Annotated in this window: 449 protein-coding genes, 9 tRNA genes, 2 other RNA genes and 1 pseudogene (2 of these 461 running past the window's edge); 280 read left to right on the forward strand and 181 right to left on the reverse strand. The window is 57.1% G+C overall.

Going from position 1 to position 450,888, the window contains the following annotated elements; genetic code table 11:
* Positions 1-271, reverse strand: partial view of a hypothetical protein gene (locus RQI55_RS01960; RefSeq protein WP_311272290.1) — the 5' portion only. The gene continues 554 nt to the left of window position 1, outside the view; 271 of the gene's 825 nt are visible here — the first part of the coding sequence; the start codon lies at positions 269-271; its stop codon lies beyond the left edge, outside the window.
* 327 nt (positions 272-598) lie between these two features.
* On the opposite strand from RQI55_RS01960, the gene RQI55_RS01965 reads away from it, so the two are divergent.
* The 10 genes from RQI55_RS01965 to RQI55_RS02010 all read left to right on the forward strand — a co-directional run bounded on the left by RQI55_RS01965 (position 599) and on the right by RQI55_RS02010 (position 12,318).
* A complete protein-coding gene (locus tag RQI55_RS01965) occupies positions 599-1,624 on the forward strand; it encodes a hypothetical protein (protein WP_311272289.1) in 1,026 nt (341 codons plus the stop codon).
* A gap of 481 nt (positions 1,625-2,105) precedes the next feature.
* Positions 2,106-2,540 (forward strand): hypothetical protein, encoded by a 435-nt coding sequence (locus RQI55_RS01970; RefSeq protein ID WP_311272288.1) that lies wholly within the window; start codon positions 2,106-2,108, stop codon positions 2,538-2,540.
* A gap of 39 nt (positions 2,541-2,579) precedes the next feature.
* Positions 2,580-4,502: an AAA family ATPase gene (locus tag RQI55_RS01975; protein ID WP_311272287.1), complete on the forward strand. Its 1,923-nt coding sequence runs from the start codon at positions 2,580-2,582 to the stop codon at positions 4,500-4,502.
* A gap of 227 nt (positions 4,503-4,729) precedes the next feature.
* Positions 4,730-5,122 carry a hypothetical protein gene (locus RQI55_RS01980; protein ID WP_311272286.1) on the forward strand — a complete coding sequence of 131 codons (393 nt, stop codon included), beginning with the start codon at positions 4,730-4,732 and terminating at the stop codon, positions 5,120-5,122.
* Between the two features lie 689 nt (positions 5,123-5,811).
* Complete coding sequence (locus tag RQI55_RS01985; protein ID WP_311272285.1) at positions 5,812-5,970, forward strand: hypothetical protein; 159 nt, start codon at positions 5,812-5,814, stop codon at positions 5,968-5,970.
* 74 nt (positions 5,971-6,044) lie between these two features.
* Positions 6,045-6,815, forward strand: coding sequence for a hypothetical protein (locus RQI55_RS01990; protein WP_311272284.1), 771 nt, complete (start codon positions 6,045-6,047; stop codon positions 6,813-6,815).
* Positions 6,812-9,205, forward strand: a complete 2,394-nt coding sequence (locus RQI55_RS01995) for a hypothetical protein (RefSeq protein ID WP_311272283.1) — start codon at positions 6,812-6,814, stop codon at positions 9,203-9,205. The genes RQI55_RS01990 and RQI55_RS01995 overlap by 4 nt, the downstream gene beginning before the upstream one ends.
* Positions 9,202-10,158, forward strand: a complete 957-nt coding sequence (locus tag RQI55_RS02000; RefSeq protein ID WP_311272282.1) for a TniB family NTP-binding protein — start codon at positions 9,202-9,204, stop codon at positions 10,156-10,158. Before RQI55_RS01995 ends, RQI55_RS02000 begins: the two co-directional genes overlap by 4 nt.
* Positions 10,142-11,647, forward strand: a complete 1,506-nt coding sequence (locus RQI55_RS02005; protein WP_311272281.1) for a TniQ family protein — start codon at positions 10,142-10,144, stop codon at positions 11,645-11,647. The genes RQI55_RS02000 and RQI55_RS02005 overlap by 17 nt, the downstream gene beginning before the upstream one ends.
* Positions 11,644-12,318 carry a type II toxin-antitoxin system PemK/MazF family toxin gene (locus RQI55_RS02010; RefSeq protein WP_311272280.1) on the forward strand — a complete coding sequence of 225 codons (675 nt, stop codon included), beginning with the start codon at positions 11,644-11,646 and terminating at the stop codon, positions 12,316-12,318. The genes RQI55_RS02005 and RQI55_RS02010 overlap by 4 nt, the downstream gene beginning before the upstream one ends.
* 123 nt (positions 12,319-12,441) lie before the next feature.
* Here RQI55_RS02010 and RQI55_RS02015 read toward each other — a convergent pair whose 3' ends face one another.
* The 3 genes from RQI55_RS02015 to RQI55_RS02025 all read right to left on the reverse strand — a co-directional run bounded on the left by RQI55_RS02015 (position 12,442) and on the right by RQI55_RS02025 (position 16,435).
* Positions 12,442-12,867: a hypothetical protein gene (locus RQI55_RS02015; protein WP_311272279.1), complete on the reverse strand. Its 426-nt coding sequence runs from the start codon at positions 12,865-12,867 to the stop codon at positions 12,442-12,444.
* A gap of 26 nt (positions 12,868-12,893) precedes the next feature.
* On the reverse strand, positions 12,894-14,366 hold the full coding sequence (locus tag RQI55_RS02020) for a hypothetical protein (protein ID WP_311272278.1): 1,473 nt from the start codon (positions 14,364-14,366) through the stop codon (positions 12,894-12,896).
* 311 nt (positions 14,367-14,677) lie between these two features.
* Positions 14,678-16,435, reverse strand: coding sequence for an ATP-dependent nuclease (locus RQI55_RS02025; protein ID WP_409233675.1), 1,758 nt, complete (start codon positions 16,433-16,435; stop codon positions 14,678-14,680).
* A gap of 163 nt (positions 16,436-16,598) precedes the next feature.
* On the opposite strand from RQI55_RS02025, the gene RQI55_RS02030 reads away from it, so the two are divergent.
* A complete protein-coding gene (locus tag RQI55_RS02030; RefSeq protein WP_311272276.1) occupies positions 16,599-17,186 on the forward strand; it encodes a hypothetical protein in 588 nt (195 codons plus the stop codon).
* A 244-nt stretch (positions 17,187-17,430) separates the two neighbouring features.
* On the opposite strand, the gene RQI55_RS02035 is transcribed toward RQI55_RS02030, so the two are convergent.
* Positions 17,431-17,751: a low molecular weight protein tyrosine phosphatase family protein gene (locus tag RQI55_RS02035; RefSeq protein ID WP_311272275.1), complete on the reverse strand. Its 321-nt coding sequence runs from the start codon at positions 17,749-17,751 to the stop codon at positions 17,431-17,433.
* A 154-nt stretch (positions 17,752-17,905) separates the two neighbouring features.
* Here RQI55_RS02035 and RQI55_RS02040 point away from each other — a divergent pair, with 154 nt between their 5' ends.
* The 3 genes from RQI55_RS02040 (at position 17,906) to RQI55_RS02050 (ending at position 20,393) form a co-directional block, all read left to right on the forward strand.
* The gene (locus RQI55_RS02040) at positions 17,906-18,973 is read left to right on the forward strand and encodes a hypothetical protein (protein ID WP_311272274.1); all 1,068 of its coding nucleotides are present in this window, start codon (positions 17,906-17,908) and stop codon (positions 18,971-18,973) included.
* A gap of 184 nt (positions 18,974-19,157) precedes the next feature.
* On the forward strand, positions 19,158-19,610 hold the full coding sequence (locus tag RQI55_RS02045) for a hypothetical protein (protein ID WP_042617255.1): 453 nt from the start codon (positions 19,158-19,160) through the stop codon (positions 19,608-19,610).
* A gap of 222 nt (positions 19,611-19,832) precedes the next feature.
* The gene (locus tag RQI55_RS02050) at positions 19,833-20,393 is read left to right on the forward strand and encodes a dual specificity protein phosphatase family protein (protein ID WP_192064154.1); all 561 of its coding nucleotides are present in this window, start codon (positions 19,833-19,835) and stop codon (positions 20,391-20,393) included.
* A gap of 57 nt (positions 20,394-20,450) precedes the next feature.
* On the opposite strand, the gene RQI55_RS02055 is transcribed toward RQI55_RS02050, so the two are convergent.
* Positions 20,451-21,698, reverse strand: a complete 1,248-nt coding sequence (locus RQI55_RS02055) for an AGE family epimerase/isomerase (protein ID WP_243255457.1) — start codon at positions 21,696-21,698, stop codon at positions 20,451-20,453.
* A gap of 189 nt (positions 21,699-21,887) precedes the next feature.
* On the opposite strand from RQI55_RS02055, the gene metH reads away from it, so the two are divergent.
* Positions 21,888-25,658, forward strand: a complete 3,771-nt coding sequence (gene metH / locus RQI55_RS02060) for a methionine synthase (RefSeq protein WP_311272273.1) — start codon at positions 21,888-21,890, stop codon at positions 25,656-25,658.
* A gap of 127 nt (positions 25,659-25,785) precedes the next feature.
* On the opposite strand, the gene RQI55_RS02065 is transcribed toward metH, so the two are convergent.
* The 6 genes from RQI55_RS02065 to RQI55_RS02090 all read right to left on the reverse strand — a co-directional run bounded on the left by RQI55_RS02065 (position 25,786) and on the right by RQI55_RS02090 (position 31,942).
* A complete protein-coding gene (locus tag RQI55_RS02065) occupies positions 25,786-26,829 on the reverse strand; it encodes a zinc-dependent alcohol dehydrogenase family protein (protein ID WP_311272272.1) in 1,044 nt (347 codons plus the stop codon).
* 81 nt (positions 26,830-26,910) lie between these two features.
* Complete coding sequence (locus RQI55_RS02070; protein WP_243255462.1) at positions 26,911-27,969, reverse strand: ABC transporter ATP-binding protein; 1,059 nt, start codon at positions 27,967-27,969, stop codon at positions 26,911-26,913.
* A gap of 11 nt (positions 27,970-27,980) precedes the next feature.
* Positions 27,981-28,763, reverse strand: coding sequence for an ABC transporter permease (locus RQI55_RS02075; RefSeq protein ID WP_311272271.1), 783 nt, complete (start codon positions 28,761-28,763; stop codon positions 27,981-27,983).
* Positions 28,760-29,650, reverse strand: a complete 891-nt coding sequence (locus RQI55_RS02080; protein ID WP_409233676.1) for an ABC transporter permease — start codon at positions 29,648-29,650, stop codon at positions 28,760-28,762. Before RQI55_RS02080 ends, RQI55_RS02075 begins: the two co-directional genes overlap by 4 nt.
* 95 nt (positions 29,651-29,745) lie before the next feature.
* Complete coding sequence (locus RQI55_RS02085) at positions 29,746-30,852, reverse strand: ABC transporter substrate-binding protein (RefSeq protein ID WP_243255463.1); 1,107 nt, start codon at positions 30,850-30,852, stop codon at positions 29,746-29,748.
* 205 nt (positions 30,853-31,057) lie between these two features.
* Complete coding sequence (locus RQI55_RS02090) at positions 31,058-31,942, reverse strand: MurR/RpiR family transcriptional regulator (protein ID WP_243255465.1); 885 nt, start codon at positions 31,940-31,942, stop codon at positions 31,058-31,060.
* Positions 31,943-32,122: 180 nt separating this feature from the next.
* Between RQI55_RS02090 and RQI55_RS02095 the strand changes: the two genes are divergently transcribed.
* The 8 genes from RQI55_RS02095 (at position 32,123) to RQI55_RS02130 (ending at position 41,952) form a co-directional block, all read left to right on the forward strand.
* The gene (locus RQI55_RS02095) at positions 32,123-32,896 is read left to right on the forward strand and encodes an N-formylglutamate amidohydrolase (protein WP_311272270.1); all 774 of its coding nucleotides are present in this window, start codon (positions 32,123-32,125) and stop codon (positions 32,894-32,896) included.
* 174 nt (positions 32,897-33,070) lie between these two features.
* Complete coding sequence (locus RQI55_RS02100; protein ID WP_311272269.1) at positions 33,071-34,585, forward strand: amino acid permease; 1,515 nt, start codon at positions 33,071-33,073, stop codon at positions 34,583-34,585.
* A 62-nt stretch (positions 34,586-34,647) separates the two neighbouring features.
* A complete protein-coding gene (locus RQI55_RS02105) occupies positions 34,648-36,015 on the forward strand; it encodes a glutamine synthetase family protein (protein ID WP_311272268.1) in 1,368 nt (455 codons plus the stop codon).
* Between the two features lie 32 nt (positions 36,016-36,047).
* Positions 36,048-37,436, forward strand: a complete 1,389-nt coding sequence (locus RQI55_RS02110; RefSeq protein WP_243255472.1) for an aldehyde dehydrogenase family protein — start codon at positions 36,048-36,050, stop codon at positions 37,434-37,436.
* Entirely contained in the window at positions 37,433-38,578 is a 1,146-nt protein-coding gene (locus tag RQI55_RS02115; protein WP_243255474.1) for an iron-containing alcohol dehydrogenase, read from the forward strand. Before RQI55_RS02110 ends, RQI55_RS02115 begins: the two co-directional genes overlap by 4 nt.
* A gap of 670 nt (positions 38,579-39,248) precedes the next feature.
* A complete protein-coding gene (locus tag RQI55_RS02120) occupies positions 39,249-39,962 on the forward strand; it encodes a ParA family protein (protein ID WP_042617239.1) in 714 nt (237 codons plus the stop codon).
* Between the two features lie 66 nt (positions 39,963-40,028).
* Positions 40,029-40,673 (forward strand): TetR/AcrR family transcriptional regulator, encoded by a 645-nt coding sequence (locus tag RQI55_RS02125; protein WP_243255475.1) that lies wholly within the window; start codon positions 40,029-40,031, stop codon positions 40,671-40,673.
* Positions 40,674-40,722: 49 nt separating this feature from the next.
* Positions 40,723-41,952, forward strand: coding sequence for an MFS transporter (locus RQI55_RS02130; RefSeq protein ID WP_243255476.1), 1,230 nt, complete (start codon positions 40,723-40,725; stop codon positions 41,950-41,952).
* A gap of 34 nt (positions 41,953-41,986) precedes the next feature.
* Here the strand turns inward: RQI55_RS02130 and RQI55_RS02135 are convergent, their stop codons facing one another.
* Together RQI55_RS02135 and RQI55_RS02140 are read right to left on the reverse strand one after the other, a co-directional pair.
* The gene (locus tag RQI55_RS02135; protein ID WP_243255477.1) at positions 41,987-42,637 is read right to left on the reverse strand and encodes a histidine phosphatase family protein; all 651 of its coding nucleotides are present in this window, start codon (positions 42,635-42,637) and stop codon (positions 41,987-41,989) included.
* 123 nt (positions 42,638-42,760) lie between these two features.
* On the reverse strand, positions 42,761-44,110 hold the full coding sequence (locus RQI55_RS02140) for a L,D-transpeptidase (protein ID WP_279290441.1): 1,350 nt from the start codon (positions 44,108-44,110) through the stop codon (positions 42,761-42,763).
* Between the two features lie 178 nt (positions 44,111-44,288).
* On the opposite strand from RQI55_RS02140, the gene RQI55_RS02145 reads away from it, so the two are divergent.
* The 3 genes from RQI55_RS02145 (at position 44,289) to RQI55_RS02155 (ending at position 45,974) form a co-directional block, all read left to right on the forward strand.
* Entirely contained in the window at positions 44,289-45,128 is an 840-nt protein-coding gene (locus tag RQI55_RS02145) for a DUF4432 family protein (RefSeq protein WP_243255479.1), read from the forward strand.
* Positions 45,129-45,251: 123 nt separating this feature from the next.
* Entirely contained in the window at positions 45,252-45,590 is a 339-nt protein-coding gene (locus tag RQI55_RS02150; RefSeq protein WP_042617235.1) for a TIGR01244 family sulfur transferase, read from the forward strand.
* A gap of 42 nt (positions 45,591-45,632) precedes the next feature.
* Positions 45,633-45,974 carry a RidA family protein gene (locus RQI55_RS02155; RefSeq protein ID WP_042617234.1) on the forward strand — a complete coding sequence of 114 codons (342 nt, stop codon included), beginning with the start codon at positions 45,633-45,635 and terminating at the stop codon, positions 45,972-45,974.
* Between the two features lie 199 nt (positions 45,975-46,173).
* Here the strand turns inward: RQI55_RS02155 and RQI55_RS02160 are convergent, their stop codons facing one another.
* The 4 genes from RQI55_RS02160 to RQI55_RS02175 form a co-directional block, all read right to left on the reverse strand.
* Complete coding sequence (locus RQI55_RS02160; protein WP_243255480.1) at positions 46,174-46,932, reverse strand: HugZ family protein; 759 nt, start codon at positions 46,930-46,932, stop codon at positions 46,174-46,176.
* 64 nt (positions 46,933-46,996) lie between these two features.
* Positions 46,997-48,649 (reverse strand): thiamine pyrophosphate-binding protein, encoded by a 1,653-nt coding sequence (locus RQI55_RS02165; protein WP_243255481.1) that lies wholly within the window; start codon positions 48,647-48,649, stop codon positions 46,997-46,999.
* The gene (locus tag RQI55_RS02170) at positions 48,646-49,851 is read right to left on the reverse strand and encodes a CaiB/BaiF CoA-transferase family protein (protein ID WP_243255482.1); all 1,206 of its coding nucleotides are present in this window, start codon (positions 49,849-49,851) and stop codon (positions 48,646-48,648) included. The genes RQI55_RS02165 and RQI55_RS02170 overlap by 4 nt, the downstream gene beginning before the upstream one ends.
* A 239-nt stretch (positions 49,852-50,090) precedes the next feature.
* Positions 50,091-51,023: an alpha/beta hydrolase gene (locus RQI55_RS02175; RefSeq protein WP_243255483.1), complete on the reverse strand. Its 933-nt coding sequence runs from the start codon at positions 51,021-51,023 to the stop codon at positions 50,091-50,093.
* Positions 51,024-51,143: 120 nt separating this feature from the next.
* On the opposite strand from RQI55_RS02175, the gene ettA reads away from it, so the two are divergent.
* The 3 genes from ettA to RQI55_RS02190 all read left to right on the forward strand — a co-directional run bounded on the left by ettA (position 51,144) and on the right by RQI55_RS02190 (position 58,020).
* A complete protein-coding gene (gene ettA / locus RQI55_RS02180) occupies positions 51,144-52,793 on the forward strand; it encodes an energy-dependent translational throttle protein EttA (RefSeq protein WP_243255485.1) in 1,650 nt (549 codons plus the stop codon).
* Positions 52,794-53,010: 217 nt separating this feature from the next.
* Positions 53,011-55,287 carry a methyl-accepting chemotaxis protein gene (locus tag RQI55_RS02185; RefSeq protein WP_243255487.1) on the forward strand — a complete coding sequence of 759 codons (2,277 nt, stop codon included), beginning with the start codon at positions 53,011-53,013 and terminating at the stop codon, positions 55,285-55,287.
* Between the two features lie 402 nt (positions 55,288-55,689).
* Positions 55,690-58,020: a methyl-accepting chemotaxis protein gene (locus RQI55_RS02190; RefSeq protein ID WP_311272267.1), complete on the forward strand. Its 2,331-nt coding sequence runs from the start codon at positions 55,690-55,692 to the stop codon at positions 58,018-58,020.
* Positions 58,021-58,133: 113 nt separating this feature from the next.
* On the opposite strand, the gene RQI55_RS02195 is transcribed toward RQI55_RS02190, so the two are convergent.
* On the reverse strand, positions 58,134-58,592 hold the full coding sequence (locus tag RQI55_RS02195) for a VOC family protein (RefSeq protein WP_311272266.1): 459 nt from the start codon (positions 58,590-58,592) through the stop codon (positions 58,134-58,136).
* A 99-nt stretch (positions 58,593-58,691) separates the two neighbouring features.
* Here RQI55_RS02195 and soxR point away from each other — a divergent pair, with 99 nt between their 5' ends.
* From soxR to metF, 3 genes are all read left to right on the forward strand, one after another.
* Positions 58,692-59,141 carry a redox-sensitive transcriptional activator SoxR gene (gene soxR, locus RQI55_RS02200; protein ID WP_311272265.1) on the forward strand — a complete coding sequence of 150 codons (450 nt, stop codon included), beginning with the start codon at positions 58,692-58,694 and terminating at the stop codon, positions 59,139-59,141.
* 144 nt (positions 59,142-59,285) lie between these two features.
* Positions 59,286-60,299, forward strand: a complete 1,014-nt coding sequence (locus tag RQI55_RS02205) for a metalloregulator ArsR/SmtB family transcription factor (protein ID WP_192064129.1) — start codon at positions 59,286-59,288, stop codon at positions 60,297-60,299.
* 1 nt (position 60,300) lies between these two features.
* The gene (gene metF / locus RQI55_RS02210) at positions 60,301-61,197 is read left to right on the forward strand and encodes a methylenetetrahydrofolate reductase [NAD(P)H] (protein WP_311272264.1); all 897 of its coding nucleotides are present in this window, start codon (positions 60,301-60,303) and stop codon (positions 61,195-61,197) included.
* Between the two features lie 435 nt (positions 61,198-61,632).
* On the opposite strand, the gene RQI55_RS02215 is transcribed toward metF, so the two are convergent.
* The 8 genes from RQI55_RS02215 to RQI55_RS02250 form a co-directional block, all read right to left on the reverse strand.
* Positions 61,633-62,859 (reverse strand): lytic murein transglycosylase, encoded by a 1,227-nt coding sequence (locus RQI55_RS02215; RefSeq protein WP_243255493.1) that lies wholly within the window; start codon positions 62,857-62,859, stop codon positions 61,633-61,635.
* Between the two features lie 157 nt (positions 62,860-63,016).
* Positions 63,017-63,808 (reverse strand): glycoside hydrolase family 25 protein, encoded by a 792-nt coding sequence (locus RQI55_RS02220; protein ID WP_243255494.1) that lies wholly within the window; start codon positions 63,806-63,808, stop codon positions 63,017-63,019.
* Between the two features lie 147 nt (positions 63,809-63,955).
* A complete protein-coding gene (locus RQI55_RS02225; protein ID WP_243255496.1) occupies positions 63,956-64,633 on the reverse strand; it encodes a class I SAM-dependent methyltransferase in 678 nt (225 codons plus the stop codon).
* The gene (locus RQI55_RS02230; protein WP_243255497.1) at positions 64,630-65,880 is read right to left on the reverse strand and encodes a DUF3419 family protein; all 1,251 of its coding nucleotides are present in this window, start codon (positions 65,878-65,880) and stop codon (positions 64,630-64,632) included. The genes RQI55_RS02225 and RQI55_RS02230 overlap by 4 nt, the downstream gene beginning before the upstream one ends.
* Positions 65,881-66,062: 182 nt before the next feature.
* Positions 66,063-67,103: a lytic transglycosylase domain-containing protein gene (locus RQI55_RS02235; RefSeq protein WP_243255499.1), complete on the reverse strand. Its 1,041-nt coding sequence runs from the start codon at positions 67,101-67,103 to the stop codon at positions 66,063-66,065.
* Positions 67,104-67,225: 122 nt separating this feature from the next.
* Positions 67,226-67,861 carry a LysE family translocator gene (locus RQI55_RS02240; protein WP_042617218.1) on the reverse strand — a complete coding sequence of 212 codons (636 nt, stop codon included), beginning with the start codon at positions 67,859-67,861 and terminating at the stop codon, positions 67,226-67,228.
* 166 nt (positions 67,862-68,027) lie between these two features.
* Positions 68,028-69,239 (reverse strand): pyrophosphate--fructose-6-phosphate 1-phosphotransferase, encoded by a 1,212-nt coding sequence (locus RQI55_RS02245; RefSeq protein WP_243255500.1) that lies wholly within the window; start codon positions 69,237-69,239, stop codon positions 68,028-68,030.
* A 309-nt stretch (positions 69,240-69,548) separates the two neighbouring features.
* Complete coding sequence (locus tag RQI55_RS02250) at positions 69,549-70,364, reverse strand: DUF6236 family protein (RefSeq protein WP_243255502.1); 816 nt, start codon at positions 70,362-70,364, stop codon at positions 69,549-69,551.
* A gap of 501 nt (positions 70,365-70,865) precedes the next feature.
* Here RQI55_RS02250 and RQI55_RS02255 point away from each other — a divergent pair.
* The 18 genes from RQI55_RS02255 to murB all read left to right on the forward strand — a co-directional run bounded on the left by RQI55_RS02255 (position 70,866) and on the right by murB (position 90,613).
* Positions 70,866-71,606 carry a DnaJ family molecular chaperone gene (locus tag RQI55_RS02255; protein WP_042617742.1) on the forward strand — a complete coding sequence of 247 codons (741 nt, stop codon included), beginning with the start codon at positions 70,866-70,868 and terminating at the stop codon, positions 71,604-71,606.
* Positions 71,603-72,370 (forward strand): N-acetylmuramoyl-L-alanine amidase, encoded by a 768-nt coding sequence (locus RQI55_RS02260; protein WP_243255503.1) that lies wholly within the window; start codon positions 71,603-71,605, stop codon positions 72,368-72,370. The genes RQI55_RS02255 and RQI55_RS02260 overlap by 4 nt, the downstream gene beginning before the upstream one ends.
* Positions 72,371-72,603: 233 nt before the next feature.
* Positions 72,604-73,140, forward strand: coding sequence for a lytic transglycosylase domain-containing protein (locus tag RQI55_RS02265; RefSeq protein ID WP_243255505.1), 537 nt, complete (start codon positions 72,604-72,606; stop codon positions 73,138-73,140).
* 70 nt (positions 73,141-73,210) lie between these two features.
* Positions 73,211-74,398, forward strand: a complete 1,188-nt coding sequence (locus RQI55_RS02270) for an FAD-dependent oxidoreductase (protein WP_243255507.1) — start codon at positions 73,211-73,213, stop codon at positions 74,396-74,398.
* Between the two features lie 119 nt (positions 74,399-74,517).
* The gene (locus RQI55_RS02275) at positions 74,518-75,711 is read left to right on the forward strand and encodes an FAD-dependent oxidoreductase (RefSeq protein ID WP_243255509.1); all 1,194 of its coding nucleotides are present in this window, start codon (positions 74,518-74,520) and stop codon (positions 75,709-75,711) included.
* A gap of 59 nt (positions 75,712-75,770) precedes the next feature.
* Positions 75,771-76,172: RNase P RNA component class A (rnpB, locus tag RQI55_RS02280), an RNA gene on the forward strand.
* A gap of 398 nt (positions 76,173-76,570) precedes the next feature.
* Positions 76,571-77,011, forward strand: coding sequence for a division/cell wall cluster transcriptional repressor MraZ (gene mraZ, locus RQI55_RS02285; protein ID WP_243255511.1), 441 nt, complete (start codon positions 76,571-76,573; stop codon positions 77,009-77,011).
* Positions 77,012-77,025: 14 nt separating this feature from the next.
* Positions 77,026-78,051: a 16S rRNA (cytosine(1402)-N(4))-methyltransferase RsmH gene (gene rsmH, locus RQI55_RS02290; protein ID WP_243255512.1), complete on the forward strand. Its 1,026-nt coding sequence runs from the start codon at positions 77,026-77,028 to the stop codon at positions 78,049-78,051.
* Position 78,052: 1 nt separating this feature from the next.
* Positions 78,053-78,607, forward strand: a complete 555-nt coding sequence (locus RQI55_RS02295) for a hypothetical protein (RefSeq protein WP_042617209.1) — start codon at positions 78,053-78,055, stop codon at positions 78,605-78,607.
* The gene (locus tag RQI55_RS02300; protein ID WP_243255514.1) at positions 78,607-80,346 is read left to right on the forward strand and encodes a penicillin-binding protein 2; all 1,740 of its coding nucleotides are present in this window, start codon (positions 78,607-78,609) and stop codon (positions 80,344-80,346) included. The genes RQI55_RS02295 and RQI55_RS02300 overlap by 1 nt, the downstream gene beginning before the upstream one ends.
* Before the next feature lie 58 nt (positions 80,347-80,404).
* Positions 80,405-81,865 carry a UDP-N-acetylmuramoyl-L-alanyl-D-glutamate--2,6-diaminopimelate ligase gene (locus RQI55_RS02305; RefSeq protein WP_243255516.1) on the forward strand — a complete coding sequence of 487 codons (1,461 nt, stop codon included), beginning with the start codon at positions 80,405-80,407 and terminating at the stop codon, positions 81,863-81,865.
* Complete coding sequence (locus RQI55_RS02310) at positions 81,862-83,295, forward strand: UDP-N-acetylmuramoylalanyl-D-glutamyl-2,6-diaminopimelate--D-alanyl-D-alanine ligase (RefSeq protein ID WP_243255517.1); 1,434 nt, start codon at positions 81,862-81,864, stop codon at positions 83,293-83,295. Before RQI55_RS02305 ends, RQI55_RS02310 begins: the two co-directional genes overlap by 4 nt.
* A gap of 123 nt (positions 83,296-83,418) precedes the next feature.
* Positions 83,419-84,519 (forward strand): phospho-N-acetylmuramoyl-pentapeptide-transferase, encoded by a 1,101-nt coding sequence (gene mraY, locus RQI55_RS02315; RefSeq protein ID WP_042617741.1) that lies wholly within the window; start codon positions 83,419-83,421, stop codon positions 84,517-84,519.
* A 4-nt stretch (positions 84,520-84,523) separates the two neighbouring features.
* A complete protein-coding gene (gene murD / locus RQI55_RS02320; RefSeq protein WP_243255519.1) occupies positions 84,524-85,933 on the forward strand; it encodes a UDP-N-acetylmuramoyl-L-alanine--D-glutamate ligase in 1,410 nt (469 codons plus the stop codon).
* 4 nt (positions 85,934-85,937) lie between these two features.
* Positions 85,938-87,092, forward strand: a complete 1,155-nt coding sequence (ftsW, locus tag RQI55_RS02325; RefSeq protein WP_311272263.1) for a putative lipid II flippase FtsW — start codon at positions 85,938-85,940, stop codon at positions 87,090-87,092.
* Between the two features lie 4 nt (positions 87,093-87,096).
* Positions 87,097-88,233, forward strand: a complete 1,137-nt coding sequence (gene murG, locus RQI55_RS02330; protein WP_243255521.1) for an undecaprenyldiphospho-muramoylpentapeptide beta-N-acetylglucosaminyltransferase — start codon at positions 87,097-87,099, stop codon at positions 88,231-88,233.
* A complete protein-coding gene (gene murC, locus RQI55_RS02335; protein WP_243255522.1) occupies positions 88,230-89,645 on the forward strand; it encodes a UDP-N-acetylmuramate--L-alanine ligase in 1,416 nt (471 codons plus the stop codon). The genes murG and murC overlap by 4 nt, the downstream gene beginning before the upstream one ends.
* Positions 89,642-90,613, forward strand: coding sequence for a UDP-N-acetylmuramate dehydrogenase (murB, locus tag RQI55_RS02340; protein WP_192064108.1), 972 nt, complete (start codon positions 89,642-89,644; stop codon positions 90,611-90,613). The genes murC and murB overlap by 4 nt, the downstream gene beginning before the upstream one ends.
* Before the next feature lie 591 nt (positions 90,614-91,204).
* Here the strand turns inward: murB and RQI55_RS02345 are convergent.
* Positions 91,205-92,509, reverse strand: coding sequence for an MFS transporter (locus tag RQI55_RS02345; RefSeq protein ID WP_243255524.1), 1,305 nt, complete (start codon positions 92,507-92,509; stop codon positions 91,205-91,207).
* Between the two features lie 526 nt (positions 92,510-93,035).
* Here RQI55_RS02345 and RQI55_RS02350 point away from each other — a divergent pair.
* The 7 genes from RQI55_RS02350 to recN all read left to right on the forward strand — a co-directional run bounded on the left by RQI55_RS02350 (position 93,036) and on the right by recN (position 102,038).
* Positions 93,036-93,962 carry a D-alanine--D-alanine ligase gene (locus tag RQI55_RS02350; protein ID WP_192064106.1) on the forward strand — a complete coding sequence of 309 codons (927 nt, stop codon included), beginning with the start codon at positions 93,036-93,038 and terminating at the stop codon, positions 93,960-93,962.
* Positions 93,950-94,879: a cell division protein FtsQ/DivIB gene (locus RQI55_RS02355; protein WP_052496720.1), complete on the forward strand. Its 930-nt coding sequence runs from the start codon at positions 93,950-93,952 to the stop codon at positions 94,877-94,879. The genes RQI55_RS02350 and RQI55_RS02355 overlap by 13 nt, the downstream gene beginning before the upstream one ends.
* Positions 94,876-96,207 (forward strand): cell division protein FtsA, encoded by a 1,332-nt coding sequence (gene ftsA, locus RQI55_RS02360; protein WP_042616082.1) that lies wholly within the window; start codon positions 94,876-94,878, stop codon positions 96,205-96,207. Before RQI55_RS02355 ends, ftsA begins: the two co-directional genes overlap by 4 nt.
* Before the next feature lie 89 nt (positions 96,208-96,296).
* Positions 96,297-98,042, forward strand: coding sequence for a cell division protein FtsZ (gene ftsZ / locus RQI55_RS02365; protein WP_311272262.1), 1,746 nt, complete (start codon positions 96,297-96,299; stop codon positions 98,040-98,042).
* A 275-nt stretch (positions 98,043-98,317) separates the two neighbouring features.
* Positions 98,318-99,280, forward strand: a complete 963-nt coding sequence (lpxC, locus tag RQI55_RS02370; RefSeq protein ID WP_192064471.1) for a UDP-3-O-acyl-N-acetylglucosamine deacetylase — start codon at positions 98,318-98,320, stop codon at positions 99,278-99,280.
* A 201-nt stretch (positions 99,281-99,481) separates the two neighbouring features.
* Positions 99,482-100,348: an outer membrane protein assembly factor BamD gene (locus RQI55_RS02375; protein WP_082249788.1), complete on the forward strand. Its 867-nt coding sequence runs from the start codon at positions 99,482-99,484 to the stop codon at positions 100,346-100,348.
* 16 nt (positions 100,349-100,364) lie between these two features.
* Positions 100,365-102,038 (forward strand): DNA repair protein RecN, encoded by a 1,674-nt coding sequence (recN, locus tag RQI55_RS02380; protein ID WP_243255526.1) that lies wholly within the window; start codon positions 100,365-100,367, stop codon positions 102,036-102,038.
* On the opposite strand, the gene RQI55_RS02385 is transcribed toward recN, so the two are convergent.
* Entirely contained in the window at positions 102,035-102,649 is a 615-nt protein-coding gene (locus tag RQI55_RS02385) for a LysE family translocator (protein WP_243255528.1), read from the reverse strand. The genes recN and RQI55_RS02385 overlap by 4 nt on opposite strands.
* A gap of 114 nt (positions 102,650-102,763) precedes the next feature.
* Here RQI55_RS02385 and ligA point away from each other — a divergent pair, with 114 nt between their 5' ends.
* Positions 102,764-104,935: an NAD-dependent DNA ligase LigA gene (gene ligA / locus RQI55_RS02390; protein ID WP_243255530.1), complete on the forward strand. Its 2,172-nt coding sequence runs from the start codon at positions 102,764-102,766 to the stop codon at positions 104,933-104,935.
* A gap of 6 nt (positions 104,936-104,941) precedes the next feature.
* On the opposite strand, the gene RQI55_RS02395 is transcribed toward ligA, so the two are convergent.
* Positions 104,942-105,838 carry a DMT family transporter gene (locus RQI55_RS02395; RefSeq protein ID WP_243256939.1) on the reverse strand — a complete coding sequence of 299 codons (897 nt, stop codon included), beginning with the start codon at positions 105,836-105,838 and terminating at the stop codon, positions 104,942-104,944.
* A gap of 156 nt (positions 105,839-105,994) precedes the next feature.
* On the opposite strand from RQI55_RS02395, the gene RQI55_RS02400 reads away from it, so the two are divergent.
* Together RQI55_RS02400 and RQI55_RS02405 are read left to right on the forward strand one after the other, a co-directional pair.
* Positions 105,995-106,585, forward strand: a complete 591-nt coding sequence (locus RQI55_RS02400) for a 3'-5' exonuclease (protein WP_243255531.1) — start codon at positions 105,995-105,997, stop codon at positions 106,583-106,585.
* A 69-nt stretch (positions 106,586-106,654) separates the two neighbouring features.
* The gene (locus RQI55_RS02405; protein WP_243255533.1) at positions 106,655-107,143 is read left to right on the forward strand and encodes a CreA family protein; all 489 of its coding nucleotides are present in this window, start codon (positions 106,655-106,657) and stop codon (positions 107,141-107,143) included.
* A gap of 42 nt (positions 107,144-107,185) precedes the next feature.
* Here the strand turns inward: RQI55_RS02405 and RQI55_RS02410 are convergent, their stop codons facing one another.
* Positions 107,186-107,653: a chemotaxis protein CheW gene (locus RQI55_RS02410; RefSeq protein WP_042616074.1), complete on the reverse strand. Its 468-nt coding sequence runs from the start codon at positions 107,651-107,653 to the stop codon at positions 107,186-107,188.
* A gap of 221 nt (positions 107,654-107,874) precedes the next feature.
* On the opposite strand from RQI55_RS02410, the gene RQI55_RS02415 reads away from it, so the two are divergent.
* The 4 genes from RQI55_RS02415 (at position 107,875) to RQI55_RS02430 (ending at position 111,658) form a co-directional block, all read left to right on the forward strand.
* The gene (locus RQI55_RS02415) at positions 107,875-108,033 is read left to right on the forward strand and encodes a hypothetical protein (RefSeq protein WP_192064100.1); all 159 of its coding nucleotides are present in this window, start codon (positions 107,875-107,877) and stop codon (positions 108,031-108,033) included.
* Positions 108,034-108,160: 127 nt separating this feature from the next.
* Positions 108,161-108,760, forward strand: coding sequence for an SCO family protein (locus RQI55_RS02420; RefSeq protein WP_192064099.1), 600 nt, complete (start codon positions 108,161-108,163; stop codon positions 108,758-108,760).
* Between the two features lie 95 nt (positions 108,761-108,855).
* Positions 108,856-109,734: a 50S ribosomal protein L11 methyltransferase gene (locus tag RQI55_RS02425; RefSeq protein ID WP_243255537.1), complete on the forward strand. Its 879-nt coding sequence runs from the start codon at positions 108,856-108,858 to the stop codon at positions 109,732-109,734.
* 88 nt (positions 109,735-109,822) lie between these two features.
* A complete protein-coding gene (locus tag RQI55_RS02430) occupies positions 109,823-111,658 on the forward strand; it encodes an aminopeptidase P family protein (RefSeq protein ID WP_311272261.1) in 1,836 nt (611 codons plus the stop codon).
* On the opposite strand, the gene RQI55_RS02435 is transcribed toward RQI55_RS02430, so the two are convergent.
* Positions 111,648-111,962 carry an AzlD family protein gene (locus tag RQI55_RS02435; protein WP_243255540.1) on the reverse strand — a complete coding sequence of 105 codons (315 nt, stop codon included), beginning with the start codon at positions 111,960-111,962 and terminating at the stop codon, positions 111,648-111,650. The genes RQI55_RS02430 and RQI55_RS02435 overlap by 11 nt on opposite strands.
* Positions 111,962-112,675, reverse strand: a complete 714-nt coding sequence (locus RQI55_RS02440) for an AzlC family ABC transporter permease (protein ID WP_311272260.1) — start codon at positions 112,673-112,675, stop codon at positions 111,962-111,964. Before RQI55_RS02440 ends, RQI55_RS02435 begins: the two co-directional genes overlap by 1 nt.
* 144 nt (positions 112,676-112,819) lie before the next feature.
* Here RQI55_RS02440 and RQI55_RS02445 point away from each other — a divergent pair, with 144 nt between their 5' ends.
* Positions 112,820-113,071 (forward strand): DUF2164 domain-containing protein, encoded by a 252-nt coding sequence (locus RQI55_RS02445; protein WP_279290386.1) that lies wholly within the window; start codon positions 112,820-112,822, stop codon positions 113,069-113,071.
* On the opposite strand, the gene pncA is transcribed toward RQI55_RS02445, so the two are convergent.
* Positions 113,068-113,694 (reverse strand): bifunctional nicotinamidase/pyrazinamidase, encoded by a 627-nt coding sequence (gene pncA / locus RQI55_RS02450; RefSeq protein WP_311272259.1) that lies wholly within the window; start codon positions 113,692-113,694, stop codon positions 113,068-113,070. The genes RQI55_RS02445 and pncA overlap by 4 nt on opposite strands.
* 430 nt (positions 113,695-114,124) lie before the next feature.
* Here pncA and RQI55_RS02455 point away from each other — a divergent pair, with 430 nt between their 5' ends.
* Positions 114,125-115,390: a DUF2778 domain-containing protein gene (locus tag RQI55_RS02455; protein ID WP_243255546.1), complete on the forward strand. Its 1,266-nt coding sequence runs from the start codon at positions 114,125-114,127 to the stop codon at positions 115,388-115,390.
* 62 nt (positions 115,391-115,452) lie between these two features.
* On the opposite strand, the gene RQI55_RS02460 is transcribed toward RQI55_RS02455, so the two are convergent.
* Positions 115,453-115,875: a DMT family transporter gene (locus RQI55_RS02460; protein WP_042616066.1), complete on the reverse strand. Its 423-nt coding sequence runs from the start codon at positions 115,873-115,875 to the stop codon at positions 115,453-115,455.
* Positions 115,872-116,354 carry a DMT family transporter gene (locus RQI55_RS02465; protein WP_243255547.1) on the reverse strand — a complete coding sequence of 161 codons (483 nt, stop codon included), beginning with the start codon at positions 116,352-116,354 and terminating at the stop codon, positions 115,872-115,874. Before RQI55_RS02465 ends, RQI55_RS02460 begins: the two co-directional genes overlap by 4 nt.
* Positions 116,355-116,470: 116 nt before the next feature.
* Between RQI55_RS02465 and RQI55_RS02470 the strand changes: the two genes are divergently transcribed.
* Positions 116,471-116,626 (forward strand): hypothetical protein, encoded by a 156-nt coding sequence (locus tag RQI55_RS02470; RefSeq protein WP_243255548.1) that lies wholly within the window; start codon positions 116,471-116,473, stop codon positions 116,624-116,626.
* Positions 116,627-116,708: 82 nt separating this feature from the next.
* Here RQI55_RS02470 and RQI55_RS02475 read toward each other — a convergent pair whose 3' ends face one another.
* On the reverse strand, positions 116,709-119,189 hold the full coding sequence (locus RQI55_RS02475; protein ID WP_243255549.1) for an ATP-dependent helicase: 2,481 nt from the start codon (positions 119,187-119,189) through the stop codon (positions 116,709-116,711).
* A gap of 289 nt (positions 119,190-119,478) precedes the next feature.
* Here RQI55_RS02475 and RQI55_RS02480 point away from each other — a divergent pair, with 289 nt between their 5' ends.
* The 4 genes from RQI55_RS02480 to RQI55_RS02495 all read left to right on the forward strand — a co-directional run bounded on the left by RQI55_RS02480 (position 119,479) and on the right by RQI55_RS02495 (position 129,125).
* Positions 119,479-120,633, forward strand: a complete 1,155-nt coding sequence (locus RQI55_RS02480; protein WP_243255550.1) for an efflux RND transporter periplasmic adaptor subunit — start codon at positions 119,479-119,481, stop codon at positions 120,631-120,633.
* Positions 120,630-123,782 carry an efflux RND transporter permease subunit gene (locus tag RQI55_RS02485; protein ID WP_243255552.1) on the forward strand — a complete coding sequence of 1,051 codons (3,153 nt, stop codon included), beginning with the start codon at positions 120,630-120,632 and terminating at the stop codon, positions 123,780-123,782. Before RQI55_RS02480 ends, RQI55_RS02485 begins: the two co-directional genes overlap by 4 nt.
* Before the next feature lie 120 nt (positions 123,783-123,902).
* Positions 123,903-125,315 (forward strand): FAD-binding oxidoreductase, encoded by a 1,413-nt coding sequence (locus RQI55_RS02490; protein ID WP_243255554.1) that lies wholly within the window; start codon positions 123,903-123,905, stop codon positions 125,313-125,315.
* Between the two features lie 90 nt (positions 125,316-125,405).
* The gene (locus RQI55_RS02495) at positions 125,406-129,125 is read left to right on the forward strand and encodes an AsmA family protein (RefSeq protein ID WP_243255555.1); all 3,720 of its coding nucleotides are present in this window, start codon (positions 125,406-125,408) and stop codon (positions 129,123-129,125) included.
* 79 nt (positions 129,126-129,204) lie between these two features.
* Here the strand turns inward: RQI55_RS02495 and RQI55_RS02500 are convergent, their stop codons facing one another.
* The 6 genes from RQI55_RS02500 to RQI55_RS02525 form a co-directional block, all read right to left on the reverse strand.
* Positions 129,205-129,414 (reverse strand): ribbon-helix-helix domain-containing protein, encoded by a 210-nt coding sequence (locus tag RQI55_RS02500; RefSeq protein ID WP_042616118.1) that lies wholly within the window; start codon positions 129,412-129,414, stop codon positions 129,205-129,207.
* A gap of 227 nt (positions 129,415-129,641) precedes the next feature.
* The gene (locus RQI55_RS02505) at positions 129,642-131,192 is read right to left on the reverse strand and encodes a Do family serine endopeptidase (RefSeq protein ID WP_192064087.1); all 1,551 of its coding nucleotides are present in this window, start codon (positions 131,190-131,192) and stop codon (positions 129,642-129,644) included.
* A 246-nt stretch (positions 131,193-131,438) separates the two neighbouring features.
* Positions 131,439-132,377, reverse strand: coding sequence for a protease modulator HflC (gene hflC, locus RQI55_RS02510; RefSeq protein WP_042616058.1), 939 nt, complete (start codon positions 132,375-132,377; stop codon positions 131,439-131,441).
* 1 nt (position 132,378) lies between these two features.
* Positions 132,379-133,530, reverse strand: coding sequence for an FtsH protease activity modulator HflK (gene hflK / locus RQI55_RS02515; protein ID WP_042616057.1), 1,152 nt, complete (start codon positions 133,528-133,530; stop codon positions 132,379-132,381).
* Positions 133,531-133,676: 146 nt separating this feature from the next.
* The gene (locus RQI55_RS02520; RefSeq protein ID WP_311272258.1) at positions 133,677-134,204 is read right to left on the reverse strand and encodes a dihydrofolate reductase; all 528 of its coding nucleotides are present in this window, start codon (positions 134,202-134,204) and stop codon (positions 133,677-133,679) included.
* The gene (locus RQI55_RS02525) at positions 134,201-134,995 is read right to left on the reverse strand and encodes a thymidylate synthase (RefSeq protein ID WP_243255559.1); all 795 of its coding nucleotides are present in this window, start codon (positions 134,993-134,995) and stop codon (positions 134,201-134,203) included. Before RQI55_RS02525 ends, RQI55_RS02520 begins: the two co-directional genes overlap by 4 nt.
* 175 nt (positions 134,996-135,170) lie before the next feature.
* Between RQI55_RS02525 and ssrA the strand changes: the two genes are divergently transcribed.
* The 3 genes from ssrA to RQI55_RS02540 all read left to right on the forward strand — a co-directional run bounded on the left by ssrA (position 135,171) and on the right by RQI55_RS02540 (position 136,434).
* Positions 135,171-135,541, forward strand: a transfer-messenger RNA (tmRNA) gene (ssrA, locus tag RQI55_RS02530).
* Positions 135,542-135,690: 149 nt separating this feature from the next.
* A complete protein-coding gene (locus tag RQI55_RS02535) occupies positions 135,691-136,194 on the forward strand; it encodes an SspB family protein (RefSeq protein WP_243255560.1) in 504 nt (167 codons plus the stop codon).
* 27 nt (positions 136,195-136,221) lie between these two features.
* Positions 136,222-136,434: a DUF4169 family protein gene (locus tag RQI55_RS02540; RefSeq protein ID WP_243255561.1), complete on the forward strand. Its 213-nt coding sequence runs from the start codon at positions 136,222-136,224 to the stop codon at positions 136,432-136,434.
* A 14-nt stretch (positions 136,435-136,448) separates the two neighbouring features.
* Here RQI55_RS02540 and RQI55_RS02545 read toward each other — a convergent pair whose 3' ends face one another.
* On the reverse strand, positions 136,449-137,006 hold the full coding sequence (locus tag RQI55_RS02545) for a GNAT family N-acetyltransferase (RefSeq protein WP_243255562.1): 558 nt from the start codon (positions 137,004-137,006) through the stop codon (positions 136,449-136,451).
* The gene (serB, locus tag RQI55_RS02550) at positions 137,003-137,893 is read right to left on the reverse strand and encodes a phosphoserine phosphatase SerB (protein WP_243255563.1); all 891 of its coding nucleotides are present in this window, start codon (positions 137,891-137,893) and stop codon (positions 137,003-137,005) included. The genes RQI55_RS02545 and serB overlap by 4 nt, the downstream gene beginning before the upstream one ends.
* Between serB and miaA the strand changes: the two genes are divergently transcribed.
* Positions 137,892-138,818: a tRNA (adenosine(37)-N6)-dimethylallyltransferase MiaA gene (gene miaA / locus RQI55_RS02555; RefSeq protein WP_243255565.1), complete on the forward strand. Its 927-nt coding sequence runs from the start codon at positions 137,892-137,894 to the stop codon at positions 138,816-138,818. The two genes, serB and miaA, sit on opposite strands and share 2 nt — an antisense overlap.
* A 13-nt stretch (positions 138,819-138,831) precedes the next feature.
* Here miaA and RQI55_RS02560 read toward each other — a convergent pair whose 3' ends face one another.
* A complete protein-coding gene (locus RQI55_RS02560; protein WP_243255567.1) occupies positions 138,832-140,802 on the reverse strand; it encodes an ATP-binding protein in 1,971 nt (656 codons plus the stop codon).
* A gap of 388 nt (positions 140,803-141,190) precedes the next feature.
* Between RQI55_RS02560 and RQI55_RS02565 the strand changes: the two genes are divergently transcribed.
* The 3 genes from RQI55_RS02565 (at position 141,191) to RQI55_RS02575 (ending at position 144,096) form a co-directional block, all read left to right on the forward strand.
* Complete coding sequence (locus tag RQI55_RS02565; RefSeq protein WP_243255568.1) at positions 141,191-142,984, forward strand: acetolactate synthase 3 large subunit; 1,794 nt, start codon at positions 141,191-141,193, stop codon at positions 142,982-142,984.
* A gap of 19 nt (positions 142,985-143,003) precedes the next feature.
* Positions 143,004-143,576, forward strand: coding sequence for an acetolactate synthase small subunit (gene ilvN, locus RQI55_RS02570; RefSeq protein WP_042616048.1), 573 nt, complete (start codon positions 143,004-143,006; stop codon positions 143,574-143,576).
* Between the two features lie 175 nt (positions 143,577-143,751).
* Entirely contained in the window at positions 143,752-144,096 is a 345-nt protein-coding gene (locus RQI55_RS02575) for a hypothetical protein (RefSeq protein WP_243255569.1), read from the forward strand.
* A 79-nt stretch (positions 144,097-144,175) separates the two neighbouring features.
* Here the strand turns inward: RQI55_RS02575 and RQI55_RS02580 are convergent, their stop codons facing one another.
* Positions 144,176-145,021, reverse strand: a complete 846-nt coding sequence (locus RQI55_RS02580; protein WP_243255570.1) for an aldo/keto reductase — start codon at positions 145,019-145,021, stop codon at positions 144,176-144,178.
* Positions 145,022-145,160: 139 nt separating this feature from the next.
* Complete coding sequence (locus RQI55_RS02585; protein ID WP_311272256.1) at positions 145,161-147,128, reverse strand: methyl-accepting chemotaxis protein; 1,968 nt, start codon at positions 147,126-147,128, stop codon at positions 145,161-145,163.
* A gap of 350 nt (positions 147,129-147,478) precedes the next feature.
* Between RQI55_RS02585 and RQI55_RS02590 the strand changes: the two genes are divergently transcribed.
* Entirely contained in the window at positions 147,479-148,606 is a 1,128-nt protein-coding gene (locus RQI55_RS02590; RefSeq protein WP_042616044.1) for an ATP-dependent RecD-like DNA helicase, read from the forward strand.
* A gap of 30 nt (positions 148,607-148,636) precedes the next feature.
* Here RQI55_RS02590 and RQI55_RS02595 read toward each other — a convergent pair whose 3' ends face one another.
* Positions 148,637-149,311 (reverse strand): MerR family transcriptional regulator, encoded by a 675-nt coding sequence (locus RQI55_RS02595; protein WP_311276907.1) that lies wholly within the window; start codon positions 149,309-149,311, stop codon positions 148,637-148,639.
* A gap of 274 nt (positions 149,312-149,585) precedes the next feature.
* On the opposite strand from RQI55_RS02595, the gene RQI55_RS02600 reads away from it, so the two are divergent.
* Together RQI55_RS02600 and RQI55_RS02605 are read left to right on the forward strand one after the other, a co-directional pair.
* Positions 149,586-150,341, forward strand: a complete 756-nt coding sequence (locus tag RQI55_RS02600; RefSeq protein ID WP_243255572.1) for a pyridoxine 5'-phosphate synthase — start codon at positions 149,586-149,588, stop codon at positions 150,339-150,341.
* A gap of 77 nt (positions 150,342-150,418) precedes the next feature.
* Positions 150,419-151,684 carry an NAD(P)/FAD-dependent oxidoreductase gene (locus tag RQI55_RS02605; RefSeq protein ID WP_311272255.1) on the forward strand — a complete coding sequence of 422 codons (1,266 nt, stop codon included), beginning with the start codon at positions 150,419-150,421 and terminating at the stop codon, positions 151,682-151,684.
* Between the two features lie 222 nt (positions 151,685-151,906).
* Here RQI55_RS02605 and RQI55_RS02610 read toward each other — a convergent pair whose 3' ends face one another.
* The gene (locus RQI55_RS02610; protein ID WP_311272254.1) at positions 151,907-152,794 is read right to left on the reverse strand and encodes an SDR family oxidoreductase; all 888 of its coding nucleotides are present in this window, start codon (positions 152,792-152,794) and stop codon (positions 151,907-151,909) included.
* 135 nt (positions 152,795-152,929) lie between these two features.
* On the opposite strand from RQI55_RS02610, the gene RQI55_RS02615 reads away from it, so the two are divergent.
* The 8 genes from RQI55_RS02615 (at position 152,930) to RQI55_RS02650 (ending at position 159,129) form a co-directional block, all read left to right on the forward strand.
* Positions 152,930-153,337 carry a helix-turn-helix domain-containing protein gene (locus tag RQI55_RS02615; protein ID WP_311272253.1) on the forward strand — a complete coding sequence of 136 codons (408 nt, stop codon included), beginning with the start codon at positions 152,930-152,932 and terminating at the stop codon, positions 153,335-153,337.
* 172 nt (positions 153,338-153,509) lie between these two features.
* Positions 153,510-154,166: a TetR/AcrR family transcriptional regulator gene (locus tag RQI55_RS02620; protein ID WP_243255575.1), complete on the forward strand. Its 657-nt coding sequence runs from the start codon at positions 153,510-153,512 to the stop codon at positions 154,164-154,166.
* A gap of 46 nt (positions 154,167-154,212) precedes the next feature.
* The gene (gene ilvC, locus RQI55_RS02625) at positions 154,213-155,232 is read left to right on the forward strand and encodes a ketol-acid reductoisomerase (RefSeq protein ID WP_042616040.1); all 1,020 of its coding nucleotides are present in this window, start codon (positions 154,213-154,215) and stop codon (positions 155,230-155,232) included.
* A 366-nt stretch (positions 155,233-155,598) separates the two neighbouring features.
* A complete protein-coding gene (locus tag RQI55_RS02630) occupies positions 155,599-155,949 on the forward strand; it encodes a helix-turn-helix domain-containing protein (RefSeq protein WP_243255576.1) in 351 nt (116 codons plus the stop codon).
* Between the two features lie 174 nt (positions 155,950-156,123).
* Positions 156,124-156,795: a hypothetical protein gene (locus RQI55_RS02635; RefSeq protein WP_243255577.1), complete on the forward strand. Its 672-nt coding sequence runs from the start codon at positions 156,124-156,126 to the stop codon at positions 156,793-156,795.
* 124 nt (positions 156,796-156,919) lie between these two features.
* On the forward strand, positions 156,920-157,624 hold the full coding sequence (locus RQI55_RS02640; protein WP_243255579.1) for a hypothetical protein: 705 nt from the start codon (positions 156,920-156,922) through the stop codon (positions 157,622-157,624).
* 226 nt (positions 157,625-157,850) lie between these two features.
* Positions 157,851-158,390: a hypothetical protein gene (locus RQI55_RS02645; RefSeq protein ID WP_311272252.1), complete on the forward strand. Its 540-nt coding sequence runs from the start codon at positions 157,851-157,853 to the stop codon at positions 158,388-158,390.
* A gap of 91 nt (positions 158,391-158,481) precedes the next feature.
* Positions 158,482-159,129 carry a hypothetical protein gene (locus tag RQI55_RS02650; RefSeq protein WP_311272251.1) on the forward strand — a complete coding sequence of 216 codons (648 nt, stop codon included), beginning with the start codon at positions 158,482-158,484 and terminating at the stop codon, positions 159,127-159,129.
* 56 nt (positions 159,130-159,185) lie between these two features.
* Here RQI55_RS02650 and RQI55_RS02655 read toward each other — a convergent pair whose 3' ends face one another.
* The gene (locus tag RQI55_RS02655; RefSeq protein WP_192064067.1) at positions 159,186-159,638 is read right to left on the reverse strand and encodes an RbsD/FucU family protein; all 453 of its coding nucleotides are present in this window, start codon (positions 159,636-159,638) and stop codon (positions 159,186-159,188) included.
* Between the two features lie 238 nt (positions 159,639-159,876).
* Here RQI55_RS02655 and RQI55_RS02660 point away from each other — a divergent pair, with 238 nt between their 5' ends.
* The 6 genes from RQI55_RS02660 (at position 159,877) to RQI55_RS02685 (ending at position 167,143) form a co-directional block, all read left to right on the forward strand.
* Positions 159,877-161,121 carry a PLP-dependent aminotransferase family protein gene (locus RQI55_RS02660; RefSeq protein WP_311272250.1) on the forward strand — a complete coding sequence of 415 codons (1,245 nt, stop codon included), beginning with the start codon at positions 159,877-159,879 and terminating at the stop codon, positions 161,119-161,121.
* 138 nt (positions 161,122-161,259) lie between these two features.
* Positions 161,260-162,090: a PhzF family phenazine biosynthesis protein gene (locus tag RQI55_RS02665; RefSeq protein WP_311272249.1), complete on the forward strand. Its 831-nt coding sequence runs from the start codon at positions 161,260-161,262 to the stop codon at positions 162,088-162,090.
* 125 nt (positions 162,091-162,215) lie between these two features.
* Positions 162,216-163,199 carry an ABC transporter substrate-binding protein gene (locus RQI55_RS02670; RefSeq protein WP_311272248.1) on the forward strand — a complete coding sequence of 328 codons (984 nt, stop codon included), beginning with the start codon at positions 162,216-162,218 and terminating at the stop codon, positions 163,197-163,199.
* A gap of 69 nt (positions 163,200-163,268) precedes the next feature.
* On the forward strand, positions 163,269-164,957 hold the full coding sequence (locus RQI55_RS02675) for an iron ABC transporter permease (protein WP_311272247.1): 1,689 nt from the start codon (positions 163,269-163,271) through the stop codon (positions 164,955-164,957).
* Positions 164,945-165,973: an ABC transporter ATP-binding protein gene (locus tag RQI55_RS02680; protein ID WP_311272246.1), complete on the forward strand. Its 1,029-nt coding sequence runs from the start codon at positions 164,945-164,947 to the stop codon at positions 165,971-165,973. The genes RQI55_RS02675 and RQI55_RS02680 overlap by 13 nt, the downstream gene beginning before the upstream one ends.
* 60 nt (positions 165,974-166,033) lie before the next feature.
* Positions 166,034-167,143 (forward strand): endonuclease/exonuclease/phosphatase family protein, encoded by a 1,110-nt coding sequence (locus RQI55_RS02685; protein ID WP_243255594.1) that lies wholly within the window; start codon positions 166,034-166,036, stop codon positions 167,141-167,143.
* Positions 167,144-167,368: 225 nt separating this feature from the next.
* Here RQI55_RS02685 and RQI55_RS02690 read toward each other — a convergent pair whose 3' ends face one another.
* The 4 genes from RQI55_RS02690 to RQI55_RS02705 form a co-directional block, all read right to left on the reverse strand.
* Positions 167,369-167,590, reverse strand: a complete 222-nt coding sequence (locus tag RQI55_RS02690) for a hypothetical protein (protein WP_311272245.1) — start codon at positions 167,588-167,590, stop codon at positions 167,369-167,371.
* Between the two features lies 1 nt (position 167,591).
* Complete coding sequence (locus RQI55_RS02695) at positions 167,592-167,861, reverse strand: hypothetical protein (RefSeq protein WP_243255598.1); 270 nt, start codon at positions 167,859-167,861, stop codon at positions 167,592-167,594.
* A gap of 171 nt (positions 167,862-168,032) precedes the next feature.
* A tRNA-Thr gene (locus tag RQI55_RS02700) sits at positions 168,033-168,108 on the reverse strand.
* Positions 168,109-168,208: 100 nt separating this feature from the next.
* A complete protein-coding gene (locus RQI55_RS02705; RefSeq protein ID WP_243255637.1) occupies positions 168,209-168,562 on the reverse strand; it encodes a nuclear transport factor 2 family protein in 354 nt (117 codons plus the stop codon).
* Between the two features lie 359 nt (positions 168,563-168,921).
* On the opposite strand from RQI55_RS02705, the gene RQI55_RS02710 reads away from it, so the two are divergent.
* Positions 168,922-169,524, forward strand: coding sequence for a J domain-containing protein (locus RQI55_RS02710; protein WP_243255638.1), 603 nt, complete (start codon positions 168,922-168,924; stop codon positions 169,522-169,524).
* Between the two features lie 10 nt (positions 169,525-169,534).
* Here the strand turns inward: RQI55_RS02710 and RQI55_RS02715 are convergent, their stop codons facing one another.
* The 4 genes from RQI55_RS02715 to hemB all read right to left on the reverse strand — a co-directional run bounded on the left by RQI55_RS02715 (position 169,535) and on the right by hemB (position 172,606).
* Entirely contained in the window at positions 169,535-170,089 is a 555-nt protein-coding gene (locus RQI55_RS02715; RefSeq protein ID WP_243256942.1) for a DUF922 domain-containing Zn-dependent protease, read from the reverse strand.
* Positions 170,090-170,161: 72 nt separating this feature from the next.
* Positions 170,162-170,932, reverse strand: a complete 771-nt coding sequence (locus tag RQI55_RS02720; protein WP_243255639.1) for an arginyltransferase — start codon at positions 170,930-170,932, stop codon at positions 170,162-170,164.
* A 127-nt stretch (positions 170,933-171,059) separates the two neighbouring features.
* A complete protein-coding gene (locus tag RQI55_RS02725) occupies positions 171,060-171,518 on the reverse strand; it encodes an RDD family protein (protein WP_042616030.1) in 459 nt (152 codons plus the stop codon).
* A 74-nt stretch (positions 171,519-171,592) separates the two neighbouring features.
* A complete protein-coding gene (hemB, locus tag RQI55_RS02730; RefSeq protein ID WP_243255640.1) occupies positions 171,593-172,606 on the reverse strand; it encodes a porphobilinogen synthase in 1,014 nt (337 codons plus the stop codon).
* Between the two features lie 147 nt (positions 172,607-172,753).
* Between hemB and RQI55_RS02735 the strand changes: the two genes are divergently transcribed.
* The 12 genes from RQI55_RS02735 to RQI55_RS02790 all read left to right on the forward strand — a co-directional run bounded on the left by RQI55_RS02735 (position 172,754) and on the right by RQI55_RS02790 (position 184,746).
* Positions 172,754-173,191 carry a DUF6163 family protein gene (locus RQI55_RS02735; protein WP_243255642.1) on the forward strand — a complete coding sequence of 146 codons (438 nt, stop codon included), beginning with the start codon at positions 172,754-172,756 and terminating at the stop codon, positions 173,189-173,191.
* Between the two features lie 232 nt (positions 173,192-173,423).
* On the forward strand, positions 173,424-173,933 hold the full coding sequence (gene ldtR / locus RQI55_RS02740) for a transcriptional regulator LdtR (RefSeq protein WP_192064461.1): 510 nt from the start codon (positions 173,424-173,426) through the stop codon (positions 173,931-173,933).
* A 313-nt stretch (positions 173,934-174,246) separates the two neighbouring features.
* Positions 174,247-175,578, forward strand: coding sequence for a murein L,D-transpeptidase (locus tag RQI55_RS02745; protein WP_243255644.1), 1,332 nt, complete (start codon positions 174,247-174,249; stop codon positions 175,576-175,578).
* Between the two features lie 193 nt (positions 175,579-175,771).
* A complete protein-coding gene (gene glyA, locus RQI55_RS02750) occupies positions 175,772-177,061 on the forward strand; it encodes a serine hydroxymethyltransferase (protein ID WP_243255645.1) in 1,290 nt (429 codons plus the stop codon).
* A 158-nt stretch (positions 177,062-177,219) separates the two neighbouring features.
* A complete protein-coding gene (gene nrdR / locus RQI55_RS02755) occupies positions 177,220-177,699 on the forward strand; it encodes a transcriptional regulator NrdR (RefSeq protein WP_042616025.1) in 480 nt (159 codons plus the stop codon).
* A gap of 3 nt (positions 177,700-177,702) precedes the next feature.
* Positions 177,703-178,782 (forward strand): bifunctional diaminohydroxyphosphoribosylaminopyrimidine deaminase/5-amino-6-(5-phosphoribosylamino)uracil reductase RibD, encoded by a 1,080-nt coding sequence (ribD, locus tag RQI55_RS02760; protein WP_243255646.1) that lies wholly within the window; start codon positions 177,703-177,705, stop codon positions 178,780-178,782.
* A complete protein-coding gene (locus RQI55_RS02765) occupies positions 178,782-179,393 on the forward strand; it encodes a riboflavin synthase (protein ID WP_042616023.1) in 612 nt (203 codons plus the stop codon). Before ribD ends, RQI55_RS02765 begins: the two co-directional genes overlap by 1 nt.
* Positions 179,394-179,455: 62 nt before the next feature.
* A complete protein-coding gene (locus RQI55_RS02770) occupies positions 179,456-180,088 on the forward strand; it encodes a LysE family translocator (protein WP_243255647.1) in 633 nt (210 codons plus the stop codon).
* 127 nt (positions 180,089-180,215) lie between these two features.
* Positions 180,216-180,662, forward strand: coding sequence for a 6,7-dimethyl-8-ribityllumazine synthase (gene ribH / locus RQI55_RS02775; RefSeq protein ID WP_042616021.1), 447 nt, complete (start codon positions 180,216-180,218; stop codon positions 180,660-180,662).
* Between the two features lie 4 nt (positions 180,663-180,666).
* Positions 180,667-181,164 carry a transcription antitermination factor NusB gene (gene nusB, locus RQI55_RS02780; RefSeq protein ID WP_243255648.1) on the forward strand — a complete coding sequence of 166 codons (498 nt, stop codon included), beginning with the start codon at positions 180,667-180,669 and terminating at the stop codon, positions 181,162-181,164.
* A gap of 20 nt (positions 181,165-181,184) precedes the next feature.
* Positions 181,185-182,420 carry an MFS transporter gene (locus RQI55_RS02785; RefSeq protein ID WP_243255649.1) on the forward strand — a complete coding sequence of 412 codons (1,236 nt, stop codon included), beginning with the start codon at positions 181,185-181,187 and terminating at the stop codon, positions 182,418-182,420.
* Between the two features lie 187 nt (positions 182,421-182,607).
* Complete coding sequence (locus tag RQI55_RS02790; protein WP_243255650.1) at positions 182,608-184,746, forward strand: sodium-translocating pyrophosphatase; 2,139 nt, start codon at positions 182,608-182,610, stop codon at positions 184,744-184,746.
* A gap of 66 nt (positions 184,747-184,812) precedes the next feature.
* On the opposite strand, the gene RQI55_RS02795 is transcribed toward RQI55_RS02790, so the two are convergent.
* Entirely contained in the window at positions 184,813-185,352 is a 540-nt protein-coding gene (locus RQI55_RS02795; protein ID WP_042616018.1) for an outer membrane protein assembly factor BamE, read from the reverse strand.
* A 228-nt stretch (positions 185,353-185,580) separates the two neighbouring features.
* On the opposite strand from RQI55_RS02795, the gene RQI55_RS02800 reads away from it, so the two are divergent.
* The 8 genes from RQI55_RS02800 to RQI55_RS02835 all read left to right on the forward strand — a co-directional run bounded on the left by RQI55_RS02800 (position 185,581) and on the right by RQI55_RS02835 (position 191,074).
* The gene (locus RQI55_RS02800; RefSeq protein ID WP_243255651.1) at positions 185,581-186,129 is read left to right on the forward strand and encodes a ubiquinol-cytochrome C chaperone family protein; all 549 of its coding nucleotides are present in this window, start codon (positions 185,581-185,583) and stop codon (positions 186,127-186,129) included.
* Complete coding sequence (locus tag RQI55_RS02805) at positions 186,129-186,692, forward strand: DUF177 domain-containing protein (RefSeq protein ID WP_311272244.1); 564 nt, start codon at positions 186,129-186,131, stop codon at positions 186,690-186,692. Before RQI55_RS02800 ends, RQI55_RS02805 begins: the two co-directional genes overlap by 1 nt.
* A 101-nt stretch (positions 186,693-186,793) precedes the next feature.
* Positions 186,794-187,858 (forward strand): phosphate acyltransferase PlsX, encoded by a 1,065-nt coding sequence (plsX, locus tag RQI55_RS02810; protein ID WP_243255652.1) that lies wholly within the window; start codon positions 186,794-186,796, stop codon positions 187,856-187,858.
* On the forward strand, positions 187,859-188,830 hold the full coding sequence (locus tag RQI55_RS02815; RefSeq protein WP_243255653.1) for a beta-ketoacyl-ACP synthase III: 972 nt from the start codon (positions 187,859-187,861) through the stop codon (positions 188,828-188,830).
* A gap of 145 nt (positions 188,831-188,975) precedes the next feature.
* Positions 188,976-189,314, forward strand: a complete 339-nt coding sequence (locus RQI55_RS02820; protein ID WP_042616108.1) for an integration host factor subunit alpha — start codon at positions 188,976-188,978, stop codon at positions 189,312-189,314.
* A gap of 165 nt (positions 189,315-189,479) precedes the next feature.
* A complete protein-coding gene (locus RQI55_RS02825; RefSeq protein WP_042616013.1) occupies positions 189,480-190,010 on the forward strand; it encodes a MerR family transcriptional regulator in 531 nt (176 codons plus the stop codon).
* Between the two features lie 205 nt (positions 190,011-190,215).
* Positions 190,216-190,923 carry a nuclease gene (locus tag RQI55_RS02830; protein WP_192064048.1) on the forward strand — a complete coding sequence of 236 codons (708 nt, stop codon included), beginning with the start codon at positions 190,216-190,218 and terminating at the stop codon, positions 190,921-190,923.
* A gap of 65 nt (positions 190,924-190,988) precedes the next feature.
* A tRNA-Leu gene (locus tag RQI55_RS02835) sits at positions 190,989-191,074 on the forward strand.
* 17 nt (positions 191,075-191,091) lie between these two features.
* On the opposite strand, the gene RQI55_RS02840 is transcribed toward RQI55_RS02835, so the two are convergent.
* Positions 191,092-192,552, reverse strand: coding sequence for a TrkH family potassium uptake protein (locus RQI55_RS02840; protein WP_243255655.1), 1,461 nt, complete (start codon positions 192,550-192,552; stop codon positions 191,092-191,094).
* An 89-nt stretch (positions 192,553-192,641) separates the two neighbouring features.
* Here RQI55_RS02840 and ilvA point away from each other — a divergent pair, with 89 nt between their 5' ends.
* Together ilvA and RQI55_RS02850 are read left to right on the forward strand one after the other, a co-directional pair.
* On the forward strand, positions 192,642-193,916 hold the full coding sequence (gene ilvA / locus RQI55_RS02845; RefSeq protein WP_243256943.1) for a threonine ammonia-lyase: 1,275 nt from the start codon (positions 192,642-192,644) through the stop codon (positions 193,914-193,916).
* A 62-nt stretch (positions 193,917-193,978) separates the two neighbouring features.
* Positions 193,979-194,281, forward strand: coding sequence for an HlyU family transcriptional regulator (locus RQI55_RS02850; protein WP_243255656.1), 303 nt, complete (start codon positions 193,979-193,981; stop codon positions 194,279-194,281).
* Positions 194,282-194,355: 74 nt separating this feature from the next.
* On the opposite strand, the gene RQI55_RS02855 is transcribed toward RQI55_RS02850, so the two are convergent.
* Complete coding sequence (locus RQI55_RS02855) at positions 194,356-194,970, reverse strand: FMN-dependent NADH-azoreductase (protein WP_192064026.1); 615 nt, start codon at positions 194,968-194,970, stop codon at positions 194,356-194,358.
* 134 nt (positions 194,971-195,104) lie between these two features.
* On the opposite strand from RQI55_RS02855, the gene RQI55_RS02860 reads away from it, so the two are divergent.
* Both RQI55_RS02860 and ilvD read left to right on the forward strand, forming a co-directional pair.
* Positions 195,105-196,073 carry a LysR family transcriptional regulator gene (locus RQI55_RS02860; RefSeq protein WP_192064025.1) on the forward strand — a complete coding sequence of 323 codons (969 nt, stop codon included), beginning with the start codon at positions 195,105-195,107 and terminating at the stop codon, positions 196,071-196,073.
* Positions 196,074-196,221: 148 nt separating this feature from the next.
* On the forward strand, positions 196,222-198,057 hold the full coding sequence (gene ilvD / locus RQI55_RS02865) for a dihydroxy-acid dehydratase (protein ID WP_192064024.1): 1,836 nt from the start codon (positions 196,222-196,224) through the stop codon (positions 198,055-198,057).
* A 90-nt stretch (positions 198,058-198,147) separates the two neighbouring features.
* Here ilvD and RQI55_RS02870 read toward each other — a convergent pair whose 3' ends face one another.
* Positions 198,148-198,648, reverse strand: a complete 501-nt coding sequence (locus tag RQI55_RS02870) for a GNAT family N-acetyltransferase (RefSeq protein WP_311276908.1) — start codon at positions 198,646-198,648, stop codon at positions 198,148-198,150.
* A gap of 128 nt (positions 198,649-198,776) precedes the next feature.
* On the opposite strand from RQI55_RS02870, the gene RQI55_RS02875 reads away from it, so the two are divergent.
* Both RQI55_RS02875 and RQI55_RS02880 read left to right on the forward strand, forming a co-directional pair.
* On the forward strand, positions 198,777-199,454 hold the full coding sequence (locus RQI55_RS02875) for an SDR family oxidoreductase (protein ID WP_311272243.1): 678 nt from the start codon (positions 198,777-198,779) through the stop codon (positions 199,452-199,454).
* A gap of 163 nt (positions 199,455-199,617) precedes the next feature.
* The gene (locus tag RQI55_RS02880; RefSeq protein WP_311272242.1) at positions 199,618-200,613 is read left to right on the forward strand and encodes a serine hydrolase; all 996 of its coding nucleotides are present in this window, start codon (positions 199,618-199,620) and stop codon (positions 200,611-200,613) included.
* On the opposite strand, the gene RQI55_RS02885 is transcribed toward RQI55_RS02880, so the two are convergent.
* Positions 200,610-200,963, reverse strand: a complete 354-nt coding sequence (locus RQI55_RS02885; protein WP_311272241.1) for a lysozyme inhibitor LprI family protein — start codon at positions 200,961-200,963, stop codon at positions 200,610-200,612. The two genes, RQI55_RS02880 and RQI55_RS02885, sit on opposite strands and share 4 nt — an antisense overlap.
* A gap of 165 nt (positions 200,964-201,128) precedes the next feature.
* Here RQI55_RS02885 and RQI55_RS02890 point away from each other — a divergent pair, with 165 nt between their 5' ends.
* The gene (locus RQI55_RS02890; protein WP_192064020.1) at positions 201,129-202,535 is read left to right on the forward strand and encodes a DegQ family serine endoprotease; all 1,407 of its coding nucleotides are present in this window, start codon (positions 201,129-201,131) and stop codon (positions 202,533-202,535) included.
* On the forward strand, positions 202,532-203,848 hold the full coding sequence (locus tag RQI55_RS02895; RefSeq protein ID WP_311272240.1) for a replication-associated recombination protein A: 1,317 nt from the start codon (positions 202,532-202,534) through the stop codon (positions 203,846-203,848). The genes RQI55_RS02890 and RQI55_RS02895 overlap by 4 nt, the downstream gene beginning before the upstream one ends.
* A gap of 10 nt (positions 203,849-203,858) precedes the next feature.
* Here the strand turns inward: RQI55_RS02895 and RQI55_RS02900 are convergent, their stop codons facing one another.
* Positions 203,859-204,182: a DUF1883 domain-containing protein gene (locus RQI55_RS02900; protein ID WP_311272239.1), complete on the reverse strand. Its 324-nt coding sequence runs from the start codon at positions 204,180-204,182 to the stop codon at positions 203,859-203,861.
* Positions 204,183-204,505: 323 nt separating this feature from the next.
* Between RQI55_RS02900 and RQI55_RS02905 the strand changes: the two genes are divergently transcribed.
* The 4 genes from RQI55_RS02905 to RQI55_RS02920 all read left to right on the forward strand — a co-directional run bounded on the left by RQI55_RS02905 (position 204,506) and on the right by RQI55_RS02920 (position 209,469).
* Complete coding sequence (locus RQI55_RS02905; RefSeq protein ID WP_243256944.1) at positions 204,506-206,302, forward strand: methyl-accepting chemotaxis protein; 1,797 nt, start codon at positions 204,506-204,508, stop codon at positions 206,300-206,302.
* A gap of 167 nt (positions 206,303-206,469) precedes the next feature.
* Complete coding sequence (locus tag RQI55_RS02910; protein WP_243255669.1) at positions 206,470-207,660, forward strand: extensin family protein; 1,191 nt, start codon at positions 206,470-206,472, stop codon at positions 207,658-207,660.
* A gap of 112 nt (positions 207,661-207,772) precedes the next feature.
* Positions 207,773-208,711 (forward strand): ABC transporter ATP-binding protein, encoded by a 939-nt coding sequence (locus RQI55_RS02915; RefSeq protein WP_192064016.1) that lies wholly within the window; start codon positions 207,773-207,775, stop codon positions 208,709-208,711.
* A complete protein-coding gene (locus RQI55_RS02920; protein ID WP_042615997.1) occupies positions 208,708-209,469 on the forward strand; it encodes an ABC transporter permease in 762 nt (253 codons plus the stop codon). The genes RQI55_RS02915 and RQI55_RS02920 overlap by 4 nt, the downstream gene beginning before the upstream one ends.
* Positions 209,470-209,544: 75 nt before the next feature.
* On the opposite strand, the gene tyrS is transcribed toward RQI55_RS02920, so the two are convergent.
* The gene (tyrS, locus tag RQI55_RS02925) at positions 209,545-210,798 is read right to left on the reverse strand and encodes a tyrosine--tRNA ligase (protein ID WP_243255670.1); all 1,254 of its coding nucleotides are present in this window, start codon (positions 210,796-210,798) and stop codon (positions 209,545-209,547) included.
* Between the two features lie 149 nt (positions 210,799-210,947).
* Here tyrS and RQI55_RS02930 point away from each other — a divergent pair, with 149 nt between their 5' ends.
* Positions 210,948-212,081 carry an anhydro-N-acetylmuramic acid kinase gene (locus RQI55_RS02930; RefSeq protein WP_311272238.1) on the forward strand — a complete coding sequence of 378 codons (1,134 nt, stop codon included), beginning with the start codon at positions 210,948-210,950 and terminating at the stop codon, positions 212,079-212,081.
* Between the two features lie 104 nt (positions 212,082-212,185).
* Here the strand turns inward: RQI55_RS02930 and RQI55_RS02935 are convergent, their stop codons facing one another.
* Entirely contained in the window at positions 212,186-212,863 is a 678-nt protein-coding gene (locus RQI55_RS02935) for an alpha/beta hydrolase (RefSeq protein ID WP_042615994.1), read from the reverse strand.
* A 214-nt stretch (positions 212,864-213,077) separates the two neighbouring features.
* On the opposite strand from RQI55_RS02935, the gene RQI55_RS02940 reads away from it, so the two are divergent.
* The 8 genes from RQI55_RS02940 to sufA all read left to right on the forward strand — a co-directional run bounded on the left by RQI55_RS02940 (position 213,078) and on the right by sufA (position 220,574).
* Positions 213,078-214,247 carry a cysteine desulfurase family protein gene (locus tag RQI55_RS02940; RefSeq protein ID WP_311272237.1) on the forward strand — a complete coding sequence of 390 codons (1,170 nt, stop codon included), beginning with the start codon at positions 213,078-213,080 and terminating at the stop codon, positions 214,245-214,247.
* A 179-nt stretch (positions 214,248-214,426) separates the two neighbouring features.
* Entirely contained in the window at positions 214,427-215,896 is a 1,470-nt protein-coding gene (gene sufB / locus RQI55_RS02945; protein WP_243255674.1) for a Fe-S cluster assembly protein SufB, read from the forward strand.
* A 56-nt stretch (positions 215,897-215,952) separates the two neighbouring features.
* Positions 215,953-216,294, forward strand: a complete 342-nt coding sequence (locus RQI55_RS02950) for a GIY-YIG nuclease family protein (RefSeq protein WP_243255676.1) — start codon at positions 215,953-215,955, stop codon at positions 216,292-216,294.
* Positions 216,295-216,407: 113 nt separating this feature from the next.
* The gene (sufC, locus tag RQI55_RS02955; RefSeq protein WP_042615991.1) at positions 216,408-217,163 is read left to right on the forward strand and encodes a Fe-S cluster assembly ATPase SufC; all 756 of its coding nucleotides are present in this window, start codon (positions 216,408-216,410) and stop codon (positions 217,161-217,163) included.
* 21 nt (positions 217,164-217,184) lie between these two features.
* Entirely contained in the window at positions 217,185-218,456 is a 1,272-nt protein-coding gene (sufD, locus tag RQI55_RS02960; RefSeq protein ID WP_192064010.1) for a Fe-S cluster assembly protein SufD, read from the forward strand.
* Entirely contained in the window at positions 218,449-219,699 is a 1,251-nt protein-coding gene (locus tag RQI55_RS02965; RefSeq protein ID WP_311272236.1) for a cysteine desulfurase, read from the forward strand. The genes sufD and RQI55_RS02965 overlap by 8 nt, the downstream gene beginning before the upstream one ends.
* An 11-nt stretch (positions 219,700-219,710) precedes the next feature.
* The gene (locus RQI55_RS02970) at positions 219,711-220,094 is read left to right on the forward strand and encodes an SUF system Fe-S cluster assembly protein (RefSeq protein WP_243255682.1); all 384 of its coding nucleotides are present in this window, start codon (positions 219,711-219,713) and stop codon (positions 220,092-220,094) included.
* 90 nt (positions 220,095-220,184) lie between these two features.
* The gene (gene sufA, locus RQI55_RS02975) at positions 220,185-220,574 is read left to right on the forward strand and encodes a Fe-S cluster assembly scaffold SufA (RefSeq protein WP_243255684.1); all 390 of its coding nucleotides are present in this window, start codon (positions 220,185-220,187) and stop codon (positions 220,572-220,574) included.
* A 160-nt stretch (positions 220,575-220,734) separates the two neighbouring features.
* Here sufA and RQI55_RS02980 read toward each other — a convergent pair whose 3' ends face one another.
* The 6 genes from RQI55_RS02980 to RQI55_RS03005 form a co-directional block, all read right to left on the reverse strand.
* Positions 220,735-221,652, reverse strand: a complete 918-nt coding sequence (locus RQI55_RS02980) for an MYG1 family protein (protein WP_243255685.1) — start codon at positions 221,650-221,652, stop codon at positions 220,735-220,737.
* 75 nt (positions 221,653-221,727) lie between these two features.
* Complete coding sequence (gene greA / locus RQI55_RS02985; protein ID WP_243255687.1) at positions 221,728-222,210, reverse strand: transcription elongation factor GreA; 483 nt, start codon at positions 222,208-222,210, stop codon at positions 221,728-221,730.
* 66 nt (positions 222,211-222,276) lie between these two features.
* Positions 222,277-223,485, reverse strand: a complete 1,209-nt coding sequence (locus RQI55_RS02990; protein WP_243255689.1) for an ABC transporter permease — start codon at positions 223,483-223,485, stop codon at positions 222,277-222,279.
* Positions 223,475-224,194: an ABC transporter ATP-binding protein gene (locus RQI55_RS02995; RefSeq protein WP_243255691.1), complete on the reverse strand. Its 720-nt coding sequence runs from the start codon at positions 224,192-224,194 to the stop codon at positions 223,475-223,477. Before RQI55_RS02995 ends, RQI55_RS02990 begins: the two co-directional genes overlap by 11 nt.
* Positions 224,195-224,206: 12 nt before the next feature.
* Positions 224,207-225,502 carry an efflux RND transporter periplasmic adaptor subunit gene (locus RQI55_RS03000; RefSeq protein WP_192064002.1) on the reverse strand — a complete coding sequence of 432 codons (1,296 nt, stop codon included), beginning with the start codon at positions 225,500-225,502 and terminating at the stop codon, positions 224,207-224,209.
* A gap of 267 nt (positions 225,503-225,769) precedes the next feature.
* Positions 225,770-227,719, reverse strand: coding sequence for a methyl-accepting chemotaxis protein (locus RQI55_RS03005; protein ID WP_243255692.1), 1,950 nt, complete (start codon positions 227,717-227,719; stop codon positions 225,770-225,772).
* A gap of 346 nt (positions 227,720-228,065) precedes the next feature.
* On the opposite strand from RQI55_RS03005, the gene RQI55_RS03010 reads away from it, so the two are divergent.
* Positions 228,066-228,142: transfer RNA gene (locus RQI55_RS03010), tRNA-Pro, on the forward strand.
* Between the two features lie 103 nt (positions 228,143-228,245).
* On the opposite strand, the gene RQI55_RS03015 is transcribed toward RQI55_RS03010, so the two are convergent.
* On the reverse strand, positions 228,246-228,392 hold the full coding sequence (locus RQI55_RS03015) for a hypothetical protein (protein WP_192064000.1): 147 nt from the start codon (positions 228,390-228,392) through the stop codon (positions 228,246-228,248).
* 242 nt (positions 228,393-228,634) lie between these two features.
* On the opposite strand from RQI55_RS03015, the gene RQI55_RS03020 reads away from it, so the two are divergent.
* A complete protein-coding gene (locus RQI55_RS03020; protein ID WP_243255693.1) occupies positions 228,635-228,940 on the forward strand; it encodes an ETC complex I subunit in 306 nt (101 codons plus the stop codon).
* Between the two features lie 14 nt (positions 228,941-228,954).
* A tRNA-Arg gene (locus tag RQI55_RS03025) sits at positions 228,955-229,031 on the forward strand.
* A 61-nt stretch (positions 229,032-229,092) separates the two neighbouring features.
* Here RQI55_RS03025 and RQI55_RS03030 read toward each other — a convergent pair.
* From RQI55_RS03030 to RQI55_RS03140, 23 genes are all read right to left on the reverse strand, one after another.
* Complete coding sequence (locus tag RQI55_RS03030; protein WP_311272235.1) at positions 229,093-229,836, reverse strand: tyrosine-type recombinase/integrase; 744 nt, start codon at positions 229,834-229,836, stop codon at positions 229,093-229,095.
* A gap of 293 nt (positions 229,837-230,129) precedes the next feature.
* Positions 230,130-230,306 (reverse strand): hypothetical protein, encoded by a 177-nt coding sequence (locus RQI55_RS03035; RefSeq protein ID WP_311272234.1) that lies wholly within the window; start codon positions 230,304-230,306, stop codon positions 230,130-230,132.
* Positions 230,303-230,575, reverse strand: coding sequence for a hypothetical protein (locus RQI55_RS03040; RefSeq protein WP_311272233.1), 273 nt, complete (start codon positions 230,573-230,575; stop codon positions 230,303-230,305). Before RQI55_RS03040 ends, RQI55_RS03035 begins: the two co-directional genes overlap by 4 nt.
* Positions 230,572-231,402, reverse strand: a complete 831-nt coding sequence (locus tag RQI55_RS03045; protein WP_311272232.1) for a hypothetical protein — start codon at positions 231,400-231,402, stop codon at positions 230,572-230,574. The genes RQI55_RS03040 and RQI55_RS03045 overlap by 4 nt, the downstream gene beginning before the upstream one ends.
* Positions 231,399-231,665 (reverse strand): hypothetical protein, encoded by a 267-nt coding sequence (locus RQI55_RS03050; protein ID WP_311272231.1) that lies wholly within the window; start codon positions 231,663-231,665, stop codon positions 231,399-231,401. The genes RQI55_RS03045 and RQI55_RS03050 overlap by 4 nt, the downstream gene beginning before the upstream one ends.
* A complete protein-coding gene (locus tag RQI55_RS03055) occupies positions 231,662-232,381 on the reverse strand; it encodes a hypothetical protein (protein ID WP_311272230.1) in 720 nt (239 codons plus the stop codon). Before RQI55_RS03055 ends, RQI55_RS03050 begins: the two co-directional genes overlap by 4 nt.
* Positions 232,371-232,754: a hypothetical protein gene (locus RQI55_RS03060; protein WP_311272229.1), complete on the reverse strand. Its 384-nt coding sequence runs from the start codon at positions 232,752-232,754 to the stop codon at positions 232,371-232,373. The genes RQI55_RS03055 and RQI55_RS03060 overlap by 11 nt, the downstream gene beginning before the upstream one ends.
* The gene (locus RQI55_RS03065) at positions 232,754-232,930 is read right to left on the reverse strand and encodes a hypothetical protein (RefSeq protein ID WP_311272228.1); all 177 of its coding nucleotides are present in this window, start codon (positions 232,928-232,930) and stop codon (positions 232,754-232,756) included. The genes RQI55_RS03060 and RQI55_RS03065 overlap by 1 nt, the downstream gene beginning before the upstream one ends.
* A complete protein-coding gene (locus RQI55_RS03070) occupies positions 232,927-233,346 on the reverse strand; it encodes a DUF968 domain-containing protein (RefSeq protein ID WP_311272227.1) in 420 nt (139 codons plus the stop codon). The genes RQI55_RS03065 and RQI55_RS03070 overlap by 4 nt, the downstream gene beginning before the upstream one ends.
* Entirely contained in the window at positions 233,346-233,561 is a 216-nt protein-coding gene (locus RQI55_RS03075) for a hypothetical protein (RefSeq protein ID WP_311272226.1), read from the reverse strand. The genes RQI55_RS03070 and RQI55_RS03075 overlap by 1 nt, the downstream gene beginning before the upstream one ends.
* Entirely contained in the window at positions 233,558-234,259 is a 702-nt protein-coding gene (locus RQI55_RS03080) for a hypothetical protein (protein ID WP_311272225.1), read from the reverse strand. Before RQI55_RS03080 ends, RQI55_RS03075 begins: the two co-directional genes overlap by 4 nt.
* Positions 234,252-235,097: a hypothetical protein gene (locus tag RQI55_RS03085; RefSeq protein WP_311272224.1), complete on the reverse strand. Its 846-nt coding sequence runs from the start codon at positions 235,095-235,097 to the stop codon at positions 234,252-234,254. Before RQI55_RS03085 ends, RQI55_RS03080 begins: the two co-directional genes overlap by 8 nt.
* Positions 235,094-235,942, reverse strand: a complete 849-nt coding sequence (locus RQI55_RS03090) for a recombinase RecT (protein WP_311272223.1) — start codon at positions 235,940-235,942, stop codon at positions 235,094-235,096. Before RQI55_RS03090 ends, RQI55_RS03085 begins: the two co-directional genes overlap by 4 nt.
* Positions 235,939-236,913: a hypothetical protein gene (locus RQI55_RS03095; protein ID WP_311272222.1), complete on the reverse strand. Its 975-nt coding sequence runs from the start codon at positions 236,911-236,913 to the stop codon at positions 235,939-235,941. Before RQI55_RS03095 ends, RQI55_RS03090 begins: the two co-directional genes overlap by 4 nt.
* A complete protein-coding gene (locus RQI55_RS03100; protein WP_311272221.1) occupies positions 236,901-237,146 on the reverse strand; it encodes a hypothetical protein in 246 nt (81 codons plus the stop codon). Before RQI55_RS03100 ends, RQI55_RS03095 begins: the two co-directional genes overlap by 13 nt.
* A complete protein-coding gene (locus RQI55_RS03105; protein ID WP_311272220.1) occupies positions 237,143-237,514 on the reverse strand; it encodes a hypothetical protein in 372 nt (123 codons plus the stop codon). Before RQI55_RS03105 ends, RQI55_RS03100 begins: the two co-directional genes overlap by 4 nt.
* A gap of 44 nt (positions 237,515-237,558) precedes the next feature.
* Positions 237,559-237,726, reverse strand: a complete 168-nt coding sequence (locus tag RQI55_RS03110; RefSeq protein ID WP_311272219.1) for a hypothetical protein — start codon at positions 237,724-237,726, stop codon at positions 237,559-237,561.
* Positions 237,723-238,013, reverse strand: a complete 291-nt coding sequence (locus RQI55_RS03115; protein WP_311272218.1) for a hypothetical protein — start codon at positions 238,011-238,013, stop codon at positions 237,723-237,725. Before RQI55_RS03115 ends, RQI55_RS03110 begins: the two co-directional genes overlap by 4 nt.
* Positions 238,014-238,027: 14 nt before the next feature.
* Complete coding sequence (locus tag RQI55_RS03120) at positions 238,028-238,213, reverse strand: hypothetical protein (RefSeq protein ID WP_311272217.1); 186 nt, start codon at positions 238,211-238,213, stop codon at positions 238,028-238,030.
* Entirely contained in the window at positions 238,210-238,494 is a 285-nt protein-coding gene (locus RQI55_RS03125) for a hypothetical protein (RefSeq protein WP_311272216.1), read from the reverse strand. Before RQI55_RS03125 ends, RQI55_RS03120 begins: the two co-directional genes overlap by 4 nt.
* Positions 238,495-238,536: 42 nt before the next feature.
* Entirely contained in the window at positions 238,537-238,737 is a 201-nt protein-coding gene (locus tag RQI55_RS03130; RefSeq protein ID WP_311272215.1) for a hypothetical protein, read from the reverse strand.
* Positions 238,734-239,102: a hypothetical protein gene (locus tag RQI55_RS03135; protein WP_311272214.1), complete on the reverse strand. Its 369-nt coding sequence runs from the start codon at positions 239,100-239,102 to the stop codon at positions 238,734-238,736. The genes RQI55_RS03130 and RQI55_RS03135 overlap by 4 nt, the downstream gene beginning before the upstream one ends.
* Before the next feature lie 40 nt (positions 239,103-239,142).
* The gene (locus RQI55_RS03140; protein WP_311272213.1) at positions 239,143-239,541 is read right to left on the reverse strand and encodes a hypothetical protein; all 399 of its coding nucleotides are present in this window, start codon (positions 239,539-239,541) and stop codon (positions 239,143-239,145) included.
* Between the two features lie 177 nt (positions 239,542-239,718).
* Here RQI55_RS03140 and RQI55_RS03145 point away from each other — a divergent pair, with 177 nt between their 5' ends.
* Positions 239,719-240,561, forward strand: a complete 843-nt coding sequence (locus RQI55_RS03145; RefSeq protein WP_311272212.1) for a hypothetical protein — start codon at positions 239,719-239,721, stop codon at positions 240,559-240,561.
* Between the two features lie 2 nt (positions 240,562-240,563).
* Here the strand turns inward: RQI55_RS03145 and RQI55_RS03150 are convergent, their stop codons facing one another.
* Positions 240,564-241,199 carry an XRE family transcriptional regulator gene (locus RQI55_RS03150; RefSeq protein WP_311272211.1) on the reverse strand — a complete coding sequence of 212 codons (636 nt, stop codon included), beginning with the start codon at positions 241,197-241,199 and terminating at the stop codon, positions 240,564-240,566.
* A gap of 103 nt (positions 241,200-241,302) precedes the next feature.
* Here RQI55_RS03150 and RQI55_RS24195 point away from each other — a divergent pair, with 103 nt between their 5' ends.
* The 51 genes from RQI55_RS24195 to RQI55_RS03395 all read left to right on the forward strand — a co-directional run bounded on the left by RQI55_RS24195 (position 241,303) and on the right by RQI55_RS03395 (position 279,943).
* Positions 241,303-241,509, forward strand: a complete 207-nt coding sequence (locus tag RQI55_RS24195) for a helix-turn-helix domain-containing protein (RefSeq protein WP_409233677.1) — start codon at positions 241,303-241,305, stop codon at positions 241,507-241,509.
* Complete coding sequence (locus tag RQI55_RS24200) at positions 241,506-241,832, forward strand: hypothetical protein (protein ID WP_409233678.1); 327 nt, start codon at positions 241,506-241,508, stop codon at positions 241,830-241,832. The genes RQI55_RS24195 and RQI55_RS24200 overlap by 4 nt, the downstream gene beginning before the upstream one ends.
* A gap of 3 nt (positions 241,833-241,835) precedes the next feature.
* Positions 241,836-241,976, forward strand: coding sequence for a hypothetical protein (locus RQI55_RS24205; protein ID WP_409233679.1), 141 nt, complete (start codon positions 241,836-241,838; stop codon positions 241,974-241,976).
* Positions 241,973-242,350, forward strand: a complete 378-nt coding sequence (locus tag RQI55_RS03160; RefSeq protein WP_311272209.1) for a hypothetical protein — start codon at positions 241,973-241,975, stop codon at positions 242,348-242,350. The genes RQI55_RS24205 and RQI55_RS03160 overlap by 4 nt, the downstream gene beginning before the upstream one ends.
* Complete coding sequence (locus RQI55_RS03165) at positions 242,347-242,526, forward strand: hypothetical protein (protein ID WP_311272208.1); 180 nt, start codon at positions 242,347-242,349, stop codon at positions 242,524-242,526. Before RQI55_RS03160 ends, RQI55_RS03165 begins: the two co-directional genes overlap by 4 nt.
* A complete protein-coding gene (locus RQI55_RS03170; protein WP_311272207.1) occupies positions 242,523-242,852 on the forward strand; it encodes a hypothetical protein in 330 nt (109 codons plus the stop codon). Before RQI55_RS03165 ends, RQI55_RS03170 begins: the two co-directional genes overlap by 4 nt.
* Positions 242,853-243,357: 505 nt before the next feature.
* Positions 243,358-243,723 (forward strand): hypothetical protein, encoded by a 366-nt coding sequence (locus RQI55_RS03175; protein ID WP_311272206.1) that lies wholly within the window; start codon positions 243,358-243,360, stop codon positions 243,721-243,723.
* Between the two features lie 15 nt (positions 243,724-243,738).
* Complete coding sequence (locus RQI55_RS03180) at positions 243,739-244,311, forward strand: hypothetical protein (protein WP_311272205.1); 573 nt, start codon at positions 243,739-243,741, stop codon at positions 244,309-244,311.
* Positions 244,312-244,314: 3 nt separating this feature from the next.
* Positions 244,315-244,857, forward strand: a complete 543-nt coding sequence (locus RQI55_RS03185; protein WP_311272204.1) for a hypothetical protein — start codon at positions 244,315-244,317, stop codon at positions 244,855-244,857.
* Between the two features lie 109 nt (positions 244,858-244,966).
* On the forward strand, positions 244,967-245,320 hold the full coding sequence (locus RQI55_RS03190; protein WP_311272203.1) for a hypothetical protein: 354 nt from the start codon (positions 244,967-244,969) through the stop codon (positions 245,318-245,320).
* On the forward strand, positions 245,317-245,916 hold the full coding sequence (locus RQI55_RS03195; protein WP_311272202.1) for a hypothetical protein: 600 nt from the start codon (positions 245,317-245,319) through the stop codon (positions 245,914-245,916). Before RQI55_RS03190 ends, RQI55_RS03195 begins: the two co-directional genes overlap by 4 nt.
* A complete protein-coding gene (locus RQI55_RS03200; RefSeq protein WP_311272201.1) occupies positions 245,913-247,370 on the forward strand; it encodes a DnaB-like helicase C-terminal domain-containing protein in 1,458 nt (485 codons plus the stop codon). The genes RQI55_RS03195 and RQI55_RS03200 overlap by 4 nt, the downstream gene beginning before the upstream one ends.
* Before the next feature lie 94 nt (positions 247,371-247,464).
* Positions 247,465-248,022, forward strand: coding sequence for a hypothetical protein (locus RQI55_RS03205; protein WP_311272200.1), 558 nt, complete (start codon positions 247,465-247,467; stop codon positions 248,020-248,022).
* A complete protein-coding gene (locus RQI55_RS03210) occupies positions 248,019-248,348 on the forward strand; it encodes a hypothetical protein (RefSeq protein WP_311272199.1) in 330 nt (109 codons plus the stop codon). The genes RQI55_RS03205 and RQI55_RS03210 overlap by 4 nt, the downstream gene beginning before the upstream one ends.
* Positions 248,345-248,668 carry a hypothetical protein gene (locus RQI55_RS03215; RefSeq protein ID WP_311272198.1) on the forward strand — a complete coding sequence of 108 codons (324 nt, stop codon included), beginning with the start codon at positions 248,345-248,347 and terminating at the stop codon, positions 248,666-248,668. The genes RQI55_RS03210 and RQI55_RS03215 overlap by 4 nt, the downstream gene beginning before the upstream one ends.
* Complete coding sequence (locus tag RQI55_RS03220; protein WP_311272197.1) at positions 248,665-249,153, forward strand: 5' nucleotidase, NT5C type; 489 nt, start codon at positions 248,665-248,667, stop codon at positions 249,151-249,153. Before RQI55_RS03215 ends, RQI55_RS03220 begins: the two co-directional genes overlap by 4 nt.
* Positions 249,150-249,650 carry a hypothetical protein gene (locus RQI55_RS03225; protein ID WP_311272196.1) on the forward strand — a complete coding sequence of 167 codons (501 nt, stop codon included), beginning with the start codon at positions 249,150-249,152 and terminating at the stop codon, positions 249,648-249,650. Before RQI55_RS03220 ends, RQI55_RS03225 begins: the two co-directional genes overlap by 4 nt.
* Positions 249,647-250,093, forward strand: a complete 447-nt coding sequence (locus RQI55_RS03230) for a hypothetical protein (RefSeq protein ID WP_174022095.1) — start codon at positions 249,647-249,649, stop codon at positions 250,091-250,093. Before RQI55_RS03225 ends, RQI55_RS03230 begins: the two co-directional genes overlap by 4 nt.
* Complete coding sequence (locus RQI55_RS03235) at positions 250,090-250,725, forward strand: hypothetical protein (protein WP_311272195.1); 636 nt, start codon at positions 250,090-250,092, stop codon at positions 250,723-250,725. Before RQI55_RS03230 ends, RQI55_RS03235 begins: the two co-directional genes overlap by 4 nt.
* Positions 250,726-251,293: 568 nt before the next feature.
* Positions 251,294-251,515, forward strand: coding sequence for a hypothetical protein (locus RQI55_RS03240; protein WP_311272194.1), 222 nt, complete (start codon positions 251,294-251,296; stop codon positions 251,513-251,515).
* A gap of 259 nt (positions 251,516-251,774) precedes the next feature.
* Positions 251,775-252,185: a hypothetical protein gene (locus RQI55_RS03245; protein WP_311272193.1), complete on the forward strand. Its 411-nt coding sequence runs from the start codon at positions 251,775-251,777 to the stop codon at positions 252,183-252,185.
* The gene (locus RQI55_RS03250; protein WP_311272192.1) at positions 252,182-252,652 is read left to right on the forward strand and encodes a hypothetical protein; all 471 of its coding nucleotides are present in this window, start codon (positions 252,182-252,184) and stop codon (positions 252,650-252,652) included. Before RQI55_RS03245 ends, RQI55_RS03250 begins: the two co-directional genes overlap by 4 nt.
* Positions 252,606-254,090 (forward strand): phage terminase large subunit, encoded by a 1,485-nt coding sequence (terL, locus tag RQI55_RS03255; RefSeq protein WP_311276909.1) that lies wholly within the window; start codon positions 252,606-252,608, stop codon positions 254,088-254,090. Before RQI55_RS03250 ends, terL begins: the two co-directional genes overlap by 47 nt.
* Positions 254,091-254,098: 8 nt before the next feature.
* On the forward strand, positions 254,099-255,889 hold the full coding sequence (locus RQI55_RS03260) for an anti-CBASS protein Acb1 family protein (RefSeq protein WP_311272190.1): 1,791 nt from the start codon (positions 254,099-254,101) through the stop codon (positions 255,887-255,889).
* A complete protein-coding gene (locus tag RQI55_RS03265; protein ID WP_311272189.1) occupies positions 255,889-258,576 on the forward strand; it encodes an SGNH/GDSL hydrolase family protein in 2,688 nt (895 codons plus the stop codon). The genes RQI55_RS03260 and RQI55_RS03265 overlap by 1 nt, the downstream gene beginning before the upstream one ends.
* Positions 258,577-258,586: 10 nt before the next feature.
* Positions 258,587-259,729 carry a DUF2213 domain-containing protein gene (locus tag RQI55_RS03270; RefSeq protein ID WP_311272188.1) on the forward strand — a complete coding sequence of 381 codons (1,143 nt, stop codon included), beginning with the start codon at positions 258,587-258,589 and terminating at the stop codon, positions 259,727-259,729.
* Positions 259,730-259,744: 15 nt separating this feature from the next.
* Positions 259,745-260,203: a hypothetical protein gene (locus RQI55_RS03275; RefSeq protein ID WP_311272187.1), complete on the forward strand. Its 459-nt coding sequence runs from the start codon at positions 259,745-259,747 to the stop codon at positions 260,201-260,203.
* Between the two features lie 12 nt (positions 260,204-260,215).
* Positions 260,216-261,163 (forward strand): DUF2184 domain-containing protein, encoded by a 948-nt coding sequence (locus RQI55_RS03280; RefSeq protein WP_311272186.1) that lies wholly within the window; start codon positions 260,216-260,218, stop codon positions 261,161-261,163.
* 12 nt (positions 261,164-261,175) lie between these two features.
* Entirely contained in the window at positions 261,176-261,634 is a 459-nt protein-coding gene (locus RQI55_RS03285; RefSeq protein ID WP_311272185.1) for a hypothetical protein, read from the forward strand.
* A gap of 53 nt (positions 261,635-261,687) precedes the next feature.
* Entirely contained in the window at positions 261,688-262,182 is a 495-nt protein-coding gene (locus RQI55_RS03290) for a DnaT-like ssDNA-binding protein (RefSeq protein ID WP_311272184.1), read from the forward strand.
* On the forward strand, positions 262,183-262,551 hold the full coding sequence (locus tag RQI55_RS03295) for a hypothetical protein (RefSeq protein ID WP_311272183.1): 369 nt from the start codon (positions 262,183-262,185) through the stop codon (positions 262,549-262,551).
* Positions 262,548-262,721, forward strand: a complete 174-nt coding sequence (locus RQI55_RS03300) for a hypothetical protein (RefSeq protein WP_311272182.1) — start codon at positions 262,548-262,550, stop codon at positions 262,719-262,721. Before RQI55_RS03295 ends, RQI55_RS03300 begins: the two co-directional genes overlap by 4 nt.
* On the forward strand, positions 262,718-262,987 hold the full coding sequence (locus tag RQI55_RS03305) for a hypothetical protein (protein WP_311272181.1): 270 nt from the start codon (positions 262,718-262,720) through the stop codon (positions 262,985-262,987). The genes RQI55_RS03300 and RQI55_RS03305 overlap by 4 nt, the downstream gene beginning before the upstream one ends.
* On the forward strand, positions 262,987-264,039 hold the full coding sequence (locus RQI55_RS03310; RefSeq protein WP_311272180.1) for a phage minor head protein: 1,053 nt from the start codon (positions 262,987-262,989) through the stop codon (positions 264,037-264,039). Before RQI55_RS03305 ends, RQI55_RS03310 begins: the two co-directional genes overlap by 1 nt.
* On the forward strand, positions 264,039-264,497 hold the full coding sequence (locus RQI55_RS03315; RefSeq protein ID WP_311272179.1) for a hypothetical protein: 459 nt from the start codon (positions 264,039-264,041) through the stop codon (positions 264,495-264,497). Before RQI55_RS03310 ends, RQI55_RS03315 begins: the two co-directional genes overlap by 1 nt.
* Before the next feature lie 185 nt (positions 264,498-264,682).
* Positions 264,683-265,114, forward strand: a complete 432-nt coding sequence (locus tag RQI55_RS03320) for a phage tail terminator-like protein (protein WP_311272178.1) — start codon at positions 264,683-264,685, stop codon at positions 265,112-265,114.
* Between the two features lie 57 nt (positions 265,115-265,171).
* Complete coding sequence (locus RQI55_RS03325; RefSeq protein ID WP_311272177.1) at positions 265,172-265,906, forward strand: hypothetical protein; 735 nt, start codon at positions 265,172-265,174, stop codon at positions 265,904-265,906.
* A complete protein-coding gene (locus tag RQI55_RS03330) occupies positions 265,906-266,322 on the forward strand; it encodes a hypothetical protein (RefSeq protein WP_311272176.1) in 417 nt (138 codons plus the stop codon). The genes RQI55_RS03325 and RQI55_RS03330 overlap by 1 nt, the downstream gene beginning before the upstream one ends.
* Positions 266,323-266,534: 212 nt before the next feature.
* Positions 266,535-266,666: a hypothetical protein gene (locus RQI55_RS03335; RefSeq protein ID WP_311272175.1), complete on the forward strand. Its 132-nt coding sequence runs from the start codon at positions 266,535-266,537 to the stop codon at positions 266,664-266,666.
* Between the two features lie 24 nt (positions 266,667-266,690).
* Positions 266,691-269,843, forward strand: a complete 3,153-nt coding sequence (locus RQI55_RS03340) for a hypothetical protein (RefSeq protein WP_311272174.1) — start codon at positions 266,691-266,693, stop codon at positions 269,841-269,843.
* Positions 269,844-269,849: 6 nt separating this feature from the next.
* Positions 269,850-270,584 (forward strand): hypothetical protein, encoded by a 735-nt coding sequence (locus RQI55_RS03345; protein WP_311272173.1) that lies wholly within the window; start codon positions 269,850-269,852, stop codon positions 270,582-270,584.
* A complete protein-coding gene (locus tag RQI55_RS03350; RefSeq protein WP_311272172.1) occupies positions 270,585-271,187 on the forward strand; it encodes a hypothetical protein in 603 nt (200 codons plus the stop codon).
* A gap of 7 nt (positions 271,188-271,194) precedes the next feature.
* Positions 271,195-271,602: a DUF6950 family protein gene (locus tag RQI55_RS03355; RefSeq protein WP_409233680.1), complete on the forward strand. Its 408-nt coding sequence runs from the start codon at positions 271,195-271,197 to the stop codon at positions 271,600-271,602.
* On the forward strand, positions 271,599-273,803 hold the full coding sequence (locus tag RQI55_RS03360) for a hypothetical protein (protein WP_311272170.1): 2,205 nt from the start codon (positions 271,599-271,601) through the stop codon (positions 273,801-273,803). The genes RQI55_RS03355 and RQI55_RS03360 overlap by 4 nt, the downstream gene beginning before the upstream one ends.
* Positions 273,800-274,249 (forward strand): hypothetical protein, encoded by a 450-nt coding sequence (locus RQI55_RS03365; RefSeq protein WP_311272169.1) that lies wholly within the window; start codon positions 273,800-273,802, stop codon positions 274,247-274,249. The genes RQI55_RS03360 and RQI55_RS03365 overlap by 4 nt, the downstream gene beginning before the upstream one ends.
* 69 nt (positions 274,250-274,318) lie before the next feature.
* On the forward strand, positions 274,319-277,231 hold the full coding sequence (locus tag RQI55_RS03370) for a hypothetical protein (protein WP_311272168.1): 2,913 nt from the start codon (positions 274,319-274,321) through the stop codon (positions 277,229-277,231).
* A gap of 487 nt (positions 277,232-277,718) precedes the next feature.
* Positions 277,719-278,243, forward strand: a complete 525-nt coding sequence (locus tag RQI55_RS03375) for an N-acetylmuramoyl-L-alanine amidase (protein ID WP_311272167.1) — start codon at positions 277,719-277,721, stop codon at positions 278,241-278,243.
* Complete coding sequence (locus tag RQI55_RS03380) at positions 278,243-278,578, forward strand: hypothetical protein (RefSeq protein WP_311272166.1); 336 nt, start codon at positions 278,243-278,245, stop codon at positions 278,576-278,578. The genes RQI55_RS03375 and RQI55_RS03380 overlap by 1 nt, the downstream gene beginning before the upstream one ends.
* A complete protein-coding gene (locus RQI55_RS03385; RefSeq protein WP_311272165.1) occupies positions 278,575-278,958 on the forward strand; it encodes a hypothetical protein in 384 nt (127 codons plus the stop codon). Before RQI55_RS03380 ends, RQI55_RS03385 begins: the two co-directional genes overlap by 4 nt.
* 219 nt (positions 278,959-279,177) lie before the next feature.
* A complete protein-coding gene (locus RQI55_RS03390) occupies positions 279,178-279,630 on the forward strand; it encodes a hypothetical protein (RefSeq protein ID WP_311272164.1) in 453 nt (150 codons plus the stop codon).
* Positions 279,614-279,943 carry a hypothetical protein gene (locus tag RQI55_RS03395; RefSeq protein WP_311272163.1) on the forward strand — a complete coding sequence of 110 codons (330 nt, stop codon included), beginning with the start codon at positions 279,614-279,616 and terminating at the stop codon, positions 279,941-279,943. Before RQI55_RS03390 ends, RQI55_RS03395 begins: the two co-directional genes overlap by 17 nt.
* 729 nt (positions 279,944-280,672) lie before the next feature.
* Here RQI55_RS03395 and RQI55_RS03400 read toward each other — a convergent pair.
* Both RQI55_RS03400 and RQI55_RS03405 read right to left on the reverse strand, forming a co-directional pair.
* The gene (locus RQI55_RS03400; RefSeq protein WP_311272162.1) at positions 280,673-281,065 is read right to left on the reverse strand and encodes a hypothetical protein; all 393 of its coding nucleotides are present in this window, start codon (positions 281,063-281,065) and stop codon (positions 280,673-280,675) included.
* Between the two features lie 168 nt (positions 281,066-281,233).
* Positions 281,234-281,503: a DUF982 domain-containing protein gene (locus RQI55_RS03405; protein WP_243255696.1), complete on the reverse strand. Its 270-nt coding sequence runs from the start codon at positions 281,501-281,503 to the stop codon at positions 281,234-281,236.
* Positions 281,504-281,689: 186 nt separating this feature from the next.
* On the opposite strand from RQI55_RS03405, the gene RQI55_RS03410 reads away from it, so the two are divergent.
* Entirely contained in the window at positions 281,690-281,938 is a 249-nt protein-coding gene (locus tag RQI55_RS03410; RefSeq protein WP_042619021.1) for a BON domain-containing protein, read from the forward strand.
* 44 nt (positions 281,939-281,982) lie between these two features.
* Here the strand turns inward: RQI55_RS03410 and RQI55_RS03415 are convergent, their stop codons facing one another.
* The gene (locus RQI55_RS03415; RefSeq protein WP_243256945.1) at positions 281,983-282,402 is read right to left on the reverse strand and encodes a DUF192 domain-containing protein; all 420 of its coding nucleotides are present in this window, start codon (positions 282,400-282,402) and stop codon (positions 281,983-281,985) included.
* 65 nt (positions 282,403-282,467) lie between these two features.
* Positions 282,468-283,046 (reverse strand): cold-shock protein, encoded by a 579-nt coding sequence (locus RQI55_RS03420; RefSeq protein WP_243255698.1) that lies wholly within the window; start codon positions 283,044-283,046, stop codon positions 282,468-282,470.
* 187 nt (positions 283,047-283,233) lie between these two features.
* On the opposite strand from RQI55_RS03420, the gene gloA reads away from it, so the two are divergent.
* Both gloA and RQI55_RS03430 read left to right on the forward strand, forming a co-directional pair.
* Positions 283,234-283,674: a lactoylglutathione lyase gene (gene gloA, locus RQI55_RS03425; protein ID WP_042619023.1), complete on the forward strand. Its 441-nt coding sequence runs from the start codon at positions 283,234-283,236 to the stop codon at positions 283,672-283,674.
* Positions 283,675-283,730: 56 nt separating this feature from the next.
* Positions 283,731-285,068, forward strand: a complete 1,338-nt coding sequence (locus tag RQI55_RS03430; protein WP_243255702.1) for a D-Ala-D-Ala carboxypeptidase family metallohydrolase — start codon at positions 283,731-283,733, stop codon at positions 285,066-285,068.
* Between the two features lie 109 nt (positions 285,069-285,177).
* Here the strand turns inward: RQI55_RS03430 and RQI55_RS03435 are convergent, their stop codons facing one another.
* The 3 genes from RQI55_RS03435 to RQI55_RS03445 form a co-directional block, all read right to left on the reverse strand.
* Positions 285,178-285,825: a hypothetical protein gene (locus tag RQI55_RS03435; RefSeq protein WP_311272161.1), complete on the reverse strand. Its 648-nt coding sequence runs from the start codon at positions 285,823-285,825 to the stop codon at positions 285,178-285,180.
* Between the two features lie 257 nt (positions 285,826-286,082).
* Positions 286,083-286,328, reverse strand: a complete 246-nt coding sequence (locus tag RQI55_RS03440; protein ID WP_082249940.1) for a hypothetical protein — start codon at positions 286,326-286,328, stop codon at positions 286,083-286,085.
* 191 nt (positions 286,329-286,519) lie between these two features.
* Positions 286,520-286,595, reverse strand: a tRNA-Lys gene (locus tag RQI55_RS03445).
* Positions 286,596-286,865: 270 nt separating this feature from the next.
* On the opposite strand from RQI55_RS03445, the gene RQI55_RS03450 reads away from it, so the two are divergent.
* Together RQI55_RS03450 and RQI55_RS03455 are read left to right on the forward strand one after the other, a co-directional pair.
* Positions 286,866-287,612, forward strand: coding sequence for a cytochrome c biogenesis CcdA family protein (locus RQI55_RS03450; RefSeq protein ID WP_311272160.1), 747 nt, complete (start codon positions 286,866-286,868; stop codon positions 287,610-287,612).
* 35 nt (positions 287,613-287,647) lie between these two features.
* Positions 287,648-288,592 carry an AEC family transporter gene (locus tag RQI55_RS03455; protein WP_243255706.1) on the forward strand — a complete coding sequence of 315 codons (945 nt, stop codon included), beginning with the start codon at positions 287,648-287,650 and terminating at the stop codon, positions 288,590-288,592.
* Here RQI55_RS03455 and RQI55_RS03460 read toward each other — a convergent pair.
* Positions 288,570-289,784, reverse strand: a complete 1,215-nt coding sequence (locus RQI55_RS03460) for a UbiH/UbiF family hydroxylase (protein ID WP_243255707.1) — start codon at positions 289,782-289,784, stop codon at positions 288,570-288,572. The genes RQI55_RS03455 and RQI55_RS03460 overlap by 23 nt on opposite strands.
* A 210-nt stretch (positions 289,785-289,994) precedes the next feature.
* Between RQI55_RS03460 and pcsA the strand changes: the two genes are divergently transcribed.
* The 9 genes from pcsA to RQI55_RS03505 all read left to right on the forward strand — a co-directional run bounded on the left by pcsA (position 289,995) and on the right by RQI55_RS03505 (position 300,238).
* Positions 289,995-290,720, forward strand: coding sequence for a phosphatidylcholine synthase (gene pcsA / locus RQI55_RS03465; RefSeq protein ID WP_243255708.1), 726 nt, complete (start codon positions 289,995-289,997; stop codon positions 290,718-290,720).
* 180 nt (positions 290,721-290,900) lie between these two features.
* On the forward strand, positions 290,901-292,457 hold the full coding sequence (locus RQI55_RS03470) for an ABC transporter ATP-binding protein (RefSeq protein WP_243255709.1): 1,557 nt from the start codon (positions 290,901-290,903) through the stop codon (positions 292,455-292,457).
* Positions 292,447-293,535, forward strand: coding sequence for an ABC transporter permease (locus tag RQI55_RS03475; protein WP_243255711.1), 1,089 nt, complete (start codon positions 292,447-292,449; stop codon positions 293,533-293,535). Before RQI55_RS03470 ends, RQI55_RS03475 begins: the two co-directional genes overlap by 11 nt.
* The gene (locus RQI55_RS03480) at positions 293,535-294,455 is read left to right on the forward strand and encodes an ABC transporter permease (protein WP_243255712.1); all 921 of its coding nucleotides are present in this window, start codon (positions 293,535-293,537) and stop codon (positions 294,453-294,455) included. The genes RQI55_RS03475 and RQI55_RS03480 overlap by 1 nt, the downstream gene beginning before the upstream one ends.
* A 45-nt stretch (positions 294,456-294,500) precedes the next feature.
* Complete coding sequence (locus RQI55_RS03485; protein ID WP_042619032.1) at positions 294,501-295,574, forward strand: BMP family ABC transporter substrate-binding protein; 1,074 nt, start codon at positions 294,501-294,503, stop codon at positions 295,572-295,574.
* 77 nt (positions 295,575-295,651) lie between these two features.
* Positions 295,652-295,981, forward strand: coding sequence for a pentapeptide repeat-containing protein (locus tag RQI55_RS03490; RefSeq protein ID WP_243255715.1), 330 nt, complete (start codon positions 295,652-295,654; stop codon positions 295,979-295,981).
* A 99-nt stretch (positions 295,982-296,080) separates the two neighbouring features.
* Complete coding sequence (gene glmU / locus RQI55_RS03495) at positions 296,081-297,439, forward strand: bifunctional UDP-N-acetylglucosamine diphosphorylase/glucosamine-1-phosphate N-acetyltransferase GlmU (protein WP_243255718.1); 1,359 nt, start codon at positions 296,081-296,083, stop codon at positions 297,437-297,439.
* A gap of 112 nt (positions 297,440-297,551) precedes the next feature.
* Complete coding sequence (gene glmS, locus RQI55_RS03500; protein ID WP_042619034.1) at positions 297,552-299,378, forward strand: glutamine--fructose-6-phosphate transaminase (isomerizing); 1,827 nt, start codon at positions 297,552-297,554, stop codon at positions 299,376-299,378.
* A gap of 173 nt (positions 299,379-299,551) precedes the next feature.
* Positions 299,552-300,238 (forward strand): DUF502 domain-containing protein, encoded by a 687-nt coding sequence (locus RQI55_RS03505; protein ID WP_042619035.1) that lies wholly within the window; start codon positions 299,552-299,554, stop codon positions 300,236-300,238.
* On the opposite strand, the gene RQI55_RS03510 is transcribed toward RQI55_RS03505, so the two are convergent.
* Both RQI55_RS03510 and recG read right to left on the reverse strand, forming a co-directional pair.
* Positions 300,223-300,480 (reverse strand): hypothetical protein, encoded by a 258-nt coding sequence (locus tag RQI55_RS03510; RefSeq protein WP_311272159.1) that lies wholly within the window; start codon positions 300,478-300,480, stop codon positions 300,223-300,225. The two genes, RQI55_RS03505 and RQI55_RS03510, sit on opposite strands and share 16 nt — an antisense overlap.
* Positions 300,481-300,485: 5 nt before the next feature.
* On the reverse strand, positions 300,486-302,591 hold the full coding sequence (recG, locus tag RQI55_RS03515) for an ATP-dependent DNA helicase RecG (RefSeq protein WP_311272158.1): 2,106 nt from the start codon (positions 302,589-302,591) through the stop codon (positions 300,486-300,488).
* Positions 302,592-302,761: 170 nt separating this feature from the next.
* Here recG and RQI55_RS03520 point away from each other — a divergent pair, with 170 nt between their 5' ends.
* The 3 genes from RQI55_RS03520 to RQI55_RS03530 all read left to right on the forward strand — a co-directional run bounded on the left by RQI55_RS03520 (position 302,762) and on the right by RQI55_RS03530 (position 307,033).
* On the forward strand, positions 302,762-303,079 hold the full coding sequence (locus RQI55_RS03520; protein ID WP_042619037.1) for a succinate dehydrogenase assembly factor 2: 318 nt from the start codon (positions 302,762-302,764) through the stop codon (positions 303,077-303,079).
* Positions 303,076-306,573, forward strand: a complete 3,498-nt coding sequence (gene mfd / locus RQI55_RS03525; RefSeq protein WP_243255723.1) for a transcription-repair coupling factor — start codon at positions 303,076-303,078, stop codon at positions 306,571-306,573. Before RQI55_RS03520 ends, mfd begins: the two co-directional genes overlap by 4 nt.
* Before the next feature lie 130 nt (positions 306,574-306,703).
* Entirely contained in the window at positions 306,704-307,033 is a 330-nt protein-coding gene (locus RQI55_RS03530) for a hypothetical protein (protein WP_042619039.1), read from the forward strand.
* A 6-nt stretch (positions 307,034-307,039) separates the two neighbouring features.
* Here RQI55_RS03530 and RQI55_RS03535 read toward each other — a convergent pair whose 3' ends face one another.
* From RQI55_RS03535 to RQI55_RS03545, 3 genes are all read right to left on the reverse strand, one after another.
* Positions 307,040-307,996, reverse strand: a complete 957-nt coding sequence (locus tag RQI55_RS03535) for a DMT family transporter (RefSeq protein ID WP_243255725.1) — start codon at positions 307,994-307,996, stop codon at positions 307,040-307,042.
* Positions 307,997-308,048: 52 nt separating this feature from the next.
* The gene (locus tag RQI55_RS03540) at positions 308,049-308,720 is read right to left on the reverse strand and encodes a DsbA family oxidoreductase (RefSeq protein WP_042619041.1); all 672 of its coding nucleotides are present in this window, start codon (positions 308,718-308,720) and stop codon (positions 308,049-308,051) included.
* An 87-nt stretch (positions 308,721-308,807) separates the two neighbouring features.
* Positions 308,808-310,643: an extracellular solute-binding protein gene (locus RQI55_RS03545; protein WP_243255726.1), complete on the reverse strand. Its 1,836-nt coding sequence runs from the start codon at positions 310,641-310,643 to the stop codon at positions 308,808-308,810.
* Between the two features lie 412 nt (positions 310,644-311,055).
* Here RQI55_RS03545 and RQI55_RS03550 point away from each other — a divergent pair, with 412 nt between their 5' ends.
* Positions 311,056-311,703 carry an invasion associated locus B family protein gene (locus RQI55_RS03550; RefSeq protein ID WP_042619042.1) on the forward strand — a complete coding sequence of 216 codons (648 nt, stop codon included), beginning with the start codon at positions 311,056-311,058 and terminating at the stop codon, positions 311,701-311,703.
* A 72-nt stretch (positions 311,704-311,775) separates the two neighbouring features.
* Here RQI55_RS03550 and hspQ read toward each other — a convergent pair whose 3' ends face one another.
* From hspQ to RQI55_RS03570, 4 genes are all read right to left on the reverse strand, one after another.
* Positions 311,776-312,105, reverse strand: a complete 330-nt coding sequence (gene hspQ, locus RQI55_RS03555; RefSeq protein ID WP_042619043.1) for a heat shock protein HspQ — start codon at positions 312,103-312,105, stop codon at positions 311,776-311,778.
* 79 nt (positions 312,106-312,184) lie between these two features.
* On the reverse strand, positions 312,185-313,096 hold the full coding sequence (locus tag RQI55_RS03560) for a DMT family transporter (RefSeq protein ID WP_243255727.1): 912 nt from the start codon (positions 313,094-313,096) through the stop codon (positions 312,185-312,187).
* Positions 313,097-313,212: 116 nt separating this feature from the next.
* Positions 313,213-314,622, reverse strand: coding sequence for a type I glutamate--ammonia ligase (glnA, locus tag RQI55_RS03565; RefSeq protein WP_042619045.1), 1,410 nt, complete (start codon positions 314,620-314,622; stop codon positions 313,213-313,215).
* A gap of 65 nt (positions 314,623-314,687) precedes the next feature.
* Positions 314,688-315,026: a P-II family nitrogen regulator gene (locus tag RQI55_RS03570; protein WP_007753933.1), complete on the reverse strand. Its 339-nt coding sequence runs from the start codon at positions 315,024-315,026 to the stop codon at positions 314,688-314,690.
* 348 nt (positions 315,027-315,374) lie between these two features.
* On the opposite strand from RQI55_RS03570, the gene RQI55_RS03575 reads away from it, so the two are divergent.
* Positions 315,375-316,853: an NAD(P)H-hydrate dehydratase gene (locus RQI55_RS03575; RefSeq protein ID WP_311272157.1), complete on the forward strand. Its 1,479-nt coding sequence runs from the start codon at positions 315,375-315,377 to the stop codon at positions 316,851-316,853.
* Here the strand turns inward: RQI55_RS03575 and RQI55_RS03580 are convergent.
* Positions 316,847-317,887 carry a GlxA family transcriptional regulator gene (locus RQI55_RS03580; RefSeq protein WP_042619047.1) on the reverse strand — a complete coding sequence of 347 codons (1,041 nt, stop codon included), beginning with the start codon at positions 317,885-317,887 and terminating at the stop codon, positions 316,847-316,849. The two genes, RQI55_RS03575 and RQI55_RS03580, sit on opposite strands and share 7 nt — an antisense overlap.
* Before the next feature lie 338 nt (positions 317,888-318,225).
* On the opposite strand from RQI55_RS03580, the gene RQI55_RS03585 reads away from it, so the two are divergent.
* On the forward strand, positions 318,226-318,654 hold the full coding sequence (locus tag RQI55_RS03585; protein ID WP_243255729.1) for a response regulator: 429 nt from the start codon (positions 318,226-318,228) through the stop codon (positions 318,652-318,654).
* A 49-nt stretch (positions 318,655-318,703) separates the two neighbouring features.
* Here RQI55_RS03585 and glgX read toward each other — a convergent pair whose 3' ends face one another.
* Positions 318,704-320,779 (reverse strand): glycogen debranching protein GlgX, encoded by a 2,076-nt coding sequence (gene glgX, locus RQI55_RS03590; protein ID WP_243255730.1) that lies wholly within the window; start codon positions 320,777-320,779, stop codon positions 318,704-318,706.
* Positions 320,780-320,903: 124 nt separating this feature from the next.
* The gene (locus RQI55_RS03595) at positions 320,904-321,119 is read right to left on the reverse strand and encodes a hypothetical protein (protein WP_042619050.1); all 216 of its coding nucleotides are present in this window, start codon (positions 321,117-321,119) and stop codon (positions 320,904-320,906) included.
* A 185-nt stretch (positions 321,120-321,304) separates the two neighbouring features.
* On the opposite strand from RQI55_RS03595, the gene RQI55_RS03600 reads away from it, so the two are divergent.
* From RQI55_RS03600 to RQI55_RS03610, 3 genes are all read left to right on the forward strand, one after another.
* Positions 321,305-322,243 carry a LysR family transcriptional regulator gene (locus RQI55_RS03600; protein WP_192063973.1) on the forward strand — a complete coding sequence of 313 codons (939 nt, stop codon included), beginning with the start codon at positions 321,305-321,307 and terminating at the stop codon, positions 322,241-322,243.
* Between the two features lie 112 nt (positions 322,244-322,355).
* Positions 322,356-322,517: a hypothetical protein gene (locus RQI55_RS03605; RefSeq protein WP_042619051.1), complete on the forward strand. Its 162-nt coding sequence runs from the start codon at positions 322,356-322,358 to the stop codon at positions 322,515-322,517.
* Positions 322,518-322,656: 139 nt separating this feature from the next.
* Positions 322,657-323,409: a phosphodiester glycosidase family protein gene (locus tag RQI55_RS03610; protein WP_243255731.1), complete on the forward strand. Its 753-nt coding sequence runs from the start codon at positions 322,657-322,659 to the stop codon at positions 323,407-323,409.
* A gap of 10 nt (positions 323,410-323,419) precedes the next feature.
* Here RQI55_RS03610 and RQI55_RS03615 read toward each other — a convergent pair whose 3' ends face one another.
* Positions 323,420-323,773 (reverse strand): hypothetical protein, encoded by a 354-nt coding sequence (locus tag RQI55_RS03615; RefSeq protein WP_042619053.1) that lies wholly within the window; start codon positions 323,771-323,773, stop codon positions 323,420-323,422.
* A gap of 663 nt (positions 323,774-324,436) precedes the next feature.
* Between RQI55_RS03615 and RQI55_RS03620 the strand changes: the two genes are divergently transcribed.
* Both RQI55_RS03620 and RQI55_RS03625 read left to right on the forward strand, forming a co-directional pair.
* Positions 324,437-325,840: an L-serine ammonia-lyase gene (locus tag RQI55_RS03620; protein WP_311272156.1), complete on the forward strand. Its 1,404-nt coding sequence runs from the start codon at positions 324,437-324,439 to the stop codon at positions 325,838-325,840.
* A 65-nt stretch (positions 325,841-325,905) separates the two neighbouring features.
* On the forward strand, positions 325,906-326,340 hold the full coding sequence (locus tag RQI55_RS03625; protein ID WP_192063970.1) for a DUF1489 family protein: 435 nt from the start codon (positions 325,906-325,908) through the stop codon (positions 326,338-326,340).
* A 126-nt stretch (positions 326,341-326,466) separates the two neighbouring features.
* Here the strand turns inward: RQI55_RS03625 and RQI55_RS03630 are convergent, their stop codons facing one another.
* The 3 genes from RQI55_RS03630 to RQI55_RS03640 form a co-directional block, all read right to left on the reverse strand.
* Positions 326,467-327,075 carry a transglutaminase-like cysteine peptidase gene (locus tag RQI55_RS03630; protein WP_042619241.1) on the reverse strand — a complete coding sequence of 203 codons (609 nt, stop codon included), beginning with the start codon at positions 327,073-327,075 and terminating at the stop codon, positions 326,467-326,469.
* Positions 327,076-327,607: 532 nt separating this feature from the next.
* On the reverse strand, positions 327,608-328,219 hold the full coding sequence (locus RQI55_RS03635) for a PilZ domain-containing protein (RefSeq protein ID WP_192063968.1): 612 nt from the start codon (positions 328,217-328,219) through the stop codon (positions 327,608-327,610).
* A gap of 92 nt (positions 328,220-328,311) precedes the next feature.
* Positions 328,312-328,869 carry a PAS domain-containing protein gene (locus RQI55_RS03640; protein WP_243255734.1) on the reverse strand — a complete coding sequence of 186 codons (558 nt, stop codon included), beginning with the start codon at positions 328,867-328,869 and terminating at the stop codon, positions 328,312-328,314.
* Positions 328,870-329,101: 232 nt separating this feature from the next.
* Between RQI55_RS03640 and RQI55_RS03645 the strand changes: the two genes are divergently transcribed.
* Both RQI55_RS03645 and RQI55_RS03650 read left to right on the forward strand, forming a co-directional pair.
* The gene (locus RQI55_RS03645; protein WP_243255735.1) at positions 329,102-329,860 is read left to right on the forward strand and encodes a rhomboid family intramembrane serine protease; all 759 of its coding nucleotides are present in this window, start codon (positions 329,102-329,104) and stop codon (positions 329,858-329,860) included.
* A gap of 148 nt (positions 329,861-330,008) precedes the next feature.
* A complete protein-coding gene (locus RQI55_RS03650) occupies positions 330,009-330,443 on the forward strand; it encodes a CBS domain-containing protein (protein ID WP_243255736.1) in 435 nt (144 codons plus the stop codon).
* Between the two features lie 25 nt (positions 330,444-330,468).
* On the opposite strand, the gene RQI55_RS03655 is transcribed toward RQI55_RS03650, so the two are convergent.
* Positions 330,469-331,383, reverse strand: coding sequence for a patatin-like phospholipase family protein (locus RQI55_RS03655; RefSeq protein WP_409233695.1), 915 nt, complete (start codon positions 331,381-331,383; stop codon positions 330,469-330,471).
* A gap of 159 nt (positions 331,384-331,542) precedes the next feature.
* Positions 331,543-332,148: a TetR/AcrR family transcriptional regulator gene (locus RQI55_RS03660; protein WP_243255740.1), complete on the reverse strand. Its 606-nt coding sequence runs from the start codon at positions 332,146-332,148 to the stop codon at positions 331,543-331,545.
* 21 nt (positions 332,149-332,169) lie between these two features.
* Here RQI55_RS03660 and RQI55_RS03665 point away from each other — a divergent pair, with 21 nt between their 5' ends.
* A complete protein-coding gene (locus RQI55_RS03665; protein ID WP_243255741.1) occupies positions 332,170-333,672 on the forward strand; it encodes an MFS transporter in 1,503 nt (500 codons plus the stop codon).
* A 14-nt stretch (positions 333,673-333,686) separates the two neighbouring features.
* Here the strand turns inward: RQI55_RS03665 and hisI are convergent, their stop codons facing one another.
* Both hisI and folE read right to left on the reverse strand, forming a co-directional pair.
* Positions 333,687-334,136: a phosphoribosyl-AMP cyclohydrolase gene (hisI, locus tag RQI55_RS03670; protein ID WP_243255742.1), complete on the reverse strand. Its 450-nt coding sequence runs from the start codon at positions 334,134-334,136 to the stop codon at positions 333,687-333,689.
* A gap of 126 nt (positions 334,137-334,262) precedes the next feature.
* The gene (folE, locus tag RQI55_RS03675) at positions 334,263-334,889 is read right to left on the reverse strand and encodes a GTP cyclohydrolase I FolE (protein WP_042619248.1); all 627 of its coding nucleotides are present in this window, start codon (positions 334,887-334,889) and stop codon (positions 334,263-334,265) included.
* A 264-nt stretch (positions 334,890-335,153) separates the two neighbouring features.
* Here folE and RQI55_RS03680 point away from each other — a divergent pair, with 264 nt between their 5' ends.
* The 4 genes from RQI55_RS03680 (at position 335,154) to thrS (ending at position 338,532) form a co-directional block, all read left to right on the forward strand.
* Complete coding sequence (locus tag RQI55_RS03680) at positions 335,154-335,594, forward strand: iron-sulfur cluster assembly scaffold protein (protein WP_311272411.1); 441 nt, start codon at positions 335,154-335,156, stop codon at positions 335,592-335,594.
* A 3-nt stretch (positions 335,595-335,597) separates the two neighbouring features.
* Complete coding sequence (gene yidD / locus RQI55_RS03685; protein WP_311272154.1) at positions 335,598-335,954, forward strand: membrane protein insertion efficiency factor YidD; 357 nt, start codon at positions 335,598-335,600, stop codon at positions 335,952-335,954.
* A 13-nt stretch (positions 335,955-335,967) separates the two neighbouring features.
* Complete coding sequence (locus RQI55_RS03690) at positions 335,968-336,399, forward strand: DUF2267 domain-containing protein (RefSeq protein ID WP_243255747.1); 432 nt, start codon at positions 335,968-335,970, stop codon at positions 336,397-336,399.
* 111 nt (positions 336,400-336,510) lie between these two features.
* Entirely contained in the window at positions 336,511-338,532 is a 2,022-nt protein-coding gene (gene thrS, locus RQI55_RS03695) for a threonine--tRNA ligase (RefSeq protein WP_311272153.1), read from the forward strand.
* A 97-nt stretch (positions 338,533-338,629) separates the two neighbouring features.
* Here thrS and RQI55_RS03700 read toward each other — a convergent pair whose 3' ends face one another.
* Positions 338,630-339,610: a hypothetical protein gene (locus RQI55_RS03700; protein ID WP_311272152.1), complete on the reverse strand. Its 981-nt coding sequence runs from the start codon at positions 339,608-339,610 to the stop codon at positions 338,630-338,632.
* A 109-nt stretch (positions 339,611-339,719) separates the two neighbouring features.
* On the opposite strand from RQI55_RS03700, the gene RQI55_RS03705 reads away from it, so the two are divergent.
* The 3 genes from RQI55_RS03705 (at position 339,720) to RQI55_RS03715 (ending at position 342,191) form a co-directional block, all read left to right on the forward strand.
* Complete coding sequence (locus RQI55_RS03705) at positions 339,720-340,301, forward strand: nitroreductase (RefSeq protein ID WP_311272151.1); 582 nt, start codon at positions 339,720-339,722, stop codon at positions 340,299-340,301.
* Entirely contained in the window at positions 340,301-340,909 is a 609-nt protein-coding gene (locus tag RQI55_RS03710; protein WP_311272150.1) for a flavin reductase family protein, read from the forward strand. The genes RQI55_RS03705 and RQI55_RS03710 overlap by 1 nt, the downstream gene beginning before the upstream one ends.
* Positions 340,910-341,039: 130 nt before the next feature.
* Positions 341,040-342,191, forward strand: coding sequence for a DUF2336 domain-containing protein (locus RQI55_RS03715; protein WP_243255758.1), 1,152 nt, complete (start codon positions 341,040-341,042; stop codon positions 342,189-342,191).
* Positions 342,192-342,210: 19 nt separating this feature from the next.
* On the opposite strand, the gene RQI55_RS03720 is transcribed toward RQI55_RS03715, so the two are convergent.
* Entirely contained in the window at positions 342,211-342,621 is a 411-nt protein-coding gene (locus RQI55_RS03720; RefSeq protein WP_243255761.1) for a hypothetical protein, read from the reverse strand.
* Positions 342,622-342,735: 114 nt separating this feature from the next.
* Here RQI55_RS03720 and RQI55_RS03725 point away from each other — a divergent pair, with 114 nt between their 5' ends.
* A complete protein-coding gene (locus RQI55_RS03725; RefSeq protein WP_243255762.1) occupies positions 342,736-343,191 on the forward strand; it encodes a GNAT family N-acetyltransferase in 456 nt (151 codons plus the stop codon).
* 27 nt (positions 343,192-343,218) lie between these two features.
* On the opposite strand, the gene RQI55_RS03730 is transcribed toward RQI55_RS03725, so the two are convergent.
* Positions 343,219-344,412: an AI-2E family transporter gene (locus RQI55_RS03730; RefSeq protein WP_192063952.1), complete on the reverse strand. Its 1,194-nt coding sequence runs from the start codon at positions 344,410-344,412 to the stop codon at positions 343,219-343,221.
* A 224-nt stretch (positions 344,413-344,636) separates the two neighbouring features.
* On the opposite strand from RQI55_RS03730, the gene RQI55_RS03735 reads away from it, so the two are divergent.
* Positions 344,637-346,364 carry an ABC transporter ATP-binding protein gene (locus tag RQI55_RS03735; RefSeq protein ID WP_243255763.1) on the forward strand — a complete coding sequence of 576 codons (1,728 nt, stop codon included), beginning with the start codon at positions 344,637-344,639 and terminating at the stop codon, positions 346,362-346,364.
* Positions 346,365-346,374: 10 nt separating this feature from the next.
* Here RQI55_RS03735 and RQI55_RS03740 read toward each other — a convergent pair whose 3' ends face one another.
* Positions 346,375-346,608, reverse strand: coding sequence for a hypothetical protein (locus RQI55_RS03740; protein ID WP_243255764.1), 234 nt, complete (start codon positions 346,606-346,608; stop codon positions 346,375-346,377).
* Positions 346,609-346,766: 158 nt separating this feature from the next.
* Here RQI55_RS03740 and RQI55_RS03745 point away from each other — a divergent pair, with 158 nt between their 5' ends.
* From RQI55_RS03745 to RQI55_RS03785, 9 genes are all read left to right on the forward strand, one after another.
* Positions 346,767-348,029, forward strand: coding sequence for a glycerate kinase (locus RQI55_RS03745; protein ID WP_243255765.1), 1,263 nt, complete (start codon positions 346,767-346,769; stop codon positions 348,027-348,029).
* 271 nt (positions 348,030-348,300) lie between these two features.
* Complete coding sequence (locus RQI55_RS03750) at positions 348,301-348,540, forward strand: hypothetical protein (protein ID WP_243255767.1); 240 nt, start codon at positions 348,301-348,303, stop codon at positions 348,538-348,540.
* A 542-nt stretch (positions 348,541-349,082) separates the two neighbouring features.
* Positions 349,083-349,949 carry a TIGR02587 family membrane protein gene (locus RQI55_RS03755; protein ID WP_243255768.1) on the forward strand — a complete coding sequence of 289 codons (867 nt, stop codon included), beginning with the start codon at positions 349,083-349,085 and terminating at the stop codon, positions 349,947-349,949.
* A gap of 7 nt (positions 349,950-349,956) precedes the next feature.
* Positions 349,957-350,364, forward strand: a complete 408-nt coding sequence (locus tag RQI55_RS03760) for a hypothetical protein (RefSeq protein ID WP_243255770.1) — start codon at positions 349,957-349,959, stop codon at positions 350,362-350,364.
* 137 nt (positions 350,365-350,501) lie between these two features.
* Entirely contained in the window at positions 350,502-350,813 is a 312-nt protein-coding gene (locus RQI55_RS03765; protein WP_243255771.1) for a hypothetical protein, read from the forward strand.
* A gap of 30 nt (positions 350,814-350,843) precedes the next feature.
* Entirely contained in the window at positions 350,844-353,516 is a 2,673-nt protein-coding gene (gene ligD, locus RQI55_RS03770; RefSeq protein ID WP_311272149.1) for a DNA ligase D, read from the forward strand.
* Between the two features lie 65 nt (positions 353,517-353,581).
* Positions 353,582-353,758 (forward strand): hypothetical protein, encoded by a 177-nt coding sequence (locus RQI55_RS03775; RefSeq protein ID WP_243255774.1) that lies wholly within the window; start codon positions 353,582-353,584, stop codon positions 353,756-353,758.
* 9 nt (positions 353,759-353,767) lie between these two features.
* The gene (gene xth / locus RQI55_RS03780; protein WP_243255775.1) at positions 353,768-354,568 is read left to right on the forward strand and encodes an exodeoxyribonuclease III; all 801 of its coding nucleotides are present in this window, start codon (positions 353,768-353,770) and stop codon (positions 354,566-354,568) included.
* Positions 354,565-354,789 carry a hypothetical protein gene (locus RQI55_RS03785; RefSeq protein ID WP_243255776.1) on the forward strand — a complete coding sequence of 75 codons (225 nt, stop codon included), beginning with the start codon at positions 354,565-354,567 and terminating at the stop codon, positions 354,787-354,789. The genes xth and RQI55_RS03785 overlap by 4 nt, the downstream gene beginning before the upstream one ends.
* A gap of 56 nt (positions 354,790-354,845) precedes the next feature.
* On the opposite strand, the gene RQI55_RS03790 is transcribed toward RQI55_RS03785, so the two are convergent.
* The 7 genes from RQI55_RS03790 to RQI55_RS03820 form a co-directional block, all read right to left on the reverse strand.
* Entirely contained in the window at positions 354,846-355,142 is a 297-nt protein-coding gene (locus RQI55_RS03790) for a PRC-barrel domain-containing protein (protein ID WP_243255779.1), read from the reverse strand.
* A 73-nt stretch (positions 355,143-355,215) separates the two neighbouring features.
* A complete protein-coding gene (locus RQI55_RS03795) occupies positions 355,216-355,545 on the reverse strand; it encodes a GCG_CRPN prefix-to-repeats domain-containing protein (protein WP_311272148.1) in 330 nt (109 codons plus the stop codon).
* A gap of 105 nt (positions 355,546-355,650) precedes the next feature.
* Positions 355,651-355,971, reverse strand: coding sequence for a hypothetical protein (locus RQI55_RS03800; RefSeq protein ID WP_243255782.1), 321 nt, complete (start codon positions 355,969-355,971; stop codon positions 355,651-355,653).
* The gene (locus RQI55_RS03805) at positions 355,968-356,723 is read right to left on the reverse strand and encodes an exonuclease domain-containing protein (protein ID WP_243255785.1); all 756 of its coding nucleotides are present in this window, start codon (positions 356,721-356,723) and stop codon (positions 355,968-355,970) included. The genes RQI55_RS03800 and RQI55_RS03805 overlap by 4 nt, the downstream gene beginning before the upstream one ends.
* A 162-nt stretch (positions 356,724-356,885) precedes the next feature.
* Positions 356,886-360,701: a vitamin B12-dependent ribonucleotide reductase gene (locus tag RQI55_RS03810; RefSeq protein ID WP_243255787.1), complete on the reverse strand. Its 3,816-nt coding sequence runs from the start codon at positions 360,699-360,701 to the stop codon at positions 356,886-356,888.
* Between the two features lie 683 nt (positions 360,702-361,384).
* On the reverse strand, positions 361,385-361,882 hold the full coding sequence (gpt, locus tag RQI55_RS03815; protein ID WP_042619272.1) for a xanthine phosphoribosyltransferase: 498 nt from the start codon (positions 361,880-361,882) through the stop codon (positions 361,385-361,387).
* 119 nt (positions 361,883-362,001) lie between these two features.
* Positions 362,002-362,883 carry a GGDEF domain-containing protein gene (locus RQI55_RS03820; protein WP_243255789.1) on the reverse strand — a complete coding sequence of 294 codons (882 nt, stop codon included), beginning with the start codon at positions 362,881-362,883 and terminating at the stop codon, positions 362,002-362,004.
* A gap of 478 nt (positions 362,884-363,361) precedes the next feature.
* On the opposite strand from RQI55_RS03820, the gene RQI55_RS03825 reads away from it, so the two are divergent.
* From RQI55_RS03825 to RQI55_RS03835, 3 genes are all read left to right on the forward strand, one after another.
* A tRNA-Glu gene (locus RQI55_RS03825) sits at positions 363,362-363,436 on the forward strand.
* A gap of 159 nt (positions 363,437-363,595) precedes the next feature.
* Positions 363,596-364,042 carry a VOC family protein gene (locus RQI55_RS03830; RefSeq protein WP_243255790.1) on the forward strand — a complete coding sequence of 149 codons (447 nt, stop codon included), beginning with the start codon at positions 363,596-363,598 and terminating at the stop codon, positions 364,040-364,042.
* Between the two features lie 85 nt (positions 364,043-364,127).
* Positions 364,128-364,658 carry a lipocalin family protein gene (locus RQI55_RS03835; protein WP_042619274.1) on the forward strand — a complete coding sequence of 177 codons (531 nt, stop codon included), beginning with the start codon at positions 364,128-364,130 and terminating at the stop codon, positions 364,656-364,658.
* Positions 364,659-364,777: 119 nt separating this feature from the next.
* On the opposite strand, the gene RQI55_RS03840 is transcribed toward RQI55_RS03835, so the two are convergent.
* Both RQI55_RS03840 and RQI55_RS03845 read right to left on the reverse strand, forming a co-directional pair.
* Positions 364,778-365,677 carry a PhnA-like protein gene (locus RQI55_RS03840; RefSeq protein ID WP_243255792.1) on the reverse strand — a complete coding sequence of 300 codons (900 nt, stop codon included), beginning with the start codon at positions 365,675-365,677 and terminating at the stop codon, positions 364,778-364,780.
* A gap of 181 nt (positions 365,678-365,858) precedes the next feature.
* Complete coding sequence (locus RQI55_RS03845; protein WP_192066963.1) at positions 365,859-366,731, reverse strand: ATP-binding protein; 873 nt, start codon at positions 366,729-366,731, stop codon at positions 365,859-365,861.
* Positions 366,732-366,964: 233 nt separating this feature from the next.
* On the opposite strand from RQI55_RS03845, the gene yajC reads away from it, so the two are divergent.
* The 5 genes from yajC to RQI55_RS03870 all read left to right on the forward strand — a co-directional run bounded on the left by yajC (position 366,965) and on the right by RQI55_RS03870 (position 371,804).
* Entirely contained in the window at positions 366,965-367,321 is a 357-nt protein-coding gene (yajC, locus tag RQI55_RS03850) for a preprotein translocase subunit YajC (RefSeq protein WP_042619276.1), read from the forward strand.
* 63 nt (positions 367,322-367,384) lie between these two features.
* The gene (gene secDF / locus RQI55_RS03855) at positions 367,385-369,943 is read left to right on the forward strand and encodes a protein translocase subunit SecDF (RefSeq protein WP_243255795.1); all 2,559 of its coding nucleotides are present in this window, start codon (positions 367,385-367,387) and stop codon (positions 369,941-369,943) included.
* Positions 369,943-370,335, forward strand: coding sequence for an Mth938-like domain-containing protein (locus RQI55_RS03860; protein WP_243255797.1), 393 nt, complete (start codon positions 369,943-369,945; stop codon positions 370,333-370,335). Before secDF ends, RQI55_RS03860 begins: the two co-directional genes overlap by 1 nt.
* A gap of 14 nt (positions 370,336-370,349) precedes the next feature.
* Positions 370,350-371,198, forward strand: coding sequence for a phytoene/squalene synthase family protein (locus RQI55_RS03865; protein ID WP_243255799.1), 849 nt, complete (start codon positions 370,350-370,352; stop codon positions 371,196-371,198).
* A gap of 108 nt (positions 371,199-371,306) precedes the next feature.
* Positions 371,307-371,804: a hypothetical protein gene (locus tag RQI55_RS03870; protein WP_243255801.1), complete on the forward strand. Its 498-nt coding sequence runs from the start codon at positions 371,307-371,309 to the stop codon at positions 371,802-371,804.
* Here RQI55_RS03870 and trmFO read toward each other — a convergent pair.
* Positions 371,753-373,246, reverse strand: coding sequence for a methylenetetrahydrofolate--tRNA-(uracil(54)-C(5))-methyltransferase (FADH(2)-oxidizing) TrmFO (trmFO, locus tag RQI55_RS03875; RefSeq protein WP_311272147.1), 1,494 nt, complete (start codon positions 373,244-373,246; stop codon positions 371,753-371,755). The genes RQI55_RS03870 and trmFO overlap by 52 nt on opposite strands.
* 488 nt (positions 373,247-373,734) lie before the next feature.
* On the opposite strand from trmFO, the gene RQI55_RS03880 reads away from it, so the two are divergent.
* The 3 genes from RQI55_RS03880 to exoR all read left to right on the forward strand — a co-directional run bounded on the left by RQI55_RS03880 (position 373,735) and on the right by exoR (position 376,305).
* Positions 373,735-374,988, forward strand: coding sequence for an OmpP1/FadL family transporter (locus RQI55_RS03880; protein WP_409233681.1), 1,254 nt, complete (start codon positions 373,735-373,737; stop codon positions 374,986-374,988).
* Between the two features lie 234 nt (positions 374,989-375,222).
* A complete protein-coding gene (locus RQI55_RS03885) occupies positions 375,223-375,468 on the forward strand; it encodes a hypothetical protein (RefSeq protein ID WP_243255805.1) in 246 nt (81 codons plus the stop codon).
* 42 nt (positions 375,469-375,510) lie between these two features.
* Positions 375,511-376,305: an exopolysaccharide production regulator ExoR gene (exoR, locus tag RQI55_RS03890; protein ID WP_042619282.1), complete on the forward strand. Its 795-nt coding sequence runs from the start codon at positions 375,511-375,513 to the stop codon at positions 376,303-376,305.
* A gap of 158 nt (positions 376,306-376,463) precedes the next feature.
* Here the strand turns inward: exoR and RQI55_RS03895 are convergent, their stop codons facing one another.
* Both RQI55_RS03895 and RQI55_RS03900 read right to left on the reverse strand, forming a co-directional pair.
* The gene (locus RQI55_RS03895) at positions 376,464-378,977 is read right to left on the reverse strand and encodes an FAD-dependent oxidoreductase (RefSeq protein WP_243255807.1); all 2,514 of its coding nucleotides are present in this window, start codon (positions 378,975-378,977) and stop codon (positions 376,464-376,466) included.
* A 167-nt stretch (positions 378,978-379,144) separates the two neighbouring features.
* Positions 379,145-381,724: a mechanosensitive ion channel family protein gene (locus RQI55_RS03900; protein WP_311272146.1), complete on the reverse strand. Its 2,580-nt coding sequence runs from the start codon at positions 381,722-381,724 to the stop codon at positions 379,145-379,147.
* Between the two features lie 155 nt (positions 381,725-381,879).
* On the opposite strand from RQI55_RS03900, the gene RQI55_RS03905 reads away from it, so the two are divergent.
* The 4 genes from RQI55_RS03905 (at position 381,880) to RQI55_RS03920 (ending at position 383,205) form a co-directional block, all read left to right on the forward strand.
* On the forward strand, positions 381,880-382,131 hold the full coding sequence (locus tag RQI55_RS03905) for a GlsB/YeaQ/YmgE family stress response membrane protein (protein ID WP_311272145.1): 252 nt from the start codon (positions 381,880-381,882) through the stop codon (positions 382,129-382,131).
* A gap of 165 nt (positions 382,132-382,296) precedes the next feature.
* Positions 382,297-382,372 (forward strand) — tRNA-Lys (locus RQI55_RS03910).
* Between the two features lie 139 nt (positions 382,373-382,511).
* Positions 382,512-382,757 (forward strand): hypothetical protein, encoded by a 246-nt coding sequence (locus RQI55_RS03915; RefSeq protein WP_311272144.1) that lies wholly within the window; start codon positions 382,512-382,514, stop codon positions 382,755-382,757.
* Positions 382,758-382,992: 235 nt separating this feature from the next.
* Positions 382,993-383,205, forward strand: coding sequence for a hypothetical protein (locus tag RQI55_RS03920; RefSeq protein WP_042619285.1), 213 nt, complete (start codon positions 382,993-382,995; stop codon positions 383,203-383,205).
* Positions 383,206-383,340: 135 nt separating this feature from the next.
* On the opposite strand, the gene RQI55_RS03925 is transcribed toward RQI55_RS03920, so the two are convergent.
* Together RQI55_RS03925 and lipB are read right to left on the reverse strand one after the other, a co-directional pair.
* Positions 383,341-384,405, reverse strand: a complete 1,065-nt coding sequence (locus RQI55_RS03925; protein WP_311272143.1) for an NAD(P)-dependent alcohol dehydrogenase — start codon at positions 384,403-384,405, stop codon at positions 383,341-383,343.
* Between the two features lie 105 nt (positions 384,406-384,510).
* Positions 384,511-385,245: a lipoyl(octanoyl) transferase LipB gene (gene lipB / locus RQI55_RS03930; protein WP_243255810.1), complete on the reverse strand. Its 735-nt coding sequence runs from the start codon at positions 385,243-385,245 to the stop codon at positions 384,511-384,513.
* Between the two features lie 188 nt (positions 385,246-385,433).
* Here lipB and RQI55_RS03935 point away from each other — a divergent pair.
* Positions 385,434-385,518 (forward strand) — tRNA-Leu (locus tag RQI55_RS03935).
* 93 nt (positions 385,519-385,611) lie between these two features.
* Here the strand turns inward: RQI55_RS03935 and RQI55_RS03940 are convergent.
* Positions 385,612-385,869, reverse strand: a complete 258-nt coding sequence (locus tag RQI55_RS03940; RefSeq protein ID WP_243255812.1) for a hypothetical protein — start codon at positions 385,867-385,869, stop codon at positions 385,612-385,614.
* Positions 385,870-385,979: 110 nt separating this feature from the next.
* Between RQI55_RS03940 and RQI55_RS03945 the strand changes: the two genes are divergently transcribed.
* Positions 385,980-387,128 (forward strand): hypothetical protein, encoded by a 1,149-nt coding sequence (locus RQI55_RS03945; protein ID WP_243255813.1) that lies wholly within the window; start codon positions 385,980-385,982, stop codon positions 387,126-387,128.
* A gap of 53 nt (positions 387,129-387,181) precedes the next feature.
* On the opposite strand, the gene RQI55_RS03950 is transcribed toward RQI55_RS03945, so the two are convergent.
* From RQI55_RS03950 to RQI55_RS03960, 3 genes are all read right to left on the reverse strand, one after another.
* Positions 387,182-387,415, reverse strand: a complete 234-nt coding sequence (locus RQI55_RS03950; protein ID WP_003507909.1) for a BolA/IbaG family iron-sulfur metabolism protein — start codon at positions 387,413-387,415, stop codon at positions 387,182-387,184.
* Positions 387,416-387,430: 15 nt separating this feature from the next.
* Entirely contained in the window at positions 387,431-389,665 is a 2,235-nt protein-coding gene (gene purL / locus RQI55_RS03955; RefSeq protein WP_243255815.1) for a phosphoribosylformylglycinamidine synthase subunit PurL, read from the reverse strand.
* Positions 389,666-389,799: 134 nt separating this feature from the next.
* Complete coding sequence (locus RQI55_RS03960) at positions 389,800-391,218, reverse strand: PLP-dependent aminotransferase family protein (protein ID WP_243255817.1); 1,419 nt, start codon at positions 391,216-391,218, stop codon at positions 389,800-389,802.
* Between the two features lie 92 nt (positions 391,219-391,310).
* Here RQI55_RS03960 and RQI55_RS03965 point away from each other — a divergent pair, with 92 nt between their 5' ends.
* Positions 391,311-391,610 (forward strand): DUF1127 domain-containing protein, encoded by a 300-nt coding sequence (locus RQI55_RS03965; protein ID WP_243255819.1) that lies wholly within the window; start codon positions 391,311-391,313, stop codon positions 391,608-391,610.
* Between the two features lie 127 nt (positions 391,611-391,737).
* Positions 391,738-393,570: a methyl-accepting chemotaxis protein gene (locus tag RQI55_RS03970; RefSeq protein WP_243255821.1), complete on the forward strand. Its 1,833-nt coding sequence runs from the start codon at positions 391,738-391,740 to the stop codon at positions 393,568-393,570.
* Positions 393,571-393,644: 74 nt separating this feature from the next.
* On the opposite strand, the gene RQI55_RS03975 is transcribed toward RQI55_RS03970, so the two are convergent.
* From RQI55_RS03975 to bcp, 13 genes are all read right to left on the reverse strand, one after another.
* Complete coding sequence (locus RQI55_RS03975; RefSeq protein ID WP_042619292.1) at positions 393,645-394,058, reverse strand: hypothetical protein; 414 nt, start codon at positions 394,056-394,058, stop codon at positions 393,645-393,647.
* A 60-nt stretch (positions 394,059-394,118) separates the two neighbouring features.
* Complete coding sequence (gene purQ, locus RQI55_RS03980; protein WP_192066942.1) at positions 394,119-394,790, reverse strand: phosphoribosylformylglycinamidine synthase subunit PurQ; 672 nt, start codon at positions 394,788-394,790, stop codon at positions 394,119-394,121.
* Positions 394,791-394,807: 17 nt separating this feature from the next.
* On the reverse strand, positions 394,808-395,050 hold the full coding sequence (gene purS, locus RQI55_RS03985; protein WP_192066940.1) for a phosphoribosylformylglycinamidine synthase subunit PurS: 243 nt from the start codon (positions 395,048-395,050) through the stop codon (positions 394,808-394,810).
* A 17-nt stretch (positions 395,051-395,067) separates the two neighbouring features.
* Positions 395,068-395,832, reverse strand: a complete 765-nt coding sequence (gene purC / locus RQI55_RS03990) for a phosphoribosylaminoimidazolesuccinocarboxamide synthase (RefSeq protein WP_042619710.1) — start codon at positions 395,830-395,832, stop codon at positions 395,068-395,070.
* A 312-nt stretch (positions 395,833-396,144) separates the two neighbouring features.
* Entirely contained in the window at positions 396,145-398,682 is a 2,538-nt protein-coding gene (locus tag RQI55_RS03995) for an EAL domain-containing protein (RefSeq protein ID WP_311272142.1), read from the reverse strand.
* Positions 398,683-398,837: 155 nt separating this feature from the next.
* The gene (locus RQI55_RS04000) at positions 398,838-399,410 is read right to left on the reverse strand and encodes an alpha/beta hydrolase (RefSeq protein WP_192066936.1); all 573 of its coding nucleotides are present in this window, start codon (positions 399,408-399,410) and stop codon (positions 398,838-398,840) included.
* A gap of 223 nt (positions 399,411-399,633) precedes the next feature.
* The gene (gene purB, locus RQI55_RS04005) at positions 399,634-400,935 is read right to left on the reverse strand and encodes an adenylosuccinate lyase (protein WP_042619296.1); all 1,302 of its coding nucleotides are present in this window, start codon (positions 400,933-400,935) and stop codon (positions 399,634-399,636) included.
* Positions 400,936-401,060: 125 nt separating this feature from the next.
* Positions 401,061-401,738 (reverse strand): ribulose-phosphate 3-epimerase, encoded by a 678-nt coding sequence (gene rpe, locus RQI55_RS04010; RefSeq protein ID WP_042619297.1) that lies wholly within the window; start codon positions 401,736-401,738, stop codon positions 401,061-401,063.
* 80 nt (positions 401,739-401,818) lie between these two features.
* Positions 401,819-402,892: a branched-chain amino acid ABC transporter substrate-binding protein gene (locus tag RQI55_RS04015; RefSeq protein ID WP_243255824.1), complete on the reverse strand. Its 1,074-nt coding sequence runs from the start codon at positions 402,890-402,892 to the stop codon at positions 401,819-401,821.
* Positions 402,893-403,029: 137 nt separating this feature from the next.
* Positions 403,030-403,449 carry an NUDIX domain-containing protein gene (locus RQI55_RS04020; protein WP_243256947.1) on the reverse strand — a complete coding sequence of 140 codons (420 nt, stop codon included), beginning with the start codon at positions 403,447-403,449 and terminating at the stop codon, positions 403,030-403,032.
* Positions 403,449-404,963 carry a DEAD/DEAH box helicase gene (locus RQI55_RS04025; RefSeq protein ID WP_243255826.1) on the reverse strand — a complete coding sequence of 505 codons (1,515 nt, stop codon included), beginning with the start codon at positions 404,961-404,963 and terminating at the stop codon, positions 403,449-403,451. The genes RQI55_RS04020 and RQI55_RS04025 overlap by 1 nt, the downstream gene beginning before the upstream one ends.
* 209 nt (positions 404,964-405,172) lie before the next feature.
* Positions 405,173-406,438 carry a M23 family metallopeptidase gene (locus RQI55_RS04030; protein ID WP_243255827.1) on the reverse strand — a complete coding sequence of 422 codons (1,266 nt, stop codon included), beginning with the start codon at positions 406,436-406,438 and terminating at the stop codon, positions 405,173-405,175.
* Between the two features lie 86 nt (positions 406,439-406,524).
* Positions 406,525-406,992, reverse strand: coding sequence for a thioredoxin-dependent thiol peroxidase (bcp, locus tag RQI55_RS04035; RefSeq protein ID WP_243255829.1), 468 nt, complete (start codon positions 406,990-406,992; stop codon positions 406,525-406,527).
* Positions 406,993-407,127: 135 nt separating this feature from the next.
* On the opposite strand from bcp, the gene RQI55_RS04040 reads away from it, so the two are divergent.
* Complete coding sequence (locus RQI55_RS04040; protein ID WP_311272141.1) at positions 407,128-410,565, forward strand: DUF3971 domain-containing protein; 3,438 nt, start codon at positions 407,128-407,130, stop codon at positions 410,563-410,565.
* 14 nt (positions 410,566-410,579) lie between these two features.
* On the opposite strand, the gene RQI55_RS04045 is transcribed toward RQI55_RS04040, so the two are convergent.
* The 3 genes from RQI55_RS04045 to cobS are packed head-to-tail and all read right to left on the reverse strand — an operon-like array spanning position 410,580 to position 412,252.
* The gene (locus RQI55_RS04045) at positions 410,580-411,287 is read right to left on the reverse strand and encodes a TIGR02281 family clan AA aspartic protease (RefSeq protein WP_311272140.1); all 708 of its coding nucleotides are present in this window, start codon (positions 411,285-411,287) and stop codon (positions 410,580-410,582) included.
* Entirely contained in the window at positions 411,284-411,487 is a 204-nt protein-coding gene (locus RQI55_RS04050) for a DUF1289 domain-containing protein (protein WP_311276910.1), read from the reverse strand. Before RQI55_RS04050 ends, RQI55_RS04045 begins: the two co-directional genes overlap by 4 nt.
* Positions 411,488-411,496: 9 nt before the next feature.
* Positions 411,497-412,252 carry an adenosylcobinamide-GDP ribazoletransferase gene (gene cobS / locus RQI55_RS04055; RefSeq protein WP_311272409.1) on the reverse strand — a complete coding sequence of 252 codons (756 nt, stop codon included), beginning with the start codon at positions 412,250-412,252 and terminating at the stop codon, positions 411,497-411,499.
* Between the two features lie 164 nt (positions 412,253-412,416).
* Here cobS and cobT point away from each other — a divergent pair, with 164 nt between their 5' ends.
* On the forward strand, positions 412,417-413,439 hold the full coding sequence (gene cobT, locus RQI55_RS04060; RefSeq protein WP_042619716.1) for a nicotinate-nucleotide--dimethylbenzimidazole phosphoribosyltransferase: 1,023 nt from the start codon (positions 412,417-412,419) through the stop codon (positions 413,437-413,439).
* A 7-nt stretch (positions 413,440-413,446) separates the two neighbouring features.
* Positions 413,447-413,866 carry a diacylglycerol kinase gene (locus tag RQI55_RS04065; protein ID WP_311272139.1) on the forward strand — a complete coding sequence of 140 codons (420 nt, stop codon included), beginning with the start codon at positions 413,447-413,449 and terminating at the stop codon, positions 413,864-413,866.
* Here the strand turns inward: RQI55_RS04065 and RQI55_RS04070 are convergent.
* The gene (locus tag RQI55_RS04070; protein WP_042619304.1) at positions 413,863-415,398 is read right to left on the reverse strand and encodes a HAMP domain-containing sensor histidine kinase; all 1,536 of its coding nucleotides are present in this window, start codon (positions 415,396-415,398) and stop codon (positions 413,863-413,865) included. The genes RQI55_RS04065 and RQI55_RS04070 overlap by 4 nt on opposite strands.
* 107 nt (positions 415,399-415,505) lie before the next feature.
* Between RQI55_RS04070 and RQI55_RS04075 the strand changes: the two genes are divergently transcribed.
* From RQI55_RS04075 to RQI55_RS04085, 3 genes are all read left to right on the forward strand, one after another.
* Entirely contained in the window at positions 415,506-416,084 is a 579-nt protein-coding gene (locus RQI55_RS04075; RefSeq protein WP_243255835.1) for a thermonuclease family protein, read from the forward strand.
* Between the two features lie 7 nt (positions 416,085-416,091).
* On the forward strand, positions 416,092-416,724 hold the full coding sequence (locus RQI55_RS04080) for a uracil-DNA glycosylase family protein (RefSeq protein WP_311272138.1): 633 nt from the start codon (positions 416,092-416,094) through the stop codon (positions 416,722-416,724).
* 65 nt (positions 416,725-416,789) lie between these two features.
* The gene (locus tag RQI55_RS04085) at positions 416,790-417,281 is read left to right on the forward strand and encodes an Lrp/AsnC family transcriptional regulator (protein ID WP_042619306.1); all 492 of its coding nucleotides are present in this window, start codon (positions 416,790-416,792) and stop codon (positions 417,279-417,281) included.
* A gap of 69 nt (positions 417,282-417,350) precedes the next feature.
* Here RQI55_RS04085 and RQI55_RS04090 read toward each other — a convergent pair whose 3' ends face one another.
* The 5 genes from RQI55_RS04090 to RQI55_RS04110 all read right to left on the reverse strand — a co-directional run bounded on the left by RQI55_RS04090 (position 417,351) and on the right by RQI55_RS04110 (position 421,200).
* The gene (locus RQI55_RS04090) at positions 417,351-418,175 is read right to left on the reverse strand and encodes a class I SAM-dependent methyltransferase (protein ID WP_042619718.1); all 825 of its coding nucleotides are present in this window, start codon (positions 418,173-418,175) and stop codon (positions 417,351-417,353) included.
* A 75-nt stretch (positions 418,176-418,250) separates the two neighbouring features.
* Positions 418,251-418,517: an usg protein gene (locus RQI55_RS04095; protein WP_243255838.1), complete on the reverse strand. Its 267-nt coding sequence runs from the start codon at positions 418,515-418,517 to the stop codon at positions 418,251-418,253.
* A gap of 163 nt (positions 418,518-418,680) precedes the next feature.
* Positions 418,681-419,511, reverse strand: coding sequence for an ABC transporter permease (locus RQI55_RS04100; RefSeq protein WP_243255839.1), 831 nt, complete (start codon positions 419,509-419,511; stop codon positions 418,681-418,683).
* Positions 419,508-420,311 carry an ABC transporter permease gene (locus RQI55_RS04105; protein ID WP_192066917.1) on the reverse strand — a complete coding sequence of 268 codons (804 nt, stop codon included), beginning with the start codon at positions 420,309-420,311 and terminating at the stop codon, positions 419,508-419,510. The genes RQI55_RS04100 and RQI55_RS04105 overlap by 4 nt, the downstream gene beginning before the upstream one ends.
* A gap of 115 nt (positions 420,312-420,426) precedes the next feature.
* Entirely contained in the window at positions 420,427-421,200 is a 774-nt protein-coding gene (locus RQI55_RS04110; protein WP_243255841.1) for an ABC transporter substrate-binding protein, read from the reverse strand.
* A 337-nt stretch (positions 421,201-421,537) separates the two neighbouring features.
* Here RQI55_RS04110 and RQI55_RS04115 point away from each other — a divergent pair, with 337 nt between their 5' ends.
* Positions 421,538-423,772, forward strand: a complete 2,235-nt coding sequence (locus RQI55_RS04115; RefSeq protein WP_243255843.1) for an OmpA family protein — start codon at positions 421,538-421,540, stop codon at positions 423,770-423,772.
* 118 nt (positions 423,773-423,890) lie between these two features.
* Here RQI55_RS04115 and RQI55_RS04120 read toward each other — a convergent pair whose 3' ends face one another.
* The 3 genes from RQI55_RS04120 to RQI55_RS04130 form a co-directional block, all read right to left on the reverse strand.
* Entirely contained in the window at positions 423,891-424,541 is a 651-nt protein-coding gene (locus tag RQI55_RS04120) for an outer membrane protein (protein WP_243255845.1), read from the reverse strand.
* A gap of 384 nt (positions 424,542-424,925) precedes the next feature.
* Positions 424,926-425,849 (reverse strand): pseudouridine-5'-phosphate glycosidase, encoded by a 924-nt coding sequence (locus RQI55_RS04125; protein WP_243255846.1) that lies wholly within the window; start codon positions 425,847-425,849, stop codon positions 424,926-424,928.
* Between the two features lie 30 nt (positions 425,850-425,879).
* Positions 425,880-426,818, reverse strand: a complete 939-nt coding sequence (locus RQI55_RS04130) for a carbohydrate kinase family protein (protein WP_311272137.1) — start codon at positions 426,816-426,818, stop codon at positions 425,880-425,882.
* A gap of 247 nt (positions 426,819-427,065) precedes the next feature.
* Here RQI55_RS04130 and recA point away from each other — a divergent pair, with 247 nt between their 5' ends.
* The gene (recA, locus tag RQI55_RS04135) at positions 427,066-428,154 is read left to right on the forward strand and encodes a recombinase RecA (protein WP_042619314.1); all 1,089 of its coding nucleotides are present in this window, start codon (positions 427,066-427,068) and stop codon (positions 428,152-428,154) included.
* A 191-nt stretch (positions 428,155-428,345) separates the two neighbouring features.
* A complete protein-coding gene (gene alaS, locus RQI55_RS04140) occupies positions 428,346-431,009 on the forward strand; it encodes an alanine--tRNA ligase (RefSeq protein WP_243255849.1) in 2,664 nt (887 codons plus the stop codon).
* 135 nt (positions 431,010-431,144) lie between these two features.
* Here the strand turns inward: alaS and RQI55_RS04145 are convergent.
* Positions 431,145-431,771 (reverse strand): annotated as a pseudogene (locus RQI55_RS04145) (glutathione S-transferase family protein).
* A gap of 107 nt (positions 431,772-431,878) precedes the next feature.
* Positions 431,879-433,093 carry an NADP-dependent isocitrate dehydrogenase gene (locus RQI55_RS04150; protein WP_243255852.1) on the reverse strand — a complete coding sequence of 405 codons (1,215 nt, stop codon included), beginning with the start codon at positions 433,091-433,093 and terminating at the stop codon, positions 431,879-431,881.
* Between the two features lie 209 nt (positions 433,094-433,302).
* On the opposite strand from RQI55_RS04150, the gene RQI55_RS04155 reads away from it, so the two are divergent.
* From RQI55_RS04155 to RQI55_RS04190, 8 genes are all read left to right on the forward strand, one after another.
* On the forward strand, positions 433,303-433,833 hold the full coding sequence (locus RQI55_RS04155) for a hypothetical protein (RefSeq protein ID WP_243255853.1): 531 nt from the start codon (positions 433,303-433,305) through the stop codon (positions 433,831-433,833).
* A gap of 77 nt (positions 433,834-433,910) precedes the next feature.
* Entirely contained in the window at positions 433,911-434,741 is an 831-nt protein-coding gene (locus RQI55_RS04160; RefSeq protein ID WP_243255854.1) for an RNA methyltransferase, read from the forward strand.
* On the forward strand, positions 434,722-435,552 hold the full coding sequence (gene murI, locus RQI55_RS04165; protein ID WP_243255855.1) for a glutamate racemase: 831 nt from the start codon (positions 434,722-434,724) through the stop codon (positions 435,550-435,552). The genes RQI55_RS04160 and murI overlap by 20 nt, the downstream gene beginning before the upstream one ends.
* Before the next feature lie 458 nt (positions 435,553-436,010).
* On the forward strand, positions 436,011-436,217 hold the full coding sequence (locus RQI55_RS04170; protein WP_243256950.1) for a DUF1127 domain-containing protein: 207 nt from the start codon (positions 436,011-436,013) through the stop codon (positions 436,215-436,217).
* Positions 436,218-436,225: 8 nt separating this feature from the next.
* Positions 436,226-436,738 carry a GNAT family N-acetyltransferase gene (locus RQI55_RS04175; protein ID WP_243255856.1) on the forward strand — a complete coding sequence of 171 codons (513 nt, stop codon included), beginning with the start codon at positions 436,226-436,228 and terminating at the stop codon, positions 436,736-436,738.
* Between the two features lie 83 nt (positions 436,739-436,821).
* On the forward strand, positions 436,822-437,457 hold the full coding sequence (locus RQI55_RS04180; RefSeq protein WP_192066895.1) for a LysE family translocator: 636 nt from the start codon (positions 436,822-436,824) through the stop codon (positions 437,455-437,457).
* Positions 437,458-437,495: 38 nt separating this feature from the next.
* On the forward strand, positions 437,496-438,368 hold the full coding sequence (locus tag RQI55_RS04185; RefSeq protein WP_243255857.1) for an EamA family transporter: 873 nt from the start codon (positions 437,496-437,498) through the stop codon (positions 438,366-438,368).
* 131 nt (positions 438,369-438,499) lie between these two features.
* Entirely contained in the window at positions 438,500-440,020 is a 1,521-nt protein-coding gene (locus RQI55_RS04190; RefSeq protein ID WP_243255859.1) for an ATP-binding protein, read from the forward strand.
* 37 nt (positions 440,021-440,057) lie between these two features.
* On the opposite strand, the gene RQI55_RS04195 is transcribed toward RQI55_RS04190, so the two are convergent.
* Positions 440,058-441,041, reverse strand: coding sequence for a TerC family protein (locus tag RQI55_RS04195; protein ID WP_243255860.1), 984 nt, complete (start codon positions 441,039-441,041; stop codon positions 440,058-440,060).
* Positions 441,042-441,485: 444 nt separating this feature from the next.
* Here RQI55_RS04195 and rpsD point away from each other — a divergent pair, with 444 nt between their 5' ends.
* Positions 441,486-442,103 (forward strand): 30S ribosomal protein S4, encoded by a 618-nt coding sequence (gene rpsD, locus RQI55_RS04200; RefSeq protein ID WP_042619322.1) that lies wholly within the window; start codon positions 441,486-441,488, stop codon positions 442,101-442,103.
* Between the two features lie 118 nt (positions 442,104-442,221).
* Here rpsD and gph read toward each other — a convergent pair whose 3' ends face one another.
* Positions 442,222-442,914, reverse strand: a complete 693-nt coding sequence (gene gph, locus RQI55_RS04205; protein ID WP_243255861.1) for a phosphoglycolate phosphatase — start codon at positions 442,912-442,914, stop codon at positions 442,222-442,224.
* A gap of 204 nt (positions 442,915-443,118) precedes the next feature.
* On the opposite strand from gph, the gene rpiA reads away from it, so the two are divergent.
* The 5 genes from rpiA (at position 443,119) to recJ (ending at position 448,594) form a co-directional block, all read left to right on the forward strand.
* The gene (gene rpiA / locus RQI55_RS04210; protein WP_042619324.1) at positions 443,119-443,817 is read left to right on the forward strand and encodes a ribose-5-phosphate isomerase RpiA; all 699 of its coding nucleotides are present in this window, start codon (positions 443,119-443,121) and stop codon (positions 443,815-443,817) included.
* Between the two features lie 17 nt (positions 443,818-443,834).
* Complete coding sequence (locus RQI55_RS04215; RefSeq protein WP_192066888.1) at positions 443,835-444,440, forward strand: DUF2059 domain-containing protein; 606 nt, start codon at positions 443,835-443,837, stop codon at positions 444,438-444,440.
* A 130-nt stretch (positions 444,441-444,570) separates the two neighbouring features.
* Positions 444,571-445,959, forward strand: a complete 1,389-nt coding sequence (gene gor / locus RQI55_RS04220) for a glutathione-disulfide reductase (protein ID WP_243255862.1) — start codon at positions 444,571-444,573, stop codon at positions 445,957-445,959.
* Positions 445,960-446,493: 534 nt separating this feature from the next.
* Complete coding sequence (locus tag RQI55_RS04225) at positions 446,494-446,694, forward strand: hypothetical protein (RefSeq protein WP_243255863.1); 201 nt, start codon at positions 446,494-446,496, stop codon at positions 446,692-446,694.
* A 97-nt stretch (positions 446,695-446,791) separates the two neighbouring features.
* Positions 446,792-448,594, forward strand: coding sequence for a single-stranded-DNA-specific exonuclease RecJ (gene recJ, locus RQI55_RS04230; protein WP_243256951.1), 1,803 nt, complete (start codon positions 446,792-446,794; stop codon positions 448,592-448,594).
* Positions 448,595-448,684: 90 nt separating this feature from the next.
* Here recJ and RQI55_RS04235 read toward each other — a convergent pair.
* The 4 genes from RQI55_RS04235 to RQI55_RS04250 all read right to left on the reverse strand — a co-directional run.
* Positions 448,685-448,759 (reverse strand) — tRNA-Glu (locus tag RQI55_RS04235).
* 396 nt (positions 448,760-449,155) lie between these two features.
* Positions 449,156-449,359, reverse strand: a complete 204-nt coding sequence (locus RQI55_RS04240) for a DUF3126 family protein (protein WP_042619327.1) — start codon at positions 449,357-449,359, stop codon at positions 449,156-449,158.
* A 94-nt stretch (positions 449,360-449,453) separates the two neighbouring features.
* Positions 449,454-450,278 carry a serine O-acetyltransferase gene (gene cysE / locus RQI55_RS04245; protein ID WP_042619328.1) on the reverse strand — a complete coding sequence of 275 codons (825 nt, stop codon included), beginning with the start codon at positions 450,276-450,278 and terminating at the stop codon, positions 449,454-449,456.
* 138 nt (positions 450,279-450,416) lie between these two features.
* Positions 450,417-450,888, reverse strand: the 3' portion of a protein-coding gene (locus RQI55_RS04250) for an alpha/beta hydrolase (RefSeq protein WP_311272135.1). The gene runs 311 nt beyond the window's last position; 472 of the gene's 783 nt are visible here — the last part of the coding sequence; the start codon falls outside the window, past its right edge; the stop codon is at positions 450,417-450,419.

Consider the following 450,888-nt stretch of genomic DNA (forward strand, 5'->3'; position numbering starts at 1 on the left):
CAAGAAGGCACACTGCGATCTCTTCGAGTAACGTATTTCCAAGTCGATGATCACGATAGCGATTGCAACGCATCTGGGCTTCGGACTGGTATTTCCAGAACGCAGGCGTAAAAAGCTCGTCCGGAACTCCCCAGCAGACGCCAGGCATAACCTCGTCGATGCTCTCTGGAACAGTATGTTCCTCAATCTTTCCGTTGATGTTGATCCAGAACCGCTGCATATCGTCCCTCTCGCGGCCGTTCCCAGAGCATTCGGTGGAACCTCTGTCCATGGGAACTCGCAACATTTCGTTTGCTATCCACGATAATCACAGCAAACTTGCGCGAGCGGTTCGGCCAAAATCAGTCCTGCGCGAGATTTAAGCAAGTCACAAATGCCGAAAGAGTCACCTGGGTCGAGCGTTGGATTTTCAAATTGAACATACGGCTGTCTGCATTCTGGGTTGGCATTGGAGATTGTTAGCGCTGATGATTGACAGCCAAACGACGTGCCTCACAGTAATCCAGAGCAGTTCAGTCCCTCAGCTGCCAGTTTTTGCTGGACTTCCTGATCCCTTTCACGAAGCTGTTTGACCGTAACGAGGTTGTGGGAGATTAGGTTGGTCGGCGCGGTTTATTCTATCAAGCTTGGAGCAGACAATTATTTCAAGGAGGAATGCCAACAGCGAAACATCGCTGGGCTGATGCTGGACAAACCGTATTTCGATGCGTGGTCTACGGGTGATCGTGATGCCCACCTTGCGGTCCATATGGCTAGGGATGAAAAGGGAAAGAGTGAAGCCGCGACAAAATCGGAATCGACGCGATGGTTCAACTACGCAACGAAGATCGCGAACAGTGTCGACGACATCTTTATCAACATCGATGGTGACGCTGTAACTTGGGCGCGGTCGGTTTTCCCTGCGAACAACAAGATGGTTGCGGGCGAACCGATCTTGGTCCCTCACAATCATCCGGTTTCGGGAGCTAAGGTGGTCGCCGTAGGTGCCCGAGTGGGTGGCTGGAGCGACATGACCAGCAGCGGCGTGAAACTACAGCTCAAATCCATCCACAAGCGCGCTCAGGACTACATCGTTAAACTGACGGCCTTGTCCCCAATTACTGACGCAGACATGAAGCTCTATCTCGAAACATTGCTGACAGGCGGAGACGTTTCCGATTGGCATAAGCGGTCCGACTGGAAACAAAGGCAAGAAGGCACGACTGGACATTCTCTGGTCCTAAACGCCTCGATGCTTCAAAAAGGCATCTCCGAGTTGACGATGTCCATTCAGGGGACGGTAGACTGGTCAAACGGCCAGCGCATCCTCACGAAGCTCAAGGACAAGAAGCTCGAGGGCTGCACAATAGAGCAAATGAAAACACGGCTAGAAGAACTATGGTTTGTGCAAAAAGGCATCTGCAAGCTTACCGGCTTGAAAATGCATCTGCCTGGCCAAGCAGGTGAAATTAAAGACTTACTGCTGTCGCCAGATCGCATCGACAGCAATGGACACTACTCGCTGGGAAACGTCCAACTGGTCTGCCGATTTGCGAATTTTTGGAAGCTGGCTAGTGACAATAAGCGGTTCCTCGATCTGCTTGATATGGTTGTCCAGCAAAAGATCGAAGACCTCGGATATTAGTTCGTGACTTCATTGGCCTTCATACGAACTGAACTGGTCAGAGGGCTTGTGGGCGGCCATCGCATCGCTCATCGAGACCTGTAGACACTACTGGACGAACTGGGTCAGGCGAACGAGCGGAGCCCGCTCACCCGGATAAGTTGACGTCAATATTTTTACATCAGATGGTTGACTTTAAAATTTTGTTCTATAAATGTTCTCCCTATGGAAAACATCTCGCATCATCTCATACGAATAGGTTGACCCTCGCTGCCGCGATGACCGCGGTGTCGATCAACCCTTTTTGTCCGAGGATGCCATGGGAATTGCAAAGCAGGCCGTTGCATTGCGCGCCGCCAGAAACTCCGCTTCGATCAGAACATTTCAGCCGACCGGCACTGTGAAGTGCGACGGAGTCCGACTTTTCCGCTCACAGTCCGCCCGCGATGTAGGGTGTCTTCTAGACGTAAACCCTTCGGTGACATCCTGGCGCTGTATGCCCATGCCGTTCAAGCCCGGTGGGCTGACGCATGTTTTCGATTTCGAAGCCTTCGACGACGATGGCGCCGTCCTGTATCTCGACGCGCCTGACCGTGCCAGGTCCCTCGACACCGCTCTACTCGCGACTGAGGTGAGACGACTGGACGCGCGATACAGGTTGCTCGACAGAGCTGAAATCTATGATGGCTTTAGGCTGCGGAACGCCAAGGACCTGCTTCGCTACGCCGAAGCCTCCGCTCCCCTTGGGGATCGCCTTCGTGTTCTGGCAGCGCTCGACGAACACGGCTCCCTGCCGATGGCTGAATGCCTCAATGCCTTTCAGGAAACCAAGCCCGTCGCCGGCATCGCGTCGCTCATTCTACATGGCTATGTCGAGGTAGACCTCGACGATGCGCCGATTGGGCCGGAGACGGCGGTGCGGAGGATAGCGCGATAGGAAATCGCCACCCGTCTTTCGTTGTTGGAGTATCCTGCCGTGCCCAAGTTCAGAACCACAAGTCGACCTCCTTCTCTGCCGCCTCTGGCCATCGCTGTCGCGCGATGCGGCGTTCGCAACGCCTTACGGCCGTTTTTGCGCCGAAGGGATATCGCTTTCATCGCCGCTCTGATCGTTCCCGAAGGTACGGCCGATTACTATCGGCGCGCTGCTTCCGGCCTTCTCGATGCCTCCGAATACGTCGATGACTTCGGCCGCGATAAGGCGGTCGTGTTCACCGTCGATGTACCGACTAACGATCCGCGGGCGGTATTCACCCGCGTGAAGGACGCGCGCCAGGTCGTCGTCGTCACCGAAAAGCGTGAAAATCTGACCGAACACTTCCTTGCGGGTATCGACCTGGTCACGGAGGTAATCAGGGCAGTGCCCGAACATTTCATCGCCGCGGCTAGGGAGGCGAAGGTGCAGGGTATGACCCGCGATTACGCCGAGTTCCTGTCGACACAATCGTTCGACGCCATCCTGCTGGCGGTCAGGCCGACCCGACCGCTCACGAGTTCGGTTCGCCAGTTGAAGCGCATGGCAGCGCGAATGGGTGAAGCGGAACCCGTCAAGGAGGAGTCGCTACGGGTGTGCCTGGAGGACATGTACGGGTATGGTGAAGCCAAGACCTGGGGCCTCCGGTTGGCCGAGGATTTGAAGGCTTGGCGTGCGGGCGAAATCACGTGGGACGATGTTGATCGCGGTGTGCTACTCTATGGTCCTCCGGGTTGCGGAAAGACTTCTTATGCAAAAGCTCTGGCCGCGACCTGCGACATCGGACTCGTCTCCGAGTCAGCCGCGAAATGGCAGGCTCAAGGCCATCTGGGCGATTATCTGAAAGCCATGAGGTCGGCGTTCGAACAGGCGAAGAAGAAGGCTCCCTGCCTTCTTTTCATCGACGAATTCGACTCGTTCGGTAACCGTGACGCGCCGACGTCTGACGACCACCATCGCGATTACCGTCGCCAGGTCATCAACGGCCTCCTCGAATGCCTTGATCCTTCCGAAGGACGAGAAGGCGTGGTGGTGGTCGGGGCGACCAACAATCCCGTCGTCATCGACCCCGCGCTGCTGAGATCGGGGCGGCTGGAAACATTGGTCGAAATCCCGCTTCCCGATAACGGTGCCAGAGTCGCCATTCTGCGTCATCACCTCAACGGTCACCAGATCGAGGGCGACCTCGCGAGCTTCGTGTCAGCGACGCGGGGATGGTCCGGTGCCGACATCGAAAAACTCGCTCGGGATATCCGTCGCATCGTCAGACGACGCAACGTCGCCGTGACCGAGAGTCTGCTTCTGGAGACTTTACCGCAGCGCTATTCCTTGAGCGAGAAGGAACTGCGACATACAGCCGTCCACGAGGCCGGGCATGCCATCGTCGGCGCCTTGATGTCGTCGGATATCCTGGTCAGCGTTGGCGTGGAACGGGACGTGTCCATGCAGGGCGGGTCGCAGGTTGCCGGGCAAGCGATCTTCGAGCCCACCGGAGACATTATCAGGACCGCGTCGTACTACAACGGCAGGATCGCGACGCTGCTCGGCGGTATCGCGGCGGAAACGGTGGTGTTTGGCCATCACGCCGACGGAGCGGGAGGCGCGTTATCGTCCGACCTTGCCGTTGCGACCGATGTGGCGACGCGGACAGAGCGCCATTATGGCCTTGGGGCCACGCTTTCGGTCGAACTCGGGAAGGGTGATGGCGGTCTGGCGCATCTTCGCGATCACGATCTGGAACTCCGGCGGCTCGTCGAGGCTCGCCTCAAAGCGCAGTTTGATCGTGCTGTAGGCATCCTCTCCGCCCGTCGTGCCGAACTCAACGACCTGGTGAATATCCTTGTGACCAATGGTGGAGCCACGGGCGACGAGGTCCGGAGAATGCTGTTCAAGGGTTCAACGAATACCGCATCCGTCGTCCCATGACGGCTAGCGGTCCAGGCTCCGTCCTCGTTTCGAGAGGACGGAGCCGCTTATCGAGGCTGTTTCGGGGTCTTGAAGAGACCTTCATGGCACGATCTCTCAATATGGTTAACGAATTTTCAAGCCGACGTTGGCCGAGCAGCCGCGGAGGCCAATACCGGCCTAGTTGCAAAGGGTGGTCTGATCGGAATTTGCAGTTCGCACCCGTCTTTAAGGAGATCGGCAAGGAAATGAAGTTGAAACAGGAGAACGAGTTCTTGAATAACTCTGAAAACGGATTTCGTCTTAATTCCTTGACGGAAGTGGAAATTAAAGACTCCGAAACGGTTCAGGCAAGGATTCGTTATGGCAGTCGCTGCGACATTTCCCTGCTTCATACGGATGAGGTAAATCTGAAAAATCGCGCTCCCTGGCGGTTTCCAAAACGAGCCTGGAAAATGCGCCGAGCCCGTCTGGGCCGGGCTGCCGCGTCGCGGACATCCGTAACACTTGCCGCATCGAATCCTTGCATCGTCTACGTGTGGACGGCTCGTCGGCAAGCGTCTTATCGCGGCGAATCCTTGGGAAATCGTTGCCCGGGTTACATCGGTGCGCACGCCATGGATTCGTGCACGAGTTCTTGAATTTACGAGTGAATTCAAATCACTCGCATTTTTGCACGAATTCCTTGACGTGGCTCGACGTGTGAATCAGGGGAGCGCGGACCGAGAAATGACGTGAGCTCGTAAAGGTTGTGGGCATCAGGTGAGCCGTCCGCCGACTTGAGGCCGACCAACCGCCTAAGGTCAATTTCAGAAGGCCCGGAGATATACCAATGCGAAGAAATCTAGACTATGTATCGGACAACGGCAGAGGAAGACCGGACGTCAAAGTCCATGACCCAAAGCCGGACGTGAAAACGGGCCGCGTACTAGCGCGACCCGTTTTAAGGTGGCTGGACCTGTTGAAGCAGGTGTCAGCCGCATGGCTCGAAAGAAAAGGAAAAAAGCCATGGCGCATTTGTATTCCGGCTAGATCGGAAATTCAACAGGAAAACCGGCGACTTGGCCCGATGACGCCTAAAGCGTTAACGGGACCGGCTGAGCCGTGTTTTCCGCCAGGCCTGATGTCGATTTCCGGGGCACTCGTCTCGGTTAAGGCTCTAATTGCGCAGGTCCGGGTGACGGAGCGAATAGGCGGGCGGCACTGGCCGTTCGCTTCCGCTCCGACCTGATCCCACGCCAGAGCGCGGCATAGGTCGAAGCTTCAATACATCGTTGGATTTTCAATCGTCCCGTCGTCAGAGACGAACGGGCAGCAGAAGGACTATGCCATGAATCTCGTCAGAAGTGCTTTCAACGGATGCCTTCACCTCGGCTCCATGGACTTTGATCGTGAGGGCCTCGCCCAGATCACCGCGGTCGAACTCGATGAGGAACTGCGGCGCATGATCTGCTCCGTTTCCGATCGCCCGGATCGAAACGGCCTCTAACCCTAACCGAAAGAAATGGCGACCCGGAGCGGGGACACAGTTCCCGCGACCGGCGGAGCTATGGAAAGGAAAAGATGAAACACGTCTTCACGGAACCCTACAAACCCGGCCGCACCGTCAAGGACCGTGCCCGCCATCCGACCCTTCCGGGCGTCTTCCCGACGCGGAAGGCTTTGACGCCCTGGGTGCGGACACGGCTGCCCCTGATGATGGACGGCCTAATCCACCTCGAGACCGATCCCCGTGTCGAGCGGATCGCGGTCTATCCACCCAAGCTTGAATACTCCGTCCGGCATGAGTTCGGTGGCCGATCGAAGGTCAGGACCGTGGCTCCCGATGTCGCCGTCCTCGAAGACGATGGCTACGTCACCGTGATCGAATACGTTCCCGTTGCCATCCAGGACGAACGTGCGGGGTTCGCCGAACGTGTTCGAAACCTCAGGCAAATTTACCGCGAGGAACACGGTTGCGGTTACGCGGTGCATTCCGAGCTTTCGATTCACATCGAACCGAGAATGACGAACCTGCGCCGTCAATACGAGCACAGCTTCGTTAACGACCGTCCCGCGCTCGAGGCGGTGCGGGATGCGCTCTATCGCCATGGGCTTCCATCGACGATCGGCGCTGTGCGCGCCGCCGTGAACCTGCCCCCGCCCGTCTACGAAGTACTCGGCAGCGACGATAAGGCCGTTTTCTCGCGGACGCTTGACGAAATCGACCGCCATTTCACCGCGCTGATGCAACTCGCCCATCGTGGCGAGATCGAGATCGACCTTTCGCGCCCGTACGACGACCGCTCCGTCATTAGTTGGCCGCGCCACCGTTCGAAGGAGAACCAACCATGAGCATCTACGCCAAACCCGGCGATTTCCGCACCTTCGGCAGTTTGCCCGTTGCCATCACAGCCATCGAACTCGAGCTTCCCAAGCACGACTTCGCGGCTCCGCTATCTCAGCCCGTCTTGATCGCCGTGGATGAGAAATACATGATTTTCAGCCCCGGTCGCCGCAAGGTCGGGCATTACGCAGTGCGCTCTTGGGATGCCGACGACCATCATGGGGCTGTGGCAACCCTCGTCAACGTGTTCGGCGGCGGCACGATCTATCTCACCAATAATCAGCTCGTGACACTCGAGCGACAGGGCCGCTTTAAGCCCTATAAGTCCTCTGGGGGCATCGTTGACGACGGGCAGACCCTTGCGCTCAAGGATTGGCAGATCGAAAGCGCCAAGAAGTGGCTGGGATACGTTGACGAGATCGCCAAAGCCGCCGAGCGTCGAGCTCGTCCGGCTGACAAGACCCTGATCCTTCAGGTTGCCGCCGACCGCGCCGACCGCCTGGGCGACAACCCGCCACCTTCCTATAGCCGCCTCAGGCAGAAACTCGCCGTCTACTACGCCAATCAGTTCGATCCGCTGGTGGCGCTTGCCCCGTCGGTTCCGACTGGTAATCGCGTCAAGGGTTTCTCGTCGCTCACCGAACAACTGCTGGAAGATGCCGTGCATCAGGTCAGCCTGCAGTCGGAAGGGGACTGGGACGACGTCAAAACCCTCTTCCTGAAATGGGCGGCCCTCACCGAAAACGAGGCCGTTGGCCGTGAGGTCTTTGACGGGAGCGGCAGGTACCGCGGGCCGTCCGACAGCACGATCCAGCGCCGTTGGGCCAAGGTCGACAACTTCGTTAAATACGCCAACAGGTACGGACCCGATGCAGCGCAGAAGAAATTCGGTATCTACATTCGTCAGGTCCTTCCAGACAGTGCGCTGGACACCGTGGACGTGGACTGGACGCAGGCCGACCTGACGGCCATCGACAATATCTATCCAGTGTTCTGGGAGCGCCCGTGGCTGTGTCTCTTCCGGGATCGCTGCACGGCCGCAGTGGTGGGATTCGCTGTTTCGTTCGAGGGGCCCAGTTACATTGGCATTCTCGCGGCGCTTAAACACGCGATCTATCCTAAGGACATGTCCGCGTTCCCGGGGCTGGTCTATCTCCCCTACGGTCTGCCTGCGAAAGTCGGCGTCGATCTGGCGATGGAAAACCTGTCGGAGAACATGCGTTCCGCTGCGGCCCAGCTCGGTTTCCAGATTGTGGAATATCGTGGCTCCCACGGATGGGAGAAAGGCGGCGTAGAACGCGTGTTCCGGGTCATCAATCAGGACGTGCTCCATATCGCCCCCGGCTCGACGTTTTCCAACCCTCAGCGTCGCAAGGAATACGACGATGCTAAAAAGGCGGGCTTGCCCGTTCTGACGCTGGGGGAACTCGAGGCCTGGCTCCTGACATACTTCGCGACGAAGTATCACACGCGTCCCGTAAAGGGCCTCGGGGTCCTGCGCTCGATGAAGGCGATCCCGAACGACAAGTGGACTGCCACGATCAAACAGGCTCCGCCGCGCCGTCCTGTCGATCCGCTGATCTTTGCGCGCCTCGCCGGCGATTTCACTTACAGGACCATCCAGAACGATGGCATTCTTTGGGATTGCCTGCGCTATGCCGATCCTGCCCTCACTGTATTCACCGCTGACCCCAAGCATCGGACCGCGGCCGATCGCTCGGAAACCACACGGTACAAGTGCGTGCGCGATCCTAATGACCTCGCCCGCATCTGGGTCGTCAATCACCATGTCAACCCGCCGACTTTCATCGAAGTCCCGATCTGCGGCTCGGATTCCGCTTACGCGACAGGCATGACGCTTTCCCGCCACCGCGCCATTCAGAAGGTGTATCGCGAGCGTCTGAAGGAGGATGCGTCATCGGTGACGGACCTTGTCTCTTTGCGCGGTACGATGACAGACGAGATCAGGGAACTGAATGAGCGCCGTAAAACCATGCGCGTGAAGCATAGTTTCGAGCGCTTTTTCGCGGGGCTCAAGCGCAAGTTTGCCCGCAGCCGCATCGTCGATCCCGTCAACAGCGCCGTCGCAAGCTCGCAGCGTATGCGCATCGACGAACCGTTCGAGCCGTCGCCTTCGAACAGGTCCCATATCGACGTCGAGTCGCGCCGGGGCAGCACGCCCTCCGAAGTCTTCACGGCTGGCACTGACACTTCCGGCGACGGCCATGCCGTGCCGGTCTCGGTTGACCCGCTCTCAGGCCACGAAGGCGAGATCGAACCCCGTACGCGCCGTTCCGAGGTCGAGCCGCCACCGCTCGACGGCCGCACGGAATCCGAGGCCCGCACGTCTGCGGCGGACCTTTTCAACAAATTTCACAGCGAAGGAGAAGATGAATGAGGGTTTTTCCGCAGTTCAACGTCACGCCGATGCTTACCCCGGGCGAACGCGCCGAGGCGGCCTGTCGTCCCCCCGCCGAGCGCCAGGCCATGGTCCGCGACGTCTTGTTTCGCAGCGACGATTTCCTCGCGCGTTTGAAAGACGTCAAACGCTTTCATATGCCCGTAGACGGCGGCACACCGGATGTCGGACAGGTCGGCACGCTTCTCGGGGACTACCGCAGTGGCAAGTCGTTCGTTCTTCAGTACTATGCGAGCAAGCGCCCTCCGGTTCTGACGGACACTGGTTACCAGTACCCGGTGCTATACGTGGAGGCCCGTCGCGACTGGAATTCGATGTCGCTCGGTCGGGAAATCTATGACGCGACGGCGGCCGCCGCCATCCCCAGCCTGTCCGCGGCGACGATCAACAAAATGGCGACGACGAGGCTCATGAAAATGGGCGTCAGGCTTCTCGTCATCGACGACACGCATGCGATCCTCAACGACCGCGGGCAGCGCCGGACTGTCGCTATGTCTCTCGTGAAGTACGTGGCCGACCGGCGCTTCTGCAACGTCCTGCTGGCGGGACATCCCTCCATCGAAAGTGCAGTGTCGGAAATTCCGGAGATCGAGGGGCGTGGCGGTCTTCCCCGCTTCCGTATGCGCAGGTACGACCAGAATAGCGTAGAGGATCGCGAGCGGCTCCAGTATTTCCTTCACGGTGTCGATCTTCTCCTGCCGTTCCGCGAGCTGTCGGGTCTTGGCGAGAACGAATACGTGGCGGACTTCTTCCACATCTGTCGAGGTACGATCGGCTGGCCGATGAATGTCATCACTGCCGCGGCCTTCTTCGCCATCAACGACGGCAGCCCCCGCATCACCCTTCAGCATCTTCGCCGCGCCGCTGCCGAGCGCCTGTCGCTCGATGCGGACTACGTACCTTTCGGACGGGGAGGTGACCGCCGTGCTTGACCGTCTGACTATGCCGTTCAGCAACTGGGCTATCAGGCCGGCCAAGGCTGAAGGTGCCCTCGGTTACTTCGCCCGGCTCGTGGATGAGGAGGGACACGACAGTCTGCGCGTCTACTCGAAATGGATCGAGGTCAACGGCCGCAATATCGTACCGGAGTCGTTGCTCGAAGCCGTGTGCGGTCTTCCTATCTCTGATGACCGCCGTCGTCTGCTCAGGCATGCCACGGCCGTGGAAAGGGATGGGTCTTACCAGCTCGGTGGCCAGCGCTTCGCCAAGCGCGACCTCTCGTTCATGCGGCGGCGCTGGTGTGCGGCCTGTCTCGCGGAGAAGGCATATCACCGGAGCTGGTGGGACATCGTGGCAGTGCGGCGCTGCCCTTACCATGATCTGGAACTCGTCGACCGCGATCTCGACAATCGTTCGGTTGGCTGGTGGTGGCCGAGGTTCGACGTCACGAAAAGTGGAAACGAGTTGGCGTGCGCACGCATGCCGAACGTGTTCCTACGTGGGACCCTGGCGGGCTACATCGTCATGCGTATGGGATACGAGGATGCATGGAGGGCGCCGTTGCTCGATGGTCTCGATGCGACGGTCGTCATCGACGTCTGTCATCTCGTCGGGCGTTTGGTTTCCAACCCGAAGCTGAAGGCGATTCCCCCTCTGACGACCCGCACTGCGGATGTCGGTTATCGCGCTCTGCGTGGCGATCGTGCGCACCTGGTCGAGTTGATCGCCAAATGGATGACCGACAACCTGGCCACCGCCGAGATCGACGCCTCTTACTCGGTCGTGTTCGGATGGGCCTATGCACAGGCTCGCCGTCTACCCGATGAAGCCGCCCGCCGTATGCTGTTGTCGGTTTTTCGCAAGGCACACTCCGCCACCCTGATCGGCAACGTTGAGGTCGACGCGGATCACGATGAACTGATCAGCCTGACTGCGTTGGCAAGTGAGCTGGGGGTTGCTCGTGGCGGCCTCGCCAACCTCGTTAGCGCCCTCGGTACTGGCGAGCACGAGAAACGCGGTAAGCGTCGCGTTTCTTTCGATGCCATCCAGGTTACGGAGATCAGGCGGGAGATCGCCGGGTTGCTGACAAGAAGCGAGGTGGGCCAACTTCTTGGCATCCGCAGTTGGGAAATCTCGCCACTGGTATCCGCCGATTATCTCGTCCCGATCAAGCGCGTTTCCGGAGGAACGTGTTCGGGCGTGCGATTTCTCCGTCGACACGTCGACACGATCCTGAGCGCCATCGCCTCGATCCCGGTCGCGCCGGGCGGAGCATCGAGGAAATTCCGTGCCTACTGCCGTTCGGAAAATCGAGCCGTCGGTGACGTCGCCGTCTCGATCCTCAGAAGGGAGATCGGGGTGGGTCGCATTGACGGCCGCACGGGGTTCCGCGGGGTTCATGTCGCGTTGGACGATGCGCGCATTGGAGCGGAAAACGACAGGAAGACTATGCATCCGATGAACGAGGAGACCAGCGAATGAAGCGTAGAAAGACCATCCTCATGCCCGCGCGTCCGGTTCTCGCGGAAGTCCCGGTGCCTCCCGCCGCGGCAAACGAGGCGCGGCAAAAAGGGGCGCTTAAGACGTGGGATTCCAGCGTGGTCACTATCCTGAGGAAACCAGCGGCTCGCGAAGTATATTGGATTGCCGCAGCTCCTGGCGCGCGCAAACCGGAGTTCACCGGATACCATCCGGGCGTGATCCTGCGCCCCCCGGTTTCGATGTCGCCCCTGGAAGGCACCGTCCTGTTCGTTCCGCTGACCAGTGATCCGCCTCGCGAAATCGGGATGGGTTGCCCGCTTCCGTCATATTGCCGTCAGCTTTCGGAGAATCCAGGTCCGGACAAGGAGCGCACTGTGTGGGCTATCTGCGACAAGATCACGACCGCTAGCATCTGCAGGCTTGAACGCTACGTCGATTACAGTCGTGGTGATATTCACTGGGTCCCGAAGCTCGCGCAGCGCGATTTCGAGGCGATCCTTGAGGGCGTTGCGAGCGCCATCGTCCCTCTGCGCACGTACATCGAAAACCGTGCGGGTGTGAAGCACGCGGCGACCCTAGCGGAAGTTGTTCGCGAACACGATCACCGAGTTGCTTTCCTTGAGGAGGAATTTCTCGAGCAGCTAACCGCGCCGAAAACCAAGGGGCGTTGACGCCCGGGTCAGTGCCCGGTAAACCTTGGCTCTGACCTGCGGGTCAGCACCCATCTCGACTTCGAGATGTAGTCTCTTATCTGGCCTGCGGGCCAGCACCAAAGGCAGGGGAAACCCTGCCTTTTAGATTTTTGGGCTATCCGAACTGGCTGAGTCGAGAATAGCCGCATAAGCATGTCGCAACATCGAAGTCGTGGGCTCTCCAAATACCGTTAGGTTGGCCGCGTGTTTGTCGCTTCCGGCAAAACTCTCGTGCCATGATGACTGATCTGAAACAAAAACCGGGTCACCAAAATCGTCGAACTGGCTTGCGGTCACATCGATGATCACCGATCCGGACCGCAGCCACGCATGGGAGCTCCCGTCACGCCATCCGAGATAGTAGCGGAATTCACCAAGGCCCAACTCCGTGAGATGGTGTCCCAAAAGCAGGCTCGCATCCCCGCACGAACCATTCGGAAAATTATGCAACGTAACCGGGAGGCTGTTCTTCGGTGTCGTTATGATGAGATCGCGGAACTGTTCGGCCGCGTCGTAGAACTCTTTCATGTCGTTCTTCCCGAACGTGACGCAGGCTATTTAGCTTTTGAACCCGACGGCTTGTTGTCATTTCGCGCGTCGATAAGGACAACGTCCTTGTGGCCAAGGATGCCGAGCTTGTCCAGAATGCCTTCGACCTTTTGGTGTTCCTGGTGCGAGAAGAACATGATCGCCTTAATGCCGTTCTTCGCATCGCTGGCGGCTTGGTAAATCGGAAGTTGTTTTTCCAGGTTTCGTTCAAGTGCGGTGTTCTTCGCAAGTTTCATTTCTACGAGCGTTTTGTCTTTCGCGCCCTTCGATACCTTGTAATCGACCGGTCCGCGACCGTCATTTGCCTCTGTACCTACATCGAAAGGCGACCCGAACCATACAAACCTGAACAGAATTTGGAGGTCGCTCTCTCGCTGAATCGCGACGCCGTCGTGATAGAAAATCCTGTGTCCGCCCTTGTTCTCGATTACGTCTTTCAAGTACGCCAACCGCTCGTGGGAGGCCTCGTACGTATTCCTCGCTGTCTTGTAGAAATCACTCTCTCCGAGCAGAGCCGCTTGAAGGTTGCGCACCTGTGTTTCGAAAATTTCTTTTGTCTCCAAGACCTTCTGTCTACTGATATCAGTGGCCTTGTCGCCATTGTTCTCCTTAAGGAGGATGTAGTAGTCGACAAGTTGCGGGAAGTTGATGATCGTCCTGACAGCGGCTTCGGCCCGTTCCCTGGCGTTCGGCTGGCGGTTCCGCGGCTTGATCATGACCTTATGGAAATAGTTGGCAACCTGACCGCGGAGTTGTGCGTCCGGAATGGCCGCGGGGATTTTATCGAAGTCATGGATCATGTCGGGTTTATTGATCCAGTTTTCGTCTTTCGTCAGCATGTCCTTTGGCGTCAACAGCACGAAGTCTCCGTCGTGCCACGGAAGGTCGAACGCCTCGCGCTCCCATGACTCCGTTTCGTAATTGAACCGACTCTTGTTGATCCAAACCTTTTTCCGGCGGGCAGGATCAATGTGTGCAACCGCGAACTGTTCTGTATATTTGCACAGCCAGGACTTTATAAGATTTGTGGTAAAGTCGCTGATCATGTCGCGGCCGACGCCGTCGCTTACAAGGCAGACTTTCTCGATATGGCTGCCCTTTGTGACTTTTTCCGCGCCAAAATCGGAGAAGAGCGTTTCGAGGTTAGCGTGGAGAGCGGAAGCAAAGTCCTTCCCAAGGCCGCTGCCTCCATTTCCTTGCAGGGAGAAGCCAAACCAGTTTTGCTTAACCTCAGGGAAGAGAAACCAAGCCTTTTCCAAATCAGGCGTGACGCGCTTGTCTATTACCGCATCTCTGAGAAACATGAGATACTTCAAAATGCTGTTATGTAGTTCCTGATATTCTGGCTTCTTGCTGTTGAATAACAAAAACGGGTCGATAAAAAGTGGCATGTCATTGATAATGGAAATATTGAAGGCGCCGTGATGATCTAGGTCATCCGCTACCACTCCGAAGTGTTCATCAAAGAAAGTTGCCATTCGTCGCCCACTACTTAGTTAATGCATTGCTAATGTGGCGGTTCGTATCTTGAAGTTCAATGTGAAGCGGAAGGGAATTTACAACTGTCCAGCGTTATTATTGACCAATCCCGCTGACACGATTTTATCAAAGTCCACGTGCAAAAGTTTAAAAGGGTTGTCCAATGTAAATTAAGCTTTCTTATCAGTTGCCGTCACTGCTCCAGTCGCCGCTGGAAGAAAGTTCAGTGAGTCACCAGAACGAAGTGACTATGGAATTTTGACCGTCGACAAGAGTTACTCGCGCCTCCGGGTTATCTTCCACGAGGATGCTATTCGTTCAGATGAGCTTGAATGGATCGAAGAATGTCGAAAATTTGGGGGTCAATATCCCCAATGCTCAACTCATCAATGACCCGCGAAGGAGTCAGCGTCACCGAAAAAAGTTGCTGAATCTTACTCGATATCTCCGAAAAGACCGCTTTGCCGGGCACGACTTTCTGTTTGAACGCGCCGCTTGGCCATGCCTTTGTAAAAGCTTGCTCTTCTGCTGCCGAAACAGTGGCTATGTCTTTTTTTGAGCCGCGGCCAACCTCATAGCTGATCTTGTGACCAATTCGTGCTGACAGCGTCTTAGATTTCATCTCTTCAAAGCATGCCGTGAAGATGTCTGAAACCTGCTGCTCCCAACCTTGTTCAAGAGGGCGGCTACTATACCTTTTCACTACAGCGCTTACAGCGGTCTCAACTAACAGGAGATTTTCAATTTCTTTTACTGGCAAAACCCTGCATTGAGTGTCATTGGTGTTCATGTCTTTGAGGAATTCCTCAACTTCCTCGTCGCATCTGTAATCGCGGTCAAATATCGCGGCTACTGGGATGTGGAAACCGAAGAAATTCTCAAACACCCAAGATGACGTTGACACACGTGACCAATTAGCGAAGCCGTCGGTCTTCATGAGTGTAACAGTCGCATTGGAAATAAAATCCATGCCGACTTGTTTCTTTGCAATCTTCGAGAGGATGCGGGCATCCTTGCCCTCGAAGTAAAGAACTTTCTTTGTCTTTGCCAAACGGGCGAATTGCGCGTTTTCTGAACTGCCGATAGCAGCGTAGACATCAGAGTAGCCTGTATCCCCCTGAATTCTTTTTGCGCCTCGTGAGTCGGGACGTACAATTAGGACATCGCCAGGTTCAACCGTGTTTATTATTTCTGTTGAGTGGGTCGCCACAAAGTATTGGCCTACCCGTTGACCGATGAGATTCAGAAGTCGATGCTGAAGATCGGGGTGCAGATAGATATCGGGCTCATCTAAAATAAGTGTCGAGGACTCATCGGTTGCTACAAGATGCATCATTGTCTGCATCCAGACTTGGAACCCAAAGCCCGCCCATTGTACCTCCCGCACGTTCGTGCCATCGCGGAAATACATTCGAACGATAGGTTTTTGGCTTCCACGTTCGACTTCTGGACGACTTAGCTTTATGCCGGGCCAGCCCAATTCCACTAGGTCTGCAAATTCTTCAAACTCTTCTTTGCTTCTATGTAGCCAGAAATTGCGAAAATTACGGCTGGCCAACCTTCCATATCGGTTGCGCTCTACTGTTTCTTCGAGGACAAGCTCCTCGTTCTGCTCCAAAGGGCTGAGAGTAGGAACGATCACCAGTTTCAACGGAAAACGCTCCCGCAAAAACGTCGTGTTCTTTCTTCCGGCAACGTCGGTTACGAGAAAGCACTCAACATCACCTTCGCTAGGTATGGAAATCGTAAATGAGTTCCCGTTGTCTAGCTTGATTACGATCTGCGCCGGTCCATCTCCAAAGTTGTGAATGCAGGACCTGAGATCATTCTGTACTGCCGATAGAGGTATGATCCACGTCGAGCATACACCGTGCCCCATCTGAGATTTGAGAGACGCAGTCCGGCGGCTGGCAAACCTCAAGGCGTCGAATGCGATGCGAAATGCGTCAAGAGCCGTGGATTTTCCAGCATTATTGGGACCCACGAGAACATTGCGTTCCCTCGCCGAAAGCACGAAGCGTGAGAACGACTTATAATCTCTAAATTCGATTGATCGCACTTTGCTCATCTTGGCCTACAACGTAAGGTCGAAAGAGAAATTGCATCGCATGATTCTTCAACACGGTAAAGGTTTCAACACCAAATCAGAGTTCATTACTTCTAGAAGGCGTGGATTGAAATACTTCTATTTCCGTTGTTGCCGTCACCTCCAGTAAAGCGGACCAATTGCCATGACGAAAAGTTGTGAAGCTGCATTCGCAGTCGTCGATTTGATTCGAAAAGACGATGCTTCTCGAACGCGGGGGGTGGACGCTTTTTGCCTCGCTCTTATCCGAAGTGAAAGACAAATTCGGCGCATTTTTACCAATCTGGTTTTTCAATCTTCAGCTTTCGATCGCCACAACGTACCGAAACTCAGGGAAACTTTAGGTAAGCGAAAGAGGCTATTTTTTCGCCATTTCCAAATCAGCTTTAAAGAGCTTGTCGATATTCCGATTTCAGACTTGATCGCTGACTTCGAAAGACTTTCTATCAGGATGATTGAAGCGACAGAGTACCGGAACAAGCTTTTCCATGGTCAGCTAACCGGCGGCAGTCTTACAACATCATATCTGCTGTCATTGGAAGACGATATTCGCGCATGGTGCTACAGCCTGTCAGATCGGTCTCACGAACGGTTTGGCTACGATGGCTTTGCAGGTAGTACGTCGTTCATGAAGACCGGAAGGTCAGAATTGTCGTTGTTGGTAAGTCAGAAAATCCCCTCAGTAGAGGATTACGCAGCTTTCTTGGTAAGACTTGAGGGTAGTAAAGCTTGATGTAGCTTCACGGCCAACAGCGCTCATGAGCTGGATCGGGGATATTCACGTTCATCAGCCATGGCTTTACGGATCGGTGTAATCGATTGTGAGAAAAGGTTGTCACAGGAGCAACGAATGTGACGACGACGTTCGAGATTGACGAAGATGGCGCGAAGAAAACTCAATGTTTTCAGTAGCACCAAAATCGGCGTATGTGACGAACTACATTTTCATTTTACGCTCTTGCTCGGACTGTTCTGGCTCACAGATATCTGGGTACCTTCTCCTCCAGCAACTTTACAAGCGCTGGGTCCATGAAGGTGTAATTGTCTGGAATATCCATGCATATCAGCCGTTTACCCTTGAGGGCAGTTCGATATCGGGCCTGTACTTTCGTGCGATGAGCCTTTTCCATCACGAAGATGATATCGGCCCATTCTATCAGTTCGTTAGAGAGCGGGGTCTCTGCGTCGTTGTTGGTGCCAGCGGAAGAGACTTCTATGTGCGGCCAGGTTGAGAACACCTGTTCGGCGGTTGCGCTGCGGAGTTTATTCTGGCTACAAACGAACAGGACGTTTTTCAACCTGATGAGCCTTCTGTTGGTTGCTGCGCGCCATTATCACGGCTGTGGTGTGATAATGCGATTGATATAAGTCGCTGATTGAATTTTCAGTCGAAAATGTGGGGCAGCTATATTAGTAAAAATATAATCTGTGGTTGCGTAAGGAAAATGTCCAGTGAGTGTGATGGTTGATGATCCCAATAATCGTAGCACTGGCGTCTTCGGCATTGTCATGCGCGTCTTGCTGGTCTCGCTGGTGGTTATGATCGGCGGGAAGATTCTGCTGCCGGGGCTGGATCCAACTCTCCTGGCAACGCAGTTCGGCAATGGCGATGCGTCGCGGCTTGCCATTTTTGCGGTGGGTGTGGGTCCCGCTATGACCGCACTGGCGCTCGGACAGATCGTTAGACTGGTTGCTCCTCAACTCGACAAGAGCACCGCGCTTCTGATTGTCGAAAATGTCGTTGCGCTGTTGCTGGGCTTTTCTCAGGCAGCGGGCATCGCCCAATCCCTTTCAACGATGGGTTTTCTGGTTGATGACAGCGCCTTTGTCTATTGGGTCATCGTCGCATCATTGGTGGGTGGCGTTGCAATCTCGCTGGTTCTTGCGCGGCTGGTTGCCTTGCCAGGCCTTGTTGCGGGCCTTTGGATTGTGTGGGTTCTGCCAGCGCTGATTGGCTTGCCCGGCGAAGTTTCGTCTTCATTCGAACTTTTACGCACAGGTGCGGCTGATGGTGGGCAACTGCTACTAGTTTTGCTCGTAATCGTCATCGGTGTTGCGCTGAGCTGGTTCGCCGCGCACTCGGTCATGCGGATCTCACGAGAGCGGGTCGACTTTGCGGGCATCAAAAACCATGTGCATGTGTTGAATGTCGTCGTGTGGCCACCACTGCTGGCTGCCATCGCCGGTAGTTATCTTTTGACACCACTTGCGTATATCGCGCCTTTCCTGTTCGAAAATGCCACGTTGCTGAACATCTACACATCTGGAATCATACCCGTTCTCATCGTCGTTTTCGTCTTCGGTTATCGCCGCTTTTTCTCAAATGCAGGCGTCACCATGCCAGTGTCAGTCGCGCTCGTGGTCGCGGTAACGCATATCGCCTTGTTGCTGGGGGGAGGGTTTGCCGCAAGACAGATGCTGTTGCCGCTCCCTCTCAACGGCACCACTTTGCTTGTGCTGGTCGCGGTCATCTACGCCCTTGTCGATGCAATCCGCAGGCCGTCAGTGCAGGCTACTTGAACAGTCACGAAAAGGTGTTGCCTGCGGAGCGGTGGGCAGTGTTTCCCCCTCTGTGGCTTTGCAGGCGATGCGTGTAACTTGACACGTATTGCGGGCCGCCGCATCGATGGGGTGACATGCAGATTGACGAGGGAGGCACTATGACGAAACAAACGGCCACAGAGATAACAGGCATGCGACGCGCATGATTTTCGGCATTGTTCTCTCCGCGATCCTCATCTGCGCGTTGATCGCTTATCCCAAACATCTCAAGAAGATCGTTGCCGCGCTTGCGATCATCTGGGCAGCCACGGCGGCCTATGTTCTGTTTGACTGGCTGCGGGCGGGTGAGCGGGTTGAGGCCATCATCGCCACTGCCAGCTTTGATCCGACCTGCGTGGAAGCGAATGCGCCAATCCGGGTGACTTTTCACAACACCAATGATGTCGCCGTGCGGCGTCTGACCTATACGCTGGAGGGTTTTGAGGCAGCGTTCCGCGCTTCCGTTTCGTTTGATCCCTATCAGGTCAGTGAGCGACGGCTGGAGGCGCAGGAGACTTTTGCTGCGTGCAGACCATTCCGGCTGCGCAATAATGAAAATGTCGATCCCCGAAATCTGGAGTGGCGGGTCACGGTCAACTCTGCAGAGTTCGAATAGGCGAAATTGATCGTGCAAACGGCGATGTTCACGGTTTTTTGAAGCCCGCAGAATCCGTCGAAAAAATCAGCTCATATAAACTGGCTATCAATGCTTTCGCGTCATTATGCCTTTGGCCGGTGACGTCGCGTGCAAGCGCGTTACAACTTCAGAACCCTTGTCTGGCCATCTTCGCAGTGTCATGTGAACCCCCACGTCTTGCACTACCAAGAAGGTTTTCAGTTGGTTTCAGTATCACGCGTCCTGAAAATTGGCATTCTCTGCCTCATCGCCGTACCGGCAACAGTCGGTGCGCATATGGGGTTCAACCAGTTGACTGGTAACTTCCATGAGGTCCTGCCCGGTGAGCTTTACAGATCGGGCCAGCCCAGCGGCGATGATGTCCAGAAATACGCCCAGCAGTTCGGCATCAAAACGATCATCAATCTGCGCGATGAAAATCCCGATGGCTGGTACAGCGACGAAAAGAACGCCGCTGATCGCAACAACGTCAAGATGATTGATTTTCCTATGAGTTCCGCCCGGGAACTGCCACAGGCTCAGGCCGAAGAACTGGCGCGGATCATGAAGGATGCGCCAAAGCCCGTCCTCATTCATTGTGAACATGGTGCCAACCGCACTGGTCTTGCATCGGCGATCTATGTCGGTGCTGTCGCGAAAAAAAGCGAAGCGGATGCCGAGTTCCAGCTTTCACCCTTTTACGGCCATGTGCCCATTCCCGGTGTGGGCCGTTACGCCATGTACCAGTCCTGGGATGATTTTGAAGAGACGATCGGGTTCTGATCGAGACCCGCTTTCCGTTTCGTCACCCTCGGGATAAGCCCGAGGGTGACGGAGGCTTTAAAACCGCCCGCCTTTTTCCGAAATAACCTTCGTCAAGCTGCCATCTGCTGGAAACAGCGGAATGAGGCAGGCTTGCAGCGCGTGGTAAATATCGCCCTTGCCGGGGAAAATCGTGTTGGCGGGTGCCAGATTTTCCGTCAGTTCCTCGTGCCAGCCGCCATGCTTGTGGTCGATAAAGCTGTTGGCAATGGTGCTCCACACGCGGCGATAGCTGTCTTCGTAGAACTCGTCAGCGGGCAGATGCTCATTGAGGAAGTGCGCGGCACCGGCTGCTTCGCACATCGGCCACCACAGCTTTTCGGTCTTTTTCGGCGTGTTGTCCCAGTCCAGCGTGTAGAAGAAGCCGCCCTTGGTGCGGTCCCAGCCGAGAGACATGGATTGCACGAACAGCGCCTTGGCCGCCGCTGGCATCCACTCATGCTTGCGCTCACCCAGCACCCAGAGCTGGAGAATGAGGCGTGACCATTCCAGCCAGTGGCCGGGGGTCGTGCCGGAAGGGCGGAACATTTCGTTGCCGCTGTAATCCTTGTTGAGCACCCAGTTCTCGTCAAAATGCTCGGGCACGCGAAAATCCAGAGCGCCCGCAGCGCGACGAATGACGAGATCGGCAATGCGACCGGCCTTGCTCAAGTAGGATGTGTCGCCCGTCACTTCGAATGCCGCCATCAGGGCTTCGGTCAGGTGCATGTTGGAATTCTGGCCGCGATAATTCTCGACAGGCGACCAATCACGGTGGAATTCCTCGTGGATCGCGCCGTATTTTTCTTCCCAGAACCGTGTTTCGAGAACCTCGGTAATATCCGCCAGCATCTGGTCGGCCAGCGGGTGGCCAACGGCCTTGGCGGAGGATGCGGCCAGCAGCACGAAGGCGTGGCCGTAACCCTGCTTGGTGGCATCGACGGGCCCGTTCTCATCCACCTGCCAGAAATAGCCACCATGCTGGGCATCGCGGTGGTTGTTCCACAGATAGGTCATGCCGTGGTCGATCACATCGCCACAGCCGGGTCTGCCCAGCAGGTGGCCGAGCGAAAAGCAATGCACCATGCGGGCCGACATGTGGATGCCGCGCACGGGATTTTCCGCCTGCAAGGCCAAGCCCTGCCGGTCCAGGTCGAAAAACCCACCCTTGGGGTTGATGGCGTTGTACTGGAAGAAATCGAACAGACCTTCCGCCTGCTTGGCCAGCCATTGCCGGTGCCAGGGCAGGGTGCTCCAGTTTGACTTGCCGTGATCCGCTTCGGTCATGTTTTCCTCCGTATGATATGCTCCAGCAATTCTCTATATCTTTGGGACGTAACAGTGTCATCCATAACGGAAATTTCGTATCCTTGGCGTAGAAGGGTCGTGAAACCTGGAAATGAATGATATATTGACATAAAGATATCTTTATGTGACTGACAAAAGACGAAACACATGGGAATGAGGAGTGTGCCGATGTTGGACGATCTGTTTGGCCCTACGGGCAACAAGCGTGACGGCGCGGAAATCCTGAAGGCGCTTCAGCAGGCGGCGCGGGAACGCATACTCATTCTCGATGGCGCGATGGGAACGCAGATCCAGGGGCTTGGCTTCGATGAGGATCATTTCCGTGGCGACCGCTTCATCGGCTGTGCCTGTCACCAGCAGGGCAACAACGATCTTCTGATCCTCTCCCAGCCGGATGCGATTGAAGAAATCCATTACCGCTATGCCATGGCGGGTGCGGATATTCTGGAAACCAACACCTTCTCCTCCACGCGCATCGCGCAGGCGGATTATGAGATGGAAGGCGCGGTCTATGATTTGAACCGCGAAGGCGCGTTCATCGTGCGCCGTGCCGCCCAGCGGGCTGAGCGCGAAGATGGCCGCCGCCGCTTTGTGGCCGGTGCCATTGGCCCAACCAACCGCACAGCCTCCATTTCGCCAGATGTGAACAACCCCGGCTACCGTGCGGTCAGCTTTGACGATTTGCGGCTCGCCTATGGTGAGCAGATCGACGGCCTGATCGATGGCGGTGCCGATCTCATTCTCATCGAAACCATTTTCGATACGCTGAACGCCAAGGCCGCCATCTTTGCCTGTGAAGAGCGTTTCGCTGCCAAGGGCATCCACCTGCCTGTGATGATTTCGGGCACGATTACCGATCTTTCAGGCCGCACCTTGTCTGGCCAGACGCCAACCGCGTTCTGGAATTCCGTGCGCCACGCCAACCCCTTCACCATTGGCCTCAACTGTGCGCTGGGTGCCAGCGCCATGCGCCCGCACCTTCAGGAACTGTCCGAAGTTGCCGATACATTCGTCTGCGCTTACCCCAATGCGGGCCTGCCGAACGAGTTTGGCCAGTATGACGAAACGCCTGACATGATGGCAGCGCAGGTGGAGGAATTTGCCCGCGAAGGTCTGGTCAACATCGTCGGCGGTTGCTGTGGCTCCACGCCTGATCATATCCGCGCCATTGCCGATGCCGTTGCCGGACATGCGCCGCGCAAGGTGCCGGAGCATCGCTCATTCATGTCGCTGTCTGGCCTTGAACCCTTCACGCTGACCAAGGACATTCCCTTCGTCAATGTGGGAGAGCGCACCAATGTCACCGGCTCTGCCAAGTTCCGCAAGCTGATTACGGCTGGCGATTACACGGCAGCTCTGGCCGTTGCCCGCGATCAGGTGGAAAACGGCGCGCAGATCATCGATATCAACATGGATGAGGGCCTGATCGACAGCCAGAAGGCCATGGTCGAGTTCCTCAACCTCATCGCTGCCGAGCCGGATATCGCCCGCGTACCTGTCATGATCGATAGTTCCAAGTGGGAGATCATCGAGGCGGGCCTGAAATGCGTTCAGGGCAAATCCATCGTCAACTCCATCTCGCTGAAGGAGGGCGAGGAGAAGTTTCTGGAGCAGGCGAGCCTCGTGCGCAATTATGGCGCGGCTGTCGTCGTCATGGCGTTCGATGAAGTCGGACAGGCCGATACTTACGAGCGCAAGGTGGAAATCTGTACCCGCGCCTATAAGCTTTTGACCGAAAAGGCAGGCATTCTGCCCGAAGATATCATCTTCGACCCCAACGTCTTTGCCGTCGCCACCGGTATCGAAGAACACAATAATTATGGCGTGGATTTCATCAACGCCACCCGCACAATCCGTGAAACCATGCCGCTGGTGCATATTTCCGGCGGCGTTTCCAACCTGTCCTTTTCCTTCCGCGGCAATGAGCCGGTGCGCGAAGCCATGCACGCCGTGTTCCTCTACCACGCCATTCAGGCGGGCATGGATATGGGCATCGTCAATGCGGGCCAGCTGGCTGTCTATGAAAGCATTGATCCGGAACTGCGCGAAGCCTGCGAAGACGTGGTGCTGAACCGCCGTGCCGATGGCACGGAACGACTGCTCGAAGTGGCCGAGAAATTCCGGGGCGGTCCGGGCCGTGAAGCCAGGGTTCAGGATCTGGCCTGGCGCGACTGGTCGGTTGAAAAGCGTCTGGAACACGCGCTGGTCAACGGCATCACCGAATATATCGATGCCGATACGGAAGAAGCGCGCCTTCAGGCCGCCCGTCCTCTGCATGTTATCGAAGGTCCGCTAATGGCAGGCATGAATGTGGTGGGTGATCTGTTCGGCTCGGGCAAGATGTTCCTGCCGCAGGTCGTCAAATCCGCCCGCGTCATGAAACAGGCCGTGGCTGTTCTTCTGCCCTACATGGAAGAGGAAAAGCGCCTGAATGGCGGCGAGCAGCGCAAATCCGCTGGCAAGGTGCTGATGGCAACGGTGAAGGGCGATGTGCACGATATCGGCAAGAACATCGTCGGCGTCGTTCTGGCGTGTAACAATTATGAGATCGTCGATCTCGGTGTCATGGTGCCAGCCACCAAGATTCTGGAAACGGCCATTGCCGAAAAGGTCGATGTCATCGGCCTGTCCGGCCTCATCACGCCATCTCTGGATGAGATGGTGCATATGGCGGCTGAAATGGAACGGCAGGGCTTTAACATTCCGCTGCTGATCGGTGGCGCGACGACCAGCCGCGTTCACACGGCGGTCAAAATCCATCCGCGCTACGAGAAGGGGCAGGCGATCTACGTCACCGACGCCTCGCGTGCGGTTGGCGTGGTCTCAGCCTTGCTGTCGGAAGATCAGAAGCCAGCCTATATTGAAGGCATCCGCGCAGAATATGCCAAGGTGGCGGAAGCCCACGCCCGCAACGAGCGTGAGAAGCTGCGGCTTCCGCTCGCACGGGCGCGTGCCAATGCTCACAAGGTGGACTGGTCGGCCTATCAGCCGGTCAAGCCGCAGTTCCTCGGTACCAAGACGTTTGAGACTTACGACCTTGAGGAACTGGCGAAGTACATCGACTGGACGCCATTCTTCCAGACATGGGAAATGAAGGGCCGTTATCCCGCTATTCTCGAAGATGAGAAGCAGGGCGAGGCAGCGCGCCAGCTTTTTGCAGATGCGCAGGCCATGCTGAAGAAGATCATCGACGAAAAGTGGTTCCGCCCACGCGCCGTCATCGGTTTCTGGCCCGCCAATGCAGTGGGGGATGATATCCGCCTGTTTACGGATGACACTCGTTCGGAAGAACTCGCAACCTTCTTCACGCTTCGCCAGCAGCTTTCCAAGCGCGATGGCCGCCCCAATGTCGCGCTGTCAGATTTCGTGGCGCCACGCGATGGTGGCGTGACGGATTATGTCGGTGGCTTCGTGGTCACGGCGGGCATCGAGGAAGTGGCGATTGCCGAACGCTTCGAGCGCGCCAATGACGACTACTCCTCCATTCTCGTCAAGGCCCTGGCAGACCGCTTCGCCGAAGCCTTCGCCGAGCAGATGCATGAGCGTGTGCGCAAGGAATATTGGGGGTATGCCGCGGTTGAGAATTTCGCGCCGGATGAACTGATCGGTGAATCCTACGCAGGCATCCGTCCAGCCCCGGGCTATCCCGCCCAGCCTGACCATACCGAGAAGGAAACGCTGTTCCGTCTGCTGGATGCGACCAAGGAAACCGGCGTTGTGCTGACGGAAAGCTATGCCATGTGGCCCGGCTCCTCCGTCTCAGGCCTCTATATCGGCCACCCCGAAAGCTACTATTTCGGCGTCGCCAAGGTCGAGCGCGATCAGGTCGAAGACTATGCTGAGCGTAAGGGCATGGCAGTAACGGAAATCGAACGCTGGCTCGGACCGGTGCTGAATTACGTACCGACAGAGGCTGCCAAAGAGGTGGAGCCTGCCTGATACTCCAAGCGAGGTCGTTACCTGTCTGATTCCGGTATCGGCTTTTAGTTGTTGATTTGAAATGGAAAAAGCGCGTTTCGTTCCGCGCTTTTTTGTTTCCAGCTGGTCAAAGGCTTATCGCCACACCTCACTCGAACCGGTCGATAATGCTGATGCCGCTATCGGTAAACGTGTTCATCGCGGGCAGGGCGGTGACGGCGTCTGTGAGCGAGATGTGGCGGCCGATCAGTTTTTCGGGCGAGAGCTTGCCGCTTCGGATCATGGCCAGCATGTCGTCATAGCGCCAGGCCTGCATGCCGTGGCTGCCATAGATTTCCAGCTCGTGGGCAATCACCCGCGCCATGGGAATTTGCGGCATGGAATGGTCCGCCAGCATCAACCCCACCTGCACGTGGCGGCCGCGACGGCGCAGATTGCTGATCGAGTTGCAGCAGGTCTGGGGATGGCCAAGCGCATCGACGGAGACATGCGCACCGCCGCCGGTCATCTCGCGCACGGCTTCGCTCACATCGGCAACCTCGCGGCTGTTGATGGTGGCGGTTGCGCCCAGTTGCCGGGCCAGCGCCAGCTTGTCCTGCGCGATATCGATGGCGATGACCTGCGCGCCAAGCCCCGCGCCGATCATGATGGCGGAAAGGCCAACGCCGCCGCAGCCATGCACGGCCAGCCATTCGCCGCCCTTCAAGCGTCCCTGATCGACCACGGCGCGGAAGGATGTTGCAAAGCGGCAGCCGAGGCTCGCCGCCGTATCGAACCCCATGTCTTCTGGCAGATGCACAAGATTCTGATCGGCATAGTCGATAGCGACATATTCCGCGTAGGAGCCCCAATGGGTGAAGCCGGGCTGGAACTGCGTTTCGCAGACTTGGCTGTTGCCGGAGCGGCACTCCTGGCAATGGCCACAGCCGGACACGGAGGGAACGGTAACGCGATCACCCACCTTGAACCGCATGACATTTTTCCCAACGGCTGAAATCACGCCTGCAAATTCATGGCCCGGCACATGCGGCAGCTGGATATCTGTGTCATGGCCCATCCAGCCATGCCAGTCGCTGCGGCACAGACCCGTCGCCTTCACCTCGACCACCACACCGCCCGCTGTCGGTTCCGGGTCCGGCAGGTTGGCTATGCGGGGCGCATCACCGAAGGTTTCGTAAAACAATGCACGCATGACTATTCTCCTGAGACGACTTCAGACCGCGTCCTTTAGCTGGAAACGATCTAGCCGGATTTCGGAGGACGAAACAGTGCGTCACTCTGCTACAATCATCAAATCTTCTGATGCAAATTTCAGCGTGATGCGCTCGCCAATCGCTGGCGGTGTCTTGCCGGGATCATTGAACATATCGAAGGAAAGCGTCGCGCCACCCACATCCATGCGGGTGCGGATGACCGAGCCCAGGAAGTGGCTGGAGGTGACGAGGCCCGATATGGCGACATCGCCGATGCTCGCTTCGCCCAGCGAACCCGCTTCGGGGCGCAGCGCCACCGTCACCTGTTCGCCATCGGCCTTGTTCAGCGGCTTTTTCAGCGAAACCTGCTGGTCGCCAATGCGGATGGTGCTGGTGGAAGCATCGACCACGGTCGCATTGATGAGGTTCAGCGTGCCGACGAAGGACGCCACGAACCGCGTTGCCGGCTTGTTATAGATATCGAAAGGCGATCCGATCTGATCGGCCCGTCCGGCATTCATCACCACGATGCGGTCGGAAATGGTCAGCGCCTCCTCCTGATCGTGGGTCACGAAAATGGTGGTGATGCCGAGCTTGCGCTGAATGCTGCGGATTTCCTCACGCAGCGAAACGCGGATCTTGGCGTCCAGTGCCGAAAGCGGCTCATCCAGCAGCAGAACCTGCGGCTTTGGTGCCAGCGCGCGCGCCAGCGCCACGCGCTGCTGCTGCCCGCCAGACATCTGGTAGGGGTAGCGGTCCGCCAGATGATCGAGGTGGATCAGCGCCAGCATTTCCTTCACACGCGCATCGATCTCGGCCTTGGGCTTGCCCGCAATCTTCAGACCGAAGGCCACGTTCTCGTAGACATTCATATTGGGAAACAGCGCATAGGCCTGAAACACCATGCCGATATTGCGCTGGTTGGGTTTCAGGCTCGTCTGGTTCTTGCCGTTGATGGTGATCGCGCCTTCGCTCGGCGTCTCGAAACCGGCAATCATGCGCAGGATCGTGGTCTTGCCGCAGCCCGATGGCCCGAGGAAGGAAACGAATTCGCCCTGCTCGATGGCCATGTTGAAATCATGGACGACCTGCACCGCGCCGAAGGATTTTCTAATGTTCTGAAGTGTCAAAAAGCTCATAAATAAAATCCTCAGGCCTTGGGAGGCGCGCCTTTGTGATAGCGCGAGACGAGTTGGATAAGGCCCAGGCAGCCCCATGTGATGCCGAAGGAAATAACGGCGAGCGCGGCAGGCTCATAGGCACGATTGGCACCCAGCAATTGCATGTAAGGGCCGAAGGCCGGGCGGTTCAAAAGCGCCGCCATGGTGAATTCGCCGATGACGATGGCAAAGGTCAGAAACGCGCCCGAGAGCACCGCAACCAGAACATTCGGCAGGATGATCCGCGCCAAAATGGTGGTCCATCCAGCTCCCAGACTCTGAGCCGCTTCCGTTAGCGTGGCGATGTCGATGGTGCGAAGCCCGGTATCGACGGCCCGGTACATATAGGGGAGGGCAAGCGTCGTATAGCCGAAGATCAACAGCAGGTTGGTGCCCGTTGTCGATCCTGTCAGCGGCAGCCAGCTGGAGGTGTTGTAAAGCCTGATATAGCCGAAGACGATGACGATGGCCGGAATGACGAGCGGCAAAAGCGTGATGAACTCAATGACGGGACGAAGGGCTGGCAGCTTCAGCCGCACCCAATAGGCCGTTGGCACCACAAGCAGAATACCGAAGATGATGGTGCACAGCGCCATCATGATCGAGAAGGTGAATGTCTCCTGGAAGCGTGGGTCGCTGAGAACCTTGCCGTAAGCGTCGAAGGAATATTCGCCGCGCCGCATCTTGAGCGAAAAGTTCGTCATGCCAATCAGCGGCAGGGCGAAGTAGAGCAGGCCAAACAGCAATGCGCCCCAGGCAAAAATACGCTTCATTTCAGCCACCTCTCGCTGCGTGTGCGCATCCAGATATAGAGCGTGTTGGCAATGCAGGTCACAAGGATCATGCCGAAGGCGAGCGCGTAACCGAGATGGGGGTTGCCCAGCACGTCACCACGAATTTGCGCAAACAGCAGGATGGGCACGATGTTGAGCGATGAGCCCGTCAGCGCAATCGCCGTTGCGACGGCACCGAAGGCATTGGCAAACAGCAGCGAGAAGGTGCCGAGAATGGATGGCAGCAGAATGGGAAAAGCCACCATGCGCCAGTATTGGAAGCCGCTGGCACCCAGAATTTCGGCCGCCTCGCGCCATTCCCGCTTCAGGCCATCCAGAGCAGGCGTGATGATGAGGATCATCAGCGGGATCTGGAAGAAGAGATAGGTAACGGTCAGGCCCCAGAAGGACAGGATGTTGAAGCCCAGAAGCCGCAGATCGAGACCGAGCTGGGTTTTCAGAAACACGGTGACGAGGCCGACGGGGCCGAGTGTGGCGATGAAGGCGAAGGCCAGCGGCACGCCTGCAAATTGCGATGCGACACCGGAAAAAGTCAGAAGCGGCGAACGGATTTTCTGCGGTAGACCACCCAGAACAACAGCGGTGGCAACGCCAAAGCCGATGAGACAGCCGAGCAGGGCGGAAGCGACGCTGATCTTGATGGAAATCCAGTAGGCGGAAAGAATGGATTCCGTGAACAGGCCAGCAATGTTTTCAAGCGTGAAATCGCCGTCCGGGTTCTGAAAAGCGCCAAGAACGATCTTCATCGTCGGCATGATCAAAAAAAGAAGAATGAAAATTGCAAATGGCAAAACGCCAAGCCATTCCAGCTTCGGGCGAAACCGTCCTGGTGGTCGCGAGGGCGCGCCCATAGTGTTTGATGACATACCACGTTCCCGAACGCCGCTATCATAGCGGTCTTTTCATTGTATAAAACCATCTGCCCCGAACTTTGAAAAGCCCGGGGCAGATGGATTGGTCGTTACTTCACGTTCGCGCCGACAACCTTGTCCCAGCCGCCGGTAACAGCAGCCTTGTTGGCATCAACATCTTCCAGCGTTGGGAAGACAGCCTTTTCATAGGCTGCTGCTGGTGGCAGGGCGTCCAGAAGATCCTTTGGAATCTTGTTGGCCTTGGCAAGAGCGTTGAAGCGGATTGGGTGGCAGAAGCCCTTCAACCAGCCGAGCTGACCTTCGTCAGAATAAAGGTGCTCCATCCACAGCTTTGCAGCGTTTGGATGCGGTGCGTAGGCAGAGATGCCCTGCACGTAAACGCCAGCCAGAACGCCTGACGATGGCACGACAACTTCTGTCGGCGGGTTGCCGTTGAGCGTCTTTGCCCATGACAGCGCGTTATAGTCCCATGCAACGACGATTGGCGTCGCGCCCTGGGCCACGGTGCCGGCCTTGCCGATGACAGGCAGGAAGTTGCCAGCCTTGTTCAGCTCGCCGAAGAACTTGAGACCAGCTTCGCCAGCTGCCTTGCCGTCCTTTGCACCGCTGGCAAGACCAGCTGCGAGAACGCCGAGAATGGCCTGGTTGGAGGCGCGTGGATCACCAGCAAGAGCAACCTGGCCGGAATATTCAGGCTTCAGAAGGTCTGCCCAATCCTTTGGCGTGTTGGTGACGAGATCCTTGTTCACGAACAGGGACATCACACCGTAATAATCGCCGTACCAGTAGCCTTCGGCATCCTTCACATTGTCAGGAATTTCGTCCCATGTGGAAACCTTGTAAGGCTGCAGAAGGCCTTCCTTCTTGGCCTGTGGGCCGAATGCCAGACCAACGTCGATCACGTCAGGAGCCTGTGGGCCCTTATTGTCCTTGTTGGCCTTGATGGCTTCCACTTCGTCGGCAGAGCCGGCGTCAGGGTTCAGCTCATTGACCTTGATTTCAGGATACTTGGCCTTGAACGAGGCGATAACGTCGCCGTAACCGCACCAGTCGTGGGGCAGGGCGATGGTCGTCAGCATGCCTTCCTTCTTGGCGGCTGCAACGAGTTCTGCGCTCGGTGCGGCAGAGGCAATCGCGGTAGATGCGATGACCATTGCTGTGGTCAACGATAGCAGTCGGCGGCTGTGCGAGATCACGGTTAGTTCTCCTCTGTGTATGATGCGTCTGGCGACGCTGATACGTGGGTTGCATGAATGTTATGTGACGCTTTCCCCGGGCGGTTTCCCGCCGTCATCATGGCCTCTGCCATTTTCTTGCCATCATTGCGCCCATTCGTCGCCATGATATTTAAGAAACGACATAAATAATTCGTGTTGCGCCTTTCCCCTCTGAAGCCGCTTCTCACTTCTCCTCATTTTTCGGTTTTCGAAAAAGGCGGGTCTGTTCGAACAGGCCTTCCAGCGAATTCATGCGCTTGCGGGTCTCATCCCAGCCATTGTTCTGCACCGCTTCGATCAGGGCTTCCACGACGAAGAGCGTCACCACGGAACTGTCCCAGGCCGATGGCGCTTCAATGCGCACGCGGAATGTGTGTTCGGCAAAGCGGGACACGGGGGAGGTCCACTGGTCGGTGAACAGCAGAATGCGCACGTCATTGTCATGCGCCACCTGTGCCAGCGTCACCATATCCTGCTCGTAGCGCCTGATGTCGAAGATCACCAGAACATCGCCAGCATTCATGTTCAGCATATATTGCGGCCATGAGCTGGAATTGGATGACATCAGCGCCGTCTTGGGGCGGATGACCTGCATGTGGGTGAAAAAATATTCCGCAATGGCGCCGGTAATGCGCCCACCGACGAAGTAGATGCTGCGTTTTCTGTCGGCCAGAAGGGCGGCGGCATTGTCGAAGGATGCCGTATCGAGATCGCTCAGCGTATCGCGTAAGTTTCCAGTGATGGCATCGGCAAACCGGTTGAGAATATGCAGGCCGGGCGCGTTGCTGGCCCATCGGTCATGCTTGGTAATCGGGTTGGAAATGGTGGCATCCAGCTCCTGATGCAGCCGTGCCTGAAACTCAGGGTACCCCTTGAAGCCGAGCTTCTGCACCATGCGCGCAACGGTTGGCGTCGAGACGCCGGCGTTTTCGGCAACCACGGTCATGCTACCCAGCCCGGATACCGGGTAATTGCCGAGAAGACTTTCCGCAAGGCGCTTTTCGGCACGCGTCAGGCTCTCGTAGTGAGCCTGGATAACGTCCGAAACGGTCGCGGCTGAAGTGTGCAAATTTTTCCCCTAGCCGGTCTTTTCGCCGGTCTGTTAGCGCAGATTAAGATACGGGGGGCGAGCGGAGTCAATCAAAAAAATGAAGAGAATATTTCAAAAATCATTTGACACTTCGGCGTGTGTGAAGAATTCTTTCCCAACTGTCGGGGGACAGTGATGTTGGCAGCGGGGGGGTACACCATGACGGTGCAAACGACGTTTTTCACACATGACGAGCCTGCGCCCGTTGTCGTGGAAAATCCGCACGGTGCAGGCCGTGTGCTGCTGGTCTGCGAACATGCCTCTTGCACCATGCCAGCCCGCTACGGCACCCTTGGCTTGAGCGAAGATGTGTTGAGAAGCCATATTGCCTGGGACCCCGGCGCATTGGCTGTCGCAAGGCTCCTGTCGCAAAGTCTGGATGCGACGCTGATCTACCAGAATTATTCCCGCCTGATCTATGATTGCAATCGCCCGCCGGAATCGGCCTCGGCCATGCCTGTCATCAGCGAGATCTACAATATTCCGGGCAATCTGGCTCTTGATGATGCAGAGCGTTTTGCCCGCACGGCGGCACTCTATATCCCCTTCCAGTCCGGCGTCCGCGACCTGATTGACGCCAAGGGCGAGGCGGGTATCGAGACCGTTCTCGTCACCATGCACAGCTTCACCCCCGTCTATCACGGCAAGCACCGAGAGGTGGAAATCGGACTTTTGCATGATGCCGATGCGCGGCTGGTGGATGCGATGATGGAGCATGCAGAGGGCAGCAATTTCCGGGTCGAGCGCAACGAACCCTATGGCCCGCAGGATGGTGTCACGCACACGCTGCGCCTGCATGCGCTCCCCGGCGGGCTGTTGAACGTCATGATCGAGGTCCGAAACGACCTCATCGAAAATGAGGAGGGGCAGCGGGCTGCTGCCGATTTTCTGAGCGGACTTTTGAAAAAGGCAATCGCCGCTCACAGCCCATGAGGACTTGAGGACAATGAAGACCGCTGCATATCCACAAGAAGGCCATGAGGCCCGGAATGCAGCGTGGGAACAGCAGACGTGCAGGGCGTGGTGGGTTTGCCCATCATGCCGAAACTGGGGCAAAATCGGCCATTCCGGCTGACAGCCTGTTTTTCTTGTTCAGGAGAGAACGGCATGGACAGTTCATCATCAGGCGTCAGCTATAAGAAAGCTGATGCATCCTATTTCGAAAAAAGAGGACTTTCACGTTACGCGGGCGTCTGGTCGCTCTGGGCGCTCGGCGTCGGTGCGGTCATTTCAGGCCATTTTTCCGGCTGGAACTTCGGCTTTGCCACCGGCGGCTGGGGCGGCATGCTGGTTGCGGGCATCATCATCGCCATCATGTATCTGGGGCTCACATTTTCCATCGCCGAAATGAGCCCGGCACTGCCGCACACAGGTGCTGCCTATTCTTTTGCGCGCACGGCCATGGGCCCATGGGGCGGCTTCATCACAGGGCTGTGTGAAAACGTCGAATATGTTCTCACCCCCGCCGTCATCGTCACCTTCATTACGGCCTATGTGAACTCCATTCTGGGGCTGGATCCCGTTTACTCGCCGCTCTTATGGGTGCTGTTCTACGCCATCTTCCTCGCGCTGAACGTCTACGGGCTTGAACTATCCTTCAAGGTAACGCTGGTTATCACGCTGATATCGCTCGCTGTTCTCGTCTTCTTCTGGATCAGCGCCATCCCGAACATGGATTTCTCACGCTGGGCGCTCAACATCGGCGTCGGCCCGGACGGTGCGGCAGTTGAACTTCCCGAAGGCAATGGCTCCTTCTTCCCCTTCGGCTTTTCTGGCGTTCTGGCTACGCTGCCCTTTGCGGTCTGGCTGTTCCTCGCCATCGAGCAGCTTCCGCTGGCAGCCGAAGAATCGGTGGATCCCAAGCGCGATATGCCCAAGGGCATCATTCTCGGCATCATCACATTGATGGTTTCGGCTTTCATGATCGTGCTGCTCAACCCCTCGCTGCCCGGCATCGGCGCGTTCCATCTCGGCTCATCGCTGGAGCCGTTGCTGGATGGTTTCAAGGCTGTCTATGGTGATGGTGGCGTGGTTCTCCTGGGGTTCGTGGCTCTCACAGGCCTCATCGCCAGCTTCCACACCATCCTTTATGCGCAGGGTCGCCAGATCTACTCGCTCTCGCGGGCGGGTTATTTCCCAACGCTTCTGTCGGTCACGCACTCCAAGTTCAAGACGCCGCATGTCGCCATGCTCACAGGCGCGCTCATTGGCCTTACTGTCATGATGATCATCTGGTTTGCGCTAGGTGCGACGCAGGGCGGCAGCATCATCGGCAGCGTGTTGCTCAACATGGCGGTGTTCGGCGCGATGTTCTCTTACATCATGCAGGCCATCTCCTTCATCATGCTGCGCCGTAACCTGCCGGATATCGAGCGTCCTTTCCGCTCGCCACTCGGCATTCCCGGCGCGGTCCTCACCATCATCATTGCCGTCATAACCTTGCTCTATCAGGTGCAGGACCCGAACTTCACCAAGGGCGTCATCTGGGTTGCGCTGTGGTTTGCCGTCGCGATTGCCTATTTCGCGCTGGTCGGCCGTCACCGCCTCATTCTTTCACCGGAAGAGGAATTTGCACTGGAGCATAAGCAGGCTGCACTCAATGCGGCGGCGTCAAAAGCTTGAACTAACTCCAAAGGGCGACCGGCAACGGTCGCCCCATTTGAACAACAGGGAACGAGAAAATCATGACGACCTACACATTCGACGAATTGAAGAAGGATGTCGCTGAGCGGCGCATAGACACGGTTCTGGCATGCGTCGTGGATATGCAGGGTCGTCTGATGGGGAAACGGTTTCAGGCTGAGTTCTTCGTGGAAAGCGCCTATGAAGAAACCCATTGCTGCAACTATCTGCTGGCAACCGATATGGAGATGGAAACCGTTCCCGGTTACAAATCCGCCGGTTGGGACAAGGGCTATGGCGATTATACGCTAAAGCCAGACCTCTCCACCCTGCGGCGGGTGCCGTGGCTGGAAGGTACGGCACTTGTGCTATGCGATGCCTATGACCACCACACCCATGCCGAAGTGGCGCATTCTCCGCGCGCCATTTTGAAGAAGCAGGTGGCGCGGCTGGAGGCCATGGGCCTCAAGGCCTTCATGGCCACAGAGCTGGAATTCTTCCTGTTCGACCAGAGTTTCGAGAACGCCCGTGCCGGTGGCTACCGCGATCTGAAGCCCGCAAGCCCCTATAGCGAGGACTACCACATCTTCCAGACGACCAAGGAAGAAGAGGTGATGCGCGCTATCAGAAACAATCTGCAAGCCGCTGGTATTCCGATTGAAAATTCCAAGGGCGAAGCCTGCGCCGGTCAGGTCGAGCTCAATGTACGTTACGCCGATGCGCTTGTTATGGCCGACCGCCACGCCATCATCAAGAATGCCTGCAAGGAAATTGCCTGGTCCAAGGGCAAGGCCGTCACCTTCCTTGCCAAGTGGAATTACGATGCCGCTGGCAGCTCCTCGCACATTCACCAGTCGCTGTGGAGCCCGGATGGCAAGACGCCCATGTTCCTCGATAAGAACGGCGAATACGGCATGTCGGATATGATGCGTCATTACGTGGCGGGGCTTCTGGCCCATGCCAGCGAGACGACCTATTTCCTCGCGCCCTATATTAACTCCTACAAGCGTTACATGGCTGGCACATTCGCGCCCACCAAGGCTGTGTGGAGCCTGGATAACCGCACGGCGGGCTACCGCCTCTGCGGTGCCGATAGCAAGGGTATCCGCATCGAGTGCCGCATTGGCGGGTCAGATATCAATCCGCATCTTGCCATGGCGGCCTTGATTGCGGCAGGTCTTGACGGCATCGAAAACAAGTTGGAACTTGAAGCCCAGTTTGAAGGCGATGCCTATGGCGGCAAGAACATAAGGGAGATCCCCAAAACGCTGCGCGATGCGACCGAACACCTCAATGGTTCAAAGATGCTGCGCAGCGCGTTTGGGGAAGATGTTGTCGATCACTATGTTCGCGCCGCAAAGTGGGAGCAGGAAGAATATGACCGCCGCATCACCGATTGGGAAGTCGCGCGCGGTTTTGAACGGGCATAACAACACCTAAAGTTACAGAAAGAACCACCATCATGGTCATGATCCAGAATATTTCGCCGATCGACGGTTCGGTTTATGCCGAGCGCGAGGCGATGTCGCTGGACGCGGCACGGGCTGCCGTATCGAAAGTGCGCGCCGCGCAAAAGTCCTGGGCGCGCCGCCCCTTGGAAGATCGCGTTCAGCTGGTGCTGAAAGGCGTGGCGCGGCTGAATGAGATGGCCGCAGAAGTCGTGCCGGAACTGGCCCATATGATGGGCCGTCCGGTGCGCTATGGCGGTGAGTTCAAGGGCTTCAACGAACGCTCCAACTATGTCGCGACGATTGCAGCCGACGCACTTGCGCCTCTGGTCATCGAGGAAAGCGGTAATTTCGAACGCCGCATCGAGCGTGAAGCCCATGGCGTTGTCTTCGTTATCGCGCCGTGGAACTACCCCTATATGACGGCCATCAACACCATCGCGCCCGCGCTTATGGCTGGCAACACGGTTGCCATCAAGCACGCCGCGCAGACGCTGCTGGTGGGCGAGCGCATGGTGCGCGCCTTCGTGGAAGCGGGCGTGCCGGAGGATGTGTTCATCAACCTCTTCCTCGATCACCAGACCACATCGGCGCTGATTTCCGAAGGCCTGTTCAACTTCGTCAATTTCACCGGCTCCGTCGAAGGCGGTCGCGCCATTGAGCGTGCCGCTGCCGGTACCTTCACCGGCCTTGGTCTGGAGCTCGGTGGCAAGGACCCCGGCTATGTCATGGAAGACGCGGATCTGGATGCGGCGGTCGATACGCTGATGGATGGCGCGACGTTCAATTCCGGGCAATGCTGCTGCGGCATCGAGCGTATCTATGTCAACGAATCCCTGTATGACGCTTTCGTTGAAAAGTCCGTGGCCTGGGTGTCCAACTACAAGCTTGGCAATCCGCTTGAGCAGGAAACGACGCTGGGGCCGATGGCCAACAAGCGTTTTGCCAAGGTGGTGCGCCAGCAGGTGGCGGATGCCGTTTCCAGGGGCGCGAAGGCGCTGGTCGATCCCAAACTCTTTGCCGCAGATGATGGCGAAAGCGCCTATGTCGCGCCGCAGATCCTCGTCAATGTCGATCACTCCATGGAATTCATGACCGAAGAAACCTTCGGCCCTGCCGTTGGCATCATGAAGGTCAAGAACGATGACGAAGCCATCGCGCTGATGAACGACAGCAAATACGGCCTCACCGCATCGCTGTGGACGCAGGACGCGGCAAGGGCAGGGCGCATTGGCCGCGAGATTGAAACCGGCACCGTTTTCATGAACCGCGCTGACTATCTCGACCCCGCTCTGTGCTGGACCGGCGTCAAGGATACCGGTCGCGGCGGCTCGCTTTCGGTCATCGGCTTCCAGAACCTGACCCGTCCAAAATCCTACCATTTGAAGAAAGTCACCAAATGAACATCGTCGCAAACTGGAGCTATCCAACCCCGATCAAGATGGGACGCGGCCGCATCAAGGAACTGGCCGACGCCTGCAAGACGCTGGGCATGAAAAAGCCGTTGCTGGTCACCGACCGTGGCCTGGCCACCATGGCCATCACCGGCCACGCACTGGATATTCTGGAAGAGGCAGGCCTTGGTCGCGCTCTCTTTTCCGATGTCGATCCCAACCCCAACGAGATCAATCTCGAAGCGGGCGTGAAAGCCTTCAAGGATGGCGGCCATGATGGCGTCGTCGCCTTCGGCGGCGGTTCGGGGCTGGATCTGGGCAAGGCCGTTGCCTTCATGGCTGGCCAGACGCGCCCCGTCTGGGATTTCGAGGATGTTGGTGACTGGTGGACCCGCGCCAACTCCGATGGCATTGCGCCCATCGTCGCCGTGCCCACCACCGCAGGCACGGGCTCGGAAGTGGGACGCGCCAGCGTCATCACCAATTCCAAAACTCACGTCAAAAAGATCATCTTCCATCCGAAATTCCTGCCCGGCGTCGTGATCTGCGATCCGGACCTCACCGTCGGCATGCCCAAGGCCATCACCGTTGGCACCGGCATGGATGCCTTTGCCCATTGCCTGGAAGCCTATTCCTCGCCCTTCTTCCACCCGATGAGCGCCGGCATCGCGCTTGAGGGCATGCGTCTGGTCAAGGAATACCTGCCGCGCGCCCATAAGGACGGAACCGATATCGAAGCTCGCTCCAACATGATGGCCGCCGCCGCCATGGGTGCCGTGGCCTTCCAGAAGGGGCTTGGCGCCATTCATGCGCTCTCGCATCCCATCGGCGCGGTTTACAACACCCATCACGGCATGACCAACGCCGTCGTCATGCCCGCCGTTCTGCGCTTCAACCGCCCGGCAATTGAAGAAAAGATCGCCCGCGCCGCTGCCTATCTCGGCATTGAAGGCGGCTTTGATGGTTTCTACAATTACGTGCTGGAGCTGCGCCACGAACTCGGCGTTCCGGAAAACCTGACCGCACTCGGCATCAAGCCCGACCGCGTGGATGAACTGACGGCAGAAGCCATCAAAGACCCAAGCTGCGGCGGCAACCCCGTGGCAATGACGGCTGAAAACACCAAGGCGCTGTTTCTTGAGTGCTTCTAACGGTTGAGCCTTGCTGGCGGGTGCCTTGCACCCGCTGGCGGCTTATGCCGATGCGGCGAGAGAGAATGATGTCAGGCACGTCTTCTCCCCAGCAAAAATAAAATAAAAAAGTTTTCTCAATCTCCCAAAGACCCATGCCTACAATCTGCGCATCTTCACTGTTCGCCATGTATCGCGAGACATGAGCGGGCAGGTGAAGAGTGGTGGCTGGCCGCAGACGTGTGGCTATCCATCAGATGATAGGACCTGTCGGCCCGACCATTTGGCCTCGAAATTCCATTAACGGGTTTCGGGCAGGCCAAGCGGGAAGGCGGCAGGAATTTAATGGACGACAATCCGGGCCGGATCATTCACGATCCGGTCTGGATAGACTTTGAGACCTTGAGGCCACGCAAATGCGCAGCCAACACCAACACACCACAGACAACCCCGCATTTGCGTGGTTTCTCTTGGGGGATGATGGATCAATCACGGGCGTAACGCGCGGCGTGACCGGCGAAGCTTGTCCTGTTTTTTGATAGTTCTAAACGGACGTGAGTGACGGCACTGCCTAAAATAGCATCCATCGTTACCAATTCATTAACCATATTGGTTAACAATATATCACGCACCATGAATATGGCGGTGCGTTGAAGAGCGATGATTTCAGGCTCTGCATTCGGGGGGCCTTATGCCAGTTATTACATTCGCAAATACGAAGGGCGGCGCAGGAAAAACCACTGCCGTTTTGCTGCTTGCCACCGAACTTGCCCGCATGGGTCACCGCGTCACCGTGTTGGATGCCGATCCGCAATTGTGGATTTCGCGTTGGGCAGACATGTCTGGCCCGATGCGCAACCTCTCCATCATCTCCAACGTCACCATGGCGTCGATGGAGACCCATATTCGCGAGAACAAAGCCAATACCGACTGTTTCATCATCGATCTGCCCGGCACCAAGAACCCGCTTTTGACTATGGCGCTCGGTATTTCAGACCACGTGCTGATCCCGGTTCAGGGTTCCGCCATGGATGCGCGTGGCGCTGCCGAAGTGCTTGAACATCTCGAGTTTCTGGATCGCAAGATGGGCATTAAGGTGGAGCATTCCGTCGTGCTGACCCGCGTCAATGCCATGATCAGCACCCGCTCCATGCTGGTGGTCAAGGCACTCATGGCCGAAAAGAACGTGCGCGTTCTCAACACGCCCATCGCCGAGCGCGCCGCATTCCGCGATGTTTTCGATTGTGGCGGCACGCTTGAGGCGCTGGACTGTCACAAGGTCAGCAATGTCGACAAGGCGCTGGAGAATGTGCGCAGCTTCGCAAACGAGGTGCTGCGCCTGATGCCGGCACGCGTTATTCGGTCAGACCGCGATATGAAATTCTTCCGCCGCAGCGCCGCCTGAAAACGAAGCACTTGCATGCGTCCGACCCTTCAAGGAGCCGGGCGCATTATTTTGCTTGATTTGGAAATGATCGTTTCCTATATTGCCTGCATGAGCAACACACAGGCATCCTCACCCTCCATGCGCCAACGCGGTCGTCCGCGTGAATTCGATGTCGATACGGCCATCGATAAGGCCATCGGCGTGTTTGCCGAACGCGGCTTCCACGCCACCTCGGTTGGAGATCTGAGTGAGGCGATGGAGCTGACGCAGGGCAGTCTCTACAAGGCCTTCAAGGACAAGAAGGATATCTACATCGCCGCTGTGGAGCGTTACCGTCTCGTGCAGACGAAGCGTTTTGAAGCTTATATCCAGACGGCCAGGACCGGGCGGGAAAAGCTTCTGGCATCCATGAACTTTTACGCGGATGCCTGTCTTGGCAAATCCGGCGGGCAGGGGTGCATCATCGTGGGTGCGGCTGCCGATCTCGCCTCTCTGGACGAGGATATGGCGCGTGTGGTGCGCGGTGCCATTGAGGCGCGTGAGAAAATTTTGGCGCGTCTGGTGCGTGAAGGGCAGGCAGATGGCTCGGTCTCAAAGGCAATGGATGCGGATGCGCTGGCGAGGACGGCCCTGTGCCTCCTCTATGGCATGCGCGTGGTCGGCAAGACGGGCCTTTCCAAGCAACAATTAGACGGCATTGTCGAAGTCGCCATGAAGGTCTTCGACTGATTTTGCTGCGCATTTTGGAAATGAATATTTCCTAATTAGGAGACTTGAGATGACATCGACAGTGCTTGGCGCAGAGCCCGCACAGGAAGAGGCGATCTCTTCGGCCATGATTTTTCTGCTGGCGAGTGCCTGTGGATTGATCTGCGCCAATATCTACTACGCCCAGCCGCTTGCGGGCATGATTGCTGCAGAACTCGGATTGTCAGCCGGAGCAACCGGGTTGATCGTGACGCTGACGCAGATCGGTTACGGCCTGGGTTTGCTGTTTGTGGTGCCGTTGGGTGACCTCATCGAGAACAGGAAGCTGATTGTCATCACTGTTGCCATGGCCGTTGCGGCGCTGGTTGCGGCAGCGGTCGCACCGCATTCGGCACAGTTTCTTGTCGCAGTGTTTCTCATTGGCGTCAGCTCCGTTGCGGTGCAGATGATCGTGCCTTTGGCGGCGCATATGACGCCGCCTGCCACGCGAGGCCGCGTTGTCGGCAGCGTCATGAGCGGGTTGATGGTCGGCATCATGCTGGCGCGGCCTGTCTCCAGCCTGCTGTCTGAATTCATTTCATGGCGCGGCGTCTTCTTCATGTCGGCAGCTGTCATGGCCGTGCTGGCGGTGGTTCTCTACCGTCTTTTGCCGCGCCGCATGCCGGATGCGAAGCTTCCATACCGCAGCCTGCTGGCCTCCATGGACAAGCTTGCCGTCAGCACACCGCTGCTGCAACGGCGCGCTCTCTATCAGGCTGGCATGTTTTCAGCGTTCAGCCTGTTCTGGACGGTGACACCCCTTTATCTGAGCGGCCCAGCCTTCCGGCTGTCGCAAGGTGAAATTGCGCTGTTTGCGCTGGCGGGGGCAGCCGGTGCCGTTGCCGCACCCATTGCCGGACGGATGGCGGACCGTGGCTGGACCTGGGGTGCCACACTGGCTGCATTGCTGGCGGCAATGGCGTCGTTCCTCATCACCCACATCGCGCCGGAAGGCTCACATCTATCGCTGGCGCTGCTCGTCGTTGCGGCCATCGTGCTGGATTTCGCCGTCACCACCAATCTTGTGCTGGGTCAGCGCGCTATCTTCACTCTGGGGGCGGAGTTCCGCAGCCGATTGAACGGCATCTTCATGGCAACCTTCTTCATGGGCGGCGCGGCTGGTTCCGCACTCGGCGGCTGGGCCTATGCGACAGGACAATGGACCGCCGCCTCATGGCTTGGCTTTACCCTGCCAGCACTCGCCTTCGCTTTTTTCCTCACGGAGCGTCGGTCTGAGAAGCGCCGCATGCGCCTGGGGTAATTTCCCTTTGCCTGATACGCAGCCGTTACGAAACTCAGGAATTTCGTGAGGGCTCAAGCTTCAGATGGGAGGCGTCAGCCAGTGAGATCACAGCCCGACTGCGGAAAAAGTCGTCTTGACGGAGATGCGTGATGCTTCCCGACTTTGCGGGGAAGCTAAGGAAGCCGGAGGCATCAATCGGTATCTTCATCCATGCGGCGATGACCATGCTCAGTGTGAAGCCGTGGGTCACAATGATTTGGGTTGCGCATGGCCGATCTAAAATCGCATCCACGCAGGGAAAGACGCGGGTCGCGACATCGCGTCGGGTTTCTGCGCCTTCGATCCCGCAATCGTAATCCAGCCGATCGTCATCCGGGGCGGGCCTATAGCGCGCATCGAGCCATTCTTGCGGCTGCCCGCCCGCGACGCCATAGCTGATTTCGCGCAGATTGGCTGTTTCCACCACGTTTACACGGAGGCGTCGGGCAATAGCTTCGGCTGTCTGGGATGCCCTGAGAAGGTCAGAGCTGTGGATTTCCACCGGTCGCTGCCCTAAGAGCATCGCCAGACGTTCTGCGGTGGCCTCGGCATCACGCTGACCGCGAGGCGTGAGGTCAGTATCATACCAGCCTCCAACTTTGTTCTCCACATGATGGATGGACTCCGTATGGGTCACGACAAAGAGGTCTTTCAAGGATGCCATCCCTCAGGTTCCTTTCGCACAAGCCGAATTCAGACGTGAAAGGACTCGATCCTGATTCTGATGTGAATTCCACATAAAAAAAGCCCGGCGCTTGAGCCGGGCCTTTTTGGGTTTGAAAGCTGCTTATTCGGCGAATTCGACAACCACGCCGGGGCGGACCATTTTGGCCAGTTCCGTTGCATCCCAGTTGGTCAGGCGGATACAGCCATGGCTGTTGGTCTTGCCGATCTTGGATGGTTCTGGAGTGCCGTGGATGCCGTAGGTCGGCTTGGAGAGCGCGATCCAGACCGTGCCCACAGGACCGTTGGGGCCGGGCGGAATCTGCAGGATCTGGGTGTTCTGGCCCTGGGTGAAGTTGATCTTCGGGTTATAGGTATAGCCCGGATTAAGCGCGATGCGCTCCACCGTGTGCGTGCCGGATGGCGATGGCGTGTCTGAAGAGCCGATAGTGGCAGGGTAGGCGGCAATCAGAAGGCCGCCTTCATCATAGGCGAAGACCTGCCGGATGCCCTTATGCGCCACGATGCGCGCAACCTGGCCCTTTTTCGTCTCGCCGGGGCTGACCACCTTGATGATGGTACCGGGTACGGTGAAATCGACGCCGGGGTTCAGCTCTTTCAGATAGGTCTCATCCATGTGGAAACGCTCTGCCAGCGCTTCTGACGTGGAAGTGTAGGCCATGGCTGGAAGCTGCGCTTTTTCGGCATAGTCATCGGGAATGGAAGCGACATACGGGCCAGCCGCATCAGCCGCCGTAATCGTGTAATCCACGATGGCCATGCCGCCGGTGTTGCGCAGGCGCTCCAGAATATCCTCGGTGTTGTTGGGGTCGAGGCGCTCACCGGTCATGTCCTGCCAGGCGGCAATGGCCTTGTCGACATTATCGCCCATCTTGCCATCGATCACGCCGGGCGAAATGCCCTCGCGGTCCAGAAAGACCTGAAGTGCCACGATTTCCTGACGTGAACGGTTGACCGGCGCCGTGACCGGCTGGTTACGCTCGATCAGGTGATCGGGCTGTGGCACGGCAGCCGTTGTGCTTTCACCGGGAATGGGTTCTCCCAACGGGCCGCTTTCAACCGCGCCGGGGCGGGAAACGGAGCCGGTATAGGGATCGATATCGCTGCCATCGCCGCGATATTCCCGGTAATCCTGACCACCAATGTTGCCACGGGCACCATATTCCTGCTGCGGCTCGCGCATCTGGCCGGGGGCAGGCGGGTAATAATTATCGTTCTGCTGCGGATAATAGGGATCGCGACGACCACCGCCGTTTGGCATCTCGGTCGCGACAAGATTGCCGTAGCGATCATAATAGACCGTGCGACCCATGCGGTCTCGGCTGATCACAATATCGCCACGCTCTGGCATGAACTCAAGCACACGACCATCGGGCGAAACCAGCATGGGTTGCTGGGCCTGTGCATGGACGGGCACAAGCAAAGGGGTCGCCGCGACAGCGAGAGAGAACATTGCGTTAATTAAAAGTTTCACGATTCTGCGATCCCTTGGGTTCTTGCCCAATACACACACGTTAATCTTGACCCTATTGTGAAAAAGGTGAATTCGAAGTTAACGCAATCTTAATTTTACAACACGGCGATAGCATTTGCGTGATCGCCGTGTCGATGAGTGATTGAAGGAACCTTCCATGCGTGCTCTGAAAGCCGGAAAATCCCCCACCATCTTGTTAGACGAAACGTCTGTGCTCGATATCGGCTCCTGCATTGTCGATGGCACCGATATCGCTCCCGGAAGAGCCATTCCCGATGATGGCGACCCACGGATTGACCATTCCCTCGAAGGCTTCCTGTTTACCTGTGGACCCGACCACATCCGCCATCCGCAGCCCATAGCGGGGGCGGCGATTGGGGAGAAATACCCGTTGCACGGTTCTTTTTCGTCGCATGCAGCCGAGATAACGGATTGGGTGGTGTCGGACGATAATGCGCTGGCAGCCGCAAGGGTTCCCGTGCGGCTGGCGGATGGTGGAACGGCGCTGCTGAAACGCGAGTGGCGGATTGACGGGGCGACGGGTGTGGTCAGCCTTGAAGACGTTGTCACCAACACCAGTGACCGTGCCCAGCCGGTTTTTCACATGTACCACATGAATGTGGGTGCACGTTTGTTTGATGACGGCGTGAAGCTTTCCGGTGCCATGTTCGAGGGTGGCGGTTTTGGCTGGCGGTTTGGGGAGGAGCCGGGCGGAGTGTTCTGTGTGCCTGCGGGCGTGGGCACGCAAGGCTGGGCGGAAATGACGCTGGGGCCGATTGCCGCCATTGGCGGGAAGACGCTGAAGGTGGCATTTCGAACCGATACGCTGCCGCACCTGCAGATGTGGCGCAACCAGAGCGACCCGGCGCATGTGATGGGCATCGAGCCGGTTTCGCACCGCTGGGTGGATCGCAGCGAGTTGGAGGCTGCGGGTGAGTTTATCATGCTGCAACCGGGCGAAAGCCGCTCCTATGGCTTGCGGTTTTCCATTCTCTGAACAGGCTTCTATTTGGAAAGGCGTGTCATTGACGCACCGGTTTTAACCCCTTACACCGGGTTCGGAATTTGGGACGGCGAGGGGCAAGACACCCGATTGCCGCCATCAGCGGAGGACATGAAAATGGATATCAGGCGCATTGACGACGAATATTCCGTAACCGGACAGATCAGCGTTGCCGATCTCGACGAGGTCCAGGCGCTCGGCTTCAAATCCATCGTCTGCCACCGCCCAGACGGTGAAGAAGAGGGGCAGCCGCAGTTTGCCGACATCGCAGAACGCGCCGAGGCGCTGGGCATTGCAGTTGCGCATGTGCCGGTTGGCCGATTTGGCGTGGATGCCGATGCGGTTGCTGGCATGGTGGATGCTCTGGATGAGCTGCAACGCCCCATGCTGGGTTACTGCCGCTCCGGCGCGCGTTCCACAGCCATTTACGAAAAGACCCACCACCTGCGCGGCTGAGTTTCAGCGGCCAAGGATATTAGATAAACAGGAGATTTCAGCATGAGCATCAAGCGTATCGAACCCGGCAAGCGCATGAGCGCCGCAGTCGTTCACGGCAACACCGTTTATCTCGCCGGTCAGGTTGGCGAAGGCACGTCCGTGACGGAGCAGAGCAAGTCTGCACTGGCCGAAGTCGATCGCCTTCTGGCGCTGGCTGGCTCCGACAAGTCGAAGATCCTTCAGACGATCATCTACATCTCGGACATGTCCACCTTCGGCGAAATGAACGCCGTATGGGAAGCTTGGATCGACCCTGCCAACCCACCAGCCCGCGCCACCAGCGAAGCAGCATTGGCAACGCCGGATTACAAGGTCGAGTTCATTGTGACTGCCGCTATTTGAGTGGTTTGAAATTTGCAGAAAGCCGGTCCTTTGGGCCGGCTTTTTTGTTTTCGGGGGGGGGGCGTACAGCGCTCACTTTCGTCATGCTCGGGCTTGTCCCTGATATCTGCAGGGTTTCAATTGTGGCAATGTGGTTAGATCCTCGGGACAAGCCCGAGGATGACGATAGCAACGGCGTTTTGTGTTTAATTCTAATGTTTTAAGAGCTTTCACTCGTAGCCTGATTCAACGCCTTGCCAAACTGATTCACATCCACCACCCGCTCATCAAACCACAGCCGCGCAAGGTCGCTGGCCGAGGTCAGATTGATGCCGTCAGGATCGATCGACGTGATTTTCCATGCGCCGGATTTTTTGCCTGCAAGGGCAGCGAGCCTTGAGGCTTCGCCTTTGATGGCGTTGAGGCGGGCGATTTCTGTGTCCGTCGCTGCCATCAGTTCTTCTGCGCCTGATAGATCGGTGCGCAGATCTGCAGGCGTGATGTTGCTGGCGTTGCGGGCCGGGCCGCCATTGATCTGCACGCCTTCCACCTTGAGGCGGTAAAGCTGCGTATCTGGCAAGGAGAGATAGAGCTTGGCTTTGGGGTAGCGGGCGATATAGCGCGCCTTGGCGAGCGGCACGTCTTCAGCGCCCATCAATTCGGCTTTTCCCACAAGCGTCAGTCTCGGCAGCGTCAGCGCATCACCCTTGGTGAAGGCGGCCAGAACCAGAGAGATACGCGCATCCGCCTCTATGTTGCGGGCATGGAGTGCCAAACGGGCGGTAAAGAAGAAGGGTGTTCCATCCGGCTCGATGGCGATGTTTGTGGCGGTGTTGTAGGGATAGCCGCTTTCAGCATCGATTGTGGCAAGGCCAGCGACGCGGCAGGTGTGCAGCACATCTCGGGCCACGCGGATGGCCTCGAAGGGTGCACCGGCGGAAGGTTCGATTTTTGCGCCGCGTGGGGTGATTGCTGCCATGATGCTCTCCGTCTTTTCGCTTGAACGATTTACATCATGGCAGGGCAATTTCCATTGCCAGATATTAGTTGCCTTCGCGAATTTGCGTCAGCGTGCGGGCAGGGGTGATGGCCTCAGGGTCGAGCTTGATCTCGATGATCGCAGGCTTGCCACTGGCGCGGGCGCGCTCGTAAGCTGGGCCGAAATCGTCCGTCTTCTCCACAATCTCGCCGTGGCCACCATAGGCCTTGGCGAAGGCGACGAAGTCAGGGTTGACGAGATCCGTTGCGCTGACGCGACCGGGATATTCCCGCTCCTGATGCATGCGGATGGTGCCATAGGTGCCATTATTGACCAGCACGGTGATGATGGGCAGGCCATAGCGCACCGCAGTGATGAATTCCTGCCCGTGCATCATGAAGCAGCCATCGCCTGCAAAGCAGACCACTTCGCGCTGCGGGAACAGATGCTTGGCGGCGACGGCGGCTGGCAGGCCATAACCCATGGAGCCGGAGGTGGGGGCCGATTGCGTGTTGAAGCGGCGGAAGCGGTGGAAGCGGTGCACCCAGGTTGCGTAATTGCCCGCGCCATTGGTGAAGATAGTATCTTCAGGCACATTGGCTTCGATCCAGTCCATGATCGGGCCCATCTGCACCGGGCCGGGGCCGGTCTTTGGCGGCGTGGACCATGTGCGATAGGTCGCGTGCATTGCGGCTGTGCGCTCTGCCCATACGGGGTTTTCAGGCGCTTCGAGCGTTGAAAGCGCTTCGACGAATTCGCCGGGGGCGGCGCAAATGGCAAGGTCTGGCCGATAGACGCGGCCAAGCTCTTCGGCCTGCGGGAAGACATGCACCAGCGTCTGCGACGGGTAGGGAATGTCGAGCAGCGTATAGCCTGATGACGGCATTTCCGACAGGCGACCACCCAGCAGAATGATAAGGTCCGACTGCTTGATTTCCTTCGACAGAGCCGGATTGATGCCGATGCCGACATCACCCGCATAGGACGGGCTCAGGTGATCAAACAGCATCTGGCGGCGGAAGGAGCAGCCGACTGGCAGCTTGAAGCGTTCCGCAAAGGTCTTGAATTGCGCGACGGATTCTTCCGTCCAGCGTGTGCCGCCGAGAATGACCATGGGGCGCTGCGCAGTCGCCAGCAACTCGGCAAGCTTTGCCATTTGCTGTGGGCCGGGGTGGTTTTCGACAGGCGTGTAGGGTTTGGCCGAGGGCGCTTCGACCAGCTCCACCAGCATGTCTTCCGGCAGGCTGAGCACCACCGGGCCGGGGCGGCCCGATGTGGCGACGGCAAAGGCGCGGCTTACGAATTCCGGAATGCGGCGGGCGTCATCGATTTCGCCGACCCATTTGGCGAACTCGGTAAAGGCGCGGCGATATTCGACTTCCTGAAAGGCTTCGCGCTCACGCGCATCGCGCTGCACCTGACCGATGAACAGGATCATAGGTATGGAATCCTGCATGGCGATGTGCAGACCGGCAGAGGCATTGGTGGCGCCGGGGCCGCGTGTGACCATGCAGATGCCGGGTTCGCCCGTCAGCCGACCCCAAGTGTCTGCCATCATGGCCGCGCCGCCTTCCTGACGGCAGACCACGGTTTCGATGCCGCTTTCGTAAAGCGCATCCAGCACGGCCAGATAGCTTTCGCCCGGCACGCAGGCCACGCGGGAAACGCCATTGGCTTTCAGGGCTTCGACAATCAATTGTCCACCGGTTCTCTTCATGGCGTCAGGTTCCTTTCAATCTCGATCAACTCGGCCAGCACTTCCTGCTGATGCTCGCCAAGGCGAGGGCTCGGGCGGTTATAATGTAAGGGCGTTTCGGACAGCACGATGGGCGTCCGTACACCGGGAATGATGGTGCCGTCTGCGGCCTCAAGATCAACCCGCAGGCCGCGTGCCTGCACCTGAGGATCGGCAAACATTTCCTCGATGGAATTGATCGGCCCGGCGGGCACGGCATTGCTTTCGCAGGCGGTCAACAGGTCGCGCTTCAGCCATTTCAGCGTCTCAGTAGAAACGAGCTGCCGGACCTCGACCTTGTGGGCGACGCGGGCTTTGTTGGTGGCATAACGTTCGTCATCGGCCACCGCTTCGATGCCGAGGATTTTGCACAGGCGGCGGAACTGTCCGTCATTGCCAACGGCCAGAATGAGGAAGCCATCGGCGGTGGGCACGACCTCGTAGGGTGAAATATTGGGGTGGGCATTGCCCAGCCGCACCGGGGCTTGGCCGGACATGAGGTAGTTCATGTTCTGGTTGGCGAGAACGGCGGATTGCACATCCAGAAGCGCCATATCGACATGCTGGCCCTGGCCGGTGCGCATGGCATGGATGAGGGCGGCCTGAATGGCAGTGACGGAATAGATGCCGGTGAAGATATCGGCCACCGCTACGCCCGCCTTCATCGGCTGGCCATCCGGCTCGCCGGTGATGGACATGAAGCCGGACATGCCCTGCACGATGTAATCATAACCGGCGAAATCCGCGTATGGCCCGGTCTGGCCAAAGCCGGTAATCGAGCAATAGATCAGCTTGGGGTTCAGCGCCCGCAGGCTCTGGTAATCCAGCCCGTATTTTTCCAGCCCGCCGCGCTTGAAGTTCTCGATGACGACATCGGCGGTTTTGACCAGACGGCGCACGGTATCACGGCCTTCATCGCTTTTCAGATCGACGGTGATGGAGCGTTTGCCACGGTTGGTGGAATGGTAATAGGCGGCGGAAAGATTGTCGCCATCCTTGCTCTCCACAAAGGGAGGCCCCCATGCGCGCGTATCGTCTCCGCCATCAGGGCTTTCCACCTTGATGACGTCAGCCCCCATATCTGCCAGCATCTGGCCTGCCCAAGGACCTGCCAGAACACGGGCAAGCTCAATCACACGAATGCCTGCAAGCGGCGGCTGTTTTTTGCTGGAAATGTCTGCCATGTTTTTCTCACATTTCAGAAATCTATAGCGGGGCTAACTTCTGCGTGCATGTGAAATAATCTCATGGCCTTATTCCGTTTCAGCAATGAGATGTTGCCGTTGGATTTGCGGGAGTAGTGCTATCGGTCTCGTCCACTCCTTCGTCATATCAGGGCTTGTCCCGAGGATCTAACGAACCCCTACATTGAACGTGGTTAGATCCTCGGGACAAGCCCGAGGATGACGTCGCATACGGAACGTCAGTTTGTCACCTTGCGCGTCCAGGCGGCAAAATCTGCGGCGGGGACTTCCCAGCCGATTTCGTTGAGGGTTTCGTGGCGCATGCCGGGGTAGATGCGGTCTGTGACATCCGTGAAGCCTGCGGAGCGGAATTGTTGCGCGAGCCAGACGATTTCGCGGCCATTGTTGGTGGCGGCGTCTTCATTGCCGCTGACGAGAAGGATGGGCAGGTCTTTGGGCAGGCGGGAGATGAGTTTGGGGCCGCGATAGGACATTTCAAACACATCCTGCCAGAGCGAGACGCTGGCTTCGAACTGGCAGAGCGGGTCTTCGACATAGGCATCGACGGCTGCCTTGTCGTGGCTCAGCCAATCGGCAGAGGTGCGTTTTTCCGGCATCTTGCTGTTCCAGATGCGGAAGGTTGCCTTGGGCAGGATGGCGCTCGGTACATCTGAACCCTTGAGCATCTTCTCGGTGCGCAAAATGACCTGCGCGACGCGCCCCATGATGCCGGGGTTGAGGTTGGAGTTCCAGATCGATAGGGCATCGAAACGGTCCGGGTGGCTGACGGCAGTGTTGAGTGCGATGAGGCCGCCCATGGAGTGGCCGAAAAGAATGACGGGAAAGCCGGGGTGACGTTCTCCAACCATGGTCCTGATGGCCATGACATCAGTCATGACCTTTTGCACGCCGTCTTTCCATGCGAAGCGCCCGATGGGCGCGTCGTCGGCCTTGGTGCGTCCGTGGCCACGGTGGTCATGGGCGTAGACCTCAAACCCTTGAGCCGCCATGGCCTGCGCGAAGCGGCGATAGCGCCCGGCATGTTCCACCAGCCCATGGCAGATCATCAAAACGCCGCGTGCCGGCCCTACTGCTGGCTCATGCCGATAAGCGACCGATGCGCCTGAAGGGCTTGCCAGTCGATTGATTTCACTGAAGGCCATATCGTCCATTCATCTCTCCGCGGCTCACGCTTATTGTTGGGGTAGAGGTTGCTCCCGGCCCCTAATTACCTTACATAGCGGCAAATTTCCCATTCGAATTTTCAAATCTGACGCGGAGCATTCGCTACAATGGCACGTCAATTCATCTACCACATGTCGGGGCTGAACAAGTCTTACGGCGCCAAGAAAATCCTTGAGAACGTCAACCTGTCGTTCTACCCCGATGCCAAGATCGGTATTCTCGGACCAAACGGTGCCGGTAAATCCACCGTGCTGCGCATCATCGCCGGTCAGGACAAGGACTTCACCGGTGAAGCCTGGTTGGCCGAAGGTGCGACCGTTGGTTACCTCGAGCAGGAACCGCATCTGGACGAGACCAAGAACGCGTTCGAAAACGTGATGGTTGGCGTGGCTTCCAAGACCGCCGTGCTTGATCGTTACAACGAACTGATGATGAACTATTCCGACGAGACTGCGGACGAAGGTGCCAAGCTTCAGGACATCATCGACAGCCAGAACCTGTGGGATCTGGAGCAGCAGGTCGAAATGGCCATGGAAGCCCTGCGCTGCCCGCCAAAGGACAGCGATGTTTCGCTGCTGTCTGGTGGTGAGCGTCGTCGTATCGCGCTCTGCCGTCTGCTTCTGTCGCAGCCGGACCTGCTGCTGCTTGACGAGCCGACCAACCACCTTGACGCCGAAACTATTGCATGGCTCGAAAAGCACCTGCGCGATTACCCCGGCGCCGTGATGATGATTACCCACGATAGATACTTCCTGGATAACGTTACCGGCTGGATTCTCGAACTCGACCGTGGCCGTGGCATTCCTTACGAAGGCAACTACTCTGCCTACCTGACGGCGAAAGCCAAGCGCATGCAGCAGGAAGCCCGCGAAGATGCAGGCCGCCAGAAGGCAATTTCGCGCGAACAGGAATGGATTGCATCCAGCCCGAAGGCACGTCAGGCCAAGTCCAAGGCGCGTATCAAGTCTTACGAGCAGCTGGTGGATGCCGCCGACAAGCAGCGCCCCGGCGACGCGCAGATCATCATTCCCGTGTCCGAGCGTCTCGGCCAGGTGGTGATCGAGATGCAGGGCATCGTGAAGGGCTTTGAAGGCCGCACGCTGATCAACGATCTCTCGATCAAGCTGCCACCGGGCGGTATTGTCGGTATCATCGGCCCCAACGGGGCCGGTAAGACGACGCTGTTCAAGATGATTACCGGTCAGGAAAAGCCGGATAGCGGTACGGTTCGCATCGGTGATACTGTTCAGCTTGGCTATGTTGACCAGAGCCGTGATGCGCTTGACGGATCCAAGACCGTTTGGGAAGAAATTTCCGGCGGCGCTGAAATCATCAAGCTCGGCAAGTTCGACATGAACTCCAGAGCCTATTGCGGTGCGTTCAACTTCAAGGGTGGCGACCAGCAGCAGAAGGTGGGCAACCTTTCCGGTGGTCAGCGCAACCGCGTGCACCTTGCCAAGATGCTGAAGGCCGGTGGCAACGTTCTGCTCCTCGACGAACCGACCAACGACCTTGATACCGAAACGCTCGGCGCGCTGGAAACAGCACTCGAAAACTTCGCTGGCTGCGCCATCATCATCAGCCATGATAGAATGTTCCTCGACCGCCTTGCCACGCACATCCTCGCTTTCGAAGGCGATGGCCATGTGGAATGGTTCGAAGGCAACTTCGAAGACTACGAACAGGACAAGGTCCGCCGCCTCGGTGCCGACGCACTGAACCCTGGCAGCCAGGCCTACAAGCGCCTGACGCGCTGATCCTAAAGTTGTAAATTGTCAAAAAGCCGCTGCATGTTTTTCGTGCAGCGGCTTTCTTTTTGTGCAGTATATTCCACTCATCTTTAGAAATGATTTTTATATTAGAAATAACAATTCGTATTTAGGCTTATTTAATCAGTCTCTCCCCTATTTGTACTGCTGCATATGAATTGCACGTTTGACGGGCATGACAGTCCCGGACCGGGAGTGAAATGTTATGAAGTTGGTTGATGTTGCAATCAGTAAGCGTCTTTGGACTGCGGTCGCTCTGCCGATGATTGCTGCAGGTTATCTTTCCTGTGTCAGCTTGGTTGAGCGTCTGGGTGACTATCACGAGATGAACAATGTGGTCGTTATTGAAGGCCAGTTGAAGAAGCTCAGCGATATCGCTCACTCACTGCAGGTTGAGCGTGGATTGACTGCGGGGTTTCTTGGCTCGAAGGGTGCGAAGAATGTTGCGGAGCTTTCTGCTGCGCGGAGCCAGACGGATAGCATCGCCAACCAGTTCGATTCCATTTTGAGTGTCCTTGGCGAATTGAGCGATGGAACCACATCCAGCAATTTCTCCACAGCCAGCACAAATCTGACCGCAGCCGTGAAGCTGCGCCCTTCCGTCGATGCCTTGTCTGCGACGGGTCCTCAGGCATTCAGTGCCTATACGTCAGCTATTGGCAATATCGTGTCCATTGTCGTGAGCATGACCGGTGAGGTGAGTGATCCCGATATCGCCCGGCAGATGGGGGCCTATTCCGAACTGATGAAGGCAAAGGAATTTGCGGGGCAGGAGCGTGGCCTCGGCAATGGCTTCATCAACGCGAAGAAAATGGACCCAACCCGCTTTGCGGAGTTTGCTGCGATGGCTGGTGGCCAGAAATCGCTGATCGATACATTCATTCTGGCGCAGCCGCGTGAGCGCGGCGCGAAATTCACTGAACTTCTTTCTGGGGTTACCAAGGACATATCGGATTTTCGCCAGCGCATTCTGGCGCAGGGGCAGGATGCCGATTTGAGTGGGCTGGATAGTGCCGCATGGTTTGCAATGGCGACGAAACGGATCGACGTCCTGAAGCAAATCGAAACCGAAAGCCTGGAGCAAATCCTAAACCTTGCGAAAAATCGCGCCCATGACGCGTACCAAAACCTGATCTTGATCGGAGCGCTGACGCTGTTGGGTGGCATTGCCATGGTCGTGTTGTCGAGCGTCATGGCGATGACTGTCGTCCGGCCCATCAGAAGCATGGTCGCCTCCATGGGCAGGCTTGCCAACGGTGATATTGACAAGACGGCTGCTCCTTCCGGTCGCAAGGACGAGATTGGCGATATGGAGCAAGCCGTTGAAATCTTCCGGCAATCTGCGCTGCGCAACCGTGAGCTTGAAGCTGCGGAAGCTGGAAACCGTGCGCGGGCTGAAAGTGAGCGTGTTGAAATGCAGCGCGTGGCCGAAGCTGAGGCCCAGGAACGCCTCATTCAGGCCACCAGCGCCTTTGCCCAGAGTATGAAACGACTGGCGAGTGGCGACATGCTGTGCGAGTTGCACCAGCCTCTCGCATCGCAGTTTGAGACATTGCGCCAGGACTTCAACAGCTCAGTGCGCCAACTACGCGAAACCTTGACCAGTGTGGGCCAATCGGTTTCGACGGTGACAAGCGGATCGCACGAGGTCTCGTCCGCATCTGGCGATCTATCGAAGCGCACCGAACAACAGGCTGCCTCGCTGGAGCAAACGGCGGCGGCGCTGGAGCAGATTACCGTCAATGTTACCTCCACGTCGAAGCGCTCCGCAGAAGCCCGTGGCGTGGTGCGGAGTGCCCGTGAAAAAGCGGGTCGCTCCGGTGAAGTCGTGCGCGACGCAGTTGCCGCGATGGGGAAAATCGAGGCGTCTTCCAAGCAGATCAGCCAGATCATCGGCGTTATCGACGAGATCGCGTTCCAGACCAATCTTCTCGCTCTGAATGCGGGCGTCGAAGCTGCGCGTGCTGGAGAGGCGGGCAAGGGCTTTGCCGTCGTTGCGCAGGAAGTGCGTGAACTGGCGCAGCGTTCTGCCAAAGCCGCAAAGGAAATCAAGGAGTTGATCAGAAACTCCGAGACTGCGGTGGGTGAAGGTGTCCGTCTGGTCAGTGATACGGGTGCTGGTCTTGGTGAAATTGCCGAACTGGTGCAATCCGTTAATTCGCACATGGAAGCCATTGCAACTGCCGCGCAGGAGCAATCTTCCGGCCTTTCCGAGATCAATTCCTCGATCAACCATATGGACCACACCACACAGCAGAATGCAGCCATGGTGGAAGAGATGACGGCAGCGGGTGCATCCCTTGCACGCGAAAGCGCAAATCTGAACGATCTGCTCTCGCATTTCCAACTCGGACAGCCCGCTCGTGCCAAGCCGATCGAGGTCGCGCCCCGTGCGGCGTCTCCGCGCCCCGTGCCACGCAGCGTGCCAATGAGCCACGGCAATGCCGTCCTGGCTGTGGCGAAGGATTGGGAAGAGTTTTAAGGCTCTCCATAGGGCTGCGGGTGGGGCGCGCTGGAGCGAAGGCAGTGAGCGCCTGTTCCGCAACTATCTCCAGCGTCTGGAGGTTGCGGTATCGAGTGCTGCCCGCTCCACGCCCGCCACCATTGTCAGATCGGTACAGGATTTCCGTTCCTAGGCTTTCGGCGAGAGTTTCTCAGTCCACGACGAGAAAGAAGGGCATCAGCGAAAGCTGGTGCTTCGGCCACACTCAATTTTAAAAGCTTTAGAACTTTTACGAATTTTTATTTGGTGGAGCATAGGCTCTCAGAGTGAGTCCTTATGCAGCGATTCGTCTGCACGGAGAGACCAATATTTATTGTCGTCAATTCCGGTAGATTTGGAATTATCAATTTTCAAGAAGCTGCTTTGTAATCCGGGGGTTACATGTTTTCGATTCGAAATATTCTTGTCAGCGCCTTTCTCATTGTGAGCATTCTGCTCTGTGGTCTTGTCGGGTCTTCGACATATTCCGCATTTTCGCAGTATCAGGTCAGCCGCTCGGTGAACGAGCTGGCCAATCTGGATCGCGCCCTGTTCAACACCCTTCTCAACTTCCGCAGCGAGCGCGGTGACAGTGCCAGTGCGCTGACGATGTCTCGCAGTGCGGGTGCGGCGTCCTATGAGAGCGTGCAGAAGGCGCGGGCAAAGGTCGATGCGGCTCTCTCACAGACGACTGGTGATTCCGACAGGGTCATTACCCCTGAGATCAGCAGCACGATGACCGCGATGCGCTCCGTCTATAGCCGTCTTCAGGAGCAGCGCAAAAAGATCGATCAGGCGGTAACGCTCGAACTGGACCAGCGTGAAAAGGGAATGGACAAGGTCATTCTCGATCTTGGCAACGAGTTCCTGAATTCGCTTGAGGCCACCTCGCTGGCGATTGAAAGCGAGATGCGCAGCCTCGACCCGAGCTCTGTCGCCCTCATTCAAATCCGCTCGCAAGCCTGGGCCGCACGTGCACTGGGTGGCAGCGGCGCTGTTGTTGTCAACGGTGTGGTTTCTGCCAATCGTGGCCTGAATGCTGCGGAGGTGAGCAGCATCATTGCAAACGACGCCGGTGTTGAGTTCGCCTGGAAATCGGTGCGTGTTCTTGTCAACCATCCCCAGATCGCTCAGTCTTTGAAGGACGAGCTGACCAAGGCTGACAACAGCTATTTCAAGGGCGATTTCGCCACGTGGCGCTCCGGCATTCTCGCCAAGTTGAAAGCGGGAGAGAGCGCTGGCGTGACCATTGATGAATGGCGCCCGAAGATTACCGCAGCGCTGGGCACGATCGCCTCTGTCGCTTCGCTGGCCATGGATGAGCTGAACCGGGTAGCGACGGCACAAGAAGCTGCCTATCTTCAGTCCCTGATCTTCTATTCCGTGCTTCTGGTCATTGCCATGGCAATCGGTATTGCGGGTATCTTCATCGTTGTTACCCGTGTGACACGGCCGATTTCGAGCCTGACGAGCTGCATGGGCAAGCTTGCCGATGGCGATCTGACCGTCGCAATTGATGGCGCAAGCCGCCAGGATGAAATTGGCGGCATGGCGCGCTCCGTGGAAGTTTTCCGCGAATCCGCTATTCGCAACAAGCAGTTGGAAGCCGATGCTGAGGTTAACCGCAAGCGTTCGGAAGAAGAGCGCGTGACGATGCAGCGGCAGGCTGAAGAAGAGGCTGAGGCGCGTCTTGTTCAGGCCACCAACACCTTTGCGGCCAGCATGAAGCGGCTGGCGGCAGGTGATATGCTGTGCGAGCTGAATGAGCCGCTGGCATCGCAGTTTGAAATGTTGCGCGGAGACTTTAACAGCTCTGTTCGGCAATTGCGTGAGACATTGGCGAGTGTCGGCGTCTCGGTTTCGACCGTGACAGGCGGTTCGCACGAAATCTCCTCTGCATCCGACGATCTGGCCAAGCGGACCGAACAGCAGGCTGCTTCACTGGAAGAAACGGCTGCCGCGCTGGAGCAAATCACATCCAATGTGACAGCGACATCCAAGCGGTCCACTGAGGCTCGCAGCGTGGTGCGCAACGCCCGCGAAAAGGCCAGCAGCTCCAGCGATGTGGTGCGCAACGCCGTTGCCGCCATGGAGCGGATCGAGCACTCCTCAAAGCAGATCGGCCAGATCATCGGCGTCATCGACGAGATCGCTTTCCAGACCAACCTTCTGGCGTTGAATGCCGGCGTGGAAGCAGCCCGTGCGGGTGAGGCCGGCAAGGGCTTTGCCGTCGTGGCGCAGGAAGTGCGTGAGTTGGCGCAGCGTTCGGCCAAGGCCGCGAAGGAAATTAAGGAGCTGATCAGCAATTCCGCGGTTGCGGTGGGCGAGGGCGTGCGTCTGGTGAATGATACGGGCACAGGGCTTGGCGAGATTGCCGAACTGGTGCAATCCGTGAATGTTCACATGGAAGCAATCGCGACAGCCGCGCATGAGCAATCCGTTGGTCTTGCGGAGGTGAATACGGCGGTGAACCATATGGACCAGGCAACGCAGCGCAATGCGGCGATGGTTGAGGAAATGAATGCCGCAGGTGCATCGCTTGCGCAGGAAAGCGCAAATCTGAACGGTCTGCTCTCTCACTTCCAGCTGGGACAACCGGGTCGTGCCCAGCCTGTTGCGACGGCGCCACGCGCGGCTTCTGCCCGCCCGGCCTCTCCACGACCGGCGCCACGGAGCGTGCCAATGAGCCACGGCAATGCCGCGCTGGCCACGAAAGAATGGGAAGAGTTCTGAGGCAATCCTCTCCTCTTTGATCTGGCTTTTGAGCCTTAGAATAAAGCCGCCGCATCCCGTGATGCGACGGCTTTTTTGCGAGAAAATTTGAGGATCTAGATTTGTCGCAGATCCTACGACCGCTCATTCCATGCCGAGAGCGTCATGACGCCCGGAATATCTGGCCGGGCTTGTTCTGGCAGGATTGCGATATATTCCAATTGGTGGCCGTCGGGGTCGTTGAAGTAGACGCTGGCAGCGGGCATCCACGGAAAGACGATGGGTTCGTCGATTTCCGCGCCGGTGCCGCTTTGAGGGGTAATCCCTTTTGAACGCAGGTAGGTGGGCGCGGCGATGACCTGATCCAGCGTTGTCTGGAATGCGATGTGCAGCTTCATTTGCAGCGGGCTGCTGTGGATGGACCATAGGCCAAGCATGGAGGTTTCTCGGCTGCCGATCCAGAAGAAGGCGACGTTTCGCTCGGTGATGGTGTGTGCCAGCTCAAGCCCGACGATATCGCGGTAGAAATCGATTGATCGCTCAAGGTCCGTGACGGTCAGGTGGGTCTCATACAGTCCTTGGACGGATATCATGGGTCAACTCCTTTGGTCGTTCAAAGCGCCTTCGTGCGGTGCTTGATTGATGGGCTGACAGGGTTCATAGGACCTCAACCATAGTTGAGGTCAAGAGGCATGACGGCGGAATTGAACATTCATCGGGAGTTGTCGGTTGGCGAGGTGGCCAAGCGGTGCGGCGTTGCCATTTCCACGATCCATTTTTATGAGGCGAAGGGGCTTTTGACGCCTTTGCGCAATGCCGGAAACCAGAGGCGCTACCCTCGAGAGGTGTTGCGCCGAGTGGCTATCATCAAGATTGCCCAGCAGGCTGGCATACCCCTTGCGGAGATTGGCACGGAACTGGCGGCCCTGCCGAACGGTCGCACCCCCAATGCGCAGGACTGGAACAATCTGGCCACATCCTGGCGTGCTGCTCTGCAGAAGCGGATCGACAAGCTTATGCAGCTTCGAGATGAACTGGAGGGATGCATCGGGTGCGGATGCCTGTCAGTGGCAGATTGCCCTTTGCGCAATCCTGGCGACAGACTGGGTGCTGAGGGGACGGGAGCTGTGCTTTTGAAATAGCTCGCCGTTGCAGGCTGTTAACCCTGTGCGGACTTGTGGCGGTGTCGGTCGGTTTTTGTCGCTCTGCCGGTTTCTGCCATCTTGCATCTCCTCTGAAATCGTATAAAGATATCTTTATATGTTGATTGAGTTGAGGTTGGTGCATTGGCTCTAGGGCTTGATAATCTGGTGGGGCTTTTGAAGGCGGCGGGCGAGCCGACTCGGTTCCGGCTGCTTGCGCTTTTAGGCGCTGGCGACCTGACGGTGACGGACCTGACGGAAATTCTGGGGCAATCCCAGCCGCGCATTTCCCGTCATCTCAAGCTTCTGGCCGAAGAGGACCTGATCGACCGTTATCAGGAAGGTGCATGGGCCTATTTCCGGCTGAAGCAGGATGGCATTGCTGCCGAGATGGTGAAGCAGCTGCTGGCGGCTGCATCGCGCAATGACGCCGTGCTGTTGCGGGATTCCGAGCGGCTTTCAGCCGTCAAGCGGGTGAGGGCGGAACGGGCGCAGGATTACTTTTCCCGTAACGCCTCTGCCTGGGATGAGCTTCGCCGTCTGCATGTGAGTGATGATGCGGTGGAAGGCGCGCTGCAAAAGCTGATTGGCACAACTCCGGTTGATTCCATGCTGGATCTTGGCACCGGTACGGGTCGTATCTTGCAGCTTTTCAGTGGCATCTATCGCCGCGCCATCGGCATTGATGCCAGCCGTGACATGCTGGCGGTTGCCCGCTCCAATCTGGACAAGGCCGGTGTGGCGCATGCGTCCGTGCGGCACGGCGACATCTTGAACCTGCCGCTGGAAAGCCAGGATTTCGATCTTGTGGTGGTGCATCAGGTCCTGCATTTTCTCGACCATCCACAGATGGCACTTGCCGAGGCAGCGCGAATGCTGCGCCCCAATGGCCGTCTCGTGATTATCGATCTGGCTCCGCATTCGCTGGAATATCTGCGGGAAGAGCATGCGCATGTGCGCCTCGGCTTCTCCCACCAGACGATGGAAGAGTGGCTGAAAAAGACCGGTCTGAAGCCCGAAACGGCTGTCGACCTGCATTCGGGAAATGCGTCTGCCCAATCGCTTGACGTTACAATATGGGTCGCGCGCGATCCGCGCCTGCTGATGGCTGGCGAGGAGACGATGGACGCACCGCTTCTTTCCGCCGGGAGGGCATGAGATGACAAACACCAATACAGACCGCCATGCGACCGAAAGCTTCAAGCTTTCCTTCGAGTTCTTCCCGCCTAAAAGCGCCGATATGGATGTTCAGCTGTGGGAAACGGTTGAGGAACTATCGCGCTGGAACCCGGATTTCGTTTCCGTGACCTATGGCGCAGGCGGCACGACCAAGGCGCCGACACTGCAAGCGGTGCAGCGCATGATCTCCGTTGCCGGATTGCCGACCGCATCGCACCTGACCTGCGTGGATGCCAGCAAGCAGGAGGTTCATGACGTCGTGGCCGAGTTTCGGGACGCAGGCGTGAAGCATTTCGTGGCGCTGCGTGGCGACCCTTCCACGGGCGTTGGCACCGACTACAAGCCGCATCCTGAGGGCTATGAGAACGCCGCCGCCCTGGTGCGCGGGCTGCGTGAGCTGGGCGATTTCGAAATCTCCGTTTCGGCCTATCCCGAAAAGCACCCGGAAAGCGAAAGCGATGCTGTCGATATCGATATGCTCAAGCGCAAGGCTGACAATGGTGCGACCCGTGCTCTGACTCAGTTCTTCTTCGATAATGATATTTTCGATCGTTACATGGAGCGCGTGACCAAGGCGGGCATCACCATTCCCGTGGTGCCGGGCATCATGCCAATCCAGAACCTGACGCAGTTGAAGCGGTTTGCCGGCCGTTGCGGCACCAGTGTCCCGTCGTTTCTGGATGACCGTTTTGCCGGTTACGATGATGATGTGGCGGGCAGGGCAAAGGTTGCGGCAGAGGTTGCTGCCGAGCAGATCCTTGATCTGCAACGGCGCGGTATCAACGAATTCCACCTCTACACCATGAACCGCGCGCCGCTGGTGAACGCTGTTCTGGAAAATGTGGGCTATCGTCCGCTGCGCAAGTCAGCCGCGTAAGCGGTTTGGCCTTTCAAATTGCTGAAATGAAAAAAGCGCAGGTTTGGCAAAACCTGCGCTTTTTACTTTGATTGATAATCAACTGCTTGATGTTGGCGACAACCCCAAGGTGCGTGTCAGATGAATAACATCACTCCGATAAACGCGAACGCCACACCAACTGCTAAGGCATTAAGAGAATTTGTAAGTCCCATGCTCTGCCTCCTTTACGTTGACAGTAAGCATTATGACCCTTTTGTGTCGCTTGAAAAGCGAAATCTATATTGCGGCGCACACAAAAATGGCCACAATTTCAGAGCGTTGGAGCCAATCCATTGAAAAACAACTTATATTACGATCTGTAAAATTGAGTGCAAATTGTGAAAAAACGTAAACGGCCATGGTTAATGCCATGGCCGTTTGTCTTAATGGGTTAGAATCCGTGGTTTCGGCGTATCAGAGCGCGTCCAGCAGAGCGCGGGTTGGCCAGCCATCTGCGGGCAGACCGAGGCGCTGCTGCTCACGCTGAACCGCGATGCGGGTGCCGGAGCCGAGGATGCCGTCGATCTTGCCGACATCATGCGTCTTGGCATCCAGCTTGGTCTGAAGTTCCTTCATCGCGGCATCATCGAGACCTGGCTCCGGGTTGCCCTTGGCATAGACAGGGGCGCCCATGAAGCGGGTTGCGAAATAGGCCGCCGAGGTGGTGTAGATGAAGGACTGGTTCCATTCCAGATAGATGTTGAAGTTGGGGTAGGTGAGGAAGGCCGGACCCTTGCGGCCCTGTGGCAGGATGAGGGCTGCGGGCAGGGCCGCAAACGCCTTGTCACCGTTCTTTGGTGCAACGCCGAGGTTGAACCACTCGCCCGCTGTCATCGTGCCGCCGAGACCGGATTTTTCCCAAGGGAGGTTTTCCGGTACGGAAACTTCCTCGATCCATGGCTCGCCCTTCTTGAAGCCGAGATGCTGGATGAACTTCGCAGCGGTCAGGATGGCATCCGGGCTGCTGGCCTTGACGTTGACGTGGCCATCGCCATCACCATCCACGCCGAAGGCAATGATGTCTTTTGGCAGCATCTGCACCTGGCCGATTTCGCCTGCCCATGCGCCGGTGTTGGTGGCGGGATCGAGATCGCCGTGCTGAACCATTTCGGTCAGCGCGATGAGCTGCGGGCGAAAGAGTTCCGGGCGGCGGCAATCATGGGCCAGCGTGACCAGTGCGTTGCGGGTGTTGAAGTCTCCCTGAACCGCGCCGAAATCTGTTTCCATGGCCCAGAAGGCGGCGATGACACCTGCGGGAACGCCAAATTCTTCTTCAGCGCGCTTGAAGGTGGTATTGTATTCTTGGATTTTCTTGCGGCCCATATCCAGCCGTCCCTGGCTGACGGTGCGCTGGGAGAATTCAAGGAAGGTCTGGCGGAACACGCCCTGGGCGCGGTCTCGTGACAAAACCTTTTCGTCGATCTGCGCGCCTGATAGCGCCTTGTCAACGGCAGCTGCCGGTACACCCTTGGCCACTGCATCGGTCTTCACGCCAGCAAGGAACGTTGCGAGATCGCCACCGCAGGCTACCTGCTTTGGATCATCGGGCGAGACCGCGGGGGTGACAGCGAGCGCAGAGCCGCAGGACAAAGTCAGGAGAGTGGCAGCAAGCGCTATGCTGCGGGGGGAAAAGCTGGACATTAAAATACCTCGAGTGAGCTTGTGACCCTGCGTTCGCCAAAATTTGTGGCAGAAGCGTGGGCAGACACGGGGAAAAGCCCCACGTGTCGTTTTGTTTCCCGGACATGCGAATATTTCACATGTGATCTGCCACAATTTCTAGGAAAATCAAGGTCACTTAGCCGCGCGGCTGGTTGGCTGAGGCCATCCATTGACGCCAGTTTTTCTCGGAGCCGGCGAAGACGTTGATATCTGTGGGGGTGCTGATGCCGGGGATGACGCCGGTGCCGGTATATTGCCAGAAGGACCATTGCCGATCGCTGTAGATCTCAGCTGGGTGGGCGGCGGTGGAGCGGACCCAGAAAGGGTAGTTCTTGAACTGGCCGACCAGATTATCGCGGTGGAAATCCACGCTGGTGTAGATGATGGGCCGCTTGCCGTAATGCGCTTCGATGCGACGCATGAATTTCAGCATCTCAGAGCGCACCACTTCCGGTGCAGGGCGCGTCTTGCAGGTGGGGGAGGCGGGGTTCCACTCCACGTCCAGCACGGGCGGCAGCTTCATGGATTCCTTCGGAACGCTGCGAATGAACCAGTCTGCCTGCGCATCCGCTGTCGCGCAGAAATAATAGAAGTGATAGGGCGCATGCGGAATGCCAGCGGCTGCGGCCTCGCGCCAATATTTTTCAAAGCGGGCATCGAGACGGTCGGTACCTTCCGTTGCCTTGATGAAGGCGAAGGAAACGCCGGATTTCCGTACGGTCTTCCAGTCGATTTCGCCATTCCACTTGGACACATCGATGCCATGCACCTCATGCTTATGGGGAGATCTGGAGCCGAATTCGTGGGGATCATTGTCCTTGAAACGGGGCTGGGCCAAGGATGCTGTTTCGAGGAAATCGTAGCTGGTGGAGGTGCAGCCGCTGAGCAGAAGAACGGTCGATAAGATAGCCGGAAGAAGCCGCTGCATGATAATCCCAGAAATACGAATGGCAGTCCGCGCTGCCCGGAGAAGGGCGCGCCGTAATCTCTCATTTACCATAACAGGGTAAACAAGGTGTTATGGCAAGCGCCAGCCCCCTCGATTTCCGTCATCTCACGCGGATGTCAGGCCGTTTCAGGCTTTGGGAAGTGTCAGAACTGCCCGCCAGGCATAGCCACGGGCAATCGGTTCGAACTCCAGCGTTGCACCGTGGCTGCCTGCCAGCGTTTCCAAGACGTAGCGCATATTGGCGCGGGGGGTGACGTGGAATTTGGCAAGCCATGCCTGAAGCAGGCTGCGGAACCAGGTTGGCAAATGCTCCTGCTGGCCGAAATCCACGATGTGCAGCGAGCCGCCGGGTGCGAGCGCCAACAAGGCGCGTTCGACTGCCTTTTCCCAATCCGGGATCATCGAGACCGCATAGGAAATCATGATCCTGTCAAAGCCGGAGGCGCGGCCAAATTCTGATAGCTTGAAGGTGGTGGCATCCGACACGCGCAGGATTGGGCGCTCGCGGTGGCTGCCGAAGTTCTCGCTGGCGGTGGTCAGCATTTCCGACGAAATATCCAGACCATAGAGCTTTGCCTTGGGGAAGAGCTTTGCGGCGCGCAGGAGGTTGCGCCCTGTGCCGCAGCCGACTTCCAGCAGATTGCCATCCACGGGAACATTCAGCCTGGCGATGGTCGTATCGCGGCCCAGAAGGTAGTATTTGCGCGTCAGATCATAGATGTGCCGCTGGTTGCGATACATCTTGTCCATGAGGTTGGCGTGGTTGACATCACCAAGGCTGATTTGATCGCCGATGCTCTTCATGCCTGTGCCCTCTGATAGATGTGGAAGCCGCCATAGATGGCGGAGCGGTCGCTTGCGTTCAGCTCCTGCGAACGCTCGGCCAGATAGGTCCATTGCGCGCTGATGTCAGGCGACAGGCGGCCTTCGATGACACTCTTTTCAGCGGCGGTGCGGAAGATGACGCGGGCCTCTGGTGCCGCCGTGCGGCTGATCTGCGACCACAATTCGTTGATCTGCGTGTCCGTCATCCAGTCCTGCGCATCGAGAAGCACGTAACGGTCTACCGAGGAGGCTGGCTTGGAGGCCAACAGCTCGGTGAATGTGGCGTGGTGAACGGAGACGCGCGAGGCGTTTTCGCGGATGGCTTCGTAATAATCGCTGCGCAGATAATCCGGCAAATTGCCTTCCTGCGATTGCGGATAGCGGCGCGCAAAGGCCTGCCAGGCGAAGTAATTCTCCTTCAGCGGAAAATCGCAGGCGAGCTTTTCAAGGCGCTGGCGCAGAACCGGAGCAATGGTGTTGCCGTGCGAGAGGCTTGCCAGCTCATCATACTGGCGTGGCGGAATGCCGAGGCCGAAGAGCGAACTTTTGCGCTTCGTCAGCCAGCGGATCATAGGCTTGTCGAACAGGGGCGCGACCTTCTGATCGAAGAACTGGCGCTGCTCATCCATGGAGCGGGCATTGGCCATATCCGTCAGCTTCACGCCGTGCAGGCGCGCCAGCACGTGGCCAACGCCGATGAAGCGGCCCAGAAGCCCGGTGCGGTAGATATTACGATCAAAGACAGTGATGCGACGGCGTCCGCTTAAAGTACGCTTGGACCAATAGGCGCGGGTCTGTGCATCCAGATTGGGGGCGATGAACCGGTCATAACCGGAGCTGTTGGAGCGGACATCGGCCACGCCGAACTGGCGCACGACATCACCATGGTTCGGCAGGTGGCGGAACGCGGCCAGTTTCAGCTTGTTGAGCGCGATGTGATGGGGATTGAGATCAACCACATCGATGCGCGAAGGATTGCGGGAGAGATAGGCCAGCACGTTGCAGCCGCCGGAGCCAATGGTGACGATGCTGTGGCCATCGCGCAGCTCCATGGCGCGCATATCGACATCAGGATCTTCCCAGATCTGCGGATAAACCAGACCGGAAAACAACACGCCGAACAGGCGCTCGGACAGGCCGCTGGTGGACAGGGCCTTGTGCTGGAGGAGGGCACTCTTGAGCTTAACGTTTTTGCTGAAACCTGTCTTTGGCGCCACACTCGTCATCTGATTCCACCTCTCATTCGGTTCAGAGGCGTTTAGCGGCGGGACGCAACAGTTTGATGACGGGCGCCTGTGGGGCGCGCCAGACGTCTTCTCCAAGATGAGAGAGGCGAACAAGTGACAGAGAGGCTAGGAAGAAACGATCTTCCGGCCTGTGGGGAGATGCGGAAAATGGTGCGGCAGGATTACTTGCGCAGGACGTGCAGCATGCCCTTGCGCTTGGCGTCGTAATAATAGCCGCGCGCATAGAGGCGAACCGCGTTGTCGCGGTCGTTATCGGCCACCATCCATGCACCGCGCAGGTATTTCACAGCATATTTCAGGTTGGTTTCTGCGTCGAAGAGGCCGGAGGCCGGGCCATCGAAGCCCATGGAGCGGGCTGTGGCGTGCTTGATCTGCATCAGGCCGAAGTGGCCGCCGTTAATGGCGCGCGGATTGTAACGGCTTTCACGCATGACCACACGGTGGACCAGATCTTCCGGCACATCGTACATGGTTGCATATTTGGTGATGAGACCGCTGAGCTGCTGGCGTCCACCCATGGCGGTGGCCAATGGAGATGTTGTTAGACCTTCGCGTGTACTGATGGCGGCAAGGGCCGCGTTTTGCGGGGCAGAAGCATAGGCCAGCATCGCGCCCTGCGGCTTCGGCACGGGAATGACGCTCTGCTGCTTCATCATTTCTTCCGTCAGCGGAATGGCGGCCGCTGAGGGTGTGCCTGGTGCGCTTGGCGCTGCCGGAAAACCGCCCTTGAGGGCAACGACCTGAGGAAGAGCGGCGCTGGTAGCGGCCTGCTGGGTGACGGCTGCGGCGGCAGAGGTTGTTGCGGCTGGTGCAGCAAGTGCTACCGGCGTGACAGGGGGCTGCATTTGCGCGCTGATGGCTGCTGCGGCTGCAATTTCGGATGCTGGTGGAAGTGCGACGCGGCCACCCTTGAGGGCGGTGGCAGTTGGCAATGGATTGGTGGTGTTGGCTGCGGCAAGCTGGGGAGCTGCGGGCGCCGTTGTCGAGACTGTGGTGGCGGAAGCGGGCTGCGCTGAAGCTGTGGCTTCCTGCGTGGTAGCGGGTGTTTGGCTGGCGGTATTTTCAGATGCTGGTGTAACCGCTGTCATCTGCGGGCGGGGGCTGTATTCGACGCTGGTGCATCCTGCCAATGTGAGCGCCATGCCCATGGTGGACGACAGAAACAGCGCCGATTTTCGACGAAAATTGCCTGAAATTTTCATTCTGCCGCCTCTAACTGCACTGCCGGTCTCAAGCCCAGATTCAAGCGAAACGGGCAGTCCCTGTGGCGCGATCATTAACCTATCGTGAGGTTTCGGGCAAGCGGGGACTGAGTAGCAAATTCTTATGCAGCGATTTTGCGGTATCCTGCCGTGACGGCGCGACCGGCGATGAAGCTCTTACGCTTTGAATTTGCTGGTTTTTTGGAAGCAGACATGCGCCGCACTGATGTGATGGTAAAGCGTGCGAATACCGCCTGCAGGCTGAGGCAGACAAGAGCAATGAGAAGAAGGACCGCCTGCATCTGCGTGACCATTTCAACCACATCGCGTGTGCCGTTCAAAAACTGCATGAGGAAGGCGACGAAAAAGCCGAAATAGCGCAGGCGCAGCGCAGCCGTCACGAAGCAATCGGAAAACACGGTGCCGAAGGATTTTCCGCGCAGATTGTCGTTGTCGGCATTGGCCTCACGAGCGGCGGGGGTGGCGATTGTCCAGAGAACGAACAGCATCAGCCATGCGGTTCCGGTCCAGCGCAGAATATCGATGAGAGAGGATGGCATCAGCTCGACGCCGACCACGATGATGGACGCGGCGGTGACTGTTGTCACGATGCCAAGGGTTGCGCCTGACACGGCCGCGAGCGTGGCGCGCTTGCCACGAATGGAAGCGTAGCTGGCGACCTTGAACGAGATGAGTGAGGGCAGTGTGAAAAGAATGGCACAGGCCAAGCAGAACACGAGCCAGACTTGCACAGACATTGCTTTCCTCCTTGCCCTCCCTGCACGTATTTTTTGTTAACCTACAGCATTGCCCCAGAAACCGAAACGGATTTATGGGTCTGAAGGTTCATAACGTCAGAGCGGTGTGTTTGCGCCACACTGTGCGGTTTGCCGCATCATGTGGCGCAAAGAGGCGCTTTTATGCTCAGGCTGCCTTATAGGGCTGGCCGATGTGGTTCATGACCTCGTCGAACCACGGTGTGGACAGATCGAAGTGCTTGCCGCCCTTGATGCGCGGGAATTCGATGGTGCGCAGCTTGCCGCCCTGGTCCTCATCATGACCGGTGACGCCGGATACCTTGTTGAGCGCGCTTTCCACGGCCAGATCAACCATGCTCTGGATGAGGCGGAGGTCTTGGCCGTTGGCAGGGGCGGAGCGGGCATAGTAACCAGACTTCTGCACCATGGTGCGTTCTGCGCCGATGAGGCCAGCAAATTGCTTTTGGAACCAGCCGCCAACATTGATCGTGTCGATCTTGACGTGGCCGAAGGCATCGCGCTTGACGGTTTCGCCAGATGCTTCGCGCTCGGCAACGATCGAATCAAGGCCAGCGCCTTCCGACACGAAGAGCGTGACGAAGCCGGTCTTTTCCATTGTCTTCTTCAGGCGCTCGGCTTCGGCCTCGATATCGAAGGCCATTTCCGGCAGATAAAGGCCATCGATGCTTTTCAACTGCTCGCCCATCAGCAGACCCTCGACATATTCATTGCCGCTGGTCTTTTGAATATAGGCGCGCGCTGTTGCTGCCGTGAGCCAGCCGCAGTGGCGGCCCATGACTTCGTGAATGACAAAGGTCTTGGGCGCAGCACTCTGTTCATTGCTGACATTATCGAAGAAATTTGCGCCGACTTCTGCAGCTGTCCATGCGCCCAGCGACTGCTTGATGGGGACGACGTCATTGTCAACCGTCTTGGGCAGGCCGACGACGGTGAGGTTATAGCCATTGGCGCCGAGATAGGCTGCGAGATCGGCCGCTGTGGTGTTGGTGTCATCGCCACCGATGGTGTGGAGAATGGTGACGCCATCTTTCGCCAGGCGATCTGCAGCAACCGCCAGCGGGTTCTCGCCTTCCTTGACGAGGCCGCGCTTGGCGCAATCTGCGGCATTGGTCAGCTTCACGCGGCTGTTGCCGATGGGCGAGCCGCCATAGCGGTGCAGAAGATGAGCCTTTTCGCGCATGCTGCTGGTGATTTCGACGCTATCGCCCAGCAAAACGCCCTGATAGCCGGAGCGATAGGCCACGATATCGATGTCAGGCGCGATGTCGCTGTAACGCTCGATCAGGCCGCCCACGGCAGAGGAGAGGCATGGTGCAAGACCGCCTGCGGTCAACATTGCAACTTTCTGTTTGGCCATCGTGGCACTCCTTCGTGTTTGTTCAAACGATCTCGCCAAAGATCCGCTGGGGCAAATGGATGGAGCAGCCAATGGGGCATGTAAAGTGAATTTCTCAAGAAATTCGGGCATTTCGAGGCAATTTTCGAACCCCTTGAGCGCGGTGGCCGATATAATCGTTTCAATTGGCTGGAGGGCGCTATGGCGCACCGCGAGCTTTGACGCAAACTCGCGCCAGCTTTGGCACACCAAAACGAATCTCGCTGGAGGGCGGCGCGTCCTTCTGGACAGAACGGCGCTAGCTTCTCTAATACGAAACAAAAGGCTGCCCTAACGAAACACTTCGTCGTGATATCGTGCCACATATCTGAAGGCATTATTTCCTTTGACGGGGTTCGGAGTGGCTAGGATGTTTTTGATCGTCACGCTCCCTCCTGCGAGGATGCTGTTTCCTACGATTACGGGCCATGTTGCGCCAAGGGCTATGCTGCCAGTCGCCGCCACCCCCGCCGCGACCAAATTGAAGTCTGCTGCTAAGTCGTAAAGCCGATGTGGGATGCTAGATTCCTTTGTTACCTCAAGTTGTTCTCTTGCTGCTCGGGAAAGCTTCTCTAGAGCGTTATGAGCGGCGAGAGGTTTATCGGGAGATGCCGTTACAGACAGGTAACATTCGTCGATGTAGTTCATCACCGCCTCTCGCTCGTCTCGGCGACGCTCCCGAAATTCCAGAATATCTTCAAGAGGGACATCCTTTTCAGGGACGGGCAAAGCTTTGACCAGTTCAATTCGTAAACCTCTGCCCTCCTCTGTTTCCGGTCCATCCCACGCGCCCACGCCCGACCCCAATGACCAAGAGCCGGGGGATGCAACTTCTAATTTCTTGAATGTCATGCTCCGTGCTTCGATGGTACGTGCAGCTAATTCGGTTGATTTAAGTTGCGTTGCTCGGTCATAGGAATGAATATCTCGACTTCCTAAGAACTCGAACTCAGGCCCAAGTGACCTAACCATGATTGTCGTAGGCGTAGCGATCTTATCCCAAAATAATACCCACAGTCGCACCAGATTGAGATCGACATCTCCGCTATATGATAGGTCGTTGGGGAGCCTAACGCTAACTCTAGGCATTACGATAATTCCGCGCATTTAACGTTCCTTTATTGAGCGACAGTTAAGTGGCGCATCACGCGAAAGATAGCATGGTGATCTCACCTAACAAGGATTAGTATCACCTAAAGTTTTAATTCGGGCCATTTTCGGCGAGTGCGCGTAAGCAGTTCAGGTGGCTCAATGCGGCTAGTGCTGACAAAAATATCCTCATCAAATGAAAGCGACATCGTTCTGTGGAATGACTAAGTTAGTTCTTCCTGAAGACATCAGCCTGCCGCCTGCTACCGTTAGAGGCATGGAGCCGGGTCCGATTATTTCACAGAGATTTCGGTTGTTCCGGTTGGTTAGCCGCTGTGACAAAGGTTACACCCCTTGTAGTTGCTGTCGTTACCCGCGTGCCTGTGGAAAACAGTGGCGGTGGCACTCGCAGATCGTCTCCTTGAGCTAGAAAAGCGTGATCTGAAGATGAATAAAAGTTAATGACATGCGACCTTTATGTATATTGCATTCATGCGGCGGCATCGTATGATCGCACTCATGATGTACGATTTCGCCTGTTTGCAACTGACTTCGCTTTGGGAACGACTGCTCGGCGCAATTGGCGATGCGGCGGGCAACGTGCTTGGCCGTGTGATAGAGGCCGTCAGGACCGTTTTTGAAGGCGATCCCGAGACGCGTCGGCAGGTGTCATTCTCGATTGCGATCATTGCTCTCTCTGCCAAGATGGCCAAGGCTGATGGCATGGTCAACGATGCGGAAGTGAAGGCGTTTCGCCAGATTTTCGACTTTCCAGAAGAAGAAGCGCAGAACGTTGCCCGACTTTACAATCTGGCGCGACAGGATGTGGCTGGTTATGAGGCCTATGCCGAGCGCCTGTCCGGCCTTTGCGGTTCCGGCGAGCAGAATTGCGAGATGCTGGAAAGCGTGATCGACGGTCTGTTCCACATCGCCAAGGCGGATGGTTTGATCCATGAGCGCGAAATGGCGTTTCTGGGCCGAATCGCTGAAATCTTCCGAATCACCGACGATCATTTCGAAACCATCATGGCGCGGCATGTTCATATGGATGGACGCGACCCTTATCGCGTTCTCGGCGTTTCGCCAGCGGATGATTTTCTGGATATTCGCAAGCGTTACCGCACGCTGGTGGCCGAACATCACCCGGACAAGCTGATTGCGCGTGGCGTTCCCATGGAACTGCATGCCGCGGCCAATGAGCGAATGGCGGCTCTGAACGCTGCCTATGCGGCCATCGAGAAAGAACGCCGCGTCGCATGAGTGAATTCACAGCCGATTATGCCGGTGCGCTTGTCGCGCCTTCGCCCAACCATGGCGAGCGGGTTGGTGTTGCCGGTCCCGACATGATTATTATTCACTACACAGGCATGGGCACCGCCGATAGCGCGCTATCCTGGCTGTGCAATGAAGAGAGCCAGGTTTCTAGCCATTACTTTGTATTCGAAGATGGTAGGATTTTGCAGCTTGTTCCCGAGAGCCAGCGCGCATGGCACGCTGGAAAAAGCTTCTGGGATGGCGAAGTCGATATCAATTCGCGCTCGATTGGCATCGAGATTGCCAATGCCGGTCATCCGGCGGGGCTGCCGGACTTTCCCGATGCGCAGATCGAGGCGGTGATCCAATTGTGTCGGGATTGTGCGCAGCGGTGGTCCATTGCGCCTGAAAAGGTGCTGGGACACTCCGATATTGCGCCGGTGCGCAAGATCGATCCGGGTGAGAAGTTCCCATGGGATACTCTGTCGCAGCATGGCGTCGGGCACTGGGTTGAGGCGGCACCTATCGGTGGCGGGCGATTTTTCCAGCGCGGCGATAGCGGGCAGCCAGTCGAGGCGCTTCAGTCGATGCTGTCTCTCTATGGTTACGGCGTTGAAATAACGGGCATTTACTGCGAAAAAACAGAGGGCGTTGTTGCGGCTTTCCAGCGGCATTTCCGGCCTGTTCTGGTGGATGGTATCGCAGATTTTTCGACCATCGACACGTTGCATCGGCTGATATCGGCGCTGCCAAGGTTTAGCGGCGTCTGATGGAATGGCGGCCTCTCTACACGGATGCGTGACGCGGTTTTTTGCGTGTTGCCACAGTATATCCTCATTGATTCACTTAATGCACCTCATCAACCGATGATCTGTTTCATTTTGAAACGGTCATTGTCAGTATCAATGATGAAGACGTGCGACGGATTGTCCTGATGACCTTTCCATGTGGCGCGTATTAACGCTGCCGTTCGCAGTCTTCAGCCCGGAGACGTTTCACACCCATGAGAATTGCCTATATTGCTGTTTCGGCTTGCCTTGTTATGCTTGCCGCACAGAGTGGTCCCGCTTTTGCCGAAGATGAGGTTAAAACCAAGACTGTCACGCTGGAAACCTTCATTCGCAAGCCGGGTTATCCCATCCCCGAAAGGGCGCTTCCGCAGAAGCTGCACAATGGCTATTCCGAGCTGATCGTGAAATATGCCACGCGCTATGGTGTGCCGACCAATCTGGCCCATGCGGTGGTGTCGGTTGAAAGCAAATTTAATCCCAAGGCGCGTGGCAGTGCCGGTGAAGTGGGGCTCATGCAGATCAAGCCAGCGACTGCGCGCATGATCGGTTATCGCGGCACGACCAAGGGGCTCTATGATCCCGAGACCAATATTCGCTGGGGCATGCAATATCTAGCCATGGCGCACCAACTGGGCGGCGGGCAGGTCTGCAACACGATTTTGCGCTACAATGCAGGCCACGCCGCAAAGCGCATGAACCCGGTTTCCAAACAATATTGCGGCAAGGTGCAGGCGCTGTTGCAGGGCTGATGGCCGATTTGGCGCTTTTGCACGCGGCCTGACTTTGCTAGGCAGAGGCATAGCATTGCGGGAGCAGATCATGCCGGATTTCAAATATATCGTCGTCGGGGCTGGCATGATGGGGGCAGCAGCGGCGCGCCACCTTTCCAGTGTGACTGATGGTGTCGCGCTGATTGGCCCTGCCGAGCCCGTGGACCGCAAGAGCCACGAGGGCGTGTTTTCCAGCCATTATGACGAAGCTAGAATCACGCGTGGTTTCGATGGCGATCCCGTCTGGGCGGAACTGGCGAAACGCTCCATCGAGCGCTATGCGCAGATTGAAGCAGAGAGCGGCTTCCGGTTTTACCACGAGGTGGGTTGCCTGTTTGCTGGTAACGGCAATGGGCTCGGCGGTGATTACGTGACCGCCGCCATGGCCGCGCGCCCTGCTGCAAACAGTGGGATTGATGTGCTGGACACGTCAGGGCTCAGCGCACGCTTTCCGATGTTCGATCTGCCTGACGATCACCATGGATGGTTTGAGGCGCGCAATGCCGGTTACGTCAATCCGCGTGCGCTGGTGAAGGCGCAGATCGCGATCGCCGAACGTCAGGGCACAAAGCTGATCCGCGAGACTGCGGTGCGGATTGCAGATACGGCTTCCGGTGTCGAGGTGGTGACGGATGCGGGCCAGCGCTACACGGCGGACAAGGTCATTGTCGCGGCGGGCGGTTTTACGAATATGGCTGATCTTCTGCCCTCGACGGTCGATATGGCCGCGACAGGCCGGACGATTGCGTTTTTCGAGCTGGACGAGGAAAAGCAGCGGGTTTTCGCCGCTATGCCTTCCACCATCGTCCTAGCGGAAAATGCCGATGACATCGTCTATATTCTGCCGCCGGTGCGATATCCCGATGGCAAGATCTACCTGAAAATTGGCGGTGAGAGCGAGAAGGGCAGGCTGGAGACGCTGGCTCAGGCGGTGTCATGGTTCCACTCCGATGGGACGGAAAGCGAAGTGGCGTTTCTGGTGAAGCGCGCCATGCAGCTGATGCCGGGGCTTGAAGGTTGCCCTGTCACGTCAGGCTCCTGCGTCGCCTCCATTACCCGCACGGGATACCCCTATATTGGCTACACGCAGTCTTCCAACATTGCCGTGCTGACCGGCGGCAATTTCGTCGCGGCCAAATCATCAGACGAAATCGGACGGCTGGGTGCTGTGCTTTTGCTGGACGGGCAGTTAACCGAAGACGATTTTGCGGCGCAGATGGTGCCGGTTTTTGTGTAAGTTTGGCGGTGGTGGGTTTGGCTTACCCCCACCAACCTATCCAACCCCAACTCTCTGGAATCGATTCAGCAAACTGCTACAACGTGTTGTGACGGAATCGAAAATCGGTGAGCGCGTTCATGGCAACACAGTTTCAATATATCGTGGTGGGTGCGGGTATGATGGGGGCTTCTGCTGCCCGTTATCTTGCTGACAGCTGTGATAGCGTTGCGTTGATCGGTCCCGGTGAGCCGCAGGATATCAAGAACCACAAGGGCGTTTTCGCCAGCCATTATGATGCGGCGCGGATCACCCGGACCATCGATAGCAACTCGGACTGGGCAAGGCTCGCCAACCGTTCTATTGCCCGTTACGGCGAGATCGAGCGCGAGAGCGGCGTCGAGTTTTATGGGGAAGTGGGTTGCCTCATTGTCGGCAAGGCGCGGGGCACGGGCTATTCCTATATTGAGAATGTGTGTGCGGCGGCTGACACGTTGGGTGTCGAGACTGAGGTGCTTGACGATGCAGCACTTGCGCAGCGCTTCCCCTATTTTTCCTTCGAGAGTGGATGCGAAGGCGTGTTCGAGAGGAACAATGCCGGTTTCGTCAATCCGCGTGAACTGGTGCGGGCGCAGATCGCGATTGGACAAAAGCACGGCGTGACGCGCATCGACGATGTTGCTGTGAGCGTGGCCGAAGACGGCGGGGTTGCGACGGTGACGACGGCTTCGGGCGGGCGCTACACCGCAGAAAAAGTGTTGGTTGCGGCGGGTGGGTTTTCCATTGCGGAGGGGCTGTTGCCGCAGCCGCTGGAGATGGTGGTCTGTGCCCGCACGGTTGCCTTCTTCGAGATCCCCGAGGCCGAGCTGCATCGCTACGCCGGTATGCCTTCGCTGATTTATGAGCCTGCGGACGCCAGCAAACACATCTATCTTCTGCCGCCGGTGCGCTATCCCGATGGGAAGTTCTATCTCAAGATTGGCGGAGAGCCGGTGGACGTGCCGCTGACAAGTGACCGGGACATCCGCGACTGGTTCCGTTCTGGCGGGAATGCCAGTGTTCGCGATGATTTTTCAGACATCATTGAAACGCTGATCCCATCCATCGATCGCTCGCGAATATCGATGGCTGCATGCGTGACGTCTTATACGTCGAGTGGGTTTCCTGCCATCGGCTATACGAGCTCGCCCAATATTGCAGTGCTGACCGGAGGCTGCGGCGCGGCGGCCAAAAGCTGTGATGAAATCGGGCGGCTGGGTGCAAAGCTGATCGTGGACGGCGCGATTGGTGATGAAGGCTATGATGCGGACTTCAAGCCGGTTTTCTCGATGTAATTTGCCTGTGGCCGATTTTCTGTTGGCATTCGCCGTGGAACCCGTCTAAGGAGCCCCTGCCAGTTGGCCGGGCAGCCGCGCTTTACCAATGTCGAAAGACGGTAGGGTGAGGAAAGTCCGGGCTCCACAAAGACACGGTGCCGGATAACGTCCGGCGGGGGCGACCCTAGGGAAAGTGCCGCAGAGAGTAGACCGCCATCTATCAGATGGTAAGGGTGAAAGGGTGGGGTAAGAGCCCACCGCGCCGCTGGTAACAGGGGTGGCATGGTAAACCCCACCGGGAGCAAGACCGAATAGGGATGACGTGGGGTTCGCGCAAGCGGACCTACAGCCGGTTTTTGGGCGAGTCATCCGGGTGGGTTGCAAGAGGCGGTGTGCAAATGCCGTCCCAGATGAATGGCTGCCACGTTCCGGGTCAAACCGGGGCCATACAGAACCCGGCTTACAGGCCAACTGGCAAATTTCCTTTTTTAAATCAGGCCCTTGGTGCGTGCTCGGCGCGCGCGGTTAAGTATTTGAAATTGCTGATAAAGCAGGTTTTCATGGGCGGTTTCTGGTTGCCGCGCGCCAAGTGCTTGAATGGACACGGTAAACCATTCGTTAATCTTAACGGGATATGAATGTTCGATCCGAAGGCAGCATCCCGCTGGCTTCTCCCATTGACGCCCAAAGTGTCCCATGATATCCCAAATGCACACCACAAAGGGTCGTGTTTTTGACCCGCAATCAATGAGACGGAGAGGCCTGCAAGGGTCCGATGGGCATTATGTCCTACCGGTCAGCGATGTGTCGTGCGTAACGGTGTTGCCTGTCGAGGCGGGTTCAGGCCCTGCATTCGGCGGTTTTGGCGAGTTTAAAAATGGGTCGCTTTTTATCGAACGTGACGAACAGGATCGACGCCAAGGGGCGCGTTTCGGTTCCGTCGCTGTTTCGTTCGGTGCTGGCGGAGCGGGGCATTCAGGAGCTTTATTGTCTCCAGGATTTTGCATTTCCGGCCATCAGCGTGGGCGGTCCGGACTTGCTGGAACGATACGAACGGCAGATCGCCTCCATGGATGCGTTCTCGCCGGAAGCGAACGCGATGTCGCTGCTGGTTCACGGTGGCGGCGTTTTCATGAAGCTGGACGGCGAAGGGCGTCTGATGGTGACGGAGTTCATTCGGGAATTCACTGCTATCAGCACGGAAGTTACTTTTGTCGGTCGGGCGGATCATTTTCAGTTGTGGCAGCCGGAAGCGTTTTACGAGGCGCAGAAGGCAGCAAGATCGGGGCGCGGCTTTACCGCTGTTCGCCCCGGATAGAACGGGGAAACGGAATGGCGGCGAATTCTGGCGGACGATCTTCTGAAGCCGGTGGCGGACCGGTTCGCCACATTCCGGTTCTTCTCCATGAAGTCCTAGGCGCGCTTGAGCCTGCGCCCGGCAAAATCATTCTCGACGGCACATTTGGTGCGGGCGGATACACCCAGGCCATTCTGGATCAGGGTGCCGACGTCATCGCGCTCGACCGCGACCCCAATGCTATCGAAGGCGGGCAGGGCATGGTTGCGGCCAATGGCGGACGCCTCACGCTCATCCAGTCTCAGTTTTCCAATCTTTCCGCCCATGTGCCGGCCGATGGCCTCGATGGTCTGGTGCTTGATATCGGCGTGTCTTCCATGCAGATCGATGAGGCCGAGCGCGGCTTCTCGTTCCAGAGAAACGGGCCGCTGGACATGCGCATGTCTGCATCTGGCGTTTCGGCGGCCGATGTGGTGAACCGCGCCAAGGTTTCGGACCTCATCCGTATTTTTGGTTTTCTGGGTGAAGAAAAGCAGCCGGGCCGCATTGCCCGCGCCATCGAGAAGAAGCGTGCCGAGGAGCCTTTCCGCACCACCCGCGATCTGGCCGGGTTGATTGAAATCGTGACCCCGCGCAAGGCCAAGGACAAGATCCACCCTGCAACGCGCGTGTTTCAGGCGCTGCGCGTTTTCGTCAATGACGAGCTGGGCGAGCTGGCGCAGGCGCTGTTTGCAGCCGAGCGTGCGGTGAAGCCGGGTGGCCGTCTCGTCATCGTGACCTTCCATTCGCTGGAAGACCGTATCGTCAAAAAGTATTTCGCGGATCGCTCCGGTCGCGCGGCGGGCTCGCGCCACATGCCGATGGTGGCGGATACGCCTGCGATTTTCGATGCCGTGGGCAAGTCGATGATTGCGGCCAGCGACGAGGAGGCGGAGATCAATCCGCGTGCCCGTTCCGCCAAGCTGCGCGCCGGTATTCGCACGAACGCCGCCGCCCGGCCTGCCGATCTCTCGATCTTCGATCTGCCCGATCTCGCAAGTCTTGCAAAGATGGGAGGTTGATATGCTCAGAACCTTCGACTTCGTTCTGATGGGTGTGATGGTGGCTGCGGCTGTCGTGACCTATTCGATCAAGCATCAGGCCGATTTGAAGCTGGATTCCGTGCGCAAGCTGGAAGCCGAGATCAAGCTGGAGAAGGACACGATTGACCTTCTGCGTGCCGACTGGGCGCTGCTGACGCAGCCGAACCGTCTGCACCGGCTGGTCAACGCCTATCAGGGCGATCTTGCACTTGCGCCGACAATGCCGAACCAGCTTTCCCAGCCCAAGGAATTGCCGATGCTGCGCTCGCAATTGCCGCAGCCGCCCGAGCCTGTGGGCATGAGCGTGGAAGATGTAATTGCAGCCGCCATGAGTGGCTCCAAGCCTGGCGCAACATTGGGTGGTGTAAAACCCAAATCACCGCCCGCAGGTCAAATCGCGGTGAGTGGTGGGGTGCCTGTTCCGCAGCCACGCGCAAAGGTTGCGCGGTCAGCGCAGCCCATGCCGGTGGCGCGCGCCCAGCAGGGTGACGAAACCGGTGACATGGATGAAACGATAACTGGATCGGTGGACTGATGTCTTTTCTGTCTCGCGTCATGGTTCTGAAAAGCAGGGCTCATTTTTCCGCAAGCACCAGTGGCTTTGCCGACCATGCTGCCTTTGAAGGTGCGCGCAAACGCCGTGCCACCCAGGCCAAGACCCGTGTTGGCCTGCTGATTTTCGGCTTTATCGCATTTTATGGTGTCGTTGGCGGGCGGTTGATTCAATATGGCCTGACGCAGCCTGAAACCGTTTCCAGCATTGCGCCCGCAGACCGGTTGATGGCATCTCGTCCCGACCTTCTGGACCGAAATGGCGAGGTGCTGGCCACCGATATCAGGACCGTTTCGCTGTTTGCAGAGCCGCACCGCATCGTCGATGTCGATGAAGCGATTGAGAAGCTACAAACGGTTCTGCCCGATCTCGATACGCGTGGCACCTACCAGAAGCTGAAATCCGAATCACGCTTTCAATGGCTGCGCCGCCAGCTGACGCCGAAGCAGCAGAGCCAGATTCTTGCGCTCGGCATTCCCGGCATCGGTTTCCGTCCAGAAAAGCGCCGCTTCTATCCCGGTGGCTCGACGGCTGCGCATGTCGTCGGTCACGTCAATATCGACAATCGCGGCGTTGCCGGCATGGAGCGCTATCTCGACAGCCAGGGTCTGGCCGACCTGACGGCGCTCGGCATGACGTCTGACCAGCCGCTTGAGCCGGTCAAGCTTTCGATCGATCTGCGCGTTCAGGCCATTGTGCGTGAAGTGGTGGCCTCCGCCATCCAAAAATTCCAAGCGATTGGCGCCGGTGCCGTTGTTATCAATGTGCACACCGGCGAAATTCTCGCCATGGCATCTCTGCCGGATTACGATCCGAACAATCCTGCCGAAGGTGCGAAAGAGGGCTGGCTGAACCGCATGTCGAACGGCACGTTCGAAATGGGCTCCACCTTCAAATCCTTCACCATTGCCATGGGTCTGGATTCCGGCAAGGTTCACATCAACGATACATTCGATGCGCGTGCACCGATCCGTATTGGCGGCTTCACCATCAAGGACTTCCACGGCAAGGGCCGCGTTCTCTCCGTTCCTGAAATCTTCCAGTATTCATCCAACATCGGTACGGCAAAGATTGCCGACACGGTTGGCATTGAAGGCCACAAGGAATTTCTGACGCGGCTTGGCCTGTTGACCAAGATGCAGACGGAACTGCCTGAGGTGGCCATGCCATCGCAGCCGCGTGTGTGGAAGAAGATCAACTCGGTGACCATTTCCTTCGGTCACGGCGTGTCCACCACCCCGTTGCAGACGGCGATTGCCGGTGCGGCGCTGGTGAATGGCGGCAAGCTTATCGAGCCGACTTTCCTGCCACGCACGGTCGTGCAGGCGGATCAGGTGGCAAAGCAGGTGTTGCAGCCCGGTGCCAGCAAGGACATGCGCTTTCTGTTTGAATGGAACGGCGTGAACGGTTCTGGCCGCAATGCGCGCGTTGAAGGCTTCAATGTTGGCGGCAAGACCGGCACGGCCGACAAGGTCGTCAATGGTCGTTACGTGCACGACAAGAACTTCAACGCCTTCCTCTCGGCATTCCCGATGGACAAGCCGGAATATGTGGTTCTGTCCTTCATTGACGAGCCGAAGACGGACAAGGGCAATGGCGCAGCGCTGGCCGGTTCTTCTGCCGCACCTATGGTGCATGACATCATTACCCGCTCGGCAGCCATTCTTGGCGTGAAACCCAAGTTCGGCAAGGACGGTTCGGCCTTGCTGGTGTCTTATTGATTGGTACAGCTTATGACGGACCGGCGAATCGCGCCGGGGGGACAAGACGGACACATCGATGAATTTGCGAGATCTCTCCGGGACTGAGTTCCCGGAACTGAATGAATTGCTTGGTACTGATGCCGGCGCACTGGATATCACCGGGATTACGGCAGATAGCCGCAATGCCGCGCCGGGATCGCTGTTCGTAGCGGTGGCAGGCACCAAGGCCGATGGCAGCTCCTATGTGGCGGATGCCGTGGCAAAGGGTGCCGTGGCGGTTGTTTCCAGCCATGCCATCGATGCTGGTGTGCCGGTTCTCGTTGTCTCCGATCCGCGCCGTTTTCTCGCCCTTGCCGCCGCCCGTTTTTACGGCAAACAGCCAGAAACCATGGTGGCGGTGACCGGCACTGCGGGCAAGACATCGGTCGCCTCTTTCACACGACAGATCTGGGCGATTGCTGGCCATGCCGCAGCGCAGATTGGCACCACGGGTGTGATTGCGCCGGGTCGCGAAGACTATGGTTCTCTGACCACGCCTGATCCCGTTTCTCTGCATGCGCTTCTGACTGAGCTTGCATCTGAAGGTGTGACCCACGCGGCGATGGAAGCTTCGAGCCACGGTCTCGACCAGCGCCGTCTGGATGGCGTGAAGCTGGCTGCTGCCGCCTTCACCAATCTTGGTCGTGACCACATGGACTACCATCCTACGATGGAAGACTACATGGACGCCAAGATGCGGCTGTTAGATACGCTTTTACCGAAGGGTTCGCCCGTTATCATCTATGCTGATGATCCGTGGTCGGACCGTGCCATCGAGGCCGCGACCGCTGCGGGCCATGATGTGCGCACAGTTGGCCGCAAGGGTGATTATCTGGCGCTGAAGCGCGTTGAGCATTTTCGCCATAAGCAGATGATCGAAGTGCATCATCAGGGCAAGATTTACGAGGTCGATATTCCACTTGCTGGAGATTTCCAGGTGGCGAATGCGCTGGTTTCCGCAGGACTTGCGATCTCAACCGGCGCTCCGGCAGCGGTGGCGCTGAAGGCGCTGGAAAAGCTGGTGGGTGCCGCTGGTCGTCTTGAGTTGATCGGCCAGACGAAGAACGGTGCGCTGGCCTATGTGGACTATGCGCACAAGCCGGACGCGCTGGAAAACGTGCTGACATCCGTGCGGCCTTTTACATCGGGCCGCATCATTACCGTTTTCGGTTGCGGTGGGGATCGTGACAAGGGCAAGCGCCCTATCATGGGCGAGGTTGCTACACGGCTTTCCGATATCGTGATCGTCACCGATGACAATCCGCGCTCGGAAGAGCCGCAGACGATCCGCTCCGAAATTATGGCTGCGGCGCCTGGTGCGCTTGAAATCGGTGATCGCGCCAAGGCCATCAGCCATGCCGTTTCTCTTCTTGGTAATGGCGATACTTTGATCGTAGCGGGCAAGGGGCATGAGGAGGGTCAGATTGTTGGTGGCGTGACGCTGCCATTTTCAGACCATGAACAGGTGCGAACTGCGCTGGAAGGATTGAAGATTTGAACTGGTTATGGACAGTCCCGGATTTGGTCGCCGTCATGGCAGGCCGTCCGGTGGGCAACCTGCCGCAAGGCATCACAGGCATTTCCATCGATAGCCGCACGGTGCAGGCGGGCGAAGCCTTCTTCGCCATCAAGGGCGACCGGGTGGACGGCCATGATTATGCAAGCTTTGCCGTCGCCAATGGCGCGGGGCTTCTGGTGGTGTCCGAATCCAAGCTGCCTGCTCTCGGGCGGCTGACGGTGCCGATGATCGTGGTCGAAGACGTGCTTGCCGCCATGGTCAAGCTGGGCATTGCCGCCAGAGCTCGGACCTCGGCGCGTATCATCGCGATCACCGGTTCAGTCGGCAAGACGACGACCAAGGAAATGCTGCGGCAGGTTCTGGCCCCATCGGGCCGGGTGCATGCGGCGGTGTCTTCCTTCAACAACCATTGGGGCGTGCCGCTGACGCTGGCGCGCATGCCTGCCGATACGGAATTCGGTATTTTCGAAGTGGGCATGAACCACGCAGGTGAGATCAGCCCGCTGGTCAAACAGGTCAAGCCGCATCTGGCCATCATCACCACCATTGCTGCCGCCCATCTGGGCAACTTCAAAGATCTGGAAGAGATTGCCGCTGCCAAGGCGGAAATCTTCGACGGTGTGTTGCCGGGCGGTGCCGTTATTCTCAACCGCGACAATGAGCAGTTCGAGCAGCTGGAGCGCGCGGCTTTCGATGCTGGCATCGAGCATGTTCTGACCTTCGGGCAGCACGCCAAGGCCGATTTCCGTCTTGCCGATTTTGAAAACACGCCTGACGGTTCGACCATCTGGACCATCATAAACGGCGAGACCAGCGAGTTGCACATCGGTGCGGCTGGTCGCCATATCGCCGAAAACGCCATGGCGGCATTGGGCACGGTCGCAGTCACCGGCGCTGATCTGGACAAGGCCTTTGCAGCGCTTGGAACACTTGAGGCAGTCAAGGGCAGGGGGCAGCGCCATCGTCTGTCTGTCGGTGAAGGTTCGTTCCTGCTGATCGATGAAAGCTACAATGCCAACCCGGCCTCCATGCGTGCCGCGATTGCGCTTCTGGCTGCGGCTGAAGTGAAGGGTAGCGGACGCCGCGTTGCCATTTTGGGCGACATGCTGGAGATGGGCGAGTTCTCGGCGCAGGTGCACGAGGAATTGTCCGGTCCGCTTCTGTCGGCTGGCATCGAGCATGTGTGGCTTGCGGGTGAGTCGATGGCTTCGCTTCGCGATGCCTTGCCGGAAAGCGTGAACGTCGCTTGGTTCCCAACAACGGCGGAACTGAATGAATTCGTGCTGAAATGGGTGCAGCCGGGCGATGTCCTGATGATAAAATCATCATTGGGCATTGGTTTTGGCAAGATCGTTAATGCACTTCTTGACAAGTATCCTGCATTCCCCGAGACGGAACGCCAAACATAGAGAGCATTGAGGGGCCGGGATGCACAGGCATCCTTCCTTGAGATCTTCTGAAACAAAAACATGGAGCGGTGGCGGCTCAACCTATCTGCCCGCCGCTTCAATCGGCCTTTTGAAAGGGCAAACATGCTGATCTGGCTCGTTGAACTGTCGGACCACGTCCAAATTTTCAATCTGTTCCGTTACATTACGTTCCGGGCCGGTGCGGCACTGTTTACCTCTGCCCTCATCGTTTTCCTGTTTGGCCCCGCGATCATCAATTCCCTGCGCATTCGCCAAGGCAAGGGCCAGCCTATTCGCGCCGACGGACCACAGACCCATTTTAAGAAGGCCGGTACGCCGACCATGGGCGGGTTGATGATCCTTGCGGGTATTCTCGGCGGCTCGCTGCTGTGGGGCGATCTGTCCAACGTCTATGTCGTTTCCGTGCTGATGGTGACGCTGGGCTTTGGTGCCATCGGCTTTTACGATGACTATCTGAAAGTGACCAAGCAAAGCGACAAGGGCTTTTCTGGCAAGGCGCGTCTGGGTATCGAATTCGTCATCGCAGCCATTGCCGTGTTCTTCATGATGAAGGTGGCACTTGCCACCGCGCCGCATGGCGGAACGCTGGGCAGCTCGATTGCCTTTCCCTTCTTCAAGGATTTCGTGGTCAATCTCGGCTACTTCTTCGTGCTGTTCGGTGCCTTCGTCATCGTTGGCGCGGGCAATGCGGTAAACCTGACCGATGGTCTCGATGGTCTGGCCATCGTGCCTGTGATGATTGCAGCGGCGACCTTCGGCGTGATCGCCTATCTGGTCGGCAACGCGATTTTCGCCAATTATCTCCAGATCAATTTCGTGCCCGGCACGGGTGAGCTTGCGGTGATTGTTGGTGCCGTCATCGGTGGCGGCCTTGGCTTTTTGTGGTTCAATGCGCCGCCTGCCGCCATCTTCATGGGTGACACCGGTTCGTTGGCACTCGGCGGCCTGATCGGTTCCATCGCGGTTGCCGTCAAGCACGAGATCGTCATGATCATCGTTGGCGGCCTCTTCGTCATGGAAACGCTGTCGGTCATCATTCAGGTGTTCTGGTTCAAGCGCACCGGCAGACGCGTGTTCCTGATGGCGCCCATCCATCACCATTTCGAAAAGAAGGGCTGGACGGAAAGCCAGGTCGTGATCCGGTTCTGGATCATCTCCGTTGGTCTTGCCATGCTGGGCCTTGCCACTCTGAAACTGAGATAATCCGATGATCCCTGTCACCTCGCTTGCCGGTCAAAACGTTGCGCTCTTCGGTCTCGGTGGCTCCGGCCTTGTGACCGCACGGGCGCTGGTGGCTGGTGGCGCAAAGGTGACGGCCTTTGACGATAATCCCGACAGTGTCGCGAAGGCTGAAGCTGAAGGCATTCCAACGGCTGATCTTCGCGGGCTGGACTGGTCGAAGCTTTCCGCGCTGGTTCTGGCGCCCGGCGTGCCGCTGACGCATCCCAAGCCGCATTGGTCGGTCGATCTGGCCCGTGCAGCCGGTGTCGAGGTGATCGGCGATATCGAGCTCTTCGTGCGAGAGCGCCGTGCGCATGCGCCGGGTTGCCCGTTCATTGCCATTACCGGCACCAACGGCAAATCCACCACCACAGCACTGATCGCCCATATTCTGAACGCATCTGGCCGCGACACGCAGCTGGGCGGCAATATCGGCACGGCGGTCCTCAGCCTCGAGCCGCCAAAGGCGGAACGGTTCTACGTGGTCGAATGCTCGTCCTACCAGATCGATCTGGCGCCGACGCTGAACCCGACCGCCGGTATTCTGCTCAATCTGACGCCTGACCATCTGGATCGTCACGGCACGATGCAGCATTATGCCGATATCAAGGAACGGCTGGTTGCGGGCAGCGATACAGCGGTTGTTGGTGTGGATGACAGTTACTGCACATTGATTGCTGACCGCATCGAGCGCGCTGGTGTCAAGGTTTCCCGCATTTCCAAGCGCAATGTTGTGGCCAATGGTCTTTACGCCGAAGGCAGCCGGATCATGAAGGCGCAAAGTGGCACGTCTTCACTGCTGGCCGATCTGGATGGCATTCCAACGCTGCGTGGCAGCCACAATGCGCAAAACGCCGCCGCCGCTATTGCCGCCTGCCTTGCCGTTGGCGTCTCGGTGGATGAGGTGAAGGCAGGGCTTTCATCCTTCCCCGGCCTCAAGCACCGCATGCAACCGGTGGGTCGTCGTGGCAATGTCACTTTCGTCAATGACAGCAAGGCGACCAATGCCGAGGCCGCAGCGCCCGCACTTTCCAGCTATGATCGCATCTACTGGATTGCCGGTGGCCTGCCGAAATCAGGTGGCATTTCCAGCCTTTCGCCGCTGTTTTCCCATATTGCCAAGGCCTATCTGATTGGCGAAGCGGCTGCCGAATTTGCCGCCACGCTGGGTGAGGCAGTTCCTTATGAAATTGCCGGAACGCTTGAGAAAGCTGTCGAACATGCTGCCGCAGACGCGCAGGTGGATGGCCGCGACGGCAATGTCGTGATGTTATCACCGGCTTGCGCAAGCTTCGACCAATATAAGAACTTTGAAATACGTGGTGATTCGTTCGTCTCGCATGTCGCAGCACTTGAAGGTGTGACGATGCTGATTGGGTTGAAAAAGGAAGGCTGACGAGATGGTAAGCCGTATAGACCGTGGACCGGTTGCGGAATGGTTCTGGACCATCGACCGTTTTTTCCTCACCGCGTTCATCGCGCTGATGGGTATCGGGCTGATGCTGTCCTTTGCCGCGTCTCCCGCGGTTGCGGAGCGCATCGGCCTCAACAGCTTCTTTTTTGTGGAGCGTCAGGCCATGTTCATGGTGCCATCTGTGGCCATCATGCTCGGGCTTTCCTTTCTGTCTCCGCGGCAGGTGCGCCGCGTGGCGGTTATCATATTGATTTCATCACTGCTGATGATGATCTTTGCGCTGTTTTTCGGCATTGAGGTCAAGGGTGCGCGCCGCTGGATTTCGGTTGGTTCCTTCTCCATTCAGCCGTCAGAATTCATGAAGCCCGCCTTCGTGATCGTCTGCGCCTGGCTTTTCGCCGAACGCGCCCGGCATCCTGAAATTCCCGGCAATCTGTTTGCCATCATCACCTTCGGGATCGTCGCAGCCCTTCTGATCGCCCAGCCGGACTTCGGCCAGACCATTCTGACGTCTGTCGTTTGGGGCGGCATGTTCTTCATGGCCGGTATTCCGTGGTTCTGGATCATCATGCTGGGTGGCCTTGGTGTGGGCGGCATCATTACCGCCTATCTCACGCTGCCGCACGTGGCTGGTCGTATCGACCGGTTCTGGACGGGTGAGGGCGATACGTTTCAGGTTGATACTGCCCGCGAGGCCATCATTCGCGGCAACTGGTTTGGCCAGGGTCCGGGCGAGGGCATCGTCAAGCGCATCATTCCTGACAGCCACACCGACTTCATCTTTTCCGTGGCGGCAGAAGAATTCGGCATTCTGTTCTGCATGTTGTTGGTGGCGATTTTCGCCTTTATCGTGCTGCGGGGCCTGAGCCACGCTTTCAAGGAAAAGGATGATTTCGTTCGCTTTGCGGTTGCTGGTCTGGTGCTACAGCTTGGCATGCAGTCTATGATCAATATCGGCGTTAATCTGGAACTCATGCCCGCCAAGGGTATGACGCTGCCGCTGATTTCCTATGGTGGTTCGTCCATGATGGCGATCTGCGTGACGGCGGGTTTCCTGCTGGCACTGACCCGCCATCGCCCGGAAAAGCGTGCGCAGGAGCGCAGTTTCTTCCGGGTCAATGCAGGCCTTCCTGCGGAGTAAAAATATGAGCAAGGGTATTGTTCTGCTAGCCGCCGGGGGAACCGGCGGCCATGTGTTTCCGGCCGAGGCGCTGGCCTATGAGCTGAAGGATCGCGGTTATTCCGTGCATCTGGTGACGGACAGCCGCGCCGAGCGCTATGCCGGCAAGTTTCCGGCCGATGAGATTCACGTCGTGCCATCCGCCACCATCGGCTCGAAAAATCCGATCGCGGTTGCCAAAGCATTGCTGACCCTTTGGAAAGGCCTTCGCGCCGCGCGCCGTCTGGTCACGAAGTTGAAGCCTGTGGCTGTTGTCGGTTTTGGCGGATATCCCACCGTGCCGCCGCTTCTGGCCTCAACGGGTCTTGGTGTGCCATCGCTGATCCATGAGCAGAATGCCGTGATGGGGCGCGCCAACAAGGCTTTGGCCAAGCGCGTGAAGGCGATTGCAGGTGGATTTCTGCCTGAAACGCAGGGGGAGTATGCCGTCAAGACAGTGGCGACAGGCAACCCCGTTCGCCCTGCCGTGCTGGCTGCCGCCGATGTTGCCTACACGCCATCCAACGCGGGTGAGCCGTTCCAGCTTGTGGTCTTTGGTGGAAGCCAAGGCGCGCAGTTTTTCTCCGCCGCTGTTCCCGCCGCAATCTGCCTTCTACCAAACGAGGTTCGCGCCCGCGTTTCCGTGACCCAGCAGGCGCGCCCGGAAGATAAGGACAGCGTCATCGCGTCCTACAAGAAGCTTGGCGTGGCCGCAGATGTTTCGCCGTTCTTTGGTGATATGGCAGAGCGCATTGCTGGTTCCGATCTCGTCATCAGCCGTTCCGGCGCGTCGACGGTCTCGGAGCTTTCGGTCATCGGTCGCCCATCGGTACTGGTTCCCTATCCGCATGCGCTCGACCATGATCAGGCCGCCAATGCCGCAGCCCTTTCTGCTGCAGGTGGTGCAAGCGTCATCAAGCAATCTGAGCTTACACCGCAAAAGCTGTCTTCGCTGCTGCTGGACGCCATGAACGAACCTGATCGTTTGGCGCAAACGGCGGCGGCTGCGAAAGCAACTGGCAAGCCGAATGCGGCTGGCGCTCTCGCTGATCTGGTCGAAGCCATTGCGCGTGGAGAGCCGGTCGCACAATTCAAAACAAAAAACAAAGGAGTGCATTCATGAAGATGCCGAAAGCCATAGGTCTTGTCCATTTTATCGGAATTGGCGGCATCGGCATGAGCGGCATTGCCGAGGTGTTGCACAATCTCGGTCACCGCGTTCAGGGCTCCGATCAGGCAGACAGCGCCAATGTGCAGCGTCTGCGTGACAAGGGCATCGAGGTTTTTGTTGGTCAGGCTGCTGAAAATCTTGGCGATGCCGAGGTTGTCGTGGTTTCGACCGCCATCAAGAAGAACAACCCGGAACTGATCGCGGCGCGCGAAAAGTCCCTGCCGATTGTTCGCCGCGCCGAAATGCTGGCCGAGCTCATGCGCTTCCGCAATGCCATCGCAATCGGCGGAACGCACGGCAAGACGACGACGACCTCCATGGTCGCCACACTTCTGGACGCGGGCAATCTCGACCCAACCGTCATCAATGGCGGCATCATCAATGCTTACGGCACCAATGCCCGCATGGGTGAGGGTGAGTGGATGGTGGTGGAAGCCGACGAATCCGACGGTACCTTCCTGAAGCTGCCTGCCGATGTGGCTGTCGTGACCAATATCGACCCCGAGCATCTGGATCACTACGGCAACTTCGATGCAGTTCGCGCCGCATTCCGTCAGTTCGTGGAAAATGTGCCGTTTTACGGCTTCGGCGTTTTGTGCATAGACCATCCTGAAGTTCAGACGCTGGTGGGCAAGATCGAAGACCGTAAGGTCATCACCTATGGTGAAAACCCACAGGCGGATGTGCGCTTCTCCAACGTGCGCATCGATGGCACCAAGTCCATTTTCGATGTGGAAATCCGTCGTCGCCGGACTGGCAAGGTCTTTACCTTTACCGATCTGGTTCTGCCCATGCCGGGCCGCCACAACGTCTCGAATGCGACGGCGGCGATTGCAGTGGCAAACCGTCTGGGTATTTCTGTTGAGGACATCAAGAAGGGGTTGGCCTCCTTTGGTGGCGTCAAGCGCCGGTTCACGCTGACGGGTTCCTCCAACGGCATTCAGGTGTTTGATGATTACGGCCATCACCCGGTTGAGATCAAAGCCGTGCTGAAAGCGGCGCGTGAGGCTTGCAGCGGGCGCATCATCGCCGTGCATCAGCCGCACCGTTATTCGCGTCTTTCCAGCCTGTTTGAAGATTTTGCACATTGTTTCAACGATGCGGACACAATTCTTCTTGCTCCGGTCTATGCGGCGGGTGAAGATGCAATCGAGGGTGTGAACTCCGAGGCGCTCGTAACAGCTGCAAAGGCTGCCGGCCACCGCGATGCTCGCCATCTCTCCTCCCGCGACGATCTGGCCAGGACTGTCGCAGGCATTGCGAAATCCGGTGATTTCGTGGTTCTTCTGGGGGCTGGCAACATCACGCAATGGGCAGCCGCGCTGCCCTCGGAATTGGATAGCATTTCAGGAAAGTCTGCATGAGACAGGTGGATGGGGTAAAGTTGCTGGAGAGACTCGGCAATGGCGTGAATGAACTCAGGGGACGTTTGACACCGGATTCGCCAATGGACCGCGTGACGTGGTTCAGGGCAGGTGGTTTGGCGGAACTGATGTTCCAACCCCATGACGTGGACGACCTCATCGCTTTCCTCAAAATTCTGCCTGAAGACGTGCCTCTGACCGTTGTTGGCGTGGGTTCCAACCTGCTGGTGCGCGATGGCGGCATTCCGGGCGTTGTCGTGCGCCTGTCTGCCAAGGGCTTCGGTCAGGTTGAGCTGGCCGGGGAGAATCGCATCAAGGCTGGCGCGATTTGCCCCGACAAGCATATCTCGGCCATGGCAATGGATAACGGCATCGGCGGCTTCCACTTCTATTACGGCATTCCCGGCTCCATCGGCGGTGCCCTGCGCATGAATGCAGGCGCAAATGGCGGCGAAACGCGCGAGCGGGTTGTCGAGGTTTATGCCGTGGACCGACAGGGCAACAGCCATGTTCTGTCCAACGCCGACATGGGTTACAGCTATCGTCATTCTGACGCGTCGAAGGACCTGATCTTCACTGGTGCCCTGTTTGAAGGCTACCCCGAAGACCGCGCCAAAATTCGTGCGGATATGGATGCCGTGCGCCTTCACCGCGAAACGGTCCAGCCCATCCGTGAACAGACCGGTGGTTCGACCTTCAAGAACCCCGAGGGTCATTCGGCCTGGAGCCTCATCGATGAGGCAGGTGGTCGTGGCATGGTCATCGGCGGTGCGCAGATGTCGTCGCTGCACTGCAATTTCATGATCAATACCGGCCACGCGACCGGCTATGATCTGGAATATCTGGGCGAAGCGGTGCGCAAGCGCGTGTTCGAACATTCCGGTATTCGCCTGGAATGGGAAATCAAGCGTCTGGGCTTGTTCATGCCGGGTCGTGAGGTTGAGCCGTTTCTTGGGCACGCGCAGTAATGTCTGATGGCGGCGTGAGCGAACAGGATCGTCGTAGACATGATCTTGTCGCAAACGAGCGCAGGAAACTGTTGGCAAATGCACTGGACCGCCTCTCGACGGCGTTCCTTGCGATCGGTGTGGTGGGCCAGATATTGTCACTCACACCGACTTCCGCGACTATTTTGAACGTTTATGTGATGGCCGGTTGGATTTCGGGCGCTGTTATATTACATTTGATTGCAAGACGCGTCCTCGGAGGTCTGAAGGCATGAACTCTCAAGAGTTTTTCTGGTACGTTTTTCCCTGGTTGGTAACGGGATCCGGCCTTTGCTGGCTGGTATACGACAAGTACGTACACCGCGAGCGATAGCAGGCTATCGCTCTGCGCGATCCTCTCGTCCGGGAGATATCCTCCATGAATTCCGCGACTTTTTTCTTTCTCTATATTCTGCCTCTACTCCTTTGCGCTGGCGTCTGGTCGGCAATCTGGATCAGTGATGCGCACCGCGCCCGGCGGGATCAGCCACACATCGTTGAATGATGCGAAGACACTAAAAAACCCGCGAAGCCAATCACTTCGCGGGTTTTTTTGTTCGTTTGATTCAAACCTTAGACTTCATCCTTGCGTGACAGCAGGATGCAGGCCAGCGTGATGATGGCGGCAGCGCAGAGGTAGTAGCCGACATAGGTCATGCCGTAATTCACCTGCAGCCATGTGGCGATGTAGGGCGCGAGCGACGCACCGAAAATACCCGCCATGTTGAAGGTGATGGACGAGCCGGTGTAGCGCACCGTGGTGGGGAAGGGCGCGGCGAGGGCCGTTCCAATCAGGCCATAGGTCATGCCCATCAGCGCCATGGCAAGAGCCGCGAACAGGAAGATCATGCCTTCGCCACCGCTCATCAGGCCGGGCAGGAAGAAGGAGAAGCCTGCAATCAGCACCGTGGTGATGATGAGGATTTCACGACGTCCGAAGCGCTCGGCAAGCTTTCCGGCAAAGGGAATGAAGATGCCGAACACGATCGAGCCGAGAATCTGCACTTCCAACGCGTCCAGGAACGGGATTTTCAGGATCTTGACGTTGTAGGACAGAAGGTAGGCAGTGCCGATATAAAACAGCACGAAAGTGGCAAGCGCCACGAATGTGCCGAGTGCCAGGCTGCGCTTGTGATTGCGGAAAAGCTCCGCCACGGGCACGGCCACCCGCTCATCCTTGTCGATGGCTTTTTGGAAGGCGGGTGTTTCCGTGATCGAAAGACGAACCCACAGGCCAACAGCAATCAGAATGATAGAGGCGACGAATGGAATGCGCCAGCCCCAGCTGAGCAGGGCTTCCTGAGACATGAAGTGAAGCAGGATCCAGAACACACCCGAAGACAGGAAGAGGCCGAGCGGAGCGCCAAGCTGCGGGAACATGCCGTACCAGCTGCGCTTACCTGGAGGTGCGTTTTCTGTAGCCAGAAGGACCGCGCCACCCCATTCACCACCAAGGCCAAAGCCCTGACCGAAGCGGCACAGTGCCAGAAGCAGCGGCGCCAGAACGCCAGCTGTCTCGTAAGATGGCAGCAGACCGATGATGACGGTGGAAACGCCCATGGTCAGAAGGGCCGCGACAAGTGTCGTCTTGCGGCCTACGCGGTCGCCGTAATGGCCGAAGACCACGGCACCCAGCGGACGGGCGAAGAAGGCGATGGAGAAGGTGGCAAAGGATGCCAGAAGCGCCGTCATGGGATCATTGTTCGGGAAGAACAATGTCGGGAACACGAGCACAGCGGCGGTCGCGTAGACGTAGAAGTCGAAGAACTCGATGGTCGTGCCGACCACGCTGGCAGTAAGAACTCGTGCAGGCGAATTTGTCTTTACATCGTTCGCATTGTCAGCGGGCGGCGATACGGGAGATATCGCGTCGGTCATGGTTTTGGATCCGTTGTTAAGTAACACTTATCACTCTTGGGAGGGATTGCGGTGGGTTAACGCAATTTTTTATCTTTTGGAACGATCCAGACGCAATATTGCGAAAAAAAGCCTGATTTTCCGCAATGTTTCATATTGGCTTGCGCCGCAAGCGCAGTCAGCCGGGCTCTTCGGGGCCGGTCTCTGTCCCGATTTTCATCAGAAATGGCTGGGGAAAACGCGCAGCCGTTAACTGTTTGACCTTGCTATTGCGGGCCATAGCTGGGGCGCACGCCCCGATTTTATTTCATCCAGCTGGTAATCTGAATCTTGCAATGGTCGCAACTCTCTGATTCCAAGGGAGGAATTCGTACCTCTAGTGATTCTTTAACAAAAATCACGTCATCGGGGCCATCGGTTAACGAAAGTAAACACTTCATTAACCTTAATGGCGCTTAGTGATTGGTGACGAAGCGGACGAGAGAATCGCAGAGCCAGCTAAGGATCTGCAATTTTTGTTCAGGTGATTTTTGTGTCAGAGGTTTTCATGAGCGGCAAACACGTAGCTGTTCTTATGGGTGGGTTTTCTTCAGAGCGGCCGGTCAGCCTCTCATCGGGAGAGGCTTGCGCCACAGCTCTGGAAGGCGAGGGCTACAAGGTTACGCGTGTAGACGTGGACCGGAATGTTGCGGCGACGCTTTCTGCGCTGCGCCCTGACGTCGTGTTCAATGCGCTCCATGGTCCTTACGGCGAAGATGGCACCATTCAGGGCATTCTCGAATATCTCGAAATTCCCTACACACACTCCGGCGTTCTGGCGTCTTCGCTCGCGATGAACAAATCGCAGGCTAAGAAAGTTGCCGCCGCCGCTGGCATTCCTGTTGCTGTCGAGAAGGTGCTGAACCGTTTTGACATCGGCAACGAGCATCCGCTTGCGCCGCCCTATGTCGTCAAGCCCGTTAGCGAAGGTTCGAGCTTCGGTGTCGTGATGGTCAAGGAAGACCAGTCGCACCCGCCGCAGATCCTAGGTTCCAGCGAATGGCGTTACGGTGATGCCGTTATGGTCGAGCGCTATATTCACGGTCGCGAGTTCACCTGCGGCGTGATGAATGGTGAGGCTTTGGCCGTTACCGAAGTGGTACCGATGGGCCACGCATTTTACGATTATGATGCGAAATATGCCAAGGGTGGCTCAAAGCATGTCATTCCTGCGGAAATTTCACCAAAAATTTACCAAAAAATCCAATCATTGGCGGTGATGGCGCATCAGGTGATTGGCTGCCGTGGCGTAAGCCGTTCCGACTTCCGCTACGACGACCGTTTCTCAGAAGAAGGTGAATTGATCTGGCTTGAGATTAACACTCAGCCGGGCATGACGCCGACCTCCCTCGTGCCCGAAATGGCAGCTCATGCAGGACGCTCCTTTGGCGAGTTTGTCCGCTGGATGGTGGAGGACGCTTCGTGTTCGCGATAGCAGGCAAAAAGTCGTCAGTTAAAAAGCGCGAGCAATTCGCTGCTGCTTCCGGTGATGAACGGATGGTGTTGCCACGCCGGTTGCGCAGGGCGTTTCGCTTCGGCGTTTCGCTGGCGACGGGGCGTGTCCACATTCCCGCACATACCGGCACGCTGGCTACGGCTTTGTTTTTCGCAAGCGTTGGCCTTTACGGCATGTCGCTGGGTGGCCACACAAACGTGGTAACGCAGGCAACGACATCTGCCGCCGGTTTCGCCATTGAAGACGTCAAGGTATCCGGCAATATCCAGACATCGGAAATTGATGTGTTCCAGCTTCTGGGCCTGGATGGTGCGACGTCGCTGATTGCGCTGGATGTGAACGCTGCGCGCAAGAAGCTGACGGAACTGCCTTGGGTTGAAGATGTGGATGTTCGCAAGATCTATCCCAAGACCATCGAAGTGCGCCTGAAAGAGCGTGAAGCCTTCGGCATCTGGCAGCATGGTTCGGAGCTTTCGCTCATTGAGAAGAGCGGCAGCGTCATCGCGCCGCTGCGTGACAACAAATATGCCGGTTTGCCGCTGTTTGTGGGTCGTGATGCTGAAACGGGTGCCGCAGGCTTTGTAGAAGAACTGGCCGACTGGCCGGAAATTCGCAACCGCGTTCGCGCCTATGTTCGCATTGCTGGCCGTCGCTGGGATTTGCATCTGGACAACGGTATCGTCGTCAAGCTGCCGGAAGAAAACGTGCCAAAGGCGCTGCAGCTTCTGGCCCGCATGGACATGGAAGAAAAAGTTCTCTCGCGGGATGTTGCCGCTGTCGATCTGCGTCTTTCAGACCGCACGACCGTGCAGCTGACAGAGGGTGCGGCTGAGCGTCGCCAGAAGGCCGTCGAAGCACGCACCAAGGCGATCAAACTGGCGGAGAAGAACACATGAGCTTTTTTGGTTCTTCCCAGTTCGGTCTTCCGCGGTTGAAGCCTTTGTCTTCCAAGCGTAGCCACGTGGTTTCGGTTCTCGATATCGGCTCCACAAAAGTCGTTTGCATGATTGGTCGCCTCACTCCGCGTGAGGAAACCGAAGTGCTGCCCGGCCGCACGCACAAGGTTGAAGTCATCGGCATCGGCCACCAGCGTTCGCGCGGCGTGAAATCCGGCGTGATTGCTGATCTGGATGCGCTGGAAGGCGTCATTCGTCTGGCTGTTGATGCAGCAGAGCGTATGGCTGGCCTCACCGTCGATAGCCTGATCGTCAATGTTTCCGCAGGCCGTCTGGCCAGCGATATCTATACCGCCAGCATCGATCTGGGCGGCCAGGAAGTGGAATCGGGCGATCTGCGCAAGGTTCTGATTGCGGCCAGCCAGCAATCGCTGCGGCAGGACCGCGCCATTCTGCACTCGCTGCCAACAGGCTATTCGCTGGATGGCGAGCGCGGCATTCGTGACCCATTGTCCATGTATGGCGATATGCTGGGCGTGGACATGCATGTGGTGACGGCTGAGCGCACCGCGCTGAAGAACCTCGAACTGTGCATCAACCGTGCGCACCTTTCGGTCGAAGGCATTGTTGCCACACCTTATGCCAGCGGCCTTGCGGCGCTGGTGGATGATGAAGTCGAGCTGGGTTGCGCGGCCATCGATATGGGCGGCGGCACGACGACGATTTCGGTTTTTGCCGAGGGTCGTCTGGTTCACACCGATGCAATTGGTCTTGGTGGTCATCATGTCACCACGGATCTGGCGCGTGGTCTTTCCACACGCATCGAAGATGCCGAGCGGCTGAAGGTCGTTCACGGTTCGGCACTGGCCAACGGTTCCGACGACCGTGACATGATTGCTGTTCCGCCGATTGGCGAAGATGACCGCGACCAGCCTTCCCAGGTGTCTCGCGCGCTTGTCAGCCGTATCGTGCGGGCTCGTATCGAAGAGACATTGGAACTGATCCGCGATCGTATTCAGAAATCGGGTTTTTCCCCGATTGTTGGAAAGCGTGTGGTTCTGACCGGAGGTGCCAGTCAGCTGACCGGCCTGCCGGAAACGGCGCGGCGCATTCTTGCCCGCAACGTGCGCATCGGCCGCCCCATGGGCGTGTCCGGCCTGCCGGTCGCGGCCAAAGGCCCGGCCTTTTCCACAGCCTGCGGGCTGATGATTTATCCGCAGATCGCGGACATAGAAATCCACGCGGCGCAGAGCGGAATGTTCTCGCCGTTCGGAACAGGTAGTGGCCGGATAGCCCGTGTCGGGCAATGGCTGAAGGAAAGTTTCTGACCTCTGTCTGCCCACAGGCAGGGGACTGAGCAAAGTTGAGATGAATTGGTCTGCGGGGCGATGCGGCCAGAGAAAGAAGGAATGTTAAAATGACGATACAGCTGCAAAAGCCTGATATCACCGAGCTGAAGCCACGTATCACCGTTTTCGGCGTCGGCGGTGGCGGCGGTAACGCTGTCAACAACATGATCACGGCAGGTCTTCAGGGCGTCGACTTCGTTGTCGCCAACACGGACGCACAGGCCTTGACCATGACGAAGGCAGACCGGGTCATTCAGCTCGGCGTCAATGTTACCGAAGGTCTGGGCGCTGGTTCGCAGCCAGAAGTCGGTCGCGCTGCTGCTGAAGAGTGCATCGATGAAATCATCGACCACCTAAACGGCACGCACATGTGCTTCGTAACAGCCGGCATGGGCGGCGGCACCGGCACCGGTGCTGCTCCAGTCGTTGCACAGGCTGCCCGCAACAAGGGCATTCTGACGGTTGGCGTCGTGACCAAGCCTTTCCACTTTGAAGGCGGTCGCCGCATGCGTCTGGCCGAACAGGGCATCGAGGAACTGCAGAAGTCCGTCGATACGCTGATCGTCATTCCAAACCAGAACCTCTTCCGTATTGCCAACGACAAGACGACCTTTGCCGATGCCTTCGCAATGGCTGACCAGGTTCTCTACTCTGGCGTTGCCTGCATTACCGACCTGATGGTGAAGGAAGGTCTTATCAACCTCGACTTCGCTGACGTTCGCTCCGTAATGCGCGAAATGGGCCGTGCAATGATGGGTACAGGCGAGGCTTCAGGCCAGGGCCGTGCAATGCAGGCTGCCGAAGCTGCGATTGCAAACCCGCTGCTGGACGAAACATCGATGAAGGGTGCGCAGGGCCTCCTGATCTCCATCACCGGTGGTCGCGATATGACCCTGTTCGAAGTCGACGAAGCTGCGACCCGTATTCGCGAAGAAGTCGATCCGGATGCAAACATCATCCTCGGCGCAACATTCGACGAAGCTCTGGAAGGCCTCATCCGCGTGTCGGTTGTTGCCACGGGCATCGACCGTGTTCCTGGCCAGATGGAGCGCAACGCAGAAGAACTGCGCCAGGCTGCTGCTGCAAAGCCACTTATCCGTCCTTCCGCGGCCGTTGCTTCTGCTCCGGCCGCAGTGCAGCCTGCCCCAGTGATGCAGGCACCAAAGACGACCATCGACCCTGTTGCCCAGACCATTCGCGAAGCCGAAATGGACCGGGAACTGGCACTGGCGGCTGCTGAACAGCGGCTTCGTCAGGCCCAGGCAGAAGCCGAATTCCGGCCTCAGAGCAAGCTGTTCGCAGCTGCTCCAGCGGAAGCACCGGTTGCTGCTCGCCCCGCAGCACCGGTGCACACTGCACCTGCGCCAGCCTACCATGCTCCAGAACAGGTCGCAGCACCTGCTCCTCGCATGCAGGCTCCGGCTCCGGTCTACCAGGAACCAGCTCCAGTCGCCCGTGCGCCTGAGCCAGTTCGCATGCCAAAGGTCGAGGACTTCCCTCCGGTCGTAAAGGCTGAGATGGACCATCGCGCTCACCCGGCTTCTGCTGTGCCGGAAGAGCGTGGCCCAATGGGTCTTTTGAAGCGGATCACCAATTCTCTTGGTCGCCGTGATGAAGATGACGCCGTTCCATCCGACATGACGGACGCGCCGAGCGCTGCTGCACAGCGTCGCCCGCTGTCGCAGGAAGCCAGCCTCTACGCACCACGTCGTGGCAACCTGGATGACCACGGCCGTCAGACGCCATCGTCTGCCAGCCAGCATGATGACGACCAGCTCGAAATTCCGGCATTCCTTCGCCGCCAGTCGAACTGATCTGTCGATTCTTGATCTCAAGCGATACCCGGGTCCGAAAAGCCCGGGTATTTCTGTTATAATGAGGTGATTTTTCTGCCGGTTAATTTAGCAATTTCAAACGTTTGGGTCTGTTACAAAGCGAAATCAACAGTGATTTGAGATAGCGTCTGACAGTGCGTATGTATGACCCTGAGGCGAGAGGGTAACGAGGCACAGCCTAAGGTTATCGTCCCCGGTTGAAATTTGGATCGTGCGGGTATATCGCGCAGGTTCACATGAAAAGGCTTACTCGCATGACCATCGGACTGCTCGGTTTCCAGACAACAATCGCCAACTCCGTTCAACTGAATGGCATTGGCGTGCATTCCGGCAACCCGGTTTCCATGACGTTCCAGCCGGCGGAAGCGGGCACAGGCATCGTGTTCAGCCGCCAGCATGACAATGGCGACATGACCGAACTGAAAGCCGTTTCGGCCAATGTCGGCAATACCGATCTTTGCACCGTCATCGGTCGCTCGGCAGCGCAGTCCGTTGCGACGGTTGAGCATGTCATGGCCGGTATCTACGCCATGGGCATTGATAACCTGATCGTTGAAGTCGATGGTCCAGAAGTTCCGATCATGGATGGAAGCTCTGCGCCTTTCATCGAAGCCATCGAATCAGTTGGCACCGTCAATCTTGGCGTGAAGCGCCGTTACATACGTGTGGTAAAGCCTGTTCGGATTGAGGCCGGTGCATCATGGGCCGAGTTCCGCCCCTATGACGGCACACGGTTTGAAGTCGAGATCGATTTCGACACGCCGTTGATCGGTCGGCAGACATGGAAGGGCGATCTGACGGCTGAGACCTTCAAAAACGAGCTTTCCCGCGCCCGTACCTTCGGTTTCATGCGTGATGTCGAGCGCCTTTGGGCTGCTGGTTACGCGCTGGGTTCGTCGCTTGAAAATTCCGTCGTGATTTCCGATGATCATACGGTCATCAACATGGAAGGCCTGCGTTACGAAAAAGACGAGTTCGTGCGCCACAAGACGCTGGATGCCGTTGGCGATCTGGCCCTGGCAGGCGCGCAGTTCATCGGCTGCTATCGTTCCTATCGCGGTGGCCACAAGGTCAATGCCAACGCGCTGAAGGCGCTGTTGAGCGACCCCACGGCCTATGAAATTGTAGAAGCGCCAGCCGCGCGCAGCCCGGTTGTTCGCGCACGGGAGTTTGTTCCTGTGCAGCAGCAGCTGGAATTTGCGCCCTGGTCTGCGTAAGCAGTGAATTGTTGAAAGAAGAGCCGTCCTTTGGGGCGGCTTTTTTCTGTGCGGGTCAAAGATAATCATCAACGACAGGGTGCCGCGCCATAAAAATGCGTTATTGCTTCATCATTGCGTTGCCCTACTAACGCTTTTATGGCTAGAAACGCCTTGTAGAAGCCGATGTTCTGTATTGACGCAGGAAGTGGGAACTGACGAATGAAGCGTGTAGTGTCTGGTGCAATGAATGGAACGGTACGGGGAGCACTCGTATCGCTAATGCTGATCGGCGCCGGAACGCTTGTAACGTCTTGCCAGTCCGATCCCGATATCGACATTACAAAGCTTGGCGTTGAGACTGACCCGCCTGACGTTCTGTACAAGCAGGGCCTTGCCAACATGAATGCTGGCAACATGACGGAAGCCGGTCGCAAGTTCTCCGCCATCGACAAGCAATACCCGTTTACCGAATGGGGCCAGAAGGCGCTTGTCATGAACACGTTCATCGCAACCCGCCAGAATCAGAACGAAGCTGCCATTACATCAGGCTCACGCTTTCTCAAGCAATATCCCCGCGCCAAGGATGCGGCCTACGTTCAGTATATGATCGGTCTTGCCTATTCCAAGCAGATCGCCGACGTGACGCAGGATCAGCGCGCTGCACAGCGCACGATCGATGCGATGAACAAGGTCGTGAACGACTATCCAACCTCTGAATATGTGCCGGATGCGCAGGTCAAGATCCGCTTTGCGCGTGACCAGCTCGCTGGCCGAGAAATGCAGGTTGGCCGTTACTATCTCGAGCGCAAGGAATATCTTGCTGCCGTTTCGCGCTTCCGCATCGTGGTCGAGCAGTACCAGAACACCAACCAGATCGAAGAGGCCTTAGCGCGCCTGACTGAAGCCTATTACGCCATGGGCTTGGCGGATGAGGCGCAGACGGCTGCTGCCGTTCTTGGCAACAACTACCCAGATAGCCAGTGGTACGGCGATACCTACAAGCTGTTGAAGGGGCAGGGGCTTGAGCCACGCGAGAACAAGGAGTCCTGGATTTCCCGCGCTGGCAAGAAAATCGTGGGTGCCTGAGAATAGAGCATAAGACATGTTGGTCCAGCTATCGATCCGCGACATCGTTCTGATCGAACGGCTCGACCTAGGGTTCGAGGCGGGCCTTTCTGTGCTCACCGGTGAAACGGGTGCGGGCAAATCCATTCTTCTCGACAGCCTTTCGCTGGCCCTTGGCGGGCGCGGCGATGGCGGTCTCGTGCGCCATGGCGAAGACAAGGGGCAGGTCACAGCAACATTCGAAGTGGGCATGGAGCATCCGGCCCGCCTTTTGATGCGTGACAATGGCCTCGATGACGACGGTGACCTGATTTTCCGGCGCGTTCAATCCGCCGATGGCCGCACCAAGGCCTATGTCAACGATCAGGCGGTTTCCGTGCAGCTGATGCGCCAGCTTGGCCAGCATATGGTGGAAATCCACGGTCAGCATGATGACCGGGCATTGGTCGATACCAACGCACACCGCACACTTCTCGATGCATTTGCGGGTTTGACGGATGAAGTGGTCTCCGTGCAATCGCTCTACCGCACCTGGAAAGACGCGGAGCGCGGCCTCAAAGTTCACCGCGCCAAGGTGGAAGCGGCAGCCCGCGAGGCGGATTATCTGCGCGCATCCGTTGAAGAGTTGGAAGTTCTGGCGCCGCTGGATGGCGAAGAGGACGAGCTTGCCGAACGCCGTGCCGTGATGCAGAAATCCGAGCGTATTGCGGGCGATATTGCCGAGGCGAGCGATTTTCTGAACGGCAACGCATCTCCCGTGCCAGTCATTGCCTCCATGATGCGACGTCTGGAGCGCAAGAGCCACGAAGCGCCCGGTCTTCTGGAAGAAACTGTGCAGTTGCTGGACGCGGCGCTCGATAATCTTTCCAACGCACAGATGGAAGTCGAGAGCGCCTTGCGCCGCACCGAGTTCGACCCGCGCGAGCTGGAGCGCGTCGAGGAGCGTCTGTTTGGTCTGCGCGCTGCGGCCCGCAAATATTCCGTTCCGGTGACAGAGCTTCCGGCGCTGGCCGAGCGCATGGTGGCCGATCTTGCCGATCTGGATGCGGGCGAGGAAAAGCTTGCCCAGCTGGAAAAGAATCTCGGCATCGTGAAATCAGACTTCGACCGGGCAGCCAATTCGCTTTCGGAAAAGCGCCATAACGCGGCATCGGCCCTGTCTGGAGCCGTGATGGCCGAGCTGCCAGCGTTGAAGCTGGAGCGGGCGCGCTTTAGCGTGGAAGTGACCAGCGGCGAGGCGTCGGCCACAGCTGATGGTATCGATGTCGTGGAGTTCCATGTGCAGACAAACCCCGGCACGCGCCCGGGCCCGATCATGAAAGTGGCGTCCGGCGGCGAGCTTTCGCGCTTCCTGCTGGCGCTAAAAGTTGCGCTTGCGGATCGCGGTTCAGCGCCCACGCTGGTCTTTGATGAAATCGACACCGGCGTTGGTGGTGCTGTGGCGGATGCTATCGGCCAGCGCTTGAGGCGGCTTTCGAAAACCGTGCAGGTGCTGTCTGTCACCCACGCACCGCAGGTGGCCGCCCGCGCTGCCACGCATCTGTTGATCTCCAAGGGGCCATCCGGCGATGGTTCTGAGCGGATAGCCACCCGCGTAACCACCATGCAGCCTGAACACCGCACGGAGGAAATCGCCCGCATGTTGGCCGGTGCATCCGTGACCGATGAGGCAAGGGCAGCGGCGGCGCGCCTGCTGGCGGCGAAAGACTAACGGCTAACCGCCACTGCCATGCCCGAACCTATCATCAGGCCACCAGCCGTACGGTTGACCCTGCGCACGATTTTAGGCGAGCGCAACAGCGTGCGGGCGCGCACGGCCAGCGCGACATGTCCGCCGATAACGACAGCTTCAACCGCGAGAATGACGAACGCCAGCGCGGCCAGATGATCCACGGTCAGTGATGCACCCACGACATTGGGGAGCAGGGCGACATAGAAGAGCGGCATTTTGGGGTTGCCCAGATTGAGCGCCATGCCGGTTGCGAATATGGAGAACAGGCTTCCACGGGCTTTGACGGATTGCAGATCCGGCACCACAGGTTCTGCCGTCCACAATTTAATACCCATCCATATGAGATAGGCAGCTCCGCCGTAGCGCAGCACGGTCATGACCGTGCCCATTTCTGAGGCGAGGATGGACAGGCCGAAGGCGGCCAGCGTGAGGAAGATCAAGATACCCGCGACCGTGCCCGCGCCATAGGCCAAACCGGAAGTCGCGCCATGGGTGATGGTGCGGGCGACAATCGTCATATTGTCGGGGCCGGGGCTTGCTGCGAATACGAAGAAGGTGGCAGCGAAGGCGAACAGCGTCATCGAATCCATCAGTGTGCTCCGCGTGAGAAACAATCTGAATTGTGATGTTACGCGAATGCGGGGCGTTGAAAAGTGGCCCGCCTTCGTTAAAAACGAAGTCTGTTCAAGCATGAGGCCCGTTCGATGTCGCAAGATCAAATCCCGGTGGAAAAATTGTCCGAGCTTGAGGCTTCTGCCGAGCTGGCGTTTCTGGCTGCCGAGTTGGCGCGGCATGATGCACTTTATCACGGCAAGGACGCGCCTGAGGTTTCGGACGCGGAATACGATGCGCTGAAGCGCCGCAATGATGCGATCGAGGCGGCGTTTCCTGATCTGGTGCGCGCTGATAGCCCTTCGAAAAAGGTGGGCTTTACCCCTCTGCCAACCTTCGCGCCGATCGTTCATGCGCGACCCATGCTTTCGCTGGACAATGCGTTTTCCGATGAGGACGTGCGCGATTTCGTAGCCTCCGTCTATCGCTTCCTCGGGAACCTGCCCGATGATTCGATTGCCTTTACCGCCGAGCCGAAGATCGACGGGCTTTCCATGTCGATCCGTTATGAGAATGGTAGGCTGAAAACGGCGGCGACGCGTGGGGATGGCACGACGGGCGAGAATGTGACGGCCAATATTCTGACCATCACCGAAATCCCCAATACCTTGCCCAAGGGTGTGCCTGATGTGGTGGAGGTGCGCGGCGAGGTCTATATGGCCAAGAGCGACTTTCTGGCGCTGAACGAGCAGATGGAAGCGCAGGGCAAGCAGACCTATGTCAACCCGCGCAACACCGCGTCCGGCTCTCTGCGGCAGATCGATGCCAGCGTGACGGCCAAGCGCAAGCTGCGCTTCTTTGCCTATGCGCTGGGTGAGGTTTCCAATAGCGGGCAGCCGACACGCATTGCCGATACGCAGTCCGGCATCGTGGACACGTTCCGGGAATGGAAGTTCCCCGTGAACCCCTTCATGAAGCGATTCACATCCGGCCAGGAACTGATTGAACATTATAACGAAATCGGGATAGCGAGACCCGATCTCGATTACGATATCGATGGCGTGGTCTATAAGGTCGACCGGCTGGACTTACAGGAGCGCCTCGGTTTCCGCTCCCGCAGCCCGCGCTGGTCAACGGCACACAAGTTTCCGGCGGAACAGGCTTTCACGACCGTTGAGAAAATCGAGATACAGGTGGGCCGCACCGGCGCATTGACGCCCGTTGCGCGGCTGACGCCCATCACCGTGGGCGGTGTCGTCGTGACCAATGCGACGCTGCACAATGCCGATTATATTGAGGGCATCGGCAACAATGGCGAGCGCATTCGCCCTGAGGACCACGATATTCGCGTGGGCGATACCGTGATTGTGCAGCGTGCAGGCGATGTTATTCCGCAGGTTCTGGATGTTCTGGTGGAAAAGCGCGATGCCGGTTCGAAGCGGTACGAATTTCCAAAACAATGCCCGGTGTGCGGCAGCCACGCTGTTCGCGAGCGCAACGAGAAGACCGGCAAGCTTGATTCGGTGACGCGTTGCACAGGTGGTTTTGCCTGCTCGGCCCAGGCCAAGGAGCATCTCAAGCATTTCGTCTCACGCAATGCCTTCGATATTGAGGGGCTTGGTACCAAGCAGATCGATTTCTTCTTCGAGAGTGAAGACCCGGCGCTGATGATCCGAACGGCGCCTGACATTTTCACGCTGAAGGCGCGGCAGGAGAAATCGCTGGCCAAGCTGGAGAATATCGACGGCTTTGGCAAGACCAGCGTGAAGAAGCTGTTCGACGCGATTGATGCCCGGCGCGAGATCGACCTCCACCGGCTCATCTTCGCGCTCGGCATCCGCCATGTGGGGGAAACGACGGCGAAGCTGCTGGCGCGAACCTATGGCACTTACGAGCAGTTTGAAGCCGCGATGAAAGAGGCTGCCGACACGAGCGGCGATGCCTGGGCAGAGCTCAACAGCGTCGAAGGCATTGGCGAGGTGATGGCGCGCGCCATTGTGGAGTTCTATCGTGAGCCGCGCAATCTCGATGTGATCGACAGGCTGATGAGGGAATTGCGCCCCAAGGAGGCCGAAAAGCCATCGACTGAGGGAAGCCCGGTGGCGGGCAAGACGGTGGTGTTTACCGGCTCGCTTGAGAAATTCACCCGCGATGAGGCCAAGGCCCGCGCCGAGGGGCTTGGCGCGAAGGTCGCAGGGTCCGTTTCCAAAAAGACCGATTATGTGGTCGCAGGACCGGGCGCTGGCTCCAAGCTCGACAAGGCCCGCGAACTTGGTGTGCAGACGATGGATGAGGATGAGTGGCTGGCGCTGATCGGCGGATAGATCGCGCTATTGCGGGGCTTTCCTGCGAAACAGGCGCCCGTCGATGGCCACAAGGCCTGCCGCGATCATCGCCATGCCGATGAGGTGCTTGGCTTCCAGTTGCTCTCCCAACACCAGCGAGCCCAGCAAAATGGCGCTGACGGGAATGAGGAAGGTGACCAGCGCCAGGTTGGTTGCGCCTGCTGATGACAGGATGCGGAAGAAGATGAGATAGGCGAGCGCTGTGGAGAGAAGGGCGATGCCAAACAGCGCGCTCCAGGCGGTACCGCTCGGCATGGCGAGCGACCAGGGCTGGTCGACAATTAGCGCGATGGGAATGAGGACCAGCGACGATGCGGAAATCTGTCCGGTTGCGGTGACCAGCGGCGGCACGCCCATGGCCTTGAAGCGGCGGCCGAATATGCCCGCAAAGGCATAGGATATCGCAGCGCCGAGAATGGCGAGCTGGCCCCAGAGGCTGGAGCTCTCGCCCGTTAGCGCCGATGGGCCGATCATGGTGGCAACGCCTGCAAAGCCAATGATAATGCCTACAAGCTTGTTGATATCAAGCTTTTCATCCGCAGTCAGCACATGGGCGACGATGACGGTGAAGAGCGGTGTTGTGGCGTTGAGAATGGAGGCGACGCCGCTTGCGATTTGGGTCTGCCCCCACACGATCAGGCAGAAGGGGATGATGTTGTTGAGCAGGCCCATGCCGAAGAAGGCCGGTAGGACGCGTTTGTCCGTCGGCCATCGGTGGCCCATGAACCGGCAGATGATGAGAAGCGCGACGGCCGCGATGGAGACGCGCAGGGTGACGATGGTGACGGGCGGCAATTCCCTGACGGTGATGCCGTTGAAAAAGAAGGAGCCGCCCCACAGCACTGAGAGAGCGACGAGCAACGCCCATTCGGTCGCGTTCATGTGTCTTTGCACTGCCACGTTCTTTATCCCCCTAATGATCCGCTCGATTATCGGTCTAGTGTCGGCCTGCGCCCTCTACCACCCGTTTCCTGTCACATGGTTCATTTTCGCGGCGTTTTCCTTTATGCCATGGCAATACCAAACGGGAATCGCCTCTTGAAAACCATCGCCATCGATTTTGAAACCGCCAATGAAGAGCGGGGCAGTGCCTGTTCAGTGGGCCTTGCCTGGATCGAGAATGGTCAGATCGTGCGGGTAGAAGAGCGGCTGATTCGCCCGAAGGATATGCGCTTTTCGCCTTTCAACGTCGCCATTCACGGCATCAAGCCACGCGATGTGGAAGATTCGCCCGAGTTCCCCGAGGTCATGGAAGAGTTCATCGACGACATCAGGGATGCGACGATGATTGCGCATAATGCGGCTTTCGATTTCAGCGTGATGCGCGCAAGCTTCGACAAGTATCGCCAGACTTATCCGCAGCTTTCCTATCTGTGCAGTGTGAAGATGTCTCAGCGGGTGTGGCCGACGCTGCCATCGCACAAGCTCAACATCATCGCCCACCATCTTCAACTGCGCTTCGTGCACCACAATGCGGCGGAAGATGCCGTGGTGTGCGCTGCTGCGGCCATTGCCGTGGCCAAGGCGGTTGAGGTGGAGCACATCCACCATATTCCCGAAAAGATCGGCATGGTGGCCGGGCGCTTGCATGCCTCAGGCTATGCGCCCTGCACAATGCGCAAACGCTGACCCTCAGGTGGGCTTGTTGTCTGCGCCGCAGCACCTATCTCTAATGTTATATCAATGAGGGCTAGGGTTATGGTTTCAAAGGTACTTTGTGCACTTGGTGTCGCCGCTTCGGCTGTGCTGTCAACCGCAGCCTATGCTGAGGTTGTCGGCAAGGTGGGAGTGGACTGGACGGGCAATGACATCGTTGTCGAGGCAATTGCCGATCCTGAGGTCAAGGGTGTGACCTGCCACGTAACCTATTTTGATCGCGGCGTGATCGACCGGCTGAAGAATGGCAACTGGTTCGAAGATCCATCCAACAATGCCATTTCATGCAGCCAGACTGGCCCCGTGGAAGTGGGCGATATCGACCTTGGCACCAAGGGCGAGGAAGTCTTCCGGCAGGGCATGTCGCTGGTGTGGAAGAAGATGGTCGTCAACCGCATTTACGACAAGGCCAACGATACGCTGGTCTACCTCGTCCACACACGCGAGTTGACCGATGGTTCGGCCAAGATGGCGATTTCGACGGTGCCGCTCTATGGCCAGACCGTGACATGGAAAAACGGCAAGCCGTAAGGCTCGCCGTTTCCTGGAAATCAATGATGGTGCAGCGTGGCCTTAGGCGGCTTCGCGCGACAGTTCGTCTGCAATGACCGTATCGAGGTTGAGGAAGCAGACCATGCTCTTTTCCAGCGCGACGATGCCGCGGCAGAAATCGCGCTGCTCTTCCGGAATGATTTCCGGTGCAGGCTGCAGGTCTTCGGATTTGATGGTCATCATGTCGGAAACCTGCTCGACCAGAAGGCCGACAAGCTTGCCACCGATATCGGTAACGATGATGGCGGAGCGCTCAGATGGCTCGGTCATTTTCATGCCAAGACGGCAAGCCATGTCGATGACCGGGATCACTGCGCCGCGCAGGTTGATGAGGCCAAGAACATATGGTGGTGTGTGCGGCATCGGTGTGACCGGCGCCCAGCCGCGAATTTCGCGGATCACCATGATGTCGATGCAGAATTCCTGATCGCCGAGATGGAAGGAAACGATTTCAAGATATGCGCCGGATTGCTTGATGGCGTTTGACATGTTCTGAACTTTTCCTGGCGGCTCTCTGGCAGGCCGCTTCGATTCTGGGAATATGCGGTGTCCGAAAAACTCCGGGTGACATCATGTCAGTGCTTTACCGACCGCTGGCGATCATATTGCACAAAAACCATTTAAACTTTCCCTAACGGCGCACCGCAAGAGCTAATACAAGCACATTATTTTTGTTTCGCGGCTGTTTGTTTGGCACTATAAGTGTGTTCATGAGATTTCTACTGACAGCACAGATGAAACTGCTTTACGCAGCGGTAGCCACCGTTGGTGTTTCGCTGGCTTTGGTGCTGACGTTTCAGGGCTGGATGCGGCATGGAACGGATATTTTTCTCGCCGCCGTGCAGAGCGGCGTGGCCTGGTGTTTCTGAGGCCCTGCGGGGTTTGAGACAAATCAGCGCGGCTTGCGCAATCCGAACTTTCAACAATTGCCGAAACCAATGCGTCTGGGATAGAAGCATGACCAATATGCTGGGTTGTCGCTGATTGGGGAATGCTATGAAAAACATCCGTATTGCGCTTTGGGGCGCTGTTGCAGTCCTGCTTGGCGTGATGGGATGGCTGACCATGGAACTGACCAAGAGCCGCGACCAGATGGTTGAGGAAGTTTATGGCGTGCCCTTCCAGCTGGTTGCGCAGAACGGACAGCCCATTACCGAGAAAGCCTTTCAGGGCAAGCCGACAGCGCTGTTCTTCGGCTTTACCCATTGCCCCGAGGTTTGCCCGACCACGCTGTTTGAGCTGAACGGCTGGATGGAGAAGGTTGACCCTGCAGGAACCAAGCTGCAGGCCTATTTCGTCTCTGTTGATCCAGAGCGCGATACGCCCGATATTCTCAATCAGTATGTCTCCAATGTTTCCAAGCGCATCACCGGCATTACAGGAGATGCTGACAAGATTGCGCAGACGCTGAAGGGTTACCGCATCTACGCCAAGAAAGTGCCGGTGGACGAAAAAGATCCTAATGGCGATTACACCATGGATCACACGGCATCCGTGATCCTGCTGGATGGCAAAGGCCGTTTTGTTGGCACCATTGCTTACGGCGAGAACCCTGATGTTGCCCTGCAAAAGCTGGAAAAACTCGCGAAAGGCTGATGTCGCATCAACAATATCGGCTGAAATCCATTGGACTATAGCCGCTTTTATGGCAAAGGCTGACGCTTGAAACATCTGCAGAGAGAGCCTCAGCCGTGAGCGAAATCCGTCTTTATGTGTCCACCACCGAAGTCCAGTCCGGTGAAGTTCTGGATTTGCTGTCTGAGGTGTTCGGCGAGGAAGATATTGCCATCGCCAATACCGAGGTGGATGAGAAGCGCGATATCTGGGAAACATCCGTCTATCTTTACGCCAACGATGAAGACGATGTTCGCGCCCGCGTGACGGAAGCGTTGGCATCTGCGTTTCCGCATCTGACTGTCGAGCGTGAAATCATTCCTGATGTGGACTGGATTGCCAAATCACTTGAGGGTCTGACGCCTGTGCGGGCAGGGCGCTTCCTCGTTCACGGTTCGCATGACCGCGACAAGGTCCGCATCAACGATCTGGCGATTGAAATCGAAGCCGGCCAGGCATTCGGCACGGGCCATCACGGCACGACGGCGGGTTGCCTTGAGATGATCGAGCAGGTGGTGCGGTCCCGTACGATCCGCAATGCACTGGATCTGGGCACGGGCAGTGGCGTGCTGGCGATTGCTGTTGCCAAGATGCGGCCGGTGCCGGTGCTGGCAACGGATATAGACCCCATCGCCATCCGGGTGGCCAAGGAAAATGCCAAGCTGAACGGCATCGTTTCCGGCATGTCGCTTGAGACGGCTCCCGGTTTTCATTCCGATGCGTTTCGCAAGCATGGGCCTTTCGACCTTATCATCGCCAATATTCTGGCCCGCCCTCTGATCAAGATGGCGCCGCAGCTGGTCACGCATCTGGCCCCCGGTGGCACGGTCATCCTCTCGGGCATTCTGGCATCGCAACGCTGGAAGGTGCTTTCGGCCTATAATGGCATGAAGCTTTCCCATGTGCGCACATTGTGGCGCAACGGCTGGGTCACGATCCATCTGCGTAAGGATTGAGTGTTGTAAAGACATGCCTTTCGGCTGGACGTTGGCGAGTGTGACGCGATAAGGTCCGCCTTGATATCAGGCGTTCGGAAAGCAAAGCATGTTCCAGTCATTCGAAAACAAATCCACTCCACAATTCGGCAAAGCACGTGTGGAGGCGCTTCGCGCCACCTTTGACGCCCTTGGTATCGATGGCTTTCTCTTGCCACGCGCTGACGAATATCAGGGCGAATATGTACCGGCATGCGCTGAACGGATGGCGTGGCTGACAGGCTTCACCGGCTCTGCGGGTGTGGTGCTGGTTACCCGCCATGAAGCGATTGTGTTTGTCGATGGACGCTACACCACGCAGCTTGTCTCGCAGGTGGATCCCTCCGCGTTTCGGGGTGGTGATCTGGTGGGCGCGCCGCCTTCCAAGTGGCTGGCAGACCAGGCGCCGGAGGGTTTTCGCCTCGGGCTTGACCCGTGGCTGCATACCGGCGCTGAGCTGAAGCGTTTTGAAAAGGCCTTGTCCGACAAGGGCGGCTTTGTCGTTCTGTTGGAAAGCAATCCGCTTGATCCGCTTTGGGAAGATCGCCCCGCTGCGCCGATGGAGCCTGTGACGATCCAGCCGGACAGCGTCACCGGCATTCATGCGCAGATGAAAATCGCGACCATTGGCGAGATCGTCTCAGAGCGCAATGCCAATGCTGTTCTCATGACCGACCCGTCTTCCATCGCCTGGGCCTTCAACATTCGCGGCAATGATGTTCCGCACACCCCACACCCCTTGGCACGCGCCATTGTCTATGCAGATGGCAGTGCCGACCTGTTTCTGGATGAACGCAAGGTGGGTGATGAGGTCAGGGCGCACCTCGCGCCGATTGCAACGCTTCTTCCGCCTGAAGAGATTGAAGCGCGGCTTCACGCCATTGCCAGTGCGGCAGGCCGTGTTCTGGCCGATGCGGATGTTACGCCCATTGCGCTGACGCGCTCCATTACTGAAGCCGGTGGTGAGGTTGTCGAAGCTCCCGATCCGGTCAAGCTGCCGCGTGCCTGCAAGAACCAGGCGGAGATTGCCGGATCAGCGGCCGCCCATGTGCAGGACGGCGTTGCGATGGTGGAGTTTCTGGCGTGGCTGGACAAGCAGCAGCCCGGCACGCTGACCGAAACAAAAGCCGTTACAGCGCTTGAAGAGGTGCGCACACGGGTTGGGCAGATGATGCAGAACCCGCTCAAGGACATATCCTTCGATACGATTTCAGGCGCTGGCGAGAACGCCGCCATCATGCATTATCGCGTGACCACGGACAGTGACCGTGCGTTGAACGAGGGGGAGATGTTCCTCATCGATTCCGGCGCGCAATATATCAACGGCACCACGGATATTACCCGCACGGTTGCCATTGGTGCTGTGCCAGAAGAGCAGAAGCGTTTCTTCACGCTCGTTCTCAAAGGCTACATCGCCATCAGCGTTGCGCGGTTCCCGGTCGGCACACGCGGCTGCGATCTCGATCCGCTGGCGCGCATTGCGCTGTGGAAGGCGGGAGCGGATTATGCTCATGGCACCGGCCACGGCGTCGGCTCCTACCTTTCCGTGCATGAGGGGCCGCAGCGCATTTCCCGCGTGTCCCAGCAGGAGCTTCTGCCCGGCATGATCCTTTCGAACGAGCCTGGATATTACCGCCCCGGCGCATTCGGAATTCGTATCGAAAACCTCGTCCATGTGCGGCCCGCAGAGGCAATCGAGGGTGGCGAGTTGCCGATGCTATCGTTCGAGACGCTGACATGGTGCCCGGTTGACCACCGCCTGATCATCGTTCCACTGCTGACCGAGGAAGAGCTGGACTGGCTAAATGCCTACCATGCGCAGGTGCGGGAGAAGCTGACGCCGCTAATTGAGGATGCGGACGTGCAGCAATGGCTTGATGCAGCCACGCAGCCGCTTACACGATAGCGAAGTAGCGCAGAGCCACGACAAGCGCCCAGCCTGATACCAGCATGATCAGGCCGGGAAAGCGCGTGCCGATGATGAGCGCAAAGACAATGCCGATCTTGACCTCGTATCCGCCTTCGAAAAAGGCGGGTGCGACCAGCGTGGTCAGCACCGCGACGGGAACGGCGTTGAGGCCAGCCTCCATGCGGGGAGGGATGGTTTTCATGCGCGTCATCAGCACATATCCACCCACGCGGGTGAAATAGGTGGCGATGGCGCCAGCGATGATGATGATCAATGTCTGCGCGTTGAACAGCTGTTCCATCAGATCGCCTCCACCTTGTCGATGCTGTCATCGGTCTTGGCCGGTGGCAGGATGACGGCCAGAAAAATGCCCGCCACTGCGCCAATGCTGACATGCCAGGGAGAGCCGACGAAGTGGTAGGCGGCGATTGCGCCCACAGCACTGGCCAGCATGACGGGGTAAAAATTGGCACGCATGCGAAAGCCCAGCAGCGTTCCCATGAAGTAGATGGGAAGCAACACATCGAAACCGGCGGCCTTAGGATCGCCGATCAGATTTCCGAGTGACGCGCCGACGACGGTCGAGATCATCCAGAACGTATAAACAATGGCCGCATAGCCCATGTAGGACTGGAAGCTTACGCGCCCCTCGGTTTCCTTGAGGCGCACCGATTCGGCAAATTGCGGATCGACCAGAAAGAAGAAGCCGAATGCTTTTTGGGCGATGGACCATTCCGGCACGATGCGCACCATGGCCGCAGAATAAAGGATATGGCGAAAATTGACGGCGAATATGGACAGCACGACCAGCCAGGCAGGCAGGTTCTGGTTGAAAAGGTCGATCCCCACAAGCTGGCTTGCACCGGCATAGATGACGCCACTCATCAACGTTGCCTCAACCAGTGTGAGACCATTATCAATGGCAATGGCGCCGAAAAGCGCGCCAAAGGGAATAACGGTAAAGGCAACGGGCAATCCGAGCCGGATGCCGGACTGAAACGTAGTATGTGCCATGGGAGGGTGCGGTCCAATGCCGATAGGAAACTATGGTTGCCGCTCGTACCATCGCACGATATTTCAACACAAACGAATTTAAGGAATGATTAGATTGATTTCTTTGAAGCGTGATTTGCGCTGGAGCGCAGCGGGGAGGCCGAGATGGTAGACGTCGTGATCGATAAGCAGCACAAGGTTGTCATGGTTTCGACCACGCGGGCCTTTCTGGCCGATGAACTGGACCTCGATATCGGCGCGCTTCAGGCTGAGATGCTGATTGACCGGCTGGCTGAAATTCTGGGACCTGTCTTCTACAATCAGGGACTGCGAGACGCCCATGACGCGGTGCGCCGGCGGATGGAAGACGCTGCCTCGGACATCGACGTTCTGGAAAAGTACGTGTCTATTCGCTAGAGATTCAGAATGTCGCTGCTGTTGAGGATTGCGACGCCTTTTTCGCGCATCGCGGCCACGGCCTTTCGAATGCCTTCGGGGTCAATACCGCGGCTGGCATCTTCGATGAAGCGCACTTTGACATCAGGCAGCATCTCAAGCGCATCTTGCACAGAAAAGCTGACGCAATAGTCCGTGGCTATCCCGCAGATATCGAGCACCTCAACGCCCTGCCGCTCCAGATAATCCGCAAGGCCGGTGGTTGCCAGCTGGTCATTGTCTCGAAAGGCAGAGTAGCTATCGACGGCGGGATTTTCACCCTTTTGCTGAACGTAATCGAAGGCATCGGTGTTCAGATCCGGGTGAAACTCGGCGTCGTCAGTGCCCTGGACACAATGATCGGGCCAGAGGACCTGGGGTTTGCCGGAAAGCTCGCCCATCTCAAAAACGCGCTTGCCCGGATGCTGGGATGCGAAAGAGCCGTGATTGGCCGGATGCCAATCCTGCGAGGCGACGATGAGATCATAGCCGCCATTGGCGATGAGCGCATTAGCGATGGGCACGATGGCATCACCATCCGCCACGGCCAGATTTCCGCCCGGGCAGAAACCATTCTGGATATCGACCAACAGCAGCGCTTTCATATCGTGTCCTCCGAGATGGAGCGTGGAAGATGCCAAGCGAACCGACGCGGCGCAAGCCTAAACATGAGCGCTGTTGATATTGATCATGGCGCGCATTTGAGCCGCCGTAATAATATCCAAATCAGCAGATAGCCGGAGCATTATCGATGAGCGAATCGGTTGCCGTCCCCATCGAAATCAAGGCGATACGTAATCTGGCCGCAGCCACCGTATCTGGTGTGGTAAGCCGGTACTCGCTGCCTCGAATATACACATTCAAGCTTCACAGACTTCAGTTTCAGGGGATTTGTAAAGACTTTGGTTACCATAATTCGGCATGCTCAAAACCTGTTCACCATGAAGTGGGTGCCCGCTGCACCTGTTCTTCATGGTCCTAATTCGATGGCCGGTTTTGTCCGGTCTTGCGTAACTGGTTTGAGTAAAGTGTATCATGGCGTCATTTTCCGTGGCCTGTAACGATGCGCGCGTTGGCAGCGCTTTCCCCAAAAAACGTAAGTCCGTTGGCTTGAGCAAGTTTTCGGCTCTGCTGGGCGGCGGTTTGCTGGCAAGCGTTTGCGCCGTAACGGCCTTTGCGTCGCTTCACGGCATGGCGCAGGCCTCCCACGGGGTGCAGCGCTTCGACAAGATGCTTGTTTCCGGTCTGGAGCGCACGACGCTCGACGTGGTCGAGCGCAATGTTCACATCCGCAAATTCTCCCGCCTTGCGGCAACCGGCCATGGCAGCCAGAAGGCCGTGCGTCTGGCTGCAGAACACCACATTGGCGCCAAGGCATTTGCCGACCGTTACGGCGCGACCGTTGCGATGAACGCGCATGCGCAGGCCACCGCGCAGGCTCTTGCCGCGCTGAAGCCTTCCGCCATCGTCGATTCGGCGTTGGGGCGCACGGCTGATGCGCCCGAACTCGCCATGCTGGAAACGCAGGCGAAGGAGCATCCGGCATTTGAAGTGGCGCTCGGCAAGCCGCAAGCCACTGCCGATGCGGAGATTGATCTGCTGCCGGAAACCGTTCCGCTTCCGAGCTTCCGCCCGGAGATTGCGCGCGCTGCGGATGTGGAGCCGACACCGCGTCCGGCCAGGTCTTCATCCGTGGATAATCAGCTTGCAGCACTGGCTTCCGTTCCCGCACCTGCTCCAAAAAGCCCGCCAACCAACACGATGGTGGCCTTTGCGCGGCCCGATAATCCGATGCGCGAAACCAAGATGGATGCGGTTCCGTGGCCGGATCGCGGCAATGGCACGGCGATCTATGATATTTCCGCAGGCGTGGTTCATCTGCCAAGCGGCGAGAAGCTGGAAGCGCATTCCGGTATTGGCAAGATGCGGGACAACCCTGATTTCGTGCATGTGAAGATGCGTGGCTCCACGCCACCATCCAGCTATCGCCTGACGATGCGCGAAGCACCGTTTCATGGTGTTGAGGCCATTCGCCTGACGCCGGAAAGCGGTGTGAACCCGCATGGCCGTGATGGACTGCTGGCGCATACCTACATGCTGGCCCGGCGCGGCGAGTCCAATGGCTGCGTTGTGTTCAAGGATTACAATCGGTTTCTGGCAGCGTTCAAGCGTGGCGAGGTCAAGCGGATCGTGGTGGTGCCGAAGCTTTCCGGGCGTGCCGCCATGACGGCGAGCGGTGCTTCGAAGGGCAACAGCAAGACGCTTTTCAGCATGTTCTCACGCCGTGAAACCGATAGCTGACGCGACTATTTTTTTACGCAATTCCGGACGCAAAACCGGTTCCCACTTTTGCTGGAATTGCTCTAACGCTTGCGCTGCGTCAGTGCCATTCCGCACAAGATCAGAAAAACGCCTGCCGCGCTGGCCCATAGCTTCGGTGGGTGTTCGCTGAACAGATCCAGCACCACGCTCGACACCATCTGACCACTGATGACGAGAAGGGCGGTGTTGACCGCGCCGATGCGGGGAATAAGCCAGCTTCCCGAAGCGATGAAGATGACGCCGATGGGGCCGCCGATGAAAGCGTACCACGGTGCGGTGGCCGCACCTTCCGGCCACAGGCCACCCAGAGCCAGGCCAAGTGCCGTCAGCACGATAAAGCCGACGATGTGGTTCCAGAAGGAAGCGATGAGCGGCGAGTTCGAGAGGCTCAGCCGTCCGTTGATTTGGCGGCTGAGCGCCACGAAGACGCCGCCCGCAAAGGCCATGGAAACCCAAAGGATCATGGTGCTCTCCCCACGAGTGTAATCAGCGCGCTACCGCCCAGAATGAGGGCGACTGCGCAAAGATCAATGGCATCTGGCCGACGTTTTGGTAGGCCGAACATGCCCCAAAAATCCGCAATGAGGCTGAAGATGACCTGACCGGCGAGCCCGAGAGCGATTGTGCCAGACAGGGCAAGCGGCGAATTGACCGCAGTGGAGGTCAGCATCACGATACACGCGCCAATGACGCCGCCGAAATAGGCCCAGACGGGTGCTTTGGGCCGCACCGGCTTTTCGTCAACGGACTTTTTCGAGAGGATGGCAAGGTAAATCAGCGCCGCTACCGTGCCGGTTCCGTGGGCCGTCCAGGATGAAAACAGCGCATTGCCATAATGGGCGAGCATGCCGTTGAAATGGACCATCAGGGTCAACAGGCAACCGCTGGCAAAGGCAGCTGCGATGTGGAGCGGGTTGAGGCGTGTAGGTGTGTCGCTGGTCATGATGCGCCGAATGCTGAGGAGATGGGCGAGGCTTAGCCGATATGGGTTTGAAGCGGAAATGATTTTCCTTGATGGATGGCCCCGGATGCTGTGAACGAATTTTCGCTGGAACGAATATGCGTCTCGATCGTTATCGCGGCATGAAAAAAACGACCCGCAAGCCTCTGAACCGCATGACGGTTTTTGTCATCTCCATCTTCGCTCTGGCCATCGTGGTGGCCGCCGTTTACCTGATCGGCTTCACGCCCGGCGAAACGCCCATCGCGCAATAATCTGTTTTGAATAGTCAAAAGCCGCGCTCTGCATGTCTGCAAGCGCGGCTTTTGCGTGTCTATTCATCAGGATTGAGCTTGCTCAGGCAGGTTTTTCTGCCCGCTCTACAAAGCCATCCAGCACCCGTTTTTGTCCGGCGCGATCAAAGTCGATGGTGAGTTTGTTGCCTTCGACGCTTGCGACGTTGCCATTGCCGAATTTCAGATGGAAAACGCGGTCGCCGACGAAGAATTTCGATGGCGTATCGGCCACCGATTTGGCGACGAGTTCGCCATCGATGGTGCGTGTTTTCGGGCCACTTTCGCCGTAGCCGATGCGCTCGACAGCGTGCCCGGAGCGGCTGCCCCAGTTATCACGCGTCGCATCCGACTTGTTGGCCTGCGCCCGCTTCCATCCCGGTGTGGAATAGGTGTTGGTGAAGGGGTCAGCGGAATCAAAACGAGACTGGCCGTAGCCGCCGCGTCCACCATAGCCGCCATAATTGCTATCCGATGCCGAGACTTCGACGTGGTTGGGCGGCAGCTCTTCCAGAAAGCGCGAAGGGATCGTCGCTTGCCATAGGCCATGGATGCGGCGGTTCGACACAAACCAGATGTGGCAACGGCGCTTGGCGCGGGTAATGCCGACATAGGCCAGACGACGCTCTTCTTCCAGACCGGAACGCCCACCTTCATCGAGGGAACGCTGGTGCGGAAACAGCCCTTCTTCCCAGCCGGGCAGGAAGACGGTTTCGAATTCCAGACCTTTGGCGGAGTGCAGCGTCATGATCGAGACGGCGTCCAGCTCCGCGTTCTTTTCGGTATCCATGACCAGTGCGACATGCTCAAGGAAGCTGCGCATGCTCTCATAGGCTTCCATGGAGCGGATGAGTTCTTTCAGGTTTTCCAACCTGCCGGGGCCTTCGGCGGTCTTATCCGCCTGCCACATGGCCGTATAGCCGCTCTCATCGAGGATCTGTTCGGCCAGCACGGTGTGCTCGGTGTTTTCCAGAAGGGTCTGCCAGCGGCGGAAATCCTGCACGACATCAAACAGCGCCTTGCGGGCCTTCGGCTTGAGTTCGTCCGTTTCGATAATGTCAGCGGCAGCTGCCAGCATGGGAATGTCGCGGGCGCGGGCATAATCATGCAGGTTGCGAACGGTCGTATCGCCAAGGCCACGCTTTGGCGTGTTGATAATGCGCTCGAAAGCCAGATCGTCTGCTGACTGGCAGACGAGACGGAAATAGGCCAGCGCATCGCGGATTTCGAGGCGCTCATAAAAGCGTGGACCACCGATGACACGGTAGTTGAGGCCAAGGGTCACAAACCGGTCTTCGAATTCGCGCATCTGGAAGGATGCGCGCACCAGAATGGCCATGTTGTTCAGCGGGTGCTTGGTGCGCTGGAGCTGTTCGATCTCCTCGCCAACGGCGCGGGCTTCCTCTTCCGAATCCCAGGCCGCGTGAACCACGACCTTTTCATCATCGGGTTCGCTGCGGTCTGTAAACAGAGTCTTGCCGAGGCGGCCTTCATTATGCGCAATCAGATGACCGGCAGCGCCCAGAATGTGTTCTGTGGAGCGGTAGTTGCGCTCCAGCTTGATGACCTTCGCGCCGGGGAAATCCTTGTCGAAGCGAAGAATATTGTCCACCTCGGCACCGCGCCAGCCATAGATCGACTGGTCGTCATCGCCCACGCAGCAAACATTTTGCGGCTCACCCTTGGGACGCTGTGCCAGAAGCCGCAGCCACATATATTGGCAGGTGTTGGTATCCTGATACTCGTCCACCAGAATATAGCGAAACTTGCTGTGGTATTCTTTGAGAATATCCGGGTGATTGCGGAAAATGGTGATGGGGTGCAGCAACAGGTCGCCGAAATCGCAGGCATTCAGCGTCTTCAGACGTGCCTGATAGGCGGCATAAAGTTCGCGGCCCTTGCCGTTTGCAAAGGCCCGGCTGTCGCCTTCCGGGATATCCGGCGGTGTCAGGCCCTTGTTCTTCCAGCCGTCGATCATGCCTGCGAACTGCTTGGCGGGCCAACGCTTGTCATCAAGACCTTCGGCCTGAATGAGCTGTTTCAACAGCCGCACTACGTCGTCGGTATCGAGAATGGTGAAATCGGATTTCAGGCCCATCATTTCAGCATGTCGACGCAGAAGCTTGACGCCGATGGAGTGGAATGTACCGAGCCACGGCATGCCTTCAACCGCGCCGCCGACGAGAACGCCGATACGTTCCTTCATCTCGCGCGCGGCCTTGTTGGTGAAGGTCACGGCCAGAATCTGGCTCGGATAGACGCGGCCACTTGCCAGAATATGGGCGATGCGCGTCGTCAGCACGCGGGTCTTGCCGGTGCCGGCGCCCGCCAGAACCAGAACGGGCCCTTCCAGAGTTTCGACGGCTTCACGCTGTTCCGGGTTGAGGCCCGCGAGATAATCGGGCGAAGCGCGGCCCTGATCGCGTGCTGCCATGGCACGCGCCGCGATGCCCAAACCGCCCGGCGCAGGAGGTGCGGCTGGCTGGCGGCGTGGCTCGGAAGGTTCCTCATCGAAGAACGGCATATCGTCGAAACTGTTGCTCATGCGGCCCAATGTAGTGATTCGGGGCGGAAAGGCCAGAACCATGTTCTGCTTTTATTCCTGTTTCAACTGTCAAAGCGCCTGTTTTAGGGCATTTTCACGCAGCCGGAGCGAGCATCGAACCCGTCTGGAGCGTTGCTGGAGCTTTTTTAAAAGCGTCGTAAATTACCATTATGTAAGAAACGGATTTGTGCGTTGCGTTGTTTAAGGTGAGCAAGGATACTGCTGTAAATACAAGGCGTCCGCACTAAAATGGAATGCGGAGACAGTCGAGATCAATTCGGAGACGTGTATGCGGGTTTGGAAGCAGCTTGGTGTCGGTCTGGCCGTCGTGGGGGCGGGGTTCTGTCTTTGGGCCTATAATTCACCAGACGGCAAAGTTTTGCTGGCCAAGGTTGGACTTACAAGCCCGGAAAAGCCTGCTGCAGAGGCCGGTGGCACGGCAGCCGCTGGTGGTGGGCAGCGCGGGCAGGGCGGTGGAAGGGGCAACAGCGCAACGCTGGTCGCGCTCGCACCCGTCAAGTCCGGAACCGTGAACGACCGGCTCAATGCAATTGGCAACGGGGAGGCGATCCAGTCAGTCGTGGTCACGCCGCAGGCTTCGGGTCTTATTTCCGAAATTCTGGTATCATCGGGACAAAGCGTCAAAAAAGGTGATGTGCTGGCGCGGCTGGATGATGATGAGCAGGTCATCGAGCGTGAAAAGGCGCAGGTCGCGCTGCGCAGCGCAGTCGAGAAGTCCACGTCCTACGCGAATTTGCGCTCGGTTGCGCGGCTTGATGTGCTGGATGCGCAGATTGCCGAAGAAGCGGCGAAGCTTGCGCTGAGCACAGCCGAACTCAATCTGAAACGGCGCAATATCGTGGCGCCCATCGATGGCATCGCCGGTATTGTTGCGATCAACATCGGCGATAACGCAACGACGCAGACCAGCATTGTCAGCATTGATGACCGCTCGAAAATTCTTGTGAACTTCTGGGCGCCGGAGCGTTATACCACCGCCATCAAGGTTGGGATGCCGGTGGAGGCGACATCGATTTCCCGCCCGGGTGAGAAATTCTCCGGCAAGGTTGAGGCGGTCGATAACCGGGTGGACGAAGCCAGCCGGACGGTGCGTGTGCGCGCCGTTTTCGAGAATGCTAGAGACGATCTGCGCGCTGGCATGTCCTTTGCCGTCACCATGGGCTTCACCGGCGAAAATTATCCCTCTGTCGATCCGCTCGCCGTGCAGTGGGATGCCGAAGGCTCCTATGTCTGGCGCGTGAAGGACGACAAGTCTCACAAGGTTCGCGTTCAGGTCGTTCAGCGCAATCCGGATTCCGTGCTGGTCAAGGCTGACCTTGCGCCGGACGAACCGATTGTGACGGAAGGCTTGCAGCGCGTGCGCGAAGGTGGCGCCGTGCGAACGGCTGGACAGAAGAAAGCACCGGAGGTCGCCAGCCGATGACAGACCAGACCACGACCAGTGCAAATGATTCCAAGGCGACGTTTACAGCACTCTTCGTGCGCCGACCCATTCTGGCCGCCGTGGTGAACACGCTTCTGGTGGTTGCCGGATTGGCGGCTCTTGTTGGCGTTGATGTGCGCGAATTGCCCGATGTCGACCGCCCGGTCATCTCCGTGCGAACGACCTATGACGGCGCATCTCCGCAGACCATCGACCAGGAGGTCACGCAGACCATTGAAGGCGCTGTTGCGCGTGTCAGTGGTGTGAAATCCATTTCCTCGTCATCGCAATTCGGCACCAGCCGGGTGACGATGGAATTCAACGATAGTGTCGATATTGCAGTCGCCTCGAACGATGTGCGTGATGCCATTGGCCGCATTGCCAACCAGATGCCAGATGATGCCGACGAGCCGCAGATCATCAAGGCGGATTCCGACAGCCAGCCCATTATGCGTCTTGCTGTCACATCCACCAGCCTCAGCATGGAAGATCTGACCAAGCTCGTTGATGATGAAGTCATCGACCGGCTGGCCGCCGTGGATGGCGTTGCCGATGTGGAGCTTTACGGCGATCAGGAAAAGGTCTTCCGCATCGATCTCGATCAAAGCGCGCTGGCCAGCCGTGGCCTGACAGTGACGGATGTGTCCAATGCGCTTGGCACGGCCGCACTTGATGTGCCCGCAGGATCGCTGAAAAGCTCGACGCAGGATATTGTCGTGCGTGCGACAGCCAACCTGACGACGCCAGCCGAATTTGAAAATCTTATTGTCAGAGACCGTGTCCGCCTTCGTGATGTGGCCAGCGTGATGCTGGGCGCGGATGATGAAACCACGTCGCTGCGTTCAAACGGCGTGCAGGGCGTGGGCCTTGGCGTCATTCGTCAGGCCCAATCCAACACGTTGAGCATTTCGACCGGCGTAAAGGCGGCGGTTGAGGCCATGACGCCCAATCTGCCCGAAAATACGCGCATCGTCATTACCAGCGATGACGCCGTGTTCATCGAAGGTGCGCTGCATGAGGTGGAGCTTGCGCTTGGCCTTTCCGCGCTCATCGTCGTCGTGGTGCTTTACCTCTTCTTCCGCGATTGGCGCGCAACGCTGATCCCGGCCATCACCATGCCCGTCGCGCTGATCGGCACCATCGTTGCCATCTATATGGTCGGCTTTTCCATCAATATTCTCACACTTCTCGCCATTGTTCTGGCAACAGGCCTTGTGGTGGATGATGCCATCGTGGTGCTGGAAAACATTGTGCGCCGCCGTGCAGAGGGCATGGGACCGCGTGCTGCGGCCGTTCTCGGCACGCAAGAGGTGTTCTTTGCGGTCATCGCCACCACGGCAACACTGGCTGCCGTGTTCATTCCCCTGTCATTCCTGCCCGGTCAATTGGGTGGTCTGTTCCGCGAGTTTGGTTTCGTGCTGGCTTTCGCGGTCGGTCTTTCCTCCATCGTTGCGCTGACGCTGTGCCCGATGCTTGCATCGCGGATGTTGAAACAGGAGATGAAGGAACCAACGGGGCCGTTGGCCTGGTTCGGCAATGTTTTTGCGTCCACCTACAAGACTACCTTGTCTGCCTGCCTCAACAATCCTTTGATCGTCGTCATCGTGGCCGTTGCCTTCGCGGGTGCATCGTGGGTTGCTTTCGGCATGGTGCAGAACGAGCTGACGCCGCGCGAGGACCGTTCCTCCGTCATGCTGCGCGTGACTGCTCCACAGGGCGTCAGCCTTGAATATACCCGCGACCAGTTGCAGCGGATCGAGGAAAATCTGCAGCCGCTGCGCGACAGTGGCGAAATCCGCAATATCTATTCCATCTCCGGTATGAATGGTTCAACCAACACCGGCTTTGTGGTGCTGACACTGGCGCCATGGGCGGACCGCGAGCGCACGCAGAACCAGATTGCGCAGGATATCAATGCTGCGGCCCAGTCTGTGCCCGGCCTGCGGGCCTCGGCATCTCAGCCCAACAGCCTTCGTATTCGCGGTGCGGGCAATGGTCTCAGCATGGCGATGATCGGCACCAACTATGCGGCGCTGAACGAAGCCACGCAAAAGCTTCTGACAGGCATGGAGCAAAGCGGCCTTTTCGATACGCCGCGTCTGGAAAACGAACCCAATCAGGCGCAATTGTCGGTCTCCATCGACCGGGAGAAGGCGTCCGATCTCGGTATCGACATTACGGGCCTCTCCACAGCCATGCAGTCCCTGCTTGAGGGCCGGTCCATCGTTGATGTCTTTATCGATGGCGACGCTGTGCCAGTGCGGCTTCTGTCGTCCACGCGCCCCATCGACGACCCCACCGACCTTGAAAACATCTTCATGAAGGCCAAAGACGGGCGAATGGTGCCGATGTCCACCATCGCTTCGCTGAAGGAAACAGCCGTTTCGCCGCAGCTGAACCGTGAGCAGCAATTGCCCTCGGTCGGCTTCACCGCAAACCTTCGGGAAGGCGTGTCGCTGGGCGAGGCCGTTGCCAGGGTCAATGAGATGGCGGCGACCGTGATGCCAGCGGGTGCGCGTTTGCTGCCGCTGGGTGAAGCGGCTACGTTGCAGGAAAACTCCAGCGGCATGTTGCTGACCTTCGGCTTTGCCATCGCCATCATCTTCCTTGTGCTGGCGGCGCAGTTTGAGAGCGTTCTCAGCTCCGTCATCATCATGTCGACGGTGCCGCTCGGTCTGGCCTGTGCGGTCATCGCTTTGCTCGTCACCGGCTCCAGCCTCAACGTCTATAGCCAGATTGGCCTTGTGCTGCTGGTGGGCGTCATGGCGAAGAACGGTATTCTCATCGTGGAGTTTGCCAATCATCTCCGTGATCAGGGCGCCACGGTTCGCGAGGCTATCGAAAAGTCATGCAGCATTCGCCTGCGTCCCGTCATGATGACCATGATCGCCACGATTTTGGGCGGTGTTCCGCTCGTCATGGCGCAGGGTGCTGGTGCAGAGGCCCGTATTGCGCTTGGCTGGGTCATCGTCGGTGGTCTGGGTTTGGCGACGCTTGTTACCCTCTACATCACGCCAATCTCCTACCTGCTGATCGCACGCTTTGCGAAACCGCAGGCGGATGCCGACATTCGTCTGCACAGGGAACTTGAAACGGCCATTCGTCGCCGTGCCCTTGAGGAAGACAAGCCGCTGCTCGCTGCGGAGTGATGAACTGACGCACCGCCGTTTTGCCAAGCGGCGGTGCTGGACAATCTCAATGCCGTGCCACATATCAACCGGACTTGCCGTAAAAGGTTGAGTCCGGTTTTGCATTTCATGGAGAGAAACATGGCGTTGAAGGATGTGGTGGCTGGTGCGAGAAACGAAGCGGGCATTGCAGCCGTGCTGGACACTCTGAAACAGCAACTCGGTGACAAGCTCCAGACCGGCCAGTCTTTCCGCGAACAGCACGCGCACACGACGACCTATCTCACCACGCAATTGCCTGATGGTGTCGTGTTTGCCGAAAATTCCGATGATGTGAAGGCGGTCGTCAAAGCCTGCGGTGCCCACAAGGTGCCCGTCATCCCGTTCGGCGTCGGCTCTTCGCTGGAGGGTCAGGTCAATGCGCCGATGGGCGGAATCTCGGTGGATTTCAGCCGCATGAACCGCATCCTCTCCGTCAATGCAGAAGATCTGGACGTAACAGTCGAGCCCGGCGTGACGCGCGAGCAACTGAATACCTATCTGCGCGACACCGGCCTTTTCTTCCCGATTGATCCGGGTGCCAATGCGTCCATCGGCGGCATGGCGTCTACGCGCGCATCCGGCACCAATGCCGTGCGCTATGGCACCATGAAAGACAATGTTCTGGCGCTGACCGTGGTCAAGGCCGATGGCGAGGAAATCAGCACGGGGCGGCGCGCACGCAAATCTTCTGCCGGGTATGATCTGACGCGGCTTTACGTTGGTGCCGAGGGCACGCTTGGCGTCATCACATCGGTCACGCTGCGTCTTCAGGGTATTCCTGAAAAGATTGCGGGCGGCGTGTGCACCTTCGATACGATTGCGGCGGCCTGCGATGCCGTCATCATGACGGTGCAGATGGGCATTCCTGTCGCGCGGATCGAGCTTCTGGATGCCGTGCAGATCCGCGCCTGCAATGCCTATTCGGGCTTGTCCTATGAGGAGAAGCCAACGCTTTTTCTGGAGTTTCACGGTTCTGAAGAAACAACGGCGCTGCAATCTGCGCAGTTTTCTGACATTGTCGAGGAGTGCGGCGGCAGTGCTTTCCGCTGGACCAGCGATGCGCAGGAGCGCGCCAAACTCTGGAAGGCGCGCCATGATGCCTATTGGGCATCCAAGGCCCTTGCGCCGCATCTCGATGCGCTTTCCACTGATGTCTGCGTGCCGATTTCACGCTTTGCGGAATGCGTGACCGCGACCCAGCAGGATATCATCGACAACAACATGCTGGCACCGATTGTAGGCCATGCGGGCGACGGGAACTTCCACGTTCTTGTGTTGTTTGATGGCAAGGACCCCATAAGTGTGGCCCATACAGAAGCCTTCGTGGCGCGTTTGAACCGGCGGGCTATCGAAATGGACGGCACCTGCACGGGTGAGCATGGTATAGGGCAGGGCAAGATGAGCTTTCTGGCCGAAGAGGTGGGTGGTGCGCTGGATGTGATGATTGCCATCAAGCGGTCACTTGATCCGGATAATATCTTTAATCCGGGTAAGCTTTTCCACGCCCAGTAGGTGCAGGAATATGGGTGAAACCTGAAATGCAGCTTGCTCTGGCAGGGAAAAAAGATAGGTTTCATCGTCAGTTAAGGGAGACATCGGGTCGTGCTCGGACGCATATTGGTATTTCTGGGCGGACTGCTTGTGGTGGCACTGTTTTCAGCGCTGCTCATACCCTATTTCATCGACTGGACGGATTTCCGGCGTGATTTTGAAGATCAGGCAAGCCGGATTCTCGGCAAGAAGGTCGTGGTGCATGGCCGTGTCGAAGCGCGGCTGCTGCCCTTCCCATCCGTGACGCTGCATGATGTGCGTGCTGGCACGGATTCTGACGGCTCGCCTCAGATTCAGGTCGCACGTTTTTCCATGGATGCCGAGCTTGCGCCGTTCCTGTCTGGCGAAGCGCGCATTTTCGATATGCGGATTGAAGAGCCGAAGGCCCGGATTCGTTTGTTGAAGGACGGCACGCTGGATTGGACACGCGGAAGCCGCGCTGTCATCCCGGCTAAAACCGTCGTTCTTGAGAATGTCAGCATCGATGGCGGGCAAATTGAATTCATCGACGAGCAATCGGGTCGCAACCGCACGGTGACTGGCTTGAGTGCCGATATGTCTGCCAAGTCGCTTGCCGGGCCGTGGACCGCAAAAGGACGTGCGGCGGTTGATGGTCACGCGGGGTCGTTTTCTCTTTCCAGCGGTGAGCCGGAATCCAATGCAGGGCGCATGGGCCTGCGCCTTCGCCTTATGCCTGATGAACATCCGGTTGAGATCGATCTGGACGGCGCCATTGCCGCCACTGAGGGGCGTCCGGTCTATAGCGGCTCCTTCGCCTTCAATTTCCGCCAGGACGAAAACCAGAAAAAAGACGCCAGCCAGTCCATCTTCACTGCGCCACGGACGAAGGGCAGCTTTGAGCTGACCAATGGCCGTGTGCGTGTGCCAAGTTACCGCATGGAACTCGGCGGCGAGGCCAATCCGTATATCGTGACGGGTGAGGCGACGCTGGACACCGGGACCGCACCGGAGTTCCTGTTGACGGCTGATGGCCAGCAGATCGATTTCAACCGCTTTGCGCCAGCACCCGTGCAGACCGGCAAAACATCCCGGGTTCCGACTGTGCCCGTGCGCCAGCGCATTGAGGCATTTGCAAGCCTGATTGCGCGCATACCCGTGCCGCAGGTTCCGGGAAAAGCCAGCATTCGTCTTCCCGCGCTCGTTTCCGATGACACAACCATCCGCGATATCCGCCTTGATATCAGGCCCAACGGTTCCGGCTGGCAGGTGGAAAATGCGGTTGCCGTGCTGCCCGGTCGCACCCAGCTTGAAGCCAAGGGCTCGCTGACACTGACCGGCGGCCCAGCTTTCAACGGTGATATGCTCGTTGCCTCCAACCAGCCCTCAGGGCTTGCCAATTGGCTGTCCGGCACGGTCGATCCGGCCATTCGCCAGCTGAATGCTGCGGGTTTCTCCTCCACCGTGTCGCTGACAACGCAAGCGCAGCGCTTTGAAAATCTCGAGCTTGCCATCGGGCAGGCTTCGCTCAAGGGTCGCCTTGCGCGGCAGGCGGAAGCCAATGGCGCGAGCATCGATGTGGAGCTTGCGGGCGACGAGATCGATCTCGATGCCCTGAAGGCGCTTGGTGGCCTTATCCTGGGCGATCAGGTCGGCAGCTCGGTTCTCGATCACCGGATCACCGCCAAGTTCAAGGCGGATCGCATCAATATGGCGGGCGTGACAGCCAATCAGGTGGAAACGGCGTTTACATCGGCGGGTGGCGTTCTTTCGCTGGAAACCATGAATGCCGGCAATATTGCCGGTGCCGAAGTGAGGGCAAAGGGCCAGTTGAAGGGCTCTGCCAGTGATTTCTCGGGCAAGGGAACGGTCAATCTTCACGCCGCCGATATACAGCCTTTGCTTAACCTTCTGCGGCAGAAAGTTCCAAGCCATCCATTGGTGGAGCGGCTTGTGCGAAGCGCGCCATGGTATGCAAATTCCGATATTGCCGTTGATCTCGCGGTCGATAAGAACAATGGCGGGGCGAACGCTGCCGTTTCCGGCACCATCAACGGCAGCCGCGTTTCTGCCGTGGTGAAGCTGCCAGACGTTCTCACGGACACAGACGATACGGCACTGACGCTTGAGGCAGTTCTGAAGAACCAGTCTACAGCCATTCTGTTTGGGCAGGCGGGGCTTGATCCCCTGCCTTTCGACGCTGATGGCGAGGGCCTGTTGTCCTTGAAGCTTAACGGATCGCTTGGCTCTCCGGTTCAGACGGAATTCCGCTTCTCCACCGAGCGTACGCACTTTTCTGCCAATGGCAGCTTCGGCTTGAAGCCGGAAAACTTTGCGCAAGGCAGTGCTGATGTATCGCTGGAAAGCGCGGATATCGAGCCATATCTCATTATGAATGCGGTTGGTTTGCCGCAACTTGGTGGCGGCATGTCCACCAAGGCAACGGCGAAACTGAGCTCGGACAAGGACAAGACGACGCTTTCGGCTCTTTCGGGGCAGGCAGGTGGCAATGCGTTTTCCGGCAATCTTGCTGTTGCGAAGGCCGCACCTTACAAGCTGACCGGCGATCTTGCACTGAACAGCGTCGATCTGACGTGGCTTGGCGATACGATGTATGGGCCGGTTATCGACCCTGAAACGGGCGCACTCAGCGCAAAGCCGGTTTCTCTTCCGGCCTTCCCCAAGCTTGATGCCTCGCTGTCCGTGAAGGCCGCCAATTTCGACACGGGTTCGTTCGGAACGGTGACAGGCCTTTCTTTTGCGCTCAACCATGCCAATGGTACGCTTTCGCTTGATAATATGGCGGGTGACTGGATGGGCGGAAAGGTTTCTGGCCGTCTTGCCATGGCAACCGGCGACGGCGCTGGCATTTTCCGAACCAAGATTGCTGTCTCGGGTGCCAACCCTGACGCCGTGATGTGGAAAAGCGGAGAGAAGCCTGTCGCCAGTGGCGTGTTCGGTCTCGATTTGACAGCGGAATCCACTGGCAAGAGCGTGGCTGAGCTTCTGTCTTCGGCGGGCGGATCCGGCGAAATACGTGCCGGTAATCTTGTTCTGCGCGGGTTGAACGCATCGGCTTTCCAACAATGGCTTCAGGCTGCCAATGATCTTCAGGGCAATATAGATGCAGCGAAAGTGCGTCCGCTGGTGGATGCGCATCTCTGGCAGGGAGAGATTCCTCTGGGTGATGTGTCCATGCCGTTCACACTGGGCGATGGAAACCTGCGCATGCAGAATGTTGCGGCTTCCACGCCACAACTCGCCTTTGATGGTGACCTCATGCTGGATATTGGCGACAAGACGCTGACCGGTGGTTTGGGCCTTGCTTATAATGCCGGCAACGAGGCGTTGGCAGGTGCCGAGCCATCCCTTCGCCTCAACTTTACCGGACCACTGGCAGAGCCAGCACTGACGACCGATGTGTCGGGTCTAACCGGATATCTGTCCCTGCGGGCCTTCGAGCGCGAACGCAGGCGGGTGGAAGCCTTGCAGGCAAGCGTTATGGAGAAGCAGAGACTGCGGCGTGAAGTGGCGCTTTACCGCTTCCAGGCCGCCGAGCGACAGGCCGCGATCAAGCGGGCCGAGGAAGCCGAAAAGGTGCGCAAGGCAGAGGAAGAGCGTTTGCGCAAAGCTGAGGAAGATCGCATGCGTGCGATGGCGCAGGAACGGCTTGAGGCCGAGAAAGCCTCGCAGGAACGTTTGAAGCGAGAGCAGGAAGCTCAGCCAAAGCCCGCGACGCCTCCGGTGTTTTCCGTTCCCCCGACAGGCGATATCTTCCGCCAGCCGCCAGCACAAAACGCGCCGGCGCCATAAGGCCACCTACGCGCACTGATGACGAGTTAGCTCTGTGCCGTGATGCGGCACAGATAATGCTATTTGGGACCTGTGGGCGCTACTGGCTCTTAAGCCAGTTCAGCACATAGACACGCAGGGAAGAGGACAGATTGCTGTCTTCCGGGCGGTTGTCATCAATTTCGGCAAGCAGCGCCGCAAAGCTCATCTTCCGCTTGTCGGCTATGATGCGCAACTCATCCCAGAAAGCATCTTCAAGCGAGATGCTGGTGCGGTGGCCGTGGAGTGTGGTGGAGTGCTTGCGGATCAAATTTGCGGCTTTCCAAACTGATTCAACGCGCTGCCATCCGGATTCATTTCTTGCGCGTAAGCTCATGATATGAATCGGTTTCATTCCGGTGACGTCGGGTAACTCCGGTTAAGCCTGCGAGGTTCCGCAGGTGCGGAAATCTCCTGACGCCTCGCGTGGCTGCTCAGAAATGCGAGGCAGAAAAGCGGTCGGGGAGCGCCAGAATAAGGCGCTCCCGCCAACCAGCACTATTCCAGCGGCACGGCAACGAAACGCAGATTGCCCTGCGCGTCTGCCACCATCATATGCGCATTCTTACGCCCGGATGATTTCAGGCCGTTGACGCGTACTGCCACATCGCCAGGCACTTCCATGAAGTCCTGCGCAACCTCGACGATGACATCGCCAGCCTTGACGCCCTTCTGCTCGGCAATGGAGCCGGGTTCCACGCCTGCAACAAGCACGCCTTCAACGCTTTCCGCAATGCTCTTTTCCGCGCGCAACTCGTCTGTGAGGACGACGAGGTTCATTCCCAGAACCGTTTGCGCCGCTGCGCGCTGGTCTGGTGCCTGCTGCTCTGTCGGATTGTCGTTATTGTCCTGCGGTTCAGCCATTTCGCCGTTTTCGCCATCATCAGGCATGGCGTCATCGCTGCTGGCGCCGGGCTGCTTTTCCTCGGCGGTATCCTGCAACTGGCCGAGCTTGACCTTAACTGTCTGCTCCTTGCCATCGCGAAGAATGGCAACATCCACTTCCTTGCCGACTGGGCTTTCGGCAACAACGCGCGGCAGATCCCGCATTTCTTGAATTTTCTTGCCGTCAAATGTCAGAACGACGTCGCCCGGCTGAATGGGGCCGTTCTCGACGGGTCCGCCTTTGACCACGCCGGAGATCAGCGCGCCGCGGGCCGCATCCATGCCAAGGCTTGTGGCGATATCGTCTGTGACAGGCTGAACGCGCACGCCGAGCCAGCCGCGGCGGGTTTCGCCAAACTCGATGAGCTGCTGGACGATGTTCTGCGCCAGTTCTGTCGGCACGGAAAAGCCGATGCCGATGGAGCCACCGCTGGGGGAAATGATGGCGGTGTTGATGCCGATGACCTCGCCCTTCATATTGAAGAGGGGACCGCCGGAATTGCCCTTGTTGATGGCCGCATCCGTCTGGATGAAGTTGTCATAGGGACCGGCGTTGATGTTGCGTCCGCGCGCCGAAACGACGCCGACGCTGAGCGAGCCGCCAAGGCCAAACGGGTTGCCCACCGCCATGACCCAATCGCCAATGCGCATGGCGCGGGAATCACCGAATTTGACGGCTTTGAGTGGCGTCTTCGGCTCCACCTTCAGCACGGAAAGATCTGTCTTGGTATCGGTGCCAACAAGCTTGGCTTTCAGCTTGTTGCCATTGGGGAAAATGACCTCGATATCATCAGCGCCTTCGATGACGTGGTTGTTCGTCACCACATAGCCAGCCGGATCGATGACGAAACCGGAACCCAGCGAACTGACCTTGCCACCGCTATCGGGGCTCTGGTTGTCGAAGTAATCCTTGAAGAACTCCTGAAAGGGAGAACCCTCGGGAATGTTGGGCGGGGTCGGGCCTTTGCCTTCCGCCTTCACGCTCTGCGATGTGGAGATGTTGACGACGGCATCCATGAGAGGTGCCGCAAGATCAGCAACCGAAGCTGGCCCGGCGCTCTGGGCGCTGGCGCTCAACGGCATGGCCAACCCGCCTGCTAAAACTGCAAATCCCGCGACCGCCGCTATGCTGCTGCGGAAAGGCGAAAGAGTGGTAACGGGCATACAGCGTCCTCGCATATTGCTAACCGGGTCTCTGCTTAATAGCCAAGCATAAGGCGGAATGATGAAGTGTAAAAATACCTTTTCGTGAATAAGCAGAAAATCAGGCTTTCATCCACGATTAAAGCGTGGATGGCGTCAGACCGCTTTTTCATCTCTTGGCCAAACCCGGCAGGGCTTGCAGAATGATGCCCCAGAACGGCAAAAGGGCCGATGTTTCCACCGGCCCTTTCGCTTCATTCATTAAGGTCAGTTCGCGGGTGCAGCAGGTGCCGCAGGGGCTGCGGGCTGTGCCGGTTGCGCGGTTGGCGTACCTTCAATGTTATTGAAATAACGGAAGAAGGTTGAGTCTGGCGAAAGAACCAGCGTCGTGCCGTTGCCGTTCAGCGCGCTCGTATAGGCTGCCATCGAGCGATAGAACTCGAAGAAGCTTGGATCGCGCTGGAAGGCGTCACCGAAGATACGGTTACGTTCGGCATCGCCTTCACCCCGAAGCACTTCGGACTGACGATTGGCGTCGGATTCGAATTCGACGACCTGACGATCCGCGATGGCGCGGCGGCGCTGGCCTTCTTCGTTACCACGAGCGCGGATCAGTTCGGCTTCAGCCAGACGCTCGGATTTCATCCGCTCGAAGGTCTGCTGCGAGACTTCCTGCGTCAGATCCGTGCGGCGGATGCGAACATCCACAATGCTGAGGCCAAGTGACTCTGCGTCTGAACGCAGGTCGTCACGCACTTCCTGCATCATCGAGGCGCGAGCATCCGAAAGAGCAGCTTCGAAGCCACGAAGACCGTAGACGCGGCGCAGAGATGCGTCGAGACGTGTGCGCAGACGCATTTCGGCAGACAGCTGATCGCCGGATACCGTCTGACGGAAGCGGCGGGCATCGGTGATGCGGTAGACTACGAAGGCATCGACTTCATAGAACTTACCACCGGACACCTGAACGCGGATGTTGTCATGATCGAAACGCAGTGCGCGGTTTTCGACATATTGTACGCGGTCCGCATCCATGAACGCGAATGGCAGCTTGAAGTAGAGGCCCGGATCGGTCTTCACGTCCTGGATCTGACCGAAGCGAACGACGATTGCCTGCTGGCGTTCGTTGACCACGAAGAAGGACGAGTAGACGAAGAACATGACAACGGCGAGGCCGACGAGAATTGCGGTTAGACGATTACTCATATCAGTTGCCTCCCTGCTGCGCTGCGCCGGTATTGCCGCGCATGATCTCGTTCAGAGGCAGATACGGCACCACTCCCTGCTTTTCATCAATGATGATCTTGTTGGAATTCTTGAGAACCTGCTCCATCGTCTCGATGAACATGCGCTCACGTGTGACCTCAGGTGCAGTCCGGTACTGGTCGTAAATCGAGATGAAACGCTGGGCTTCACCCTTGGCTTCGTTGACGACACGGCCCTTATAGGCAGTGGCTTCTTCAACGATCTGTGCTGCCTGACCACGTGCGGCACCCAGTTTCTGGTTGGCGTACTGGTTGGCTTCCTGAACGAAACGATCCTCATCCTGTTCGGCACGCTGAACTTCGTCGAAGGCGTCAGCCACTTCACGTGGTGGGGCTGCATCTTCAATCGCCACGGCATTAATGGAAAGGCCTGCGCCATAACCGTCCATCGTAGCCTGAATAATGGCGCGAACGTCAGCCGCAATGGCCTGACGGTTATCACGGAAGATGTCCTGAGCCGGACGACGGCCAACGACTTCACGCATCGCGCTTTCCGAGACCTGCTGAAGGGTCTGGGCAGGTGTATCGACGTTGAAGAGATAGGACTTCGGATCAGACACCGTATAAAGCACGGAGAACTGAACGTTGACGATGTTCTGGTCGCCTGTCAGCATCACGCCGGTTGCTGCTGTTGTCGATGTTGCACGCGCACCAATGTTTTGCTGCTGTTCCGTGACCTTGACGATCTCGACAGTTTCAATCGGCCAGAAGTGGAAGTGCAGGCCTGGCATTGAGACTTCGTCCTTCGGCTTGCCGAAGCGAAGTTCTACGCCGCGTTCATCCGGCTGAACCGTGTAGACGGATTGGATGCCGACAAAGGCGAGGACAACAAGTGCGAGGATGGCGATGACGCCACCGTTGATGCCGCCCGGAAGCACGTTTCTGAAACGGTCCTGACTGCGACGGATGATCTCTTCCAGGTCTGGTGGGCCGCCATTGCCGCCACCGCCGCCGCCGCCACGCGGACGGTTTGGTCCCTGACCCCAGGGGCCGCCCTGGTTGTTTCCACCACCGCCGCCGCTGCCGCCGTTACCGCCGCCACCCCACGGGCCGCCGCCACCGCCGCCGCCGCCATTCTGATTGCTCCAGGGCATCCATACCTCTTATGCTAAAAAACTCTCCCGCTCCCTCTCTGAAACGCTATCGCATGCCAGACGGGACTGTGCTCTCAGTTATAAGAAGGAGAAGGGTGCGTTTCAACGCAGACGCGGTAACTTAATACCCAATCACGGTAAATACTTCACTGATATGCGTGATATCTGCGGTACGTCGTGAATCTGACCGGATAATTGTCTTTTTCCCCGGCAGATAAGGGTATTTCGTCAATTTTTTTAAAAAGCGCGGGGTCGATTTCTGGGAAAAACGTATCGCCTTCCAGAGAGACCTCAACATGGGTGACGGAAAGTTGATCGGCGAAGGGCATGGCCTGACGGTAGATTTCGCCACCACCGGCCACAAAAACCTCATCGACACCAAGCTCTGCGGCCTTGTCTGCGGCAAACGAAAGCGCAGCTTCGAGCGACGACACCACGTCAACGCCTGCTGGGCGATAATCCGGGTTACGGCTGATGATGATGTGTGGCCGGCCGGGCAGGGGGCGCTCGCCGACGGAGAGAAATGTCTTGCGCCCCATAATCATCGGCTTGCCCATGGTCTGCGCCTTGAAGCGCTTGAGATCCGACGACAGCTTCCACGGCATTTCTAGATCGCGACCGATAACACCGTTTTCCGCAACAGCGGCGATGAGCGTGATGCGCGGCTTGCTCATACGGCGATCGGTGCCTTGATGGAGGCGTCGGCCTCATAATTTTCCAGCGTGAAATCATCGAACTTGAAATCGAACAGGCTCGTGACGTCGGGGTTGAGGCGCATGGTGGGCAGCGGCTTCGGTGTGCGCGTCATTTGCAGCTTGGCCTGCTCAAAGTGGTTTGCGTAAATATGCGCATCGCCCAGCGTGTGCACGAAATCCCCTGGCTTCAGGCCTGTCACCTGCGCCACCATCATCGTCAGCAGGGCATAGGAGGCGATGTTGAAGGGGACGCCGAGGAAAATATCGGCCGAGCGCTGGTAGAGTTGGCAGGACAGTTTGCCATCGGCCACGTAAAACTGGAACAGGCAGTGGCAGGGCGGCAGCGCCATGTCATCGACCAGCGCCGGGTTCCAGGCGGAGACGATGTGGCGTCGTGAGTTCGGATTGACCTTCAGGCTCTCGATCAAAAGCGCGATCTGATCGATATGGCGGCCATCGGGTGCTGGCCAGGAGCGCCATTGCGCGCCATAGACAGGGCCGAGATTGCCGTCCTCATCCGCCCATTCATCCCAGATGGAAACGCCATTTTCCTTGAGATAGGCGATGTTTGTGTCGCCCTTTAGGAACCAGAGAAGTTCATGGATGATGGAGCGAAGATGTAGCTTCTTGGTGGTCAGAACCGGAAAGCCTTCCGACAGATCAAACCGCATCTGGTATCCGAAGACCGAGCGCGTACCGGTGCCGGTACGGTCGCCACGGTCGCTGCCAGCGTCCATCACATGCGCAAGAAGATCGAGATATTGCTTCATAACAGTCCGCCACCGATTCCATATATGCGCCCATTATAAGCTTTTGCAGCGGCGGAACCAGACTTAGAAAGCCTCTTCCCCCGGATTCTGGTTTCGCAAATGCTGGCATCAGAGAGTGATGAAACGCATGGCGTGTCGGGATTTGCCCTCCTCGCTTCATGGAAATGTCACGAAGCCCCTTTTCTCGGGCGCGTTATGCGCCTATATGAGCCTTGCCGGGTGCAAATCCGGCTATGGCGATAAACGGTCGATGGAATAAGCCTATTGGACCCGGGGGCGGTACCCGGCGCCTCCACCAAAAACTGGCCCCCGCTTTGGGTGGCCCGCTTTTGATGGGGGCGAAATAGGATCGACAAGGGTGTAAAGATCGAACTTTTGCTCGGCATGATACCGCCGTTATCGGGTCACAAGTGTAGTTGCAAATGACAACAACGCTAAGGAATACGCTCTCGCTGCCTAATGGCGGTGTGGGAATTCCGACTTAAGCCCTTACGGTTAGCCCCGTAAGGCGGGGTTCGGAGGTACCTGGCAACAGAAACCTCCACCTTCTCCATTTCGCCAGACTTGTTTATAAGATAACCAGAATTGCTTATGTGGTGAAATGACTCGGCCAGCGCGGGGCTTTTCCGTTGCTGCGATGTAAGACATTGCGTATACTTGGTTAAAAGACGTTCGAATAGGAAAGACAGGACCGTATGGGGCAGGATCATATCCGTTACGACATTCTCGCACAGGATGCCCTTCGCGGCGTTATTCGCAAAGTATTGAGCGAAGTTGCGGCGACGACGAGGCTGCCGGGCGACCATCACTTTTTCATCACCTTCCTGACTGGCGCGCCGGGCGTTCGGATTTCACAGCATTTGAAGTCCAAATATGCCGAACAGATGACCATCGTCATCCAGCACCAGTTCTGGGACATGAAGGTTACTGAAACACAGTTCGAGATTGGCCTGTCCTTCTCGGATACGCCAGAAAAGCTGGTCATTCCTTTCAATGCCATCAGGGGTTTTTACGATCCTTCCGTGAACTTCGAGCTTGAGTTCGATGTTCCGCTCGAGGAAGAGGTCGTGGAAGCGGAAATCACCGCTTATCCCGTTTCAGCAGAAGCGAAGGCTGCACCTTCTGAAGAGGCGAAGCCGGACGAGGAAAAGAAGGCCGGTTCCGTTGTTTCGCTGGACGCTTTCCGCAAGAACAAGTGATTGCACGGCGCGGATCAGGAGATTGTTTTGACAGGCGATATCGTCAATCTGCGCCAGTTTCGCAAACAGAAGATCAGGTCTGAAAAAGAAAAGCAGGCGGAGCAGAACCGCCTGACTTTCGGTCGCACCAAATCCGAGAAGAACCTGACATCTGCCTTGAATGACAAGGCCAGCCGGACGCTGGATCAGAGCAAGCTCGATAAGGGCGATGCAGAGAGCGACCACGACAATAAGGGCTGACGTCAGCCGACCATCTATTTCCCGTTCCACCCATCCATGGTCTGCGCATAAGTAACATGCGGCATGAGGTGAGGGTGCGTATCCGGCACGCGGGGATGGATGAAGTCCCGCGAGGCATCGCGGATGAGGCCGATGCGCTTCATAACGGCAATCGAGCGGTGATTGTCCTGAACGGCGAAGGACACGATTTCCGGTATCCTCTTCTCGTCGAATGCCATGGCCAGCAATGATTTGGCCGCTTCCGTAACATAGCCTTGGCCCCAGAAGCGCGGTGCCAGCCGCCAGCCTATTTCCAGCGCGTTATCGGCAAATATGCCTTCCAGATTGGCGGGCGCGATGCCGCAAAAGCCGATGGCTTCACCCGTTTCACGCAATTGCACCGCATAGAAGCCATAGCCGGTGGCGTGGATCATCTCGTTGGTGCGCGCCATTGTGGCATCTGACTCGGCATGGCTACGGCAGGTGGGAAAGAACTCCATCACCTTTGGATCGGCATTGATGAGCCGAAAAAGATGGCGATCAACTGGCTTCCAGTCGCGCAGAATGAGCCTCGGTGTTCCACATATAATCATGGAGTGACGAAGTCTGACTTTCTGTAGCCCTGAAGATAAAGAAGTGCGGTGAGATCGCTGTGATCGATGCGGATTTTTGCTTCAGCTGCCACTGCCGGTTTGGCGTGAAGCGCAACGCCTGCACCTGCAAGATGCAGCATGCCCAGATCATTGGCGCCATCGCCCACCGCCATCGCGTCCTCAGGTGAAATGCCAAGCTTCGTGGCGATGTCGTTCAGCGCATCGACCTTGGCCTGCTTGCCGAGAATGGGTTCGGCAACGGTGCCATCCAGTAGCCCGTCTTTCTCGCCCAGAATATTGGCGCGGTTTTCATCGAAGCCCAGCGTGGCGGCGATGCGGCTGGTGAAGACGGTGAAGCCGCCGGACACCAGAGCTGTGTAATGGCCCTTGGCCTTCATGGTCGCGATCAGTTCCAGACCGCCTGATGTCAGCGTAATCCGCTTTTCGATAACCTCATCCACGACAGAGATCGGCAGGCCCTTGAGCAATGCGACCCGCTCGCGCAGCGCTGGCTCAAACGCAATCTCGCCATTCATGGCGCGGGCCGTGATGATGGAGACCTGTTCTTTCAAGCCGACTTCTGCGGCTAGCTCATCAATGCATTCCTGCCCGATCATGGTTGAGTCCATATCGGCGATCAGGATTTTCTTGCGGCGCCCATCCTGTTCCTGAATGGCGATGTCGATCGGTCTGTCGACGATGGCCATCCGCAGCACGCGTTCGGCTGCTGCCACATCCGTGCCATCGCGCAACACCAGGTCACAGGCAATTCCATCCGCCAGCCAATAAAGCCCGGATGCGTTGAGGGCACTGGCCGCGCTTTCCGCAATGGTAGAATTCAGAACAGGATTTGACGGATTGGCGATAAGCGTGGCAACGAGAGCCATGATGAGAAACCTTGATGACGACTTCGATGCGATCCTGATAACCGGCCCGACGGCAAGCGGCAAGTCCGCGCTTGCGCTTCAATGGGCGCGGGAGAACAATGGTGTCGTCATCAATGCAGACAGCATGCAGGTTTATGACACATTGCAGGTGCTCACCGCACGTCCATCCGGAGACGAGATGGAGGGTGTGCCGCACCATCTTTACGGGCACGTCCCGCCAGCCACGCTTTATTCGACAGGTGAGTGGCTTCGTGAAATAGCGGCGCTTATCGAGACGCTGCGGGGCGAGAAGCGTCTTCCGGTGATTGTTGGCGGCACCGGGCTGTATTTCAAAGCTTTGACGGGCGGCCTCTCAGATATGCCAGCCATTCCAGCTGAGATACGCGAGAAGTATCGGGCGTGTCTGGTGGAAGATGGACCGGCTGAGCTTTACGAAGAGCTTACTCAGCGCGACCCAGAAACCGCAGCCAGCCTGCGACCGACCGACGGGCAGCGCATCGTGCGTGCGCTGGAGGTTATGGAAGCGACGGGCCAATCCATTCGCATGTTCCAGCAGGCGCGTGGCCCCATGATTATCGATCCCGACCGGGCTAGGAAATTCGTGGTGTTGCCGGACAGAGCCTTGCTGCATGAGCGAATCAATCAGCGATTCGGCTTGATGATGCAGAGCGGGGCCGTGGAAGAGGTGAAGGCGCTTCTAGCGCAGGAGCTTTCGCCCGACGCGACTGCCATGAAGGCTATCGGCGTTTCCCAGATTGCCGAGATGCTGGCAGGAAGGATGACGCAGGCGGAGGTGATTGAAAAGTCCGCTGCCGCGACGCGCCAATATGCCAAGAGACAGATGACGTGGTTTCGCAACCAGATGGGTGAGGACTGGGAGCGGTTCGACCCATCGCAAAGCGGCGGCGTGCCACTGGGTAAATAGGAAACCTGCCGTCTCAGTCTTTCTTATAGAGACTACCGAGAGGCGTCTTCAGCAAGCTGTCTCGCAAAGAAGGCCGCTGCTCCTGGCTGTAAGGTTGCGGCGCAACCGGGCCAAGCCTCGACTGTGGTTCCGTTACAGCCGGTCGCTGGGGCATTTGCGGCTTTGGGGCAAAGCCTGAGCTGCGCGGCAGCATTTCTGGCCGGTAGGGTTCGTTGCCGCTGCTTTCTTCGTTGAAATTGCTTTTCCAGCTATCGAACTCTTCTTCCTCAGCATCCTGAGCCATTGTTGCGTCATAGCTCTGGCGGAAGCCGGAAATATCAGGGCCGGTAACGGCGCGCATGCGTTTGACGATGGAGCGTAGGTCAACCGTGTCAGGCGTATCTTCGGCAATGTGGGGCATGACGCCATTGGCCTTGGGAAGGCTGTGGGCGGCGACGCGATCAAACTTGATGCGCATCGGCACGCTGATCGCCTCACCAAAGGCGATGGCTTCGCCATTGCCGATGGAAGACAGAAAGCTGGTGGTGGAAACGGACGAATTGGGAATGGCCGAGCGGATAATCTCCTGGTCGTTTTCGTTGGAAAGCCGCATGGCAAACACGGTGGAGCACTGCGACAGGATCGTCTGGTCCAACTCTCCGGGGCGCTGGGTGATAATGCCGAGCGACACGCCGTATTTACGGCCTTCCTTGGCAATACGCGCAATGGCCTGACGGGTCGGGAAGAAGCCGAGAGCGGGATCTGCCGGGACGTATCGGTGGGCTTCTTCGCAGACGACCAGCGTGTGAATGGCGCCCTGGCTCCACAAGGCCAACTCAAACGCCATGCGACAGAGGACCGAGGCGACGGAATTTACCACTTCGGACGGAATGCCCGCGAGCTGGAAAACTGAAATGGGCTTGCCTTCGCCCGGCACGCGGAAGATATGCGCGACCGTTTCCATGATCGTATCGGTGATCGTGCTGTTGGAAAACATGAAGTGGTAGCGCGGATCATTGATGGCGGCCATGATGCGCATTTTCAGGTTTCGCAGCGCTGGCTTCTCATCTCGGCCTTCCAGCCGCCCGATCCGCTCGTCGATCAGCGCCAGAAGATCGGCTATTCGGTAGGGCACCGGCGTATCTGCCGTCAGCGAGGACTTTTCCGAGGCACGGCGCATGACGGAGTTATCTGCGCCGCGAAAGGCGCGCTTGGCCTCCGGTATCAGATCGCGCAGAACGTCCAGTTCTTCGGCCACGGCCTTGCGTCCGCGATAGAGAACTTCCGTAAACTCCTCCAGCTTCATTAGCCAGAAGGGCAGGTCCAGCGTATCCGTATCGATGACCACAGATGTCATCGGGAAGGCTGCGGCATATTCATTGTGCGGATCGAGAATAAGGACGCGCAGCTTCGGGTCTTTGGAAATCGCCTTGCTGAGCAGCAGCGACACGGCGGTCGATTTGCCGACGCCGGTGGAGCCGAGAACAGCGAAGTGCTTGGACAGCATCTGCGGAATGCTGATCGTGGCATCGATCGTGTCATCCTGCGTCAGGCGCCCGACGACGCATGCGCCCGCTTCCTGCGTTTCATAGATCCGCATCAGATCGCTGGACCGGATGCGATGGGCGACGGCACCCAGATAGGGGTAGCGCGAGATGCCGGTCGAGAAGCGTTCGATACCTTCCGCCGTTGGACGGATTTCTCCGAGAAGCTCAACCTCAATCAGGAGCGTATTGTGGCGTTCGTTCGACCATTCAACCTGATCGGTTCGCATGGCGTAGGTGAGGGCGGCGACCCGTGTTTCGCCCAGATCAATGGAAATCAGGCGGCCCACCGACCACAGTTCCGCAAGGTCTGTCTTTCCGGGTTCGGTGGTGGCTGAAATGGTGGCTCGGGAACCGGTGCAGGAAATGACGCGCCCGAGCAGGCGATTGGCAGCCATCAGCTCGTCGCGGCGATCTTGCTCGCCCGCATGTGCCGATTTGCGAAGGTCGTCGTTGAACACGTTTCGCCCCTGTCATAGGTCTTGTCGGTTTTTATCGTCTGGGCGTTCCGGGTTCGTCCAGCCATTGCCCCCTGAATTTAGATGGTTGCCTTTAACAACTTGTATAGGAAGGGCGAAATTTTGTTTCGCTTACGGATCGATTCCCGCAATAAATGAAATTTTTTCCGGAGCGTGCGTTGACGGACGTTAACTTTGTGGCTAACACTCCGACCCATGAAAAATCTTAACGTACTTATCGTGGTGGGACGGCGCATGGGCAGGATGGTGTAACCATCCGGCGAAAGCACCCATGCGCTGAACGAGGCTCCTCCAGGGGCCTTTTTTTATGTCTTTCACTCGGGCCAGATGGCCCAACGATATCCAAAGCCAAATCGGGATGGAACAGGCAATGACGGATAAGGACAATACGGAAAACAGCAACACCATGACGGGCGCGGAAATCGTTCTGCGTGCGTTGAAAGACAACGGCGTCGAGCATATTTTCGGCTATCCGGGCGGTGCAGTTCTTCCGATCTATGACGAGATTTTCCAGCAGGACGATATCCAGCACATTCTGGTGCGCCACGAGCAGGGTGCAGGCCACGCCGCTGAAGGTTACGCCCGTTCAACCGGCAAGGTTGGCGTCATGCTCGTAACCTCCGGCCCCGGTGCCACCAATGCCGTGACGCCGTTGCAGGATGCGTTGATGGACAGCATCCCGCTCGTCTGCATCTCCGGTCAGGTTCCCACATCGCTGATTGGCTCGGATGCCTTCCAGGAATGCGATACCGTTGGTATTACGCGCCCTTGCACCAAGCACAACTGGCTGGTCAAGGACGTTAATGAACTGGCTGGCATCATTCATGAGGCGTTCCGTATTGCTCAGACGGGTCGTCCCGGCCCTGTTGTTGTCGATGTTCCCAAGGACATTCAGTTTGCGACCGGCACCTATACGCCGCCATCCGCTGCCGTCCAGCAGAAGAGCTACAAGCCGCGTGTTCAGGGTGATATCAACGCCATTCACGCAGCCGTTGAGCTGATGTCGAAGGCCCGTAGGCCTGTTCTCTACACCGGCGGCGGCGTTATCAACTCCGGCCCTGAGGCGACACGCCTGTTGCGCGAACTGGTTCAGCTGACCGGTTTCCCGATCACCTCGACCCTGATGGGCCTTGGCTGCTATCCGGCATCGGGTGAAAAGTGGCTGGGCATGCTGGGCATGCACGGTTCCTACGAAGCCAACATGGCCATGCATGATTGCGATGTCATGATCTGCGTTGGTGCGCGCTTTGATGACCGTATTACCGGCCGTCTGAATGCGTTTTCGCCCAATTCCAAGAAAATCCACATCGACATCGATCCATCTTCCATCAACAAGAACGTCCGCGTGGATATTCCCGTTGTTGGCGATATTGCCCATGTTCTGGAAGACATGGTTCGTCTGTGGCGGGCGCTGCCGCAGCGCCCGGACAAGGCGCAGACGCAGGATTGGCACGAGCAGATCGAGCGCTGGCGTGCGCGCAAGTCCTTTGCCTACACAAACTCCAAAGACGTCATCATGCCGCAATATGCGATCCAGCGTCTTTACGAGGCATCCAAGGGCCGCGAAACCTACATCACCACGGAAGTGGGCCAGCACCAGATGTGGGCGGCGCAGTTCTTCGGCTTTGAAGAACCAAACCGCTGGATGACATCGGGTGGTCTCGGCACCATGGGTTATGGTCTGCCCGCCGCCATCGGCGTACAGGTTGCCCACCCGGATGCGCTGGTTATCGATATTGCCGGAGACGCATCGATCCAGATGTGCATTCAGGAAATGTCTTGCGCCATCCAGTACAATCTGCCGGTCAAGATATTCATCCTGAACAACCAGTATATGGGCATGGTGCGCCAGTGGCAGCAATTGCTGCACGGCAACCGCCTGTCCAACTCCTATACGGAAGCCATGCCTGATTTCGTCAAGCTGGCGGAAGCCTATGGCGGCGTTGGCATGTATTGCGATGACCCGGCCGAACTGGATGGCAAGATTGCCGAGATGATCGCAGTCGATAAACCTGTCATCTTCGATTGCCGCGTGGCCAATCTCGCCAACTGCTTCCCGATGATCCCATCGGGCAAGGCACATAACGAGATGCTGTTGCCGGATGAAGCCACCGACGAAGCCGTTGCCAACGCCATTGATGCAAAGGGCCGTCAGCTAGTCTGATCGGGAGAGGAACACGGATATGAACGCACATCTACAGCCCACCGGTTCGGCCTACTTCATTCAGAAGGAAACCGAAACGGTTGAAAACCACACGCTATCGGTTCTGGTTTCCAACGAGCCGGGTGTTCTGGCCCGCGTGATCGGCCTGTTTTCCGGTCGCGGTTACAACATTGAAAGCCTGACGGTTTCGGAAACGGAGCATGAGGCGCACCTGTCGCGCATCACCATCGTCACGCGCGGCACACCGGGTGTTCTCGAGCAGATCAAGTCGCAGCTCGAGCGCATCGTGCCCGTTCACCGAGTCGTGGACCTGACGGTGCGCGCCCGCCAGAACGGCCAGGATCGCCCCATCGAGCGCGAAGTTGCGCTCATCAAGGTGGCAGCAAAGGGTGAAGACCGTGCCGAGACGTTGCGTCTGGCCGATGCCTTCCACGCCAAGGTGGTGGATGCAACGCTGGAGCATTTCATCTTCGAAATCACCGGCAAGTCGTCCAAGATCGACCAGTTTCTGACGATCATAAAGCCGCTGGGTCTCATCGAGGTTTGCCGCACGGGCATTGCTGCGATGAACCGTGGCCCGCAGGGAATGTAATCTCTTTGATCGATTGATTGGGAGAAAGCCCGCGGCTTTGCTGCGGGCTTTTTTCGTTGCTCAGGCGGATAAGATGTTTATTGCAGGACTGCTACTATTGTAGAACAGCATCGCAATCCTGCACCTCCATGCGCGCATTTTTTTAAGTGTGGATAGATTGCAAAATGAAATTAAAATGCCTTCGAAGGTTTTAGCCATGTCAAAACGTCTCCGGCAATTAGACCAAGCGCTGTTCTGGCGAAGCTACCTTTTGACCGTCGGCTTCTTGATGTTCTCCGGCGCTAGCGTCGTGGGTTATGCGGCTTGGAACGGATCACTTGAGTTAGAGTGGTGGGGTGTGCTGGTGACCTGCGCTATTATTCTCGGCGGTGCTTTGCTCTTCGGTTTCGGAATATTTGGCCGAAATTCCAAAATGGAAGGTTGGGCCGATGTTGCCTCGACGCACGAAGCAGCCATCATTCTCGTCGTTATCAGCTATCCGGTGTATCTGATCCTAAAGCTTTTTTATCGCCCGCGTTAGGCCGCAATGCCCGGGAGAGATGTTTCGTTTCAAGTCGTTGTGACTTTGAGTCTGGAAAACGGTCCAAGGAGCTGAATAATCATAGCATCTCCAGTGCAGTCTTTTTTACCGGCGGCGGAAACACCGCGTCGAGCGCTTCCCAATCTTCGTCGCTGATCTCAAGATCCGTCGCGCCTCGGTTTTCTTCCACACGCTGCGCGTTGGAGGATTTCGGGATGGCCATCACGCCGTCGCGCTCTAGCAGGAATGCGAGAGCCACCTGCGCAGGGGTTGCCTGATAGGCTTTGGCGATGCGGATGAGTTCGTGATTGGACAGGATGCGGCCCTGTTCAACGGGCGAATAGGCCATGATTGGCACGCCATGGCTCTGGCACCATGGCAGCAGGTCAAATTCCGGGCCACGGCGTGAGAGGTTATAAAACACCTGATTGGCCGCGCAGTTTCTGCCTTCGGGTATTGAGAAGAGTTCTTCCATATCATCGGTATCGAAGTTGGAGACGCCCCAATCGGCAATCTTGCCGTCAGCTTTCAATCTTTCGAAGGCGTCGACCGTTTCTTCCAGCGGGTAGGAGCCGCGCCAGTGTAGCAGATAGAGGTCGAGACGGTCGGTTCCCAGACGTTTCAGGCTGCGCTCGCAGGCTTCGATCGTGCCCTTGGCGCTGGCATTGAACGGGTAAACCTTGCTGACGAGAAACACATCATCACGCAAATCTGTAATCGCCTTGCCGACGATCTCCTCTGATTTGCCGTCTCCGTACATTTCAGCAGTATCGATAACGGACATTCCAAGCTCCACAGATTTGCGGATGCTTGCGATCTCGTTTGCGGCTTTTGCGCTGTCGTCGCCCATATTCCATGTGCCTATGCCCAAAGCCGGAACAGTTCTGCCGGATGGTAGGGTGATGGTTGGGATGTCGTCATACATGTGAGCGCTCCGGGTTGATGTCATCTGCATCTTAAACCCACGAGCCACGAGGTCGATCCATAAAAATTGGGTGCTCGATCTCAGCGTGATATAAAAAAGGCCCAGGGTTTCCCCTGGGCCTTTTGTGGATTTGGATGGATCAAAACTCTTCCCAGTTGCTGTGAGCTGCGGCAGCCGACGCGCCGCCGCCGAAAGCGCCTGCGATCTTGCGGCCAAGTGCACGGGCAGGGGATGGTGCGGGTCTCGACGCGGTTGAGGCTGCTCTGACCGGGGCGGCCTGTGTCGGTGCCGTCCAGCTATTGCTGTCTGACGAAGCCAGGTTGAAGCGCGACAGCAACTGGTTCAGAGATGCGGCTTCCTTGGCAAGGCTGTGGCTGGCCGCTGTGGACTGCTCGACCATGGCTGCGTTCTGCTGCGTGCCCTGATCCATCGTGTTGACGGCAGTGTTGATTTCCTGAAGACCAACAGACTGTTCACGCGATGATTCGACAATCGCCGTGATGTGGCGGTTGATTTCCTGAACCTCGGTGACAATCACCTCAAGCGCACGACCGGTTTCCCCAACAAGGTTGACGCCGGAGCGGACATGCTCGCCGGATGTGGTGATCAGCGCCTTGATTTCCTTGGCTGCCTTGGCAGAACGCTGGGCGAGTTCACGCACTTCCTGCGCAACAACGGCAAAGCCCTTGCCTGCTTCACCCGCACGCGCGGCTTCGACACCGGCGTTCAGGGCAAGAAGGTTCGTCTGGAAGGCGATTTCATCGATAACGCTGATGATGTTGGTGATCTCACCGGAGGAGCGTTCGATCTCATTCATGGCTGTCACGGCCTGACGAACGACGTCGCCGGACTTTTCCGCGCCTTCGCGAGCCTTTGAAACCAGGTGGCCAACTTCTTCTGCGCGGTTGCTGCTATCTTTCACCGTCGTGGTGATTTCTTCCAGCGCGGCAGCTGTTTGTTCAACGGAGGCAGCCTGCTGCTCTGTGCGCTTGGAAAGATCATCGGCGGCGGAGCGGATTTCGTTTGCACCGGCATCGATGCCACGGGCATTTTTGCCGACGGAAACGAGTGCTTCATTCAGCTTTGCGAGCGAGTTGTTGAAGTCGCCTCTCAGCCTGTCGAGATGGGCGGCGAACGGAGCGGTGATGCGATATGCGACATTGCCATCGGACAGCTGGCCAAGACCCTTTGCCAGTTCATCGACAGCCAGCTGGATTTCTGCCGCTTCCTGCGCCTTCTGGGTTTCCTGTTCCTGACGCTGCTTTTCGCTCATGGAGCGGTTTGCCTGCGCCTCGCGCTCCATGTTGATCTTGGCGATTGCGTTGTCCTTGAAGACCTGCACGGTTTCCGCCATCACGCCGATTTCGTCCTTGCGTCCGACGCCGGGAATTTCCACCTGCGTCTCGCCATTGGCAAGGCGCTTCATGGCTGCAGTCATCGCCAGCAATGGTCTGGAAATGCCGCTGCCAATCGCAAGACCTGCCATGAGCGCGATGACGATTGCGCCGACAATGCTGCCCCAGATCATGGTCTTGGCTGAGGATATGGACGCTTCGTTGGCGGCGTTGCGTTTGGCCAGCAGTGCGCTTTCTTCGCCCTGAAACTCCTTGATGAAGCCGCGGAGGCCATCGAAATAGGTCTTGCCCTGGGATGCGTCCAATTGCTTGTTCATATCGCCGAGGGTTGTCGTGTCAGCCAATGCGCCGCGCGCCTTGATCTGAGGTTCGGCGAACATCTTTTGCCAGTCACCGATTGCCTTCTCGATCTTGTCGAGGCGACCAACCTGAGTTGGATTATCGCTGACCGTCTTTTTCAGATCGCTGATTGTCTTGTAAATGGCCTGTTCGCCCTGGCGGTAAGGGGCCAGAAAGTCCTGCTTGCCGGTGATGATGAATCCGCGCATGCCCGTTTCCATGTCAACGGCCGCAGCGGTGATGTCGTCCGTTGTCTGCAAGACTTTATAAGTGTGTTCAACCCAGTGCGTGCTTCTGTCCATTGAAGCGATATTGTTCAGCGAAATAGCGCCAATGGCAATCGCCAGTATAACAGGTGCAGCTGTGCCTAAAACGACTTTCGACTTTGTCGAAAGATTTTGGAAAGAAAACATAGTTCGTCGACCCCTAATTCAAGTTATGTCATTTCAATCAAAACGGCGTCATACCGAACAAGATCTGTCCAGAAATCTCGTTTGATGCGCGTATTCAGTCGCGCGATTTTGATCTTTGGAATGGTGTGAACAAACTATCCCTAATAGTTCATCCTTATAATCGGTAGTATATTAAACAAATTTATCGTTCGTTAATGGTCAGTTATTGTATTTTCAAGAATGAGAAATTACTTATATAGCGCTATATTGTTCCTTTGACTTGTAGGTGTGTGGTCGTCAGTGACCCTGCCATTTCTGTCATTCGTTCTTTTTTTGTTGCGCCTCACGCTCGAATCCTGCGAAGAGAGCGCATGCAATTATCTCCACAACAGGATGAAGCCCTGAAGGCTGTTTCGCGCTGGCTGAAGGAAGGCCGGACGCCGGTTTTTCGGCTGTTCGGTTACGCCGGAACGGGCAAGACGACGCTTGCAAAGCACTTTGCCGAACATGTGGATGGTGAAGTCCTTTTTGCAGCCTTTACCGGCAAGGCGGCGCAGGTTTTGCGCTCCCGCGGTGCAACAAATGCCCGCACGATCCATTCCCTGATCTATCGTCCCCGTGGCGAGGAAGCGGTGGAGGATGAAGAGACGGGCAAGACATCCATCTCGCCGATGTTCTCCATCAACCGCCAGAGCCCGCTTGCCAAGGCAGCTCTTATTATCATCGATGAATGCTCGATGGTGGATGAGGCACTTGGCCGCGACCTGATGAGCTTCAGCACGCCTATCCTCGTGCTGGGTGATCCCGGCCAGTTGCCGCCGATATCCGGTGGCGGGTTCTTTACCGAGCAGGAGCCGGATTTCCTGCTGTCTGAAATCCATCGTCAGGCGAAGGATAATCCCATCATCCAGCTTGCCATGGATGTGCGCGAAGGCAAGGAAATCATGCGCGGCGACTATGGTGCAGCCCAGGTCATTTCCAAGGATGAGGTGACGCAGGGGCTTGTGCTGGATGCAGATCAGGTTCTGGTCGGCACCAACCGGACCCGCAAGCGGTATAACCAGCGTTTGCGTGAGCTCAAGGGTTTCAGTGCCGATTATCCGCAATCGGGTGACAAGCTGGTGTGCCTGCGAAATGATCCCGCAAAGGGTCTGCTCAACGGCTCCCTTTGGCAGGTCATGAGTTCATCACGCGAGACGGTGAAGCCCGGCATCAACCTGATGATCCGTCCCGAAGACGATGATATGGATCGCGGCGCGGCCAAGATTAAGTTGCTCAAGGCTGCGTTTGAAGAAAGCGAGACCGAGATACCCTGGACCACGCGCAAGCGCTATGACGAGTTCGATTATGGCTATGCGCTGACCGTCCACAAATCGCAGGGATCGCAGTGGAACAATGTCGTGCTGTTCGATGAAAGCTTTGCGTTTCGTGATTCCCGCGAAAGATGGCTTTACACCGCCATCACCCGGGCCGCTGAAACACTGACGATAGTGCGCTGACCGGCGGAAGTGCACTAACTCCCGTGAGTGCTATTCCTCGTTCTGGCTGATCAGGCCCAGCTGCAGGCTTTTTGCTACGGCTTGATATCTGTCGCTTGCGCCGACTTTTTCCAGAATCACAGCTTCCAGTCGCTCATGCTCTTCAACGGGAACACCCAAGGTGCGCGCAAGCCTTGCAGGCGCATAGCCTTCCGCCATCAGCTCTAGGCATTGGCGCTCACGCGTCGTCAATCTGACGTCTGTTGCTGTCTTGGCTTGCGTTGCACCAACCGCGTGGTGCTCTTCGGGCAAAAGCGCATCGTTGATCTTCTGCATTTGCACACTGAGCTTCGAAAGCTCGGCATTCACTTCTTTTTTGCGCGCTGCAAGGGCGGCCTGAAAGAGGTCATCCGCTTCAGCTTGCGTTGTAGCTGTAGAAAGATCCTGCATGATCAACTGCACTGTTGCGATCGGGATGCCGATATCGCGGCAGAAGTTCACGACCGCCATGCGGCGTATATCGGCATGAGAATACACACGCATGATGCCGGAACGGCGCGAGGCAATGATGCCTTTTTCTTCGTAAAAATGCAGCGTTCTATGGGTAACGTCGAACATTTTCGCCATATCGGCAATGCCGACAGGCTCCGGCGGCATATTTGAAGGCATACGAATGTCAGGCAGAAAATTCTTCGCGCTGACAGCAGATACATCCCTGTTTGGCATTTGTCTGGGCTTTCCTGCATCGCTTATGGGCGTCGCTTTCCAGCCGGCATTTTTCCCCGCTTCGATGACGACACCAAATTGGATATGTTTTTCGCGATCTATGACCGCGTCAAAATATTCGTTAGACATAATACATTCCCAGCCCCAACTGCCTCTACAATGCGGGCAGCCGAACTTGGTTCCGAAGTTTTCAATTATTTTCGGCAAGTCGCTTGCGGCAAACGGCAGAGTGGGGGAAACAGTGGGCTCACACATTGTAAAAAGCGGTCCGACCATGCCAGCCAAACTCTCCGTCAATCTCAACGCCATCGCAATGCTTCGAAACCGCCGGGATCTGCCTTGGCCTGACGTCGCAAATTTTGGCCGCATCGCGCTGGCGGCCGGTGCCAGCGGGCTGACGGTTCACCCTCGGCCTGACCAGCGCCATATCCGTTTTTCCGATCTGCCGGTTTTGCGCGCGTTGATCGACGACGAATATCCGGACGCCGAATTCAACATCGAAGGCTATCCGTCCGAAGACTTTCTGCTGCTGTGTGAGGAAGCGCAGCCCGAGCAGGTCACGCTTGTGCCTGATGACCCATCCCAGGCGACATCCGACCACGGCTGGGATTTTCGAAAGCACTCTACTTTCTTGAAGGAAACAGTTGCGCGCCTGACCGCAGGCGGAATGCGCGTTTCCCTCTTTGCAGATGGCGATGGCGACAAGGACGCGGTGCAACTGGCCGCCGATACGCGTGCCGCGCGTATCGAGCTTTACACCGGCCCCTATGGCGGCGGTTACGATAAGCCCGAGGAAGCGCAGATGTGGCTGGAGAAATTGGGCGCGACTGCCGATCATGCCAAGGCTCTGGGACTTGGTGTGAATGCCGGTCATGATCTGACGGTTGCCAATCTGCCGGCCCTGATGGGGAGAATTCCCTATCTGGCGGAGGTTTCCATTGGCCATGGGCTGACGGCGGATGCCCTGGAATATGGTATGGCGGAAACGGTACGGCGTTTTTGCCGCGCCTGCGGTCAGTCTATTTCATAACTATCGTCAATTTTAGCGCCTATACTGCCAAGCCGTGCACCGTTTGCACGGCTTGTTTGTTTTGGAAGGCGGATATCATGCAAAATCATCACGTGGTCGTTGTCGGAGGTGGTTTTGGCGGCCTGCAAGTCGTTCACGGGCTTAAAGGTGCCCCGGTTCGCATCACCCTGATCGACCGTCGCAACCACCATCTGTTTCAGCCGCTGCTCTACCAGGTTGCGACCACGGCGCTTGCGACATCTGAAATCGCCTGGCCCATCAGGCGTCTGTATCGCGACCGGGCCGAGGTCACCACGCTGCTGGCAGAAGTTGGCGGCATTGATCGTGAAAGCCGCACCGTGCTTTTGAAATCGGGTGAGGCCGTGCCCTTCGATACGCTGGTTCTGGCCACCGGTGCCCGCCATGCCTATTTCGGCAATGACGCCTGGGAAAAGCATGCCCCCGGTCTGAAAACGCTGGAGGATGCCACGACCATCCGCCGCCGCCTGTTGCTGGCCTTTGAACGCGCCGAGTTGGCGAAGACCGCTGAAGAGATACAGGCCCATCTGACCTTTGTCGTGATTGGCGCCGGCCCAACCGGCGTCGAGATGGCGGGCATGATCGCAGAGCTTGCCCACAGGGTCTTGCCACCAGAGTTTCGCAATGTGGATACCCGCAAGACGCGGGTTTTGCTGGTTGAGGCGGGGCCGCGGGTTCTCCCTGCCTTTACCGAAGACCTTTCGGCCTACACCAAGCGCGCGCTGGAACGGCTTGGCGTGGAGGTTCTGCTCGGCACGCCTGTTTCGGCTTGCACCGAAGACGGTGTGACGATCGGCGACGTGTTTACGCCCGCCCGCACCATGATCTGGGCCGCAGGTGTGCAGGCCTCACCGGCTGCCAAATGGCTTGGTTCGGACGCCGACAGGGCAGGGCGTGCGGAGGTTGGTCCGCATCTGAACATCGCCAGCGACCCGGATATTTTCGTCATCGGAGATACGGCGTCCGTCATGCAGGATAATGGCAAGCCGGTTCCGGGCGTCGCGCCCGCCGCAAAGCAACAGGGCGCCTATGTGGCCGAGGTTATCAAGGCGCGGCTTGCGGGCAAGGCGGAGCAACCTGTGTTTCGCTACCGCCATCAGGGCAACCTCGCCACCATCGGCAAGAGCGCGGCTGTGGCGGATTTCGGTAAGATCAAGCTGACCGGCGTGGTGGCTTGGTGGATATGGGGTCTTGCCCATATCTACTTCCTCATCGGCACCCGTTCGCGTCTGGCCGTGGCGTGGAGCTGGCTGTGGATCTATCTCAGCGGACAGCACAGTGCGCGGTTGATTACGCAGAAAGAGACCCTGAAGGACGAGGGGTGATTAGCGGGTTCGCCAATCTATTCGAGCCGATGATGACTGACTTCGATTTTGGTTGAAACCTTTCCCGCCGTCACCCTCGGGCTTGTCCCGAGGGTCTAACCACGTTTGCTGTTGGGGTGCGTTAGATCCTCGGGACAGGCCCGAGGATGACGTTGCGTGTGACTAATGTAGGTAGCAAACATGCCCGATGATGGCCCATTTCCAGAGCCGCTATCGCAAATCTCAGGCTGACAGCAATGCAGCCCTGTGCGCTGTGAAAAATGCTTCAAGCGTCTGTGGCTTTTGCCCCGTGAGCGTTTCGTAATCATCTGTGACGATATCAAAGTTACCAGCAGCAATGTTGGCATCGGCTGATGCGAGCATCTGTGCAACGAAGGAAGGAAGGCCTGCGCCTTCTATGCCCTTTTGCAAATCGGCTGGTGAAACCTTGATGACGGCCAGCGGTTTGCCGGTGACCTTCGAGATCGTCTCGGCAATCTGGTCGGCGTTGAGTGATTGCGGGCCGGTGATGTCGTAGGTCTTGTTTTCAGCCTTGCCTTTGGCCAGAACCGCTGCCGCCGCGCGGGCGCAGTCGTCGCGGGAAATGTTCGGAACCTTGCCGTCAGCCATTGCAGTAAACCACTGACCGGCCTCAACATTGTGCGGCATGCCGTGCAGGTAGTTGTCATGGTACCATGCGTTGCGCAGGATGGTGTAAGGCACGCCACTTGCCTTGATGGCTTCTTCCGTTCCCAGATGATCCGGCGCGAAGGTGACCAGCGATGTGTCCGGCTTCTGCATGGATGTGTAGGCAATGTGCTTGATGCCAGACTTTGTCGCAGCTGCCACGGCCGCCTTGTGCTGCGTCAGGCGCTGACCGGGAACGGCAAGAGCATCTGTGGAAATAAGCAGCGCTGTATCGATACCTGCAAAGGCTGCGTCGAGGGAAGCTGCGTCATCAAAATCGTCTGTGCGGGTTTCCACGCCCTTTGCTGCCAGCGCAGAAAGCTTGGATGTGTCTCGGCTTGCAGCAACCACGTCGGATGCCTTAACGCCATAGGTTTCCAAGAGGTGGCGTATAACGGCCTGGCCGAGCTGGCCAGATGCGCCGGTCACAAGAATTTTGCTCATATGATATTCCTTTTTTACAATTTGACGGTGGTGCGGATTGATGGTCTCAAAAAGAGAGTAAGTCTAAAATAGGAATTGACCGCTTTGTGTAAAGAAGGCATTTTTTAAGCCCTACGTTACCAAAAGAGAACCAGCATGAGTGCGACAATTTCCAGACTGAAACCCACGGCCTCCGCGCCCCTGCCGGACTTCGCCAATCTGGATTTTGACAATTGCCCGGTGCGTGACCTTCTAAGTCACATTGGTGGTAAGTGGTCGACGCTGCTGTTGCAGGCTCTTGCTGAGCGCCCCTATCGCTTCGGAGAGCTTCGCCGCATGGTGCCGGATATTTCCCAGCGCATGTTGACGCAGACATTGCGCGACCTTCAGCGCGATGGATACATTCACCGCGAGGTTTTCCCCACCAAGCTGCCCAGCGTGGAATACAGTATGACCCCGCTGGGCCGCTCACTGTATCGGCCTTTGTCGGAGGTCATCAATTGGGCGCTTGAGAATCACAATGCTGTTGTGGCTGCGCGAAAGCGATTTGAAGATCAGGCCTGATTGCTGGCTTGAATATCTCATCAAGAAAAACGCGTTCATTCGATGATGCTCACATTGCGACGCGTCAATTCGTCTTCTCCGTTCAAAAAAATGCTTGACCCTTAACGACGCTCCGCTTAAAACCACTCGAACCGTACGGTACGGTACATATTGAGCAAATGGAGTGGATAAGGTGGGGACCGATCCGATCACCGCGCAGGAGTTTTCGCCACGTCAGAACGCTGTTCTGGAGCAGGCTTTGCGTCTTCTGGTCGAGGGCGGAGAAAAAGCGCTGACGACGTCTGGTCTCGCGCGCGCTGCCAACTGTTCCAAGGAAAGCCTCTACAAATGGTTTGGTGATCGCGACGGCCTACTGGCCGCGATGATCACCTTTCAGCAGAGCAAGGTTCGCACCTTCGAGAAGGCTGGCGACCGCGTTTCTGCGCAGCAATTGACGGAGCATCTCGAGGTTTTCGCCCATGATCTGCTGGACGTTCTGGCGGGCGATGTTTCGCTCGCGTTGAACCGTCTTGCCATCGGCCAGGCCAGCCGCGATGGCTCCAAGCTCGGTAACCTTTTGCTGGAGCGTGGTCGTCGCCAGATCGACAAGCGAGCACGCGGCCTCATCGAAGCTGGACGCCGTTCCGGTTATCTTCGCTTCGATGATCTCGAAGATGCTTATCGCAGTTTTTACGGCCTGATCGTCTCCGATCTGCATGTGCGCATGCTTCTCGGGGAAGCGCAGCAGGCCAAGGATTTCTCCGCCCGGGCGCGCAAGGCCGTATCGGCCTTTCTAACGCTTTACGGCACGGAGAAGGTACATTCGGAAACCGGCGGAAAGGCCGCCTGAGTTCCGGTCTAAACAACGTCACATATTTCAAGGAAGGACTACCGAAATGCGCGTCTATTACGATCGTGATGCCGATCTCAATCTCATCAAGGCGAAGAATGTCGCCATCGTCGGTTATGGTTCGCAGGGCCGCGCCCACGCGCTGAACCTGAAGGACAGCGGCGCGACCGGCGTCGTCATCGCGCTGAAGGCCGGTTCGCCAACCATCAAGAAGGCCGAAGCCGATGGCTTCAAGGTCATGACCGTTGCTGAAGCTGCCAAGTGGGCAGACCTTTTGATGATGGCAACGCCTGACGAACTTCAGGCCGACATCTACAAGGCTGAGATTGCCGACAACATTCGTGACGGCGCAGCGATTGCATTTGCGCACGGCCTTAACGTTCACTTCGGCCTTATCGAGCCTAAGGCTTCGCTCGACGTCGTCATGATCGCACCCAAGGGCCCTGGCCACACGGTTCGCGGCGAATACCAGAAGGGCGGCGGCGTTCCTTGCCTCGTTGCCGTTCACCAGAATGCTTCGGGCAACGCCCTTGAAGTTGCGCTTTCCTACGCTTGCGGCGTTGGCGGCGGTCGCTCCGGTATCATCGAAACCAACTTCCGCGAAGAGTGCGAAACAGACCTCTTCGGCGAACAGGTCGTTCTGTGCGGCGGCCTCGTTGAACTGATCCGCGCTGGTTTCGAAACCCTGACCGAAGCTGGCTACGCGCCTGAAATGGCCTATTTCGAGTGCCTGCACGAAGTGAAGCTGATCGTAGACCTGATCTACGAAGGCGGCATCGCCAACATGAACTACTCGATCTCCAACACAGCCGAGTGGGGCGAATACGTTACCGGTCCTCGCATCATCACTGCCGAAACAAAGGCTGAAATGAAGCGCGTTCTGACCGACATTCAGACCGGCAAGTTTACATCGGACTGGATGCAGGAATACCGCGCCGGTGGCTCGCGCTTCAAGGGCATCCGCCGCATGAACGACACTCACCAGATCGAAGAAGTCGGCGCCAAGCTGCGCGGCATGATGCCATGGATCGGCAAGAACAAGCTGGTCGACAAGGCTGTCAACTAAGCGTCAGTTCAAGACTGAATGAAAGAAGGCCGGGGCGAAAGCCCCGGCTTTTTTTTTGGCAATGGCAGGCGTTGATTTTGACTGCTTATGCAACCTGACGCAACCTAAGTGTGTATAACTTTCTTTTCGAGCTTTTATTTTTCGGGGGCGCAACTAATGGATGGTTATATCGTAAAATAATATCTGAGGTTGCGTCTTGAGTGTTTGTGCAAAAATCTCGCAGCGGCATTTTTCTATCTCTCAGCCTAAACCAACTATTGCCTTGCCGAGTGTTTCCGGCGTCAGTCGCGAAGGCCGACCGGCTTCCAGTCGATGCGCTGTCGGGGTGACATCCAGCCGCTTATGGCTCATGCAAGAGGTGCGGTGATGGCTCACGATCCTGCACGCGGCAAGCGTATACGCGAAGCCATTTCACAAAATAAGGTCCGCAAGATCCACGCCTTGGCGGCAGAACTCAAGGTGTCCGTTGCGGCGGTATCCCGTTGGCAGAATGGGGGCCATGCTTCACTGGAAAGTGTCTGCTCCCTTGCCGAGGTGCTGGATGTGTCCCTCGATTGGCTACTGCTGGGTAGAGGGACGATGGACTGGCACAGCGACAAGTCTATTTCTGCGACTGAGCTTCAGGGAATTCTGCTTTTGCGCGGCCGGTCGAAAATTTTCCAGTCACGCCTTCTCGCGCTGCTCGAAGCCATTTCTCTGGAACACGGAGAACGCTGAGCGTAATTTCACGCGAAGTTTCATGCTCAGGGTAACAACTCAAGGTTGATTTAAGCATCGAATATCGAGATAGTTGAGCGCAGGGACGCTGAGGTGGACTGGCACAAACTGAACATCAACAGGCCAGTCAGGCAGCCCCCTGAGTTCACTCTTAACACGCAAGGATTGTTATTTATGTCTACTCTTCTGACCATCAACGTAAAAAACCTGCAGCCGCAGACGCAGAGCTTCTTCTTCTTTCAGCAGCCGGCTGTTTATGTCGGCGGTGGAACAATCTACTCCAATAGCCTGTACTCGCAGATGCTTGGCAACTATGACGCTACGGGCTCTGAACTGACATTTATGGTCAATATGCAGTACTATGCCGGTATCCAGGAAGCCTATTCGACCCCTGTCGTCGGCGCATCGTCCGGATACACCTCGGCATCGCGCGCCATCGATCTTGCTCCAGTTGCCGGAAGCTCATCAATGCCCAACGACTCAACGGTTGCAACGGTCTCGCCGATCGGTCTCAGCCAGCCAACCTACAGCCCAGGTGTTCAGCCGGGCGCATTTCGCGTCACAACGCCAAGCTTCACCGCGCCGCCATACTACAATGTCGGCTCGGCCGTGAATGTCAATGGTAGCATCGTCCTGTCCAACTTCGTGCAGGCGAACCCACTGAGCAACACGGACTGCTTGCCCATCCTCAGATACTTTGTGCAGACAGGTACTTACACGCAGGGTTCTGTCATGGAATTCAGCCAGTCCAGCACGCAATCAGCAACGGCCGATTTTACTGGTGGCTATACCATATGCAACGTTACCTTGAATGCCAACGGTACTTGGACCACCCAGCTTCAGTAGTCTTCACGTCGCAAGGTGAATGAAGGACGCAGCATCGTCATTGATGTTTTGAGCTCACAACGACCGCCCGCCACCTTTACCGGTGGCGGGCAGGCGAGGCTATAAACAGAGTGGTTGAACCGCGATGAGCACCAGCTCTTACACGATCGTCGTACGAAATATGTCGTCAACGGTGCAATATTTCTATGTCTTTCAGCAGCAGGCAACATTTCATCCGGCTGTGGCTGCCAGTTCCATACTGAGTGGCAGCTTGGGTTGTCAGGCCGTCGGAAACTATGACGCCACGGGCGCTTCAATCAACTTCGATATGGGTACGCAAATTTATGCGGGTGCCATCAGTACAGCCCCTGCGGTTCCGCCTTCGCGATCTGCACGGGCACGGATGCAGGAGCGGGTTGCAAGTACCAATGTTGTGCGCGCGATCGAGCTTGCTTCTGAATCGACAACTGCGCTGGATTGCACGACGCTGAGTATCAGTCCGTTTGGCATGTCCGCCCCGGTCAATCAGCCCGGAATAACCGCCGGTGCCTTCGCGGTGATTGTGCCTCCCTACACTCCGACACCTGATCCGCAGATTTATTGCGGCCTCGCAACGATCAATGGTGATGGCTCCATTCTGCTTTCGAGCTGCATCGCACCGTCACCAAACGCGACGATGACCTGCACACCCGAGCCGATATTTTACGTGAAGACCGGCTACAAGGCCGACGGAGATGTCGTTGCCTATGACACAACCAATGCCGGGCAATGTGATTTTACCACCGGCTATACCCGCGTCACCGTCACATACAATGTCAATGGTACCTTTTCTACGAAGAACGGGTCTTAGGAGGCCATGCGCGTACACATCCTTATTCCGGCTCCTTCGTGGCTTTGCGCCCGCCATTGGCATGACGCCATAACGGACGCCTGACGAAGCCCTCCTTCCGATCTTTCAACCCTTGAGCTGGCGGGAAACCGCTCGCACCACCCGGATCCGTCGGCAACCGCCGCCGGTCAACGCTCTTCGCATGGTGTGAGGAGCGGTCGTCTCTCCATGGAAAAAGGAAACTCCCATGAAAAGAAGTCTTCGTAACCGTTTATTGTCCATCGGCGTCGTCGCATTGGCGCTCGGCGCATTCAGTCCTGCCCACGCCTATCCGGTCTACCGGAGCGTGACGGCCAATGCTGCAACCGGCGTGGTCGTCTGGACGAAAGACAATTTTGGTGTGAGTGGCACCCCACCCACATTATCTTTCTTTCATTATGACAACGACGCCGCCGCTCGCGACGGATTGCCTCTTGCTCAATGCTTCGTGAAGGTGGATCTGCCTGATGGTGATCCCCCAAAGCCGGGTGACGCGGCCAATGTTGGGAATGCCGATATCCCAGTCAATGCCAGTGAAGCTGACAAGCCGAAGCCGTTCTCCTGGGTCATTACATTCGACAACGATCCTCCCGGTCATTGGAGCATAGCAAGAAGCCAGATCACGGATGCAACGACCAACGCTGCCGCCAGCCGTGTTGCGGCGTCGGGCTTCCAGAGCCTTGCAACAACCGCCGGTTCGAAGGTCACTGTGATCAACGGAACGCTTGAAAACTGCACCGCACAATAGACTTCCGCTGAGAAATCTCGGAAATGTGAGCGGAACATACGTCGCTGCCGGCTATTACAAGCCGATGGCGATTTTTAAGGGGGAATTGGGAATGGCAGTACTTCATCATGCTTTTCGCTGTGCTGTAACGCCTGCTTTCGAGCGGGATCTACAAAATCTCATGCGGGAATGGGCGACCGGCGGCAGAGGTGCGTTTGTGGATGTGGCGAAGGCAAGATATGCCGCGCTGGCACAGCGGGAGGACATTCACACCGCATTTTACCTTGGGCCGGATGGCGCTGTGCCATCGTGGTTGGAGCCTGCTTTCATCAGTCCAGGTCTTGCGGCTCTCGTTATGCTGGCACCGGATTTAGAGCCTCTCCCATCCCTCAGCGCTAGCCATGATACGAACCATGCGCTGCTTGCGCGGCATTTGCCCGCGCTTGGCTGGTCGGAAGATGAGGTCAGAGCCCTTATCTATGGATGGCCGATCGAGACAGTCCTGCAAAGATATGTGCGAGGAACTTCCACGGCGGTTGCTGGTGGTTTTGCCCACACCGGGGGCTGGACGCCGCCGGGCATGACCGACATTTTGCGGGAGCGGCTCGATATTCTGGCCTCAGGACGACCAGCAAAATCTCACAAACTGGCCGAGGAGGCGTGGCACACACTGAATGAAAACAACGCTTTTGAAGATGCGCAGAAAATGCTTGCGCATCTGGATCGTTATGACTGGCTTGTCATGGCCATTACACACTGAAGGTGCCGCTCGGATATGAGCAACACCCGCACGCTGCGGGCCGCGTTTGGCCCGGCTCAGCCCTTCGGCGCAATGACGCCCTTGGTGAGAATGAAGCAGCCATAAAACCGCGTCTCGCCTGTCGTGATGACGCAATAGGCGTTCTTGGCCTGCTCATAAAACGCGAAGCGTTCGATGCCATACATCGGCGCAGACTGGCCTTCCGCAGCATCGATTTCCGCCTGCACTTCGGCCTGAACCGGCTCGATCTGGTCGGGCGCGCCCATGACTTCCATACGCCCGACTGAGGGCTGGATGGGGGTGTCCAGAGGGAAAACGGAGAGAATGGCCTTCATGGCGCGGGCGGCGGAGATGTTCTCCATCCGCAGGACCTGACCGACATTGGTGTGCTGCGCGATGCTGTCTGACGGGAAGTTGGTGTCCGTAATGACGAGCGTGTCTGCATGGCCCATGGCGCGCAGGGCGTGCAGCACATCAGCGTTCAGTGCCGGGTCGATATTCTTGAGCATTTCTTCTCCTCCATGCGGCAAATCAAGTTGGCGCACTCGAACCCGGAAAAGCCTTCGGCGTCAATCCGTCTCAGCGTCGATTGTAGACTCTTTTGCAAGCATGTATGCCTGTGCTGCGTCCGGGAGCATGCTCAGAAATATCGTGAAACCGTACCGAAACACGATAAGTCAGCATTGCTGACCTATCGATGTTTCTATACATCTATGCGCAGAAGAACACATAAGAGGAAACGAACCCATGCTTGACTGGGAACAGATTTTCGCCACGCGCTCATCGCGCATGAAGGCATCCGAAATTCGCGAATTGCTGAAGCTTCTGGAGCAGCCCGACATCATCTCGTTTGCCGGTGGCATTCCCGATCCTGCACTGTTTCCGGATGAGGAATTCCGTCAGGCCTATGAAGACATCTTTTCCGGTCCGAAGGTGAGCTCCGCTTTGCAATATTCCGTCAGCGAAGGCTATAAGCCGTTGCGCGAATGGATTGTGCAGGACATGGCCAAGATCGGTATCGAATGCGCTGTCGATAACGTTTTCATCACGTCCGGCTCGCAGCAGGCGCTGGATTATCTCGGCAAGCTGTTCATTTCGCCCAATGATACAGCACTGGTGACGTGGCCGACCTATCTCGGCGCGCTCTCGGCCTTTAATGCCTATGAGCCGACCTATGACCAGCTGAACCCTTCTGGCAACCGCACGCCGCAGACCTACCGCGACAATGCGACGAAGGCCGGTGGTGCCGTGAAGTTCGCCTATCTTTCGGCTGATTTCTCCAATCCAACTGGTGAGACCGTTGATCTGGCGGGCCGCAACCGGGTTCTGGAACTGGCTGACGAGCTGGACATCGCCGTTATCGAAGACGGCGCCTATCAGAACCTGCGTTTTGATGGTGAGCCGGTCACGCCAATTCTGGCGCTTGATATTGCCCGCAGCGGCGGCATCGAGCAGACGCGCACCATCTATTCCGGCAGCTTCTCCAAGACGCTGGCGCCCGGCTTACGCGTTGGTTTCGTGGTTGCAGCCATGCCTGTCATCCGCAAGCTGGTGCTGATGAAACAGGCGGCTGATCTGCATTCCTCGACCATCAACCAGATGGCTGTCGAACATGTGGCTTCGCGTGGTTTTGACAAGCAAGTCGCCAAGATCAAGGCAGCCTATAGTGCGCGCCGTGATGCGATGCTGGTGGCGCTGGAGAAGTATATGCCCAAATCCACCCGCTGGGTTCGGCCAGAAGGCGGCATGTTCATCTGGGTAACGCTGCCGGAAGGCCTTGATGGAGCGGAGCTTCTGGCCAAGTCTCTTTCGACAGAGCGCGTGGCCTTCGTGCCGGGCAAGGCCTTCTTTGCAGATGGCTCCGGTTCCAACACGCTGCGCATCAGCTTCTCCTGCGCCAATGAGGAGATGATCGATGAAGGCATCAAGCGCCTTGGCCGCCTGATTGCAAGCGCGGACGCGACCTCTTCCGCGACGATGCCGCTGGTTTAAGCGGTCCTTTTTACGTCATCCTCGGGCTTGTCCCGAGGGTCTAACGCACCCCAACATCAAACAAGATCAGACCCTCGGGACAAGCCCGAGGGTGACGAATAACTTTGTTCTGCGCCATCCCAACGAGAGGATTCTTCCATGTCCAGTCAGCACGCATTTCAGCAGGTAGACGTCTTTTCCGAGCAGCCGATGAAGGGCAACCCGCTTGCCGTTGTATGTGATGCGGATGGGCTGACGGATGAGCAGATGGCGGCCTTTGCCAACTGGACCAACCTCAGCGAAACGACATTCATTCTGAAGCCGACCGCGCCCGGCGCGGATTATCGCGTGCGCATCTTCACCCCGAACAAGGAGTTGCCTTTTGCCGGCCACCCTACGCTTGGCACGTGCCATGTCTGGCTGCGCCACAACAACAAAGCCGGTGTGCAGGAGGTGGTGCAGCAATGTGAGGCGGGTCTCGTTCGCGTTCGGATTGATCATGGCAAGCTATCATTCGCCGCGCCACCCTTGCGCAAATCCGGCCCGGTGGATGCTGAAACACTGGAGAAGGTGAGGGCGGCGCTCGCATTGTCGCCCGAGACCATCGTCGGCGCGAACTGGACGGATAATGGTCCCGGCTGGCTTTCTCTGCTGCTGCGCAGTCGTCAGGATGTGCTTGATATAAAGCCGGATTACAGCGCGCTTTACGAGGGTTTCCATGTGGGTGTCGTCGCGCCATGCGGCGGTGAAATCGACGCCGACTTTGAAGTGCGTGCCTTTACCGATGGCTATGAAGACCCTGTTACGGGCAGCCTGAATGCGGGCATTGCGCAATGGCTTATCGGCAGCGGTATCGCGGCCAACAGCTATGTCGCAAGCCAGGGCACGGCGCTTGGCCGGGCAGGGCGCGTGAGTGTCGATAAGATTGGCGATGATATCTGGATCGGCGGTGCCGTGACGACATTGATCGAGGGCACTGTCACGTTGTGACGGTGAAGTCCTTGGGCTATTTCCTGAAATGACGACCTGTCAGCGTCGCCGCTAAAACTTGTCTGTCACATACGTGTTATGGATATGTGTTTTAGCGGTGCCAGCTATCAACAGGAACCGCATTCATGAAAACGCTCCTCTCCACTTTCACTGCCATCGTTTCGCTGGGTATTCTGGTGGGCAGCGCGCAGGCTGCTGATCTGGTGCTTTATATCAGCCAGCCGAATGAAGATGCGCAGGCCACGGTCGATGGCTTCAAGGCCGCCAATCCCGGCATCGATATCGAATGGGTCCGCGATGGAACGCCGAAGATCATGGCCAAGCTGATGGCCGAGATCGAGGCGGGCAATGCAGCAGCAGACGTTCTGTTGATTGCCGATACGGTGACGCTGGAGCGCATGAAGCAGAACAAGCAGCTGCTGGCCTACAAATCGCCGGAAGCTGCCCATTACGATGCGGCGCTTTATGATGCGGAAGGTTATTATTACTCCACAAAGCTGATCACCACCGGCATCATGTACAACACGCAAGCCGCCATGAAGCCGACCAGCTGGAAAGATCTGGAAAAGCCGGAAGCCAAGGGACTTGTGACCATGCCAAGCCCGCTGACCTCAGGTGCGGCCCTCATTCACGCGCAAACGCTTGCCGGTGTGAGCACGCTCGGCTGGGATTATTACACGGCGCTGAAGGCCAATGGCGCGATTGCCGCTGGCGGCAACGGCGCGGTGTTGAAGTCCGTTGCTTCTGGTGAGAAGGCCTATGGCGTGGTTGTCGATTACATGCCGATCCGCGAGAAGGCCAAGGGCGCGCCGGTGGCATTCGTATTCCCGGAAGAAGGCGTTTCAGCTGTGACCGAGCCTGTCGGCATTTTGGCGCACACCAAGCATGCTGATGCGGCCAAGAAGTTCGTGGATTACGTTCTCTCTGCCAAGGGCCAGGAGGGTTTTGTCAAGCTGGGCTACATTCCAGCCCGCAACGATGTGGCCCTGCCAGAAGGCTTCCCAGCGCGCGACAAGATCAAGGTTCTGCCGATCAATGCGCCTGAAGCTTTGAAAAACTCCGAAAAGGACCTGAAGTCCTTCTCTGACATCTTCGATTCAAAGGGCTGATAGGAGTACATCGACGTCATTTTATTCCCGGGGCCGACCCGGGGATAACGTCGAAATGGAGTGGGACGCTTGTCATCAATCTCACAGAACAGCCAGCCGCGCTGGCTGTTTCCCTTTGTCATCACAGTGGTTTTCCTCCTCAGCGCACTGCCGCTGGGACGGCTTGCCTATACGGGCATACTATCATCCCTGAAGGGTGATATGTGGCCGCTGCTGAGTGATCCGGCTCTGTGGCAGGCAGCGTTGAACACGCTGTCCACATCGTTTTTTGGCATGGTCATTTCGCTTGTCATTGGCGGCGCCTTCGCTCTGGCGCTGACATTATGCGATATCCGGGGCAAATCTGCCCTCAGCTTTCTGTTCATGCTGCCGATGATGATACCGCCGCAGGTGACTGCGCTGGCATGGATTGGCATGACAGGGCCTTCCAGCACATTGTTGAAAGCCATCGGCCTTGCCCCGCCACTCGGCTCGCCTCAGCCCCTCTATTCCATGGGTGGCATTGCTCTGCTGCTGGGTGTGCAGCACGCGCCGCTGGTTTATCTTTCGCTGCGCTCTGGCCTGCTGGCGCTACCGCAGGATGGCATAGAGGCGGCCAAGCTTTCCGGCGCGACCTCCTGGCAAGTGCTGAAAGACATCATCCTGCCGCTCGCCATGCCGGGGCTGATAGCGGGGGCCGCGATCTCGTTCGTATCGGGTGTCGGCAATTTTGGCATTCCGGCCATTCTCGGCATTCCCGCTTCGATCTATACGCTGCCGACGCTGATCTACAGCCGCTTTTCCAGCTTCGGCACCAGCACATTCGGCGATATCGCCATGCTATCCGGCATGATTGCCATCATCTCCGTCATCGGCCTTGCTATTCAGGAGCGGGCTATGAAGGGGCGCGACTACCGCATCATCGGGCTTTCCGGCAAGGCTGCCACCTTCCGGCTTGGCGGCTTTCGCTTGGCTGCCGAATTTGCGCTTTGGCTCGGCATTTTCTTCATGCTGGTTGCGCCGCTGACGGCGCTCATCGTCAGTTCGCTTGCGCCTGCTTACGGCGTGCCGCTGACCTTCAAAACCGCGACGCTGCACGCCTATGAAGAGATTCTGCTACGACAGGCGGTGACGCGCACGGCCTTTGCTAACTCTCTGTTTTTGGCCACCGCGACATCCTTATGTCTCCTGGCGGTGACTGTGTTGACGGCCTATTTTCTGGTGCGGGGCAAAAGCCGCTTCATGTTCCTGCTTTCGGCGCTGGTCGATATTCCCTATGCGCTGCCGGGCGTCGTTATTTCCGTTTCCTATGTGCTGCTGTTTGCCGCCCCCATTCCGCTGCTGGGCGTCACTCTGTACGGCACGTTGTGGATCATCCTGCTGGCCTATTTCTCATCCTTCTTCGCTGTCAGTCTGAAGCCTATGGTGTCGGCCTTCACGCAGTTCGATCCTGCGCTAGAGGAGGCAGCAAGACTGGCCGGTGCGGGGTTCTGGCGGCGGATGTTCGATATCATTCTGCCGCTGGTCGGGCCTGCCGCCGGCGCGTCAGTCATCCTCGTCTTTCTCATCGCCTGCAACGAGCTCACCGTTTCTGCGCTGTTGTGGTCCGCAGGTACCCAGACGCTGGGCGTCGTCATCTACAATCTCGATGACAGCGGCAGTTTCGATCTGGCCTCGGCACTATCAGTTCTGGTGGTGGCGATGGTGATTGTTCTCATGCTGCTGCTGGAAATCCTCGGGCGAAAACTGCCGAAGGGAGTTGTGCCTTGGCGAAACTGATACTCAACCGTCTTTCCAAGTCATTCGGTTCAGGCAAACAGGCTGTAAACGATGTCTCGATAACCGTGCGCGATGGCGGGTTTCTGGCACTGCTTGGCCCTTCCGGCTGCGGCAAGACGACAGTGCTGCGCATGATTGCCGGGTTCGAGCAGCCGACCGACGGTGCCATATTGCTGGGTGATCGGGTCTTGGCTGATGCTGGCAGCATGGTGCCGCCAGAGCGGCGCAACATGGCCATGGTATTTCAGTCTTACGCACTCTGGCCGCACATGACGGTGGCGGAAAACGCTGGCTATCCTCTCAAGGTCCGAGGCATTTCGGGCGAACGCTATCGGCAGAAGGTCGCGCATGCGCTGGCCACCGTTCGGCTGGAGGCCTATGCGGAAAGGCGTCCATCAGAACTCTCCGGCGGGCAACGGCAGCGCGTGGCGCTGGCCCGCTGCCTCGTGACAGAGCCGGATGTTGTGCTGCTGGATGAGCCGCTTGCCAATCTGGACCGGCATCTGCGGCAGGAAATGGAGGAAACCTTCCGCGAGTTTCATGCCACATCCGGCGCGACGATGGTCTACGTCACGCATGATCAGGCCGAAGCCATGGCGCTGGCGACCGATGTCGCTGTCATGTCCGAGGGCAAGCTTTTGCAAATGGCCGCGCCCGCAGAGCTCTACGCCCGGCCCGAAGGCAGGCTTGTGGGTGGGCTGGTGGGGCAGGGTGCCATCCTCTCGGTTCCCAAAGTGGAAGGTGCGGCCCGCACTCTCGACTGGGCGGCGTTGCGACCTCTTCTGACGGATAAATTAGCTCAATCACCGGCTGATGATATTCTAGTCCGCCCGCAGGATGTCTTGCAGGATGGGGAGGGCATTGCGTGCAGGGTCACGAATGTTCTTTACGAGGGCGAGCGTTACGCCCTGCGGCTGACCCTGCCGGACGGGCAGGTGCTGCGCGCCTACTCCCGCGAACCCGCCGCCGTTGGCTCCCTGTATCCGGTCAGCATCCGCTCTGCCTGGCGGCTGTGAAGCCTGCCTTGGCAAGTCTGATCGATTGTGGATATGGTGGGGGCCAACAGGGAATGACGTATGTCGCTGCGGCTTGCCACCTTCAACATCGAAAACCTTCTCACCCGTTTTGATTATAGCGGCTTTCGCAACCAGACGCGGCGCGACCGCGCCATGCAGCTTTTCGATGTTCGGGACGAGGTCGCCTATCAGGCGCTGGAAAGCGCAAGGATGCTCGCTTCCACAGATGATACGCGCCAACTCTCGGCACTGGCCATCGCGGACGCGGATGCCGATATTCTCTGCCTGCAGGAAGTCGACAACATGGCCGCCCTTCAGGCCTTCGAATATGGTTATCTCTACCGCATGGTGGGGAATGGGTACCGCCAGAAATACCTCGTTGAAGGCAATGATAGCCGCGGCATCGATGTGGCAGTCATTATGCGCGAGGAAACGCTTGACTGCGAAAAAATCGAGCTTGTCGACATCAAGAGCCACGCTGCGCTGACCTATCGCGAGCTTGACCTGTTCAATCAATCTCTGTCGCTGACCAACCGTATCGATGACAAGATCTTCAAGCGGGATTGCCTGGAACTTGATCTGCGGATAGGCGGCAAGCCGTTCAGCCTCTATGTCTGCCACCTGAAATCCATGAGCAACGCCCGCGAAGCTGGCGATGGCCGGCTCGGCACCATGCCCGTGCGCGAAGCCGAAACGAGAGCCATTCGCCACATCGTGGAGAACCGCTTCAAGGATCAGCCCCGGGACGCCAGAAACTTCGCCATATGCGGTGACATGAACGACTACCAGGAGCGCGTCGTCATCTCCGGAAGCCGCCGCACGGGCTATACCTTCGCGCCTGTCAGTGAGGAGCGCAGTGCGCTCGACATTTTCACCCATGATGATTTTGCGGTAAACCCCATGACGCGGCGCGATGCGATGGACCGCTGGACGCTGTACCACTCCCGTGGCCCGCAAGAGCAGCATCTCTGCCAACTCGACTATATCTGGCTGTCACCCCACCTTGCCGAACGCAATGCCGCAAGCATCCCGGAGATCGTGCGCGCCGGTCAACCCTACCGTACCGTCTTCCCGCCCGGCCAAGACATAGAGCGCTACCCACGCACAGGCTGGGACAGACCAAAAGCCTCAGACCATTGCCCAGTGGTGATGACGCTGGATTTGGGGTGAAAGGTGCGGTGAGAGAACAAGCGATGGAGCAATGTTAGGCTGTACAGCGAAGATGCGGACCCCATCTGACTATACTCCTCGCCAGAGCAGCCAACGAAGTCATTCTTAGTCTCGTTGAATTGGTGTTCTTGAAATGGTGCACAAGAGCTGAAAGTGCGGGTATCCCAGCCTAGGCCGGAGTAGTTGCGACTGAAGCGATCAACTGCAGGATGAAGCCAAGAAGCATTAGGAAAAGGCCGATTTTGCCCGAAACGAAAAAGCTTGCCTACGTTTTTCTGCTTTGACCTTCTTTTCACCTAGTGTCTCGCTGTCAGGGTAGCGATGATCATCCCCAACTACAATTCCGCCGCCGCCGCTGAAGTTTGGCTGAGGAAACGCGAAAAAGAAGACGATTGCTACGCCAGCGATATTAGCCACTAAGCCCGCGATATTGAGATAGATGCTCATTTCAAAAATCCCCCTTCCTCACGGCGATGATCTTTTGGAGCATATCAGTCTGACGCTCCGTAGCTGCACGAATCGCCTTTAACTGCGAAAGCATGTTCCCGAATGCCGCGATTATGAAAAATCCGACGACAGCGGGTAAGGCCCACGTCATTGACCCTAACAACGCGAGCAACGCATATTGGCTTGGGCCAGCTTTCACCATGACTGCAAGCAGGATCAAGGTAACAATGCCTATACCAACCCAGCCGACCACTTGAAGAAACTTATCCATTTGCAACCTCCATGCTCAAGGCAGCAACGTGCCAGAGCGTATTGCATGTTGCAAACAATGTCGCGTCGGATTGCCGATAGTCAGTGACGGCACCTACAAACCAGCCATTGTGGTTTGACACATACAGAGAAAAAGTTTTGGGGAGATAAGCACTTAAGTGCTTGAAAATACTGGTGCCCCCGACAAGGTTCGAACTCGTGACCCCCTGATTACAAATCAGGTGCTCTACCAACTGAGCTACAAGGGCATTCCAGTGCGGGTGGAATTATCAGATTCTCTGGTCGTGTAAAGTGGAAAAATGAATTTGATGCGGAAAAAGTTGTTGGAGGGTGATTTGGGGCGTCTGGTTAGCCTTGGAGGTAATAGAGGCGGTGGATGATGGTCCAGTTTCTGTCGCGCTGGAGGAGGGACAGATATTCGCCGAATTCTACGCCCGCCAGGCGGGTGGTGAGTTTGACGGAGGCGGTGTCGCCGTTCTGGTCTATGCCGTGGATCTGGAAGTTCGGCGCGTTCTCTGCCGCGCTCGCGTCAGCCGGGTGGATCTGGTGGATGAAATCTTCAAGCGAAAGCCAATCCGTGGCGCCTTCGTAATTTCCGACGATTGAGGCACGTGGGTCAAAGACTTCACGCAGGAGGCTCGCATTGGCATCAGTCACTGCTTGCACATAGTCTGTGATTGTCTGAGTGATTGTTTCCGACATGGTGGTGCCTTTCGCCAGAGTTATGAACGAGACTACAGCACGTTTTTAGAATACGCCAGAATCCTTTAAAACCAGTGGTTAACGCTCCTATTTAGCCGTGTTTTGCCTGTGCCGGGACCGTCCATGCCGACAGGCAATCCACATGTTTGTCGGCTGCGTTTTTTCCATTGCCATGCAGTGAACAAAATTGAGGGCGATGGCAGCATTGCTGCGGGTGCGCGGACCGATAAGTCGTTTTGCGTTCAAAACCGCAACAAAGGGGTGCCTAGGGCAGAGAAAATTTCGTATGATCTGTTTACGATCTCACCCGTTCGTTGCGGGTCAGGCCGATTTTTGTGAATGCGGGTACAGGTGTTTCGGTGATCGATCCTTATGTTTTGCTGGGTGTTGAGCGCAATGCGGATGATGCGGCGATCAAAGCTGCCTATCGCAAAGTGGCCAAGAGCGCCCATCCCGACAGCGGTGGCGACGCCGAACAGTTTGCCAAGCTGCAATTGGCCTATGACCTTTTGAAGGATCCCGTGCGACGCCGAGTCTTCGATGATACCGGATATGATCCGCAACTGGCTGATGCCAAGGATCTCAAGGGTCTGCTGATGCTGGAAACGCTGGTCAATGAATTCATTCTGGATGAGCGTGAACCCGGCAGCTTCGACCCCGTTGCCGCCATGCGCCGTAAGTTGACGGACGATATTCTCAAAAGCCGTTTTCACATTCTGGAACTGGAGCGCCACCGCACCCGGGTGCGCAAGCATATGGACCGTCTCGGCCGCAAGCCGGAAACGGATGTTCTGGGCTCCATGCTGCGTGCGCGCAGCCAGTCCATTGCCGATGCTATCAAGAATGCCGAGACCCAGATCGAGGTCATAGAGCAGGCCTACACGATGCTGGAAGGCTATTCCTATGAGCTTGAGATGGTGATTCTGTCAGAGCCGGTGCTGAAGGGCGAGGCCGCGGAATAGTCTGCGCCGTTCAGGGGCCGTTGACCAGCGTGAGAATGAGTTGATGCACGGCACCGCCATTTGAAAGCTCGTCACGGTCAAAATCTCGGCCACGCTGGCGTTGCTCGTTGGACAGTTCACCGAGACGCTTTTGCAGCACCTCGCGCACCTTCTGGCATTTCGGGTCATTTTCAGCGCGAAGGCCCACGCTGAAGGCCTCGATTTTTTTGACCATATCCAGAATATGCGTGCCATGCACACGCTCATGTGTTTCCACGCCGGATATGAAGCGCTGCCAGCTGGCAGCGACGGGTGAGGGCAGGTTCGCAGGTGCCTTGGGCCATGTGTAGATGATGGTGAGATTGGGCCGCGCTGTTGCCAGCACGCAGGCGCCATCCGGCTGAGGGCGGTAGTCTCGTCTCCACGTCAGCTTGAAGGTGGTGTGCGCCACAGCTTGAACACCTATCTGCGGGCCGCGCTCACCAATGGACTGGTAGAGTTCAAAGCCGGTCTGGCCGGTGATGGGATAGGTCTTGATCTGTTCGCTTGGGCTCCAGCCTGTCTGGGCATTCGCGCCTGAAGCCATAAGGGCGATCAGCGCGCCGGCGGAAAGAATGGTCTTAAATCGTATCGGCACGCTATTTCCTGCTTGTGGTCATCATGTCGTGCCCGAACTGTCGTCCGGCGCATAAAGCTCCCAGCCACGCGGGGTCAGATGTTCTTGCGGGTGGTAGCGGATCTTATAGCCCATTTTTTCAGAGCCGTTCACCCAGTAGCCGAGATAGACATGGGGCAGGCCCAGCTTTTGCGTGCGGGCTACATGATCAAGAATGAGAAACGTGCCAAGGGAGCGCTTCTCATAATCCGGGTTGAAGAATGAATAGACCATGGACAGGCCGTCACTCATCGTGTCGGTCAGCGCGACAGCGACCAGCTCACCGCGTTTGCTGTCATCGATACCCGCACCCGGTTCGCGCTTGCGGTATTCGATAACGCGGGTGTTAACGTGCGAATCTTCCACCATGACAGCGTAATCAAGAGCCGACATATCGGACATGCCGCCAGACTGATGGCGATGGTCAATATATTGGCGGAAAAGGGAAAATTGCTCGGTGGAGGGTTCCGCCTGGTGGACGGTCGAGACAAGATCGCTGTTGTGGCTCAAAACCCGGCGCATGGACTTTGTAGCCGCAAAGCCATCCACCAGAATGCGAACGGAAACGCAGGCGCGACAGGTCTCGCAAGCCGGACGGTAAGCAATGTTTTGCGATCGGCGAAAGCCGCCCTGCGTCAGCAGATCATTCATTTCCGGCGCGCGAGGGCCGACCAGATGCGTGAAGACCTTGCGCTCCAACTGGCCGGGCAGATAGGGACAGGTAGCCGGAGCTGTGAGATAGAATTGTGGTGAAGGCGTCGCCTGCGTGTTCATCGAACCCTGATCGCTCCCTTCGCCAGCCAAGCCTCTTGCATTAGAATGGCAAAAAGCTCCGAAACGTCAACTGGCAGATGTGGGTTGCACATCATTTTGACACAACCCACGCGGCTTTCCCCTGAGTTCAGGTTGTTCTGACGATAACCGTACCCAGCAGAAAGTCATGAAGCAAACGCGAGCGTTCGGTAAACAGGCCAGCCAGCAGAATCAGCGGCGTCAGAACCGAGTTGAGAATCCAGAACAGGGCGATGTGTACGGTCGACAACAGAAAATCGATTCGTCTGCCATCGACCCGTGCCATGGCGATGCCCGCTGCACGCATGCCCGGCGTTGCCTGTGCTGAACTGCCGAGCGTCATGCCGAAATACAGGATGGCGACGATGAAGAACATGGCAGGGAACAGCACGAAGCCGAGGCCAAGTGTGAGAACGCCGAGAAAGAAGATGATGACCGCTGCAGGGATGCAGAGTAGCAGCACAATCATATAGTCAATGATGAAGGCGAAGACGCGACGGCTCAGCACGCCGCTATAGGTGCGCCAGTCATCGGTGGGAACGTATGTTGTGTTCGGGTCGAGGCTCATCGACGGTGTCTCCTGTTCGGAAAATTATATGGTGTTGAAACCGCATAATGCAATGATGAGCCAATCGCCCCTTGTCATCCCCTCGCGAGTTTTTTGGCGGCCTCGATCGCGAAATAGGTCAGAATACCGTCGCAGCCAGCCCGTTTGAAGCACAGCAGCGTTTCCATCATCACGCGGTCGCCGTCGATCCAGCCATTCATGGCGGCAGCTTTGATCTGGGTGTATTCGCCAGATACCTGATAGGCGAAGGTAGGAAGGCCGAATGCTTCTTTCAGGCGCCAGCAGATATCGAGATAGGGCAGGCCGGGCTTGACCATCAGCATATCGGCCCCTTCCTCCACATCCAGCGCGGCATCGCGCACCGCCTCGGTGCCATTGGCGGGGCTGATATAATAGCTGTTCTTGTCACCCTTCAGCAGGCCGCTGGTGGAAATCGCATCCCGGTATGGGCCGTAATAGCCGGAAGAGAACTTCGTGGCGTAGGACATGATGCCCACATTCTGGTGGCCGCTCGCATCCAGCCCGCGCCTGATAGCGCCGATGCGACCATCCATCATTTCGGATGGAGAGATGATGTCAGAACCCGCATCCGCCTGCATGATCGCGGCTTTGACGACCTGATCCACGGTCTCGTCGTTTATGATCTCACCCTCGCGCAGAATGCCGTCATGGCCGTGGCTTGTGAAAGGATCGAGCGCCACATCGGTGATGATGCCGATGTTGGGGACCGCTTTCTTGATCGCCTGCGTTGCCACGTTGATCAGGTTGTTGGCTTCCAGAACCTGAGAGCCAGTTTCATCGCGCAAACCCATCTCGATATTTGGGAAGGTGGTGATGGCGGGAATGCCGAGATCCGCAGCTTCCTTGATTGCTTCCACCGCTCTGTCCACACTCATGCGATTGACGCCCGGCATGGACGGGATTGGCTCTAGAATATTGGTGCCCGGCACGATGAACACAGGCCAGATGAAATCATCCACCGTCAGCATGTTTTCGCGCACCAGTCGGCGGGTCCAGTCTGCCTTGCGGTTTCTGCGCATGCGGCGGTGGCCGGTGATGTGGTCCACGAGATGGGTCTTGTCGGTCATGTATATCTGCCTTTCCAAATATACCCTGCACATAACACAGGGAAAACGACATGCGAATGCGGCAGATCGTTGCGGGGTTTTGGCAGGCGAATTCCCGCAGATCAATATCTGCTGGTCGCGCCCGCCACAGGCCACTATCCTGACAGCATGGAACCTGATTCTCTACCGCATCCCAAGATGTCGCTTGCCGAAATTCTCTACATCACCTTTCTGAGGCTGGTGGCGCTTTCGTGTTTCTGGTTCGGCCTGCAATATTGGGCCATGTTGACGGGCTACTCCCTAAGCGGGCTTGCGCGCTTCGATATGCTCAACATGCCATGGCGTGTTGCCGGTACCAGCCTTGCCGTCGTTTTTCCTGTCGCAGCGCTCGGGCTTTGGCTTGGCGCGTCTTGGGGGGCGGTCATGTGGGTCATCGGTGCGGGCACCCAGATTGCCATGTATAAGGTCTGGCCGGATATTTACGGAAACAACAGCATAGTGCCCGTCATGCACGGCATCGTGTCAACGGTTTATATACTATTCCAGGTCGCTTTTTGGCTGGATGCGCGCCAAAATGACGAGCGCTCAAGAATTGATTTACCATAAAATTAAAGCAATTCAGCCCTGATTTCCCCCGAAAATTCGACCTAACCTATTGAAATATATAGGGACGATTGTGTCTTATTTGGACAGCTGCCGGGTCGCACCAAATGCCGATCATGCAAGTAACGTTTCGTTAATCCTGCATTTTAAGTAGAATTTTATGCGCATTGCTTAGATTTCCTCTCAAGGCGGGAAACAAACAAACACCGCCAAACAAAACAGTGAGGCAGTCATGATCAATAGCAAAGCAAAGCCACAGGCCGCAGTTTCCGACACACAGGACGAAACCATCCGCTCTCTTTACATGGAATCGCTCCACCTGGTTGAGCGCCTCCACCGCCGCCTGCTCGATGTCATCAAGGACGAGTTCGACCGTCAGGGTCGCGATGATGTCAACGCAGTTCAGGCGCTCCTGCTTTTCAACATCGGCACATCCGAACTGACCGCCGGCGAGCTTCGTTCGCGTGGCTACTACCTCGGCTCCAACGTATCCTACAACGTCAAGAAGCTGGTAGACCTCGGCTTCATCAACCACCAGCGTTCCCGCATCGATCGCCGCTCGGTTCGCATCAGCCTGACCGAGAAGGGCCAGGCCATCGCAGAAACCGTTGCAGGCCTCTACGAGCGCCACATCGGCTCCATCGAAAAAGTCGGCGGCATCGGCACCGGCGAGTTCGCCGAAATGAACAAGATGCTTCAGCGTCTGGACCGTTTCTGGAACGACTCGATTGCTTACCGCCTGTAATCGCTGGCCATAAAACAGCCTTCAAGCAAAGCCGGACGCGTCTCGCGTCCGGCTTGTTGCATTATTACGTGTCCCCGTTGCAAAATCACAGGCTGACACAGCTTCGTGAGTGCGCTTTAGGTGACACGAATTGGCCATATTGGTATGGGACCGCCACATGCTAGGAGCCGGCGGTGTCTCCCGTGTTCGCGTCATGCGTCATCCAAAAGTTTCGCATCGAGTTCATCCTGCCGGCAGGCACGCTATACGTGTTTGTTAACGATGTTGTTTTAGGCGTTGTAAAAGATGCCTGATGAAGTGGCTGGTAGGTGAAATGACAAAGAAAATCGTCTCTGAAGTATTATCCCGGCGCGCCATGCTGCGCTCTGCCGTTTCTCTCGGTGCTGTGGCTCTTGCCGCGCCCGCATTCGCGCAGGATGCGTTCAACGATCTCATCGGATCGTCGCGTCGTGGTAACTGGGACGACCAGTTTGATGCAAACTCATCGCGCTCTACTGCCGGTGTTGCATCCAACACACCTGTTCTCAGCCCGGAATCACCAGCCTATGTGCAGCAGGCCATGCTGCAGTATCAGCAGATCGTTTCGAATGGCGGTTGGCCAGAGGTTCCTGCAAGCCAGCAGAAGCTGCAGATCGGCGTCAGTGATCCTTCTGTTCAGGCACTGCGTCAGCGTTTGATGATCTCAGGCGACCTGCCGCGTGAAGCCGGTATTTCCAGCTCGTTCGATTCCTATGTGGATGGTGCGCTAAAGCGTTTCCAGGCACGTCACGGCCTTCCTGCCGATGGTGTGATCGGTGAGTATACGCTGAAGGCGCTGAATGTTTCGGCCCAGATTCGCCTCGCACAGCTTCAGACCAACCTTGTTCGCATCAACACGATGTCGGGCGATCTTGGTCCGCGCCATATCATGGTCAACATTCCGGCAGCCTCCATCGAAGCCGTTGAAAACAACCGCGTCGTGTTGCGCAACACTGCTGTTGTTGGTCGCGATACGCGTCCCACGCACATCATCAATTCCAAGATTTACGAGATCATTCTCAACCCTTACTGGACTGCGCCTCGCTCGATTATCGAAAAGGATATCGTGCCGCTGATGCGGAAGGACCCGACCTATCTGGAGCGGAACAACATCCGCCTTCTGGATGGCAAGGGGCAGGAAGTGTCTCCAACGACAATCGACTGGAATGCGCCGAAGGCTCCGAACCTGATGTTCCGTCAGGATCCGGGCAAGAACAACGCCATGTCTTCGACCAAGATCAACTTCCACAATCCGAACAACGAATACATGCACGACACGCCGCAGCAGGGCCTGTTCAACAAGCTGATGCGCTTTGAATCGTCTGGCTGTGTGCGCGTGCAGAATGTTCGCGACCTCACATCCTGGATGCTGCGCGATACGCCGGGCTGGTCGCGACAGGAAATCGAGCGGGTCATTGCCAGCCGCGTCAATACGCCGATCAAGCTGGCGCAGGAAATTCCCGTGTACTTCGTTTACATCACGGCGTGGTCTACACGTGACGGCGTCGTGCAGTTCCGCGACGACATCTACAGCAAGGACGGCAATGCCGAACTGGCACTGAACACGACCAACACCATGGAGCAGCCATCTGGTTCGATCGAGGACGACCTTATTCCTCGCAACTGATCCATTGTGCTGATGACATCTAAAGCCGCGTTTTCTTTGAGCGCGGCTTTATCTTTTGGAGGGCGGCGGCGTCGGAAAGATTGAATTATTCTGACAAAGTCGCAGTTTGACGGGCAAATCTCGCAGGCTGTCTTGCTCTTGGAAGGGCAGGGCGCTAAGACGCCATCGCATTACTGTTTCAGGAGCTTTCATCATGACGAACACAGATGCCTTCTTCTCCAGTCCGCTCGCCGACGTCGATCCAGATATTTTTGGCGCGATCGAGAAGGAGCTCGGTCGTCAGCGCCACGAGATCGAGCTGATCGCCTCGGAAAACATCGTTTCCCGCGCTGTGCTTGAAGCGCAGGGCTCGATCATGACCAACAAGTACGCCGAGGGCTATCCTGGCAAGCGCTACTACGGTGGATGTCAGTTTGTTGACATTGCCGAGGAACTGGCCATCGAGCGTGCCAAGAAGCTCTTTGGCGTCAACTTCGCCAACGTCCAGCCTAACTCCGGTTCGCAGATGAACCAGGCCGTGTTTCTCGCGCTGCTTCAGCCGGGTGACACCTTCATGGGTCTGGACCTGAATTCCGGTGGTCACCTGACGCATGGTTCGCCTGTCAACATGTCCGGCAAGTGGTTCAACGTCGTGTCCTACGGCGTTCGTGAAGGCGACAACCTTCTCGATATGGAAGACGTGGAGCGCAAGGCACGGGAAACCAAGCCGAAGCTTATCGTTGCTGGCGGCACGGCTTACTCCCGCGTCTGGGACTGGAAGCGCTTCCGTGACATCGCTGATGAAGTCGGCGCTTACCTGATGGTCGACATGGCGCATATTGCCGGTCTGGTCGCCGGTGGTCAGCATCCTTCGCCGTTCCCGCATTGCCATGTTGCCACAACGACAACGCATAAGTCGCTTCGCGGTCCACGCGGCGGCATGATCCTGACCAATGACGAGGGTCTGGCGAAGAAGTTCAACTCCGCCGTATTCCCCGGTTTGCAGGGCGGCCCGTTGATGCATGTCATCGCTGGCAAGGCTGTTGCATTCGGTGAAGCTTTGAAGCCTGAATTCAAGGATTACGCTGCTCAGGTCGTGAAAAACGCCAAGGTGCTGGCTGAAACGCTGATTGAAGGTGGTCTGGATGTCGTTTCCGGCGGTACCGACAACCACCTGATGCTGGTCGATCTTCGCAAGAAGAACGCCACCGGCAAGCGTGCGGAAGCTGCTCTTGGTCGCGCTTACATCACCTGCAACAAGAACGGCATTCCGTTCGACCCTGAAAAGCCTTTCGTTACCTCCGGCATCCGTCTGGGTACGCCTGCTGGTACGACACGCGGCTTCAAGGAAGCGGAATTCCGCGAGATCGGCAATCTGATCGTCGAGACGCTTGACGGCCTCAAGGCTGCCAATTCCGATGAAGGCAATGCAGCCGTTGAAGCTGCCGTTCGTGAAAAGGTCGTCGCGCTGACGGACAGGTTCCCGATGTACCCGTACCTGTAACCGTCTATTCCATAATTGCCGCTGGTGGGCTGCAAATGGCAATTTCTGCGCTTCCGGTGCTCACGTACTTTAAGTACGCTGCGCTCCGGTTCTCGAAATCACCATTTTCGCCACACCAGCAGCAATTCTTGAACAGACAGTGAGATGAGGATTAAGTAATGCGCTGCCCTTTTTGCGGCTCGGAAGATACGCAGGTCAAGGACTCACGACCGGCGGAGGATAATACCTCCATCCGCCGGCGGCGCATTTGCCCGGATTGCGGCGGTCGCTTCACGACTTATGAGCGCGTGCAGTTGCGCGAGCTGATGGTCATCAAGAAAAGCGGCCGCAAGCTGCCGTTTGATCGTGAAAAGCTGGTGCGGTCTTTTGAGATCGCACTGCGCAAACGTCCTGTGGACCGCGACCGCATAGAGCGCGCCGTTTCAGGCATTGCACGTCGTCTGGAAAGTTCCGGCGAGACGGAAATTCCATCCGAAGAAATCGGCTTGCAGGTGCTTGAGGCGCTGAAGGGTCTCGATGACGTGGCGTTCGTCCGCTACGCCTCTGTCTATCGCGATTTCAGCCACGCTGAAGATTTCGAAAAGGTCATTTCGGAGATCAACGCCAAGATTGCGCGTGACACGGACGCCGGTGCGTAAGTTATGACGTCTCGCGCCGATGATGAGAAGTTTATGGCGCGTGCTCTCGAGGTCTCGCGCCTCCATGCGGGCCTCACCGATACCAATCCCTCCGTCGGCTGCATCATCGTCAAGAATGGTGAGATCATCGCCGAAGCCGTGACCGCCATTGGCGGTCGTCCCCATGCGGAAAGACAGGCGCTGGAAATCGCGGGCGAAGCGGCGCGGGGCGCAACGGCCTATGTGACGCTTGAGCCCTGTGCCCATTTTGGCAGAACCCCGCCCTGCGCAAACGCCCTTGTCGACTTTGGCATTGCCAGGGTTGTGGTCGCTGTCGATGATCCGGATCATCGAGTTTCCGGGCGCGGTAATCAGATTCTGCGCGACGCCGGGATAGAGGTCGAGACCGGAGTGCTGCGCCAGGAAAGCAAGCGGGCACTGGCAGGATACCTCACGCGAAAGCTGAAGAAACGACCGCGTGTCATATTAAAGATTGCGGTTTCTGCTGACGGCATGATCGGCAGGCTCGGTGGAGGGCAGGTGGCAATCACCGGTCCTGAGGCGCGTCATGCTGTACATCTTTTGCGCGCGCGTTGTGATGCAATCCTTGTCGGTCTTGGGACTGCCGCAGCTGACGACCCCGAACTCACCGTGCGCATTTCAGGACTTGAGCATCGCTCGCCTGTGCGGATCGTGATGGATCGACGTTTGGAACTGCCGCTGAGTTCAAAGCTTGTGCGCACGGCGCGCGATGTGCCCGTCGTGGCGGTGGCAGGGATTGAGACAGACCTCGTGTCGAGACGCGAAGCGCTGATGGCTGCGGGTGTCGACGTTCTGGAAACCTCCACACTCGCCGACCTCCTTGCCGTTCTCGCAGAGCGGGGAATGTCGGAGCTTCTGGTTGAGGGCGGCGCACGCGTTGCGAAAGCCTTCCTTGAGGCCGGTCTAGTGGATCGCATCCTTTTGTTTGAAAGCCCTGTGGTAGTTGGTGAGGGTGGGGTTGAAAGCCCGCTCCAGCGTGCCGATATCCCGCAGGAATATACCTTTGTCGGCGAGACCGCTTACGGGCCGGATCGCTGTTTTGAATTTGAAAGGCCGCTTTGATGTTTACCGGAATTGTCACCGATGTCGGAACCGTCGCTGAAGTCGAAGCGCTGCCGGAAGGTGTGCGCCTGCGTGTTGCCACGGCATACGACCCGAAAACCATCGATATCGGCGCATCGATTTCCCATGGCGGCGTGTGCCTGACGGTAACGAAGCTGCCAGACGCTGGCAGCAACGAGCGCTGGTTCGAGGTCGAAGCCTGGGAAGAAGCTTTGCGCCTCACCACCATCTCGGGCTGGAAAAAGGACACGCGCGTCAACCTCGAGCGAGCGCTAAAGATCGGTGACGAACTCGGTGGCCACATCGTCTCCGGCCATGTGGATGACAAGGCCGAAATCCTGTCCATCGAGCCTGAAGGCGAAGCGGTGCGCATCCGCCTGCGTGCCCCTGCCCACCTTGCAAAGTTCGTGGCGCCCAAAGGCTCCATCGCGCTTGATGGAACGTCTCTCACCGTCAACGCCGTCAATGGCACGGACTTCGACGTGCTCCTGATCCGCCACACGCTCTCAGTCACAACATGGGGCGACCGCCAGCCGGGAGATTTCGTGAATTTCGAGGTCGATACGATGGCGCGCTATGCGGCCAGACTTGCTGAGTTTCCTGCTGCATAAATGTCGGACCTGATGTAACTGTCATAGTGCTGCAAATGCGGTGGGGCAGTTGGGGGATCGATATGCCGTCTTATGAGTTGCTGACTGCCTTTTTTATAACGACGGCACTGTTTGCCTATATTCCCGGCCCGGCCATGCTTTATGCAGCGGCGCAGACTATGGCACGAGGGCGTTTTGCGGGGCTGATGGCCGTGCTTGGCATCCATGTGGGCTGCTATTTTCACATTATTGCAGCGGCAGCGGGTTTATCCGTGCTGTTTCAGGCCGTGCCGTGGCTTTATTTTGCGGTCAAGCTTTGCGGCGCGCTCTACCTGAGCTGGCTTGGCTTTTCCATGCTGCGCAGCAAGATGGAGGGCAAGGACGTTGACCTGACGTTTCAACCGAAATCGGCAAGGCGAGCGTTCATCGATAGCATCATTGTTGATGTGCTCAACCCGAAAACCGCACTGTTCTTTCTGGCCTTCCTGCCGCAGTTCGTTGACCCGGCAGCGTCATTTCCAATCTGGCTGCAGTTTCTGATCCTTGGCATTGTGGTCAACATCATTTTCTCGTCGGCTGATCTGGTCGGTGCGCTTCTGGCGGGCGAGATGGTCGGAAGATTGAAGCGTTCCAGCGGCATCCAGACCATGGTCCGGCGCGGGGCGGGCGCTGTTTTGATGGGGTTGGGTGTCCATCTTGCTTTCCAGAAAAGCTGATCGTCCAAGCCTCTCAAACAACTGGACGCGCCTGCCATGCGCGAAAAATGCTTGCCAATCGGGGCTAGCCATGGTTTGACCGCGCCAAAAGCCGGGATGATCCGGCGCAGCCTTTCAGGAAAATCTTATGTCCAAGCCCCATCTTCTCATCGTGGAAGCACGTTTTTATGACGATATGGCCGATGCACTTCTCGATGGCGCGAAATTTGCGCTCGATGAAGCTGGCGCCACCTATGACATCATCACCGTACCCGGCGCGCTGGAGATCCCTCCTGCTATCGCCATGGCGCTTGACGGCGCAGACAATGACGGCGCGGAATATGATGGCTTCGTTGCGCTCGGCATGGTCATTCGCGGTGAAACATACCATTTCGATATCGTTTCCAATGAATCCTCGCGTGCGCTGATGGATCTGGCTGTCAGTGAATCGCTGGCCATCGGCAACGGCATCATGACCGTTGAAAATGAAGAGCAGGCCTGGGCGCGCGTTCGCCGGTCCGACAAGGACAAGGGTGGCTTCGCGGCCCGTGCAGCACTGACCATGATTGAATTGAAGAAAAAACTGGGTGGCTGAGACCATGAACAACACTGAAAACGGTTCCGAGCCCCGCCAGCCATCCACAAAGCCCGTCAACCAACGCGGTGCGGCGCGGCTTGCTGCCGTGCAGGCCCTTTACCAGATGGATGTAGGCGGCACCGGTGTGATGGAAGTCGTTGCCGAATACGAGGCGCATCGGCTTGGCCAGGAAGTGGATGGCGAAACCTATCTGAAGGCGGATCCATCCTGGTTCCGCTCCATCGTTGCGGGCGTTGTCCGGGATCAGACAAAGATCGATCCGCTGGTGCGCTCTGCGCTGCAGGAAGACTGGCCTTTGTCGCGCCTGGACACCACTGTTCGCGCAATTCTCCGCGCCGGTACTTTCGAAATTCTCGAGCGCAAGGACGTTCCGGTTGCGGTCATCGTCACCGAATATGTCGAAATCGCCCGTGCGTTCTTCGAACATGAAGAGCCAAAGCTGGTGAACGCGGTTCTGGACCGGATCGCCAAGCAGGTGCGCGGCGAGGCAAAACGCTGATCTAGGATATTGAGGAAGATATGAGCGCTGTTTCTGTTGTCGGTCTTGAATATCAACTGGCGCAGGCCAAGCGCAATGTCTTCCTCCTCATGGCGGCGCAAGCCATCATGGGCTCTGCCGGGCCGCTCAGCTTTTCCGTTGGCGCGCTTGCGGGCTATCAGCTTCTGGATACCGACAAGGCTTTGGCCACTGCACCGCTGACCGGCTTCAACATCGGCGTGGCGCTTGGCGCCATCGCCGTTGCCATCGCGTCACGCTATATGGGACGCAAAGCGGGTTTCATCTTCGGTGCACTTTTGTGCGCCACGGGTGGTGGCATCGCGGCTGTCGCACTTTTGCGCTCCGAATTCTGGCTGTTTGCCGCCGGCTTGATGCTGATCGGCATTTCGAGTGGCTTCACGCAGAAAATTCGTTTTGCTGCTGCTGACGCTTCACCCTCCTTCTACAAGCCGAAAGCTATCTCCTGGATTCTGGCGGGTGGCATCGGATCCGCCATCATCGGCCCGCAGCTGGCCATTTTTGGTAAGGATCTGCTGGCACCGGTTACCTTTGCCGGTGCTTTTATAGCGCTCATCCCGCTCGGCCTCGTTGCCGCCGCCATATTCTCTTTTCTGAAATTGCCTGAACTGCACAGTGCATCTGCGACGGATGAACCGGCACGGCCTCTCATGGCCATCGTCAGCACCCATCGCTTCGTTACCGGCATGATCTGTGGCATCGGTTCCTATGCGCTGATGACGTTCATGATGGTGGGCGCGCCGCTTGCCATGGTCATCGGCTGTGGCTTCCCAACTGAACTGGCGACGCTTGGCATCCAGTGGCACGTGCTGGCCATGTTCGCGCCCAGCTTTTTCACGGGCATGCTGATTGCACGCTTTGGCGCAGAAAAGGTCGTGGCTGCCGGGCTGGTTATTCTGATGGCTTGTGCGGTTGTTGCGCATATGGGAATCGAACTCTGGAATTTCTGGGCGGCACTCATCCTTCTCGGTGTGGGCTGGAACTTCGGATTCATCGGCGCAACCTCAATCGTTTCGTCCAGCTACCGCCCGCATGAGGCCGACAAGGTGCAGGGCTTCCACGATATCGTGCTGTTTGGAACCGTGGCCATCTCGTCATTTGCGTCGGGTCAGGTGTTTTCCGCCTTGGGCTGGTCGTTCATGAATCTCATCATCTGGCCCGTAGCAGGCACCTGTTTTCTCCTGGTTCTTTTTCTTTTGCTAAAACAAAAGCAGAACCACTCTGTATCAGAGGCTTAAGATTTCCAGCTGACATGTTTCGGGCTTGACGCAGCGGGTTTCGGCAACGCATCCTCCGCGCGCAAGCCGTTGCTCCCGGGAGGGGAAAGGCAGCTTACCTCGGCGTAAGGGTCGTTGCACCCTCACGCCCCGCATGGTTTCGCCCACCGGGCAGGGAGTGAGCCCGGCACATTGGAGGTAAGTGCGAATGACTGTCATTGCATTGGTAATTTTATGCGGTGTCCTGTCCGTGGTGTACGCGGTCTGGGCAACGAAAAGCGTTCTGGATGCCGATCAGGGCAGCGAACGCATGCAGGAGATCGCAGGCTATATTCGTGAGGGCGCGCAGGCCTATCTCAGCCGTCAGTACTTCACCATCGCAATTGTCGGTATCATCGTCGCAGCCGCCGTCTGGTACTTCCTGTCGCCGGAAGCCTCCATTGGGTTCATCATTGGTGCCGTTCTGTCCGGTGCCGCAGGCTTTATCGGCATGCATGTTTCGGTTCGGGCCAATCTGCGCACTGCGCAAGCCGCATCCCACAGTCTGGCCGCCGGTCTCGATATCGCCTTCAAGTCCGGTGCCATCACCGGCATGCTGGTGGCTGGCCTCGCGCTTTTGGGTGTTTCCATCTATTACCTCGTGCTGACGGCAGGCATGGGCCATGCAACCGGATCGCGCGAGGTGATCGACGCGCTGGTTTCGCTGGGCTTTGGCGCATCGCTCATCTCCATCTTCGCCCGTCTGGGCGGCGGCATTTTCACCAAGGGCGCTGATGTCGGTGGCGATCTGGTGGGCAAGGTCGAGGCTGGCATTCCCGAGGATGATCCGCGTAACCCTGCTACGATTGCCGATAATGTCGGCGATAATGTTGGCGATTGCGCCGGTATGGCGGCTGACCTGTTTGAGACCTATGCCGTCTCTGTCGTGGCAACCATGGTTCTGGCTGCAATCTTCTTTGCCGGTGCGCCGGTGCTGGAAAGCGCCATGCTCTACCCGCTGGCGATTTGCGGCGTCTGCGTTCTGACATCGATTGCCGGAACGTTTTTCGTCAAGCTCGGCACCAACAATTCGATCATGGGCGCGCTCTATAAGGGGCTTATCGCAACCGGTGTCTTTTCTGTCGCGGGACTGGCTGTCGCAACGTCGCTCACCATCGGCTGGGGCTCCATTGGTACCGTGGCCGGCATGGATATTACCGGCACCAACCTGTTTCTGTGCGGCATCGTTGGCCTTCTGGTGACGGCCCTCATCGTCGTCATCACCGAATACTATACCGGCACCAACAAGCGGCCGGTGAATTCGATCGCGCAGGCATCGGTCACCGGCCACGGCACCAACGTCATTCAAGGCCTGGCGGTCTCGCTGGAATCGACAGCACTGCCAGCCATCGTTATCGTCGGCGGCATTCTTTCCACCTATCAGCTTGCAGGCCTGTTTGGCACCGGCATTGCGGTGACGGCCATGATCGGTATCGCTGGCATGATCGTCGCGCTCGATGCGTTCGGTCCCGTGACCGATAATGCGGGCGGTATCGCGGAAATGGCGGGGCTTGATCCTGATGTGCGCAAGGCGACCGATGCGCTTGACGCGGTTGGCAACACCACCAAGGCTGTGACCAAAGGCTATGCCATCGGCTCGGCTGGCCTTGGCGCGCTGGTGCTGTTTGCGGCCTATTCCAACGATCTGTCGTACTTTGCGGCGAATGGCGATCTCTATCCCTACTTCAAGGATATTGGCGACATCTCCTTCAGCCTCTCCAACCCTTACGTGGTAGCCGGTCTGATCTTTGGTGGCATGATCCCCTATCTCTTCGGCGGTATCGCCATGACGGCTGTGGGCAAGGCCGCAGGCTCCATCGTGGAAGAGGTGCGCCGTCAGTTCCGCGAAAAGCCTGGTATCATGCAGGGCACGGAGAAGCCTGACTATGGCAGGGCGGTCGATATTCTGACCAAGGCGGCAATCCGCGAAATGGTCATTCCATCGCTGTTGCCAGTTCTGGCACCGCTCGTCGTCTATTTCGGCGTGCTGCTGATTTCGGGCTCCAAGGCATCGGCTTTTGCGGCGCTGGGCGCTTCCCTGCTGGGCGTCATCATCAACGGCCTGTTCGTCGCCATCTCCATGACATCAGGCGGTGGTGCCTGGGATAATGCGAAGAAGAGCTTTGAAGACGGCTTTATCGACAAGGATGGCGTGACGCATCTGAAGGGCTCTGACGCACACAAGGCGTCCGTCACAGGTGATACGGTGGGCGATCCCTACAAGGATACGGCTGGTCCTGCGGTCAACCCGGCCATCAAGATCACCAATATCGTGGCGCTTCTTCTGCTGGCCGTTCTGGCCCACTGAACCTTCGCTACAAACAGAAAGGCCCGCGACACATGTCGCGGGCCTTTTGCATGGACGGATGTTGGATCAGAAGCCGCTGCCGCCGCCGGCGCTCTGGCCCAGAATGCTTTTCGCGATGCCGGCACCGGCGGTTCCGCCTGACAGAAGCTGCTGCAGGAAGGTAAGATCCTTGCCGCCCGTTGGTGTGGTGCGAGAAATCGTATCGAAGACTTTGCCGTCCTGAAGCGTGTAGTTGGCCTTCTGGGAGACAACGCCGTTCTTGTCGAAATAGATCGCGAGAATATTTTGCTCGACCAGCGTCGGCTTCATGAAGGCCGCTTTGCGAACGCGTTTCTGGGAGATGTAATAGAACACCTCGTTACCAAAGGTCGCGGTGGTGGAGGGGGTGCCCATGGTCAGCAGGACCTGTTCACGGCTGGAGCCGACAGGGATGAGCTGCAGGGACTGCTCGTCTGCCACGTAACCGTTGTGGAAAACGTCGGTGGTGCTGGAGCAGGCCGTCAGCAGGCTGGATGCGACGACGATCGCAAGGGCGGTCTTGCTGAGAAATTTGGTCTGCGTTGCGGATTTCTGCTTGCTCACCTGCGTTTCCCCGACTGCGATCATGAATGGCACCTTTCGGCATTGCGTGTTGTACCGCTTCTGTACACACGATTATGTCAATCCGGGGACAGGAGTTCCCCGTTTCACAAAGGAAAGCAATGGCTGTCCGATCATCAACGTGACCTCAACGGCATTGCAATTCTCGGATGCTTCGGTAAACCAGCTTTGGCAATCATGCAACAAGTGCTAGGGGCGAGACGCGATTTCGCCGATCAATATTCGGAAATTTCGATGGTGTTTGGCCTTTTCAAGAAGAAAAACAACAATCGCGCCATCGTTGACAGGCAATATACAGCGCTGACGACTGTTGCGCGCCACCCGGATTTCTATCTGCACCTCGGTGTGCCCGATACCGTGATGGGGCGTTTCGAGCTGCTGTCCATTGTGATGATTCTGTATTTTCGCCGCATGAAGTTCGCCGCGACCAGCGGTCAGGAAATTGCACAAGAGATTATCGACGCTTTTTTTCAGGACCTCGACCACTCCATGCGTGAGCTTGGTATTGGCGACCAGGGCGTGCCCAAGCGTATGAAAAAATTCGCCGGAATGTTTTACGGGCGGCTTGAGGCTTACGCTTCAGCACTCGATACTCAGGATGGCGAGGCCCTTGCGGCAGCCCTTGCCCGCAATATATACCCAGAGCCAGACACGACCGCGCCCGATATGCGCGGCCTTGCCGATTGGATGATGGGGGCTGCCGATGCCCTGGCTGCGCAGTCGGAAGAATTGATCGCGACGGGGCGCGTTAGCATGCCCATCCCGGATTTGAAGAGGTTTTAATGAATTCGCAGCACGCGGCCAATGATGACGTTCCTTTTTCCTATCTCGTGAAGGTAGGTCACATTTCTGCCAATCCCGTCAGGATTGGTCTCACCGCAAGCCCGGAAGAACTCGCAGGGCTGGCAAAGTTGTGGGACGTCTTGTCTGTGGAGTATCTGAAAAGCGAATTGCAGGTCACACGCTGGAAAAAAGATGGGCTGAAGATTACCGGCGATGTGCGGGCCGCACTGACTCAGGCTTGCGTTGTGTCTTTAGAGCCGGTCTCAAGCGTGATTGATGAAAAGATCGAGCAGATTTTTGTGCCGGAAGGCTCCAAACTTGCACGCTTGATGACCAACGAGCAGGGCGAGATCGTGCTCGATCCTGATGGTCCTGATAGTCCCGATCAATTCAGCGGTGACACGATTGATGTTGGTGTGGTCGTTGCGGAATTTGCAGCACTTGCAATCGATCCCTATCCACGCAAGCCGGATGTCGACTTCACCGGCTTTGGTGATGGAAACGCCGAGGTAGAGAAGAAGCCATCGCCTTTTGCGGCGTTGAAGGACTGGAAAAAAGACTGAATCCCGTTGGTCATTGCCAATAATTCAGTTGTAAGAGAGCGCGGAAACGTTATTTTCGCGCAAAATTCCAACCGCACGGCGGTAAGAAGGATCAGGGACGAGTGATCAGAATAGCAATTGACGTCATGGGCGGAGACTTTGGCCCTGATGTTGCCATCGCAGGTGCTGCCAAGGCACTCGAGCGGCATACCGATGTAACCTTTCTGCTCTACGGGCAGAAGGCCATATGTGAACCTATTCTGGCGCAGTATCCAACACTTCGGAACAGATCGGAGTTTTTCGATTGTGAAGTGTCTGTCACCATGGACGAAAAGCCGAGCCAGGCCTTGCGCCGTGGCCGCTACGTTTCCAGCATGTGGCGCGCCATAGAAGCCGTAAAGGTTGGTGAGGCTGACGTCATCGTGTCCGCTGGCAACACCGGTGCGCTGATGGCCATGGCAAAGTTCTGCCTGCGCACCATGGCGCGCATCGAGCGTCCTGCCATTGCCGGTATCTGGCCCACGCTGAAGGGCGAGAGCATCGTTCTGGACGTCGGGGCAACCATCGGCGCCGATTCCCAACAGCTCCTCGATTTTGCCATCATGGGCGGCGCCATGGCGCGCGCGCTGTTCGACATTGATCGCCCCACGGTCGGCCTGCTGAATGTTGGCGTCGAAGAGGTCAAAGGTCAGGATGAAGTTCGTGAAGCCGGTCGCCTCATCCGCGAGGCCGATCTCGGCACCATCGATTATCGCGGCTTCGTTGAAGGCAATGATATTGGCAAGGGAACGGTCGATGTGGTCGTGACCGAAGGTTTTACCGGCAATATCGCCCTGAAAACGGCCGAGGGCACGGCACGACAGATCAATACCCTGTTACGCGACGCGATTTCCCGCAGCTTCATTGCCAAGATCGGTTATATCCTGGCGAAAAGCGCCTTTGATGTGCTGCGCGAGAAAATGGACCCCCGCAAGGTCAATGGCGGTGTGTTTCTCGGCCTGAACGGCATTGTCATCAAGAGCCACGGCAGCACGGATGCGCTTGGTTTCGCATCGGCGGTCGATGTTGGTTACGACATGGCGCATAACGGTTTGACCGCGAAAATAGAAAACGATTTGAAAGCATACCACGCAAGACGCCTTCCGCCTCCGGGCCCTGAAGCGCTCGTGGTTGATGAGGAAGAATAGATGATACGCTCAATCGTAAGAGGTTACGGTGCCGCTTTGCCAAAGCGCGTCATGACGAACCAGGACATTGAGGCGATCGTCGATACCACGGATGAATGGATCGTCCAGCGCACGGGCATCAAGCAGCGTTATATTGCCGGTGAGGGTGAAACGACCTCTTCACTCGGTGAGCTGGCTGCACGTGCTGCGCTGGAGAATGCCGGTATCAAGCCGGAAGAAATCGATCTCATTATTGTAGCGACCTCCACGCCTGACAACACGTTTCCGGCAACGGCGGTCAACATTCAGAGCCGCCTTGGCATTACGAGCGGCTTCGCGTTTGATGTTCAGGCTGTGTGTTCGGGCTTCGTCTATGCCATGGCCACGGCTGACCTCTATATCCGTGGCGGCATGGCCAAGCGGGTTCTGGTCATCGGTGCCGAGACCTTCTCTCGTATTCTCGACTGGACCGACCGCACGACCTGCGTGCTGTTTGGCGATGGTGCGGGCGCAGTGGTGCTTGAGGCGGGCGAGGGTGAGGGCAAGACCTCCGATCGCGGTATTCTGACATCTAACCTCCGCTCCGACGGTTCCCACAAGGATAAGCTGTATGTGGATGGTGGGCCGTCTACGACCGGTACAGTGGGGCATCTGCGCATGGAAGGCCGTGAGGTTTTCAAACACGCAGTTGGCATGATCACCGATGTTATCGAGGCAGCGTTCGAGGCCACCGGCACAACGGCGGATGATCTGGACTGGCTCGTGCCACACCAGGCAAACCGCCGCATCATCGATGGTTCTGCGAAAAAGCTTGGTATCCCGACTGAGAAGGTCGTGATCACCGTTGATCAGCACGGCAACACATCGGCTGCCTCCATTCCGCTCGCGCTGGCTGCTGCTGCTGCCGATGGTCGCATCAAAGAGGGCGATCTGGTCATGCTGGAAGCCATGGGCGGGGGCTTCACATGGGGTGCCGTTCTACTGCGCTGGTAAAGTTTTATGGATAATACCTTGTAAGCCATTGCCACTATTAATGGAAATGACTTAACTAATCCGGAAACTCTGCTTGACCGGTTGCAACAAGGGCAATAATCTCCGCGCTGTTCAGCAAGATAAAAAGAGAGCGGTGCGGGGAAATATGGCCGGGAAAACAGTGACACGTGCGGATCTAGCCGAGTCTGTGTTTCGTAAAGTGGGGTTGTCCCGAACCGAATCCGCCGAACTGGTCGAAACCGTGATTGACGAGATTTGCAATGCGATCACGCGCGGGGAAGTTGTCAAACTTTCCTCATTCGCAACATTTCAAATCCGCGAGAAGAACGAGCGCATCGGTCGCAACCCAAAGACCGGTGAGGAAGTGCCGATTTCGCCGCGGCGTGTGATGACCTTCAAGGCATCGAACGTTCTCAAGCAGCGTATTCTCAAGGCTCACTCCGCCCGGAAAGCCAAGCAGAAAACCCAGAAGACCAGCGCCTGAATCTGGCGTGACATCTCCGGTTCATATGTTTCTGCACTCAGGGTGCTGTTTCTTCCTGTGAACATGATTGAATTTCAACCGCCTAGCCGTTGATATCTATACGATTCGCATCGTACCTTGAGCCTTGTTTTGGAATCCTGCCTATGGTGTGGATGGGAGTTGAACTTGGATAAGAGCCCCGACGCCTTTCGAACCATCAGTGAAGTGGCTGAGGATCTAGATCTGCCGCAGCACGTGCTGCGCTTTTGGGAAACCCGCTTTCCGCAAATCAAGCCCATGAAGCGTGGCGGTGGCCGCCGCTATTATCGTCCCGATGATGTCGATCTGCTAAAAGGCATCCGGCACCTGCTTTATGATCACGGCTATACGATCAAGGGCGTGCAGAAGCTGCTCAAGACCAATGGCAACCGCTTCGTTTCCGCTATCGCCTCAGGCGATATGGCAACGATGGAAGCCATCATGGCGGCGAGCGGCGAAACCGCTGAGCCACGCGTTGCCAGTGCGGAAGAGGACGAAGTCGTCGGTCGGCCCAAGGCAAAGCCGAGTGGCCGCTTTTTCGGCTTCGGCGGTGCTGCAGACGACACGCCGGAAATCTCTCTCGGAAAATCCAGTATCAACAAGGACGACCGCGCGCTGTTGCAGGAAGCCCTTTTCGATCTTCTTGAATGCAAGCGCCTGCTGGATCAGGTCCGCTGATCTCAAGAAAAGCTTGGGATAACTCGATTTTTTGATGGGCATTTATTTCAAATGCCAACCTTTCGGAAACTCCTTGCGCAGATAATGCGCCTGCGTGCCGGTAGAACGAGCATAATCTCTGCTTGCCTCTGCCAGCGCCTCGAAAAGCGAATTTGCTGCCGTTGCCAGTTCCTATAGCAACGCGCCGTAGACAAGGAGTTTCGCCGTGAGCAAGAAAAAGCCCGCCGCCCGCCGCCGTTCATCCGCCAAATCAGGTGGCTCCGGGCTGTGGTCATGGTTGCTGCTGCTGGGGGTGGCGGTTGGTGGCATTCAGGTTTACGAGCATCGCGATAGTCTACTGCCCCAGCTGAAAAGCACGGTCGCCTCTGTTTCGAAACCAGCCTCATCGCCCCAAAAAACGGCCACACGTGACGTTTCGAGCGAGCGGCCAAAGTCTGCGCCCACACAGACTGCCGGCCTGCCTTCCAGCGGTGCTCCAGTGCCGCCGCGCTCCATCGCCATGCCAGCAGGAGCGGCTGCGATGCAAACGACATCCGCCACCCTGCCTGCGCCGCGCCCAGCTGTGCAAAATGTATCGCTTGGCGAAAAGCCGGCGGCCTTCGCCTTTTGCGGCCGTTCGGGCCTCAACAATTGCGTGGCCGATGGCAATACGTTCTGGATGAAGGGCGTGAAAATGCATCTCTCCGGTATCGAGGTGCCAAATACCGAGCAGGCTCGCTGCCTGGAGGAGCGCCAGAAGGGCTTCACTGCCAAGGTTCGCCTGCGCGACATGTTGAACGCGGGCGGTTTTCAGGTCGCATCCACCGGCAGCTCCTCCACCCTGTCGCGGGGAGGCGTCTCCTTCGCCGATCAGCTCGTCCGCGAAGGCCTCGCCCGTCGGACCGGATCACCAGCCCAATCCTGGTGCGGTTAAATCACACCGCAACCACGACGCCCGGTTGACCACAGCCGGTTGCACTGTGTAGATAAAAATCGCAAGCGGACGTGGCGGAATCGGTATACGCAGCAGACTTAAAATCTGCCGACCCACGGTCTTGCGGGTTCAAGTCCCGCCGTCCGCACCAATGCCCTCAAATTGCTCTCAAGCCTTCCAGAACAGCGGCATCAGCAGCACGAGTACGGTCAGTATTTCGAGGCGGCCCAGCAGCATCATCAGCGATAGAAGATAGAGTGCCGGGTCCTTGATGGTTGAGAAATTACCTGCGGGGCCGATGATGGGGCCGACGCCGGGGCCGACATTGGCGAGTGCGGTGGCGACTGCTGACGTTGCGGTCAGGAAGTCATAGTTCATGGCGCTCATGACAAGGCTGCCGCCGATCCACAGGGCAATATAGCAGCTGATGAAGAGAAAGACGTTGCGGATCGTTTCTGCGTCCACGACTTGCTTGCCATAGCGCACAGAATAGACGGCATCCGGATAGAGCAGTTTCTTCAGGCCGGTTTTCACGACGCTGAAGACGATGATGAAGCGGTATGCCTTGATGCCGCCCGCTGTCGAACCAGAACAGCCGCCCATGAAGGTGGCGAGGAAGGCAACGACCACCACGAAGGGTCCCCAGAGGGTGTAGTCATCGCTGGCGAAGCCGCCTGTCGACAGAATCGACGCCATGTTGAAGAAGGAATGGCTGAGCGCATGATCAAGCCGCACGCCATTCGTGACGTGGTGGTAGATGGCGACCGCTAGCGATATGGCGCAGAGATAGCCGATGAAGACGCGTATCTGCGGGTCGTGCAGAATATCCAGGCGTCCGCGCACGGCAAGCAGGATCATGACGGAGAAGGGCAGGCTTCCCAGGATCAGGAAGAATGTGGCGATCCACAAAAGTGCGATATTGTTTCCGAAAAACGCAAAAGACGCATCATGCGTGGAAAAACCGCCTGTCGCGATTGTGGACATGGCGTGGTTCAGCGCATCGAAATGGGTCATGCCTGCGAAATCGAAGGCGATGGTGCAGGCCAGCGTCATGACTATGTAGATTGCAACAAAGGCTTTGGTGAAGCTTGCAAGGCGCGCGAATGGGCGGTCGCTTGAGGTGTCTGACGATTCCATACGGAAAAAGGTCATGCCGCCAACGCGCAGCAGCGGCAGGATGAACAGGCCGAGCGCAACAATACCGATGCCGCCCAGCCAGCACAGCAATGAGCGCCAGAGCAGGATGCCCTGTGGAGTGTTGTCCAGCCCGGCAATAACGGTCGAGCCCGTGGTGGTGATTGCCGAAATGGATTCAAACAGAGCCTGGCCAAAGCTGAGATTGAGTTCAGACAGATACAGCGGCACAGCGCCGACGAGCGAGAACACCAGCCAGAGGACATTGACCAGCAGAAAGCCGAACCTTTTGTTGAAGGTGGGCATGGGCGCGCGGGTGGCGAGCGCACCGGCAAGTGCAAGCCCTCCACACATGAAGCCGGATGTGGCAAACACTGCCCAATCACTGTTTCCATAATAAAGGTCGGCCATGGCCGGGATAAACATTGCCGTCGCCATGTAAAGCCCGAAGATGGAAGCGATATAGAGGACCGCGCGCAGAAGGTTGCTATTCAAGAAATGAAACCTTGATTGAGTGAGGCGTACCGAAGTTGCGCAAAGAGTCTTTGTCTCAAGCGTTTTCCTATGGCATAGCGGGAGCCAACCTGAAATTCAATGGATTGAAAATCGTGGATAAATTGCTTGTAGAAGCCGCACGGCGAGAAGTTCGGGAATTGTTTCCTGAAACGCCTTTGCAGTTGAATGAACATCTCAGCCGCCGCTATGGCGCGGAGATCTGGCTGAAGCGTGAAGACCTGACGCCCGTTCGTTCCTACAAGATTAGAGGCGCCTTCAATTTTCTGCGTAAAGCCGTTGCTACGACGGGCAAGGACAAGATTTTCGTTTGCGCATCTGCCGGAAACCACGCGCAGGGATTTGCCTTTGCTTGCCGTCATTTCGGCGTTCATGGCGTTGTTTTCATGCCGGTGACGACGCCGCAGCAGAAGATCGACAAGACCCGCATCTTTGGTGGTGAATTCATCAAAATCCGGCTCGTAGGCGATATTTTTGATCAGTGCTATGCCGCTGCCCGCACGTTCGTCGAAGAAACGTCAGGCTATATGGTGCCCCCCTTCGATCATAAGGACATCATCGAAGGGCAGGCGACTGTTGCCGCCGAGATTGCTGATCAGTTGCCGGAAGGCCAACTGCCCGATCTGTTGGTGATGCCCGTTGGCGGCGGCGGTCTCTCAGCCGGATTGACTGGCTATTTTTCAGAGGATCTCGCCAAAGGCAGTTTCGTTTTCTGCGAACCTGTTGGTGCGCCGAGCCTAAAGACCAGCCTTACGGCGGGCGAAGGGGTGACGCTGAACAAGGTCGACAATTTCGTTGATGGTGCGGCGGTTGCGCGCATTGGCGAACTCAACTTCGAGGCTTTGCAGCACTTTTCGCCGGAGCAGGTTGAGCTCGTCCCCGAAAACGCCATCTGCGTGACGATCATCGATATGCTCAATCTGGAAGGCGTTGTGCTGGAGCCTGCCGGTGCTTTGGCCATTGCTGCGCTGGAGCAGCTTGGCCGAGAAAAGCTCGAGGGCAAGCGCGTCGTTTGCGTCGTTTCCGGCGGTAACTTCGATTTCGACCGCCTGCCTGACGTAAAAGAGCGCGCCATGCGCTACACCGGTGTGAAGAAATACTTCATTCTGCGCCTGCCGCAGCGCCCGGGCGCGCTGCGTGATTTCCTCAATCTTCTTGGCCCTGATGATGACGTTGCGCGCTTCGAATATCTGAAGAAATCCGCCCGCAATTTCGGCTCGATCCTGATTGGCATCGAGACGACCGACCGGGAGAATTTCAGCGGTCTGTTCCAGCGTTTCGAAGATGCGGGCCTCGGCTATGAGGACATCACCGAAAACGAAATCCTTGCCAACCTCATCATTTGATGCGGTCACAAAACGGGCAGGGTGATGCAACGCCCTGCCAACTCTACAAAGGAAGGTAGATCATGGCCTCGTTCTTTTCCAAACTCTTTTCCGCTTTCGGTTCATCCTCATCAGATGCTGCACCGAAGAAGGCCGAATCGGCAGAGCCGCATCCTTACAAGGATTGTGTGATCATCGCGACGCCAATGAAAGAGGGCGGCCAGTACCGTCTGGCTGGACGCATCGAGAAGATCGTGGGGGAAGAGACGCTTGTGCATGAATTCGTGCGGGCGGATATGTTCTCCAGCCTAGAAGATGCCGTCGAATTCACCGTGCGCAAGGGTCAGCTGATTATCGACCAGAGCGGCGCGTCGCTGTTCAAATAAAAAACGGCCGCGAGAGGCTCGCAGCCGTTGGGTAGTCTATGTAAAGCGGCGTTTATAGCGCCGCTTTTTTCATATCAGGCAGCCTTGGCCAGATCTTCAATCTTGGCAGTTGCTGCGGCGATTGCCTTTTCAGCAGCTTCTGGACCGAAGGCCAGGCCTTCAACGCGAATGACTTCAACGTTGGTCATGCCCATGAAGCCGAGAACGGTCTTGAGGTAAGGAACAGCAAGCTCCAGAGGTGCTGCTGGGCCTTCCGAGTAGATGCCGGAAGAAGCCAATACAATGTAAACCTTCTTGCCGGTTGCGAGGCCTACAGGACCTGTTTCTGTGTAACGGAACGTCTGGCCAGCGCGGGCGATCAGGTCGATCCAAGCCTTCAGGCCGGAATAGATGCTGAAGTTGATAAGGCCGGTGCCGATGATGACCGTGTCGGCTGCAAGCAGTTCTGCAACGCGTTCGTCAGAATACTTGATGGCCTCTGCTTCTTCGCCGTTGCGATCAGCAGGTGCCGAGCGAATGGCGGAAATCGTTGTTGTGTCGAGGTGGTTGATCGGGTTCTGGCCGACGTCGAGATGCGTGATCGAGCCGTTTGTCTGTGCCTGAATTTTGGCAGCGAGTTCGCCAGCAAACTTGTTGGACATGGACTGGTCGCCGCGTGGGCTGGACGTTACGAGAAGAATTTTCGACATGTGCAATATCCTTGGGTCAATATAGAGGTTGGACGGGGCACAGCAGCCCAATCGTTGGTGCTTGTATCGTTCAATGTTGTCATCTAGAAAACTGTGATAATCTGGAAGTCACCTATCGAGAAACTGGATGGACCATGGAAGCGAATCCGACACTGGACCAATTGCAGGTCTTTCTCTCCGTGGCAGAGACCGGCAGCTTTTCCGCAGCCTCACGCGCGCTGAACCGGGCGCAATCCGTTGTCAGCTATACGATTGCCAATCTTGAAGCCCAGCTGGAAGTCACGCTGTTTGAGCGCAATGGCGTTCGCCAGCCCAAATTGACGGATGAAGGTGCGGCGATGCTGGAGCATGCGCGCCGTATCGTTTCCGGCCTTCAGGATTTGCGCGCCCGCGCCAAAGGCTTGAAGCAAGGCCTTGAGGCCGAAGTTTCGCTTGCCATCAGCACCATGGTGCCCGCCGAAGCGGTGGTCGATGCGCTGAGGGACTTTCGCGTTCAGTTCCCCACCGTCACGCTGAACCTCAGCGTTGGCGAGCTTGGCATGGTCATGGATATGGTGTTGAACCGGAAGGCCAATATCGGCATTGGCGGCGCCATGTTCCATCAGGATGATGGGCTTGTTATTGACAAGGTCGGCCACTCTTTCATGGTGCCGGTGGCGGCCGCCGACCATCCTCTGGTGCTGCTGAACCGCCCGCTGACGCTGGCAGATGTGCGCGAAGAGGTGCAGCTTGTGGTCACCGATGCGTCCGGCCTGACAAAGGGCAAGGATTTCAACGTGCTGTCCTATAAAAAATGGCGCGTCAGCGACATCGCCACCAAGTATCAACTTATCAAAGGCGGTCTCGGCTGGGGTGGCCTTCCCGTATCTGTGGTGCGCAACGATATCATCAACGGCAGTCTCAAAGCTCTTGAGCTTGATTCCTATGAGGGTGGCGAATACCCGCTTTATGCCCTGCACAAGGCGGACTCGCCCTGCGGACCCGCAGCGACATGGCTAATCGAGGCATTTCAGGAACGTCTGTCGCAGTGCCCCAACCACGACGGCTTTCTCCGCAGAATGACGCTGGCCCGCGAGAATAGCCTGAAGGATGCAGCGGAATAAACCGTACCGTACCGAACCGTACTGTTTTGCTTGAAGGTGGCAGTGACAGGCGGGCGGCTTTCGAGTAAAACCCACTCAAAAGCAGGGGCAGGGTGCAGCGGTGCTGTGCAAATCGGCCCTTGCGTGAGGAAAATCGAGGAATAAGCACATGCCAGTTTATCGCTCCAGAACGACAACCCACGGCCGCAACATGGCCGGTGCGCGTGGCCTTTGGCGCGCCACCGGCATGAAGGATGGCGATTTCGGCAAGCCGATTATCGCTGTCGTCAACTCGTTCACGCAGTTCGTGCCGGGCCACGTCCACTTGAAAGACCTTGGCCAGCTGGTTGCGCGGGAAATCGAAGCAGCCGGTGGCGTTGCCAAGGAATTCAACACGATTGCCGTGGATGACGGCATCGCGATGGGTCACGATGGCATGCTGTATTCGCTGCCTTCGCGTGAGATCATCGCCGATTCCGTTGAGTACATGGTCAACGCCCACTGTGCCGATGCCATGGTCTGCATTTCCAACTGCGACAAGATCACGCCCGGCATGCTGAATGCCGCCATGCGTCTCAACATTCCCGTCGTTTTCGTGTCTGGCGGGCCGATGGAAGCGGGCAAGGCCGTTCTGCATGGCAAGACAGTTGCGCTCGACCTCGTTGATGCGATGGTTGCTGCTGCCGATGACAAGATGACCGATGAGGAAGTCGACACCATCGAGCGTGCTGCATGTCCAACCTGTGGCTCATGCTCTGGCATGTTCACGGCCAATTCCATGAACTGTTTGACCGAAGCGCTGGGCCTTGCCTTGCCCGGCAATGGCTCCACGCTGGCCACGCATTCGGATCGCAAGCGCCTGTTCGTTGAGGCGGGCCACCTGATCGTTGATCTGGCGCGCCGCCATTATGAGCAGGATGATTATACGGTTCTGCCGCGTTCGATTGCGACCAAGGCTGCATTCGAAAATGCGATTGCGCTGGATATCGCCATGGGCGGCTCCACCAATACCGTGCTGCACATTCTGGCCGCAGCCCATGAGGGCGGCGTTGACTTTACCATGGAAGACATCGACCGCATGTCGCGCCGGGTGCCATGCCTGTCCAAGGTCGCGCCTGCCAAGCAGGACGTGCACATGGAAGACGTGCACCGTGCCGGCGGCATCATGCGTATTCTGGGTGAACTGGAACGCGGCGGTCTTCTCAATACGGATTGCTACACCGTCCATGAGAAAACGCTGGGTGATGCCATCAACCGTTGGGATATCACACGCACCAACAGCGAAAGCGTGCGGGATTTCTTCAAGGCCGCGCCCGGTGGCGTGCCGACGCAGGTTGCTTTCAGCCAGTCCTCGCGCTGGGATGAGCTAGACACCGATAGCGAAAATGGTGTCATCCGCTCTGTCGAAAAGCCGTTCTCCAAGGATGGTGGTCTGGCTGTTCTCTACGGCAACATCGCGCAGGATGGTTGCATCGTAAAGACCGCTGGCGTGGACGAATCGATCCTGAAATTCAACGGTGTCGCCGTGGTTTACGAAAGCCAGGACGCTGCCGTGAAGGGCATCCTGTCCAACGAAGTCAAGGCTGGCGACGTTGTTGTCATCCGTTACGAAGGCCCGAAGGGCGGCCCTGGCATGCAGGAAATGCTGTATCCAACCAGCTATCTGAAATCCAAGGGTCTCGGTAAGGCCTGCGCGCTCATCACCGATGGCCGCTTCTCCGGTGGCACGTCTGGCCTCTCCATCGGCCACGCTTCGCCGGAAGCAGCCCAGGGCGGCGCCATCGGCCTCGTGCGCCAGGGCGATCCGATTGAGATCGACATCCCCAACCGCACCATCAACCTCAAGGTCTCTGATGCCGAACTCGCATCACGCCGGGCCGAGCAGGACCAGCTTGGCTGGAAGCCAGCGGAGCACCGCAAGCGCAATGTCACCACGGCATTGAAGGCCTATGCGGCATTTGCATCCAGCGCGGACAAGGGTGCTGTGCGGATACTGCCGGAGTAAGCCATCGTTCGGAAATGAGACACATTCTGCGTCATCCTCGGGCTTGTCCCGAGGATCTGACCACGTCCGAGAATAACGGGGTGAGTGGGACTAGCCCGTTTCCAAGTGAAATGGGTTTCTCAACTCGTACCTGACAAGCGAAACCATTCTGTTTCGCTGTGCGCAGAGGGATTGCGCTCTACCAATTTTCCTGAACCCAAGCTTCTGCATGAGACGGTGAGATGATTTATTGTCGCTGATTGGGTTAGCGTGAAGAACTGGCATGTTCATGTGCGTAAAGGCATGATCGATGACGAGCCGGGCTGCTTCTTCTCCGTAGCCTCTCGCCCATGCGCTTCGCCCTAGCCACAGCCCAAACTCACCTGCAAGACCGATGAGGCCGATGAGTTGGCCGTTATCGATTGCCCACACGGGCAGATTTTTCCCTTGAAAGCGCCGTATCTTTGTTCGGGCATCGTCGACTGTGTAGGGACATGATGTTCGTAAGAGGTTGCGCAACACCAGCTGATCATTGGTGATGCGTGCCAGCGCTGGTGCATCCGTAATCTTGAAGCGCCGAAGGGTCAGGCGGTTCGAAACCAATCTCGGCATTGTTTTGTCGGCAGATCGCATGGCATTCAACATGCGCAATTTGGGCGTGGCTGCCAACCGTGATTTTGAATCGGAACTGGTTTTGCTTCAGCACGTTGGCCGAAGGTGAAAAATGAGGACCTGAATTTATGAAACGCGCAATCGTAACCGGCGGTGCCGGTGTCATCGGGACCGGGATTATCGAGACTCTGCTGCAGGACGGCTGGACCGTTGCGTCCTTCGATATCAGGAGCGGCGAGACGACGGCACAGCATTGCCATTGCGATGTGGGAGATGAAGCCTCCGTCGCCGCCGCATTTGAGAAGCTCTGCTGGGATGGCCTTGAGCTTCTCGTCAACAATGCAGGCATCGCGTCACCGAACACCGGGCCTATCCATGAGTTATCGCTGGCCGATTGGCGCAAGGTTACGGACAGTCATCTGACCGGGGCGTTTCTGATGACGCGGTCTGCGGTGCCGCTGATGAGGGAGGGTGCCAGCATCATCAATATGGTTTCCACGCGTGCCTTCATGTCCGAGCCGGAAACGGAAGCCTATGCCGCATCCAAGGGTGGACTGGTGGCGTTGACCCATGCGCTTGCGTTGAGTCTTGGGCCGAAAATCCGGGTGAATGCAATTTCGCCGGGCTGGATCACCAATGATACGGATCTGCGAGAGCAAGACCTTTCTCAGCATCCGGTTGGGCAGGTGGGCAGGCCGAAAGACATTGCGGATGCGGTCGTCTATCTGGCCGGTGCTGGTTTCATGACCGGACAGGTTATGGTACTGGATGGCGGCATGACGAAGAAGATGATTTACGAGGAATGATCTCTTCATGCGATGATTCAAGGCGTTGGCAATTTGAGTCTCCAAAGCTGCGGAAGTCATTGTTTGTTTTGGCTTTGTCACCGCTGGGTGAGCTCGGGGTGAGGGCTATTCACAAAGCGGTGACAGGCCTTCTGCTTGTTTTAATGTTCACTAAATAATCTCTATGAAAAGACGCACAGCACTTGCCTTCATCGCTTCGCTCCCCTTGGCCTCGGTCGTTCGTGCCCAGACGCCGAGTGCCGGCTTACCGAAGCTTCTGGAAGATGCAGATGCGCTGCCGAGCCTAAAAGCCGTCATCGTCAGTCTTGACGGCAAGGAGGTCGCAAGCCGGGCCTATCACGGTGCGTCGTTGAACGGTTCCACCAACATAAAGTCGGCCTCCAAATCTATCGTGTCCGCACTGGTCGGCATGGCGATAGATCGCAAAATTCTTGAGGGTGCCGATCAACCGATCTCGTCTGTTCTTCGGCCCGATTTTCCGGCCAGGCCCGATCCGCGTATTGAGCGCGTGACCATTGGTAATCTGCTTTCCATGCAATCGGGTCTGGAGCGGATGTCTGGCCCTAATTACGGACGCTGGGTTTCCAGCCGGAACTGGGTGCGCACGGCGCTGGGCTCTGGATTTGCGGGCAAGCCGGGTGGCGGGATGCTCTATTCCACCGGGTCAACGCATCTTCTCTCTGCCATTCTGACCAAGGCTTCCGGCAAGTCCACGCTGGCGCTGGCCCGTGACTGGTTTTCGCCACTTGATGATTTTTCCATCGGATCATGGGAGCGCGACCCGCAAGGCATCTATCTGGGTGGAAACCAGATGGCGATGACAGCGCGATCTCTGTTGGCGTTTGGTGAGCTGTACCGACGCGGAGGCGTGACACCGGATGGTGAGCGTCTCGTTTCGCAGGCTTGGGTGGATCAGTCATGGGTTCAGCGCACCAATTCCGTGTTCAATGGCGATGGCTACGGCTACTGCTGGTTCATCAAGGAAATGGCAGGGGAGACGGTCTATTATGCCTGGGGCTATGGCGGGCAGATGCTGTATATCGTGCCGTCCAGAAAGCTCTCCGTGGTGATGACCTCACGCGAAGACGCGCCATCCGCCCGCACCGGCTATAGGGACCAGTTGCACGGGCTGATGGCGAGTATCATTTCTGCAGCTTAAAGCGGACGATTGATATTCTGGAAGGCTTCGCCGAGTTTCTTCATGCGGTCATCGTAGGATTTGGTCAGGCATTCCGTGTCGGCAGCACAGGTTTCACGGGTTTTCAGCCACTCGCTTTGTTCTGTCTTCAGCGTGTCGCGCGCGCCCATTGCCATGAGTTGCGTGAGAATGTCGAATGTAGTTGCCATGCGCACGTCCTGATCGTTCAAGGCGCGGTTTTCGCAAATGGTCTTCTCGTCCGGTTTCAGGTCTGTCTTCGTACAATCGAAGCTGGCAGCGCCAACTGGCGAACCGTGAGAATAGGACGCGATAACAAGCAAACCAGCAAGAACGTGCTTTTTAAAACTCATGTGGATCTCTTTTCCAAAACCGGACTTTATATGCCGTCTTAAGTCTGGAAGAGCATAAGTTGTTCCATTCTAGTCTTATGGCGCAGCCCGTCATTATCTTGCCGCCCTTTGATTTATAGGCTCAAGCGTTATAACTCCATCATATTGATGAGGATGAGGAATCACATGCCAAGCATGTTGAAGTATTTGACCACCGGCCTTTTGGCGACAATGCTCGTTTTGCCGGTTTCGGTGCGGGCGCAGGATAACAAGACCGTGCCCTCCAGCACCGCGGAAATGCAGCTCTCCTTTGCGCCATTGGTTAAGCGCACCTCGGGAGCGGTCGTGAACGTCTATGCCGAGCGCATGGTGCAGAAACGCGGTTCGCCATTCGCTGGCGATCCTTTCTTCGAGCAGTTTTTCGGCCAGCAATTGCCAAACCGCACAGAAAAGCAGTCTTCGTTGGGCTCGGGCGTGATTGTTACTGCCGGTGGCCTTGTGGTGACGAACAATCACGTCATCGATGGTGCCGACGATATCAAAGTCGCGTTGGCGGATGGTCGTGAGTTTTCGTCCAAGGTTTTGATGAAGGATGACCGCATCGATCTCGCTGTCTTGCAGATCGATGCGAAAGAGAATTTCCCAGTCCTGGCGCTCGGCAATTCTGACGCCACGGAAGTGGGTGATCTCGTTCTCGCCATCGGCAACCCATTCGGTGTCGGGCAGACGGTCACCAGCGGCATCGTCTCGGCACTGGCACGCAATCAGGTCACCCAGGGTGATTTCGGTTTTTTCATCCAGACAGACGCTTCCATCAATCCCGGTAACTCGGGTGGCGCTCTCATGAACATGGCGGGCGAGCTGATTGGCATCAACACAGCCATCTTCTCGCGCGGTGGTGGCTCGAACGGCATCGGCTTTGCCATTCCGGCCAATCTGGTTCGCGTGTTTCTCGCTGCGGCTGAAAAGGGCGATACGACCTTCCAGCGTCCCTATGTCGGTGCAACATTTGATCCTGTGACATCAGAAGTGGCTGAAGCGCTAGGTCTGAAACGGGCGCGTGGCGCGCTTGTGGTGGGTGTCGTCAAGGACGGTCCTGCGGAAAAGGCGGGCATCGAGCCGGGCCAGGTGGTGACAGCCGTCAACGGTATCGAGGTGGAGCATCCCGATGCGCTGGGCTACCGCCTGACTACCGCTGGTATCGGCAAATCCGCGACCATTACCGTAATCGACAAGGGCAAGGAAAAGAACCTCAACATCGCGCTGGATTCAGCGCCGGAAACTGCCCCGCGTGACGAACGCCTGCTGGAAGGCCGCAACCCGTTTGCGGGTGCGACTGTCGCCAATCTTTCGCCCAAGCTTGCAGATGAGCTGCGGTTGCCCACGGGCGCTGCCGGTGTCGTCATCATGGATGTGAAGCGTGGTTCACCAGCCGCCCGCGTCGGCTTCCAGCCCAAGGACATCATTGTGTCTCTCAACGGTGCCGACATGGCGACCTCCGCAGATGTCGAGAAGGCATTGGATGACAATCCCGGCTTCTGGCGGTTGGAGCTTATTCGCGATGGCCAGCGCATTCGGCAATTTCTGCGATGAGCGGCGATCTCTTCGCACCACAGATACCGGCTGATGTCGCCAACCGGCGGCCTCTGGCTGACAGGCTGCGCCCGACCACGCTTGCCGAGGTAACGGGGCAGTCGCATCTGACGGGCGAAGAGGGCGTTCTGCGCCGAATGATAGAGAGCGGCTCCCTAGGCTCGATGATCTTCTGGGGACCGCCCGGTACTGGCAAGACGACGGTTGCGCGCCTGCTTTCGGGCGAGGCGCAACTGGCCTTCGAGCAGATCTCCGCCATCTTTTCGGGCGTTGCCGATCTGAAGAAGGTCTTTGAAGGTGCGCGTGCGCGGCGCATGAACGGGCGCCAGACGCTGCTGTTCGTGGACGAAATTCATCGCTTCAATCGCGCCCAGCAGGATAGTTTCCTGCCTGTCATGGAGGATGGCACCATCATTCTGGTGGGTGCCACGACCGAAAACCCATCCTTTGAGCTTAACGCCGCTCTTTTGTCTCGCGCCCGTGTGCTGACCTTCAAATCCCATGATGAGGAAAGCCTTGGCGAACTTCTGGCCCGCGCCGAAAGCGTCGAGGAAAAGCCGCTACCGCTGACGGATGATGCCCGGGCATCTCTCATTCGCATGGCGGATGGTGATGGACGTGCGGTGCTGACGCTGGCCGAAGAGGTCTGGCGCGCAGTGCGCAAGGACGAGATATTCGATACCGAAGGTCTGACGCATATCGTGCAGCGGCGTGCGCCGGTTTATGATAAGGCGCAGGATGGCCATTATAATCTGATCTCGGCACTGCACAAATCCGTGCGGGGGTCCGATCCAGATGCTGCACTGTACTATCTTTCGCGCATGCTGGATGCGGGCGAAGACCCGCTTTATCTCGGTCGCCGTCTTGTGCGCATGGCGGTGGAGGATATCGGACTTGCCGATCCGCAGGCGCTGGTCATCTGCAATGCCGCCAAAGATGCCTATGACTATCTCGGTTCGCCGGAGGGTGAACTCGCCTTGGCGCAGGCCTGCATCTATCTGGCCACGGCACCCAAATCCAACGCCGTCTATACCGCTTACAAAGCGGCCATGCGTGCGGCCAAGGAAAACGGCTCGCTGCTGCCACCCAAGCATATTCTCAATGCGCCAACGAAGCTGATGAAAAGCGAAGCCTATGGCGATGGCTATCGTTATGACCACGACGAGCCGGATGCGTTTTCAGGGCAGGATTATTTCCCGGAGAAGATGGGGCGGACCACGTTTTATGATCCGCCGGATCGTGGTTTCGAGCGGGATATTCGCAAACGTCTGGACTGGTGGGCGAAGCTTAGGCGCGAGCGAAACGCCAAATAAGCTTCTGGAGCTAACGCACCGCCGCGACTTTTTCACGAGGCAGAGCCGCATTGCGTGGCGGCAGCATTTTTACAGACGATTCCGCAAGCGCATGATGACCTTCGCAGTCAACAATGAGGTGCCAGTGCGACGTTTCGGGAATGGTCAAACGCAGCGGCGATTTCTTCGCAACACCGCCCATGAATTTGAAATCCAGCATTTCGGTGAAGCGCTGATAGTTGCCCGAGGTCATCAGCCGTACATTGTTGACGGCGTTCAGTGATACCTCAATGACCGCACCGGCGCGTAATTCCTTGAGATCGTAGTGTGTAAAGCGGAAGCTTGGCACGGCCATCTTCGAGCCCCCTCATGGTTAGTTGCATGCCATAACGATACGCAGGGATGATTAACGCTTCTTTATCGGCGCGTGAATTCTGTCATTTTTCAACTATAAAAAATAAATCAGATTTATTTTACTGTAAAAAATTAGTATATTCGAAGAAATATCAAATTTATACAATGATAGTCGCGTTCTGAAAATTTCACGGACTTCTGCAAGAGATCCTGGCTGTATTCGTTAAGACTGCCTGAATTATTAATAATGAATTTTTAATAACTATAGTCTCTCCTCATATAAAAGTGGGGGACTGTAACGGCATGAAACACATGACCATTTCGATGCGCTTATATGCGCTTGTCGCTTTATTCCTGAGCATCATGGTGGCAGCTCTCACCTTCAGTTTGTTTGGCGGATACCAGGGGATGGAAGAGGAGCGCAAAGCAGGACTTGCATCCATGACCCAGACAGGCGTCGCTATTCTTGATAACTATTACCGCCTGGAGCAAAGCGGGGCGTTGACGCGCGAGGCTGCTCAGCAGCAGGCAAAAGCGACGCTCTCTGCCATGCGTTACGACAATGGCAGCGGATATTTCTGGATCAATGATATGGGTCCGAAAATGGTCATGCACCCGGTCAAGCCGGAACTGAACGGCACGGACCTCTCGGGCAATAAAGATCCGAACGGCAAATTTCTGTTCATGGAGTTTGTCAGCACCGTCAAGGCAAATGGCAAGGGCTTTGTCGATTATTATTGGCCAAAGCCCGGTTCGCCTGATCCCGTCGAGAAGTTTTCCCATGTGGCAGGATTTGCGCCCTGGGGCTGGATTGTCGGCACAGGCGTATATGTGGACGACCTCAAAGCCGCCTTCTGGGATGAGGCGCTTTGGGTTGGTGGCATCTGTGCAGGCAGCGCCATCCTCGTCATGGGTGCCGCAGCTTTCGTCGTCGGTGGTGTTACGCGGCCCGTCGCATCGCTCAAGGAAAGCATGGCCCGTATCGCCGATGGTGATGGCAATGCCGATGTGTCCTATACTGATCGCCGCAATGAAATCGGCGCTATGGCCAAGACGTTGCTGATCCTGCGCGACTCCGTCAATCAGCGCAGCCAATCGCAATTGCGCGAAGCCGAGCAGCAGCGTGCTCTGGAGGAAGCCCGGATCAATAATGAGAAGATCATCAACGCGACGACCCAGCAGCAATCCCATGCAATGGCCGAACTCGCAAGGGCGCTCGAGCGTCTGGCGGGTGGCGATCTGACCGTTCAGGTCAGTGCCATTGGCCAGGAGTATGAAAAGCTGCGGCATGATTTTAACAGCGCGGTTGGCGAGTTGCACAATGTCATCGGCGCCATTGCCCGCACCAGCCATGTCGTCAACGATAGTGCTTCCGATATCAGCCAGGCGACCGGCAATCTTTCCAAACGTACCGAACAGCAGGCTGCAGCACTGGAAGAGACCGCAGCGGCGCTGGATGAGATCACATCGACCGTTCGCACATCATCTGAACGCGCCAACGAAGCACGCCAGATGGTGACGGAGACGAAGAGCAGCGCAGACCGTTCGGGCCAGATCGTCCGCAACGCCGTGGATGCGATGAACCGTATCGAAGACTCATCCCAGAAGATCGGCCAGATCATCGGCGTCATTGATGAGATCGCGTTCCAGACCAATCTCCTTGCGCTGAATGCCGGTGTCGAGGCCGCACGTGCGGGCGAGGCCGGTCGGGGCTTTGCCGTTGTTGCGCAGGAGGTGCGTGAGCTTGCGCAGCGCTCCGCCAATGCCGCCAAGCAGATCAAGTCGCTGATCAACAGTTCTGCCGAACATGTGGGCGGCGGTGTCTCGCTCGTTCGTTCCACAGGAGATGCGCTCGACGAAATCATGGTTCTGGTCAACCGCGTTGATGGTCACGTCAACACCATTGCGACGGCTGCCCGCGAGCAGGCGACTGGCCTTCACGAGATCAATGCGTCCGTGAACCACATGGACCAGATGACGCAGCAAAATGCGGCGATGGTGGAGGAAACGACGGCGGCCAGTCAGACGTTGGCGGAAGAAAGCCAACAGCTTCGTTCGCTTTTGTCGCGCTTTCAGCTTTCCGGCGATGCTTCGCGTCAGGGCTTTTCACGCGCTGCCTGATCGTCAAACCCGATACTCTTTGCACGGGCGCTGCTTTGCGGCGCCCGTTTTCGTTGTTTTAGCAAACTGAAAAGAACCTCACGCTCGCAAAGAGTTCGTTTACCAAATTTCTTTATGATTTGATTCGATTGCCACTCTTTTTGGCCGCTGAGGGTACGGGTTCTTGTATGGCGTATGTTTCCCTTCCGCGTCGTTTTGTGACGTTGCTGACGATCTCCACGGTGATTGCATCCTGCTCTGCCGAAGGGCTGGTGCCGCCAGCTGAGGTGGACGGTGCCACACGGGTCAGTTCCATCCGCTCCGCGCAACAGCAAAATTACAGCGCGCCGCCCGCAGCTGGTGTTCCAAGCCAGCCGATGAGCGATGATTTGGCCATGTCTCAACCCATGCCCGACCAGCAACCGTCGCGTGATCCGCTTCTTCAGACAGGTACGGGCCAGCAATATTCAACGCTGGATGCCCAGCAACAACGCCTTGGCGGCGCTGATGTCACGCCGCAGCCCTCCGCTGACATGGCTGAGGGGCAGGGCGGGGTGAATATGGATGATGGCCTTGGCGTTACACCCGTGCGCGGTTTGGCAGAAGAGCAGGATATGGAAGTATCCGGCAGATCTAGCCCCGCGACGATGGATCAGATGGACAGCCAGCCGCCCTCTGCGCCCCTGCGCCGCCAGTCGGCCAGCCAATCGCGTCTTCTGCCACCACCCGGTGAGGGCCAGCAACGCCAGCCCGTGCAGGATGTGGCGATGATGATGCCACAGAACCCGATGCAGGAACGCCGCATGTCTGCTCCACCCGGCATGATGCCACAGGCGGAGGTGTCTTGCCGTTCTGAACTGCGCAGGCTCGGTGTTGCGTTTCGCGATGTGGCGCGCGTATCGGATGGACCGACCTGCGGTATCGATTATCCTATTGAGCTTTCCGGCCTTGCCAGCGGCGTAGCGATCCGTCCTGCGGTGAAACTCAATTGCCAGGTTACGCTTGCCTTTGCCAAATGGGTCAAGTTCGAGCTCGTGCCATCGTCGCGCTTCCGTTATCTCTCCGGCGTGGAGCGCATTACGCCGATGGGTGGCTATTCATGCCGCAAGATGAATTCGCGCTCCAGCAACCCATGGTCCGAGCACGCACGCGGTAACGCCATCGATATCGGCACCATCACCTTGAAAAATGGCAAGGAAATCGATGTCCGTAAAAAGAGCCTGTTTGCCTTCCGGGAAAAGGGTCTTTTGAAAGCCGTGCGCAGTGATAGCTGCAAGTATTTCTCGACAGTGCTTGGCCCCGGCAGCGACCCAAACCACTGGAACCATTTCCACTTCGATCTTCGAACACGCAAATCCGGCTATCGCCATTGCGACTGAGAATAATCGGCCAACAGCCGGGTTAAATGGAGTATGATTTCGCGGCAGGGATGGTTTTCGCGCAAGCTGGAACCTATATGATATCGAGCAGGATTGTGTTGAAAGATGTCTTATGAACTCCCCCCAAAAGCCAATCGTTTCCATCCAGAACCTGACCAAATCCTACGCCAATGGATTTCAGGCACTCAAGGGCGTTACGCTCGATATTTACAAGGGTGAAATTCTGGCGCTTCTCGGGCCGAACGGCGCGGGCAAGACCACCCTCATTTCCATCATCTGCGGCCTCGTTAACCCCGGCGAGGGCAGGGTGCTGGTGGACGGGCATGATGTCGTCAGTGATTTTCGCAAGACCCGGGCCCTGATCGGGCTAGTGCCGCAGGAATTGACGACGGACCAGTTCGAAACGGTCTGGAACACCGTGAGCTTTTCCCGAGGGCTTCACGGCCAGAAGAAAAACCCTCAGCTCATCGAGAGCATTCTCAAATCCCTCTCGCTCTTCGACAAGAAGGACAACATGCTGCGGGAGCTTTCCGGCGGCATGAAGCGTCGTGTGTTGATTGCCAAGGCGTTGGCGCATGAGCCGCAAATCCTGTTTCTGGATGAGCCGACAGCGGGCGTTGACGTGGCACTGCGCCGCGATATGTGGAAGGTCGTGGAGGGGCTTCGCGCCACCGGTGTCACGATCATCCTGACGACGCACTACATTGAAGAAGCCGAAGAGATTGCCGACCGAGTCGGCGTCATCAGCGGCGGCGAGTTGCTTCTGGTGGAAGACAAGACCGCCTTGATGCAGAAGCTGGGCCGCAAGCAGCTTTCGCTGGAGCTGATCGAGCCGATCAAGGTTCTGCCGGATAGTCTTTCCGGCTTTCACCTTTCCCTTTCCGAAGACGGAACGTGCCTGACCTACGAATATGAAGGCAATGGCGAGCAAGGCCGCATCGCTGATCTGTTGGCCGCGCTTTCCGCTGCCGGCATTCACTTCAAGGATATTTCGACACGCCAGAGCTCACTGGAAGATATTTTCGTGGCACTGGTGGGAGGTCAAAAATGAATTTCGAAGCCATCAAATCCATCTATCTGTTTGAAATGGCGCGCACACGGCGCACATTGTTGCAGAGCGTGGTGTCGCCGGTCATTTCCACCTCTCTCTACTTCATCGTCTTCGGCACGGCCATCGGCTCGCGCATTCAGGAAGTGGATGGCGTTTCCTACGGTGCGTTCATCACGCCCGGCCTGATCATGCTGACATTGCTCACGCAGTGCATCAGCAATGGTTCATTCGGCATCTATTTTCCGAAGTTCACAGGCACGATCTACGAGATACTCTCCGCCCCGGTTGCCATGACGGAAATTCTGGCAGGTTATGTCGGGGCTGCGGCAACCAAGGGGCTACTGATCGGCACGATCATTCTGATCACCGCCTCATTCTTTGTGGATGTCTCGATCGCGCACCCATTTGTGATGCTGCTCTTCTTCGTGCTCACCGCCATCAGCTTCAGCCTGTTCGGCTTTATCATCGGCATGTGGGCGTCGAATTTCGAGCAGCTGAACCTCATTCCCATGCTGGTCGTTCCACCGCTGACATTCCTCGGTGGAAGCTTCTATTCCATCAGCATGCTGCCGCCTTTCTGGCAGACGGTCAGTCACTTCAATCCGGTTCTCTACCTCATCAGCGGTTTCCGCTGGAGTTTCTATGAGATATCGGACGTCAACCCGGTCTTGAGCCTTGTCATGATCACGGTGTTTCTGGCTGTCTGCCTTGGCATCATCAGCTGGATGTTCAAGACTGGCTACAAGCTTAGAAACTGATCGTTCAACCGCATATCGAAACTAAAAAAGGCAGCCCGAAGGCTGCCTTTTTGCATTATGTGGACGTTCGAAACCTTAGGCAGGTCGAACGAGAATGTGCTTCTTCTTGCCCAGCGACAGCTTGATGACACCATCTGCGGTGATCTCGCCAGCGCCGATGACCTGACGCTCGTCCGACATGCCCTGGTCGTTGATCTTGACCGCGCCACCCTGCACATGGCGACGAGCTTCGCCGTTGGAGGTGGCAAGGCCAGCCCGGACGATCAGAGACAGCAGGCCAAGACCGGCCTCAAGCTCGGCCCTTGGCACCTCGATGGAGGGCAGATTGTCGGCCAACGCGCCTTCTTCGAAGGTCTTGCGGGCGGTTTCGGCAGCCTGCTCGGCATTCTCACGGCCATGCAGCATCGCGGTGATTTCGGTCGCAAGGATCTTCTTCACCTCGTTGATTTCAGAGCCGCCGAGCGCCGAAAGGCGTGCAATCTCGTCCATGGGCAGCGTGGTGTAGAGCTTCAGGAAGCGCGAAACATCCGCATCTTCCGTGTTGCGCCAGTACTGCCAGAAATCATAGGCCGAGAGCATATCCGGGTTCAGCCACACGGCACCATTCATGGACTTGCCCATCTTGGCACCAGACGAGGTGGTCAGAAGTGGCGAGGTGAGCGCGTAAAGCTGCGGCGTGCCCATGCGGTGGCCGAGGTCGATGCCGTTGATAATGTTGCCCCACTGGTCCGAGCCGCCCATCTGCAAACGGCAGCCAGTGCGCTTGTTCAGCTCCACGAAGTCGTAGGCCTGAAGGATCATGTAGTTGAATTCGAGGAAGGACAGCGACTGCTCACGGTCCAGACGCGTCTTGACGCTCTCGAAGGACAGCATGCGGTTGACCGAGAAGTGACGGCCGACATCGCGCAGGAATTCGAGGTAGTTGATATCGCGCAGCCAGTCGCCATTGTTGATCATCATGGCAGGCGTGGTCGCGCGGTCGTAATCGAGGTAATTCGAGAAGACCCGCTTGATGGAGGCAATGTTGCTTTCTATCGTATCGACCGTCATCAACTGCCGCGCCTCATCCTTGAAGGAGGGGTCGCCGACCATGCCGGTGCCGCCACCCATGAGGGAAATCGGCTGGTGGCCGGTCTTCTGCATCCAGTGCAGCATCATGATCTGGATCAGACCGCCAGCGTGCAGGCTGGGCGCGGTCGGATCAAAGCCGATATAGGCAGTCACGGTTTCCTTGGCAAAGAGTTCATCGAGACCTGCCTCATCGGAGACCTGGTGAATGAAGCCGCGCTCATCAAGCGTGCGGAGGAAATCGGACTTGAACCTGGACATAACCTTTTTCTTTCTGGTTGGGTCTATTGCATCACCGAAAAGCCGGTGAATGCCGCGCCATTAGCATTGTTTTTTGATAAATGCACCCGTTTGCGCCATGAATATCGGCAATCGGTAACGAGATGATTCCATCAGGCAGGAGAAGCGGCATGGGCGAGGTCAAAACAGCAATAGGGCTGATGAGCGGCACGTCCATGGATGGCATCGATATCGCATTGCTGCGCACCGATGGCGACAGCGTCGTCCGGCACGGCCCCAGCGGCTATTTTCCCTATGACGCCACACTGCGCGCCACATGGCAGAAGGCGCTCGTTACGGCAAAAGCGATCGTTAAGCGCAACGAGCGGCCCGGGGATTTGGCTGAGGCGGAGAGAATGCTGACGCTTGCCCATGCAGCAACGGTCAAATCCTTCCTCTCGCGTCATGGCCTAAGCGCCGATGCGATTGATGTCATCGGCTTTCACGGACAGACCGTGCTGCACCGCCCGGATGATGCGCTGACGGTGCAGATTGGTGATGGTCCGCTGCTGGCTGAGGAAACCGGCATCGATGTGGTCTATGACATGCGTGCGAATGACATGGTCCATGGCGGGCAGGGCGCGCCGCTCATTCCTGTCTATCACGCAGCACTGGCGGCCAATCTACCTTCGCAATCTGAAACGCCTGCCGTGTTCGTAAATATCGGCGGCATTTCGAACCTCACTTTTATTGGCAAAAGCGGAGAGCTTGCAGCCTTCGACAGTGGCCCCGGCAATATGCTCATCGATCAATGGATCGAAGCGCATACCGGCAAGACCTATGACAAGGGCGGTGCAACGGCGGCGCGGGGTGCTGTCGTTCCGTCGCTCGTTTCGCGGTATATGGAAAGTCCGTTCTTTTCGGCCAATATCCGCCGCTCGCTGGATCGATCCGATTTTATGCCACCCGCAAAGGGTGAGGTATCGCTTGAAGACGGCGCGCGGACGCTGGCGCATCTGACTGGCGCGGCGATCCTCAGATCGGCAAGCTATCTGCCGCAGGCGGCCAAGACATACGTTATCTGTGGCGGCGGTCGGCTGAACCCCGTCATCATGCACGAGTTCGCGAGCCAAGCTGCGCCGCTTGGTGCAAAGGTCATCGCCGCAGAGGCTGCGGGTTTTGATGGCGGAGCGATGGAGGCGGAAGCCTGGGCCTATCTGGCCGTTCGGTCGCTACGCGGATTGCCGCTGACATATCCCGGCACGACGGGGGTGAGGGAGCCGGTGGGGGGTGGGGTTCTGGCGAAAGCGTCGCTTACCACTTAATAAGTCTGTCATGCTCGGGCTTGTCCCGAGCATCTGCACCGTCAAAATTTTGGAAGCGGGGTCGATCCTCGGGACAAGCCCGAGGATGACGAAAGAGAATTATCTCAACGAATCCGCTTCGCCGCAGGCTCAGGCACCAGTTCGCCGTTGAGGCGACGGTCGAGATAGTCCTCGCATTCGCCCATCAGCGTATCCACTTGGCCATTGAAGAAGTGGTTGGCGCCGGGAACTGTGCGGTGGGTGATGAGGATGCCCTTTTGGGTCTTCAGCTTTTCGACCAGAACATTGACGTCCTTTTCCGGCGCGACCTTATCCGCATCACCATTGATGATGAGGCCCGATGACGGGCAGGGTGCAAGGAAGGAGAAGTCGTAGGTGTTGGGCTGCGGCGCAATGGACATGAAGCCTTCAATCTCCGGGCGGCGCATCAGAAGCTGCATGCCGATCCAGGCGCCGAAGGAGTAACCGGCCACCCAACAGCTCTTCGAGTCCGGATGCAGGCTCTGCACCCAGTCCAGTGCCGATGCGGCATCGGAGAGTTCGCCAGCGCCGTGGTCAAACTCGCCCTGGCTGCGACCGATGGAGCGGAAATTGAAGCGCAATGTGGTGAAGCCACGCTTCTGGAACAAGTAGAACAGCTGATAAACGATCTGGTTGTTCATCGTGCCACCAAACTGCGGGTGTGGGTGCAGGATGATGGCAATCGGTGCGCTTTTTTCCTTGGATGGCTGGTAACGGCCTTCGAGGCGACCTGCAGGGCCGTTAAAAATGACTTCGGGCATTTGTACTCCGGTCGTGTTTTTCTGTTTCTGAACCTTTTCCATACGCAAGAAGACTTGACGCGGATGGTCAGCTTTTCTAAAACCTAGTTTAGAACTATTCGAAACTTCGTGTGCGGTTTGCACTGTTGGACGTGTCATAAGGCAAGCACGACGGAAATTTCAAGAAAAATGCGCTTTGGCGCATCAATCATAGGTTAGACAGAGCAGTTTCCCCATGAGCACGACAATGCGCACATATCTGGACTGGAACGCGACAGCACCCTTGCTGCCTGCCGTCCGGGATGCGCTTGTCTCCGCGCTCGATCTTTCCGGCAACCCGTCTTCCGTTCACAGGGAAGGTCGTGCGGTTCGCGCAGCTGTTGAAGCAGCGCGCCGCGATGTGGCCGCACTCGTCGGAGCCCAGGCTTCGCATGTGGTTTTCACCAGTGGTGCGACGGAAGCGTCCAATCTGGTTCTGTCGCCAGTTTTCAAGATGGGGCGTGCACCGCTTTCCATCAGTCATCTCTATGTTTCGGCAATCGAGCATCCCGCTATCAGGGAAGGTGGCCGATTCGATAAGGCTGATGTTACCGAACTGGCCGTGACGCCCGATGGTGTGATCGACCTGGCTGCGCTTGAGGCCGCGCTGGCATCTCATGACAAGGCCAGTGGCATGGCGATGGTTGCGCTGATGCTTGTGAATAATGAGACCGGCATTATCCAGCCCGTGGCGCAAGCGGCGCAGCTAGTGCATGCGGCTGGTGGATTGCTGGTGGTTGATGCGGTTCAGGCTGTAGGTCGGATCTCGGTTGATATCGAAGCGCTGGGCGCGGATTTTCTCATCGTCTCCTCCCACAAGATTGGCGGTCCCAAGGGTATGGGCGCGCTGATTTCAAGAGGTGAGGTAATGATGCCGAAGCCTTTGATCCATGGCGGTGGCCAGGAAAAGGGGCATCGGTCCGGCACGGAAAACACATCTGCCATCATTGGCTTCGGAACGGCAGCCGTTGAGGCACTGAGGATTGTTGACACGGATGTGCCGCGCTTGGGTGCGTTGCGCACCACGCTGGAAGATGCGATGCGCGCGACAGCGCCGGATGTGATCATTCATGGTGCAGAGGCGGCGCGGGTTTGCAACACGACATTCTTTACCCTGCCGGGTCTCAAATCCGAAACGGGGCAGATCGCTTTCGATATTGAAGGCATTGCGCTTTCGGCTGGTGCCGCCTGCTCGTCTGGAAAAGTGGGCGAAAGCCACGTTCTGACGGCCATGGGGCGCGATCCAAAGCTGGGCGCTCTACGTATTTCTTTGGGAGTGGCATCGACCCAGGATGATATTGAGAAGGCAATTGCTGCTTTTGCGAAGATATCCGGGCGGCGAAAGCTGTCCGTACAGGCGGCATAGAGCCAAAACAATTGCGGAAAAGCAATTTTTCGCTTGCTGGAGAGTGTGAAAAGCGCGATCCGAACACTAAATAAGGCATAGCAAAGAAAGTTATGCTCGACACGAATGAAGGCGGGTCATCCGTCTTGATACGTTGACAAGCCACCGGACCTTGGATCCGGCGAGATTGGAGAACGAATATGGCTGCGGTTCAGGAAACGATCGATCAGGTCCGCCAGATCGATGTGGACCAGTATAAATACGGTTTTGAAACCGAAATCGAAGTGGACAAGGCTCCGAAAGGTCTTTCCGAAGAGGTTATCCGTTTCATTTCCGCCAAGAAGGAAGAACCGGAATGGATGCTTCAATGGCGTCTTGAGGCTTATCAGCGTTGGCTGACGATGGAAGAGCCCACATGGGCTCGCGTCAATTACCCGAAGATCGATTTCAACGATCTCTATTATTACGCCGCGCCAAAGAGCACGCCGGGACCTAAATCGCTTGAGGATGTCGATCCTGAGCTGTTGAAGGTTTACGAGAAGCTCGGCATTCCGCTGATGGAACAGGAAATTCTGGCCGGCGTTGAAAACCGCCGCGTGGCCGTGGATGCCGTGTTCGACAGCGTATCGGTCGTTACCACCTTCAAGAAAGAGCTGATGAAGGCCGGCGTGATTTTCATGTCGATCTCGGAGGCCATTCGCGAATATCCTGACCTGATCAAAAAATACATCGGCTCGGTCGTTCCGACGACGGACAATTATTACGCGACGCTGAATTCCGCCGTCTTCACGGATGGTTCGTTTGTTTTCGTGCCGAAGGGCGTTCGTTGCCCGATGGAACTGTCCACCTATTTCCGTATCAACGAAAAGAACACAGGCCAGTTCGAGCGCACGCTGATCATCGCGGAAGAGGGCGCTTATGTGTCCTATCTCGAAGGCTGCACAGCACCGCAGCGCGACGAGAACCAGCTTCATGCTGCCGTGGTCGAGCTTGTGGCTCTGGATGATGCCGAAATCAAATACTCGACGGTCCAGAATTGGTATCCGGGCGATAAGGACGGCAAGGGCGGCATCTACAACTTCGTGACCAAGCGCGGCGATTGCCGTGGCCACCGTTCGAAGATCTCGTGGACGCAGGTCGAAACCGGCTCTGCCATCACCTGGAAATACCCATCCTGCATTCTGCGCGGTGATGACAGCCGTGGCGAGTTCTACTCGATTGCCGTGTCCAACGGTCACCAGCAGATCGATAGTGGCACCAAGATGATCCACCTCGGCAAGAACACGTCGAGCCGCATCATCGCCAAGGGCATCGCTGCCGGCTTCTCGGAAAACGTCTATCGCGGCCAGGTTTCGGCCCACCGCAAGGCAACGAACACGCGCAACTTCACGCAGTGCGACAGCTTGCTGATCGGCGACAAGTGCGGCGCGCACACCGTGCCTTACATCGAAGCGAAGAACTCGTCCTGCCAGTTCGAGCATGAAGCGACTACCTCGAAGATTTCCGAGGACCAGCTGTTCTATTGCCTGCAGCGCGGCATTCCCGAGGAGTCAGCCATCGCGCTGATCGTCAACGGCTTCGTGAAGGACGTGATCCAGCAGCTGCCGATGGAATTTGCGGTCGAAGCGCAGAAGCTGATCGGCATTTCGCTTGAGGGATCTGTCGGCTAAACGACCTTTCGTCATCCTCGGGCTTGTCCCGAGGATCTGCTGCCGTGGGATGTAGGATGAGCGGTTTCGTCTACATGATGTCCGATAAACCACGGGGTGTTATCTACACAGGTGTCACGAGCGATTTGCAGGCACGTGTTTGGGAACATCGCAATGCAGTACAAAAAGGTTACACTGAAAAATACAGGGCCAAAAACCTCGTCTGGTTCGAAACCCACCCGAATATCGTGCTGGCGATCCAGCGGGAGAAATCGTTGAAGCGCTACATGCGTGATTGGAAAATCAGGCTGGTTGAAGAGTTAAACCCAACTTGGCTCGACCTTTTCGAGCGCATTGGCGAGATCGAAAATGCCTATATGCCGCATACAAATACGCTGGCGTCGGGTGACTATAATTGACGTGATTAGATCCTCGGGACAAGCCCGAGGATGACGGATGTGAGAATTGAGACAGGCCTGCAACGTGGCCAAACAGGCGGCCTTTGAAACCGCTGTACGGATAGGAAACAAACATGCTTGAAATCATCGACCTGCACGCAAAGATCGCTGATACCGATACGCAGATTATCAAGGGCTTGAACCTGAAGGTTGCGGCTGGTGAAGTGGCGGCTATCATGGGGCCGAATGGCTCTGGCAAGTCCACGCTGTCCTACATTCTCTCGGGCCGTGAAGATTACGAAGTCACTTCCGGTGACATTCTCTATAACGGCGAAAGCATTCTGGAACTGGACGCTGCCGAGCGTGCGGCCAAGGGCATCTTCCTTGCCTTCCAGTACCCTGTGGAAATTCCCGGCGTTGCCACCATGCAGTTCCTCAAGGTTGCCATGAACGAGCAGCGCAAGGCGCGTGGCGAAGCTGAGCTGACAACACCTGACTTCATCAAGAAGGTGAAGGAAGCTGCTGGCGATCTGAAGATCGACATGGACATGCTGAAGCGTCCGCTGAACGTCGGTTTCTCCGGTGGTGAAAAGAAGCGCGCTGAAATCCTGCAGATGGCGCTGCTTGAGCCGAAGCTTTGCGTGCTTGATGAAACAGACTCTGGTCTCGATATCGACGCGCTGAAGATCGTGGCCGATGGCGTCAACGCGCTAAAGTCTCCGGACCGCGCGACCATCGTCATCACTCACTATCAGCGCCTGCTCGATTACATCGTGCCAGATAGCGTCCATGTTCTCTACAAGGGCAAGATCATCCGGTCCGGCGACAAGAGCCTTGCTCTTGATCTGGAATCCAACGGTTATGCCGACATCATCGGTGAAGCAGCCTGATTGGCTGAGGAGAGCGATGTCATGAATATGCAAACAACAAACCGGCAGACGCCAGCGGAAACCGCGCTGATCGAAGCCTTTACCGCCAAGTTCAGCGCGCTTCCCGGTGATGGAAACGTCGTGGCCGCACGCGATGTGCTGTTTGACGATTTGAAGACCGGCGGCTTGCCGACGCGTCGGGTTGAGGCCTGGCACTATACGGACCTGAAAACACTGCTGCGCGGCATTCCCGAAGACGCTCCGGCGCCTTTGATCGAAAAGGCTGCAGCACTCGTTGAAGGCTCGCACATTGCCTATGTGTTGCAGGGCAAGGCCGCCGATTCAGAGATCGAAGGTTTCAAGGTCGAAAACTACGCGGAAAGCCTGACGGATGGCACGGCTGCTGCTGCACTCGTTGCCGCCAGCAAGGATGACGCGATTGGCCGCATCAATGGCAGCTTCGTGCGCGATGGCCTTTCGGTCGTCGTTCCAGACGATGCCATCTTGGTCAATCCGTTGGAGCTTCACGTCACTCATGGCGCCGGGCAGGTCCATAGCCGTTTTCCGGTCCGTTTTGGCAAGGGCTCCAAGGCAACCGTCATCGAGCATCACCTGTCGGTGACATCGGATGCCGCATTCGTGTCTTCGGTCAGCGAGATCGAGGTTCAGGACGGCGCTGAGGCCACATACGTGCTGTTGCAGCGCCAAGGCGCTGCCGATACGCATCTTGGCCAGTTGCGCATTGTGATGGGTGCAGATGCCAAGCTTGCGCTGTTTGTCATCAATGCCGGTGGTAAGCTGGTTCGCCAGGAACTGCGTGTCGATGTTGAGGGTGAGGGCTCTGAGCTTTCCATTCGCGGCGTCAACCTGCTGGGTGGCGAAACCCATACCGATGTGACCATGGTTCTGGGCCACAATGTACCGAACACCAGCTCGACTGAGGTTTTCCGCAATGTGGTGTTTGATCGTGCCAAGGGCATTTTCCAGGGCATGATCCGGGTTGCCCCGGATGCCCAGAAAACCGATGCCAAGATGGCCTGCAACACGCTGCTGATGTCTGACGATGGCGAGTTTTCGGCCAAGCCGGAACTTGAAATCTTTGCAGACGACGTTCAGTGCGGCCATGGTGCGACCGTTGCCGATATCAGCGACACTCATCTCTATTATCTGATGGCGCGTGGCGTTCCACGGGCGAGAGCACGGGCCATGCTGGTCAACGCTTTCGTTGATGAGATCGTCGAAGAGCTTGAAGACGAAAACCTCGTAGCGGCGCTGGAAGAGATCATCGCCAACTGGCTGGAACAACATGCCTGATCGCGAACGCGCCGCAGTGGCCGCCCCTTATGACGTCGAAGCCGTGCGGAAGGATTTTCCGATCCTTTCGCGCGAGGTCTATGGCAAGCCGCTGGTCTATCTGGACAACGGCGCGTCCGCACAAAAGCCGCAGGTGGTGATCGATGCCATCTCGCACGCTTACGCCAATGAATATGCGAACGTCCATCGCGGCCTGCATTTTCTCTCCAATGCGGCGACCGATGCTTATGAAGCATCACGCGAAAAGGTTCGCCGCTTCCTGAATGCCGGATCGGTGGACGAGATCGTATTTACGAAGTCCTCGACCGAGGCCATCAACACGGTTGCCTATGGTTATGGCATGCCCAAGATCGGGGAGGGCGACGAGATCGTCCTGTCGATCATGGAGCACCATTCCAACATCGTTCCGTGGCATTTCATCCGGGAACGGCAGGGTGCAAAGCTCGTCTGGGTCCCGGTTGATGATGATGGCGCATTCCACATCGAAGACTTTGAAAAGAGCCTGACCGAAAAGACCAAGCTCGTCGCCATTACCCATATGTCGAACGCTTTGGGAACTGTGGTTCCCGTCAAGGAAATATGCCGTATCGCCCATGAGCGCGGCATTCCGGTGCTGGTCGATGGTAGCCAGGGTGCCGTCCACATGCCGGTCGATGTGCGTGATATCGATTGCGACTGGTACGTTATGACCGGCCACAAGCTTTATGGCCCGTCCGGCATCGGCGTGCTCTATGGCAAGGCTGACCGTTTGAAGCAGATGATCCCGTTTCAGGGCGGTGGGGAGATGATCCTCGACGTGGGTGAAGACGTGATCACCTACAATGAGCCACCACATCGTTTCGAGGCCGGTACACCGCCCATCGTGCAGGCCATCGGTCTTGGCTATGCGCTGGATTACATGGAAGGTGTGGGCCGTGCTGCGATTGCGGCGCATGAAGCGGATCTAGCGGCTTATGCTGCCGAGCGGTTGCGTGCGATCAACTCTTTGCGCATCATCGGCAATGCGCCCGGCAAGGGCGGGATTTTCTCGTTCGAGCTTGAAGGCATTCACGCCCATGACGTCTCGATGGTCATCGACCGTCGCGGTGTGGCGGTTCGTGCCGGCACCCATTGCGCCATGCCGCTCTTGAAACGCTTCGGCGTGACCTCCACATGCCGTGCATCGTTCGGCCTTTACAATACGCGCGCGGAAGTGGACGCCTTGGCCGAAGCTCTCGAATACGCCCGCAATTTTTTCGCCTGAGGATCAGGACCATGACAACTGAAACAACAGAGCAGACCCCCGCCGTGACAGAAGCACCCGCAAAGGTGTCTTCCATCGCGCCGGATGAGTTGGCGCGCATCAGCGATGATGTGATTGCGGCTCTGAAAACCGTTTATGACCCGGAAATTCCAGCGGATATTTTCGAACTGGGTCTTATCTACAAGATCGACGTCGAAGACGACCGCATGGTCAAGATCATGATGACGCTGACCGCGCCGGGTTGCCCTGTTGCGGGTGAAATGCCGGGCTGGGTGGAAAACGCCGTGGGTGCGGTTGAAGGCGTATCAGGTGTGACGGTTGAAATGACCTTCGATCCGCCATGGACGCCGGACCGCATGTCTGAAGAAGCGCAGGTCGCAGTCGGCTGGTACTGACCGGCACTTGATACCGACAGCTTATGAGACTAGATTCAATTCCATGAAAGCATCGGGCCTTGAACCCGATTGTTGAAGGAGAATGGGCCCATGGGCTTTGCAGTAATGACGATGACCGAGGCTGCGGCTTTGCGGGTCAAGGCAATTGTCGAAAATTCCGGTCCTGACGCCAAGGGCCTTCGTGTGGGCATCAAAAAGGGTGGCTGCGCGGGCATGGAATACACCATAGACCTCGTAACAGAGCCATCCGCCAAGGATGATTTCATCGAATTTCAGGATGCAAAAGTCTGGATTGAGCCATCCGCCGTGCTTTATCTGCTCGGCACTCAGATGGATTTCGAATCGACCAAGATGCGTTCTGGCTTTACCTTCACCAACCCCAATCAGACATCGGCCTGCGGCTGTGGTGAATCGGTTGAGTTGAAGCCTGCCGATCTGGCAGCACTTGCCAAGCAGCGCCAGGAATCAGTCGGCGCTTAGGCGCGTATTGTTGGGAAGGCCCACCCTTTCCTTCGCATGCTCGGGCTTGTCCCGAGCATCTACTACGTCTCGTCCGCCGCAACGTGGGTAGATCCTCGGGACAGGCCCGAGGATGACGGAAAGTGAGCCCCGAGCGGCTATAAATGGCCTCCAGCCGTTTTTAAACAGCTTCCCGCACAGCAATCTCTGCCATGGTCAGTGCGGCTTCCCGTGTTTTTGCTGCCGCAATGAAACGGCCATTGTGACAGAAGGTGGCACCCTCAACGCCGGATGCTGTCTCCAGATCGCCATTTGTCAGTCCGGCCCAAGCGGCAGGAAGATCGGCGCGCAGTTCAAAACCCTCATCGGCACGACGGATACCGGTCACGCACCAGTCCTTGTCACGGGGATGGACGACGAAGAGAAGGTGATCGGCGCCCGCTTTTACCACCGCAGGGCGGAACGGCATGCCGATGGGAAGTTCCAGAACGCGGTTTTCACCGGTCTTTGCAATGGCGTCCAGCACCAGCGTTTCAGCACGAAGTTTTGCGGCCTTCTTGCCAATGCTTGCTTCAACAAAGCTGCGAGCAATCGAAAGCGCTGCATGAAAGGCCAGATCGTCGGCTTCGGGGTCGGTGTTGTCGAACGTCGGTTTCAGTGTTTCGAGCAGCACCGGCAGTGTCAGACCTGCCAACTGTCCAGCCGTGGCAGGGCTCAGCGCACCATTGTCCATGAGATCGATAGGCAGAACGAAGCCCGTATCGAATGATGCGTGGATAGCCTTGATATGCGCCTCCGGTACGCCGGACGCGGCAAGGTATAGATGTCCGTAATGTTTCCAGATCAGGCCGAATGAGCTGTAGGGTTGGCCATCTTCGCGAAGCGGCGCGCCACGCTGGTGGTGGTCGAAAATGCGCGTCTGCGCATCATAGGCACCGCCGACGTCGTAGATGATACGGTCTTCGGCTGGCGTAATCCATTCAGGCGCGCGGCTGCGGACGATTTTCGCCTGCGGAAAAAGCCGTGTGAGGACGACGCTTGAAAGCAATTCATCAGCATGAAAGCCACCCGAATGGGTGACGAGAAAATCCACGAGCATGGGTCGGCCTATCGATTGAAAAGAGATTAATTTTCCGATCAGATACCGTTTGTCCGCCAGCCCCGCAATACTCCATTAGGAGATTGCGGTGATTTCCAGCTCCTGATCGCCAACATACACAGGGTCTCCAACCGCTTTGCCCAGCAACGCCCGGGCAACGGGCGATACGTGTGAGATCGAACCGACCCTGGGGTCCGCTTCATCTTCGCCAACGATGCGGTAAGTCTGCACCCGCCCGTCATCGCGCTCAAAGGTGACCGTGCTACCAAAGGCAACGACGTCGTTGTTTTCAGGCGTGGGCATGGGTTGGGCGGTGTGAAGGCGCTCGGAGAAATAGCGCAGATCGCGTATGTGCGGGCCAGCCAGGCGGCGGCGCTCATTGATATCTTCAATGGCGTTTGCGTCGTCAAAAGCTTTGCGCGCCTCTTCCACCTGCCGGTGCAACGCTTTCAAACCCTCTTCGGTTACCAGGTTGGGATGCGTTGAAACGGGACGATCCGGCAGCTGTGTTTCAGCTGCTGTTTCAGCACTCTCTTCTTTGACAAACGCGACGCTCACTTGCAAAACTCCTTCGATCAACTCTCCTCTATATGGAGATTGGCCGGAGAATGACAACCGGCAGCGTTATTCGTGCCGCAGCGCCTCTATGGGGCTAAGGCTTGCTGCGCGCCGTGCCGGGAAATAACCGAAGACGACCCCGATGGCTGCCGAAAAGCCAAAGGCAAGCGCGATAATGGCAGGGCTGGTGACGAAGGGAACGCCGAGAAAGCTGACGACGGTGTAGGCAAGACCAAGGCCTGTGAGAATACCGGCGACGCCGCCGAAGGCAGACAGCATGACCGCTTCCACCAGAAACTGGGTCAGAACCTGCTTTTCCAGTGCGCCGATGGCGAGGCGAATGCCGATTTCGCGCGTTCGCTCCGTGACGGAAACCAGCATGATGTTCATGATGCCGATGCCGCCAACAAGCAGGCTGACAGCGGCGACCGCACCGAGAAGACCCGTCAACAGCGTCGTCGTGCCGGTCATTGCGGAGGCGATCTGCGCCATGTCGTTCACCGTGAAGTCGTCATCCCGGCCAATCGCTATCCGGCGGCGCTCGCGCAGCAGGTTTTCGATATCCGATTGCACCTTGGCCGTTGAGACGCCGTCCTGCGCGGATACCATGACGCTGGAAATGGTGGTGGTACCACCGATGCGCCGTTGGTGGATTTTCAGCGGCATGATGATCGTGTCGTCTTGATCGTCGCCCAGACCCGACTGCCCCTTGCGGGCAAGCACGCCAATGACGGGGCAGGAGATGTTGCTGACCCTGATCGTCTGGCCCACTGGGTTGGCGGAGCCGAACAGTTCCTGACGCACGGTTTCACCCATGATACAGCCAATCTGGCCACCACGATCTTCCGCGGGCAGAAAGTCCCGGCCCAGTGCCAGCGTCCAGTCTTGCGTCACCAGATAATCATTCGTGGTGCCGATAACGCTGGTGGCGTGGTTTTTGCCACCGTAAATGACCGTCGCAGCCGAGCTGCGGTTGACAGGCGCGACAGCTCTGATGCCGCTGAGTTGGTCCCGCATGGCGGTGATGTCATGATCGTTGAAGCGCTTGGCCTCGGTGCTGGCGCGGCCGGGGCCGAACTGGCCGGGGCGCACGAACAGCATGTTGGTGCCAAGGCGTGACAGCTCGGATTTCACCTGCGCTGTCGTGCCATTGCCAATCGTGACCATTGCAATGACCGCAGCCACGCCGATGACAACGCCAAGCACGGTGAGAAACGAGCGCAAGATATTGCGGCTGATGGCGCGCATGGCAAGGCGTGCGGTTTCAAGAAACATTAAGAGCCTCCTGCCGTTCGGTGGCGCTGTCGGACGCCAGCGTTCCATCCACGAAGCGCAGCAACCGATTGGCATAGGCCGCTATGTCTTCTTCGTGCGTGACCATGACGACGGTGATGCCCTTGTCGCGGTTGAGGGAGGTGATCAGCTCCATGATTTCGGTGCTGGTTTTCGTGTCGAGATTGCCCGTCGGTTCATCGGCCAGAAGAAGGGCAGGCCGGGTCACGATCGCGCGCGCAATGGCAACGCGCTGTTGCTGGCCACCGGAAAGCTCCTGCGTGGTGTGATGTTCACGACCAGCGAGGCCGACCTGCGCCAGCGCCTCCATGGCGCGTGGGCGGCGCTCGGCTGCCTTCATGCCGCGATAGATCAGGGGTAGTTCCACATTCTCGACGGCGGATGTGCGCGGCAAGAGGTTGAAGCCCTGAAAGACGAAGCCCAGCATGTGTCGCCGCAGCAGCGTCAACTGCTCGCTTTCAAACCCACTCGTCGGTACGCCCTGAAACAGATATTCCCCGGCACTTGGTGTATCGAGACAGCCGATGATGTTCATCGATGTCGATTTGCCGGAGCCTGATGGCCCCATGATGGCGACGAATTCGCGTTCGCGAATCGACAGGTTGACGCCATCGAGAGCCCGGATCGTCGCCTCGCCAACACCATATTGTTTGACGACATTTCGAAATTCGATGAGGGGACTTTCCGTCATGGTCATCTCACCTCAACTGCTGCGTTGGGTTGCGTCGGTGATGACCTGATCATCTGGTTTGATGTCGCCGGATTTGATGGCCGTAAACTGGCCATCGGTCGCGCCAGTCTCAACAGGCACAGAAACCGGCGCGTTGTTGCGCAACACCCATACGCTGCGTTTCGTCGTATCTTCAGCCCCACTGCCGCCGCGCTGGCGCCCCATGCGGGGAGGGCGGAAAAGCCCCATCATGCCGCCACCACGCGAGGCCGATTCCCGCGGTGGTGTATATCGAAGAGCGGCATTGGGAATGAGGATTGCATCCTTGACCTGCTCCACCACAATATTGGCGGTGGCCGTCATGCCGGGGCGCAAAAGTAGCTCGGCATTATCAACCGTCAATATGCCTTTGTAAGTAACAACGTTCGAAACCGTTTCGGAAGCAAAGCGCACAGTTTGTATCTTTGCCGGGAAGCTTCGCTCGGGATAGGCGTCCACATTGAATGTTGCGGTCTGCCCCGTCTGCACCTTGCCGACATCTGCCTCATCGATAGCCACCTGAAGCTCCATCTGTCGCAGGTCGCCGGCAATGGTGAACAGAACCGGTGCGTTCAGCGAAGATGCCACTGTGGCACCGGGGTCCACGTCGCGCGTCAGCACCACGCCGTTGATGGGCGACACGATTTTCGCCTTGCCGAGATTGAGTTCCGCAAGCCGCAGATCCGCTTCAGCCGACAGAACCGATGCGCTGTTGACCTCAAGCGTGGCGGCGGCGGCGTCATAGGTGAACTGCGCCACCTCAAGGTCCTGCTGGCTGGAAACACGGCTCTGCACTAGCGATCGCAGCCGGTCCATTGAGGATTTCGCAGAACCCAGATCAGCCTTCGCCTTCAGGACGCTGGCCTTGGCGGAGGAGAGCTTGGCGCGCGCGCTTTGCACATCGGCTTCCAGCTTGTTCGTATCCAGCTCGGCCAGAATGGCGCCTGACTTTACCTCGCTGTTATAGGTCACGTTGACCTTGCGGATGGTGCCGGAAAGCTCGCTGGATATGTCCACCTGATCGGTGGGTTGAACGGATCCTGTGGAGGTCACGATAACTGCCAGATCACCTTTCTTGGCGTCCAGCGTTGTGTAGGTATAGGCGACACTGGCGCCGCCAGCGACATAATAATAACCCCCGGCACCCGCCAGCACCAACAGCGCAACCGTTATATAAAGTGCGCGGCGTGACTTTTTCTTGCCGGTCCGTGACGTGCTGAGAATGTCCCTCAGGTCAGGCTGGGGTGCTGCGGCGTTTTTGCTTTTGCCAGCGTCATCGGGCGTGGTCATGTGGGGTACCTGCAAGACTTGGCCGAGTTCCAGCGATTTCCAAGGGCGATGCCTGAGAACAATGTCGCATATGATGTCGGCGATACGATTTCCATGGATGGGAAGTCGCACAGCTTTAAGGCAGGAGGAAGTGAAATCTTGGTAATGAAGCTGCGCAACCCCGGGTTTGCAGCGTGACGCGGAACACAATTCCGGCACTTTATCCCATTCGCGCATTTCGCGAAGTGGAAAGCCGGGCGATGGTATCGCCCGGCTTCTTGTCGGTTATCAGAATTCAGACCACTCCGGCTCATGCTTGACGGCAGCCGCGCCGCCGCCAAATGCGCTGGCCAGCTTGCGGCCGAGGCTGCGGGCAGGCGAGGGCGCAGGCGTCGAGGCTTTGCTCGCCACACGTGGCTTTGTGGCAGTTACGGTGGGCCGCTGGGCAACGCCGGATTCACCAAGGCGGAATTGGCCGAGCATTTCCGTCAGGCTTTTGGCTTCCTGCGCAAGTGCATGGCTGGCGGCTGTCGATTCTTCCACCATGGCCGCATTCTGCTGCGTACCCTGGTCCATCGTGTTCACGGCCGTGTTGATTTCCTGGAGACCCAGCGACTGTTCACGGGAGGCTTCGGCAATCGCGTGGACGTGCTTGTTGATTTCCTGTACTTCCGCAGCAATCGTTTCCAGAGACTTGCCGGTTTCACCAACCAAGTTGACGCCGGTGCGCACCTGTTCACCCGATGTGTTGATCAGCGCCTTGATTTCCTTGGCGGCATTTGCAGAGCGGGACGCCAGTTCACGGACTTCCTGAGCAACGACGGCAAAGCCCTTGCCCGCGTCACCGGCACGTGCGGCCTCGACGCCCGCGTTGAGTGCGAGAAGGTTGGTCTGAAACGCGATATCATCGATGACGCCAATGATGTTTGCGATCTCTTTCGAGGACGTTTCGATCTGGTTCATCGCCTGGATGGCATTGCGAACGATCTTGCTGGAGTTTTCGGCGCCGTCGCGGGTGCGGACAACCAGTTTGCTGGCCTCATCGGCGCGCTTTGCCGCGTCCTTCACCGTCGTAGTGATTTCTTCCAGCGCGGCTGCGGTCTCCTCGACTGATGCAGCCTGCTGCTCCGTGCGGCGGGAAAGATTGTCTGCCGAGCCGAGAAGCTCGTTTGCACCAGCGCTGATGGCATGCGCGTTGCCGCCAACGGTATTCATCGCGGCATTCAGCTTTGCGATGGAGTTGTTGAAGTTGCGGCGCAGTCCATCCAGATGCGGAACGAATTCATTTTCGATGCGGAATGCTAGATCACCATCGGCCAGACGACCCAGGGCTGTTTCCAGTTCGGTAACAGCGAGCTGCAGGTCCTGCGATTCGCGGGCCTTCTGGCTGTCTCTTTCCGCACGCTCTGCTTCGGTTGCGAACTGTGCGGCATCGGCCTGTTGAGAAAGCTTGGCGCGCTCAATGGCATTGTCGCGGAATACAGCGACGGTTTTTGCCATCTCGCCGATCTCATCCTTGCGGGAGGTGCCAACAACATCGACGGCGGTTTCGCCATTGGCAAGGCTCGTCATGCGTTCACGCAGGCGCGCCATCGGGGTCGTGATTCCGGCATTCGTTACGTAAACAGCAAGTGCAAATGCGACCAGCACGCCAAGGCTGAGGCCGATAATGCTCCATTTGATGGTCGATTCGACGGATGCAGACATCCGATCACCGCCAGATGTCAGAATTTCCATCATGGCCGTGTTGTTGCCGCCAGTTTCGGCAGAAAGCTGCTTCAGAAGGGTGTCGTTCTCTTTGAGAATGGCGGGAATTTCGGCACGGTTTCCAGCGGCAGCAAGGGCGATTACCTTATCGGTGTTGGCTTTCACCGCACTCAGGACTGTCAGAATCTTCTGCATCGTTTCCTTGCGGCTCGGCACGGCAACTCCAATGGACTGGAAGCGCTCAGTGGCAACCTGCATGTCCTTGTCGTATTTCGCTTTAACTTCCTTGTAGACGTCGGATGTGGGGTCCTGCTCAATCAGGCGCGATGATAATGCCACCGCGGTCCATACGCCTGCAGACGCGCGCGCGCCCAAAACTGCAGCCTGGCTCTCATTGGTGATGAAGCCGTGATAGATTGTGTTGGCCTGACTGAAGCGAACGGACATGTACGCAATGCCGGATAATGAAAAGACGCCCAGAAGGACGAGCAAAGAAAGGATTTTTGTTTTGATTCCGAAATTCTCAAGCATTGAGTCCCCCCGTAACCGACGCCTGACAACAGCCGGGATCAGTTAACCGCCCAGTAAAATACAGTGTAATTGAATGGAATGCCGCGATGGCTTCGACGAATGCATCATGCTGTCGGCTCTGAACCGCATCGATTACGCAGACTTATTGGCTCAACCGTTAAAAAGCTCTAAAATGTGAGGTACTAGTTATTGCCCTGAACAGATATCCAGCTTTGGACAGGCATCTGATACTTGTCCGACTAATTTTATTTCTGCTGAAATATATTGCGATGCAAAAAAATGAAAAATTTTTGATTTTCCTGTTGCAGGCGATGGGTGAACCGTGTATCTCCCCAGCATCGAAAGACGGAGTGTAGCGCAGTCTGGTAGCGCATCTGGTTTGGGACCAGAGGGTCGGGAGTTCGAATCTCTCCACTCCGACCACTTTCTTAAAAGCCATCATTTCAATGGCTTGCAAAAATCCCATAAAGTTTCAGTTTAAAATGAATGTCGATGAAGATCGGCGCTTGCGCATTAATATCTGGCTTTACGCCAGATATTGGAAGTAGCCCCATGCGGCAACGAAGAATGCGATGACAGCAGCAACGACCGCCAGTTTGCGCATTTGAGGATTTGGCTTGCGCGGCTGCTTTGGTGGCTCCGGCTTGCGAAATTTAATAACGTTTTCGTTCATCTATCATATCCTTTTCAGTGCTTGCCGATAGAATATGCTTCTCGGGCAGGGCGCAAGACTGGGCTGAAAAATTTCAAGACTTGTGGTTTTTATGGTTTCCGCAACAAGGGTGTAGCGAGCGGCTTGACTTCACGGATGAGTCGGTTCAATTGAGTTTTACACGCGTATCGTTATCGAGATATGATGCGTTGTGGCCAGAAAGAGCGGTAGGCCGCTTGATCGCAAGACCGGAGCAGTTTGGAATGTCTGCAAAAATTTATCGCCCAGCCAAGACGGCCATGCAATCTGGCAAGGCAAAGACGAACCTGTGGGTGTTGGAATTTGACGCTGAGGTTCCGCGCAGAATTGATCCGATCATGGGATACACGACCACGTCTGATATGCAGCAGCAGGTCAAGCTGTCTTTCGAAACGCAGGAACAGGCCGAAGCCTACGCTCAGCGCAAGGGCATCGAGTACCGCGTGATCCAACCCCAGGAAGCAACCCGCAAGGTCGTTTCCTACACCGACAATTTCAAGTACAGCCGCACCCAGCCCTGGACGCACTGAACTATAGAGATAAAGGCCCCTTAGCTCAGCTGGATAGAGCACCTGCCTTCTAAGCAGGTTGTCGCAGGTTCGATTCCTGCAGGGGTCGCCAAACTCCCATATAACTATTTGATTTTATTGAGGGTGCGACCAGTCGGGGATATAGGTGCGACCTACATTCTGTTCGCCAACCGTTCCGACGCACCCCTCGCAAGCTTCTTTTTATCCGCGTCCTTCGTGTACGTTTCGGCCATAGCCAGCCTCTGCCATCCGTACATTGCCATCAACTCATGAGCCGTTGCGCCTTCGTCGGCGGCTATGGTGGCACCCGCCTTGCGCAGCCCATGCGCTCTGCAGACAGTCGGCAAGTCTGCCGCGTCACATTGCTTGGCAAACCAATTCCCAAATGAAGCACCAGTCGTGAACGGCGTCCCTTTTGATGTCGTCAGGAAAGCCAGATCACCTGTCTCTGTCGCGTTGATCGATTCCAGCAACTGTTTGAACACCGGCAGATAAACCCATTGCCCGGTCTTTTGCGTCTTGATGGAGATCACGCCATCTTTCATGTGCTGCTTTCCGACCGACACGACATCGGAACGGCGCAGCCCGAGGAACAAAAGCAAATCAATCGCCAGCCTGGGCTTTGTCCCGACCTTGTGAAAAGCGCGATACTTCTCCACCTGATCCACGGTCCATGTGTGGAAGCCGTCAGATTTCACCTTTACCTTGCTAACGCCTATCGTCGGGTTGACCTCGACATGACCGGCCTCGACTGCCCACTTGAACAGGTGGCTCATGGTTTTCAGAAAACTGTTCGCCGCGTTCGGCGTTTTAGCGCGCTTGTCAAGCCCAGCCTTTATCTTGCGTCTATCAAGATCGCAGAAAGGACCATCAGCGTTTTTCGGCTCTGCCAGCATCTGCTTCAAAATGTTGTCTCTTGCTCTCCGCGTAGACGGGGCAAGAGATGCAAAAACTGCACTCTGCTTATATTGATCAACCAGCCATTTGAACGATCCGGTCTTCGGACGCGCTTTTCCTGCCGTGATGGCAGATGACCCGGTTAATGCCGCCTCATAGGCCGCGTTGAACTCTGGAGTGCCGTAAGTATCCGGCAGCCTGACGCGCTTACCCTTCCGCTTGAAATACCAAACGAGTGTCCCGTGACGGGTTGTTTCGTGCGACAGGAACGGTTTGCGGGGCATGTCCTTCATCAGAGGTCAAACCCATCATACTTCGCAACCGGCTCTGGCTTGTGGATAGCGGGGATATCGGGGGAAACTCCAAACTTTTTCCCATCCACTTCTACCCATGCGGAAAGTCCCGTCTCTTTTACGACGGCAGCCATGCGCCGCCACTCGGCTTGCTTGATAAGCGCTTTGGCTGTCATCCTCGGCTACCTCCAGCGCAGAGAAACTCAATTTCCTCGAAAGTGGCGCGAAGGATTTTAACCTCGCTGGCTTCCGCGCCTTCAGATGTCATGGAGTTGGCAAGCGCCTGAAGGCTATCCATGTGCTTGTCCGCATAGACAAGCTGCGGGTACAGCTCTTTTGATCCGACCGTTAGGTTCTTGATCTGCCAGTAACCGTTCGGCCAACGAGATGTCAGCATGACCATATTGCTTGGTTGCTGTAGTGAGCGCAAAATTGGATCGTTCATCCCTCACTCCTTTCCATCGCAGCTTTGCGGGCATATGAACCCAGCCCGACAATTGATCTGTCAGACAATCTCGCAAGCTTTACAATTCGCTTGGCAGACGCCCCAGACGAAAGCGCGGACTTGATGCGTCCGGCACGTAGAGAGCTTGAGGAAATATCCGAAACGTCGAAACCAGCGTCTTTCGCTCTTTTCTTTACGATCAGAGACACTGCCTGATCAGATATTGGCTTATCGCTCAGATGGTCGCCTCTGGTTATCCTGCGGAAGACCGGGCCCGAGGTTAGGCCTGAAGCTGAAACCCATTCCCGAAGCTTGTCTGCTGGCCTCAAGTGTGTTCCGTTCGGGATTTGTTCGCCAAGCAAGAAAACCTTATCGCCATTGATAGAGATATCCTGGCATTGGATTGCCGAGACGTTTGAACGCTTCAGAGCCTTGGTGAAGGCAAGCAAGATTATTGCAGCATCGCGTTTGGCGGCTAGCGTTCTGGTACCCATCACACGCAGTATCTCAGCAATAGAGTTTGGAGACAGGGGAGCCTTCCGAGCAATAATCCGATCTTCCAGCAATCTAGCCGATGCCAGCTTAGCAAGTACGACTTTGCTCTCGGTCGGGCATGGGTGGCCGTCCCGCCGGTGGAGCCAAGCGATTGCTGACATGTGGCGAGTGATCGTAGACATCCGAAGGCCTTTTGAGGACATGCTGTCTATGAAGGCGCATGCAGTTTCTTCTGATGCTGGGAATGCCACGCGTACTGTGCTCTCGCACCATGATGAGAATATCCGCTCTGTAGTTTCATAAGACTGGATAGTGGATGGGGAAACTCTCATTTCCAATCCTCCTTCCATCCGTCGAAAACTTTTTCATACCGATCTTTTCTCAACCCCACCTCTTTCTCTAGTTCGGATAGAGCCGATATGACTTCGCGCATCTTCTCAGATGCATTAGCGATGTATGATAAGGTTCCATGCTCCAGAACGCGAGATTTTGCCTGCGCTACGGTATCATCCCCGCACATATCCGGGGCATAAGTGACGGCCCAATCGTTCAACGCCTGCAAAACGACAGCGCACTTTCCCTGTATTTCGCTCATGGCTTTTCCTCCAGCTTGGCGGCGGGTGCTGCGGCACGGATAACCCGGTCGAGTTCGGCGGCTATTAGCGCCCCTGCTTTTTCAAGGTCGCGCTGTCGGTTTGTTGGCTTCCACCAATCTTTGGGCCACGGCCACGCGCCCGGAGCGTCATCTACGTCCATGCCATTGTGAAGAGCGTAGCAAGCCGCAGCTTCTAAAAGTTCACCGTTCGTATATTTGTCGTCATGTGTTGGCGTCCATCCTTCCTTTTCGATTTGGCGGCGGCGCTCGGCGGCAATTGATTTTACGCCGGGGCTCTCCGAAAAGGCGTATGAAGAACCAAGGCGGGAAAGCCCCACATCCTGCACCCGTGCGGAAAGTTCGGCTTCAGCCTTCATGGCGCGCTGGTGCATTGTGTCGAATGCTCCAAGCCAAGCTCTTGACCTGTCATCGTCGGTCCACTTCCCAACGTCAGGCAAAGCGGCTACGGATGGCGCGGGCTGTGGTGGGCCAAATATTGGGAACATTCGAACGCCATCGACTTTCGAGTGTTTGAACATCAGATCGTAAGGATAACCGGCAGGAAGCTCATCTTCGTAAATCCACGCCACCGGCTCCGCGTCCGTCGATAGGGCGGACTCAAGGGCGCGGATAGCCTCTTTGATCAGGGGGGCATATCCGGCGTCTGGATGCCATTGAACATGTTGCCGAAGCTTCTCCAGTGTGTCAGTTACCATGGGTGTCTCCAGTGCTGGAAAGGGTGGCTCCGATATATCCGGCCTCTTTGGCAAGGCGCTCGTTATCCTCTCGCAGCCGCTTCACCTCGGCCTCTGCTGCCTCAGCGCGATGTGCGTTTTCTGCAAACCGTATATTGTTTGAAGCGTGATCCTGGTTCTGCGCTTCAATGATTTCCGTTGCGTCCTTGAGGTCTTGGCGCAGTTCCTCGTTCTCGCGCTGCAAGCTTTCGAGGGTGGGACGCATGGCATCTAGGTCGGCACACCAATCGGACAACTGACCTAGGCGGTTATATCCGCTGTCGTAAGCATGTCCGATCTTCTCGCGCAGTTCTTCCAGTGCCTTCTTGATTGCTGTGATCGTATCTGCGGTCATCACTGGACGCTCCTCTTCCACAGGACTTTGCCCGCGCTATCCTCGATCGAAGTGATATGATCGTTCAGCGTGCCGTGATCTTCCGGCTTGCACTTCTCGCTGGGCTGGATCGGATACCAGCCCGTCGCCGTGCGCATGATCCAGATCGTGTCCAGAAGCTTGGTATCTGCGGTCATGCCAAACCCCTCGAAGGTAAGCGGTCAGCAACGGCAAGCCCGCTGATAATCCGAGCGGTTGCCGTGGTGGTGGCCTCGTGTTCATCGTAATCGCTCCACAGCCCAAAAAGGGTGTTGGCGAGTTCATGCGGGTTGATGCCGACTGAGTCCCAAAAATCCCGTTCGCTCATGGTGTGCTGGCGGGCATGCTCTTCCACGCAAAGGGGCAGGGCAAACCGATCTGGTGCTTTGGTACCGCGCCCGCGCCCGTAGTGGCCGTGCCATGCGTTCGCATAGGACAGGTGGGCCGCTTGCACGTTGTTGCGTCCAGTGACCACGCAGGGCAGCGTGTGTAGCCAGGCCAGATATGGGCCTCGCTTGGCTGGTCTAGCCTTCGGGATCGGCTGGCAATCAATTTTCCTGATTTCGTAGGCCATTACACATTCCCTCCCAGCGCTCGGGTCATCTCATCCCGCTTGCGCTTTAACCACGACAGGAAACCGATCTTGTTGCGGAACTCGTTGACCTGTCCGGCGGCAACACGCTGCTGGCGCTCTGCCAGACGGGCGTTGATGATCGGCTCGAACGGATCTGGCTGCTTGGCTGGCTTCTTCCGCTTGTGAGCGCGTACGGTGATCTCTGTGGTGGTCATGCTGCCACCTGCGCGATCTGGTCGATATTGCCGTGATGGACGGTAAAACTGTAGGCAACCACCCATGGGTTTGCTTCCCATGCTCCAGCGCCGTTGATGCTGTCCCAAAGCCGGTGATACCATGCGACCGGTGAGAGGTAGGTGCCGGGCGCGACCTTGACCATTGGCCCCGTCATCGTCTGCTCGCCGGTGATATCAGCGCCCTCGGCAATAGCGTCAGACCCGCTGATGTCCTGTAGACGCTCTACCCGCACATCGGTGACGGTAAGCGTCAGGCGCGAAGCCCAACGGGGCATGTGCATGGCTTGGCGGTTCTTGCCTACCCACTTAGGCGGTTCCCCTTGTGGCCCGGCATTCCAGTCACCGGGCTCCCATTTTCCGCTTGCTTGATTTGCTATCGAGCCGCCCGCATCAAAGAAAACAGTCATCGCCCGAGGGCGAAGCACAGGCTTCCCTTTGTGCGACTTCGCGGGGGAATGATCGTCATACTTATTCGAAACACGCCAATGCTCGCGGACATAGAGCCGGTCGCCGACGTCAATGCGGAGCTTGTGGCATTTCCCATCCTTGCCGATGTAGGAACCTGTGGTGCCAATCAAATGCGGCTGCGGGTTGAGTATGCGCCGTGTCTGTGTCTTCGTGCCAGCCAGCAACGCCCGGATCATCGGTGCGCTGAATAGGATAGGGCGATCAGCCATTTGCGGAACCTCCGATATCTGCCGGGGAGCATCCCAAACCTTCAGCGTGGAACTCGGCAGCCGATTCCAGGCTCACCTTGTTGTTCGCAATTGCTCGGATGGACTGGCTGATGGAACGGGCCTTTTCCTTGCTGGCATCCGAGAGACCGATCAGCTTATCCTCGGCCCATCCCTTTTCGATTTCCTTCAAAGTGGCCGGTGAAACCTTTGTGTTCGCCGCCATGGGCAGCATATCCCGCGCATAGCTTATCAGGATTTCACGCTCTGTTTGATTGGAGGGCGAGGCGGCTGGAGGGGTTTCCACCTCGCCCTCTGCTGGCTGGGTGCCAGCGTCAACCGACGAAGCAGGGGCGGTTTCGTCGGTATCGGTGTTGTCGAGTATCTCGCCGGTCTGGAGATCGTGATCCGGGCCGGTATCGGCAGCTTCGCGGCCAAGCTCTTCCACGTCCACGCCGGTAATGCGGCATAGGATCATCATGGAGTCTTCAAAGAACTTGCGGAAACGGGCTTCGTCCAAAGCGTTGAAAGCGATGCTGCCAGGGCGAACGAACATCTGACCGTTGACGGTGCTACCAACGTCGGTGATGCCCAGTGCCAGCTTCAGGGCGTCGGCAGCTTCTTCCTTGTCTTCCCACGGTGTGTTGCAGGTTTCTACGACCTTTGAGAGGATCGCCCAGAACTTGCGCAGGAGATCGGGATTGCGACCTTGCCAGAACGATACCTGAATAACCGCGCCATTCTGGTAGCTCGACAAAGCCTCCTGATCGAAAGCAGAGGCGGGAACGAGGCGCATTCCCTCAACCCGCATACGGATTGGAACTTGACCTGATCTGCTCATAGCGAAACTCCCAAGCGCTTGAGGTTCTTGTTCTTGAGCGCGACTGCCAGCCCTTGGCGAACGTCATCGCCTTCCAGCACAGCCATGGGGTCGCGGGCGGTCCAAATTTCCTCAAGGTCTTCGGCAGATTGCGCGGTACCAAGTTCGCCTTTGATCATCTCAACGAAATCATCAACGTTCAAATCTTCGTCCGATGGCTGATCAACGTTATCGGCCTTGAGGTCTATGATTCCGCTGCCTTCCTCAGTCACTTCATCGGACGGTGGCTCTGGTGGAGTTGGCGGCTTCGGCGGCGTTACATCTCGCATCTCGGCAATCTTCGAGCCTTCGTCCTCATCATAGATGCCGGAGAAGCCGAAAGCGTAGCGCGCCGCTTGGATCATGGCCTTGTGACGAAGCATTCGATGCTCCATCTTCCATGGATCTGTGCTTCGCTTGCACTCGGAAAGGTATTCGGTCACCGTGACTGGCCGACCGCGATCCTTCCGATACATGCGGCAAGTGCATGAAACGAGTTTCTTCTGATCGTCATGCTCGAACTCAAATTCGAAGCCATCGCAGGCCGGATGAGAATTGACGAGGTTCACCCAGCCATCGATCGCAACGATTGGAACGATACCGCCGCCCTTGGCTGGGAAGGCATAGATTTCTTTCACAACCGGGTTTAGATCGTATTCGTTGGCAACCAGCATCAGAGCCGCAAACTGCTCGTTGGTGTGCTGCGCTGGCATTACGGTGGCGCGGACGGTCTTTGCAAACTGATCAGCATCCATCTGGTATTTGGCAGCCATCGTCGCGATAAGGGACGTGCGCGGGGCAGCTTCGGTCTTTGCAACAGCATTCATCGGACGTTCGCCTTCTCTTCAACGGTGATACCTGGGATATTCGTGCGACCGGCGTCGATGGCGCGCTGTGCCAACTGGCGAAGCGTGTCCTGCATCGTGGGGTGGTCGCACATGTAGACAGCGAGAGCCTTCCAGTCGGTGACCTCTTTCAGAACGGTCTTGACCTGAACGCTTGCTGCCTTGCCGTAGGTCGGCTTAATCGACGCTGGAGCAACTTCTGCCTTCGGCGCATCAATCACCCCAACGTCGGCTGCTTGCGCGTTGGTGGCTTTCTCTGCGGCAAGGCGAGCCGTTTCAGCATCACGCTCTTTCTTGCGCTGCTCCTGAAGCTTTGCAGTCTCGAACGTGCCGATGGCATCGCGAACCTTGTTGGCGCCTTCCTTGGCCTTCTTGACCAGAGGCTGCCACTTCTCATCCACGGCCTTACTGGCCTCAAGGTGAGGTGCCTTTTCCTTCACGCGGACTTTGTCAGCCTGATTGGAAAGCTCATTGAGGCGGTTGCGGAGAGACAGAGCCTTTCCGGCCGTCGCGTCGTCGCTGATCGTTTTGTAGGCTTCCATGCCCTTGAGCGCGTTCGCGATCTGGTCGCGTAATTCCTCGGTCTGGTCTGCATCGCCAGAGTTATGGCCGGCAGTCGCTACCTGCTCGGCAACGACGGCGTCCTCATCTGGAAATGGCTTGCCTTCAATCGCGCCGTCATAATCAGCGCGGCTGATCGGATGCGTCCGGCAGAAATTCCAGACCTCAGCAGGATCGACTTCGCGACCAGAGCGATAAGCCACCCAATTGCCGCTATCCTCGTCAACCCAGATGGCGACAGGCTCCCACTTTCCGCCCTTGAAACGGGTTCGGTAAAAGCCTTGCTCTGGCTGGCCTTCGTGCATTGGGCCAAGGTTGCCCTTGAGCGCATTCTGCCACCAAGCCCACCGGCCCACGATGCTATTGGCGAGATTCCCAATTACCTGTTCCATGCGAGATTTTCCTGACTGATGAGGCCGATACGTTCGTAGGCCGGGGCGCCGTAGAAGACCCAAGCGCCGGTGAAGATCAGAGCGACGAGAAGGCCGGTAATCATTCGGTTGACGCCTTGGCGGATCTCGGATCGGGTTTCCTGAGACCTGCGATTCAGATCACGGATATTGCCGAGGCGAATGTCGAACACGGCGTCGGCTTCGGCTTCTGGTGTTGGGAAAGCGTCCATCACGATCTGGCCTCCTGAGCGGCGAGCGCTGGAGAGTATGCGAGTGCTCGAAGCTTGGCGCGCATCGTTGGAGTGTTGCGGATCACAGGGCCTGTATCGCCGTCGATGACACCGGGCTTTGGATCAGCGGCCATAGGCTCGACAAGAGCACGGCTGATCGGAAACCGGATAAGCGCACCATCCTCAATCGTCGTGTAATAGGCCCCACCCTCAAGAACGTCTTGTTCCGTGTAGTCACCGGCCCACACCAAAGGATAGGCATAGTTCGCATTGTTTGGACGCCAGAACGTGACGTATGGTTTGCTATTCCATTCCTTGCGGAGATCGCATATCAGGAACGGGCCTTGATTGTTTTCGGTGCTGTCTGCCATTTGTCCTGCCCCTTGATTGCGCGGGTAAAGCGTGGTGGGTGTGGTTAGAGATCGTAAGTGCGACCGCACTCTTTGCATTCGAAGAAGCCGTCTTCGTTCTGGAAGTGTTCGGGCTTCTTGCAGCCGCTCTCGCGACAGGCCATACGCCACGAGTGACGCGCATCGTCTTCGGCGATCGCCCGATCCATTATCTCATCGGCAAAGTCGCTCATTGGCTTCCCTCGCCTTGGCTAGAAGGGAAAACCCACGGTGGAACGAAGACACGCTTTGGGCCAAACCCTTCTGTCAGGAAGCCTTCTTCTGGCCATTCTGATACAGCGTCGGTGCCTTCGGTGAACCGAGTTCGAACAACTCCATCGCTGATAGAAACGACCTGATAAACCTCAAGGTCAGCGCGGCTTGTCGTGTAATAGTCGCCCGCTTTTGGCTTCCATTCTCCAAACTGATAGAAGCGATAGGAAAGGGCTTCGAGCTTTTGCTGATGGGTGAGTTTCGCCAATTAACCAGCCCCTCTCAATCGGGAACTACGGGTGTTAAACCGTGTTCCTTCATGGCTTCGTTGTAGGAATAGACATCAGTGCAGGTCCGGTTGATTGCCTCTGTAGAAGACATTCCCTCAGCCATTTTTCTTCGAACAACAGGCAGATTTCCGGACTCTCTGGCCTTCATTTCTTGGTATGTTTCGAGCGCTCTGTTCATCTTTTCTCTCCCTCTGGGTTAGGGTTGCAATGCGGGGTTGAGAGCTCGGCGAGAGCATCTCTAATTTCTTTCTCAACAGGGATGGGCAGCGCTCCATGATCGAGCGCGATCTGCGCAAGTTCTCGCAGTCTCGTGGTAGCTGTATCGAAAACTTCTGCCGCTTCTTGAGCAACCAGCCAGGCATCATGGCGAGCGGCTTGGTATCCCGCATCGTATTCCTCGCTCGAAGCTGGATGAAGCTTGAGGGCTTGTATGTCGTCTGCAATTTTCTGGATGTTCATTCCCTATTCCCTCTTGGTTGCCATCGGAGTGATCGTGGACGGCTAGCAGATGTTCTTGCCGTGCCCGCAGATGCCCTGAAGGCCGGTAGGCTTCGAGTTCACATCGAGCCTATCGATCTCCTCCAAAGCCTCCTCCAAGGTCGATGCCATGCCGGACTGGATTGCCGACTGCATCGCGGTACGGGCGATCTTGAGAGACTTCTGAAGCGCGATGATCCGGTTCTTGTCCGACTTCGTGCTCATGGCCGAACCTCGATGCCCTGCTGTGCGTGGTTCCATGTGCCTTTGTTGCGCAAAGCGTTGTATGCGACCGAGACAGCTTTCTCGTCGTCTTCCGCTTGTTCCCGGCGCGCATCAGCGCAACGCTCTTTCCATGTGCGAACGTCGAAATCGTCAGCAATGGACTGGCCCTTCTTGGCAACGAAGTCGTACAGATCGACGCCAACGACATCGCATTTCTCCGAAACCGTCTCGTCAATCAGAGACTGGATTTCCTCGGCCTTGTAGAACCGCACAGGCGTCTCAAGCAGAACCGTGTCGCCGTCATTCCAGCGAACGGTGATGAGAAGCATTTCGTCGCGTCCGATTGTGTAAGCTGGCTTCGTCATTGTCCTCATCCTCATTGGTTGAGATCGTGTTGGGGGCGGGTCAGGCGGCGAGTTCGTCCAGATCGACGCCAATCTGCTTGAGCAGCGCCTTCTTCTGATCGTCATTGAGAAGCTTGCCGTTGAGCAGCGCGTTAAGCGTCTTTTCCCCGAGGTTGAGGTACTTCACCGTCTTGGCCCGCTCATCATCGCCCAGATCGACGGTGATGTTCGTGAGGATGCGGCCGTGTTCGATACGGTGAACGGGGTTATTTTTTGTGCCGTAGCTACCAAACCCGGCCAAGTCATAAGCAGCCTTTGCACGGTCGCTTTTCTGATAGGCTTCGAGGATTTCAGTCTGGATTTTAGCGACCTCTTTATGGGCTGCTTCAAGACGCTTCCAAGCCGCGCCATCAAAGTCCGAAATGTTGACTTTGAACTCAATGTTCTTGGTGTCTGCCATCGTTCCCATCCTCATCCGGGGTTCTGTTTCCGCCTTCCGTTTCGCTCTGCCTTGCGGGGCGATGCGGTGGGCTGATGACTACGGATAATATGCGCAAACGGATAAATAGCAATAGAGAAAATGCGCAAACGGATAAAATAAATTGCCGAGACGGATAATCGCGGATAATGTCTGGGTGTGAATTACCCGCAAGAAGGCATTGAGATGAGTGCGTCCGCAGTGAAATGGGCAAGCCGCCAGACGATTGAGGATCGAACCTTAAAGGATGTCCTTCGTGTCTTGGCCGCCTTTGCCAAGAATGATGTTTGCCAAAAGCTTCAGCCGCAAATTGCCGACGCCGCTGGGATCAAGGAGAGAGCGGCAAGGAACGCTTTGCTCGCATTGGAAGGGTTTGGCCTGATCCAGCGCAGCCGCCGCTTGGACTGGGCAAAACGAGGCCGTCCAGCCGATACCATCAAGCTTTCAACGAACCGCGATTTTTGCATCACAAAGGAAATGATTATGGCTGCACGTTCTATGGGACCAACCGGCATATCTTCTTGGGACCAACCGGCACCAAATGCCGGAGCGCCCACGCATGAAAATGGCGGTTCGCTATATAAGGAACGGGCGCGCAGCGTTTTAGTGGAAACATTCACCAAGCCATTATCTGTTTCGACCCGCGTTCGCTTTGATGGTCAAAGAGAAAAATGGAGAGCGTCTGTCACGGCTGCTGGGATAACCATGGAGCTTGGACGGTTCGATGGCAGGGGTGAAGCCGAGGACTATGCCGATCAGTCTGAGAAAGACATTTGCCGCACATCCAGCATGAAAGCGGGTACGCCGTCGTTTCCGATTATTGACCCTTCAAAAGCAAATCTTGATGCGCCACACATAGGAACGTGGCTGTTTGGGTGTGACGGTGAGGAACCCGATGAGAACGGCGCTGGCGAAGCCAGTGCTTTGGGTCAAGGGACGAAGTTCCTTGCGGGTTTGGGCGGAGCCCATGATCTAACTGAGTATGACGCTGGGCGCGCGTGAGGTCAGACCAAGTTTCCTTGGATGCCGCCGGTATTGCCGATCTTTTTCAGTTGAGAGCGCGGGATCACAGCGAAGATTTCGCCCACCCATTCCAGGCTGACGTTTTCGATGGGGGCGGCATTGAAGGAAACCAGAGTTATCGGAGAGCCACGCATAATGGTTTTCAGGAATCGCCGGCCGTCAGATGTTCTTACTGCTGCATCATCTCCAAAAAACGCTGATATGGGCTTCTTCTGATCGCGATAGACGACGAGAACGTGGCCGTCCTTGTAGACCGGCAGCATCGAGTCTCCACGCACCTCAAGCGCCATCATGTCGTCTGGCAAGGGGAATGGGACGTGGATTTGGTCTAGCCCCTCGGGCGGCACCTGCTCGAACTCGGGAAGGATTTCGGCACCAGCGCCGATGTAGCCCATAAGTGGGACAGCGTGCCAACCACTGCTGTTTGTGGCCGGACCTTCCAAAGCGATACGCTCATATGCCTCATTGATCGCATCCCGCCTATGCCCCTCGGGTTCAGACCCTGCAAGCCACCGGTTAACGGTGGACTGAGACACCTCGAAATGCTCGGCAAGCTGCATCTGCTTCCAGCCGCTTGCCTTCATGATCGCACGAACTTTTTCTTGGATCTTTGCCATGTCCAAACGCTAGCGCCACATGCGGATAAAGAAAAATGCGTTCACGGATAAAATCCGCTTGCAAATAATCCGTTTGCGCATATTATCCGTGTCTATGAGCACAATGAAGCACATCCGAAAGAACGTTTTTAAAGTCAACCAGGCTGAGTTCTCCTCTCTCGCTGGCGTGACGCAAGCAACTGTGTCCCGCTGGGAAAATGGCGGGGCTCCATCCCTTGATGAAATGAAAGCGATCCGTTTGGCCGCTGAGAAGCGGAATATCGAATGGGATGACCGCTTCTTTTTCGAAGCACCTGAGGTGACAGCATGACCGATCAGATAGTCGACACGTTCAAGCTTACCCCACCTCTTGATGACCGTAATAGCGACATGGGGGACGTATGCCAGTGGCTCGTTCAGGTCATGGACAAAGGGGATAAGGCTCTCCCGTTCGTCGTCAGTGTTTTCTCGTCTTTCTTGAAATATGGCGGTCTTACTGACCGGCAAGCCGAAAGCCTCATGGACGTTTTTTTCCGCGTCCAGAAGCAGTTCAACGAAAACCGTCTGAACATTCAAGGGTGCATTTCCGAGATTGAGTCCGACGGCCCCGCAAATGTTGTGACGTTCTCCGACGCCAAGAAGCTGAGGAAGTAGATCGTGGCTCATGATCTCATCCTTAAAGACCTCGCGGTCCTCCTCGCCATCATTGCTTCCGTTGGTGGCATTTACTTCCTCGTTCACAGCTTCGCCTCGCTTGCATTCCGTCAAGCTGGTTACTCGGAAAGGGATGACAAATGACTGAAACCCCGATCCCTTGCCAACGCTGCCAAGGCAACGGCGAAATCGTGACGAATTGGGAACGCTACCTTGAGCCTCATGACGGCGACAAAGGCGACGAAGCCGTTGCTGAATGCTCTGATTGCGGCGGCGAAGGCATCATCGACATAAACCCGGTTCACCCATACGCAGCCACTCAAGGCGAAGCTGCGGTATCCACAGCCCCGATGAACGTAAGTCTCCCGGTTACTGACGAGAGGAGCGGTGAAGGCGCCAACGCAGGAGGCAGCCATGTAACCCCCGGTCGGAATGCTCACCCTCAACCATCGGCGGTGGAGCCCGTCAGTAGCTCCACCGAATTTGCCTATCTCGAAGATGCGGGGTCGGGCGCATGACATCAGCACGTATCGAAGCCACGCTCCAGTCGCAGCGCGCAATCCACCAGACAGCCTATCAGGGCTGCCCAGAGTGCCAGCGTCGTCTGTCCATAGCAGAGATTGTCGAGCGCCATTGTGAGGGCTGCGACAAGGAAATTTCACCAAGGGATATTCGGGAGGAACGGGCGTCATGAGTGACCTTTTGCGCATGGATTATATCAACAGCCTTCCTCAGCCGTTTCTCGCCCGCTTCTGCGGAGACAAGGACTTCTGGCCCGTGAATGACTTTGAGGTCGGCACGGGGCTCATGAGGATTGATGTCTGTGGCCTTCTTGACGTGAAACACTTTGGTGAAGTCATGGAAATCAAAGACGGCAACGACGTCACCCATGATCCAGACACGTTCTATTCGGACTGGACCGATGAAGCCCCTGATGACCTTCCCATTGATGAGCCAGCCCTCGAAGCCGAGCTTATGGCCGAAGTGGACCGCATCAACCGTGAACGGGTGGCGGCATGATTGGGTATCTCCTGACATTCGCTGGTGACATGTGGTTCGGCGTTGCCGTCATGGCGGTTCTGGCTGCTTCGAAGACAGGCGGTGAAGCATGACCGATCAAACAGTTTTCATCGGCATCATCGCGTTCCTCGGGGCTGTAACCATCCTTGTCATTCTCGCTCACTTCACAGTGTCGGGGCGGCGCAAGTGACCAAAGTCAAACCCACTGCCTACGGCTTATTCAAACGCGGTTTTGGCACTGACCAAATCGCTAAAGAACTCGGAATTTCGGAAGCGGCTGCGCTCAAATCTCTCACCACCGAACGCAGCGCCGCTCTGAAACTACCATCATCATATCCTTCATTTTCTACCCCTTGGCCAAAGGCCCAGGTGGCGTACGCGGGGCGGTAGCTCCTTTCGTTCCCTGCGCTCCGATAGACCCAAGCTATCAGGAGCGCAGACCATGATCCGACAAACTTCAACCCAGAAACCGACAATTAGAAATGCGGAAAACAGGGAAATTTCGATGAGTACCCTTGAGATGTTTTCTCCAGAACTGGCCCGAGATTACGGGCGAAAAATGCTTGAGATGGAAAGCCGGGGCAACGGCGATCAGTTGAATGCACTCGAAAGGATAGGCCGCGTTGTTGGCCTCAAGCCACGCGCTGTCCGCCGCATTCTCAATGGGGAAACCCAGCCGACATTGTCGGTCTTCGCCCGTCTCCGATCCGGCTACCTCGATCTCTGCGAAAAACAGATCAACAGGTTGCAGCACGAGGTTGCGACCGAAAAGGCGAGGTTTGGCGATGCTGCTTTTGCAGGTCTTGATCATGAAATTCAGGCTCTGGCGGACAAAATCCACAGAGCAAAAGAAGGCCAACCACACGGATAGAAAAGGAACAGGTGAATGACAGCAGCAGCAGCGAATATCGGCCACAACGTGGACAAGGCAGAGCGAGAGCGGCGTGTTCTGTTCGCCTTCTACCACAAGAAGGATCGCGAGATCGCGGCGAAGATGAAGGCTCTTGGCGAGGAGAAGAAGTCCAACCGACAGAATGCCAAGGCATCCGGTTTCCCTGCCCAGAAGCTCGACCATTACCTAAAATCCTTCCAAGCCGAAGACCACCAGAAGCCGGTCGATAAGCTCAAGTCGGAACGGGAAAATCTCGAATGGCTTGGCTATATCCCGGCGACGACCGGCGGCGATCTCCTCAAGCAGACTGATCGCGTCGATGGCGAACAGATGATCCAGGCAAAGGGCTTCCACGCCGGTCTGACGGGCCTTGAGCGAGTTTCTGGCTACGACGCCGGCAGTGTTGACGACAAGCTCTGGCTGGAAAGCTTCGACGCCGGGAAGAAGGAATACGATTCCGAGATCCCCGACATCATGGCGCGGCTTGAAACCACGAAGAGCAAGGAAGAGCCGCCGGCCAGTTCGACCGATGGCGATGACCCTTTCAACCTCAATCAGGAGAAGTGAGCCATGGCCTTTGAGCGGGTTCTTATTCAGGCAAAGCAGGCATCCACAGGTACTGGTTTCAAGGTCATTTTGTCTAAGCGAACTGGACCCGCTTCGATGCGGTTCACGATCACGAAGGCAGTGGCTACGAAACTTGGCTGGTCAAACGGCGACAAGCTCGAAGTTCTCGTCGGAACCGAAGGCGACCACGGCATGCTTCGCTTCCGCAAAAACAACAGCGTTGGCGATGCCATCGTGAGCTTCAAGCAGACGGCAAAGGGTGAATGGGTGTCACTCAATATCGGACACCAGGCCCGCTTCGTGGACGAGGCCCAGCCCGCCGCTTGGTGCCAGTTTGAAGAGATCGAAGGCGGTTATGTCGAAGTCGTGCTTCCACGGTGGGCAGACCGCACGGCGCCTAAGAAGGTTTTGGCAGAACCAAGACCAGTAGGCAGACCACCATCTGATCCGATCCGCAGACCGGCAGCAGTGACTTCCAGCATCATGGGCGATCCGCCACCGAACCGGCGCGAGATGATCGCGAAGATTGGCGAGATCAAAGCCTAACAGTTCCCCCCGGCCAGCTTTCTCCCAAGCGCTGGCCCACTAGCCCGATGCGACAAAATTGTAGTGCGGACCCGTCGCATCGGGCCTTTTCAATCCCACGAGGTTGGTCATGAACCACATACCGCAGACAAGCCAGTTTACCTGCCCGTGCTGTAAGGGCTTCATCGGAGAAGCAGCGCCCATCGATGCCGTGATTGATGCCGAGAACTCGACAGTTGCAAGGCGCATTCTTCGGACCCTCTCCAATCCTGTCGGCAGCCGAGTGGAAACGAAAGACATCATCAAGAAGGTCTGGCCTGTTGATCGGCCATCTGACCCATCGGCAAGCTTGCGAGTAGCCATGTTCCATCTCCGCAAGCGTCTGGAGAAATACGGCTGGTCGCTCATCACTGATCGCAGCCGGGGCATCACTGAATACGGTGGCTCTTTCTACCGGCTTATCCCTGCGGAGGTGTCGGCATGAAAGTTCTCGGCCTCGATATTTCAAAGCATGCCGGTTGGGCGGTGTGGGAGTGCAATCGCTCTCTGGCTTCTATCCGTTGCGATGTCCTTGAGTTCCCCGCGAAGGCGTCGATCGAATACTGTTCGGACCAAATGGGACTAAAAATTACGGCCCTGATCAAGGATCACAAGCCGGATTTCATCATTCTCGAAACCGCCCTCAAGATGAGCCCGAAAGGCACCGCCGCAACTGTTTCATCATGCATGCTTCACGGCGCGGTCTATGCCACGCTCGGCAATTGGGGCAAGCCATGGGGAACAATCAGCGCGGCGACCTGGCGCAAGATGTTCTTCGGACAGGGCTTCAAGCCACCACTCGACAATCACGGCAAGAACGACTGGAAGCGGGCTGCCATTGAGCAGTGCGAACGCGACGGCATAATCCTGCCGACCAAGAAGGCGACACGCGATAACGCCGCTGAGGCTGCCGCTCTAGCTGTTTGCTGGCGCGGGGCAGACATTCATGCCGGTCGCTATCTCCCAGCCTTCCAAGACTTCCTACAGCGCCGCAATGAGCGGTCTTCATCCAACGATCTGTTCGCTGGAGCGGGCGCATGAATGCCATGAACCAAGACTTTACCCCAGCCAACATTGAAGCAGAACAGGCGCTGCTTGGCGGCATCATGGTCAACAATGATGCCCTTCTCCAGGTGCCCGCCACATTCGAAGTGTTTCACTTTTTCGAGCGCATCCATCGCGACATCTATTCGGCAATGCTGAAATGTCGTGAGGCATCCAAGAATGCAAATCCCGTCACCATCCGCTCTTTCATGTCGCCAGAGTCCGCGGCTCAAAAGATCGGTGAAATGAGCCTTCCGCAGTATCTTGCGGCGTTGTCTGGCAATGCTGTGTCCGTTGTGAACGTGCCGGACTATGCTGACGCCGTGACGGAATACTATCACCGCCGGGAAGCCATGGCAGCCGGAGAAGAGGCAGGCATTGCAGCGACCCGCGCCGCCGACGAACTGGAGTTCATCGATCGCATCCGTGATTGCCGTGATCGCTTCTCTGCCATCATAACCGGCATAGAGACGCGCAACGAGCCGCAGGAGAGCTTTAACGACGCGGTTGATAGAACATTCGAAACCACAGGCGATGCGATTGCTGGTCGCCGTGTGTCCGGCCTTGATCTGGGTATCCCCGAACTGACCAATCTCATGGGACCGTTAGGGCAGGGTGAATTGCTTGTCATCGGTGGAGACGTGAAGACCGGCAAGAGTGCGGCCGCATGGCAATGTTTCTTCAATCTCGCAGAGCGTCATCCTATCGCCGGTGTGAGCGGTGAAATGCCCCGTGAGCAAGTCATCATGCGCGAGAAGGCCAGACGCACAGGCATATCTGCAAAGCGTCAGAAGCGCGGGCATGTATCGCAGGAAGAGATGGATGAACTTCTGCAGGCCGGACAGGCGATAAAGCGTCTCAAGTTCATCGACATCATCTCGAAGCAGATCACCTTGGATGAGGTGGATGAGCGCATTAACCGGCTGCAAGGCGAGTTCGGTATCGAAGCCTTCGTTCTCGACCACATCCTGAAGCTGGCATGGACCGGCAAGATGGAAGACGCCGACGACTTCAAGAAGGCGAACAAGGCGACATCGACGCTCAAGAACATCGCAATGAAGCGGAAGATCCCGATCATCGCTCTCACCCACATCAACAAGAACAGCAACGATGGCACATGGGGCAAGACCTATCGCGACCGCCTCATGGCCGCAAAGCGCCGCCGACCGACCTACAAGAGCATGCTGGGCAATATCGATAAGGACGTGGACAACATGATTATCGTCCACCAGGCATACCCAGCCGTCGCAGGGATGGAGCCCGAAGAAGGCACCGACGATTACATTCTTTGGGAATCCACGCTTGCCGAGGTCAAGGGCAAGGCAGAGTTCATCCTAGCCCTGTCCCGTGAAAATGAGTTCCCCCGCCGACAAGAGATAGCTTGGAGAGGCGAAAGCACCAGCTTCGGCCAGGAGTTCCGCAAGGCGCAGAATGACAGGAGGCTTTTATGACCCCCGCAATCCAGTGGAACGGATCTAGCACGAGCTTCGGACAGTGGAGCAGGGCGAAGAATGGAGGGCTGGGCGTATGATGGAGCAGCTATCGATGCTCGACCTGATGACGCCACCACCGCCGCCGAGCAAGCCATGGGTGCCGCCACCAACTCGTCATGTCATGACCCGCGCATATTCCTCCGAATACCTGATGGAGATTGGCCTGGATGAGCGCGACCCAATTGAGATCGAGGTGAGGGGAATATCAACACTCATCAAGTTCTCGTCTGTCTTCTCGACCTACGCCGTACAGCCCGCCGGTTCGGATTACTGGTCGCCTACGGGCTTTCACAGCTTCGCCGGGGTTTATCGGATCGGTGCCAGCAATGAATACGCGAACGATGAAATCCGCGAAATCATCGAAGCCATGATCGACAGTAAGCACGGATGCGGCGGCAAGCTGACGAAGTGGTGGCCTTCCTACTGCCTCCAATGGCGACAGAACAAGTATTTCGCAGACAGGCAAGACCGCGCCACGACCTGGGATCAATTCGGGCCGGAGAAGCAAGCCGAATATTGGGCGAAGCACGATGCAGAACAAGTCGCCGCCCTTGCCAAGATGGAAGCCGAGGGCATCGACCCGAAAGAAGTCTGGAGAACTTACCGATGACAAACAGATTTGATTCTGGTGCGCAACTGTCACCGCAGGGCTGGATAGCTTGGTATCGCGATGTGAAGTGGTCTGAGAACCGCGTTCTTCGCGACGGCAAACACGACATCATCTTCGCAAGCCAGCAGGAAGCCAAGGACGCAGGCCACGAGGCGCTGATGAGCCACCTCAACGGCCACATGACCGGAGAGCGGAATATCGCGCCGCTGCCCACCTCCAAGGAGCGGAAATTCGCAGAGGCATCCAAGCGGCTTTTCCTCAAGGGCGGCAAGTCCGTGATTGTCGAGAAGCGCACTGAGGTAGAGAGACGGAGGATCCCGGCATGAGCGACTTCCTGTTGAAACGTTATGACGTGTCTGTCTCTGGATTCTCAGCCCACGGATATGATGCCCCCACGCCCGGCGCAGCGCGTGTCAAGGCTTGGCATTCCTATTGCTCCTACCGCCATGTGACCTTCAAGGAATTCATGCAGATCAGCGTAGTGCGCAGGGGAACGCCGCCGGAAGGTTATGGCCGAAAGATTTTGGTCAGCGGCAGGGAGGCATTTTTCGTTGCCAATAGCGGGCATGAGGTGCGGTTTGTCATGCCGGGCGAGACAGCAATTTATAATTCTCATCCATTGGACGTAGCCGAGGTGGCAGCATGAAAAGACCAACTGTATATCTGGACCTTGATGGGGTCATGGCTGACTTCGACGCGCACTTCCCGGCACTGTTCGGCGTCGATCATCGCGAAATGCTGGATGATGATATGTGGGCGACAATCAACGCTCATCCGTCCTACTTCCGCGACATGCCGCAATGCCCCGGCGCAAAGGATTTCTTCGACCGCATCTCGTGGACAAACCCGATCATCCTGACAGCCTGCCCAAAGTCGAACTATGCCCACGTAGCGCGACAGAAGCGGGAATGGGTGCGAGATCATCTGTCTACGACCTGCCACATCCTGCCGGTCATGGGTGGCCGCAACAAGCCGCTCTTCATGCACTCGCGTGGTGACATCCTGATCGATGACTTCGAGCGCAACATCAAGGCGTGGCGCGAGGAAGGCGGTTTCGGCATCCACCACAAGGATTTCGCGACGTCTCGCAACGCTCTTGAGGATGAGCTTGTTCGGAGTCGCACAGCATGAACCAGATCGCACACATCTCCTATGAAGACAGAGCCAAGGCCAGAGCGAAAGAGATCAGACTTCGCCTCATGGGGCCGCAGAAGCGTGTCAACGTGTTCCGACGTGGTGGTGAAGAGACTGTTGAGCAGGTCCAAGCCCCGGAGCCGCCCCGTGAGAAGGTGATAGTCTTCATCGGGCCTGACAACTTCAACGCTCACATCAGCGCGTGGAAGACATGGCAGAGAGAACAGGCTGACACCATGGGCAGCCCGTTGCGCTGCTACATCAGGGACCGCGCCATCCAGCTTGGCTATACCTACGCCGACATCGTCGGCCATAGCCGGAAGATACCGCTGGTCGCCGTCCGGCATAGGATCATGTGGGAAATCAAAGCGCAGGTTGACCCAAGCATCACGTTGCCAGAGCTTGGCCGCTTATTCAAACGTGATCACACATCGACTTTGTGGGCCGTGCGGAAAATCCAGAAGATGGAAGACGAGAAGGCGAGGGCGCAATGATCGACAAGCGCGTCTACGCCATTTGCGAAGAGTACGGTATCGAGATCATCGACGGTCGCGCATATCCAGACGTTCGCCAGACGCGCGCTGTCGCCACCATGGACCGTATCTTGCGCAACCGTGGCGAAGATCATTTCCGCATGGTCATGTCTACATTGGCCGAAACCGACAACAACCAAGGGCAACTTGATGAGTACCTTTTTTGGGCCGTGAGTGACCTTGTGGAAGCCTGCAAGGGTATTATCGAAGACGATCCATCAGCCTGGCTGGAATGCTTCGACGCAACACCGGTAGGGCAGCTACAATATATCGCTCGAGACCTATGCGGCATAACCCATCAGCGACATGCAATTGCTGGGATGCTATATGAGAGGATAGTCAGGCGCTTCGGTCCCAACGCTGCGCAGGGCGATCTATTTGACGAACGACGGAGGACAGCATGACCCGCGAAGAGATCATAGACCTTTTCATTTCGGCTGCCGAAGTTGACCGCCGGTTGCCAGACACAGCAAGGCCAGCAAAGCTGAAGGCTCAAGCCCTGCCATATGTCCACGACAAGGCCGACCAGAACGGCTGGGGCGCGGAAAGGTACGGCGAGGAGCGTGAGAGCTTCTGGGATAGCCGCTCCACCCGATTGAAGACAGAAGACATCGGGATATGGGAACGGGCGAACGAAATCATCAAGCGCGCCACAGATGAGAGCAACCGCCGCTGTCTCTGGCGCTGGGCCAAATCCAAGATTGGTGGGCGACCTTTCAGCCAATGGTGCCGAACCGAAAGCATCCACCCGGAGACAGGACGACGCCGCAAAGATCGCGCTTTGCTAGAGATTGAATTAAGTTTCCATCGGAACGCATTGCAAAATAACGAAAATGCCGTTTCAAGCCTGTTGCCAGTTGGCCATGAAATCAGCGATAAACATGTCATCATAAGCGATCCGACGCACTCACTTACATGGCGCTCGGATGATGCTTTCAGCCAGGTGGAAGTCCCAGAGCTTCGGGACTTCACATGGTCAGACAAGCGCAACGAAATTCGCCGCCAGCGTGAAGCAAGAAAGCGCGAGGCGGCATGATGGGCTTACTGAAAATTATCAAGCGCGCCCTTGGGATTGGTGGGCATGCGTGGGTGGCTGAAGATTTCAGTCGGTCATGCCTGAAGTGTGGCCAGTTTGAGGAATCGTGGGTGCCTGCAAAGCAAGCGGTTCTGCCGACCTATTGGCGGATCATAGAGAAGGGCAGCGGTTGTTGCCGCGATGAGCGGAAAATCTAACACTCGGGGTCGCCAAATCTCCGGTGTCAAGCCAACGATTGGCTATAACTTTCGAAGTCGGGTAACGGGTCTGGGAAAGTCCTCGTAGACAGACGCCGCATGCGGGCCGACTAGGGCATGAAACACGGTTCCCACCTCTGGCTTGCCAAGTGGGAGCTTTCAAATCGGCAATGCGTAAATGGTCCCGGCTTCGGGTGCGAACGTCCTGCTTTTAAGGATTGCCATCAGGGTACTAGGTAACCCGCAGTTTCCGGCGCACGAAATATGGCGCTATCGCCGCTTAACACCTTCGCATTGCTGATGCCATTCCAACAGCCCCGCCCGTAACAAGGCGGGGTTTCGCGTTTCGCCCCAGCCCGAAAGGAACCAGCATGCACTCGTCCACTTTCGAATATCTCAACCCTACGGATGAGCAGAAGAGCCAAATGGCCGTCGTACGCGCTGCAGCCAAAGAATTCTGTGATGTGCTTGATGCAAACGTTCCTGACGGCCCTGACAAGACATACTTGATCCTCAAGCACCGCGAGAATGCGATGTGGGCCAATGTGGCGATCACTCGACTTCCTGACGGTGCGCCCCGAAGTACCACCTAATCCCGCATGCCAGAATTAAAGGGTTGGGGCTTAACGGTCCGGCCTTTTTCTTTTCAACCGCCCATTCATGGAGAGAGCGATGCCAACAGTGATGGACATCATCAAAGGCGTTGCCTACCGCCACGAAGAGCGGATGAAGACTGACGCGAACTATAGGCATTCAGTAGCCATTATGCAGCAAGCCTCGGCACCAGTCGAGCGCAGCCGCCATTACGACCGAGACGGATACTGCGACAACCCAGCAAGAGGTTACTGAGCCATGATCACGGTCGATGAAGAGCGCATGGCAGAGTTCTTCTGCAAGTACCACCTGAGAGGATTGCCGAACGCTGCGGTGCTGCATCACTTCGGGTCGGCCGACGCGCCAGACGCACATCCTCATGACCACCCGTGGGGCTTCCGCTCCATCATCATCCACGGCGGCTACATCGAACGGGTCTTCCAACTCGACGGATCAAGCGAACTCATCCACCGCAAGGTAGGTGATAGCTTCGAGATCGCCGCATCGCACATACACCGGATTGAAGAACTGCCAGAGGGCGAATGCTGGACGCTCATCATGCCCGGTCCACATGAGCAGACATCAGGCTTCTACGACTTCCGCCCAGACGGCGCATACCAGAGACGGTGGAATGAGCAGGAGTGGAGTAGGGTGGAATGCCAATATTGAATAACGCCCGCCACGAGTTGATGGCTCAAGGCCTTGCTAAAGGGCTACCGGCAGAGAAGGCGCATGTCGAAGCAGGGTTCAAACAGAACCGGCACAACGCGGCGGCTTTAGCACGGGATCAACACATTTTAACACGGGTGAAAGAATTGCAGGGCAAGGCGGCTGAAAAGGCTGGTGTGACCATACAGAGCCTCACAGAAGAGCTTGAAGAGGCTCGGGGCATGGCAATAGCCGAAAGGCAATCAAGCGCTGCTGTGGCCGCTACAATGGGCAAGGCAAAGCTGCACGGATTGCTCATTGAGAAGAAGCGCCTTGAAGGACCAGACGGCGGACCGGTCAAGATCGACCTGACAGGATATTCAATTGAACAGCTCCAGTCCCTTGAACAACTTCTCGGTTCGATTGCCGGCGGCGCCAGCAGTGATACTGAAGCAGGTGAGAGCGGAGATAGCGAAACGGACGGCTGATGCGGAGCGCGAACGTATCGCAGCAGACGCGGAACGGATTAAAGCCCGGTGCCAAACGCTCGAAGGCTTCATTACCGAGTTCTGGACAGTCCTTGAGCCTAAGAAGGAGCTGAAATTCGGATGGGCCTTGCGCGCTATGTGCAAGCATCTGGAGGCGGTGACAGAAGGCAAGATACAGTTCCTGATGATGACCGTGCCACCTGGCATGATGAAGTCATTGGTGATGGTGTTCTGGTCAGCATGGGAATGGGGACCGCTAGAGCGACCTGATATTCAGGTTCTCGCCACCTCCTACAGCCAGCCGAACGTTCTTCGCGATAACATGAAGCTTCGCCGGTTGGTGGAGAGCGACAAGTTCCAGATGCTCTGGCCTCTAAGGCTTCGAGACGATCAGAACGCCAAGGGCAAGTTCGAAAACACAGGCAGCGGCTTCAGTGAGGCCCGCCCATTCAGCTCCATGACTGGCGGTCGCGGTGATCGGGTAAAGATCGATGACCCGCATTCGACCGAGACAGCAGAGAGCGACACAGAACGGCAGACGGCAGTCCGTATCTTCCGAGAGGGCATATCGGACCGTCTGAACGATGTAACGACATCAGCCATTGTCATCATCATGCAGCGATTGCATGAGCAGGACGTGGCCGGTGTGGCGCTGCAGCTTGATATCGGCTTTGTGCATCTCAACCTGCCGATGGAGTTTGAACCGGAGCGCAAGTGCCAGACATATGTCAAAGGCGAGATGTTCTTCGAAGACCCACGCACTGTAGACGGGGAGCTTCTATTCCCTGAACGCTTTCCGGCGACCGAGATCGAGCGGCTCAAGCGGGCAAAGGGATCATACGCCTATTCGGGTCAGTACCAGCAAAGGCCAGCGCCGCGCTCTGGCGGTATGTTTCAGCGTGGTGACTTCGAGATTGTTGACGCTGTTCCAGCCGGTGCCATGCGGTGCAGAGCGTGGGACTTTGCAGCAACGCAGCCGAAGCCCGGGAAGCAGCCTGACTGGACCGTTGGTCTGCGGATGGCCCACCGCAATGGCATCTTCTACGTCGAGGATGTGAAGCGGGATCGGTGGTCGCCAGCCGATGTGGAAAAGAACCTGAAGAACACGGCATCGCAGGATGGCCTAGAGGTTCGGGTTCGCATGCCTCAAGACCCCGGCGCTGCTGGTAAGTCGGATGCAGCCACAAAGGTCAAACTGCTGGCCGGTTACGAGGTCAAGGTGGTCAGCCCGACCGGTGAGAAGTCGGTGCGCGCCAAGCCAGCCTCTGCACAGGCAGAAGCGGGCAACGTCAAGCTGGTCCGTGGACCATGGAACGATACCTTCCTGGATGAGGTCTGCTCATTCCCTAACGCCCAACATGATGACCAGGTCGATGCCTTCGCTGATGCTCTGAATGAGCTTGCGCTTGGCTCTACCTTCACACTCGACAATATCTGAGGAACCCCATGGGAAACAATGACGTGCGGCTGAACGACAGCCTGACCAGTCTCGTGTCCCGCATGGGAACGGATAGGGACAAGGCCGCAACGGTCTTCTACACGCACCCGACGATGACAGATGAACAGGCATTGGCCGCATATCGTGGCTCGTGGCTACCGCGCAAGATCGTTGACATTCCGGCCTTGGATAGCTGCCGCAAGTGGCGCGACTGGCAGGCAAAGAACGCTGAGATCGAACTGATCGAGGCAGAAGAGAACCGGCTGAACCTCAAGGGCAAGGTGCTGGACGCTCTCATCAAGGCTCGGTTGCTGGGTGGTGGCGCGCTATTCATCGGGACAGGTGACGCGAACCCAGAGGAACCGCTGGACTATGAGAAGGTCAAGAAGGGTGGCCTGAAATACCTGACCGTGCTTTCCAAGCGCGATATGTCGGCTGGCCAGATCGATCAGGACGTGAACTCCGAGTTCCATGGGAAGCCGTCCTACTACGAGGTGACCGGCAACAATGCGATGGTGCGAATCCATCCGTCTCGTCTTGTGATCTTCGCTGGTGCCAAGCATCCAGACAGCCTCATGATGGGTATTCAGGATGGGTGGGGCGATAGCGTCCTCACATCCACGCTCGATGCCATCAAGAACGCTGACAGCACGTCAGGCAACATTGCCTCGCTCGTATTTGAAGCGAAGATCGACATTATCCGCATTCCAAACTTCATGGCCTCGCTCGGCAATGAGGAATACAAGCGGAAGATCCTTGAGCGCTACACGCTGGCAAATATGTCTAAGGGCATCAACGGCACACTGCTGCTCGACAAGGAAGAGGAATACGAAACCAAGACTGCCCAGCTGGCTGGCCTGACAGACATCCTCATGGCCTTCATGCAGATTGTCTCCGGGGCTGCTGATATCCCTGTCACGCGCCTTCTTGGGCAGTCACCAGCGGGCATGAACGCAACCGGCGCCAGCGACATGAAGAACTATCATGATCGCATCCAGTCGATTCAGCAGCTGGAAATGACACCTGCCATGCACAAACTGGATGAGGTGCTTATCCGGTCTGCGCTCGGTAGCCGCCCGCCTGAAGTCCACTATGTCTGGTCGCCACTTGAGCAGATGAGCGAAAAGGACCGAGCTGACATCTTCAAGCTCACTGCCGATGCAGCAAGACAGCTTGTCGGTACTGGAACGGGGCAGGAGATCATCACACGCGATGCCGTGTCCAAGGCTCTGATCAATCGACTGGTCGAGGATGGTGTTCTGCCTGGTCTTGAGGACGCGGTTGATGAGTTTGGAACTCTTGAAGAGAACAAGCCAACCGAAGAAGAGCTTGCAGCCGCCGCAGGAGCCCAACAGCCGGCAAACGATGCCGCTCCACGGACGCTCTATGTGCGCCGTGACGTGATGAACCGTGCAGACATCGTGAAGTGGGCAGAGGAACAGGGGTTCACGGACATCGTGCCTGATCTACATGTGACGATTGCCTACAGCAAAACGCCTGTCGATTGGTTCTCGATTGGAGAAAGCTGGTCGCCTAAGCTGGAGATCGGCGCCGGTGGACCTCGTCAGATGGAAGCGCTTGGAGAAAGCGGCGAATATTACGCGCTGCTCGTCACTGCTTCTGATCTGCGCTGGCGTCATGCTGAGATTGTCGAGCGCGGTGCTTCATGGGACTGGCCAGAATACCAGCCTCATATCTCCATTCAGGTTGGTGGCAACATCGATCTCGCAGCGGTCGAGCCCTACCAGGGCAAGATCATCCTTGGGCCTGAGATATTCGAAGAACTCCGCGAGGACTGATGCTTATTCGCACCGTAACCACCGTGAGCGCCTTAAACAGCGCTGGGCAGGTCGTAGAGGCATTGCCTGTGCGCGAGGCTGCAACGGGCGAGACTGACATCGTTGGTCGCCCTGTGACGCCTATCGACGTTGTGGAAGACGTGAACGGAGTTCCTGTGCGGTTTGTCACGGGGAAGTCGGCGGTTAACTCGGCTGGCCAGGTGGTGGACACTATTGCGGTGAAGAGCGGCGGTTCTCCTGCCATCTCAAACGCAGCGCTTCTTGCTGCTCTGCCGGCTGATCCTCTCATTGCAGAAGTAGGCGGCTCTCGCGAGCGGCAGAACGGCATTGGCGCATCAAACCAGATACGCACGATGTCGATGGGCCAGCTTATGTGGGCTCGGATGCAGGGGCAGAACTTTCGGTCATCGTTCTATTACGATGCTGCCGGTCAGTCTGCGATGAATGGTCTTACGTTCGCACAGGACGGCGAAGGCTTCATCCAAATGAAGCAGCGCGTGCCGAAGATACTGGCATCTGATGTGCATCTTGTCATTGTGGCTCTGTCTTCGAACTCGGTTCAGTTCAACAACCCTGATGGCTCGACATTCTCGGTCGATGGTTACTTGAACCTCGTCAAGCCAATGATCCTCGACCTGATTGCTGGCGGCAAAGCTGTGATGGTCAAAGAGCTTTGGGAGCGTGGCACAAATGCTGGTGGCCCTTGGCAGGCGAACAATGCGCCACGTTTGCTGATCCCGTCCATCAATGCAGCGATGAAAACATGGTGCCAAGACAACGGCGTTCCGTTTATCGAGGTCCGCTCGACATTCGTTGATCTGGCTTCCCCGAACAAAGAGCCGGTTACCGCGCTCGTTCGTCCCGACCTGACACACCTTTCCACTCTCGGCGGTAAGGCAATGGGCGACATTTTCATGGCCGCGCTCGCGCCATACCTCAAGGCAGTTCCTGCCCGCGACTTGCTGACCGGCAATCTCGTCACCAATGCCGCCATGAGTGGAACTGGTGGGACCGTAGGCGCTGGCGCAACCGGACAGGCACCAGATAGCCATACACTCGCCAGAACCGGCGCGACAACGGCCACAGTATCGTCGGCTGTCATTGTCAAGGACGGCAAGCGCTGGACTGAAATCACCATCGACACGTCCACCATGACGGCGGCGACGGCTGAAGGCTTCACGCTCACGCCTGCAGCAATCACAGTCGTTTCCGGCAAATGGTATGTGCCGAAGGTTCGCTTCGAGGTGGATGCGTTCAACGGCTGGCTGGGCGCTCCTCAGATCAGGTCAACGACTGGCGCCAACTCTTCCTTCGGGATGGCTCCAACGAACTCAGGCGGATCAGCTGAAACTGCTGTCTCAACTGCCGTTCTGCCCGGTCCTGCCGTGGCCTACACAGGCGTTCTTGAAGGCATGCCATCTCTGGGGACCACGACAAGCGCGAGCATCTATGCGGCGATGTACTTTGCGCCAGGTAGCGGGATCGCCAAGATTCGGTTTACGGAAATCGCCTTGCAGGAAGTGCCAGACCCGGCCTTGTTCCTGTACGACGAGACAAACACAACGCCGCTGACATTCACGTCTTCGGCCACCATGACAACGCCAGAAGAGCAGCCTTTCGCAACCGTCGTCACCACCTCGCGGCCAGCTTCATTCAGCCTATCTGGAACGAATGCGGCACTCTTCTCTATCGATCAATATGGGAATTTGACTGCGGGCGCCTTTGACGCGGATGCGGGCGGGTCTAACGTCTACACCTTCACCATCACAGCCAAGCCCTACAACCTGTCTCTGCCGTCTGTGAACCAGAACGTGACGCTTACCGTCACCAACATCGATGACGGTTACACTGACCTGTTCACCGGCACCAATGGCACGGACTTGGCTGACTATTCACCCAACTGGACAAGAGTTGGTGGCGCATCAGGTGCAATCACGATTGACACCAATGCAGCAAAGAACAACTCGGTTAGCGGCGCTATTGCCGTCACTGGCTATATGGCCCCGCAACAGGGCGACACGCGATATCAGCAGATACGCTATACGCCTGCCTCATCATCTGCTGGCCCTCGCCAAGCTGTGCTTATGCAGGATGAGGCCAACGCGCTCTATCTCGTCAATGGTTCGGCTGTTGTTCAGGTCGGCAGGTTGAACGCCGGCACGCCAACGACGCTCTTTTCGACAGTGCCTTACAAGAGCATCGGTGCCAACACGGATGAAATCATTGGCAACATCTACAACGATGGCACCAATGACATTCTACAGGTGCTGCAGAATGGGGTAGAAATCGGCTCTGGCATCGTGACAGGCATTCTACCGGCTGCTCGACGGTCTGGTCTGGTTAGCAACCAATCGTCCGGCTCTGGCAACAGAACGGACAAATGGAACAACCGCCCCTCGTCCGGCAAGATTATCTCAAAGGTCGGATTGAGGGCGCTCACCATGACGCCTTTGACCGGCGCTGCTGGAGCCGACTATGCCGGGGCTCTATCCAATAGGACAACGAACTCCAGCATCTCGGTTGTCGTCACAAAATCGAGCGTTGCGCAACCGGACTGGCTGGCCGATGGCGACTTTATCAGATGCTCGGCTGTGACGGCCGGCACGTACACAGTGACCGTTACGGAAAGCTTTGCTGGGGCTGTAAACAATAACCTCCAGACAGTGTTCACAGTCGTGATCTCATAAGGGAACCACCATGCAATTCACTGACGCTGTAACGGTGTCCGGCACGCGTCGGACTGCCGATGGATATCTCATTGCCGAAGCTAAGTCGGTTCGCACCGGCATCCAGCTTTACTCGGGTGATGAAGTCGGCAAGCCAGACATGAAGGTGGTGCGGGTTTATCGCCCTGCCGATCAGGTCTTCGCAGACAGCAGCCTCCAGAGCTTTACACATGCGCCGGTGACTATGGGCCATCCCGATGAGCCTGTTACCGCTGACAACTGGCACAAGCTTGCAAGAGGCGAAGTCAGTACGGCTGCAAAGAAGGATGGCGAGTGGGTTCACCTGCCTCTGATCCTGAAGGACGCTACGGCCATCTCAGAAGTCGAGAGCGGCAAGCGTGAGCTATCCGCCGGGTACACCTGCGAGCTCGTCTGGGGCGACGGCTTCACGCCTGACGGGCAAGAGTTCAACGCCACCCAGACCAACATCAAGATCAACCATCTCGCAATCGTAAGCCGTGCGCGTGCTGGTTCACAAGCTCGCATTGGTGACAGTGCGGGAGAATGGGGCGCTTCCCCGCTCACCAATGATCACAAACCGAAAGAGGAAAAGATCATGACCCTGAAGACGGTTACCGTCGATGGCATCCCGGTTGAAGTAACCGATCAGGGCGCTGTCGTTATCACAACACTCCAGAGCCGGCTTGCTGATGCTGCAGCTAAGGCATCTGCGGCTGAAGCATCTCACCAGGTTGCCCTTGCTGCCAAGGACAAGGAACTGGCCACCAAGGATGCTACCATTGATGACCTGAAGACAAAGGTCGTTGACGGTCCTGCGCTCGACAAACTGGTGGATGAACGTTCCAGCATCGTTGAGAAGGCCAAGAAGGTTGCGCCAACGCTCGACTGCGCTGGCAAGTCCAACGTGGATATCCGCCGCCTTGCCGTTGCTGCCAAGCTCGGTGACGCATCCGTAAAGGACAAGAGCGACGACTATATCGAAGCTCGTTTCGACACGCTGGTTGACGGCGTTTCGGCAGACCCATTCGCCCGCGTCGTTGCTGACGGCGTGAAACAAACAGGTGACGTTCGCACGGATGCTGAAAAGGCCCGTTTGGAACGTGACCAGTCGCTTCGTGATGGTTGGAAGATCATCGAAAACAGCGCCGCTTAACCAGGAGGACCGGCAATGGCCGTTTATCAGGATACCTACACAGCCTCCCGTGCGGTTGGCTACGCTGGCATGATTGCCAACGGCGAGACGAGCAATCGTATCTCGCGCACCATCGAAGATGCCGCCGGTGTGGCATTCGGCAAGCCTGTGTTCCGAGGCGTTGGCGACCATGGGGCAATCGCTGCTCCAACCGCCGCTGCGCTCTTGGGCATTACCATCGCCAACTATGCCTCTCCTCCGGTCGCCGCGACTGGTGTGCAGGCAGACATCTACACTCAGTACTCCACCGCAGGCATCCTGACACAGGGCGTCATCTGGGTGCAGTCGAGCGTGGCTGTTGCCGATGGCGATCAGGCCTATGTCACCTCCGCCGGCGTCATCACCAACGTATCGACCTCGAATACCATCCTCAATGGTTGGTTCTTCCAGGACACACTCAGCGCTGCGGGCCTTACCCGTCTGGCGAAGCGCTAAGGAGGCGCCACCATGCAGAAGATCGATTTTACCGACGCACAGGCCGCTCTCGGCTTCGTCACCCCGGCGTTCTACAACATCGAACGCACGGTCTATAAGCGGAAATATCCGTCTTTCGACTATGCTTCGCTGGTGCCTGTCATCACCGAAGGCAGCGAATGGGCGCGCGGCACTCTGTTCCGCTCGACTGACTCTGTCGGCAAGGCAGAGTTTCTCAGCGGCAAGGGCTTCGATATGCCCTATGCCGATGTCACCCGTGATCAGTTCCTCAAGGGCTTCGAGCTGGCCGGTATCGGCTACGAGTGGTCGCTTGAAGAACTCCAGGTTGCCGCGCTGGAAGGCCGTCAGCTTGGTTCTGAAAAGGGTGAAGCGGCTCGCGCCATCGCTGAACAGTTCCTCTGGAACACAGCAATGACCGGGCAGCCCGAAAAAAACTGGACAGGCCTCGTCAATGACGCGACCGTGCCAGCTGCTCTTGCTGCTGCAACAGGTACGGGTGCGACCACAACTTGGTCCACAAAGACGCCCGAACAGATCCTCGTGGACATCAACTCCGCGATTGAGGGCATCGTCACTTCCACTCAGGAAGTCGAGATGGCAGACACGATCCTCCTGCCATTCGCCCGGTTCAACGCAATCGCGACACGTCCTATCGGCAACGCTGCTGATAAGACCATCGCCACCTTCCTGCGCGAGAACAACACCTATACGTCCGAGACCGGCCGTCCGCTCACGATCCGCACCCTTCGTGCGCTCAATACGGCTGGCGCTGGCGGTACGGCTCGTATGGTGGCCTATCGTCGCGACCCGGAAGTGGTGCGCTTCCACCTGCCGATGCCTCACCGGTTCCTGCCTCCTTTCCAGAAGTCCTCCATGACCTGGGAAGTGGCCGGCATCCTGCGCACCGGTGGCACTGAAATCCGCCTGCCAAAGGCCATCAGCTACATCGATGGCGTGTGAGGAGAAACGAACATGGCAAAGGTCACAAACATTTCTCCCGGCCCTCGTGGCCTGCATACATCGGCTGGCCTCGTCTTCGTTGACGCTCATCGGGTCTGGGAAGGCGAGATTGACGACGCCGCGCTGAAATCGGCTATCGACACAGGCTGGTTCGTCAAGGGCGAAAAGAAAGCCCCAGGCGAAGAGGGCGACAGCGAGGAAGTTGTCGGTCTCAAGACACAGCTTGCGGAGCGTGATCAGCAGATCGCTGAACTGCGCACCAAACTGGAAGCTGCCGAGAAGGCTGTTTCGGAAGCTGGCAACGGCAACCAGACCGCAGCACTCAAGGCCGAACACCATGGCGGTGGCAAGTTCAACGTGACGCAGGGCGAGGCGGTTCTGCTGTCTGGCCTGTCCAAGGCTGAGGCCGATGACTTCAACGCCAAGAGCGACGAAGACAAAGCCGCTTACGTGGACGCCTCCAAGAAGTAATCACCATCCCCGGCGGGCAACTGCCGGGGCAACCAACACCATAGGGGAATGACATGGCTGCATATGGCAACATCGCAGGTTTCACGACTTATGCTGAAGCTGCTGGCTATGCGTTCCCCGATGGCACGACCGATGCCCAGAAGTCCGCGGCTCTTTTGCGTGGGTCTTTGGTGATCGATCGGTATGAGCCACGGTTCAGCGGAAAGCGGGCCGGGGGCTTTGCACAAGATCGGGCATGGCCGCGCACCGGTGCCAGCACGTACTATGGCGAGGCGATACCGGATAACGTGATACCGGCGGCGATTGAGAACGCAGCTTATGAAGCAGCTTTCCTTGAATTGACCAACCCCGGCAGCCTTTCACCGGTCATTACCGGATCTGCCACGGTCAAGCGCGAGAAGATCGGAAGCCTCGAAGTCGAATACAGCTCCAGCTCGAGTATGAGCTTCGAGGACATGATCAAGCTTGCCACACCTTTTGTGCTGACCATTGAGGGAATGCTGTGGATGTTCTTCGTCCCGGTTCTCCCAGCTATTCTGGTGGTGTGAATGGCAAACGCTCTTTTCACCCGCCTGCAAGAGACTGCCCGCAAGCTAATCACCAAATACGGCCAGCAAGGCACCGTGACGCGCTATGGAGCGCCGGACCCTGTCAATGGTGGCGATCCTGTCGCAACGCCTTACACGGCCACGCTTGTCCCGCTGGCTTACAATGCCAGAGACATTGACGGAACAAACATTCTCAGCGGCGATGTGCAGATTTACATCTCGTCGGTTGGCCTTGCGATTGTGCCGGCCACTGGTGATTTCGTCGCGACTGCTGACGGCAAGACCTATCGCATTATCAACAACGATCCGAACAACTATGACGGCATCACGAACGTGGTGTTCATTGTCCAAGGGAGAACCGCGCCATGACGAACGTTCTGCTGACCAAGGCTTACCAGTCCAACGCCGCCGGGGCTCTGCTTCAGGATGTGCCGAAAACCGAAGCTGATGCCATCGAAGCCCTCGGGCTGGGTGAAATCCTCAAGGAGCCTGCCAAGGTAGAAGCCAAAGGCAAGGGCGAGAAGGGGGCTGCAGAATGAACCGGTCTGCAATCATTCGGCACAATGCCAAGCTTATCCGCGAGCATGTGCGCGGCAAGACAAAATCAGAGCGCAAGGCAATCTATGCACTTATCGCAGGTGGCCCCCTCGCTCTCGTCGCGCAGGTAGCGTCGATGCTTGTAAAAGCACACACGGAAGTGAACATCGAAGTCCAAAGCCACGGCGCTGATTATGACCGCATCGTGCGCAGCATTGAACAGGGCGCTCGCGCTCGCTCAGCCAACGATCACAGGTTCCGGCTTTAATGACCACTCTTCGCCAGCAGCTTGACGCTCTGATCGACACGCTGACCCCATCCATGGAGAAGGCATTCAGGGCAGCGATAGACGATATCCGCTCTGAGATCGTGCTGGCTGAAGTCGTGACCATGCTTGAGCTTCGGGATATCGAGGGCGCCATCAACGCGCTGCACATCGATCCAGAGGCTTTCAGGCCATTGTCTGATGCAGTTCGGCAGGCATTCAATCAGGGCGGCATTCTAGTCACCCAGAACATGCCGAAGCTATCCGATCCCACAGGCGCGCGCGTCGTTGTCCGATGGGATGGTGAAAACCAGCGTGCAGAGCAGATCATCCGCACCAAGGCCGCTCAACTGGTCACGATGGTGACGGAAGACACGAAAGAGATGATCCGGGAGCGCATTGCCGCCGGGTATGAGCAAGGGCAGGGGCCGCGCACCATCGCAACATCTATCGCCGGTCGCATCGACAAGGTGACAGGCAAGCGCGTGGGCGGCGTTATCGGCATGACGGCACAGTTAGGCCGGACGGTCGAGAAAGCGCGTGTGTCGCTCTCCACGGGCGATATTGAGGGTATGAAAGCCTATCTGCGGCTATCCAAGCGCAACCGAATCTACGATGCGCGGGTTCGCAAGGCGATTGAAGCAGGCAAGCCGGTTGATGCCCAGACAATCGGGAAGATCAATGAGGCTCTGACGAAAGCCTACGTGAACCTTCGCGCTCTCTCGATTGCACGAACTGAAACCATGATGGCGGTGTCCACATCGCAGCATGAAGCATTCCAGCAGGGTCTTGATAAGGCTGGTCGGGACGCTTCGCTCGTGACGCGCACATGGCGCAGCGCAGGAGATGGCCGGGTTCGTCACAGCCACATGGTCATGAATGGCCAGCAGGTTGTTGGCATGGACTTGGCATTTCAGGCACCATCCGGTGCGATGCTTCGCTATCCGGGTGATACCAGCCTTGGTGCAGGTGCTGCCGAGGTCATCAACTGCCGGTGCATCGCGATCTATTCGTTCGACTTCGCAGAGGCTTATGCTCGATCTAGGGGATTGTGATGGCTGATACCTTTGCTGGCACCATCTCCGCATGGGCCGCGCAAGAGCGCGACCGCATGGAGGCGATCTTCCACACGTCAGCACAGGCAATCTACGCAGAACTGAGAACGACGGTGAACCAAGGCGGGCGTCTACCGCTCGACACGGGCAACCTAAGGCGCTCATTCATGGCATCGACAGCACCTATTCCGAGCCGTGGAGACGATCAGACAGAGTTTCCCGACTATGGACCGGAATCGGAAATGGTCATCGCCAATGCGCCTCTGGGCAGCACGATCCACATTGGAAGCCAAGCTTCGTATGCCGCCAGAATGAATTATGGATTCGTCGGTACTGACAGTCTGGGAAGGGTCTACAATCAGGCCGGGTTCGGCTTTCTTGATGCCGCCCAACAGAGATGGCCGCAGATCGTGAAAGAAGCGGAGGCTAAGGTTCGCGGTCGCTTTGATCGAGCGTAACGCCCTCTGACAACGATACAAACGCCGTCTGGATGATCGTCAGGTCACGGATAGCCATGGATAGCACGTCCTGAGCGTGTTTCGTCCGAACAGTCTTATTCAGCAACAGCGAAAGCGCTTGGTGCAGGAGGTCGTAAACCTCTTCATCGGTTAGTGCTTTCTCGGCCATGGGGAACGGATAGCAGATGGCCGATACGGTTGAAAGAGACATATTCCAAGGCCTAACGTTGCGCATGGGTGCCACGGCTTTGCCAGCGGGCGTCGAGCGGGTGTTGCCAGGGGTGGTTTACTCGCCTTCGGCAACATCGAAGTTCGTAAGCTTCGAAGTCCACTTCAATAAGTCGATCGAGACCGACCTAACGCTTGAAATGGACCCCATACGGATTGGTTTCATTCGTGGAAACGTGATGTGGCCAAAGGGATATTCACAGGTTGACGCTATCGACGTCGCCGGGATCGTCCGGGCGCATTTCAAGCGCGGCACATCATTCTACCAAGATGGAACACAGATCAGATTTGATGAAGACCCGTCATTGGGCCCACTCATCATCGGATCAACCCACACCAGCCTGTCTGTCTCGGCGGATTGGATTTGCTACCCAAAAGTTCCGGCCTGATTGGCCTGCCTATCGCTCCTTCGGCAAGAGCACAATCAGACATGAGAGGACTATCAGATGCAGCTCTATCCTGTAGCCGGTGCAAAATTTGACATTGGCCCCGCAGTAACCACCGTTCCCGACGACGTTGATATGGTGGCAAGCCTGTTCACGTCAGTCACGTTCACTGAAATCAAGGGCTGGCAGACAATGGGCTCCGTTGGCGATGCTGCCGCGCTCATCACCGAAGCCGTGATTTCCTCTGGCCGCGACTTGAAGGCCAAAGGCACCAAGAACGCCGGTTCGATGCAGAACAACTTCATCATCCTGCCGGAAGATGTTGGCCAGATCGCGCTCATCGCCGCTTCGGAATCGCCCTACAACTATCCCTTCCGCATTCGCTTCGATGATGCGCCGCCTCCTGCCGTCTCAGTCGTCACCGTGACAATTGCAGCACCCGGCGTGTTCTCTTGGAATGCCCATGGCCTGGATGCTGGAACGCCGATCAAGTTCAGCACCACCGGCGCGCTTCCAACCGGGATCACTGCTGGCACGACTTACTATGTGGTAGCACCAACGACGAATGCCTTCAGTGTGGCGGCAACAGTTGGCGGCTCTGCGATCACCACGACCGGCACGCAGAGTGGCATCCATACCGCAACCACGGTCCCAAGCGGCACGGTGAAATACTTCTACGGCATCGTCATGTCTTCGAATGAGCAGGGCGGCGGCGCGAACACGGCGCGTCTCATTCAGGGCAACGTCGAAATCAACTCCCGCGTCCTCACGGTCGCTCCGATTGGTGGTGCTTGATGACTGCTGAAACACTCGACCTATCCTACCTCTCCGACTTCACCAAACGTCAGTCGGAGGGCGTGGAGCGCGATATCATGCTGCCCAATGGCAAGGCTATGGGGCTCAAGATCAAGATTGTCGGCCCCGACAGTGAGCGGGCCGAAAAGGCAGTGAACGAAGTTCAGAAAGAGTTTGCGGCCAAGGCTTCGAACTCTGGTGACATGGATGAATCGACAATGGCAGAAGATCGCCAGCGCCGGTTCGCCTATGCCTCCAAGTGCTGCGTTTCGATGACGCCGAATGTCGTGAAAATTGGTGACGAAGAGTTCAAGTGCAACGAAGACGATCTGCGCAAGCTTTTCGCCAAGCTCTTTTTCGTCGGTGATCAGGTTTACAGCCAAGCGGTATCGCGCGCGGATTTTATCGGAGGCTGATCGAGGCGCTTTGCCAGTGCATCCGAGATCAGCACCAGAAGAAACCTGTCAGGATACCGTCAGCCGGTTCTCATGTCTGGGTGTGGTTTAGGGAACTCGACCGCGCCAGACCTGGGACCGGCTACGGCATCAACCCGATATCATGGCATGAGCTTGATGCTTGGTCGCGTCGGAGAAAGGTCGATCCGTCTCAATGGGAGGTGGATGCGATCATGGCTCTGGACGCGGTCAGGATGGAACTGTTCTACGAGAAGCAGAATGCTCCAGAAGAGCCGAAACCGGAAGTCTCAGAACGTCCTCTGACATCGCGTCTGTTCGATGCTCTGTTCTCCGGCAGGAAATAAACACCGCCTGAAAGGTAAAGCCCTATGACTACCGCGACATTAGGCTTCGCCATTGATAGCTCGCCTGCGGGTAAAGCCGCTTCCGAACTTGACAGTCTGGTAACGGCCGCAACTCGCACAGAAGCTGCCGTTGATAGAATGGGTGCCAGCGCATCCCGAGCGGTTACGAAGGTGTCGGGTGCTGGCATTCAAATCAGCCAAGCTCTGGGTGTGGCTGCGGCCAATGCAGAGAGCCTATCGAAGCGGATCGAAAGCGCGCTCAACGTTCGTTCGTCATTCGGTGATCGCAGCAAGGACATCGCTGCCTATGGGCAGGAACTGGACAGGCTTCGCGGCAAGTTCAACCCTGTCTTCAGCGTCCTGCAGAACTACAAGACTGCCCTTGGCGAGATTCGGCAGGCGCAGAAGCTTGGCGCTATCTCTGCCGATGAAATGGCGGCGGCTATCGGGCGCGAACGTCAGGCTGCATTGTCCAGCATTGCCGCTCTCAAAGGCCGTCAGCAGGCCGGTGGTGGCCGGATGGGCGGCGGGTTCGGTGGTGGGCAGAGCAGCACGGGCAATATTGCCGCACAGCTATTCGACACCTTGTCCACAGCACCTTACATGGGAGCCGCACAGGTTGGCCTCCAGCAAGGTCCGCAGTTCGCACAGGCATTCGCTGGGCAGTCCACGAAACAGGCTCTCATGGGCCTTGCATCGGGCGTTGCAGCTATCGTCAGCCCGGTGTCTCTTGCCGCCATTGGCTTGACTACAGCCGCAGCCGCAGCCGTGTCATTCGGCGTTGGCATTCTTGGTGCGGGTGACAAGACAGAGAAGTTCAAGGCTGCGCTAGAGAACCACGAAATCCTGCTGCGCAAACTCGAAGAGCGATATGGCTCGCTTATCGACAAGGTCAAAGGATATGGCGCCGAAAGTTCAAAGGCGCTGCAGTTTCAGGCTGGGGCTGATACCCGTGGCCTGATGAACTCGACCAAGCTTGCTGGCGAAGATTTCTTTGCTGGCGTCGGTACTCAGACCCGAGGCGGTTTCCAAGTCCAGAAGGATTGGACAGGCCCAGGCTTCGCACCGTTTGCAAAAGCAATCACTCAATTGCGGAATGAAGCGAAGGCAGGCAAGCCCGATTTCGACGCATTCTACAACAGCCTCTACAACACGGCGGCGCTAGATCCGAAGTTCGCTAAGAAGGCCGACGAGCTTGCAAAGCTGGTTGCGCAATTCCGCGAAGGTAGCCGTGCGCTTGAAGAAATGCAGCGTATCCAGCGCGCACTCTTTGATGATCGCGGTCCAAACGGCATGCTCCTTTCACAAGGCGCCACCAACCGTGACGACATGGGCAATCTCGCCCTCTTTGAGTCGCAGAACGTTGTTGCCGAGCAGCGCCGCAAACAGGCTTATGACGCACAAATAACCGGCATCAATGCCCGCTCTCCAGCGGAACGTGCAGCAGCAGCGCGGGCTCAAGCCTCGTCTCAGTACAATGGTGACGAGACAGCAGCCCAGCGCCGCATTCGCATCGAGCAGGCCGGTTCTCTGGCTTTGGCACAGGCTGAAAAGCAGTTGGCCGATGCCCAGCGCGAACGCTCGCAGAGCCTCGACAAGATACTGAAAGACCAGCAGGTTGAAATCGACCTTGTTGGCAAGACCGGCGGCGCAGCCGCAGCACTCCGCAAGGAATACGAACTTACATCCGCGCTTCGTCTTGAAGCCGCTCGGCAGGGTATTGAGGTCGACCAGCGAGAACTTGATCTGATCAAGGAACGTGCTGCCGAACTTGGCCGACTGACGGATGCTTACAATCAGGCCCGGTTCGGTTCTGAGATGAGCCAACAGTCATCTGACGCACGGATGAGCAGCCGGGATCGTCAGGTTACAACGACGCTTCGCCAGTACAATTTGCCGGAAGACCTGAATGGCGCGAATGCCCAGCGGATCAACCAGCAACTCAACTGGCAGGAAGCCAAGGATGCAGCAAAGGGATTCGGCGCAGCATTCAGCAGCGAACTGATCAACGGCAGCCATAACATTGGCAAGGCTCTCCTCAAGGGGCTTCAAACCTCACTTGAAAATGAGGCATCAAAGCTCTGGGAGAAGTTCTTTGACGGTATTGGCAACATCTTTGCCGACTGGCTGACCGGTGGCACAGGGGCTACAAAGGGCGCGAGTGGCGGCGGGGGTATCGCATCGTCAATCGTCTCGGCAGTCGCTGGTGGCGCCGCAAATGACAATACGGCCAAGGTCATCCCGGTTACACGGTCGGCTTTGGCTGATATCCCGACAACTGACATTGCAAAATACATCGCGAGCGCTGCGACAGCCCGAGGCATTGATCCAAACATTGCTCTCAAGGTCGCTAAGTCTGAAGGCGGATTGAACAGCTGGAACATGCAGTCTGGCGTCATGAAGAACGGCGTTCAAGAACCGTCCTTCGGTCCCTACCAGCTTTATATGGGTGGTGGCCTCGGCAATGCCTTCCAGAAGAAGACAGGGCTTGATCCACGCTTGGCCGCGAATGGTCCGGCTGGTGTTGATTTCGCGCTCGACAACGCAAAGCAGAGCGGCTGGGGTGCTTGGTACGGTGCCAAGAAGGTAGGCGTCGGCAATTGGGATGGTATCGGCAAGGGCGGCATGAATGGCGCAGCTGACGCTGTGTCCAAGCTTGCCGACTCTGCCGGTGCTGCAACGACTGGCCTTGATACTCTTGGCGGTGGCCTGAGCAAGATCGGACAATCGCTTTCAACAAGCTTCTTCCCGTCCGCTCCGGCGGCTGGGGGCGGCGGCGGTGGTCTGTCATGGCTTAGCAGCCTGTTTGGCGGTGGCGGCGATCCTGCTTTGTCGAAATACAAGCCGCTTACTGGCCTGTTCGCCAACGGAACCAACTATGCACCAGGCGGCATGGCGATTGTCGGAGAGCGCGGCCCGGAACTTGTGGATCTGCCACAGGGCTCGAAAGTGTTCTCCAACGGCAAGTCAAACCAGATGCTGGGCATGGTCGCCAACGGCAATGAAGCCAGAGGCCCAAGCCAGTTGAACGTCAGCATCGTTGGCGCAAGCGGCGACAATCACGTGCGCATGCTTGTGCAACAGGGTGTGGCGGCTGCTTTGGCAGCACAGGACGATCAAGACCGGCGCGGCGGGTTCGGCGCGAGACAGGCACGATATTCATCGCAGAAGGGATAAACCGGAATGGCAATCTATACCGGCCTCCCGACTGTACCGATTATGTATCTTCGCCCGACGCGGGCAAGCTTCGACAATCCCGGCTCATCAATAGATGGTGGCACAAACGGGCTAGGCGAGGCCATCAGCATGGAAACGAGTGGCGGGGGCATTGTCACCGCCACTTATGAGAGATGCGTTCTGCAGGCCGATGATACGGAACGGCATGAGGTTATCAACTGGCTTGGCGCGCGCGGGAACGGTTCATTCCGGTTCTTCAACGTGCCAATCATCAATGATGGCATCGGGCCTTTTCCAATCATCAACGGTGCCAAGCGCGCAATCATCAACGGCATACCGCATTCCGATGGATCTCTGTTCTCAGACACGTCTGGTTACTCTCAGGCGACCGTCTGGGGCGAGATCACGGAAGCGGCGGCACTCAATGCCGGTATCATCAAGATGAAGGTCTACGACGCTGCTAGGCCGCTGCGCTGGTCGGACTGGTTTTCGATCTACCACGAGACAAAGGGCTGGCGTGCCTATCGCTATTGGGACGTGCTGGACAAGACCGACGATGCTGACCCGACTTACACACTGGCGATAGCTCCTCCATTGCGGGAAGCGGTCACGGTAGGCCAGCGGGTGGAGTTGGCGCGGCCTATGTGCGCAATGAAATTTGCTGCGGGATCGACCTTACCCTGGGACTACAACGGATTCTACGAGGCGAGGCCCTCACTGAATTTTGTCGAGGCGTTTTAAATGGAGTTCTTCCCCAGCGACGTCATCGAGGAAATGCGGGGCAGCCATCAGCTCGGCATATTCCTGCGGATCGGCACCACGCCGCCGCTGCACATGTGGTTCGGGATCAACGACATTCCCGCACGGTTTGATAGCATCGACCCCGATGGCACAGTTTACATGGGTGGCGGCAAGCTTGTCGGCATTCCAACGCTTGAGATTCTGGTAAACGGGACGGCTGATAGCGTCGATTTCACCTTGTCCGGTATCGACCCGGTAACGGCTTCCAAGACGCTCGACAGCCTCCCACCGGTACGCGGTGCACCCGTGCAGTTGGGCATCACGACGCTTGACCAATACTACCAGCCTATGAGCGCCATTCTGCCGGTCTGGCATGGCACGGCGTCACATACAGGGGAGCAATCCCCGGCGCGCGGCACAGGCGAAAAGGCAACTCTGACCCTTGCTCTGTCAGTCGTCAGTGGCGAGGCAACACGTTCCAGAGCAGCACGTACGTTCTGGTCATCTGCACATCAAAAGGCGATCTCGCCAACTGACAAGTTCTGTGACGGTACTCCGCGGATGGCGCGAGGCGTGGCCCCTACATGGACGCTCGGTTACTGAGGACATCATGAACCTTAAAGAGTTTTTGGAGCTGCCTCACTTTTTCGAGTGGGGCGGGGTGGTTGGTGACGACTGCACAACCTTTTGCTCAAGATGGATCATGGAGAGCGCGGGCTTTGATCCGGCTGCTGAGTATCGCGGCCAATACAATGATGCTCTTGGAGCATTCCGCATCGTCACGCGCGCTGGCGGCATGGTTCGGTTCGCTGCAAAAGCTCTTGAGCCAATGGGCTTTATCCGCATCCAGAACCCGGAAGATGGCGATGTTGGCGTGGTCAAAGCGCCGGTCGGCATGGACGAAGACCTGAAAGAGATATGCGCGATCCGGTTTGGACCGCTCTGGGCAACACTGTCACCAGCCGGAGTGGTGGCGAAGAAACTAGAATTTGTGGCGGCATGGAGGCTTAAATCATGAGATTTGGAAGCCTCTTTGAAGACGTGCCAAGCAGTGCGCAACATTATTTTCGGGACGCGGCTGAGGAGCACCGGCACCTTCTCCGAAGCACCACGGCTCTCTATGACCCGATCTTTACGCCGCTTTTTGCCACCATATTTGGCACAGCGACGATTGCAGGGACAACAATAACTATTTCGTCGGTGGCGGCTGCTATTGCCACAACGGCTCTGACCATCGGTCTGCAAATGATATTGGCACCAAAGCCACCGAAGCCAGATGCAGCAAAACTGCCTATGGCACAGGCCATCCCATACCGTTTGTTTGGCGTTGGCCGCACGCGCATGGCCGGGGCTTTCATGCTCTGGGAATCGAGCGGGCCAAACCTTCACGCCGTTCAAGCTATTGCTGGGCATCGGGTGAAGTCGTTCAATCGCTACTGGCTGCACGATGACGAGGTGACGCTGAATAGTGGAGGCGTGGCAAGCGCGCCAGATGGCCGGTATGGCTCCAACGTCCAGATCCAGCATCGATTGGGGCTGCCGACTGAAACTGCCTATCCAGCGCCTGTGGCTGCATTCTCATCTACTGGATTGTGGACTGCCGATCATCGCGGAGACGGGCAGGCATCGGTTAACTTGGTCGCTTCTGCCAACCGTCAGAAGGACCAGCAGAAGACTTTCCCATACGGCATTCCGCAATTGTCTGTTGAGGTCGATCTTGCCCTTTGCTGGGACTTCCGCGACTCGGATCAAAGCCCGACCGATCCAAGCACGTGGACATGGACGCAAAACAGCGCGGTCATCCTGGCTTGGCATCTCTGCTTCAATGAGTTCGGCATGGGCTTGGATTATACCAAGGCTCTCTTGCCGGTCATCGACCTGTGGAAAGAGGAAGCCGACATATGCGACGAGAATGTTTCATTGGCTGGAGGCGGCACAGAGAAGCGCTATCAGTGCAATGGCTACGACACTACCGAGAACGGGCCTAAGTCCGCTCTCAACGCCATTCTGGCCACCTGTGACGGTCATCTGGTTGCGCGGGGCGATGGTGCGCGTATTCTCACGGTCGGCAAGTTCCGTGAGAGCCGCTGCACCACTCTGTCAGACCGGGACATCGTTGGGCATACCCTGCAATATGATGTTCTGTTTGAGGATGAGTGCAATCGTCTTATTCCGAAGTTCACCTATCCAGCGACGGATTACACCAGCTCAGACACAGACTATTTCGATGATGTTGACGCGCAACTGACTGCGGGTCGCGTGCTGGCTGAAGAAGCGGAATATCAGTGGTGCCATAGTTGGCGTCAGGCCAGACGGCTTGGCAAGCGCGATTGGCTTCGTCTTCGTGAGAAAGTCAAAGGATCGATCGATGTTCGCTTGAGCGGCATCAACTCGGTTTACTCGCGATGGGTCAGGCTGGAAACGCCGAACCGTATGCCAAGGCTAAACGGCAAGATCATTGAAAACCGCCGGTCGGTGCTGGCGATCACCCGTGGTGGCTTCACCATGGACATCATCCAGCATCCCGAGAATATCGACGCTTGGAACCCGAACATTGACGAGGGCAAGCAGCCACCCGTTCCATCGGCTCCAAACTATGCCGGTGTCGATACGCCGGTTCTTAACCTTGTTCAATCGCGGGCAAGCAATGGCACCGTCTATATACGGGTTATCGTCCTCGACCCGGAAGACGATAGCCTCACGCCTATGGTTCGATATCGTCTTGCTGATGCAGGAGTTGGTATTCCGGGTCCATGGATTGAACAGTCATTCCCTGACGCCAGCGCCAGCGGTGGCTTCATCGATATGGCTACCAACACAGTGCCGGCCGATCAGCTTCTGGACATTCAGGCAGCATTCAAGACATCGGGCGGGGCTCAATCTGATTGGACGATCACTCAGCAGATCGTTTCAACCGTGGACAACACAGCCCCGGCTTCACCTGAAGCTCTGGACTGGACATCGCCCAACTTTAGCGCCCGTGCAGCCAACACCACGGCACCTGTGGGCAAGACTGCTTACATGACGTTCAAGATCGGCACCACGGCACAGACATTTGCCGCCGCAACGATGATTGACAGACTGGCAGCCGCTCCAAGTGACGTGCGGTATGTGCAACCAACGCCGGTATCGGGCGCGACACGTCGCCTCTGGTGCCAAGCTGAAAACATATCGGGGCTTACATCCGCTCCGGTCTACATCGATGTGACGTTCCCATGAGCCAGAGTGACGAGCGAAAGCTGATTATCGATGCCAAGTCGAGCGCCAAAGCGGCAACGGACAAGGCGCAATCAGCACAAGCGGGTGCGCAATCAGCCGCCACCATGGCAGAGCAAGCCGAGAAGGCTCTTATTGCCTCATCCATTGCCTGGGTGGCCGATGTTACGATCACCTACAGCACTGCGGTATCTCTCAGCCTTGCCCCGCGTACTGCGACATTCACCGTGCAAGGGGCAAAGGTTGGGGATCGCATCTATGTGCACCGCAGAGGCAGACCAACGCTTGCGGGTGCAAATGTGGTCGCTGGTATCGTCATTGAAGGAACTGGCTTTGTCCCAGCCGATGGTTCCGTGGAAGTCTATCACGTCATTCCGGCTGTTGGCCTTGGCCAGGCACTAAGCATTCCGCTCAAGCTAGTTGGCTACCGCGCTGCAGCCCAAGCCTAAAACACCGAAAATTCAGAAGACCTGACCTTGGCCGCGCGCCGAGTCGATCCCCTATGGAGAAAACATCAAATGGGTGTCATCCGAGATACTTTCAACGCGGTCTACGCCGATGGCCCATCAATCTCGCCATCTATGCCTTCGAAACCTGAGATCCGTATACTCGGGGGGATCATAGAAGACTATATCCAAGCTGAGGGTGCTGGCGGGGATTCAATTGCTGTCGAAGTTCAGGATGCGCGAGGCCCATCCCCAACGCTAGGCGCGAGGATTGACCGAACGACCGCAAGTGTTTTAGTCGGAAAAAACTCCACCAATAAGGGGCAGGCGCTGAATGACGGCGTGCTGTTGACCGATACTCTCGGGAACATTAACGGGCTGAAGGTGCCAGCCAATAAAACGGCTTCGCTAAGCTATGCCATTTTCTACGTTCCGTTTACTGCACGCGAGGCTGCGCGTTTGGCGTTTCGAACCGTGCGATTTTCTGTCGAGATAATTGCCGACGCGGGGTTTCTCGCCGCTCATCCGTTCGATTTGGCTTCCCCTTTGCGGCTTGGCATGGACTCCCTGACAGCCGGAGGCACAATTGTCCGAAACGAGCAAATTGGGAACGTTATATATCGTGATATTGACTACGTATTTGCTGGCGATGAGTCCTTTATTGGTGTGCCGATACAGCTTGCCGATTCAACGGCGGTCAGCAGTGAAATGAGTTGGGTTTTGGGTCATTTGACCTGGCGCGCGTCTGACACGGGACAAAGCGCAGAAACGCCAACGGGGGTTGGTAGCGAGCTAGCAATCCGCGAGTTGGCGTCAGAGCGTTTTGGCTTTGGGCGAGTATTTGACGATTGGTCTGTGTCGACACAAATCTTCAACGGCGCGACTCTGACTTTCACCCAAGATGGAAGGATTGGTGGGTTCTCGGTCCCTGCTGGTCAAAATGGTGGACTTAGTTACACCCAATATCTCTTAGCGATCGACAAGGTAGAGGCCTCTAAAATAAATGGGGCGACGGTCATGGTGCATTTGGGCATAGACACGTCCACTGACTACAATCGCCCTTTGGGTGTATTCGCTCGCTACTATGTCGATGGCGTCCAGCAGACGGGGAGCGACGTGCGCGTCCTCCAGAACAAGCAGGTAACCCCAAACCGTCGAGAGGTGGTTTACACGTTTGTACTGACCGGCTTGGCAACCTCAATAGCCCCGACGCTCCAGCAGACAAGCGGCACGGTCGTTACATCCACAATTGATGCCTTTGTGCTGACAGATATGGATATCGAGGTCATTGATGTTGCCAATGGCGACCCCGAAACAACGGCTGTAAAAAACATTGCCATTGCGACCCGCCGCGCTACCAGGGAGGCTATCTCCCGTACTGTAGGGCCGCAGGGTAATGGGTATGCGCGGACGCTGCGGGTCGAAACCGATGGGTCGGGCGACTATACAACTGTTGACGCCGCGCTGGCTGCCGCCAAAGGTGCGGGACCGCTGTATCGGTATGAGATTGTCGTTGGGCGCGGAAAATTTACGACATCAGGCCTACAGCTCAAAGATTACGTCGATATCCGAGGGGTTGATCGCAACAGCTCATGGATAGCCGGTTATCTGGTCGCTAGTTCCCCGGCTGCTACAATCGCTTCAACATCAACCATCAATGGAAATGCGAATGTCAAATTAGGTAGCCTTCGGATTACCTGCCAAAACATGCGTTATCCGATCCATGATGATCGTTCCGGCGCTGGACCTGCCCTCAAAGCAACCTATGAGGACTGCACCCTAGAGCATCTTGGCAATGACGAAGCACGCGCCTACCAGACATCGATCGGAGGCGATCCTAACACTATTTGGGTTGGCGAAGCTGGATATGGCATGGGTACGTCTAGCGGCGACGAATGGGTTTACCGCAATTGCAGATTTATCGGGAAACGTGATCTGCCTTTCGCAACCCACAACAACAAAGGATTCAAGGTTCCTAGCCGCGTCCGCTTAGAGCGGTGCGACCTGCGTGTGCAGAGCACGACACCATCCGGCTTTCGATATGGTGTCCTTGGTTCGGGAGTGGGTGACATTCTTGAATTGGTCGATTGCCGTTTAAGCCGGTCAATCATTTTGGAAATGGCACCATGGATACCAACTGACTTGCCCTCCCAAATTGCTGACAAGGCTGGTCAATTGAACTTTTCTGGTAGCGGCAATACCCCTGTGCCGTTCACAATAGCTGACGAAGGCTCACGTGCCTTGCGTATCGACAGCTTGACGGCCAACTCCAGTAGCTCTGTCGTTGTATCCGGCTCGGCAGTCGCGGTCCTGTTCGGCACGGTTCTCAACTATGCAAATGCGGCGGATCTATCGGCTGGGGTGTATGGCACTGCAGATGTCGGCGAGCATGCCGTTGGCATAAACCAGAATCAGTTCATCACTGCGCTTGGCAAACGCCTTGGAGACAGGACATCGTCTTCGCTTAGCTTGGTTGTGACCATTGATGGGGGATCGCCACTCACAGTGACGTTCAATCAGAACTATTCGGCGCAATCGAACGCTACAATCTTGGCAGCCATCAACGCCGTTCTAACAGGCAAAGGGACTGCGTCGTTGATGAACGTCAACGACCTATATCGTCCTGCTTTCCCGGATCAGGAAACATGGCTGCAAAACACAGGCGCCACCACGATCTTGCGCAAGACTGCTGTTGCCTACACGTCCTCTCAAATGGCAGGACGCCGGATGACCACCACTGATGCGCCGTCTCTGTTCGCTGGGATTGCATACGAGGATATTCGCCCGTCAGCATGGGGGCGCGTTAAGACGCGCGGCGAAGTGTGGGTTGCCCAAGACATGATCCGCAGTGACAGCGCTGCATTTACTCGCGGGGATTCGTTCGTCGTTGGTGATGGCGTCGGGAGGTTTGCCAAAGCGGCTAGCGGCAACATCATAATGACGGCAACCAGCGCCGATTATGCCGTGCTTAATAAGACCTTCTAGTTGGTGGGCTAGAACTTCGCGTGTGTCTATGCCGGACTTCAGATGCCGAGAAGTGATCTGATCGCAGATGCGGCCTTTGGCGGGCATCGAATCAAGCCGTCGATAAGCGAATATGTCTCGATGCCTTCTAAACCCTCGAACTCAAGATGATGCCATCTATACTGAACTTGGTGGACGCCGTCACTGTCCTCCAAAAGATACCAGAACTCCTCGTGCTTATTATCTCGACCGCCCTGCTGGAAATGTACGCGCAACATGCTCATAGCCATTTTTCTAACCGGTCATGGCTAAATTCCAGATTACTGGAGAACAGAAAAGCTGCTGTATGCATGCTGTAAATCCTAGTGCGGTCATGTCTACGGCAGCCCTACTACAACGAAGCGCGACAATCTACCCACAGGAACCACCCCCACGCCTGTACCCACAGTACAGCGGCGCTTGATTGCGCGTGCCGTGGCCTGAGACACCAAACCCAAAGGACATCGCTATGACCTACAAGCTTCCGCTGGAATGGCTCCAGCCGGTTAAGATGACGCGTATCATTGCCCACTGGTCCGCCGGGGCTTACCGCGCTTCCGATCTCGACAAAGAACACTACCACCTGATCATCGAAGGCACGGGCAACGTTGTGCGTGGCGACCACACGATTGCGGACAACGTCAACACGGCAGACGACGACTATGCGGCCCACACCAGAGGCTGCAACACGGGATCGATCGGTGTTTCGCTGGCTTGCATGGCCGGGGCAATCGAGAGCCCGTTTAATCCCGGCAAGTATCCTATGACTGAAGTCCAATGGGCGCGGGCTATGGACGTGATCGCGCATCTGGCCTCGTTCTACAAAATCCCGGTCACAGACAAGACGATTTTAAGCCACGCCGAGGTGCAGCCGAACCTTGGGATTCGTCAAAACGGAAAGTGGGATTTCACACGCCTTGCGTTCGATCCTTCTGTAATCGGGGCCAAGGCCTGCGGCGATAGAATGCGCCGCGATGTGAAAGCCCGCATGTGATGGACCGGCGGCAACTTGACCGCCGGAAGACGGAAGCCAAGGCCAGCGGCGAACCGGGATGGTCTTGGCGCAAGGCTGTGATCTTCCCGAACATCATTGTTTCATTCTGGCTGATCTACATTCTGGTCGGCGCGCAGGATAGCCGGGTGAACGAAACGATAGCCTGGGGATTGATCGTCAACATCATCGCATCGGTGTTCTTCTACACTGGATTCGCGACGGCCCAGGATATCGCCGCGATCTTCGCCACCAGAACCGGGCTTCCATATGCTTCGCCGCCGGTCGCGGTCGATGGCGAGCCGGTTGACCAGACCATAAAGGATGAAACGGGATGATCGCTTTCTTCAATGGAACGCTCATAGGGCGCATCCTTGCCGTCCTGATAGCCCTGCTGGTGGCATTCGCGGGTTTCCGGGTGTGGTTGGCCGCGCACGATGCGCAACTCCTCAGCGGGTACGTCCTGCGGTCTGAGAAGACGGCTGCCGAAGCCTTGGCCGACGAGATGATCCGGCAACGCAACGCAGCGTCTCAAGCCCTTGAGGATTACCGCAAGCGTGCCGTCTCGGACGCGCTGACGCAACAGAAGCTCGAAGCCCAACTTGAACAGGCGATCAAAGATGACAATCAGAATGTTGATGATGGCGATTACCGCTGGAGCGATGCTGATCGTCTCTGGCTGTGCCGGCAAAGAGGCCAGGCTAACTGCGGCGGCTAATACGCAGGGCAGGGTGCAGGCTGGTGTAAGCCTTCCCGATCTGCCGGACGAATGCCGTCAGAAGATGGCGCGGGTTGTCCCTCAATACGGAACCGAGAAGCCACGCAACACACAGCTCCGGTGGGAATTCACCGCGGACTTTGTTGATCGCAGGACAAGCCGGTGCGCTGGATTTTATGACGGCGTGAAAACGCGCTTTGGTAGGCAGGAGGCTAGCTGATGCAGCAGGGTTATCAGGGGCCGGGCATGTGGGTGCGCATACAGCACCGGTTCGGCCCGAGAATGATGGAGTGGTTTATGGCCGGGCATTTGATGCTGTTCGGCTATGTCCTGCTTCTTCCATCGCAGACATTCAACCAACCGGCCTTCATGGGCTTCAACGAAGTCGTGCCATCCGAAGACTTCCTTGGGTGGGTCATGTTTATTGTCGGCTGCCTTCGGATCATAGGACTCGTCGTCAATGGCGCTCGAAAGAACGTCACTCCACAGATACGGCAATTCTCGGCAGCTGCCGGGTGCATGATCTGGTCAGGCATCGCATACGCTTTTGCATCTTCCGGGGTCATCAGTACGTGGATCGCCATCTATCCACTCTTCGCAATCGGAGAGTTGATCAATATCCACCGCGCGGCGCATGACCAAGGGGAAGCACGCAATGGAAAAACTGGCTGAACTTCCTCCGCTGGCGCTTGCTGTTTTTGGCGGCACATTGGCCGTTATCTTTGCCGTGCGTTACTTCGGCATTGCGGCGGGCGCGAACACCACTCCAGAAAAGAGCCAAGCGTCGGCACAGGTGGCGGCTGTCATTGTCGACCCGACCGCACTCAACAATGCTACCAAAGCGCTTGAGGCGCATACCGAGGCTGTTGGAGACCTGACCGAAACCATGAAAGAGTCCAGCCATTCAATTTCTCGAATGGCAATCGAGATGGATCGCATCAGGGAAGAGCTTCGGATCCAGCGTGAGGTGGCTAGGCGCCCATAACCGGAGGCAACCCCGCCGCCACCCGTTGCGCATCATAATGCTCCTCGACCAGCCTAACGGCCTCTGATCGACTCGGCGCATATCCGCCTTGGGGCATGATAGTAACTCTGATCTTACGCGAGTGGCCGCCGTTCCAAAGCCAAGTGCCTTTCATCGGCCCCGCCTCTTGGTACGATATCCGGCCCGTATTCTCTCCGTCGATCACGCAGACGTAGTCTTCAAGCAGCTTGCCATCCAGTCCGGTTTCCCCCGGCCAGGTGCGCTTCCACGAATATCTGCGTTGGTATTCAGTCATGCCGTTCTGATTACGTTCTGGTCCGCTGATGAGTCAACAAGACCCGGAAAGGTAAGACCGGGCGATCTGAATTGATAAATGAAATCAATGGGGCGGTGTTTGGTCCCACCTGAATTTAATGCTTTGATATTACTGCGTGATCGTAGAACTGCAGGGGTCGCCACCTTTCCAAACTTGGTCAGATAATCCGTTCACAGTTTGATCTGGTTTTCAGCCATCTAAAACGCTGTTGCCAATCCGATTGGCTGGTTTTTCACATCTGAAAATTACAGCTTAGTCGACTTGCCGCGCTGAAGGGCTGCCGATCAGCAGTGCCTCCGACAATTCGTCCAGAACATTGTGAACTTCCATGCTCCGATCGCAGAGCATGGAATTGCCGTTTCTATAGGCAATGCGATTCGCCATGGATTGAATAGCGCCCATGGCGATCACTGTTATTTTTTAGGAGGAGCCTGCTTTGCCGGGGCGGACGAGAACTTCAGGCTGCAGCCTTTTCTTCTGGAGGCATCTTCCACGGCCTGCATTTCGCCCTTTAATCTAGCGACTTCAGCGGCAGACGCTCCATCGCCGCTGTTGAAGAACAGGGCAGGCCAGAAGAGCACGATGCCGACAGTTGTCAGGGCAGCATCTTGCCCAGCCTTCTTGTTTTGCACACCAACTGCCATGGCGGCACGGCTGGATACCGCTTGAGCCTCATCAGCCAACTGAGCGCAAGACAGGTTGTTGTAAAGTGTCGGAGACACGTAGGACGCTGATATTGTTTCAGCCTTTGAAGCGCACGACGCTGCTGAGACGGCAATCAAGCCGACTGCTATTATATTTTTCATGAATACCCCCATTTAACGGGAGCTATCAATCAGAACTTCAATCATGAGTCGAGTCAACGCGCGACGATTGCACCAGAAAACGGCTGAGTTTTCAGGCAGGCTGAACGCGATGTTAATCCGCCGTAAGCGGGAAGTTTCCATCTGCGTCGTTCACATCGGTCGTCTGGCTTAGTTCACGTTCAGCACATGCGCGTGGCTGCTGGCAAGCATAAAGGATTCACGCGCTGTTTCGAGTTCTCCTTGGCCTGAGATGGCTGCCAGACATGTGCGCCGTGCCGCTTCATATTCCGGGCCATGATCGTCGGGCCACCGGTACATCAGCATATCAAGCGCGATGAGGGGGCTGTAGATTTCCAGTGCGACACAGCGGGGCAGGTGCACGTGAACGGGCGTTGCCCACTGCGCATGGTGGCAGGGTTCTGTTCGTTGGATGAGCATTGTGAAAGTCCTCTCTAATATACTCTCACGAACAGCGATTTCACATATTAGTTCCTGTTCACGAAAAAAGTGAACGCGACAGGGGTATCTTTTTTTCAAGATGAATGGAAAATGAATGAACTGAAGATGAACGAAATCACCACACGGGCGTTATAGACCATATGCCCACACGAAGGAGGCCCGATCATGTTCAACCTATCTGGAATGCAGGAAAGCTTTTTCGGCGAACGTATGGCCGGTGTCTGCCAGGCAATTACATCGGCACTGGCGTTTGAGTCCGGGCTGGAGAAATCCAATATCTCCGCTTCTGCCGATAATGATATGATTTATCTTGAAGGTACGGCTGACTCGGTGGAAGCAATCGATATTGCGATCAATCTCGCATCTTCGATTTCGAATTGCCGGATCCTGAGCCACATCGAGCCTTGCTACTAAGCTAAGCGGATGCGCCGGGCGGTTACGCCCGGCATCGCATGCATTTATCGCATGTTGCCAATCTGTTTGCTGCGAACAGTATCGCCGCGATCAATTCCGAGCTGTCTGGCGGTTCCGCCGTTCAGCTCCAGCACGAAGCGCACCGGGCCGCGTGAGCTGATGATATCCTCCGAATGAGGAACGGCGTTCGCGTGAACATGCGTGACCTTCCCATCCTTTGAGATGAACACCATGTCGAGTGGGATCAGCGTATTACGCATCCACATCGTCACTTCGCGATCAATCCCAAAATCGAACAGCATTCCATCTGCGGGCGCCATGCTCTTGCGGAACATGAGACCCTGCTGTCGTTGTCCGTCAGTGGTCGCCAGTTCAGCCGAAAATTCCAGCTTTTTTCCGCTCGATGTCTCGATCGTCAGAGGCTCTTTGGAGAAGCTCTCCTGAGCTTTCGATGAAGCGGTCATCAAAACGAAAAAAGTGAGTATCGCCACGATACCCACTTTGTATTTCGAAAAAGATAGTCTTGATATCAATGCGACATTCCCACAGGCGCCGGATTATCCGGGTGAATTTCTGCGGCCATCAGGCCCTTGTCTCCGTCACCGAAGCGTACGAGAACGACCTGGCCGGGCCGAAGTTCCGCAAGACCATAGCGGCGCAGCGTTTCCATGTGCACGAAAATGTCCTCAGTGCCTTCGCCGCGCGTCAGAAATCCGAAACCCTTGGTGCGGTTGAACCACTTGACGATGGCGCGTTCCAGCCCGCTTGAGGCTGTTACCTGCACATGAGTGCGAACTGGGGGAAGCTGTGAAGGGTGTACGGCTGTCGATTGATCCATCGAGAGAATGCGGAATGTCTGGTAGCCGCGGTCTCTGCGCTGAATGAGGGCAACAATGCGTGTTCCCTCGAGAATTGTCTGATATCCATCGCGTCTCAGGCAGGAAACGTGTAGAAGAACATCCTGCAAGCCGTTATCCGGCACGATGAAGCCGAACCCCTTGGCAACATCGAACCATTTGACAACGCCGGTGATCTCGACCAGGTCTACCGCCTCGCTCGAGAGGTCTTCGAAATCGATTACATTTTTCGTCGATATCCTGTCAGCCATTTCCACCCAGCCCCTCTACGCACTTACCACTACCGGTTACTGATTCCCTAAGGATAGATTAACATCTTGGTAACCGTGTCGCGCAAGCCCTAGTTTTTGATTTATCCACCTGCTTTTATGTCTCTGGGCTTGCTCAGGGCTGACTTACCTGCCGTTACGGCAAGTTTAAAATGTGAAGGAGAAGTACATGCGCTATCTGCACACAATGGTTCGGGTAAAAGACCTCGAAAAATCCCTTAATTTTTATGGTTCTGTCTTCGGTCTGGAAGAAGTCCGCCGAATCGAGAACGAGAAGGGGCGCTTTACACTCGTGTTTCTCGCCGCGCCTGAAGACGTTGCCGCCGCGCGGGATAATAAAGCTCCATGCCTGGAGCTGACTTACAACTGGGATGCTGAGGACTACACGGGCGGGCGCAATTTCGGCCATCTCGCCTATGAGGTGGATGATATCTATGAGACCTGTGCCAAGCTTCAGGCCAGTGGCGTTACGATAAACCGCCCGCCGCGCGATGGTCACATGGCGTTTGTGCGCTCGCCGGACGGTATCTCGATTGAAATATTGCAGAAAGGCGCAAGCCTTGCACCAGCAGAACCATGGATATCAATGGAGAATACCGGCGCCTGGTGATGTGATTCCTTTTTAAGGGCATCGCAAACATCACGCTTGCGTTTCCGGGGCAGGGCATGCTCGTCATCGTACGGCGTGCCCGCTCATCCCGGATGCGCTGCGACAGTGGGTCGGTCACGTTGAAACGCATCTGCGGAGGCTTTGCCTTGAAAATCATCAACCGCAAGCCGGTCTCTCTGGCTCAAAGCTGTCTTGCCGCCGTTTTTATTCTGGCGCTGTCTGGCTGTGTCTCTGCGGTTCCTGAACAGAAAGACGCGTCTGCGACGCCGACACCGGCGGCAAACTCGGCGCTGGTTGCCGGTCCGGCCAACGCGCAGGGAAATGTCGCGCAGCAAGGTGCTGTGGGCGGCTATGTTGACCCGGCGATGGTATCTGCGACATCGAGGTCCGCTTCCCCCGTCCAATCGAATCAGCCCGTCATGGCGCAGCAGGCGCAGGTCGCCGACCCTGTTTACGGACAGGCCCCGCAAATTTCGGGTCTTTCCACCCAGCCAACCGGCATTTCCGCCAGCTCTCTCAGCATCTATGCCAACTCGGCGCCGGGAATGGTGAACGCAGTCCCTGGCGCTTCGGCTTCGACAGCTCAGCCTGCCGCAGCGCCAACAAGCATTCCGGCCTATGCACCGCTGCCGAAGGTCTCACCGGCTTTGAACAGCGTTTACTCTGCGCCTGCGGCAGTGCAGCCCATGCCTGCCGCCCCCGCGCCATCTGGCCAGCAGCACTCGGCCACGACCGTACCAATGAACGCCGCCGAGACCACGCAGGCTCTCGCAGCACTTGGTGGGTCGCCGAAGGGAACTGTCCCGGGTGAACAGACGGGTGTCCCCGCCGCAGCTTTCTTGGCGGGTTTGCCCAAGAAGCGCGGTTCAGGTGCCGTAGGTGGTACTCAAGTCGCCGCTCTGCCGCTATCGGCGACGGCAAGGCAAGGCATGGTACTGCCCGGTCGCACGTCGATGACGGATGAGTTTGATGACACGCATACTGGTGACGATAACAAGCCAGCGGGCCTGATGAAGCTTGCTTCGCTGTCGGGCCTCAGCCGCGTTGCGCCAAACGGTTTGCTGCTGCAGACGCAGGACGTGAATGTCGGCTGTTTCAAGCCAGAAATGATCCGTAGAATCAAAGAGGTCGAAGCGCATTTCGGTCGGCCCGCCATGGTGACCTCAGGTTACAGGCCAGCCAAGTCAACGACGCAGGGCTCCAAGCATTATACATGTGATGCTGCCGATATTCAGGTGAACGGCGTTTCGAGATGGGAACTGGCCAATTATCTGCGCTCTATTCCAGATCGGGGAGGTGTGGGCACCTACTGCCACACCGAATCCGTTCACATGGATCTTGGAGAGCCACGTGACTGGAACTGGCGCTGCCGCCGCACGCAGAGCAGCCTGTAACTTGCCAGCGTCAGCAGCTACAAGCAGAGCCGAATTGATGATCTCTGCTGTGGTATTATTCAGAGCGGACGACCGGCTGAAGTCTTCTGTTAGCCTTTTTTGGGGGGGCCTATTCCGCTGAATCAAGCTGGCGAAGATATTCTTCACCGCTGATCGACGTCCATCCATCGCTTGGGAACCGCTGGCTTTCAACGTCTTCAAGCGAGAAGTAGGCTCCGAAGAAGTGACAATCTGGATCAAGCAGGGCAACTCTCCTTTTCAATTGAATGGCGCTATGGGAAAGTTGATCTTCAAGTGCACCCTCCCTTTTTGAACTCATCAGGAAAGGTATTCGTAAACATCCGATACAAATATCGAGAACCGGATAGTTTGGTTTAGCGCAGATCCCGACACTTACTTTTTCCAGATCCCATAGGCCACTGCGCAGGAAGCCAGAGACCCGAGTCTCGATCATTGGAAAGTCGTTGCGCATCCGAACCTTATAACTGAAGGTGGTCATCCTGCCTTTATGTCTGCCGACAGGCGAAAGTTTGAATGCGCCCAATCGGTAAGGCGGGTCTGGCTCGAAAGATAATTCCAGACCGCCTGGATAGAGCCAATACAACGGTACAGGCTCGGCATGTACGTTTGTCATCCATCCTTTTGGCGGCCCCAGCGTTGCTGCTATTTTCAGGAGCGGCGTGCCAAAATTAAGGAAATCGATTTCCGATGAACCCAAACTCTCTTTCAGGGAGATCGTTATCAATTCTTTAGGCATCTGATTTTCCGATCATTGGCATTGGAGTAACCTGACGGATCCAATGGACGAATTTTTGCCATTTATTTCATAGCGTCAAGTTTCAGGTTAGCCGATGGCGGGTGGTCAGTAGGGATGAAATCACCGCTTCATATAATTTCACATGTTTATCGAAATACCCCTTTAAACGCTCAACGCCCCGGCACTGTGTGACGGGGCGTTGAGTTTTAACGCTATGTTGCCGGGTAGCTTCTGCTAAGCCCGGGCATCAAGCAGCATTATGGTGCGGTTGGAGTTGCTGGAGCCGGTGTTGCAGGTGCTGGTGCCGGTGTGGATGGCGCTGTATCCGGTGTCGCTGGGGCAGGGGTTGCCGGTGCAGGCGCCGGGGTACTTGGCTGCGATGTTGTCGCTGCTGGCGGCGTTGCGGGTGCGGTGGCCGGTGTGTTTGATCCCATCATAAAGAAAGCGAGCGCCAGAACGACGACGATACCTGCGATGACAATTGTCAAAGTACGATTGTTCATGAATTTTTCCTCCAAATCACCAATGTGCCGCTAATCGGCATGCCGGATGACCACATAACAATGTGGTATCAGCGTGATTGGTTGCAATTGGAGGGTATATTCGCCAACAAAACTGTCGCCCGCCGAATCAACATAGGCCAGCAACCGAAGCTTTGATTTCTATTTCGGAGAAAACTGGGGTTTCGGAAAAGTGGTGAGAGGCGTGGGACTCGAACCCACGACCCGCGCATTAAAAGTGCGCTGCTCTACCAGCTGAGCTAGCCTCTCTCACCATTTGGTCTTACGCATTTCAATGACATATCAACACGAACAATGTGTTAAAGTTCAATCGCTTCGAAAGCGGAATTGCGCTTCCCCGGTGGCGGCGAAGCGCCCCTCGGAAGTGGGCGGAACATAGGTAGAGGCGGGTCTGTGGTCAACCCATAAAAACACAAATCATTCGCCTTCCCGCGTTTTTTTGTCACGGGCGCAAAAAGGTGATTGGTCGTAAGGGGTTGGCGGCGTTACAAGCAGCTCCAGATCTGTTGGAGTTCTTCCTTGTTCATTGCCGATATCTCCCTTTTGACAGCACTTCTTGCCGGTGCTCTCTCATTTTTATCACCCTGTGTGCTACCATTGGTGCCGCCCTATCTTTGCTATATGGCTGGCATTTCGGTCGAGCAATTCCGCGATGAGCGTTATGAGGCCAAGCCGCAGGTACGCAAAGCCGTACTTTTCGCGGCCCTGTTCTTCACGCTAGGGTTCGCCACCGTCTTCGTCGCATTGGGTGCGGGGGCGTCGAGCATCGGCATGGTGTTGAGGCAGAACCTGGATATTCTCGCCAAGATCGGCGGTTTCATTATCATTCTCATGGGGCTTAACTTCCTTGGAGTGTTCCGAATCGGTGTCTTCTCCCGTGAAGCGCGGTTCCAGAGCGGCGGCAAACCCGCGACGCTCTCCGGTGCCTACATTATGGGGCTTGCCTTTGCTTTCGGCTGGACCCCCTGCATCGGCCCGGTGCTGGGCGCGATCCTCGGTGTGGCCGCTTCGCGGGAAACGGTGGGTGAGGGCGCGATGCTGCTTGCCGTCTATTCCGCTGGTCTTGCCACTCCTTTCTGGATTGCCGCAGCCTTTTCAGGCACCTTCATGCGCTTTCTGGCCCGCTTCCGCCGTCACCTCGGCATCGTTGAAAAGGCCATGGGGGTGCTTCTCGTCCTCACGGGCATCGCCTTCATGTCGGGCTTCATCACCGATGTGGCGATCTGGTTTCAGGAGAGCTTTCCAATCCTGATGCAAATCGGCTAGACCCTTGCGGGCATCATAGACGGCGAGGGGTTGCCATGGCTGATATCGCCGGATTGCTGTTTCCGTTTTTCGGGCTGATCTTCATTGGTTATCTGGCCGGACGGATAACGAAACAGCCAGCGGAGGCGCTGGGCTGGCTCAACACCTTCATTATTTACGCGGCCCTGCCTGCGCTGTTTTTCAAGCTTGTTGCCAGGACGCCTATCGATCAACTGGCGCGCATGGACTTCGTCGGTTTAAGCCTTCTGGCGACCTACAGCGTGTTCGCGCTGCTGTTCGTCATCGGCTACGTTATCAGGCGCAACAGCCTGTCTGATTCCACCATTCAGAGCTTTGCGGGCAGCTATGGCAATATCGGCTATATGGGGCCAGGGCTGGCGTTGTTGGCCTTTGGAGACCGGGCGGCGGTGCCTGTGGCGCTGATTGTGTGTCTGGAAAATGCCATGCACTTCATCACGGCACCCGCGCTCATGGCGGTTGCGGGTGGAGACAAGCGCTCACCCTTGAAGCTTGCCGCAGACGTGGCAAAAAAGGTGCTGACGCATCCCTTCATCCTCTCCGTCATCGCAGGCTTTATTGCCGCCTTCATCGGCTGGCATCCGCCGGAGCCTGTGCAGCAACTGGTGGATTATCTCGCGCAATCGGCGGCACCCTGCGCGCTGTTTGCCATGGGCGTCACGCTTGCGCTCCGTCCGTTGAAGCGGGTTCCCGTGGAAATCAGCTATATCGTGCCAGCCAAACTTTTGCTGCACCCGTTGCTGGCTTACGTCATACTCTCATCATTCGGGTCATTCGATCCGGTGTGGGTATCGACTGCCGTGCTGTTGGCGGCGCTGCCGACGGCAACCAATGTCTTTGTCATCGGCCAGCAATATCAGGTCTGGCAGGAGCGGGCTTCCGCCACGATCCTGATTTCAACCGTACTGTCCGTTTTCACCGTAACGCTGGTGCTCTATTTCATCCGTTCCGTGAGCGTTTGAAGCTGCTGGCCAGAAGCGACGGCAGGGCCTTCAGTCCACGTCCGGGTTCAATGCCTTCCCGCATGACAAGGCCGCGCAATGGGCCGACATTGGACAGAATGTGAAGACCTGCGGCGCGCGCCACCTGCATGGGCAGGAAGCTTGATAGCAGCGAGCGGTTGAGCAGATCGACGCTCAAGGTGCGGCTGACGACATCGCCGCGGCGGCGACGGTCGAAGGTTGAACCGGCATCGGCAGGAATTGGCCCGCCGGTCAGAGTGCCCAAAAGGTCTGTCAGCACGATAATATCCCGGAGACTGAGGTTCAGGCCTTGCGCGCCAATGGGCGGAAAGCCGTGGCCAGCCTCGCCAACGAGAGCCACGCGGCCTTTGCCAAAGCGGCTGGCGGTCATGCTGGATAGCGGCCATGTCTGGACATTGTCTTCCACCGTAACCGTGCCGAGCATGGAGTGCATGCGCTCTTCAACGCAGCGGCTGATATCCTCCAATGAAAGCGCTGAGAGCTCCCGCGCCTGTTCCGGCGTGACGACCCAGACGAGGCTAGAGCGATTGCCCATCAGCGGGACCTGCGTGAATGGCCCGGTCGGCGTGTGAAATTCGGTTGAGACATTGCCGTGGGGGCGCGTGTGCGAAAAGTTCAGAACCACGGCTGTCTGCGGATACGTCCATGAGCGCACACGAATGCCTGCACTTTCGCGCACCTTCGATTGCCGTCCGTCCGCGCCGATCAGGAAGCTGGCCGCGATCTGCTCGCCATCCTGAAGCGTGATCCTAGCTTCTGTTTCGTCAATCTCGATGTCTTGCGCAGACGCGTCGATAAGCTCGATGTTGCTCTCTTTGGAAATCGCCTCACCGAGCGCGTGATTGAGCGTCTCGTTGGACATATTCCACCCAAAGGCGGAAAGGCCGATTTCGGACGAGCGAAAGGCAACGGTCGGCGCGCGCAAAAGCCGGTCCGTGCCATCGATGATCTGCATGGTGGATAATTTGGCGGCTGACGGCTCTATCTGTGACCAGAGGCCAAGACGGCTCAGGAAGCGGATGGATTGATCCATCAACGCTGTGGTGCGCTTGTCCACCCTGTCGGTTTTCGGCGCAGTCAAAGCTACGCTGCGGCCTGCGCGCGCAAGCGCAAGCGCGGTGATCTGTCCTGCAAGGCCTGCCCCAACAACGGCGATCTCAACGTTCTTCATTTTTCCGCTCCAGTTCAGCGCGCGCAACGAAACGCAACATAGTGAGTTTACGTGGCCAAATCCAGAAGACTGACGTGGCATCGACGTCATGCTACCCATGGAAAAAGAACTTTAGTCCCCGGATAAGACTTGGGGAATGGTTGCAAACAGCGATGAATGGTCGCATACCGGACTTGACAAAGCGAACGGAAACGAGGCCACTGCGCTGATATGAAGATATTCAAATATAAGCGCGTCCCCTATGCAGAGATGCGGGCGTTTTCGGTCCACATTCTCACCGCATCCGGTTCATTCCTCGCATTTCTGGGCGTTGTCGCCGCAGCAGAGCATCGGTTTGTCGATATGTTCTGGTGGCTGGGCCTGGCTCTTGCCGTTGATGGTATCGATGGTCCCATTGCCCGCAAGGTTCGGGTCAAGGAAGTGCTGCCCAACTGGTCTGGCGATACGCTTGATAACATCATCGACTACGTGACCTACGTGCTGTTACCAGCCTTTGCTCTTTATCAGAGCGGGATGATCGGTGAACCATGGTCTTTCGTGGCCGCAGGCATGATCGTGGTTTCCAGCGCGATCTATTACGCCGATATGGGCATGAAGACCGACGAATACTTCTTCTCGGGCTTTCCCGTGGTGTGGAACATGGTGGTCTTCACCCTGTTCGTCATCGACGCCAGCGCGACAACGGCCATGATTGTCGTGACCATCTCGGTCATTCTCACATTCCTCAACATCAACTTTCTGCACCCGGTGCGGGTCAAGCGTCTGCGCCCGTTGAATCTGGCTGTGTTTTTCGTCTGGTGCGCGCTGGGCGGCTACTCTCTTCTGTCGCATTTCTCGTCGCCAGACTGGGTGGTGGCGGGCGTGGTGATCACCGGCCTCTACCTCTATTGCATCGGCGCGGTCATGCAACTTTTCCCGTCTCTCGGTGCGCGGTAAATTCAGTCGTTCAAAACCTTGGCCTCTTCGTCATTTTGAGTTGTGCACGGCAATAAAACCGGTATTTAGTATCGATAACGGGCAGTGCCCAATTTTCGTGCATGATGATCGATCCGCTCGTTCAACACTTCGGAGAAAGTGCGGCGGCGGATTGGAAAAGGGGAACAGGTGACGGGATCGGTGACGTCTGAGGCTCTGCTTCTATCCGTTCGCCAGCTGACCAAGCTGTTTGGAACATTCGGCGCTTGCAATGCGATCGATCTGGATATTGCACCCGGTGAAATTCACGCGCTTCTGGGTGAGAACGGCGCTGGCAAATCCACGCTGGTCAAAATGCTGTTCGGCGTTCTGGCGCCATCGGCGGGCGAGATTATCTGGAACGGTGAGGCGGTTCGCATTGGCTCGCCCAGCGAAGCCCGCAAGCTTGGCATCGGCATGGTCTTCCAGCACTTTTCGCTGTTTGAGGCCCTGACCGTTGCCGAGAATATCGCTCTTTCTCTGGACCCCAAGATTTCCCTCAAGGAAATCGCACGCGAAGCCGAGGCGCTGTCCAAGGCCTACGGCTTGCCGCTCGATCCCTATGCGCATGTGGCCGATCTTTCGGTGGGCGAGCGCCAGCGCATCGAGATTGTGCGGGCTCTGTTGCAGAACCCCAAACTCATTATTCTTGACGAGCCGACCTCGGTACTGACGCCGCAGGAAGCGGACCGGCTGTTTGAAACGCTGGCGAAACTCAAGGCCGAGGGTCGATCCGTTCTTTATATCAGCCACAGGCTGGAAGAGGTTCAGCGCATCTGCGACCGCGCGACCGTTCTGCGCCATGGCGCTGTCACAGGGTCATGTGACCCGCGGGCGGAAACCACAGCATCGCTGGCGCGCATGATGGTGGGTTCGGATGTTGCCGGTATTCAGCGCGATGATGAATGCACCATGGGTGATATGAGCGTTGAAATCCGCGCGCTCTCGGTTCCGGCGCGCACGCCCTTCGCCGTGTCTCTCAAGAACATTTCCATGCAGGTTCGTTCCGGCGAGGTTCTGGCCATTGCCGGTGTTGCGGGCAACGGGCAGGGGGAACTGTTTGACGCACTTTCCGGCGAATATCCTGTCGCGCAGGACGAAACGATCATTTTGCGCGGCAAGCCTGTCGGGCGTCTGGGCATCAATGGCCGCCGCCTGCTGGGTGCCGGTTTTGTGCCGGAAGAGCGCCATGGCCATGCCGCTGTGCCTGCGATGAGGCTGTCTGAAAATCTCCTCCTTGCCCGCTATCGCTCCGACGCCAAGGCTTTCCTCGCCGGTGGCTTCCTCAATGTCATCCGCAACGCGACCGTGAAGAACGCCGCCAGGCGAATTTCAGATGCCATGGATGTGCGCAAGAGTGGTGAAGATCCGCAGGCGGGATCGCTTTCCGGCGGTAATCTGCAGAAATTCATCGTCGGTCGGGAGCTTGACCGTCAGCCCTCCATTCTCGTCGTCAACCAGCCAACATGGGGTGTGGATGCCGGTGCCGCCCGTAGAATCCGTCAGGCGCTGGTCGATCTGGCCAAGGCTGGCGGCGCAGTCATCGTCATCAGTCAGGATCTGGATGAGATATTTGAAGTTGCCTCCAGCATCGCGGTCATTTCCGATGGTCGCCTGTCGCAAGCCTATCCGGCCAACAGCATGACACGAGAGAAAATCGGCCTGTTGATGGGCGGCATCCATGGCGAACCCACGGAGGCCTCTGCCCATGCGCATTGAGCTTGAAAAACGCACCGGCGTCTCGAATATCTTTGCTGTTCTTTCCCCCTTGCTGGCGCTTGTGCTGACGTTGATGTCAGGCGCGATCATGTTTGCGCTGCTGGGCAAAAATCCCGTCGATGCACTCTACAGCTTCTTCATCGATCCACTGCTGGAAGTCTGGTCGTTGCATGAGCTGGCGATCAAGGCCGCACCCCTCATTCTCATCGCGGTGGGCCTGTCGGTCTGTTACCGCTCCAACACATGGAATATCGGGGCGGAGGGGCAGTTCACCATCGGCGCGATTACTGGCTCCATCCTGCCGGTGCTTTACCCGCAATGGCAGTCGCCGATGATCCTGCCGCTGATGCTGGTCATGGGTGCCGTGGGCGGTGCGCTTTATGCCGGTATTCCCGCATTGCTGAAAACACGTTTCAACACCAACGAAATCCTGACCAGCCTCATGCTGGTCTATGTGGCGCAACTGTTTCTAGACTGGCTGGTGCGCGGCATGTGGCGCGACCCTGCGGGTTATAATTTTCCGCAGAGCACGCCTTTCAATGAAAGTGCCGTGCTGCCGGAAATTCTGGAATCGGGCCGTGCGCATTGGGGCATCGTCTTTGCCATCATCGCCGCCGTCGCGCTGTGGTTCATGATGCGCTTCATGCTCAAGGGATTTCAGGTCACGGTGCTGGGCCAATCACCAAGGGCCGGGCGCTTTGCCGGGTTTTCCTCACGCGGCATGGTTTGGTTCTCGCTGCTGGTATCCGGTGGATTGGCGGGGTTGGCGGGAATTTCGGAAGTCTCCGGCTCCATCGGCCATTTGCAGCCGTCCATTTCTCCCGGTTACGGTTTCACGGCCATCATCGTTGCATTTCTGGGGCGGCTCAATCCGCTCGGCATCATCGCCTCCGGTTTCGTGCTGGCGCTCACCTATCTCGGTGGCGAAGCCGCGCAGCTTTCCATCGGTATTTCCGATAAGGTCACCCGCGTGTTCCAGGGGCTGATGCTGTTCTTCGTGCTGTCATGCGACACACTCATCATCTACAAAATCCGCGTCAGCTTCGGTCGCGGCACCGGCGCTGAAGGAGCTGCATGATGGATATGTTTCAGGCCATCCTCCTGACGGTCATCACGGCTGCCACCCCTCTGGTGATTGCAGCGCTTGGCGAGTTGGTGACCGAGCGCGCTGGCGTGCTGAACCTCGGTGTCGAGGGTATGATGATCATCGGCGCGGTCTGCGCCTTCGCCGTGGCGCATATCAGCGGCAATCCCTATCTCGGCATCGTCGCTGGCATCGTGTCCGGTGCTGCCTTCTCCTTGCTGTTTGGTTTTCTCACACTCACGCTTGTCACGAACCAGGTCGCAACGGGCCTTGCCTTGACGATCCTGGGGCTTGGCGTGTCCGGCATGCTGGGAGAAAGCTTCGTCGGCCTTCCCGGCGTGAAGCTGCCGCAGATCGTCTTTCCGGTTCTCTCAGATATTCCGGTGGTTGGACCGGCGCTGTTCCGGCAGGATCTGATTTTCTACATGTCGATTGCGCTTGTTGTCGGTATCGGCTGGTTTTTGTTCAAAAGCCGCACGGGTCTGAAGCTGCGCGCCATTGGCGATAATCATGGCTCGGCCCATGCGCTGGGCATCAACGTCATCCGTACGCGCTATCTGGCCGTCATGTTCGGCGGCGCGTGTGCTGGCCTTGCTGGCGCACAATTGTCTCTGGTCTACACGCCGCAATGGGTGGAAAACATGTCTGCCGGGCGCGGCTGGATTGCGCTGGCGCTGGTGGTGTTTGCATCATGGCGGCCGTTGCGGGTGCTGGCGGGCGGTTACCTGTTCGGCGCTGTCACCATCGGCCAGTTGCACGCGCAGGCTTTCGGCATCGGGGTGCCATCCCAGCTTCTTTCGGCAATGCCTTATATTGCGACGATTGTGGTCCTCATCATCATCTCCCATAATCGCCGCACAACGCTCATCAACACGCCGGCTTCGCTGGGCAAATCCTTCGTGCCGGATCGATAACACCACCACCAGAACCAAGATCAAGCCTAACCAACAGGGGTAACAATGAGAAAACTCATCATCGCACTGGCCGCATCTGCCGCCGCAGTTGTCGGTATTGTTCCGTCCGCGCAAGCCGCAGATGCCAAGAAGGTCTGCTTCGTTTACGTCGGTACAAAGACCGATGGCGGCTGGACACAGGCACACGATATTGGTCGTCAGGAACTGCAGAAGCATTTCGGCGACAAGATTGAAACGCCTTTCCTCGAAAGCGTTCCTGAAGGCCCTGATGCCGAGCGCGCAATCGAGCGCATGGCCCGTTCCGGCTGTGAACTGATCTACACGACATCGTTTGGCTTCATGGACGCGACCGTAAAGGTCGCGCAGAAATTCCCGAAGGTGAAGTTCGAACACGCAACCGGCTTCAAGGGTGCAGCAAACCTCGCGACCTACAATTCGCGTTTCTACGAAGGCCGTTACATTCAGGGCCAGATCGCTGCCAAGATGTCCCAGAAGGGTCTTGCCGGTTACATCGCTTCCTTCCCAATTCCTGAAGTTGTGATGGGCATCGACGCCTTCGTTCTGGGCGCGCAGTCGGTCAACCCAGAATTCAAGGTCAAGGTCGTATGGGCCAACACATGGTTTGACCCCGGCAAGGAAGCCGATGCCGCCAAGGCGCTGATCGACCAAGGCGTCGACATTCTGACCCAGCACACAGACACGACTGCACCGATGCAGGTTGCAGCCGAGCGTGGCATCAAGGCTTTCGGTCAGGCATCTGACATGATCAAGGCTGGTCCAAACACGCAGCTGACGGCCATCGTCGATACCTGGGGCGCTTACTACATCAAGCGCACACAGGCCCTTCTCGATGGCACATGGAAGTCCGAATCGGTCTGGGATGGCCTGAAAGACGGCATCCTGACCATGGCGCCTTACACCAACATGCCTGACGACGTGAAGAAAATGGCCGAGGAAACCGAAGCCAAGATCAAGTCCGGCGAGTTGCACCCCTTCACGGGCCCAATCAAGAAGCAGGACGGTTCCGAGTGGCTGAAGGCTGGCGAAAAGGCTGAAGACAAGGTCCTTCTCGGCCTCAACTTCTACGTCGCAGGTGTGGACGACAAGCTGCCGCAATAAGCATTGCGTCTGGAATTCGCTACTTCTATCGTGCCGCGCATAGGCTCTATGCGCGGCATTTCTTTGAGGAGAAAGCGATGAAGATACTGCGAACCACCGAGATTCTTGAGGTCAATGACAGTGATCTTTCAGGCTCGACCTTCAACGACGCCAACCTTTCAGGCACGTCGTTTAATCAGATCAATTTCTCAGGTGCATCATTCAACGACAGCAATATGAGCGGCTGGTCCATCAGTGATGCGAACCTGTCCGGCCTCGTCATGAACGCCGTGAACCTATCTGGCGCTATTATCAAGAATGCCAACCTGACGGGCGTCCAGATTAGCGCCAGCCGGTTGACTGGCGCGACCATTGACGGGATCGAGATCAGCGAGCTGCTGGCGGTCTACAAGGCGAACCGACCCTGAAGTGATTGCGGTTCGATCTTGCTTTGATCTTTAGGGCACAACTGCTAAATGACCCGCGCGTGGCTGGCCGCGCGCCGCTTGTTTATTATGGAGATTTCAATGGAACGCAGTTGCCTTGCCGTCATTCTCGCCGCTGGTGAAAGCACGCGCATGAAGTCGTCCATGTCCAAGGTGCTGCATCCCGTGGCTGGCCGGGCGATGATTGCGCATGTGATGCAGGCCGTGGCGGGTGCGGGCGTCAACTCTGCCGCCCTCGTGGTCGGGCGCGATGCGGAAAAGGTTGCGGAAGCCGCGCGCGGTGCAGGTGTGAGCGTTGAGCCCTATCTTCAGAAAGAGCGACTGGGCACCGGCAACGCGGTTCTCGCCGCACGGGCCGCCATTGAAGCTGGCTACGATGATATTCTGATCGCCTATGGCGATGTGCCGCTCCTCACATCCGAGACACTCAACAAGGCGCGTCAGGCGCTAGCTGAAAACGTCGATGTGGTGGTCATCGGTTTTCATACGGACAAGCCCACCGGCTACGGCCGTCTGCTGGTGGAAAACGGCGAGCTTGTTGCCATCCGCGAGGAAAAGGATGCGACAGAGGAAGAGCGCAAGGTTACCTGGTGCAATAGCGGACTGATGGCGGTCAATGGCCGTCGCGCGCTTGATCTTCTGACCCGCATCGGCAATCAAAATGCCAAGGGCGAATATTATCTGACTGATATTGTCGAGATCGCCCGCTCGCTTGGTGGCAAGGCCATCGCCATCGATGCGCCGGAAAGCGAACTAACCGGCTGCAACAACCGCGCCGAACTCGCTTACATCGAAAAGCTCTGGCAGGAGCGTGCGCGCCACCAATTCATGATTGATGGCGTGTCCATGATCGCGCCGGAAACGGTGTTCCTGTCTTGGGATACCAAGATCGGTCAGGATGCGTTGATTGAGCCCAATGTGGTCATCGGGCCCGGCGTTACCATCGAATCAGGTGCCATCATTCACGCATTTTCCCATCTGGAAGGCGCGCATGTCAGCGGCGGCGCCACTGTCGGCCCCTATGCGCGGCTGCGTCCCGGTGCCAATCTGGCTGCAAATTCCAAGGTCGGAAATTTCTGCGAGGTCAAGAAGGCCGAGATCGGCGAGGGTGCCAAGGTCAATCACCTTACCTATATTGGTGATGCCTTCGTCGGCGCTGGCAGCAACATCGGGGCCGGGACCATCACCTGCAATTATGATGGCATCAACAAGCACGAGACGCGAATCGGCAAGAACGCCTTTGTCGGCTCCAACTCCTCGCTGGTTGCGCCCGTCACCATCGGTGACGATGCCTATGTAGCCTCCGGCAGCGTGATTACGGATGATGTGCCTGCCGATGCACTGGCCTTCGGTCGCGCGCGACAGGAGATCAAGGAAGGCCGCGCCAACGCCCTTCGTGCTCGCGCCCAGGCCATCAAGGACGCGAAGAAAAAGACCTGAATTCCGTTCTCGACATCGTAACGGATAGACATTGAAAGTGACTGCGGCCGCGATTGCGGATTTCGCGGAAATCGCTAGGACTTCGGCTAGCGAGAACGTTTTGGAGAAGTGCATGTGCGGCATAGTTGGAATTGTTGGAACGCAACCGGTTGCGGGGCGCCTTGTGGAAGCGCTGAAGCGTCTGGAATATCGGGGTTATGACTCCGCTGGCGTTGCAACGATCCATGAGGGCGCGCTTGCCCGCCGCCGTGCCGAAGGCAAGCTGTTCAATCTCGAAAAGAAGCTTTTCGATGAGCCGCTGGCGGGTCTGACCGGCATCGCTCACACCCGCTGGGCCACCCATGGCGTTCCCAACGAAACGAACGCACACCCGCATTTCGTCGATGGCGTTGCCGTGGTCCATAACGGCATTATCGAGAACTTTTCCGAGTTGCGTGATGAGTTGGCGGCCGAAGGCGCTGTCTTCACCACGCAGACGGATACGGAAGTCGTGGCGCAGCTTCTGGCGAAGTTCACCCGCGATGGCTTGGACCACCGCGCTGCCATGCTGGCCATGCTCAACCGCGTGACCGGTGCCTATGCGCTGGGCGTGATCTTTCAGGATGACCCCGACACCTTGCTGTCGGCCCGTTCCGGCCCGCCACTCGCCATCGGTTACGGGCGCGGCGAAATGTTCCTTGGCTCAGACGCCATCGCCCTTTCGCCCTTCACCAACGAAATCACCTATCTGGTCGACGGCGACTGCGCCATTCTGACCCGTGACGGTGTGGAGATCATCGATTTTTCCGGCAAGCCGGTGCAGCGTCCGCGCCAGATTTCGCAGGCCACGGCCTATGTCGTGGATAAGGGCAACCACCGCCACTTCATGGAAAAGGAAATCTACGAGCAGCCAGAGGTCATCTCCCACGCGCTCAGCCACTATGTGGATTTCGCTGAAAAGCGCGTGAAGCCAGCCGATCCCGCCATTGATTTTTCCAAGCTCACGGGCCTTGCAATTTCTGCCTGCGGCACTGCTTACCTTTCCGGCCTCATCGGCAAATACTGGTTCGAGCGTTATGCGCGCTTGCCCGTTGAAATCGATGTCGCATCCGAATTCCGCTACCGGGAAATGCCGCTGCTGCCGACGCAGGCGGCGCTGTTCATTTCGCAGTCTGGTGAAACGGCAGATACGCTGGCTTCGCTGCGCTATTGCCAGGAAAACGGTCTGAAGATCGGCACCGTGGTCAATGTCCGCGAATCGACCATGGCACGTGAGTCCGATGCGGTGTTCCCGATTCTGGCCGGGCCTGAAATTGGCGTCGCCTCCACCAAGGCTTTCACCTGCCAGCTCGCGGTTCTCGCATCGCTTGCCATTTCGGCAGGCAAGGCTCGCGGCACTCTGGATGCCGCGCAAGAAACAGAGCTCGTGCGCCACCTGATCGAAATGCCGCGGGTCATGAGCGAAGTCTTGAACGCCATCCAGCCGCAGATCGAAACCCTGTCGCGGGATCTCTCACGCTTCAAGGATGTGCTGTATCTCGGTCGCGGCACCAGCTATCCGCTGGCGCTGGAAGGCGCGCTGAAGCTCAAGGAAATCTCTTATATTCACGCCGAAGGTTATGCCGCTGGCGAGCTGAAGCATGGGCCTATCGCGCTGATCGATGAGAACATGCCTGTCATCGTTATCGCTCCGCATGACCGGTTCTTTGAAAAGACTGTCTCCAACATGCAGGAAGTCGCAGCACGCGGCGGCAAGATCATTTTCATCACCGATGAGAAGGGCGCTGCCGCCTCCAAGCTCGAAACCATGGCAACCATCGTTCTCCCGAATGTAGATGAAATCATCGCGCCGATGGTCTTCTCGCTACCCATCCAGCTTCTGGCCTACCACACCGCTGTCTTCATGGGCACCGATGTGGACCAGCCGCGCAATCTGGCGAAGTCGGTCACTGTGGAATAATCGGCATTCAGGGGACGCCGTCGGCTCGGCTGGCGTCTCCCTAACAAAGATTTCACAATCCTTAACTTGCAGCAGGGAACAGCGTCCGGCATGATCCGTTATCATCCTGCCCGGAGCGTTCACATGGAAACGCTCCAGCCTCGGTGATGCCGAATAACAGCCCTACGGATTGTATGACAGATCACCCCCTCAAAGTTTCGTTTGCGACGCGGTTGCGCAACAATTTTCTGACCGGCATCCTCATTCTTGCGCCGGTCACGATTACCATGTGGCTGGTGTGGACGTTCCTCCAATGGGTGGATAGCTGGGTCAAACCCTATATTCCGGCGCGCTATGACCCGGAGCAATATTTCGATGTTGCCATTCCCGGCTTCGGCCTTCTGGTGGCTGTCATTGGCATCACGCTCATCGGCTTCCTCGGTAACAATCTCATCGGCAAATGGATTGTCGGCGTGGGCGAGTCGATCCTCAACCACATGCCCTTTGTCAGGCCCATCTACAAAAGCATCAAGCAGCTGTTCGAATCGGTTTTGAAGGAGCATTCCAGCTCGTTCAAGAAGGTCGGCCTGATCGAGTTTCCGTCGCCCGGCACATGGGCCATGGTGTTTGTGGCATCGGATGCGACAGGCGAAATGGCCCACCGCTTCAACGAGATGGGGCAGGAGATGGTCGCGGTCTTTCTGCCGCCAACGCCGGTACCCACGGCGGGCTTTCTGCTGTTCGTCCCGAAAGACAAGATCATCATGCTGGACATGTCGCCGGAAGACGGCGCAAAGTTGCTCATCTCCGGCGGTCTGGTCGCTCCGGATTTCATAGCCAAGACGGCTGATCAGCCCGTCGTGGATCAATCGTCGTCGTAAACTTCGCTCGACGTCGCGGTCGAATGAAAGACCGGCACGAAGACGCGCATATAGACGAATTTCATGCTCCAGCCTTCCTCCTGCGCCTTGGCCCATGCTTTCTTGCGCCCGGGTTTCTTGAAGTTTTTGGCTATGGCTTTCTTCTCGGTCTTTGCGAAAGTTTCCGGCTGAATGAGATTGGCCGGAGAGCAAAGCGCGTAGCCCTTTGAAAAGGCTGGCGGCGGAAGGGGCATGTCATTCATGAAGGTCAGCCTGCATGGAGGAAACGGATCGCTTCGTCGCGGCGATGGAGATAGAGCAGTGTTCTCAAGTTGCGGCCACGGTCGCTCATCAGTTCCGCGTCGCGTTCTATGATGTAGGCGGCATCCTTGCGGGCAATCTCCAGCAGGTCGGCATGTGCCTCAAGACTGGCGATGCGGAAACCGGGTGTTCCAGATTGGCGGGTGCCCAGAAGTTCACCTTCACCACGCAGCTTCAGATCCTCTTCTGCAATCAAAAAGCCATCCTCACTGTCGCGCAGAATGGAAAGGCGCGCTTTGCCCGTCTCGCTGAGTGGCCCCTTATAGAGCAGGATGCAGGTGGAAGCCTCATCGCCACGCCCCACGCGGCCACGCAGCTGGTGAAGCTGGGCAAGGCCGAAATTCTCGGCGTGCTCGATGACCATGATCGTGGCATCCGGCACATCCACGCCCACTTCCACCACTGTCGTTGCCACCAGCAGGCGGGTTTCACCGCTCTTGAAGGCAAGCATGGCCGCGTCTTTTTCCGGCCCGGTCATACGGCCATGGATGAGGCCTATGTCTGCGCCCAGTGACTTCGAGAGGACGGCGTGACGTTCTTCCGCTGACATGAGATCGGATTCCTCCGATTCCTCCACCAGCGGGCAGATCCAATAGGCTTTCTTGCCGTCGGCAAGCGCGCTTTTCAGCCGCGCAACAATATCGCCGATGCGCTCGGTGGAAATCGTCACGGTCTGGATGGGTTTGCGGCCAGCCGGTTTTTCCGTCAGCTTGGAAACATCCATGTCTCCGAAGGCGGCGAGAACCAGCGTGCGGGGAATGGGTGTCGCTGTCATGACCAGCATGTGCGGCGAGATGCCCTTGGCGGTCAGTCGCAGGCGCTGGTGCACGCCGAAGCGGTGCTGCTCATCCACCACCGCCAGCACGAGGCTCTTATAGGTCACGCTATCCTGAAACAGCGCATGGGTGCCGATCACGATCTGGGCCTCACCGGAGGCAATCTTTTCTTCTATTTCCCGGCGCTCTTTGCCCTTCGTGCGCCCTGTCAGCACCACGCAGGAAATGCCAGCCGTGGCGGCGAATTTTGAGATGGTCGCAAAATGCTGGCGGGCGAGAATTTCGGTCGGTGCCATCAGCACAGCCTGTCCGCCAGCTTCCACGGCTGTGGCCATGGCCATCAGCGCCACAAGCGTCTTGCCCGCGCCGACATCACCTTGCAGCAGCCGCAACATGCGGTCTTCGCCCGCCATGTCGGTCAGAATGTCCTTCACCGCAGCGCTCTGGCTTGCCGTCAGCGAAAACGGCAGGTTGGCTAGAATCTTGGCAGCATATTCTCCCTTGGCGCGAATTGGTTGGCCGGTGACCTTGCGAAGCCGTTGGCGCACCAGCGCCAGCGACAGCTGACCAGCCAGAAACTCGTCATAGGCAAGCCTTCGCCGTGCAGGCGCTTGCGGGTCGATGTCGGTTTCGTCGCGGGGGTCGTGCAGATCACGAAAGGCGGTTGCTACATCGGGAAAGCTCTCACGCCGCGCCAGCGCCTCGTCGATCCATTCCGGAAAGACCGGCATTTTGGAAAGCGCGCCATCGATGGCCCGTCTTAGAACCTTGGGCGAAAGCCCTGCCGTCAGCGGGTAGACTGGCTCGACCAGCGGCAGGTTCTCGGCCTCGGAAACCTTGACCATGAAATCCGGGTGCACCATGGAGGCGCGGCCATTGAACCAGTCGATCTTGCCGCTGACCATCACCTCTTCATCAACAGGCAGAGCCTTGGAGAGCCAATCGCCCTTTGCGCGGAAGAAGGTCAGCGCCAGTTCACCGGTCTCGTCATGCAGAAACACGCGGTAGGGTGCTGCGCGGTTGCCCGGCGGTGCAGGCTGGTGGCGGTCTATGCGACCTTGAATGGTTACGATCGCGCCCTGTGGGGCGTGCACAATGCCGGGGCGGTTGCGCCGGTCGATAATGTTGTAGGGCGCGTGGAAGATAAGGTCGATGACCCGGCTTTCCAAAGCGTTTTCCCGACCCAGAAGCTTAGCCAGCAAATCGGCAAGTTTCGGCCCTACGCCTGCAAGCGTGGCGACAGTAGCAAACAGCGGATCGAGGAGGGCGGGGCGCATGGCGAGCAAAATCGTGGAAGGGCGGGCGTAATGCAAGGGCGGCTTGCCGATAAACTCAGTTTATCACCGGCAGTTTTGCGAGGTCCGGCAATATTTTCCTAAAAAACCGGTTCCCAATCGTTCCTGTCCTGTTCTATAGGAAAGGCCACGTCAACAAACGGGTGAATGCCATGACAGGACTGGTGCGCACAAGCGCTGACCTCGATCCGAGGCGCAGGCGAATTCTTTATCGGTGCTGGCACCGCGGCATCAGGGAAATGGATCTGGTTCTCGGCCAGTTCGCGGAAGAAAACATCTCCGATCTTTCCGAAGAGCAGCTGGACGAGCTGGAAATCATCATGGATGAGGAAGATCAGGACCTCGTGCAGTTCGTGACGGGGGCACAAGCCATTCCGGAGAAGTTCCAGACGCCTCTGTTCATGAAAATCATTTCCTACCGCCCGGATTTTGATCTGGTCACCGCCCAGAACGGAAATAGCCCTCAATGATAGCTGGATTCGATGTCAGGCTGGTGGCATCGGCCAACACGCCGTTGACCATTGGCAATGTGCCTTCTGGCACGGAAGCCTTTCTGCTGGCCGATATGGCCCGCCAAGGCACGCCCGTTGCCTATGTTCTCTCCGACGGCCAGCGCGTGGCTGATCTGGAGCAGATGCTTGGCTTCATTGCGCCTGATATTCCCGTTCTCTCACTGCCCGCCTGGGATTGCCTGCCCTATGACCGCGTTTCGCCCAGTGCGCATGTGTCGGGGCGGCGACTGGCTACGCTATCAGGCCTGATCCACCACCAGAAAAAGCCACATCCGGCCATCGTGCTCGTCACCGTCAATGCCATGTTGCAGAAGATGGCGCCGCGTGACGTCATCGAGAGTCTTGCGTTCTCCGCCAAGCCCGGCAACCAGATCCGCATGGAAGAAATTGCCGCGCGGCTGGAGCGCAATGGTTTCGACCGTGTGGCAACGGTGCGCGAAGTGGGCGAATTTGCCGTGCGCGGCGGCATTTTGGACGTGTTCGTGCCCGGCACGGAAGAGCCGGTGCGTCTGGATTTCTTCGGCGATACGCTGGAAAGCATCCGTAGTTTCGATCCCGCCAGCCAGCGCACCATCGGCCAGGCCCGTTCGCTCGATCTAAACCCTATGAGCGAAGTGACGCTGACGCCGGATACGATTGGCCGTTTCCGCAAGAATTACCTGACCATGTTCGGCGCTGCCACCCGGGATGACGCGCTCTATCAGGCCGTTTCCGAAGGCCGCCGTTACGCGGGCATGGAGCACTGGCTGCCCCTGTTTTACGAAGAGCTGGAAACCGCCTTCGACTATCTCAAGGGCTTCCGCATCGTAACCGATCACACAGCCCGTGAGGCCGCTGTCGAGCGTGCCAAGCTGGTGAATGACTATTATGATGCACGCCAGACGTCGGGCGAGAAAAAGGGCTCCACGCAGGGCGCACCCTATAAGCCGGTCGCGCCAAGCCAGATTTATCTGGGTGCGAAAAGCTTTGAGACGGCGCTGGATGCCGTCAATGCCGTTCGCCTGACGCCGTTTAACGAGCAGGACAGCAAAGACAAGCCGGTTGCCTTGCTGGATGCCCATGTCGGGCCGCGCTGGGCCAAGTCGCAGACGGAAACCGAAAGCGAAGACCGAGTCAACGTCTTCACCCTTGCCGTCAAGCACATTGCCGAGCGCCGGTCCAAGGGCTGGAAGGTGTTGATCACCGGCTGGTCGGAAGGTTCGCTCGACCGCATGTTGCAGGTGCTGAACGAGCATGGTCTTGAAAACATCAAGACGGTGCAGTCGTTCAAAGAGGTGGATAAACTCGGCAAGGGCGAGGCCGCCGCTGCGGTCTTAAGCCTTGAGGCGGGTTTCGAAACCGGCAATCTGGCCGTGATTGGCGAACAGGATATTCTGGGCGACCGCATGGTGCGGCGCTCCAAGCGCCGCAAGCGCGGGGCCGATTTCATCTCGGAAGTTGCCGGGCTGGATGAGGGCTCGCTCGTCGTCCACGCCGAACACGGCATTGGCCGCTTTGTTGGCCTGCGCACCATCGAGGCGGCCGGTTCACCGCGTGATTGCCTTGAGCTGCATTATGCCGATGAGGCCAAGCTTTTCCTGCCGGTCGAAAACATCGATCTTCTCTCACGCTACGGGTCTGATTCGGCAGAAGCCAGCCTCGACAAGCTGGGTGGCGGCGCATGGCAAATGCGCAAGGCCAAGCTCAAGAAGCGCCTGCTGGACATGGCGGGCGATCTCATCCGCATTGCCGCAGCCCGAATGGTTCGCCATGCACCGGTGCTGGCAGCGCCCGATGGTCTCTATGACGAGTTTGCGGCCCGTTTCCCTTATGATGAAACGGAAGACCAGCTCAACGCAATCGAATCGGTTCGTGAAGACTTAGGCGCCGGTCGCCCGATGGATCGCCTGATCTGCGGCGATGTCGGCTTTGGCAAGACAGAAGTGGCACTTCGCGCCGCCTTCCTTGCGGCCATGAATGGCGTGCAGGTTGCTGTCGTCGTGCCAACCACGCTTCTGGCGCGCCAGCATTTCCGCACCTTTACGGAGCGGTTCCGTGGGCTTCCCATCCGCATCCAGCAGGCGTCACGCCTTGTCGGGACGAAGGAACTGACGCTGACGAAGAAGGAAGTGGCCGAGGGCAAGACGGATATCGTTGTTGGCACCCACGCGCTTCTGGGCGCTGGCATCAACTTCGCCAATCTCGGCCTTCTCATCATCGATGAGGAGCAGCATTTCGGCGTGAAGCACAAGGAACGGCTAAAAGAGCTGAAAAGCGATGTGCATGTGCTGACGCTGTCGGCCACGCCCATTCCGCGCACGCTGCAACTGGCCATGACCGGTGTGCGGGAACTGTCGCTGATTACGACGGCACCCGTTGACCGCATGGCGGTGCGCACCTTCATCTCGCCGTTCGATGCGCTGGTTATTCGCGAAACGCTCATGCGCGAGCATTACCGTGGCGGCCAGAGCTTCTATGTCTGCCCGCGTCTGGCGGACCTTGCCGATATGCACGCCTTCCTGCAATCTGACGTGCCGGAGCTGAAGGTTGCCGTTGCCCATGGGCAGATGGGCGCTGGTGAGCTGGAAGACATCATGAATGCCTTCTATGACGGCAAATATGATGTGCTTCTCTCCACCACCATCGTCGAGTCGGGCCTCGACGTTCCGACAGCCAATACGCTGATCGTGCACCGTGCGGATATGTTCGGCCTTGCGCAGCTTTACCAGCTTCGCGGCCGTGTGGGACGTTCCAAGGTCCGCGCCTTCGCGCTCTTCACCCTGCCGGTCAACAAGGTGTTGACGACCATGGCGGAGCGCCGCCTCAAGGTTCTGCAATCGCTGGATACGCTCGGCGCAGGCTTCCAGCTTGCCAGCCACGATCTGGATATTCGCGGCGCAGGCAATCTGCTCGGCGAAGAACAGTCCGGCCACATCAAGGAAGTTGGTTTCGAGCTTTACCAGCAGATGCTGGAAGAGGCCGTGGCCGAGGTGAAGGGTGAGGACGAGGTTCTCGATACCGGCTGGTCGCCACAAATTTCGGTTGGCACATCTGTCATGATCCCGGAAGCCTATGTGCCGGATCTGCATCTGCGCATGGGTCTCTATCGCCGCCTGGGCGAGTTGACCGACCTCAACGAAATCGATGGCTTCGGTGCCGAGATGATTGACCGCTTTGGCCCGCTGCCGAAGGAAGTGCAGCACCTGCTCAAGATCGTCTACGTCAAGTCGCTGTGCCGCACGGCCAATGTCGAAAAGCTGGATGCGGGTCCAAAGGGCGTCGTCGTCCAATTCCGCAACAAGCAATTCCCGAACCCCGCAGCGCTGGTCGGCTATATCGCCAAGCAGGGCTCCATGGCCAAGATCAGGCCAGACCACAGCGTGTTCCTGACCCGCGATCTGCCAACGCCAGAAAAGCGTCTGTCCGGCGCAGCCATGGTCATGACGCAGCTCGCGGAACTAGCGAAAAACTGACCCGTATTAAATCGCCGTTTCTTACGGCGATTTAATCAAACGGACATGAAGCGGTATGGTCTGGAGGCATAGTCTCACCTCATCGGCAAGGCGCTCTTCGCCACACGCCGTCAGATGAAGGAGCAAGACTATGTTGACCACCATGAACAGGTTTGTCACCGCTGGTCTGGTTGCCTTGACAATTGCGGGCACCACAATTGCCACCGCCAGCCAGGCAGAAGCACATAACAATTTCGGACGCGGATTGCTCGCCGGTATCGCCGGCACGGTTGTCGGGGGTGCGTTGATCAACAGCGCATCGCACAATTATAATAGTGGTCCGGTCTATGCCGCCACTCCGGTCTACAGCCAGCCTGTCTATGGCCCCCCGGTCGTCTATCAGCCCGTTTACCCCCGCTGCCATGTTGCATGGAGACAGGATGGCTATGGCGATATGTACCGCGCCAGGGTGTGTGACTGATCAGGATCAGTTTGCGTGCGATTGATCTCTAGGGTCATCATCGTCGGGCGTCATGGCGACATTCACATTCTGATCTGCCGCCGCAACTGAAGTGGGCAGGGGCACGTGCCTCTGCCGCTCACGGATCAGCGTAATCAGTCCTGAGCCAATGATAAGCGCAATGCCCACCAGCATCCAGCCATCCACATGGTCACCGAAAATCAGGTAGCCGAACAGGATTGCCCACAGCATCTGGCTGTATTGCGTGGGCCCGATCATGGCCGCAGGCGCGTATTGGGCGGCATACATCACGAGCACATTGGCGAGAGCGCCGAGAAGGCCATAACCGGCCAGATACATCCATTGCTCGGCATTGGGCGGCGTGAAGGTCGAAATCATCGCAACTCCGCAAATCGCCAACGTGCCGATCAGCCCCGCCCCATAGAGCGAGATGTTCTTTTCCGATGGCCCCATGGCGCGGAGAACGACGATGGAAATCGCGCCGCATAGACCGGCGATGATGGCGGCGATATGCCCGGTCGAAAGCTCGCGGAAACCGGGCCTCAAGATAACCAGCACGCCGGCAAAACCGATGATCACGGCTGACCAGCGTTTGAACCCGACCTGTTCTTTCAGGAACAGGACCGACATGATGGTGACGAAGGCTGGCAGCAGGAAGATGAGCGCAAAGGCTTCCGCCATCGAAAGATGGGTGAAGGCCGTAACCGAGGTGATGGCGCCGACGCCTGATGACAGAAACCGCAACAGCCACAAGGGCCGGTTGGTGGTGCGGACGATATCGCGCCAGTCATCGTGTCGCTTGCGGATGAAGGGCAGGGCGCAGAGCCCGAACAATGCGCCGAAGAAGGCGGACTGAATGGGCGACAATTGCCCTTCGATGAGCTTCACGCTCGCATCGCTCCAAGCGTAGGCTGCGAAGGCTGCAAATGCGAGCAGAATGCCCTTCAGCGTGTTATCGGACACGGAGACACCAGAAAAAGGGAGGGGCCGGGAATCGCGAGCGAGGCGCTGACGATCAGTTCATTGCCCTATGCTCTTCCAGCTTCATTCTGGCAATATCCCGCAGCGCATTAATCAGCACTTCCTTGCTCTGCGCGCCGCTGACCGCATATTTCTGGTCCAGAATGAAGAATGGAACTCCCGATACACCCATCTGCTGGGCAGCGTCGATTTCGGCCACGATGGTGTCCTTGTCGGCATCGGAGGCCAGCAACTTTGTCACGACCTCGCGATTCATCCCGGCCTTTTCGCCAATGTCGGCCAGCACGGTGTGGTCGCCGATATTGAGGCCCTGTTCGAAATTCGCGCGGAACAGTTCGTTGACGACCTTGTCCTGAAACTCACGTCCCTCGGCATGCGCCCAAAGCGAAAGGCGATGGGCGTCCAGCGTGTTGGGGCCAATTTTGATCGCATCGAAATCAAAGGCAATGCCGACTTCCTTGCCAAGCTGTGTCAGCATCTCGTGGGCCTGCTCAACCTTGTCCTTGCCGCCTAGCTTCTTCTCCAGTTCGGCCTTCTGGTCCACACCTTCAGGCGGGTAATCCGGGTTAAGACGGTAAGGGCGCCAGTTGATGTCGACGCTCACCTCGTCCAGAACCTCAGCGATGGCGAGATCAAGCCGGGCCTTGCCGACATAGCACCATGGGCAGACCATGTCCGAGACGACGTCGATAACAATGCGTTGCATGGTGCTTCCCTTTCGGACTTGAAAAATATCCGCTCCATCTAGGAGCGTTGAGAGGCGTGCGCAAGGCGTTACCTCAAGAGAACCATCTCACGGGCTCTTCTGGGCGCGGGCATCCCACCAAGTCGTTTTCTGTGCGCCGAGAAGCGGTATGCCGTCTGGCCGCTCGATATATTTCCAGCGCGCCACCCATTGCGCACCGATGTAATAGAGCGGGATGACGTAATGCCCTGCCGTTAAAAGCCGGTCGTAGGCGCGGACAGCTGCCTGGAAATCCTCGGTTGAACGCGCCTGCAAAAGCGCCTCCAGCATCCGGTCCACATCGGGGTCAGCCACACCAGCATAATTGAAGCTGCCATTGGCATCGCGAGAGGCGGAGCCCCAACGGTTCAGCTGCTCAGCCCCCGGCGAAAGCGAGGAGGGAAGCGAGCGGATAATCATGTCGTAATCGAAACTGTTCGAGCGCGCCTGATATTGCCCGTCATCGACAGAACGAATCGCCATATCGACACCGATGAGGCGAAGCGAGCGCTGATAGGCCAGTGCGATGCGCTCCTGCGCCGGATTTTGCGTCATGAGTTCAAAGCTGAGCTGGCGGCCCGAGGTGTCAGACATCCTGCCGTTCTTGATCGTGTAACCGGCCGCCTTCAGCCTGTCGACAGCGAGTTTCAGCACGGTACGGTCAGCGCCCGATCCATCCGTCACCGGCATGGCGTAGGTACCTGCAAGAAGTGCGGGCGGCAGTTTTTTGGCGGCGTCGCCCAGCAGCGCCAGTTCACGCGCATCTGCCGCGTTGCCGAATGCGCCGAGGGTGGAATTTTGCCAGTAGCTCTGCGTTCGCTTGAACGCCCCGCCGAGAATGTTGCGGTTCATCCACTCGAAATCTAGGACATAGGACAGGCCTTCGCGAACATTTTTGTCGGCAAACAGCGCGCGGCGGGTGTTGAAGACCAAACCGAACATGCCCGATGGCATCCGGGTTTCGAAAACGTCTCTGGCAATCTCGCCGCGTTGAACCGCCGGGAAGTTGTATGCCTGCCCCCAATGGGACGTATCGGAGGTGCCATTGATCGCATCGCCTTCCGGGTAGATGTCGATATCACCCTTCTTGAAGGCTTCGAACATGGTCGTGACCTGCAGGAAGTAGAGAATGCTGATTTCGTCGTAATTGTCGAAGCCTACTTTCGAGGGAATATCCTTGCCCCAGTAATTGGGGTCTCGCTGCCAGACGACACGTTCGCCGGGCTTCAAGGTCTTGATGGTGTAAGGACCAGAACCAACCACCGGGCCAAGGCCGCCCTGTTCGAATGTCGCCTGGTCGATGGCGTGTTTCGGCAGTATGGGCGTGGAGGAGGCGAGAATCAGCGGCGTTTCGCGGTTGGCATTCTCGTTGAAGGTGAAACGCACGCCGTGCTCTCCAACCTTCTCCATTTTCGCCACGCCATTCAGGCGGCTGTTGAAGGGTGGACGTCCCTTTTCCTTCAACAGATTGAAAGTGAAGATCACATCATCAGGCGTAACCGGCTGGCCATCCTGCCACTTTGCCTTCGGGTTCATGTTGAACTGGATGTAGGTTCTATCGTCATCCCACTCGGCACTTTCCGCCAACAAGCCGTAAAGCGAAAACGGCTCGTCGCCGGAACGTTGCATCAACGGTTCATAAAGGAGATTGCCAAATTCCGGGTCCCACACGCCGCGCGCTGTCGTGCGCATGCCCTTCAACACAAAGGGGTTGAGGCTGTCAAAGGTGCCGACGACGCCATAGGACATGCGTCCGCCTTTTTTGACGTCAGGGTTCACATACGGAAGGTGCTTGTAGTCTGCGGGTAGGGCAACGGTGCCATGCATCGAAATCCCGTGGAGTGGTTCCGCCAGCGCCAGACCTGAAAAAAGAAGGGCGGGGATGAACGCCAAAAGGCTTCGCATATTAATGTCCTGTCGCATTCCGGCTGTCTGATCCCTGCGTTGATGCGGGAAACCCGTCTTGTATTGATTCCCGCGCAAATGTATCACAGACGACGCAACGGCGCGAAAATCGGTTTTGATTTTCGTAAAGCATGATGCGTAACTAAAATATGTTCGAGCGGTCTGAGTGTGTCGAATAGACACACAACGCTCGCGGGCAGGCATCCTGCGAGAGAAAACTTGTCGGGCTTCTTTAAAAACTCAAAGAAGTGCTGGATATCGTCCTCAACGGGATGTAACAGGTTTGCCGAAACACTCGGGTCACGCATTTGCCTCATTTAAACGACAGTTGAACGGGCAGACGGTTACCGGCGATGCCAAGCAGTTCGTACCGTTCTGCTTCGTCTAAGAAAATTCAGGAGACGGAACTCTTATGATGCATAACGCAAACACATTCAGCCGCGCAGCCCTGTCTGCCCTCGTTCTTTCGCTGGGTGCAGTGGCCGCACCGGCTGTGTCGCAGGCGCAGCAGGCTGCCGCTCCGGCCGGCGCACCGCCACTTGGCTGGTTCAAGACATGCAGCAAGCAGGAAGACAATGATGTTTGCGTTGTTCAGAACGTTGTTCTCGCGCAGAACGGCCAGATGATCACGGCTGTCGGCCTCATCAGCGTTGAAGGCAAGGTCAACCGCAAGCTGCTTCAGGTTTCCGTGCCAACAGCACGTCTGTTGCCTCCCGGCGTCATGATGCAGATTGATGGTGGCAAGGGCCAGAAGCTGGATTACGCAGTCTGCCTTCCAGACAAGTGCACCGCAGAAGTGCCTTTGACGGATGCGATGATTGCCAGCATGAAGAAGGGCACGGAAATCGTCTTTACGTCGATCAACTTCCGCCGCGCGCCGAACCCTATCAAGATCGCTCTGAACGGCTTCACCGGCGCTTACGACGGCCAGCCAATCACGCAGTCTCAGCTTGCTGAAAGCCAGCGTTCGCTGCAGGAAGGCATGCAGAAGAAGGCTGAAGAAGCGCGCAAGAAGCTCGAAGCCGCTCAGGACGCTGCCAAGACCAAGCCAGCGAACTAAGATATTGAATCATAAAAAAACCGGCCTGAGATTTCAGGCCGGTTTTTTGCTGCTCAGATTTCGCTAGCAATCTTAGTGCGTCATGGCTGACTTTGCCCGCAACTCACCATTGGGAGTGGTGTCGAATATGCGGGAGATATTCGGGTTGCGCAGCGGCTGGTCGCTCTCATCGTGCACCAGGTTCTGCTCCGATACGTAAGCGACATATTCTGTCTCATCGTTTTCGGCCAGAAGGTGATAGAACGGCTGGTCGCGCTCAGGGCGTATCTCAGCAGGAATTGCGTTCCACCATTCCTCGGTATTCGCATATTCTGGATCAACATCGAATACCACGCCGCGGAACGGAAACATCTTGTGGCGAACAATCTCACCAATCGTAAACTTAGCGTCTCTTTGTTTCATGGCATGCACATCCTTTCCCGATACAATTTGGGGTTAGAATGCAAAATATCAAGTTAATGTTTGGCTGATCTTCAAATTGTTACCGGCGTCCGAACGGTGCCGTTGCCAGCACCACTCCGCCTGTGACCAGCACGATGCCGAGCGCATGATAGGTCTCAAAGCTCTCGCCAAGAAACACCACGGCCATGACGATTGAGACCGGCGGCATCATATAGAGCGTGATTCCCGCCGTGGAAGCACCGAACACACGCACTGTGTGGGTGAAGCAGTAAAATGCGAAGATGGATGCGAACAGGATGATTCCACCGATCTTGGCCCATGCCATGGCCGTGTGGGGCAGCATGCCGCCCTGGGCTAGTTCAATCGCAGCCGGTGGCAAAAGAACGAGCGCGCCTGAGAACGCAATCAACCCGAAAAGGCTGAGAGATGCCATGTCCCGCGCCGCCGGATCTCGCAACAGCAGCGAATAGACCGCGAACGAAACCGCCGCGACGAGAATCGCGATATCGCCAAGATTGAATTTCAGGTGCAAAAGCGCGCTCGCATCACCCTTCAGGACAATGACTGCAACGCCCGCAAAGGCGATGGCCATGCCGACAACTTCCAGCCGCCTGATGGCCCGGCCATAAAGCACGCGCTGAAACAGGATGATGAAGAGGGACGACGTGGTGTAGATTAGGGTGCCATTGGCAGCCGAGGTCATGGTCAGGCCCCAATAGACAACGCCACCACAGATGCCCATGCCCAGAATGCCGAGAATGAGCCAGAGCGCGGTTTTCTGTCGGATAAAGCGTGCGCAGGCCCGCCAGTCGCTTGCGATGAAGGGCGCCACGCAGAGTAAGGATAGAGACCAGCGCAGAAAGGCCGTCACGAAGGGTGAGACTTCGCCAATCACGCCACGCCCGAAAATCACATTGCTGGAAAAGAAGAAGGGCACCGCGAGGAAAATCAACCAGTCACGCAGGCGAGGGGTCTTGTCTGTCGATGTCATGCTTATGTCAGCTTGGAGAATTGGCCGGTGCGCTTGCAACGTATGTGTTGCGGGGCTTGATCGGAATGCCATGAAAAGAAAAAGGCGCCCCGGAAGGCGCCTTTCCGATGGGCTGATTAAGCCGAGTAGTACATGTCGAATTCCACCGGGTGAGGGGTCATTTCGAAACGCATGACTTCGTGCATCTTCAGTTCGATGAAGGCATCGATCTGGTCGTCATCGAACACGCCACCGGCTGTCAGGAACTTGCGATCCTTGTCGAGGCTGTCGAGAGCTTCACGCAGCGAGCCGCAAACCGTTGGAATCTTCTTCAGTTCCTTGGCTGGCAGGTCGTAGAGATCCTTGTCCATTGGCTTGCCGGGATGGATCTTGTTCTTGATACCATCGAGACCAGCCATCAGCATCGCGGCAAAGCCGAGATATGGGTTCTGGGCAGGGTCAGGGAAGCGAACTTCGACGCGCTTTGCCTTCGGGTTGGAGCCGAATGGAATGCGGCAGGATGCAGAGCGGTTGCGGGCGGAATAGGCCAGCAGAACCGGTGCTTCGTAACCTGGAACCAGACGCTTGTAAGAGTTGGTCGTCGGGTTTGTGAAGGCGTTGATGGCCTTGGCGTGCTTGATGATACCGCCGATGTAGTACAGGCAGGTTTCAGACAGGCCCGCATATTCGTCGCCAGCGAAGGTTGGCTTGCCACCCTTCCAGATAGACTGGTGAACGTGCATGCCGGAACCGTTATCGCCGAAGATTGGCTTAGGCATGAAGGTTGCGGTCTTGCCGTAAGCATTGGCGACCTGATGCACAACATACTTGTAGATCTGCATCTTGTCGGCGCTGGAAACCATCGTGTCGAACTTCACACCCAGCTCGTGCTGCGCGGACGCCACTTCGTGGTGGTGCTTTTCAACGACCACGCCCATTTCGCCGAGAACGGTCAGCATTTCAGAACGCATGTCCTGAAGGCTGTCGACCGGAGGAACCGGGAAGTAGCCGCCCTTGACGCGTGGACGGTGACCCAGGTTGCCTGTTTCGTAGTCCGTGTCGTCGTTGGATGGCAGCTCGGACGAATCAAGCTTGAAGCCTGTGTTGTATGGGTCTGCCTTGTACTTCACGTCGTCGAACACGAAGAATTCAGGCTCAGGACCCACGAAAACCGTGTCGCCGATACCGGATGCCTTGAGGTAGGCTTCGGCCTTCTTGGCTGTGCCGCGTGGGTCGCGGTTATAGGATTCGCCAGAGACCGGGTCGAGAATGTCGCAGATGATGACCATGGTGGACTGCGCGAAGAACGGGTCCATATGAACCGTTCCCGTGTCAGGCATCAACACCATATCTGACTCGTTGATGGCCTTCCAGCCACCGATCGAGGAGCCGTCGAACATGACGCCATCGGCAAACATGTCTTCGTCTACACAGGCGATGTCCATGGTAACATGGTGCAACTTCCCCTTGGGGTCGGTGAAGCGCAAGTCAACGAACTTGACGTCGTTGTCCTTGATTTGCTTAAGAATATCGTTTGGGGTCGTCATTGAAAACTTTTCCTTGAGTGTTTGGATAACAAGGTGAAGCCCCGGCTTTCCCGGGTTCAGTCTTTTTATATGGCGTCTACGCCTGTCTCACCCGTACGGATACGGATGACCTCTTCAACATTGGACACGAAAATCTTTCCATCGCCAATGCGTCCGGTCTGCGCGGCGTTGCGAATGGCCTCAATCACGGCATCCGCATTTTCATCCGCAAGCACAACTTCGACCTTCACCTTCGGCAAAAAGTCGACGACATACTCTGCCCCGCGATAAAGTTCCGTATGGCCTTTTTGACGACCAAAGCCCTTGGCTTCTGTAACCGTTATTCCCTGAAGTCCGACTTCCTGAAGGGCTTCCTTCACTTCGTCGAGCTTGAAAGGCTTAATGATCGCTTCGATCTTTTTCATGAGAAAATATCTCTCCGCTTCTTCCGTTAAAGCGGTCTTTCCGCTCTCCGATAAGAATGCACGTATCGTGCCAGATCGGAAGTCGGTTTGAATAAAAAATCTTAAAAAAATGCGTGTCCAAGGTCAAAATCTGCCCTTCCTCACTGTATTCTTGGGTGAAAATGCTGTCAGCTCACAGAAATTTCGAGATTTTTTCACGATTTTGTCAAAATTCGCACCTGTTACTTATGGGTAAATGCACCATGCGCTGCGCGTAAATAATAGCCTTTTGCCTGTTTTTTGTGCGCGGTAATGTGCTTATTTTTGCGCCGGTTGCCTTTTGCGGAATTTTGAAGCGAATATGCGGGCATGACGTTTTCACCCACCCATATTTTGATCGACCCAGCCGCCATGTCGCAGATCGATACGAGCGCGATAGACAGCGGCATTCCCATCTATGCGCTGATGGAGCGCGCCGGGCAGGCCGTTGCCGCTTGCGCCATGAAACACTACCCACAAGCGCAGCGTTTCGTTGTTCTTTGTGGCATCGGCAACAATGGCGGCGACGGGTTTGTGGCCGCACGCGCCCTGAAGGCCTCAGGCGCCGAGGTCGTGCTTCACCTCTTGGGTGATGTCGGCAAACTGAAGGATGCGGCGAGGCAGGCGTTTGATGCGCTGGATATGTCACCACTGCCGCTTCACGCTTATCAGCCCAATCCAGGCGATGTGGTGATCGATGCGATCTTCGGCGCTGGCCTCTCGCGGGATGTGCCAGCCGAGGTCACAGCCATCATTGATGCCGTTGCGCAGGCATCCATTCCAGTCATTGCCGTGGATCTTCCCTCCGGCCTGTGCGGGCGGCGGGGTGTTCCACTCGGTCGTGCGTTTCAGGCAGCGCGCACCATCACCTTCGTGGCACTCAAGCCGGGTCATGTTCTGATGCCCGGTCGGTCGCTCTGCGGAGAGGTCGAGGTGTTCGACATAGGCATTCCCCACCGCATCGTAGAGGCGCATTCCACGTCCGTCGTTGAAAACCATCCCGGACTATGGGCCAGCGCCCTGACGAGGCCGGATGATGATACGCACAAGTTCAAGCGCGGGCATTTGACCGTCTTCTCCGGCCCAGCCCATGCCACAGGCGCGGCCCGTATGTCGGCCATGGCAAGCTTTCGGGCCGGTGCCGGCATCGTCAGTATCGCCGCACCACACGATGCGCTTGGCGTTCTCTCCGCGACACTGACCGCCGTCATGTTGTCGCCTGTCGAGACCGACGAGGAGCTTGAGGCGTGGATGAGCGACAAGCGCCATGCCACCTATATTCTCGGCCCCGGCTTTGGTGATCTGGAGCGTGCGCGCCGCTTCGTTGCTGAGTTGAAACACAAGGCGCTGGTGCTGGATGCGGATGGCATCACAGCCTTCAAACAAGCGCCGGGAGAACTCTTCGAGCTCTTTGCGACAGATGCGCCGCGAATTTTGACGCCGCATGAAGGTGAGTTCGGCCGGTTGTTTCCCGCCATTGCCGCTGACGCGTCGTTGAGCAAGATCGAGAAGGCGCAGGCAGCAGCAGCGCTCAGCAATGCCGTCATTGTCTATAAGGGTGCCGATACGGTCATCGCAGCGCCGGATGGCCGTGCTGCCGTCAACACCAACGCGCAGTCCTATCTTGCGACAGCCGGGTCAGGGGATGTGCTGGCCGGAATTGCGGGTGGATTGCTGGCGCAGCAGGTTCCGGCCTTCGAGGCCGCGGCGGCGGCGGTGTGGCTGCACGGCGAGGCCGCGCAGCGTTTGGGTCCGGGCCTGACGGCGGAAGATCTGGCTTCCGCCGTGCGTCCGTTTCAGCCTCAGTGAACCGGCTTGCTGTGGCTTCCAACGGTTGCCATGCGTGATGCGCTGACCACCAGCTTGCGCTCGGCGCGCTCCTGTTGCGGCGTGCGATTGTAGATTTCGCGATAACACTTGGAAAAATGTGATGCGGAGACGAAGCCGCACGCAACCGCAACTTCCACCACCGGCATGGCCGATTGCACGAGCAGATGGCGCGCGCGGTCCAGCCGTATCTCCAGATAGTAGCGGGCAGGGGATCGCCCCATTTCCTGCCGGAACAGCCGCTCGACCTGCCTGCGGGAAAGGTCGGCATCCTCTGCGATATCCAAGAGCGACAGCGGCTCTGACAGGTTGCTTTCCATGAGTTCGATGATCGATAGGACCTTGTCGTTCTGCACGCCCAGACGCGCGCGCAGCGGCAGGCGCTGACGGTCATGCGGGTTGCGCACCCGGTCGGTCAATTGCTGCTCGCAAACCCGGTTCACAAGGTTCTCACCGAAATCCTGACCGATGAGGTTCAGCATCATGTCCAGAGATGCCGTGCCGCCCGCACAGGTGTAGATGTTGCCATCCACCTCGTAGAGATCGGCATAGACCTCCACCTGCGGAAAGGCTTCGGAAAAGCCTGGAAGGTTTTCCCAGTGGATCGCGCATCGCTTGCCATTCAGCAACCCTGCCTGGGCAAGCACATGCGCGCCGGTACAGAGACTGCCCACCGCAATGCCGCGATTATGGGCCTCGCGCAGCCAGGCATTCACCGACTTGTTGGAATATTGCTCGATATCGATGCCGGAACAGATCAGCACCATGTTCGGGCGGTTCTCGCCGCTGACCGATTTGCGCTCTTCGGCCAGCGAGGTGTTCGCTTCCAGCGCAATGCCGCTGGAGGAGGCGACCTTTAATCCGTCGCTGGATGCGAGCCGCCACTCATAGGCCGCATAGCCCAGCATGCGATTGGCGATGCGCAACGTTTCCACCGCAGCCGTAAACGGCAGCATGGTAAATTGAGGCACCATAAAAAAGACGACCGTGCGCTTCTTTGGAGGCGTTTTGCTCATCAAACCAATGCTCCATTGCGGAAACGCAATTCCTCGCTGGGAATTGGTCTAGTGTATATCGCATTTGCGACACTCTCAGCGCAAGATGCGACGCGCATGTTTTGACGTTAAAAAAAGCTTCGCGCAGGGGGGCTTGGAGGGTCGCAGAAGGCAAAAGCTGCCAATGCAAATTAACGATCACTTAAAAAGGAATTTCGCATTTTATTAATATTGTTTTCAATTTTAGAGCGCAGCCTCTCACCACTATCTCCACGTCGCGCGTTCTGGTGATGTGACAAGGATGATCATGGGCAGCGGTGCTGCTGCTCCCATCCGGTGCTTTGAGCGGAGTATTGCGTATGTCTGAAGCTGGCTTGACCATTCTGGTCGTAGACGACGAACCGATCATTCGTTTGACCCTTGCCGATGCGCTGGAAGAGGCGGGCTACAGGGTTCTTGAAGCCTCAAACGTGTTGGAGGCAGTCGCCACCATTGGCAAGGTCACGGATATCTGCGCCATCGTGACCGATATCGATATGCCGGGCGGCCTTACAGGCATTGATCTGTTGCAGATGGTCAACAACTGTCAGAACCAGATTCCCGTCATTGTCACCTCTGGGGGACATGCGCTGGATACGCTTGACCTGCCTGAAAACACGCAATTTTTCAGTAAGCCCTACAATCTCGAAGACATTGTTCTTGCGCTACGAGCAACCATTGCTGCGAAGGCAAAGAGCAGAGCCAACCTCGGCGTTCGCTGGAGTGGCTTGCAGTTCGGCCAGCCATAAAAAAGACGCCGCTGTTTCCAACGGCGTCTTCGTATATTGGGTCTAAGGATCAGGCGGCGCGCAATAGCACGATGCTGCGAGCTTCGATCGTGTAGCTCTGCCCGTTGGCGATGCTGTTGGTGTCTGCATCCGGGTCCGCTGTCGTCAGCTCCGTCATCCAGCCATGTTCAGCATCCGGCAGGTTAAACTCGACCGAGCCATCATGCGGGTTGAAGAGAACCAGCACATCATCCCATTCATCCTGTGTCTCAACCGCGTCGCGGGACAGGCGCAGGCCAAGCGTCGTGGAACCCGCGTCGTTCCACTGCTCCTCCGTCTGCTCGCCACCCACCGGGTTCAGCCAGGTCACGATCATGCCATCCCGCCAGTTTTCACGTCGCAGGATCGAGTGCGTCTGACGAAGCTCTATCAATCGGGCTGTGAACTTGCGCAGGGCCTCGGCGCTATCGGGCAGATTTTCCCAATGCACCCAGCTCAACTCGCTGTCCTGGCAGTAGCCATTGTTGTTGCCCATCTGGCTGCGGCCAAACTCGTCGCCGGCCAGAAGCATGGGGGTGCCGTGAGAGAGGAACAGCGTGGCAAGGAAGTTGCGCTTCTGGCGGTCACGCACGGCGATGATGTTCTCATCATCCGTAGGGCCTTCAACGCCGTAGTTGAAGCTTCTGTTATGGTCGTGGCCGTCCTTGTTGTCCTCGCCATTCGCATCATTGTGCTTCTCATTGTACGAAACAACATCGTTCAACGTGAAGCCGTCATGCGCGGTGATGAAGTTGACGCTCGACCACGGCCTGCGGCCACGCAGGTCATAGACGTCGCCGGAACCCATGACGCGGGCTGCAAAATCACCAGCGGTGCCGTCCTCGTCCTTCCAGTATTCACGAACTGTGTCGCGGTACTTGTCGTTCCATTCCGCCCAGCCGGGTGGGAAGCCACCGACCTGATAGCCGCCGGGGCCGATGTCCCAGGGCTCGCCAACCAGTTTCAGACGCGACAGGACAGGGTCCTGGCCCACCGCATCGAAGAATCCGCTGCGCTGGTCGAATCCCTCAGGCTCGCGGCCGAGAATGGTGCCGAGATCGAAGCGGAAGCCATCGATGTGCATGTCGTCTGCCCAATAGCGCAGCGAGTCGGTCACCATCTGCAACACGCGGGGATGCGAGGTGTTGACGGTGTTTCCGGTGCCGGTATCGTTGATGTAATAGCGCGGCTGGTCCGGCATGGTGCGGTAGTAGGAAAAGTTGTCGATGCCCTTGAACGACAGTGTCGGCCCAAGCTCGTTGCCTTCGGCTGTGTGGTTATAGACCACGTCCAGAATGACCTCGATGCCGCCATCGTGGAATGCACGCACCATATCGCGGAAACCCGCCATGCCCTTGGGGCCGTAATAGCGCGAGGCGGGAGAGAAGAAGCCGAGCGAATTGTAGCCCCAGAAATTCTTCAGGCCCTTGTCCAGCAGATGGGAATCATCTGGGAATGAATGGATCGGCAGAAGTTCCACCGACGTGATGCCGAGGCTCTTGATGTAATCAACGATCTGCTTGTCGCCCAGACCTTCATAGGTGCCGCGTAGCTTCTCGGAGATACCGGGGTGAAGCTGGGTAAAGCCTTTGACGTGTGTCTCGTAGAAAATCGTCTTCGACCACGGCACGTTTGGCTTCGTGTCACCTGCCCAATCATAATCCTGGGGATCGATGACGCGGCACTTCGGCATTTTCGATGCGCTGTCGCTGTCGTTGAAGGACAGGTCCTTGTCTTCCGCATCGAGAATGTAGCCGAACTGCTCTGAGCCCCACTCGATATCGCCAACGAGTTCCCGCGCATAAGGGTCAACCAGAAGCTTGTTGGCGTTGAAGCGGTGGCCGTTTTCCGGGTCATATGGTCCGTGCACACGGTAACCATAGAGCGCGCCGGGCTTCAGGCCGGGAATGTAGCCGTGCCAGATTTCGTTTGTGAATTCCGGAAGCGTAATGCGCTCAATCTCGTTTTTGCCATCGGCGTCGAAGAGGCAAAGCTCTACTCGTTCAGCGTGGGCGCTGAAAATTGCGAAATTGACACCATCGCCGTCGAAATTCGCGCCAAGGCGGGTAAAATCGCCAGGCAAAATGGTGGAGCCGAACTGTGCCATTGATATCCTCGTGCTTGTTTGGGGCCGAGGAGAATGTGGTGGTCTGGTATTTGTTCCGCACCGCAAAAAAATGGCTCGCCGAGATCATTCCCGCGAGCCATTCATTCATCGTTGAAAACGGATATTATCGGCTGATAATCCGCGTCTGCTTTGCGTCTGTGGCTGGCCATCCAATATCCTTGAGTGTGTCTGCGGGCAGGGCTTCCAAGGCGCGGCGCGACTGCACGCGGCTCCATGTGTTGTCCAGCTCCCGAACAAGCTCAGTCAGGCGTGCCAGCCTGCTGCGTATGAACAGCCTTGCCCTTGATGGGCCTGGGCCGTGGTCTATGATCATGGTCATTTCAAAATCCTTTCATGCTCCATGTGTGTTTCGACATCATCGATATGCGCTGCAATTCCACATCAATCAATTGAATGATTATGATGTGATTGATCGTAAATCGTGATGCTTCCACGTTGCGAAGCGGTTGTTGTTTCCGCCCCTGTTTTTGACAATCCGAATTTATTGACATTCAATCAAACGAAATGATATCGATCTATCGATCAGAAAAATTGAAGGCGTACGTCATGACAGTTTCCTTCCGCCAGCCATTGCCACTGCTCGACAACGACATTTTGCGAACATTCGTCGCCATTGCGGAAACCGGCAATTTTTCAACTGCCGCCGAAGCTGTGTTTCGAACGCCCTCTGCCGTGTCCATGCAGATCAAGAAACTGGAAGAGCAACTCAAGACCACGCTGTTCCTGCGCGATGCGCGCTCCGTCACGCTCACGGCCCATGGCGAGACATTGCTCACCTATGCGCGGCGCATGATTGCGCTGTCCAACGAGGCTGTCGCCCGTTTCGTCATGCCGGAACTGTCAGGCGTTGTGCGCCTCGGCGCGCCGGAGGATATCGGAGAGCGCGGGTTGTTGCCCGGCATTCTCAAGCGTTTCGCCGAAGCCTTTCCGGCTATCATGGTCGATGTGGTGATCGATTCCAGTTCCCAGCTGTATCGGCGCATGGATGAGCAGCGGCTGGATATCGCGCTCGTCAACTGCGCGTCGCTGCCACTTCGCGATACCGGCGAAGTCCTGATGCGCGAGCGGCTTGTCTGGGCGGGGGCCAAATGTGGCACCGCGCATCTGCGCGAACCGATCCCGATTTCAATCTGGGAAGATGGCTGCATCTGGCGGTCCGAGGCCACATCATCGCTTGAGCGGCAAAACCGCGCCTACCGCATCGCCTATCTCAGCGGGCATACAATGGCGCAAAAAGCGGCGATTGAAGCTGATCTTGCGGTCGCGCCTCTGCCCCGCTCCTATGTGCAAAACAACATGGTCATTCTGGGTGAGAAGGACGGGATGCCCGAGCTTGGCTGTTTCGATATCCGCCTGATTGTTGCCGAGAAACCGACGCGTCCCGTGCAGGCCGTGGCCGATAGCATCCGCAATGCTTTCAAGGATCTCGCGCAGCCTCTCTAATTGTTGAAATATTTTTATCGGCGCGTTGGAACCAGATTGTCTACGTCGCGTTATCTGCCCGCTAATTCAATCGTTTTGTCGCTCATGCGCAGACATCCAGGGGAGTTTTAATATGTTCACACGTTTCGCCGCCACCACTGCCGCCGTCTTTGTAGCCCTCATTGCGCTGAGCTCTTGCGGCAACACCATCCGCGGCGTTGGCCAGGATGTTGCCGGCACTGTTGATGGCACGCAGGCCGCAGGCCGCAGCGTTGATCGCGCAGCCAAGCGTTAATCCAATACTGCATATTTTTGAAAAGGCTGGCGCATTTGCCAGCCTTTTTTGTTTCGGCAGCGCCTCGTTGCTGCGGCGCCATACTCTGGTCTTCCTCCCTCTGCTAAGCATGCAAACGAAGATTTCTTGATGAGGACCTATGAGGAAGCTTGCGCGATATATCCTGCCGTTTCTGTTTTCGGCATCGGCCAATGCTGCGGATCTTCCCGCCAACTGCAAGGCCGTGGAGCATATGGGCGGGCGCTACATCGTCTGCAGTTTCGATCCCGCGCAAAGCAATATCCAGCTCTATCAATGGGATCACGTTGCGGGAAAGCCCTATGGCTCCTTCGAAGCACTCTCATCAGCACTTTGGCGTCAGCACAGCTTCGTCACCTTCGCCATGAATGGCGGGATGTATCACCGGGATCTCTCGCCGGTTGGGCTGCACATTGAAAACGGCGTGGAAGTATCTCAAATCAGCACCGGGGGCGGGTGGGGCAATTTTCACATGCAGCCCAATGGCGTGTTCTTTATGGATGGGAAGAGGGCAGGCGTGCTGGAAACCAGCGCCTACCTCAACGCCAACAGAAAGCCTGAATTCGCGACGCAATCAGGTCCTATGCTGGTCATCGATGGGAAGCTTCATCCGCGCTTTCTGCCGGAAAGCGACAGCCTGAACACCCGCAACGGCGTTGGCGTTTCCAGCGATGGCATGGTGCATTTTGCCATCTCGGAAACTGCGGTGCGTTTCTACGATTTTGCCACCCTGTTTCGCGACAAGCTGAACGCGCCCAACGCGCTCTACCTTGATGGCAGCATATCCAGTGTCGATATACCCGCCGCACAGCGGCGTGACCGGTGGTACCCCATGGGCCCGATCATCGCCGTGGTGGAGCGGGTGCCGGATTAACGGGGAGGTCTCAGACGGGGGCTTTGGGGTAGGACTTTTCCAGACCGCCGGATTTTGTCAGGCCTGCGCGGAATGCAGTGAAGGCGGCGTGCTGGCTGCTCTTTGCGAGCTCGTGAAGGCGGATCTGCAGGCGCGCCGGGGCGTTGTTGCCAAACCATTCGCCGCATTTTTCCAGTTTCAGCGAGTTGAGAAAGCGTGCCTGAGATTGCTGGTCGATGAAAAGGCGCAGGCCTTCCAGCAGATTTTCGTCCTGCAGCGCGTTTTCCAACAGCAATTTGAGCCAGGCTTCGTCTTCCGTGCTCATGGATGCAATTTTGGATGCGACCGTCTCACGATCGGGAAATGAAGAAGGAGTGGCCTGCATGATCTGTCACCGCTTTCTGAAATGTTCGCACTATACTTTGCCCGATAATCCAGATGCAGCATAGGTTCAAGCTGGCTGAGACGTCTCATGTGGAGAAAGTCTTGTGGAGAGTGAGTTTATACACACCTGACTTTATCACGGTAAGGGAAAAGCTTCCGCCATTTACACTTTGGTCCAAATTGAGACAGGTGTTTCTCATGCGTTGTGTCGATACGAACAGGTAAGCTATTGTTATTTCATGTACCTATGCGCTGAGTGAATGGCAGATGGTCAAATGCGCCTTGCTTTAGCCGTTTTTTGCAATTGCGTTCGTCACAATTATTTAATAAATGCATCGCCACTGGGCCGCGGAAAACGCGCAGCCCGAGAGTGACACGCTGGAGTAACCATGGAAGAAACCGCACAGAAATCCTGCTGGGCCGTAACACTACGCGCACTTGCAGGCTTTGCCGCTTTTCTCGCTTTGACATATGTTTTTGGCAGCCCGTAATAATCTCTCTTAAAGAATTTCAGTTGAACAGCACAGCCTTCATCAAGGCCGTGCTGTTTGCATTTGTGCTTTGCCCATGTCGCAGTCAGCGCATTCCACGCCTATTTTGTGGTGGCGGATTGTTTCGGTTCGGATAGACTGGATCAATAAGTCTATACATAGGGCAGGTGCACATGTTTCTCTCGGTCTTCGACGTTTTCAAGATCGGTATCGGGCCGTCCAGTTCACACACCATGGGGCCGATGTCGGCTGCCAACCGTTTTCTGGAAACGGTCCTGTCGGATGAATGGCCGCGCCCATCAGGTGCTGTCGTGTCCGCCATCAAGGTCAGCCTGCACGGCTCCCTGGCGTTCACCGGCATCGGCCATGGCTCCGGCCGCGCCGTTCTGCTGGGCTTGATGGGCGAGCGGCCTGATCGGGTCGATCCAGATGCGATGGATGCCATGATCGCGCAGATCGAAGCCACAGGCCGTGTGTCACCAGCCGGTCACCCCTCTTATGCTTTCCGTCCTGCGGAAGATCTCATCTTTGACAAGAAGAACCCGCTGCCCGGCCACGCCAATGGCATGACCTTCTCTGCCTTTGATAAGCAGGGACGGATGCTGCTCAAGCGCATCTATTATTCCGTCGGCGGCGGCTTTGTGGTGACGGATACCGAGCTTGAGGCCATCCGCCAGCGCGGCAAGACCGTGGATAACGGACCGAAAGTGCCTTATCCCTTCGCAACGGCCAAGCAGATGCTGGAGATGGCGGAGCGTTCCGGACGCACCATCGCGCAGATGAAGCGCGCCAATGAAGAAACGGTCATCAACCGTGAGGAGCTGGACAGCCGCCTCGACCAGATCTGGGAGGCGATGAATGGCTGTATCGAGCGCGGCCTGAAGGGCGAGGGCATCATGCCGGGCGGCCTCAAGGTCAGGCGCCGGGCACGCTCCATTCACGACAAGCTCAATGCCGAGTGGCGCAGCAACCGGCTCAATCCGCTCCTGGCGAATGATTGGCTCAGCGTTTACGCCATGGCCGTAAATGAAGAAAATGCGTCTGGCGGGCGTGTCGTCACGGCACCCACCAATGGCGCTGCGGGCGTCGTGCCTGCCACGGTCAAATATTTCCGCCACTTCCATGATGATGCGACTGTCGATGATGTCAGGGACTTCCTGCTGACGGCAGCCGCCATTGGCGGCATCATCAAGCACAATGCGTCCATCTCGGGTGCAGAGGTCGGCTGTCAGGGGGAGGTAGGTTCCGCTGCCGCCATGGCCGCTGCCGGTCTTGCCGCCGTCATGGGCGGGTCTCCGGCGCAGGTCGAAAACGCTGCAGAAATTGCGCTGGAACATCACCTCGGCATGACCTGCGATCCTATTGCTGGTTTGGTTCAGATTCCCTGCATCGAGCGAAACGCCCTTGGCGCGGTCAAGGCTGTTACGGCGGCATCTCTGGCCCTGAAGGGTGATGGCGAGCATTTCGTGCCACTGGATGCCTGTATCGAAACCATGCGCCAGACCGGCAACGACATGAGCGAGAAATACAAGGAAACATCGACAGGTGGCCTTGCCGTGAATGTCGTGGAATGTTGATGCGAAGCTGCGCCCTTCGCGCTGTGGTCGCTTGACGGTGCCATCAAAACCGCATTGATAGCGTCATGGCTCTTCATCTTATCAAGCTTTGCGTCGGTGCCGACTCGATCGACGACCTGCGCGAATGGGTTTCGCACCGGGCGCTAACCGCAATTGCGGCGGGTCTGGAACCGCACAGCGTTCACACCACCCGCATGTTTCCAAAACGGGTCGAGGAGTTGCTGGATGGCGGCTCGCTCTATTGGGTCATCAAGGGGCAGGTCCAGGCACGCCAGATGTTGCTGGACATTCGCTCCTTCAAGGGAGAGGACGGGATCACCCGCTGCGATCTGATCCTCGGACCAGAGGTCATCGAAACCTCACCTGCGCCCAAACGGCCTTTTCAGGGCTGGCGTTATCTCAAAGCCGAGGAAGCTCCGCGCGATCTGGGTGGGGCAGGTCTGTCTGAAGACATGCCGTCTGATCTTCGTCGCGAGCTTGCCGAACTCGGCCTTCTGTAATAGGGAAAAGAAAGAGCCGGTTCCGGGGCAACAGAACCGGCTCTAGGCACGGTCTCGTCAACGGGGGTGACTTGACCGGGCCCACTCATGCGACGAGAGGGTGCCATAGCACCCCGCTCGCTTCATTCATTTGATACCGGCAACTGCATTCACAGCGCGGCCATCCTGAATTTTTACCCACCGACCGGCATTGGTCGAGTCCTGGCGCTTGAGATAGGTATATTCCGTCTCAGACCACTCCATCACCTTGTTGCGCAGATTGTCGAGAACGAAGTCGCCACGGTCGGTGCGCACAGTCAGCACCGCATGTCCGGAACCGTTCGGCTGCAGCACGACGGTAATCAGCAGGTCGGAAGCGGAGATGCCTTTGCCCATCAGCATCTTGCGCTTCAAAAGCACGTAGTCTTCACAGTCGCCAACGGTGGTTGGATAAGCCCAGCGCTCTTCAACGCCATAGATCTCCAAATCCGTCATCGGCGTGATTGTAGTGTTGACCGTGTAGTTGACGTCCAGAATGGCCTTCCAGCTTTCTTCCGTCAGCTTGAGCGGACCCCTGTCTGCCGAAGTCGACTGACATTCGCTCTGGTAGGTCTGGCAGAATTCATAGTGACCAATCGGCGGATTGGCTTTGCCCATAACGCGCATGGCAGCGGCTGGCGATGCGTGCGCCTGTGTGGCGAATGCACCTGCGATCATAGCTGCGATCAAAATTCCGAAACGGCTGATTTTTTTCATTTCTTGTCTCCCCGTTGTGAGGAGAAGAATGCCATCTATATTTTGATCGGCTGCAAATAACGGTGCTCAAATTCGACGCTATATTTAGGAAAAGCTGATCTTTATTTGATTTATATTTGAGAAAAATTTGATTAAAATTGTTTCGATCGGCTTAGTTTTTGAGTCCGGAGCCGGATTTAAGGTATTGAAATATATTGATATTTTTTGGCTTCTAGTTAATCGCTCCACGCGCCCGTTCGCGATCGTCGCAAATCTAAAATATTTCGTTACTATAGATGAGTACTTGAGAGGGTAGTTTTCAGCCCTAAAACGTCCATTTCAGCCCCAGATTTTCATTGAAAATCGTCGTTTTCGCTTCATTTTCTGGCCAATAGTTGTGCCGATATCGGATTATTTTCGCTGGCTGTGTCGATTTTCGCAAGTTATCGGCCTTTATCGCGCTCTTTGAAGGCCAGTCTGTCCCATCTGTTGGCACAAAAAAACCGGCTGACGCGAGGCGTAGCCGGTTAATGGGATGGGTTAGAAAGCGTGCTTAGAGAAATTCGATCAGCGCATCGCGGGACTGGACGGCATCGAACTCGATTGCGACACCTTCCATGAAGTGGCGCACGATACGGCCGCCCATGTTGCCGAGGCGGACATTGGTGCCCATCTGCGGCCGCACGTCGGTTTCGACCGCCGCGCCCGAAAGTGAAAGGTCGATGATGCGGCAGGGTGCGATCGTGCCATCGTTCAACATCAGGTCCGCACGCGGGTTGCGGGGTGTCAAACGGTCATGGCGTCGGTCTTCCGGCAGGCCCAGTGCGTGGCGCTTGGCAATCCATGCCAGCTGCGCCGCCAGCTTCTCGCGTTTGCGCTCGGTGCCCATGATAGCGATGGTGAAGCCATCCGCCGTCAGCGCCTTGACGATGCCTTCGATGCGGCCAATGTGCTGAAGGTAGGCGATGATACGGTCGCCGTTTCTCGGGCGCACAAAGCAGGTAATTCGCGCTGTCTCAGCCGTCATCTCATGGGCGGTGCAATCGAACTCGTCCTGAGAAGGCACCATCAACCGTCCCGTCAGCGCAACAGGAAGCACTTCTGCGGAGGGCGTCTCCACAGAGCGGGCTGCAAATGCGACGGTGGTTGAGCGAGATGAGAACATGTGAGGCACGGCATTGAGGAATGATCGCCCTTAATACCAGTTGCCGAGTTAACAGAAGGTTCTGCTTCCGACCGTAACTATTTGCAATTTTCTCATAAAGAGACGGATCGGTTGAGGGCGTAACCAAAGTCCGACCGTTGCGCCATCAATTGCGATGATGAAACGTCCAGCAATCGACTCTTCGTTAGAGACAATGGCTTGAAGGACTGTCCGAAATCCCCTAGCGGCGGTTCTGAAATCAGGCAGCCCAGCAGCCGGGCCGGGAAGTATGGCTCCACCGCCAGCGGCAGAAGCAGCATTTCAAAGCCCCGCACCGCCAAACCGGTCACGGTCTCGGACAGGATATCGAAAACGACAGGTCGCTGATGCTGAAGCACGCCGTTGGCGATGCGGCAGGCATCATGTGCCGCATCCGGTTGCCATATGCCCGAAAATGGCGTGTCGCTCAGTTCCCGGCCGAACAGATTGTACAGGCGCGTGCCCGTTAAGCGAAACACAGGCGCAGAATCGGCGGTTTCTGTCAGCACGAAGAGGTCTGGCAACAGATGGCGAATAGGCGCGGGGTCGATCTCGCTGCGCAGAGGTGCCGCGCGATCACCGCGCAGTTCATCCCAATAGGCAAAGATATCTAGGCTTGCATTTGTCTTCATGACACGGTCTCCAGGCCGCGGGGCACATGTCTCGTTTTGAGACGCATACCGCCTTCATTTGCGGTGCTGGAGATGGTGAAGCGAATTCCATGCCACGCGTGTGGCTATCACAATCCGCGAGGTCGCTGATAGTTGCAGACACCGCCCCACGGCGATGCTTCTTTTTCTCTAAACCTTCCTATATTGCTGCATAAGAGCTCACACAGAACACGACGCGAAGGAAGACGGCCTGATGACGCATAATGAAGGTGGATTGCCGGAAGCGGACGAGACGGCACAGAGCGGCACGCCGCCCAAAGCCCCGGTTTTCAACCTGCCCGGCGCGCTTGTGGCTATCATGGCTGTGCTGATAGCGGTCCATCTCGTCTCGTTCTATGTGCTGTCTGAAGAGGGATATGGCTGGTTCATTTTCACCTTCGGCTTCATTCCCCTGCGCTACGCCACGGAACTGTCCCAACAGGGTCTGGAGTGGCTCTGGACGCCTGTTACCTACTCATTTTTGCATGGTGGTATCGAGCATATCCTTTTCAACGGCTTGTGGCTCATGGCGTTTGGTGCCCCGGTCTTGCGTCGTATCGGCACAGCCCGTTTCATTCTGCTCTGGTGTGTATCCGCAGCCGTTTCCGCCTTCGGCCACGCATTTCTGCATTGGGGGGATGTCACCGTGCTCATCGGCGCGTCCGGCGTGGTTTCGGCGCTGATGGGTGCCGCCTGCCGCTTTGTCTTTCCGGCCAATGGTGGGCGCTACCACCCGGCCATAGGGCATCGCTTGCCGCGCCAGAGCATCCTGCAGGCCCTGTCCAACCGCACGGTTCTAATCTTCACGCTCATGTGGCTGTTCGGCAATCTGCTGATTGCTGTCGGCATTCCCCTGATGGGAGATGCTGGCGGAGAAGTTGCATGGGATGCGCATATTTTCGGCTTCCTGCTGGGCTTCCTGTTCTTTGCCCTGTTTGATCGAAAGCCCGTCATTCGCCACGATTTGCCCTGAGACATACAATCGATTGATATGTTTCCGCCTCGTTAAACATATTGCTTTCCGTGGTGTGCTGGCGCACCATCGACGTCCAGCTTGACCGTGCGCTTGTGGAGGAGACGCACCGCGCGGTTATGAAAGCCGTTTGGAAAAGGAGGGAAATATGCCTGTATTCGTGAAAGAACTTCTCGATTTGAAGGGCCGCAACGTCGTTACCATAAGGCCTGATATGTCGTTGGGCGATGCGGCCATCACGTTGAATGAGCATCGCATCGGCGCTGTCGTGGTCACGGATGAGAAGGGCGCCATCCTTGGCATCTTTACGGAACGCGATATGGTCAAGGCCATTGCCACACAGGCGTCAGACGCACTCCAGTCACCCGTCTCCACAGTTATGACGAAGAACGTGACGCGCTGTCATGAGGGGTCAACCTCCGATGATGTTATGGAGCTCATGACCGGCGGTCGCTTCCGCCATGTTCCCGTTGAAGCCAATGGCCAGCTGGTCGGCATCATCTCGATTGGTGATGTGGTCAAAGCCCGCATGAGCGAGATCGAAGCGGAAGCCGAGCATATCAAGGCTTATATCGCCGGATAGTGCAGGGGGCATCCGCCCCCAATCATCAACGCTGGAAGACCTGCTGCATGCGTTGCAGTTCCGGTATGCGTGCGCGCGCTTCTTCATATCCACGGTCAATCGATTCCGCCGCCCGATGAAATTCCGAAAGGCCTATCGTGTTGATGCGCGGGTGCAGCGTCAGGTCCGGCGGGTCGCCAGCCAGACGTGACCGGGAAATCCGGTCCTGAATGATGTTGAACGCCTGAACCATAACACCCGGCAAGCCGACAGATGGTCGCTCGGTTGATTGTTTGGCTTCAGGGTCAGCGTTGCTGGGTCCGGCGCTGTGCTTGACCACCGCCGAGCGACCAAAAATGTCATAGTTCAGATTCACCGCAACCACCAGATTCTGCTCGTAGGCACGGCAGACGGAAACCGGCACAGGGTTGACCAGCGCGCCATCGATCAGCGTTCGGCCATTGCAGCGCACCGGCTCGAAAATACCGGGCAGGGCGTAGGATGCCCGCAGCGCCGTGATCAGATTGCCCTGATGGATCCACACTTCGTGGCCGGTCTTCAGTTCCGTCGCCACCGCAATGAACGGGTGTTCGAGATCCTCGATGTTGAGCCCGACAAGATGCTCCTGCATGCGCTTGGTCAGCCGCATGCCGCCAAACAGGCCGCCGCCGCCAATGGTCAGGTCCAGCAGTCCGGCAATCCGGCGCACCGTGAGAGACCGGGCGAAATCTTCAAGTTCATCCAGCTTGCCAGCCAGATAGCAGCCACCGACCAGAGCGCCGATGGATGTGCCGGCAATCATGCCGATCTGTACGCCCGCTTCATCCAGCGCCCGCAACACGCCAATATGCGCCCAGCCACGTGCAGCGCCTCCGCCTAAGGCCAGCGCAATTCGGTTCGTCGGAATTTTAGGCAGGGTAGGCGTTGGCGCTTGCTGCTCGACCTTGTCCAAAGCCGCCATTGCGGCTGCATTTTCGCGGTTCAGACCCCAACCCAACATCCACTAAACTCCCACGCCAGAGGCACCCGGCTACCAGTCTACTGCGCCAACTCCTATAATTCTCGTAACAAAAGCAAGGAAAGGCGAAAGAAATAAGGCTCGCCTCATCTCCGCTTCGCGTCAGAGGAGTTGCAAAATATCGGCGTACATTTTTTCCCATTCCTCTTCCGTCAACTGACAGAAGCCGAAATAGCGAAGCGTGAACGCGCCTTCGATGGCAAGGAAGGCAAGACGCGCATTGCTGCTTTTATCACAGTGCGACTCAATCTGGCTGAGACGATTGCGGTACCATTGCCGTGTCGGCTCCAGATGTTCTGGAGATTGCACCAGCGAAGCCAGCATCGCCGCAGCCTTGCTGTTATCCGCATGGCCGGATTTGAAGGTAATGTCAGCATGGGCGCGCAGAAACTGCGTCACTGTCGGGTTCTCCCCGGCAATCGCGGCAACCTGCTGATCGTAAGACGTGTTCCAGCGCTCAAACAAGGCATGGATCAGCGCCTCTTTTGTCCCGAACGCATATTGCACGCCACCCTTGGTGATGCCCAATCGCTTGGCGAGCGCGTCGATGGTCAAGGCTGATGCGCCATCCTGCGCGATGATCGTCTCCGCCTCATCAAGTAGTTGCTGCCTGTCAATTTTACGTGGCCGCCCAAGTTTTCCAGAATTTGGACTCGATTTTTTATTTTCCATACGTATGTATTTAAAATAAGTCTGCGCATTGATCAATATGGAATTCTGGAGAAGAAAATGCCCGTGGCACAAGCAGCCAATCGCTGGATCGTCCTGTCAATCCTGTCGAGTGCACTGTTTCTCATCACCATTGATGTGACGGTCCTCTACACGGCATTGCCGAGGCTGACGGCGGAACTGGGTGCCAGCGCATCTGAAAAGCTCTGGATCGTAAACGCCTACCCGCTGGTCATGGCGGGGTTGCTGCTGGGTGCTGGCACTTTGGGGGATCGCGTCGGCCACAGACGTCTGTTTCTCGTCGGCCTCGTTATCTTTGGCATGGCCTCTCTCGTTGCTGCCTTCGCTCCCAACCCGGCTGTCCTCATCGCCGCCCGCGCGTTGCTGGCCGTTGGCGCGGCTGGCATGATGCCCGCGACACTGTCCCTGATCCGCCTGATTTTCGATGATGCCCATGAGCGGTCTGTTGCTATTGGCATATGGGCGGCAGTCGCCTCAGGCGGTGCTGCCTTCGGACCCGTCCTTGGCGGCGCGTTGCTCGAATATTTCTGGTGGGGATCGGTGTTTCTCATCAATGTGCCCGTGGTGGCAGTGGCGCTGCTGGCGACCATCTGGGTCATCCCGTCTGTTCCCGGCAATCGGTCAAAGCCGTGGGACTCAGTGGGTTCTGCGCAAATCCTTGTCGGTCTGGTCGCATTGACCTACGCCGTGAAGGAGCTTGCCAAACAGGCGCCCTCCTGGTCGGCGCTGGTTGTTTCAGCTCTTATCGGGCTTGTCGCACTCGCTCTCTTCAAGCGCAGACAGGACAAGCGCGCCCACAAGCTGATCGACTTCACCCTGTTTCGTGATCGCCAATTTGCGTCCGGCGTGGCGGCGGCCATGGTTACGATGCTGGCACTTGTCGGTCTGCAACTCGTCCTTTCGCAACGCCTGCAACTGGTTCTCGATCTCACGCCACTTCAGGCGGGCCTCACGCTGCTGCCCATTCCGCTCGGCGCATTTCTCGCCGGTCCGATTGCAGGGTTGGTCGCGGCCCGTCTTGGCACCACGAATGTGCTGTGGATCGGATTGCTGCTCGCAAGCGCCGGGCTTATCCTGTCGCTTCTGGTTCAGGATGCATCCCAGTTCTCGCAGATCGGCAGCTTCTTCCTGCTTGGTTTCGGCCTCGGTGCCGCCATGACAGCCGCCTCCACGGTTATCATGGCCAATGTGCCAGCAGAGCAGGCGGGCATGGCCGCATCCATCGAAGAGGTTTCGTTTGAACTCGGTGGTGCCATTGGCATAGCCGTGCTGGGGTCCGCTCTGGCGGCTGTCTACGGCATGAGTATCGCACTGCCGCGACAGGCTGGCATCCCTGCAGAGGTATTTGACGGGCTGGATCAGGCTCTTGTCAGCGCAGCCACTGTGCCACCAGAAATGGGGCAGACCATACGCGATGGCGCACGTGCCGCCTTTGATCTTGGCTTCCTGACCGTCATGATTTTTGTAGCGGTGGTTCTGTTGCTCAGCGCCGTCAGCGTCTGGTTCGCATGCCGGTCGCCAAATCTCAAGGCACGTGATTGAGAATGGAGACGGGCCTACTTCCCGTAGGTTTCCGCAGGGTCGAAATGGCGCGTGTCATCGGTCACTGTCATCACCGCCTCGCCATTTTCAAGGGTCACTGTGCGGTAGAAGCAGGAGCGTCGACCGGTGTGGCAGGTCGCATCGTGACCGGCGACGGAAACCTTAAGCCACACGGCATCCTGATCGCAATCGGTGCGGAATTCCTGAACGGTCTGGAGATTGCCCGACGTCTCGCCCTTCTTCCAGATTTTGTCTCTGGAGCGGCTGTAATAGTGGGCAATGCCGGTTTCGAGCGTCAGAGACAGTGCCTGCGCATTCATGTGCGCCACCATCAGCAGCTCACCGTCCTTCGCATCCGTCACAACGGCGGTGACGAGGCCATTGGCGTCGAATTTCGGCGAGAACGCACCGGCAGCTTCAAGCTTCGCCTTGTCTGTGGGGGCGGGCGGAAATGTCGATGACATCAGAACCTCCATGGCACCGCATTTATCACGGAAGGGGGCAGCCTTCAGTTTGCGGGATACGCTAAGTGAATGCGAAACTTAGACGGCGAGGCGGTTGCCCGCCACGCGCCGTCCTTCAGTGCCGTATCAGCGGCTATAGACCATGGTCATGAACCGGGCCTGATTGGTAGGTTCGGACTTGAACTCGCCGGTGAAGCTCGTCGTCAGCGTCGTTGAACCCTGCTTCTGCACACCGCGCATGGACATGCACATATGCTCTGCATCGATCATGACGGCCACGCCGCGTGGCTTCAGCGAGGTCTCAAGAGCCTGGGAGATCTGCGCGGTCATCGTTTCCTGAGTCTGCAAACGGCGACCATAGATTTCGACAACGCGGGCAATCTTGGAAAGTCCCAGCACGCGGCCCGACGGCAGATAGGCAACATGTGCCTTGCCGATGATGGGAACCATGTGGTGTTCGCAATGGGAATGGAACGGAATGTCACGCACGAGGATCATGTCGTCGTAACCGCCGACTTCCTCAAATGTCGTACCCAGAACGTCGCTGGCATCAAGCTGATAGCCGCTGAACAGTTCGCGGTAGGATTTGGCAACACGCTTTGGCGTGTCGAGTAGGCCTTCGCGGTCTGGATTGTCACCCGCCCAGCGTAGCAGAACGCGCACGGCGTCTTCCGCTTCGGCCTGTGTTGGACGTGTATCAACCGCACCACTCTGTGTGCCAGTACCGGGAAAATTCTTCACGATAGCATCCATCTTTTGGTCTCCCGGTACGGTTGAAGGTCCGTGCCCGAATATAGCATACGGCTAAATCATTGCGATGCCGCGCCTGCTATCTGGTTGTTTTTAGTCAATTTGGCAAGTCTGCCAACATGAAATCGATGTTTGATGGTTTAAAATCAATGCACCTTGATGACGTCAGTGTCCGATAGCATATAGTGGCGATGGATGGCAGAAAAGCTTTGCCTTGAGATGACGCAGCGTTTGAAACATCAAAGCTTGCGCGATTGGACAGTGGTCATGGACGATATCTACAGCAACCGGATTCTCGAATTTGCAGGCAATATTCCGCTCGCAGGCGCCATGGCGGATGCGGATGCCAGCGCGCAGAAGCACTCCAAATTGTGCGGCTCCAAAGTCAAGGTCTATATCAAGCTGGCGGATGGCGTGGTGACGGACTTCTCCCATGAAGTGCGGGCCTGTGCGCTCGGTCAGGCATCCTCATCCATCATGGCCCATCACGTCATCGGCGCAAGCAGCGCGGAAATCCGCACCGCACGCAATGAGATGGTCGCCATGCTGACAGATAGCGGCGAGGGGCCTGCGGGCCGCTTCGAAGACATGCGTGTGTTGAAGCCGGTCAAGGATTACAAAGCCCGCCACGCCTCCACCTTGCTCACCTTCGATGCCGTTTGCGACTGTCTTGACCAGATCGAGGCAGAGAACTCCGTCTCGGCCTGACCCATGTGCAACGCACCGGACTGCGACCACGCAAAGCCACGCTCGCGCAACTGGGCCGGTGCTTACCGCAAAACGCCCGGCCGCTTGCTGGGCATGGGCTTCATCCGGCTCTATCAGCTGTCGCTGTCCGGTTTCGTCGGAAACTCCTGCCGCCACATTCCCACCTGTTCTGAATATGGATATGAGGCCATCGCCCGCCACGGCCTCTGGGCTGGTGGATGGTTGACGCTGTTTCGTGTTGCCCGTTGTGGTCCCGGCGGCACAAGCGGGCTTGATCCCGTTCGCGAGAACTTGCAAAAAAGGCAGGTCTGGTGGGCGCCTTGGTCCTACTGGTCGCGGACGGGCCACAAGGTGGATTGAGGGGGATAGCGAAATGCCAATGCCGATGGAATATCGTCAGGCGTCTGTTGATTTCGACCGGTTCGTGGAGGACCTGAAAGAGGTCTCCATGCTGAGCACGTCCCATCAGGCCTACACCATGTTGCAAGCGGTCCTTCAGGTGTTTCGACGCCGCTTGACGGTGCAGCAGGCTCTGGAATTTGCAAATGTCCTTCCGCCGGTCCTGCGCGCCATCTTCGTCAGTGATTGGGATAGCACCGAAGAGATGCGCGAATTCGGTACGGAAGCCGAGATGATGGCTGAGGTGCGGTCGCTTCGCTACAACCACAATCTCTCGACTGATTCTGCCATTCGAGATGTTGCCGAGGCCGTGCGCCGTAACATCGATCCCGTTGTTTTTGATCGGGCGCTTTCCAGACTGCCGCAAGCGGCCCGGGATTTCTGGCTGATGCCCGTTTCCGCTTAAAATTCTTTACTCACAGCGCGTTCCGCATTATCACCCGCGCGTTCACACCCCGGCACGCGCCGGTCAACACACCACCCGCATTCGTTGGCGGGACTGGTCAGGAGAATTAATATGTCTGAAGCCGTTTCCCTTACATTTCCCGATGGTTCCGTGCGCCAGTACCCGGTCGGCACGACCGGTCGCGATGTTGCCGAATCCATTTCCAAGTCGCTTGCAAAGAAGGCCGTCGCGATTGCGCTGGATGGCACTGTGCGCGACCTTTCCGACACGATTGTCGATGGCAAGATTGAAATCGTCACCCGCGATGACAAGCGTGCGCTTGAGCTGATCCGCCACGATGCGGCCCACGTCATGGCTGAAGCCGTGCAGGAGCTGTGGCCCGGCACACAGGTCACCATCGGCCCCGTCATCGAAAACGGCTTCTATTACGATTTCGCCAAGAACGAGCCCTTCACGCCGGAAGATCTGCCCAAGATCGAAAAGAAGATGAAGGAAATCATTGGCCGCTCCAAGCCGTTTACACGTGAAATCTGGAGCCGCGAGAAGGCCAAGGAAGTCTTTGCTGCCAAGGGCGAAAACTACAAGATCGAGCTGATCGATGCCATCCCCGAGGGGCAGGACCTCAAGATCTATTATCAGGGCGACTGGTTCGACCTGTGCCGTGGCCCGCACATGGCCAACACAGGACAGATCGGCACGGCTTTCAAGCTGATGAAGGTTGCCGGTGCCTATTGGCGTGGCGATAGCAACAACCCGATGCTGACACGCATCTACGGCACCGCTTGGGCAACGCAGGAAGAGCTGGATCAGTATCTCCACATTCTGGCCGAAGCTGAAAAGCGCGACCACCGTCGCCTTGGCCGCGAAATGGACCTGTTCCACTTCCAGGAAGAAGGCCCGGGCGTGGTGTTCTGGCACGGCAAGGGCTGGCGCATGTTCCAGACCCTGACGGCCTATATGCGCCGCAACCTCGAAGGCACCTATCAGGAAGTCAACGCGCCGCAGGTGCTGGATGCTTCCCTGTGGGAAACCTCGGGCCACTGGGGCTGGTATCAGGAAAACATGTTTGCCGTGAAGTCGGCCTATGCCTTCACCCATCCCAAGGATGAGGCAGCCGATAACCGTGTCTTCGCCCTGAAGCCCATGAACTGCCCAGGCCACGTACAAATCTTCAAGCATGGCTTGAAGTCTTACCGCGAACTACCTGTTCGCCTTGCGGAATTTGGCAACGTCCACCGTTACGAAGCATCTGGCGCTTTGCATGGCCTGATGCGCGTTCGCGGCTTCACGCAGGATGACGCACACGTTTTCTGCACGGAAGAGCAGATGGCGGCGGAGTGCCTGCGTATCAACGACCTCATCCTGTCGGTCTACAAGGACTTCGGCTTTGAGGAAATCGTGGTGAAGCTGTCCACGCGCCCTGAAAAGCGCGTCGGCTCTGATGAGGTCTGGGATCGCGCTGAGAGCGTGATGACCGAGGTTCTGAAATCCATCGAAGAGCAGTCCGATGGCCGCATCAAGACGGATATTCTGCCGGGAGAGGGCGCGTTCTACGGTCCTAAGTTCGAATATACGCTCAAAGATGCTATCGGTCGTGAATGGCAGTGCGGCACCACGCAGGTAGACTTCAACCTGCCGGAACGCTTCGGTGCATTCTACATCGATCAGGCGTCGGAAAAGCGCCAGCCGGTCATGATCCACCGCGCCATCTGCGGCTCGATGGAACGCTTCCTCGGCATTCTCATCGAGAACTTTGCCGGTCACATGCCGCTCTGGTTCGCACCGCAGCAGGTCGTCGTCGCCACCATCACATCGGATGCGGATGATTACGGTCGCGAAGTCGCCGAAGCCCTGCGCGATGCCGGTCTTTCCGTCGAAACCGATTTCCGCAACGAGAAGATCAACTACAAGGTCCGCGAACACTCGGTCACCAAGGTTCCTGTCATCATCGTCTGCGGCAAAAAGGAAGCGGAAGAACGCACCGTCAACATCCGCCGCCTCGGCTCTCAGGCGCAGACATCCTACGGTCTGGAAGAAGCGATTGCGAACCTCGTGGATGAAGCAACACCACCAGACGTCAAGCGCAAGCGCGCTGCTAAGGCTGCAAAAGCTGCCAAGGTAACGGCATCCTAGGCTAAACCGCCGTCATCCTCGGGCTCGTCCCGAGGATCTACTGCCGTTCAATTCGGTTTGGTGAAACAATGAGGGCGACGATAGCGTCGCCCCAACGTCACTCGTAATCGCCCATCGTATCATCAGGGGCCTGATCTTTCATCAGCACTTCCACGTCTGAATCCTGACCCGACGCGATCTTGAAGTTGCGTTGGTAGACCTTGTCCTTGTTGCGGGCGATGGCGGTGTATTCACCGTCGGCCAGCACCATGGTGGAAAAGGCGCTCACGCTTTCATTGACGATATCGCCTGAGCCTGTGAGCACCGACCATGCGGTATCGGCAATCGCTTCGCCACCATGTTCGGATACGAGCTTCAGCGTAACCTGCGCTGCGTGGTGTTGAAGCGTTGCTTCCGTCAGCTTGCCAGCTTCCACCTGAATATCGGCGCGCACCACGGCGTTGATGCCGCCATATTCGGACACCACGTGATAGGTGCCTGCATTGAGGCGGATCACCGTGTTTGGCTTGACGTCGGACATCACAAGACGCCGCTCGCCATCTTCCTGCGTGTCGGAGGAGTAGACCGAAAATTTCAGCTGGTTGGCCGAAATCCGTTTGTCGGCGCCCACAACGGCGTTGAGAACGAAGCCACCGGCATCGAGAATCAGCACCTGCTTGTCGATCTTGCCACTCGCCGGCACATTCAGTTTCTTGGTCACGCCTGCGCGGCCAAAGGAAACGTTGACGAAGTAATCGCCGGGCGACAAATGAAACTGGGCCGTGCCGCCCTCGGAACTTGCCAGCATGGGCAGCTTTCCATCCGGGCCGGGAATGGGGCTGAACACGCGCCATGCCAGCCCTTCCATCATGGGTTGGCCGTCATTGGTTAGCTTTGCTTCCATGACGATGTCGCGGGATGTGGACTTTGCCGCATCGGGCGCGGTTGGGGCGGTAAATGCGTTCAGCTTGGGCATCTTCTGCGTGCCGCCCAGCTGCTTGAAGTCCTTGAAGGCATCCTGAGAGAATGCAACACCCATCGGCGCGGCGCTCAATGCCAGCGCCAGACAAAGGCCAGTCGCAAATTTGATGAACGTCATTTCTTTTGACCGCATTGACTTCTTGTTTTTCTGGGGCCACTTCAAACGTAACGCGGTGGCTATTTCAAGGCTCTTAATTTTACATGTATGACAATGGAACGGTTCTGTCATGAAAGACAACATCACCCTTATCGATTACCTGAATATTCGTCGGTCAACGCCTGCACCACAGCTGACCGAGCCCGGCCCTGAGCGTGCTGAGATCGAGGAAATCCTGCGTCTCACCGTGCGCGTGCCAGACCATGGAAAAATCGCTCCTTGGCGCTTCATCGTTTACCGGGGCGGCGAGCGTGAGCGGCTGGGTGAGGCGGTCTTGGCGCGTGCGCTGGAAAAGACGCCGGACCTCAGTGCCGATCATCAGGCGGTTGAACGCGCCCGCTTCACCCGCGCACCCGTCGTCATCGCAGTTGTCAGCACGGCTGCGCCGCATGTGAAGATCCCTGAATGGGAGCAGGTCATGTCCGCCGGTGCCGTCTGCCTCAACATGTTGTTTGCAGCCAATGCCAATGGCTATGCCGCCAATTGGCTGACCGAATGGGTCGCCTATGACGAAGCCATTTTCCCGGCGCTGGGCGTAAAGCCAGGCGAGAAGGTCGCCGGTTTCATCTACATCGGTTCCACCACATTCCAGCCGGTCGAGCGACCGCGCCCGCAGCTTGGTGATGTGGTCACATGGGTGGGTGAGGCCTGATGTTTTACGCAGCGGACACGAACCTGCACGGCCTGGCGCACGATCCTTTCAAGGCCATCGTTGCGCCGCGCCCCATAGGCTGGATTGGCTCGAAGGGCAGGGATGGTTCGCTCAATCTTGCGCCCTATTCCTTCTTCAACGCCGTGGCGGATACGCCAAAGCTCATCATGTTCGCATCCAGCGGCCATAAGCACAGTGTCCGCAATGTTGAGGAAACCGGTGTCTTCACCGCCAATCTCGTCAGCCGTCACCTTGTGGAGCAGATGAATACGTCGTCTGCCCCGGTCGATTATGGTGTCGATGAGTTCGAGCTTGCCGGGCTGACGGCGCAGAAGGGAACGATCGTGGATGCGCCCCGCGTCGCAGAAGCCTATGCGGCGCTGGAATGTCAGGTCACGCAAATCATGCGTCCTGTCGATGTGAACGGTCTGGAAGCGGAGACATGGATTGTCTTCGGTCAGGTCGTGGGCATCCATATCGATGAATCGGTCATCGAAAACGGGCGCATCGATATGGCCCGCGCACGGCCCGTTGCACGCATGGGTTACCGCGATTATTCCGATGGCGGCACCGATGTTTTCCAACTCACACGACCCGCTGACCGGTGAGTGACGAAGCGCGTTAGTCGCTCAGAAATATGGTAAACCAAACGTAAACTATTTGCCCCTAGGTTTGGCAGTCAGAAGGCGGAAACGAGTCGCATGCGACCTCATCTGCCGGGGCAGCCGGATTTGTCTGTTGGTGGGGCGCAGGGTGATCGTACAAGCATTTCTACGTTGGTCTGAAAAGGCTCGGTCTGGCGACAGATCCAAGGCGGCAACAGCACTTGCCGAGGCTTATCTCCAGTCGTCGCTCCCCCAGGATCGGCAGGAGAGCGCCTTTGATGCGATGACCTATCTGCTGGATGACCCATCGCCCAAGGTGCGGTTGGCGCTTGCGGAAACGCTGGCATATTCTCCCTTCGCGCCCCGCTCCATCATCGTCTCGCTTGCCGAAGACAAGCCGGAAGTCGCCTGTGTCGTCATCATCCATTCCCCCGTCCTGCGTGAGACCGATCTGGTGGATCTCATCGGCAATGGCACAGCCATCACACGGGCAATGATTGCGGCACGACCATATCTCGAGCCGGGTGCTTGCGGTGCGCTTGCTGAAATCAGCGATGTGCTTGAGCTTTCCATTCTTCTGGAAAACAGCAGTGCCCGCATCACGCCGTTCACCTTGCGCCGCATTGCCGAGCGCCACGCCCATGACGCCGAAATTCGCGACCTGCTGCTAGACAGAGCCGATTTGCCAGCAGATGTACGTTACGCCATCGTCGGCCACATTGGCGCGGCACTGGCCGCATCCAATCTGGTCTGCCACGCCGTGCAGCCAACGCGCCTTTGCAACATCATTCGTGATGCCTCGGATGCCGCAACAGTCCAGATTGCTGGCGATGTCACGGCAGAAGCCATGCCGATGCTGGTGGAGCATTTGCGGGAAAAGGGCGACCTGACGCCAGCCTTCCTCATGAGCCTTTTGTGTTCGGGCAAGGTCGCGTTTTTTGCGCAAGCCATTTCCAACCTGTCCGGCCTTGGCGAACGTCAGGTCCGTTCCATCCTCGGCACAGGTCGCCACCACGCATTGAAAGCGCTGTTTCAATCCACGGGGCTTTTCGGTCCGGTTCTTGACATTTTCATGGAAGCGACGCGTCTGTGGCGCGAGGCGTCTGAAGCACCTTATGCCGACCCGGTCGCAGAACTCTCGTCCGGGCTTCTTTCCAAATTTTCCAACGCCGATGCCGACGCCACCATGCGCGAGCTCCTGCATATGGTCGAGAAGCTGCAAATGGCCCAACAACGCCACCGTGCCCGCTCTCTCTCAACCACCATCACAGCCGAAGCTGCTTGATAGATCGCTTTTAAGCCACCTAGTTGGACAGGCGGCGGGCGATCCAGGAATAGCTGTCTTCCACCATGCGCACCGGCTTGCCCAGAACTTCCTTTACACCCTCGGTCGAAGGCAGAATGCGGCGCACGCGGGTGATCGCCTTTTGCGTCAGCGTCTGTTCTTCCTGTGGCGCCAGTGCTGGTGCCAGGGTGGATGTATCTGGCGTTTGTGGTTCGGTCTTGGCCAGCCCGCTCTGTGGCTGCTCCGGTGTCTGGCACACGGCAACAATGACCGGATAGGACGCGTTGACGAAGTCGCCCAGCTTGGTTTCGGATTCGGCATCGCAGAGCTCGATGCTCGTCCAGCGCTGCTGAAGCGTGGCGACATGCTGGCAATCGGTCGCGCTGTCATCGCAGCCGAGAATGGTCATCAATACAAGCGCTGTTCTCATGGGGTCACGGTTGCCTCTGCCGGATAAATTATCTTACAAGCCATCCTGATCTAGCGGAATTGCAGTCTTATTGCGACGCATGATCGCGCTGTTGAAAAATAAATGGGAACCCTCATGCCAGTCGATATCAAGCTTGAACCGCCGCGCCAGCCAGAAGTCCTGCACCTCATGGATATGTCGAATGCCTATATGGCCTCGCTTTATCCAGCTGAAAGCAACCATATGGTGGATATCGACACGCTGGAAAAGCCGACAGTTTCCTTTTTCGTGGCGCGCAATGAAGGCCAGATCGTCGGATGCTGCGCTCTTGTCGAGGCCGGGGATGGCACGGGTGAAATCAAACGCATGTTTGTTGATCCGCAGGCGAGAGGCCTCAAGATCGGTCAGTTGATGATGGACGCTATCATTGCCCGAGGGCGAGAGCTGCGCCTCGGCGCCATCCGCCTCGAAACCGGCATCAGCCAGCCGGAGGCCATCGGGCTCTATCGCAAGGCTGGTTTCATCGAAATCGAACCTTTCGCGCCCTATAAGCCCGATCCGCTCAGCATGTTCATGGAATTGAAGCTCTGAGCCAGAAAGGGCCTGACTGACGTCACCTCACGTCGCTGTTTTTCGCAGCGGCGGCGGCTCTACGATGTCGGGCGTGGCTTCAATCGCTTCGGCTTCGATGGCTGCGATCTCCACTTCGCGCACCCATTCACGCCACACGGCAACCAGCAGCGCCATCAGGACCGGGCCGATGAAGAGGCCGAGGAAGCCCATGGTTTTTACGCCGCCAACCAGACCAAAGAAGGTCGGCAGGAATGGAAGCTTTATAGGGCCGCCGACGAGGCGGGGGCGGATGGTCTTGTCGACGATGAAGAGTTCAATCGAGCCCCATGCGAAGAGGGCGATGCCTTCAGGCACAGAGCCGCTGGCAACCAGATAGACCGAAACCAGTGTGAAAGACAGCGGCGCGCCACCTGGGATGAGCGCCATGACACCTGTCAGAACGCCGAGTGTAACGGGCGAGGGAACGCCAGCAATCCAGTAGGCCACGCCGAGAATAATGCCTTCGCCAATCGCAATCAGCGTCATCCCGGTAACGGTCGAGCTGATGGTGGCTGGCACCACGCGGGAGATTCGTTCCCAGCGGGTCGGCAGAATGCGTTCACCGACCAGATCGATCTGGCGCGCGAAGCTTGCACCGTTGCGATAGACGAAAAACAGCGCGATCAGCATGAACAGCAGCGTTAGAACCAGATGGAAGGCGCCGTTACCAGCGGCCACAATGGCGCGATAGATGTTGCCGATATTGGCACCGCTGACGAGCTGGATCACTTCACCGATGGCGCCGGGTGTGCCGACATATCGGATCCACTGCTCGCTCATCCAAACGCCGACGCCTGGCAGGGCAGCAATCCATTGGGGAACGGGAGCGCCGACCTTGTTGACCTCCACCGCCCAGCCGAACCATTCGCGTATTTCGCTTGCGGTATAGGATGCGGCGATGAAAATCGGCACGATAAGAAATGTGATGATGAGCAGAAGCGCGATCGTCGCCCCGACCGAGGTGTTGCCACCGACGCGGCGCAGCAATTCACGATAGACAGGCCAACTGGCAAAACCGATGACGAGTGCCGCCAGCACTGGCACGAGGAAGCCGTAGAAGAAGTAGATTCCGGCCAGAACGACCAGCACAAGAAGCCAGCGGGCTGCGGAAATGGGCGGCACCAGCGCGGTACGTCCGTGTGAGGCGGGACCAAGCCATCTTGGTTCGCTGGTCTTTTTGTGATTGTCTGGCTTGTTCAACAACGTCTCTTTCGCATTCCCCGGACAGATTGGGTTCTGTCGCTATATGGTGTTCGGTTCACAACATAGTCTAGCAGCATTTCGTTTTTATATTGTTCGCACGCTTTATTGAACGAATTTCGTAAAAATATCGCAACGAGACTTGGCCAGCCCATGGAAATATGAGAGTTGGGGTAAAGTTTCAGCATTGAGTGGCCCTGCCACACCATAGTGGACGATATCCCATGCTTCGCCGTTTTTTCTCATTCTACCAACCATACCGGCGCCTGTTCATTGTGGATTTTTCCTGTGCCGTGCTGTCGGGAATTCTCGAACTCGGATTTCCTATGGCGGTGAAGGCGTTTGTGGATGTGCTTCTGCCAGCGGGTGACTGGCAACTTATTCTGCTCGCCTCCATCGGCCTTCTGATCATCTATGTCCTCAATACGGGCCTGATGGCGATCGTCACCTATTGGGGGCATATGCTGGGTATCAACATCGAAACCGATATGCGCCGCCGCGCCTTCGATCACCTCCAGAAATTGTCCTTCGGCTTCTTCGACAATCAGAAGACCGGGCATCTGGTGGGCCGTTTGACGAAGGATCTCGAGGAAATCGGCGAAGTGGCTCATCATGGGCCAGAAGACCTGTTCATTGCCATCATGACCTTCCTCGGCGCTTTCCTGCTCATGATGTCGGTCAACGTTCCCCTGGCACTGGTTACGGCTGCCATCGTGCCGATTACGGCCTGGGTGACGAGCCGTTATGGCAGCCGCATGACCAACAATTTCCGGGCTCTCTATGGCCGCGTTGGCGCGTTCAATGCGCGCATCGAAGAAAATGTCGGCGGCATGCGCGTTGTTCAGGCCTTTGCCAATGAAGATCACGAGCGCGCTTTGTTTGAAGAGGATAACCAGCGGTATCGCCAGACCAAGCTGAATGCCTACAAGATTATGGCGGCAAGCACGTCGCTCAGCTATATGAGCATGCGCCTGACGCAGATGATTATCATGATCTGCGGCGCGTGGTTGGTGCTGACGGGTGATCTGACCGCTGGCGGTTTCGTTGGCTTCCTGCTTCTCGTTAACGTGTTCTTCCGCCCGGTTGAAAAGATCAATTCCGTTATCGAAACCTATCCCAAGGGCATTGCCGGATTTCGGCGCTTTACCGAGCTGGTCGATACTGAACCTGATATTGCCGATGCGCCTGAAGCCATCGAGGCCCCAGCGCTTCGTGGCGAGATAACCTATGCCAATGTCAGCTTCGGCTATAGCGATGGTAAACAGGTGCTCGGTGGCATCGACCTCAGTATTCGTACGGGGGAAACGGTGGCTTTCGTTGGTCCGTCGGGTGCGGGCAAGACGACGCTTTGCTCCCTGCTGCCGCGTTTTTACGAAGTTACCGGCGGTGCGATCTCCATCGACGGCATTGATATCAGGAAGATGACGCTGGCATCGCTGCGCAGCCAGATCGGCATCGTGCAGCAGGATGTGTTCCTGTTCGGCGGTACGATCCGCGAGAATATCGAATATGGCCGCCTGGGCGCCAGCGAAGCCGAGATATGGGAAGCGGCGCGCCGTGCCCGGCTGGAAAGTGTTATCGAGGGAATGCCTGACGGCATGGACACGGTCATTGGAGAGCGTGGCGTGAAGCTCTCGGGTGGTCAAAAACAGCGCATGTCGATTGCGCGCATGTTCCTTAAAAATCCGCCGATTCTGATTCTCGACGAGGCGACATCGGCGCTGGATACCGAGACGGAGCGCGCCATTCAGGCTTCTCTCAGCGAACTTGCGTCGGGCCGCACCACGCTGGTGATTGCTCACCGCCTCGCCACAATCAGAGATGCGACGCGCATCGTGGTGGTGGATGAGACCGGTATTGTAGAGACCGGCAATCATGAGGAATTGCTGGCATCCAAGGGGCCGTATAGCCGCTTGCACGATGCCCAGTTTGGCGCGCAATTGCTCGTCTGACCCACCACAATCAAGGTTGAACAGACTCTTCTATGCCGACATTCGGCTCTGTTTTGCCCGGATGTGACAAGACGAGGTAGCTGACGGCCATGGCGCCCGCTGCGATGATCAGCGCCAGAATGGCGAACATGGTGAAACTCCATGGCTTGGATTTCTTGCGGGACCAGACGAAACGGCGGCCTTTCAATCGGTCCTTATCCGGGTTGTTGTGATATTCCGGTCCGAGCTTGTCGGTGTTTGCCATGGTTGCCTCCGATGTCATCTTTTAGATCTATGGGCCAACGTTTGGCCCGGGCAGAAGTTCAATCCCGACGCGAACCGAACCGGCGTGGCTCTTGCGGACTTGCAGACGGCCAAGGCGCGGCCCATTCTGTGCCTGATGATTCCGAGGGGAGGACCGAGGTGATTGCTGATCCGCGTGCGTTTCTGGAGGCGCTGTTTTCTGAGGCTGTGAAGGCGGCTGATCCTTACGAGGCGATCCTGCGGCATTTGCCCGAGAAGCCGAAAGGCCGGACGGTGGTCATCGGAGCTGGCAAGGCAGCAAGCCAGATGGCGCAGGCTTTCGAGCGCGCTTGGCAGCACCCGTTCGAAGGGCTTGTTGTGGCGCGCCATGGAAGCATTGCAGATTGCGAGCGCACGACCATCCTGCAATCTGCCCACCCGGTGCCGGATGAGGCGGGGATTGTGGCCGCGCAGGCGCTGATGGCCAAAGTCAGCGGACTGACCGCCGACGATCTGGTGATCGCGCTGATTTCTGGCGGAGGATCGGCGCTGTTGCCAGCGCCGCCGGAAGGGTTTTCCCTTGCCGACGAGATCGCGCTTAATGAAGCACTGCTGGCCTCCGGCGCACCGATTTCGGCCATGAATGTGGTGCGCAAGCATTTTTCCCGCATCAAGGGCGGAAGGCTTGCAGCACTGGCTTATCCAGCGCGTGTCGTTTCCCTCGTCGTGTCCGATGTGCCCGGCGACAACCCCGCCTTCGTGGCATCCGGTCCGACCGTGCCGGATGGAAGCGGGGCGCAGGAGGCGCTGCGGGCGATCCGCGGATATCGCATCGACCTGCCGCAGCGCATTGTTGACAGCATCGGCAATGCGCAGGCTCCGAAACCCGATGATGCCGTCTTTAATGGCCACGAGGTTCACGTCATAGCTTCGGCACGGGTGTCTCTGGAAGCCGCCGCCAATCTTGCCCGCAGCCACGGCGTGCACCCGCTGATCCTTTCTGACAGCATCGAGGGTGAGGCGAGGGACATTGGCCGCATGCATGCGGCATTGGTGCGGGAATTTGCTGGCAACACTGCGTTTGAAAAGCCGATGGTGCTGCTTTCCGGCGGCGAGACCACTGTGACCATCGGGAGCGGTGGTTACGGCAAGGGCGGGCGCAACACCGAATTTCTACTGTCTGCCGCGCTCGATCTGCAAGGTTTTGAGGGCTTCACCGCGCTTGCGGCGGATACGGATGGCATTGATGGGTCGCAGGATAATGCGGGAGCTTTTGCCGATGGAAAGAGCATTGCCCGTATTCTTGCCGCGGGCGGTGATGCCAGAGCATTTCTGTCTGGCCATGACGCATGGTCTGCCTTCGATCTTGCGGGAGATTTGTTCGTGCCGGGGGCGACGGGGACGAATGTGAATGACTTCAGGGCGTTTCTGGTGGGTGAGTGAGGGCAGGTTGCGCTTCTCGGCAACTCGGCTTTCATCATCCCGTTCCTGTCAAAAAACGCGGCGACGCTTTGGCCAAGCTTCGCCGTTCACGCGGCAGCATCTGCCCGTGGCTTGATCTTTTCGTTCTGACCATCGCCGTTTGCGGCCATGGGTATTTCGGACGGGGCGCTGGAAGTTGCCTCGTTGGGTAGTTTAGTATTGGCACCTTTCAGCGCCCCGTTCAGCGGTTTATGTCCGCCCACGATCCTCTTGCCACGGCTGGCAAACCCGGATGGCAAAGGTTGAAACCTTGCCGCAGAAACGGTCGGACTTTTCAGGGCCCAACCCTTCACCCTCCGGGCGCGGCATTCCGTTGAAAGAATGCCGCCGCCAGTTCAGCCGCACCTGCCTTCGATACGCTACCGCCCCACCACCGGGAGGGCTGAAGGATCGATCTGTCCGCGCCATTGCTGGCGCGGGGCAGATGCAGCGTGTTCCTGTGTACCGCCTGACTTTCGCTTCAAGCACCTGATGGTCGCGTTCGACCAGTGCCGATGAGCTGTCGGTACACCCGGCGGCGGACAAACAGGATTGCCATGGCCTGGATCTTGAACCCCGTAAGGGCATTCAAGGCAGGCACGTCAATCCGGTTCTAACTTTGGGAGGGTAACACCAGCCGGTCCGAAACCGGTGTTGCCCGCCACCCGTTGCCGCCGGGGGGATTCGCTGCCGGACCCCGACAATGAAAGGTTGCGTAGCCTTTCACCACCAGCGCCGGTTCCGCCTCGCCGCAACGCCTTGCGGTGTATCCGAGGGCGGAACGGACACAGTGTGCGCCCGGTTTTAGGAACATTGAGAAAGTGCAGATCGATTTTTTTCCCTTCTTGCAGTTTTTTATCTAAGCGCTGCTTCAGGCCTCGCCTCTTGAATAAGCAAATCACGATGAATGATGATTGGCAGGGCGCTTAACACCTGCAAGATAGAAGTCCCGGTATGAGAATCACGCAATCAAGGCGTGGCAGGAATGACGGTGCCGCTGCGCGTGAGCGAGCATGTGGCCTGTGGAGGACGAAATTGGCAGCGGAAAGCAGCGCGGATCGTGACTTTGATACAGGAAAGTTCCTCGCGGGAATAGCGCGTGGAGGCGGGGGCGCACTGTTGTTTGCACTGCCTATGTTCATGACGATGGAGATGTGGGAGCTGGGCTTCTACATGGATCGCACCCGTCTCTTGCTTCTGTTGTTCATCAACCTGCCTTTGTTGATTGTTCTGTCTCACCGCATAGGGTTTGAGCAGACCACGGGTTGGCGGCAATCTGTGCGCGATGCCATTATCGCTTACGCCCTTGGCATGGTTGCCAGCGCCCTTATTCTTGCGTCTATTGGTGTGCTGCGGGCTGATCAAACCTCGCATGAAATTGTTGGCATGATTGCTCTACTGGCGGTTCCGGCGAGCATCGGTGCCATGTTGGGCCGCAGCCAGCTGGGGGGCAAGTCTGACGATGATGAAGACACTGAGGGTGACGAGGACCCGGTTCAAAACCGTGAGACGACCTATGCTGGCGAGCTTTTTCTGATGGCGGTTGGTGCGCTGTTTTTAAACCTGAACGTCGCGCCCACCGAGGAAATGATCTTGCTGTCCTTCAAGATGACGCCCTGGCATGGCCTTGCCATTATCGCGGCGTCGCTGATCGTGATGCACGGGTTCGTCTACGCGCTGTCCTTTCATGGGAGCCACGATCTCGCGGAGGGTACGCCGAGCTGGCATGCATTTGTGCGGTTCACCCTGCCGGGCTATGTGATTGCGGGCTCCATCAGCGCATATTGTCTATGGACATTCCACCGGGTCGACGATCTGGGGTCCACGCAGGTGCTGATGGCGATTGTGATCTTGAGTTTTCCTGGCGCTATCGGCGCGTCCGCCGCTCGACTTATCCTCTGAGGGTTCCATGACCAAAACGATTGGCGACAAAAATCTCGAGGCAAAAAATCCGCACTGGGTGGAGTGGCTGACCGGACTCGTATCCGCCGTGATTGTGCTGGCGGTGATCGGCTGGATCGCGAAAGATGCGTTGGTAGATCACGATACAACGCCCGATCTTGCTGCGACCGTTCTGATGACTGAACAGCGTAGCAAAGGGTTTCAGGTCTCGTTCGAAGTGTCGAATGGCGCAAGCGCTACGGCCTCGCAGGTGACAGTGGATGGCGAAATTCTTGATGGCTCCAATGTCGTTGAGAAAGCCAGCACGGTGCTGGATTATGTTCCCGGCAGATCCAAGGCCCGGGCAGGCCTGATTTTTAAGAATGATCCTACAGGCCGGATCACTCTGCGTGTGTCAGCCTTTAACGAGCCCTGAGCTAACACCGCTTTCCTCAAAATAACCAGCATATTTGCCTTTGGCGGTCTCAAGCGGGCCGCCGAAGGCATTTTGTTGGAAACAAACCGTGCAGCAGGGAGTTTGGTTCGTAACTGCAGCGAATGAGGAGAGACACCATGGCTGACGACAGCACCAACACCATCAAAGCAACATTCGATACGCGCGCGGCGGCTGATCTGGCGGTTGAGCATCTGGTTCAGCAGCACGGAATTCCGCGGCCTGACATCTTCATTCAGTCTTCCACGGATGAGAACACGGCAGGATCGGTGGCGTCTGGTGGGGATGTTTCCAAAACCGGCGCTGTGCGCAGTGATGCGCCTCTGGAAGGAGAGATTGAAGTGTCCGCAGATATTCCGTCTTCCAAGATTGCTCTGGTGCAGCGCAGCTTGGGCGAGGCGGGTGCGCTTCGAGTGTCTGGCGCTGCCTGAGGCTGGTCGCGGTGATTAGGGAAAGATGCCATGGCCGACCATTTGAGCAAATACCGATCCAAACGCGATTTCAAGCAGACGCTTGAGCCGAGTGGAGAGGTTGAGGTCAAGGCATCCAACCGCCGCCGTTTCGTGATCCAGAAACACGATGCAACACGACTGCATTACGATTTGCGGCTTGAGCTTGATGGCGTGTTCAAATCCTGGGCGGTGACGAAGGGTCCTTCGCTCGATCCCAACGACAAGCGGCTTGCGGTAGAGGTCGAGGACCATCCGCTGGACTACGGTGACTTTGAAGGGACGATACCCAAAGGGCAATATGGCGGTGGCACGGTTATGCTGTGGGATCGCGGCTACTGGGAGCCAGAGGGTAACAAGACGCACGACGAAGCGCTGAAAAAGGGTGACTTCAAGTTTACTCTGGAAGGCGAGCGTCTCAACGGAAGTTTCGTTCTGGTGCGGATGCGCAATGACCGCGATGGCGGCAAGCGGACGAACTGGCTGCTGATCAAGCATCGCGACGACCATGCCGTTGATGAGAACGGTGCCGCTGTGCTCGATGAAAACGAGACATCCGTGGCGTCAGGCCGAACCATGGAGGCCATTGCCGCTGGCAAGGGCAAGAAACCGAAGCCGTTCATGACTGAGGGCGAGACGGTTAAGGCGGATGCGGTGTGGGACAGCAATGAGGGGCTGGCCGCCGAGGAACGCAAGGCCGGGACGAAAAAGTCGGCCAAGGCAAAGACCAAGCGAAAAAAGCCGACGAAATCCGAGAGCCCGACTTCTCAGATGCCGGGCTTTATCGCCCCGCAGCTCTGCGAGAGCCTGACGCGCCCACCCGCTGGCAAGGGGTGGATTCATGAGATCAAATTCGATGGCTACCGTGTTCAGCTGCGCGTTGCGGGCGGCGATGTAACGCTGAAGACCCGCAAGGGGCTGGACTGGACGACCAAATGGCCCGCAATCGCGGAGGCGGCGTCTGCGTTGCCCGACTGTATCATCGATGGCGAGATCTGTGCGCTTGACGAGCAGGGCGCGCCGGATTTTGCTGCCTTGCAGGCGGCATTGTCGGAGGGAACGACAGACGATCTGGTCTATTTTGCCTTTGATTTGCTGTTTGCCGGTGATGAGGACTTGCGAGAGCTTCCGCTTTCGGAGCGCAAGTCTCGTCTGCAAGCATTGATGTCGGATGCGGGCGAAGATCCGCGCCTGCGGTTTGTCGAGCATTTCGAGACCGGTGGCGACGCCGTATTGAAATCGGCCTGTCGACTTTCGCTGGAGGGTATCGTCTCAAAGAAGGCAGATGCGCCCTATGTGTCTGGCCGCAGCAAGACCTGGGCGAAATCCAAATGCCGCGCTGGCCATGAGGTGGTGATCGGCGCTTATGCCACGACGAATGGCAATTTCCGGTCTCTGCTGGTTGGCGTCTTCAGCGGCAAGCATTTCGTTTATGTCGGGCGGGTTGGCACGGGCTATGGCGCCGAGACCGTTGAGAAACTGATGCCGAAGCTTGAGGAAATGGAAACGTCCAAGTCTCCCTTCACGGGGATTGGGGCGCCAAAGGCGTCTGATGATATTGTGTGGCTCAAGCCGGAACTTGTGGCGGAAATCGAGTTTGCCGGATGGACCGCTGACGGGCAGGTGCGGCAGGGCGCGTTCAAGGGTCTGCGCGAAGATAAACCCGCGGCGGAGGTGGAGGCCGAAGAGCCTGCCGCACCTGATGATGCAGATGTTCCTGACCCCGAAACAGACAAGCCGCCTGCAAAGCGCGCTCGCAAGGGTGCGAAAGAAGAGGTTATGGGCGTGATGGTTTCCAGCCCAGACAAGGCGCTCTGGCCGGATGCGGGTGACGGGAAACCGGTGACCAAGGCTGACCTTGCGCATTACCACGAAGCTGTTGGGCCGTGGTTGATCGAGCATATCAAGGGCCGTCCATGTTCCATTCTTCGAAACCCCGATGGCATTGACGGCGAGCAATTCTTCCAGCGCCATGCGATGCCGGGAACATCGAACCTTCTGGAACTGGTGACAGTGTCTGGCGACAGGAAACCCTATCTGCAGATCGATCGCGTTGAAGGACTGGCCGCCATTGCCCAGATTGGCGGTATCGAGCTTCATCCGTGGAACTGTGCGCCGGACCAGCCGGATGTGCCGGGCAGGCTGGTGTTCGACCTTGATCCGGGTCCTGACGTCGAGTTTTCAGCCGTTGTTACCGCAGCCCGCGAGATACGTGACCGGCTGGAGGAACTGGGTCTTGTGAGTTTCTGCAAGACAACTGGCGGCAAGGGTCTCCATGTGGTGACACCGCTTGCCGTACCCAAGGGAAAGAAACTGAACTGGGACGAGGCGAAAAGTTTCGCGCATGATGTGTGCGAGGATATGGCGCGCGATAATCCTGATCTTTACCTCATCAAAATGGCGAAGAACCAGCGAGAAGGGCGGATTTTTCTCGACTATCTGCGCAACGACCGGATGGCGACGGCGGTCGCGCCGCTATCGCCGCGAGCGCGTCCGGGTGCAACGGTATCCATGCCGCTGAACTGGACGCAGGTGAAGGCTGATCTCGACCCGTCGCGCTTCACCATCCGGACCGTGCCTCAGCTTTTGGCAAAAAGCACGGCTTGGCAGGACTATGCTGAGGGTCACCGGCCACTGAGCGAGGCTATCAAGCGGTTGAACAAGGCCCGCAAGGCGGGAGGGTGAGAGCCGCGTGCATCTTTTCCCAGCCATGGGCGTTTTCGATGAGAGATATAAAAGGGAGAGCTGACATGAGCAAACGTGAATTGATCGATACCGGCACTGACAAGCGTTATGTGCGCCGCGATGAAGACGGAAAGTTCAAGGAAAGTGTGGATGTATCGCGTTCGCTTTCCGCCGATGCCCGCCATGATGCTAAGAGTGACACCAAGCCCGGTGAGGGCGACAAGGGCGACCGCAAGCGCTGATATTGATCAGTGAAACTTGCCACCTATAACGTCAACGGCATCAATGGCCGCCTCGACATCCTGCTTCGCTGGCTTGAGGAGGCAAGGCCTGACGTCGTGTGCCTTCAGGAGTTGAAGGCACCCTCGAGCAAATTCCCGCGCAAGGAGCTTGAGAGAGCGGGCTATGGAGCGATCTGGCACGGCCAAAAATCATGGAACGGCGTCGCCATTCTTGCACGGGATCGCGAGCCGCTGGAGACGAGGCGGGGACTGCCCGGCGACGTGGATGATAGCCAGAGCCGCTACATTGAAGCGGTTGTTGATGGCATCATCATTGGCTGCCTTTATCTGCCCAATGGCAATCCGGTGCCGGGGCCGAAGTTTCAGTACAAGCTGGACTGGTTCCAACGGCTGCAATCCTATGCTGCCGAACTGCTGGACCTTGAGGTGCCTGTTGCGCTTGTGGGTGATTTCAACGTGATGCCGACCGAGCTTGATGTTTATAAGCCGGAGCGCTGGTTGGACGATGCCCTGTTTCGGCCAGAGGTGAGGGCTGCTTACGCTGACCTCGTAGCTCAAGGCTGGACGGATGCGCTGCGCAAGCTGCACCCGGATGAGCGCATCTACACGTTCTGGGCCTATTTTCGAAATGCCTTCGCCCGAGATGCGGGCCTGAGGCTCGACCATTTCCTGCTCAGCCCTGACCTCGCAGAAAAGCTGACGGCGGCCCATGTCGATAAGCACGTGCGCGGCTGGGACCACACAAGCGACCACGCACCGGTGTGGATTGAACTTGGCGACAAACCCATCAAACAAAGGAGAAACGGATGACCGACAATTGGAGAGGCGAACTTCAAGGGAAGCTCGAAGCGCTCATTGATGAATTTGCGGTGAGGGGCGTCAGCCATGCGGAGGCTTGTGACGCCGTGGTGGAGGCGGCTGGCAATCACAAAAACACCGGTGAGCGTGATCCAGATCCGGCAGATGATGTGGCGATTGAAGAGCCTGCAAATGACTGGCCAGCGGCTGATCAGTCTCGACCGATTGAATGAGGTAATGGCTTTACCACAAAAGAAGGGCCCGGTTTTTCAACCGGGCCCTTGCTTATTTAGTGATGATGTTCTGGCATTTCTTTGAGCTGATCTTTCGTCCAGGATGTTACGGCGTGCACATCGCCGTCTTCATCGCGCATGAAATCGAGATCGCTCACGGAGACCGCGACTGGCTTTGCGCCAATTCCGAGGAAGCCGCCGACATCGATGATGACCTGGCCGCCAGCGCCTGCACCATGGACGTGATCCACCTTGCCAACCTTATGGTCATCCGCGCCGTAAACGGTTGCACCCTCCAAAATCTCCGAGGTCAGTTCCGCTGACGACAGACGAACATGGTTTGTATGATCCATTGGTTTTCTCCTTGTTGTATGAGGAGTTAACGGGATCAAAGGGCTTCGGGTTCCCGGCTGCTAGGCAAAAGGGTTACCAGCGATAGTCACGCGGTCCACGCCAATCGCGTTGATCGTAGAAATCGCGGCGGGCGCGCCATTCACGACGTTCCTGTCTTTCGCGCCACTCACGTCTGGCTTCCCAACGGTCGCGTCTGTCCCACCGATCACGATATTCGCGTGGTGGGCCGTTTGGACGGCAATAGCCGCGTGGAGACAGATGAAAACCACGTCCGCACGCGTAATCGACCTTCTGCACAAGGGATGCCGCTGGGACGGGTGGCTGGGCCGATGGCATCGCGTTTGCGACATTGGCTACCAGACTGGCTAGAACTATTCCCGCGCTTAGGATTATTTTGCGCATCTCACATCACTCCGTTTAGGGTGGCGTAATTTAGCGTTCCTCGTGGTGAACCGGTGCTGAATGAAGTTTGACGTTTTCGTGGCACTATGAAGCGATTGTGGCAGGTTATGTCTCATCCAATGACGCAAACCACGCCGCGTAGGGCGTGTTCTTGGCGAGATATCGATTGAAATCCGGCGCGCCATCATTCCACCAGACGGCACCCCGTTCACCGAGTGCGACCTTGGCTGCATCCACTCTCTTGCGGGCTTGCGCCATCTCCGCTGACGGTGTTTTCGCTTTCCGAACAGCCCTCCGGGCGGCCATCAACTCCTGCACCAGCGCCGCTCGCGTGATCTCATCAAGGTCTGGATTGCTACGACGCCAGAGCCTGCCCCTGACGACGAAGTACCGGCCATCGGGCGTGTTGGGATATGTGTCGCTCATTCGAACCCGAGCGTTCGTTGGGCTGGCTCAGTGGCTTCCGACGGTTTGTCCTGATGCCGACGGGCGAGTTCTGTCTGCGCGCTGAAGCGTATGTCGGCATCCCTATCCGCCGCCAATGTGTTGAGCATCTCAATGCCAAGACGATCCCACGACTTGCCTCGGTCTGGTCCGGCAGGCACGCGCGGCAGGAGGCCCGGCTCTTTGCTCCACGCCAGGCAATCCTCAAGCGATGCTTCGTTCAACATATCGCGGAGGTGATGGGCACTCACATAGGCGTCTGGCATGGCTCGGTGCGCGGGCAACCCGGTTTCATGCACCAGCCCTTCCGGCATTCGCTGATAGCGCAGCATCTGATTGGAAAACCGGGGAAGTTGCGGCCAGACGCGCAGGGCGCATTTCCAGGTGCAGATCCATGGCGTTCCGCCTGTAAACCGCGGCGTGCAGTACCTTTGCTCAAACGCTGCCCGGTGCGCTGCCAAGGCATCAATCTGGAAGGGTGGGCGAAGAACGGTCGATGCGATTTCTTTCCAGTATGGTGCATCCGCGACCTGGGAATCGAGAATGTGATGAATGGCCATGGTGTCTGGTGAGATGGGGCGGCCAGGGTTGACGAAGAGGGCTCCGCGCTCTTCGATGACTTGCCACCTGCCGTCCTCATTGAGAACTACATCCTGCCAGCCAATCTCGCATACATCATTTGGGCCGTTGCCGCCCGTTTCGAGATCGATGACGCGTATTCTGGCTCTGGCCACTGGATGCTGCCTTCCTCTGGAACTTCAGTGGTGGGGTAAGCGAGATCGATACCGGATGGTTCCCTGAGTGGAAAGCCGATCTCCGAAACGAGAAACGCCGCCCGAAAGGCTTCGGACGGCGTTGTGTTATCTGTCTGTCGCTACGATATTGCGCGGCTTAAATCAGCTGCAACCGCTTGTCGCGCCGCAAGTATCGCACTTCTCACATGTGCCGTTGCGCACCATGGTGAAGTTCTGGCACTCGCCGCACATGTTGCCGGTGTAGCCCTGAGCGATGGAGCGGATGCGGCGTTCGGCTTCCTTCTTTTTCGCTTCCGTCTTGGCAGATGCGGCGTCTGCTGCTGCCTTGTCGGAGAAGAGGGCGGTTGCGGCCTGTTCGGATTCTGTGGCGAGACCTTCTTCTACGATTTCGACGGCTTCCTTGGCACGCTCTTCATATTCGCGCTTGAAAGCGACGACTTCCGAGGTGGAGATCGCGACGGTTGGCTCTACCTTGCGGACCGTGTTGCCGGAGATCTGCGTGACCGTGCCGGAAGCACGCGCAGGGGCTGCCGTTGCTGAACCCTTCGGCTCAGACGAGGCGCGATCGGGGGTGTTGGAGACCAGAGTTGGCTTGTAACCACGTGTCCAGCCGGTGGAAACGAGGTTGGTCTTGCCTTCTTCAATGCCCTTGCCGAGTGCGGTCTGCGAGAAGTCCGACGTATCCACATGGGCCAGATCGTGACGGCCAAGGTAGGAGACGGCGAGTTCGCGGAACACGTAGTCGAGGATCGAGGTTGCGTTCTTGATCGCATCGTTGCCGATGACCATGCCGGCTGGCTCGAACTTGGTGAAGGTGAATGCCTCCACATATTCTTCCAGTGGTACGCCATATTGCAGGCCGAGCGAGATGGCGATGGCGAAGTTGTTCATCATCGCACGGAAAGCGGCGCCTTCCTTGTGCATATCGATGAAGATTTCGCCGATGCGGCCATCACCGAATTCGCCAGTGCGCAGGTAAACCTTGTGGCCACCGACGGCTGCCTTCTGGGTGTAACCCTGACGACGGTTCGGAAGCTTTTCACGCTCGCGGCTGACACGCTCGACAACACGCTCGATGATCTTTTCAGTGATGGTAACGGCCTGGGCTGCCTGTGGCTGGGCGATCAGATCTTCCAGCGCATCCTCATCATTGTCGTCTTCGACGAGCGAAGCGTTGAGAGGCTGAGACAGCTTGGAACCATCGCGGTAAAGCGCGTTGGCCTTCAAAGCCAGCTTCCAGGACAGCATGTAGGCTGCGCCGCAATCTTCCACCGTTGCATCATTCGGCATGTTGATGGTCTTGGAAATCGCACCCGAGATGAAGGGCTGCGCTGCCGCCATCATGCGGATGTGGCTTTCAACCGAGAGGTAACGCTTGCCGATCTTGCCGCATGGGTTGGCGCAATCGAAGACAGGCAGATGCTCGTCCTTGAGGAACGGTGCGCCTTCCAACGTCATCGCGCCGCAAACATGCACGTTGGCTGCTTCGATGTCCTTCTTGGCAAAGCCGAGATGCTCCAGCAGGTTGAAGCTCATGTCGGAGAGCTGCTCGTCGGAAACCTTCAGCGTTTCCTTGAGGAAGTCTGCACCGAGTGTCCACTGGTTGAAGACGAACTTGATGTCGAAGGCCGACTTCAGCGCGGCGTTGACAGTTTCGATCTTCTCATCGGTGAAGCCCTTGGCCTTCAACGTGGATGGGTTGACCGCCGGGGCCTGGTTGAGATTGCTGTGGCCGATTGCGTAAGCTTCGATTTCGGCAATCTGGCTTTCCGAATAGCCGAGCGAACGCAGCGATTCAGGAACGGCGCGGTTGATGATCTTGAAGTAGCCGCCACCGGCCAGCTTCTTGAACTTCACCAGCGCGAAGTCTGGCTCGATGCCGGTTGTATCGCAATCCATGACGAGGCCGATCGTGCCTGTTGGCGCGATAACGGTCGTCTGGGCGTTGCGGTAGCCGTTCTTTTCGCCAAGCTCCAGAGCCTTCTCCCATGCGGCAACCGCGTGGGTGATGAGGTCCTGGTCCGTGCAATCTGCATGGATGAGCGGAACAGGGTTTACCGACAGGCCTTCATAACCATAGGCCAGACCTTGGGCTGCGCGCTGATGGTTGCGCATGACGCGCAGCATGTTGTCACGGTTTGGTGCAAAGCCGGGGAAGGGGCCAAGCTCGCCAGCCATTTCGGCGGATGTTGCGTAGGAAACGCCCGTCATAATGGCGGTGAGAGCACCGGCAATCGCACGGCCTTCATCGCTATCGTAAGGAATGCCCGAGGACATCAGCAGGCCGCCGATGTTGGCATAGCCGAGGCCGAGTGTGCGGTATTCGTAAGAACGTTCGGCAATTTCCTTGGATGGGAACTGCGCCATCATCACCGAGACTTCGAGAACGACAGTCCACAGGCGAACAGCGTGTTCGTAATCGGCGATATCGATGTTCTTGGTCTTGGCGTCCTTGAACTGAAGCAGGTTCAGCGATGCAAGGTTGCAGGCTGTGTCATCCAGGAACATGTATTCCGAGCAAGGGTTGGATGCGCGGATGGGACCAGCCGCTGGCGATGTGTGCCAGTCGTTCATGGTGGTGTTGAAGTGCAGACCTGGGTCAGCCGATGCCCATGCAGCATGGGAAATCTTTTCCCAGAGGGCGCGTGCCTTCAGTGTCTTCATGACCTTGCCGTCCTTGCGGGCGGTGAGGTTCCAGTCGCCATCATCTTCCACGGCGCGCAGGAAGTCATCCTTCAGTGACACGGAGTTGTTGGAGTTCTGGCCCGAAACCGTGAGGTAGGCTTCCGAATCCCAATCGGTGTCGTAGGTCTTGAATTCGATTTCCTTGTAGCCCTGCTGGGCGAACTGGATGACGCGCTTGACGTAGTTCTCAGGAACCATGTCCTTCTTGGCAGCGCGGATTTCGCGCTTCAAGGCAGGGTTCTTGGCAGGGTCGAAGCAATCGCCACGGGTTGCTTCAGAGCCTGCTTCGCAATTGACGCAGGCCTTCATGATGGCCTTGAGGTGCTTGGCAACGATCTTGGAACCGGTAACGAGGGCAGCAACCTTCTGCTCTTCGTTCACCTTCCAGTCGATGTAGGCTTCGATATCTGGGTGATCGGCATCAACCACGACCATCTTGGCTGCACGACGGGTGGTGCCGCCGGACTTGATGGCGCCAGCTGCGCGGTCACCGATCTTGAGGAAGCTCATGAGGCCGGAGGAGCGACCGCCGCCAGACAGCTTTTCGCCTTCGCCACGCAGGTAGGAGAAGTTGGAGCCGGTGCCGGAGCCGTATTTGAAGAGGCGCGCTTCACGCACCCAAAGATCCATGATGCCGCCTTCATTGACCAGATCGTCTTCAACGGACTGGATAAAGCAGGCATGCGGCTGCGGGTGTTCGTAAGACGACTTTGACTTGGTCAGCTTGCCGGTGAAGGGGTCGACATAGAAGTGGCCCTGGCCGGGACCATCAATGCCATAGGCCCAATGCAGACCGGTGTTGAACCACTGTGGAGAGTTTGGCGCAACGCGCTGGGTGGCCAGCATGTAAGCCAGTTCATCCTTGAAGGCGGACGCATCTTCTTCCGAGGAGAAATACTTGCCCTTCCAGCCCCAGTAAGCCCATGTGCCAGCCAGACGATCGAAGACCTGACGCGCATCGATTTCAGAGCCGTAACGCTCACCTTCCGGAATATCCTTCATGGCCTTTTCATCGGCCACAGAACGCCAGAGGAAGGAAGGAACGTCGTTTTCCTCAACCTTCTTGAGGCGCGCAGGCACGCCGGCCTTGCGGAAATATTTCTGCGCCAGAACATCCGTCGCAACCTGAGAAAACTGCGCTGGAACGTCGATATCCGCCAGACGGAATACGATGGAGCCATCCGGGTTCTTGATCTCGCTAACCGCCTTTCGGAATTCAATCTCCGCATAGGGAGACTGGCCGGGCTTGGTGAAGCGGCGTTCGATGCGCATGTCTTAATCCTCGTCTTGGGGCGCCCTTGGCCAGGGCACAGAAATTCTCTCCAGCGTCGCGCCTCGTACGCGCCGCCGGTTCATGGCTCTCAGGTGAAACGTTCATCCTTGGATGTCGTTCCCTCTATATCATGGTGATTTCGGCTGCAAGCATACTATATGTAGTGTTAACAGTTTGCTATTGCCATATCCCGCATTTTGTCTTGGCAACACGTTTCCGCTCACAAACAGCCGATTGCGCTCCACCCACTTGTGGTAGGAACGCAAGACAAACGCGTGAACTGAAACTGGAAAGAACCTGTGGTGAGAAACCCGATTCCATTGCCGCCGCAACATGACCTTACATTGCGGGATATGAGGTGATTCCGTCAAGGCCTAGTTTGAAGGGCTTTGTTAACCACAAGATATTGTGTGGGGCTCCTGTGGAAAACGGGGAAAGAAAAAGGCATTATAAAATTCAGTAACTTGGATCGATTTTAACCATACCCGAACCGCCTTCCTCACGTTGCGGAATGCGACTTTTTGATTTTTTTGCGTAAAATTTCGGTGTTGTGTACAAGCAACAGGGGGGTGATTTCCACATCTTCCCACTTTGGTCTTGACGGGCCGCAAATGCTGCGCAGCAGACGCAAAAAAGCCGCCCGGAGGCGGCTTTGATGGAAAAATCGGCAGAGGAGGCGGCCTTAGCCGCGCGAGCCCTTTGCAATCGGTTCCTGATAGGTGAAGCCCAGATCCCAGGGGAAATAGATCCACGTATCCTGGCTGACTTCTGTGATGAAGGTGTCGATTGTTGGCACACCCTTGGGCTTTGCGTAAACGCAGGCGAAATGCGCCTTGGGCAACATCTCACGCACTTCGATTGCGGTCTTGCCCGTATCGGTCAGGTCGTCGACGACAAGAATGCCTTCGCCACCCTTTTCCAGCAGTTCGGGAGAGATGCCCTTGAGCAGCATCGTCTCGCCCTGATTGACATAATCATGGCGCGTCGCGATGCAGACGGTATCGATGAGGCGGATGTTCAGCTCACGCGAAATGATGGCTGCCGGTACGAGGCCACCCCGGGTGATGCAGACAATGGCGCTGAACTCCTGGTTCAGACCGGCAAGACGCCAGGCCAGAGCGCGGGCATCACGGTGAAATTGATCCCACGAGACGGGAAAGGCTTTATCGGGAAGGGACATGGGGCGTCTACCATCTGGTCAAAATTGTTGATGGCTTTGGCTAATAGCGGGAAGAAAGCCTGAAATGCAAGCACATCGCATCTGCCTTCAACCGCTTTCTCTCAAAGCCGCCTGAACTTTCAGCCATTGCTGCCCAGAAAAGTGCCGATGACGCGGTTGCGACCGGCATCCTTGGCTCGATAAAGCGCGCTATCGGCGCGGCGGAGCAACTGTTGCAGGCGCTCGCCGGGGCCTGCTTCCACCACGCCGAAGCTGCAGGTGATGCGACCTCGGGCCAGGGGATCGAGAAGGCACGTTTCAAAGGCGGTGCGCAGCCGCTCTGCAATGGCTACGGCATCCGTGCCCGATGTGCGGGGAAGGACGATGCAGAATTCCTCGCCGCCGATGCGGGAGGCCAGATCATATGGCCGCAGCGAATCCTTGACGATTTCCCCAACGATCATCAGCACCTTGTCTCCGACATCATGGCCGTAATCATCATTGATGAGCTTGAAGTTATCGAGGTCGAACAGAATGATGGACAGCGGATCGCCGGAACGGTCGGCCTGCGACTGCATGGCCGGGACCTGCTCGGTCAGCCAGCGGCGGTTTGCAAGCCCGGTCAGAAAATCCGTTGTGGCCTGATGCTTGAGCTGTTTGGTCAGTTCCTCGACCTGGATCAGCATGGATTGGGTGGCCTGCGTGACTATGGAAATCTCGTCCTTGCCAAGTGATTTCAGCTTCAGCAGGCTTTTATCCTGCGGATATCTCTCCAGCGCGCCTGCGAGATGATGCAGCGGACGAATGAAGCGCCAGAGCGCATAGAGGCAAAATGCGGTGCCCAGAAGGGTTGCGACGAGGATCAGGGTGAAGACCGGCACGGGGCCCGTATCCAGTCCGAACAGCAGAAAGAGGATCAAGGCAATCAGAGGAACGTGGACGCTCAGAAACGAAACGACGAAAATCTTCGCAATAAGGGATTGTCGAAAAGCTGGCATCAAGGGTCGTTTCTCAGTCGGCATTCTTCACCTTCTCTCGTTACGGGCGACGGGTACGTTATAGCAGCGCAAGCTAACACAACGAAAAGAAGCAATTCCGTGGCTTGCGGCATGTTTTTCCGGTTTGTCAGTGGTTTGCACAAGTCAAAGTGTCAAAACGCAAAGAGAACGGCGATTGGATCAGCTTTGTGTGAAAAATAGTTGAGATGATCGGCATCGTCTGATGGCGCAACTGCTCGGTCTCACCAAGGGCTAAAGCAGCCTTTGAATCGGCGTTGTGGTACGCAATCATTGTGCCTGTGGTGCAACCATTTTCACCCGATCCGTCGCTCACGGTCTGATCAATGCCGCTATTCAGAAAAAATAAGCCCCTGTTTTGAATAGGAAATCCTTATTTTGCAGGGCTTCTGGCGCGGTCTGTCATTTTTTTGTCAAAAGACGCATTTTCTCGCTTGCGATATCGAAAACCTCTGACTATAAGGGCGCCACACGACAAGTGTACGCGCCCTTCGTCTATCGGTTAGGACGACAGATTTTCATTCTGTAAAGAGGGGTTCGACTCCCCTAGGGCGTACCACTTGTGTGTATTTACCTCCCCACATGATTGAATATAGCATAAAACACGCATCGAAAAACGTGTGTTTTGTGGCCGATGAACTTTTCCATCATCTCTCGGGGTTGATTGTTTGCCCCATTCGCTGAAGCTTGCTCCGTGAAGAATCGGGAGGAGCTGTCCGTGAGCGTACCATTTTCCCTCGTCGGCATAGATCACGTCGTTCTGCTGGTGGATGACATGGACAAGGCCTTGCACTTCTATCACGAGGTTATGGGGTGCAGGCCGGGATATTCCTATCCAGCACTGGGCATGGAGCAGGTTTGGTGCGGGGCATCACTCATCGTTTTATGGGATATTACCCATCCAGGCGGACATAAGGCTGCCCCTCCGGTCGCAGGTGGTCGCAATGTCGATCACATCTGCATTGCCACAGGGCCATTCGAGCACAAGGCGCTACGTGCGCATCTGGAAAGCCATGGTGTGAAGATCGACCGCGAGGCCATGCATGGCGGCGCGCGCGGAATGGGCCACTCCTTCTATATACACGACCCCTTCGGCAACATGCTGGAAATCAAGGGACCGGCGGAATATCCCGACGGAAGAAACATCGCCACATTCCGGCAATGATGGGCACGGTAATGTGAGAGATGAACGTGCAACCTGGGCAATGGCGGGGCGTTGTTCCCCACCATCAATTTGGAGCATCGCAGCCATGAATCGTTTGTTGAGTTCGTTAAGCGCCGTCGTGGCGTTTTCCTGTCTTGGCGCAGGTCTTGTGCCTGAGGCGAAGGCGGAACCGTCAGTCGCGCAGGTAGACATGTCTCACTATCAGGGTAAATGGCTGGAAATCGGCCGGACGCCGATGTGGCTGACCGATGGCTGCGAAGCCGGTTTCACCATTTACAAGAAGGGTGCGGCGCCCAATCAGGTCATGGTTCAGGACGGTTGCCGCGAAGGTTCTCCGCAGGGCAAGCTCAAGACCATCGAGGGCCTGGGCACGCTGACGGATTCGAAGACGACCAAGGCCAAGCTGAAAGTTCGCTACCCGCTGTTGATCACCTTCGATTACTGGGTGCTCTACCAATCGCCGGATCGCAGCTGGTTCATCAGTGCCGACCCCAAGATGAAGAACCTCTGGATCTATTCGCGCACCGTGCCATCGAAACCGCTTCTCGCGCGCATGGTAAAAAAGGCCGGTGAATTGGGCTATGACACCAGCAAGCTGGAATTTCCCAAGTTCTGACATTGATCCGCTCATAATGAGAAATGCCCGCAGGTTTGCGGGCATTTTTTATTGCTCATCTGTGATTCAAGAAAATGCCCGCGATGAGGCGGGCATCTCTTTCCTTGATGTCACATCGCTTAAGCGATGACGGTTTCGCGGCGGCGTTCCGTATGGGCAGCGCCAATATTGCCACCGAAGAGAGCGGCAATTGCGCCAATCAACAGGGCGCCGAAGGCAACGTAGGATGCGGCAGAAACACCTGTCGCGGTTGCCTGTGCGGCTTCAGTTGCGGTTTTCTTTGCCTGTTCCATGGCTTGTTTGTACTGGTTTTCGTAATCCGTAACCTGCGTACGGGCCTGCTCTACGGGAATGTTCTGCGCACGGGCCAGCGCTTCGGCTGCACGGTTGCGTGCATCGGCGGCCTGAGACTGATCACCGGTCAAAGTGGCACGCATGGCGCTGACGGCTGCATCACGCAAGGCCTGTGGATCGTTGCCGCCGCTTGCTTCACGAATGCTCTGTTCGATGCTGGAGACAGGATCATTTGCGTTGGCGAGGGCAGGGGCCGCAGCCGTCGCTGCTGTTGCGACCGTGGAGCCTGCACCAGAGAAGACGCTTGTGACGCCGGTGAATGCACCGCCAACCAGCGCGCCAACCGATGTGCTGAGCAGATAAAACACAACAAGCGTTGTGACCGCCCAGGATGTGAGGCCGTGAAGTGCGCCGGTGGAGCGAACCACGCGACCGGACAGGCGGCTGGCGACATAAGCGCCGACGAAGGCTGCAATGATGCCGCTGACGATGACCCAGATGACCGAACCCATGGAGAGCGATGATGCGGTCGGCGTGTCATTTTGCGCTGGATCGATAACGCCAGCGCCGATGGCCAGACCCAGAAGGTTCAGCAAAAGGTGCAGGGAAAGTGCAATAGCAACACCGGCAAAGATGCTGCCCCAGGAAACATTGGCAATAGGTTCGCGGGATACAGGGGCGTGAACGCCTGCGGTTGTTGTTGCGTATCTGGTCTGATCAGTCATTTCGCTCTCCGGTAACGTAGCGCGGTTTTCGCGCCTGCTCAGAACGATGTCGTGATCTCTTTGTTCCTGAGTATTGTATGAAATACTAATTGAAATGGATTGGCGCTGTTGCGCGCCGGTCTTTCTTTTTACATGGGACGCGATAGTGACTGTTCATGCCAAGTCTGAACTGGCTGGAAGATCATCTGTTGAGTGGCTTTCTCAACCGTCCTGCGGCGTCCTGAATATATTGCCAGGCGACGCGGCCAGAGCGGCCACCGCGCGTCGTTGCCCATTCCAGCGCTTCGTGGTGGAGGGTGTCTTTCGGCAGCCCCAGGTCGAAATGGTCGGCATAGCCATCGATCATGGCAAGGTAGTCGTCCTGGCTGCACTTGTGGAAGCCGAGCCAGAGGCCGAAGCGATCCGAAAGGGAGACTTTTTCCTCAACCGCTTCAGACGGATTGATGGCGGTGGACTGCTCATTCTCCATCATGTGGCGTGGCAGCAGGTGGCGGCGGTTGGATGTTGCGTAAAACAGCACATTGTCAGGCCTGCCTTCAATGCCGCCATCAAGCGCTGCCTTGAGCGATTTATACGCCGTATCATCATGGTCGAAGGAAAGGTCGTCGCAGAAGAGAATGATGCGATGGTCTGCGCGCTTGAGAATGTCCATCAAGGCGGGAAGGGTGTGGATGTCTTCGCGGTGGACTTCCACGAGTTTCAGCGACACATCGCCCGCGGCCCTGACATCTTCGTGAACAGCTTTGACCAGCGATGATTTGCCCATGCCGCGTGCGCCCCACAGCAGCACATTGTTGGCGGCAAAGCCCTGAGCAAAGCGCAACGTGTTTTCGTGGAGAATATCGCGCACATGATCTACGCCGCGAATGAGTTGCAGGGCGATACGGTTTGGCCGTGCCACCGGCTGAAGCCAGCTGTTTGCGGGTATCCAGACGAAGCAATCAGCGCTGGACCAATCATTGACCGCTGGCGCGGGGCCTGCCAGACGCTCAACCGCAGCGGCCAGGCGACGCACTTCAGCCAGCAAGGCGAGGTTGGTTTCTTCCGGCGTCATCTCAACGTCTCCCGAATAATTGTTGTTGCGCAATCCACCATATGAGGACGGCATAACACTAGAATTTCTGCGGGGTAGCATGGTGTTTACCTTCTTGAAAGGTTATGAGGCGTGGAAACGGTACTGCGTATCGCCTGTGTCTGTTGCATTCCGGGCGATCACAACTATATTCCGGCGGCTTGAAAAGCCGGCCAGTGGCTAAGACTGCGCCCGAATAATCTGAGGAGTTCTTTATGTTCATTAGCCAAGCTTTTGCCCAGGATGCGGCAGGCGCACCATCTGCATTCGGGTCCGGCCTTGAAATGCTTTTCCTGTTCGCCCCACTCATGGTGGTCTGGTACTTCTTCCTGATCCGTCCACAGCGCGCGCAGTTGAAGAAGCGTCAGGAAACACTCACGGCCATTCGCCGTGGTGACCAGGTTGTTCTGGGCGGCGGCATCGTTGGCAAGGTAACCAAGGTTATCGACGACAACGAGCTGGAAGTCGAAATTGCCGAAGGCGTCAAGGTTCGCGCATCGCGCACCTACATCGCTGAAGTCCGCGTCAAGGGTGAGCCGGTCAAGACCGAAGCTCCTGCCAACGCAAAGTAAATGACAAGCAGGTTGCGGCATCCGCAACCTGGGTTCTGACACCCAAACTTGACCGAGACCTCAATGCTTCATTTTTCCCGCTGGAAAACAGCCTTCATCTGGCTGGTCGTGCTTATAAGCGTGTTTATCGCTTCTCCAAACCTGTTTACCGACAAGCAATTGGAGGGCATGCCGAACTGGTACAAGGATAATAAAGTAACTCTCGGTCTCGACCTTCAGGGTGGCTCCCACATCATGCTCAAGATCGAGCGTTCCGACATTGTGAAGGAACGTCTCGAGACCATCGTGGGTGATGTGCGCACCCAGTTGCGTGATGCCAATATTCGCTATTCGGGCCTTGCTGGTAACGGCCAGCAGGTGCAGGTTCGCATTACCGATCCAGCCCAGTACGAAGCCGCCAAAACGGCATTGCGTGACCTGACTCTGCCGGTTTCATCCGGCACGCTGGTTGGCACATCGATCACCGAAGTGACGATGACGGATGTGGGCGAAAATGTTCTGCGCCTCAATCTGACCGATGACGGCATCGCTTATCGCCTGTCGTCTGCGGTTTCCCAGTCCATCGAAGTCGTTCGCCGCCGCGTGGACGAAGTCGGCACGACAGAGCCTCTGATCCAGCGTCAGGGCAGCGACCGCATCATCGTTCAGGTTCCGGGTCTGCAAGATCCACAGCGTTTGAAATCGCTGTTGAACCAGACCGCGAAACTGTCCTTCCGCATGGTCGATACGTCCATGCCGGTGCAGGAAGCGATGAATGGTCGCCCGCCAGCAACATCAGAAGTGCTTTATTCGCAGGATGACCCACCGGTTCCATATCTGGTGGAGCGCCGTGCGCTTGTTTCCGGCGACAACCTCGTTGATTCGCAGGCCAGCTTTAACCAGCAGAACAATGAGCCGGTCGTTACCTTCCGTTTCGACAGCCGTGGTGCACAGCGCTTTGCGCAGGCCACCCAGCAGAATGTCGGCAAGCCATTCGCCATCATTCTCGACAATCAGGTGATCTCCGCACCCGTCATCCGCGAGCCTATCATTGGCGGTTCCGGCCAGATTTCCGGTAACTTCTCGGTTGAGGGCGCTAACGACCTCGCCGTTCTCCTGCGTGCCGGTGCACTTCCGGCAACGCTGACGGTTGTTGAAGAGCGCACCGTGGGCCCAAGCCTTGGTAGCGACTCGATCAATGCCGGTTTGATGGCTAGCGCCATCGGTGCCGCCGCCGTCGTCATCTTTATGTTCATCTTCTACGGCTTCTTCGGCCTGCTGGCGAACATCGCGCTGATCGTCAACATCGTCATGCTTCTGGCCGTGTTGAGTATCATCGGTTCGACGCTGACCTTGCCGGGTATTGCCGGTATCGTTCTGACCATAGGTATGGCCGTTGACTCGAACGTTCTGATCTATGAGCGTATTCGTGAAGAGGTAAGAAGCGGCAAGCCGCTGATTTCATCGCTGGAAAGCGGCTTTACCCGCGCTTTCGCGACCATCATGGATGCCAACATCACGACGCTGATCGTTGCCAGCGTTCTGTTCTACATGGGAACAGGACCGGTCAAGGGCTTCGCCGTGACGCTTGCCGTCGGTATCGTCACCACGGTCTTTACCGCCTATACGCTGACAGCGTGGATGTTCGGCGTGTGGGTTCGCCGCACTCGTCCGAAGGCACTGCCAAGAGGAATTCGCACGGCGATTTTCGACGGCAAAGACGTGCCTTTCATGCGTTACCGCCGCTACGTCTTCATCCTGAGCGGCGTGCTCATGCTGGCTTGCGTCGGTGGCTTCGCAACCAAGGGTCTCAACCTGGGCATCGATTTCCAGGGCGGCTCGGTTGTCGAGGTCAAGGCCAAGCAGGGTGATGCCGATATCGCTGATATCCGTGATCGTCTCAGCCAGTTGAACCTGGGCGAAGTTCAGGCGCAGGGCTTTGGAACGCCTCAGGATGTGTTGATCCGCATTCAGGCGCAGGAAGGCGGCGAGAATGCCGAACAATCTGCGATCACGCTGGTGCGTGGCGAGCTTGAGGACAAGTATGAGTTCCGCCGCGTTGAAGTGGTTGGCCCCGCCGTTTCCGGCGACCTGACGCTCACCTCCACCATCGGCATCGCGCTCGCCATGGTCGCTATCATGGCCTATATCTGGGTGCGCTTCGAATGGCAGTTCGCGCTCGGCGCCATCATCTCGATGGTGCATGACGTGGTCTTCACCATCGGTCTGTTCGTGTTCCTCGGCATCGAGTTCAACCTGACCAGTATCGCGGCCATTCTGACGATCATCGGTTACTCGCTCAACGATACGGTCGTCATCTATGACCGTATTCGCGAAAACCTGCGGCGCTACAAGAAGATGCCTCTCTCGATGATTATCGACGTTTCGCTGAACCAGACACTGTCGCGTACGATCCTGACCGGTCTGACCGTCATGCTTGCGCTGCTGTCGCTCTACCTCTTCGGTGGCGAAGTCATCAGATCGTTCACCTTCGCGATGCTCTTCGGTGTTGGTATCGGCGTCTTCTCGTCGGTATATATCGCCGCGCCGGTTCTGATTGCCTTCAAGCTTCGTCCAGGTGGTAACGACCCTGAAGATGCGAAGGCCGAAGCCAATGCCATTGGCGGCAAGCCTGCCGTCTGATGGCCGCTGGTATCGAAATACGCCCGGCCCATTTTCCCGGCCGGGCACCCATAGACGCCTACGGCAATGGCGGTTTTCGTTTCGCCGACATGTCGCATCGCGGTTCGCTTCTGTGCCTTCCCTCGGGAATTCACGGATGGGCCGTCAATGAGCCGAGCCAGCTCAGCATCGAGCATTTTTCGCAGATCATTGCCCAGGCCAGCGAGATAGAATTTCTGCTTGTTGGTATGGGTGATACGATGCGGATGATACCCAAAGAGTTGCGGGCCGCCTTGAAGGAAGCTGGCATCTCCGTCGATCCGATGAGCACGGGGGCTGCGGTCAGGACTTACAACATCATGCTTTCGGAATCGCGTGCCGTTGCGGCGGCGCTGATCGCCGTCGAGGGCTGAAAGAGCTTTATACAATGGCTGAGCGCATGACAGATACGGACGCGTGCATGAGCATGTTGCGCGATACCGATCGTGATCGGTATCTGGCATGCCTTTTGTCACCTCAGGATAAGCGCGCAGCACTCTGCGCTCTCTATGCCTTCAACGCTGAAATTGCCCGCATTCGCGACCTCGTGCGCGACCCGCTTCCCGGCGAGGTGCGCATGCAATGGTGGCGCGATCTGCTCGAGGGCAAGCCCCACGGTGAAAGCCTTGCCAACCCGGTTGCTGCCGCGCTTCTGGACGCCATCGAGACGCACAAGCTTCCGCGCCAAACGCTGATCAACATGATCGAAGCCCGGATTTTCGATCTTTATGACGATCCTTTCACCGATCGCAACGCACTGGAAGGCTATGCCGGGGAAACGGCGTCTGCCCTGATCCAGCTTGCCAGCATCGTGCTTTCGCCAGAAGATGCAACTGGCAATGCGGAGGCCGCAGGCCACGCTGGCGTGGCACAGGCCATGGCTGGCATGCTGTTGTTGATGCCACTGCACGCCAGCAGGGGGCAGGTCTTTATACCCCTCGACATGCTGTCTGCTGCCGGGCTGGACCGCGAGACGTTTCTGGAAGGTCAGGACAAGGCGCGGATCGGTGCTGCCATCGAGATCTTCTGCGTTCACGCACAGGGTCATCTGGATAAAGCGCGGCTTGCGCCCATTCCTAAGGCGGTTTTTCCAGCCTTTATTCCCGTTGCACTGTCAGGCGGTGTTATCGTCAGGGCGCGCAGGGCCGGGGTGGCGCTCTTGACGCAGGATATCCTGTCATCGCAGTTTCGCCGCCAGTGGCAGCTTGCAAAGGCGTCGTTCACCCGTCGCTTCTGATCATAGGTCCGCCCAGTCCATATTCGCGCAAGGCTTGACCACTATGTGATGATATTGCGAAGAACGCCTGAGCCGGGACGACGAGAGCAGCCGTATGGAGAGACATCGATGAGCCCTACAATTCTGATCGTCCTCTTTCCTTTGGCCATGTTGGGCCTTTATTTCTTGCGCCTGAAGCGTAACCCGGACGAGGATGACCTGCACGATCCGGGCCAAGCCATTCTCGATTTTGCTCGCGCCTTTCCGAATGAAGCTATCCGCAGCCTGCATATGACCGCTGATGGTAATGCGGTTTTTGTGCGCCTTCACGACAACAAGGCTGGCTTCATGCGCAACATGGGCAAACACCATGTCTGCATGTTGCTCGATCCCGAATGCATTCAGGTCGAGCATCTGGAAACCGGCGACGGGTTTGTCGTATCGTTTCTGGACAAGCCGAAATATAGTGGCGCCTACCGTTTCAAGACGGTGAAGGAGGCCGCAGAAGTGTCCCTATGGCTGCTGGGAAGCATGCTGGAAGCGGTCCCGGCCACAGAGCCGGAACCTGCTACGGATCAGGCCGCTGAGGCATCCGATACCAAGGTGTCGCCGCCTGTTTCCACCTGAGCAGAGGCCGTTTCCGGTTCTGCGAAGATAGGCGCGGGGACGCCGAGCCATGAGGCGCAATCTGTGAGGGCGCGTCTGGCCATCAAATGACGCTTCATAATGGTCTTGTCCTTGCCACGGAAGCGTTTGACGCCTTCCGGCTTGACGATCGAACCTGGCTCAAGTTCCGGGAAAAGTCCGAAGTTGATATTCATCGGCTGGAAGGAACGCTTGCCCGGCTCCTCATCGCTCGACAGATGTCCACCGGTGATGTGGCTAAGCAGGGAGCCGAGTGCGGTTGTGGCCGGAGGAAGGCTGACGGGTTCGCCCTTGCGCTCTGCACTGGCAAAACGGCCTGTTAGCAAGCCAATCGACGCGCTTTCGACATAACCTTCGCAGCCGGTGATCTGGCCTGCAAACCGCACGGATGGGCGTGACTTCAGCCGCAGGGATGGATCCAGCAGGCGTGGCGAATCGATATAGGTGTTGCGGTGGAGGCCGCCGAGACGTGCAAACTCTGCGTTTTCGAGGCCTGGAATCATGCGGAAGATATCGGCCTGCGTGCCGTATTTCAGCTTCGTCTGGAAACCCACCATATTATAGAGCGTGCCGAGCGCATTATCCTGCCGCAGCTGGACGACGGCATAGGCCTTGACAGTGGGGTTGTGCGAATTGGTCAAGCCCATGGGCTTCATGGGGCCGTGGCGAAGCGTTTCGCGCCCGCGTTCAGCCATGATCTCGATGGGCAGGCAGCCATCGAAATAGGGCGTGCCTTCCCACTCCTTGAAACCAACCGTATCGCCCGCGATGAGAGCGTCTATGAAGGCATGGTATTGTTGTTCGTCCAGCGGGCAGTTGATGTAGTCTTTGCCATTGCCGCCGGGACCGACCTTATCGTAGCGCGATTGGTACCAGCAAATATCCATGTTGATACTATCGCGGTGAATGATTGGGGCGATGGCATCGAAGAAGGCCAGCGCATCCTCACCCGTTTCCGCTTGAATGGAGGCTGCAAGGGCTGGTGAGGTGAGCGGGCCGGTGGCGATGATGGTGTTGTCCCATTCCTGCGGTGGCAGGCCGGAGATTTCCTCGCGGATGATGGTAATCAGCGGATGGGCTTCGAGTTTCGCCGTGACAGCCTCGGCAAAGCCATCGCGATCCACCGCTAGCGCGCTGCCGGCTGGCACCTTGTGCTCATCCGCGCAGGCCATGATCAGCGAGCCGGCAAGTCGCATTTCAGCATGGATGACGCCGACAGCATTGGCCGTCGCATCATCGGAGCGGAATGAATTGGAGCAGACCAGTTCGGCAAGCGCGGTGCCCTTATGGGCATCCGTGCCACGCACGCCGCGCATTTCATGCATCATGACAGGCACGCCCGACTGAGCGATCTGCCAGGCAGCTTCAGAACCTGCAAGGCCGCCACCGATGACGTGAATGGGGGAATAGGACTTGTCTTGCATAACGCACCCGCACCGCCATGCAGCACGACGTGCGTTGTGGCAGATATGTTTGTTTGATGGATAGCCTGCCATTTTCAGGAGGCGAATGTGCCGTTGCAGTACCACGAGAGCGGAATGTCGCCAAACATTTTCCGCATGTCGTTGGTGTGGCGATGCTGTCTGCACGGGCTTGCAATTTAACAGAGGGTGTTTATTCGCTGCCACCCTAAGGCGAAGGTCGTGTAAATAAGGCCTTAGACGCGAAAACCCCGGATGTTGTCACACGGTCACAGTTGATAAGAGATAAAGCATATTGTTCTAATATGATTGGCTAATGTAGCGCAGAATGAGAATAAATTTACGAGATTTTCGCTTGCCTTTGAGTTGTTCAGCATTTTACGTAAATTATTTTTGCACTGCAAAAACGCATGGCTGCCATGCGACAGATTGTCTTTTTTATCAAAGCATTGCACGGTCTTTCCATCGCATTGCCTTGATTGGGGAGAGACATGGCAAAACAACATATCATTCTAAGTGGTGCTTTGAGCTTTGCCGTCGGCTTGACATCGATGTCACCTGCATTTGCGGGCGGGTTGGAGCGCGGTGGCTATAATATAGACCTGCTTTTCGACGGCTCAAGATTTGCTGCTGAGTCGACTGCGACGTTCGTTGCGCCTCAACGCAAGGTGAAGAATGCGGTTGACACGAATACGGTCCTGAATCCTGCGGCCGGTCAGAACGGTAACAACAATAATCTATCCTCCTCTACTGACGATAGCGAAAATTATTGGGTTCCAAGAGTCGGATTGAAAGCGGGTTTTGGAGACGCTGTCGACTGCTTGGTGGATTATTCTCAACCATGGGGAGCGCACACAAAGCCAGGCGCAAACTGGGCGGGTGCCAACGAAAATATTGAAACAAAGGTCAAGAGCGACAATTACGGTCTTACATGTTCTTACAAGTTTGATGTGGGACAGGGCCAGTTGAGGTTCATTGGTGGTGGATTCTACCAAGAACTCTCCGGGTTCAAAGAGCGCCAGGTTTTGCCTGCTAACTTGGTAGGAGCTGGAACTGGCGTTGGTCGCCTAGACTTGGAAGGTGATGGCTGGGGATGGCGTGCAGGTGTTGCTTACGAGATTCCTGAATATGCTCTTCGTGCAAGCTTGGTATATAACAGCGAAGTGAAGCTGGACGATATCACTGGAACACTCAACCTTTCGCAAGTCGCAGCTGTGAATCGGCCAGTGGTGCCTGTTTTCGGTTCGCAAGCTATGCCAGACTCTTTGGAGTTTAAATTTCAAAGCGGTATCGCTCCAGGGTGGCTCGCTCTCGGTTCGGTTAAATGGACTGACTGGAGTCAGTTTTCGAAGATTCCATTTTATTGCTCGACGGCAGGTGTTGCTATCTGTGGAGCAACCCCCGCCACCTCTCTCGATCTGGGTTACCGCGACGGTTGGACTATCTCCGGCGGCGTAGGTCACAAGTTTAATGATCAATGGAGCGGTGCTGTTACCGTGACATGGGACCGTGGAACTTCTCAGGGCTTTGGCACTCAGACAGACACATGGACGCTGGGTACAGGTGTTTCCTACTCACCTACCGAAAATGTCGAGCTGCGTCTTGCTGGTGCTCTAGGCGTTCTCACAAGTGGTTCCTCTGGCCGGACTACCATCAACGGTCAAGTCTACGGTAATGAAGCCTCGTACACCTTCGGTAACGACCTGGTGGCGGCTGTTTCGACATCGCTTAAGGTCAAGTTCTAATCACTGCTTTAGCCATTCCGAAACCCGGTCTTTCGAGGCCGGGTTTTTTGTTGCCTGTCTGCAATATTGTGACGATTTAGCAACATATTTCTGCAACCTTCACGTTGCGTCAGAAAGCCGTCCTATTTGTCCATTTCCCGCCACAAACAAGTTGCTTGCTTGTCTTCAGGGACGCGGGAAACGGAAGAATATGCGGGCTTTTAAACAGGCTCTGCTGAAGTGGTTAATGTGAAAATGAAAGTGGATTCAGTGTCTAAGCAAGTAAACGCACGAATTGATTTCGTGGCCTTGCTGGAGACTATGATTGCGGCGGTCAAACGCCGTTATATTGCCGGAAACGGCGCTTATATCTCATTTCGTGCACACACCGACCTACAGACGCAGAAGCAGACCGGCAGCACCTTAAAAAGTGCGGCTGGAAAGACGCAGTGTGTTCGAAAATCGCAGCCTGGTGTGAATTGTCTTTGCAGTATTGCGTGAGTATTCGCTATACCCCGGGAAGAGTGAGAGAAGTCCGTTTAAATGCTGAAATGTGACATCAATGTTTTGAAGCCGCTATGGGCGGGTTTGTTGCTTGCAGCGCTGGCAATGCCTGCTGCAGCTTTTGATATCAATTCGGGCGTTACCAAGGAATCGGGTCCGTTTGACCTGTTCAAATTCGGCTTCAAGTCTTACAAAAGCGGCAAAAAGGACGACGCTGTCGAAGCATATCGCTACGCGGCGGAAAAGGGTCATACGGGCTCGCGCTGGGCACTCGCCAACATGTACGCCTATGGCGATGGTGTTGCGAAGAATGACTTCGAGGCTTTCAAGATTTACAGCGAGATTGCGAGCCAGGGCGTGGAGCCGGGCTCTGAAGACACCGGGTTTTTCGTCAACGCATTGCTGTCTCTCGCCGATTATTACCGCCATGGCATTCCCGGCAGCCCTGTGAAGAGCGATCTTTCGCAGGCGCGCCAGCTCTACTTCCAGGTTGCTTCCACATTCGGCGTTGCCGAAGCCCAGTTTGAGCTGGCGCAGATGATATTGGCGGGCGAGGGCGGACGTGCCGATGCGCAGCAGGCCAAGAAGTGGCTGAACCAGGCCCGCAAGCATGGCCATGCAGGAGCCATGTCCATTTTTGGAAACCTGCTGTTTCAGGAAGGTCAGACCGTGCGCGGCTTGGCGTTCATGACCGCTGCGCTGGACAAGTGTTCGTCGATCAACTGCAAATGGATCCAGAACCTGCAGGAACAGGCGTTTTCTGTTGCGGCGGAAGATGACCGGCGCATAGCGATCTCGCTGGCGCAGAATATCTCATCTGGAAACGCTGATTGATCTGTTGAGCTTGCTCAGGACCAAATTCTTCATTGACGATATGGATGAGCCTGCGCGCGGTGGTGCCCGCAATGCTTTTGCTTGCGCCTGATTTGACCCGACAGACGAACCCCGGCACGAGGCCGGGGTGAGGTTTTCAAGGGTTGTCGTGCGGCCTGTCAGGCCCTCAGGACGGCGTTGTCAGGGTCGAACGGGCTTTCACCCACCACTTCCGCATCATAGAGATCGCCGAGAATCTTGATCTTCAGCTTTGATCCGATCTTCGCTTCGGCAGGTGACAGCATGGCAAGCGCCAGCGATTTGCCGATGCGCCAGCCAAAGCCGCCTGATGTCGCGCGTCCGACGACATCGCCAGCCGCATTGTAGATGGCTTCTGATCCGCGTGCATCCACCGTGGTGTTGCCGGTGACGACGAGCGTGGAGAAGATCCAGCCCAAGCCCTTTTCCTTGCCAGCAACCACGGCATCGCGGCCGATAAACTGCTTTTCCGGCTTGATGAAGCGGTCGAGTCCCGACGTATAGGCATTGTATTCGACCGAGAGTTCGCGGCCCATGTTGCGGTAGGATTTTTCCAGCGACATGGAGACCATGGCGCGAATGCCGAAGGGCTTGATCCCGAATTCGGCTCCAGCTTCCATCAGGCGGTCGAAGATGTAGGCCTGCATCTCGATCGGGTGGTGCAGCTCCCAGCCGAGTTCGCCAACGAAGTTGACGCGCAGCGCGTGGGCAGTGGCAACGCCGACAGAAATTTCCTTGGCGGTGAGCCATGGGAAGTCCTTGTTGTCGAGGCTGGTGCGGGTGAGCTTTTGCAAGACCGCGCGCGACTTGGGGCCAGCCAGTGCCAGAACGCCGTATTTCTGGGTGATGGGCTGCAGGATGACGGAGCCATCTGATGGTGCGAGGCGGCGCAGCACATCGTGGTCGTGGTTTTCCAGGCCCCCAGCAGAAACGAGGTAGAACCGGCCGGGCGCCCACTCATAAACCGTGAACTCGGCCTTCACGCCGCCATCCTTGGTGAGAAGGTGCGTCAGCGCGATGCGACCACGCTTCTTCGGGATGGCATTGGCGAGGATGGATTCGAGCCACTGCCGCGCTCCGGGGCCTGAAACCTCCATCTTGGCGAAGGCAGACATATCCAGCACGCCGACATGTTCGTTGACGTGTTTGACCTCGTTGCCGACATGCTCGAAATAGTTGGAGCGGCGGAACGACCATTTTTCAACGATGCGGCCATCTTCCAGCGCGGGCGCGTGGTTGTGGTTGGTGATGACATCGGCACCGACGCCGAGTTCCTCTGGCTTCAGCGCGTAACCATCCGGCACGAACCAGTTGGCGCGTTCCCAGCCATAGACGCTGCCAAAGACACCGCCGAGCTTTTTCAGGCGATCATAGATCGGTGTCGTCTTGAGCGGACGGGCGGCGGCGCGCTCTTCATCGGGATAATGCATGGTGAAGACGTTGGCGTAGGCTTCCTCGTTTTTCGCAATGAGGTAGCCTTCGGTCGCATAAGGGCCGAATCGACGCGGATCGACGCCCATGAGGTCGAGGGTCGGTTCGCCTTCTACGATCCATTCCGCAAGTTGCCAGCCTGCGCCACCGGCAGCGGTGATGCCGAAGGAGTGACCTTCGTTCAGCCAGAAGTTCTTCAAGCCCGGGGCAGGGCCGACGATGGGGTTACCATCGGGCGTGTAGGCGATTGCGCCATTATAGACCTTCTTGATTCCCACTTCGCCAAAAGCTGGAACACGGGCAATGGCGGCTTCGATATGGGGCATGAGGCGGTCTAGCTCTTCCTGAAACAGCTCATATTCGCTCTGGTCCGAAGGACCATCGACATAACAGACGGGCGCGCCCACCTCATAAGGTCCGAGAATGAGGCCGCCCGCTTCTTCGCGCATGTACCAGGCGCTATCGGATTCGCGAAGAACACCCATTTCTGGCAGGCCCTGCTGGCGGCGCTCCAGAATGGCCGGGTGCGGCTCTGTGACGATATATTGGTGCTCGACGGGGATGACGGGGATGTTGATGCCGACCATCTCGCCCGTTTTGCGGGCAAAGTTGCCGGTGCAGGAGATGACGTGTTCGGCGATGATTTCGCCCTTGTCGGTTGTCACCTTCCAGTGACCATTCTCAAGCTGTTCCAGCGCGGTGACGGTGGTGTTGCGATAGATGGTTGCGCCCTTGTCGCGCGCGCCCTTGGCTAGCGCCTGCGTCAGGTCTGCGGGCTGGATATATCCATCGTCAGGGTGCTGAATGGCGCCCAGAAGTCCATCCGTTTCGCAGAGCGGCCAGATTTCCTTGACCTCTTCCGGCGTCAGCATCTTGACGTTGACGCCGATGGTTTCGGCAATGCCCGCATAATACATGTACTCGTCCCAGCGGTCCTTGGTGCGGGCGAGGCGGATGTTGGAGACCTTGGAAAAGCCGACATTCATGCCGGTTTCTTCCTGAAGCTCCTCATAGAACTTGACCGAGTATTTGTGGATCTGCCCCACGGAGTAGCTCATGTTGAACAGCGGCAGAAGACCGGCTGCGTGCCATGTGGAGCCTGAGGTCAGTTCCTTGCGCTCGATCAGCACAGAATCGCCCCAGCCTTTTTTGGCCAGATGATAGAGCGTCGACACACCGACAACGCCGCCACCGATTACCACCGCCCGCGCATGTGTCTTCATGATGCAAGTTCCCCTTGAGGCATAATGGCCCGCTTATGTGTGAGCCTTTTCAAACCAATATGGGCCAGACTATGCAATGTCGCATCGTTGCTCAAACGCCTGATTACGACATGCAAAAGGCTCGCCGCGACGGCGAGCCTTTTGACGATTTTCAAGCGCTGAGTGCGTCAGCCCGCTCTGTTGCGCGCAGATGGCTTGGATGCCTCGATCTTGGGCTCTTTCGCGGTGTCTGCATCGCTCTCGTCCAGTGCCTTTGGCATGTCCTGCTTGGGTGCGGCTGCCGCTGCTGTATGGGACACAACTGCCTTTTCGCCCTCTTCGGCCAGCAGCGCTGCGAGCATTTGCGGATTTGTTTCACCCTCGACGTGGATGTTCAAATTGCGCTGCGGCATGGGAATGGTGATTCCCTCCTGGCGGAAACGCTTGAGGATTTCCATGCGCAGATTGTTCTTCACCGTCAGGCCGTGATTGAGGTCTGACAGGTGGAAGCGCAACTCGAAATCCAGCGAGAAATCCCCGAATCGCAGAAACTCCACATGCGGTTCAGGATTGCGCAGGACCGGCGTCTGCTTCTTCACCAGTTCCAGCAAAATATCCATGACCTGCTGCGGGTCTGTTTCATAGGCCACAGAAACGGGGATTTCAGCACGCTGGATGCGGTTTCTGTGGGTCCAGTTTCCGACAGAGGAATTGATGAATTCCGAGTTCGGAACGATGATCGACTGGCCTCTGAAGGTTTCGATCTCGGTAGCGCGAACAGACAGGCGCTTGACGGTGCCTTCCACAGTGCCGGTTACAACCCAGTCGCCCACCTTGAAAGGCCGCTCGACGAGCAGAATGAGGCCCGACACGAAGTTCGAAACGATGTTCTGCAAGCCAAAACCGATACCGACAGACAGGGCGGAGGCCACAAGTGCCAGGCTGGAAAGATCAAGACCCGCAGATGAAATGCCGAATATGGCGGCGAAGACGATTCCGAGATAGCCAATACCGGTGCCAACCGAGTTGCGGACGCCAGCGTCCACCTGTCCGCGAGCCATGACGTTGCGGTCCAGCCAGCGCTGGAACCAGCGTGTTATGGCATAGCCAACGGCAAAGACCAGAATGCCGCTGAATATGCTGATGAGGGAGATGGACGTGTTGCCGATGGTGAAGCCCGTCAGCAGACGGTAAGCCCAATTTTCGATATCGCCCGGCTGGAAGCCCCATGAAAACAGGATGAGGGGAACGCCGAAGGAAAGCGCGATGCCGTAAATGCCGAGTCCGGCGGCAAGGCCTGCCTGATCCAGCGCGACCGGGCCCAGTTTGAACCGTCTGCCAAGATGGCGGCCGACGAGCGTTTCGGCAAAGGCACCCTGTTTGGCAATGGCCTTGCCTGAGAGGATGCCGATATAAACCGTTGCAAGAACGGCGCCGGTTGCGACGATCTGAGTGGCGAGGAAGCGTGCGAGGCCGACATAGCCTGTCAGGCAGGCACCGATCAGCAGAAGCCCGCCCATGGCCAGCAGGATTGAAAGCCAGAGGGGAAGGCGCTGACGACCGGTTTCTGCGTCCTCATCCTTGCCGATCATCGGCTTGAGGAACGACATGGCCAGAAGAATGGAGCCGATGATGATGGAGGCAACGAAGCTTTTTGCGACCGTCAGAATCAAAGGCGAGTTCAGCGTCTCGCTGATGGTGCCGAAAAGATAATCGAGACCATTGACGAGCGACATGAACAGTACGGCGGCAGAGAGTGTGCGCGCGCCGCGATTGGACACATGCAGCAGACGCCATTCCGGATGGTTCGGCGCAAAAATCGCATAGGTCAGTCGGGACACGAAATAGCAGAAGGCGAGAACCGTCATCGCCACGAAAACGATGGGCGCAATGTCGGGCCTCAGAACTCCGAAATTATCCAGCAGGAAGGCCGAGGTGACCATCAGCAGGAACACGGACGATGACTGGATCATCGTGGACCAGAAGGCGACCGACAGGCGGCGCAGATAGGATGGCTCACCCGAAAAGGCGCGGCGCTCCATTCTGTGGCCCAGCAGGCGGTATCCGCCAACCAGAAACAGCAACGCTGCCACCGCAGACAGCGACACCGCGCCAAACATGGACACACGCTTGTAATTCCACACGAAAATTGCCCAGCCCGAGAGCGAGCTGCTCACGGCTGAAATCTCGCCGAGAAATTCCTGGCCAGCCTCGCTGAGGACAGAGGGCGAAATTTCCGTGCGCTTGAACAGGGTAGCGGCGAAAAGAGAGCGGCGAATCGAGGTGATGTTGTTGGAAAGTTGTGTTGCGTGGCCCGCAACGGCTTCGGCCTCACCCAGAACCGCATTGATCTGGGATTTTTCCGAGTTCAGGCGAGTTCGCTCATCCGTTACCACGCTTGCTTCTGGCGGCTGACCTTCCTTCGGTGGCGCGCCAAGGGAATTGATGCGCGCATTGATCTCGTCAAGCCTGCTGCGCAGGCTGGCAACCGTGCTGGCCGCATTGCCGGCAAGATCATCCGCTTTGCTTTTCAGGTCGACCAGGCGAGGGTCCTCGGTGCGGGCTTCCTCGATCTGCTGGTTGATCTGCGCCATGGTCGCTCTCGACTTGTCGAGGTCGGTCTTGGACTGCTCAACGATAGGGAGCGGTTCCACTGGGGCTGTTTGAGCTGGCGCCTGCGCAAAAGCGGCGGATGATGCCACTATCGAAGTGGCTATCAGCAACATCAGCGCCGGAAACCACCGTTCCAGCCTTATCGAAAACATCATCAAGAGTGCCCTTTTAAAGTCGGCCAAATCATGCGGTCAAAATAGTCGGCATATTTGGTGTATCAAGAACCTACCGCAGAATTAGCGCGGAACTTCTTTCCAGTCTCAACCATTACCTTGCCGATCACATATCGTGCTTGAGCAAGGAGAACATCATGGAAAGTGCTGGAATTGGTTGGATCGCTGCAATCATCATCGGTGGAATAGCTGGTTGGCTCGCTGAACAGCTCATGAAGAGCAATATGGGTGTTTTCATGAACATCATATTGGGCATCGTCGGCGCGATCATCGCCAACACACTTCTTGCCGTCTTTGGCATCGTTCTGACCGGCTGGATCGGTTACCTGATCGCAGGCTTCATCGGCGCATGTATCTTGATCGCCGTTGCGAGAGCGTTTCGTCGCTAATGCAGAAAAAATGTTGCAGGGCAAAAAGCCCGGCAATGCGGGGTTTTCCAGCGTGGTCGATGTTTTTCCGAGATTAATTTCGCAAAAATGTCATTTCCACGCTGGACAAGCCGAAATATCCTCTTTATACGGCCACTCACACCGCCAGACAATGGCGGATGCGGCGGGTGATTAGCTCAGTTGGTAGAGCAGCTGACTCTTAATCAGCGGGTCGTAGGTTCGAGCCCTACATCACCCACCATTCTTTCTCAACGTTTTAAGGTATTGATTTTCTTAAACGTTGTGCGTGTGTGCAACACGTTTCAAAGCAATTTCTAAAACTTCTGGTTTTTCCCGGCAGGCTCCGCAAAGCGGTCTCATTTGGCCGCATAATAGCGGCAATGAGAGTTTTTGCGAACATTCTGATTCTGGTGGCAGGTGTCGTCGGCAGTGGCATGGCCGCTGCCTTCTCGGTCACCATGTTTGAAGATGCCGGGGGCTTGGGCGCGTGTTTTGAAGAAAATTGCGGCTATGCAGCACTTTTCATGGCATTTCCCCTGATGTGGTTCATCCTTTTTGCTCTGGTTCTGATGGCTATGCTGATCTGGAGGCGCAAGCCGCGGCGCGACCGGGAGGGGCGATTATAGTGTCCTCTTCAAAACCTAGGCCCGACTGGCGGGGCCGCGTGGAAGGCCTATCCACAGTTTCAATCTCGCTTATAACTTGACAGTGTCAGTCATATGACAGACTCTGCGGACCGCTGGGGGATTCGTTTTACTTGTGTCGCTGGTCGTCTCTCGAGATGTCCAGCGTTCTGAGTGTGTGAATGCACGTATGTCGTGACCTTGATGTCACGGGTGTTACGTAAAATGGAGTGCTTTAATGCGCGCTATGATCAATTCTCCTTCGCTTTCGGTTGATACGATGGATTATCAGGCTGAATGCCAATTCGCTCTTGAGCCATCAATCAATGGTCTCCTGGAAAAGGCTGAGGGTGCGGGCTGGGATCGTCAGCATGCGGTGCTTGCCATCATGGCACTTGCCAGCGGCAAGGTTCCTGAGAGCAGCTTTACGGATGACCGGCTTCTATCTTAATCACGATGACCTAAGCAGAGGTGGCGGGCGTTAGCCAGCTGAACGCTCTGCGCTGTTATCTCCTTATATATAGCCATGAAAAAACCCGCCGATATTCTCGGCGGGTTTTCGTTTTTTGGCTGTTTGCAGTCTTGCTTATGCGGCCTGCTTTGGCATGCTCTGCATGTCGATGACGAAACGGTAGCGCACGTCGCTCTTGATCATGCGCTCATAGGCTTCGTTGATCTGATCCATGTTGATCATTTCAATTTCGGCGGCAATGCCCTTTTCAGCGCAGAAATCGAGCATTTCCTGAGTTTCGGCGATGCCACCGATCATCGAGCCAGCGAAGGTCTTGCGGCCCGGGATGAGGCTGAAGGCGTGGACCGAAAGCGGCTTCTCAGGCGCGCCGACCTGCACCAAGGCACCATCGCGCTTCAGCAGAGCAAGGTACGAGTCGATATTGTGGTCTGCGGCAACGGCATCGATGATGAGGTCGAGGCTGGATGTTGCCTTCTTCATCTGCTCGGCGTCCTTGGAAACGATCACTTCATGCGCGCCAAGCTTCTTGGCGTCATCTGCCTTACCGGGAGATGTGGTGATCATGACGACGGTTGCGCCCATGGCGCTGGCGATCTTGACGGCCATATGACCGAGGCCACCAAGCCCAACTACGCCGACGCGGGTGCCGGGACCGGCATTCCAGTGGCGAAGAGGAGAATAGGTGGTGATACCGGCGCATAGCAGCGGGGCTGCTGCTGCTGCGTCGAGACCTTCGGGGATATTCAGCACGTAGCGGTCATCCACGACGACGTGGGAGGAATAACCACCAAGTGTGTGTGCTTCGCCGCCCATGGCCTTGTCTTGCGAGTTGTAAGTGCCCGTCATGCCGTTTTCGCAATATTGCTCGAGGCCTTCCGCGCAGCTTGCGCAATCGCGGCAGCTATCGACAATGCAGCCAACGCCGACGCGGTCGCCTGTCTTGAACTTGGTGACGTCAGAGCCGACGCGGCCAACACGTCCGACGATTTCGTGGCCGGGCACGCATGGGAAGAGCGAGCCTGCCCATTCTGCGCGTGCGGTGTGGATATCCGAATGGCAAACGCCACAGAATTCGATTTCGATTTCCACATCGCGCGGGCCCGGATCACGGCGCTTGATTGTGGCGAGTTTCAGCGGGGAGGAGCCATCATCGCAGGCATAGGCAGATGTTGTGAACATGAAATGGATCCTTTTTCGATTTTTCGATGAAAGCGAGAGCGGGATGATGATCCAGCTTTGCGCAATTGAGAAACGTTGATCGATACAGAAGGTTGCGGCTCGACATTAAAGTGTCTGATGAGCCACTTCGTTTGCGGTTGCGCCGAAGACCTCCTCGAAGGACTGGCGCAGCATGACATCGACATCACCCATCATAACCAGCAATCCGAGATCGACAAGACTGGTGACGCCATATTGAGAAATTCCGCAGGGCACGATTCCGCTGAAATGTCCCAGATCCGGATCGACATTAATGGAGAGGCCGTGGAAGCTGACCCATTTGCGAAGGCGAATGCCAAGGGCGGCGATTTTGTCTTCGCTCACGCTTCCGCCTGGCAGCAACGGCTTTTCAGGGCGCTGGACCCAGACGCCAACGCGGTCTTCGCGGCGCTCGCCCCGCACATTCATCTTATCCAGTGTGCGGATGATGACATCTTCAAGTGCGGCCACATAGGCGCGCACATCCTGTCTGCGGCGCTTGAGATCCAGCATGACGTAGACCACGCGCTGGCCGGGGCCATGATAGGTGTATTCGCCGCCGCGGCCCGTCGCAAAGACCGGGAAACGATCCGGCTCGATGAGATCGGCAGAATCGGCGCTGGTGCCTGCGGTATAAAGCGGAGGATGCTCCAAAAGCCAGATCAACTCGTCCGCTTCTCCAGCTGCAATCGCCGCCACCTCGCGCTCCATCTCATCAATTGCCACCTGATAGGGGACAAATCCGTCGGAGATTCGCCAGCGAACGGGCGCTGAGCCGGAAATTGGGAACATATCCGCCTTGATATCGGTACGTGTCAGCATAAAAAATCCTTTCCACAGCCTTCTCGCAGAATGATTTCTGAGCTGCAAGCCCTGCATTTGCGGGCTTCTTTCATATAGTGACGACGCTGGTGATTTTTAATTTCAAAAAACTGTCATGACGCTCTTGTGCACCCAAAATGCTTTTGGTACATGCACCTTCGTCGGCGCAAGTTGACATCTACCACGATGCGGTCGTGGCGGAATTGGTAGACGCGCAGCGTTGAGGTCGCTGTGGGGCAACCCGTGGAAGTTCGAGTCTTCTCGACCGCACCAAAGAAACCCGCTTAGGCGGGTTTTTTCTTTTTTATCAAACTGTACCGCGCTTTTGTTGATTTGAAAGCTTAATCAGTAACAGGTGCAGAGCACCTAACGCTGGCGGCTTCTGGCTGCGGCGGTGCGGCGTTTGCTGACCTGCTTTTTGGCGACACGCGTTTTCGGCTTTCGAGTGGTTTTCTCACCCAGCGCCGCCTTGAGAATGCTGCCGACGATGCCGCCCGCAATTGAGGTGCTGGCCTTTGCGCGGCGCTTTGTGCGTCTTGTCTGTCGGGTGCCGGATTTCTTGAGGATTTCCGCCACCGCGCCCTTGATGACGCCGCTGATCAGCTGATCGACGATTTTTGACAATTGGGCCTCTTTTTTTGGTGCCGCCTGTAAAAAGTTATTATTTTCAATATAGGTGCGCCCACCCGTATCAAGCAATCCTTTTGGGTTGCCGGCTTTTAGGATTGCTACAGATGACGAAGGTTTCGTCGCGACTGGTTTTTTATTTTCCTGGCTTTGATCCGCTGGATGCGCAGGCGCATCAGCGTCGTTATGAGCGAAGCGCTGCGCAATCGGGCAAGACTTTTGGCGTTGACTATCAGGTGAGTGGCATCAACGAGACGCCGGTGGGCAGTCGAATGGATGTGGCTGCCCTTCACAATGGTCATGCCACGCAGTCTACCATCCTCATCCATGACCATAATGACCTGATTTCACAGCTGCGCGCCGTGTCCATCTGGAAGCAGATTGCGCTCGGGTTCAAGGCAGGCGCCGGCATTATCGGTGAGGGGGGAGCACTCGCCTATTTCCGCCATGCGTGGCGGTTCGGGCTGTTCTTTCTGTTTCCGTTTTTGCTCATTGCTCTGGGCGCTATCGCCGCCGGGTTGATCGCGGCCTTGCCCTTGCTGCTGGGCGTTTCGGTTTTCCTCTGCCTTATCACCATTCCGCTCGGCTATTTCTTCTTCGTGAAAGGTGTGATGCCATTTTCGGATCGGTTTCACACACTGCATCTCTTTGCGGACTGGCGCTTTGCGCTGGCAGTTGGCCGTGACGAGCCCATGGCGCGTGACTGGATTGACGCCAAGGCGAAAGCTGTGATCGCAGCGCTGGAGCAGGGGTCTGAGGAGGTGCTGTTCGTATCCCACAGCATGGGTGCAAGCCTTGCGCTGGCGGTGGCTGGACGGGTGCTGGAGCTGAAGCCGGACGCGTTTGACGGGCGGGCTGTTTCGTTCGTCACATTGGGCGGAGCGGCGCTTCAGTGCGCGCTGCTCAAAAGTGCCTCAAGGCTGCGCCAGAGCATCGGCGTGATGGCTCGGCATGAGCATGTGACATGGTTTGATATTCAGTGCCTGACGGACCCTATCCACCTCTACAAGTGTCACACAGCCAAGCTGACAGGTCACGGCGATGCGGCCCAGCCGAAGATCGTGCCGATCCGCTTCAAGCATTCGCTTTCTGCCGAGCGATATAAGAAGAACAAGCGCAATTTTCTGCGCATGCACCGCCAATATGTGCTGGGTTCTGACCGCCGTTCGGGCTTTGATTTCGCGTTGCTAACGGCGGGGCCGATGCCTGCGGCATCCTTTGCCAATCTGCGCTCCGAGCAGCCGCCCAAAATGTAAAAAGGCCCGCGCGAGATTTTCGCGCAGGCCCTGATCTTAAAACGACAGATTCGTTATTCTGGAGCAGACGTTTGCAGTGCCAAGGCATGCAATACGCCGCCCATATTGCCTTTCAACGCGTCATAAACCATCTGGTGCTGCTGCACGCGGGTTTTGCCCTTGAAGGCTTCCGCCACGACTTCTGCCGCATAGTGATCGCCGTCACCGGCGAGATCACGAATGGTGACTTTTGCTCCGGGAATTCCGGCCTTGATCATGTCCTCTATGTCGCCGGGCTTCATGGGCATGCTATCTCTCCTCGATTATTCTGCAGCGGCGAGAAACTCGCCATCCATGAACTGAGGGAACCATGATTCATGGGCCGAACGCAATTCATTAATCGCTACTGCGCGGGCGTTACCCAGCTTAACAGTTGAGCCGCCTGTCTTGCCGATAACGGCAAGCGAAACGCCTTCTGCTGCCGCGCGAGCGGAGACGGTTTCAAGATTCGTCTGGCTGACTGTGAACACATAACGACCCTGGTCTTCACCGTAGAATGTGCGCACCGGGTGGTGACCTTCGACGGCATCAACCGTCGCGCCGATGTCGGACGCCATAGCCATTTCGGCCACGGCAAGCGCCAGGCCGCCGGATGAGCAATCGTGAACAGCACTTGTCAGGCCTTCGGTGATGATGGCGCGGACAAAATCGCCGGTCTTCTTTTCATGGGCCAGATCCACATGCGGGGCAGGGCCATCGATGCGGTTATGAATATCGCGCATGTAGACGGACTGAGCGATGTGGGAGCCGAGCCCTTCAGGCGCACCGGCCAGAAGGATGACCTCATCACTGGCTGCAAAACGGATGCGGGCCATCTTTCCCCAATCCGCCATCAAGCCAACGCCACCGATGGTGGGGGTGGGAAGAATGGCTTGGCCGTTGGTCTCGTTATAGAGCGAGACATTGCCGGAAACGATCGGGAATTCCAGCGCAAGGCAGGCTTCGCCAATGCCCTTGATGGCATGAACCAGCTGGCTCATGATCTCGGGCTTTTCCGGGTTGCCGAAATTGAGGTTATCTGTGGCAGCCAGCGGCAATGCGCCGGTTGCCGTGATGTTGCGCCAGCATTCGGCAACGGCCTGCTTGCCGCCCTCGAAAGCATCGGCTTCCACATAACGTGGCGTCACGTCAGATGAGAAGGCAAGTGCCTTCTTGTCATGGCCTTCGACGCGCACAACACCGGCATCGCCGCCCGGCAACTGCAGGGAATTGCCCTGAATCAGCGTGTCGTACTGTTCATAGACCCAGCGACGCGACGAGTTGTTGGCAGAACCGACGAGCTTGAGCAGAGCGTCGGCAATATCGGCGTCTGGAACATCGTTCTCAGCCAGTGGTGCGGGCACCTTGGCCGGGGTCCATGGACGATCATATTCAGGCGCTTCATCGCCCAGTTCCTTGATCGGCAGATTGGCGACTTCTTCGCCATTGTGCAGAACGCGGAAGCGCAGATCATCCGTAGTCTTGCCAACGATGGCGAAGTCCAGACCCCATTTAACGAAGATTGCCTTGGCAACATCTTCCTTGGAAGGTTCCAGAACCATGAGCATACGCTCCTGGCTTTCAGACAGCATCATCTCATAGGCGGTCATGCGTTCTTCGCGAACCGGAACCTGATCGAGATTGAGTTCAATGCCGAGGTCACCCTTGGCACCCATTTCAACGGCAGAGCAGGTGAGGCCAGCGGCACCCATATCCTGAATGGCGATGACGGCACCCGTCTTCATCAGTTCAAGGCAGGCCTCCAGCAAGCACTTTTCGGTGAAGGGGTCTCCGACCTGAACCGTCGGGCGCTTTTCCTCGATGGATTCGTCAAATTCGGCAGATGCCATGGTCGCGCCACCAACGCCATCGCGGCCAGTCTTTGCGCCGAGATAAACGACCGGCAGGCCAACGCCCTTGGCTTCCGACAGGAAGATGCCGTCAGACTTTGCGAGACCTGCGGCAAAGGCATTGACGAGGATGTTGCCGTTGTAGCGGGCATCGAATTCGACTTCGCCACCAACAGTGGGAACGCCGAAGGAATTGCCGTAGCCACCAACACCGGCCACAACACCTGCAACGAGGTGGCGTGTTTTCGGGTGGTCAGGGGAGCCGAAGCGAAGAGCGTTCATCGCAGCAATGGGGCGAGCGCCCATGGTGAACACATCGCGCAGAATGCCGCCGACGCCGGTTGCCGCACCCTGATAGGGCTCGATATAGGATGGGTGGTTGTGGCTTTCCATCTTGAAGACGACGACGTCACCATCATCGATATCCACGACGCCTGCGTTTTCACCGGGGCCCTGCACAACGCGCGGACCTGTGGTCGGCAGGGTTTTCAGCCACTTCTTGGAGGATTTGTAAGAGCAGTGCTCGTTCCACATGGCGGAGAAGATACCAAGCTCGGTAAAGCTTGGCTCGCGTCCGATCAGGTCCAGAATGCGCTGGTATTCATCGGGCTTGAGCCCATGGGATGCAATGAGTTCCGGGGTGATCTTGATATGATTTGGAAGTGTCATAGGTCTCACGGGGTTCGAGCCGGTACGGGAGTTTCCGGTTCTTTACCGCAAGAGACAGCAAGGCGCGACAGGAAAATGTTCTGAAGCCCCCGCAAAAACCGCCTTCACCCCAGTTTTTCGCAGTGTCTGCGCTCTCAGGCCACACCCTCATAACCCGCAGAGCCATTGTCCAGCAGTTGCCGCAGGATGCCGAAGGCTTCGGTCAACTCGTTGCGGGTTTTCGGTGCCGAGAAGCTGATGCGGACGCGGTGAAAGACTTTTTCCGAGCGCCCTGCTTTGAACTCATCCTCGTCATCAATCAAAATGCCTTCCTTCATGGCGGCGCTGCGGAAAGTGCCGGAAAGCCATGGCTCCGGTACTTTGAGCCAAAGGAAGGGAATATCCGGCATCGAGTTGAACTCGAAATCGGCAAAGGCATGGCGGGCAATCGCTACGCGGGCATTGATTTCTGCTGTGCAGTCTCTCCTGATGTCATGCGCGTCACCGCTGTTGACCATGCGGGCGCAGAGTTCAGCCAACAGAAAGGGCAGGCCGCCGGTCATCATGGCGTGGGAAATGCGAATGCGTGACGAGAAGTTTGGCGGGCATGCGACCCAGCCACCGCGAACGCCAGCGGCGACTGATTTCGACAGGCCGCCGATGACAAAGGTCAGGTCAGGGGCGAATTCGGCAATCATTGGCGGCTGGCTGGCAACCGTTGCGCCATACAGATTGTCCTCGATGATCCAAACATTGTACCTGCGGGCGATATCGGAAATGGCGCGACGGCGATCCTCAGGGAGGGTGGCGCAGGTCGGGTTCTGGCCGGTGGGCATCAGGAAAATCATTTTCGGATGCTGTTGCGCGCAGACGCGCTCCAGATCCTCAGGGATGATTCCTTGCTCATCGCATTCCACCACCGCTGCGCGCCGACCGGCAAGAATTGCCGCCCGGGCAATCTGCGAATAGGTGGCGGTTTCAAACACGATCCGATCGCCCGGCGAGGTCATTGCGGTGATGACGCTCATGATGGCGGCATGCGCGCCAAGCGTGGGGACGATGCTGTCCAGCGCAGGCGACCAGTCTCCCTGCGAAAGCCAGCGGACACCAGCCTGTGCCCATTCTTGCGGAAATGCCCTTGCATAGTCTGTGATCTCGAAGGAGCAGTCTCTGGCAATCTCTGCAATGTGCTTTTCGACAATAACACTTTGGCCGACATCCGGGGCGGCCGTGGTGTTCAGGCGGAATTTGTTGGGAGTTTCCGAAGCGGGCCTTGTGCCACCAAAGGATGCCACTGCACGTTCATGCGCTGCTGCCGGGCTCGGTGTCATGCTTGCATTCACATATGTGCCGCGGCCAACTTCGCCACTGACAAGCCCGCGTTCATGAATGAGTGCATAGGCACGGCTGATCGTTCCAATTGTCACCCCGAGATCGAAGGCGAGGTTCCGCTGCGGCGGCAGTTTCGCGCCAGCGGGCAGGGTACCATCCGCGATAGCTGCTTCGATGTGATCAGCAAGCCGGATGTAAATGGGGCCTGTGCCGCTTGAAAGGTCGGGTGTCCAATTTGTCATGGTGACAATATATGCATTGTATCTGCATTCATGTCAATTGTATCTCTGTTCAGGAATGAAAACCCAGACAATTTCTGAACGGCAGGTACAATATGCTCAAGATGGATCAGTATAACAAGACAATAGATACAATGTATCCCGATGGATACGAGCGCGAGCGGATCTTTCGGGATAGCGGCGATATGCTTGACCCTAAGTCGGTCTCCGTTGCAAGGGGGTTCTTTGCGCGGTTGTTCGAGAGGATTGCGCTCAGTACAGCCAAGCGTGCGGGTAGACTGGCCCTCCGCGAATTGTCCGAAGAGCAATTGGCAGACATCGGTCTCACGCGTCACGAGGCATTGGAGGAGGCCCGCAAGGCATCCCTCTTCTCGTGGCCATCTCGTTCCCTTTAAGTAAATTAGTATGTGACGATTTTTAAATTCAACTTTTAATCGTCGGTGGATAGAAGTACGCAATCTAGTTTATTAAAACTTAATAATAATTGGCGATATTGTCATGACGTTGCTAGGGGATATTGTGATGTCATCGATTCAGCAGAAAATTATTGTTGTCAGTCTGGGTATTTTCGCCTTAGCCGGGAGTGCCGCCGGAATTGGACTTTGGTCCGCTGCCGAACTAACCGGTAATGCCAATCGCATCGCAACGTCAGCGGAGGTGCTGCGCAACCACATGCAGGCAGACATGATGCATGATGCGCTTCGGTCTGATGTTTTCGCGTCGCTGCTGACCTCCAACCCATCCGCCGGAATTTCCCTGAAGGATGTAAAGCAGGACCTTGCAGAACACGTAGCTTCTTTCCGAGAAATGATCGCGGCAAACGAGGCTCTCGCAACGGACCCCGAAACGCAAAAAGTCGTGAAAAGCGTTGAGCCTCCTTTGCGCGCTTATATCGACAGTGCGACCAAGCTTGTGGGCTTGGCTGAAACAGACACCAACGCCGCCATGCAGGTGCTGCCCGATTTCATGAAACAATTTTCGGAGCTGGAAACGGCCATGGAGGTTGCGGGCGACAGTATTGAAAAGGTCGCGGAGAGTATCAGCGCAGAGAGCGGCGCTACCAGCGTCTATATCAATAGCATCCTGGAGACGCTCATCGTTTTGACCGTCTTCTTCTCAGGCATCATTTTCTATATCTCTCGGCGAACGATCAGTGCACCGATCCTCGCGCTCTCGAAATCCATGTCTCAACTTGCGCAGGGTCGCACCGACGTCATCAGCGCCGGGGTCGGTCGCAAGGATGAAATTGGTTCGATGGCTGCAGCGGTGGAAGTGTTCCGTGAAGCGGCCATTTCCAAAAAGCGAATGGAGGCGGAAGCTGAGGCGTTGCGCTTGCAGGCGGAAACCGATCGTTTGGCAGCTCAGGAACGAGCGGAAGCTGTTGCGGCTGAACGCTTGCGTGTGGCGACATCCGGCTTGGCGGGAGGCTTGAAGCGGCTGGCATCGGGCGACCTTTCCTTCCAGCTGAACGAAGCCTTCTCGCCAGAATTCGAGGCATTGCGGCAGGACTTCAATCTGTCCGTCAAACAGCTCGGCGATACATTACGGTCTATTGCAGACAGCATTTCCGCCATCGGCAATGGCACACAGGAAATTGCCTCTGGCGCGAATGATCTTTCACGCCGTACAGAACAGCAAGCGGCTTCGCTGGAGCAGACTGCCGCTGCACTGGATGAAATAACCGTCAATGTCACCAATTCCAGCCAGAGAACCATGGAAGCACAGCGGGCTGCGACTTCTGCGACTGATAGCGCTGCCAAGTCCTCCAAGGTTGTTAACCAGGCGGAAGAGGCGATGCAGCGGATCGAGAATTCCTCGCAGCAGATTTCCAACATCATCGGCGTCATTGATGAAATTGCATTCCAGACCAACCTTCTGGCGCTGAATGCCGGTGTTGAGGCTGCGCGCGCTGGTGAAGCAGGTAAAGGCTTTGCTGTTGTTGCGCAGGAAGTACGCGAACTGGCGCAGCGTTCTGCGAATGCGGCCAAGGAGATCAAGGCGCTCATCCAGACGTCAACGGCGGAAGTTGGAAGCGGCGTTGAACTCGTGCGTGAAACAGGCCTTGCATTGAACGAAATTGCAGACCGGGTCGCTGGCATCAATCAGCATATGAATGCGATTGCAACATCTTCGAAGGAGCAGTCTGTCGGGCTTTCCGAAGTCAATACAGCCATCAACTCAATGGACCAGACAACACAGCAGAATGCGGCGATGGTTGAACAATCCACCGCAGCTTCCTCGGCATTGTCGCAGGAGGTTGAAAAGCTTCGGGATCTTGTTGCTCAGTTCAGCCTGGGAACATCACAATCTGCGGCCGCTGGCGCAGCCCGCGGCAGAGCGCGCATGGTGGCTTGATTTCTCGCCCGATTGCCTTGTCAGCAAAAGCCCGCCATGTGCCGTTTCTTTGAGGCGCTGGCGGGTTTTGTCTCTCAGGAGCAGCCTTTGCCGCCATTCACCCAACGCTTCACGTCTGTGGTGATGCGTGCGGCGTGTGGTTCGTTCATGGCCGGGCCAAAGGCGTCAACCTTTGCTGGATTGCCTTCCGCCTGCACGACGAGCATGGGGCGCGATTCGGGGCTGTTGCGCGGCACCAGCAGAATGCGCGGGCGGCCGGAGAAAGAATTGAGTTCCGGTGCAAGGCGGTACTGCTTGAAAGCCGGGTCGCCTGATTTGAACCAGCAGGCATTCGCACCCAGTGCCACGCGCTCCATGACCGGCAATGCTGCCCGGGATGCCGACGCGGAGGCCACGGGAGCTCTTTCCGCCTGGCAAGCGGCCAGAGAAAGGGCAGCAAGGCCGAGGCCTGCAAGATTGAGAGCGTGGGGAAGGCGCAGGCGGTTCATCGCTTTAATTCCATATCAGTGAAATACAACAAAGCCGGTTTAACCCGGCTTTGTTAATTTTTAAGCTGCGATGACGCCGAGGGCTGAGGCAAAGATACCGCGCCCATCATTGCCGCCATGGGCGGCTTCGATGAGGTTTTCCGGGTGAGGCATCATGCCTAGAACATTGCCCTTGGCATTGATAATGCCGGCGATGTCGTTGAGCGAGCCATTCGGATTGGTGCCTTCCGCATAGCGGAAAACGACCTGGCCCTTGTCTTCGATGGATTTCAGCTCTTCCGGCTCAACAAAGTAGTTGCCATCGTGATGAGCAACCGGCGAGCGGATGATCTGGCCCTTGTCATAGGTACGCGTGAATTCGGTGTCGTTGTTGACGACCTCAAGCTTCACTTCGCGGCAGACGAATTTCAGCGATGCATTGCGCATCAGCGCGCCCGGAAGCATGCCTGCCTCGACCAAAATCTGAAAGCCGTTGCAGACGCCCAGAACCTTGACGCCCTGTTCGGCCTTCTCGCGGATAGCCTGCATGACGGGCATGCGCGCGGCAATCGCGCCGCAGCGCAGATAGTCGCCATAGGAAAATCCGCCTGGAATGACGATCAGATCAACGTCGGGAATGTCTGTTTCCGTCTGCCAGATGGTGATAGGTGCCTTGCCGGAAATCCGAGTCAAGGCCGCGATCATGTCACGGTCACGATTGAGGCCCGGAAGCTGAACGACTGCGGATTTCATGGATCGGCTCCTGAGCGTCAGAGAATAGCGATAGAGTAGTTTTCGATCACCGTGTTGGCGAGGAGCTTTTCGCACATCGCCTTCAGGTCGGCTTCAGCTTTCGCCTTGTCGCTGGTGGCCAGTTCCAGATCGAAGACCTTGCCCTGGCGAACCTGGCCAACGCCTTCGAAACCGAGGCTGCCGAGAGCGCCTTCAATTGCCTTACCCTGCGGATCGAGAACGCCGTTCTTGAGCGTAATAGTCACCCGTGCCTTGATCACCTGATGCTCTCCTGAATTCACTTGACCAGAACCGGGCCGGTACCACGGAGCGGTTCGTTTTCGTTGATAATTCCCAGACGGCGCGCCACTTCCGAATAGGCTTCCAGAAGCCCACCCATATCGCGGCGAAAGCGGTCCTTGTCCATCTTTTCCTGCGTCTCGATATCCCACAAGCGGCAGCTATCGGGAGAAATCTCGTCGGCCAGGATGATGCGCATCATATCGCCTTCGTAGAGGCGACCGCATTCGATCTTGAAATCAACCAGCTGAATGCCAACGCCGAGGAAAAGACCCGACAGGAAGTCATTCACGCGGATGGCAAGCGCCATGATGTCATCAAGTTCTGCCGGGTTTGCCCAGCCGAATGCGGTGATATGCTCTTCAGACACCATCGGGTCTTCAAGCGCATCGGACTTGTAATAGAACTCGATGATCGAACGCGGCAGAACCACGCCCTCATCGATGCCGAGCCTTTTGGAAAGCGAGCCAGCGGCGACATTACGCACGACGATCTCAAGCGGGATCATCTCCACTTCCTTGATCAACTGCTCACGCATGTTGAGGCGGCGGATGAAGTGCGTGGGAATGCCGATCTTGTTGAGATGTGTGAAGAGATACTCTGAAATACGATTGTTCAGAACACCCTTGCCGTCGATGACTGCGTGCTTTTTCTTGTTGAAGGCGGTTGCGTCGTCCTTGAAGAACTGGATGAGAGTTCCCGGCTCTGGACCTTCGTAAAGGATCTTGGCCTTGCCTTCGTAAATACGGCGGCGACGGTTCATATTAACAAATCTCTTGGTTGACGCCGGATGGGTGGCGTTTGTTTCGTCTATTGAAGCGGTCCCATAAAGGAAAAGAAGCCATTCCACAATGAGGCTGGGGCCGCGTTCGCTTCAATTGTGGCCCTTGAGTGCTGCTTCTGCGAGGTGGTGGTCGACTGATGAAGCCTTTTCAACAGCTTTATTTATCAGAAAATCAACGCCTTGCTGAGGGTAAAAACACTATGGGCCAAAACGCCGATGAAATTGTGGTTGAACCGTAGCATAATCAGACATGGGGGAGCGAAGGTTTCTCCGCCCTGCCGTGGGCTCAGCTCATTTTAACGGGGCGATGCCGGGGCCAACCCTCGTTGAGCGCTGAGTCTGAAAGGGAACGGTTCTCCAAGCCTGCGCCGCCACAAAATCGGCCACGGCCTCCGCAGGCAATGGCCGGCACAGGGCAAAGCCTTGCAAGGCATCGCAACCCATATCTTGCAGAATATGAATGTGCTCGGCGCTTTCCACGCCCTCAGCCACAACTCTGATGCCCAGCGAGCGGCCGATATCGATGATGGAGCCCAGCAATTTCCGCTGTTCGTTGGATTGGGGAATGAGCCGAACCAGCTCGCGGTCGATTTTCAGCGTGTGCGGGCTGACTTTCAGCAGGCTGATGATGGAGGCATGGCCCGTGCCAAAATCGTCGATTTCAATATCGATGCCCAGCTCCCGCAGCTTCTTCAGATTGTGGAGGGTGATGTCGTCGCTATCGTCCAGAAAGATGGATTCCAGCAGCTCGAATGCCAGCGTGCCTGCTTCAATCTTGAGACCATCGAGTGACTGGCTCAGCGCCGGATCATGCAGCCGTCTGGCGGACACGTTGACGGAAAGCTTGGGAATGGAAAGGCCCGCCGCCTTCCATTTGCTGAAATCCACCAGCGCCTTTTTTAGGATGATGCTATCGATTGCGGACACGGCATCGAGATCTTCCGCGATGGCGAGAAATCGGTCGGGGGTCAGAATGCCTTCGGCGGAGTGGTTCCAGCGCGCCAGCGTTTCGACACCGGTGATATCAAGGGTCTGTGCGCAGAACTGAAACTGGTAATAGGGAATGAACTCATCTCGCTCCAGTGCGGTCAGAATTTCATCCGAAACGCGCTTCGTGTTGATCAGCCAGTCCTGCGTATCCGATGAGAAAAATTCGAAGCGATTTCGGCCTCGCTTCTTGGCATTGTAAAGCGCGATATCGGCGTTGAGCAGCAGCTGCTTGTAGTCCATATCCGCTCCGATACCGCAGGCGATGCCAATGCTGGCACCGATGCGACATTCATGGCCTTCATGCAGAATGGGTTGCTTCAACTGCTTGATCAACCGCTTGGCCATCGACTCGATTTTGCGAGTGTCGCCATTGAAGGGGGACAGGAACACAAATTCATCGCCACCGATGCGCGCCACGAACTCTTTCTTCTTGCTGGCCTTGCGCAACAGGTTGGCGACATATTTCAGCATGACGTCGCCGGTGCGATGGCCGAGCGTATCGTTGATCTGCTTGAAGCGATCCAGATCGATGTGCAGAATGGCAAGGCCAGGGCCGGCTTGGCCCGTAAAAAGATCGCCCCGTGTCAGGACTTCGTCCAGATACCGGCGGTTTGGCAGGTCGGTCAGATAGTCATGCAGCGCATTGTGCTCGATGTTGATCCGGGCCTGCTCCAGTTCGTGGTTGCGCGTCTCCGTCTGGGTCTTGGCGCGTTCAAGCTCGTTGCGAAGGGCAATATCTGTTGTGACATCCCAATTGACGCCGATCATCTTTCGTTTGCCGTCAATATCGATGAAGGGCAGGGAGCGCGCGCGGATGTAACGCAGGGAACCGTCCGGCAGGATGGCGCGGTATTCTTCCGTGAAGGGCTCAAGCTTTTCCATTTTATCAGAAACGTTAACCAGAACACGGCTGAGATCATCCGGGTGAACGCGGCTTTCCCAGAGCCCGTCGACGAGGATGGGCATGCTTTTGTCGATGCCAAAAATCTCGTACAAACGGTCGTCCCATGTCGTTACGCCGGTCTCGAAATCCACTTCGAAAACACCGACCTGCGATGCTTCCAGCGCGAGTTTCAGGTGGCGGGCCATCCGCTCCATATCGCTTTCGGATGCCTTTCGCTCGGTGACATCGGTATCTGTGCCGACGATGCGCAGAGCCTTTCCGTTTTCGTCGCGCTCAATGCAGGCACCACGACATTCGATCCAGATCCAGTGACCATCCTTGTGTCGCTCGCGATACTGAAAAGCAGCATAGGCCGGATCGCCTTCCGTCTGCTTTTCGAGGCAGTGCACGGTGTGAGCGCGGTCATCAGGATGGACGAGGGTCAACCACTCTTCGAGGTTGGCTTCAATGGGATCATCCGGTGCCATGCCACGCATAGAGCGCCAGGTTTCAGAACCATACATCTCGCCCGTCGCGAAGTTCTGATCCCACACGCCAGACAGCGAACCCACCAGCGCACTGTTCCAGCGGCTTTCTCGCATGGCAATCTCGCGCTCACGCAGGCTTTGCGCTGTGATGTCGGTGAATTGGGCGAGAATGATCCCGCCTGCGCTCGCCTGCATGCGGGTCAGTGACAGAAGTGCATGGCGCTGTCTGGTCGGCTCATCGTTCAGCCGGACCTCCAACGTTGCAGGTCCGTTTTTTGAAACATTCACCAGTGCTTCAGTCGCGGCAGCTTGGTCATCCCTATGGATGAGATCCAGAAGGTGGGTCGGGTTTGCGCAGGCGCAGGAAAAATTAGGCGGCAGATATGCAATGTTTCCGCCAGGCAAAAGCTGGATAACGGGAACAGGCAATGCGTCAAGAATTTCTTTCAGTAAAAGATCTTGGTTCACGCGACCCTGCCACCGTTCCCACTATAGACGCCCTGCAATAAGGGTCGCATCGATTGCAGGTTATTGTCGCAGACTTACTCGCTGGTTGATAGCGCACAGGTGAATATTTAATGCCAAATCTACTATTCTTTGATTTGCTGATATATTCAGTCAAATTAAAGGTTAAAGCTGGCCGGTGGTTTCAGCTTGCTGAGGAACTGGGCAAATACCATCGTGCCTTCCGGCCATGGGCCATGACCTGATTCCGCATTGATATGGCCAGACATGCCCGCATCAATAAGCGTGGAGCCCCAGGCATTCGAAATCTCGCCCGCATGCTCATAGCTGCCGAAAGGATCGTTCTGGCTGGCGATGGTAATGGCAGGGAAAGGAAGGGGATCACGCGGGTAGGGGCCGAAGGTCATCAGGTGCTTGGGGCGGATATCCGGGTTTGCCACATCGGGTGGTGCCACAAACATGGCGCCTGCTACCTTACCGGCAATCTGCGGCAGCGCGTGCATAACAGTGGGCACGCCCAGAGAATGGGCAACCAGCACCACGGGCCGAGTGCAGGCGTTGACCTCTTCGATGAGTTTTGCGACCCAGTCTTCACGGACCGGCTTTGTCCACTCCGCCTGCTCGACACGGCGGGCGGTGGACAGCTTTTCCTGCCAACGGCTTTGCCAGTGTTCTGGGCCAGAGTTCGTGTAGCCGGGAACGATGAGGATATCTGCTTCAGATGCTTTCATGCCTCTTATCTGCTAGCGCCACCGCCCGCCGTCAAGAGAGGGGCGGTAAAGGCCCGTAAAATTAATGCAACGCGCGTGTTATTTTACGGAGCGCTCTGGCACCGCGTCCGTCAGGTGTGTGTATTTCGCGAAAATGCTGAGCCGTGCAGGAGCTGAAAACGCAATCAGCCGGCGCGGTATCCCGCGCCGGCTGATTTGATTGTTCGTCAGCGTGATCGGCCGATCAGCCGAAGACGCGGGAGAAAATCGTGTCGACGTGCTTGGTGTGGTAGCCAAGATCGAACTTTTCGCGGATTTTTTCTTCCGGCAGAGCGGCACGGACTTCTTCGTCGGCCAGAAGCTCTTCCAGGAAGTCCTTGCCTTCTTCCCAGACGCGCATGGCATTGCGCTGGACCAGACGGTAGGAATCTTCACGCGAGACGCCAGCCTGCGTCAGCGCCAGCAGAACGCGCTGAGAGTGGACGAGGCCACGGAACTTATTCATGTTCTTCAACATGTTGTCCGGGTAGATCACCAGCTTCTCGATAACGCCAGCCAAACGGTTCAACGCGAAATCCAGAGTGATTGTGGTGTCTGGGCCAATGGCGCGTTCAACCGAGGAGTGGCTGATATCGCGTTCGTGCCAGAGTGCCACGTTTTCCATGGCGGGCACGACGGACATGCGGACCAGACGTGCGAGGCCGGTGAGGTTTTCTGTCAGAACCGGGTTGCGCTTGTGCGGCATGGCCGACGAGCCCTTTTGGCCGGGAGAGAAGAACTCTTCGGCTTCCAGAACTTCTGTGCGCTGCATGTGACGAATTTCAATCGCGACGTTCTCAATGGAAGACGCGATGACGCCGAGCGTTGCGAAGAACATGGCGTGGCGATCGCGTGGGATAACCTGCGTGGAGACCGGCTCCGGCGCAAGGCCGAGCGCCTTGCAGACATGCTCTTCGACAGAAGGATCGATGTTGGCGAATGTGCCGACAGCGCCTGAGATCGCGCCGGTCGCGATTTCAGCGCGGGCGTTGACCAGACGGGCGCGGTTGCGATCCATCTCAGCGTAGAAACGGGCGAAGGTCAGGCCCATCGTCGTTGGCTCTGCATGGATGCCATGGCTGCGGCCGATGCGGACGGTGTCCTTGTGTTCAAAGGCGCGGGTTTTCAGAGCTGCGAGAACCCGGTCCATATCGGCCAGCAGAAGGTCGGCAGCGCGGACCAACTGAATGTTAAGCGTTGTGTCGAGAACGTCTGACGATGTCATGCCCTGGTGGATGAAGCGGCTGTCTGGGCCGACAAATTCTGCCAGATGGGTGAGGAAAGCGATGACGTCATGCTTGGTAACGGCTTCGATCTCATCGATGCGCGCAACATCAAACTGCGCCGCGCCGCCCTTTTCCCAGATCGTTTTGGCCGCTTCCTTTGGAATAACGCCAATTTCTGCGAGAGCGTCACAGGCATGCGCCTCGATTTCGAACCAGATGCGAAACTTCGTTTCCGGCGACCAGATTGCGACCATTTCCGGTCTTGAATAACGAGGTATCATGGCAATGACTTTCTCTCAGGAAGGAATATTTCTGCCCCTTTAGCAAAGTGTTCCGGCAATCTCAACGCATTCGTCGGCAAGGCGAAACATCGGCGGCTGGGCAAGGCCGCCGTTCTCTTTTGGGTTCAGGCGCGACCCTGCTCGGCGGCGGCGCGAACGGCGCTGACCATCTTGCGGTAATCTTCCACACCATCTCCCTTGAAAATAGCAGAACCGGCAACCAGAACATTGGCACCCGCCGCAATGGCGCTACCAGCCGTATCGATGGTGATACCGCCATCCACTTCCAGCTCAATCGGCCTGTCACCGATCAGAGACTTGGCTGCGCGGATCTTGTCCAGCATCGCGGGAATGAATTTCTGACCGCCGAAACCGGGGTTGACGCTCATGATGAGGATGAGGTCGACATCATCAAGCACATTTTCCAGAACGCTGAGCGGTGTCGCAGGGTTGAGCGTGACGCCGACCTTCTTGCCGAGCGAGCGAATGGTTTGCAATGAGCGATGCAGATGCGCACCCGCTTCGGCATGCACGGTGATGCCATCGCAACCGGCCTTGGCAAAGGCTTCGAGGTAAGGATCGGCAGGAGCAATCATCAGATGGCAATCGAAGAAAGCCTGGCTGTGGGGGCGAAGCGCCTTGATGACATCTGGCCCGAAGGAAATATTCGGCACGAAGTGGCCGTCCATGATGTCGAGGTGAATCCAGTCAGCACCGGCAGCCGTTACATCGGCAACCTCCTGTCCAAGTTTTGCAAAGTTGGACGCAAGGATGGACGGGGCGATCCGCACGGGAAGGGACATCTGCTTAGCTCCTCAAGCAAGGTTTTTCGCGCCTTATCATTGCCGGTGAAGAGCAATGATTGCGCGGGTCTTCATTGTTTTCAGCGCTCGGTATGCTCCACAGAAACAAAGGCCGAGCCGTTCCATTGTTGCAGGCGGTAGGGGTTGTCCTGAAGCTCATGGCTTTCGTTGAACATAACGGGGCCGATGGCGGTATCAAACCGAGTGCCGATCATCAGCGCGGATGCCGGTTTGCTCTGGGCTTCTGACAATTCGACCAGCTTTGCCGCCACTTGCGTTACCGCAAAGGCGGGCAGGGCGTAGCCTTCCGGCTCGACATTGGCTGCGCGCAACTGCTGAACCGCATCAACGGCTGAAGGTAGCGTGGCGTAATCGGGAAGCGTAACAGCAAGCACACCAGCAGGCATCGGCACGGGGCTGTTGGCAGCCCTCATCGTATCGCCCGAGAGGATGGTCAGCGGAAATTTCTCAGTTGTGGCATCGCGGGCGATGATGGCCACGTCGTTGCGCTCTGCGCCGATGAAGACATGGGTGATGCCGGTGCGGCTCAGGCGTCGCACAAGCGCGACCTGCTGTTCCTGGGATGGGCGAATTGTATCGGTAAAGGTGGGCTTCAGGCCGGACTCTTCGAGCTTTGCCCTGATGCGGTCCACCAGTTCGCGGCTGTAGATCGTGCCGTCATCGATGAGACCCAAGGAATGGCCCTTCCAGTCCCGCAAAATAGCTGCGCTCACGGCTTCAGCCTCATCGGCCTCGGATGGCGAAAGCCGGAATAGCGGCCATCCGCGCTTCAGCGTATCTTCCATCAGGCCGGATGCGCGGCTGGACAGGGTGATGGCAGGAATATTTGCGTTCTTGAGGGTCGGCAGCCCCTGAGACAATGTCTCGGTGCAAAGGAAGCCGACGACGATGCTGACCTTGGCTGCGACCAGACCATCCGCGATTGCGCCACCGCTTCCTTCTTCGCAACTCTCGTGAATTTCCATGACATCGAGGCCAGCTTTTGCGGCTGCAATCTTCACGCCGTTGCGGATTTGCAGGCCGAGCGCCTCATATGGACCGCTCTGCGGCGCGACCACGCCAATGGTCGCGGCACTTGCTGTGCCTGCCATGGCGAAAGTGGCAGCGATTGCGAGCAGGCGAGTTAGGTGCATGGCGGGGCGGGTTTCCTCTTGCTGTCCTGCGATGTTTAACGACACCGGACGTTTTGCAAAAGAGGAAATGCCCGTCAAAAAGACTGTTAGGCAGGAATTTTCGCGTATTTTCAGCGATATAGGATTAACGGAGCCGTTCACGCCCCGGCATTGCGCAATTGGAGAAACGCATCCCTTGCAAAAAAGGACAGCGGCTGAGGCGGATTGTCCACGTCAAACCAGCCAAACTCTGACAGCTTATCAGGCTCGGTCAGTGAGGGTTCACCCTTGAAATCATCTGTCATGTAGATGAGCGAAAGCCAGTGTTGCCCATCGGCGGCAATGATCTGCTCGCTGGTGCACAGAAAGCTTGCATCGCCAATGCTCAGGCCGGTTTCTTCTTCGGCTTCGCGTATTGCAGCAATTCTGGAATGCTCCATGTGGTCGACTTTGCCGCCCACGATGTTCCAGTGCCCGGCTTCGGGCGGATTGACCCGCCTATAGAGCAGAACCTTGCCATCGCGCCTGATGACAAGGCCAGCGCCAACGCCCGGAAAGTCAATGCCGGGCTTCACAATCACGCCTTCGCGGTTGCGACGATCAGCATGAAGGCTGGAATGTCATCACCGAAACCAACAGGTGTCGGGCCATCATCGTGGTCGCGGTAGTGGCGACGACGGTTGTCATCATTTGCAGGGGGCGTTGCGTTGTGGTTGCGCTCGAAATTGCGAGGTGCTCTTTCTTGCTTACGTTCTGCCTTCAACTTGTCGCCTCCATTTGCCGCGATTTCTACGATAGCGGCTGGCTGAATGATCTTTTCTTCGACAACCGGCTGTGGTGCTTCTGCCTGTGGAGCCGCATCACGACGGTTTCTGTCACGGCCACGACCGCGTTCCTTGTCTTTTTCCTTGCCACGGCGCGGACGCTCGGAAGCAAAGCTTTCCATGGGTTCCGGCAGGGCGGTCAGGTCACCGTTCAGCCATTCGATCTTCTCGTTAATGAGCTTTTCGATAGCGTCGAGATACTTGGTGTCGCGACGGTTGACCAGCGTGAAGGCAGCGCCGGAGCGGCCTGCACGGCCCGTTCGGCCGATGCGGTGCACGTAGTCTTCCGCGTGAATCGGAACGTCGAAGTTGAACACGTGGCTGACATCGGGGATATCGAGGCCACGCGCTGCAACGTCTGATGCAACGAGCAGCGTGATCTGGTTATCCTTGAAGCCCGCAAGCATCTTTGTGCGCGAGTTCTGGTCCATGTCACCATGCAGTGCGCCGACCGAGAAGCCGTGACGTTCCAGCGAGCGGAACAGGTCTGCGACATCTTTCTTGCGGTTGCAGAAGATGATCGCGTTCTTGAGGTCGGTCTGCGCGTTGATGAGATCACGCAGGATGGCGCGCTTCTCATAATCCTTGTCATGCGTCGCAACGATGCGCTGCGTCACGGTCTTTGCCGTCGAGGATGGCTTGGCAACCTCAATGCGGACCGGGTTCTGCAGGAAGCGGTCAGCCAGTTTCTGAATTTCCGTCGGCATGGTGGCCGAGAAGAACAGCGTCTGGCGTGTAAAAGGAATCATCTTCGCGATGCGCTCGATATCGGGAATGAAGCCCATATCCAGCATGCGGTCGGCTTCGTCGATCACGAGGATCTCGACGCCCGTCATCAAAAGCTTGCCACGTTCGCAATGGTCCAGCAGGCGGCCGGGGGTGCAGATCAAAACGTCTGCGCCACGCTCCAGCTTGCGATCCTGCTCATCAAACGACACGCCACCGATTAGCAGCGCGACGTTGAGCTTGTGATTCTTGCCGTATTTTTCGAAGTTTTCCGCAACCTGTGCCGCGAGTTCGCGGGTCGGTTCAAGGATAAGGGTTCGCGGCATTCTTGCGCGCGCACGGCCTTTTTCCAGAAGGGTCAACATGGGAAGTACGAAGGACGCAGTCTTGCCCGTACCCGTCTGCGCAATGCCGCAGATGTCGCGACGTTCCAGCGCTGGCGGTATCGCGCCTTCTTGAATAGGTGTCGGTGTCGTGTAGCCGGCACTTTCAATAGCGGAAAGAACTTTTTGGCTCAGGCCAAGATCAGAGAATGTTGTCAAAGGAAAAACTGTTTCCATGTTGGTTCGAAAAGAACACTTAGCTGTCATAACGGCGGCGCCGCAGACTGTAGCGGCGGAATAGGCCGAATTAGCCAGAAAGTCAAGGAAACAGGGATTTATCTCAAAACAATACAGGTTGCCGCACCGCTTATGGTGCGCCTGACGACTGAAATGTCGTCAATAACCCGATAAGTCATGCGCCGTTTGATCTATTGCAGATAGGTTTTAAGTTCAGTTCCGGCCAGCAGAAAGCGTGCAGGATCGACGGGGTTATCGTTCAAACGCACCTCATAATGCACATGCGGGCCAGTTGAACGGCCCGTGCTGCCCGCTTTGCCGATGACCTCGCCAAGCGCAACCTTGTCGCCTTCCTTCACGAGAATTTCCGAGAGGTGGCCGTAGCGGGTGGTGATGCCATTGCCATGATCGACCTCGACCATGTTGCCGTAACCACCTGAAAAGCCTGCGCTTGTCACCGTTCCAGCGCCTGTTGTCTGAACCGATGCACCCGTTTCGGCGACGAAATCGATTCCCGCATGCAGGGCAAGGCGGCCGAGGAACGGATCGATGCGGTTTCCGAAGCGGCTGGAGATTTCACGGCCCGGGGCAGGGTTACCAAAGGGCAGCGATACAGCCGCGCCGCGCACTGTTTCCAGGCGGATCAGGGCGCTGTCGAGATTGCTGAGTTGCTCTTCAAATGTTGCAGAACTCGTATTCACGGGCTCCACGAAGGGGCCACCAATGTCCTGCGGGACCGAGTCGTCGATGCGGATGCCAGTTCTGCGGATGATATCGGCCATGGCGTCTGCCTTGCTTGCAGCGCCCAATGTCAGCGAGGCGATCCGGCTCAACTGTTCAGACTCGACCTTGTCGAGCGAGGCGATCATCAGCGAAAGGCTGCGGTCGGAAAGTTTGTCGTGCCCGGATGCGTATCCGATGCTGCCCTTCATGCCTGTGGAAGGTGATGACAGGGCGCTGTCGATGGCTTTGGCAGCGCCCGAGAGGCTCGCCTTCTTATCCGGCGCGTAAGCACTGGCGGGGCTGGGTTCGATTACGGGTTTGGAAAGACCGGATTTTTCAGCGCGCTCCAGCAATTCGCTCATGCGGCCATGCCTGGAGGTGAGGGCGCTTTGTTGGGCCAGAAGTTTCTCCACCTTGCGTTCCACTGCTTGCTGATCCAGCACATGCTTGGAGGTGACGCGGTCCACTTGGGCGCGGAGTGCGGCGATGCGATCTTCATATTCTGTCTGCATTCGAGACTGGCGGGCGATGGTCGCGCCGACGAGATCATCGCGCAGAATGAGGTAGGCAGTGGAGCCGATATAGCCGATGCTGAGCAGACCGGCGACGCATAAAGCAGTCGCCGCAAGCCAGGGCCGGATCGTGATGTGGCGCACTTTCTCGCCGCTGGCGAGAATAAGGACGTGCTGCTGGCGTTTTTTGCCAAATGCCAGGTCTTTACCCGCTCTCGTCAAAACGCATCCTCCAGCCAACATCCTATTTGGCTGGATAGTAATTCGTTAAGGTTAACGAAGTTTTGACTTTATCAGCAAGGCAGCAACTACTGAGCGTTTACGGCCTCAAGAACCTCTTGTGCGTGGCCGTTGGCCTTGACCTTGGTCCAGATTTTGGCAATCGCGCCACCGGGCGAGATCAGATAGGTCGTGCGCTCCACGCCCATGTATTTTTTGCCATACATGCTTTTTTCTTTCCACACGCCGTAGCTTTCCAGCACGGTGCGCTCTTCGTCCGACGCCAGCATGACCGAAAGGGAATGCTTGGCTGCGAATTTATCGTGGCTCTTGACCGAATCGGGGGAGATGCCGATCACGACAGTGTTGGCTGCTTCGAATTGCGCACCCAGCGCGCTGAAATCAATGGCCTGCACGGTGCAGCCGGACGTGTCATCCTTGGGGTAGAAATAGAGGACCACTGTCTTGTCGCTGAGGCTTGAAAGAGTGACTTCACCTGAGCCATTTCGGGGCAGGGTAAAGTCCGGTGCTGTATCGCCAATTTTCAAATCAGTCATATATGACCTTTCTTTCGCCGGATTGTTGAGTGAATGGGCCGTTATTCGATATATACCGAATAAGTGCTTCGTCCAGTCTTGTGGCGATACAGACGGTGTGATTGGTAGGACCGTCACGCCGAAAAGACCCTGATAATGATCGAGGGTCGTGGCAGTTTCGGGAGCAAGCACAGGCGGATGGCGGAAATTCGTGGCGAAAAGGTCAGCTTCAGCAAGCGCGATATAAAGCCGCTGCATGCGATGCCCTCTGCCCAGGTTGAAGACCCCATTATTGTTCACTGCCCGCGCCCGCGTTCCATGACGCGATCGCTGCTGAAGGTGTTTGGGGCGCTGGTCATTCTCGCCTTCATTTCCATTGGTGGCATTATCGTTTCGGTCGAAACCGGTTCCATCGACGCCGCATTGACGACACAAGCCAAGCAGGCGCTCGAGCGTGCGCTGGGCTCCAAATACGATGCACGAATCGGCTCCACATCCGTGCGCTTTGCCTCCGGCTTCAATCTGGCTCTGGTGGCGCAGGATGTTGACATCATTGATAAGGAAACCGGCCAGCATTTGAGCCGCGCCCGCGCCATGGGCATGGCGCTCAACCCGCTGGCATTGCTGGCGGGTCGCGTTTCGGTTCAAAGCCTTGAAGCAACGGGCATGGAGCTGGATACCGCGCTTTTACCAAAGGGGCAGGGTATCGACTTCGCCAAGCTTCGTGTGGCTGATGTTCCCGCCTATCTCGATCTGGCATTTGTTGAGCTGGATCGCTTCGCTCAGGCCTTCAAGGCAAGCGGCACAGAGGAGATTGATCTCTCTGAAATCGCCATTCGTTTGCCGCCCCGTGATGACGGCCAGCCTCGCACCATTACACTTCGCGAACTCTCACTGGTGCCCGATGGGGAGGGTGGCTATACGCTGGATGGCAATGTGGCGTTCAACGGCGAGGTGGCGACCTTGTCCCTTGCCGCCAAGGAAATGGCCGACAAGATCGGCAACTTCACGGCAAGGCTGGATGGTTTCGATATCGGTCCACTTCTGGAGCAGCATGATCCCCAGGGGGTGATGCATCAGGGACTCAACGTCAAAGCCGGAGTGAACATCATCGGCAACCGTGCGCTGGGTGACGCAGCGCCGTTGCTCACAGTCTCCGCCGGTATTGGCGATGGCAAGCTCTACATTGGTGGTGATGCGCAACCCGTGTCCAGCGGGGTGATCAACGCCCGATACGACTTCAAAAAGAGCGTTGTGGCAGTAGAAAACTCCCACCTGACGCTCGGCCAGACCGTTCTTCCGCTTCGCGCCCAAATCAAGGACAATGCCAAGGGCTATGACCTGATGATGCGTCTGGAAAGCGCAACTGCGCTTGCCGAAGCGGGTGGGGAGCCGCCTGTCGGCTTTGACCTTGTGGCGGATGGAACATTTGACCGGTCATCGCGTCTGCTCGATATTCCCGGGCTCTATGTGAAGAGCGCGTTGGGCGACATGGCGGGCTCACTCAAGGTCCGGTTCTTAGGCCATGGTTCGCCCGAAATCAGCTTTGGTGGCCAGATTGCCAAGATGGAGGCCAGTGCCGTCAAGCAATTGTGGCCCTTCTGGATGGCGCGCAAGGCACGTCCCTGGGTCGTTTCCAACCTGTTTGGTGGCACGGTCAGAAACGGCTCCATCTCCGTCTTCATACCAGAGGGACGGATGTGTGGCCCGGGTTGCCCGCTGGAACTGTCTGCCAGCGAATTGCAGATCAAATTCGATGTCGACAATACCCGTCTCAACGTAACGGGTGACATTCCGCCGCTTCGGGATGCCTCAGCGCATTTCGAGCTGGTGGGCGAAACCATCAATGTCAATATTATCAAGGCAACGTCGTTCTTCCCGTCCAACCGCACGCTTGCGCTGGATAACAGCAAGTTCTCGATCAAGTCTGTCTATGCCAAGCCGTTGATGGCTGATCTTGATCTCAACGTCTCCGGCTCTGCGGATGCCGTGGCGGAGCTTGCGACATTCCAGCCCATCAACGCACTGAGAGATTCCGACTTCAAGCCGGAGGATTTTGCGGGGCAGATCAAGGCCAACGCAAAGCTGACAGTTGGGCTGCTGACCAGCCAGAACCCACCGCAACCGACGTGGAATGCCAAGCTGGACATGGATGGCGTATCGCTTACGCGCCCGTTCTTTGGCCGCCAGATTTCCGCGGTTAACGGCCCCATGACCATCGACAATGAGGCGTTGCGCCTGAAAGGCAAAGCCCGTGTCGATGATGTGCCTGTGGATATCGACATCGTCCAGCCTACACGCAAGACCAGCACCGTGGCGCGGCAGATGCTTGTCAAGGCAACGCTTGAGCCGGGGCAGGTTGCCAAGCTTGCGCCCGAACTCACAAGCATTCTGGGCGGCACCACCTTGCTGGAGCTTGATGCGTCCGATGCGCGCCGGCAGAACGTCAAACTCGATCTGTCCAATGCTTCGATTGTTTTGCCAGGAATTGGCTGGACAAAAGGTGCAGGTATTGCCGCCGGTGCATCCTTCGTGATGGAAACCGTCGATGGTCTGACAAAGGTTGATAATTTCTCGCTGAACGGCGATGGTTTCGGTGCATCGGGCGATCTCAAATTCGATAAATCCGGCCTGACTGCCGCCAATTTCTCCCGTTTTCAGCTTTCACCGCAGGATGATGTTGCTGTTTCGGTCACGGCATCGCGCAAGAATTACACCGTCAACGCCCATGGCAAATCTCTTGATCTGCGGCCGCTGATCGCAAGATTGCGAAGCTCATCGGCAAAGAATGGCCCGACGGATAAGCCGGATAGCAATTTTGGCGCTTTCAACATCAAGGCCCAGCTGGACAAGGTTTACGGCTTCAATGACGAGGTGATGAGCAACGTCAATGCGGACGTCAATCTGCGGGATGGAAAGCTGCGCACCATCGATCTGAAAGCCGTGACCAGCCGAGGGCAGGCGCTTGTTGCCCAAACCATCAACCGTGGTGATGGCGGAACGATCAACCTGACCAGCAGCGATGCCGGTTCCTTCGCCCGCTTTACGAACCTCTATTCGCGCGTGCGCGGTGGCCTGCTGAACCTCGCTTTGACCACGGCCAATGGCAACGATTGGAGTGGCTCACTCGACATGCGCAACTTCGCCGTTCTGAATGAAGCGAAACTTCAGGATATCGTCGCGACACCGACAGGTGACGACGGGCGAAGCCTGAACACGGCTGTGCGTCGCAACATCGATGTCAGCTCTGAGAAATTCCAGCGTGGATTTGCGCGGGTCGTCTATGTGAACGGCACTCTGGCGCTGGAAAACGGGGTGATACGCGGCGAACAGATTGGCGCGACCTTCCAGGGCATCGTGAAGGATCAGAACGACAACATGGATATGACCGGCACCTTCATGCCTGCCTATGGCCTGAACCGTCTGTTTGCAGAATTACCCTTCATTGGCATCTTCCTCGGCAACGGGCGTGATCGCGGTTTGCTGGGGATCACCTTCAAGCTGACGGGCCAGACGGATTCGCCGCGTCTGGCGATCAACCCTCTGTCACTGATTGCGCCCGGCGTGTTTCGTCAGATTTTCGAGTTCCAGTAGCCGCCCGATGGGCGCTAGCGATCCCGCAGTCTCAGCTCGTCTGTCTGCATCTCAAGTGAACCGAAGGTGGAGAGGAATGTCATGCCCAGCAGGCTCTGCTCCAATTGCCCATCCTGCACCACGAGTGCCGAGACGTTGCGACGTACAATCGGGCCAATGGCGACTTCTGAAAGGCGGACCGGGGCAGCCGACGTGCGCCCGTTGGCTGTCATGACGGTGACCGTATAGCCAAGAGTATCGATGTTTATCCCGACTGCTTTTGCATCCGTTGTGGACAGAACGACTGAACTCGCTCCGGTGTCGACGAGCATATGCACCGTAGTGCCGTTGACCTGTGCATTGGCTTCAAAATGTCCGCTCATGGATTTGTTGAGGATGACCTCCTGCTTGCCACTTTGCGTGGTCACCACAACGGCGCGGCCCGGCATCAACCCTGCGAGCAGTCTTTCACCGAAACGCTGCGCGTCATAGCGATAGAGATACATGGCAACGAGGCTGAGAATGATGACGAGCCAGATTGCCATCTGGCGCAGCACTGTGCCCCAGCCGCCGCGATTGCCTGCCAGAATGCCCACTGACAACAGGGCGGCGATGGGTATCAGGTAGACGGCCTCACCGAATTGCTCGTTGCTGATGCCAAAGGTCTGGCCGCTTTCGTGGTTGAAGATGAGCAGTGCCAGACCAATGCCAAGCACGAGGAACACGAAAGTCAGCCGGTTCATGCGGTCGCTGTCTCCTGAACGGGTGGGCGCATGCGATCCTTGGCGCGTTTCGGAAGGCTTGCCATGATGGTTCGGCGCTCAAATGACGTTAAGCGTGACCAGGCCATGATCTCTTCAATGCTGCGATGACAGCCGTCGCAAAGGCCGTCATGCGAATCGAGAGAACATATGTCGATGCAGGGTGATTCCATGATTTCCATATCTGTATTTCACACGATGAGAGCAAGTGCCGTCAGCATCACGATCTCTGTGATCTGCTGGGTGGCGCCAATGGTATCGCCCGTGTGGCCGTCTATCCTGCGGTAGCAGAAGCGGTTGAAAACATGCGTCACGCCAAACAGGGCGGCAATGACGATGGCGAGAAGATAAGGCGAGACAATCGGAAGGCAGAGAAGAACCGCAATTGCCAGGCCGCAGATGATCGCGCCCTTGCGTTCCCGCTCGCCCGGCTGGCCTGCCATGGCTGCTAGACCGCCATCGCGCGCCGGTGGCAGCGTCTGCCAGTGCCAGACCATCAATCCCCGGCTGAGACAGGCGCTGGCGACGAGGCAAGCGGCGATTGCCAGTGGTGATAGTTCGCGAAAGAGAACGGCGATTGCCGTTGCTCTGAGCAAAAACGAGACGATGAGCGCAATGGCACCATAGGAGCCGATGCGGCTGTCTTTCATGATTTGCAGCGCGCGCTCTTTCGTGCTGCCACCGCCTAAGCCATCGGCAGAATCAGCAAAGCCGTCCTCGTGCAAGGCTCCGGTGGTGATCGTCGCAACGGTCAGCACCAACATGGCAGACATCAGCGGGTCTGCGTCAGCCCAGGCCAGCAGAGCGGCAAGGCACGCTGCCGGGAGAGCAATCAGAAATCCAGCTACGGGGAAGGCTCGCACCATCTGGCCGAGCGGGCGATTATCATCTTCAAAGAAGATATCGTTCACGGGAATGCGGCTGAGAAAACTCAGCGAACGCATCATGTCCGTCACAAAATTCCCCGCCTGCAAACGTCTCTCCTTTGGTTGAGGCTCGGCATATCGTATTTGAGGTTGTTCCTCTGCGCATCCGCGATTATGAGAAGGGCCTACAAAGACCGATTTGCCGGAAAAGACAAGCGTCCGGCGTGACCAGAAAGACCTGTTACATGAGCATGAGCGGATTGCCGTTTGATGATTTTCGCACGCTGCTGCGCGACCTGCCGGGCCCACATACATTTGCGCTTGTCGCTGCCAAGGAGCGCAACGCGCAACTGACCAAGCCTGAGGGCTCGCTGGGCCGTCTGGAAGAAATCGCCATGTGGCTGGCGGCCTGGTCTGGTCGTGCGCCTGCGGTCAACCGTCCGCTGGTGGCGATTTTTGCTGGAAACCACGGCGTTACCCGCCATGGCGTTACGCCTTATCCGTCGTCTGTCACGCAGCAGATGGTCGAAAACTTTGCTGCAGGCGGTGCCGCCATCAACCAAATCTGTGTAGCACACGATCTCGGCCTCAAGATTTTCGATCTCGCGCTGGATTATCCGACGGGCGACATCACCATGGAAGCCGCACTTTCCGAACGCGATTGCGCAGCCACGATGGCTTTCGGCATGGAGGCGATTGCCGGTGGTACCGATCTTCTGTGCATCGGCGAGATGGGCATTGGCAACACGACGATTGCGGCTGCAATCAATCTGGCGCTCTACGGTGGTACGGCGGAAGAATGGACCGGCCCCGGCACGGGATCGGAAGGCGACATCATGGCGCGCAAGATTGCTGCCGTGAAGGCTGCCGTCGAATTCCACAAGGACCATCTGTCCGATCCGCTGGAGATCATGCGTCGATTGGGCGGGCGTGAAATCGCGGCCATGGCGGGAGCCATTCTCGCTGCTCGTGTCGAGAAAATTCCCGTTCTGATAGATGGTTATGTCGCAACTGCTGCTGCCGCCTTGCTCAAGGCTGCCAACCCTGCAGCGCTTGACCATTGCCTCATCGGCCACGTGTCCGGTGAGCCGGGTCATCTGGCTGCGGTGGAAAAGCTGGGCAAGACACCGCTTCTGGCGCTGGGCATGCGTCTAGGCGAGGGCACTGGTGCCGCACTGGCAGCCGGTATCGTCAAAGCGGCTGCTGCCTGCCATTCCGGCATGGCAACGTTTGCTGCAGCGGGTGTAACGACCCGCACCGACCGCTGAGACTGCCATGGACAACCTAAACGCCTCGCCACCATCGGAACCGGTCTTTCGCAAGGAGACCGGCTTCAGACATCTGATCGCAGCGACGCGTTACTCGGCCCAGGGCCTGTTGCGTCTTTGGAAAGAAGCGGCGTTCCGGCACGAGGTTTTGGCCTTCGGAGCGGGGCTGGCACTGATGGGCGTCATCGGCGCGCCGCTGGTGCACTATCTGATATTTTCGGTGCTGATGCTTCTTCTGTTTTCGGTGGAAGCGCTGAACACGGCTATCGAGGAAATCGTTGACCGGGTATCGCCGGAATTTTCCTCTGCGGCTCGCAATGCAAAGGACCTCGGTTCCTTTGCCGTGTTCTGTCTTCTGCTGGCCAATGGTGGATTCGTGCTCTACTCGCTGGTCAGCACCATCTTCGGGTCCGTTGTTCTGCTTTAAGCAAACGAGCGCCGGCGCGGCTCCACGAACTGCACATCTTCGACAGCCGGAATGCTCTGAAGCACCCGCTTGGCGGGCAGGATGGCAATGACCTCTGTGCCTTCGCGCAGACGGGATCTCAGCACGAACTGTCCATCATGCTTTGCCAGAATGGCCTGAACGATGGGCAAGCCAAGCCCGGTGCCTTGCTCGGCGCTCTTGATGGCAATGGAACCCTGACCAAAGGCCGATAGAACCACCGGAATTTCTTCTTCAGGAATGCCGGGGCCATTATCCCTTATCGAAACATATTGCCCACCACCCGCCGTCCAACCGGCCTTGATGGTGATTTCACCGCCCTGCGGCGTGAACTTCACGGCATTCGACAGGAGGTTGAGGATGACCTGACGGATCGATTTTTCATCCGCCCAGACATGGGGCAGGGTCGTTTCAAACTGCTGAACAATGCGGATGTTCTTGGCACGTGCACGAAGCTGGATCATGCCCACGCAATCATCGGCGATTTCCAGAAGGGCAATCGCTTCCTCATGCAGATCGTAACGTCCGGCCTCGATGCGAGAGAGGTCGAGAATCTCATTGATGAGATCAAGAAGGTGCTGGCCGGAGCGGTGAATATCGCCGGAATATTCCTTGTAGAGCGGGTTGTTCAGCGGCCCTAGCACCTCTTCCGCCATGACTTCGGAAAAGCCGAGAATGGCGTTCAGCGGTGTGCGCAATTCGTGAGACATGGAGGCCAGGAAACGCGATTTGGCCATATTGGCCTCCTCGGCTCTGCGTCTCGCCTCATCGGACATGGATTTGGCAACTTCCAGCTCTGCAATCAGGTCGTCCTTTTCGGACTGGAAGGTCAAGAGCTTGATGCTGGACTGGTAGATCCGTTTCGTCACATGGTGGCAAAACAGCATGGCTAGAGAGAACATCAGCGCCAGCCCGATTTCCATCGGACTGCGAGATAATATGGCCGTGACGCTGAGGGCCACCACCACGGGCAGAAACGTCATCACCATCGCCCGTCGGAGCAGGTTGTTGGAGCTTGCCGTGATCGTCAGGGCAATCAACAGGGTGCCGCCCTTGTAGAACATGACCAGCGATGGATCTTTGCTTTCAATATGCTGGATGGTGAACAGGACCCAGACCAGACCCATGACGATCTGTGCTGCAAGGAAAATGTTCTGCCATGCGGACAGGTTGGAAGCGCTGATCTCCTGTTTTGATGCTCGCTTGGCAAATAGAAGCGTCATCGCATGCACGGTCAATGCGATAACGGCCCAACCAATAATTTGTGGATCGCGGCTGATATAGATGCCGACGCCTGTTGTGAGAATGATGAACAGAGGCATGATCGTTGCGCCCTGCAACGTCTCGACAATGTGCATTTGTAGCAGATCACGCTCAAAGCCGTTGGTGCTCACCGGCCCATATTGCAGCCGCTCACGCGTCGCCTTGACCGTCTCGAACACCGCCTTGTTACGGCGGGTGCGGGAACGATCGACGATGTTCTTGTCAGCGGTGTTGCTAGCGCTCTTACTCATGGACACAACGCAAATGATCTAAAGACTTGCAGCTTAATGGCAAAATCTTAAGAAGATGCTGCGCCGAAAGGTTTTGTTTGCCATTTCTCCAAAGGGTTTGTTCGTACATGAGACGAAAGTCAGGCAAGATCAGCCGCTGGTTGAAGGATAGCATTATCGCAGCTCTTCTTCTGGTAGCAGGAACGCTTGTTGCAGCACGGGTGGATGGCATTCATCAACAGACATTTTCGGGTCGCTTCAGCGTTGTGGATGGAGACACAATCGCCCGTGACGGTGAACGGTTTCGCCTGATGGGGATTGATGCGCCAGAGCTGAGTCAGACTTGCAGTCGCGAAGGAAATGACTGGCCTTGTGGCAGGCAGGCCAAGACATATGTTCAAACCTTGCTGCAAAGCGGAGATTTGGACTGTGAGGGTAGCAGCCGGGACCGGTACAAACGCCTGCTTGTGCGGTGTCATATCGGTGAGCGCGATCTGGCTGGGGAAATCGTGGCCGCCGGTTATGCGGTGACAACGGAATACTTCCTGTTTTCGCGTGAGCAGACCCTTGCTCAGAACAAGGGGCTCGGCATCTGGTCCGGCACATTCGAGATGCCCGCGGACTGGCGCAAAGAACGCAAGGCGGCCGATATGGATGTGCCGCTTGCCGGTGTGCTCACACTTCTGCGCCATCTTCTGGGTTGGTGATGCAGACATGAAGGATGAGGAGAGCTTGGAGGCCTTACGGTTAAGGATTGCGCGATGCCGCATCTGTCGCGATGCCCCTCTGAAGGGGGAGGCGGACCGCCTGCCGCACGAGCCACGGCCTGTCGCCGTCATTTCCAGCAAAGCGAGGGTGCTGATTGCCGGACAAGCGCCGGGCCTGCGGGTCCATGAAAGCGGGCTGCCTTTCGACGATGCGTCCGGCAACCGGCTGCGCGAATGGCTGGGTGTGGACCGGGAAACGTTTTATGATGCGGACAGGTTCGCAATCGTGCCCATGGGCTTCTGTTTTCCCGGCTATGACGCCAAGGGCAGCGATCTGCCGCCACGACGCGAATGTGCGCCGCTCTGGCGTGAGGAGGTCATGAAAGCCATGCCGCAAATTGAGCTGGTTCTGGCTGTCGGCCAATATGCGCAAGCCTGGCATCTGGGTTCGCGCCGCATGAAGACAATGACCGAGACGGTTCTAAACTGGCGCAGCTCTTTCCACACCAATCAGCATACGCCTATCATACCTCTGCCGCATCCCAGCTGGCGCAACACGGCGTGGCTGAAGAAGAATCCATGGTTCACTACGGAGTTGTTGCCGGTGCTTCGTCAGTCTGTGGAAAGGCTGCTTCGGTGAAACAAATTTCTTTTTTTATCTGTGATTTCGTATAAACAGAGGAAAATATTCTGGAGGAGCGAAAATTGGACCGTCTCGACCGAAAAATACTACGGATTTTGCAGGAAGATTCCACGCTGGCTGTTGCTGACCTTGCAAAAAAGGTCGGACTTTCCACCACGCCATGCTGGCGCCGCATCCAGAAGATGGAAGAGGACGGTGTCATTCGCCGTCGCGTTGCCATCCTCGACGCCGGTAAAGTCAACACCAAGGTTACGGTTTTCGTTTCGATCCGCACCGCCTCTCACTCCATCGAGTGGTTGAAGCGCTTTTCGGAAGTCGTTTCGGAGTTTCCCGAGGTTGTCGAATTCTACCGCATGAGCGGTGACGTTGATTACCTGCTGCGGGTCGTTGTGCCTGACATTGCGGCCTATGATGCGTTCTACAAGCGCATGATTGCCAAGATCGAAATCCGTGACGTGTCGTCTGTCTTTGCCATGGAGCAGATCAAATACACGACCGAACTGCCGCTGGATTACATGCAACTCGACAACGCGAAATCCGGCGATGATTCCTGATCACTGTTGTCAGAGCGTTTCCCGCTAAGGAAACGCTCGAAGGGTTTGGGCGCGCGAGGCGCCCATGCTTCAACCCTTGTATTTCGCGATGACAAGATGACCCGGTGTTGGGTGGCCGTCCTGCATCCGGACGTTGATGTCTGTGACCTCGACAATGTCAAAGCCCGTGGCAGCCAGGCGCTCGCGGATATAGGTTTCGGAATGCGCGAAACGCTGGTGCGGACCGACCATGTAAGGGCGACCGGCCATGGTTTCTGAAGGCAGGGTTTCGGACGAGAAGACAAACAAACCACCTTCGACCATGTTCTCCGCTGCACCAAAGAAGATCGGCTCCAGCGCGCCGAGATAGGGCAGGACATCGGTTGCCGTGATCAGGTCAAAGGCCTCGTCGTCATTGTCTTCCAGAAAATCCTCGACTTCCGCCACGTACAGCGTCTCATAGATATCCTTTTCATGGGCAATTTCGACCATGTTTTCGGAAAGATCCATGCCGGTAATATCGGTGGCCATATCGCGCAGCGCTTCGCCTGTCAGGCCTGTGCCGCAGCCCAGATCGAGCATGCGCTTGAAGGGTCCCAGTTCCAGAGTTTGCAGGCGCTGGCGAACGACCATTGGCACCGCATATCCCAACTGATCAACCAGAATGTCCTCGAAAGCCTCAGCCTGCTGGTCAAACAGCGTTTCGACATAAGCGTCGGGTGCCTTGGGCGGCGTTTCGCCGCGACCCATGGAGGCGATGCGAACGGCCGCGCCACCATGATCTTCCGGGTCAATCGCCAGGACCTCTTCATAAGCCTTCACGGCGGCGTCGATATCACCCGCTTTTTCCAGGGAAAGAGCGCGGTTATACGCCTCGGCAAGAGCTTCTTCGTCGATTTTCTGGTTGTTTGTCATGGCGCGCATCCGGACTTTGCTTAAAATTCGCAGTCTGCTTAAGCCGCAAAGTCGGATGGCGCAATCTTTGTTTTGTCAGTGAAGAATGAACTCGCCCTTCAGCGACCGCCACTCCTGCGCCGAAATCAGCTGGCGGTGAGTGTAGCGAACCGAGTGCAGCGGACCGTCCAGTTTCTCCTTCCAGAATTTCAGGAAGCCGTGCATTTCGGGAAAGTCAGGCGCAAGATCATAGTGCTGCCAGAGGTAGGTTTGCAGAACGACCGGGTGATCAGGCATTCTGTAGAGTATTTCAGCAGTGGTCAGGCCGTAGCCTTTCAGCATCATTTCCATGTCTTTGTTCATGCTGGCTGCTCCCGTTCTCAATGGTCGCCGATATCGCCTTCGATACCGATAACCATGGGAACACGAGATCCTTAACCGAACCTTGCTGAAAGACCTTTCTGTCACAAAATATTTATATTTATCAGCCTGTTAGCATTCATTCCGATGGAGTGCTGCCAGACTTTTACCGGATGAGATGCCGAGTGAGGCGCTTCTCGATCCGAGCCCATGTGTTGCGCAGGATTTCAACGATGGTCAGATAGAAGATCGCTGCCCACAGATAGGTCTGGTAATCAAATGTCCTTGAGAAGGCGTAGCGGGTCTGGCCCATCAGGTCGAACACGGTGACGATTGAGACCACGGCTGATCCCTTGATCATAAGAATGATCTCGTTGCCATAGGGCCGCAGTGCGACGATCAGTGCTTGCGGAAGAGTGATTTTCCAGAATGTCACGGCCTTTGAAATGCCGAGCGAGGCTGCGCCTTCATGCTGGCCCTTGGGAACGCTGATAATTGCGCCACGCAGGATTTCCGCCTGGTAGGCTGCCGTGTTCAGCGTGAGCGACAGGAGACCGCAATACCATGCTTCACGGAAGAACCACCACAGGTGAACACTTTCGAGTTCCGGCCGGAAACTACCAAGGCCGTAATAGATGAGGAACAGCTGCGCCAGCAAAGGCGTGCTGCGAAACACGTAGACATAGACATACGCCAGCGTGCCAATAACACGGTTTTTCGACATGCGGGCAAATGCAAGCGGCAGCGAAAGCAGAGCACCAAGAATGATGGACGTTCCGACCAGCGTGATCGTGGTGATCAAACCATCGATATAGCGCGGCCCGTAGCGGGTGAACTTGTCGAGGCTCCAGCCTGATATCATGAAGGATAGCAGGGCAAGGCCCAGCAGCAGCCACAGACCAATGACGCCATAGCCCAGCACTTTTGAGGCAGACAGGGTTCTTGCCACGGCTGGCGGGGCGGGGCGGGCAGGGATCAGTTCTTGCGCATGGCTCATCGGCTGGCCTCCGAGCGACGCGACCAGCGGTCAATATAGCCAAGCCCCAGCGACGAGATCAATGCAAGGATGAGGTACAGAAGACAGGCGATGCCATAGAAGAAGAAAGCCTCTTTGCTGACACGCGCCGCGATGCCAGTCTGGCGTACAATATCCGAGAGGCCAATGATCGACACATAAGACGTGTCTTTCAGCAGGATCATCCACAAATTCGTCATTCCCGGCAGCGCGATGCGAATGAGCTGCGGAATGATGATAAGCACCATTGTGCGGCTGCGCGAAAGGCCAAGCGCATCACCCGCTTCATATTGTCCCTTGGGAATGGCACGGAAGGCAGACAGCAGAACTTCGGACGCATAGGACGAAAACACCACCGACAAAGCGATCATGCCAGCGACAAAGGCGTTGATTTCGATTGGTCCTGTAAAGCCGAGGTAACCGCCCGCCGACTGCAACAGCATCTGAATGCCGTAATAGACGATGAACAGCGTCAGCAGTTCCGGCAGGCCGCGAAAGATCGTCGTGTAGATGCCGGCAGCCAGCCGTAGAGATTTTTCTTGCGATTGCGCCGCCAGAGCGATCAGGAACCCAAGAATGAGGCCAATCGGCAAGGTGGCTATTGCCACGGAGATGGTGATCTTGACGCCGAAAGCGATTTCATCGCCCCAGCCTGCGTCCCCACAGGCCACAAGTGTGCCATTGCCGAAGAGGGAGAAAATGCCAGCCGGGCCGCAGAATGGATCGAAGAGATACGTGAGATAGGTCCAGAAGGAACCTATGGCGGAAAATGCTCCGCTCATGCCAATTTCCCCTACGGTCTTCGCCGCTTGTTTCGTATTGTTTTATGTTTCTGTTCTCAAACAAAAATGGCGGAAGGGCAAGCCTTCCGCCATCATATTTCAACAGAACAATCGCTTACTGGCCGTAAACGTCGAAATCAAAATACTTGTCGTTGATCTTCTTGTATTCGCCACTTGCGCGGATGGCCGCAATGGCTGCCGTCAGCTTGTCTGCCAGCGCCTTGTCGCCCTTGCGCACTGCAATACCAGCGCCCTGACCGTTGATGACTTCATCAACAGGCATTGCGGTCAGAATTTTGCAGCATGCGCCTGCGTCAGACTTGACCCACTGCGACAGCACAACGATGTCGTCGATGACGCCATCGATACGACCGTTGGTGATGTCGAGCTTGTACTCGTCAGCAGTTGGGTAAAGTTTCAGCTCGGAATCAGCAAGGTGCTTTTCGGCGTAGTTTGCATGGGTGGTGGAACCCTGTGCGCCAATCGTCTTGCCCTTCAGGTCTGCGGGAGATTTGATCGTGCTGTCCTTTGGCACGGCAATGGCTGGTGGTGTGTTGTAGTACTTCTTGGAGAAGTCGACCTTTTCCAGACGCTCAGGCGTGATCGACATGGACGCAACAATTGCGTCGAACTTCTTGGCCTGCAGAGCAGGGATGATTCCATCCCAGTCGTTGGTCACGAAAGTGCACTCGGTCTTCATCTCAACACACAGCGCCTTGGCGATATCGATATCGAAACCGGTCAGCGTGCCGTCTGCTTCCAGAACGTTGAATGGGGGGTAGGCGCCTTCCGTGCCGATGACCAGCTTGTCCTGCGCCATGGCGGCACCGGAGAAAAGCGACATCGCGGCAATCGATGCAGCAGCGAGCAGACGGGTGGAAATACGCATTGCGATCCTCTCTTTCGGCGTGTCTTCCGTCCAGCTTGTTATTTTTTCTGGACGGTAAATGTTTCGCGCAATTGGTTGAAGGTATCAAGTGCAATCTGCGCTTGGCGGATAGTCTTATCCCTTCATCTAAAATGCAACCCTAATCGTTTTGCATTGCGAGATACGCCACATTCAGTTCACGAAATGGCCTAAATCTGTTCATTTCCGGTACAGCCCGCCTTCGCCATGATGGGAACAAGCCTGAAGTTCAGGCGTTGTTCAGCGCCTGCATGTGCAGCCTGTTTTTAGCAAGCTGCAATACACGCGCTACAAGACCATCACTAGGTGAGGAACTATAATGCTCAAGAAGAACAAGCTGCTGACCGGGGTGGTTTTTCCCCTGATGTCTTTCGCAATAGCGATTGATCCCGCAATGGCGGCATCTTTTGCTGGCGAAAGCGCTGCACACTATACATCCCGTCAGGTCGAACCTGCCACAGTTACGGGTGTGTTGATGGCGCAGGCGGAACCACCAGCTGAAGAGCTGCCGAAAAAGCGTGCACCAGCGAAAGAGGCCGAGCCAGAGCAGCCCAAGGCTGAGCAGCCAAAGGAAGAAGCGCCGCGCCGCGAGGCTGCGCCTGAAGCCGAACCCAAGCGCGAAGCTGAACCAAAGCGCGAAGCCGCGCCCAAGCGTGAAGCGCCACCTGAGCCGGCAGCCGAGGCCGCTCCACCACGTCCTCGCCGCGAAGCTGCGCCAGAAGCCGGTGCCGAGCCACAGCGCCCACGCCGTGAAGCCAAGCCAGATGCCTCAGCCGAACAGGCTGCACCGGAGCAGCAGCAGGAACGTCCTCGCCGCGCCAAGCCAGACCAGCAGCCCGCTGCCGAAGGTGAAGCAAAGCCCGAGCGTCCGCGTCGTGATGCAAAGCCTGATGCAGCCGCGCCAGCTGATGCAGCCCCAGCTGAGGCAGGAGCAGAACAACAGCAGGAGCGTCCTCGTCGCCCGAAAGCTGACCAGCAGCCAGCAGCTGAAGGCGAGCGTCCACGCGCGCCTAAGGCGGAAGCCCCAGCGGCCAGTGAAGCGACACCCGAATCTGCAACCCCAGGCAAGAAGCCTGCCGCACCAGAGCCCGATGCAAAGGCCGCACCTGTGCCAAAGGAGCCGCCGACACCCGGCAGAGCGCCTGCGCCAAGTGAACAGCCGAACCCGGCCCCTGGTCAGCAGCCATCTGAGCAGCAACGCCCACCGCGTGCCCAGAGCGGTGAGCAGCCAGCCATCCCTGTAGCGCCAGCCGCACCACAGGATGGCCAGACCACTGGTCAGGCACCTGCCGGCGAGCCTGTTCCGGCGCAGATTGCGACGCCACAGCAGGAAGCCGCTCCATCGACCAAGCAGGAGCTGGACAAGGCTCGCGCCGTCGCCAAGGATCCTTCGAAGTCCGCCGACACGGTCATTCTGCCTATCGACAAGGGCGCAGCCGTTCTGGATAGCGACAAGGAAGCCGAACGCTCTGGCAACCAGCAGTCACGCGATCAGCGTCGTCAGGAGCGTGAGGCCGTTCGTGACTTCAAGGTGCCGACATCTGACGCGGAAGCACAGTCCCGTAGTGGTGACAGCAATGCGGCACAGATCGTCATTCAGGCCATCACCTCCATGCAGGGTGAGCGCGTAGAACGTCGTCCGGAGTATGACCGTCCCGAAGGCGTGCGTGAATGGCAGCCACGCGACATGCCACGTGGTGGCCGTGATCGCGACATGGGCGACCGTGTGTTCCTGCAGTATGGCGACCGAGTCGTTGTGCGCGGCGATGATAATGACCGTTTCGTTCGTGATGGCGCCAAGCCATACTACGAGCGCCTGTCCGAAGGTCGCGTTCGTGAAACTGTCGAGCGTCGGGATGGAAGTCAGGTCGTGACGATTCGCAACCGCTACGGCGATGTCGTTCAGCGTTCGCGCATCGATGACCGTGGTCGTGAATATGTGCTGTTCTATGCGCCCGAGCTCGTAGACCAGCCAGACCGCGAATATGTGTATCGTGACCCGGGTCTGGATCTTCCACCAATGCGCCTGCGTATTCCGGTGCAGGACTACATCATCGATACATCAAGCGAGCCGGACCGCGACTACTATCGTTTCCTCGAGCAGCCACCGGTAGAGCCTGTAGAGCGCGTCTATTCCATGGATGAAGTGCGTTACTCTGCCCGTATCCGCGACAAGGTGCGCCGTATCGATCTGGATACCATCACCTTCGCAACAGGCAGTGCCGAAATTCCGATGAGCCAGGCGCAGTCATTGCGCAAGGTGGCGGATGCCATGAACAAGGTGCTTGAAAAGAACCCCGCCGAGACCTTCCTGATTGAAGGTCATACGGATGCTGTGGGCGATGACCAGAGCAACCTCGTTCTCTCTGATGAGCGTGCTGCTTCCGTTGCCAATGTGCTGACAGACGTCTACGGCATCCCGCCGGAAAACTTCGCAACACAGGGTTACGGCGAACGCTTCCTCAAGGTCCAGACGCTCGGCGCTTCGCAAGAAAATCGCCGTGTCACGATCCGTCGTATCACGTCGCTTGTGAAGCCAGTCGCTCAGAAGTGATGTGACGCGAGCCTGAATAAATCGGGATTGTCCCGACAAATTAAGCCCCCGAAAGTTGATCTCAACTTTCGGGGGCTTTTTAAATTGGGGCGCGCAAAACTCGCCCGCAGAACTGCAATTAGAACGTCACGGCAAGGCCGATGTTCACAGCGTGCTGTTTCGTGTCGAAGTTGAGTGGCGAGCTGGATATGCGAAAATCAGTGTCGCCATAGTCATTGTAGCGATATTCGACGCGCGTAAAGATGTTTTTGGTCAGCGCAAAATCGACGCCGGCACCAACAGTCCAGCCCTTAAAGGTTTCTTTTTCGTCTGCAAGTACGTTTTCCCAATATCCCTTCGTTGCGGTGAACCCGCCGGATACAAAGAACAGTGCGTGATCTACAGCATAACCTGCGCGTCCGCGGACAGAGCCAGAAACGTCTGTTCCGACTTTGTTGGTGCTTGTAAAATCGACGTCATTCCAGTCGTAACTGACATCGGCTTCAACGCCGAGAATGACGTTGTGTCCAACGTCAAAATTCCAGCCGCCAAAACCGCCAACGCGTCCGCCATTGAAATCACCTTCTGCCTTGGCACCGCCCTGTGAAAGTGTGCCTTCCATCCAGCCATACCCGCCATGGATACCTGCATAACCGCCAGCCCACGAGAACTCAGAGGTTTCAACAGCTGTCGGCGCAGATGGAACTTCATTCACGGCATCAGCCGCGATAGCGCTGCTGCCCCAGACTGCGGCAATCGTTGTAGTTGCAAAAATAAAGCTTCTGAACATATGCGTCTCCACTCGCTTTGATAGGTATCGGCATAATCAGCGTCGCGTCGCGCGTATGTGGTAAAAAAGACACAGAACTCGCTATGTGCAGTGGAGGAAAATATTCGATAAATATAATTTATATCGAAGGCGCTAGTATTCCTGGCTTATTGCAAATTATAAATGTATCATTAAGTAAAAAAATTACACTATTTGCACCCGCATCCACCGCGAATACAACCATGTGTTTGTTCGCAGCTGCGTAACTCTGACGCGGAAATTCGCCTTCCAGAAAGCGAATCGCTCATTCAAACGTTGCATGCAGCTAAGGCTACCCCGCAAAATTTATTATCCTGCGGGGTCAGTGTCGCGCAAATGCGACGGGCTTTCTTAATCGCCAAGCGCTCAGATAAGCGCGACGGCGATCTCTGCGGCCAGACGGGCATTGTTGCGCACCAGTGCGATATTGGTGTCCAGGCTGCGGCCTTCGGTGATCTCGAAAATTTTCGAAAGCAGATAAGGCGTAACGGACTTTCCAGCGATCTCGTCTTCCTCTGCGTGGGAAAGGGCGCGGGTGATGTAGATCTCCATCTCCTCGCGGGAAATTTCGTCCTCTTCCGGCACGGGGTTCGCAACCAGCATGCCACCATCGATGCCAAGCTGTTCGCGCGTTGTCTGGAAATTGGCGATTGCAGCGGGACTGTTCAGCGAGAGCGGGCTTTTAAGGCCAGACGCCCTCGACCAGAATGCCGGAAACTCCGTCGATCCGAAGGTCACGACAGGAACGCCATTCGTTTCCAACACCTCAAGCGTCTTTGGAATGTCGAGGATTGCCTTGGCGCCCGCGCAAACAACGATAACGCCGGTTCTTGCCAGTTCGGTCAGATCAGCGGAGATATCGAAGCTTGTCTCAGCACCGCGATGTACGCCGCCAATGCCGCCTGTTGCGAAGACCTTGATGCCTGCGTGTTCAGCGGCAATCATGGTGGCGGCAACTGTCGTCGCGCCTGTGCGACGCTCGGCAATGGCGAAAGCGATATCAGCACGCGATACTTTCATCGCATCTGTTGTCTTTGCGAGCGCTTCGAGCTCTTCTTTTTCAAGCCCGATGTGCAAGGTGCCGTGAATGACGGCGATGGTTGCCGGAATGGCGCCCTGATCGCGGATGATCTGTTCCACGCTTTCAGCCATCTGGATATTGCCGGGGTAGGGCATGCCGTGGGTGATGATGGTTGATTCGAGGGCGACGATGGGCGCGCCGCGCTGCTTGGCGGCGGCGACCTCAGTCGAATAAGCGATGGGCAAAAGCGGGGGAATGGATTTTGTCATTGGTTCTTCCGATCTATTTCAGCGGTCTGTTCATACCATTTCAGCCGGTGGCACAAGGGCCAGCATGGCATCGAGCGTGTTCTGGTTTAATTCCGGGGGTGTTGCGCTAGGGGATTGCACGGTGATGGCCGCAGCCGCAGCACCCCAGCGCAGCGCCTGTGATGGTGGGTGCCCCTGCCTGATGGCGGCTAGATAACCCGAGGCCATCGCATCTCCCGCACCGGTGACATCTCGTACTGAGGTAATAAGAGGTGGGTGCAGAATGGCCGTTTCCCAATCGTTGAAACCCACGACGTGCCGCGCACCGCTGGTGATGACGCCGCCGCGAAGGCCGAGCGATTTCAAAAGTTCCGGCCATTCTCGCACGTCGTCCACATCAGCGCCGGTCAATGCCCGCGCCTCTGCCTCGTTCATAAAGAGAATGTCGATATCGGCCAAAGCGGGCTTCAGCTTCACAACCTTCGCAGGCGATATGGCGATGGCCGCGAGTGGCTTCTCGCAGGCGCGCGCAGCAACGCTCAAAGCCAGCAAAGTGGCTTCCGGCAGGTTGGCATCGCAAAGAACCGCATCGCTTGCCATGATGGCCTCGCGCACGGCGCGCACCCGCAGGCGTCGCGGGGTGAAAAGCGTGTAGAGCTCCATATCTGCGATGGCGATGACAAGATTTCCATCGCGTTCAAGGATGGCCGTGTAGCTAGGGGTGCTGCGATCAAGGAATGTGAACGGGGTATCTTCGACGCCAGCGTCTCTCGCCGCCGCGGCGACTGTCTCTCCATTCGCATCGCCACCCCGCGGCGCCATGATCCTGACCTGGAACCCGAGACGCGACAGGTTGCGGGCTGCATTGAAACCGCCGCCGCCAGCCTCCTCCATCCATGCGCCGGGATTGCTGGCTCCGACCACGGTTTCCGTCTGGATCATCCCTCGACGGTCAATATGTGCGCCGCCGAGAACGAGTAATTTATTCACTGCCGTTTTTCCCCATGTCAGCCGTCAAATGCATATCGATTCGGTTTTTGAGAGCCTTAGAAACCACGATGCAAGGTAATGTTTTTCCACAGCTTGAAAACAAAAACAAATGTAGAACAAAGGACTTATCCATATTTGATTTCAATATGATGATGCCCCATTGCGGGATGAGAACAAATAAAGTACAAAACGGCCATCGAGAGCTTCATTGCCTGTGCGGCTTCAATAACCTAAAGGTGGTTTCCAGATGGCACAAAATTCTTTGCGTCTTGTAGAGGACAAAGCAGTGGATAAAAGCAAGGCACTGGAGGCGGCGCTTTCCCAGATCGAACGTTCGTTCGGCAAGGGATCGATTATGAAGCTCGGTTCCAATGAAAGTATCGTCGAGGTCGAGACCGTTTCCACAGGTTCGCTCAGCCTTGATGTGGCGCTCGGTATTGGTGGTCTGCCCAAGGGCCGTATCATCGAGATTTACGGACCTGAAAGCTCGGGTAAGACGACGCTCGCTTTGCAGACAATTGCAGAAGCGCAGAAAAAGGGCGGAATTTGCGCCTTTGTGGATGCCGAGCATGCGCTCGATCCAGTCTATGCCCGCAAGCTCGGTGTCGATCTCCACAACTTGCTGATTTCGCAGCCCGATACGGGTGAACAGGCGCTTGAAATTACCGATACGCTGGTGCGTTCCGGCGCGGTCGACGTGCTTGTCATCGACTCCGTTGCTGCGCTGACGCCGCGTGCGGAAATTGAAGGCGAAATGGGCGACAGCCTTCCCGGTCTTCAGGCTCGTTTGATGAGCCAGGCGCTGCGCAAGCTGACCGCCTCGATCTCGAAGTCGAAGACCATGGTCATCTTCATCAACCAGATCCGCATGAAGATCGGTATTTCCTATGGCTCGCCGGAAGTGACCACAGGCGGTAACGCGTTGAAGTTCTACGCATCTGTGCGTCTCGACATTCGTCGCATCGGCGCCGTCAAGGACCGTGAAGAGGTTGTGGGCAACCAGACCCGCGTTAAGGTCGTCAAGAACAAGATGGCACCTCCCTTCAAGCAGGTCGAATTCGACATCATGTATGGCGAAGGCGTATCCAAGACGGGCGAGCTTGTCGATCTGGGTGTGAAGGCTGGTCTGGTCGAAAAGGCCGGTGCATGGTTTTCCTACAAGAGCCAGCGTCTGGGGCAGGGGCGTGAAAACGCAAAGACGTTCCTCAAGGAAAATCCTGCTGTGGCCGAAGAGATCGAACTGGCGCTGCGTCAGAATGCCGGTCTTATCGCTGAAAAGTTCCTCCAGAACGGTGGACCTGAGGCGGATGCGGATGGGGTTGATCCCGACGCATGATGCGCGTTGCCGGACAAAATTTTCGGCAATATTCTGATGTTTGAAGATCAAAGGTCGTGCGATTGTGTCGCGCGGCCTTTATTTGTGCTGTGTCCTTGCCCTGTTTGGCTGGACAGGCCGTGTGGCTGACGATAAAAGCCAGTGTTTTTTATGCTATGGCCGCGGGATCGCGTGGAAATGAAGGACTTCTGATGAGCGGTGTAAATGAAATCCGGTCGACCTTCCTCGACTACTTCAAGAAGAACGGTCACGAGATCGTGCCATCCAGCCCGCTTGTGCCGCGCAATGACCCGACATTGATGTTTACCAATGCGGGCATGGTTCAGTTCAAGAACGTCTTTACCGGATTGGAAAGCCGTCCCTATTCCACAGCGGCATCATCGCAGAAATGCGTTCGCGCCGGCGGCAAGCATAACGATCTTGATAATGTCGGCTACACCGCCCGCCATCACACTTTCTTTGAAATGCTCGGCAACTTCTCCTTTGGTGACTATTTCAAGGAGGAGGCGATTACCCACGCCTGGAACCTGATCACCAAGGAATTCGGGATCGACAAGAACCGTCTGCTGGTCACTGTCTATCATACCGACGACGAAGCCTTTGATCTCTGGAAGAAGATTGCTGGTTTCTCCGATGATCGCATCATCCGCATTCCCACCAGCGATAACTTCTGGGCGATGGGTGATACCGGTCCTTGCGGTCCCTGCTCGGAAATCTTCTATGACCACGGCGATCATATCTGGGGTGGCCCTCCCGGATCTGCCGATGAAGATGGCGATCGCTTCATCGAGATATGGAATCTCGTTTTCATGCAGTATGAGCAGGTCACGAAGGAAGAGCGCATCAGCCTTCCGCGTCCGTCCATCGACACCGGCATGGGCCTGGAGCGTATTTCTGCGCTTCTTCAGGGCAAGCATGACAATTACGATACGGATCTGTTCAAGGCGCTGATTGCCGCATCGGTCGAGGCCACCGGCGTTCCGGCGGAAGGCGATAACCGCGCCAGCCACCGCATCATTGCTGATCACCTTCGCTCGACGGCCTTCCTGATTGCCGATGGCGTTCTGCCGTCGAATGAAGGTCGCGGCTATGTGCTTCGCCGCATCATGCGTCGCGCCATGCGCCATGCCGAATTGCTTGGCTCACGCGAGCCGTTGATCTGGAAGCTGTTGCCCGCGCTCGTTCAGCAGATGGGCCGCGCCTATCCTGAGTTGGTACGCGCCGAGGCGCTGATTTCCGAAACGCTGAAGCTCGAAGAAACCCGGTTCCGCAAGACGCTGGAGCGCGGCCTCTCGCTGCTGTCTGATGCAACGTCGACCTTGAACAAGGGCGATATGCTGGACGGCGAAACGGCCTTCAAGCTCTATGACACCTATGGCTTCCCGCTTGATTTGACACAGGATGCGCTGCGAGCGCGTGAAATCGGCGTCGATGTATCAGGCTTTACCGGCGCTATGGAGCGCCAGAAGGCTGAGGCGCGCTCGCACTGGACAGGCTCCGGCGACAAGGCGACCGAAACTGTCTGGTTCGAGCTCAAGGAAAAGCACGGTGCGACCGAGTTCCTCGGTTACGACACCGAGACCGCAGAAGGCGTCGTCCTGGCCATCGTCAAGGATGGCAAGTCGGTGGAAAGTGCTGCCGAGGGCGAGACCGTTCAGATCGTCGTCAACCAGACACCGTTCTACGGTGAGTCCGGCGGACAGATGGGCGATACCGGTGTCATCTCGTCCGACGATGGCGCGTTTTCCGTGTCTGATACGCACAAGAAAGGCGAGGGCCTGTTTGCGCATATCGGTTCCGTTTCCAAGGGCGGGATCAAGGTTGGTGATGAAGTGCAGCTGACTGTCGATCACGACAGACGGTCGCGCCTGCGCGCCAACCATTCGGCCACGCACCTTTTGCACGAAGCTTTGCGCGAGGTTCTTGGCACCCATGTGGCTCAGAAGGGCTCGCTGGTTGCGCCAGAACGCCTGCGTTTCGACGTCTCTCATCCCAAGCCCATGTCGGCTGAAGAGTTGAAGATAGTCGAAGACATGGCCAATGAAATCATCCTGCAGAACTCACCTGTCGTGACGCGCTTGATGAGCGTTGATGATGCCATTGCCGAAGGTGCTATGGCGCTGTTTGGTGAGAAGTACGGTGATGAAGTACGCGTTGTATCCATGGGCACCGGCATCCATGGTGCCAAGGCCAATCGCCCATATTCCGTTGAGCTTTGCGGTGGCACGCACGTCTCCGCGACCGGCCAGATCGGTTTGGTGCGCGTGCTGGGCGAAAGCGCAGTGGGTGCAGGTGTGCGCCGCATCGAAGCGGTGACCGGTCCCGGCGCACTCGCTTATCTTGCCGAGCAGGATGAGCGTGTGAAGGCTCTGGCCTCATCATTGAAGGTTCAGCCTTCCGAATTGCTGGCGCGCGTTGAAAGCCTTGTCGATGAGCGTAAGAAGATGGAGCGTGAGCTGAATGACGCCCGTCGCAAGCTCGCCATGGGTGGCGGCTCCTCTGAAGGCTCTGCTGGTGATGTGAAAGACATCGGCGGCGTCAAGTTCCTGGCCAAGACCCTGTCCGGCATTGATGCTAAGGACCTGAAGAGCCTGGCTGACGAAGCCAAGTCCGGTCTCGGCTCCGGCGTCGTATTGCTGATTGCCGTCTCCGAAGACGGCAAGGCCAGCGCTGTTGCAGCTGTGACCGAAGATCTCACAGCGCGCTTCAGCGCGGTTGATCTCGTTCGCACAGCCTCCGCTGCACTTGGTGGCAAGGGCGGCGGCGGTCGTCCTGATATGGCTCAGGCTGGTGGCCCGGATGGTGACAAGGCAGATGCGGCGATTGAAGCTGTATCAGCGTCTCTGGCTGGCTGAGTAAAGTGGTTCTCTCACCTCGGAAACGAGTAGCAAGATCGAATGTGGTTAGACCCTCGGGACAAGCCCGAGGGTGACGGAGGGGAGGTAAGACTTGCGTTTTAGCTCCCCCATTTCTCCTTAAATATCGGCGGTTTATCCAGCCGCCTGCTGTGCCTTCAGTGCATCGTCATCCATTTGCGTTGCGCGCTTGTAGGCTTCACGCTCTTTCAGATTGGCGACATAATCCACGAACCGCTGACGTTTCTCGATCGTCCCGAATTGCATCCCCCAGCTGAGTTGTGAGCCGATTTAGACGTCGGCGGCGGTGAACTGATCACCTGCAATATAGCGGTTGGCTTCAAGCGCCTTTTCGATTGTATCCATGACATCGCTATAGGCACCGCAACCCGCCATGCGCTGCTTGTCTGGCCCAATTTCAAAACCCATGGCTTTCGTGGTCACAGACATTTCCAGCGGACCTGCGGCGTAGAAGAACCAGCGATAATATGTGCCGCGTTCCGCGATAGGCGGAGCAAGGTTTGCCTGCGGAAATGCATCTGCGAGATAGGCGCAGATCGCCGCAGTTTCGGTTATCACCGTGTTTCCATGCTTGATGGCCGGAACCTTGCCCATCGGGTTGATGGCCTTGTAGGCATCCGATTTCATCGCGCCTGCATAATCCAGATATTCGGTGTTGTAGGTCGCGCCAACTTCTTCCAGCATCCAGCGCACGATGCGCCCGCGAGACATGGGGTTGGTATAGAGTGTGAGGTCGCTCATGGTGTCTTCTCCCTATTCGACGTTGATGCGGCTTGGCATCCATCTAACTCAAAAGAAAACCCGGCGCAGCGGCCGGGTTCTCAATGTCAGTGTCTGTGCAAGGCCGATCAGGCAGCCATTGCCAGCTTGAGGTTTTCGTCGACCTTGTCGAGGAAAGCCGTTGTGGACAGCCAAGGCTGATCTGGGCCGATGAGCAGCGCCAGGTCCTTTGTCATGTAACCGGCTTCGACAGTATCGACGCAGACGGTTTCCAGCGTTGCAGCAAACTTTGCCAGTTCGGCATTGTCATCCAGCTTGGCGCGGTGAGCGAGACCACGGCTCCAGGCGAAGATCGACGCGATGGAGTTGGTCGATGTTTCCTGACCCTTCTGGTGCTGGCGGTAGTGACGGGTCACTGTGCCGTGAGCAGCTTCAGCTTCAACCGTGCGGCCATCTGGCGACAGAAGAACCGAGGTCATGAGGCCGAGAGAGCCGAAGCCCTGAGCAACCGTGTCGGACTGAACGTCGCCGTCGTAGTTCTTGCACGCCCAGACATAACCGCCGGACCACTTGAGCGCGGATGCGACCATGTCGTCGATGAGGCGGTGCTCATAGGTGATGCCGACTTCAGCGAACTTCGCCTTGAATTCAGCCTGATAGATTTCTTCGAAGATATCCTTGAAGCGGCCGTCATAAGCCTTGAGGATGGTGTTCTTCGTGGACAGATAAACAGGCCACTTGCGCATCAGGCCGTAGTTCATGGATGCGCGTGCGAATTCGCGGATCGACTCATCCAGGTTGTACATGGCCATGGCCACGCCAGCGCTTGGCGCATCGAAAACGTCTTTTTCAATAACCTGGCCGTCTTCACCAACGAACTTGATCGTCAGCTTGCCCTTGCCTGGGAATTTGAAGTCGGTTGCCTTGTACTGGTCGCCAAAAGCGTGACGGCCAACAACGATTGGCTTTGTCCAGCCTGGAACGAGGCGCGGCACGTTTTTGCAGATGATGGGCTCGCGGAAAATAACGCCGCCCAGGATGTTGCGGATCGTGCCGTTCGGGCTCTTCCACATCTGCTTGAGGTTGAATTCCTTGACGCGATCTTCGTCTGGCGTGATCGTTGCGCACTTGATGCCAACGCCGTGCTTCTTGATGGCGTGAGCAGCATCAATCGTTACCTGGTCGTTGGTAGCATCGCGGTTTTCAACCGAAAGATCGTAGTATTCGATGTCGAGATCGAGGTACGGCAGGATCAGCTTGTCCTTGATGAGCTGCCAGATGATACGGGTCATTTCGTCGCCGTCTAGATCGACGACCGGATTGGCTACCTTGATCTTTGTCATAAATTCCTCACCTTCGAGAATGATGCGCCGGGAGGGCGCGATATTCAAAAAATATCCCGTGGCGCTATAGCATCGCGAGCGTCGAAGGCAAAGCCATATGCATGCCTTTTTTGGGTGTGAGACAACCAAAACGCGTTGCTAAAAGTCGCGGGCGATTTAAAGTCTGCCGATTCGCTTACGTCGGGTAAGCCTTGCTCCAGGACATCATCATGCGGAAATTTCTGCTCACCACTGCTGCCATTCTCTTTTCCACCCACGCCATTGCCGCAGACCCGACAGAACCTGTGAAAAAGGTGATGGATATTACCGTCAAGAACTGGTCGGGCGAAGCGCAAGACTGGAAATACATATTCGATGAAGACCTGCTGAGCACGCTGTTCAGCAAGGCATTTGCGGCACAATACCGCGAAGCGTCGAAGAAGCCCGCCTCCGAAGTGGAGAGTGGCGAAAAGGGTGACCCGTTCGGTTACGACGTTGTCACCAACTCGCAGGATGGCTGCCCGTTGCAGGATGTTGCCATAACGCCCGCGCCCGCCAAGGACGGCATGACCAGCGTGAACGTCAAGTTCAAGCTGTGGGCCTGCATGGATGAGGCCGAGATGAAGGCGAGCGTCGATCAGGTCGATTTCGATGTGATCGAGGAAGACGGTAAGCCAGTGATCAGCGATATCCATCGCGTGGGCGATGATGGTCGTGATTCCCTCGTTCAGGAAATGACAAATATCATCAAGGGTGAATAAGCCGCATTTCCCGACTCGTGCCTTTGATTTGTCCTTAAATCTGTGCCAGTGAAACGCCAAAATATTGGAAGGCGACTATGGCAGGTACAAACAGCGAGCTTGAGCTTCTGGCAGAGGGTCCGGCGATCATTCTTGTCGAACCCCAGCTGGGTGAAAACATCGGCATGGTGGCACGCGCCATGGCCAATTTTGGTCTGGCCGAGTTGCGGTTGGTCAATCCGAGGGATGGCTGGCCGAATGAGAAGGCTCGCTCTGCCGCCTCGAAAGCCGACCATGTCATCGATAGCACGCGGGTTTTCGATACGATCGAAGAGGCGACTGCCGATCTGCAATTCACCTATGCTACGACGGCGCGGGAACGCTATGGTTTCAAGCCTGTGCGTGCGCCCGTGGTTGCGGCGGAAACCCTGCGCTTGAAATTCAGATCCGGCGAGAAGACAGGCATTCTGTTTGGTCGTGAGCGCTGGGGCCTGACCAATGAAGAGGTAGCGCTGGCCGATGAGATCGTCACGTTTCCGGTCAATCCAGCTTTTGCCTCGCTGAACATCGCGCAAGCCGTTCTGCTCATGTCCTATGAGTGGATGAAGTCCAGCATGGAGGACCTCAGCCAGACACTGTTTGAGCCTCTGGAGCAGCAGCCGGCGACGAAGGAGCAGCTTTACGGCCTGTTCGAGCAAATGGAAGAAGCCCTGGATGCCCGCGGATATTTCCGCCCCGAAGGCAAGAAACAGCGGATGATTGAAAATCTGCGGGCGGTCTTGTCTCGCCGCGCGCTTTCTTCACAGGAAATCAACGTTTTGCGCGGCGTCTTCGGCACATTCGATAAATATGGACGCCAGACGCCGAGGGGCAGCAATGGCCCCTATGCTGCAGAAAGCGTGAGGGAAGATGGCGCCGACGACGCGTGATCCCATGCCGCCAGCGTCAAAGCCGGTGCTCGTTCTGGATAGCGGCATTGGCGGCTTGACCGTCTTGCGTGAGGCAAGAGTTCTGATGCCGGAGCGCGGCTTCATCTATGTTGCTGATGATGCCGGTTTTCCCTATGGCGGGTGGGAAGAGGGCGCGCTGACTGAGCGGCTGGTTTCACTGTTTGGCTGGCTGATCGAGACCCATCAACCGGAAATCTGCATTGTTGCCTGCAATACGGCGTTTACGCTTGCAGGTGCTGCTCTTCGCGCAAAATTTCCCGATATGACGTTTGTCGGCACAGTTCCCGCCATCAAGCCGGCGGCAGAGCGCACGCGTTCTGGCCTCGTTTCGGTTCTGGCCACGCCCGGCACAGTGAAACGTGCCTATACGCGTGATCTCATCCAGTCTTTCGCTTCTCAATGCCATGTGCGGTTGGTTGGGTCGGAAAACCTCGCGCGCATGGCGGAAGCATGGATACGCGGAGAGCCTGTTTCGGATGACGCGGTGCTGGCGGAAATATCGCCGTGCTTCGTTGAGGAGAAGGGCGCGCGCACGGATATCATTGTGCTGGCCTGCACCCATTATCCCTTCATGGCCAATGTCTTTCGTAAGCTGGCGCCATGGCCCGTGGACTGGCTGGATCCCGCTGAAGCCATCGCGCGACAGGCCCGCCGAAAAGTCGAAATGGTGCAGGGTGCCGAGCATCCCGAAGGCTTCGACTTTGCGATTTTCACATCCGGCCAGCCCGACTTCACAACGCGCCGCCTCATGCAGGGCTTTGGTCTTAAGGTCGCCGTCCCCCAACGGTGACTGTTGCATATTTGCTTCAATTTTGATTTCGGTTGCAATTTTCGATTGAGGCTGTTGCCTTGTTAAAAAAGCTGTGGCAAAAATTACAAGCTCGCAACTCAAACTCAGGAGGCGTTATATGACTACATTTACGAACCATCGTCTCACTGGCGTAGCACGTCGAATGATGCCGGTCCTTATCGCAATTACCGTGGTATCTTTCCGATAAAGGTCTGCTGACGCGGCCTTTCTCTGCCTCTGGGCATTCCAACACCTAACAACCGCAGACTTATCGTGTCGTCGCATTTTTGCACGTCCGATTCCCTTTGCGCATTTTTCCCATCACGAAAGGGCCTGGTTGCTGAAACACGCCGGGACGGATTCTTATGTCCAATGAACAATCTATACGTGTAACTGATGCTTCGACCGCTGTTGATGAGCTGTTCAGCCATTTTGGCGTCTGGGTAACATTAAGAGCCATGCTCGTCGTTGCATGGAAGCGTCACCAGACGCGGGCTCACGTTTCGCATTTGTCCGATCACATGCGGCGTGACATCGGCCTGCCGGTTATCAAAGAACGGCAAGCGCCGCCACTGATACCCCCCCTGGGCCCCGCGCTTTTGAGACGGCCACCTTCTCGGCGGCGATGCTGCCGAGAAGGTTTTCACATTAGACGACAGGATTGAGAATGCTGATGCAAGTTACAATAAACAAGCTGTCCGGCCCTGACGCTGGAGACTATCGTTCCCTTCGGCTGGAGTGTCTGGCCGCCCATCCGGAATCCTTTGGCTCATCCTTCGAAGAAGAGTTCCTGCTACCCCTCGAAGACTTCGCACAGCGCCTCGAACAACACGATATTTTTGGTGCTCGACGATCTGATACGAATGTCATGGTTGGCACTGTGGGTCTGCATCTCTCCGCAGCTGCGAAACTCAGGCACAAAGGGTTGATTGTCGGGATGTATGTGCGGCCGGAAATGCGCGGATTGGGCGTCGGTGCAGCGCTTGTTCAACACGTTCTGGACTATGCACGGCCAATTGTTGAACAGGTCAATCTCGTCGTGGAGGCATCGAATGTTGGTGCATGCGGGCTCTATAGGAAGCTAGGTTTCGAGCAATATGGATACGAGCCACGTGCGCGCAAAGTCGGGCAGACCTATTATGACGACGTCCTGATGGCGCTCGCGCTGCGCGATGGGCAAGCTTGAGCTTCCCGTTATCGCAATTTTCCTTGATCTTGTTCCGGCTTGGTGGCTTGCTTTCCGTTATCATCGCCAAGGGAGACATTATTATGCCGATTGAGAACTGGCTGGCCTTTGTTGCCGCATCTGCCATTATGCTTGCCATTCCCGGACCAACAATCCTGCTGGTCATTTCCTATGCGCTGGGCCATGGGCGGAAGGCGAGTTCTGCCACCGTCGCTGGCGTGGCGCTGGGCGATTTTACGGCGATGACGGCGTCGATGCTGGGGCTGGGTGCGCTGCTTGCGACATCCGCCGCGCTGTTTACGGGTCTCAAATGGGTGGGGGCCGCCTATCTCATCTATCTTGGTATCAAGATCTGGCGGGCGCCAGTGAGCGGCGAGGGCGCAGGGGAAGAGCAGACAAAGGGCAGGGAACGTCCGCTCAAGATATTCCTGCATACCTATGTCGTCACGGCGCTCAATCCCAAGAGCATCATCTTTTTCGTGGCGTTCCTGCCGCAGTTTCTCACGCCATCTTTGCCCTTCTGGCCACAGGTCATGATCTTTGAGGTTACATTCCTTGTGCTTGCCACCTGCAACGCGGCTCTTTATGGATTGCTGGCAAGTGCGGCCCGCAACTCCATTCGCAAGCCAAATGTTCAACGTATCGTCAACCGTACGGGCGGCAGCCTGTTGATCGGGGCTGGTGTGTTGACCATGGGTTGGAAACGGGCCGTCGGTTAAGAGCGCCGCGATTTCCTGCGGCACCGATTGGAATTCACATGGCAGTGCCGCACATATTTCTCGCCCTCATCACCGTGTTTTTGTGGGGCTTCAACTTCGTTGTCATCAAGGTTGGCGTCATGGATATGCCGCCCTTGTTTCTGACGGCTTTGCGGTACTTTTTCGCCGCTGTCCCGCTCATCTTCTTTCTGCCGCGCCCCAAGGTGCCGTGGCAGCATATGGTGGTCTACGGCATGGTCATGGGCTGCGCGCAGTTCGGGCTTTTATACACGGCCATCAAATGGGGCCTGCCTGCGGGGCTGGCTTCGCTGGTCATGCAGTCGCAAGCCTTTTTTACCATGGCGCTGGCGGTCACGCTGCTGGGTGAAATTCCGCTGAAATCCCATGTGGCAGGGGCCGTTATTGCGTTTAGCGGTCTGGCCGTCATCGGGCTGGAGCGGCTTAACATCAGCGCCATGGTGCCACTGTTGATGTCTGTTGGCGCTGCCTTCAGCTGGGCAATCGGCAATATTGTCAACCGCAAGGTTGGCCGGGTCAACGCAATTTCCTTCGTGGCCTGGACCAGCCTTGTGCCGGTGCTGCCCCTCGTTGTCCTTTCACTTCTTCTGGAAGGTCCGCAGGCGATTTCGGCGGGTCTGGCAACGGCAAATCTCATGACAGTTCTTGTCGTCGCCTATATGGCTTATGGCGCGACAATCGTTGGCGCAGGGATATGGAGCTTTCTTCTGCTTCGCTATCCAGCGGGAACCGTTGCGCCATTTTCACTTCTCGTGCCAATTGTCGGCTTCATCGGTGCGTATTATGCTTTCGACGAGGAGATCACGTTGCTGGAGATAATCGGCAGCGCGCTCGTGGTCGCAGGACTTGCGCTCAACGTGTTCGGACGCCGCATTTCATTGGGGCGCGGCTGATAAGGCGTTTGCGATATTCCCTGTGCATTGTCGCGATGCGCGGGCGCATTTGTTGAAATATTTGGTAAAGAGAAGGTTCGCGCGGCGCATCGTCAGCACGTCATCCTTTCGCAGTGCAGGGAATTGTCAAATTGCAGGTCGGTATCGACATGGGAACGCTATCGGGCGGGCAGTCAGCCAAGCTCGATATTGAGGAATTGCTCGCCACACGCTTGCTGGTGCAGGGCAACTCCGGCTCAGGGAAATCCCATCTGCTCCGCCGTTTGCTGGAGCAATCCGCTCCCTGGGTGCAACAGGTCATCATCGATCCGGAAGGCGATTTCGTTACGCTGGCCGATAAGTTCGGCCATGTGGTGGTTGATGGTGAGCGCACGGAAGGCGAACTTTCCGGCATTGCGAACCGTATTCGCCAGCACCGGGTGTCCTGCGTTCTGACGCTGGAAGGCCTGGATGTCGAGCAGCAGATGCGCGCCGCCGCTGCCTTCCTGAACGGACTTTTCGATGCAGACCGCGAGTTCTGGTATCCCGTCCTTGTCGTGGTGGATGAGGCGCAGATGTTTGCCCCCTCCGTTGCCGGTGAGGTGACGGAAGACGCCCGCAAAATGTCGCTCGGTGCTATGACGAACCTGATGTGCCGTGGCCGTAAACGTGGCCTGGCAGGCGTTATTGCCACGCAGCGTCTGGCAAAGCTTGCCAAGAACGTCGCAGCCGAGGCATCCAACTTTCTGATGGGCCGAACTTTCCTCGATATCGATATGGCGCGTGCAGCCGATCTGCTGGGCATGGATCGCCGTCAGGCGGAAATGTTCCGCGATCTGCAGCGCGGAAATTTCGTGGCGCTCGGCCCCGCGCTGTCGCGTCGTCCCTTGCCGATCATCATTGGTGCGGTGGAAACCTCGGCACGCTCGTCGTCGCCGAAGCTCATGCCGCTGCCCGACTCGCCGCAGGATGTGGAAGACCTGATCTTCACGCCTGACCCGGAGGAATTCACCCGCGCACCGGTGCGCCGAACGCCGCCGGCACCGCGCCCAACGACCGATATTCTGGCAGAGCTTGCTCGTTCCACGCCAGCCATTGGCGGCCCGGAGCCGCAGCAGCCGACACAGCGCAGCAGCCAGCCGGAAATGTCGCCAGAAGAGCGCGAAGATAAGATTTCTGCGGTGCTGACTGAAATTATGGACGATCCGCAATCCGCCTATCGTACTGATGCCGTCCTCTATCAGGAGTTTCTGGTGCGCGCCCGCATGCGGCGCATTCCTGGCACTCCCATGGCGCTTTCCGAGTTCCGCCGTCAGGTGGCCATCACCCGCTCCGGCGTGGATGCGGAGATGGCGGCAAGCGAGGATTGGGAAAAGGCACTCGCGCTCTCCAAGAACGTGTCAGACGATTTGCAGGGTGTTTTCCTGTTGCTGGTCAAGGCCGCTCTCAACGAAGAGCCATGTCCTTCAGATGCCCGCATCGCGCGCGCCTATGGCACGCATTCTGCGCGTCGCGCCCGTATGCTGCTCGGCTATTTCGAGGAGAAGGAACTGGTTGTCGTGCATGCGGATTTCTCCGGTAAGCGCATTGTTGCTTTCCCTGACCTCGACGCAAAAACCGCACCCGGGGATGCGGATGCGGCTGATGAAACTTCAAAGTTGGCAGCAGAGTAAACCATGAAGGCGGCTTTCGCCGCCCTCACATCTGTCATTATTCTACAGCTTTCGTTTCATTGCGGGTTGCCCACAGAGAGCCGATGATGCCGGTCGCAAGGATTGCGACTGTCACACCGAGCGATAGGGTCGGCGGGATCTTGGCAATGCCGAGCATGTCAGCCACAAAGATCTTGGAACCGACGAAGACCAGAACCGCAGCCAGCGCATATTTCAGGTACGCAAAGCGGTGGATGAGGGCAGCGAGCGCGAAATAGAGTGCGCGAAGGCCAAGGATCGCGAAGATGTTCGACGTGTAAACGATGAACGGGTCTGTGGTGATCGCGAAGATCGCCGGGATCGAATCGACGGCGAAGATAAGGTCGGCAATTTCGACCATGATCAGCGCGAGGAAAAGCGGCGTTACAAAGGTCTTCAGCTTGCCCGTCTTTTCGTCAACTTCCTTCACGATGAATTTTTCACCGTGCAGTGCATTGGTGACTGGCAGGTGCTTGCGCAGGAACTTCAGGATCTTGTTGTTGCCGATATCGTTCGCATCATGATCTGACGAGAACAGCATCTTGAGGCCGGTAAAGACCAGAAACGCCGCAAAGATATAAAGCACCCAGTGGAAGTTCTCGACGATGGCTGCACCAGCGGCAATCATGATACCGCGCAGAACGATCACGCCCAGAATACCCCAGAGCAGCACGCGGTGCTGATATTGGCGAGGGATGGCAAAATAGGAGAAGATCATGGCGATGATGAAGATGTTGTCCATCGCCAGGCTTTTTTCAACGACAAAGCCTGTCACATATTCCAAAGCCAGTTGCTGGCCGGATTGATACCAGATCCAGCCGCCAAAGGCCAAGCCGATACCGATATAGAAGGTGGACATCAGCATGCTTTCGCGAATGCCGATTTCCTTGGAGTTTTTGTGCAACACGCCCAGATCAAGGGCGAGAAGACCTAATACAAGAGAAATAAAGACAGCCCACATCCAGGTGGGGGTGCCGAGAAAATCAGCGAAGAGAAATTCCATCAGTCAACCTTTGGCCGGACGAGGTTGGCTTTTCAGATGGGGACGCGTGAGCAATATTTAGACGTGGCCCCACCCTCAAGAGACTCGACATCGCGTATTGTCCGGTAATACGCCAGAGGGGCCCGAGTCCTGATCACGAACGAGAAAATAATGTGGCGAAATCCTGTTTCAAGAGGGGCGTCAAACTTTTTTCTCATTGACATATTTATGAAGGAACCATAGAAGCCGCACAACACCGGGCAGCAATGCTCGGTGTTATCTGTTGATTGCCTTGCAGCTCGAAAGTTGTCGTTCGGCAATCGACATCACCGACATGTCCCGTGGCTTCTCCATTCGCAAATGTGAGAAACCTGTCAGAGGTCCTAAAACAGGACCTCAGAGGAGGGCGTGTTTCCTTGATCCGGTTTGGTAACAAACCGGTGTAACATTCTGAAAGGAAATACGATGAGCAAGCGCGAATCGTCTAAGTATAAAATTGACCGCCGCATGGGCGAAAATATCTGGGGTCGTCCTAAGTCCCCAGTAAACCGCCGCGAATACGGCCCAGGCCAGCACGGCCAGCGCCGCAAGGGCAAGATGAGCGACTTCGGCACGCAGCTGCGCGCCAAGCAGAAGCTCAAGGGCTACTACGGTGAAGTCCGTGAAAAGCAGTTCCGTGCAACTTACGACGAAGCTAACCGTCGCAAGGGTGACACATCCGAGAACCTGATCGGTCTGCTCGAGTCCCGTCTGGACGCGATCGTATACCGCGCAAAGTTCGTTCCGACTGTTTTTGCTGCTCGCCAGTTCGTAAACCATGGCCACGTCACGGTTAACGGCGTTCGCGTCAACATCGGTTCTTACCGCTGCAAGCCAGGCGACGTTATCGAAGTTCGCCAGAAGTCCAAGCAGCTGGTAACGGTTCTGGAAGCTGTTGCTCTCGCAGAGCGCGACGTTCCTGACTACGTTGAAGTTGATCACAACAAGATGGTTGCGACATTCGTTCGCGTTCCTGCTCTTGCTGACGTTCCTTACGCCGTCGTCATGGAACCACACCTCGTGGTCGAATTCTACTCGCGTTAATCTGCGTGTAGCATCCATTGAAAAAGCCGCCTTTCGAGGCGGCTTTTTTTATGCACTGTCTTTGGGGGAATGCCGTCACCTCGCAGAATGCGTGATGACGGGCGAGGTGGGCTGAACCTTAGACTGTTGCTGCTGCCCGCTGTTTGATCAGCCGCTCAATCAGCGCTGCATCAAGTTCGTCGTAACTATCGATCACCACGTCTGGTTCAAGCTCGGCCATTGGCACATCCGTGTAACCAAATGTGACGCCGACCGATGGTATCTGGGCGTTCTTGGCCGAAGCGATGTCGTTCAGGCTGTCGCCCACCATCACGCTGCGTGCGAGTTCTCCGCCAGCTTTTTCGATCGTGCCCAGAATGTGGCGCGCATCCGGCTTGCGCCATTCGAAGGTATCGCCGCAGGTCGTGGCTGCGAAATAGTGGCTAAGGCCCAGTTTCTCCAGAAGCGGTATAGCAAGCGCGGTAGTCTTGTTGGTGCAAACGGCGAGGGTGAAGCCTGCGTCTTTCAGCCTGTCGAGTGCATCGACAATGCCGGGGTAAGGAACGCTCTGACCAGGCATCTGTTCGAGATAGTGGGAGAGAAAGCGCTCATAGAGCGGCTCCAGCTCGTTGTCGGGCAGTTCCCTGTCGCGCAGCGCAAAGGCCCGCTTGATCATGACGCGCGCGCCGTGACCAACGAGGTGCTTCAGGTCATCATAGGTCGTTGGCGCGAGACCGGCGGCGGCAATCGCATAATTCAGGCTGTCGATGAGGTCGGGGGCGGTTTCGACGAGTGTTCCGTCGAGATCGAATATCACGAGAGTGGAAGTCAAGGCATGCCTCTTGGTGTGCGGTGTGTCGTGCCACCAAGGCTAAGCATCGTTCTTGCGTTTTGCAATGAAACCTTTGAATCGTTGCGCGTATCCCTTGCAAGGGCTTTCGTTTGTTATTCGACCCGTGTAAACAGCACGCCAGCGTGGGTATCCTGTGGCAGGTTCTCCACGTTCATCGATCCACGACATGGAGTTTGCAGCCGCATGGATGCCCGCCAAATGAAGATCAAGGCCGCAGAAGCGGCGTTGTCCTACGTCGAAGACGGTATGCGTCTTGGAATTGGAACGGGCTCCACGGCAGAAGAATTCGTGAGGCTTCTGGCCGAAAAAGTGTCCAACGGCCTGAAAGTTCAAGGCGTGCCAACATCCGAGCGCACGGCACGTCTGTGTGTGGAGCTGGGCGTTCCCTTGAAATCGCTGGACGAGCTTCCAGAACTGGATCTGACCATTGATGGTGCCGACGAGGTCGACCACGGCCTGCGACTCATCAAGGGCGGTGGCGGTGCCTTGCTGCGCGAAAAAATCGTTGCGGCATCTTCATCTCGCATGATCGTGATTGCCGATCAGACAAAGGTCGTGGAGACGCTTGGCGCTTTTCCACTGCCTATCGAGATCAATATTTTCGGGCAGGTTGCGACCTGCATAGCTATTGAGAATGTGGCTTCAAAACTCGGCCTGACAGGCGATTTGAAGCTGCGTTCGCTGGAGGATGGCCCCTTCACAACAGACGGTGGCCACCTCATTTTCGACGCATCTTTTGGCCGTATTCCTGATGCAGAAGCACTGGCACGCGAGCTGAACGCCATACCGGGTGTTGTCGAGCACGGACTTTTCATTAATCTGGCATCGCTTGCCATTATCGCCGGGCCGGATGGCGCCCGCGTAATGCAGGCGAAACTATAACAGGAGCGAGAGATTTCATGATCAACCTTGCGGGACTGGGCAAAGCTGCCGCTGCTTCGATCTTCATTTCCGGCATCGTGTTCGGCACCGCCGTTCGTGCGCAGGAAATTTCCGAAGCGCATATTGCTGCTGCAAAGCAGGCAATCAGCACGCTGGGCGTAACAGACCGGTTCGACGATATTCTTCCGGGCCTTGCAGAGCGCCTGAAGTCTGAGCTCATTCAGGCTTCGCCAAATGTTGAAGACGCGATTACCGCGACCGTAGACGCCAAGGCGCTTGAACTCGCATCGCGTCGTGCCGATCTGGAACGCGAAGCCGCTTTGACTTACGCGCGCGCATTCTCGCTCGATGAGCTGAAAGCGATCTCGACTTTCTACGGCAGTGAAGCTGGCAAAAAGTTGCTGAAAGACGGCCCGATTGCCACACGCGAATTGATGAAGGCCGCTGACATCTGGGCAGCTGGTATCAACCGCGATCTCAACACGTCCAGCATGGCAGAACTTCAGAAGGTTGCCGGCGCTGATCTTCAGCCGCTTCCTGCCAATGGCGCCAATGTTGGTGGCGCACCAGGCGCAACTGCTGCACCGGCGCCTGCCGCACCGGCTGCCAAGCCAAAGCCCTGATCTTTTTCAAACAGGTTTGAGAATATTTCAAAGCCCGGATTAAACTCCGGGCTTTTCATTTGTGTCATGCGCCACCTATATGACTGTATCGGGGATGACCAAGGTCGTCCTTCCCATCAGAGGCTCTGGCATGACATCTTACGATTATGATCTCTTCGTTATTGGCGGTGGTTCCGGCGGCGTGCGCAGCGCCCGTGTGGCTGCGTCCCTCGGCAAACGAGTCGGTATCGCAGAAGAGTACCGCTACGGCGGAACATGCGTCATCCGTGGTTGCGTGCCGAAGAAGCTGTTCGTTTATGCCTCGCAATTCCGAGAACATTTTGAAGATGCCGAGGGCTTTGGCTGGACTGTCGGCGAAAGCTCGTTCGACTGGAAAAAGCTGATTGCGGCCAAGGACAAGGAAATCACGCGCCTGGAAGGCCTCTATCGAAAGGGTCTTGAGAACGCCAAGGCCGAAATTTTCGACAGCCGCGCCGAGCTCGTTGATGCACACACCGTCAAGCTGACGAAAACTGGCCACACGGTTACGGCGGAGCGTATCGTGATTGCCGTTGGTGGAACGCCGAACCCGCATGCTTCGCTACCCGGCCATGAGTTGACTATATCCTCCAATGAGGCGTTTGATCTGGATGAGTTGCCCAAGTCCATTCTGATTGCCGGTGGTGGTTACATCGCGGTGGAGTTTGCCAATATTTTCCACGGACTCGGTGTCGAAACCACTCTGATCTATCGTGGCAAGGAAATCCTCTCGCGCTTCGATAATGACATGCGTGCTGGCCTGCATGCGGCCATGGTTGAGAAGGGCATTCGCATCATTCTGGAAGACATTATCCAGGAGGTTAGCAAGGATGAAGCCGGTGGTTTGATTGCCCGCACCAAGCAAGGCCACACATTGGCCGTTGGTCAGGTCATGCTGGCCCTTGGTCGTGATCCGAACACAAATGGCCTCGGTCTCGAAAATGCTGGTGTTGCGGTCAACGAGCGAGGGGCCATTATCGTCGACGATTATTCGCGCACCAATGTCCCCAGCATCTTCGCGCTTGGTGATGTCACTGACCGGGTACAGCTGACGCCGGTGGCGATCCACGAAGCCATGTGCTTCATCGAAACCGAGTTCAAGAACAACCCCACCAAGCCTGACCACCACCTCATCGCGACCGCCGTTTTCTCTCAGCCGGAAATTGGCACCGTGGGAATTTCGGAAGAGGAAGCTGCTGCCAAGTTCGAGGAAATTGAGGTGTACCGTGCCCAGTTCCGCCCCATGAAAGCGACACTTTCCGGCCGGTCTGAAAAGATGATCATGAAGCTCATCGTCAATGCGGCAGACCGCAAGGTCGTCGGTGCGCATATCCTCGGGCACGATGCGGGCGAGATGGCGCAGCTTCTGGGCATCACGCTGAAGGCCGGTTGCACCAAGGACGACTTCGACGCGACAATGGCGGTTCACCCCACGGCAGCGGAAGAGTTGGTAACGATGTACACGCCGACCTACCGGATCAAGAACGGGGAAAGGCTATAAGCGAAGCCTTGCTTCGCTCGCCATTTCCCAGTCGGCTCAAAAAAATAAAATTCTTTTCTCAATGTCCCTAACACCCGTGCCTAAAATCCATCCGCGTCTCTGACGGTAGTGTATCGCGAGACATTGCTGACAGGGAGCAGGCGGCGTTGGTTTTGACCCGGAACGTGCGGGCAAGGCTCTATGCTGTCAAGACTGCAGGCTTTGATTGCCCTTCAACCATTCACGGGTGGAGCGGCGACGAGGGCTTGATGGATAACGATTTGGCGCACGGCCGGGACCATTCACGGCTTGGCTGCTGCCCTAAGACGTTTCGACGCCAGGGGCCACGCAAATGCGCAGCCACAGAATGAACCATACCAGAGACACAACAGCATTTGCGTGCGCTCTCCGGGTCGAATGAACATGCCACGGGTGCCAGCGCGCCGCGTGAATGCTGACGTGTGTTCAGGGGATTTTTGAAAATCGAATCTTTGTACAAAAGCGCTGTGTGGTGGTAAGATGCCGCATGTTCACAAAACGTTGGGAGGCGTGGCCGTGAAATCATCGATATTGTTCAAGGAAGACAATTCCGTTCGCCCGGATCCCGATCATAGATCGCGCAAGGCTGGGGCGAATGACAATCTCCGCAGTCTGGAATTCGAGATGGACGGGCAGGGGCGCGATTGGCGCTTGCCATGCCTGATTGCCGCCATTTCAGCCGCTTTTGCTGCCTTCATCTTCCTGCCGATGTGGTAAGCCGCGCAGACAAGAGATTTGTGCTTGAAAAAGCCCGGTTCGGCCTTTAGCCCCTTGGTCAGAACAATCTGGCTGGATGGGTATCTGACTGATGGCAATGAATGAACCGGTCGATGCTGTGCCGAGAGCCTTTCTCGGGGTGGATCGGTCGGCAACGGAGCAGAAGTGGATGTCGCGGCTGGATCAGGCCGGGCAGAACCGTGCTCTGGCCATGTCGCAGGTTCATGCCATTCCCGAGCTGGTGGCCCGTGTGCTGGCAGGCCGTGGCGTCGGCGTCGATGATGCGCTGGCCTTTCTGGACCCCACCATCCGCTCCCTCATGCCAGATCCGCTGACGCTGACGGATTGCGAAAAGGCGGCAACACGCATTGCGACCGCCATCAAGCGACAGGAAAAGGTTGCGATCTTCGGAGATTATGACGTGGACGGAGCCTCTTCATCCGCGCTGATGTTCCGCTTCCTGCACCATTTTGGGCTGGAGCCGGAAATCTACATTCCTGATCGTATTTTCGAAGGTTACGGCCCAAACCCCGCCGCCATGCAGCAGCTTGCCGCCAATGGCAACTCACTCATCATTACGGTCGACTGTGGCTCCACAAGCCACGAGTCCCTCGCCGCTGCGCGTGACGCCAAGACCGATGTCGTCGTTATCGATCATCACCAGGTTGGCACTGAGTTGCCGCCAGCCGTGGCGCTGGTCAATCCGAACCGCGAGGACGACCTTTCCGGGCAGGGGCATCTCTGCGCGGCGGGCGTCGTTTTTCTGGTGCTGGTCGCCACGCTGCGGGTATTGAAAGACGCGCGAGATAGCCGGGCCTACACGCTCGATCTTCTTTCGTTGCTGGATATCGTGGCGCTTGCCACCGTGTGCGATGTGGTGCCGCTCAAGGGCCTGAACCGCGCCTATGTGGTGAAAGGCCTGATCGCCGCGCGCCACATGAAGAATGCAGGCCTTGCCGCCCTGTTCAAAAAGGCTGGCCTCGGCGGGCCTGTCACGCCCTATCACTTCGGCTTTCTCGTCGGCCCGCGCATCAATGCCGGGGGCCGCATTGGCGATGCGGCGCTCGGCAGCCGTCTGCTGACGCTGGATGACGAATCGCAAGCCGAAATCATTGCGGAAAAGCTGGATGAGTTGAACCGTGAACGTCAGGCCATGGAGGCTGCCATGCTGGCCGAGGCGGAGGCTGAGGCTCTCTATGAATATGGCGACGGCACTGGCGCTGGCGTGATCGTTACGGCGCGGGAAAACTGGCACCCCGGCATCGTCGGTCTGCTGGCTTCCCGCCTGAAAGATCGCTTCCGCCGCCCCGCCTTTGCTATCGCTTTTGACTCGCAGGGCAAGGGCACAGGCTCCGGGCGCTCAATCAATGGCTTCGATATGGGCAAGATGGTGCGCAACGCCGTGGATGCCGGTCTGCTGGTCAAGGGTGGCGGTCACGCCATGGCGGCTGGTCTGACGGTTGAGCGCGCCAATCTGGGTCGCCTCAGAACCTTCTTTGAAGAAGCGGCGCAAAAGACAGTCTTCCAACTGGTCGAGAACAGTGTGCTGAAGATCGATGGTGCGATCGGCGCATCCGGCGCCACGCTGGAATTGGTGGAGCAGATGGAGCAGGCAGGCCCTTATGGCTCCGGCCATTCGCAACCCATCTTCGCCGTGCCAGCCCACCGCCTGCGCGATGTGCGCATCGTCGGTACGTCCCACGTCAAGATCACGCTTGAGGCCATGGATGGCTCTCGGCTGGATGGCATCGCATTCCGTGCCGCAGACGCGCCTCTCGGCCAAATGCTGATGAACGCCCGGGGACGCCAGATCCACGTCGCGGGCACGCTGGGCGCAGATCAATGGCAGGGACAGAAGAGGGTGCAGTTGCGCGTGCTGGACGCCGCTCTCGCGCCATAAATAGCGCAGGACGCAGACGAAGTCTTAAGCCGGAAGCCATTTCAAACAGCTTTAACTGACGCTTCTATTAGGATGAAATGATTGGGGAAGTGGTACGCCCTAGGGGAGTCGAACCCCTCTTTTCAGAATGAAAATCTGACGTCCTAACCGATAGACGAAGGGCGCATACCTTGTGTGGCGCCCTTATAGTCAGGCACTGGATTCTCCGCAAGCGCCTATTTTCATTTTTTTGCATTTCGATGACATTTTTTGTTTCAACAGCCGGCGAGGCTGTGGAAAACCCGCGCAACATCAGAATGATGCGGCGTAAAACGTTGTCACAATGAAATGGGAGAGGGGGAAGCGTGGGATTACAGCGGGGTACAGGGGGCGTTCCCACATTGTAACCCCACGCCTCATCGGGGGACGTGGGAATAACGGACAATCCGGAAACTGGTTCCGCAGGTTTTGCAAAATATTTGCAGCCCATTCCAAAAACAAAACCGCCCGCAGACATCTCGTTGCGGGCGGCTTGAAAACTGGATATCACCGCATGGTGATAAGGGCATCGCCTTGTGGCGACTACAGATCGACGTCGAGGATGGCCATGGAGAAATTGTAAGAGCGGTCGCCGTCTTCGTCATCGATATAGACGACGCCAAGGAATTCTTCGCCAGCATAAACTTCGGCCGAATCGTCCTTGCGTGGGCGGGCCTTCACAACCATGTTTTCATTGAAGGTACGCTTGAAATAGGCGTCGAGCTTTTTGATTTCTTCGGCTTTCACCACTGTTCTCCTGTGCGGTTCACGTTGCGCCGCTTTTGGCATGGCTTAAAGGCGAAAGTAAAGTGGAGCTGTAAAAACGCACAGCTCCGAAAGCCTAGATATCCGCCCCGACGATCTGATCCATGATGCGCGATGGCTCGCTGCATCCGGCTTCGCCAACCACACGCGCTGGCACACCGGCAACCGTCGCATTGGGCGGCACTGGCTTGAGAACCACGGAGCCTGCGGCAATGCGCGAGCATGCGCCGATTTCGATATTGCCAAGGATCTTTGCACCCGCACCAATCAGAACGCCGCTGCTGATCTTGGGGTGGCGGTCTGCGCCTTCCTTGCCGGTGCCACCAAGGGTGACGCCATGCAGAATGGAGACATTGTCGCCAATGACAGCGGTTTCGCCGACGACAAGGCCTGTGGCGTGATCGAGGAACATGCCCTTGCCGATGCGCGCTGCGGGGTTGATGTCGGTCTGAAAAACGCTGGAGGCACGGCTTTGCAGATAGAGCGCGAAATCGCGACGTCCCTTCTGCCACAGCCAATGCGCCAGCCGGTGCGTTTGAATGGCCTGAAAGCCCTTGAAGTAAAGGACAGGTTCCAGAAAACGGGTGCAGGCGGGGTCGCGGTCATAAACCGCCTGAATATCCACGCGCAGAATGGAGCCCCATTCCGGCCAGTCTTCCAGCATTTCCTCGAACGTCTGGCGCAGCAGAACGGCCTGCATATCCCGGTGGTCCAGCAACTCGCAAATGCGATAGGTGACGCAGGCTTCCAGCGAGTGGTGGTTCAAAATTGTGGAATAGAAAAAGGCCGAGAGCAGCGGATCTTGCGCCGCTGCCGCACGTGCTTCGTTTTGTAGACTTCCCCAGATGGGATCAACCACGGAAAGGTGCTCCTGCTGGCGTGCCTCTGTACGTGCGACCATAACTGGTCTCCCTCGATTTCGTGCCGTTCTTATACAGAAAAAACTGTTGCCTAGAAATGGTGATTTACCAACGCGGTTAAAGACGCGAAAGCATCAGTTTTTTTGACAGAGTTTTGGAAATGATTGTCTTGATCGCGCTCAAGCATCGATCTCGCGATAAAACTCCAGCACGGCTGCCTTGAACACGCGGTCGCCAACGGCCAGCATGTGGTCGCGTCCGGGAATATCGATGGCTTTCGCATGCGGCATCAGATCAGCAAGCTCCTGGCCTGAACCGGCAATATCATCCTTGGTGCCAACGGCGATCAGCGTCGGAATGTCGATCTTTGCCGCTTCCTCGCGGGTCACGAGAACGCGAGAGGTTTCGATGCAGGCGGCAAGGGCAATGCGGTCGCTTTTTGTCTGATCGGCGAATGCGCGGAACATGCGGCCACGCTCATGGGTCACGACATCGAGCGAGGGCGCACGAAGGGCATCCGCAATCGGGTCCCAATCACCAACGCCATCCACCATGCCGATGCCGAGGCCACCAAACACCAACGAAAGCACGCGCTCAGGATGGGCCATGGCGAGAAACGCGGAGATGCGCGCACCCATGGAGTAGCCCATG

Source organism: Rhizobium sp. WCS2018Hpa-16 (assembly GCF_031843705.1).
GTDB lineage: Bacteria > Pseudomonadota > Alphaproteobacteria > Rhizobiales > Rhizobiaceae > Agrobacterium > Agrobacterium tumefaciens_C.

Bases quoted from the DNA above. Each gene is read 5' to 3' on its own strand.
- RQI55_RS01970 (WP_311272288.1), top strand. From the start codon at position 2,106: ATGCCGTTCAAGCCCGGTGGGCTGACGCATGTTTTCGATTTCGAAGCC.
- RQI55_RS01980 (WP_311272286.1), top strand. From the start codon at position 4,730: ATGAAGTTGAAACAGGAGAACGAGTTCTTGAATAACTCTGAAAACGGA.
- RQI55_RS01985 (WP_311272285.1), top strand. From the start codon at position 5,812: ATGAATCTCGTCAGAAGTGCTTTCAACGGATGCCTTCACCTCGGCTCC.
- RQI55_RS01990 (WP_311272284.1), top strand. From the start codon at position 6,045: ATGAAACACGTCTTCACGGAACCCTACAAACCCGGCCGCACCGTCAAG.
- RQI55_RS01995 (WP_311272283.1), top strand. From the start codon at position 6,812: ATGAGCATCTACGCCAAACCCGGCGATTTCCGCACCTTCGGCAGTTTG.
- RQI55_RS02000 (WP_311272282.1), top strand. From the start codon at position 9,202: ATGAGGGTTTTTCCGCAGTTCAACGTCACGCCGATGCTTACCCCGGGC.
- RQI55_RS02010 (WP_311272280.1), top strand. From the start codon at position 11,644: ATGAAGCGTAGAAAGACCATCCTCATGCCCGCGCGTCCGGTTCTCGCG.
- RQI55_RS02015 (WP_311272279.1), bottom strand. From the start codon at position 12,867: ATGAAAGAGTTCTACGACGCGGCCGAACAGTTCCGCGATCTCATCATA.
- RQI55_RS02020 (WP_311272278.1), bottom strand. From the start codon at position 14,366: ATGGCAACTTTCTTTGATGAACACTTCGGAGTGGTAGCGGATGACCTA.
- RQI55_RS02025 (WP_409233675.1), bottom strand. From the start codon at position 16,435: ATGAGCAAAGTGCGATCAATCGAATTTAGAGATTATAAGTCGTTCTCA.
- RQI55_RS02030 (WP_311272276.1), top strand. From the start codon at position 16,599: ATGACGAAAAGTTGTGAAGCTGCATTCGCAGTCGTCGATTTGATTCGA.
- RQI55_RS02045 (WP_042617255.1), top strand. From the start codon at position 19,158: ATGATTTTCGGCATTGTTCTCTCCGCGATCCTCATCTGCGCGTTGATC.
- RQI55_RS02055 (WP_243255457.1), bottom strand. From the start codon at position 21,698: ATGACCGAAGCGGATCACGGCAAGTCAAACTGGAGCACCCTGCCCTGG.
- metH (WP_311272273.1), top strand. From the start codon at position 21,888: ATGTTGGACGATCTGTTTGGCCCTACGGGCAACAAGCGTGACGGCGCG.
- RQI55_RS02065 (WP_311272272.1), bottom strand. From the start codon at position 26,829: ATGCGTGCATTGTTTTACGAAACCTTCGGTGATGCGCCCCGCATAGCC.
- RQI55_RS02070 (WP_243255462.1), bottom strand. From the start codon at position 27,969: ATGAGCTTTTTGACACTTCAGAACATTAGAAAATCCTTCGGCGCGGTG.
- RQI55_RS02075 (WP_311272271.1), bottom strand. From the start codon at position 28,763: ATGAAGCGTATTTTTGCCTGGGGCGCATTGCTGTTTGGCCTGCTCTAC.
- RQI55_RS02080 (WP_409233676.1), bottom strand. From the start codon at position 29,650: ATGTCATCAAACACTATGGGCGCGCCCTCGCGACCACCAGGACGGTTT.
- RQI55_RS02095 (WP_311272270.1), top strand. From the start codon at position 32,123: ATGACGGTGCAAACGACGTTTTTCACACATGACGAGCCTGCGCCCGTT.
- RQI55_RS02100 (WP_311272269.1), top strand. From the start codon at position 33,071: ATGGACAGTTCATCATCAGGCGTCAGCTATAAGAAAGCTGATGCATCC.
- RQI55_RS02105 (WP_311272268.1), top strand. From the start codon at position 34,648: ATGACGACCTACACATTCGACGAATTGAAGAAGGATGTCGCTGAGCGG.
- RQI55_RS02110 (WP_243255472.1), top strand. From the start codon at position 36,048: ATGGTCATGATCCAGAATATTTCGCCGATCGACGGTTCGGTTTATGCC.
- RQI55_RS02115 (WP_243255474.1), top strand. From the start codon at position 37,433: ATGAACATCGTCGCAAACTGGAGCTATCCAACCCCGATCAAGATGGGA.
- RQI55_RS02120 (WP_042617239.1), top strand. From the start codon at position 39,249: ATGCCAGTTATTACATTCGCAAATACGAAGGGCGGCGCAGGAAAAACC.
- RQI55_RS02125 (WP_243255475.1), top strand. From the start codon at position 40,029: ATGATCGTTTCCTATATTGCCTGCATGAGCAACACACAGGCATCCTCA.
- RQI55_RS02130 (WP_243255476.1), top strand. From the start codon at position 40,723: ATGACATCGACAGTGCTTGGCGCAGAGCCCGCACAGGAAGAGGCGATC.
- RQI55_RS02135 (WP_243255477.1), bottom strand. From the start codon at position 42,637: ATGGCATCCTTGAAAGACCTCTTTGTCGTGACCCATACGGAGTCCATC.
- RQI55_RS02140 (WP_279290441.1), bottom strand. From the start codon at position 44,110: ATGTTCTCTCTCGCTGTCGCGGCGACCCCTTTGCTTGTGCCCGTCCAT.
- RQI55_RS02145 (WP_243255479.1), top strand. From the start codon at position 44,289: ATGCGTGCTCTGAAAGCCGGAAAATCCCCCACCATCTTGTTAGACGAA.
- RQI55_RS02150 (WP_042617235.1), top strand. From the start codon at position 45,252: ATGGATATCAGGCGCATTGACGACGAATATTCCGTAACCGGACAGATC.
- RQI55_RS02155 (WP_042617234.1), top strand. From the start codon at position 45,633: ATGAGCATCAAGCGTATCGAACCCGGCAAGCGCATGAGCGCCGCAGTC.
- RQI55_RS02160 (WP_243255480.1), bottom strand. From the start codon at position 46,932: ATGGCAGCAATCACCCCACGCGGCGCAAAAATCGAACCTTCCGCCGGT.
- RQI55_RS02165 (WP_243255481.1), bottom strand. From the start codon at position 48,649: ATGAAGAGAACCGGTGGACAATTGATTGTCGAAGCCCTGAAAGCCAAT.
- RQI55_RS02170 (WP_243255482.1), bottom strand. From the start codon at position 49,851: ATGGCAGACATTTCCAGCAAAAAACAGCCGCCGCTTGCAGGCATTCGT.
- RQI55_RS02175 (WP_243255483.1), bottom strand. From the start codon at position 51,023: ATGGACGATATGGCCTTCAGTGAAATCAATCGACTGGCAAGCCCTTCA.
- ettA (WP_243255485.1), top strand. From the start codon at position 51,144: ATGGCACGTCAATTCATCTACCACATGTCGGGGCTGAACAAGTCTTAC.
- RQI55_RS02185 (WP_243255487.1), top strand. From the start codon at position 53,011: ATGAAGTTGGTTGATGTTGCAATCAGTAAGCGTCTTTGGACTGCGGTC.
- RQI55_RS02190 (WP_311272267.1), top strand. From the start codon at position 55,690: ATGTTTTCGATTCGAAATATTCTTGTCAGCGCCTTTCTCATTGTGAGC.
- RQI55_RS02195 (WP_311272266.1), bottom strand. From the start codon at position 58,592: ATGATATCCGTCCAAGGACTGTATGAGACCCACCTGACCGTCACGGAC.
- soxR (WP_311272265.1), top strand. From the start codon at position 58,692: ATGACGGCGGAATTGAACATTCATCGGGAGTTGTCGGTTGGCGAGGTG.
- metF (WP_311272264.1), top strand. From the start codon at position 60,301: ATGACAAACACCAATACAGACCGCCATGCGACCGAAAGCTTCAAGCTT.
- RQI55_RS02215 (WP_243255493.1), bottom strand. From the start codon at position 62,859: ATGTCCAGCTTTTCCCCCCGCAGCATAGCGCTTGCTGCCACTCTCCTG.
- RQI55_RS02220 (WP_243255494.1), bottom strand. From the start codon at position 63,808: ATGCAGCGGCTTCTTCCGGCTATCTTATCGACCGTTCTTCTGCTCAGC.
- RQI55_RS02225 (WP_243255496.1), bottom strand. From the start codon at position 64,633: ATGAAGAGCATCGGCGATCAAATCAGCCTTGGTGATGTCAACCACGCC.
- RQI55_RS02230 (WP_243255497.1), bottom strand. From the start codon at position 65,880: ATGACGAGTGTGGCGCCAAAGACAGGTTTCAGCAAAAACGTTAAGCTC.
- RQI55_RS02235 (WP_243255499.1), bottom strand. From the start codon at position 67,103: ATGAAAATTTCAGGCAATTTTCGTCGAAAATCGGCGCTGTTTCTGTCG.
- RQI55_RS02240 (WP_042617218.1), bottom strand. From the start codon at position 67,861: ATGTCTGTGCAAGTCTGGCTCGTGTTCTGCTTGGCCTGTGCCATTCTT.
- RQI55_RS02245 (WP_243255500.1), bottom strand. From the start codon at position 69,239: ATGGCCAAACAGAAAGTTGCAATGTTGACCGCAGGCGGTCTTGCACCA.
- RQI55_RS02250 (WP_243255502.1), bottom strand. From the start codon at position 70,364: ATGCGCGGAATTATCGTAATGCCTAGAGTTAGCGTTAGGCTCCCCAAC.
- RQI55_RS02255 (WP_042617742.1), top strand. From the start codon at position 70,866: ATGATGTACGATTTCGCCTGTTTGCAACTGACTTCGCTTTGGGAACGA.
- RQI55_RS02260 (WP_243255503.1), top strand. From the start codon at position 71,603: ATGAGTGAATTCACAGCCGATTATGCCGGTGCGCTTGTCGCGCCTTCG.
- RQI55_RS02265 (WP_243255505.1), top strand. From the start codon at position 72,604: ATGAGAATTGCCTATATTGCTGTTTCGGCTTGCCTTGTTATGCTTGCC.
- RQI55_RS02270 (WP_243255507.1), top strand. From the start codon at position 73,211: ATGCCGGATTTCAAATATATCGTCGTCGGGGCTGGCATGATGGGGGCA.
- RQI55_RS02275 (WP_243255509.1), top strand. From the start codon at position 74,518: ATGGCAACACAGTTTCAATATATCGTGGTGGGTGCGGGTATGATGGGG.
- mraZ (WP_243255511.1), top strand. From the start codon at position 76,571: ATGGGTCGCTTTTTATCGAACGTGACGAACAGGATCGACGCCAAGGGG.
- rsmH (WP_243255512.1), top strand. From the start codon at position 77,026: ATGGCGGCGAATTCTGGCGGACGATCTTCTGAAGCCGGTGGCGGACCG.
- RQI55_RS02295 (WP_042617209.1), top strand. From the start codon at position 78,053: ATGCTCAGAACCTTCGACTTCGTTCTGATGGGTGTGATGGTGGCTGCG.
- RQI55_RS02300 (WP_243255514.1), top strand. From the start codon at position 78,607: ATGTCTTTTCTGTCTCGCGTCATGGTTCTGAAAAGCAGGGCTCATTTT.
- RQI55_RS02305 (WP_243255516.1), top strand. From the start codon at position 80,405: ATGAATTTGCGAGATCTCTCCGGGACTGAGTTCCCGGAACTGAATGAA.
- mraY (WP_042617741.1), top strand. From the start codon at position 83,419: ATGCTGATCTGGCTCGTTGAACTGTCGGACCACGTCCAAATTTTCAAT.
- murD (WP_243255519.1), top strand. From the start codon at position 84,524: ATGATCCCTGTCACCTCGCTTGCCGGTCAAAACGTTGCGCTCTTCGGT.
- ftsW (WP_311272263.1), top strand. From the start codon at position 85,938: ATGGTAAGCCGTATAGACCGTGGACCGGTTGCGGAATGGTTCTGGACC.
- murG (WP_243255521.1), top strand. From the start codon at position 87,097: ATGAGCAAGGGTATTGTTCTGCTAGCCGCCGGGGGAACCGGCGGCCAT.
- murC (WP_243255522.1), top strand. From the start codon at position 88,230: ATGAAGATGCCGAAAGCCATAGGTCTTGTCCATTTTATCGGAATTGGC.
- murB (WP_192064108.1), top strand. From the start codon at position 89,642: ATGAGACAGGTGGATGGGGTAAAGTTGCTGGAGAGACTCGGCAATGGC.
- RQI55_RS02345 (WP_243255524.1), bottom strand. From the start codon at position 92,509: ATGACCGACGCGATATCTCCCGTATCGCCGCCCGCTGACAATGCGAAC.
- RQI55_RS02350 (WP_192064106.1), top strand. From the start codon at position 93,036: ATGAGCGGCAAACACGTAGCTGTTCTTATGGGTGGGTTTTCTTCAGAG.
- ftsA (WP_042616082.1), top strand. From the start codon at position 94,876: ATGAGCTTTTTTGGTTCTTCCCAGTTCGGTCTTCCGCGGTTGAAGCCT.
- ftsZ (WP_311272262.1), top strand. From the start codon at position 96,297: ATGACGATACAGCTGCAAAAGCCTGATATCACCGAGCTGAAGCCACGT.
- lpxC (WP_192064471.1), top strand. From the start codon at position 98,318: ATGACCATCGGACTGCTCGGTTTCCAGACAACAATCGCCAACTCCGTT.
- RQI55_RS02375 (WP_082249788.1), top strand. From the start codon at position 99,482: ATGAAGCGTGTAGTGTCTGGTGCAATGAATGGAACGGTACGGGGAGCA.
- recN (WP_243255526.1), top strand. From the start codon at position 100,365: ATGTTGGTCCAGCTATCGATCCGCGACATCGTTCTGATCGAACGGCTC.
- RQI55_RS02385 (WP_243255528.1), bottom strand. From the start codon at position 102,649: ATGGATTCGATGACGCTGTTCGCCTTCGCTGCCACCTTCTTCGTATTC.
- ligA (WP_243255530.1), top strand. From the start codon at position 102,764: ATGTCGCAAGATCAAATCCCGGTGGAAAAATTGTCCGAGCTTGAGGCT.
- RQI55_RS02395 (WP_243256939.1), bottom strand. From the start codon at position 105,838: ATGAACGCGACCGAATGGGCGTTGCTCGTCGCTCTCTCAGTGCTGTGG.
- RQI55_RS02405 (WP_243255533.1), top strand. From the start codon at position 106,655: ATGGTTTCAAAGGTACTTTGTGCACTTGGTGTCGCCGCTTCGGCTGTG.
- RQI55_RS02410 (WP_042616074.1), bottom strand. From the start codon at position 107,653: ATGTCAAACGCCATCAAGCAATCCGGCGCATATCTTGAAATCGTTTCC.
- RQI55_RS02415 (WP_192064100.1), top strand. From the start codon at position 107,875: ATGAGATTTCTACTGACAGCACAGATGAAACTGCTTTACGCAGCGGTA.
- RQI55_RS02420 (WP_192064099.1), top strand. From the start codon at position 108,161: ATGAAAAACATCCGTATTGCGCTTTGGGGCGCTGTTGCAGTCCTGCTT.
- RQI55_RS02430 (WP_311272261.1), top strand. From the start codon at position 109,823: ATGTTCCAGTCATTCGAAAACAAATCCACTCCACAATTCGGCAAAGCA.
- RQI55_RS02435 (WP_243255540.1), bottom strand. From the start codon at position 111,962: ATGGAACAGCTGTTCAACGCGCAGACATTGATCATCATCATCGCTGGC.
- RQI55_RS02440 (WP_311272260.1), bottom strand. From the start codon at position 112,675: ATGGCACATACTACGTTTCAGTCCGGCATCCGGCTCGGATTGCCCGTT.
- RQI55_RS02445 (WP_279290386.1), top strand. From the start codon at position 112,820: ATGGTAGACGTCGTGATCGATAAGCAGCACAAGGTTGTCATGGTTTCG.
- pncA (WP_311272259.1), bottom strand. From the start codon at position 113,694: ATGAAAGCGCTGCTGTTGGTCGATATCCAGAATGGTTTCTGCCCGGGC.
- RQI55_RS02455 (WP_243255546.1), top strand. From the start codon at position 114,125: ATGGCGTCATTTTCCGTGGCCTGTAACGATGCGCGCGTTGGCAGCGCT.
- RQI55_RS02460 (WP_042616066.1), bottom strand. From the start codon at position 115,875: ATGATCCTTTGGGTTTCCATGGCCTTTGCGGGCGGCGTCTTCGTGGCG.
- RQI55_RS02465 (WP_243255547.1), bottom strand. From the start codon at position 116,354: ATGACCAGCGACACACCTACACGCCTCAACCCGCTCCACATCGCAGCT.
- RQI55_RS02470 (WP_243255548.1), top strand. From the start codon at position 116,471: ATGCGTCTCGATCGTTATCGCGGCATGAAAAAAACGACCCGCAAGCCT.
- RQI55_RS02475 (WP_243255549.1), bottom strand. From the start codon at position 119,189: ATGAGCAACAGTTTCGACGATATGCCGTTCTTCGATGAGGAACCTTCC.
- RQI55_RS02480 (WP_243255550.1), top strand. From the start codon at position 119,479: ATGCGGGTTTGGAAGCAGCTTGGTGTCGGTCTGGCCGTCGTGGGGGCG.
- RQI55_RS02485 (WP_243255552.1), top strand. From the start codon at position 120,630: ATGACAGACCAGACCACGACCAGTGCAAATGATTCCAAGGCGACGTTT.
- RQI55_RS02490 (WP_243255554.1), top strand. From the start codon at position 123,903: ATGGCGTTGAAGGATGTGGTGGCTGGTGCGAGAAACGAAGCGGGCATT.
- RQI55_RS02505 (WP_192064087.1), bottom strand. From the start codon at position 131,192: ATGCCCGTTACCACTCTTTCGCCTTTCCGCAGCAGCATAGCGGCGGTC.
- hflC (WP_042616058.1), bottom strand. From the start codon at position 132,377: ATGAGTAATCGTCTAACCGCAATTCTCGTCGGCCTCGCCGTTGTCATG.
- hflK (WP_042616057.1), bottom strand. From the start codon at position 133,530: ATGCCCTGGAGCAATCAGAATGGCGGCGGCGGCGGTGGCGGCGGCCCG.
- RQI55_RS02520 (WP_311272258.1), bottom strand. From the start codon at position 134,204: ATGAGCAAGCCGCGCATCACGCTCATCGCCGCTGTTGCGGAAAACGGT.
- RQI55_RS02525 (WP_243255559.1), bottom strand. From the start codon at position 134,995: ATGAAGCAATATCTCGATCTTCTTGCGCATGTGATGGACGCTGGCAGC.
- RQI55_RS02535 (WP_243255560.1), top strand. From the start codon at position 135,691: ATGGGGCAGGATCATATCCGTTACGACATTCTCGCACAGGATGCCCTT.
- RQI55_RS02545 (WP_243255562.1), bottom strand. From the start codon at position 137,006: ATGATTATATGTGGAACACCGAGGCTCATTCTGCGCGACTGGAAGCCA.
- miaA (WP_243255565.1), top strand. From the start codon at position 137,892: ATGATGAGAAACCTTGATGACGACTTCGATGCGATCCTGATAACCGGC.
- serB (WP_243255563.1), bottom strand. From the start codon at position 137,893: ATGGCTCTCGTTGCCACGCTTATCGCCAATCCGTCAAATCCTGTTCTG.
- RQI55_RS02565 (WP_243255568.1), top strand. From the start codon at position 141,191: ATGACGGATAAGGACAATACGGAAAACAGCAACACCATGACGGGCGCG.
- ilvN (WP_042616048.1), top strand. From the start codon at position 143,004: ATGAACGCACATCTACAGCCCACCGGTTCGGCCTACTTCATTCAGAAG.
- RQI55_RS02575 (WP_243255569.1), top strand. From the start codon at position 143,752: ATGCCTTCGAAGGTTTTAGCCATGTCAAAACGTCTCCGGCAATTAGAC.
- RQI55_RS02580 (WP_243255570.1), bottom strand. From the start codon at position 145,021: ATGTATGACGACATCCCAACCATCACCCTACCATCCGGCAGAACTGTT.
- RQI55_RS02585 (WP_311272256.1), bottom strand. From the start codon at position 147,128: ATGTTTTCTTTCCAAAATCTTTCGACAAAGTCGAAAGTCGTTTTAGGC.
- RQI55_RS02590 (WP_042616044.1), top strand. From the start codon at position 147,479: ATGCAATTATCTCCACAACAGGATGAAGCCCTGAAGGCTGTTTCGCGC.
- RQI55_RS02595 (WP_311276907.1), bottom strand. From the start codon at position 149,311: ATGCCAAACAGGGATGTATCTGCTGTCAGCGCGAAGAATTTTCTGCCT.
- RQI55_RS02600 (WP_243255572.1), top strand. From the start codon at position 149,586: ATGCCAGCCAAACTCTCCGTCAATCTCAACGCCATCGCAATGCTTCGA.
- RQI55_RS02605 (WP_311272255.1), top strand. From the start codon at position 150,419: ATGCAAAATCATCACGTGGTCGTTGTCGGAGGTGGTTTTGGCGGCCTG.
- RQI55_RS02610 (WP_311272254.1), bottom strand. From the start codon at position 152,794: ATGAGCAAAATTCTTGTGACCGGCGCATCTGGCCAGCTCGGCCAGGCC.
- RQI55_RS02615 (WP_311272253.1), top strand. From the start codon at position 152,930: ATGAGTGCGACAATTTCCAGACTGAAACCCACGGCCTCCGCGCCCCTG.
- ilvC (WP_042616040.1), top strand. From the start codon at position 154,213: ATGCGCGTCTATTACGATCGTGATGCCGATCTCAATCTCATCAAGGCG.
- RQI55_RS02630 (WP_243255576.1), top strand. From the start codon at position 155,599: ATGGCTCACGATCCTGCACGCGGCAAGCGTATACGCGAAGCCATTTCA.
- RQI55_RS02635 (WP_243255577.1), top strand. From the start codon at position 156,124: ATGTCTACTCTTCTGACCATCAACGTAAAAAACCTGCAGCCGCAGACG.
- RQI55_RS02640 (WP_243255579.1), top strand. From the start codon at position 156,920: ATGAGCACCAGCTCTTACACGATCGTCGTACGAAATATGTCGTCAACG.
- RQI55_RS02645 (WP_311272252.1), top strand. From the start codon at position 157,851: ATGAAAAGAAGTCTTCGTAACCGTTTATTGTCCATCGGCGTCGTCGCA.
- RQI55_RS02650 (WP_311272251.1), top strand. From the start codon at position 158,482: ATGGCAGTACTTCATCATGCTTTTCGCTGTGCTGTAACGCCTGCTTTC.
- RQI55_RS02655 (WP_192064067.1), bottom strand. From the start codon at position 159,638: ATGCTCAAGAATATCGACCCGGCACTGAACGCTGATGTGCTGCACGCC.
- RQI55_RS02660 (WP_311272250.1), top strand. From the start codon at position 159,877: ATGCTTGACTGGGAACAGATTTTCGCCACGCGCTCATCGCGCATGAAG.
- RQI55_RS02665 (WP_311272249.1), top strand. From the start codon at position 161,260: ATGTCCAGTCAGCACGCATTTCAGCAGGTAGACGTCTTTTCCGAGCAG.
- RQI55_RS02670 (WP_311272248.1), top strand. From the start codon at position 162,216: ATGAAAACGCTCCTCTCCACTTTCACTGCCATCGTTTCGCTGGGTATT.
- RQI55_RS02685 (WP_243255594.1), top strand. From the start codon at position 166,034: ATGTCGCTGCGGCTTGCCACCTTCAACATCGAAAACCTTCTCACCCGT.
- RQI55_RS02690 (WP_311272245.1), bottom strand. From the start codon at position 167,590: ATGAGCATCTATCTCAATATCGCGGGCTTAGTGGCTAATATCGCTGGC.
- RQI55_RS02695 (WP_243255598.1), bottom strand. From the start codon at position 167,861: ATGGATAAGTTTCTTCAAGTGGTCGGCTGGGTTGGTATAGGCATTGTT.
- RQI55_RS02705 (WP_243255637.1), bottom strand. From the start codon at position 168,562: ATGTCGGAAACAATCACTCAGACAATCACAGACTATGTGCAAGCAGTG.
- RQI55_RS02715 (WP_243256942.1), bottom strand. From the start codon at position 170,089: ATGGCTTCAGGCGCGAATGCCCAGACAGGCTGGAGCCCAAGCGAACAG.
- RQI55_RS02720 (WP_243255639.1), bottom strand. From the start codon at position 170,932: ATGAACACGCAGGCGACGCCTTCACCACAATTCTATCTCACAGCTCCG.
- RQI55_RS02725 (WP_042616030.1), bottom strand. From the start codon at position 171,518: ATGAGCCTCGACCCGAACACAACATACGTTCCCACCGATGACTGGCGC.
- hemB (WP_243255640.1), bottom strand. From the start codon at position 172,606: ATGACCGACAAGACCCATCTCGTGGACCACATCACCGGCCACCGCCGC.
- RQI55_RS02735 (WP_243255642.1), top strand. From the start codon at position 172,754: ATGGAACCTGATTCTCTACCGCATCCCAAGATGTCGCTTGCCGAAATT.
- RQI55_RS02745 (WP_243255644.1), top strand. From the start codon at position 174,247: ATGACAAAGAAAATCGTCTCTGAAGTATTATCCCGGCGCGCCATGCTG.
- glyA (WP_243255645.1), top strand. From the start codon at position 175,772: ATGACGAACACAGATGCCTTCTTCTCCAGTCCGCTCGCCGACGTCGAT.
- nrdR (WP_042616025.1), top strand. From the start codon at position 177,220: ATGCGCTGCCCTTTTTGCGGCTCGGAAGATACGCAGGTCAAGGACTCA.
- ribD (WP_243255646.1), top strand. From the start codon at position 177,703: ATGACGTCTCGCGCCGATGATGAGAAGTTTATGGCGCGTGCTCTCGAG.
- RQI55_RS02765 (WP_042616023.1), top strand. From the start codon at position 178,782: ATGTTTACCGGAATTGTCACCGATGTCGGAACCGTCGCTGAAGTCGAA.
- RQI55_RS02770 (WP_243255647.1), top strand. From the start codon at position 179,456: ATGCCGTCTTATGAGTTGCTGACTGCCTTTTTTATAACGACGGCACTG.
- ribH (WP_042616021.1), top strand. From the start codon at position 180,216: ATGTCCAAGCCCCATCTTCTCATCGTGGAAGCACGTTTTTATGACGAT.
- nusB (WP_243255648.1), top strand. From the start codon at position 180,667: ATGAACAACACTGAAAACGGTTCCGAGCCCCGCCAGCCATCCACAAAG.
- RQI55_RS02785 (WP_243255649.1), top strand. From the start codon at position 181,185: ATGAGCGCTGTTTCTGTTGTCGGTCTTGAATATCAACTGGCGCAGGCC.
- RQI55_RS02790 (WP_243255650.1), top strand. From the start codon at position 182,608: ATGACTGTCATTGCATTGGTAATTTTATGCGGTGTCCTGTCCGTGGTG.
- RQI55_RS02795 (WP_042616018.1), bottom strand. From the start codon at position 185,352: ATGATCGCAGTCGGGGAAACGCAGGTGAGCAAGCAGAAATCCGCAACG.
- RQI55_RS02800 (WP_243255651.1), top strand. From the start codon at position 185,581: ATGGTGTTTGGCCTTTTCAAGAAGAAAAACAACAATCGCGCCATCGTT.
- RQI55_RS02805 (WP_311272244.1), top strand. From the start codon at position 186,129: ATGAATTCGCAGCACGCGGCCAATGATGACGTTCCTTTTTCCTATCTC.
- RQI55_RS02815 (WP_243255653.1), top strand. From the start codon at position 187,859: ATGATACGCTCAATCGTAAGAGGTTACGGTGCCGCTTTGCCAAAGCGC.
- RQI55_RS02820 (WP_042616108.1), top strand. From the start codon at position 188,976: ATGGCCGGGAAAACAGTGACACGTGCGGATCTAGCCGAGTCTGTGTTT.
- RQI55_RS02850 (WP_243255656.1), top strand. From the start codon at position 193,979: ATGGCCTCGTTCTTTTCCAAACTCTTTTCCGCTTTCGGTTCATCCTCA.
- RQI55_RS02855 (WP_192064026.1), bottom strand. From the start codon at position 194,970: ATGTCGAAAATTCTTCTCGTAACGTCCAGCCCACGCGGCGACCAGTCC.
- RQI55_RS02860 (WP_192064025.1), top strand. From the start codon at position 195,105: ATGGAAGCGAATCCGACACTGGACCAATTGCAGGTCTTTCTCTCCGTG.
- ilvD (WP_192064024.1), top strand. From the start codon at position 196,222: ATGCCAGTTTATCGCTCCAGAACGACAACCCACGGCCGCAACATGGCC.
- RQI55_RS02870 (WP_311276908.1), bottom strand. From the start codon at position 198,648: ATGCCGAGATTGGTTTCGAACCGCCTGACCCTTCGGCGCTTCAAGATT.
- RQI55_RS02875 (WP_311272243.1), top strand. From the start codon at position 198,777: ATGAAACGCGCAATCGTAACCGGCGGTGCCGGTGTCATCGGGACCGGG.
- RQI55_RS02880 (WP_311272242.1), top strand. From the start codon at position 199,618: ATGAAAAGACGCACAGCACTTGCCTTCATCGCTTCGCTCCCCTTGGCC.
- RQI55_RS02885 (WP_311272241.1), bottom strand. From the start codon at position 200,963: ATGAGTTTTAAAAAGCACGTTCTTGCTGGTTTGCTTGTTATCGCGTCC.
- RQI55_RS02890 (WP_192064020.1), top strand. From the start codon at position 201,129: ATGCCAAGCATGTTGAAGTATTTGACCACCGGCCTTTTGGCGACAATG.
- RQI55_RS02895 (WP_311272240.1), top strand. From the start codon at position 202,532: ATGAGCGGCGATCTCTTCGCACCACAGATACCGGCTGATGTCGCCAAC.
- RQI55_RS02900 (WP_311272239.1), bottom strand. From the start codon at position 204,182: ATGGCCGTGCCAAGCTTCCGCTTTACACACTACGATCTCAAGGAATTA.
- RQI55_RS02905 (WP_243256944.1), top strand. From the start codon at position 204,506: ATGCGCTTATATGCGCTTGTCGCTTTATTCCTGAGCATCATGGTGGCA.
- RQI55_RS02910 (WP_243255669.1), top strand. From the start codon at position 206,470: ATGGCGTATGTTTCCCTTCCGCGTCGTTTTGTGACGTTGCTGACGATC.
- RQI55_RS02915 (WP_192064016.1), top strand. From the start codon at position 207,773: ATGAACTCCCCCCAAAAGCCAATCGTTTCCATCCAGAACCTGACCAAA.
- RQI55_RS02920 (WP_042615997.1), top strand. From the start codon at position 208,708: ATGAATTTCGAAGCCATCAAATCCATCTATCTGTTTGAAATGGCGCGC.
- tyrS (WP_243255670.1), bottom strand. From the start codon at position 210,798: ATGTCCAGGTTCAAGTCCGATTTCCTCCGCACGCTTGATGAGCGCGGC.
- RQI55_RS02930 (WP_311272238.1), top strand. From the start codon at position 210,948: ATGGGCGAGGTCAAAACAGCAATAGGGCTGATGAGCGGCACGTCCATG.
- RQI55_RS02935 (WP_042615994.1), bottom strand. From the start codon at position 212,863: ATGCCCGAAGTCATTTTTAACGGCCCTGCAGGTCGCCTCGAAGGCCGT.
- RQI55_RS02940 (WP_311272237.1), top strand. From the start codon at position 213,078: ATGAGCACGACAATGCGCACATATCTGGACTGGAACGCGACAGCACCC.
- sufB (WP_243255674.1), top strand. From the start codon at position 214,427: ATGGCTGCGGTTCAGGAAACGATCGATCAGGTCCGCCAGATCGATGTG.
- RQI55_RS02950 (WP_243255676.1), top strand. From the start codon at position 215,953: ATGAGCGGTTTCGTCTACATGATGTCCGATAAACCACGGGGTGTTATC.
- sufC (WP_042615991.1), top strand. From the start codon at position 216,408: ATGCTTGAAATCATCGACCTGCACGCAAAGATCGCTGATACCGATACG.
- sufD (WP_192064010.1), top strand. From the start codon at position 217,185: ATGAATATGCAAACAACAAACCGGCAGACGCCAGCGGAAACCGCGCTG.
- RQI55_RS02965 (WP_311272236.1), top strand. From the start codon at position 218,449: ATGCCTGATCGCGAACGCGCCGCAGTGGCCGCCCCTTATGACGTCGAA.
- RQI55_RS02970 (WP_243255682.1), top strand. From the start codon at position 219,711: ATGACAACTGAAACAACAGAGCAGACCCCCGCCGTGACAGAAGCACCC.
- sufA (WP_243255684.1), top strand. From the start codon at position 220,185: ATGGGCTTTGCAGTAATGACGATGACCGAGGCTGCGGCTTTGCGGGTC.
- RQI55_RS02980 (WP_243255685.1), bottom strand. From the start codon at position 221,652: ATGCTCGTGGATTTTCTCGTCACCCATTCGGGTGGCTTTCATGCTGAT.
- RQI55_RS02990 (WP_243255689.1), bottom strand. From the start codon at position 223,485: ATGTTTCTTGAAACCGCACGCCTTGCCATGCGCGCCATCAGCCGCAAT.
- RQI55_RS02995 (WP_243255691.1), bottom strand. From the start codon at position 224,194: ATGACGGAAAGTCCCCTCATCGAATTTCGAAATGTCGTCAAACAATAT.
- RQI55_RS03000 (WP_192064002.1), bottom strand. From the start codon at position 225,502: ATGACCACGCCCGATGACGCTGGCAAAAGCAAAAACGCCGCAGCACCC.
- RQI55_RS03005 (WP_243255692.1), bottom strand. From the start codon at position 227,719: ATGCTTGAGAATTTCGGAATCAAAACAAAAATCCTTTCTTTGCTCGTC.
- RQI55_RS03015 (WP_192064000.1), bottom strand. From the start codon at position 228,392: ATGAACGAAAACGTTATTAAATTTCGCAAGCCGGAGCCACCAAAGCAG.
- RQI55_RS03020 (WP_243255693.1), top strand. From the start codon at position 228,635: ATGTCTGCAAAAATTTATCGCCCAGCCAAGACGGCCATGCAATCTGGC.
- RQI55_RS03030 (WP_311272235.1), bottom strand. From the start codon at position 229,836: ATGCTGGCAGAGCCGAAAAACGCTGATGGTCCTTTCTGCGATCTTGAT.
- RQI55_RS03035 (WP_311272234.1), bottom strand. From the start codon at position 230,306: ATGACAGCCAAAGCGCTTATCAAGCAAGCCGAGTGGCGGCGCATGGCT.
- RQI55_RS03040 (WP_311272233.1), bottom strand. From the start codon at position 230,575: ATGAACGATCCAATTTTGCGCTCACTACAGCAACCAAGCAATATGGTC.
- RQI55_RS03045 (WP_311272232.1), bottom strand. From the start codon at position 231,402: ATGAGAGTTTCCCCATCCACTATCCAGTCTTATGAAACTACAGAGCGG.
- RQI55_RS03050 (WP_311272231.1), bottom strand. From the start codon at position 231,665: ATGAGCGAAATACAGGGAAAGTGCGCTGTCGTTTTGCAGGCGTTGAAC.
- RQI55_RS03055 (WP_311272230.1), bottom strand. From the start codon at position 232,381: ATGGTAACTGACACACTGGAGAAGCTTCGGCAACATGTTCAATGGCAT.
- RQI55_RS03060 (WP_311272229.1), bottom strand. From the start codon at position 232,754: ATGACCGCAGATACGATCACAGCAATCAAGAAGGCACTGGAAGAACTG.
- RQI55_RS03065 (WP_311272228.1), bottom strand. From the start codon at position 232,930: ATGACCGCAGATACCAAGCTTCTGGACACGATCTGGATCATGCGCACG.
- RQI55_RS03070 (WP_311272227.1), bottom strand. From the start codon at position 233,346: ATGGCCTACGAAATCAGGAAAATTGATTGCCAGCCGATCCCGAAGGCT.
- RQI55_RS03075 (WP_311272226.1), bottom strand. From the start codon at position 233,561: ATGACCACCACAGAGATCACCGTACGCGCTCACAAGCGGAAGAAGCCA.
- RQI55_RS03080 (WP_311272225.1), bottom strand. From the start codon at position 234,259: ATGGCTGATCGCCCTATCCTATTCAGCGCACCGATGATCCGGGCGTTG.
- RQI55_RS03085 (WP_311272224.1), bottom strand. From the start codon at position 235,097: ATGAGCAGATCAGGTCAAGTTCCAATCCGTATGCGGGTTGAGGGAATG.
- RQI55_RS03090 (WP_311272223.1), bottom strand. From the start codon at position 235,942: ATGAATGCTGTTGCAAAGACCGAAGCTGCCCCGCGCACGTCCCTTATC.
- RQI55_RS03095 (WP_311272222.1), bottom strand. From the start codon at position 236,913: ATGGAACAGGTAATTGGGAATCTCGCCAATAGCATCGTGGGCCGGTGG.
- RQI55_RS03105 (WP_311272220.1), bottom strand. From the start codon at position 237,514: ATGGCAGACAGCACCGAAAACAATCAAGGCCCGTTCCTGATATGCGAT.
- RQI55_RS03110 (WP_311272219.1), bottom strand. From the start codon at position 237,726: ATGAGCGACTTTGCCGATGAGATAATGGATCGGGCGATCGCCGAAGAC.
- RQI55_RS03120 (WP_311272217.1), bottom strand. From the start codon at position 238,213: ATGAACAGAGCGCTCGAAACATACCAAGAAATGAAGGCCAGAGAGTCC.
- RQI55_RS03125 (WP_311272216.1), bottom strand. From the start codon at position 238,494: ATGAACATCCAGAAAATTGCAGACGACATACAAGCCCTCAAGCTTCAT.
- RQI55_RS03130 (WP_311272215.1), bottom strand. From the start codon at position 238,737: ATGAGCACGAAGTCGGACAAGAACCGGATCATCGCGCTTCAGAAGTCT.
- RQI55_RS03135 (WP_311272214.1), bottom strand. From the start codon at position 239,102: ATGACGAAGCCAGCTTACACAATCGGACGCGACGAAATGCTTCTCATC.
- RQI55_RS03140 (WP_311272213.1), bottom strand. From the start codon at position 239,541: ATGGCAGACACCAAGAACATTGAGTTCAAAGTCAACATTTCGGACTTT.
- RQI55_RS03150 (WP_311272211.1), bottom strand. From the start codon at position 241,199: ATGGCAAAGATCCAAGAAAAAGTTCGTGCGATCATGAAGGCAAGCGGC.
- RQI55_RS24195 (WP_409233677.1), top strand. From the start codon at position 241,303: ATGAAGCACATCCGAAAGAACGTTTTTAAAGTCAACCAGGCTGAGTTC.
- RQI55_RS24200 (WP_409233678.1), top strand. From the start codon at position 241,506: ATGACCGATCAGATAGTCGACACGTTCAAGCTTACCCCACCTCTTGAT.
- RQI55_RS03160 (WP_311272209.1), top strand. From the start codon at position 241,973: ATGACTGAAACCCCGATCCCTTGCCAACGCTGCCAAGGCAACGGCGAA.
- RQI55_RS03165 (WP_311272208.1), top strand. From the start codon at position 242,347: ATGACATCAGCACGTATCGAAGCCACGCTCCAGTCGCAGCGCGCAATC.
- RQI55_RS03170 (WP_311272207.1), top strand. From the start codon at position 242,523: ATGAGTGACCTTTTGCGCATGGATTATATCAACAGCCTTCCTCAGCCG.
- RQI55_RS03175 (WP_311272206.1), top strand. From the start codon at position 243,358: ATGAGTACCCTTGAGATGTTTTCTCCAGAACTGGCCCGAGATTACGGG.
- RQI55_RS03180 (WP_311272205.1), top strand. From the start codon at position 243,739: ATGACAGCAGCAGCAGCGAATATCGGCCACAACGTGGACAAGGCAGAG.
- RQI55_RS03185 (WP_311272204.1), top strand. From the start codon at position 244,315: ATGGCCTTTGAGCGGGTTCTTATTCAGGCAAAGCAGGCATCCACAGGT.
- RQI55_RS03190 (WP_311272203.1), top strand. From the start codon at position 244,967: ATGAACCACATACCGCAGACAAGCCAGTTTACCTGCCCGTGCTGTAAG.
- RQI55_RS03195 (WP_311272202.1), top strand. From the start codon at position 245,317: ATGAAAGTTCTCGGCCTCGATATTTCAAAGCATGCCGGTTGGGCGGTG.
- RQI55_RS03200 (WP_311272201.1), top strand. From the start codon at position 245,913: ATGAATGCCATGAACCAAGACTTTACCCCAGCCAACATTGAAGCAGAA.
- RQI55_RS03205 (WP_311272200.1), top strand. From the start codon at position 247,465: ATGCTCGACCTGATGACGCCACCACCGCCGCCGAGCAAGCCATGGGTG.
- RQI55_RS03210 (WP_311272199.1), top strand. From the start codon at position 248,019: ATGACAAACAGATTTGATTCTGGTGCGCAACTGTCACCGCAGGGCTGG.
- RQI55_RS03215 (WP_311272198.1), top strand. From the start codon at position 248,345: ATGAGCGACTTCCTGTTGAAACGTTATGACGTGTCTGTCTCTGGATTC.
- RQI55_RS03220 (WP_311272197.1), top strand. From the start codon at position 248,665: ATGAAAAGACCAACTGTATATCTGGACCTTGATGGGGTCATGGCTGAC.
- RQI55_RS03225 (WP_311272196.1), top strand. From the start codon at position 249,150: ATGAACCAGATCGCACACATCTCCTATGAAGACAGAGCCAAGGCCAGA.
- RQI55_RS03230 (WP_174022095.1), top strand. From the start codon at position 249,647: ATGATCGACAAGCGCGTCTACGCCATTTGCGAAGAGTACGGTATCGAG.
- RQI55_RS03235 (WP_311272195.1), top strand. From the start codon at position 250,090: ATGACCCGCGAAGAGATCATAGACCTTTTCATTTCGGCTGCCGAAGTT.
- RQI55_RS03240 (WP_311272194.1), top strand. From the start codon at position 251,294: ATGCACTCGTCCACTTTCGAATATCTCAACCCTACGGATGAGCAGAAG.
- RQI55_RS03245 (WP_311272193.1), top strand. From the start codon at position 251,775: ATGATCACGGTCGATGAAGAGCGCATGGCAGAGTTCTTCTGCAAGTAC.
- RQI55_RS03260 (WP_311272190.1), top strand. From the start codon at position 254,099: ATGGGAAACAATGACGTGCGGCTGAACGACAGCCTGACCAGTCTCGTG.
- RQI55_RS03265 (WP_311272189.1), top strand. From the start codon at position 255,889: ATGCTTATTCGCACCGTAACCACCGTGAGCGCCTTAAACAGCGCTGGG.
- RQI55_RS03270 (WP_311272188.1), top strand. From the start codon at position 258,587: ATGCAATTCACTGACGCTGTAACGGTGTCCGGCACGCGTCGGACTGCC.
- RQI55_RS03275 (WP_311272187.1), top strand. From the start codon at position 259,745: ATGGCCGTTTATCAGGATACCTACACAGCCTCCCGTGCGGTTGGCTAC.
- RQI55_RS03280 (WP_311272186.1), top strand. From the start codon at position 260,216: ATGCAGAAGATCGATTTTACCGACGCACAGGCCGCTCTCGGCTTCGTC.
- RQI55_RS03285 (WP_311272185.1), top strand. From the start codon at position 261,176: ATGGCAAAGGTCACAAACATTTCTCCCGGCCCTCGTGGCCTGCATACA.
- RQI55_RS03290 (WP_311272184.1), top strand. From the start codon at position 261,688: ATGGCTGCATATGGCAACATCGCAGGTTTCACGACTTATGCTGAAGCT.
- RQI55_RS03295 (WP_311272183.1), top strand. From the start codon at position 262,183: ATGGCAAACGCTCTTTTCACCCGCCTGCAAGAGACTGCCCGCAAGCTA.
- RQI55_RS03300 (WP_311272182.1), top strand. From the start codon at position 262,548: ATGACGAACGTTCTGCTGACCAAGGCTTACCAGTCCAACGCCGCCGGG.
- RQI55_RS03305 (WP_311272181.1), top strand. From the start codon at position 262,718: ATGAACCGGTCTGCAATCATTCGGCACAATGCCAAGCTTATCCGCGAG.
- RQI55_RS03310 (WP_311272180.1), top strand. From the start codon at position 262,987: ATGACCACTCTTCGCCAGCAGCTTGACGCTCTGATCGACACGCTGACC.
- RQI55_RS03315 (WP_311272179.1), top strand. From the start codon at position 264,039: ATGGCTGATACCTTTGCTGGCACCATCTCCGCATGGGCCGCGCAAGAG.
- RQI55_RS03320 (WP_311272178.1), top strand. From the start codon at position 264,683: ATGGCCGATACGGTTGAAAGAGACATATTCCAAGGCCTAACGTTGCGC.
- RQI55_RS03325 (WP_311272177.1), top strand. From the start codon at position 265,172: ATGCAGCTCTATCCTGTAGCCGGTGCAAAATTTGACATTGGCCCCGCA.
- RQI55_RS03330 (WP_311272176.1), top strand. From the start codon at position 265,906: ATGACTGCTGAAACACTCGACCTATCCTACCTCTCCGACTTCACCAAA.
- RQI55_RS03335 (WP_311272175.1), top strand. From the start codon at position 266,535: ATGGCTCTGGACGCGGTCAGGATGGAACTGTTCTACGAGAAGCAGAAT.
- RQI55_RS03340 (WP_311272174.1), top strand. From the start codon at position 266,691: ATGACTACCGCGACATTAGGCTTCGCCATTGATAGCTCGCCTGCGGGT.
- RQI55_RS03345 (WP_311272173.1), top strand. From the start codon at position 269,850: ATGGCAATCTATACCGGCCTCCCGACTGTACCGATTATGTATCTTCGC.
- RQI55_RS03350 (WP_311272172.1), top strand. From the start codon at position 270,585: ATGGAGTTCTTCCCCAGCGACGTCATCGAGGAAATGCGGGGCAGCCAT.
- RQI55_RS03355 (WP_409233680.1), top strand. From the start codon at position 271,195: ATGAACCTTAAAGAGTTTTTGGAGCTGCCTCACTTTTTCGAGTGGGGC.
- RQI55_RS03360 (WP_311272170.1), top strand. From the start codon at position 271,599: ATGAGATTTGGAAGCCTCTTTGAAGACGTGCCAAGCAGTGCGCAACAT.
- RQI55_RS03365 (WP_311272169.1), top strand. From the start codon at position 273,800: ATGAGCCAGAGTGACGAGCGAAAGCTGATTATCGATGCCAAGTCGAGC.
- RQI55_RS03370 (WP_311272168.1), top strand. From the start codon at position 274,319: ATGGGTGTCATCCGAGATACTTTCAACGCGGTCTACGCCGATGGCCCA.
- RQI55_RS03375 (WP_311272167.1), top strand. From the start codon at position 277,719: ATGACCTACAAGCTTCCGCTGGAATGGCTCCAGCCGGTTAAGATGACG.
- RQI55_RS03380 (WP_311272166.1), top strand. From the start codon at position 278,243: ATGGACCGGCGGCAACTTGACCGCCGGAAGACGGAAGCCAAGGCCAGC.
- RQI55_RS03385 (WP_311272165.1), top strand. From the start codon at position 278,575: ATGATCGCTTTCTTCAATGGAACGCTCATAGGGCGCATCCTTGCCGTC.
- RQI55_RS03390 (WP_311272164.1), top strand. From the start codon at position 279,178: ATGCAGCAGGGTTATCAGGGGCCGGGCATGTGGGTGCGCATACAGCAC.
- RQI55_RS03395 (WP_311272163.1), top strand. From the start codon at position 279,614: ATGGAAAAACTGGCTGAACTTCCTCCGCTGGCGCTTGCTGTTTTTGGC.
- RQI55_RS03400 (WP_311272162.1), bottom strand. From the start codon at position 281,065: ATGAAAAATATAATAGCAGTCGGCTTGATTGCCGTCTCAGCAGCGTCG.
- RQI55_RS03405 (WP_243255696.1), bottom strand. From the start codon at position 281,503: ATGCTCATCCAACGAACAGAACCCTGCCACCATGCGCAGTGGGCAACG.
- RQI55_RS03410 (WP_042619021.1), top strand. From the start codon at position 281,690: ATGTTCAACCTATCTGGAATGCAGGAAAGCTTTTTCGGCGAACGTATG.
- RQI55_RS03415 (WP_243256945.1), bottom strand. From the start codon at position 282,402: ATGACCGCTTCATCGAAAGCTCAGGAGAGCTTCTCCAAAGAGCCTCTG.
- RQI55_RS03420 (WP_243255698.1), bottom strand. From the start codon at position 283,046: ATGGCTGACAGGATATCGACGAAAAATGTAATCGATTTCGAAGACCTC.
- gloA (WP_042619023.1), top strand. From the start codon at position 283,234: ATGCGCTATCTGCACACAATGGTTCGGGTAAAAGACCTCGAAAAATCC.
- RQI55_RS03430 (WP_243255702.1), top strand. From the start codon at position 283,731: ATGCTCGTCATCGTACGGCGTGCCCGCTCATCCCGGATGCGCTGCGAC.
- RQI55_RS03435 (WP_311272161.1), bottom strand. From the start codon at position 285,825: ATGCCTAAAGAATTGATAACGATCTCCCTGAAAGAGAGTTTGGGTTCA.
- RQI55_RS03440 (WP_082249940.1), bottom strand. From the start codon at position 286,328: ATGAACAATCGTACTTTGACAATTGTCATCGCAGGTATCGTCGTCGTT.
- RQI55_RS03455 (WP_243255706.1), top strand. From the start codon at position 287,648: ATGGCTGATATCGCCGGATTGCTGTTTCCGTTTTTCGGGCTGATCTTC.
- RQI55_RS03460 (WP_243255707.1), bottom strand. From the start codon at position 289,784: ATGAAGAACGTTGAGATCGCCGTTGTTGGGGCAGGCCTTGCAGGACAG.
- pcsA (WP_243255708.1), top strand. From the start codon at position 289,995: ATGAAGATATTCAAATATAAGCGCGTCCCCTATGCAGAGATGCGGGCG.
- RQI55_RS03475 (WP_243255711.1), top strand. From the start codon at position 292,447: ATGCGCATTGAGCTTGAAAAACGCACCGGCGTCTCGAATATCTTTGCT.
- RQI55_RS03480 (WP_243255712.1), top strand. From the start codon at position 293,535: ATGGATATGTTTCAGGCCATCCTCCTGACGGTCATCACGGCTGCCACC.
- RQI55_RS03485 (WP_042619032.1), top strand. From the start codon at position 294,501: ATGAGAAAACTCATCATCGCACTGGCCGCATCTGCCGCCGCAGTTGTC.
- RQI55_RS03490 (WP_243255715.1), top strand. From the start codon at position 295,652: ATGAAGATACTGCGAACCACCGAGATTCTTGAGGTCAATGACAGTGAT.
- glmU (WP_243255718.1), top strand. From the start codon at position 296,081: ATGGAACGCAGTTGCCTTGCCGTCATTCTCGCCGCTGGTGAAAGCACG.
- glmS (WP_042619034.1), top strand. From the start codon at position 297,552: ATGTGCGGCATAGTTGGAATTGTTGGAACGCAACCGGTTGCGGGGCGC.
- RQI55_RS03505 (WP_042619035.1), top strand. From the start codon at position 299,552: ATGACAGATCACCCCCTCAAAGTTTCGTTTGCGACGCGGTTGCGCAAC.
- RQI55_RS03510 (WP_311272159.1), bottom strand. From the start codon at position 300,480: ATGAATGACATGCCCCTTCCGCCGCCAGCCTTTTCAAAGGGCTACGCG.
- recG (WP_311272158.1), bottom strand. From the start codon at position 302,591: ATGCGCCCCGCCCTCCTCGATCCGCTGTTTGCTACTGTCGCCACGCTT.
- RQI55_RS03520 (WP_042619037.1), top strand. From the start codon at position 302,762: ATGACAGGACTGGTGCGCACAAGCGCTGACCTCGATCCGAGGCGCAGG.
- mfd (WP_243255723.1), top strand. From the start codon at position 303,076: ATGATAGCTGGATTCGATGTCAGGCTGGTGGCATCGGCCAACACGCCG.
- RQI55_RS03530 (WP_042619039.1), top strand. From the start codon at position 306,704: ATGTTGACCACCATGAACAGGTTTGTCACCGCTGGTCTGGTTGCCTTG.
- RQI55_RS03540 (WP_042619041.1), bottom strand. From the start codon at position 308,720: ATGCAACGCATTGTTATCGACGTCGTCTCGGACATGGTCTGCCCATGG.
- RQI55_RS03545 (WP_243255726.1), bottom strand. From the start codon at position 310,643: ATGCGAAGCCTTTTGGCGTTCATCCCCGCCCTTCTTTTTTCAGGTCTG.
- RQI55_RS03550 (WP_042619042.1), top strand. From the start codon at position 311,056: ATGATGCATAACGCAAACACATTCAGCCGCGCAGCCCTGTCTGCCCTC.
- hspQ (WP_042619043.1), bottom strand. From the start codon at position 312,105: ATGAAACAAAGAGACGCTAAGTTTACGATTGGTGAGATTGTTCGCCAC.
- RQI55_RS03560 (WP_243255727.1), bottom strand. From the start codon at position 313,096: ATGACATCGACAGACAAGACCCCTCGCCTGCGTGACTGGTTGATTTTC.
- glnA (WP_042619045.1), bottom strand. From the start codon at position 314,622: ATGACGACCCCAAACGATATTCTTAAGCAAATCAAGGACAACGACGTC.
- RQI55_RS03570 (WP_007753933.1), bottom strand. From the start codon at position 315,026: ATGAAAAAGATCGAAGCGATCATTAAGCCTTTCAAGCTCGACGAAGTG.
- RQI55_RS03575 (WP_311272157.1), top strand. From the start codon at position 315,375: ATGACGTTTTCACCCACCCATATTTTGATCGACCCAGCCGCCATGTCG.
- RQI55_RS03580 (WP_042619047.1), bottom strand. From the start codon at position 317,887: ATGAGCAAAACGCCTCCAAAGAAGCGCACGGTCGTCTTTTTTATGGTG.
- RQI55_RS03585 (WP_243255729.1), top strand. From the start codon at position 318,226: ATGTCTGAAGCTGGCTTGACCATTCTGGTCGTAGACGACGAACCGATC.
- glgX (WP_243255730.1), bottom strand. From the start codon at position 320,779: ATGGCACAGTTCGGCTCCACCATTTTGCCTGGCGATTTTACCCGCCTT.
- RQI55_RS03595 (WP_042619050.1), bottom strand. From the start codon at position 321,119: ATGACCATGATCATAGACCACGGCCCAGGCCCATCAAGGGCAAGGCTG.
- RQI55_RS03600 (WP_192063973.1), top strand. From the start codon at position 321,305: ATGATATCGATCTATCGATCAGAAAAATTGAAGGCGTACGTCATGACA.
- RQI55_RS03605 (WP_042619051.1), top strand. From the start codon at position 322,356: ATGTTCACACGTTTCGCCGCCACCACTGCCGCCGTCTTTGTAGCCCTC.
- RQI55_RS03610 (WP_243255731.1), top strand. From the start codon at position 322,657: ATGAGGAAGCTTGCGCGATATATCCTGCCGTTTCTGTTTTCGGCATCG.
- RQI55_RS03615 (WP_042619053.1), bottom strand. From the start codon at position 323,773: ATGCAGGCCACTCCTTCTTCATTTCCCGATCGTGAGACGGTCGCATCC.
- RQI55_RS03620 (WP_311272156.1), top strand. From the start codon at position 324,437: ATGTTTCTCTCGGTCTTCGACGTTTTCAAGATCGGTATCGGGCCGTCC.
- RQI55_RS03625 (WP_192063970.1), top strand. From the start codon at position 325,906: ATGGCTCTTCATCTTATCAAGCTTTGCGTCGGTGCCGACTCGATCGAC.
- RQI55_RS03630 (WP_042619241.1), bottom strand. From the start codon at position 327,075: ATGAAAAAAATCAGCCGTTTCGGAATTTTGATCGCAGCTATGATCGCA.
- RQI55_RS03635 (WP_192063968.1), bottom strand. From the start codon at position 328,219: ATGTTCTCATCTCGCTCAACCACCGTCGCATTTGCAGCCCGCTCTGTG.
- RQI55_RS03640 (WP_243255734.1), bottom strand. From the start codon at position 328,869: ATGAAGACAAATGCAAGCCTAGATATCTTTGCCTATTGGGATGAACTG.
- RQI55_RS03645 (WP_243255735.1), top strand. From the start codon at position 329,102: ATGACGCATAATGAAGGTGGATTGCCGGAAGCGGACGAGACGGCACAG.
- RQI55_RS03650 (WP_243255736.1), top strand. From the start codon at position 330,009: ATGCCTGTATTCGTGAAAGAACTTCTCGATTTGAAGGGCCGCAACGTC.
- RQI55_RS03655 (WP_409233695.1), bottom strand. From the start codon at position 331,383: ATGGCGGCTTTGGACAAGGTCGAGCAGCAAGCGCCAACGCCTACCCTG.
- RQI55_RS03665 (WP_243255741.1), top strand. From the start codon at position 332,170: ATGCCCGTGGCACAAGCAGCCAATCGCTGGATCGTCCTGTCAATCCTG.
- hisI (WP_243255742.1), bottom strand. From the start codon at position 334,136: ATGTCATCGACATTTCCGCCCGCCCCCACAGACAAGGCGAAGCTTGAA.
- folE (WP_042619248.1), bottom strand. From the start codon at position 334,889: ATGGATGCTATCGTGAAGAATTTTCCCGGTACTGGCACACAGAGTGGT.
- RQI55_RS03680 (WP_311272411.1), top strand. From the start codon at position 335,154: ATGGACGATATCTACAGCAACCGGATTCTCGAATTTGCAGGCAATATT.
- yidD (WP_311272154.1), top strand. From the start codon at position 335,598: ATGTGCAACGCACCGGACTGCGACCACGCAAAGCCACGCTCGCGCAAC.
- RQI55_RS03690 (WP_243255747.1), top strand. From the start codon at position 335,968: ATGCCAATGCCGATGGAATATCGTCAGGCGTCTGTTGATTTCGACCGG.
- thrS (WP_311272153.1), top strand. From the start codon at position 336,511: ATGTCTGAAGCCGTTTCCCTTACATTTCCCGATGGTTCCGTGCGCCAG.
- RQI55_RS03700 (WP_311272152.1), bottom strand. From the start codon at position 339,610: ATGACGTTCATCAAATTTGCGACTGGCCTTTGTCTGGCGCTGGCATTG.
- RQI55_RS03705 (WP_311272151.1), top strand. From the start codon at position 339,720: ATGAAAGACAACATCACCCTTATCGATTACCTGAATATTCGTCGGTCA.
- RQI55_RS03710 (WP_311272150.1), top strand. From the start codon at position 340,301: ATGTTTTACGCAGCGGACACGAACCTGCACGGCCTGGCGCACGATCCT.
- RQI55_RS03720 (WP_243255761.1), bottom strand. From the start codon at position 342,621: ATGAGAACAGCGCTTGTATTGATGACCATTCTCGGCTGCGATGACAGC.
- RQI55_RS03725 (WP_243255762.1), top strand. From the start codon at position 342,736: ATGCCAGTCGATATCAAGCTTGAACCGCCGCGCCAGCCAGAAGTCCTG.
- RQI55_RS03735 (WP_243255763.1), top strand. From the start codon at position 344,637: ATGCTTCGCCGTTTTTTCTCATTCTACCAACCATACCGGCGCCTGTTC.
- RQI55_RS03740 (WP_243255764.1), bottom strand. From the start codon at position 346,608: ATGGCAAACACCGACAAGCTCGGACCGGAATATCACAACAACCCGGAT.
- RQI55_RS03750 (WP_243255767.1), top strand. From the start codon at position 348,301: ATGGCAAAGGTTGAAACCTTGCCGCAGAAACGGTCGGACTTTTCAGGG.
- RQI55_RS03760 (WP_243255770.1), top strand. From the start codon at position 349,957: ATGACCAAAACGATTGGCGACAAAAATCTCGAGGCAAAAAATCCGCAC.
- RQI55_RS03765 (WP_243255771.1), top strand. From the start codon at position 350,502: ATGGCTGACGACAGCACCAACACCATCAAAGCAACATTCGATACGCGC.
- ligD (WP_311272149.1), top strand. From the start codon at position 350,844: ATGGCCGACCATTTGAGCAAATACCGATCCAAACGCGATTTCAAGCAG.
- RQI55_RS03775 (WP_243255774.1), top strand. From the start codon at position 353,582: ATGAGCAAACGTGAATTGATCGATACCGGCACTGACAAGCGTTATGTG.
- RQI55_RS03785 (WP_243255776.1), top strand. From the start codon at position 354,565: ATGACCGACAATTGGAGAGGCGAACTTCAAGGGAAGCTCGAAGCGCTC.
- RQI55_RS03790 (WP_243255779.1), bottom strand. From the start codon at position 355,142: ATGGATCATACAAACCATGTTCGTCTGTCGTCAGCGGAACTGACCTCG.
- RQI55_RS03795 (WP_311272148.1), bottom strand. From the start codon at position 355,545: ATGCGCAAAATAATCCTAAGCGCGGGAATAGTTCTAGCCAGTCTGGTA.
- RQI55_RS03800 (WP_243255782.1), bottom strand. From the start codon at position 355,971: ATGAGCGACACATATCCCAACACGCCCGATGGCCGGTACTTCGTCGTC.
- RQI55_RS03810 (WP_243255787.1), bottom strand. From the start codon at position 360,701: ATGCGCATCGAACGCCGCTTCACCAAGCCCGGCCAGTCTCCCTATGCG.
- gpt (WP_042619272.1), bottom strand. From the start codon at position 361,882: ATGTCCCTTCCCGATAAAGCCTTTCCCGTCTCGTGGGATCAATTTCAC.
- RQI55_RS03820 (WP_243255789.1), bottom strand. From the start codon at position 362,883: ATGCCGACTGAGAAACGACCCTTGATGCCAGCTTTTCGACAATCCCTT.
- RQI55_RS03835 (WP_042619274.1), top strand. From the start codon at position 364,128: ATGAATCGTTTGTTGAGTTCGTTAAGCGCCGTCGTGGCGTTTTCCTGT.
- RQI55_RS03840 (WP_243255792.1), bottom strand. From the start codon at position 365,677: ATGACTGATCAGACCAGATACGCAACAACAACCGCAGGCGTTCACGCC.
- RQI55_RS03845 (WP_192066963.1), bottom strand. From the start codon at position 366,731: ATGACGCCGGAAGAAACCAACCTCGCCTTGCTGGCTGAAGTGCGTCGC.
- yajC (WP_042619276.1), top strand. From the start codon at position 366,965: ATGTTCATTAGCCAAGCTTTTGCCCAGGATGCGGCAGGCGCACCATCT.
- secDF (WP_243255795.1), top strand. From the start codon at position 367,385: ATGCTTCATTTTTCCCGCTGGAAAACAGCCTTCATCTGGCTGGTCGTG.
- RQI55_RS03860 (WP_243255797.1), top strand. From the start codon at position 369,943: ATGGCCGCTGGTATCGAAATACGCCCGGCCCATTTTCCCGGCCGGGCA.
- RQI55_RS03865 (WP_243255799.1), top strand. From the start codon at position 370,350: ATGGCTGAGCGCATGACAGATACGGACGCGTGCATGAGCATGTTGCGC.
- RQI55_RS03870 (WP_243255801.1), top strand. From the start codon at position 371,307: ATGAGCCCTACAATTCTGATCGTCCTCTTTCCTTTGGCCATGTTGGGC.
- trmFO (WP_311272147.1), bottom strand. From the start codon at position 373,246: ATGCAAGACAAGTCCTATTCCCCCATTCACGTCATCGGTGGCGGCCTT.
- RQI55_RS03880 (WP_409233681.1), top strand. From the start codon at position 373,735: ATGGCAAAACAACATATCATTCTAAGTGGTGCTTTGAGCTTTGCCGTC.
- RQI55_RS03885 (WP_243255805.1), top strand. From the start codon at position 375,223: ATGAAAGTGGATTCAGTGTCTAAGCAAGTAAACGCACGAATTGATTTC.
- exoR (WP_042619282.1), top strand. From the start codon at position 375,511: ATGCTGAAATGTGACATCAATGTTTTGAAGCCGCTATGGGCGGGTTTG.
- RQI55_RS03895 (WP_243255807.1), bottom strand. From the start codon at position 378,977: ATGAAGACACATGCGCGGGCGGTGGTAATCGGTGGCGGCGTTGTCGGT.
- RQI55_RS03900 (WP_311272146.1), bottom strand. From the start codon at position 381,724: ATGATGTTTTCGATAAGGCTGGAACGGTGGTTTCCGGCGCTGATGTTG.
- RQI55_RS03905 (WP_311272145.1), top strand. From the start codon at position 381,880: ATGGAAAGTGCTGGAATTGGTTGGATCGCTGCAATCATCATCGGTGGA.
- RQI55_RS03915 (WP_311272144.1), top strand. From the start codon at position 382,512: ATGAGAGTTTTTGCGAACATTCTGATTCTGGTGGCAGGTGTCGTCGGC.
- RQI55_RS03920 (WP_042619285.1), top strand. From the start codon at position 382,993: ATGCGCGCTATGATCAATTCTCCTTCGCTTTCGGTTGATACGATGGAT.
- RQI55_RS03925 (WP_311272143.1), bottom strand. From the start codon at position 384,405: ATGTTCACAACATCTGCCTATGCCTGCGATGATGGCTCCTCCCCGCTG.
- lipB (WP_243255810.1), bottom strand. From the start codon at position 385,245: ATGCTGACACGTACCGATATCAAGGCGGATATGTTCCCAATTTCCGGC.
- RQI55_RS03945 (WP_243255813.1), top strand. From the start codon at position 385,980: ATGACGAAGGTTTCGTCGCGACTGGTTTTTTATTTTCCTGGCTTTGAT.
- RQI55_RS03950 (WP_003507909.1), bottom strand. From the start codon at position 387,415: ATGCCCATGAAGCCCGGCGACATAGAGGACATGATCAAGGCCGGAATT.
- purL (WP_243255815.1), bottom strand. From the start codon at position 389,665: ATGACACTTCCAAATCATATCAAGATCACCCCGGAACTCATTGCATCC.
- RQI55_RS03960 (WP_243255817.1), bottom strand. From the start codon at position 391,218: ATGACAAATTGGACACCCGACCTTTCAAGCGGCACAGGCCCCATTTAC.
- RQI55_RS03965 (WP_243255819.1), top strand. From the start codon at position 391,311: ATGCTCAAGATGGATCAGTATAACAAGACAATAGATACAATGTATCCC.
- RQI55_RS03970 (WP_243255821.1), top strand. From the start codon at position 391,738: ATGTCATCGATTCAGCAGAAAATTATTGTTGTCAGTCTGGGTATTTTC.
- RQI55_RS03975 (WP_042619292.1), bottom strand. From the start codon at position 394,058: ATGAACCGCCTGCGCCTTCCCCACGCTCTCAATCTTGCAGGCCTCGGC.
- purQ (WP_192066942.1), bottom strand. From the start codon at position 394,790: ATGAAATCCGCAGTCGTTCAGCTTCCGGGCCTCAATCGTGACCGTGAC.
- purC (WP_042619710.1), bottom strand. From the start codon at position 395,832: ATGAACCGTCGCCGCCGTATTTACGAAGGCAAGGCCAAGATCCTTTAC.
- RQI55_RS04000 (WP_192066936.1), bottom strand. From the start codon at position 399,410: ATGAAAGCATCTGAAGCAGATATCCTCATCGTTCCCGGCTACACGAAC.
- purB (WP_042619296.1), bottom strand. From the start codon at position 400,935: ATGATACCTCGTTATTCAAGACCGGAAATGGTCGCAATCTGGTCGCCG.
- rpe (WP_042619297.1), bottom strand. From the start codon at position 401,738: ATGTCCCTTCCCGTGCGGATCGCCCCGTCCATCCTTGCGTCCAACTTT.
- RQI55_RS04015 (WP_243255824.1), bottom strand. From the start codon at position 402,892: ATGCACCTAACTCGCCTGCTCGCAATCGCTGCCACTTTCGCCATGGCA.
- bcp (WP_243255829.1), bottom strand. From the start codon at position 406,992: ATGACTGATTTGAAAATTGGCGATACAGCACCGGACTTTACCCTGCCC.
- RQI55_RS04040 (WP_311272141.1), top strand. From the start codon at position 407,128: ATGATCGAGGGTCGTGGCAGTTTCGGGAGCAAGCACAGGCGGATGGCG.
- RQI55_RS04045 (WP_311272140.1), bottom strand. From the start codon at position 411,287: ATGAACCGGCTGACTTTCGTGTTCCTCGTGCTTGGCATTGGTCTGGCA.
- RQI55_RS04050 (WP_311276910.1), bottom strand. From the start codon at position 411,487: ATGGAAATCATGGAATCACCCTGCATCGACATATGTTCTCTCGATTCG.
- cobS (WP_311272409.1), bottom strand. From the start codon at position 412,252: ATGATGCGTTCGCTGAGTTTTCTCAGCCGCATTCCCGTGAACGATATC.
- cobT (WP_042619716.1), top strand. From the start codon at position 412,417: ATGAGCATGAGCGGATTGCCGTTTGATGATTTTCGCACGCTGCTGCGC.
- RQI55_RS04065 (WP_311272139.1), top strand. From the start codon at position 413,447: ATGGACAACCTAAACGCCTCGCCACCATCGGAACCGGTCTTTCGCAAG.
- RQI55_RS04070 (WP_042619304.1), bottom strand. From the start codon at position 415,398: ATGAGTAAGAGCGCTAGCAACACCGCTGACAAGAACATCGTCGATCGT.
- RQI55_RS04075 (WP_243255835.1), top strand. From the start codon at position 415,506: ATGAGACGAAAGTCAGGCAAGATCAGCCGCTGGTTGAAGGATAGCATT.
- RQI55_RS04080 (WP_311272138.1), top strand. From the start codon at position 416,092: ATGAAGGATGAGGAGAGCTTGGAGGCCTTACGGTTAAGGATTGCGCGA.
- RQI55_RS04090 (WP_042619718.1), bottom strand. From the start codon at position 418,175: ATGACAAACAACCAGAAAATCGACGAAGAAGCTCTTGCCGAGGCGTAT.
- RQI55_RS04095 (WP_243255838.1), bottom strand. From the start codon at position 418,517: ATGAACAAAGACATGGAAATGATGCTGAAAGGCTACGGCCTGACCACT.
- RQI55_RS04100 (WP_243255839.1), bottom strand. From the start codon at position 419,511: ATGAGCCATGCGCAAGAACTGATCCCTGCCCGCCCCGCCCCGCCAGCC.
- RQI55_RS04105 (WP_192066917.1), bottom strand. From the start codon at position 420,311: ATGAGCGGAGCATTTTCCGCCATAGGTTCCTTCTGGACCTATCTCACG.
- RQI55_RS04110 (WP_243255841.1), bottom strand. From the start codon at position 421,200: ATGCGTATTTCCACCCGTCTGCTCGCTGCTGCATCGATTGCCGCGATG.
- RQI55_RS04115 (WP_243255843.1), top strand. From the start codon at position 421,538: ATGCTCAAGAAGAACAAGCTGCTGACCGGGGTGGTTTTTCCCCTGATG.
- RQI55_RS04120 (WP_243255845.1), bottom strand. From the start codon at position 424,541: ATGTTCAGAAGCTTTATTTTTGCAACTACAACGATTGCCGCAGTCTGG.
- RQI55_RS04125 (WP_243255846.1), bottom strand. From the start codon at position 425,849: ATGACAAAATCCATTCCCCCGCTTTTGCCCATCGCTTATTCGACTGAG.
- recA (WP_042619314.1), top strand. From the start codon at position 427,066: ATGGCACAAAATTCTTTGCGTCTTGTAGAGGACAAAGCAGTGGATAAA.
- alaS (WP_243255849.1), top strand. From the start codon at position 428,346: ATGAGCGGTGTAAATGAAATCCGGTCGACCTTCCTCGACTACTTCAAG.
- RQI55_RS04150 (WP_243255852.1), bottom strand. From the start codon at position 433,093: ATGACAAAGATCAAGGTAGCCAATCCGGTCGTCGATCTAGACGGCGAC.
- RQI55_RS04155 (WP_243255853.1), top strand. From the start codon at position 433,303: ATGCGGAAATTTCTGCTCACCACTGCTGCCATTCTCTTTTCCACCCAC.
- RQI55_RS04160 (WP_243255854.1), top strand. From the start codon at position 433,911: ATGGCAGGTACAAACAGCGAGCTTGAGCTTCTGGCAGAGGGTCCGGCG.
- murI (WP_243255855.1), top strand. From the start codon at position 434,722: ATGGCGCCGACGACGCGTGATCCCATGCCGCCAGCGTCAAAGCCGGTG.
- RQI55_RS04170 (WP_243256950.1), top strand. From the start codon at position 436,011: ATGCTCGTCGTTGCATGGAAGCGTCACCAGACGCGGGCTCACGTTTCG.
- RQI55_RS04175 (WP_243255856.1), top strand. From the start codon at position 436,226: ATGCAAGTTACAATAAACAAGCTGTCCGGCCCTGACGCTGGAGACTAT.
- RQI55_RS04180 (WP_192066895.1), top strand. From the start codon at position 436,822: ATGCCGATTGAGAACTGGCTGGCCTTTGTTGCCGCATCTGCCATTATG.
- RQI55_RS04185 (WP_243255857.1), top strand. From the start codon at position 437,496: ATGGCAGTGCCGCACATATTTCTCGCCCTCATCACCGTGTTTTTGTGG.
- RQI55_RS04195 (WP_243255860.1), bottom strand. From the start codon at position 441,041: ATGGAATTTCTCTTCGCTGATTTTCTCGGCACCCCCACCTGGATGTGG.
- rpsD (WP_042619322.1), top strand. From the start codon at position 441,486: ATGAGCAAGCGCGAATCGTCTAAGTATAAAATTGACCGCCGCATGGGC.
- rpiA (WP_042619324.1), top strand. From the start codon at position 443,119: ATGGATGCCCGCCAAATGAAGATCAAGGCCGCAGAAGCGGCGTTGTCC.
- RQI55_RS04215 (WP_192066888.1), top strand. From the start codon at position 443,835: ATGATCAACCTTGCGGGACTGGGCAAAGCTGCCGCTGCTTCGATCTTC.
- gor (WP_243255862.1), top strand. From the start codon at position 444,571: ATGACATCTTACGATTATGATCTCTTCGTTATTGGCGGTGGTTCCGGC.
- recJ (WP_243256951.1), top strand. From the start codon at position 446,792: ATGAATGAACCGGTCGATGCTGTGCCGAGAGCCTTTCTCGGGGTGGAT.
- cysE (WP_042619328.1), bottom strand. From the start codon at position 450,278: ATGGTCGCACGTACAGAGGCACGCCAGCAGGAGCACCTTTCCGTGGTT.